421 protein-coding genes, 7 tRNA genes and 2 pseudogenes (2 of these 430 running past the window's edge) are annotated in these 461,373 nt (G+C 61.9%); 165 read left to right on the top strand and 265 right to left on the bottom strand.

The features are described from left to right. The 8 genes from CJ178_RS03730 to CJ178_RS03695 form a co-directional block, all read right to left on the bottom strand. Nucleotides 1–607 carry the 5' portion of an NUDIX hydrolase gene (locus tag CJ178_RS03730; protein ID WP_033234707.1) on the bottom strand. Its footprint begins 416 nt before the window's first position, so 607 of the gene's 1,023 nt are visible here — the first part of the coding sequence; it begins with the start codon at nucleotides 605–607; its stop codon lies beyond the left edge, outside the window. After that, on the bottom strand, nucleotides 604–1,731 hold the full coding sequence (locus CJ178_RS03725; RefSeq protein WP_045067477.1) for a glycosyltransferase family 4 protein: 1,128 nt from the start codon (nucleotides 1,729–1,731) through the stop codon (nucleotides 604–606). The genes CJ178_RS03730 and CJ178_RS03725 overlap by 4 nt, the downstream gene beginning before the upstream one ends. After that, the gene (locus CJ178_RS03720; protein ID WP_033234709.1) at nucleotides 1,728–2,630 is read right to left on the bottom strand and encodes a phosphatidylinositol mannoside acyltransferase; all 903 of its coding nucleotides are present in this window, start codon (nucleotides 2,628–2,630) and stop codon (nucleotides 1,728–1,730) included. The genes CJ178_RS03725 and CJ178_RS03720 overlap by 4 nt, the downstream gene beginning before the upstream one ends. Further along, on the bottom strand, nucleotides 2,627–3,286 hold the full coding sequence (gene pgsA / locus CJ178_RS03715; protein ID WP_033234710.1) for a phosphatidylinositol phosphate synthase: 660 nt from the start codon (nucleotides 3,284–3,286) through the stop codon (nucleotides 2,627–2,629). The genes CJ178_RS03720 and pgsA (CJ178_RS03715) overlap by 4 nt, the downstream gene beginning before the upstream one ends. 60 nt (nucleotides 3,287–3,346) lie before the next feature. Further along, nucleotides 3,347–3,901: an HIT family protein gene (locus tag CJ178_RS03710; RefSeq protein ID WP_095886140.1), complete on the bottom strand. Its 555-nt coding sequence runs from the start codon at nucleotides 3,899–3,901 to the stop codon at nucleotides 3,347–3,349. Beyond that, nucleotides 3,898–5,955, bottom strand: coding sequence for a threonine--tRNA ligase (gene thrS, locus CJ178_RS03705; protein WP_033234712.1), 2,058 nt, complete (start codon nucleotides 5,953–5,955; stop codon nucleotides 3,898–3,900). Before thrS ends, CJ178_RS03710 begins: the two co-directional genes overlap by 4 nt. A 131-nt stretch (nucleotides 5,956–6,086) precedes the next feature. Beyond that, the gene (locus CJ178_RS03700; RefSeq protein WP_165826376.1) at nucleotides 6,087–6,488 is read right to left on the bottom strand and encodes a TIGR02611 family protein; all 402 of its coding nucleotides are present in this window, start codon (nucleotides 6,486–6,488) and stop codon (nucleotides 6,087–6,089) included. 214 nt (nucleotides 6,489–6,702) lie between these two features. Beyond that, a tRNA-Val gene (locus CJ178_RS03695) sits at nucleotides 6,703–6,774 on the bottom strand. Nucleotides 6,775–7,059: 285 nt separating this feature from the next. Here CJ178_RS03695 and CJ178_RS03690 point away from each other — a divergent pair. The 5 genes from CJ178_RS03690 (at nucleotide 7,060) to CJ178_RS03670 (ending at nucleotide 7,564) form a co-directional block, all read left to right on the top strand. After that, nucleotides 7,060–7,132, top strand: a tRNA-Gly gene (locus CJ178_RS03690). Nucleotides 7,133–7,157: 25 nt separating this feature from the next. Continuing rightward, nucleotides 7,158–7,228, top strand: a tRNA-Cys gene (locus CJ178_RS03685). A 1-nt stretch (nucleotide 7,229) separates the two neighbouring features. After that, a tRNA-Val gene (locus tag CJ178_RS03680) sits at nucleotides 7,230–7,304 on the top strand. A 92-nt stretch (nucleotides 7,305–7,396) separates the two neighbouring features. Continuing rightward, nucleotides 7,397–7,472: transfer RNA gene (locus CJ178_RS03675), tRNA-Gly, on the top strand. A gap of 17 nt (nucleotides 7,473–7,489) precedes the next feature. Beyond that, nucleotides 7,490–7,564, top strand: a tRNA-Val gene (locus tag CJ178_RS03670). A 141-nt stretch (nucleotides 7,565–7,705) separates the two neighbouring features. On the opposite strand, the gene CJ178_RS03665 is transcribed toward CJ178_RS03670, so the two are convergent. Together CJ178_RS03665 and CJ178_RS03660 are read right to left on the bottom strand one after the other, a co-directional pair. Beyond that, on the bottom strand, nucleotides 7,706–8,188 hold the full coding sequence (locus CJ178_RS03665) for an alpha-isopropylmalate synthase regulatory domain-containing protein (RefSeq protein ID WP_092808378.1): 483 nt from the start codon (nucleotides 8,186–8,188) through the stop codon (nucleotides 7,706–7,708). Nucleotides 8,189–8,349: 161 nt separating this feature from the next. Then, nucleotides 8,350–9,735, bottom strand: a complete 1,386-nt coding sequence (locus tag CJ178_RS03660) for a GH1 family beta-glucosidase (RefSeq protein ID WP_095886139.1) — start codon at nucleotides 9,733–9,735, stop codon at nucleotides 8,350–8,352. A 118-nt stretch (nucleotides 9,736–9,853) separates the two neighbouring features. On the opposite strand from CJ178_RS03660, the gene CJ178_RS03655 reads away from it, so the two are divergent. After that, the gene (locus tag CJ178_RS03655; protein WP_095886138.1) at nucleotides 9,854–11,050 is read left to right on the top strand and encodes an MFS transporter; all 1,197 of its coding nucleotides are present in this window, start codon (nucleotides 9,854–9,856) and stop codon (nucleotides 11,048–11,050) included. Between the two features lie 66 nt (nucleotides 11,051–11,116). After that, on the top strand, nucleotides 11,117–11,650 hold the full coding sequence (locus CJ178_RS03650) for a GNAT family N-acetyltransferase (protein WP_092808381.1): 534 nt from the start codon (nucleotides 11,117–11,119) through the stop codon (nucleotides 11,648–11,650). Here CJ178_RS03650 and zapE read toward each other — a convergent pair. Next, nucleotides 11,647–12,663: a cell division protein ZapE gene (gene zapE / locus CJ178_RS03645; protein ID WP_033234718.1), complete on the bottom strand. Its 1,017-nt coding sequence runs from the start codon at nucleotides 12,661–12,663 to the stop codon at nucleotides 11,647–11,649. The genes CJ178_RS03650 and zapE overlap by 4 nt on opposite strands. 34 nt (nucleotides 12,664–12,697) lie before the next feature. Between zapE and CJ178_RS03640 the strand changes: the two genes are divergently transcribed. The 4 genes from CJ178_RS03640 (at nucleotide 12,698) to msrB (ending at nucleotide 16,806) form a co-directional block, all read left to right on the top strand. Then, on the top strand, nucleotides 12,698–13,456 hold the full coding sequence (locus CJ178_RS03640; protein WP_092808382.1) for a pyrimidine reductase family protein: 759 nt from the start codon (nucleotides 12,698–12,700) through the stop codon (nucleotides 13,454–13,456). Nucleotides 13,457–13,475: 19 nt separating this feature from the next. Continuing rightward, entirely contained in the window at nucleotides 13,476–15,032 is a 1,557-nt protein-coding gene (locus CJ178_RS03635) for an alpha/beta fold hydrolase (RefSeq protein WP_095886137.1), read from the top strand. A gap of 61 nt (nucleotides 15,033–15,093) precedes the next feature. Further along, on the top strand, nucleotides 15,094–16,377 hold the full coding sequence (locus CJ178_RS03630; RefSeq protein ID WP_033234721.1) for a glycosyltransferase family 87 protein: 1,284 nt from the start codon (nucleotides 15,094–15,096) through the stop codon (nucleotides 16,375–16,377). 9 nt (nucleotides 16,378–16,386) lie between these two features. Next, a complete protein-coding gene (msrB, locus tag CJ178_RS03625; RefSeq protein WP_033234722.1) occupies nucleotides 16,387–16,806 on the top strand; it encodes a peptide-methionine (R)-S-oxide reductase MsrB in 420 nt (139 codons plus the stop codon). Between the two features lie 118 nt (nucleotides 16,807–16,924). Here the strand turns inward: msrB and CJ178_RS03620 are convergent, their stop codons facing one another. Continuing rightward, nucleotides 16,925–17,566 (bottom strand): recombinase family protein, encoded by a 642-nt coding sequence (locus CJ178_RS03620; RefSeq protein WP_257012990.1) that lies wholly within the window; start codon nucleotides 17,564–17,566, stop codon nucleotides 16,925–16,927. 266 nt (nucleotides 17,567–17,832) lie between these two features. On the opposite strand from CJ178_RS03620, the gene CJ178_RS03615 reads away from it, so the two are divergent. Next, on the top strand, nucleotides 17,833–18,324 hold the full coding sequence (locus tag CJ178_RS03615; RefSeq protein WP_095886136.1) for a DUF6301 family protein: 492 nt from the start codon (nucleotides 17,833–17,835) through the stop codon (nucleotides 18,322–18,324). Between the two features lie 226 nt (nucleotides 18,325–18,550). On the opposite strand, the gene CJ178_RS03610 is transcribed toward CJ178_RS03615, so the two are convergent. The 6 genes from CJ178_RS03610 to CJ178_RS03580 form a co-directional block, all read right to left on the bottom strand. After that, nucleotides 18,551–19,276 (bottom strand): hypothetical protein, encoded by a 726-nt coding sequence (locus CJ178_RS03610; RefSeq protein WP_143547491.1) that lies wholly within the window; start codon nucleotides 19,274–19,276, stop codon nucleotides 18,551–18,553. Between the two features lie 653 nt (nucleotides 19,277–19,929). Then, entirely contained in the window at nucleotides 19,930–21,567 is a 1,638-nt protein-coding gene (locus CJ178_RS03600) for an ABC transporter ATP-binding protein (protein ID WP_095886133.1), read from the bottom strand. A 30-nt stretch (nucleotides 21,568–21,597) separates the two neighbouring features. After that, nucleotides 21,598–22,458, bottom strand: coding sequence for an ABC transporter permease (locus CJ178_RS03595; protein ID WP_095886132.1), 861 nt, complete (start codon nucleotides 22,456–22,458; stop codon nucleotides 21,598–21,600). Continuing rightward, nucleotides 22,455–23,414, bottom strand: a complete 960-nt coding sequence (locus CJ178_RS03590; protein WP_095886131.1) for an ABC transporter permease — start codon at nucleotides 23,412–23,414, stop codon at nucleotides 22,455–22,457. Before CJ178_RS03590 ends, CJ178_RS03595 begins: the two co-directional genes overlap by 4 nt. Nucleotides 23,415–23,420: 6 nt before the next feature. Beyond that, complete coding sequence (locus CJ178_RS03585) at nucleotides 23,421–24,986, bottom strand: ABC transporter substrate-binding protein (protein WP_095886130.1); 1,566 nt, start codon at nucleotides 24,984–24,986, stop codon at nucleotides 23,421–23,423. A gap of 120 nt (nucleotides 24,987–25,106) precedes the next feature. Then, complete coding sequence (locus CJ178_RS03580; protein WP_095886129.1) at nucleotides 25,107–25,916, bottom strand: TauD/TfdA dioxygenase family protein; 810 nt, start codon at nucleotides 25,914–25,916, stop codon at nucleotides 25,107–25,109. A gap of 233 nt (nucleotides 25,917–26,149) precedes the next feature. Between CJ178_RS03580 and CJ178_RS03575 the strand changes: the two genes are divergently transcribed. After that, entirely contained in the window at nucleotides 26,150–26,830 is a 681-nt protein-coding gene (locus CJ178_RS03575; protein WP_095886128.1) for a TetR/AcrR family transcriptional regulator, read from the top strand. On the opposite strand, the gene CJ178_RS03570 is transcribed toward CJ178_RS03575, so the two are convergent. Beyond that, nucleotides 26,824–27,759, bottom strand: a complete 936-nt coding sequence (locus CJ178_RS03570) for an MBL fold metallo-hydrolase (protein ID WP_095886127.1) — start codon at nucleotides 27,757–27,759, stop codon at nucleotides 26,824–26,826. The genes CJ178_RS03575 and CJ178_RS03570 overlap by 7 nt on opposite strands. A gap of 543 nt (nucleotides 27,760–28,302) precedes the next feature. Here CJ178_RS03570 and CJ178_RS03565 point away from each other — a divergent pair. Together CJ178_RS03565 and CJ178_RS03560 are read left to right on the top strand one after the other, a co-directional pair. Then, entirely contained in the window at nucleotides 28,303–28,818 is a 516-nt protein-coding gene (locus tag CJ178_RS03565) for a GNAT family N-acetyltransferase (RefSeq protein ID WP_095886126.1), read from the top strand. A 92-nt stretch (nucleotides 28,819–28,910) separates the two neighbouring features. Further along, nucleotides 28,911–29,696, top strand: a complete 786-nt coding sequence (locus CJ178_RS03560; RefSeq protein ID WP_095887817.1) for an IclR family transcriptional regulator — start codon at nucleotides 28,911–28,913, stop codon at nucleotides 29,694–29,696. 5 nt (nucleotides 29,697–29,701) lie between these two features. On the opposite strand, the gene CJ178_RS03555 is transcribed toward CJ178_RS03560, so the two are convergent. The 25 genes from CJ178_RS03555 to CJ178_RS03435 form a co-directional block, all read right to left on the bottom strand. Next, nucleotides 29,702–30,457, bottom strand: a complete 756-nt coding sequence (locus CJ178_RS03555) for an SDR family oxidoreductase (RefSeq protein ID WP_095886125.1) — start codon at nucleotides 30,455–30,457, stop codon at nucleotides 29,702–29,704. Then, entirely contained in the window at nucleotides 30,444–32,159 is a 1,716-nt protein-coding gene (locus CJ178_RS03550; protein ID WP_095886124.1) for an IlvD/Edd family dehydratase, read from the bottom strand. Before CJ178_RS03550 ends, CJ178_RS03555 begins: the two co-directional genes overlap by 14 nt. After that, nucleotides 32,152–33,045 carry a 3-keto-5-aminohexanoate cleavage protein gene (locus tag CJ178_RS03545; protein WP_095886123.1) on the bottom strand — a complete coding sequence of 298 codons (894 nt, stop codon included), beginning with the start codon at nucleotides 33,043–33,045 and terminating at the stop codon, nucleotides 32,152–32,154. The genes CJ178_RS03550 and CJ178_RS03545 overlap by 8 nt, the downstream gene beginning before the upstream one ends. Next, nucleotides 33,042–33,671 carry a dihydroxyacetone kinase subunit DhaL gene (gene dhaL, locus CJ178_RS03540; protein ID WP_095887816.1) on the bottom strand — a complete coding sequence of 210 codons (630 nt, stop codon included), beginning with the start codon at nucleotides 33,669–33,671 and terminating at the stop codon, nucleotides 33,042–33,044. Before dhaL ends, CJ178_RS03545 begins: the two co-directional genes overlap by 4 nt. 32 nt (nucleotides 33,672–33,703) lie before the next feature. Continuing rightward, nucleotides 33,704–34,699 (bottom strand): dihydroxyacetone kinase subunit DhaK, encoded by a 996-nt coding sequence (locus tag CJ178_RS03535; protein ID WP_095886122.1) that lies wholly within the window; start codon nucleotides 34,697–34,699, stop codon nucleotides 33,704–33,706. Then, nucleotides 34,696–35,130, bottom strand: a complete 435-nt coding sequence (locus tag CJ178_RS03530) for a hypothetical protein (RefSeq protein WP_095886121.1) — start codon at nucleotides 35,128–35,130, stop codon at nucleotides 34,696–34,698. The genes CJ178_RS03535 and CJ178_RS03530 overlap by 4 nt, the downstream gene beginning before the upstream one ends. Next, nucleotides 35,130–35,558 (bottom strand): hypothetical protein, encoded by a 429-nt coding sequence (locus tag CJ178_RS03525; protein ID WP_218833715.1) that lies wholly within the window; start codon nucleotides 35,556–35,558, stop codon nucleotides 35,130–35,132. Before CJ178_RS03525 ends, CJ178_RS03530 begins: the two co-directional genes overlap by 1 nt. Beyond that, nucleotides 35,545–36,465, bottom strand: a complete 921-nt coding sequence (locus CJ178_RS03520; RefSeq protein WP_095886120.1) for a 3-keto-5-aminohexanoate cleavage protein — start codon at nucleotides 36,463–36,465, stop codon at nucleotides 35,545–35,547. Before CJ178_RS03520 ends, CJ178_RS03525 begins: the two co-directional genes overlap by 14 nt. Further along, complete coding sequence (locus CJ178_RS03515) at nucleotides 36,455–37,219, bottom strand: SDR family NAD(P)-dependent oxidoreductase (protein ID WP_095886119.1); 765 nt, start codon at nucleotides 37,217–37,219, stop codon at nucleotides 36,455–36,457. The genes CJ178_RS03520 and CJ178_RS03515 overlap by 11 nt, the downstream gene beginning before the upstream one ends. A 2-nt stretch (nucleotides 37,220–37,221) precedes the next feature. Then, on the bottom strand, nucleotides 37,222–37,764 hold the full coding sequence (locus CJ178_RS03510) for a VOC family protein (protein ID WP_095886118.1): 543 nt from the start codon (nucleotides 37,762–37,764) through the stop codon (nucleotides 37,222–37,224). Nucleotides 37,765–37,903: 139 nt separating this feature from the next. Then, entirely contained in the window at nucleotides 37,904–39,277 is a 1,374-nt protein-coding gene (locus CJ178_RS03505; protein WP_095886117.1) for an MFS transporter, read from the bottom strand. 138 nt (nucleotides 39,278–39,415) lie between these two features. Then, nucleotides 39,416–39,811: an HIT family protein gene (locus CJ178_RS03500; protein WP_095886116.1), complete on the bottom strand. Its 396-nt coding sequence runs from the start codon at nucleotides 39,809–39,811 to the stop codon at nucleotides 39,416–39,418. 122 nt (nucleotides 39,812–39,933) lie between these two features. Next, complete coding sequence (locus CJ178_RS03495; RefSeq protein ID WP_095886115.1) at nucleotides 39,934–40,257, bottom strand: 4Fe-4S dicluster domain-containing protein; 324 nt, start codon at nucleotides 40,255–40,257, stop codon at nucleotides 39,934–39,936. After that, on the bottom strand, nucleotides 40,254–41,843 hold the full coding sequence (locus tag CJ178_RS03490) for an FAD-dependent oxidoreductase (RefSeq protein ID WP_095886114.1): 1,590 nt from the start codon (nucleotides 41,841–41,843) through the stop codon (nucleotides 40,254–40,256). Before CJ178_RS03490 ends, CJ178_RS03495 begins: the two co-directional genes overlap by 4 nt. Nucleotides 41,844–42,005: 162 nt before the next feature. Next, nucleotides 42,006–43,325, bottom strand: coding sequence for an NtaA/DmoA family FMN-dependent monooxygenase (locus tag CJ178_RS03485; RefSeq protein WP_095886113.1), 1,320 nt, complete (start codon nucleotides 43,323–43,325; stop codon nucleotides 42,006–42,008). Next, on the bottom strand, nucleotides 43,325–44,671 hold the full coding sequence (locus tag CJ178_RS03480) for an LLM class flavin-dependent oxidoreductase (RefSeq protein WP_095886112.1): 1,347 nt from the start codon (nucleotides 44,669–44,671) through the stop codon (nucleotides 43,325–43,327). Before CJ178_RS03480 ends, CJ178_RS03485 begins: the two co-directional genes overlap by 1 nt. Nucleotides 44,672–44,746: 75 nt before the next feature. Continuing rightward, entirely contained in the window at nucleotides 44,747–45,652 is a 906-nt protein-coding gene (locus tag CJ178_RS03475; protein ID WP_033234734.1) for a LysR family transcriptional regulator, read from the bottom strand. 168 nt (nucleotides 45,653–45,820) lie between these two features. Further along, the gene (locus tag CJ178_RS03470) at nucleotides 45,821–47,059 is read right to left on the bottom strand and encodes an acyl-CoA dehydrogenase family protein (protein ID WP_095886111.1); all 1,239 of its coding nucleotides are present in this window, start codon (nucleotides 47,057–47,059) and stop codon (nucleotides 45,821–45,823) included. Then, nucleotides 47,056–48,801: a dipeptide ABC transporter ATP-binding protein gene (locus CJ178_RS03465; protein WP_095886110.1), complete on the bottom strand. Its 1,746-nt coding sequence runs from the start codon at nucleotides 48,799–48,801 to the stop codon at nucleotides 47,056–47,058. Before CJ178_RS03465 ends, CJ178_RS03470 begins: the two co-directional genes overlap by 4 nt. Further along, on the bottom strand, nucleotides 48,798–49,679 hold the full coding sequence (locus tag CJ178_RS03460; protein ID WP_095886109.1) for an ABC transporter permease: 882 nt from the start codon (nucleotides 49,677–49,679) through the stop codon (nucleotides 48,798–48,800). The genes CJ178_RS03465 and CJ178_RS03460 overlap by 4 nt, the downstream gene beginning before the upstream one ends. Then, a complete protein-coding gene (locus tag CJ178_RS03455) occupies nucleotides 49,676–50,692 on the bottom strand; it encodes an ABC transporter permease (protein WP_095886108.1) in 1,017 nt (338 codons plus the stop codon). Before CJ178_RS03455 ends, CJ178_RS03460 begins: the two co-directional genes overlap by 4 nt. 3 nt (nucleotides 50,693–50,695) lie before the next feature. Beyond that, nucleotides 50,696–52,339, bottom strand: a complete 1,644-nt coding sequence (locus CJ178_RS03450; RefSeq protein WP_033234736.1) for an ABC transporter substrate-binding protein — start codon at nucleotides 52,337–52,339, stop codon at nucleotides 50,696–50,698. A gap of 403 nt (nucleotides 52,340–52,742) precedes the next feature. Further along, complete coding sequence (locus CJ178_RS03445; RefSeq protein WP_179300711.1) at nucleotides 52,743–54,515, bottom strand: ABC transporter ATP-binding protein; 1,773 nt, start codon at nucleotides 54,513–54,515, stop codon at nucleotides 52,743–52,745. Beyond that, a complete protein-coding gene (locus CJ178_RS03440) occupies nucleotides 54,512–56,380 on the bottom strand; it encodes an ABC transporter ATP-binding protein (protein ID WP_095886106.1) in 1,869 nt (622 codons plus the stop codon). The genes CJ178_RS03445 and CJ178_RS03440 overlap by 4 nt, the downstream gene beginning before the upstream one ends. An 11-nt stretch (nucleotides 56,381–56,391) precedes the next feature. Further along, nucleotides 56,392–56,763, bottom strand: coding sequence for a rhodanese-like domain-containing protein (locus tag CJ178_RS03435; protein WP_095886105.1), 372 nt, complete (start codon nucleotides 56,761–56,763; stop codon nucleotides 56,392–56,394). 234 nt (nucleotides 56,764–56,997) lie between these two features. On the opposite strand from CJ178_RS03435, the gene CJ178_RS03430 reads away from it, so the two are divergent. After that, nucleotides 56,998–57,071 (top strand) — tRNA-Cys (locus CJ178_RS03430). Nucleotides 57,072–57,164: 93 nt separating this feature from the next. On the opposite strand, the gene CJ178_RS03425 is transcribed toward CJ178_RS03430, so the two are convergent. From CJ178_RS03425 to CJ178_RS03370, 12 genes are read right to left on the bottom strand one after another with little or no spacing between them, the layout of a single operon-like run. After that, complete coding sequence (locus CJ178_RS03425; RefSeq protein WP_033234738.1) at nucleotides 57,165–58,526, bottom strand: NtaA/DmoA family FMN-dependent monooxygenase; 1,362 nt, start codon at nucleotides 58,524–58,526, stop codon at nucleotides 57,165–57,167. A gap of 21 nt (nucleotides 58,527–58,547) precedes the next feature. Beyond that, on the bottom strand, nucleotides 58,548–59,621 hold the full coding sequence (locus tag CJ178_RS03420) for an LLM class flavin-dependent oxidoreductase (RefSeq protein ID WP_095886104.1): 1,074 nt from the start codon (nucleotides 59,619–59,621) through the stop codon (nucleotides 58,548–58,550). 1 nt (nucleotide 59,622) lies between these two features. Then, the gene (locus tag CJ178_RS03415) at nucleotides 59,623–60,654 is read right to left on the bottom strand and encodes an aldo/keto reductase (protein ID WP_095886103.1); all 1,032 of its coding nucleotides are present in this window, start codon (nucleotides 60,652–60,654) and stop codon (nucleotides 59,623–59,625) included. Nucleotides 60,655–60,697: 43 nt separating this feature from the next. Continuing rightward, nucleotides 60,698–61,729 (bottom strand): aldo/keto reductase, encoded by a 1,032-nt coding sequence (locus CJ178_RS03410; RefSeq protein WP_095886102.1) that lies wholly within the window; start codon nucleotides 61,727–61,729, stop codon nucleotides 60,698–60,700. A gap of 41 nt (nucleotides 61,730–61,770) precedes the next feature. Further along, on the bottom strand, nucleotides 61,771–63,009 hold the full coding sequence (locus CJ178_RS03405; protein ID WP_095886101.1) for an acyl-CoA dehydrogenase family protein: 1,239 nt from the start codon (nucleotides 63,007–63,009) through the stop codon (nucleotides 61,771–61,773). Then, complete coding sequence (locus CJ178_RS03400; RefSeq protein ID WP_033234742.1) at nucleotides 63,006–63,926, bottom strand: LLM class flavin-dependent oxidoreductase; 921 nt, start codon at nucleotides 63,924–63,926, stop codon at nucleotides 63,006–63,008. The genes CJ178_RS03405 and CJ178_RS03400 overlap by 4 nt, the downstream gene beginning before the upstream one ends. 10 nt (nucleotides 63,927–63,936) lie before the next feature. Beyond that, a complete protein-coding gene (locus CJ178_RS03395; protein ID WP_095886100.1) occupies nucleotides 63,937–65,181 on the bottom strand; it encodes an LLM class flavin-dependent oxidoreductase in 1,245 nt (414 codons plus the stop codon). Next, complete coding sequence (locus CJ178_RS03390) at nucleotides 65,178–66,428, bottom strand: acyl-CoA dehydrogenase family protein (protein ID WP_095886099.1); 1,251 nt, start codon at nucleotides 66,426–66,428, stop codon at nucleotides 65,178–65,180. Before CJ178_RS03390 ends, CJ178_RS03395 begins: the two co-directional genes overlap by 4 nt. After that, on the bottom strand, nucleotides 66,425–68,041 hold the full coding sequence (locus tag CJ178_RS03385) for a dipeptide ABC transporter ATP-binding protein (RefSeq protein WP_095886098.1): 1,617 nt from the start codon (nucleotides 68,039–68,041) through the stop codon (nucleotides 66,425–66,427). Before CJ178_RS03385 ends, CJ178_RS03390 begins: the two co-directional genes overlap by 4 nt. Continuing rightward, nucleotides 68,038–68,952, bottom strand: coding sequence for an ABC transporter permease (locus CJ178_RS03380; protein WP_095886097.1), 915 nt, complete (start codon nucleotides 68,950–68,952; stop codon nucleotides 68,038–68,040). Before CJ178_RS03380 ends, CJ178_RS03385 begins: the two co-directional genes overlap by 4 nt. Continuing rightward, complete coding sequence (locus tag CJ178_RS03375; protein ID WP_095887814.1) at nucleotides 68,949–70,013, bottom strand: ABC transporter permease; 1,065 nt, start codon at nucleotides 70,011–70,013, stop codon at nucleotides 68,949–68,951. Before CJ178_RS03375 ends, CJ178_RS03380 begins: the two co-directional genes overlap by 4 nt. A gap of 14 nt (nucleotides 70,014–70,027) precedes the next feature. Then, entirely contained in the window at nucleotides 70,028–71,662 is a 1,635-nt protein-coding gene (locus CJ178_RS03370) for an ABC transporter substrate-binding protein (RefSeq protein WP_095886096.1), read from the bottom strand. Nucleotides 71,663–71,959: 297 nt separating this feature from the next. Between CJ178_RS03370 and CJ178_RS03365 the strand changes: the two genes are divergently transcribed. Genes CJ178_RS03365 through CJ178_RS03355 form a run of 3 tightly spaced genes read left to right on the top strand, consistent with a single transcriptional unit; the run spans nucleotide 71,960 to nucleotide 75,383 of the window. Then, nucleotides 71,960–73,081: an acyl-CoA dehydrogenase family protein gene (locus tag CJ178_RS03365; protein ID WP_095886095.1), complete on the top strand. Its 1,122-nt coding sequence runs from the start codon at nucleotides 71,960–71,962 to the stop codon at nucleotides 73,079–73,081. Then, nucleotides 73,078–74,160 (top strand): LLM class flavin-dependent oxidoreductase, encoded by a 1,083-nt coding sequence (locus CJ178_RS03360; RefSeq protein WP_095886094.1) that lies wholly within the window; start codon nucleotides 73,078–73,080, stop codon nucleotides 74,158–74,160. The genes CJ178_RS03365 and CJ178_RS03360 overlap by 4 nt, the downstream gene beginning before the upstream one ends. Next, entirely contained in the window at nucleotides 74,157–75,383 is a 1,227-nt protein-coding gene (locus CJ178_RS03355; protein ID WP_095886093.1) for an MFS transporter, read from the top strand. Before CJ178_RS03360 ends, CJ178_RS03355 begins: the two co-directional genes overlap by 4 nt. A 31-nt stretch (nucleotides 75,384–75,414) precedes the next feature. Here the strand turns inward: CJ178_RS03355 and CJ178_RS03350 are convergent, their stop codons facing one another. The 7 genes from CJ178_RS03350 to hemE all read right to left on the bottom strand — a co-directional run bounded on the left by CJ178_RS03350 (nucleotide 75,415) and on the right by hemE (nucleotide 82,427). After that, entirely contained in the window at nucleotides 75,415–76,092 is a 678-nt protein-coding gene (locus CJ178_RS03350; RefSeq protein ID WP_095886092.1) for a WXG100-like domain-containing protein, read from the bottom strand. Further along, a complete protein-coding gene (locus CJ178_RS03345) occupies nucleotides 76,092–76,403 on the bottom strand; it encodes a WXG100 family type VII secretion target (RefSeq protein WP_033234752.1) in 312 nt (103 codons plus the stop codon). Before CJ178_RS03345 ends, CJ178_RS03350 begins: the two co-directional genes overlap by 1 nt. Further along, nucleotides 76,396–76,797: a YbaB/EbfC family nucleoid-associated protein gene (locus tag CJ178_RS03340; protein ID WP_257012989.1), complete on the bottom strand. Its 402-nt coding sequence runs from the start codon at nucleotides 76,795–76,797 to the stop codon at nucleotides 76,396–76,398. Before CJ178_RS03340 ends, CJ178_RS03345 begins: the two co-directional genes overlap by 8 nt. A 149-nt stretch (nucleotides 76,798–76,946) precedes the next feature. Then, nucleotides 76,947–79,223 (bottom strand): molybdopterin-dependent oxidoreductase, encoded by a 2,277-nt coding sequence (locus CJ178_RS03335; protein WP_095887812.1) that lies wholly within the window; start codon nucleotides 79,221–79,223, stop codon nucleotides 76,947–76,949. A gap of 48 nt (nucleotides 79,224–79,271) precedes the next feature. Next, nucleotides 79,272–79,967 (bottom strand): hydrogen peroxide-dependent heme synthase, encoded by a 696-nt coding sequence (gene hemQ, locus CJ178_RS03330; RefSeq protein WP_033234754.1) that lies wholly within the window; start codon nucleotides 79,965–79,967, stop codon nucleotides 79,272–79,274. 4 nt (nucleotides 79,968–79,971) lie between these two features. After that, nucleotides 79,972–81,333 carry a protoporphyrinogen oxidase gene (locus tag CJ178_RS03325; protein WP_095886091.1) on the bottom strand — a complete coding sequence of 454 codons (1,362 nt, stop codon included), beginning with the start codon at nucleotides 81,331–81,333 and terminating at the stop codon, nucleotides 79,972–79,974. Beyond that, complete coding sequence (gene hemE, locus CJ178_RS03320) at nucleotides 81,330–82,427, bottom strand: uroporphyrinogen decarboxylase (RefSeq protein ID WP_033234756.1); 1,098 nt, start codon at nucleotides 82,425–82,427, stop codon at nucleotides 81,330–81,332. The genes CJ178_RS03325 and hemE overlap by 4 nt, the downstream gene beginning before the upstream one ends. A 181-nt stretch (nucleotides 82,428–82,608) precedes the next feature. On the opposite strand from hemE, the gene CJ178_RS03315 reads away from it, so the two are divergent. From CJ178_RS03315 to CJ178_RS03295, 5 genes are all read left to right on the top strand, one after another. Beyond that, complete coding sequence (locus tag CJ178_RS03315; RefSeq protein WP_033234757.1) at nucleotides 82,609–83,199, top strand: DUF3000 domain-containing protein; 591 nt, start codon at nucleotides 82,609–82,611, stop codon at nucleotides 83,197–83,199. 62 nt (nucleotides 83,200–83,261) lie between these two features. Next, nucleotides 83,262–84,701, top strand: coding sequence for a WS/DGAT/MGAT family O-acyltransferase (locus tag CJ178_RS03310; protein ID WP_045067450.1), 1,440 nt, complete (start codon nucleotides 83,262–83,264; stop codon nucleotides 84,699–84,701). Between the two features lie 11 nt (nucleotides 84,702–84,712). Next, nucleotides 84,713–86,026 (top strand): ribonuclease D, encoded by a 1,314-nt coding sequence (locus CJ178_RS03305; protein WP_095886090.1) that lies wholly within the window; start codon nucleotides 84,713–84,715, stop codon nucleotides 86,024–86,026. Nucleotides 86,027–86,187: 161 nt separating this feature from the next. Then, nucleotides 86,188–87,408: a thiolase family protein gene (locus CJ178_RS03300; protein ID WP_033234758.1), complete on the top strand. Its 1,221-nt coding sequence runs from the start codon at nucleotides 86,188–86,190 to the stop codon at nucleotides 87,406–87,408. Next, nucleotides 87,409–89,514, top strand: a complete 2,106-nt coding sequence (locus CJ178_RS03295) for a 3-hydroxyacyl-CoA dehydrogenase NAD-binding domain-containing protein (protein WP_033234759.1) — start codon at nucleotides 87,409–87,411, stop codon at nucleotides 89,512–89,514. An 81-nt stretch (nucleotides 89,515–89,595) separates the two neighbouring features. On the opposite strand, the gene CJ178_RS03290 is transcribed toward CJ178_RS03295, so the two are convergent. Continuing rightward, a complete protein-coding gene (locus CJ178_RS03290) occupies nucleotides 89,596–91,191 on the bottom strand; it encodes a GMC oxidoreductase (RefSeq protein ID WP_095886089.1) in 1,596 nt (531 codons plus the stop codon). Between the two features lie 167 nt (nucleotides 91,192–91,358). Beyond that, nucleotides 91,359–91,910, bottom strand: a complete 552-nt coding sequence (locus CJ178_RS03285; protein WP_095886088.1) for a TetR/AcrR family transcriptional regulator — start codon at nucleotides 91,908–91,910, stop codon at nucleotides 91,359–91,361. A 339-nt stretch (nucleotides 91,911–92,249) separates the two neighbouring features. Here CJ178_RS03285 and CJ178_RS03280 point away from each other — a divergent pair, with 339 nt between their 5' ends. The 4 genes from CJ178_RS03280 to CJ178_RS03265 all read left to right on the top strand — a co-directional run bounded on the left by CJ178_RS03280 (nucleotide 92,250) and on the right by CJ178_RS03265 (nucleotide 96,768). Next, complete coding sequence (locus CJ178_RS03280; protein WP_257012988.1) at nucleotides 92,250–93,587, top strand: lipase family protein; 1,338 nt, start codon at nucleotides 92,250–92,252, stop codon at nucleotides 93,585–93,587. 49 nt (nucleotides 93,588–93,636) lie between these two features. Next, nucleotides 93,637–94,650, top strand: coding sequence for an iron-siderophore ABC transporter substrate-binding protein (locus tag CJ178_RS03275; protein WP_095887810.1), 1,014 nt, complete (start codon nucleotides 93,637–93,639; stop codon nucleotides 94,648–94,650). A 46-nt stretch (nucleotides 94,651–94,696) separates the two neighbouring features. Continuing rightward, entirely contained in the window at nucleotides 94,697–95,167 is a 471-nt protein-coding gene (locus CJ178_RS03270) for an SRPBCC family protein (protein ID WP_033234762.1), read from the top strand. Nucleotides 95,168–95,325: 158 nt separating this feature from the next. Next, entirely contained in the window at nucleotides 95,326–96,768 is a 1,443-nt protein-coding gene (locus tag CJ178_RS03265; protein ID WP_095886087.1) for a sugar porter family MFS transporter, read from the top strand. Nucleotides 96,769–96,845: 77 nt separating this feature from the next. On the opposite strand, the gene dxs is transcribed toward CJ178_RS03265, so the two are convergent. Beyond that, nucleotides 96,846–98,783, bottom strand: a complete 1,938-nt coding sequence (gene dxs / locus CJ178_RS03260; protein WP_095886086.1) for a 1-deoxy-D-xylulose-5-phosphate synthase — start codon at nucleotides 98,781–98,783, stop codon at nucleotides 96,846–96,848. 252 nt (nucleotides 98,784–99,035) lie between these two features. Between dxs and glsA the strand changes: the two genes are divergently transcribed. Continuing rightward, nucleotides 99,036–100,859: a glutaminase A gene (gene glsA, locus CJ178_RS03255; RefSeq protein WP_095886085.1), complete on the top strand. Its 1,824-nt coding sequence runs from the start codon at nucleotides 99,036–99,038 to the stop codon at nucleotides 100,857–100,859. Between the two features lie 13 nt (nucleotides 100,860–100,872). Next, nucleotides 100,873–101,541, top strand: a complete 669-nt coding sequence (locus tag CJ178_RS03250; RefSeq protein ID WP_095886084.1) for an SIMPL domain-containing protein — start codon at nucleotides 100,873–100,875, stop codon at nucleotides 101,539–101,541. Here CJ178_RS03250 and CJ178_RS03245 read toward each other — a convergent pair whose 3' ends face one another. The 4 genes from CJ178_RS03245 to CJ178_RS03230 all read right to left on the bottom strand — a co-directional run bounded on the left by CJ178_RS03245 (nucleotide 101,542) and on the right by CJ178_RS03230 (nucleotide 107,108). After that, nucleotides 101,542–103,143: an MDR family MFS transporter gene (locus tag CJ178_RS03245; protein ID WP_052683516.1), complete on the bottom strand. Its 1,602-nt coding sequence runs from the start codon at nucleotides 103,141–103,143 to the stop codon at nucleotides 101,542–101,544. It lies immediately after the preceding gene. 4 nt (nucleotides 103,144–103,147) lie between these two features. After that, nucleotides 103,148–103,654, bottom strand: coding sequence for a MarR family winged helix-turn-helix transcriptional regulator (locus CJ178_RS03240; protein WP_033234768.1), 507 nt, complete (start codon nucleotides 103,652–103,654; stop codon nucleotides 103,148–103,150). A gap of 150 nt (nucleotides 103,655–103,804) precedes the next feature. Beyond that, nucleotides 103,805–105,079, bottom strand: a complete 1,275-nt coding sequence (locus CJ178_RS03235; RefSeq protein ID WP_095886083.1) for a class I SAM-dependent RNA methyltransferase — start codon at nucleotides 105,077–105,079, stop codon at nucleotides 103,805–103,807. Nucleotides 105,080–105,113: 34 nt separating this feature from the next. Next, nucleotides 105,114–107,108 carry an APC family permease gene (locus CJ178_RS03230; RefSeq protein ID WP_033234770.1) on the bottom strand — a complete coding sequence of 665 codons (1,995 nt, stop codon included), beginning with the start codon at nucleotides 107,106–107,108 and terminating at the stop codon, nucleotides 105,114–105,116. 171 nt (nucleotides 107,109–107,279) lie between these two features. On the opposite strand from CJ178_RS03230, the gene CJ178_RS03225 reads away from it, so the two are divergent. The 3 genes from CJ178_RS03225 (at nucleotide 107,280) to CJ178_RS03215 (ending at nucleotide 109,030) form a co-directional block, all read left to right on the top strand. Then, nucleotides 107,280–107,945 carry a potassium channel family protein gene (locus tag CJ178_RS03225; RefSeq protein ID WP_033234771.1) on the top strand — a complete coding sequence of 222 codons (666 nt, stop codon included), beginning with the start codon at nucleotides 107,280–107,282 and terminating at the stop codon, nucleotides 107,943–107,945. Nucleotides 107,946–108,023: 78 nt separating this feature from the next. Next, a complete protein-coding gene (locus CJ178_RS03220) occupies nucleotides 108,024–108,686 on the top strand; it encodes a potassium channel family protein (RefSeq protein WP_033234772.1) in 663 nt (220 codons plus the stop codon). 50 nt (nucleotides 108,687–108,736) lie between these two features. After that, nucleotides 108,737–109,030 carry a GNAT family N-acetyltransferase gene (locus CJ178_RS03215; RefSeq protein WP_033234773.1) on the top strand — a complete coding sequence of 98 codons (294 nt, stop codon included), beginning with the start codon at nucleotides 108,737–108,739 and terminating at the stop codon, nucleotides 109,028–109,030. On the opposite strand, the gene CJ178_RS03210 is transcribed toward CJ178_RS03215, so the two are convergent. Further along, the gene (locus CJ178_RS03210; RefSeq protein ID WP_095886082.1) at nucleotides 109,023–109,700 is read right to left on the bottom strand and encodes a DUF3159 domain-containing protein; all 678 of its coding nucleotides are present in this window, start codon (nucleotides 109,698–109,700) and stop codon (nucleotides 109,023–109,025) included. The two genes, CJ178_RS03215 and CJ178_RS03210, sit on opposite strands and share 8 nt — an antisense overlap. A 66-nt stretch (nucleotides 109,701–109,766) precedes the next feature. Further along, entirely contained in the window at nucleotides 109,767–110,141 is a 375-nt protein-coding gene (locus CJ178_RS03205) for an OB-fold nucleic acid binding domain-containing protein (RefSeq protein ID WP_033234775.1), read from the bottom strand. Between the two features lie 137 nt (nucleotides 110,142–110,278). On the opposite strand from CJ178_RS03205, the gene CJ178_RS03200 reads away from it, so the two are divergent. Further along, a complete protein-coding gene (locus CJ178_RS03200) occupies nucleotides 110,279–111,025 on the top strand; it encodes an alpha/beta fold hydrolase (protein WP_045067430.1) in 747 nt (248 codons plus the stop codon). Here the strand turns inward: CJ178_RS03200 and CJ178_RS03195 are convergent. Both CJ178_RS03195 and dut read right to left on the bottom strand, forming a co-directional pair. Beyond that, entirely contained in the window at nucleotides 111,019–111,846 is an 828-nt protein-coding gene (locus CJ178_RS03195; protein WP_033234776.1) for a DUF3710 domain-containing protein, read from the bottom strand. The genes CJ178_RS03200 and CJ178_RS03195 overlap by 7 nt on opposite strands. A 3-nt stretch (nucleotides 111,847–111,849) precedes the next feature. Further along, nucleotides 111,850–112,344: a dUTP diphosphatase gene (dut, locus tag CJ178_RS03190; RefSeq protein ID WP_033234988.1), complete on the bottom strand. Its 495-nt coding sequence runs from the start codon at nucleotides 112,342–112,344 to the stop codon at nucleotides 111,850–111,852. Between the two features lie 93 nt (nucleotides 112,345–112,437). Here dut and CJ178_RS03185 point away from each other — a divergent pair, with 93 nt between their 5' ends. Next, a complete protein-coding gene (locus CJ178_RS03185; RefSeq protein ID WP_095886081.1) occupies nucleotides 112,438–112,938 on the top strand; it encodes a DUF3093 domain-containing protein in 501 nt (166 codons plus the stop codon). Between the two features lie 98 nt (nucleotides 112,939–113,036). Here the strand turns inward: CJ178_RS03185 and CJ178_RS03180 are convergent, their stop codons facing one another. Next, nucleotides 113,037–113,339 (bottom strand): DUF4193 domain-containing protein, encoded by a 303-nt coding sequence (locus CJ178_RS03180; RefSeq protein WP_003942593.1) that lies wholly within the window; start codon nucleotides 113,337–113,339, stop codon nucleotides 113,037–113,039. Nucleotides 113,340–113,874: 535 nt separating this feature from the next. Between CJ178_RS03180 and cei the strand changes: the two genes are divergently transcribed. Beyond that, entirely contained in the window at nucleotides 113,875–114,555 is a 681-nt protein-coding gene (cei, locus tag CJ178_RS03175; protein WP_033234778.1) for an envelope integrity protein Cei, read from the top strand. Here the strand turns inward: cei and CJ178_RS03170 are convergent. Further along, on the bottom strand, nucleotides 114,545–115,474 hold the full coding sequence (locus CJ178_RS03170) for an inositol monophosphatase family protein (protein WP_045067426.1): 930 nt from the start codon (nucleotides 115,472–115,474) through the stop codon (nucleotides 114,545–114,547). The genes cei and CJ178_RS03170 overlap by 11 nt on opposite strands. Before the next feature lie 95 nt (nucleotides 115,475–115,569). Here CJ178_RS03170 and ppgK point away from each other — a divergent pair, with 95 nt between their 5' ends. Together ppgK and CJ178_RS03160 are read left to right on the top strand one after the other, a co-directional pair. Continuing rightward, nucleotides 115,570–116,313, top strand: coding sequence for a polyphosphate--glucose phosphotransferase (gene ppgK, locus CJ178_RS03165; protein WP_033234779.1), 744 nt, complete (start codon nucleotides 115,570–115,572; stop codon nucleotides 116,311–116,313). A gap of 112 nt (nucleotides 116,314–116,425) precedes the next feature. Next, a complete protein-coding gene (locus tag CJ178_RS03160) occupies nucleotides 116,426–117,871 on the top strand; it encodes an RNA polymerase sigma factor (RefSeq protein ID WP_202025569.1) in 1,446 nt (481 codons plus the stop codon). A gap of 70 nt (nucleotides 117,872–117,941) precedes the next feature. Here the strand turns inward: CJ178_RS03160 and CJ178_RS03155 are convergent, their stop codons facing one another. The 4 genes from CJ178_RS03155 to CJ178_RS03140 all read right to left on the bottom strand — a co-directional run bounded on the left by CJ178_RS03155 (nucleotide 117,942) and on the right by CJ178_RS03140 (nucleotide 120,896). Then, nucleotides 117,942–118,748: a tyrosine-protein phosphatase gene (locus CJ178_RS03155; protein WP_095886080.1), complete on the bottom strand. Its 807-nt coding sequence runs from the start codon at nucleotides 118,746–118,748 to the stop codon at nucleotides 117,942–117,944. A gap of 21 nt (nucleotides 118,749–118,769) precedes the next feature. Further along, nucleotides 118,770–119,942 carry a cation:proton antiporter gene (locus CJ178_RS03150; protein ID WP_033234781.1) on the bottom strand — a complete coding sequence of 391 codons (1,173 nt, stop codon included), beginning with the start codon at nucleotides 119,940–119,942 and terminating at the stop codon, nucleotides 118,770–118,772. 7 nt (nucleotides 119,943–119,949) lie between these two features. Beyond that, nucleotides 119,950–120,432: a cation:proton antiporter regulatory subunit gene (locus CJ178_RS03145; protein WP_033234782.1), complete on the bottom strand. Its 483-nt coding sequence runs from the start codon at nucleotides 120,430–120,432 to the stop codon at nucleotides 119,950–119,952. 86 nt (nucleotides 120,433–120,518) lie between these two features. Beyond that, nucleotides 120,519–120,896: a DUF952 domain-containing protein gene (locus tag CJ178_RS03140; RefSeq protein ID WP_095886079.1), complete on the bottom strand. Its 378-nt coding sequence runs from the start codon at nucleotides 120,894–120,896 to the stop codon at nucleotides 120,519–120,521. Nucleotides 120,897–121,130: 234 nt separating this feature from the next. Between CJ178_RS03140 and CJ178_RS03135 the strand changes: the two genes are divergently transcribed. Next, nucleotides 121,131–121,322 (top strand): DUF7455 domain-containing protein, encoded by a 192-nt coding sequence (locus tag CJ178_RS03135; RefSeq protein ID WP_033234784.1) that lies wholly within the window; start codon nucleotides 121,131–121,133, stop codon nucleotides 121,320–121,322. Between the two features lie 99 nt (nucleotides 121,323–121,421). Here the strand turns inward: CJ178_RS03135 and CJ178_RS03130 are convergent, their stop codons facing one another. Continuing rightward, on the bottom strand, nucleotides 121,422–123,203 hold the full coding sequence (locus CJ178_RS03130) for a DEAD/DEAH box helicase (protein WP_033234785.1): 1,782 nt from the start codon (nucleotides 123,201–123,203) through the stop codon (nucleotides 121,422–121,424). 255 nt (nucleotides 123,204–123,458) lie between these two features. On the opposite strand from CJ178_RS03130, the gene CJ178_RS03125 reads away from it, so the two are divergent. Beyond that, the gene (locus CJ178_RS03125; protein ID WP_095886078.1) at nucleotides 123,459–124,760 is read left to right on the top strand and encodes a YihY/virulence factor BrkB family protein; all 1,302 of its coding nucleotides are present in this window, start codon (nucleotides 123,459–123,461) and stop codon (nucleotides 124,758–124,760) included. On the opposite strand, the gene CJ178_RS03120 is transcribed toward CJ178_RS03125, so the two are convergent. Then, entirely contained in the window at nucleotides 124,733–124,969 is a 237-nt protein-coding gene (locus tag CJ178_RS03120; protein ID WP_033234787.1) for a DUF3039 domain-containing protein, read from the bottom strand. The two genes, CJ178_RS03125 and CJ178_RS03120, sit on opposite strands and share 28 nt — an antisense overlap. A gap of 85 nt (nucleotides 124,970–125,054) precedes the next feature. Here CJ178_RS03120 and CJ178_RS03115 point away from each other — a divergent pair, with 85 nt between their 5' ends. The 3 genes from CJ178_RS03115 to CJ178_RS03105 all read left to right on the top strand — a co-directional run bounded on the left by CJ178_RS03115 (nucleotide 125,055) and on the right by CJ178_RS03105 (nucleotide 128,076). After that, nucleotides 125,055–125,414: a DUF3099 domain-containing protein gene (locus CJ178_RS03115; protein WP_033234788.1), complete on the top strand. Its 360-nt coding sequence runs from the start codon at nucleotides 125,055–125,057 to the stop codon at nucleotides 125,412–125,414. 42 nt (nucleotides 125,415–125,456) lie between these two features. Beyond that, nucleotides 125,457–126,941 carry a DUF7782 domain-containing protein gene (locus tag CJ178_RS03110; protein ID WP_095886077.1) on the top strand — a complete coding sequence of 495 codons (1,485 nt, stop codon included), beginning with the start codon at nucleotides 125,457–125,459 and terminating at the stop codon, nucleotides 126,939–126,941. Nucleotides 126,942–127,104: 163 nt separating this feature from the next. Further along, complete coding sequence (locus CJ178_RS03105) at nucleotides 127,105–128,076, top strand: sigma-70 family RNA polymerase sigma factor (protein ID WP_033234790.1); 972 nt, start codon at nucleotides 127,105–127,107, stop codon at nucleotides 128,074–128,076. A 102-nt stretch (nucleotides 128,077–128,178) separates the two neighbouring features. Here the strand turns inward: CJ178_RS03105 and CJ178_RS03100 are convergent, their stop codons facing one another. Both CJ178_RS03100 and CJ178_RS03095 read right to left on the bottom strand, forming a co-directional pair. Beyond that, nucleotides 128,179–130,899: a bifunctional acetate--CoA ligase family protein/GNAT family N-acetyltransferase gene (locus tag CJ178_RS03100; RefSeq protein ID WP_033234791.1), complete on the bottom strand. Its 2,721-nt coding sequence runs from the start codon at nucleotides 130,897–130,899 to the stop codon at nucleotides 128,179–128,181. Continuing rightward, the gene (locus CJ178_RS03095; protein ID WP_045067415.1) at nucleotides 130,892–132,163 is read right to left on the bottom strand and encodes an acetoin utilization protein AcuC; all 1,272 of its coding nucleotides are present in this window, start codon (nucleotides 132,161–132,163) and stop codon (nucleotides 130,892–130,894) included. Before CJ178_RS03095 ends, CJ178_RS03100 begins: the two co-directional genes overlap by 8 nt. A 176-nt stretch (nucleotides 132,164–132,339) precedes the next feature. Between CJ178_RS03095 and CJ178_RS03090 the strand changes: the two genes are divergently transcribed. Together CJ178_RS03090 and galE are read left to right on the top strand one after the other, a co-directional pair. After that, nucleotides 132,340–133,026, top strand: a complete 687-nt coding sequence (locus CJ178_RS03090) for a metal-dependent transcriptional regulator (protein ID WP_033234793.1) — start codon at nucleotides 132,340–132,342, stop codon at nucleotides 133,024–133,026. Nucleotides 133,027–133,034: 8 nt separating this feature from the next. Next, nucleotides 133,035–134,018, top strand: a complete 984-nt coding sequence (galE, locus tag CJ178_RS03085; protein ID WP_095886076.1) for a UDP-glucose 4-epimerase GalE — start codon at nucleotides 133,035–133,037, stop codon at nucleotides 134,016–134,018. A gap of 31 nt (nucleotides 134,019–134,049) precedes the next feature. Here galE and CJ178_RS03080 read toward each other — a convergent pair whose 3' ends face one another. Both CJ178_RS03080 and CJ178_RS03075 read right to left on the bottom strand, forming a co-directional pair. Beyond that, the gene (locus tag CJ178_RS03080; protein ID WP_033234795.1) at nucleotides 134,050–135,171 is read right to left on the bottom strand and encodes a DUF4192 domain-containing protein; all 1,122 of its coding nucleotides are present in this window, start codon (nucleotides 135,169–135,171) and stop codon (nucleotides 134,050–134,052) included. Nucleotides 135,172–135,327: 156 nt separating this feature from the next. Then, on the bottom strand, nucleotides 135,328–136,095 hold the full coding sequence (locus tag CJ178_RS03075) for a DUF5642 family protein (protein WP_095887809.1): 768 nt from the start codon (nucleotides 136,093–136,095) through the stop codon (nucleotides 135,328–135,330). A gap of 310 nt (nucleotides 136,096–136,405) precedes the next feature. Between CJ178_RS03075 and CJ178_RS03070 the strand changes: the two genes are divergently transcribed. The 3 genes from CJ178_RS03070 (at nucleotide 136,406) to CJ178_RS03060 (ending at nucleotide 141,109) form a co-directional block, all read left to right on the top strand. After that, the gene (locus CJ178_RS03070; protein WP_033234796.1) at nucleotides 136,406–137,365 is read left to right on the top strand and encodes a proteasome assembly chaperone family protein; all 960 of its coding nucleotides are present in this window, start codon (nucleotides 136,406–136,408) and stop codon (nucleotides 137,363–137,365) included. Between the two features lie 175 nt (nucleotides 137,366–137,540). Then, on the top strand, nucleotides 137,541–138,578 hold the full coding sequence (locus CJ178_RS03065) for an alpha/beta fold hydrolase (RefSeq protein WP_033234797.1): 1,038 nt from the start codon (nucleotides 137,541–137,543) through the stop codon (nucleotides 138,576–138,578). Between the two features lie 26 nt (nucleotides 138,579–138,604). After that, nucleotides 138,605–141,109 (top strand): DEAD/DEAH box helicase, encoded by a 2,505-nt coding sequence (locus tag CJ178_RS03060; RefSeq protein ID WP_095886075.1) that lies wholly within the window; start codon nucleotides 138,605–138,607, stop codon nucleotides 141,107–141,109. Nucleotides 141,110–141,162: 53 nt separating this feature from the next. On the opposite strand, the gene CJ178_RS03055 is transcribed toward CJ178_RS03060, so the two are convergent. Then, nucleotides 141,163–141,570: a DUF5997 family protein gene (locus tag CJ178_RS03055; RefSeq protein WP_033234799.1), complete on the bottom strand. Its 408-nt coding sequence runs from the start codon at nucleotides 141,568–141,570 to the stop codon at nucleotides 141,163–141,165. Nucleotides 141,571–141,626: 56 nt separating this feature from the next. Between CJ178_RS03055 and CJ178_RS03050 the strand changes: the two genes are divergently transcribed. The 9 genes from CJ178_RS03050 to CJ178_RS33810 all read left to right on the top strand — a co-directional run bounded on the left by CJ178_RS03050 (nucleotide 141,627) and on the right by CJ178_RS33810 (nucleotide 147,166). Then, the gene (locus CJ178_RS03050; RefSeq protein ID WP_033234800.1) at nucleotides 141,627–142,475 is read left to right on the top strand and encodes a LysR substrate-binding domain-containing protein; all 849 of its coding nucleotides are present in this window, start codon (nucleotides 141,627–141,629) and stop codon (nucleotides 142,473–142,475) included. A gap of 56 nt (nucleotides 142,476–142,531) precedes the next feature. Continuing rightward, nucleotides 142,532–143,917 (top strand): FAD-binding oxidoreductase, encoded by a 1,386-nt coding sequence (locus CJ178_RS03045; protein ID WP_033234801.1) that lies wholly within the window; start codon nucleotides 142,532–142,534, stop codon nucleotides 143,915–143,917. Nucleotides 143,918–144,083: 166 nt separating this feature from the next. Next, a complete protein-coding gene (locus CJ178_RS03040; protein ID WP_306453208.1) occupies nucleotides 144,084–144,458 on the top strand; it encodes a WXG100 family type VII secretion target in 375 nt (124 codons plus the stop codon). After that, nucleotides 144,458–144,745 carry a WXG100 family type VII secretion target gene (locus tag CJ178_RS03035; protein ID WP_033234803.1) on the top strand — a complete coding sequence of 96 codons (288 nt, stop codon included), beginning with the start codon at nucleotides 144,458–144,460 and terminating at the stop codon, nucleotides 144,743–144,745. The genes CJ178_RS03040 and CJ178_RS03035 overlap by 1 nt, the downstream gene beginning before the upstream one ends. Next, the gene (locus CJ178_RS32640) at nucleotides 144,745–145,950 is read left to right on the top strand and encodes a colicin E3/pyocin S6 family cytotoxin (RefSeq protein ID WP_218833714.1); all 1,206 of its coding nucleotides are present in this window, start codon (nucleotides 144,745–144,747) and stop codon (nucleotides 145,948–145,950) included. Before CJ178_RS03035 ends, CJ178_RS32640 begins: the two co-directional genes overlap by 1 nt. Before the next feature lie 3 nt (nucleotides 145,951–145,953). Then, nucleotides 145,954–146,199: a DUF7683 domain-containing protein gene (locus tag CJ178_RS33815; RefSeq protein WP_033234805.1), complete on the top strand. Its 246-nt coding sequence runs from the start codon at nucleotides 145,954–145,956 to the stop codon at nucleotides 146,197–146,199. 99 nt (nucleotides 146,200–146,298) lie between these two features. Next, on the top strand, nucleotides 146,299–146,442 hold the full coding sequence (locus tag CJ178_RS32635; RefSeq protein ID WP_155276686.1) for a hypothetical protein: 144 nt from the start codon (nucleotides 146,299–146,301) through the stop codon (nucleotides 146,440–146,442). A 200-nt stretch (nucleotides 146,443–146,642) separates the two neighbouring features. Then, nucleotides 146,643–146,888 carry a DUF7683 domain-containing protein gene (locus CJ178_RS03020; RefSeq protein WP_033234806.1) on the top strand — a complete coding sequence of 82 codons (246 nt, stop codon included), beginning with the start codon at nucleotides 146,643–146,645 and terminating at the stop codon, nucleotides 146,886–146,888. Nucleotides 146,889–146,986: 98 nt separating this feature from the next. Then, the gene (locus tag CJ178_RS33810; protein WP_116103997.1) at nucleotides 146,987–147,166 is read left to right on the top strand and encodes a DUF7683 domain-containing protein; all 180 of its coding nucleotides are present in this window, start codon (nucleotides 146,987–146,989) and stop codon (nucleotides 147,164–147,166) included. A 248-nt stretch (nucleotides 147,167–147,414) separates the two neighbouring features. Here the strand turns inward: CJ178_RS33810 and CJ178_RS03015 are convergent, their stop codons facing one another. Further along, on the bottom strand, nucleotides 147,415–148,341 hold the full coding sequence (locus tag CJ178_RS03015; protein ID WP_092808412.1) for a LysR substrate-binding domain-containing protein: 927 nt from the start codon (nucleotides 148,339–148,341) through the stop codon (nucleotides 147,415–147,417). A 197-nt stretch (nucleotides 148,342–148,538) separates the two neighbouring features. On the opposite strand from CJ178_RS03015, the gene CJ178_RS03010 reads away from it, so the two are divergent. The 3 genes from CJ178_RS03010 to CJ178_RS03000 all read left to right on the top strand — a co-directional run bounded on the left by CJ178_RS03010 (nucleotide 148,539) and on the right by CJ178_RS03000 (nucleotide 150,438). Beyond that, entirely contained in the window at nucleotides 148,539–149,126 is a 588-nt protein-coding gene (locus CJ178_RS03010; protein WP_033234808.1) for a peroxiredoxin, read from the top strand. Nucleotides 149,127–149,128: 2 nt separating this feature from the next. Continuing rightward, the gene (locus tag CJ178_RS03005; protein WP_033234809.1) at nucleotides 149,129–149,668 is read left to right on the top strand and encodes a carboxymuconolactone decarboxylase family protein; all 540 of its coding nucleotides are present in this window, start codon (nucleotides 149,129–149,131) and stop codon (nucleotides 149,666–149,668) included. An 89-nt stretch (nucleotides 149,669–149,757) separates the two neighbouring features. Next, the gene (locus tag CJ178_RS03000) at nucleotides 149,758–150,438 is read left to right on the top strand and encodes a PhzF family phenazine biosynthesis protein (protein WP_095886073.1); all 681 of its coding nucleotides are present in this window, start codon (nucleotides 149,758–149,760) and stop codon (nucleotides 150,436–150,438) included. On the opposite strand, the gene CJ178_RS02995 is transcribed toward CJ178_RS03000, so the two are convergent. Next, nucleotides 150,424–151,122: a hypothetical protein gene (locus tag CJ178_RS02995; RefSeq protein WP_033234811.1), complete on the bottom strand. Its 699-nt coding sequence runs from the start codon at nucleotides 151,120–151,122 to the stop codon at nucleotides 150,424–150,426. The genes CJ178_RS03000 and CJ178_RS02995 overlap by 15 nt on opposite strands. An 18-nt stretch (nucleotides 151,123–151,140) precedes the next feature. Between CJ178_RS02995 and CJ178_RS02990 the strand changes: the two genes are divergently transcribed. Then, nucleotides 151,141–151,395: a hypothetical protein gene (locus CJ178_RS02990; protein ID WP_033234812.1), complete on the top strand. Its 255-nt coding sequence runs from the start codon at nucleotides 151,141–151,143 to the stop codon at nucleotides 151,393–151,395. Nucleotides 151,396–151,404: 9 nt separating this feature from the next. Here CJ178_RS02990 and CJ178_RS02985 read toward each other — a convergent pair whose 3' ends face one another. Next, the gene (locus CJ178_RS02985; protein WP_033234813.1) at nucleotides 151,405–152,628 is read right to left on the bottom strand and encodes an aminotransferase family protein; all 1,224 of its coding nucleotides are present in this window, start codon (nucleotides 152,626–152,628) and stop codon (nucleotides 151,405–151,407) included. Nucleotides 152,629–152,771: 143 nt separating this feature from the next. On the opposite strand from CJ178_RS02985, the gene CJ178_RS02980 reads away from it, so the two are divergent. Further along, a complete protein-coding gene (locus CJ178_RS02980) occupies nucleotides 152,772–153,089 on the top strand; it encodes a DUF2322 family protein (protein WP_033234814.1) in 318 nt (105 codons plus the stop codon). Nucleotides 153,090–153,107: 18 nt separating this feature from the next. On the opposite strand, the gene CJ178_RS02975 is transcribed toward CJ178_RS02980, so the two are convergent. Then, nucleotides 153,108–153,728 (bottom strand): Pr6Pr family membrane protein, encoded by a 621-nt coding sequence (locus CJ178_RS02975; RefSeq protein WP_033234815.1) that lies wholly within the window; start codon nucleotides 153,726–153,728, stop codon nucleotides 153,108–153,110. Nucleotides 153,729–153,824: 96 nt separating this feature from the next. Between CJ178_RS02975 and hrpA the strand changes: the two genes are divergently transcribed. Continuing rightward, nucleotides 153,825–157,730: an ATP-dependent RNA helicase HrpA gene (gene hrpA / locus CJ178_RS02970; protein ID WP_095886072.1), complete on the top strand. Its 3,906-nt coding sequence runs from the start codon at nucleotides 153,825–153,827 to the stop codon at nucleotides 157,728–157,730. A 285-nt stretch (nucleotides 157,731–158,015) separates the two neighbouring features. On the opposite strand, the gene nrdR is transcribed toward hrpA, so the two are convergent. Together nrdR and CJ178_RS02960 are read right to left on the bottom strand one after the other, a co-directional pair. Further along, entirely contained in the window at nucleotides 158,016–158,501 is a 486-nt protein-coding gene (gene nrdR / locus CJ178_RS02965) for a transcriptional regulator NrdR (RefSeq protein WP_033234817.1), read from the bottom strand. Between the two features lie 225 nt (nucleotides 158,502–158,726). Further along, nucleotides 158,727–159,350, bottom strand: coding sequence for a LysM peptidoglycan-binding domain-containing protein (locus CJ178_RS02960; protein WP_051730546.1), 624 nt, complete (start codon nucleotides 159,348–159,350; stop codon nucleotides 158,727–158,729). 425 nt (nucleotides 159,351–159,775) lie between these two features. Between CJ178_RS02960 and lexA the strand changes: the two genes are divergently transcribed. Further along, the gene (gene lexA / locus CJ178_RS02955) at nucleotides 159,776–160,501 is read left to right on the top strand and encodes a transcriptional repressor LexA (protein ID WP_033234818.1); all 726 of its coding nucleotides are present in this window, start codon (nucleotides 159,776–159,778) and stop codon (nucleotides 160,499–160,501) included. Nucleotides 160,502–160,567: 66 nt separating this feature from the next. Here the strand turns inward: lexA and CJ178_RS02950 are convergent, their stop codons facing one another. The 3 genes from CJ178_RS02950 to CJ178_RS02940 form a co-directional block, all read right to left on the bottom strand. Then, complete coding sequence (locus CJ178_RS02950) at nucleotides 160,568–161,710, bottom strand: acyl-CoA dehydrogenase family protein (protein WP_033234819.1); 1,143 nt, start codon at nucleotides 161,708–161,710, stop codon at nucleotides 160,568–160,570. A 134-nt stretch (nucleotides 161,711–161,844) separates the two neighbouring features. Continuing rightward, complete coding sequence (locus tag CJ178_RS02945; protein WP_045067399.1) at nucleotides 161,845–163,143, bottom strand: uracil-xanthine permease family protein; 1,299 nt, start codon at nucleotides 163,141–163,143, stop codon at nucleotides 161,845–161,847. A gap of 45 nt (nucleotides 163,144–163,188) precedes the next feature. Continuing rightward, entirely contained in the window at nucleotides 163,189–164,862 is a 1,674-nt protein-coding gene (locus tag CJ178_RS02940; protein WP_095886071.1) for a phosphoenolpyruvate--protein phosphotransferase, read from the bottom strand. A 205-nt stretch (nucleotides 164,863–165,067) separates the two neighbouring features. Between CJ178_RS02940 and CJ178_RS02935 the strand changes: the two genes are divergently transcribed. The 4 genes from CJ178_RS02935 to CJ178_RS02920 are packed head-to-tail and all read left to right on the top strand — an operon-like array spanning nucleotide 165,068 to nucleotide 169,206. After that, nucleotides 165,068–165,835 (top strand): DeoR/GlpR family DNA-binding transcription regulator, encoded by a 768-nt coding sequence (locus CJ178_RS02935; protein ID WP_045067396.1) that lies wholly within the window; start codon nucleotides 165,068–165,070, stop codon nucleotides 165,833–165,835. Continuing rightward, nucleotides 165,832–166,821, top strand: a complete 990-nt coding sequence (gene pfkB / locus CJ178_RS02930; protein ID WP_033234822.1) for a 1-phosphofructokinase — start codon at nucleotides 165,832–165,834, stop codon at nucleotides 166,819–166,821. Before CJ178_RS02935 ends, pfkB begins: the two co-directional genes overlap by 4 nt. Before the next feature lie 18 nt (nucleotides 166,822–166,839). Next, the gene (locus CJ178_RS02925; protein ID WP_095886070.1) at nucleotides 166,840–168,912 is read left to right on the top strand and encodes a PTS fructose transporter subunit IIABC; all 2,073 of its coding nucleotides are present in this window, start codon (nucleotides 166,840–166,842) and stop codon (nucleotides 168,910–168,912) included. A 36-nt stretch (nucleotides 168,913–168,948) separates the two neighbouring features. Continuing rightward, complete coding sequence (locus CJ178_RS02920; RefSeq protein WP_033234824.1) at nucleotides 168,949–169,206, top strand: HPr family phosphocarrier protein; 258 nt, start codon at nucleotides 168,949–168,951, stop codon at nucleotides 169,204–169,206. A 66-nt stretch (nucleotides 169,207–169,272) separates the two neighbouring features. On the opposite strand, the gene CJ178_RS02915 is transcribed toward CJ178_RS02920, so the two are convergent. From CJ178_RS02915 to CJ178_RS02890, 6 genes are all read right to left on the bottom strand, one after another. After that, complete coding sequence (locus CJ178_RS02915; RefSeq protein WP_257012987.1) at nucleotides 169,273–170,277, bottom strand: hypothetical protein; 1,005 nt, start codon at nucleotides 170,275–170,277, stop codon at nucleotides 169,273–169,275. Nucleotides 170,278–170,296: 19 nt separating this feature from the next. Next, on the bottom strand, nucleotides 170,297–171,820 hold the full coding sequence (gene hflX, locus CJ178_RS02910; RefSeq protein ID WP_045067393.1) for a GTPase HflX: 1,524 nt from the start codon (nucleotides 171,818–171,820) through the stop codon (nucleotides 170,297–170,299). A 66-nt stretch (nucleotides 171,821–171,886) separates the two neighbouring features. Next, nucleotides 171,887–172,756 carry a diaminopimelate epimerase gene (gene dapF / locus CJ178_RS02905; protein ID WP_095886069.1) on the bottom strand — a complete coding sequence of 290 codons (870 nt, stop codon included), beginning with the start codon at nucleotides 172,754–172,756 and terminating at the stop codon, nucleotides 171,887–171,889. Nucleotides 172,757–172,787: 31 nt separating this feature from the next. Beyond that, a complete protein-coding gene (locus tag CJ178_RS02900; protein WP_257012986.1) occupies nucleotides 172,788–173,504 on the bottom strand; it encodes a class F sortase in 717 nt (238 codons plus the stop codon). 50 nt (nucleotides 173,505–173,554) lie between these two features. After that, nucleotides 173,555–174,496, bottom strand: coding sequence for a tRNA (adenosine(37)-N6)-dimethylallyltransferase MiaA (gene miaA / locus CJ178_RS02895; RefSeq protein ID WP_095887805.1), 942 nt, complete (start codon nucleotides 174,494–174,496; stop codon nucleotides 173,555–173,557). Then, nucleotides 174,493–175,224: a class III extradiol dioxygenase subunit B-like domain-containing protein gene (locus tag CJ178_RS02890; RefSeq protein ID WP_095886068.1), complete on the bottom strand. Its 732-nt coding sequence runs from the start codon at nucleotides 175,222–175,224 to the stop codon at nucleotides 174,493–174,495. The genes miaA and CJ178_RS02890 overlap by 4 nt, the downstream gene beginning before the upstream one ends. Nucleotides 175,225–175,363: 139 nt before the next feature. Here CJ178_RS02890 and CJ178_RS02885 point away from each other — a divergent pair, with 139 nt between their 5' ends. Next, nucleotides 175,364–176,764, top strand: a complete 1,401-nt coding sequence (locus CJ178_RS02885) for a DUF349 domain-containing protein (protein ID WP_095886067.1) — start codon at nucleotides 175,364–175,366, stop codon at nucleotides 176,762–176,764. Nucleotides 176,765–176,826: 62 nt separating this feature from the next. Here CJ178_RS02885 and CJ178_RS02880 read toward each other — a convergent pair whose 3' ends face one another. Together CJ178_RS02880 and miaB are read right to left on the bottom strand one after the other, a co-directional pair. Continuing rightward, nucleotides 176,827–177,420, bottom strand: coding sequence for an Rv2732c family membrane protein (locus tag CJ178_RS02880; RefSeq protein WP_033234997.1), 594 nt, complete (start codon nucleotides 177,418–177,420; stop codon nucleotides 176,827–176,829). Next, nucleotides 177,417–178,919 carry a tRNA (N6-isopentenyl adenosine(37)-C2)-methylthiotransferase MiaB gene (miaB, locus tag CJ178_RS02875; protein WP_219112761.1) on the bottom strand — a complete coding sequence of 501 codons (1,503 nt, stop codon included), beginning with the start codon at nucleotides 178,917–178,919 and terminating at the stop codon, nucleotides 177,417–177,419. The genes CJ178_RS02880 and miaB overlap by 4 nt, the downstream gene beginning before the upstream one ends. 285 nt (nucleotides 178,920–179,204) lie before the next feature. Between miaB and gluA the strand changes: the two genes are divergently transcribed. The 4 genes from gluA (at nucleotide 179,205) to CJ178_RS02855 (ending at nucleotide 182,522) form a co-directional block, all read left to right on the top strand. Further along, entirely contained in the window at nucleotides 179,205–179,933 is a 729-nt protein-coding gene (gluA, locus tag CJ178_RS02870) for a glutamate ABC transporter ATP-binding protein GluA (protein WP_080711761.1), read from the top strand. 78 nt (nucleotides 179,934–180,011) lie between these two features. Then, nucleotides 180,012–180,848, top strand: a complete 837-nt coding sequence (locus tag CJ178_RS02865) for a glutamate ABC transporter substrate-binding protein (protein ID WP_033234830.1) — start codon at nucleotides 180,012–180,014, stop codon at nucleotides 180,846–180,848. A gap of 100 nt (nucleotides 180,849–180,948) precedes the next feature. Further along, nucleotides 180,949–181,629, top strand: a complete 681-nt coding sequence (locus CJ178_RS02860) for an amino acid ABC transporter permease (protein WP_033234831.1) — start codon at nucleotides 180,949–180,951, stop codon at nucleotides 181,627–181,629. Continuing rightward, complete coding sequence (locus CJ178_RS02855) at nucleotides 181,626–182,522, top strand: amino acid ABC transporter permease (protein WP_033234832.1); 897 nt, start codon at nucleotides 181,626–181,628, stop codon at nucleotides 182,520–182,522. The genes CJ178_RS02860 and CJ178_RS02855 overlap by 4 nt, the downstream gene beginning before the upstream one ends. Nucleotides 182,523–182,781: 259 nt before the next feature. Here the strand turns inward: CJ178_RS02855 and recX are convergent, their stop codons facing one another. The 8 genes from recX to CJ178_RS32630 form a co-directional block, all read right to left on the bottom strand. Continuing rightward, nucleotides 182,782–183,393: a recombination regulator RecX gene (gene recX, locus CJ178_RS02850; RefSeq protein ID WP_072782495.1), complete on the bottom strand. Its 612-nt coding sequence runs from the start codon at nucleotides 183,391–183,393 to the stop codon at nucleotides 182,782–182,784. 8 nt (nucleotides 183,394–183,401) lie between these two features. Then, nucleotides 183,402–184,439 (bottom strand): recombinase RecA, encoded by a 1,038-nt coding sequence (gene recA / locus CJ178_RS02845; RefSeq protein ID WP_033234999.1) that lies wholly within the window; start codon nucleotides 184,437–184,439, stop codon nucleotides 183,402–183,404. 193 nt (nucleotides 184,440–184,632) lie between these two features. Beyond that, entirely contained in the window at nucleotides 184,633–184,827 is a 195-nt protein-coding gene (locus tag CJ178_RS02840; RefSeq protein ID WP_033235000.1) for a DUF3046 domain-containing protein, read from the bottom strand. A 47-nt stretch (nucleotides 184,828–184,874) separates the two neighbouring features. After that, complete coding sequence (locus CJ178_RS02835) at nucleotides 184,875–186,038, bottom strand: glycosyltransferase (protein ID WP_045067386.1); 1,164 nt, start codon at nucleotides 186,036–186,038, stop codon at nucleotides 184,875–184,877. 32 nt (nucleotides 186,039–186,070) lie between these two features. Further along, entirely contained in the window at nucleotides 186,071–187,615 is a 1,545-nt protein-coding gene (locus tag CJ178_RS02830; protein WP_095886065.1) for a glycerol-3-phosphate dehydrogenase/oxidase, read from the bottom strand. A 4-nt stretch (nucleotides 187,616–187,619) separates the two neighbouring features. Beyond that, nucleotides 187,620–188,258 carry a TetR/AcrR family transcriptional regulator gene (locus CJ178_RS02825; RefSeq protein ID WP_033234835.1) on the bottom strand — a complete coding sequence of 213 codons (639 nt, stop codon included), beginning with the start codon at nucleotides 188,256–188,258 and terminating at the stop codon, nucleotides 187,620–187,622. 65 nt (nucleotides 188,259–188,323) lie between these two features. Then, nucleotides 188,324–189,037 carry a PIG-L deacetylase family protein gene (locus CJ178_RS02820; RefSeq protein ID WP_095886064.1) on the bottom strand — a complete coding sequence of 238 codons (714 nt, stop codon included), beginning with the start codon at nucleotides 189,035–189,037 and terminating at the stop codon, nucleotides 188,324–188,326. Between the two features lie 18 nt (nucleotides 189,038–189,055). Beyond that, complete coding sequence (locus CJ178_RS32630; RefSeq protein WP_033234837.1) at nucleotides 189,056–189,232, bottom strand: hypothetical protein; 177 nt, start codon at nucleotides 189,230–189,232, stop codon at nucleotides 189,056–189,058. A 229-nt stretch (nucleotides 189,233–189,461) separates the two neighbouring features. On the opposite strand from CJ178_RS32630, the gene CJ178_RS02815 reads away from it, so the two are divergent. Genes CJ178_RS02815 through CJ178_RS02805 form a run of 3 tightly spaced genes read left to right on the top strand, consistent with a single transcriptional unit; the run spans nucleotide 189,462 to nucleotide 191,348 of the window. After that, complete coding sequence (locus tag CJ178_RS02815; RefSeq protein ID WP_033234838.1) at nucleotides 189,462–190,058, top strand: biotin transporter BioY; 597 nt, start codon at nucleotides 189,462–189,464, stop codon at nucleotides 190,056–190,058. Between the two features lie 7 nt (nucleotides 190,059–190,065). Then, a complete protein-coding gene (locus CJ178_RS02810) occupies nucleotides 190,066–190,746 on the top strand; it encodes an energy-coupling factor ABC transporter ATP-binding protein (RefSeq protein ID WP_033234839.1) in 681 nt (226 codons plus the stop codon). Continuing rightward, nucleotides 190,743–191,348: an energy-coupling factor transporter transmembrane component T family protein gene (locus CJ178_RS02805; protein WP_033234840.1), complete on the top strand. Its 606-nt coding sequence runs from the start codon at nucleotides 190,743–190,745 to the stop codon at nucleotides 191,346–191,348. Before CJ178_RS02810 ends, CJ178_RS02805 begins: the two co-directional genes overlap by 4 nt. 12 nt (nucleotides 191,349–191,360) lie before the next feature. Here the strand turns inward: CJ178_RS02805 and pspM are convergent, their stop codons facing one another. The 5 genes from pspM to pgsA (CJ178_RS02780) form a co-directional block, all read right to left on the bottom strand. Next, a complete protein-coding gene (pspM, locus tag CJ178_RS02800; protein WP_045067380.1) occupies nucleotides 191,361–192,143 on the bottom strand; it encodes a phage shock envelope stress response protein PspM in 783 nt (260 codons plus the stop codon). A gap of 105 nt (nucleotides 192,144–192,248) precedes the next feature. After that, nucleotides 192,249–193,061, bottom strand: coding sequence for a PspA/IM30 family protein (locus CJ178_RS02795; RefSeq protein WP_033234841.1), 813 nt, complete (start codon nucleotides 193,059–193,061; stop codon nucleotides 192,249–192,251). Nucleotides 193,062–193,227: 166 nt separating this feature from the next. Next, a complete protein-coding gene (locus CJ178_RS02790; protein WP_033234842.1) occupies nucleotides 193,228–193,617 on the bottom strand; it encodes a helix-turn-helix domain-containing protein in 390 nt (129 codons plus the stop codon). A gap of 146 nt (nucleotides 193,618–193,763) precedes the next feature. Beyond that, the gene (locus CJ178_RS02785; protein WP_095886063.1) at nucleotides 193,764–194,261 is read right to left on the bottom strand and encodes a CinA family protein; all 498 of its coding nucleotides are present in this window, start codon (nucleotides 194,259–194,261) and stop codon (nucleotides 193,764–193,766) included. 3 nt (nucleotides 194,262–194,264) lie between these two features. Continuing rightward, a complete protein-coding gene (pgsA, locus tag CJ178_RS02780; RefSeq protein ID WP_095886062.1) occupies nucleotides 194,265–194,912 on the bottom strand; it encodes a CDP-diacylglycerol--glycerol-3-phosphate 3-phosphatidyltransferase in 648 nt (215 codons plus the stop codon). Nucleotides 194,913–195,032: 120 nt separating this feature from the next. Between pgsA (CJ178_RS02780) and CJ178_RS02775 the strand changes: the two genes are divergently transcribed. Then, on the top strand, nucleotides 195,033–195,557 hold the full coding sequence (locus CJ178_RS02775; protein WP_033234845.1) for an amino-acid N-acetyltransferase: 525 nt from the start codon (nucleotides 195,033–195,035) through the stop codon (nucleotides 195,555–195,557). A gap of 31 nt (nucleotides 195,558–195,588) precedes the next feature. After that, on the top strand, nucleotides 195,589–195,870 hold the full coding sequence (locus CJ178_RS02770; protein ID WP_033234846.1) for a YciI family protein: 282 nt from the start codon (nucleotides 195,589–195,591) through the stop codon (nucleotides 195,868–195,870). 6 nt (nucleotides 195,871–195,876) lie between these two features. Here CJ178_RS02770 and CJ178_RS02765 read toward each other — a convergent pair whose 3' ends face one another. Both CJ178_RS02765 and CJ178_RS02760 read right to left on the bottom strand, forming a co-directional pair. Then, nucleotides 195,877–196,851: a TerC family protein gene (locus CJ178_RS02765; RefSeq protein WP_045067374.1), complete on the bottom strand. Its 975-nt coding sequence runs from the start codon at nucleotides 196,849–196,851 to the stop codon at nucleotides 195,877–195,879. Between the two features lie 47 nt (nucleotides 196,852–196,898). After that, nucleotides 196,899–199,328 carry a DNA translocase FtsK gene (locus CJ178_RS02760; RefSeq protein ID WP_257012985.1) on the bottom strand — a complete coding sequence of 810 codons (2,430 nt, stop codon included), beginning with the start codon at nucleotides 199,326–199,328 and terminating at the stop codon, nucleotides 196,899–196,901. A gap of 1 nt (nucleotide 199,329) precedes the next feature. Between CJ178_RS02760 and CJ178_RS33155 the strand changes: the two genes are divergently transcribed. Beyond that, nucleotides 199,330–199,797, top strand: a complete 468-nt coding sequence (locus CJ178_RS33155) for a hypothetical protein (RefSeq protein ID WP_095887804.1) — start codon at nucleotides 199,330–199,332, stop codon at nucleotides 199,795–199,797. 20 nt (nucleotides 199,798–199,817) lie between these two features. On the opposite strand, the gene CJ178_RS02750 is transcribed toward CJ178_RS33155, so the two are convergent. From CJ178_RS02750 to thyX, 4 genes are all read right to left on the bottom strand, one after another. Further along, entirely contained in the window at nucleotides 199,818–200,441 is a 624-nt protein-coding gene (locus tag CJ178_RS02750) for a TIGR03085 family metal-binding protein (protein WP_095887802.1), read from the bottom strand. A gap of 46 nt (nucleotides 200,442–200,487) precedes the next feature. Then, on the bottom strand, nucleotides 200,488–202,482 hold the full coding sequence (locus tag CJ178_RS02745) for a ribonuclease J (protein ID WP_095886061.1): 1,995 nt from the start codon (nucleotides 202,480–202,482) through the stop codon (nucleotides 200,488–200,490). After that, nucleotides 202,483–203,388 (bottom strand): 4-hydroxy-tetrahydrodipicolinate synthase, encoded by a 906-nt coding sequence (dapA, locus tag CJ178_RS02740; RefSeq protein WP_095886060.1) that lies wholly within the window; start codon nucleotides 203,386–203,388, stop codon nucleotides 202,483–202,485. Nucleotides 203,389–203,457: 69 nt separating this feature from the next. Beyond that, nucleotides 203,458–204,207, bottom strand: a complete 750-nt coding sequence (thyX, locus tag CJ178_RS02735; RefSeq protein WP_033235005.1) for an FAD-dependent thymidylate synthase — start codon at nucleotides 204,205–204,207, stop codon at nucleotides 203,458–203,460. Nucleotides 204,208–204,364: 157 nt separating this feature from the next. Here thyX and CJ178_RS02730 point away from each other — a divergent pair, with 157 nt between their 5' ends. The 19 genes from CJ178_RS02730 to CJ178_RS02640 all read left to right on the top strand — a co-directional run bounded on the left by CJ178_RS02730 (nucleotide 204,365) and on the right by CJ178_RS02640 (nucleotide 223,025). Beyond that, nucleotides 204,365–204,823, top strand: a complete 459-nt coding sequence (locus tag CJ178_RS02730; protein WP_033234850.1) for a toxin-antitoxin system HicB family antitoxin — start codon at nucleotides 204,365–204,367, stop codon at nucleotides 204,821–204,823. A 62-nt stretch (nucleotides 204,824–204,885) separates the two neighbouring features. Then, the gene (locus tag CJ178_RS02725) at nucleotides 204,886–205,320 is read left to right on the top strand and encodes an SRPBCC family protein (protein ID WP_033234851.1); all 435 of its coding nucleotides are present in this window, start codon (nucleotides 204,886–204,888) and stop codon (nucleotides 205,318–205,320) included. A 160-nt stretch (nucleotides 205,321–205,480) separates the two neighbouring features. Further along, nucleotides 205,481–205,903: an Rv3143 family two-component system response regulator gene (locus tag CJ178_RS02720; protein ID WP_033234852.1), complete on the top strand. Its 423-nt coding sequence runs from the start codon at nucleotides 205,481–205,483 to the stop codon at nucleotides 205,901–205,903. A 232-nt stretch (nucleotides 205,904–206,135) separates the two neighbouring features. Beyond that, on the top strand, nucleotides 206,136–206,495 hold the full coding sequence (locus tag CJ178_RS02715) for an NADH-quinone oxidoreductase subunit A (protein WP_095886059.1): 360 nt from the start codon (nucleotides 206,136–206,138) through the stop codon (nucleotides 206,493–206,495). Nucleotides 206,496–206,603: 108 nt separating this feature from the next. Beyond that, entirely contained in the window at nucleotides 206,604–207,158 is a 555-nt protein-coding gene (locus tag CJ178_RS02710; RefSeq protein WP_033234854.1) for a NuoB/complex I 20 kDa subunit family protein, read from the top strand. Next, a complete protein-coding gene (locus tag CJ178_RS02705; RefSeq protein WP_095886058.1) occupies nucleotides 207,155–207,817 on the top strand; it encodes an NADH-quinone oxidoreductase subunit C in 663 nt (220 codons plus the stop codon). Before CJ178_RS02710 ends, CJ178_RS02705 begins: the two co-directional genes overlap by 4 nt. 8 nt (nucleotides 207,818–207,825) lie before the next feature. Continuing rightward, nucleotides 207,826–209,142, top strand: a complete 1,317-nt coding sequence (gene nuoD / locus CJ178_RS02700; RefSeq protein ID WP_072782567.1) for an NADH dehydrogenase (quinone) subunit D — start codon at nucleotides 207,826–207,828, stop codon at nucleotides 209,140–209,142. Continuing rightward, a complete protein-coding gene (nuoE, locus tag CJ178_RS02695) occupies nucleotides 209,139–209,954 on the top strand; it encodes an NADH-quinone oxidoreductase subunit NuoE (RefSeq protein ID WP_095886057.1) in 816 nt (271 codons plus the stop codon). The genes nuoD and nuoE overlap by 4 nt, the downstream gene beginning before the upstream one ends. A gap of 1 nt (nucleotide 209,955) precedes the next feature. Further along, the gene (gene nuoF / locus CJ178_RS02690) at nucleotides 209,956–211,257 is read left to right on the top strand and encodes an NADH-quinone oxidoreductase subunit NuoF (protein WP_095886056.1); all 1,302 of its coding nucleotides are present in this window, start codon (nucleotides 209,956–209,958) and stop codon (nucleotides 211,255–211,257) included. After that, complete coding sequence (locus CJ178_RS02685; protein WP_095886055.1) at nucleotides 211,254–213,668, top strand: NADH-quinone oxidoreductase subunit G; 2,415 nt, start codon at nucleotides 211,254–211,256, stop codon at nucleotides 213,666–213,668. Before nuoF ends, CJ178_RS02685 begins: the two co-directional genes overlap by 4 nt. 86 nt (nucleotides 213,669–213,754) lie before the next feature. Then, complete coding sequence (gene nuoH / locus CJ178_RS02680; RefSeq protein WP_373557467.1) at nucleotides 213,755–215,011, top strand: NADH-quinone oxidoreductase subunit NuoH; 1,257 nt, start codon at nucleotides 213,755–213,757, stop codon at nucleotides 215,009–215,011. After that, nucleotides 215,004–215,531 carry an NADH-quinone oxidoreductase subunit NuoI gene (gene nuoI, locus CJ178_RS02675; RefSeq protein WP_033234861.1) on the top strand — a complete coding sequence of 176 codons (528 nt, stop codon included), beginning with the start codon at nucleotides 215,004–215,006 and terminating at the stop codon, nucleotides 215,529–215,531. Before nuoH ends, nuoI begins: the two co-directional genes overlap by 8 nt. Then, the gene (locus CJ178_RS02670) at nucleotides 215,528–216,325 is read left to right on the top strand and encodes an NADH-quinone oxidoreductase subunit J (protein ID WP_092808439.1); all 798 of its coding nucleotides are present in this window, start codon (nucleotides 215,528–215,530) and stop codon (nucleotides 216,323–216,325) included. The genes nuoI and CJ178_RS02670 overlap by 4 nt, the downstream gene beginning before the upstream one ends. After that, nucleotides 216,322–216,621, top strand: a complete 300-nt coding sequence (gene nuoK / locus CJ178_RS02665; protein ID WP_033234863.1) for an NADH-quinone oxidoreductase subunit NuoK — start codon at nucleotides 216,322–216,324, stop codon at nucleotides 216,619–216,621. The genes CJ178_RS02670 and nuoK overlap by 4 nt, the downstream gene beginning before the upstream one ends. A 1-nt stretch (nucleotide 216,622) precedes the next feature. Beyond that, nucleotides 216,623–218,515, top strand: coding sequence for an NADH-quinone oxidoreductase subunit L (gene nuoL, locus CJ178_RS02660; protein ID WP_095886053.1), 1,893 nt, complete (start codon nucleotides 216,623–216,625; stop codon nucleotides 218,513–218,515). Next, nucleotides 218,512–220,131 carry an NADH-quinone oxidoreductase subunit M gene (locus tag CJ178_RS02655; protein ID WP_257012984.1) on the top strand — a complete coding sequence of 540 codons (1,620 nt, stop codon included), beginning with the start codon at nucleotides 218,512–218,514 and terminating at the stop codon, nucleotides 220,129–220,131. The genes nuoL and CJ178_RS02655 overlap by 4 nt, the downstream gene beginning before the upstream one ends. Continuing rightward, a complete protein-coding gene (nuoN, locus tag CJ178_RS02650; RefSeq protein ID WP_095886052.1) occupies nucleotides 220,128–221,723 on the top strand; it encodes an NADH-quinone oxidoreductase subunit NuoN in 1,596 nt (531 codons plus the stop codon). Before CJ178_RS02655 ends, nuoN begins: the two co-directional genes overlap by 4 nt. A 19-nt stretch (nucleotides 221,724–221,742) precedes the next feature. Continuing rightward, the gene (locus CJ178_RS02645) at nucleotides 221,743–222,399 is read left to right on the top strand and encodes a lysoplasmalogenase (protein WP_033234866.1); all 657 of its coding nucleotides are present in this window, start codon (nucleotides 221,743–221,745) and stop codon (nucleotides 222,397–222,399) included. Then, nucleotides 222,396–223,025 (top strand): class I SAM-dependent methyltransferase, encoded by a 630-nt coding sequence (locus CJ178_RS02640; protein WP_033234867.1) that lies wholly within the window; start codon nucleotides 222,396–222,398, stop codon nucleotides 223,023–223,025. The genes CJ178_RS02645 and CJ178_RS02640 overlap by 4 nt, the downstream gene beginning before the upstream one ends. A 6-nt stretch (nucleotides 223,026–223,031) precedes the next feature. Here CJ178_RS02640 and CJ178_RS02635 read toward each other — a convergent pair whose 3' ends face one another. From CJ178_RS02635 to CJ178_RS02620, 4 genes are all read right to left on the bottom strand, one after another. Beyond that, entirely contained in the window at nucleotides 223,032–224,288 is a 1,257-nt protein-coding gene (locus CJ178_RS02635; protein WP_095886051.1) for a DUF1214 domain-containing protein, read from the bottom strand. Between the two features lie 26 nt (nucleotides 224,289–224,314). Next, complete coding sequence (locus tag CJ178_RS02630) at nucleotides 224,315–224,938, bottom strand: TetR/AcrR family transcriptional regulator (RefSeq protein WP_033234868.1); 624 nt, start codon at nucleotides 224,936–224,938, stop codon at nucleotides 224,315–224,317. Nucleotides 224,939–225,000: 62 nt separating this feature from the next. Beyond that, nucleotides 225,001–225,237, bottom strand: a complete 237-nt coding sequence (locus CJ178_RS33040; RefSeq protein ID WP_072782492.1) for an RGCVC family protein — start codon at nucleotides 225,235–225,237, stop codon at nucleotides 225,001–225,003. 138 nt (nucleotides 225,238–225,375) lie between these two features. Next, nucleotides 225,376–226,716, bottom strand: coding sequence for a serine hydrolase domain-containing protein (locus CJ178_RS02620; protein ID WP_095886050.1), 1,341 nt, complete (start codon nucleotides 226,714–226,716; stop codon nucleotides 225,376–225,378). A gap of 633 nt (nucleotides 226,717–227,349) precedes the next feature. Between CJ178_RS02620 and CJ178_RS02615 the strand changes: the two genes are divergently transcribed. The 6 genes from CJ178_RS02615 to menC are packed head-to-tail and all read left to right on the top strand — an operon-like array spanning nucleotide 227,350 to nucleotide 234,658. After that, nucleotides 227,350–228,951 (top strand): ABC transporter substrate-binding protein, encoded by a 1,602-nt coding sequence (locus tag CJ178_RS02615; RefSeq protein ID WP_095886049.1) that lies wholly within the window; start codon nucleotides 227,350–227,352, stop codon nucleotides 228,949–228,951. A gap of 44 nt (nucleotides 228,952–228,995) precedes the next feature. Continuing rightward, entirely contained in the window at nucleotides 228,996–230,009 is a 1,014-nt protein-coding gene (locus CJ178_RS02610; protein WP_095886048.1) for an ABC transporter permease, read from the top strand. Then, complete coding sequence (locus CJ178_RS02605) at nucleotides 230,010–231,887, top strand: dipeptide/oligopeptide/nickel ABC transporter permease/ATP-binding protein (RefSeq protein WP_239654717.1); 1,878 nt, start codon at nucleotides 230,010–230,012, stop codon at nucleotides 231,885–231,887. Continuing rightward, nucleotides 231,884–232,675, top strand: a complete 792-nt coding sequence (locus CJ178_RS02600) for an ABC transporter ATP-binding protein (RefSeq protein ID WP_045067342.1) — start codon at nucleotides 231,884–231,886, stop codon at nucleotides 232,673–232,675. Before CJ178_RS02605 ends, CJ178_RS02600 begins: the two co-directional genes overlap by 4 nt. Next, nucleotides 232,672–233,535 carry a GNAT family N-acetyltransferase gene (locus tag CJ178_RS02595; RefSeq protein WP_095886047.1) on the top strand — a complete coding sequence of 288 codons (864 nt, stop codon included), beginning with the start codon at nucleotides 232,672–232,674 and terminating at the stop codon, nucleotides 233,533–233,535. The genes CJ178_RS02600 and CJ178_RS02595 overlap by 4 nt, the downstream gene beginning before the upstream one ends. Further along, a complete protein-coding gene (menC, locus tag CJ178_RS02590) occupies nucleotides 233,525–234,658 on the top strand; it encodes an o-succinylbenzoate synthase (RefSeq protein ID WP_095886046.1) in 1,134 nt (377 codons plus the stop codon). The genes CJ178_RS02595 and menC overlap by 11 nt, the downstream gene beginning before the upstream one ends. An 82-nt stretch (nucleotides 234,659–234,740) precedes the next feature. Here the strand turns inward: menC and CJ178_RS02585 are convergent, their stop codons facing one another. The 6 genes from CJ178_RS02585 to CJ178_RS02560 form a co-directional block, all read right to left on the bottom strand. After that, nucleotides 234,741–235,676 (bottom strand): alpha/beta fold hydrolase, encoded by a 936-nt coding sequence (locus CJ178_RS02585; protein WP_095886045.1) that lies wholly within the window; start codon nucleotides 235,674–235,676, stop codon nucleotides 234,741–234,743. Between the two features lie 32 nt (nucleotides 235,677–235,708). Then, entirely contained in the window at nucleotides 235,709–236,788 is a 1,080-nt protein-coding gene (locus tag CJ178_RS02580) for a dipeptidase (protein ID WP_095886044.1), read from the bottom strand. A gap of 98 nt (nucleotides 236,789–236,886) precedes the next feature. Further along, a complete protein-coding gene (locus CJ178_RS02575) occupies nucleotides 236,887–238,281 on the bottom strand; it encodes a serine hydrolase domain-containing protein (protein ID WP_257012983.1) in 1,395 nt (464 codons plus the stop codon). Between the two features lie 252 nt (nucleotides 238,282–238,533). Further along, nucleotides 238,534–239,016 carry a RidA family protein gene (locus tag CJ178_RS02570; protein WP_095886043.1) on the bottom strand — a complete coding sequence of 161 codons (483 nt, stop codon included), beginning with the start codon at nucleotides 239,014–239,016 and terminating at the stop codon, nucleotides 238,534–238,536. Further along, the gene (locus CJ178_RS02565; RefSeq protein ID WP_257012982.1) at nucleotides 239,013–240,440 is read right to left on the bottom strand and encodes an FAD-binding oxidoreductase; all 1,428 of its coding nucleotides are present in this window, start codon (nucleotides 240,438–240,440) and stop codon (nucleotides 239,013–239,015) included. The genes CJ178_RS02570 and CJ178_RS02565 overlap by 4 nt, the downstream gene beginning before the upstream one ends. Next, entirely contained in the window at nucleotides 240,437–241,984 is a 1,548-nt protein-coding gene (locus tag CJ178_RS02560; protein ID WP_095886042.1) for an N-acyl-D-amino-acid deacylase family protein, read from the bottom strand. The genes CJ178_RS02565 and CJ178_RS02560 overlap by 4 nt, the downstream gene beginning before the upstream one ends. 193 nt (nucleotides 241,985–242,177) lie before the next feature. Here CJ178_RS02560 and CJ178_RS02555 point away from each other — a divergent pair, with 193 nt between their 5' ends. Both CJ178_RS02555 and CJ178_RS02550 read left to right on the top strand, forming a co-directional pair. Beyond that, on the top strand, nucleotides 242,178–243,065 hold the full coding sequence (locus CJ178_RS02555) for a LysR family transcriptional regulator (RefSeq protein WP_095886041.1): 888 nt from the start codon (nucleotides 242,178–242,180) through the stop codon (nucleotides 243,063–243,065). Nucleotides 243,066–243,156: 91 nt separating this feature from the next. Continuing rightward, entirely contained in the window at nucleotides 243,157–244,053 is an 897-nt protein-coding gene (locus CJ178_RS02550) for a serine hydrolase (protein WP_095886040.1), read from the top strand. A gap of 72 nt (nucleotides 244,054–244,125) precedes the next feature. On the opposite strand, the gene CJ178_RS02545 is transcribed toward CJ178_RS02550, so the two are convergent. The 4 genes from CJ178_RS02545 to CJ178_RS02530 form a co-directional block, all read right to left on the bottom strand. Beyond that, the gene (locus tag CJ178_RS02545) at nucleotides 244,126–245,859 is read right to left on the bottom strand and encodes a PucR family transcriptional regulator (RefSeq protein ID WP_257012981.1); all 1,734 of its coding nucleotides are present in this window, start codon (nucleotides 245,857–245,859) and stop codon (nucleotides 244,126–244,128) included. Then, entirely contained in the window at nucleotides 245,856–246,731 is an 876-nt protein-coding gene (locus CJ178_RS02540) for a GNAT family N-acetyltransferase (protein WP_143547490.1), read from the bottom strand. Before CJ178_RS02540 ends, CJ178_RS02545 begins: the two co-directional genes overlap by 4 nt. A 2-nt stretch (nucleotides 246,732–246,733) precedes the next feature. Continuing rightward, on the bottom strand, nucleotides 246,734–247,828 hold the full coding sequence (locus CJ178_RS02535; protein WP_095886039.1) for a M20 family metallopeptidase: 1,095 nt from the start codon (nucleotides 247,826–247,828) through the stop codon (nucleotides 246,734–246,736). Between the two features lie 143 nt (nucleotides 247,829–247,971). Next, complete coding sequence (locus tag CJ178_RS02530; RefSeq protein WP_095886038.1) at nucleotides 247,972–248,817, bottom strand: M55 family metallopeptidase; 846 nt, start codon at nucleotides 248,815–248,817, stop codon at nucleotides 247,972–247,974. A gap of 188 nt (nucleotides 248,818–249,005) precedes the next feature. On the opposite strand from CJ178_RS02530, the gene CJ178_RS02525 reads away from it, so the two are divergent. Both CJ178_RS02525 and CJ178_RS02520 read left to right on the top strand, forming a co-directional pair. Then, entirely contained in the window at nucleotides 249,006–250,481 is a 1,476-nt protein-coding gene (locus tag CJ178_RS02525) for an amidohydrolase family protein (protein WP_095887798.1), read from the top strand. Nucleotides 250,482–250,513: 32 nt separating this feature from the next. After that, nucleotides 250,514–251,800 carry an alanine racemase gene (locus CJ178_RS02520; protein WP_095887797.1) on the top strand — a complete coding sequence of 429 codons (1,287 nt, stop codon included), beginning with the start codon at nucleotides 250,514–250,516 and terminating at the stop codon, nucleotides 251,798–251,800. 40 nt (nucleotides 251,801–251,840) lie between these two features. Here the strand turns inward: CJ178_RS02520 and CJ178_RS02515 are convergent, their stop codons facing one another. From CJ178_RS02515 to CJ178_RS02490, 6 genes are all read right to left on the bottom strand, one after another. Beyond that, the gene (locus CJ178_RS02515) at nucleotides 251,841–252,683 is read right to left on the bottom strand and encodes a siderophore-interacting protein (RefSeq protein ID WP_033234871.1); all 843 of its coding nucleotides are present in this window, start codon (nucleotides 252,681–252,683) and stop codon (nucleotides 251,841–251,843) included. Next, nucleotides 252,680–253,993: an enterobactin transporter EntS gene (gene entS, locus CJ178_RS02510; protein ID WP_095886037.1), complete on the bottom strand. Its 1,314-nt coding sequence runs from the start codon at nucleotides 253,991–253,993 to the stop codon at nucleotides 252,680–252,682. The genes CJ178_RS02515 and entS overlap by 4 nt, the downstream gene beginning before the upstream one ends. Further along, nucleotides 253,990–255,003 carry a Fe2+-enterobactin ABC transporter substrate-binding protein gene (locus CJ178_RS02505; RefSeq protein WP_033235010.1) on the bottom strand — a complete coding sequence of 338 codons (1,014 nt, stop codon included), beginning with the start codon at nucleotides 255,001–255,003 and terminating at the stop codon, nucleotides 253,990–253,992. The genes entS and CJ178_RS02505 overlap by 4 nt, the downstream gene beginning before the upstream one ends. Next, the gene (locus tag CJ178_RS02500; protein ID WP_095886036.1) at nucleotides 255,003–267,455 is read right to left on the bottom strand and encodes a non-ribosomal peptide synthetase; all 12,453 of its coding nucleotides are present in this window, start codon (nucleotides 267,453–267,455) and stop codon (nucleotides 255,003–255,005) included. The genes CJ178_RS02505 and CJ178_RS02500 overlap by 1 nt, the downstream gene beginning before the upstream one ends. 243 nt (nucleotides 267,456–267,698) lie before the next feature. Beyond that, on the bottom strand, nucleotides 267,699–268,151 hold the full coding sequence (locus tag CJ178_RS02495) for a flavodoxin family protein (RefSeq protein ID WP_095887796.1): 453 nt from the start codon (nucleotides 268,149–268,151) through the stop codon (nucleotides 267,699–267,701). A 40-nt stretch (nucleotides 268,152–268,191) separates the two neighbouring features. Further along, entirely contained in the window at nucleotides 268,192–268,422 is a 231-nt protein-coding gene (locus tag CJ178_RS02490) for a phosphopantetheine-binding protein (RefSeq protein WP_095886035.1), read from the bottom strand. A gap of 154 nt (nucleotides 268,423–268,576) precedes the next feature. On the opposite strand from CJ178_RS02490, the gene CJ178_RS02485 reads away from it, so the two are divergent. The 3 genes from CJ178_RS02485 (at nucleotide 268,577) to CJ178_RS02475 (ending at nucleotide 271,512) form a co-directional block, all read left to right on the top strand. Further along, on the top strand, nucleotides 268,577–269,737 hold the full coding sequence (locus tag CJ178_RS02485; protein WP_095886034.1) for an isochorismate synthase: 1,161 nt from the start codon (nucleotides 268,577–268,579) through the stop codon (nucleotides 269,735–269,737). Nucleotides 269,738–269,858: 121 nt separating this feature from the next. Next, nucleotides 269,859–270,806, top strand: coding sequence for a hypothetical protein (locus CJ178_RS02480; RefSeq protein WP_257012980.1), 948 nt, complete (start codon nucleotides 269,859–269,861; stop codon nucleotides 270,804–270,806). 37 nt (nucleotides 270,807–270,843) lie between these two features. Continuing rightward, nucleotides 270,844–271,512 carry a DUF3105 domain-containing protein gene (locus tag CJ178_RS02475; protein WP_257012979.1) on the top strand — a complete coding sequence of 223 codons (669 nt, stop codon included), beginning with the start codon at nucleotides 270,844–270,846 and terminating at the stop codon, nucleotides 271,510–271,512. Nucleotides 271,513–271,518: 6 nt separating this feature from the next. On the opposite strand, the gene CJ178_RS02470 is transcribed toward CJ178_RS02475, so the two are convergent. Both CJ178_RS02470 and dapB read right to left on the bottom strand, forming a co-directional pair. Continuing rightward, complete coding sequence (locus CJ178_RS02470; protein ID WP_033234876.1) at nucleotides 271,519–271,986, bottom strand: hypothetical protein; 468 nt, start codon at nucleotides 271,984–271,986, stop codon at nucleotides 271,519–271,521. A 28-nt stretch (nucleotides 271,987–272,014) separates the two neighbouring features. Further along, nucleotides 272,015–272,779 (bottom strand): 4-hydroxy-tetrahydrodipicolinate reductase, encoded by a 765-nt coding sequence (gene dapB, locus CJ178_RS02465; RefSeq protein ID WP_092808454.1) that lies wholly within the window; start codon nucleotides 272,777–272,779, stop codon nucleotides 272,015–272,017. A gap of 103 nt (nucleotides 272,780–272,882) precedes the next feature. On the opposite strand from dapB, the gene CJ178_RS02460 reads away from it, so the two are divergent. Together CJ178_RS02460 and CJ178_RS02455 are read left to right on the top strand one after the other, a co-directional pair. Continuing rightward, a complete protein-coding gene (locus CJ178_RS02460; RefSeq protein WP_095886032.1) occupies nucleotides 272,883–274,916 on the top strand; it encodes an ABC transporter ATP-binding protein in 2,034 nt (677 codons plus the stop codon). Further along, nucleotides 274,913–275,641 carry an energy-coupling factor transporter transmembrane component T family protein gene (locus CJ178_RS02455; RefSeq protein WP_092808456.1) on the top strand — a complete coding sequence of 243 codons (729 nt, stop codon included), beginning with the start codon at nucleotides 274,913–274,915 and terminating at the stop codon, nucleotides 275,639–275,641. The genes CJ178_RS02460 and CJ178_RS02455 overlap by 4 nt, the downstream gene beginning before the upstream one ends. On the opposite strand, the gene CJ178_RS02450 is transcribed toward CJ178_RS02455, so the two are convergent. After that, the gene (locus CJ178_RS02450) at nucleotides 275,638–276,246 is read right to left on the bottom strand and encodes a TetR/AcrR family transcriptional regulator (protein WP_092808457.1); all 609 of its coding nucleotides are present in this window, start codon (nucleotides 276,244–276,246) and stop codon (nucleotides 275,638–275,640) included. The genes CJ178_RS02455 and CJ178_RS02450 overlap by 4 nt on opposite strands. A 187-nt stretch (nucleotides 276,247–276,433) precedes the next feature. Between CJ178_RS02450 and CJ178_RS02445 the strand changes: the two genes are divergently transcribed. Together CJ178_RS02445 and CJ178_RS02440 are read left to right on the top strand one after the other, a co-directional pair. Next, nucleotides 276,434–277,393, top strand: a complete 960-nt coding sequence (locus CJ178_RS02445; RefSeq protein ID WP_095886031.1) for a metal-dependent hydrolase — start codon at nucleotides 276,434–276,436, stop codon at nucleotides 277,391–277,393. Next, nucleotides 277,386–278,546 (top strand): hypothetical protein, encoded by a 1,161-nt coding sequence (locus tag CJ178_RS02440; protein WP_095886030.1) that lies wholly within the window; start codon nucleotides 277,386–277,388, stop codon nucleotides 278,544–278,546. The genes CJ178_RS02445 and CJ178_RS02440 overlap by 8 nt, the downstream gene beginning before the upstream one ends. Nucleotides 278,547–278,578: 32 nt before the next feature. On the opposite strand, the gene CJ178_RS02435 is transcribed toward CJ178_RS02440, so the two are convergent. Further along, the gene (locus tag CJ178_RS02435) at nucleotides 278,579–279,628 is read right to left on the bottom strand and encodes a lipoate--protein ligase family protein (RefSeq protein WP_092808460.1); all 1,050 of its coding nucleotides are present in this window, start codon (nucleotides 279,626–279,628) and stop codon (nucleotides 278,579–278,581) included. A gap of 205 nt (nucleotides 279,629–279,833) precedes the next feature. Between CJ178_RS02435 and CJ178_RS32625 the strand changes: the two genes are divergently transcribed. Beyond that, complete coding sequence (locus CJ178_RS32625) at nucleotides 279,834–279,989, top strand: hypothetical protein (protein ID WP_172935316.1); 156 nt, start codon at nucleotides 279,834–279,836, stop codon at nucleotides 279,987–279,989. A gap of 15 nt (nucleotides 279,990–280,004) precedes the next feature. Here CJ178_RS32625 and CJ178_RS02430 read toward each other — a convergent pair whose 3' ends face one another. From CJ178_RS02430 to CJ178_RS02330, 22 genes are all read right to left on the bottom strand, one after another. Beyond that, the gene (locus tag CJ178_RS02430; protein ID WP_095886029.1) at nucleotides 280,005–280,757 is read right to left on the bottom strand and encodes a DUF6390 family protein; all 753 of its coding nucleotides are present in this window, start codon (nucleotides 280,755–280,757) and stop codon (nucleotides 280,005–280,007) included. Continuing rightward, nucleotides 280,757–281,827 carry a hydrogenase expression/formation protein HypE gene (gene hypE, locus CJ178_RS02425; protein ID WP_045067318.1) on the bottom strand — a complete coding sequence of 357 codons (1,071 nt, stop codon included), beginning with the start codon at nucleotides 281,825–281,827 and terminating at the stop codon, nucleotides 280,757–280,759. Before hypE ends, CJ178_RS02430 begins: the two co-directional genes overlap by 1 nt. Further along, the gene (hypD, locus tag CJ178_RS02420; protein ID WP_033234886.1) at nucleotides 281,817–282,929 is read right to left on the bottom strand and encodes a hydrogenase formation protein HypD; all 1,113 of its coding nucleotides are present in this window, start codon (nucleotides 282,927–282,929) and stop codon (nucleotides 281,817–281,819) included. Before hypD ends, hypE begins: the two co-directional genes overlap by 11 nt. Next, complete coding sequence (locus CJ178_RS02415) at nucleotides 282,926–283,225, bottom strand: HypC/HybG/HupF family hydrogenase formation chaperone (RefSeq protein WP_033234887.1); 300 nt, start codon at nucleotides 283,223–283,225, stop codon at nucleotides 282,926–282,928. The genes hypD and CJ178_RS02415 overlap by 4 nt, the downstream gene beginning before the upstream one ends. A gap of 16 nt (nucleotides 283,226–283,241) precedes the next feature. Continuing rightward, on the bottom strand, nucleotides 283,242–285,542 hold the full coding sequence (hypF, locus tag CJ178_RS02410) for a carbamoyltransferase HypF (protein ID WP_095886028.1): 2,301 nt from the start codon (nucleotides 285,540–285,542) through the stop codon (nucleotides 283,242–283,244). After that, nucleotides 285,539–285,820 (bottom strand): HypC/HybG/HupF family hydrogenase formation chaperone, encoded by a 282-nt coding sequence (locus CJ178_RS02405; RefSeq protein ID WP_095887795.1) that lies wholly within the window; start codon nucleotides 285,818–285,820, stop codon nucleotides 285,539–285,541. Before CJ178_RS02405 ends, hypF begins: the two co-directional genes overlap by 4 nt. 2 nt (nucleotides 285,821–285,822) lie before the next feature. After that, the gene (locus CJ178_RS02400; RefSeq protein WP_045067313.1) at nucleotides 285,823–286,311 is read right to left on the bottom strand and encodes a hydrogenase maturation protease; all 489 of its coding nucleotides are present in this window, start codon (nucleotides 286,309–286,311) and stop codon (nucleotides 285,823–285,825) included. 6 nt (nucleotides 286,312–286,317) lie between these two features. After that, a complete protein-coding gene (locus CJ178_RS33685) occupies nucleotides 286,318–286,437 on the bottom strand; it encodes a DUF6893 family small protein (RefSeq protein ID WP_371851312.1) in 120 nt (39 codons plus the stop codon). Further along, on the bottom strand, nucleotides 286,434–287,849 hold the full coding sequence (locus CJ178_RS02395; protein WP_095886027.1) for a hypothetical protein: 1,416 nt from the start codon (nucleotides 287,847–287,849) through the stop codon (nucleotides 286,434–286,436). Before CJ178_RS02395 ends, CJ178_RS33685 begins: the two co-directional genes overlap by 4 nt. Continuing rightward, nucleotides 287,846–288,484 carry a DUF6084 family protein gene (locus CJ178_RS02390; protein ID WP_045067309.1) on the bottom strand — a complete coding sequence of 213 codons (639 nt, stop codon included), beginning with the start codon at nucleotides 288,482–288,484 and terminating at the stop codon, nucleotides 287,846–287,848. The genes CJ178_RS02395 and CJ178_RS02390 overlap by 4 nt, the downstream gene beginning before the upstream one ends. After that, entirely contained in the window at nucleotides 288,481–289,083 is a 603-nt protein-coding gene (locus tag CJ178_RS02385) for a DUF5947 family protein (RefSeq protein ID WP_084702856.1), read from the bottom strand. Before CJ178_RS02385 ends, CJ178_RS02390 begins: the two co-directional genes overlap by 4 nt. A gap of 14 nt (nucleotides 289,084–289,097) precedes the next feature. Further along, nucleotides 289,098–289,988 carry a NifU family protein gene (locus CJ178_RS02380; RefSeq protein ID WP_172935603.1) on the bottom strand — a complete coding sequence of 297 codons (891 nt, stop codon included), beginning with the start codon at nucleotides 289,986–289,988 and terminating at the stop codon, nucleotides 289,098–289,100. 111 nt (nucleotides 289,989–290,099) lie between these two features. Beyond that, nucleotides 290,100–291,893 (bottom strand): nickel-dependent hydrogenase large subunit, encoded by a 1,794-nt coding sequence (locus CJ178_RS02375; RefSeq protein ID WP_095886026.1) that lies wholly within the window; start codon nucleotides 291,891–291,893, stop codon nucleotides 290,100–290,102. 36 nt (nucleotides 291,894–291,929) lie between these two features. Further along, nucleotides 291,930–293,003 carry a hydrogenase expression protein HypE gene (locus CJ178_RS02370; RefSeq protein WP_033234895.1) on the bottom strand — a complete coding sequence of 358 codons (1,074 nt, stop codon included), beginning with the start codon at nucleotides 293,001–293,003 and terminating at the stop codon, nucleotides 291,930–291,932. 164 nt (nucleotides 293,004–293,167) lie between these two features. Next, nucleotides 293,168–293,974, bottom strand: coding sequence for a hydrogenase nickel incorporation protein HypB (hypB, locus tag CJ178_RS02365; protein ID WP_095886025.1), 807 nt, complete (start codon nucleotides 293,972–293,974; stop codon nucleotides 293,168–293,170). A 2-nt stretch (nucleotides 293,975–293,976) separates the two neighbouring features. After that, on the bottom strand, nucleotides 293,977–294,306 hold the full coding sequence (gene hypA, locus CJ178_RS02360; RefSeq protein ID WP_033234897.1) for a hydrogenase maturation nickel metallochaperone HypA: 330 nt from the start codon (nucleotides 294,304–294,306) through the stop codon (nucleotides 293,977–293,979). Between the two features lie 156 nt (nucleotides 294,307–294,462). Then, on the bottom strand, nucleotides 294,463–296,157 hold the full coding sequence (locus tag CJ178_RS02355; protein WP_033234898.1) for a cutinase family protein: 1,695 nt from the start codon (nucleotides 296,155–296,157) through the stop codon (nucleotides 294,463–294,465). A gap of 175 nt (nucleotides 296,158–296,332) precedes the next feature. Further along, entirely contained in the window at nucleotides 296,333–297,451 is a 1,119-nt protein-coding gene (locus tag CJ178_RS02350; protein WP_095886024.1) for an alcohol dehydrogenase catalytic domain-containing protein, read from the bottom strand. A 29-nt stretch (nucleotides 297,452–297,480) separates the two neighbouring features. Beyond that, nucleotides 297,481–298,884, bottom strand: coding sequence for a M16 family metallopeptidase (locus CJ178_RS02345; protein WP_230590176.1), 1,404 nt, complete (start codon nucleotides 298,882–298,884; stop codon nucleotides 297,481–297,483). Nucleotides 298,885–299,011: 127 nt separating this feature from the next. Next, nucleotides 299,012–301,282 carry a polyribonucleotide nucleotidyltransferase gene (locus CJ178_RS02340; RefSeq protein WP_033234900.1) on the bottom strand — a complete coding sequence of 757 codons (2,271 nt, stop codon included), beginning with the start codon at nucleotides 301,280–301,282 and terminating at the stop codon, nucleotides 299,012–299,014. A gap of 427 nt (nucleotides 301,283–301,709) precedes the next feature. Next, nucleotides 301,710–301,979 carry a 30S ribosomal protein S15 gene (gene rpsO, locus CJ178_RS02335; protein WP_033234901.1) on the bottom strand — a complete coding sequence of 90 codons (270 nt, stop codon included), beginning with the start codon at nucleotides 301,977–301,979 and terminating at the stop codon, nucleotides 301,710–301,712. Nucleotides 301,980–302,136: 157 nt separating this feature from the next. After that, nucleotides 302,137–303,117 carry a bifunctional riboflavin kinase/FAD synthetase gene (locus CJ178_RS02330; RefSeq protein ID WP_045067300.1) on the bottom strand — a complete coding sequence of 327 codons (981 nt, stop codon included), beginning with the start codon at nucleotides 303,115–303,117 and terminating at the stop codon, nucleotides 302,137–302,139. Nucleotides 303,118–303,234: 117 nt separating this feature from the next. On the opposite strand from CJ178_RS02330, the gene CJ178_RS02325 reads away from it, so the two are divergent. Next, on the top strand, nucleotides 303,235–303,996 hold the full coding sequence (locus CJ178_RS02325) for a metal-dependent transcriptional regulator (RefSeq protein ID WP_095886023.1): 762 nt from the start codon (nucleotides 303,235–303,237) through the stop codon (nucleotides 303,994–303,996). A 22-nt stretch (nucleotides 303,997–304,018) separates the two neighbouring features. Here the strand turns inward: CJ178_RS02325 and truB are convergent, their stop codons facing one another. From truB to rimP, 11 genes are all read right to left on the bottom strand, one after another. After that, complete coding sequence (truB, locus tag CJ178_RS02320; RefSeq protein WP_033234903.1) at nucleotides 304,019–304,942, bottom strand: tRNA pseudouridine(55) synthase TruB; 924 nt, start codon at nucleotides 304,940–304,942, stop codon at nucleotides 304,019–304,021. A gap of 24 nt (nucleotides 304,943–304,966) precedes the next feature. Then, nucleotides 304,967–305,626, bottom strand: a complete 660-nt coding sequence (locus CJ178_RS02315) for a 4'-phosphopantetheinyl transferase family protein (protein ID WP_033234904.1) — start codon at nucleotides 305,624–305,626, stop codon at nucleotides 304,967–304,969. A gap of 14 nt (nucleotides 305,627–305,640) precedes the next feature. After that, on the bottom strand, nucleotides 305,641–306,564 hold the full coding sequence (locus tag CJ178_RS02310; protein ID WP_033234905.1) for a metallophosphoesterase family protein: 924 nt from the start codon (nucleotides 306,562–306,564) through the stop codon (nucleotides 305,641–305,643). Then, nucleotides 306,549–307,967, bottom strand: a complete 1,419-nt coding sequence (locus CJ178_RS02305; RefSeq protein WP_080711754.1) for an MATE family efflux transporter — start codon at nucleotides 307,965–307,967, stop codon at nucleotides 306,549–306,551. Before CJ178_RS02305 ends, CJ178_RS02310 begins: the two co-directional genes overlap by 16 nt. Before the next feature lie 10 nt (nucleotides 307,968–307,977). Beyond that, on the bottom strand, nucleotides 307,978–308,982 hold the full coding sequence (locus CJ178_RS02300; RefSeq protein WP_033234907.1) for a DHH family phosphoesterase: 1,005 nt from the start codon (nucleotides 308,980–308,982) through the stop codon (nucleotides 307,978–307,980). Nucleotides 308,983–308,994: 12 nt separating this feature from the next. Next, the gene (gene rbfA / locus CJ178_RS02295; RefSeq protein WP_033234908.1) at nucleotides 308,995–309,480 is read right to left on the bottom strand and encodes a 30S ribosome-binding factor RbfA; all 486 of its coding nucleotides are present in this window, start codon (nucleotides 309,478–309,480) and stop codon (nucleotides 308,995–308,997) included. Nucleotides 309,481–309,629: 149 nt separating this feature from the next. Then, entirely contained in the window at nucleotides 309,630–309,920 is a 291-nt protein-coding gene (locus CJ178_RS02290; RefSeq protein WP_033234909.1) for a DUF503 domain-containing protein, read from the bottom strand. 139 nt (nucleotides 309,921–310,059) lie between these two features. Beyond that, nucleotides 310,060–313,059: a translation initiation factor IF-2 gene (infB, locus tag CJ178_RS02285; protein WP_084702751.1), complete on the bottom strand. Its 3,000-nt coding sequence runs from the start codon at nucleotides 313,057–313,059 to the stop codon at nucleotides 310,060–310,062. Between the two features lie 108 nt (nucleotides 313,060–313,167). Then, the gene (locus tag CJ178_RS02280; protein WP_045067292.1) at nucleotides 313,168–313,518 is read right to left on the bottom strand and encodes a YlxR family protein; all 351 of its coding nucleotides are present in this window, start codon (nucleotides 313,516–313,518) and stop codon (nucleotides 313,168–313,170) included. A gap of 44 nt (nucleotides 313,519–313,562) precedes the next feature. Beyond that, the gene (gene nusA, locus CJ178_RS02275; protein ID WP_033234910.1) at nucleotides 313,563–314,594 is read right to left on the bottom strand and encodes a transcription termination factor NusA; all 1,032 of its coding nucleotides are present in this window, start codon (nucleotides 314,592–314,594) and stop codon (nucleotides 313,563–313,565) included. Next, on the bottom strand, nucleotides 314,591–315,196 hold the full coding sequence (gene rimP / locus CJ178_RS02270; protein WP_033234911.1) for a ribosome maturation factor RimP: 606 nt from the start codon (nucleotides 315,194–315,196) through the stop codon (nucleotides 314,591–314,593). Before rimP ends, nusA begins: the two co-directional genes overlap by 4 nt. 271 nt (nucleotides 315,197–315,467) lie before the next feature. Here rimP and CJ178_RS02265 point away from each other — a divergent pair, with 271 nt between their 5' ends. After that, nucleotides 315,468–315,968 (top strand): hypothetical protein, encoded by a 501-nt coding sequence (locus CJ178_RS02265; protein WP_179300805.1) that lies wholly within the window; start codon nucleotides 315,468–315,470, stop codon nucleotides 315,966–315,968. After that, on the top strand, nucleotides 315,965–316,411 hold the full coding sequence (locus CJ178_RS02260) for a ferritin-like domain-containing protein (RefSeq protein ID WP_095887792.1): 447 nt from the start codon (nucleotides 315,965–315,967) through the stop codon (nucleotides 316,409–316,411). The genes CJ178_RS02265 and CJ178_RS02260 overlap by 4 nt, the downstream gene beginning before the upstream one ends. Before the next feature lie 52 nt (nucleotides 316,412–316,463). On the opposite strand, the gene CJ178_RS02255 is transcribed toward CJ178_RS02260, so the two are convergent. Then, nucleotides 316,464–317,876: a DHA2 family efflux MFS transporter permease subunit gene (locus tag CJ178_RS02255; RefSeq protein ID WP_095886022.1), complete on the bottom strand. Its 1,413-nt coding sequence runs from the start codon at nucleotides 317,874–317,876 to the stop codon at nucleotides 316,464–316,466. A 70-nt stretch (nucleotides 317,877–317,946) separates the two neighbouring features. Between CJ178_RS02255 and CJ178_RS02250 the strand changes: the two genes are divergently transcribed. The 3 genes from CJ178_RS02250 to CJ178_RS02240 all read left to right on the top strand — a co-directional run bounded on the left by CJ178_RS02250 (nucleotide 317,947) and on the right by CJ178_RS02240 (nucleotide 320,000). After that, nucleotides 317,947–318,582, top strand: a complete 636-nt coding sequence (locus CJ178_RS02250) for a TetR/AcrR family transcriptional regulator (RefSeq protein WP_257012977.1) — start codon at nucleotides 317,947–317,949, stop codon at nucleotides 318,580–318,582. Nucleotides 318,583–318,675: 93 nt separating this feature from the next. Then, nucleotides 318,676–319,173 carry a nuclear transport factor 2 family protein gene (locus CJ178_RS02245; protein ID WP_095887790.1) on the top strand — a complete coding sequence of 166 codons (498 nt, stop codon included), beginning with the start codon at nucleotides 318,676–318,678 and terminating at the stop codon, nucleotides 319,171–319,173. Further along, nucleotides 319,170–320,000, top strand: coding sequence for an SDR family NAD(P)-dependent oxidoreductase (locus CJ178_RS02240; protein ID WP_045067289.1), 831 nt, complete (start codon nucleotides 319,170–319,172; stop codon nucleotides 319,998–320,000). Before CJ178_RS02245 ends, CJ178_RS02240 begins: the two co-directional genes overlap by 4 nt. On the opposite strand, the gene CJ178_RS02235 is transcribed toward CJ178_RS02240, so the two are convergent. Next, nucleotides 319,962–320,954 carry a DMT family transporter gene (locus tag CJ178_RS02235; RefSeq protein WP_095886021.1) on the bottom strand — a complete coding sequence of 331 codons (993 nt, stop codon included), beginning with the start codon at nucleotides 320,952–320,954 and terminating at the stop codon, nucleotides 319,962–319,964. The two genes, CJ178_RS02240 and CJ178_RS02235, sit on opposite strands and share 39 nt — an antisense overlap. Here CJ178_RS02235 and CJ178_RS02230 point away from each other — a divergent pair. Beyond that, nucleotides 320,953–322,353, top strand: a complete 1,401-nt coding sequence (locus tag CJ178_RS02230; RefSeq protein ID WP_095886020.1) for an aminotransferase-like domain-containing protein — start codon at nucleotides 320,953–320,955, stop codon at nucleotides 322,351–322,353. The two genes, CJ178_RS02235 and CJ178_RS02230, sit on opposite strands and share 2 nt — an antisense overlap. Nucleotides 322,354–322,403: 50 nt before the next feature. Continuing rightward, nucleotides 322,404–322,829 carry a pyridoxamine 5'-phosphate oxidase family protein gene (locus CJ178_RS02225; RefSeq protein WP_095886019.1) on the top strand — a complete coding sequence of 142 codons (426 nt, stop codon included), beginning with the start codon at nucleotides 322,404–322,406 and terminating at the stop codon, nucleotides 322,827–322,829. A 53-nt stretch (nucleotides 322,830–322,882) separates the two neighbouring features. On the opposite strand, the gene CJ178_RS02220 is transcribed toward CJ178_RS02225, so the two are convergent. The 5 genes from CJ178_RS02220 to CJ178_RS02200 all read right to left on the bottom strand — a co-directional run bounded on the left by CJ178_RS02220 (nucleotide 322,883) and on the right by CJ178_RS02200 (nucleotide 328,626). Continuing rightward, nucleotides 322,883–323,662: a nuclear transport factor 2 family protein gene (locus CJ178_RS02220; protein ID WP_095886018.1), complete on the bottom strand. Its 780-nt coding sequence runs from the start codon at nucleotides 323,660–323,662 to the stop codon at nucleotides 322,883–322,885. Beyond that, a complete protein-coding gene (locus CJ178_RS02215) occupies nucleotides 323,659–325,389 on the bottom strand; it encodes an acyl-CoA dehydrogenase family protein (RefSeq protein WP_095886017.1) in 1,731 nt (576 codons plus the stop codon). The genes CJ178_RS02220 and CJ178_RS02215 overlap by 4 nt, the downstream gene beginning before the upstream one ends. Nucleotides 325,390–325,447: 58 nt before the next feature. Further along, nucleotides 325,448–326,107 (bottom strand): rhomboid-like protein, encoded by a 660-nt coding sequence (locus CJ178_RS02210; protein WP_033234921.1) that lies wholly within the window; start codon nucleotides 326,105–326,107, stop codon nucleotides 325,448–325,450. A 22-nt stretch (nucleotides 326,108–326,129) separates the two neighbouring features. Next, nucleotides 326,130–326,801, bottom strand: a complete 672-nt coding sequence (locus CJ178_RS02205) for an O-methyltransferase (RefSeq protein WP_033234922.1) — start codon at nucleotides 326,799–326,801, stop codon at nucleotides 326,130–326,132. A gap of 79 nt (nucleotides 326,802–326,880) precedes the next feature. Next, the gene (locus tag CJ178_RS02200) at nucleotides 326,881–328,626 is read right to left on the bottom strand and encodes a proline--tRNA ligase (RefSeq protein WP_095886016.1); all 1,746 of its coding nucleotides are present in this window, start codon (nucleotides 328,624–328,626) and stop codon (nucleotides 326,881–326,883) included. A gap of 55 nt (nucleotides 328,627–328,681) precedes the next feature. Between CJ178_RS02200 and yaaA the strand changes: the two genes are divergently transcribed. Together yaaA and CJ178_RS02190 are read left to right on the top strand one after the other, a co-directional pair. Beyond that, the gene (yaaA, locus tag CJ178_RS02195; protein ID WP_045067279.1) at nucleotides 328,682–329,425 is read left to right on the top strand and encodes a peroxide stress protein YaaA; all 744 of its coding nucleotides are present in this window, start codon (nucleotides 328,682–328,684) and stop codon (nucleotides 329,423–329,425) included. A 175-nt stretch (nucleotides 329,426–329,600) separates the two neighbouring features. Continuing rightward, nucleotides 329,601–330,467: an AraC family transcriptional regulator gene (locus CJ178_RS02190; protein ID WP_045067943.1), complete on the top strand. Its 867-nt coding sequence runs from the start codon at nucleotides 329,601–329,603 to the stop codon at nucleotides 330,465–330,467. Between the two features lie 73 nt (nucleotides 330,468–330,540). Here CJ178_RS02190 and CJ178_RS02185 read toward each other — a convergent pair whose 3' ends face one another. From CJ178_RS02185 to mqo, 10 genes are all read right to left on the bottom strand, one after another. Further along, complete coding sequence (locus tag CJ178_RS02185; RefSeq protein ID WP_179300708.1) at nucleotides 330,541–332,049, bottom strand: protein adenylyltransferase SelO; 1,509 nt, start codon at nucleotides 332,047–332,049, stop codon at nucleotides 330,541–330,543. Between the two features lie 35 nt (nucleotides 332,050–332,084). Continuing rightward, nucleotides 332,085–332,513: a CBS domain-containing protein gene (locus CJ178_RS02180; RefSeq protein WP_033234926.1), complete on the bottom strand. Its 429-nt coding sequence runs from the start codon at nucleotides 332,511–332,513 to the stop codon at nucleotides 332,085–332,087. 79 nt (nucleotides 332,514–332,592) lie between these two features. Next, nucleotides 332,593–334,104, bottom strand: coding sequence for an MFS transporter (locus CJ178_RS02175; RefSeq protein ID WP_095886014.1), 1,512 nt, complete (start codon nucleotides 334,102–334,104; stop codon nucleotides 332,593–332,595). A gap of 11 nt (nucleotides 334,105–334,115) precedes the next feature. Beyond that, the gene (cobA, locus tag CJ178_RS02170; RefSeq protein WP_095886013.1) at nucleotides 334,116–335,342 is read right to left on the bottom strand and encodes a uroporphyrinogen-III C-methyltransferase; all 1,227 of its coding nucleotides are present in this window, start codon (nucleotides 335,340–335,342) and stop codon (nucleotides 334,116–334,118) included. Then, nucleotides 335,339–335,779, bottom strand: coding sequence for a cobalamin biosynthesis protein (locus CJ178_RS02165; RefSeq protein WP_095886012.1), 441 nt, complete (start codon nucleotides 335,777–335,779; stop codon nucleotides 335,339–335,341). The genes cobA and CJ178_RS02165 overlap by 4 nt, the downstream gene beginning before the upstream one ends. Beyond that, nucleotides 335,772–337,148, bottom strand: coding sequence for a cobyrinate a,c-diamide synthase (locus tag CJ178_RS02160; RefSeq protein ID WP_095886011.1), 1,377 nt, complete (start codon nucleotides 337,146–337,148; stop codon nucleotides 335,772–335,774). Before CJ178_RS02160 ends, CJ178_RS02165 begins: the two co-directional genes overlap by 8 nt. Next, entirely contained in the window at nucleotides 337,142–337,756 is a 615-nt protein-coding gene (gene cobO, locus CJ178_RS02155; RefSeq protein ID WP_033234930.1) for a cob(I)yrinic acid a,c-diamide adenosyltransferase, read from the bottom strand. The genes CJ178_RS02160 and cobO overlap by 7 nt, the downstream gene beginning before the upstream one ends. A 23-nt stretch (nucleotides 337,757–337,779) precedes the next feature. Beyond that, on the bottom strand, nucleotides 337,780–339,696 hold the full coding sequence (locus CJ178_RS02150; protein ID WP_095887789.1) for a VWA domain-containing protein: 1,917 nt from the start codon (nucleotides 339,694–339,696) through the stop codon (nucleotides 337,780–337,782). Nucleotides 339,697–339,931: 235 nt separating this feature from the next. Beyond that, the gene (locus CJ178_RS02145) at nucleotides 339,932–340,408 is read right to left on the bottom strand and encodes a GNAT family N-acetyltransferase (RefSeq protein ID WP_045067941.1); all 477 of its coding nucleotides are present in this window, start codon (nucleotides 340,406–340,408) and stop codon (nucleotides 339,932–339,934) included. Between the two features lie 11 nt (nucleotides 340,409–340,419). Then, entirely contained in the window at nucleotides 340,420–341,958 is a 1,539-nt protein-coding gene (gene mqo, locus CJ178_RS02140) for a malate dehydrogenase (quinone) (protein ID WP_072782477.1), read from the bottom strand. Nucleotides 341,959–342,104: 146 nt separating this feature from the next. Between mqo and CJ178_RS02135 the strand changes: the two genes are divergently transcribed. Beyond that, nucleotides 342,105–343,136 carry an alpha/beta hydrolase gene (locus CJ178_RS02135; protein WP_095886010.1) on the top strand — a complete coding sequence of 344 codons (1,032 nt, stop codon included), beginning with the start codon at nucleotides 342,105–342,107 and terminating at the stop codon, nucleotides 343,134–343,136. Continuing rightward, nucleotides 343,133–344,509, top strand: a complete 1,377-nt coding sequence (gene mtr, locus CJ178_RS02130) for a mycothione reductase (RefSeq protein WP_095886009.1) — start codon at nucleotides 343,133–343,135, stop codon at nucleotides 344,507–344,509. Before CJ178_RS02135 ends, mtr begins: the two co-directional genes overlap by 4 nt. An 85-nt stretch (nucleotides 344,510–344,594) precedes the next feature. Here the strand turns inward: mtr and CJ178_RS02125 are convergent, their stop codons facing one another. Continuing rightward, on the bottom strand, nucleotides 344,595–345,140 hold the full coding sequence (locus CJ178_RS02125; protein ID WP_033234933.1) for an alpha/beta fold hydrolase: 546 nt from the start codon (nucleotides 345,138–345,140) through the stop codon (nucleotides 344,595–344,597). Nucleotides 345,141–345,301: 161 nt separating this feature from the next. Here CJ178_RS02125 and CJ178_RS02120 point away from each other — a divergent pair, with 161 nt between their 5' ends. Both CJ178_RS02120 and CJ178_RS02115 read left to right on the top strand, forming a co-directional pair. After that, on the top strand, nucleotides 345,302–345,610 hold the full coding sequence (locus tag CJ178_RS02120) for an amphi-Trp domain-containing protein (RefSeq protein WP_033235026.1): 309 nt from the start codon (nucleotides 345,302–345,304) through the stop codon (nucleotides 345,608–345,610). Between the two features lie 241 nt (nucleotides 345,611–345,851). Then, nucleotides 345,852–347,249 carry a DUF1254 domain-containing protein gene (locus tag CJ178_RS02115; protein ID WP_218833713.1) on the top strand — a complete coding sequence of 466 codons (1,398 nt, stop codon included), beginning with the start codon at nucleotides 345,852–345,854 and terminating at the stop codon, nucleotides 347,247–347,249. A gap of 177 nt (nucleotides 347,250–347,426) precedes the next feature. Here CJ178_RS02115 and CJ178_RS02110 read toward each other — a convergent pair whose 3' ends face one another. Genes CJ178_RS02110 through CJ178_RS02100 form a run of 3 tightly spaced genes read right to left on the bottom strand, consistent with a single transcriptional unit; the run spans nucleotide 347,427 to nucleotide 351,839 of the window. After that, entirely contained in the window at nucleotides 347,427–348,407 is a 981-nt protein-coding gene (locus tag CJ178_RS02110; protein ID WP_095886007.1) for a linear amide C-N hydrolase, read from the bottom strand. 26 nt (nucleotides 348,408–348,433) lie between these two features. After that, nucleotides 348,434–350,341: an alkyl/aryl-sulfatase gene (locus tag CJ178_RS02105; RefSeq protein ID WP_095886006.1), complete on the bottom strand. Its 1,908-nt coding sequence runs from the start codon at nucleotides 350,339–350,341 to the stop codon at nucleotides 348,434–348,436. A 43-nt stretch (nucleotides 350,342–350,384) separates the two neighbouring features. Then, entirely contained in the window at nucleotides 350,385–351,839 is a 1,455-nt protein-coding gene (locus CJ178_RS02100; protein ID WP_095886005.1) for an MFS transporter, read from the bottom strand. A gap of 125 nt (nucleotides 351,840–351,964) precedes the next feature. Here CJ178_RS02100 and CJ178_RS02095 point away from each other — a divergent pair, with 125 nt between their 5' ends. Together CJ178_RS02095 and CJ178_RS02090 are read left to right on the top strand one after the other, a co-directional pair. Next, entirely contained in the window at nucleotides 351,965–352,552 is a 588-nt protein-coding gene (locus CJ178_RS02095) for a helix-turn-helix domain-containing protein (protein WP_095886004.1), read from the top strand. A 157-nt stretch (nucleotides 352,553–352,709) separates the two neighbouring features. Beyond that, nucleotides 352,710–354,515: an alkyl/aryl-sulfatase gene (locus tag CJ178_RS02090; RefSeq protein ID WP_095886003.1), complete on the top strand. Its 1,806-nt coding sequence runs from the start codon at nucleotides 352,710–352,712 to the stop codon at nucleotides 354,513–354,515. Nucleotides 354,516–354,600: 85 nt separating this feature from the next. On the opposite strand, the gene katG is transcribed toward CJ178_RS02090, so the two are convergent. The 3 genes from katG to CJ178_RS02075 form a co-directional block, all read right to left on the bottom strand. Beyond that, a complete protein-coding gene (katG, locus tag CJ178_RS02085; RefSeq protein WP_080711756.1) occupies nucleotides 354,601–356,808 on the bottom strand; it encodes a catalase/peroxidase HPI in 2,208 nt (735 codons plus the stop codon). Between the two features lie 54 nt (nucleotides 356,809–356,862). Beyond that, nucleotides 356,863–357,306: a Fur family transcriptional regulator gene (locus CJ178_RS02080; RefSeq protein ID WP_033235028.1), complete on the bottom strand. Its 444-nt coding sequence runs from the start codon at nucleotides 357,304–357,306 to the stop codon at nucleotides 356,863–356,865. 200 nt (nucleotides 357,307–357,506) lie between these two features. After that, complete coding sequence (locus CJ178_RS02075; protein WP_257012975.1) at nucleotides 357,507–358,136, bottom strand: TetR/AcrR family transcriptional regulator; 630 nt, start codon at nucleotides 358,134–358,136, stop codon at nucleotides 357,507–357,509. Nucleotides 358,137–358,236: 100 nt separating this feature from the next. Between CJ178_RS02075 and CJ178_RS02070 the strand changes: the two genes are divergently transcribed. Together CJ178_RS02070 and CJ178_RS02065 are read left to right on the top strand one after the other, a co-directional pair. After that, on the top strand, nucleotides 358,237–359,382 hold the full coding sequence (locus CJ178_RS02070) for a hypothetical protein (protein WP_095886001.1): 1,146 nt from the start codon (nucleotides 358,237–358,239) through the stop codon (nucleotides 359,380–359,382). Further along, a complete protein-coding gene (locus CJ178_RS02065; protein WP_095886000.1) occupies nucleotides 359,375–360,406 on the top strand; it encodes a phosphotransferase family protein in 1,032 nt (343 codons plus the stop codon). Before CJ178_RS02070 ends, CJ178_RS02065 begins: the two co-directional genes overlap by 8 nt. Nucleotides 360,407–360,428: 22 nt before the next feature. Here CJ178_RS02065 and CJ178_RS02060 read toward each other — a convergent pair whose 3' ends face one another. Genes CJ178_RS02060 through CJ178_RS02045 form a run of 4 tightly spaced genes read right to left on the bottom strand, consistent with a single transcriptional unit; the run spans nucleotide 360,429 to nucleotide 363,271 of the window. Next, nucleotides 360,429–361,244 carry an enoyl-CoA hydratase/isomerase family protein gene (locus CJ178_RS02060; protein WP_095885999.1) on the bottom strand — a complete coding sequence of 272 codons (816 nt, stop codon included), beginning with the start codon at nucleotides 361,242–361,244 and terminating at the stop codon, nucleotides 360,429–360,431. Beyond that, nucleotides 361,241–362,254 carry a TIGR03617 family F420-dependent LLM class oxidoreductase gene (locus CJ178_RS02055; protein WP_095885998.1) on the bottom strand — a complete coding sequence of 338 codons (1,014 nt, stop codon included), beginning with the start codon at nucleotides 362,252–362,254 and terminating at the stop codon, nucleotides 361,241–361,243. The genes CJ178_RS02060 and CJ178_RS02055 overlap by 4 nt, the downstream gene beginning before the upstream one ends. Further along, nucleotides 362,251–362,865, bottom strand: coding sequence for a TetR/AcrR family transcriptional regulator (locus CJ178_RS02050; protein ID WP_245005979.1), 615 nt, complete (start codon nucleotides 362,863–362,865; stop codon nucleotides 362,251–362,253). Before CJ178_RS02050 ends, CJ178_RS02055 begins: the two co-directional genes overlap by 4 nt. A gap of 25 nt (nucleotides 362,866–362,890) precedes the next feature. Then, a complete protein-coding gene (locus tag CJ178_RS02045) occupies nucleotides 362,891–363,271 on the bottom strand; it encodes a PPOX class F420-dependent oxidoreductase (RefSeq protein ID WP_095885996.1) in 381 nt (126 codons plus the stop codon). A 217-nt stretch (nucleotides 363,272–363,488) separates the two neighbouring features. Here CJ178_RS02045 and ctaD point away from each other — a divergent pair, with 217 nt between their 5' ends. From ctaD to CJ178_RS02030, 3 genes are all read left to right on the top strand, one after another. After that, entirely contained in the window at nucleotides 363,489–365,219 is a 1,731-nt protein-coding gene (gene ctaD / locus CJ178_RS02040; protein WP_033234946.1) for an aa3-type cytochrome oxidase subunit I, read from the top strand. A gap of 122 nt (nucleotides 365,220–365,341) precedes the next feature. After that, nucleotides 365,342–365,746: a YtxH domain-containing protein gene (locus CJ178_RS33150; RefSeq protein WP_045067238.1), complete on the top strand. Its 405-nt coding sequence runs from the start codon at nucleotides 365,342–365,344 to the stop codon at nucleotides 365,744–365,746. A 107-nt stretch (nucleotides 365,747–365,853) separates the two neighbouring features. Then, nucleotides 365,854–366,156, top strand: coding sequence for a hypothetical protein (locus CJ178_RS02030; RefSeq protein ID WP_033234947.1), 303 nt, complete (start codon nucleotides 365,854–365,856; stop codon nucleotides 366,154–366,156). A 139-nt stretch (nucleotides 366,157–366,295) separates the two neighbouring features. Here CJ178_RS02030 and CJ178_RS02025 read toward each other — a convergent pair whose 3' ends face one another. Both CJ178_RS02025 and CJ178_RS02020 read right to left on the bottom strand, forming a co-directional pair. Then, nucleotides 366,296–367,216: an NAD-dependent epimerase/dehydratase family protein gene (locus CJ178_RS02025; RefSeq protein WP_033234948.1), complete on the bottom strand. Its 921-nt coding sequence runs from the start codon at nucleotides 367,214–367,216 to the stop codon at nucleotides 366,296–366,298. A gap of 118 nt (nucleotides 367,217–367,334) precedes the next feature. Next, the gene (locus CJ178_RS02020; protein ID WP_045067938.1) at nucleotides 367,335–368,090 is read right to left on the bottom strand and encodes a tryptophan-rich sensory protein; all 756 of its coding nucleotides are present in this window, start codon (nucleotides 368,088–368,090) and stop codon (nucleotides 367,335–367,337) included. Between the two features lie 94 nt (nucleotides 368,091–368,184). Between CJ178_RS02020 and CJ178_RS02015 the strand changes: the two genes are divergently transcribed. The 4 genes from CJ178_RS02015 (at nucleotide 368,185) to CJ178_RS02000 (ending at nucleotide 371,016) form a co-directional block, all read left to right on the top strand. Then, complete coding sequence (locus tag CJ178_RS02015; protein ID WP_033234949.1) at nucleotides 368,185–368,988, top strand: hypothetical protein; 804 nt, start codon at nucleotides 368,185–368,187, stop codon at nucleotides 368,986–368,988. A 197-nt stretch (nucleotides 368,989–369,185) separates the two neighbouring features. Next, complete coding sequence (locus CJ178_RS02010; RefSeq protein WP_141486061.1) at nucleotides 369,186–369,602, top strand: ATP-binding protein; 417 nt, start codon at nucleotides 369,186–369,188, stop codon at nucleotides 369,600–369,602. Between the two features lie 99 nt (nucleotides 369,603–369,701). Then, nucleotides 369,702–370,082 (top strand): hypothetical protein, encoded by a 381-nt coding sequence (locus CJ178_RS02005; RefSeq protein ID WP_033234950.1) that lies wholly within the window; start codon nucleotides 369,702–369,704, stop codon nucleotides 370,080–370,082. A gap of 73 nt (nucleotides 370,083–370,155) precedes the next feature. Further along, nucleotides 370,156–371,016, top strand: a complete 861-nt coding sequence (locus tag CJ178_RS02000) for a PhzF family phenazine biosynthesis protein (protein ID WP_045067235.1) — start codon at nucleotides 370,156–370,158, stop codon at nucleotides 371,014–371,016. Between the two features lie 14 nt (nucleotides 371,017–371,030). Here the strand turns inward: CJ178_RS02000 and CJ178_RS01995 are convergent, their stop codons facing one another. Together CJ178_RS01995 and map are read right to left on the bottom strand one after the other, a co-directional pair. Continuing rightward, entirely contained in the window at nucleotides 371,031–372,545 is a 1,515-nt protein-coding gene (locus CJ178_RS01995; protein WP_095887788.1) for a cobyric acid synthase, read from the bottom strand. A 2-nt stretch (nucleotides 372,546–372,547) separates the two neighbouring features. Further along, nucleotides 372,548–373,405, bottom strand: a complete 858-nt coding sequence (map, locus tag CJ178_RS01990) for a type I methionyl aminopeptidase (protein ID WP_033234952.1) — start codon at nucleotides 373,403–373,405, stop codon at nucleotides 372,548–372,550. 354 nt (nucleotides 373,406–373,759) lie between these two features. Here map and CJ178_RS01985 point away from each other — a divergent pair, with 354 nt between their 5' ends. Beyond that, nucleotides 373,760–374,110, top strand: coding sequence for a DMT family transporter (locus tag CJ178_RS01985; protein ID WP_095887787.1), 351 nt, complete (start codon nucleotides 373,760–373,762; stop codon nucleotides 374,108–374,110). Beyond that, nucleotides 374,107–374,433 (top strand): DMT family transporter, encoded by a 327-nt coding sequence (locus tag CJ178_RS01980; RefSeq protein ID WP_084702742.1) that lies wholly within the window; start codon nucleotides 374,107–374,109, stop codon nucleotides 374,431–374,433. The genes CJ178_RS01985 and CJ178_RS01980 overlap by 4 nt, the downstream gene beginning before the upstream one ends. On the opposite strand, the gene CJ178_RS33615 is transcribed toward CJ178_RS01980, so the two are convergent. The 3 genes from CJ178_RS33615 to CJ178_RS01965 are packed head-to-tail and all read right to left on the bottom strand — an operon-like array spanning nucleotide 374,317 to nucleotide 388,181. Next, nucleotides 374,317–387,009 carry a non-ribosomal peptide synthetase gene (locus tag CJ178_RS33615; protein ID WP_095885995.1) on the bottom strand — a complete coding sequence of 4,231 codons (12,693 nt, stop codon included), beginning with the start codon at nucleotides 387,007–387,009 and terminating at the stop codon, nucleotides 374,317–374,319. The two genes, CJ178_RS01980 and CJ178_RS33615, sit on opposite strands and share 117 nt — an antisense overlap. Beyond that, nucleotides 387,002–387,487, bottom strand: coding sequence for an aminoacyl-tRNA deacylase (locus CJ178_RS01970; RefSeq protein WP_052683510.1), 486 nt, complete (start codon nucleotides 387,485–387,487; stop codon nucleotides 387,002–387,004). The genes CJ178_RS33615 and CJ178_RS01970 overlap by 8 nt, the downstream gene beginning before the upstream one ends. A gap of 40 nt (nucleotides 387,488–387,527) precedes the next feature. After that, nucleotides 387,528–388,181, bottom strand: coding sequence for a DUF6875 domain-containing protein (locus CJ178_RS01965; RefSeq protein ID WP_095885994.1), 654 nt, complete (start codon nucleotides 388,179–388,181; stop codon nucleotides 387,528–387,530). Nucleotides 388,182–388,601: 420 nt separating this feature from the next. On the opposite strand from CJ178_RS01965, the gene CJ178_RS01960 reads away from it, so the two are divergent. The 3 genes from CJ178_RS01960 (at nucleotide 388,602) to CJ178_RS01950 (ending at nucleotide 392,210) form a co-directional block, all read left to right on the top strand. Continuing rightward, nucleotides 388,602–389,306, top strand: a complete 705-nt coding sequence (locus CJ178_RS01960; RefSeq protein ID WP_045067232.1) for a response regulator — start codon at nucleotides 388,602–388,604, stop codon at nucleotides 389,304–389,306. A 130-nt stretch (nucleotides 389,307–389,436) separates the two neighbouring features. Beyond that, complete coding sequence (locus tag CJ178_RS01955) at nucleotides 389,437–391,005, top strand: sensor histidine kinase (protein WP_095885993.1); 1,569 nt, start codon at nucleotides 389,437–389,439, stop codon at nucleotides 391,003–391,005. A gap of 77 nt (nucleotides 391,006–391,082) precedes the next feature. Next, entirely contained in the window at nucleotides 391,083–392,210 is a 1,128-nt protein-coding gene (locus CJ178_RS01950; RefSeq protein WP_095885992.1) for a TIGR03364 family FAD-dependent oxidoreductase, read from the top strand. Nucleotides 392,211–392,266: 56 nt separating this feature from the next. Here CJ178_RS01950 and CJ178_RS01945 read toward each other — a convergent pair whose 3' ends face one another. Further along, nucleotides 392,267–393,889, bottom strand: coding sequence for an AMP-binding protein (locus CJ178_RS01945; RefSeq protein ID WP_095887786.1), 1,623 nt, complete (start codon nucleotides 393,887–393,889; stop codon nucleotides 392,267–392,269). A 176-nt stretch (nucleotides 393,890–394,065) separates the two neighbouring features. Here CJ178_RS01945 and CJ178_RS01940 point away from each other — a divergent pair, with 176 nt between their 5' ends. Both CJ178_RS01940 and CJ178_RS01935 read left to right on the top strand, forming a co-directional pair. Next, on the top strand, nucleotides 394,066–394,878 hold the full coding sequence (locus CJ178_RS01940; RefSeq protein WP_045067230.1) for a LuxR C-terminal-related transcriptional regulator: 813 nt from the start codon (nucleotides 394,066–394,068) through the stop codon (nucleotides 394,876–394,878). 68 nt (nucleotides 394,879–394,946) lie between these two features. Continuing rightward, nucleotides 394,947–396,344 (top strand): APC family permease, encoded by a 1,398-nt coding sequence (locus CJ178_RS01935; protein ID WP_045067932.1) that lies wholly within the window; start codon nucleotides 394,947–394,949, stop codon nucleotides 396,342–396,344. A 3-nt stretch (nucleotides 396,345–396,347) separates the two neighbouring features. Here the strand turns inward: CJ178_RS01935 and CJ178_RS01930 are convergent, their stop codons facing one another. The 5 genes from CJ178_RS01930 to dxr form a co-directional block, all read right to left on the bottom strand. Next, nucleotides 396,348–398,162 (bottom strand): penicillin-binding transpeptidase domain-containing protein, encoded by a 1,815-nt coding sequence (locus CJ178_RS01930; RefSeq protein WP_095885991.1) that lies wholly within the window; start codon nucleotides 398,160–398,162, stop codon nucleotides 396,348–396,350. Between the two features lie 48 nt (nucleotides 398,163–398,210). Continuing rightward, nucleotides 398,211–399,047: a GNAT family N-acetyltransferase gene (locus tag CJ178_RS01925; protein WP_033236513.1), complete on the bottom strand. Its 837-nt coding sequence runs from the start codon at nucleotides 399,045–399,047 to the stop codon at nucleotides 398,211–398,213. Between the two features lie 126 nt (nucleotides 399,048–399,173). After that, entirely contained in the window at nucleotides 399,174–400,331 is a 1,158-nt protein-coding gene (gene ispG / locus CJ178_RS01920) for a flavodoxin-dependent (E)-4-hydroxy-3-methylbut-2-enyl-diphosphate synthase (RefSeq protein WP_092808598.1), read from the bottom strand. Between the two features lie 89 nt (nucleotides 400,332–400,420). Next, entirely contained in the window at nucleotides 400,421–401,641 is a 1,221-nt protein-coding gene (locus tag CJ178_RS01915) for a M50 family metallopeptidase (RefSeq protein ID WP_033236515.1), read from the bottom strand. Between the two features lie 7 nt (nucleotides 401,642–401,648). After that, a complete protein-coding gene (gene dxr / locus CJ178_RS01910) occupies nucleotides 401,649–402,806 on the bottom strand; it encodes a 1-deoxy-D-xylulose-5-phosphate reductoisomerase (RefSeq protein ID WP_095885990.1) in 1,158 nt (385 codons plus the stop codon). A gap of 120 nt (nucleotides 402,807–402,926) precedes the next feature. On the opposite strand from dxr, the gene CJ178_RS01905 reads away from it, so the two are divergent. Beyond that, on the top strand, nucleotides 402,927–403,196 hold the full coding sequence (locus tag CJ178_RS01905) for a DUF2631 domain-containing protein (protein ID WP_033236516.1): 270 nt from the start codon (nucleotides 402,927–402,929) through the stop codon (nucleotides 403,194–403,196). Nucleotides 403,197–403,257: 61 nt separating this feature from the next. Here the strand turns inward: CJ178_RS01905 and rlmN are convergent, their stop codons facing one another. Next, nucleotides 403,258–404,367: a 23S rRNA (adenine(2503)-C(2))-methyltransferase RlmN gene (rlmN, locus tag CJ178_RS01900; protein ID WP_033236517.1), complete on the bottom strand. Its 1,110-nt coding sequence runs from the start codon at nucleotides 404,365–404,367 to the stop codon at nucleotides 403,258–403,260. A gap of 102 nt (nucleotides 404,368–404,469) precedes the next feature. Between rlmN and CJ178_RS01895 the strand changes: the two genes are divergently transcribed. Together CJ178_RS01895 and CJ178_RS01890 are read left to right on the top strand one after the other, a co-directional pair. After that, entirely contained in the window at nucleotides 404,470–404,880 is a 411-nt protein-coding gene (locus CJ178_RS01895; protein WP_072782454.1) for a LapA family protein, read from the top strand. Between the two features lie 95 nt (nucleotides 404,881–404,975). Next, on the top strand, nucleotides 404,976–405,818 hold the full coding sequence (locus CJ178_RS01890) for an HpcH/HpaI aldolase/citrate lyase family protein (protein WP_095885989.1): 843 nt from the start codon (nucleotides 404,976–404,978) through the stop codon (nucleotides 405,816–405,818). 85 nt (nucleotides 405,819–405,903) lie between these two features. On the opposite strand, the gene CJ178_RS01885 is transcribed toward CJ178_RS01890, so the two are convergent. From CJ178_RS01885 to rpsB, 6 genes are all read right to left on the bottom strand, one after another. Beyond that, the gene (locus CJ178_RS01885) at nucleotides 405,904–406,608 is read right to left on the bottom strand and encodes a class I SAM-dependent methyltransferase (RefSeq protein WP_179300707.1); all 705 of its coding nucleotides are present in this window, start codon (nucleotides 406,606–406,608) and stop codon (nucleotides 405,904–405,906) included. 11 nt (nucleotides 406,609–406,619) lie between these two features. Further along, nucleotides 406,620–407,516 carry a phosphatidate cytidylyltransferase gene (locus CJ178_RS01880; RefSeq protein WP_033236519.1) on the bottom strand — a complete coding sequence of 299 codons (897 nt, stop codon included), beginning with the start codon at nucleotides 407,514–407,516 and terminating at the stop codon, nucleotides 406,620–406,622. Between the two features lie 49 nt (nucleotides 407,517–407,565). Continuing rightward, entirely contained in the window at nucleotides 407,566–408,123 is a 558-nt protein-coding gene (gene frr / locus CJ178_RS01875) for a ribosome recycling factor (RefSeq protein ID WP_033236520.1), read from the bottom strand. Between the two features lie 70 nt (nucleotides 408,124–408,193). After that, nucleotides 408,194–408,922: a UMP kinase gene (gene pyrH / locus CJ178_RS01870; protein WP_033236521.1), complete on the bottom strand. Its 729-nt coding sequence runs from the start codon at nucleotides 408,920–408,922 to the stop codon at nucleotides 408,194–408,196. A 197-nt stretch (nucleotides 408,923–409,119) separates the two neighbouring features. Further along, nucleotides 409,120–409,947, bottom strand: a complete 828-nt coding sequence (tsf, locus tag CJ178_RS01865) for a translation elongation factor Ts (RefSeq protein ID WP_033236522.1) — start codon at nucleotides 409,945–409,947, stop codon at nucleotides 409,120–409,122. Nucleotides 409,948–410,062: 115 nt separating this feature from the next. Then, nucleotides 410,063–410,926, bottom strand: a complete 864-nt coding sequence (gene rpsB / locus CJ178_RS01860; RefSeq protein ID WP_033236523.1) for a 30S ribosomal protein S2 — start codon at nucleotides 410,924–410,926, stop codon at nucleotides 410,063–410,065. 305 nt (nucleotides 410,927–411,231) lie between these two features. Here rpsB and CJ178_RS01855 point away from each other — a divergent pair, with 305 nt between their 5' ends. Further along, nucleotides 411,232–411,741: a M23 family metallopeptidase gene (locus CJ178_RS01855; protein WP_033236605.1), complete on the top strand. Its 510-nt coding sequence runs from the start codon at nucleotides 411,232–411,234 to the stop codon at nucleotides 411,739–411,741. A 29-nt stretch (nucleotides 411,742–411,770) separates the two neighbouring features. Here CJ178_RS01855 and CJ178_RS01850 read toward each other — a convergent pair whose 3' ends face one another. Both CJ178_RS01850 and CJ178_RS01845 read right to left on the bottom strand, forming a co-directional pair. Then, a complete protein-coding gene (locus tag CJ178_RS01850) occupies nucleotides 411,771–412,736 on the bottom strand; it encodes a MinD/ParA family ATP-binding protein (RefSeq protein WP_371851314.1) in 966 nt (321 codons plus the stop codon). 278 nt (nucleotides 412,737–413,014) lie between these two features. Then, nucleotides 413,015–413,947 (bottom strand): tyrosine recombinase XerC, encoded by a 933-nt coding sequence (locus CJ178_RS01845; RefSeq protein ID WP_095885986.1) that lies wholly within the window; start codon nucleotides 413,945–413,947, stop codon nucleotides 413,015–413,017. 78 nt (nucleotides 413,948–414,025) lie between these two features. On the opposite strand from CJ178_RS01845, the gene CJ178_RS01840 reads away from it, so the two are divergent. After that, nucleotides 414,026–415,198 carry a multidrug effflux MFS transporter gene (locus CJ178_RS01840; protein ID WP_095885985.1) on the top strand — a complete coding sequence of 391 codons (1,173 nt, stop codon included), beginning with the start codon at nucleotides 414,026–414,028 and terminating at the stop codon, nucleotides 415,196–415,198. Here the strand turns inward: CJ178_RS01840 and CJ178_RS01835 are convergent. The 5 genes from CJ178_RS01835 to CJ178_RS01815 all read right to left on the bottom strand — a co-directional run bounded on the left by CJ178_RS01835 (nucleotide 415,195) and on the right by CJ178_RS01815 (nucleotide 420,097). Then, complete coding sequence (locus tag CJ178_RS01835) at nucleotides 415,195–415,965, bottom strand: siderophore-interacting protein (RefSeq protein WP_033236527.1); 771 nt, start codon at nucleotides 415,963–415,965, stop codon at nucleotides 415,195–415,197. The two genes, CJ178_RS01840 and CJ178_RS01835, sit on opposite strands and share 4 nt — an antisense overlap. 304 nt (nucleotides 415,966–416,269) lie before the next feature. Continuing rightward, nucleotides 416,270–416,629, bottom strand: coding sequence for a histone-like nucleoid-structuring protein Lsr2 (locus CJ178_RS01830; protein WP_033236528.1), 360 nt, complete (start codon nucleotides 416,627–416,629; stop codon nucleotides 416,270–416,272). 479 nt (nucleotides 416,630–417,108) lie between these two features. Then, nucleotides 417,109–418,236 carry a DNA-processing protein DprA gene (gene dprA, locus CJ178_RS01825; RefSeq protein ID WP_033236529.1) on the bottom strand — a complete coding sequence of 376 codons (1,128 nt, stop codon included), beginning with the start codon at nucleotides 418,234–418,236 and terminating at the stop codon, nucleotides 417,109–417,111. After that, complete coding sequence (locus CJ178_RS01820) at nucleotides 418,233–419,741, bottom strand: YifB family Mg chelatase-like AAA ATPase (protein ID WP_033236530.1); 1,509 nt, start codon at nucleotides 419,739–419,741, stop codon at nucleotides 418,233–418,235. The genes dprA and CJ178_RS01820 overlap by 4 nt, the downstream gene beginning before the upstream one ends. Next, entirely contained in the window at nucleotides 419,741–420,097 is a 357-nt protein-coding gene (locus CJ178_RS01815; protein ID WP_095885984.1) for a YraN family protein, read from the bottom strand. The genes CJ178_RS01820 and CJ178_RS01815 overlap by 1 nt, the downstream gene beginning before the upstream one ends. Nucleotides 420,098–421,250: 1,153 nt before the next feature. On the opposite strand from CJ178_RS01815, the gene CJ178_RS01810 reads away from it, so the two are divergent. Continuing rightward, entirely contained in the window at nucleotides 421,251–421,637 is a 387-nt protein-coding gene (locus tag CJ178_RS01810; protein ID WP_179300706.1) for a hypothetical protein, read from the top strand. Between the two features lie 870 nt (nucleotides 421,638–422,507). On the opposite strand, the gene CJ178_RS01800 is transcribed toward CJ178_RS01810, so the two are convergent. Then, entirely contained in the window at nucleotides 422,508–423,266 is a 759-nt protein-coding gene (locus CJ178_RS01800; RefSeq protein ID WP_095885981.1) for a hypothetical protein, read from the bottom strand. Between the two features lie 95 nt (nucleotides 423,267–423,361). Between CJ178_RS01800 and CJ178_RS01795 the strand changes: the two are divergent. Next, nucleotides 423,362–423,625 (top strand): annotated as a pseudogene (locus CJ178_RS01795) (transposase); the annotation flags it as partial. Between the two features lie 238 nt (nucleotides 423,626–423,863). Continuing rightward, nucleotides 423,864–424,523 carry a transglycosylase domain-containing protein gene (locus tag CJ178_RS01790; protein WP_095885979.1) on the top strand — a complete coding sequence of 220 codons (660 nt, stop codon included), beginning with the start codon at nucleotides 423,864–423,866 and terminating at the stop codon, nucleotides 424,521–424,523. A gap of 577 nt (nucleotides 424,524–425,100) precedes the next feature. Here the strand turns inward: CJ178_RS01790 and CJ178_RS32410 are convergent. The 6 genes from CJ178_RS32410 to CJ178_RS01760 form a co-directional block, all read right to left on the bottom strand. Then, the gene (locus CJ178_RS32410) at nucleotides 425,101–425,808 is read right to left on the bottom strand and encodes a hypothetical protein (protein ID WP_143547488.1); all 708 of its coding nucleotides are present in this window, start codon (nucleotides 425,806–425,808) and stop codon (nucleotides 425,101–425,103) included. A 321-nt stretch (nucleotides 425,809–426,129) separates the two neighbouring features. Next, nucleotides 426,130–426,276 (bottom strand): hypothetical protein, encoded by a 147-nt coding sequence (locus tag CJ178_RS32620; RefSeq protein ID WP_179300705.1) that lies wholly within the window; start codon nucleotides 426,274–426,276, stop codon nucleotides 426,130–426,132. Between the two features lie 81 nt (nucleotides 426,277–426,357). Further along, complete coding sequence (locus CJ178_RS01775; protein WP_095885976.1) at nucleotides 426,358–426,813, bottom strand: hypothetical protein; 456 nt, start codon at nucleotides 426,811–426,813, stop codon at nucleotides 426,358–426,360. A gap of 97 nt (nucleotides 426,814–426,910) precedes the next feature. Next, nucleotides 426,911–427,387 carry a hypothetical protein gene (locus CJ178_RS01770; protein ID WP_095885975.1) on the bottom strand — a complete coding sequence of 159 codons (477 nt, stop codon included), beginning with the start codon at nucleotides 427,385–427,387 and terminating at the stop codon, nucleotides 426,911–426,913. Nucleotides 427,388–427,450: 63 nt separating this feature from the next. Next, nucleotides 427,451–427,720, bottom strand: a complete 270-nt coding sequence (locus tag CJ178_RS01765; RefSeq protein WP_095885974.1) for a hypothetical protein — start codon at nucleotides 427,718–427,720, stop codon at nucleotides 427,451–427,453. Nucleotides 427,721–427,791: 71 nt separating this feature from the next. After that, the gene (locus CJ178_RS01760) at nucleotides 427,792–428,331 is read right to left on the bottom strand and encodes a GIY-YIG nuclease family protein (protein WP_257012974.1); all 540 of its coding nucleotides are present in this window, start codon (nucleotides 428,329–428,331) and stop codon (nucleotides 427,792–427,794) included. Nucleotides 428,332–428,492: 161 nt separating this feature from the next. On the opposite strand from CJ178_RS01760, the gene CJ178_RS01755 reads away from it, so the two are divergent. Further along, nucleotides 428,493–429,557: a hypothetical protein gene (locus tag CJ178_RS01755; RefSeq protein WP_095885973.1), complete on the top strand. Its 1,065-nt coding sequence runs from the start codon at nucleotides 428,493–428,495 to the stop codon at nucleotides 429,555–429,557. 188 nt (nucleotides 429,558–429,745) lie between these two features. On the opposite strand, the pseudogene CJ178_RS01750 reads toward CJ178_RS01755, so the two are convergent. After that, a pseudogene (locus CJ178_RS01750) lies at nucleotides 429,746–429,940 on the bottom strand (YraN family protein); the annotation flags it as partial. 257 nt (nucleotides 429,941–430,197) lie between these two features. Here CJ178_RS01750 and CJ178_RS01745 point away from each other — a divergent pair. From CJ178_RS01745 to CJ178_RS01730, 4 genes are all read left to right on the top strand, one after another. Further along, on the top strand, nucleotides 430,198–430,932 hold the full coding sequence (locus CJ178_RS01745; protein WP_095887785.1) for a hypothetical protein: 735 nt from the start codon (nucleotides 430,198–430,200) through the stop codon (nucleotides 430,930–430,932). A gap of 140 nt (nucleotides 430,933–431,072) precedes the next feature. After that, nucleotides 431,073–431,489: a hypothetical protein gene (locus CJ178_RS01740; protein WP_257012973.1), complete on the top strand. Its 417-nt coding sequence runs from the start codon at nucleotides 431,073–431,075 to the stop codon at nucleotides 431,487–431,489. An 82-nt stretch (nucleotides 431,490–431,571) separates the two neighbouring features. Next, a complete protein-coding gene (locus CJ178_RS01735; RefSeq protein ID WP_095885971.1) occupies nucleotides 431,572–431,790 on the top strand; it encodes a hypothetical protein in 219 nt (72 codons plus the stop codon). A 97-nt stretch (nucleotides 431,791–431,887) separates the two neighbouring features. Then, nucleotides 431,888–433,069, top strand: a complete 1,182-nt coding sequence (locus CJ178_RS01730) for an RtcB family protein (RefSeq protein WP_095885970.1) — start codon at nucleotides 431,888–431,890, stop codon at nucleotides 433,067–433,069. Between the two features lie 78 nt (nucleotides 433,070–433,147). Here CJ178_RS01730 and CJ178_RS01725 read toward each other — a convergent pair whose 3' ends face one another. The 6 genes from CJ178_RS01725 to CJ178_RS01700 form a co-directional block, all read right to left on the bottom strand. Next, nucleotides 433,148–433,453 carry a DUF2469 domain-containing protein gene (locus CJ178_RS01725; protein WP_003942715.1) on the bottom strand — a complete coding sequence of 102 codons (306 nt, stop codon included), beginning with the start codon at nucleotides 433,451–433,453 and terminating at the stop codon, nucleotides 433,148–433,150. Between the two features lie 37 nt (nucleotides 433,454–433,490). Continuing rightward, nucleotides 433,491–434,180, bottom strand: a complete 690-nt coding sequence (locus CJ178_RS01720; protein ID WP_095887784.1) for a ribonuclease HII — start codon at nucleotides 434,178–434,180, stop codon at nucleotides 433,491–433,493. A gap of 12 nt (nucleotides 434,181–434,192) precedes the next feature. Beyond that, nucleotides 434,193–434,939, bottom strand: a complete 747-nt coding sequence (gene lepB, locus CJ178_RS01715; protein WP_257013336.1) for a signal peptidase I — start codon at nucleotides 434,937–434,939, stop codon at nucleotides 434,193–434,195. A 129-nt stretch (nucleotides 434,940–435,068) separates the two neighbouring features. Further along, on the bottom strand, nucleotides 435,069–435,410 hold the full coding sequence (rplS, locus tag CJ178_RS01710; RefSeq protein ID WP_033236539.1) for a 50S ribosomal protein L19: 342 nt from the start codon (nucleotides 435,408–435,410) through the stop codon (nucleotides 435,069–435,071). A gap of 89 nt (nucleotides 435,411–435,499) precedes the next feature. Then, a complete protein-coding gene (locus CJ178_RS01705) occupies nucleotides 435,500–436,387 on the bottom strand; it encodes a hypothetical protein (protein ID WP_033236540.1) in 888 nt (295 codons plus the stop codon). Between the two features lie 81 nt (nucleotides 436,388–436,468). Beyond that, nucleotides 436,469–438,814: a Tex family protein gene (locus CJ178_RS01700; RefSeq protein ID WP_095885968.1), complete on the bottom strand. Its 2,346-nt coding sequence runs from the start codon at nucleotides 438,812–438,814 to the stop codon at nucleotides 436,469–436,471. Nucleotides 438,815–438,889: 75 nt separating this feature from the next. Between CJ178_RS01700 and CJ178_RS01695 the strand changes: the two genes are divergently transcribed. After that, nucleotides 438,890–439,882, top strand: a complete 993-nt coding sequence (locus CJ178_RS01695) for a serine hydrolase (protein WP_033236542.1) — start codon at nucleotides 438,890–438,892, stop codon at nucleotides 439,880–439,882. Nucleotides 439,883–439,891: 9 nt separating this feature from the next. Here the strand turns inward: CJ178_RS01695 and rffA are convergent, their stop codons facing one another. Beyond that, nucleotides 439,892–441,031, bottom strand: coding sequence for a dTDP-4-amino-4,6-dideoxygalactose transaminase (gene rffA, locus CJ178_RS01690; protein WP_095885967.1), 1,140 nt, complete (start codon nucleotides 441,029–441,031; stop codon nucleotides 439,892–439,894). After that, the gene (locus CJ178_RS01685) at nucleotides 441,021–442,010 is read right to left on the bottom strand and encodes a glycosyltransferase (protein ID WP_095885966.1); all 990 of its coding nucleotides are present in this window, start codon (nucleotides 442,008–442,010) and stop codon (nucleotides 441,021–441,023) included. The genes rffA and CJ178_RS01685 overlap by 11 nt, the downstream gene beginning before the upstream one ends. 173 nt (nucleotides 442,011–442,183) lie before the next feature. Here CJ178_RS01685 and CJ178_RS01680 point away from each other — a divergent pair, with 173 nt between their 5' ends. Together CJ178_RS01680 and CJ178_RS01675 are read left to right on the top strand one after the other, a co-directional pair. Continuing rightward, the gene (locus tag CJ178_RS01680; protein WP_095887783.1) at nucleotides 442,184–444,382 is read left to right on the top strand and encodes a hypothetical protein; all 2,199 of its coding nucleotides are present in this window, start codon (nucleotides 442,184–442,186) and stop codon (nucleotides 444,380–444,382) included. Further along, nucleotides 444,379–444,822, top strand: coding sequence for a GtrA family protein (locus CJ178_RS01675; RefSeq protein ID WP_033236546.1), 444 nt, complete (start codon nucleotides 444,379–444,381; stop codon nucleotides 444,820–444,822). Before CJ178_RS01680 ends, CJ178_RS01675 begins: the two co-directional genes overlap by 4 nt. 22 nt (nucleotides 444,823–444,844) lie before the next feature. Here CJ178_RS01675 and CJ178_RS01670 read toward each other — a convergent pair whose 3' ends face one another. Then, on the bottom strand, nucleotides 444,845–445,423 hold the full coding sequence (locus tag CJ178_RS01670; RefSeq protein ID WP_095885964.1) for a TetR/AcrR family transcriptional regulator: 579 nt from the start codon (nucleotides 445,421–445,423) through the stop codon (nucleotides 444,845–444,847). Between the two features lie 68 nt (nucleotides 445,424–445,491). Here CJ178_RS01670 and CJ178_RS01665 point away from each other — a divergent pair, with 68 nt between their 5' ends. Next, nucleotides 445,492–446,067, top strand: a complete 576-nt coding sequence (locus tag CJ178_RS01665) for a dihydrofolate reductase family protein (RefSeq protein ID WP_095885963.1) — start codon at nucleotides 445,492–445,494, stop codon at nucleotides 446,065–446,067. Here the strand turns inward: CJ178_RS01665 and trmD are convergent. From trmD to CJ178_RS01600, 13 genes are all read right to left on the bottom strand, one after another. Continuing rightward, nucleotides 446,064–446,768 (bottom strand): tRNA (guanosine(37)-N1)-methyltransferase TrmD, encoded by a 705-nt coding sequence (gene trmD / locus CJ178_RS01660; protein ID WP_033236549.1) that lies wholly within the window; start codon nucleotides 446,766–446,768, stop codon nucleotides 446,064–446,066. The two genes, CJ178_RS01665 and trmD, sit on opposite strands and share 4 nt — an antisense overlap. Nucleotides 446,769–446,775: 7 nt before the next feature. Then, nucleotides 446,776–447,354, bottom strand: coding sequence for a ribosome maturation factor RimM (gene rimM, locus CJ178_RS01655; RefSeq protein ID WP_033236550.1), 579 nt, complete (start codon nucleotides 447,352–447,354; stop codon nucleotides 446,776–446,778). 15 nt (nucleotides 447,355–447,369) lie between these two features. Then, on the bottom strand, nucleotides 447,370–447,612 hold the full coding sequence (locus CJ178_RS01650) for an RNA-binding protein (protein ID WP_033236551.1): 243 nt from the start codon (nucleotides 447,610–447,612) through the stop codon (nucleotides 447,370–447,372). Next, nucleotides 447,609–448,079, bottom strand: a complete 471-nt coding sequence (rpsP, locus tag CJ178_RS01645) for a 30S ribosomal protein S16 (RefSeq protein ID WP_033236552.1) — start codon at nucleotides 448,077–448,079, stop codon at nucleotides 447,609–447,611. The genes CJ178_RS01650 and rpsP overlap by 4 nt, the downstream gene beginning before the upstream one ends. A gap of 186 nt (nucleotides 448,080–448,265) precedes the next feature. Continuing rightward, entirely contained in the window at nucleotides 448,266–449,348 is a 1,083-nt protein-coding gene (locus CJ178_RS01640) for an amidohydrolase family protein (protein ID WP_095885962.1), read from the bottom strand. A 4-nt stretch (nucleotides 449,349–449,352) separates the two neighbouring features. Beyond that, on the bottom strand, nucleotides 449,353–450,930 hold the full coding sequence (gene ffh, locus CJ178_RS01635) for a signal recognition particle protein (protein ID WP_033236554.1): 1,578 nt from the start codon (nucleotides 450,928–450,930) through the stop codon (nucleotides 449,353–449,355). A 116-nt stretch (nucleotides 450,931–451,046) separates the two neighbouring features. Continuing rightward, the gene (locus tag CJ178_RS01630) at nucleotides 451,047–453,554 is read right to left on the bottom strand and encodes a [protein-PII] uridylyltransferase (RefSeq protein ID WP_092808602.1); all 2,508 of its coding nucleotides are present in this window, start codon (nucleotides 453,552–453,554) and stop codon (nucleotides 451,047–451,049) included. Further along, complete coding sequence (locus CJ178_RS01625) at nucleotides 453,544–453,882, bottom strand: P-II family nitrogen regulator (protein WP_033236555.1); 339 nt, start codon at nucleotides 453,880–453,882, stop codon at nucleotides 453,544–453,546. Before CJ178_RS01625 ends, CJ178_RS01630 begins: the two co-directional genes overlap by 11 nt. Nucleotides 453,883–453,939: 57 nt before the next feature. Then, nucleotides 453,940–455,199 carry an ammonium transporter gene (locus tag CJ178_RS01620; protein ID WP_045067926.1) on the bottom strand — a complete coding sequence of 420 codons (1,260 nt, stop codon included), beginning with the start codon at nucleotides 455,197–455,199 and terminating at the stop codon, nucleotides 453,940–453,942. Between the two features lie 248 nt (nucleotides 455,200–455,447). Further along, complete coding sequence (ftsY, locus tag CJ178_RS01615; protein WP_095885961.1) at nucleotides 455,448–456,938, bottom strand: signal recognition particle-docking protein FtsY; 1,491 nt, start codon at nucleotides 456,936–456,938, stop codon at nucleotides 455,448–455,450. A 42-nt stretch (nucleotides 456,939–456,980) separates the two neighbouring features. Further along, nucleotides 456,981–460,565, bottom strand: coding sequence for a chromosome segregation protein SMC (gene smc, locus CJ178_RS01610; protein WP_095885960.1), 3,585 nt, complete (start codon nucleotides 460,563–460,565; stop codon nucleotides 456,981–456,983). 25 nt (nucleotides 460,566–460,590) lie between these two features. Then, nucleotides 460,591–460,869 carry an acylphosphatase gene (locus CJ178_RS01605; RefSeq protein ID WP_095885959.1) on the bottom strand — a complete coding sequence of 93 codons (279 nt, stop codon included), beginning with the start codon at nucleotides 460,867–460,869 and terminating at the stop codon, nucleotides 460,591–460,593. After that, nucleotides 460,866–461,373, bottom strand: the 3' portion of a protein-coding gene (locus CJ178_RS01600) for an SMP-30/gluconolactonase/LRE family protein (RefSeq protein WP_033236560.1). It continues 416 nt past the right edge of the window; the window shows 508 of its 924 coding nt (coding positions 417–924); its start codon lies off the right edge, out of view; its stop codon occupies nucleotides 460,866–460,868. The genes CJ178_RS01605 and CJ178_RS01600 overlap by 4 nt, the downstream gene beginning before the upstream one ends.

Raw genomic sequence — 461,373 nt, 5'->3', positions numbered from 1 at the left:
TCGGATCATGTCCGCGTAGAAGCAGCACGCGGTTTTGTCGATCGAGCAGCACCACTCGTGCGGACGTCCGAGCCGTATCCACGGTAATGCCCTCGGGAACTGCGGCCGCGGTGGTCCGTTCGGTGATCTCGAAATACTGTGGCAGCGGCGCGGTTCCACCAAGGTGAAGCCAACGGACCAACCTGCGGGTTCGCAACGCGAGGGTGTCACGGACAGCGTCGTTGTGGAAGCGCCGAGCGATCAGTACCCGAGCCTCCGCGTCAGCCAGCTCCGCAACCAACTGCGGCCGCAGCGACGTCGTTCCATATGCGGCAAGCGCATTGGAGAGTCGGTTCTCCGCCAGCTCACGGTCCTGCCGATCGGCACGTTCGGCAGCATCCGCCAGCTTCACGAACCGTCGAGCGTCCTCGGCACTCATGTCGACCGCCGCAGCGCGAACCACAGCAGCCCGGCGCGACAACGCCGCATCGAGCGCCAGCCACGATTGATCCGACCGGACGTGCAAGCGGTCCAACCGGTTTGCCGTTGCGTACGCCCAGAGCCCGATGACCAGAACAACCGCAGCGATGAGCCCGAGGACAAAAATTGTCAGTGCAGAAAAAGTCACGATCCCACCACATGCACGCCGGCGCCGCCCACGGTCACGGTCTCGTAGACCCGCAGGATCTGTTCGGCCACAACAGGCCAGTCGTATTCGGCAACCACCGCGGTCGCAGTATTGACCAAAGCTCTACGACGGTCAGGATCACCGAGAACCGAATCGATAGCCACGGCAAGTGCGTCGGAATCCCCGATCGGAACCAACAATCCGGCCTGTCCGTCGCGAAGCACCCGGCGGAAGGCGTCGAGTTCACTGGCCACGACTGCGGTCCCCGCTGCCATCGCCTCCACCAGCACGATCCCGAAGCTCTCCCCACCGAGGTTGGGTGCGCAGTACACGTCGGCACTACGCAACGCCGACGCTTTCTCCTCGTCACTGACCTGACCGAGCAGACGCAAGTGGCGGGAGTACCGACCGGCTTCCTTACGGAGCTTGTCCTCGTCGCCGCGCCCGACGACAATGACCTCGAGGTTCGGATGACGCTCGACCAGCGCGGGCAATGCACCCAACAGCACCGCCATCCCCTTGCGCGGTTCGTCGTAGCGACCGAGGAACAAAATGGTTCCACCTTCGCGCGGATAGCCGGGTAGAAGTTCCGCCCCCGCAAACGCAGCAACGTCGACGCCGTTCGGGATCTCGACGGCGTCGGATCCCAGGGACTCGACCTGCCACCGACGGGCCAACTCCGAGACAGCGATGCGGCCACTGATCTTTTCGAGGTAGGGAGCTAATACGCCTTGGAAAGTGCTCAGTACCAACGACTTCGTGGTCGACGTATGGAACGTCGCGACAATCGGCCCCTCCGCAATGCGCAACGCAAGCATCGACAGACTGGGCGCGTTCGGCTCGTGAATGTGCAGAACGTCGAAGTCACCTTCGGCGATGAACTTACGCAAACGCGCATTCGCGGTAGGCCCGAAGGACAACCGCGCGACGGAACCGTTGTACGGAATCGCGACGGCTTTGCCTGCCGAGACGACGAACTCGGGCAGTTCGTCGTCATCCGACGACGGCGCCAACACACTGACCTTGTGCCCGCGCTCGATCAACACCTCGGCCAGATCCACCACATGCGCTTGCACCCCACCGGGTACGTCGAACGAATACGGGCAGATCATGCCGATTTTCATTCACCCTCCATGCGGGCGAGCCGCGATTCGGAAAGGTCGGAACGCCAGAGTGGTTGAAGCATGTGCCAATCCGCCGGGTGCGCTGCGATGTTGATCGCAAACTGGTCGGCTAGCGCCTGAGTGGCCGGGCCGACGCCTTCGGACACGTCGATCGGCGGATCGATCTTGAATCCCCAACCGTCGTCGGTGAACCAGCAGTGCACCGGTAACAAGGCCGCTCCGGTGTCGATGGCAAGCTTTGCGGGGCCGGCGGGCATGCGAGTGGGTTCGCCGAAGAACGTCACCGGCACGCCCTTTTTCGCTAGGTCGCGCTCCCCTAGCAGGCACACAATTTTGTTCTCGTGCAGATCTTTCGACAGTTCGACGAACGGTGGATGCTCCCCGCCGCTCAGCGGGAAGATCTCGAAGCCGAGGCTCTCGCGATACTCCACAAAACGCTCGTACAGCGATTCCGGCTTCAGCCGCTCCGCAACCGAGGTCAAGCCACCCCACTGCTGAACACACCACACGCCGGCCATGTCCCAATTGCCGCTGTGCGGCAAGGCCAACACAGCGCCCTTGCCGTCTGCCATTGCCTTCTCGAGGTACTCCTGACCCTCGACCAGATCGCTCAGTGCCTTGCCCGTCACCGCCAAATCCATCGACGGCAATCGGAACGCCTCACGCCAATACCTCGCGTACGAGCGCATCGACTCCTTGATCAGCTGATCCGGAACCTCAGCCGGCGTCGTTCCGAGAACTCTGGCCAGGTTCTTGCGCAGTTGTTCTGGACCACCTTTGCGCACTGCAAAATCCGCGCCGGCGTCAAAAAGCTTGACCGCGACGGACTCCGGCAGACTGCGAACCAGTCTCCACCCGGCGGCGTAACCCAAATCGGTAGCGCGCTCGGCAACACTCACTTGTCGGACTCACCTTCGGTGTCGGATGCAGCCGGTGCGATCGGTAGAAGCTCCCGTGCACCAGGCGAATTCCGCACCGCAAGCACACGCTGGAAAACAGTCACGATACTGCCCGCGGCAAGAACCCACATGGCGATGTGGATCGCCCACGGCAATCCGAGGCCGGTGAGGCCGGAACCGACCAAGACGATGACCAGACGATCCGGACGCTCGATCCAACCGCCATCAGCCGTCAGACCGCTCGCCTCGGCTCTGGCCTTCGCGTAAGAAATGACCTGGCTGGTAACCAAGCAGATCAGTGTTGCCACCAGGAGCCACTTGTTGTTCTCGTGGTAGACGGCCCACCAGGCCAGGCCCGCAAAAATCGCACCGTCGGCAACACGGTCACACGTGGCGTCGAGAACCGCGCCATAGCGGGTTCCGCCGCCACGGGCGCGAGCCATCGCACCGTCCAGCATGTCGAACATGACAAAGAACCAGATGAAGATGGTTCCCCAGAACAGATGACCGGACGGGAACAGTGTCACGGCGCCGGCGATGCTCGCGACCGTGCCGATGATCGTGACCGCATCGGGCGTCAATCCGGTCTTGATCAGAGCTTGGCCCATCGGTGCCGTCACCTTGGACACCGATGCGCGTCCGAAGAAGCTCAACACCTCTGGAAACCTCCACCTCGTGAGTCCCGAAGCGGGACCCGTCGAATCAACTCGGTTCGCTCACTCTTGCCAAGCACGAGCGAGTAATCCCCTGGTCTCGCGCAACAACTGCGGCATCACCTTCACACCACCCAAGACAGTGATGAAGTTGGCGTCGCCACCCCAACGTGGAACCACGTGCTGGTGAAGGTGCTCGGACAGCGATCCACCCGCGGCAGCGCCGAGGTTGAGACCCACGTTGAAACCGTGCGGGTTGGACACACTCTTGATGACCCGCAGCGCGCGTTGCGTGAACGCCATCAACTCGGCGCTTTCGTCAGGCGTCAGGTCCTCGAGTGCCGCGACCTTGCGGTACGGCACCACCATCAGATGGCCGGGGTTGTACGGGTACAGGTTCAGGACCGCGTACACATGCTCACCGCGGGCGACGATCAACCCTTCTTCGTCCGACATCTTGGGAATGTCGATGAACGGTTCACCGGTCGTGCCGGGCGTGTTGGGCGCCTCCGTGATGTACGACATGCGGTGGGGCGACCAGATCCGCTGAAGATGGTCTGGATCACCGACACCCTGATCGATCAACGAACCTGGACCGTCGCTACCGGGCATACTCATGGCGCCACGCTTGGCTGAACCAGTTCCGCAGTCGGAGAGGCATTTTCGCGTCGAGCGATCCACTCCGTGATGATCCGAACCGCGTCGTCGGTGGGAATGCCGTTGATCTGAGTTCCATCACGGAAGCGGAAGCTGACGGCGCCTGCCTCGACGTCGCGCTCACCGGCGAGCAACATGAACGGAACCTTCTGCGTGGTGTGGTTGCGGATCTTCTTCTGCATCCGGTCGTCGCTGAAATCGACCTCGGCTCGAACGCCGGCCGCCTTGAGCTTCTTGGTGACGTCGAAGAGATGATCGACAAACGCCTCGGCGACCGGGATGCCGACAACCTGCACCGGCGCGAGCCACGCCGGGAACGCGCCCGCGTAATGCTCGGTCAGTACACCGAAGAATCGTTCGATCGAACCGAAGAGCGCACGGTGGATCATGACCGGCCGGGTCTTGACGCCGTCACTGCCGGTGTATTCGAGGTCGAAGCGCTCAGGCAGGTTGAAGTCGAGCTGAATGGTCGACATCTGCCACGTGCGGCCCAGCGCGTCCTTGACCTGAACGGAAATCTTGGGGCCGTAGAACGCGGCTCCACCCGGGTCCGGCACCAAAGTCAGACCGGATGCTTCGCCGACCTCGGCGAGTGTTGCGGTCGCCTCTTCCCAGACGTCGTCGTTACCGACGAACTTGTCCGGGTTCTTGGTGGAGAGCTCCAGATAGAAATCGTCGAGACCGTAATCCTTGAGCAAATTCAGCACGAACTGCAGCGTGGTGGTGAGCTCGTCGCGCATCTGCTCGCGGGTGCAGTAGATATGCGCATCATCCTGAGTCATGCCGCGCACGCGTGTCAGACCGTGGACGACGCCGGACTTCTCGTAGCGGTACACGGAGCCGAATTCGAAGAGCCGCAACGGCAATTCGCGGTACGAGCGACCACGTGCACGGAAGATCAGGTTGTGCATCGGGCAGTTCATCGGCTTGAGGTAGTAATCCTGGCCCGGCTTGCGCACGGTGCCGTCCTCGTTCAGTTCCGCGTCGATGTGCATCGCGGGGAACATGCCGTCGCGGTACCAGTCGAGGTGACCCGAAACCTCGTACAGATGCCCCTTGGTGATGTGCGGGGTGTTGACGAACTCGTAGCCGGCCTCGATGTGGCGGCTGCGCGAGTAGTTCTCCATCTCGGTGCGGATGATTCCGCCCTTGGGATGGAAGACCGGCAGACCGGAGCCCAACTCGTCCGGGAAGCTGAAGAGGTCGAGTTCACTACCGAGCTTGCGGTGATCGCGACGCTCGGCCTCGGCCAAGAGCTCCAAGTACTCATCCTGAGCCTCGGTGGATTCCCATGCGGTGCCGTAGACGCGCTGCAGGTCGGCATTGTCCTGGTTGCCTCGCCAGTAGGCAGCGGAGCTTCGGGTCAACTTGAAGGCCGGGATGTGCTTGGTGGTCGGGATGTGGGGACCACGGCACAGGTCGGACCAGATGGTGTCGCCGGTCCGCGGATCAAGGTTGTCGTAGATGGTCAGTTCGTTGCCACCGACCTCCATGATCTCCGGATCGTCGATGCCCGACTTGTCATTGATGAGCTCGAGCTTGAAGGGCTCGTCTGCCAATTCGACGCGAGCGTCTTCGATGGAATCGACCACGCGGCGGGAGAATCGCTGCGATCCCTTGATGATCTGCTTCATCCGCTTTTCTAGCTTGGCCAGATCCTCCGGGGTGAACGGCCGATCGACAGCAAAGTCGTAGTAGAAGCCGTCGGTGATCGGCGGGCCGATACCCAGCTTCGCGTCGGGGAATTCCTTCTGCACTGCCTGCGCCAAGACGTGCGCGGCCGAGTGGCGGATCACGCTTCGGCCGTCCTCGGTGGACGCGGCTACAGGCTCAACCTCGACGTCGACCTCCGGGGTCCACGACAGATCCTTGAGCGTTCCCTCGCTGTCACGAACGACGACAATGACGTCCGGTCCCTTCGAGGGATATCCGGCCTCACGCACTGCAGTCCCGGCGGTCGTCCCCGCGGGCACCCGAAGTGGGGCGGCTGAGTGCTCTGGCGCGGGACTGGTCACGGCGATGTGCTCCTAATGTATTGCGGCAAGTAAGACGTGCATCGCACCCACAGCGAGCACGTGCACGATCATGTTATCTACCCTGCCGACCCGACGAGTCAACCGACTGAAGTTAACAAGCCACTTTCACCTCAGAGTGGCGACTCGAGCCAGGAGTAGTCGAGGCCAACCCAAGTCCCGATCAGGCCGAAGGTGCCTAGAAGCCACAATGTTGCAACGACGACCACTGTGGTGAACAGAACGCCGATTCCCTTGACGAACAGGGACTGCTTGCCGAACCACGTCATGAAACGGTCGTACCGTGCCTTGGCAAAATGCAGCAGTCGATGCGCCCAGGCAAACTCCGACGCCAGGATTCCGAGGCCGGCAAAGACGATAAGCCAGCCAGGTCCGGGATAAGGGATGGCCAGTACACCGGCCGCCAATACGACGAGACCGACAAAACCAACCGCGATTCGATACGCGAGATTCAAGCTCGGGCGGGCGGCAATGTGCGCGCGCCACCTCGACCAGCGGGACTCAGCTTCGTGGATACGAGACTCGGCTTCGCGAAAGAGCGTCAGGTCGGAATCGTCGACGGGAGGGTCGACCTTTTTGGTAGTCAACTTCCCTCACCTGTTTCCATAGAAGAGCACGTCTTTGCGACCCAGGTTACCGAAATCTCGAGTGCGCCCGGATTGGCACGTCGGGCGCAGAAACGACTGAAGGCGTCCCCGATCTCTCGGGAACGCCTTCAGTCTGTACTTGTGGTCCCGGCTGGGATCGAACCAGCGACCTTCCGCGTGTGAAGCGGACGCTCTCCCACTGAGCCACGGGACCTTACGAACTATTCGAACGCATGCGCTCGAACGAGTTGGAACATTAACACGCTCGCCCGCCGAACACGAATCACCAGGTTGGCATTCATTCTCCTCCCCGAACGCCCAATTTCACCCATTTAAGAACTTCACGAACGCACTCGACCGGCCCATAACATCGCAATTTTGAGCGATTCCACTACCGAAACGCCTACTGAGCTGGTGATTTGTATGAATCCGACACCGTCGGCTAATGTTTTCAACGCACCGAGGAGAGCAACCAACTCCCCAAGCAACACGGTGCGATGCGGACGTGGCGCAGCTGGTAGCGCACAACCTTGCCAAGGTTGGGGTCGCGGGTTCGAATCCCGTCGTCCGCTCGAGAGGTGTAACTCAACCTTTTACGGTGGAGTGGCCGAGTGGTGAGGCAACGGCCTGCAAAGCCGTGCACACGGGTTCGATTCCCGTCTCCACCTCGCGCGATTAGCTCAGCGGGAGAGCGCTTCCCTGACACGGAAGAGGTCACTGGTTCAATCCCAGTATCGCGCACCACGTCAGGCCCTCGGGCCTGATGGTCAAGACCCGCTTGCGGGTCTGATAGGTTAGACACGCACTGAGCGCCGGCAACGGAGTTCAATGCACATGCGGACGTGGCGCAGCTGGTAGCGCACAACCTTGCCAAGGTTGGGGTCGCGGGTTCGAATCCCGTCGTCCGCTCCATTTTCATCTCCAGACCCGCGCGATTAGCTCAGCGGGAGAGCGCTTCCCTGACACGGAAGAGGTCACTGGTTCAATCCCAGTATCGCGCACCACGGAAATACGCAGAAAGCCGGAATCCTTACGGGATTCCGGCTTTCTGCGTTGTGCACTAAGACTTGCTGCACCACTCGCGCTGATACAGAATCCCGACAAGGGTTCCCGTATCAGCGTGAGCGAGCAGTAAAGGCGACGCTTCAGTTCGAGAAACGGTTTGCTGCTGACGTCATCGCGCGAAGTGATGACTCTGTTGCCGACTCACCGATGCCCATAGCCCAATTCCGACGACCATTGCACTCCGTGAAAATGAAGGTGGCTGTGCGGTGGCCGATCTGGTGCTGGTGAAATGACAGGATCTCCAGCGCGATTCCTGCGTCGTGCAGCATCGACGTCATTGCAGAAATTGCTCCGGTTGCGGTGGCGGAGGCCGTCGCGATGCGCTCCCCCAGACCGAGAGTTGCTTCGTACGTCCAACGACCGGGGGCGATCTTCTCGCTCGACCATGCACCGAGACGGATCGGGCCACTCATTGCCGCGTAGGTGGATTCGAATTCGTTCCACGACATCTCAGCGCATTCGGCACGCAGGCCGGCAGGCAGGGATTTTCCATGACGCGCAGCAAAAGGATCGCCGGCAAAGGAATAAGAAGAATCAGAAGCGAAGGCGAAGTTGTAAGTCATTGTCGTGGTCTTCCTGGAATGAAGTGGAGGACCAACTGGTAGCACGACGACCCGCAGCGGGGGGTCGGTCCGATTCAGACCCCGCTACGGCGGTGTACTACGAGAATGCGCTTCATGTGAGTGAGGCTAGGCGGCCAGGCGCCAGAACGCAAACCTGGACGCTAAACCCGCGCTGCCTTCTGAGCCGCAATCAAGCTGCGATACCACTCGAACGAAGCCTTCGGGGTGCGTTTCTGGGTGTCGAAATCGACGTGGACCAGGCCGAATCGTTCCTGGTAGCCGGCTGCCCACTCGAAGTTGTCCAGCAGCGACCACACAAAATAGCCGCGCACGTCGACACCGTCGTCCATGGCCGATCGCAGGGCCCGTAGATGTGCGTCGTGGTAGTCGATTCGAGCAGTGTCACTGACCTCGCCCGAACTGTTCAAGGTGTCGTGAAACGAACAGCCGCTCTCGGTGATGTAGATCGGCGGCAGGGACTCACCGAACCGCGACTGGAATGTTCGCAGGATCTCGCCAAGCCCTTCGGGAACGATCGGCCATCCGAAATCGGTTGTGGGATAACCGGTTATCGCCACCGGAGCAAAGGGAAGTCCCGGCGGTAGATCGATCTCGAGAACGCCGTCGGTGCCCTGTCCCTCGACAGGGGCAGCGATCATCGTCGGCTCGTAATAGTTGATGCCGTACCAGTCGAGGGGCGCATTGATGATCGTCAGATCCTCGTCGACCGGTCCGGTGAGGATCTGCGCAAATTCGTCGGCCGGATATTTTCCGAGCAGTATCGGATCGGCGAACATCCAGTTGACAACGTGGTCGTAGATGTCTGCGGCCATCACGTCTTCCGCCGAATCTGTTGCGGCGCGCACCGGAGCGTGATTGGACGCGATGCCAATCCCCGAGCAGCCCGCCGACCGCAGCGCGTCGACTGCCAGACCATGCCCGAGGAGCTGGTGATGTGCGGCCTGGAAGGCGGCGAATCCCAAGGCAAGTCCCGGGGCATGAACTCCTAGGGCGTGGCCGTACAGAGTGTGGACAACAGGCTCGTTGAGTGGCATCCACAGGCCGACACGATCGGCAAACCGTTCGCCCACAATCTGCGCGTACTCCCCCAACCGAAACGCCGTGTCGCGATTCATCCAGCCCCCTTGCTCTTGCAGAGCTGACGGCAGATCCCAGTGAAAGAGCGTGACGGCGGGCGTAATTCCGGACTCGCAGAGCCTGTCGATCACTCGGTCGTAAAAATCGAGCCCCCTCTGGTTCACCTCGCCTGATCCGGTAGGGAGGATTCGCGACCACGACAGCGACAGGCGATACGCGTCAAGTCCCAGCTGCGCCATGAGAGCGACGTCGGATTCCCAGCGGTGGTAGTGATCAGCAGCAACGACGCCGGTCTCGCCGCGCACCACAGCACCGGGTTGAGTGCAGAAATCGTCCCAAATCGACGGCCCCCGACCGTCTTCGGTCACTGCGCCTTCGATTTGATACGCAGCCGTCGCGGTTCCCCACACAAACTCGGGGGGAAACATTGCTGTTGGATGTGCACTCATAGCCGTCAGTTAATCAAAGAATGCTGCGCGACACGCGACTTTGTTGGACACTCGACCAGTACCAAGTATCAAGTAGCGTTCGGCGGGCAGTGCCCAACCACAGACAAGGCCACATTCGATGACGGATCACACCCGCAGCCTGACGAAGGCTCGGATCGCCACCTCCGTGGCTTTCGGACTCCAGGGTTTTCTTCTCGCGTCGATTCTGACGCAACTGCCCGCGTACCGGGACTTGTTTGCGCTCAGCGAGTCGTTGCTGGTCGTTGCGGTTGTGTCGGTGTCAGTGATCGCCGGCCTCGGCAGCGTTCTCGCCGAGCGACTCGCAGTTCGAACATCGAGCAAGACCACGCTCCGCACAGGACTGGCCGTCATCGCGGTCTTCGGCGGCGCCACCGGACTGGCCCCCAACTCTGCACTCTTTTTTGTCTGCCTCGCTGTCTACGGAATCGGCCTCGGCATCGTTGATGCGGCAGCAAACATGCAGGCCGTCTCAATCCAACACGCCAAGGGACGCTTCATTCTCAGCTCGTTCCACGCAGCCTGGAGCGTCGGGGCCATCGCCGGCGCGCTCTACATCTCGGCAACCGCAGGACTCGACATCTCGGTGCGGGTTACCCAGGTGGTCGCGGGAGTGATTGTGGCCCTGCTGCTTCTGGTATTCGGACCGTCATTGCTCGATCGAAGCGCAACAACCATCGCGGATACGAATACCGGTGGCTCCGTCACGCTCACGGTCCCGATGCGAGCGTTTGTCCTGCTCGGCATCGCGATGGCACTGTTCTACGCAGTCGATTTCAGCATCGGCAACTGGTCGACCCTGTACCTCGAAGACGTCCTGCTTGCCGACGCGAGCACTGCCGCTCTGTCGATGGCTGCCTACCAAATCGCAGCTTTGGTTGCGCGATTGACCGGCGACTACTGGGTGGGCAAGTTCGGTGAAACTGCCGTCGTCCGTATGGGATCAGTGATCGGCGTGATCGGCATGACGATTGTCGTGACGGCGCAATCTCCTGCGATTGCGATCGCCGGGTTCCTGATCGTCGGTCTTGGCCTTCCGGTGATCGCCCCGATCTGCTTCAGCGCTGCCGGTCGGATGGCGCCACCCGATCAGGTGGATACCGTCATCGCTCGCATCAACCTCTTCAACTATGTAGGCACCGTTGTCGGCGGCGGAATCGTCGGAGCTGTCGCCGCATTCAGCGACCTGCGGATCGGGTTCCTCATACCACTGGCGTTCTGCGTGATTCTGATTGCGCTTGCACCAGCGTTTGCCCCGAAACGCGCCGAGAGCCTGGCGGCTGAGAAAGCCGGATAGCCGTCACTGACACGGCAAGTGGTGTACTTGAGCGACCATTGCGCGTGCAAGGAAGGACGAAGTGACGTGAGCATCACCGTTGACCGGGCCGGAATCTGGGATTCCGAAGCAATCGCCGACGTGGCCGCGGTGACCTTTCCACTCGCCTGCCCGCCCGATGCATCCGACGACGACATCAATGCCTTCATCGACAACGTGCTCTCGGTCGACAAGTTCTCCGAATACCTGACCGACCCGACACGGACGGTTCTCAAAGTGATCTCGAGCGACGCCATAGTCGGCTACGCGATGCTCATCGACGCCGAACCGTCCGATCCCGACGTGCGGGCAGCACTCACACTGCGCCCGACGACGGAATTGAGCAAGCTGTACGTGCTTCCCGGAAATCACGGAAGCGGCGCCGCAGCATCATTGATGGCCGCGGTGGTCGCTCACGCCCACGAAAGTGGCAGTGCGGGAATCTGGCTCGGAGTGAACCAGGAAAATGCGCGAGCGCAAAAGTTCTACGCAAAGCATGGCTTCACACGGGTAGGGACCAAGACCTTTGTCGTGGGCACCCAGCTCCATCACGATTTTGTGATGGAGCGACCGGTGAACTAGGTCGCGGCGACCTCGAAACGAGACAACGCGAGCAGACGCGACATGGCACGCAGGTACTTCTTCTTGTAACCGCCGGCCAGCATCTCCGGGGTGAAAATCTCGTCCAGGCGAGCGCCGGACACCGTCACCGGAATGCTCGCGTCGTACAGGCGGTCGGCAAGAACCACGAACCGAAGCGCAACCGACTGGTCTGTCGCGGGGTGGACGCCGTCGATGTAGACAGCGCGAACACCCTCGACCAGCTTGTTGTATCGCGACGGGTGCAGCGTGCTGAGGTGCTTGCACAGCTCGTCGAAGTTGTCGAGCGTTGCGCCGTCGACGGACTCTGCGCGCGCAACCAACTCTTCGGAGGAAATCGGCTCGGGAGCGGGCGGCAGATCGCGGTGACGGTAGTCAGGACCGTCGACGCGAATGGTCTCGAAGATCGAGCCGAGCTTCTTGATCTCGCGCATGAAGTCCTGCGCAGCAAAGCGGCCCTCACCGAGCTGACCCGGGAGTGTGTTGGACGTCGCGACGATGGACACACCGCGCGTCGACAGCTCGGACAGCAGGCGAGAGACCAGCATGGTGTCGCCCGGATCATCGAGCTCGAATTCGTCGATGCACAGAACGCTGTGCTCGGAAAATGCCTCGACGGCCTTGTTGAAGCCGAGTGCGCCGACCACGTGCGTCAGTTCGACGAACGTGCCGAAAGCCTTGGGCGACGGAACGCTGTGGAAGATCGACGCGAGAAGGTGCGTCTTACCGACACCGAAGCCGCCGTCGAGGTACAGACCGGCGCCCGTGGCCTGAGTCTTCTTGCCGAACAATCCGCGACGACCGCCGGCCCGAATCTTGGCTACACGCTTGGAGAATTCCTCGGTCTTGGCAACGGCAGCTGCCTGACTCGGCTCGTTGGGATCCGGGATGTAGGACGCGAAGCTCACGTCGTCGAACATTGCGGGTGGAACCATTTGAGCGACCAATTGATCGGCGGGTACCACCGGACTGCGATCGACAAGACGTTGAGGCATCCATCAAGGGTATCTACGTGGTGTGATCTCTCATATGCACCATCTGGATTTTGCGACCTACTTCACACCCGATCAGCCGCAGCGGCTCCGAGAGCTCTATTCATATCCGGAAAACTTGCAGCATCCGTGGGTTCGGGTGAACTTCGTGTCCAGCATTGACGGTGCCGTCTCCGTCAGTGGGCTCAGCGGCGGTCTGGGCACCCCGGCGGACAAGACGGTGTTCGACACGCTGCGCGAACTCTGCGACGTGGTTGTCGTCGGAGCCGGAACCGCGCGCGCGGAGAACTACGGCGGCGCCGTGATGAACGACGACGCTCGGGCACGCCGGGTCGCGTCGGGGCTCGCCCCTGTGCCCCCGATCTTGGTTGTCTCGTCACGCGCGTCGATCGACCCCGAAAGCCGGCTGTTCTGCGACGCCGAGGTCCCACCGATTCTGCTGGTCGGCTCCGACGCAGACGCCGCTGCCGTATCGAGGTTGAGCGATGCCGGTGCCGACGTTCACCGAAGTGTCGGCGCGGCGGTGCGCAGTGTCGACGTCGAGAACACAGCATCCACTCTGAATTTGCCGCGAATTCTGTGCGAAGGCGGACCGTCCCTGTTCGGCCAACTGATCACGGACAACGCCGTCGACGAACTATGCGTGACGACGTCTCCGCAACTGGTCGGCGGCAACGCGGGGCGGATTTCCCTCTCCGCGCAGTCCCTTCCCACCCCGATGATGCCTGCACATATCCTCACGGACTCCGACGGCACGGTGCTGTCGCGGTGGGTTCGTCAACGTCCTCGGCACTGAACCTGGCACTCTGGTCGGCATGCGCAGAGCGGCTTTGATTGCAGTTGTCCTGGCGACCTGTTGTGCCTGTGGCGCAGGGCCCTCCATTCGCCCGGACGTCGCCGTCGAAGGTCACACCGGTGGCACCCCCGGGAGTTCCGATACGTCACAGGCGACACCTCCCCCGGTTCCCGCTCCGGCCGTCCCGACCAGCGATCTCCCGTGGCGCGACTGTAGCGGGACATCTCTTGCCGACGCCGCGTTGGCGGCCGCCAGCACGGGCGTCATCGTCGAATGCGCCGAATTCAGCGCTCCCATCGACACCAGCGGCCGCATCGACGGAACATTCACGGCTGCGGCGACCCGGGCCCGAACGTCGGCTACTCCTGCTGACGCCTACCCGATTGTCTTCACCTCCGGAACCGATCGGTCGTCGGGAAGCACCTTGGCCATGCTCTCTGCCACCGGACTGACGGCCGTCCTCGCAGCCCACCCGGTTGTGGCTCTCGACCGCCGCGGTATCGACCGCTCGACGCCCATCGAATGCATGGAACCCGATACTCGGCGCGGACTCGCCGATCTCGGCCAATTCGAGCCGAGTTTCAGCGGAGACGCAGCCGACGCCGTCGCCACCCTCGGGCACGACGCCACAATCTCCTGCACCGACTATCTCGATCCGCAGGAACTCGAATTCGGAGCCGACGCCGCGGCCGACGACATCAACGCACTGCGCACGAGGTGGGGCGTCGACACCATCGCGCTGTGGGCTGCAGGCTCCGGTTCGGATATCGCATTGAGTTACGCCGCAACATATCCCGACAACATTGCACGATTGATCCTCGACTCGCCCGCACCGATCGCCACCGATGCCACCACCGAGGAGGAAAGCCGAGTCCAAGGCCAGGAAGCAGCGTTGACGGCGTTTGCCACTCGCTGCGCGGCGCTGTCCTGCTCACTCGGACCCGACCCCCGCGCGGCCGTCGTTGCCTTGACCGAACGCGCGCGAGCCGGTGAGTTCCGGCCCTTGTCCGCGGCGTCCATCACCCGCGCAATCTCGGCAAGTCTTGCCATCGCGAGCCAGAATCGTCAACTGGACACAACGTCTCTGGCCGACGCTCTCAGTGCGCTCGGAACCGGAAACCCCGTACCCATGCGCGAACGTGCCGCAGCCGCAGAGAAAACCCTCGCCAGTGACGGTCAGTTTGTCGGACGCTGCACCGACGGCGTTCAGTGGCCGGGAGTGGGGCGCATCCGCGAACTGCAACAAACGTGGGGTAAGTCCTACCCCGTGTTCGGGAACGAAGCCGCACTCGGATTGTCGGCCTGCGCAAGTTGGCCGACAACCGCTCCGACGCCCTTGCCCACCGCGTTGAAACCGACTGTTCTGGTCCTCAGCGGTCAAGCCGACCCCGCCGTCGGCAACACCGGGCTGGCCACCGTCACCGGAGTTGTCACCAACGCCGGCGCCCGGTTCGCCAGCCTCGATTGGCAAGGCTCCGGACACCCCGCGATGCAATCTGCCTGCGTGCAACAGGCCGCGGTGTCCTACCTGGACAATCAGAGTCTGCCGGCCAACGGCAATGTGTGCCCGGCCTAGCCGAATATGACGGCCGTCACCCACCATTGCAGGGTGCATCCCCAGATCTGTTTGCGTCTCGGTGTACCGTTCCGAAGTGTTCCTTAGACAAATCGAGCCTCGCACCGGGCGGACAACCCAACAAGTCGTCAACTACGTTTTGTGGCCGATCGCCGTGATGACCGTGATCAATCGCGTTGTCGTCAAAGCCGTCAACGGGTCGATCACCGATGATTTCCGGCCGGTCTACAACGCCGCGCTGGCATTCTGGAACGGCCGCGAGGTCTACACCGCGGACTTCAACACGGTAGATCCGCACTACTTGTATCCCCCATCGGGATCCTTGCTGATGGCACCACTGGCCATCCTCGATCCCGAGCGCTCGCGCTGGCTGTTCATCGGCGCCAACGCGATTGCGATCCTGGTCGCGCTCTATCTGCTGCTACGGCTGTTCGATCTGACAATCAGCTCCATCGCCGCGCCAATTCTCGTACTGGCCGCGTTCTCGTCGGAGACCGTCACCAACACTCTGGTGTTCACCAACATCAACGGCATCGTGCTGCTCAGCGAGATGGCGTTCCTGCTGCTCCTGATGCGCCGTAAAGATCTATGGGCAGGCGCATCGATCGGCATCACTCTGGCCGTCAAACCTACTCTTGCGCCGCTGCTGCTGCTCCCCTTGGTTCGTGGTCAGTGGAAGGTTTTTGTCACAGCACTCGGCATCCCGTTCATCCTCACCGTCGTCGCGGTGCCTCTCTCGGCGGATCCGATGGCATTTGTCGAACGCACGGTTCCGTACCTGCTGGAATCACGCGACTACTTCAACAGCTCGATAGTCGGTAACGGCGCCTACTTCGGCCTGCCCGATTGGTTGGTCCTCACCCTGCGCGCGGTCTTCGCCGCCATGGTCCTGATCTCGCTGTGGCTGCTCTACCGGTACTACCGCAATGACGATCTGTTCTTCCTCACCACCACAACGGGCGTGATCATGACCGCGTCGTTCCTCCTGCCGTCGCTCGGGCAGATGTACTACTCGATGATGCTGTTCCCGCTCCTGATGTCGGTGATTCTCAAGAACTCCGTCATGCGGAACTGGCCGGCCTGGCTTGCCGTGTACGGGTGCATGACATTCGACGACTGGTGGTCCTTCCGTTGGCCCGCCTTCGGCCGGGCAGCGGAGTACATGAAGAGCACTCTCGGGTGGAGCCTGCTGCTGATCGTGATCTTCTGCGTCCTCGGTTACCGGTATCTGGTTGCCCGACGCGAGGGACGCCTGGACCGCGGAATCGATCCCGCCTACCTCCTCGATCCTCCTGTGGATGCCGTCCCACCTGCAAGCAAAGCCGAACCTGCAGTAAAGGATTAGCGTGTAGGCATGAGTTCTACAGATAACGCCCCCGAAGTCACCTTCACCGACGAGCAGTGGCGCGAAAAACTGACCCCGGCCGAGTACGCGGTCCTGCGTCAGGCCGGTACCGAACGGCCCGGCGTGGGCGAATACACCGACACCACCACCGAAGGTGTGTACTCCTGCCGGGCGTGCGGCGCCGAACTTTTCCGCAGCACCGAGAAGTTCGAATCGCATTGCGGGTGGCCGTCGTTCTTCGATCCGGCCAACTCCGACGCCGTCATCCTGAAGGAAGACGTGAGCCTGGGAATGCGACGCGTCGAAGTTATCTGCAAGAAGTGCCACAGCCACCTCGGCCATGTCTTCGAGGGTGAGGGCTACCCCACTCCGACGGATCAGCGGTACTGCATCAACTCAATCTCACTGGTACTGAATCCCGCGAAGTAGTCCTCGGGGTCCCTGAGACAGGTACAAGTGCACACAAGTCTCCCCTGCGTGGCTGGATCAGCCATCCGAGGGAGACTTGTGTGCGTTCCGGCCCCAAGCTGAAACTGGGGTGTCAGTTTCAGAAGACGACTGCACGGTGACCTGCGATTTTGGTGTCGCGTGCAGTCGTCTTCTGACATTCCGTGTTCAGAAGTGCTGTGCACCAACCGTCTAACTGACGTTGCGGTACAGGGTTGATCAGGCGACTCCGAGCGTGTCGGCTATTGCGGTCATGGAAACGCCGGCACCTTTCATCTTGCGGGCGATTGCCCTTCTGTTTCTCATGAAGCACAGGTGGTCGGCCACCGGTTCGTCCTTGCCTTTTCGCCGCTTCCAAGCCAGCAAATGTTCCCTCCCTCAGAAGATTTCGCTCAAATTCGGCGAGAGCTCCAAAAATTGTGAAGATCAACCGGCCGCCGGAGTTGGTGGTGTTGATTTCTTCGGGGAGGGAGGTAAACCCGACGCCGATAGCTTCGAGGTGGGCAACCGTTTGCAGCAAGTGAGGAAGGCTTCGGCCGAGCCTGTCCAGGCGCCACACGGCCAGCGTGTCGCCCGGTCGAAGGTGTTCGATGACTGCGGCCAGTTGCGGGCGGTCGTCTTTCGAGCCGGATGCGACGTCGGTCCAGATCTTGTAGTAGCCCGCGGCCGTCAGAGCGTCCGTCTGCAGAGTTGGGTTTTGATCTGCCGTCGATACCCTCGCGCACCCCAAAAGTGTGCTCACAAGGGCACAGTGTTGCAGAACTCAACGACAGTAAGTATTGAGAGACAGTGGGTTTTCGGACGGGTTTTGCGTGTGACTCTCGAAATTATTTGGCACGTTTTTCCCCGAATTATTTGGCACGGTGAGGCCCCGCCGGGCGAGTTGGCGGTCGACGGTCTGCTGGCACCGACCCTTCGGCTCAGCTAGCCGCGAGCGCTTCGATCAATGAATCGTAGGTTCCCTCTGCGGCGGAACTGGCTGCGTCGAGAAGGAAGTAGCATCCACACATGCACGTCGACATCGAAGGCGCCACCCAGATCGCCCGCCTCGCTGCAGAATTCGACTGGACCTGGGCCGTCGACGACCTGGAACCCTTCTGCGCACAAGCTGGATGGGAGCTCGTCGAACTCAGGCATGCTGGCGGCTCGATTCGGACGAACTTTCATGTCAGCCGGCCGACGGCGAACATGTTCGGGCGGCAACACAGAATGGATTCGATCTCGATCTTAGTCACGGATCTGGCAGATGACGCTACGCCCATGACAGTGGTGCGTCCGTTGCTGGTCGAAGGATTCACGAACCTCGATGTGGCACTTACTGCACTCCTGGGGACAGCCACGAGCGCCGAACCTGAGGCAACTATCCGGTGGGATCTGCCGAAAGCGGTCATCACACCGAACCGGGGTGTCAGTGCGATCCACCTGCATCTGAAGAGTCCGGGATATCAGGCATGGGCGGATGAGCCCGAACCGGAGTACGAGGACGAGTACGAGGACTAGCGATCGAGGTCGGCGAGATCGCATCCGGTGCGGAAACAGTACTAGTCACCGCGCGGCCCCGGCCTCATGCACTCCGGATCCGGAAGAGCCTCCAATCCTGTTCGAATTCTCCCCAGAGAACTCATAGTGCCCGACGGACTTGCCACACCGAGAAGTGATTCAGCTCATGGCCACCGATCCAGAGGACACCCACAGCGGATATCCCGCCGTCTGGGATATGGCAAGGTCAGCGGCCTCGAGCACGCCGATATTCTGGAAATCTATCCGCTAGAGCTCTATCAAACGCGGCAACACGATCGAATGAATCAACATTCGGCTGCACGTGATCGCGTTCAAGGTGCGCCGTCATCAATCCTGCTGCATCAGTGAAGTAACCATTGACGATGCACAAAGTAATTGTCGCCCGTAGAACGCGGGGGTTGATCCGGTCGAGCGAGGTTCCCGGGATCGGCTCCTCCGCCACCCGGATCAACTTCTCAATCGAGTTGCGATCGTCGAACCATTTCACAACCGCACCGGATACGCGATTCTCAAACCACTGCACGGCAATCGGGACGTCCGCTTCAGTAATCACCCACGGTGCCTTCCCCACCAACTCCAGACCCGGCAGTTCGTTGAAAACCCGATAGTCAACGCGCTCATGGAAGGGGCTGTCCGGCCTATCGCCTTTCAGCAGTGCGTCTGATGGAATTGACTGTAGTGCGTCACCTACCCTCGGAGATATCAGGAATGCAGTTCCCGTGCACCTTGTGGCACCGTCCCTCGAATAGCCGATAAGTGCTTGCACGGCAGCGATGGTATTCGGAATGCCAACAGCATCACTCTTGAACCAAAAGGCACCGTCATTACTCTCCACTAAGGGTTCATACGGCATATATCCCGCGCGCACCATTGCATCGGTCAATTCTCCCTTAACCATATTGGTAACACGGTCTCTTTTTCGAGCAGCCACAACTAACTCCTTTCAGGCGAGAGCTCCCACCACATCGATTCACCAATCCCGTCGTTGTAGCGCTCCCACCACGACCTTGCCGGATCTGTAGCCACCTCAGGGAGGTTACCTGGCGTCCGATACGCGAGGCCTAGTCACATAATTCATCCCTCCATGCCCACTGAAATTCGGTGCCGGAGTCCTTTTCCTGGCTCACTCGAGATTTGTGCGCGGTCGGTGACGATAATTTCGGCTTGACGTGTACATCCGGGAATTGCAGCCGCATCTTGTGAACGATTCGATAGCCCTCGTCGTACCACTTGAAGGGATCGATTCCAGGTCGCCACTGCGGTCGCGAGCTGAAGTGGCGGTGCAGGCCGGGCTGTGGGGCTATCCGCTGGCCCACCGCACCGAGTCGTGGCCACCGACGTTGCAGGCACAGGGCGCGGGCCACAACTATCTCCACCGGTTCGAGCGGCTCAAGACTGCGGATGAGGCTGCACATCGAATCGCAGAATCGGTGCTGAACCACTGACTGAGTCCTCGGATGTTCTGCTGCACTGCGTCAGAACGATCGACAGACAGAGAACGGCTGGAGTGATGATGCCTTCGCCGAGAGTGCAGTCGTCTTCTGAAAAATGCAGTCGCCTTCTGAAACTGACATGGGACGCCGATTACACAGCGAGCGAGGCCAAGTCAGTCGAGCGATCGCGGGCGTGCGCGGGGTCAGGCACCGGAACGGCGTCGATCAAGGCCCTCGTGTAGGCATCACGCGGTGCGGTGAAGACCGCGTCGACGCTGCCGATCTCGACAACGGAGCCGGATCGCAGCACTGCAACCCGGTCCGCGACCTGGTGGACAACGGCGAGGTCGTGGCTGATGAACAGGCAAGCAAACCCGAGATCACGCTGCACCTCGGTGAACAGCTCCAGCACCTCGGCCTGCACCGAGACGTCGAGCGCGCTGGTCGGCTCGTCCGCAATCACCAGCTTGGGCGTCAGCGCCAGTGCGCGGGCGAGTGCAACGCGCTGCCTCTGCCCACCGGAGAGCTGATGTGGAAAACGGTCGGCCAATGTACTGGGCAACCGAACGGCGTCGAGCATCTCGAGTACGCGAGCGCGCCTTTCCCCCGCCGTACCGATCTTGTGGACGTCGAACGGCTCACGGATGGTTGCTGCGATGGTCAGTCTCGGGTCGAGAGACGCGGCGGGGTCCTGGTGAACAAATGCCAGATCACGGCGCAGTTCCTGCAGCTGACGGGACGGCGTTTCAGCAAGATCGTGGCCACCGAACAGAACACGTCCCGCCGCCAACGGCACCAGACCGGCAGCAACGCGGCCGAGCGTGGTCTTCCCGGAACCCGACTCACCGACAAGACCGAGGACCTCTCCCCTGCTGACCGTCAGGCTCACGCCATCGACTGCCAGAAAGGCGGGACTACCGCGCCTGGCCGGGAACTGCACTGTGGCGCTGTCGAATTCGAGCACAGTACCCTCGGTCGACTCCGGAGTGATCGCAGCCGCTGCGACACCCTCGGGAAGGCGCGGCACTGCGGCCAGCAGTCGACGGGTGTACGGGTGGGCCGGCGCGGCAAACAGTGTGTGCGTGTCACCAGTCTCGGCAACTTCGCCATCTCGGAGGACGATCACCCGATCAGCATGCTGCGCAACAACTCCCATGTTGTGGGTGATGAGCAGGATTCCCATTCCGGTCCGCTGACGGATCCGGTCGAGCAGCGCCAGGATCTCGGCTTGCACGGTGACGTCGAGCGCGGTGGTCGGTTCATCGGCGATCAGTAGATCGGGGTCGTTGGCCAGGGCCAGCGCGATCGCAACGCGCTGCTTCTGGCCACCCGAGAGTTGGTGCGGAAAGTAATCGACGCGGCGCTGCGGATCTGGAATCTCCACCTGCTCGAGAAGTTCGATTGCGCGGACGCGAGCATCACGGGAAGAGACCGTTCGATGGGCGCGAATCGCCTCTCGGATCTGCCATCCGACACGACGGACTGGATTGAGCGCGCTCTGCGGTTCCTGGAAGATCAGCGCAACCGTCGAGCCACGCAGCCGATTCAATTCGTCCTCGGTCGCGTCGAGTACGGATGTGCCGTCAACACCGATCGAACCGCCCGCCGCGGCTCCATCAGGGAGTAGGCCGAGGATCGCGCGGGCTGTCATCGACTTACCCGAACCGGACTCCCCCACGAGAGCCACGACTTCGCCCCGACACACCTCGAGAGTGACATCGTTGACGACGGGCGGCTGCTGCCCGAAGGCAATATGCAGGTCGCGGACGGAGAGGAGAGCAGTGCGCACGAGAGGTGTCCTTGTTCGGGAGAAGAGTAGTTACCGGCGCCGGGACCGGGCTGCCAGCGCTTGCGAAATCAGGAGCAGTCCGAGGACCAGAACAACAACGACCAGAAGAGGACCGAAGACAAAATACGGCGAGTGATAGGCATTCTGGGTTCCCTCCTTGATGAGTGAACCGAGTGACGGCATCGGCGGGATAACTCCGAGTCCGAGGAAGCTCATCGCGCCTTCGATGAACACGCCGACCGACATCGCCAACGCAAGTTGAACGGTGAGGGGTTCGAGGCAGTTGGGCAGTACGTGGCGTCGCAGGATCCAGCCTTCGCTCGCACCCAGGGTTCGAGCGGATTCGACGTACGGCAGCTCGCGCACCGTCAGCACTGACGTGCGCATGAGCCTGCCGAACACCGGGATTTCGGCGAGCACGATGACAACCGAGATCGTCATGATTCCCGGGCCGATAACCATCGTCAATGCGATAGCAAGAACGATGGTCGGAAACGCGAGAATCAGGTCGAACGAGCGTTGCAGCGCGGTATCGAGCCAGACGGCGCGCGATGCTGCCAGACCGAGAAAGGAGCCGATCAGAGCTCCCAACGGGACAGCAACGAAGATCACCAGCAAATCGATCCGTATGCCGTACAGAGTCCGCGAAAATACGTCGCGGCCAACCGAATCCGTACCGAACCAATGATCACTGCTCGGGCCGAGCAGAGTCGCTCCACGTATCTGTTCGTCCGGCGCGAACGGAGCGAGCCAAGGGGCTAGCAGTCCGGCAAGGACTACAGCCCCGACCAACGCGGCGCCGATCAGTCCGCGACCGCTTCGCAGTGCTGCCCAGCGATCGTCGCGATCTGCGCCGGTTCCGTCGGTGGACTTCTCGAGCGGCATGGTCATGACTGACTCCCCAATCGAATTCGAGGGTCGAGCCACGCGTTGACGAGATCCGTGGCGAGCTGAACGATGACAAAAAGAACCACGGAGAACAGCAGCATCACTTGAACCACCGGGTAATCCCGGCTCGAGATCGCGCGTTCGATGAGGTTTCCGAGGCCTGGCCAGGCAAAGATGGCCTCGACGAGTACGGCTCCACCGAGTAGATGACCGATTTGCATCCCCAATACCGTCACGGTCGACGGCAGAGCGTTGGGCAGCACCTGAGTCAGAATGATCCGTCGACGCGAAATACCAAGGGCACGTGCCGTTGTGACGTACGGCTCCGCAAGTTGACTGCGAAGCGACTCGGCGAGAAACCGGGTCAGCGCAGCCGCAATCGGAAGCCCGAGACATACCGCGGGAAGAATCAGATACTGCACCGTGATGCCCGGGTCGTCCAGGAACCCTTTGCGGGGAATCCCGCCGGCCGGCAATACCGCCCAGACCACACCGAACAACACCACCAGGAGCGCGCCCGTCACGAAGTTCGGGATCGCGACGGCGACCGTGCCGAATGTGGTCACAATGCTGTTGAGCCACCGCCGATCCATGATGACCGACACCGTGCTCGAGGTGAGCGCTACAGCAATCGCAATCGCCAGGGCGGTGACCGAGAGGAGCAAGGTATTGCCAAGTGCGTCGAGCATCAGCGTGGAGATCTCACCGCCGAGAATCAACGACCGACCGAGATCGAAGGTGAGAATTCCGCCAAGCCACGAAAAGTACTGACCGAGTGGAGAACCGTTCAGCCCCAACTCCTCACGCAGGGCTTCCAGAGCTTCCGGAGTGGCATCTGCACCGGCCAACACACTGGCCGGGTCACCAGGTACCAGCCGCAAAAGGGTGAAGATCAGCACCGAACCCACTGCCAGAACCAGCAGGGCCGAGGGCAGGCGCCGAAGTGCATACGAGAGCATGACCGATCACTCACTCAGATAGGCATTGCTCAGGTCGAGTTCCGCCCTCTTCGACCAGTCCACATCGTGGACCGCGGCGGACATTGCGAGGGTGTTGTCTGCGTTGAGCAGTCCGATCACGACGGCGTTGTCGAGCAGTTCGTGGTTCAGAACCTGGTATGCCGCAGACGCTTCCGGGCTTTTCGGATCCGTGATCCGCCACACCGCTTCGGTGGCAGCCTGGTAATCCGCATCGATGAAATTGGACGTGTTCTTGTAGGCGTTGAACGGGTAGGCACTGGTTGGCAAGGTTGAGGGTGTGTACTGCGCAAATACGTGCGAGGTGATCCAGAGTCCGCCGTACGTGCCACCGATCAGGTTCTTGACCGATGTCGCAGCATCGATCGGTTCGATAACCGTCGTGATACCGACTGCGGCAAGGTCCGCTTGAATGATTTGCGCGATGGATTCCGACTCACTCGATCCCGCGGTGTAGCTGATCGGAATGACCGGGATGGCGCCGACCTCGGCGACCAGGGCCTTCGCCTTGTCGATGTCATGGTTGTACGTGGAGTTGAGGCTCGCATCGAACGCCGGCGAGTATTCCGGCCACGGCAGGTTGTCGGAATTGCCATGCCCTTGATAGACGTCTTCGAGTAGGCGTTCGCGATCCACGGCATTCGCGATTGCCTGGCGGACGCGAACATCACCCAGGCCCGGAGCCTGCACGTTCGCGCCGATGTACCACGTGCGCAGCACGCCGGTCTGGTCCATGACCTCGAAATTGGAGTCGGCGGCGAGCATATCGGCGTCACGCGGAGCTGCGTTGAGCAGCAAATCCAGCTGTCCTGACCGAAGTTGCGACACCCGTGTCTGCGCGTCGGGAACAATGACGTACTCGACGCCGTCGAGGTTGGGCGCACCACCCCAGTACTGCTCATTGGCCTCGAAGGTCATTCCGCTTCCGGGTTGCCAGTTTGCGAAGGTGAAAGCTCCGGTTCCGTTGTAGCCCTTCCCCGAATCGAAGTCGGCCATGGTGTTGCGGTCGATGACGGGCACGACGTCGAGCAGATCGAAGAAGTTACCCGCCGGATGCGCGAGAGTAAGCACAATCGTGTGATCATCAGGCCTGGCGTAGTTGGTGATCAGCTGCGCAGTTCGCGCGAGCTGTCCGGAACGCGCTGGGTCCGCATAGGTTTCGAGGCTGAACTGCACATCGTCGGACGTCATCGGGCGTCCGTCGTGGAACGTGACATCGGGCCGCAGCGTAAGCGTGATCGTCAACCCGTCATCAGACACCTGCCACGATTCGGCAAGCGCGGGCTGGGGGTCGAGGCTTCCTGCCGGGTAGGTAATCAGCGTGTCGTAGACAAGCCCGGAGAGCGCAGCATTTACCGGTACGCCTGAAAAGAACGACGCCGGGGTCAGATCCCCGCTGTCGCCGATCCGCAGCACACCGCCATCTACGACCTCCGTGCCGGCGGCCGCCTGATCCACTGCCGAGCTACATCCCGTCACGGTGAGTGCACCGAAGAGAGCAACGGCGACTATCCCCCGCAGGGAGGGACGTCTGAGGACGGAGCGGCTGTTCACGGAGAAACCTTTCGAGGGGCCCTGCACGGGCAGGTGCTGCTGTTGATCGGGATGAAAGATCGTGCTGCTCGCGGACAGTGGTTCGTGAGCAGCTTGGAGAAGCGCGAGGTGACGTCAGAGTCAGCGAGCCGGGATGGGAGCTTCCGGAGCAACCTCGATGCGATGAATTCGGCGCGGCTGATCCGCGTAGTCGTAGATCGCGTTGTGCTGGACGAAGTGGTTGTCCCAGATAGCGATTTCGCCAACAGTCCAGCGGCGACGGACGGTGAATTCCGGTCGGATCGACACTGCCTTGAGTACACCCAGGATCGCGGCGCTCTCTTGTGCGTCGAGTTCGTTGATGTAGCTGGTGAACAGGTCGTTGACGAAAAGCGCTTCGCGTCCGGTCTCGGGATGCCGGATCACCAACGGGTGGTCGGCTTCGGGGACATTCTCCCTCGGTGCGATGCGGTGTTTTGCGGTCAGGCCGTAGAGGAGTTCACGCAGCGGCTCCGACAAAGCGTCGAGTGCGTCGGACTGGTTGGACCACATGGTGTCACCGCCGAATTCCGGAAGGACCTGCATGTGCAGAACGCTGAACCTGGACGGCGCGTCACGCCAGGACACGTCGCAGTGCCAACGATTGGCCTGGTACGCGCTTCCGTTCTCGGTGCCGATCACGCTGATCTCGCGGTAACCCTCGTCGCCAAGGTTCAACAAGTGCTCGTGTGGGAGAACAACCTCACCGAAGTGCTGCGCAAACGCGCGGTGGATCGCCGGATCGAGGCCCTGTTCCGGAAAAAAGAGCACGCTGTAGCGGTACAGCGCGTCCTTGACCAGTTGAACATCGGCGTCCGTCAGTGAGTCCACTCGCAGGCCCCGGACTTCGGCGCCGATCTTGCCGGCGAGGGGCACGATTGTAGTTGTCGTGGGTTCTGCGATTGCGGTCATCAATCTTCCTCGAAACATATACGTGGGTGTGCAAATTGGACTGCGTTCAAAGTAATCAATGTTTCTTATTTTGAGCATCGTTAAAATTTCGATGATTTAAGCATTGACAGACGTCAGATTGGTCGATACCCTGCCAGCCACTCACGCTGAGAATTCACCAATGCTCTTGCAGTCCGGCTATATTCGACCCGACGAGTCCAGCCACAACACTGTCGCCGGTAGGGTCGACCAGTGTGACCTCAAAACGTGGCCGATACCGCGCGGGAGAACAGACACGCGTTCAACTCATCGAAACCGCGGAGCGGCTTTTTGCACTCAGCGGCTATGAGGGCGTCTCCATCTCTGACATCCGCATCGCGGCAGGCCAGCAGAATGCATCGGTAATCGCCTACTACTTCGGTTCGAAGGAAAATCTGCTGCACGCGATATTCGCTTACCGCCTGCCCGACATCAACGCAGACAGACAAGCAATGATGCTCCGAACAAGCTCACAGGGCGCGAATATGACTACGCGCGAGGCTTTATGGGCAATTGTGCAACCATTGGCCAACAGCATCAGCCCGGACAACCACTACGTCGCACTACTCGATCGGCTGATGGAAACGGCAATTCTCGGCCGCGTCTTCACCACCGCAGATCCGACTGTGACAACAAGCGGGTCCGCCGTCAACCAGAGTCTCAACGACAGCCTTGTCGAACTCGCGGAAGATGTTCGACTGCAGCGCATTCAGATCGTTTACACCAGCTATCTCCGGGTATTGGCGGGTTACGACAGACGCGGCACCCGACCCACCCATGCTGAACTGTCCGCCCTGATCGACGGATGGGAAGCACTACTGCGAGCTCCGGTTTCCCAGGAAACTCTCGACGCCCAGAAGGAAGCCCAGCTGAACCCGACTCCATCGAGTCACTGAAGGCGCTGGTGCTCCCTCACGGCTAGGACAGACTCTGCCTCGGGAACGCCGATTGCATTGAATCCGACCGTGATCGGCTCATCGATCGGAAAGTGTGCTGGTAACAGAAGCAGACCTTCACGCGCGCACCGATCAAGCAACGCCGTGCGGGTTCGCAACGAAACAGCGGGTTCAGCATCCCCGCCTTGGCAGAGGTCCGGAAACAGAAACTGGATGGGATGGTGAATGACGTCACCGGAGATGACCGCGCCGCCGTCAGGAGTCTGGATCTCCACCGTGAGATGCCCACCCGTGTGCCCAGGCGCAACACGCACTACTACAGCTGTCCCTTCGTGCTCCGCCAGGACATAACCGTCGTCGACAGCCACCCACGCCGCCTCGTCGAGTACCGGACGAATGCTGTCCTCAAAGGTTTTCACAAGATCGGAAACCACACCTTCGCCGGCACCAGATGCGGCCAGCCGCTCGAGACCTTCGAGTTCAATACGCCCGAAAATGTATGTGGCACCGGGAAATGTCGGCTTCCAAACCCCTGCGTCGAGCTTGGTGTTCCAACCGCAATGATCAGGATGCAGGTGAGTGCTGATAACGGCATCGACATTATCGAGGCCGATGCCGGTGGCAGCAAAACGTGTGAGGTAATCGGTGTCGAACATGTGATGCGGCAGTAGGTTCGGGCGGTTCTTGTCATTGCCGTTTCCCGTGTCTACCACGATCGTCTTACCACCGATCTCGACGACGTAAGTATGGATTGCAAGCACCAAATCGCCACTCGGTCTGTCCACGAATGGCTCTGCCAACAGACGAGATGCGGCCTCGACCTCGGCGTCGCTGATCAAGGGAAACAGATCGCGTGCAGCAAACGGCCAGTGCGCCATCTCTGTAAGTTGTGTAACGCGCGCTGATCCGATGTCGATGCCGAAACTCATCCGCCTTGCACTTCCATTCGCTCAGGCACATCTTTGTGATGCGCAATGACACATACTGACCCCACGCTGTTCCGATCCCAACCAGCGAGTCCCGATCATCGGACCTATCCTCCACCGCAACAGTGCCACCTTCTCGTGACCCTCGCTCCACGCTTGTCGGAGACAATTTGAAATCACTCGGATCGAAACGGATCCATTCCGATCCATGTACCGTGATTCGACCATCATCGAGCGGTCCCTTTCATCGATCCCGCCTTCCATTACGGTGCGCGGCGACGGCCGTTCACCGAGCGCACATGAAATCGAATCCAACACTGCCACAATATATTCAATCGATATTTGCCGTATTAACGAGTCTGGTCCCGTAAGCCAGTGCCTCGCGGCGTCCGATGCGGGAGACTACTCCAACGCCCTTCATACGAAACTCGGGACGAACTCCGAATCCTGAATTCCTGTGGTGGCACTCGAGACCCCGCGGCGCACGCTTACCGATACTATTCGTGTCGAATTGATCTCATCGTCTGCGTCAGAAGGACACTACACATGGCACACGACATCAAGACTTCATCCCTCCACATTCGTGAGGTGTCGTGGACCCATCCTGATGCCGAGGCATTACGCGGCGAGATGGCTGCCGAAGTGGGGCCACGCTACTCCGACCGCGTATCCACTGCCGACCGAGCGGCCGCAAATTCGGTTGACCCGCAATCGGTGCACCTGACAGTGGTGGTGTACGCCAGTGGGCGCGAAGGTGACGAACCACAACCTGTGGGCCATGCGACGCTTCGTTGGAACGGCGCCGATCTAGAGTTGAAGCGGATGTTCGTCAAGCCGTCGCATCGCGGAGGTGGCGTGTCCACACTCATCTTGGATACGGTCGAGGATGCTGCCCGGAAGGCTGGACGGCCACGGCTGATTCTTCAGACCGGGGACCGTCAACCCGACGCAGTCAGATTGTATGAAAAGAGTGGATATTCGCGGATTCCGATCTTCTCGCCCTATGAAGTAATGCCGTTCTCGAACTGTTTCGAGAAGGTATTCGTACAACTCCACGGCTGAGCTCGGGCCGAAACCACCATGCAGTCGCCAATCCTCCTGAGTGCCTCGACAACCGCTCGACAATCCTTCGCCGGGCAGACAGAATGCTCAGTGTGAGTCCCATTCATCGGACCGATGGCGAGATTTCAGCGATTGGTCGATCCACCGAGATTTTGAAGACATTCCGTGACAGCTCAGGCGTTCTCAGCGCTGCAGCGCTGGTCCGCCGAACCGGTATGGCAAAAACGACCGTGTATCGAATGGTCGACGATCTTGTCCGCGTCGGATTGCTCGAACGGCAGGGAACCAACTACCGCCTCGGCCTGCTGTTGTTCGAGATCGGCGAATCTGTTCCGCGCCAGCGCAACCTCCGCGAGGCAGCCCGACGACACCTCTCGGCGCTCCGTGAAGCAACCGGACACAACGTCGGTCTCGCGGTCTTGGACGGATTCGACGTGGTGTACCTGGACGTCTTTCGCGGCGACGACGGTCCACGCCTTCCGCAACAGATCGGGGGTCGATGGCCGGCACACGCAAGTTGTTCCGGCAAAGCAGTATTGGCGTTTACCGAACTAGCCGACGTCGCAATTCCCCGCGTCCTGAAAGCCCACACCGAGAACACCATCACAGATCCCGAACTCTTCCACAGCGAACTGGATCGGGTTCGCAGAAGAGGCGTTGCCTTCGATCGTCAAGAAGCCCTCCCTCGGATTGTGGGCGCTGCTGCGCCCATCTTCGGCCCCGACGATGATGTTCTCGGTGCTATCTCCATCTCCGGTATGGCTGGTCGCATCAATCTGACTCGAATCGATGCGGCTGTGAGAACTACCGCAATCGCTATCTCGCGCGATCTGTCAAGCGCACAGTCCGTCGTCCGGCCGGTGCTGCAGCGACGCTGACCTAGTCAGCCACGTCCAACGTAGGGCATACGGTTTGCCATGATTGTCAACGTCGGAATGCTGACGTCGAGTGGCAGATCTACCAGTCGCACAACGGTATCCGCCACATGACGTGGGTCGAAAGTCGGTTCGGGCTTGGTTGTGCCGTCCGCCTGCCTGGCCGAGTGGCTTACGCCTGAAGTCATATCGGTTGCGGCGTTGCCGATATCGATTTGGCTACAACAGATATCGAACTCGCGACCGTCGAGAGAAATCGACTTCGTCAAACCGGAAACACCGTGCTTGGTTGCCGCGTAGGCAACGCTCGCCGGCCTCGGTGTGTGCGCGGACAGCGAACCGTTGTTGATAATCCGGCCACCGCGGGGATCCTGAGCCTTCATGATCCGAACTGCTTCGCGCGCACAGAGAAACACGCCCGTGAGGTTGGCGGCGACGCACTCGTTCCAGTCCACCGGATCGATCTCGTCCACGGTTCCTGAGGGCCCGAACGTTCCCGCATTGTTGATCAGCGCATCAAGTCTGCCGAATCTCGCCGATACCGCCGCGAAAAGTTCGTGAACCGAGTCAGCCGAGGAAACATCTGCCGAGCACACCACTGCGCGGTCATGTCCCACTGCTGTCGCTTCGAGTTTCTTAGTGTTTCGGCCTACCAACACGACATGGTGTCCGACATCGAGTAGGCCCGTCGCCATAGCGCGACCGAGTCCCGATCCTGCACCCGTCACGACCACTACTCGCGCCACCCGCTCAGTGGTTGTCACCGTGGACCTCCGTTCCGCGTTTACCCACGAGGAAGTCGAAATCGACTCCCCTATCAGCTTGCATCACATGATCGACGAACAATCGCTGATATCCGCTCGAGTACCTCGACGTGGGCGACGGCAACATCAGAAGTCGATGAGCCAGTTCTTCGTCGTCCACGAGAACACGCAGCACACCGCGCTGAACGTCCAGTTCGATCATGTCACCGTCACGGACCGCCGCAAGCGGTCCGCCCGCCGCTGCCTCCGGCGCAACGTGCAGCACCACAGCACCGAATGCAGTTCCGCTCATTCGCGCATCGGAGATCCTCACCATGTCTCGTACACCCTGCTCCAGCAGTTTCCGCGGAAGCGGCAAGTTCCCCACCTCTGGCATCCCGGGGAAACCCTTCGGCCCGGCACCGGTCAGAACGATGACGTCATCGGCTTCGATATCCAGATCCGGTGAGTCGATCCGAGCCGTGAAGTCGTCCATTCCGCGAAAAACGACCGCGCGCCCCACATGACACAGCAATTCAGGTGACGCCGCGGACGGCTTGATCACGGCACCGTTCGGTGCGAGATTTCCCGTCAAAACCGCAATTCCCGCCTGCTCACGCAGCGGAGCTTCGGTGCTACGGATGACGTCGGCGTCCCACACTACCTCACCAGAGTTGTTCTCGGCCAGCGTTTTCCCAGTGACCGTCAGTGCGTCTGCGTGGAGGAGATCCCCGAGCTCTGCGATCACCGCAGGCAGGCCACCGGCGTAGAAGAAATCTTCCATCAGGAACGCGCCAGAAGGCATGAGGTTGACCAACAGTGGAACATCTCGGCTCTGCTCACCGAAGTCGGCTAGTTCCAACGGGATTTCGAGCCTTCCTGCAATGGCAAGTAGGTGTACCACTGCGTTGGTGGAACCTCCGATAGCCGTGTTGACTCGGATCGCGTTCTCCAGCGACCGTCGGTCCACCACTGAGGACATCGTTAGATTCTCGGCCACCATCTCCACGATCCGAACTCCACTGTCTCGCGCAAGGACTCGCCGCCGAGAGTCCACCGCGGGGATCGCCGCATTTCCCGGGAGGGTGAGGCCCAATGCCTCCACGATTGATGCCATCGTGGAGGCTGTACCCATCGTGTTGCAATGGCCGGGGGAACGCGACATCGCCGATTCGGCGGCCCTGAACTCACATTCGCTCATACAACCGGCACGAACCGCTTCGCTCATCTCGAACACCGACGTCCCCGATCCTACGGTCTTACCTTGATGACGCCCGTTGAGCATGGGCCCGCCGGACACGACAATGGTCGGAAGGTCGCAACTCGCGGCACCCATCACCAGTGCCGGGATGGTTTTGTCACAGCCGCAGAGCAATACGACGCCGTCGACGGGGTTGGCGCGAATCGACTCCTCCACATCCATACTCACGAGGTTGCGGTAGAGCATCGTCGTGGGTCGAATGATTGTCTCGCCCAGGGACATCACCGGGAATTCGACCGGGAAACCCCCAGCTTCGATGATTCCCAGCCGAACCTGTTCGGCCAAATCCCGGAAATGGGCGTTACACGGGGTCAGTTCGGAGTAGGTGTTGCAGATTCCGATAACCGGCCGTCCGTCGAACATTCGGTCGGGGATGCCCTGGTTCTTCATCCACGACCGATGGATGAAGGCATTGAGATCATTGCCGCCGAACCAATCCTGTGACCGCAGTGTCTTATCCATCGGTGCCGTCCAATCCGAGTATGGCCCTTGCTTCGTCAGTGGTCGCCGGCTGCAATCCAAGCCGCTCGATGATCCCGACGATGTTCTCCACCAATCGGGCGTTCTCCGCCGGCTCACCTGTCTCGAGAAATGGATAGTCCTCGATCCCGACACGTACGTGTCCGCCGAGCAACAGTGCGTGCGTGAGTCCCCGTATCTGATCGCTACCACTGATGCTCACCGAGAAGACGGAATTCTCGGGCAGGTAGTCCACCATCTCCTGCAAGATCTTCGGGGAGTACGGCATCGCGTTCTGAAAAGTGCGATCGAGACCGAGAACAAGATTGACAAGGTGAGGGTCGGGATCTCCGGCAGTCAGATCACGGATTCCCTGCAGCAGATGTGAGGGGCTGAACGCTTCCCATTCGGGTTTGATTCCGAGAGCACGCATGGCGGACGCGAGCTCGGCGGCACGACTGGGCGGCGTGTCCATCAGCACCTCGCCAACCGGCGAACTCACATACGCAGTGATCGCATCCAGCGTGCACGTGTCGGCGCCGCCGTGCAGGCCCTGCAGCCTCGCGTCCCAGTCGACGACGCGACTTCCGTCGCTGCGAGTACGCACCATGTCACCGTTGACGCCACCACCGGTCGAGTTGTTCAGCACGATGTCGCAGCGTTCGCGCACAAGCGTGTTCATGTATCGATAGATTGCAGCGTCGCAGGTCGCTTGGTCGTCCGGCCGGCGTGCGTGTAGCGCCGCCACGCTTGCTCCGGCACTGTGACATCTCGCGACGTCCGCGGCAATCTGCTGCGGCTGTGTCGGTATATACGGATTGTCGGCTGCCGTCAGGAAGCCGCCCGTGGGGGCAACCGTCACGATCACCTTGTCCTCGAGACCATTCATGCCGGATCACATTCCTGCTGCGCCGCGTCAAAGAACATGGCGATCGCCGCAGCGCCCGGATCTTCGACACCACGAGCATGTTCACCCACGTAAGTTGCTCGTCCACGCCGCGCCAGCATCGAACGCGTCGACTCTGCCCCGCGCTGCGCTGCGTCGGCGGCAGCCTCCAGCGCGGCAAAGACGGTTGCGCCGGTGGCCGCACTGTCCGACAACGCGGCGGCGGCCGGAACCATGGCGTCGACCATGGTCTTGTGCCCTACCTGTGCGTTGCCCAAGCGCTGAACCGCTGCGGTCGCCTCATTCAGAGCAGACGCGAAATCTGTTGCAGTGACACTATTGCCGGACACAGTTCCGATGCGGCCGAACCACAAACCGAGCAGTGGCCCACTCGTGCCACCGGTGTCGAGAAACGCATCGGACACCCGAGCGAATGCTCCACCGGGGTCGGACGGCGGATCTTGGTCGATTCGGCGCACCGCGCTCCGGAGACCGGAGCGCAGATTCATACCGAAGTCCCCGTCACCGACGAGCCTGTCCAGGTCGGTGAGCGCGTCGAACTGATCTTCAGCCTCGCCGGCAAATCGAGCGATCCAGGCAAGGGCGTCGCCGACGTTCAGTGTTGTCATCATGAAGCTCTTTTCGGTAGTACAGATGCGAGTTACCACGACAGCGCTGCGGTCCGGACCGGCGCGTCCCACAGATCCAGAAACTCCTCCGTCGAGCGAATCAAAGTGATCGAGAGTCCATGCATATCCAATGCAGTGACAAATGAACCGGCGATGACGCGGTCCAAGGTGATACCGACCGTGTCGAGAAATAACTTCAATCCGACAGTGGCAATAGCCAATTCGAGTTCATGGATGGCTCCCAGACCGTTGACTATCGCAATAACTCCCTCGCCGCGCGCCGCGCCGATCGCCTCGATGATCGGGGCCGCCAATTGCTCCACAAGTTCCGTGGCGGTAATGATCGGCCGAGTCTCCCGGCCACGCTCACCATGGATACCGACTCCGAATTCCATCTCGTCCGGTGCCAGTTCGAAAGATGGACGGGTCTGCCCAGGTGGTGTACACGAGCGGAGGGCCGCACTCAGAGTTGCCGACGCCGACACAACTCGACGCCCCAGTTCAGCAACCTCGGTTAGCGCCCAACCACTCTCCGCTGCAGCGCCGCAGATCTTCTCGACGGCAATAACCGCCGCAGTGCCTCGCCGTCCAGGACCACCCTGGTCCGTCGATGCTGTCGCGAGGTCGTCGTCGACCACCACGATCTCCAGTTGCCGTTCAGCGCCCAGTAATTCTGCCGCGATCGAGAAGTTCAGCTTGTCGCCGGTGTAGTTCTTCACGATCAGCAGAGCCCCACGGCCTGTCTCGACTGCCTCGACCGCTGCGCGGATCTGAAAGGCCGTGGGACTGGCAAAGACTGCTCCCGGAACGGCCGCGTCCAGCATGCCGAGCCCCACGAATCCCGAATGCAGCGGTTCGTGGCCGGCACCTCCGCCTGACACCAGGGCAACCTTGTCGCGCCTGCCCTGCGCCCGCGTCACGAAAGCCGGGTCCCGATGATACGAGATCGTTGTCGGATAGAGAATCTGAAGACCTTCAAGCGCCTCCCACACAACATCTTCGGGCCTGTTGACGACGTGGCTGCTCACGACGGCCTCTCAGTTCCTGTGGTGGAGTCGAGGGGGAAGCGCAGAGCAAATCCGACCACGCTTGTACGGACGTCGTCGCCGACCCTTATTCCCGCGGATGCTGCGGGACCGTTGACATACGAGATTGTTCCGTTGTGCCACATATCCATTCCATTGCTGATCTCGGCAGAGTCATGGCTAACCGCGACCCCGGCAAGACCGGCCTCTCCCATATGGATGATTCCGCTGATCCCGGCATGGTCCTTGCCTACGCCGGCGTCATTCATCACGGCCAATGCGCAACCAGTTGCAATCGCCATCCGTCCGGATTCCTGGCCGCCGTTGGAGGCTGCGACGACAATGCAGTCTCGATCCGCTGTTTCGATCTGCGACATGCTGTCCATGACAACGATTGCTCTGCCGTTCTCCACACCGACTGTGCCTCGAAACATCAACCGACTCCTCTCTCGACCAAAGCTAAAATTTCATTCGACAAGCGCCCTCCCAGGCGTATTCCAGCGTGGGCAGCGGTCGGGTTGACGTACGTGACGATGCCGTTTTCCCACACGTCATTTCCGTCGCCGATGCGTGAACTGTTGTGTCCGACTGCAATACCCGCAATACCCTGTGCGTCGACTGCCGCCAAGCCCGCGATACCTGCTCGGTTCTTCCCGATGCCGGCGTCGTTGCATACGACTACGCGCACGCCGAACTCGACCGCGTATTCCCCGGCGCTCGTTCCGCCGTGCGAACCAGTCACGATCACGTCACCACACTGCGCCGCCGAGGCGAACGCTATCGAATCCATGACCCACACTCGCCGACCGTTCGCGGAGTACGCCAAAGTGGGTTCTACGCCTTCTGCGTCAACGACTCGCATGAACATCCACCCCTAGAATTCGTCGCGCCTGTTCCGGCGTTGCAGTTTCGCGTCCGTACCGACGCGCAATGGCGACTACCTCTTCCACCAGGCCGGGTGTTGACGGATATCCCAATTCTGCGTAGTGATAGTCACCCGCACCGATAGCAACGTGACCGCCACGGCTGATCGACTCCTCCGCTGCTGCGAGGACATTGCCGCGGTAGGCAGAAACTATCCACTCGATCGGCAGATCTTCCGGGAGTAAGTCCAACTGTGCTCGTAGCCCAGCAGCAGTCGCCGGGTGCGCGGCGGGAAACTCGTCGCCGCCGAGGATGAACGCAACCACCAACGGCAACGCAAGGCTCCTCGCTCTGGCGTGTGCAACTATGGCGCGAGTCCAACTGACGTTGAACGACGTCAGATACGGCGCCATGCCCAGTTCGACCGCGCGGGAGAGAAGTTCGATCTGGGTTCGGGTGTCGTTGACGAACACATTCGAATCGGTGAGGTAGTGGCCAGTGCCCGCATCGATCAGGTCCATCGCGGCACAACCCATGTCGATGACCAAGAAATCGGAACGTGTAGTCGGATCCGCTTGATTCGGAGCAAGATTCGCCAAGCGTTCGTCGACCGAGCATCCGGGAAAATTTGCCATGGACGGCGCGAGCAGAAGATTCGACACTGCGCGAACTCGCTCGATGATCGCGCCGTATGTTGCGGCCGAGTGATCAGCACTTCCATCTGCCGTGCGCCCGTGAAAGTGCATCACGGACGCGCCCGCAGACTCACAGGCTCGCGCAGTCTCCGCAATTTCGTCAGGCATCCACGGAATGTGGGGATTTGGTTCGCGCATGGTGTTCTCGTTGACGTGAACTCCGATGACTACCGGTTTGTCCGTCACGGCCATCCATTGATCAGTCGTCATGACGATCCTTCGGTAGATTCCAACCGGCTCCCATCGACTGACCGCCGTCGACCGTCCAGGTCTGACCAGTCACGAAACCTGCAGCGGGACTGGCGACAAACGTCACGACTTCGGCGATCTCGTTCGGGTCCGCATAGCGGTGCAGTGGAATGGACGCCAGGATAGCGCTGCGCATTTCAGGACTCTGAGCACGCCGCGCCAAGGGAGTGAGTGTTGATCCGGGCGCGACGCAGTTCACGCGGATTCCCTCGTCCGCCAACTCGATCGCCAACTGACTTGTCAGGGCGACCACTCCGCCCTTCGATGCCGAATACGACGCACGGTCAACACTGCCGCGCAGACCCGATACCGACGCGATCGTCACCACCGATCCACCATCATCGGCAGCGAGTAGGTCCACGAACTCGCGAACGACGGTGAACGTCGAAACCAGATTCAGCTCGAGTGTTCGCCTCAATCGTTCGGGTGTCGTTTGCCGAACTGAAGCATTGTCAGCAGTCCCGGCCGAAGTCACGACTGCGTCGACGCGACCGAACACCTCTTCGGCGACTTCACGCAGCCTACGGATATCCCCTTCGTCGGTGACATCCGTCCGAACCCCGATCGACCGAGTATCGGCTGACAGCGCACTGTCGCCCGGCGTGTGCGACAGATCCGCGGACACGACATTCCAGCCTTGGGCGACGAAGCGCCGACAGGTCGCCAGCCCGATTCCGGACGCGCCGCCCGTCACGATTGCTACCTTGCTGCTCACGGCTACAGCACCTTCCGCATGTCGCGGATGGGATCAGACCCGTCCCATCCCTGCGATGCCGCCTCGACGGCGCGAAACAGGTTTCCCTTGCGCCCGCTGACCTCCGAGAGTTCGATGACGGTGCCTGGGTACGCACTTTCCTCGAAGTAGACGAAGCGTTCGTCAGGAGCACCACTCCCGGAGCGACCACTCTGCAGTTCGATGAGTCCGCGCTCTTTCGATTCCGCCACATGGCAATCGAAATCCGTAGTCCAGTACGCAACATGCTGAAGGCCTTCGAGACCGCGATCTGTGAACTCACGGAAAGCTGACGGCTCGTTGTTGTGCTGTTGAATCAGCTCGATCTGGGCGCTACCACTGTGCGCGAGTGCAACACTGAATCGCGGTGCACTTGGTTTGCCGCGGAAGACGAAGTCGTTCAGGGGCTGGTCTTCCACGAAGAAGAACGGTCCGACGCCAACCACGTCGATCCAGTATTTCAATGCACTGTCAATGTCGCCCACGACGTAGCCCAATTGGCGCAATGGTCCAAAATATTTACTCACGATGTCCTCGTTTGTCGTGGCCGGCGACCCCTACCGTCGACGGCTGTGATCCGGATACTCTGATGATGTCGCGCAGATATGCGCAGAAAGAATGCATAATTCCCGTTGATCGGGACTCGAGCCGCTTGCGTGTTTGCGCTCAACCCTGCTCGGGTGCGACGAGAGCGTCCCGCTCGAACCGGTAGTCCAGTGTCAGTTGAGCATTCGCCTTGTCGGCTTTCCTGGTGAGTAGCTTGAGAATCAGCACGATCAGTGCCGCCGTTGCGAGCACTGCGGAGTACACACCGATTGCCGGCGTGAAACTGTTGGTCGCATCCTTGATCCATCCGGTCACCTGAGGGCCGAAATAGCCACCGAGGTTACCCATTCCATTGATCACTCCGAAGCCGGCAGCAAGTGCGGCGCCGGTGAGGAAACTGGACGGCATGGTGATGAAAATGCTCATCGAACTGTAGAGACCGATACCGGCGATGCAGAATCCGAAGATCGCAATCACGGGAGTGGTGAAAAACAATGCAGCGATAGCGAATCCGAGCGCCGCAACAGATGCCGCAATAGCAAAGTGCATGGGGCGTTCACCAGCGCGATCCGAATGCCGCGTCCACCAGATCATCGGCCCGATCGCAATGAGTGCCGGCAGCGCAGCAACCCAGCCGATCTGCGTGGTGGTCATTCCGAACTGCGCATAGATTTGCGGCATCCAGATCTGGAATCCATTGAGACTGAATGTGAAACAAATGAAGACGGCGATCAGGACTAGGACACGAGGATGCACCAGTCCCTGCAGGAAACTGTGCTTACCGACTACCGCTTCACGCTCCTGTGCCTCGGCTTCGAGAGTGTCGGTGAGCCAACCGCGTTCTTCTTCGGTGAGAAACTCAGCTTCGGAGGGCCTGTCGCGCAGGACCTTGTAGATCACGAAAGCCATCACGACAGCCGGGATACCCGTGAGGATGAAGACCCACCGCCAGCCCGACAGCCCGAGAAATCCGTCGATAGCCATCAGGTGCGTCGTAATCGGCGTGCCCAACCCCGAGAAACAAATGAATGTCACGATCCACGCCATCGCCTCACCGCGATCGCGATTGGGGAACCATCTGGAGACGAAGAACAGCATTCCCGGAGAGAATCCGGCCTCGGCGATACCAAGGAGGAATCGAGCTGCGACCAGGCCTGAGGCACCCTGCACGAAGGCCGTCCCGATCGTGACGATCCCCCACGTGATCATGATCCGGGTGATCCAACGTCGCGCCCCGACCTTTGTAAGAATGTAATTGCTCGGTGGTTCGCAGATCGTGTAACTCCAGAAATAGATTCCGGCAGCGAACCCGAACATCGATGCAGATATGCCTAGTTCCTTGTTCATCGTCAGTGCTGCGACACCGATATTCAATCGGTCGAGATACAGGACGATGTAGGCCAATCCGATGACCGGCATGAAGCGGAGCATGACTTTCCGGACTGTCCTGTCCGGAAGTGCAAGCTGCTCGGTGGTAGTTCTTTCGTGACGCATGATTCACCTCGTAGTCATTCGAACACATCGTTGTGATGGCTGACACAGAGACGATGCGGGTCGACGACCGAAGTTCACATACACAATTCCCGATGATCGGAACTTTATCGAATCGGGGAAATAGCGTCACCGGGACGATCAGTACCTTGCTTCGAAGCGTGTGCGCAGTCGGTGACAGAGACGATTGAGTTCATCTTCATCGACTCGAGGGGCCGAGTCCCAGGAATCTACGTCGTTCCACGCCACCGAATCCGGGGTGCCGAACGGGCGGACGAATACGTGCTGATGAAAATGGGAGACACTGCGACCGACGATGGCCGAAAATACACTCTCCGGAAACAGTTCAGCTTCAAGCACTCGCGAAATGCACCAGACTGCACGGGAAACAGCCAACGCCTCACGTTCGGTCATCAACGAGAGACTGCGCACATGGCGCCTGGTCTCGACAAAGAGATACCCCGGCACCGCAGTGCCCTGCGATAGGGGGCGGTGGGAGACTACGACAAGATCGTCCTCGAAAATCAATGGACTCACCAACGGCCCACTACCTCGATGTTTCGCGCAAATTGTGCAGGCACTAGTCATGGAACACCCTGTTCATCACCGGCCGGCTCCCGCTCGAAGAGACGATCTCGGAACGGCTGCAACGATTGTCGTCAGGTCGTGATCGGGCGGGGCACCTCGGGTCCCACTGCGGTAAGCGCCCCAGGTGTCCTCCCCTTTCCCCACCCGATCTTCTCCCGGTAGCGTCCGATGTGATCGCGCTCGATCACATCGGCACTTCCCACTGGTGCCGATTGCGGATGCACGTACAAGGCATCGGTCGGGCAGTATGCCTCGCACATGAAGCACGTCTGGCAGTCCGATTGGCGCGCGATCACGGGAACACCTGATGGCGTGCGATCGAAAACATCTGTCGGACAGACTTCTACACACTTGTCGCACCCGATGCAGTCCTGTGCTGACACCAGTTCGATCACGACGCCACCAAACTTGCACCGGCGGGATCGGCCGTAGTGGTCCACACCGCGTCCAGTCCTCCGGTCAAGATGTGATGATGCTGCGCGACGTCGAGTGCCGGGAAGTCGTCTCTCTTGTTCATCCCCCGAGTTTCAGTCCGCACCAAGGTCGAGTGATACATCCACCGACCCACGGCAGTGATCGCCGCCGCCTGACGAGCTGCCATCCGTTCAGCGGGCGCGCCACCCAGACCCACGCTCGCTGCACCCCAGAGCAATTCGAGTTCATCGAGCGCCGCCGACACTCGATCTCCGCTCCGCAAGTAGTTCTTGTCGAAGGGAAGCAATTGCTCCTGAGCAGCTTTCACCACGTCGACAGCAGTCAGGCGAGAGTTGGACGAGGGACGTAGCCCTACCGTCCCCGCTCCGCGGAGACCGATCCTTGATCCACGCCCCACCGACCGCGCGTACCTCGCGGCACCCGATCCTGCCCATGAACCGGACGACATCGCCCAGGCCGCGTTGTGGCTGCCACCGCCGGTGAAACCTCCGCATATACGTTCGCGAGTTGCAGCGTCCCCAGCAGCGAACAGTCCGGGGACAGTCGTGGCGCAATCGTCGTCGACGACGTTGATTCCACCAGTACCGCGCACGGTCCCCTCGGCGAGCATCCCGACCTCGAACCTTTCGGTGAAGGGATCGATTCCGCGGCGATCGAATTGCAGGAAGAAATTGGGCTGCCCCATCCTCATTCGACGCTGCACCTCGACGTCCGCACGGTCGATCTGCGCGAAGACGGGTTCGGACTTCAAGGTTCTCGCGATGACAGATCGCCCCTTCGCCGAGCCGGCCCCTTCGAGTACGCTCCCGTCAGCATGGAAAAAGGTTGCGTAGGCGTAGTACGCCGTCTTCGTGATGGTGGATCCGGCCGCAGCAATTCCGTATGCGTTGGAGAACTCCATTCCGGAGAACTCGGCCCCCACCTCAGCTGCCATCAGTGCGCCGTCACCGGTATCGACGTTGGTACCCAATGCGCCTGAGAGAAAGGCACATCCGCCGCTCGCGACCACGACAGCACCTGCGGACACTCGATAGTCGTGATGCTCGTGACGCCGACATCCGCTGGCGCCCCGCACACAACCTTGGTTGTCCACCAACAACTCCAGCGCGGGCGAATGGTCGAGAATTCGCACTCCGGCGCGGCGGATCCAGGCGCGCATTCTGCGCATGTATTCCGGCCCCTGCAGGCCGGTGCGAATCTGCTCACCGGTACGCGCGTCGACGGGGAACGGGTATCTGCCTTCTACCGCCAGGAGGTCCATGTTGGTATACGTCTGCTCGAGGACGCGGTCCATCCAATGGTGATCGGCGAGGAATCCGCCGAGTGCCTCACGCCCTGCTTTGGCCTTTGCGCGCGCCGCAGGTTCGGGTTCGACGTACCAGACACCTGTGCCCGACGGCGCAGTCGCCCCGCTCGTCCCGCAATACCCTTTGTCGACCAGGACGACGTCCGCACCGGCCTCGGCGGCACGCAACGCTGCCCAGGCGCCGGCGGGACCACCACCTATTACCAGCACATCAGTGGAAACTTCGAGGACGTCCGTCACTGGTCTGCTCCTGTCAAAGGTCTACACGAATGAACCTGATACCGCTATGTTTCTCCAGCGAACGCTGCAGTGCCACAATCAGGATCATCGTGAATGCAACCGGCTCTGCCCTTACATCGACGAAGTGTGGACGAAAACGCGTTCGCACGGACGGAGTCACCTTTAGGACGCAAAGGAATTCGCAGGTTCACGCAGATCGAGGTGATGGCGCAACGTGACACCGCCGTATTCGGACCGGAAAATGCCCCGCTCCTGAAAAACCGGAACGACAAGGTCGACGAAGTCCTCCAGTGACCGAGGCAGGACAGCGGGGATAATCGTGAATCCGTCCACAGAGCCGCTCCGCCACCAGGTTTCGATATGATCAGCCACCTGTACAGGATCACCGATTACCACACGATGACCGCCCAAGAATTCGGTCAACAGATGACGAACAGTGTGGCCGGTCAATGCTGCATAATCGGCGAGCGACGTGAAGAATCCTTGGGGGCCGACACGACCGGACGGCAGGTCCAGCACATGCGCGGGGAGCGGCGAATCCAGGTCGAACTCTTCGTCCGGGAATCCCAACCACGATGCGAGCCGGCGAACGGGTGCACTCTCTGGACGAAGGCGCGCTTGAAGTTCGTCGAACTTCTCTCGCGCCGCGTGTTCGGTCTCTGCAACGATCGGCACCAGTCCGGGCAGAATCCTGATCTGATCCGGATCGCGGCCGAGTGCAGCAGCTTTCGACCTGATCTCCGTGGAGAACTCTCCTGAAGCGTCGAGTCCGAACTGGGTGGCATAGATCGCCTCGGCATGGGCTGCGGCGAATTCCCGCCCTCGAGAGGAGGATCCTGCCTGGACCAGAACCGGTCGTCCCTGTGGCGACCTCGTGACGTTGAGCGGGCCGGCAACAGAGTAGAACTCGCCTCGGTGCTCGACAGCGTGTACCAGATCCGGATCTGCAAAGCGCGCGTTCTCTTGATCACCGATCAGAGCGCCGTACTCCCAACTGTCCCACAATCTTTCGAGAAGTTCTACGTATTCCGCTGCACGGCGATATCTCTCGTCGCGTTCCGGAAGGTGGTCGATTCCGAAGTTCTTGGCCGCATTCGGCTCGAACGTCGTCACCACGTTCCATCCGGCACGACCACCGCTCACGTGATCCAGCGAGAGAATTCGACGAGCAAGGTTGTACGGCAGATTCAGGGTGGATGACACAGTGGGAATCAGACCGATCCGGGTGGTGGACACCGCGAGCGCACTGGTCAGTAGCACCGGGTCGAGGGAGGCCGCCGGTCCACGGCCGATGCCCGGGTGCTGGACCGGGATATCCGGGAACAGCAACGCATCGAGTTTGCCGCGCTCGGCGGTCTCGGCGGCGCGGCGGTAGTGGTCGAGAGTGACAAAGGCGCTGGGATCGAGTTCCGGGTCGAGCCAGGCCGCCGAGTGGTAGCCCGCGCTACCGACGTTGACGAAGAAGTGCAGCGAACGACTCATCACGCCACCACCTGTTCGACGTGCGACGACGGAATCGCATGGTGAGGAGCGGCCAACCCGAGATGTCCACGAAGCGTGGTGCTGTCGTAGTCGGTGCGGAAAACACCGCGGCGCTGCAACTCCGGCACGACGTGATCGACGAAATCGTCGAATCCGCTCGGGAGCACGTCCGGCATCAGGTTGAATCCGTCGGCAACGCCTTTGTCCACCCAATCTACGATGGCATCGGCTATCTGTTCCGGAGTGCCGGTGACGATCCGGTGTCCGGCACCTCCGCCCAGTCGCCTCAACAGCTGCCGAACGGTCAAGCTCTCGCGCCGGGCGAGACTGACCGCGATCTTGTAGAACGTCTGCGATCCACCCGCGTCGTCCGGATCGGCCAAGAGCTCCCACGGCAACGAGCCGTCGAGAACCAAGCTCTCGCGAGGAACCCCCAACTGACCCGCGAGCCGTTCGAGCGCGTACTCGGGAGGCACCAATTCGGCCAACAGTTCACGACGCTCATGAGCCTCGGCTTCCGTACTGCCGATCACGGTCGACAGTCCAGGCAGGACGATGACGTCCTCGGGCCCTCGGCCGTATCCGCGCGCCCTCGCCTTCACATCGTGGTAATACTCCCGAGCCTCGTCCTCGGTCTGCGCCGCTGTGAAGATCACCTCGCCGACCCTGGCCGCCAGTGCCCGCCCGTCACGTGAGGCACCCGCCTGCACAACCACCGGCTCACCCTGTGGTGACCGCGGAACGTTGAGCGGGCCTGCCACGTCGAAGTGTTCGCCGTGATGGTCGGTGCGGTGAATCCGTGTGGTGTCCGCGAACACCTGGCCAGATTTATCCCCCACCAACGCGTCGGGTTCCCAACTGTTCCAAAGCTTTCGCACCACTTCGACGAACTCTGCCGCACGTTCGTACCGCCGGCCGTGATCGGGCTCGTCGTCGAAACCGAAATTGCGCGCTGATTCCCGGCCCGCCGTGGTGACGACATTCCACCCTGACCGTCCGCCGCTGAGTTGATCGAGCGTCGCAAAGCGTCTTGCCACGTCATACGGATCGTTGTAACTCGAAGACAGGGTGCCGATCAATCCGATCCTGGACGTCGACGCGGCCACCGCAGCGAGCACCACCGACGGTTCGAGACTGTTGAACGGCCGATAGCGCAAATCTTCCCGGATCGCCGGACCGTCGGCGAGAAATACTGCGTCGAACTTAGCGGCCTCGGCCTTGCGCGCGATGTCCACATAGTGTGCGAGGCCGAAACTCGCCAGCGGATCGGTTCCCGGAAGTCGCCAGGAACCACCGAACACACCGGCGTTGAGGATGTTGACGTTGAGATGGACCTGACGGGTCATCGATGTTCGCCTCCTTCGTAACTGAATACATGAAATCCGCGACCTGAAGGACATGGGTACCGATCGCGGCAGACTTCACGACGCGAGACGCAGCGGTACCGCAGCCATCCTCAGCGCGCGGATCGCCGCAGCCACCGCCGGTCGCTCGAGCGAGGCCTGACGATACGTCACACCGATCTCGCGGGCTCCGTTGGCGACAGGGCAGGCAACGAGGTGCTTGGCCGACTCCGGCACAGCCATCTCCGGCAGCACCGTCACACCGAAACCGTGATCGACCATCTCCGCCATGGCACTGAAGCTTGCCGAACGATGCTCGATTCGTGGGGTGAACCCGGATTGCCTGCAGGAGAACATGATCGACGCAATCGACGGAGCACCGTCCTTGGCCGCAATCCAGTCGGCATCGGCAACTGCTTCGAGACCGTACAGCTGAGCCCGCTCACGCAGCGGTGCCGGCGCCAACAGCACGAGCGGATCGGTGAACAGGAACTCCGAGCTCAATCCGACGGGGAGTTCGCTCGTACGAAACGAATACGTGTAGGTGATCGCAAGGTCGACTTCTTGTTGCCTCACTGCCGGTACGGAATCGACCGGTACCGCGTCCACCAATCGGACTCGCAGACCCTGATGTTCCCGATGAAGACGGGTTGCTGCGGGAATCGCGAGTCGGGTGAGAGCGGTGGTAAACGTCGCGAGGGTGAGGACACCCGTGACCGATTCACCGGTGGCCGCGACAGCGCTTTCAGCCTCCTCGAGCGCAGCGATGATGCGTGCGGTGTGGTCGACCAGAACCCGGCCGGCATGGGTGAGGCGCAGGACTCGTCCCTCCCGACGCGTGAGAACTGTGCCGACCTCCTCTTCGAGGAGACGCATCTGCTGGGAAACTGCAGATGTCGTGATTCCGTGACGTTCGGAGACCGAGGTCATCGTCGTCAGTTCCGCGAGGTCGTGGAGCAGAATCAATCGTCGTATGTCATACATGATGTGTCCTCGCGGCCAGGCAATTGAGCGGAGCGCCCGATAACACATTGTGCTGGAAATCCCGGCGCCTCCACAGAGTTGGGATCACCGGGATTCGAGCAACCTCAGCGCGAAACACTCGGAAACAACAGACCGAAGTTTCAGATTGCTACAGCTGCAGTTGAGATTTCAGAAGTAGCTGATCGGTGGCGGCAACTCCCCGTTGACCTCGTAAGCTCCGAGATAGCGCAGTTTGTAGCTTCCGGGATTGTGCGAGGACAGCGTCCGGGCATTTCGCCAATGTCTGTCGAGATTCTTCGACTGGCTGGTGGTGGATGCACCGCCAGTTTCGAACAACAACCATCCGGCCTTGCCGGCGAGTTCGTCGGCGATCACCTTCGCCTTCGAGACATCAAGAGCAGCAGCCAGTCTCAGTTCGGCGCGCTCGTCCGGATCGGTTGCCCGCACCGCCGCGTCCAGCACCTGGGCTGCGGCGCGCACTGCCGATGTCACGGCAAACGAGTACGCCGATATCTGCCCGATCGTATGGTGCACCACCGCCTCCCCCGATGGATGGTCGGCTTGACCGTGAAAATAGTTGCGACTACGGGCGTTGACTGCCTCCACGGAATCCGCGACGATGCTGCGAACGATTCCGGCGATGACCGTCGTGAGATACAACTGCGCAAACGATGCCTCGTATTTGTCGACGGACGGACCGTCTTCAGGAAGGACCTCGTCGTCGCGCACGATCACGTCGAAGTATCTGGTCGAGCCACTTCCGGTGAGTCGCTGGCCGATTCCGTCCCAGTCATCTGTCCGATCGATACCCACCCGCGTGGCGGGAATCGCCACGGTCACCGGTTTTCCGGTCTCCCAATTCCCCTTCACAACCAGATAGTCCGCGTACAGGTTGCCAGTGGAGTAGAACTTTTCACCACGCAGAAGAAGTTGGCCGTCCTGCTTACGCACGGTGGTTGTGAAGTCCGCCTGGGCGTCGCCTGACGTGGGCGTGGTCCGTTCACCGTACGATCCGAACACCAACGTACCGCGCGCTGTCTCTTCGAGGAGTCGTCCTCGGATTCCGACGACCGGCAGGGAGAGTGCATTCTCGACGAAGCCGAAGTGGTTGCGCAGCGCATGCGCGATGGACGGGTCCGCGGAGGCCAGATCAGCTACCACATCGAACAATTCGACGAGACTGATGCCGTGGCCGCCCGCCTCGACAGGTAGACGCAACGCGCCTATTCCTGCCTGTTTAAGTTCGTCCACCAAACCGTAGGGGATGTCGTGGTGACGATCTCGGTCGGATGCTCCGACACGTATCTTCGAGAAGAGTTCGGCCAACCCGAGTCTGCGTGTTACCGGACCTGGATCGATCGGACCAGGTGGAAGCGGATTGGTGGGCGTTTCGAGCGTGGACGTCATGACGCAACTCCGATCGTACGGCTGTGGGTCCTGTGATCGTCGAGCAGTTCCTGCCGGTGAACATGCGGTACGGCGGCGACAAGTGCACGGGTGTAGTCGCTGCTCGGATTCCCCAGTACCTGCTCGACGGCTCCCGACTCCACGGTGCGACCGGCCCGCATAACCGTGACATCGTCGGCCACCAGACGCACGACTCCCAGATCGTGTGTGACGAACAGGTAGGTCAGCCCACGTTCGGCTTGAAGATCGACGAGCAGTCGTAGGATCTGGGCCTGCACCGACACGTCGAGCGCGGAGACCGCCTCGTCGAGGACGAGCACTTCCGGGTCGGCGGCGAGTGCGCGAGCGATGGCAACTCGCTGACGCTGACCACCCGACAGTTCCGCCGGTTTGCGAAGCAGATACTCAGGGCCGAGTGCAACGGCTGTCAGCAGGTCGGTCACCCGCGCGCGGATCTCCTTGCGGTCCTTGGCGATCCCGAAGGTTCGCAACGGCTCTGCGATGGTGCGCTCGATCGTGAATCTGGGGTCGAGCGAGGACATCGGATTCTGATACACCAGCTGGATCCGTCGACGAACAGGGTGCAGTGCCCGATTCGACAATCCCGAGATCGGGTCGTCGTGCAAGTACACCTTTCCGAGATCCGGAGTCGTCAACCCCACCACGGCGCGGGCCAGCGTCGACTTCCCGGCGCCGGATTCCCCCACCACCGCGTGCGTCGTTCCGCGGCGTAGCCGTATCGAGACGTCGTCGAGCGCGGTGAAGACATCACGCGCGCCGGTCGCGTCGACCACTGAGAAGTACTTGGTGATCCCGTCTGCTCGGAGTACCACCTCCCCGCTGTCGCCATTCACCGTGTCGCCGTTCGCCGGTTCGACGCCGACGTCTGGCGCCAATCGGCCGAGTTGGAACGACGGTGCGGCCTCGAGCAGTTGCCGCGTGTACGGGCTCGCCGGATCGCCGACCACCGATTCGGTAGTGCCCTGCTCGACGATCGTTCCGCCCTGCATGACGATCAGACGGTCGGCTCGCTCCGCGGCGACCCCCAGATCGTGAGTGATGAGCAGAATGCCCAAGCCGAGTGTGGAGCGCAGGTGCTCGAGGTGATCGAGGATCACCTTCTGCACTGTCACGTCCAACGCCGATGTGGGCTCGTCCGCAATCAGCAACTCCGGATCGTTCGCGAGTGCGATGGCGATCAGAACACGTTGCTTCATACCTCCCGAGAGCTCGTGGGGAAACTGCGAGTACAACCGCTCCACGTCCGAAAGTCCGGCCAGACGAAGCTTTTCCAACGCCACGGCCTTGGCTGCTGACTTGCCTATACGTCGGTGCAGACCGACAGCATCGAGTACCTGGGTGCCAACGCGTTTGACAGGATTGAGCGAGTTACCCGGATCTTGCGGAACGAATCCGACGAACGGACCCCGAACCTTGGCCAGTCGCTTGTCGTTCCAGCCGGTGGTGTCCTCCCCGCGGAAGCGAATGGTGCCGCTGTCGACCCGCGCCGACGACGGAAGTAACTGCAGCGCAGAATGAATGGTGGTGCTCTTTCCCGAACCGGACTCACCCACCACCGCCACGAACTCGCCGGCCTCGACGTTCAGGCTCACATCACGCACGGCCGCGACGGAGCGACCTCTACCTCTGACATAGCTGACGCTCAATCTGTCGATCGCCAACAGCGGCGTCGACGTCGGGGCCGGCTCGGTACCGACAGGTGATTCGAGAAGCTCGGTCATCGCGACTCTCCTAACGACTTGCTGATTCGATTGGTGGACAGGACTACTACCGCGATCACGATTCCCGGAAAGATCGCGATCCACGGATACACGGCCAGATAGTCGCGGCCTTCGGATACCGCCAGCCCCCATTCGGGCTGCGGCGGCGGCGCGCCGTAGCCGAGGAAGCCGAGCGCTGCGACAGCAAGGATCGCCGCACCGAATTCGAGCGCAGCCAGAGAAAGGACCGCGGCGAGTGAATTGGGAAGAACATGCTGCAGAACAACCCGTCCGAACTTCGCCCCGGATCCGTAAGAGGCTTCGACGAATTCGGTGTGCGCCACTTTGAGAACCTCGGAGCGCATGACACGAGCGAAGGCTGCGATGGCGGTGATTCCGACGGCGACCGCCACGTTCAGTGTTCCGTAGCCAAGCGCAGTCACGACGGTCATCGCCAGGAGCAGGCCGGGAATGGCAAGCAGCACGTCGACAAAACGCATCACGACACCGTCCGCACGCCCACCGATGAAGCCACTGAGAAGACCTGTCGCGGAGCCGATGACAAAACCGACAGCTACTGCGACCAACGTCGCCGTCAACGTCGTCGACGTTCCGTAGATGGTGCGTGCCAACAGGTCACGTCCGAGCCGGTCGGCGCCGAACGGGTGCTCGAAACTCGGCGGCGCAAAGCTCGCGTCGACGTCACCGTCATAGGGGCTCTTGCTCGTGAAGAGACCGGGTACGAGCGCCCACAAGATCACCACGACGATGACAATCCAGGACAAGGCCAGGCCAGGCGCAGACACGATCTCGCGTGCTCGGCGGCGCAGCCCGGCCGAGTACCCCGGCGATGGCTCCTCCGTGACCACCGTGCGGGGGATGTCGACTACTGCGGTCATGAGAGCACCAACTCCTGCTCGACGGGCTTCTTCTGCGCGGAGTCGACATCCTTGGCTGACACACCCGACCTCGAATTGAGCACGGCAGTGCGCAATCTCGGATCGAGCAACGGATAGACGATGTCGACCAGGAAGTTCACCGTCACGAATACCAAGGCTGCGAACACGACTGCCGCCTGGACCAAGGGCACGTCCTGGGTCCGCACCGCGGTCTCCGTCAACCTGCCCAGACCGGATCGTGAATAGATCGTCTCCACGATCACCGCTCCCGCCAGTAGGTTGCCGAGGGTGATGCCGGCAATTGTCAGAGCCGGAAGCGCGGCGTTCTTCACCACGTCGTTGACCAGAACCCAGAGCCGCGTTCCGCCCTTTGCCGTCGACACCGCGACGTACGGTGATCCCAATCCGATGGTGAAGTTCTTCACCAGCAGCTGGGCGATGGGAGCACTGACGGGGATCGCCAAGGTCACCGCCGGCAGAATCAGCGAAGCGACGCCGTCATTGCCGATCGACGGAAACCAGCCGAGCTGAAACGAGAACACCTGCAAGATGACCAATCCCACCAGGAAGACCGGGACGGATACTCCAAGTGCCGGGATGCTTGCGAGGGTGTTGGCCAACCATCGATTGCGCGTGTAGGCCGCACCGAGTGCCAGTGCAAAAGCAAAGACCACCGCCATGGTCAGTGCAACTGCGGCCAGTATCACCGTCTGCGGCAGGACCTGGGCGATCATCGACAAGACAGGTTCACCCGTCCGCGTCGACTGTCCGAAGTCACCCTGCACGGCGCGCAGCAGACGAGTGAAGTACTGCTCGAATACCGACCCGCTCATTCCCAGCTGATCGCGGACCACATCCTTCTGCGCATCACTGACCAGGTCACCGTCACTTGGACTGAACATGACATCGACAGCGTCGTAAGGCAGTACGTAGAGAAGCACGAACGTGAAAGTGTAAGCAGCCCAGATGACGAAAAGCGATTGGCCCAGTTTGGCCAGCACGTAACGGGTCATGGCTCAGCTCTTCTCGATCCACGTGTCGTAGAAGACATTCCGCGACTGCGCTTCGTAGCTGATCCCGTGTACCTTCGGATCTGCCGCCGTGACCTGAGCCGGGTTGTACACCGGCGAGGTCAAGGCTGCGGTGTCGAGGATGAACTCCTGCGCATCTGCCGCCGCCTGCGCGCGCGCCGTCGGATCGAGCGTGGCGCTCACTCCGAGCAGAACGTCGACTGCCTGCTGATACAGCGGATTGTCCTTCGCAAGCTTGCCGGCGTTGGAGAACAGCGGAGAGTACGTCTGTTCGAGGACTGCGACATCGGCGCGACTCGTGTTGGCGACCTGAATGTTGTAGACGCCGGACTTCTTCGATTCCGCACTGAAGTCGGGGATCGGGAGAACCGCCAGATCGAGCTCGATACCGATCTTGGCCAGGTCCTGCTGAATCAGCTCGTACGCGGGCTTGTTGACCACCAGATTGTCGATGCCGAGAAGCTCGAGAGTGAGCCGCTTTCCGTCACGCTCACGGATACCGTCGGCACCCGACTTCCAGCCAGCCGCATCGAGGATCTTCGCCGCCTCGTCCTGGTTCTCGGTCAGATCGGCACTGAAGTCCTTCCATCCGGGAACCCGCGAGGAGATCGCCGAGGTCGACACCGCGTAGCTGTCCGTGAGCACGGTCTTCTTCAGGGCGTCACGACTCCAGCCCAGATTGACTGCCTTGCGCACAGCGATGTCGTCGGTCGGAAAGACGTCGGTCTTGAAGTCGAAGGCGATGTCGCGTCCGGGAATCAGTTGGGAAACAATCTGATACCCCTGCGCCTTCAGCGGCGCCTCGTCCGTCGAATTGACATCGAGGATCGCGTCGACCTCACCCGACTTCAGCGCACCCGTCCGAACGCTTGCCTCGGGAATCACCGCAATCTCCACCGTGTCGAGGTACGCCTCGCCGCTGTGCGCTCGACTCGCCGGTGCCCAGTCGTACCCTGCCCTCTTGGTGAGCACCGTCTTCTCCTGGTAGATCTGCTCGGTCACGGTGTACGGACCGGTGGTGACGATGTTCTGCGGGAGCGCGCGGTCCGCTTTGCTCAGCTGGAGCGTCGAGTGTCCGACTATTCCGGAGAAATAGTGCGAAAGTGCATGCAGGAAACCGGCATTCGGCCGATTGAAGGTGGCCTTCACCGTCAGTGGATCGATCACTTCGCTGCTGACGAACCCGACCCAGTACGCGGTCACCGCGGGAACGCCGAGTGCCTCGTTGCCGAGCCCGAGAATATCGAAGTTCTCCTTCACCACCGCAGCGTCCAGTTTGCTTCCGTCGTTGAACGTGACATCGTCACGCAGGTGGAACGTGAACGCGGTCAGATCGTCGTTGTACTCCCACGACGTCGCGAGCCACGGTTCGATCTCTCCTGTCTCGGGGTTCTGGTAGGTCAGTTTGTCGCTGGTGTTGCTGGTGATCAACGACTCCGGATAGCTACTCCCGGAATGTGGATCGAGGTTGGCCGGGGCATCGAGAACCGCGAATCGCAGTGTTCCACCGGAGACCGGATCACCTCCCTGCGCCGAAGCGACCTTCGCCTGCGCAGAGCATCCGGTGGCCGCGATACCGACTGCAAGAAGAAGTGCGCCGACAGCGCGCCAATGGCGGATAGATTTCACGAAAGTGCTCCTATTGTGCGGTTTTTCAAATACACCGATGCGCGAAACGGCAGACGACACCCAAGGGGACTGACTGCCGTGGGCATCATGTGAGTGGACGAAGTGCGCCCGGAGTCGGGGCGCAACGAGGTGAATCTCGATCAGGAGTGGGTCAACAACTGAGACAACACAGCAGCGGACGTGCGTGGACCACGCCGTCGCTGCTGCTGTGGCGACCGAGATCGCCGTCGTTGTTGTTGGACACGTCTAACTCCTGATAACCGAGCCGATCATGTGCGATGCCGAACGCATGCACTGCTGTCACGTCCACTATCGAAGTAATTCCGCGTCACAACAACCCATCGGGGCTACGCAATCATTTAAGAAGTACTTCACCGACGACGGCCGGGGCCGGGATAGCGGGTCAGAGACTGTTCATGGTCTTCCATGCCTGATGGAGGGCAGCGTACCGCCCACCTGCTGCAGTCAATTCGGCGTGCGATCCTCGTTCCACCAATAGACCGTCGTGGAAGAGCAGAATGCTGTCTGCGGTCTCCGCGGTGATCATGCGGTGAGCAATCGTGACCGTCGTGCGTCCCTTGGTCAGCTGGGCCAGTGCGCGCTGCACGGTGACATCGATGGCGGGATCCACCCCGCTGGTTGCTTCGTCGAGTACCAGCAGATCGGGATCCACCACAGCGGTCCGCGCCAGGGCCACGAGTTGTCTCTCGCCTGCGGACAACGCATCGCCTCGCGTTCCCACGAGCGTATCGAGCCCGGAACCGAGACCCTGCACCCATTCGGAGAGGCCCAGATCGCACAACACGTCCATGACGTCGGTACGGGTGGCGCCGGGACTCCCCATTGCGATGTTCTCGAACACCGAGCGGTCGAACAGGAACCCTTCCTGCGGGACGATGGCGACACGACGGGCGAACGAACTGTCGGTGATCCTGCGGATGTCGACTCCGCCGAGTTCGATCGATCCGCTGGTCGACAGGAGTTGACGGGTCAACAGTTTCGCGAAAGTTGTTTTTCCCGAGCCGGTTTCGCCGACCACAGCCACGTGCTCATGTGGCTCGATGTCGAGGTCCAGGCTGCGGATCGCATGTTTGCTCGGGTTGTACGAGAAATCGACCGCGCGCATCCGGACGCCGACGCCGCCGACGGGGAGCGGCGTACCCGCACCAGCTCCCACGGTGACCGAAGGCTCGGAAAGCAAGTGGAACACTCTGCGCAATCCTGCTACCGCACTCTGCGACTCCCCCAGAATCGACACGGAGAACTGCAGCGGGCGCACGAAGAACGTGATGAGGAACAGGAATGCGACCAACTGACCCGCAGTCAGATCCATCCACTCGATGTGACCGGTACCCACGGCGGCGCCGAAGAGCACGACCGCAGCTGTGATGGTTCCGCTGGCGGCTTCACCCAGAGACATGTTGACGCCCAACGGCAATTGGGTGTGCAACAGCGATTTCCTCGTCGTGTCGATCAGTCCGTCCACTCGCGCCTGGATACGTGCGTCGGCTCCGTACGAACGAGTCACCTCGGCGCCGTTCACCATGTCGGACACACCGTCGTACAGATTCGCGACGGCTACTCGGACTTCGCCGAATCGGCGGGCGATCACTCGTTGGATCAATCGCATGGTCACCACCGCGATCACGGAGACACCGATCACCAACAGTGCCAACTGCCAGCTGTACACCAGCATGATCGACGATGCGACCAACATCTGTGCGCAGTTCGCAACCAGTGTGACACCACCGGTCTGGACGAACTGCGACACCGTGTCGACGTCGCTGGTGACGCGGGCGACCAGCGATCCGCGGGCTGTGTCGTCGAATCTCGCGGGCGGCAACCTGAAGATGTGAGTGAATGCAGCTGTGCGCAGTGCCGCCAACGCGTTTTCGCTGGTGCGGATCAACCGGCGGTTGAGCAACCACGACGCCGTTCCCGCTGCCGCGACGCCGAGTGCACCCACCCCCACCGCGCCGAGGAGCACAGTCGAATTGTCATTGTCGGCATTGCCGTGCAGCAGTGCGTGATCGAGGGCGTACTGCACCGTCAGCGGAACCACGATTCGTCCGCTGGCAGCGACAAACGCCAGTAGAACGGTCAACCACATTCCGCGGAGGAGACCGGGGTACAGCACTCGAGTCGCTCGGACTTTCGACGCCAGGGACTCACTCATGACCGGCCGCCGGCCGCGTCCAACTCGTCGATGTCCATTCCGTCGGCGTAGGCGTCGACTATTTGCCGGTAGCCGTCGTACTGCGCGAGAAGGTCTGTGTGAGTGCCGGAAGCGGTGATCACACCGCCGTTCATCCACAAGACGCGATCGGCCAGAGTAACCGTGCTCTTGCGCGCCGCTGTCATCACGACGGTACATCGACGGTCGCCGCCGCGTTCGCTCACGAATTCGCGACGAATGTTGTCGAGCACGTCGCGCTCGACTGTGGGATCGAGTGCGCTGGTCGCGTCGTCGAGGATCAGCAAGGACGGCGAGCCGGCCAGACCGCGGGCCAGCGCGATCCGTTGACGTTGGCCACCGCTGAGTGAGGCACCTCGTTTCCCGACCGCGGCGTCCAGCCCACCGGGAATGCCTCGGACGAACTCTGCGGCCTCGGCCACGTCGAGAGCCCGCCAAACCTGGAGATCGTCGATATCGCGACCCAACGTGACATTCCCTCGAATCGTGTCGTCGAACAAGAAGGACGTCTGGCTCACCACTGCTACCCGGGTTTCGATTTCTCCGTCCGCGAGGCTTCTCACGTCGATACCGTCGTAGCGCACAATGCCCGTATCAGGATCGGCAAGCCTGGCCAGGATGCGAACGAGCGTCGTTTTCCCGGATCCGGTGGCGCCGACGACGGCAACGACATCACCGGCGTCGAAACGCAACTCCACCGGGCCGATGGCTTCACCCAGTGCCCCGTCGTACGTGAAACGCACCGCCTCTACGTGCACCCCCAAAGCCTTCTCACCGGCCAGCGTTTCGGTTCCGAACTGCGTGTAGTCGACGGAATCGAGTACCGAAGCAGTGCGTTTGTTGCCCACCACGGCCAGCGGCAGGATGCTGAGGAACCGGCCGATCATGCCCAGCGGCAAGGCCATCGTCAGGAACAGATAGATGGTCTCGACCAGCGTGCCGACAGTCAGCTCGCCCGCGGACACTCGGCCAGAACCGATGAGCAGCACCACCAATACCGTTGCCGTCGGGGCAAGTTCGACGAAGGGATCGAAGGCCGCACTGACAAAGGACATCCGAGTATTCGCAACGCGGGTGTTCTCGGCGGCGCGCACGAATCGTGCCGACTCACTGTCCACGATCCCCAGGGTGCGGATAACCTGCTCGCCCTCGATGGCCTCGTGCGCGACGCTACTGACCGCGGCTCTGGCTCGTTGCGCGTCACGAGCACGCGGTGACATCACCCGCTGGTACACGAAATTAGCCAGAAGCACGACGAACACCAGCATCAGCGCGACCACCGCGAGGTACCGGTCCGAGCGCGCTATGTTCGCCAGCGCCACCAGGAGCATGAACACACTGCCCATCGCAAAAGCGAAGAATTGCATGGGCGCCCACTGAACTTCGACGTCGGAGACCACGTTGGAAAGCAACTGCCCGGTGGAGTGCCGCCGATGCCAGGGAACGCCGAGCTTGGCATACTGCCGTATCAACGCACGCCTGGTCGACGCTTGGTTGCCGTACTGCACGTACGCGGCCGCAACCGCTCGAGTGACGATGGTGATCACTCGAAGAAGTGACACTCCGGCGATGGCGCCCAAAGCGATCCACCACGACCGCGCCGGAACCTCGGCATCCGTGAAGGCCGGGATGATCAGATGATCGGTGGCCCAGCCGATGGCGACAGCACTGAAAACCATCGTGGAACCGTTGATCAGTCCGGCGATGATCGACAGTGGAGTCGCTATCCGATACCCCAGGCTCCCCCTGGCCATGACCCGCACGCCGGCACGCAGCACGGTACCGGTTTCCATCGAATCGAGATCGTCGCCAGGCAACGAAATGGCCGAACCTCCACGCATCGACATCGAGAAACGAATTACGACTGCGGCGAAACAGGTTCGGCAACGGTCAGACCCGCCGCCTTCCACGCCGGGAAACCGCCGTCGACGTGGACCACGTTCGCGAACCCGCGCTGAAGAAGCCCCTCGGCAACCGGCGCGGAACCGGCAATCGAGCCACACACCACGACGATCGGTTGATCGAGCGAGTTCACCTCCGAGTGCTTGGCGGGCGAGTCGAGTCCGAACTCGGCATCGAGGTCATTGCGGTCGACGACCACGGCTCCTGGAATTGCGCCATTCTCGTTGCGGCCCTTCGCGCTGCGCACATCGATGAGCAACGCCCCTCCGGCCACTGCTGCTGCGGCGATTACCGGAGTGACCAACGCTGGTTCGTTCTGCGGCGACATAGTGGTCCTTCATGGTTCGCGGGTACGGAAAATAGATGCACAGTTAGATGCACGTGCACGCAATTGAGTCTGCACAGCGGTTGCCCGAAGAACAAGCAAGCTGATCTACGAAGATTGTTTAGATTTGCTTCAACTCGTTGCGGCTCAAAGATACTCGACACTTCAGTCCGATCAACTCTTCGTGATCACAACTCTGGCGAATGCTGTTTTCTACAAACATAATTGATTGCCAGCGCGGGTGTGGCCGAGAGGCGAGGCAGCGGTCTGCAAAACCGTCCACGTGGGTTCGAATCCTGCCATCCGCTCCATCACCGATGGGCACCGACCTCGAAGTCGGTGCCCATCGGGTTGAGATTTGCCGCGATAACAACAGATCACGCGCTCGTTGCGATGTCCGCCGTCTACACCGGGACTGCAACCAACTCGGTTCCGGACCGATGCGACTGCGGGCGTCGACGGTCCCCGAAGGACAGGCCAAATCTCTCTCGCAGAGTTGGTGCTGTGTACTCACGCTGGAACAGACCGCGTGATTGCAGGATCGGTACAACCAGGTTTGCGAAGTTCTCGAGGTCGACGGCAGTATCCGCAGGCATGATGGTGAAACCATCCGCTGTTCCGGCCTCGAACCACTCCTGCAGATCGTCGGCAACCTGCTCAGCCGAACCCACCACAAGGCGATGCCCCGAACCGCCTGCGCCACGCGTCACCAGTTCACGCGGCGTGAGCGGACCCTCGTGAATCAAGGCGCGCGTCGACACACTGAACCCGGTCGAGAACGCACCTGTCGGAATCGTTCCCGGCAGGTCGGCTTCGGAAATCACGTCGTCGGGACCGAACGAGCCTTCGGGTAAGCCCAGATTCGCAAGCAGAACTGCAGTCAATCGTTCGATCGGCAATGTCGCATACAGTTCCTTTTCTCGAGCTCGGGCCTGCTCCTCGGTCGCCGCAACCAGCACAACAACTCCGAGTGATATTTTCACGTCATCGGGCCCGCGACCGGCAGCGACGGCCCGACGCCGGATGTCATCTCGAAAGGCAACCGCTTTCGACTGCGTCTGTGCCACCGTGAATACGACGTCGGCAAAATCTCCGGCCAGTTTCAACCCGCCTTCCGACCCGCCTGCCTGCACCAACACCGGACGACCCTGTGGCCCCGGCGGGACAGGAAGCGGGCCGGCCACCGAAAAGAACTCCCCGACATGGTCGCTGGAGCGGATTTGGGAGACGTCCGCGTACTGACCTGACTTCTTGTCCGCGACAAGCCAATCCGGGCCCCAGCTGTCCCACAGACCAGTCACCACCTCGAGAAACTCCCACGCCCTCCGATAACGAGATTCTTTGTCGGGGTGCTCGGACAGGCCGAAGTTCGCAGCTGCCGCCGGTGTCCCGGTGGTCACGATGTTGACGGCGGCACGCCCCTTGGTGACATGGTCGAGTGCTTGAAATCGACGTGCCAAGTTGTACGGCGAGTTATAGGTCGTCGAACTGGTAATTACGACACCAAGGTTCTCGGTGATCGCCGCCAGATGGCCGAGTAGCACCAGCGGATCGATTCCGGTTCCAGGTGCCTCCTCGATCTCGCCGCGCAACGCCGGCCCATCGCCGAGGAAGACGGCGTCGATCTTGGCCGATTCTGCGATCTGAGCGAGCCGCACAAAATGATCGATATCGAGATAGGCCAGTGGATCAGCGTGCGGTAACCGCCACGCGTGCCGGAAATGACCCGGCGTCATGAGGGACAAGTTCAGGTGCAATCCAGTCATCGCAGAAGTCTCACAATCGGGTTATGAAGGGACGGACGCAGCGGCCGATCGCCAGCCCAGCAAAGGGGCCAGCTCCCGGGCGCTGGTTTCGAGCAATCGGAGATGTTCATCCCGGTCTGGCACCCCGGGAACAAAGCTCACCAGCAAATCGGTGATGTCACGCAGTGCCGGATCGGCGGCAAGTTCAGCTGCCAGTGTCTCGCTGGGTCCGATCAGTGCGTTGTCAGCCGCCAGATAGTCCTCGACGCTCTGGCTGCGGGTCTGTTTTCCCGACGTGCTCCAACTCTGCCAACGCTGCACACCCGGGGTCACCAATCGTGTTGCCACTTCCCGATCCGGATGTGGATACACCGCGCGCGACACCTGTACCCGTGGCGAGCGCACGGGGTCATTCCAGGCGCCGCGGTAGCTGTCGATCCACGCCGCCTGTCGTTCCTGTGCCTCTCGCGCGCTCCCACCCCGAAACGTTGTGGCCCTGGACAACTGCAAGCCGTCGCCGGCGAGAGCCGCTGCTCTGGCCGCATCGTGAGCGTGCGTGGGTTCACTCGTCGTGGCCTGCCACAATCGATCCCGTACGCCGTGACCAGGTGGGTACAGGACCTCCCCGGCACTGTTGAGAGACTTCCCCTCGAGTGCGCCGTGCAGTCGGTCGATCGACTCGCCAACCAACCGCTGTTTGTCGGAGAGATCTCGCCCGAACGCTTCCCAGGCCCCCGGGAAAGGCCCTGAACCCAGGCCAAGTTCCAACCGTCCATTACTGAGTACGTCAAGCGTCGCAGCGTCTTCGGCAACCTTCAGCGGATCCTCGAGGGGAAGCACCAATACCCCGGTGCCCAATCGAATTCTGCTGGTGTGCTGGGCGATCGCCGCAAGCGTGACCAGCGGAGCCGAGATATGTTCGTTGCCCTGACGGAAATGACGCTGGATCACCCACCCGGAGTCGTAGCCCAATTCCTCAGCGGCAACGAACAATTCGATCGCCTCGCGGTAGGCCTGCGCTGGTGACAGATCCCGGTCCAGATGGAGGAGGAAATTGAGCCGGAACGGTCGTCCATCCTCGATGCCCGCACCGATCGGCGCTGCGACGGACGTCATCTCAGAGGTTCAGCCCGGTGCCGTGAACACCGTGCTCTTCGATGATGGCGAGTTCCTCGTCGGTCAACTCCGGGAAGCTCAGTGCCTGCAGATTGTGGTCGAGCTGCCACGTCGAGCTGGCCCCCACCAACGCCGACGTGACTGCTGGCTGCCGCAAGACCCACTGAAGCGCCAACTGCGCCAACGACTGTCCACGTGATTCCGCCAGTTTGTTGAGCTCGGATGCACGCTGCCGATAGGTGTCGGTGAGGACATCGGGACTGAGGAAGGTGCTGTTGACTGCTCGGGCATCGGCGGGGATCGTCTCGAGGTACTTGTTCGTGAGCAGACCCTGAGCCAGCGGCGAATACACGATCAGCCCGAAGCCGTCCTCTTGCGCCAGTTCGAGCAATCCGTTCTGCTCGATACGCCGATCGAAGATCGAATACCTCGGCTGGTGAATGAGCAACGGAACGCCGGCCTCGCGGAGCAACACTGCGGCTTCGTGCGCACGCTCTGGTAGATAGTTCGAGAGTCCGACATAGAGCGCTTTGCCCTGCTGCACAGCTGACACCAGGGCTCCGACAGTCTCTTCGACAGGAGTCGACAGGTCTGGGCTGTGGCTGTAGAAAATGTCGACGTAGTCAGTGCCGAAATCACGCAGACTGTGATCGAGCGAGGCCAGCAAGGACTTGCGGGATCCACCCTTCAGATACGGGCTGGGCCCGATCGCGTTACCTGCCTTCGTCGACAGGATGATCTCGTCGCGGTAGGACGCCAGATCCTTCGCCAGAACCCTTCCGAAGTTCTGTTGCGCGGCGCGGTGCGGCGGGCCGTACCGGTCCGCGTTGTCGAAATGGGTGATCCCCAGGTCGAAAGCGTGCAGGATGATCTCCCGCTGCGTCTCGAACGCGTAGTCGGTACCGAACTTCTGCCACAGCCCGAAAGAGAACGCGGGAAGGTCGAGCCCCGACGCACCGCTTCTGCGGTACGGAATCTTGGTGTAGCGCTCGGCATCAGCAGTGTAGGTGGTTTCGAAAGTGCCATAGCTCATGAGTGTGAATGTCTTTCGGTAGTTTTCAGTCGTTTTCAGTAGGTCAGCGGTGGTCGCGGCGAAGCTCGGCCGGTGTCAACGACGGAGTGTCTCGCCCGGTGTCTCGCTCGGAGAATTGTGTACCCGGGTCGACGATCTCATCGATGCGATCCAGGATCTGATCGCTCAGCTGCACCGCCGCGGCCTTCACATACGCTTCGAGATGTTCTTGCGTTCGGGGGCCGATGATGACACTGCTGATCGCCGGATGATTGAGGGCAAATCCGATCGACAGATCGACAAGTGTGAGTCCGTTGTCCTCCGCAAGCTGGGCAAGTGCATCAGCTGCCACCAGTTTGCGTTGGTTGCGCTCGGCACTCACGTCGAAGCGACCCGGGATCAGTTCGGCACGAGCCGATTCCGGTTGCTGCGCGCCCAACCGATACTTGCCGGACAACCACCCGGCGGCAAGCGGGCCGTAGGAGAGGACGCCAACACCGTACTTCCTCACCACTGGGAACACCTCACGCTCGACGCCACGCACCAGCAGCGAGTAAGGCAGCTGCTCGGTGTGAGGGGCGACAAGACCGTACTTCTCGGCAAGCCAATGGGCTTCGACCTGTAGATGTGCCGGAAACGCGGAGGTTCCGTAGTACCGGATCTTGCCCTGACGGATCAGGTCGTTGAGTGACTGCAACGTCTCGAGCAGGCTCGTATCCGGATCTGGGCGATGTGCCTGATAGAGATCGATGTAGTCGGTACGCAGCCTGCGCAAGCTGTCCTCGACCGCCCGCGTGATCCAGCGGCGTGAATTGCCCGCGTGACGAGGGTCGGTCCCGATCTGGCCGTGGAACTTCGTCGCGAGGAACACGTCGTCGCGCCGACCTGTGAGCGCTTTCCCGACGATCTCCTCGGAAACACCCTGGGCGTACACGTCCGCGGTGTCGATAGCCGAGACACCAAGATCCAGAGCGGACGAAATGATCCGAAGGCTCTCCCCTTCCTCTTGCCAGCGGCCGAAATTCATCGTCCCGAGCGTCAGTGGAGTGATCCGGACACCGGTTCGGCCGAGTACGCGGTCAACCTCGATGGTCATTGATTTCCTTTCACATGAATGGTGCTGTGCACAAATCTGTTTCAGAACAACCCCGTGAGAGGGGGCTCTTCCCCGGTGAGGTGATAGGCGCCGGCGACTGCCGCTTTCCACTGACGCGGATTGTGGTTCGCAGCCGTACGGGCATTACGCCAGTGACGGTCGAAACCCCACTCGCGGTTCGTAATCGAACCGCCACCGACATCGAAGAGCAATTCCGAAGCGCGAAGCGCAGACTCGATCGCGATGACGCCTGATTCGGCGACGACAACGGCTGCGCTCGCGCCGGCCCGCCGCGCATCCTCGCCCGCCAATCCCCGCAAGTTCTGGAGCTCTTCGGCAGCCGACAACACCACCGCACGTGCTGCCCGTACCCGCGCACCGAGTTCTCCGACGGTCGCCCGCACGTACGGATCATCGACGCTCTGTGTCGCCGAGCTGTGCTTGATGGGACGAGCCTGCTCCCGCACGAACCACACCGCATCATCGAGCGCGCGCGCCGCAATGCCCGCCTGTACCGCCGCGAGATAGAGCTGCGCGAAGGAGCCCTGCCACGGATTGTCCGGACGCGAGTCCTCCGCGACGACAACCTCGTCATCCGAGACCCACACATCGTTGAACCAGGTGGAACCGCTCTGCGTCAGCCGCTGGCCGATAGCGTCGAAGTCGTCACGTCGGTCTACGCCCGCGCGATCAACGGGCACCGTGAATCGGATGATCGTGCCGTCCTCGGCGACTGCTTGCGACGAGAAGTACGTCGCGTACAACGCGCCCGTCGAATAGAACTTTCGTCCGTTGACGACATAACCATCACCGTGGCGCCGGGCTGTGGTGGATACGCTTCCACTCGCCCCGCCGTTGCGCTCGTTGCCGGTACCCACGAACAACGCGCGTTGACGCAAACGCTCCAGATTGATCTCCCGAAGCGGAACGTCCTCACGACTGGCGACCTGGTTCGCTGCCAAAAAAGTCGGCCGAAGTGCCTGCGCGACATTGGAATCCGCACGGGCAATGTCGATGACCAGCTCCACGACATCTCTGACGGTTCCTCCGCCGCCACCTTCGGCAGTGGCGATGCCGGTAAGGGCAATTCCGAGATCGGCAAGTTCACGGACATTATCGAACGCATAGTCACGTGTCTCTTCGCGAGCCCGAGCAGTGGCACCGAGGCGGGTCAACACCGGAGCGGCAGCTGCTCGGATCCCGGCGACAGTCAAGTATTCCTCCCGACGCTCCACGCCGTGCTCCGGTACGGGTGCCGGAGACACATGTACGGCGGTCATGCAAACACCTCTGCGCTCTCACGCAGTGCGAGTGTCGAACGCAGCGTGCGCCCTATCGGTCCCGCAAGTTGAGGCACCACGTCCCTGACAAGGTCCACAATCGCAGCTTCGTCACGTCCACTTGTCGCGAGGACAAATCCGTCGACACCGTTGTCAGGCGCCCACTGCTTGAGTTCTACCGCACTGACGGCACCGGTCAACCGGGCCAGCAGGGCAACATCGGATCGCCGGCGTCCAACGGAATGAAGTGCGCCCGACAGGGCAGCGTCGGCCCCGTCGATGTTGTTGCGCTCCACGATGACGACGTCCGCAACCGCAGCGATCCGCGACCATCCCAGAGCGTCGGGATCGGCAGCCACTACCACGGGGCGACCTTGCACCGACGCCGGTCCGTCCAACGGTCCGGCCACGCGATAGAACCGACCTTCGTGATTGATCGGTGCGATCAACGTGTCGTCGACAAAGGTGGCACGTTCCTGGTCTCCGAGCAGTGCCGCGCGCGGGAACGACTCCCACAGCCGCGAGACGATGTCCGCATACTCGACCCACCGTTCGGATGTCTCCGATGCCTGGGGGTCTGGGGTTGTCGCATCGCTGACCTCGTCGCCCTCCCCCGGCGCGAGGACAACTCCCACGCGGCCGTCTGTCGCACGATCCAGCGACAGCACTCGCCGAGCCAGGTTGTACGGCGCATTGTGCGTTGTCCGCGCATCGATCAGGTACCCGAGGTGTCCGTACCGACCAGCGAGGTAGCTGCCGACAATCGAAGGATCGATCGTGCGCAGGCTCTCGACCTCGTCGACAAGTCTGATGCCACTTGCGTTCACGCTCTGGGCAACTCGTGCGATTGCATCTGCGGCGGAGACTGATACTTGTCCCGCCGACTCACCCACCGCCAACTCCACGAACACGGTCATCTGTTTCTCCTCATTCCGCGCTCACGAGCGGGTACTCGTCTGTGGTGGTGTATGGGACGCCAGGCACACCGAGCCCGAGGTGATCACGCAGAGTGGTCCCCTCGTAATCGGTGCGGAACAGGCCTCGCCGGCGCAACTCCGGCACGAGATGGTCGGCAAAATCGTCGAACCCCGAAGGCAATACATCCGGCATCACGTTGAATCCGTCGGCCGCGCCATGGCGGAACCACCGCTCGATGTCGTCGGCGATCTGTTCCGGAGTGCCGACGACTATGCGGTGACCGCCACCTCCGGACAGCTTCTTCAACAGTTGACGCAGGGTCGGATTCTCGCGCTCGATGATGCCGAGGACAACCCGGTAGAACGTCTGAGATCCGCCGGCGTGATCCGGATTTCTCAGTAGATCAGGAGGAATCGGCGCATTGTCGTCGAGTCCGTCCAGGGAGAATCCGAGTTGTCCGGCAAGCCGATCGCGGGCGTACGCATCGGGCAGCAACTCGTCGAGGAGTTCGCGCCGCGCTCTAGCCTCCGCCTCCGTGCTGCCCAACACTGTCGACAGCCCGGGAAGAACGACCACTTCGTCCGGCGAACGACCGAACTTCTCTGCACCTTCGCGGATCTCGGTGCGAAATGCTCGCGCCTTGTCCAGGTCCTGTTCCGCGGAGAAGATCACTTCACCGATCTGCGAGGCCAACCGCTTTCCGTCACTGGAGCCTCCTGCCTGCACTATGACAGGCCGTCCTTGCGGTGATACGAGTTCAGTTCGCGCTCCCCACTTGGTGACCACCTGGTCGACCACACTCGCGGCTCGGCGATAGCGGAGACCGTGCTCCGGCTCGCCGGCATGGCCGAAGTTGCGCGCTGCGACCGGCCCCGCCGTTGTCACTACGTTCCAACCGAATCGCCCGCCGCTGACGTAATCGAGGTCTCCGAGTCGCCTGGCGATTTCCTCCGGATCGTTGTACGAACTCGACAGCGTCCCGATCAGTCCGATCTTCTCGGTCTGTGCGGCCACCCGCGCCAATACTGTTGTGGGCTCCAGGTTGTTGCCGGATCGGTGCCTGATACTCGGGTCCAGTAGAGGACCGTCGGCGAGGAAAACCGCGTCGAGCTTGGCCGCCTCGGCCTTTTTGGCGATTGCTGTGTAGTGCTCGATCGTGTAGCTCGCCAGCGCGTCGGTATCGGGGAACCGCCAGGAGCCGCCGAAGACACCGGCATTGAGGATGTTGACGTTCAGATGCAGTTGCCCGCTCACAGCTGAACCCTTTCGCTCTGGTCGGCAGCGTTGGCTGCCGACGGCCGATCGGCGTAATAGCCTGATACCGGCGCATTTCCGTTGACGTAGTAGTCGCCGATCACCCGCGGCTTGTAGATGACCGGATTGTGTGACGCGAGCGTGCGCGCGTTGCGCCAATGTCGATCCAGGTGCGCTCGCCTACGAGCTGTCGACGAACCACCCGCGTTGAACGCATCACTGGCGGCGGCCAGGACAGCGTCGATGACTGCTACCTGCGCAGCAGAGGCCTGGATATAGGCGTCGGAATACACCGCCTCGTCACCGGTGGCATGCGCCTCGTCCAACCGACGCGCGGCGTGACCGAGCAGAGTTTCCGCCGTCAGCGTGCGGGAGTAGAGAGTTCCGACAACACCGAGCACGTCCGGATCGGCGACTGCATCCTGCGTCAGGGCATGCCGACTGGTGCGGGTTCGGTTACGGACGATATCGATGGTCTCAGCCAGGACACTGCGCGCAATCCCGACCAGGTTCGCCAGATGCACGATCTGAACGAACGAGTCCAGCCCACGCAAAGATTCGGTATAGCGGCCGATCTCGCCGTTGGACTCCACTGGGACATCAGTGAAAATTGTTGTACCACTACCGGTCTGGCGTTGTCCGACACCGTCCCAGTCGTCGACATGCTCAACGCCCTGGTGCCGGGCGGGGAGCACCACGAACTCCCGGTGCCCGTCGCCGTCCACGACCGCCGCCCGAATGTAATCCGCGAAGCGGGAGCCTGTCGAATAGAACTTGGTACCGGAGACAACCCGCTCGCCCGCGTCACTGCGCCTGACCCGTGTGGTGATCGTGCCCCATCCGCCGCCCGAATCAAGGCCGCCAACACGGTCGGCCGGCTCCGACTGCGCATTGCCGAACACCGCACCACCGGCGACCGTAGTCAACCAATACCCCCTCACCTCGGAATCGGTTTCCAGCCGCAGGATCTCGGTGGTGGTGAAGTGCCCACGCCAGATCTGCGGCACGTTGGCGTCGGCTTGCCCGGCCTCCGCGAGCAGGGCGAACAAGGTCGGCAAATCGACGTCGAATCCGCCGTACTCGCGGGGGACTCGCAGCTTGCCGAATCCGGCGTCGGCAAGCTCCTGTACCAGTTCATACGGGTGTTCGCCGGACAGATCACGTTCTCCGGCACCTTTTGCCAGTTCACCGAAGATGGACCTGAACCGGATCAGAGCGGCATCGAGGGTGTCGGGTCGAGTAGTCATGGGGTTCCTCGGGTAGTGGTGAGTTCGCGTCCGGCGATCGCCTCGAGCAACCGGACGGTGTAGTCGTCCGTGGGATTCGAAAAGACCTGTTCCACGGATCCTTGCTCGACAATGCGTCCGCGCTGCATCACCGCAACTCGATCTGAGATTGCGGAAACAACAGATAAGTCGTGCGAGATGAAAACGTAAGTGAGCCCGCGCTCTTGTTGAAGGCGCTGTAGGAGTTCGAGAATCTGTGCGGCCACAGACACGTCCAGCGCCGAGATCGGCTCGTCGAGCACGACAACTTTCGGTTCGACCACCAGCGCACGGGCGATTGCCACACGTTGGCGTTGGCCACCGGACAGTTCACGTGGATGACGGCGCGCAAAGTCAGCTGGTAGTGCCGCGGCTTCCAACGCAGCCGCCACGCGGTCGACGTTTCCCCGGCGTCGTCCCCAGCGCGCCTTCTGGAAAGACCGCAGCGGTTCTTCGACTACGTCGAAGACCGTAAACCGGGGATCGAACGACGAGTACGGGTTTTGATACACGATTTGCAGGTCACGGCGCAGTGGCCGAAACTCCGAGCGGCTCAGTGCAGTGATGTCCGAACCAAGCACGGACGCGCGCCCTGACGTCGCAGTGGTCAATCCCGCGAGAATTCGGGCAGTGGTCGACTTTCCGCTACCGGATTCGCCGACGATCGAAAATGTCTCACCCTGCCGAACGTGGAACGAAATACCGTCCACGGCAGGGACTTCGCCGTAATCCTTGTGCAGGTCCGCGACCTCGATAACCGTCTTCCGTGCCGCGAGCACAGAGCCTCGATTCTCGCGCACCGAAAACCGCGATGGCACGCTGTTCAACAAATGCCGGGTATAGGCATGCCGTGGATTCGCGAGAACCTCCGCTGTCGGTCCGACTTCCACCAGATGCCCGTTGCGCATGACTCCGATGAGATCGGAGCGGTCTGCAGCAACACCAAGATCATGGGTAACCAGAACCATGCTCGTCGACGATCGAGCCCGCAGGCTGTCGATGAGATCGAGGACCTGTTTCTGCACGGTCGCATCGAGTCCCGACGTGGGTTCGTCGGCGATGATCAGATCAGGTTCCGCGGCCACTGCGGCTGCAACCAGCACTCGTTGCCGCATTCCCCCCGACAACTCGTGCGGATACTGCCCGTATCGGCGTTCGACATCGTCGAAACCGACGAGCCCGAACAGTTCGTGAACACGCTCACGCCGCGCATCCGCGCCGAGGTCGGTATGAAGACGCACCACGTCTTCGACTTGATGCCCCACCCGGCGGACCGGATCGAGGGACACCGTCGGGTCCTGCGGAATCAGACTCACCGACCGGCCACGGATCTCGCGCCACCCCTTGGGGTTCAACGCGGTCAGCTCCTGACCACGGAAGACGATCGAACCCGAGATCACTTCGCCGTTCGTGGGGAGTAAGCCGAGGATCGCATGGCCGGTGGTGGTCTTACCCGACCCCGACTCCCCCACCAGCGCCAGAACCTGACCGGGGCCGACGTCGAAGCTGACATCGTGCACCACTGGCGCAAGCGTGCGATTCGTCCGATAGCCAACGGTGAGTCCTTTGACGGACAAGACTGGATCCAGGCTCATCGCGAACTCCTTGTCGTGAGGTGACGAGCGATGTTGTTGGTCGCCAGAACCACCGCGATGATGGTGAGTGCGGGATAGAGTGTGAGCCATCCTCGAGTGGCAATGAACTGCCGCCCATCCGAAACAAGCAGTCCCCATTCAGGATTCGGTGGCTGAGCACCGAGTCCGAGGAAGCTCAGTGAGGCAATCCAGATGATGGCGATCCCGAGTTGAACGGCGATCAGCGATACGGTCGGCGCCAACGAGTTCGGAACCACGTGGCGCCGCAGAACCGTGAACGTGGTTGCGCCGCTGGTGATCGCCGCCTCGACGTAGTTACTTGCCCGCACGGTGAGTACCTCGGACCGGATCAATCGCGCGAACGTCGCCGCCGAGGTCAGACCCACTGCAATCGCGGCGGGAATCAAGCCCGCCTGCCCCACTTTTGCCGTGTACACCACCACGATCGTGATAGCGAGCAAGAAACCGGGGACGGACAGCACAACGTCGATGAGTCGCATCACCACGGTGTCGACGAACCCACCGAACCAACCGGCAACTGCGCCGAGCACCGAACCGACGATCACCGCGACGGCGACCGCCATGCTGGCGCCCAGTAGCGACGCCCGTGCGCCGTAGACGACACGTGCGTACATGTCGCGACCGAGAAGGTCGGTACCAAACCAGTGTTCGCCGGACGGAGGTAACAACTTACGGCCGTTGTCGACGGCAATCGGATCAAAGCTGGTGAACGCCCCTGGCAGGAGCGCCCACAGCACCGCGAGTACAAAAATGGCGGTCGACAGCACCAAACCCCAGTTCCGGGCAGCCCATCGCACCGTTTCTCGAACGATCGACGCAGTTGCTTCTGGCTCTGCACCGCTCGTCGGCGGTGCATTCTGCACCGTTGTGTCCTCGATGATGACGGTCATGGCATCGACACCTCCGCCGGCAGCCGGCGCTGAACCGAAACGGGTACAGGGGCGACGCCAGTTGCCTTGACGCCGAATCCGGGAAGTACCAGCTTCGTTCGGGTTCTACGAGCGGTGACGCGTGAGTTTTGCCCGTCGACAAGAACCCGCGGGTCGATGTACGGGTACGCCAGGTCGACCGCGAGGTTGACTGCCACGTATGCCAAAGCCGCAACCAACACCACTCCCTGGAGAACCGGGAGATCCTGGGTACCGACCGCGTTCACGGTCAGCTGGCCGAGTCCTGGTCGAGCATAGACTGCCTCGGTCACCACAGATCCGGCGATCAGTTCGCCGCAGGCAAGTCCGAGAAGCGTCAGTACCGGCAATGCAGAGTTTCGCAGTACGCCCCGGCGAAAGGCATACCCTTCCCCAGCGCCCTTCGCATGCAGTACGTGAACAAATGGCAAGTCGCGGGTTGTGGTTATCGAGGTACTGAACACCTGTGCCAGCGGTGCAGCGATGAGAATAGCCAATGTCGCGGCCGGAGCCAGTAGTGCCAGGAACGAACCGTCGTCGGACGACGGAATCACATGCAACTTGAACGACAAGAATTGCAGTACAAGGATTCCCACCACAAAAGTGGGTACCGAACCGAACAGCGCCGGTACCGAACCAACCACACTTCGCACCGACGCCCACGGAGCATAGTTCGCGACCACGGCGATGACAGCTGCCAGGACGAGGCCGAAAACCAATGCCAGACCGGTAAGTTGGAGCGTGCTCGGTAGGACGTCACCGATGAGACCGGTCACCGGTGTGCCATTGGTGAGCGAATACCCCAAGTCTCCCCGCAGGATTCCACCCAGACCACTGACATACTGCTCCAGCAACGGCCGATCAAGTCCGTAGTACTCGACCAGCGCCCGCGCGGACTCCGGGGACAGTTGGGCCTCCGGGTTCTGGATGCGGTTGTTCACCGCGTCCCCAGGCAATGCGCTGAGGAGAAAGAAGGACAGAGTGTAGGCGGCCCACATCACCAAGAACGACTGCCCGATTCGCTTCAGGGTGTAATTGCACATTCCTCCGTTGCCTCTCACTGCGAAACCCATGTGTCGTAGAACCACGACCGGCCGGTGGATTCAGTGGCAAAACCGTGGACGCTGGAAGCGAGGCCGAAGACCTGGGTCTCGTCGTAGAGCGGTATCGAGTAGCCCTCGCCGAAGATGTGATCTTCGATCGCCTGGATCGCGGTCTTGCGCTCATTCGGATCGAATGCAGACGACTGCGCCGCCAAGAGTTGATCGAACTTTTCGTCCTTCTGGAAGTTCTTGGTCCCGTTCTGGCGGTCACTGCCATACGACGTGCGCAGGACACTGGGTTCCGCGGTGGACGTCTGACCTTGCGTGAAGTACCAGTCCGGCGCGGAAGCCAGCTGGGACTCGTATTCAGTCAACGACGGGCGCGTCAGCGTGACGTCGACGCCGGCCTTTCGCCACTGCGACTGAACAACTTCCAGAACCGACTGCGAGACCTGATAGTAGGGTGCCACCCGCAAGTGGAAGGCCAATCGCTTGCCGTCCTTCTCCCGGACCCCGTCTGCTCCCGGCTTCCAACCCGCTTCGTCGAGCAGGGACTTGGCCTTGTCGAGGTCGTAGGTGAGATAGCTGCTCGAATCACCACGAAGCGGCGTTCCCTGAACCAGTGCACTCGACGGAACCGGGTAGTTCGGGGACAGCACAGTCTGGTTGATCTCCGTGCGATCGGTGGCCGCCTGCAACGCAAGACGGACCCGCTTGTCCTGAGTTGGCGCTTCCGGATCCTTCAACTGAAGGGTCAGGTCGTTGGTCTCACCCTGCACCGAAATCGGTAGCAGGACTCCGCCGCCTGCCGTCACAGTTTCCTCGTCGTACGGCGCGATGTTGCGCGCGATCTGCGCCTCACCCGACTGCAATGCGCCGACTCGCGTTCCGGCTTCCGGAACTGTCTTGAAGACGATCTTCTCCAAGTAGGCTGGGCCGGAATGACCCGAACCTTCGGGCGCCCAGTTGTAATCGTCGCGTCGTGCGAGAGTGACGCCGCTGGTTCCGTTCACCGACTCGACCACAAAGGGGCCTGTTCCCACCCAGTTACGAATATCACTCTGACCGTTGAGATCTCGATCCAGCAGCGACTGCCCGAGGATCGAGCTGGCACGGTAGTTCGACAGGATCTGAATGAAGCCGACATTGGGCTTCGCCAGCTTGACGACAACCGTCCGATCGTCGACCACATCGGTGCCGGCGTAATCGGTCCAGAACGGATCCACGGTGATGCCCTTCTGCGCGTCGCCGATGCCGTGCTGATCGAAGTTCGCCTTGACCACTCCGGCATTCAGCGCAGTGCCGTCGCTGAATGTAACGCCGGACTTCAGCGTGAATGTGTACGACAGATGGTCATCGCTGACCTGGTACGACTCTGCCAACCATGGCCGGTATTCACCCGTTTCAGGGTCTTGCCAGATCAGCCGCTCAGCAAGATTGTTGGAAACCTGGCTGTTGGACCACAGCGAGTTCGTAGGTTTCCACGCCGCGTAATCGACAGGGTCGTAGAAGGTCAGCGTCCCGCCGTCCACCGGTGTTCCGGCGGTGCCGTCCGACGCCGACGCGCCACCACAGGCGGCAAGTGCTACGGCCAGTACTGTCACGGCCGCCGCAGACTTGACGGCACGTTGAAAACTTTTGGTGAACAAAGGAATTTGCCTTTCTTGAAGGGCTCCGAAGGGAGAGACGGACGATCACCGTCGCGACTGAAACGAGAACGCAGCCCGTCGAGGTCTGGTAGACACTGAATGGAAGTCAACCCGATCCCGGAGCAAACGTCACCTCTTGCATTCACGATGATCACAATCTGGTGAAAATTGCTCCGCCGCAGTAGATTTCTCTGTAGGGGCACATGCGATCGCAACAGCGAGTTTTTCTCGCGACGATCCAAATCCCCTCTTCGCCGCTGCCGAAATCCAGTACACCTCGAGAGGAATCGTGCCTGTATGACTGTCTCCGAACTCGCCACCCACGTGAGAGCTCAGGCAGTTACGGCTGCCAACACGCATCCGTTGGTGGCCAGTGCCAAGCAGTATGCCGACGCCGTACTGCTACCGACCGCGCTCGAAACGGATCGGCACGGAGTAACCCCTGAACGCATTGTCGAGTTCTCCGACCTCCACCTGTTGAACCATCTGGCGCCGGCCGAGTTCGACGGGGCACATGTCGACCGACATAGTGATCGACTCCTCCACGAAGTCCTGGCCGGTGCCTGCCTGAACACGTGGCTCGTATGGGCGCAGCATGCGCCAGTGGTCGGGCGACTGGCCGATGCACACGCGGCAGGCACCGAGTTACCCCCGATCGCCCACCAGATTCTGCGCGGACGCCTACTGACCGGAGCGGCGATCAGCGACGTCCGGCGATACCCCGACCACTTCATCGCGGCGACGCGTGAATCTGCCGGCTGGACGTTCTCCGGCACTGTCTCGTGGGTCAGCGGTTGGGGCCTGAACACCGTCTTGATGGTGGCTGCTGTCGAAAGCTCGACCCGCACCGTTGTGACCGCACTGGTACCGATCAACGAGCGTGTTCAGTCCTCCGATCTGGAGTTGAGTGCCGTGGCCGGTAGTCGAACGGAACGAGTGACATTGTCCGAAGTGTTCGTACCGGAAGCGCATGTCATCAGCAGGGTTCCTCTATCCAAGTACCGCACAACCGATTTCAGCACGGCAAGCGACGCCCGGCCACATCATTTCGGGCTTGCCGACAGAGTCCTCGGCGAACTCGAGCAGGCTCATCCCACTTCCCGTGAGCTCGCCGACCTGTGGCGCCCCCGGATCGCGCAGCTTCGGACCGACGCATACGCACTCTCCGACGCAGCCAAGAGCACGGGGAACGAAAGGCACCGAATCGATGAGCGGCTGGCGGCAAAAGTTGCCATGGGCGAAGCTCTCGTCACCCTCACTCATGCCCTTGTCATAGCCCGAGCGGGACGGGGCATCGTTCGCGACAACACTGCGCAGTTGTACGCGCGCACAGCCCTCTTCGTCCTGGTGCAAGGACAAACAGCCGAAGTACGTGACGCGCAGTTGTCCCATCTCGCACAGATCAGGAAGAAGCAATGAGCACCGAATTCCTCTGGTACATCCCCAATCAGGTTGAGCCCGGCCACCGCGGCGACAACACGCAGGCCGGTCACAACAGCCTCGAAACCCTCACTCGCCAGGCACTCGCGCTGGAGCAGAACGGTTGGACCGGTGCCCTGATCGGCGCAGGCTGGGGGCGTCCGGACACCTTCACGGTGGCCACTGCACTGGCCGCGCGGACAACCACATTCGAGCCACTCATCGCGATCCGCCCCGGATACTGGCGCCCGGCTAACTTTGCGGCGTCTGCGGCGGCACTCGATCACCTCACCGGCGGTCGCGTCCGCGTCAACATCGTATCCGGCAAGGACGATCTCGCTGCCTACGGAGACACCGATGGTGATCAAGCGAATCGCTACGCGCGGACCCAGGAGTTCCTCCAACTCGTTCGCAAACTGTGGACCGAAGAGAACGTGACCTACCGCGGCGAGCATTTCCACGTGGAGAACTCGACCATTGGGCCGCGCATCGAGACTCGGCCGGGCCGTCCACACCCGAAGCTCTACTTCGGCGGCGCCTCGGAAGCCGCCGAGAAAGTCGCAGCCGCGGAGGCCGATGTCCAATTGTTCTGGGGCGAAACACTTGACGGTGTCGCCGAACGCATCGACAGACTCGAGGCACTGAGTCGACAGATCGAACGGCAACACGCCCCACTGGAATACGGTTTGCGGATCACCACCTTTGTCCGAGACACAACAGAGCAGGCGTGGAAAGAAGCCGAGGAAAAAGTCGCACAGATGGCAGCCCGCCAGCGCGAACAAGGTGCACCCGAATCGCTGGCACAGAATCCACACCGTCGAAGCGCAGTTGGCCAACAACGCCTGCTCGATCTGGCCTCGCGCGGTGAGGTACTCGATGACAACCTCTACACCACGCCCGGCAAAGTGGGCGGTGGTGGCGCGGCAACCACGTGGCTGGTCGGTTCCGCCGAAGACGTTGCAAAATCGCTACGTAAATACGAAGATCTCGGGATCAGTCACTTCGTTCTGTCCGACACCCCGTACTTGCCCGAGATCGAACGCCAAGGCAGCCAGCTGCTTCCGCTACTTCGCGGATGACCGCCGAGACCGACACTCCAACTTCTCTCAGCCCTAAGTATCGACGCCATCTGGTGATGGTCTTCGCGCTCACGAACACCATCAGTTTCATCGAGATGATCCAGATCCTGCCGGTGATCCTCATTCCCATCGCCACCGATCTCGATGTCTCACGCACCGCCGTGGCAGGTGCCTCCACAGTATCGACGCTGGTGGGCGGACTGGCCGCTTTGCCCGTCGGTCGCATCCTCGACCGGCGGGGCGGACGCACGCTCATGGCCACCGGCTCGGTGATCGGAGCAGGCTCGGTACTGATGTGGTCACAGGCAACCAACCTGATGTCGCTGTACGTTGCGTTTGCCTTGATCGGGCTGGCACTGGCAATGTCGACGTACGAGTCGACCTTCGCGGTGATCGTGGTGGCGACCGAAGCGCATCAACGAAATCAGGCGATTCTCACCGTCACGATGATCGCCGGACTGTCGACATATCTGGTGTATCCACTCCTCGGTTGGATGAACAGCGAATTCGGCTGGCGCACAACCTTGATCATCCTGTCGGCGATACTCGTCACTACCGCGGTTCCGGGTCATCTGTGGGCCGTACCGTCGCGCGCCGCTCATCGCAACCGAGTCCGGGCAAGGTCAGGAACGCCTTTCGGTGCAGCACTGCGGCAGCGCCGGTTCTGGTTGCTGCTGATCGCTTTCGTCGCTCAGGCAGGATCGGCGTCGGCCTTCCTCCTACTCGTGATCGCATACTTGCTCGACCAAGGTCACTCTGTTGCGGTCGCAACATCAGTGCCCATCGCCGTCGGTGTCCTGCAGATTCTCTCGCGGCTGATACTCACAGTGGCGGGCACCCGTCTGGCCATCACACCGGTCACGTCGTGCGCCTTCGCCATACAGGGGTTCGGCCTACTGTTGCTACCACTCGCGGGCTTGTCGATACCCCTGACGTTGCTGTGCGTCGCTGCTGTGGGTCTCGGCCAAGGCGTCGGCGTCATCGCGCGGCCGTCGATACTGGCCGACAACTTCGGCGTTACCCACTTCGCGAGTGTCCTTGCCGCGATCACCATTCCGACAGCGCTGGCCCGAGCCGGCTCACCACTGCTCGGAGCGTGGCTCGCCGATTGGCGATTTCTGGTGGTCAGCGGCTCACTCGCATTGATTGCCGCCGTCGCGTTGCTTCCACTCATCGGAGTGAAATCCACCGCGGACAGCGAGCTCGTGGCCGCACGCGAGTGAATGTTGTGCACACTCAGGCCCGGTTACGGCGTCAGAAATTCCAGTTCAGTGCGCCGCCGGATGTGGACAACTCATCCACCGCGCCCGTGACAAACCCCTCGCGCCCCTCGGTCACGACCTTGCCGACATCCACGGACTCGCGATGGTCCATTGTTATCTGGCCCAGCTGAATGGCCAGGCCGGAGAAGACGGCCGACGCTGCTTCCACCGCAGCGGCTTCGAGCACCCCGGTCAGTAATTGGCGCAACAGCATTCGGACAGTAACCGCGGTAGCGACCTCCGCTGCGCCTGCTCCTACCGCACTCAGCCCGAGAGTGGGAATCGCTGCCGCTGCCATGGCCGCCAACTCGAGCGCCAGCGCGATCAACGCCGCGATGATCGCAAGTTTGGTGTACTCGATCTCCGTCGCCGTAGCATTGCAGGATTCCGCTAATTCCGTTGCGGCAGCAATCAATCGATCAAAGACATCAGCGACGCCACCGGAATCCTGCCAGAATGCATCGAGTGAATCGTGCGTCTCACCGGTGATTGCTGTCAGTACTCCTCTCAGTGTGACATCACCACCCATGGATGCACTGGTCAGATGGTCTGCAATCTCGGTCCACGCGTCACCCAATCGCCACAAGGAAGTCTCGTCCCCCTCCGGCCAGTCGCTACCCACTGCCACACTGGCAACGGCCTGCAGGTATCCCGGTATCTCGATTCCCATCAGAGACCACCTGCAAAGTTGTCGGCAAGTTCCGCGTCGACGCCCTCGAAGTTGTCCGAAGTCCGGTACAGCGCATCCGTGAGATTCCGCATGACGCCGGCCATCATCGAGATACCGGCAATCACCGACTCTGAGCCCGGAAGGTAGGCGGCGGCAAAAGTGTTGCCGACCTCGTCATTTCCCCAGCTCGAGCCTTCGGCAGTCATTTCCCGTTCGAGATCCGCTTTCGACCTCTCGATGTCTTCGGCGAGTCCCACGAATCGCGGTGCCAATGCACGCACAATCTGAACATCGATCCACAGTTCAGACATTGCCCGCGCTCCTGAGAACGGTCTGATCCCAATCCTGTTCCATGTGCTCGGCTATCTGAGGCACTGCGGACAGACCGCGCACGCTGGGCGCTCCGGTTATCAGATCTGGAAGATCCAACTGCGTCGCAGTGGTGAACGGCTTCAATATCTCGGCGTTTTGCCGACGCATGTCTGCCGACGCTGCCGTCGACGCCGCCAGCACCGACGCACCAAGCTTTTTCGGCGTTGATTTCGCACACGCGTCCGATGAGAATTTCACGCCGACAACGGCTCCGGAGGCATTGACGACAACCTCCACCAACCCGTCAGCCGACTGAGCACGCGCAGTCGACAACGCGATCTTCTCCTGCGCGAGCGCAAGTAACCGCGTCCGCTCGTGCAGGTCCTCCATCATTGAATCAATCTGCCCGCGAAGGACTTCCGATCTCCCCCGTGCCGTATTCCACTGCGCTGTACTCACGATGGCCCCCACCTCGCTCGACGTGCTCACCCGGATATCAGGTGCTCACCAAGTTCGACGCGGCCTGGCCTCGATCGGTTCCGTCAGCGTGGATTCAGCACCGGCGGATCAAATGCGCGAACAGGGGGAAGTTCCCCCTCGAACTTCTCGATCTGCACCAGGACGTGTTGTCCGGTGCATCCGTGTGACAGCAGCGACGTGCCGACGTCCGGGGTCAGAACATTGGGATTTCCGTGGACACACAGCGAGTCCGGGTCGGCCGGATCGAGTGGGTCGTACCAGGCTCCCGTCGCAAGTTGGACAACGCCCGGGTGAAGGTCTGCGTCGACGACAACACCTGCCAGGCACGCACCGCGATCATTGAACACCCGCACCACGTCCGCGCCGACAATGCTTCGCTCTGCCGCTGCATCGGGATGCATCCGAATCGGTTCTCGCCCGTGAATTTTCGACGCCTGGCTCACGGCGCCGTGATCGAGTTGGCTGTGCAGCCGCGTCTTGGGCTGGTTGGCGATGAGGTGCAGCGGAAAAGCCTCCGCACGTGGACCTTTCAGCCATTCATCAGGCTCGTACCATCGGGGATGGCCGACGCAGTCGTCGTAGCCGAAAGATTCGATGGTTTCGGAGAATATCTCGATCTTTCCGCTGGGTGTGCCAAGCGGATACTTCTCGGGATTCTCGCGGAAGTCGCCGAACAGAACCTCGTCGCCGCGCGTACGCATCCGGTAGTGACCATCGGCCCAGAAGTCCTCGAACGACGGGGTGTTGCCACCGTCCGCGTCGACGCTCGGCTGCCACTGACCGTAGAGGTGCTCGATCCATTGCTGCGACGATCGTCCCTCGGTAAACGTGTCACCGAATCCCAGCGCGTCGGCAAGTGCCGCGAAGGTCTCGTAGTCGTCGCGCGCACCTGCAAACGGTTCGGTGACCTGGTGCATCGCGACCAGCAACGCGTCGTTGCGCGTACAACTGAGATCGGAGCGTTCGAATGACGTGGTCGATGGCACCACGATGTCGGCGTGTCTGGCCATCGGCGTCCAGTACGGATCATGAACGACAATCGTGTCCGGACGTGCCAAAGCCCGCCGCAGCCTCGGGATGTCCTGATGATGGTGGAACGGGTTGCCGCCTGCCCAGTAGACCAGGCGAATGTCGGGATAGGTGAGGCGTCTGCCGTCGTAGTCGAAGTCTTCGCCGGGCGAGAGCAGAAGATCCGATACCGCAGCGACCGGAATGAAGTCCGTGACCGGATTCCGTCCTTGCGGGAAGGTGGGCAGCGGGTACGGGATCGACGTCATTCCCGGCTCGTTCATCGAACCGTAGCCGTGTCCGAATCCCCCTCCGGGAAGCCCTATCTGACCCAGCATCGCGGCGAGAGTCACCCCCATCCACGGGGCTTGCTCACCGTGTTTGATGCGTTGAAGTGACCAGGTGACAGAGACCAGCGTGCGACCGGCGGCCATGCGGCGGGCCAGGTCGACCAGTATCTCGGCAGGGATTCCTGAAATCTCCTGGGCCCAGTGAGGATCCTTCGCGATACCGTCACTGCGTCCGAGCAGGTACTCCTCGAATCGCTCGTAGCCGACGCAGTACCGGTTCAAGAATGCGATGTCATGCAAACCCTCCGAAGCGAGGACATACGCCAGCGCCAACATGATCGCCACGTCGGTCCCGGGAATCGGTGCGATCCAGTCACATTCACCGTCGAGATCGTCACGCAACGGGCTGATCGAGACGATCTTTCCGCCGCGACGACGGAGTGCGTCGATCGCGCCGCGAGTCGGATGCTCACTGGTACCACCGGCATTGACGCCAGTGTTCTTGATCGGCACCCCACCGAAGCACACCAACAGATCGGAATGTTGCGCGATGACGTCCCACGACGTGGAGCGTTCGAACAATTGACTGTGGGTCCCGACCACACGGGGCATGATGACGCCCGTTGCTCCGAGCGAGTAGCTGTGTACCGATTTGGTGTAACCGCCGAGTTGATTCAGGAACCGGTGAACCTGACTCTGCGCGTGGTGGAATCGACCGGCGCTGGCCCATCCGTATGAACCACCGAAGATCGCGTTGTTGCCGTGAGTGTCAACGACCCGGCGCAATTCGCGGGACAGCAGTTCTGTCAGTTCGTCCCACTCGACCGAGACGAACTCGTCAGAGCCCCGCTTTTCCGTGGGGCCTGGACCGTTCTCGAGCCAGCCACGACGCACTGCCGGGCCGGCCACTCTGCTGCGACTGCGCACCGAACCGGCGAAGTTGCCGAGCATCGGCGAAGGATTGGAATCTCCCTCGTACGGATGCACCGCAGTGACTTCGCCGGCTACCGATTCGGCAGTGAACATGCCCCAGTGAGACATGTGCTGATGACGCCGATTCGGCGTGGTGTCCACAGCAGCTACTTTCGATCAGGGAAGGGAAAGAACCAGCTTCTCGATGTCGACACGCGGTCCGGTGAAGAACGGAACCTCTTCGCGCACGTGCAAACGAGCCTCGGTGGCACGCAAGTCGCGCATGAGATCGACGATGCGAATGAGTTCCGGTGCCTCGAAGGCAAGAATCCACTCGTAGTCGCCGAGCGCAAACGACGGCACCGTGTTGGCGCGAACGTCCTTGTATCCGCGTGCCGCCATACCGTGATCGGCGAGCATCTTGCGACGGTCCTCGTCGGGAAGCAGGTACCACTCGAGCGACCGAACGAACGGGTAGACGCAGATGTAGTCGCCCGGATCCTCACCCGCGATGAACGACGGCACGTGGCTCTTGTTGAACTCGGCCGGACGGTGCACGGCGGAGTTGCTCCACACCGGAGCGCTGATCTTGCCCAGTGTCGTGGTGCGGCGGAAGTCCGAGTACGCGGCCTGCAGCTGCTCGATGCTGGCTGCATGGGTCCAGATCATGAAGTCTGCGTCTGCGCGCATGCCGGCGATGTCGTAGATTCCGCGAACCACGACGCCCTTGTCTTCGAGACCTTCGAAGAACAAGCGGGCGTCCTTGACCGCAGCTTCCCGATCGTCGCCCAGCACACCGGGTTCCACCTGGAACACGGAGAACATGAGGTATCGGATTTCAGAGTTCAGTTTGTCGAAATCAAGGCGTGCCATACCTCTATCGTGCCACCCGTTCGAAAATCCGTGTCGCCGCCGTCGTGCCAGTGGCAACACACGCCGGAACGCCGACGCCGTGTAGCCACGAACCGGCCACCTCGATACCGTCCAATGCTGCGACCAACTGTTCGATTTCAGCCACTTTCTGCACGTGACCTGGTGCGTACTGCGGCAGTCCCCCATGCCAGCGCTGGACAAAGGACGCAGCCGGACTCGCAGTGATTCCCGTCACTGTTGCAAGATCAGCGCGGGCCAGAGCGATCAGTTCGTCGTCGGCGCGATCGACTATGTCTGCGGCACCGAAGCGGCCGAACGACGCCCGCACGAGATGCTCACCCCGATCGGCGAGATGGGTCCACTTGCGACTGGACAGCGTGAATGCCTTGGCCGTGAGATCTGCGTCCGTCGCGACGAGGATTCCCGAATTCTCCGGCAACTCGACATTGCCCGGCAGACGCATCGCCACGACAGCCGAGGACGCCAGCTCGATCCGAGCCGCGATCCGGGCGACCTGTGGCGCGACGTCAGCGAGGAGCACTGCGGCGTTCGGAGCGGGAACTGCCAGGACAATCGCGTCGACCGCGCCGACCGGATCGATGAACCAGCGGCTCCCGTCGGCGCGCACGACTCCGGCCTCCGCGTGAACGACATGCGCGGCAGCTGCCTCTCGGAGTGCATCCAGGAGCACTCCGTATCCGTCCTTCAATGCACCGAAGACCGGCCCGGGAGCCGGCGTCGGCAGCGCCGCTGTCACGGCTTCGGACAGGCTCCGCGCTCCGGCGTCCAACGCCGCCGCGAGGGCCGGCAATGCGGCCCGTATTCCGATGTTCTCCGCCAATCCGGAGTACACACCCCCGAGCAGTGGATCAACTGAGCGGGCGACTACCTGATCGCCGTATCGATCCGAAACAAGTTGGGCCACACTGCTATCCGAACCCGGAGTCCAGTCGATCCGGCGCTCCGGTTCGGCGGCGATCCGCGCCAGGGTTGCGTCGTCGACAAGATCCTCGACCGCGTCGGCGCTCGCCGGAATGCCCATCAACGTGCCTACGGGGAGACGATGCAACGAATCCTGCGACCAGATCAACGGAGTGCGTCCCGCCGGATACACGATCTGGTCGGTGAGACCGAGCTCGGCCAGAAGTGCCGGAACCTCGGGCCGACGCGCAATGAACGCCTCGGCGCCGACATCGATCGGCCCGCCGCCGATATCGACCGTTCGCAACTTTCCGCCGAGCCTGCGGCTGTGGTCGACGATCGTGATCTCGGCGTCCGCTCCGAGGCTACGGCGAAGCCGGTAGGCGGCGACCAGGCCGGAGATTCCGCCCCCGATCACCGCTACCGACGGACGCGTTGTCCTCACAGCGAATGCACCAGCTCCACCGCCGCCGTGATTGCGGCCGGATCGGTATCCGGAAGAACACCGTGTCCGAGGTTGAAGATGTGCCCGATGGCGCCGGCCTCGATAGCGCGGTCACCTTCAGCCGCGATGCGTCTGACCTCACGGTCGACCGCCTCGGGACCCGCGAACAGCACTGCCGGATCGAGGTTGCCCTGCAGCGCCTTGCCCGGACCGACTCGCCTCGCGGCAACGTCGAGCGGAATACGCCAGTCGACGCCTACGACGTCAGCCCCGGCTTCACCCATAGCGCCGAGCAGTTCACCGGTACCAACACCGAAGTGGATACGCGGCACTCCTGCGCTCGCAACCTCGGCCAACACGCGCTCGGAGTGTGGAAGTACGAACTCGCGGTACTGCGCGAGCGAGAGGGCTCCGGCCCAGGAATCGAACAGCTGAACGGCGTCGACACCGGCGTGGAGCTGTGCCTGCAGGAAGCAGATCGTGATGTCGGCGATCTTGCCGAGGAGCTGGTGCCACGTCGCCGGATCCGACAGCATGAGCGCCTTGGTCTTCTCGTGGTTGCGGCTCGGTCCACCTTCGACCAGGTACGACGCCAACGTGAAGGGCGCTCCGGCAAACCCGATCAACGGCACCGAACCCAATTCGGCGGTGAGCAGACGCACAGCCTGCGCAATTGCGCCGACCTCGTCGGGCACCAACCGCGGCAGGGACGCGACATCGTCGATCGAGCGAACAGGATTGGCAACCACCGGACCGACACCGGCAACGATGTCGAGGTCGATGCCGGCTGCTTTCAGCGGCACCACGATGTCCGAGAAGAGAATTGCGGCGTCGACGTCGTGGCGACGCACCGGCTGCATCGTGATCTCACAGACCAACGCCGGATCGAAGCAGGACTCCAACATTCCGATTCCGGCGCGGATCTCGCGATACTCGGGCAGCGAGCGGCCGGCCTGCCGCATGAACCACACGGGACGCCGCACCGGCGTCCGACCGGTGGCCGCCGCCAACAACGGCGCATCCGGAAGCACGCGCCGTGCGCTGTACTCCGCTGACCCGATGGTGCCTGAATTCAAGTTGTCCAACCCGCTCATCAATCCTCGCGCTCTCCGCCAACATGTGTATTCGACCGCTCCCAATGCTGCCATGTTCGGCGCGTAGAAAAGTCCACGTCACATTTCGTGACGGTGCTCACACTTATCTGTGCGGAGCACGTCACAGTTGATCGGCGCGCCTCCACCTCAGGGACCTTTTCCCCGACTAACGTCCTGACCTGTGACAACTTCCGGATCCACCGCTGACCCGGCCGAATTCCGTGCCGCAATCGCCGCAATGGGCTCAGCACAGGTCCGGTCCGAGATCGAAGTCGGTCCGATACGCCCGCCACAACGACTTGCCCCGTACAGCCACGCAATCGGCGCCGAGGTGCTTCACCCCGAATCGGACACCGTGTCCGAGCAATCGGAAGGTGACGCCTTCGGCCGACTCATCTTGCTTTTCGACCCCGACGGGGACGAAGCCTGGAACGGCACCATGCGTCTGGTCGCCTACATCCAGGCCGATCTCGACGAATCACTTGCCGCTGATCCACTATTGCCAGAAGTTGCGTGGAGTTGGCTGGTGGACGCCCTCGAAGCCGGGGGCGCTCCGTTTGTAGCGCTCGGCGGCACGGTCACGGCAACAACGTCGGTTCGCTACGGCGACATCGCGGGGCCTCCGCGGGCGCATCAACTGGAACTGCGGGCCTCCTGGACTGCCACGTCAACGGAATTGGGACATCACGTCGAGGCATTCTGCGAAGTGCTGGCCTACGCCGCGGGCCTACCACCCGCCGGGGTAACAGAATTGTCGCGAAAGAACGACTGATCCCCAACGCCGGTTTGATCATTCCACCAAAATCTAACTAGAACCCGTTCTAAAATCGGTAGATGCAGCGTCTCAGCGGACTTGATGCCACCTTCCTGTACCTGGAAACGTCGACACAGCTACTCCACGTCTGCGGCCTGGTGATACTGGACCCGTCGACCATCCCGGGCGGTTACCGCTACCGATCACTACTCGGCGAGTTGGACTCCCGCATGGCCGCGATGCCGACGTTCCGGCGCAAGCTGAAAGATTCACGCTTGAACCTCGACTACCCCGTCTGGGTGGACGACCACGACTTCGATATCGAACGACACTGCCATCGCACATCGGTACCGGCGCCAGGTGGCCACGACGAGCTGGCAGAACTTGCCGGACATATCGCGAGCCAACCGTTGGACCGTTCCCGTCCGCTGTGGGAAATGTGGGTCATCGAAGGACTTGCCGACGGAACCATCGCCGTCATGTCGAAGATCCATCACAGTGCCGCTGACGGCATTACCGGTGCCAACATCCTGGCTCAACTGTGCAGTCTGGAACCGGAATCCCCCGCACTTGTAGACACCACAGCCGAGAGCGCCGGTGACGCCGGCACACTCGACATCGCTGTCGGCGGCCTCCTCGCCGTAATTTCCAGGCCTGCGCGGCTGGCGCGCCTCGTCCCCGGCGGTATCGCGATGCTGCCCAAATGGGTAACCCGCGCCCGCAAAGGCAGAGCGATGCCTGCGCCGTTCACCGCCCCTCGAACGTCGTTCAACGGCGCCATCACCGGTCATCGCAATATTGCCTTCGCCCAGCTCGACCTGGCCAAAGTGAAAGCCGTGAAGGACCGTCACGGCGTCAAGGTCAACGATGTCGTTCTTGCGCTGTGCGCCGGAGCGCTGCGCAACTACCTCGAGGAGCGCGGCGAGCTTCCCGAGGATTCGTTGGTCGCGATGGTTCCCGTGTCGGTTCACGGGAAATCCGACCGCGCCGGCACAAACCAGATCTCCGGTATGTTCACGCAACTGGGCACCCAGATCGTCGACCCACTCGACCGCTTGCGCGCGATCAGCGAATACAACGCGACCTCGAAAAACCATAACGAGGCGTTGGGCGCAAACATGCTTCAAGACTGGTCACAATTTGCGTCGCCGGCAGTTTTCGGCGCCGCAATGCGCGTCTACTCCTCGCTCAAGCTCGCAGAACGGCACCCCGTCGTGTCTAATCTCGTGGTGTCGAACGTTCCCGGCCCGCCGGTTCCGCTGTACTTCCTGGGCGCACGCATTACGGGAATGTTCCCACTGGGACCCATCTTTCACGGCGCCGGACTCAATGTGACGGTGATGTCGCTCGACGGCAAAGTAGATGTGGGCATTGTCAGTTGCACGGACCTGGCACCCCAATTGCACGAACTCGCGCAAGGATTCGCCCTGGCGCTCGACGAACTCCTGGGAGCAGCCGAGAAAGGCGACGAAGAAAGTGACGGGGAAGGTTGCGCAACTACGACGCCTTCTGCGACGTAGAGTTATCGATCATGTCCGAAGTCACCGATGATGCAACCGAGCCCACGTCCGATGTCGAACCACTCCTGGTGCCGCGTGACGGTGTGCCTGATGTCATCACCACCGCAGACGGGATCGCGAAGGCTGCCGCTGAATTGACAGCGGGCACCGGGCCTTTGGCTGTTGACGCCGAGCGTGCGTCGGGATTCCGGTACTCCGCCCGTGCGTATCTGATTCAGCTCAGACGCGAGGGTGCCGGCTCGTTTCTGATCGATCCGATCCCCACCGCCGCGGACATGGCACCGCTGGCCGAGGCGATCAACCCTCTGGAGTGGGTTCTGCATTCCGCAGATCAGGATCTACCCGGACTGGCCGAGTTGGGGTTGTATCCGGCTGTACTTTTCGACACTGAATTGGCGGGCCGACTGGCCGGATTCGAACGGGTCGGTCTGGCCGCGATCGTGGAACGCACGTTGCATGTCGAGCTTCGCAAGGGCCACGGCGCCGCCGACTGGTCGACACGGCCACTGCCGGCACCATGGCTGAACTACGCAGCGCTCGACGTCGAAGTGCTGCTGGAATTGCGCGACGCCATGGAAGCCGAACTGCGTGCACAAGGCAAATTGGATTGGGCAAAAGAAGAATTCGAGCACATTCGACTTGCCGGCCCGCCGAAGCCGAAGCCGGATCGTTGGCGCCGCACGTCGCACATCACGTCACTGAAGACCACTCGCCAATTGGCTGCGGTGCGGGCGCTGTGGCAAGCGCGTGAAGATCTCGCACGTAAGCGCGACGTGTCTCCCAGCCGAGTCCTGCCGGATTCGGCGATCATCGACGCGGCACTCAAGGATCCCCGGTCGATGGATGCGCTGCGGTCGCTGCCCGTGTTCGGCGGACCGAGGCAACGACGCTATTCACGAATCTGGATGGCTGCATTGGAATCAGCTCGGTCCCTGCCGGACAGCGAGCTTCCCCCGAAGACTCCACCGAACATCGGCCCGCCAGCTCCCGGACGGTGGGCGCGTCAGGATCCCGAAGCCGCCGATCGTCTGACCGCAGCCCGCGCAGCCTTGTCGGATCTCAGTTCCGAGGTATCGGTCCCCGTCGAGAATCTCCTGCAACCGGAGCTGGTGCGTCGTCTGTGCTGGGACTGGACAATCGAGCCGGGATCGGACATCGCCGTGGTCACGGCTGCGATCGAGACGAAGCTCACGTCCGGCGGCGCCCGATTGTGGCAGCGCACCTTGACCGTGCCGGTCCTCGCCGAGGCGCTGAACTCGGTAGTTCCGGCAGAGGACGACGCGGTCGCGGCCGAGGAGGAAGCAGCGGCAACCGGCGAATCCTGACGGGGTTGCGGGTGTGGGTGGAGCAATTCGACCCGTTAAGTTACCGGTGAGTAATGGGCAGTAGTACGCTTGTTACAAGGCCGGACGCTTGGCCGTGATTGCCGAACCGTAAGTCCCATCCGCCCAGCGCGTGGTGGGCATCTCCATCAGGAGGAATTCGCGTGGCTCCATCCACACACAACCAACGCAACGTCGTCTTTGTCGACGGCATTCGCACCCCGTTCGGCAAGGCAGGCCCCAAGGGCATGTACGCCGAGACGCGTGCAGACGACCTGGTCGTCAAAGCCATCCGCGAACTGCTTCGTCGCAACCCGCAGCTGGATCCCGCGCGGATCGACGAAGTGGCGATCGCTGCCACCACTCAGACCGGTGACCAGGGACTGACCATCGGCCGCACCGCCGCGATCCTCGCCGGCCTGCCCGAAACCGTCCCCGGATTTGCCATCGACCGCATGTGCGCCGGCGCGATGACCGCCGTCACTACCACCGCGTCGGGCATCGGCTTCGGCCAGTACGACGTTGTTGTCGCCGGTGGCGTCGAGCACATGGGCCACCACCCGATGGGTGAGGGCGCAGACCCCAACCCGCGCTTCCTCGCCGACCGTCTGGTCGACCCGAGCGCACTCGTGATGGGTAACACCGCAGAGAACCTGCACGACCGGTTCCCGACCATCACCAAAGACCGCACGGACGCCTACGCCGTGAACAGCCAGAACAAGTACGACGCTGCCAAGAAGGCCGGCTTCATCGCCGACACGCTGGTTCCCGTCGCGACCCGCAGCGCAGCCGGTTGGGGGCTCGCCACCGAGGACGAGCCGCCGCGCCCCGGAACCACCGTCGAAGACCTCGCGAAGCTCAAAGCGCCGTTCCGCCCCGCCGGGCGCATCACCGCCGGTAACGCCGCAGGCCTCAACGACGGCGCCACGGCAGCACTTCTCGCCGGTGAAGACACCGCAGCGGAGCTCGGACTGCCCGTCGGCATGCGCATGGTCGGCTTTGCCTACCAGGGCGTCGACCCTGCGGTCATGGGTATCGGACCGGTCCCCGCCACCGAGAAGCTTCTGGCACGCACCGGTCTGAAGATCGAGGACATCGGACTTTTCGAGATCAACGAAGCGTTCGCGGTTCAGGTTCTCGCGTTCCTCGAGCACTACGGCATCGCCGACGACGACCCCCGCGTCAACCAGTGGGGCGGCGCCATCGCGTGTGGCCACCCCCTCGCCTCGTCGGGCGTGCGCCTGATGACGCAGCTCTCCCGCCAGTTCGCGACACGCCCCGACGTGCGCTACGGCTTGACCACCATGTGCATCGGCCTCGGCATGGGTGGCACCGTCATCTGGGAGAACCCGAACCACGCTGACTACCAGGCAGGAGTTAACTAAATGTCTGATATTGCAACAGCATTCGCCGACGAGGTCGTGACGAACGCGTACACCAAGATCATCTCGGTCCCCGGCATCGAGGGCCCGTTTGCACTGATCACCCTCGACAACGGCTTCGACCACACCAAGCCGTCGTCCTTCGGCCCCGGCGGGCTCGCATCCTTCGACGCCGCACTGGACGAAGCTTTTGCCGCGAACCCGGTCGCCATCGCCGTGACCGGCAAGCCGTTCATCTTCGCCGCCGGTGCGGACCTCAAGGGTGTTCCCGCGATCACCTCACGTGAGCAGGGACTCGAGCTGGGCCGCTTGGGCCACAAGGTGTTCCGACGCCTGCGTGAGTCCTCCGTTCCCACGTTCGCCTTCATCAACGGTGTCGCCCTTGGCGGTGGCCTCGAGGTCGGCCTGCACAGCCACTACCGCACGGTTGCCGCCAACGCGGGCGCACTCGGTCTTCCGGAAGCATTCCTCGGTCTGGTCCCCGGATGGGGTGGCACGCAGTTGCTCCCCAACCTCGTCGGCCCGTCCAACGCCGTCACCGTGGTGATCGAGAACTCGCTCAACCAGAACAAGGTGCTCTCCCCCAAGAAGGCACTCGAACTCGGCGTCGTCGACGTCGTTCTCGATTCCGCCGACTTCATCGAGCAGTCACTCGCCTGGGCCGCGCAGGTTCTCGCCGGTACCGTCACCCCCGCTCGCCCCGAGATCGATCGCGGCCAGGGCTGGGACGACGCGATCGCCCGTGCGAAGGCCATCGTCGACGGTAAGACCAAGGGCAACGCTCCCGGCGCCGTCAAGGCTGTCGAGCTGCTCGAACTGGCTCGCACCACCGACATCACGGATGCGGCTTCGCTCGACAAGGGCTTTGCGGCCGAGGACGAGGCGCTTGCCGATCTCCTCCTGACCGACGAGCTCCGCGCCGGCCTGTACGCCTTCGATCTGGTGAACAAGCGCGCCAAGCGTCCCGCCGGAGCGCCCGACCGTTCGCTGGCCCGCAAGGTCAACGGCGTCGGCATAGTCGGTGCCGGTCTCATGGCCAGCCAGCTCGCGCTGCTGTTCGTCCGCCAGCTCAAGGTGCCGGTCATCCTGACCGACATCGACCAGGAGCGCATCGACAAGGGTGTCGGCTACGTCCACACCGAAATCGACAAGCTCCTCGGCAAGGGGCGCCTGTCCCCCGACGCCGCGAACCGTCTCAAGGCCCTCGTCTCCGGCTCACTCGACAAGGCCGCGTTTGCCAAGACCGACTTCGTCATCGAAGCCGTCTTCGAGAACATGGACGTCAAGAAGAAGGTCTTCGCGGAACTCGAGCAGTTCATCGCTCCCGAAACCATCCTCGCGACCAATACCTCGTCGCTCTCCATCACGGAGATGGCGTCCGAGCTGAAGCATCCCGAGCGCGTGGTGGGCTTCCACTTCTTCAACCCGGTTGCCGTTCTCCCGCTCCTCGAGATCATCAAGGGCAGCAAGACCGACGACGCTACGCTCGCAACGGCTTTCGCCACCGCGAAGTCACTGAAGAAGTCTGCTGTCCTGTGCGGCGACAAGGCCGGCTTCGTCTTCAACCGCCTCGTCACCCGCACGTTGGGTGAGGTCATGTCCGCCGTCGACGAAGGCACCCCCTTCGACGTCGCGGACAATGCCATCGCCGAACTCGGCATGCCGATGTCGCCGTTCACCCTGCTGGCCCTCGTCGGACCCGCGGTTGCACTGCACACCGGCGAGACCCTGCAGGCGTCGTACCCGGAACGGTTCAAGAGCTCGCCCGGTCTCGAAGCACTCGTCGAAGCCCGCAAGCCCGGCGTCTGGACCTGGGGCGAGAACGGCCAAGCTGTCGATCCCGAGGTTGCCGCGCTGTGGCCTCGAGGCGACAAGGTGTCCACCTCGGAAGAAGTACTCGAGCGCACACGCCGTGCCTTCGCCGAGGAAATCCAGATCATGCTCGACGAAGGCGTCGTAGCGGCAGCCGAGGACATCGACCTCTGCCTGCTGCTCGGCGGCGGATTCGGATTCTGGAACGGTGGCATCACGCCGTACCTGGACCGCACCGGCACCTCCGAGGCCGTCAACGGCAAGCGCTTCCTCGCGCCTGGTGTTGCAAGCGTCTGATTCCCTCGCTCTGACAAAGCCGAACGGCGCACTCGAATTTTCCGGGTGCGCCGTTCGCGATAGTTCACACTGTGCGGCAGCTCAAAACACTGTTCCGACATCCTCTTTCACAATGTAGCCAAGTGCTCGCTCCGCCACGGCAGCGATAGTCATCGACGGATTGCACGCAGCAGCATTACCCGGCATCAAGGCACCGTCAAGCACGTACAGTCCGCGCTGGCCCTGCACGCGACCTTCGAGATCGCAGACCGTTCCCATACACGCGCCGCCGAGCGGATGCCACGTCGACGACAGCAGCGCATTCGTGTCGGTGAGGATGCCGGTGTTCCCGGCGATCTTGTGGGCGGCCGGCCCGATGTGGCCGAGCTGGATGGCAGAGTCGCCGTCCTTCGGCCAACGGAGCACTGCCTCGTCCCGCGCGGAGTCGTACACAAACCGGCCTCGGTCTCTACTGACACCGAATCCGACCATCACCGTGCTGTGCGCATCGAACGGCACCGGCGGGAACGACGCCTGAATGAGGGTGAACGCCGAATCCGGGTCGTCCCAGTTCCGGCTTCCGTAGACAACCGGGCCGCCTTGGGTGCTACCGAAATTCTCAGTGGGGTCGGACCAGATGTAGATGCGGTCGGCATTGGTGCCCCAGCCGCCGCCCAACTCGCCGGGCAGATCGGGAATCCGCCCCTGCGCACCGGCCCGCACGAGCAACTTGGTCGTGTTGGCGCTGCCCGCGGCCATGACCAGTGCCTTTGTCGTCAGGATCTTGTTCTCGAGCACCTGACCGGCTGTGTCGGTGCGGTTCACATATACCCGCCACCGGCCGTCTTCCGCGCGTTCGACGTCGGTAGCCTGGTGCAACGTCTCGACTTTCACCAATCCTGTGGCTTCTGCGGCGGCGATGTAGGTGACGTCCACCGAGTGCTTGCCGCCGTTGTTCACGCCCAGTGCGCCGTCGCCGTTGGTGTACGAGGCTTTCATCTCACCGCGCAGTTCGGCCAGCGCAAAGTCCCAGTCGATCGGCATCGGGATTTTGGACACCGGAAGCCCGGAACGCGTTGCATTGCGGGCGAATACACGGGCTGCCTCGTAGTTCGGACTCGCAACCAACTCGTCCGGCGTTACTGCGAGTTGCAGCATGGATGCCACGCGCTGATAGTGGACGCGGTCCATCGTCGCGTAGTCCAACTGCTCGGGAAAGTGCTCGTTGAAGACGGATTCGGCAGGTTGCAGCGTCATACCCTGATACACCAACGATCCACCGCCAACGCCGGCCGCGCAGATCGATGTCATGTTCTCCCCGGACACCGTCTCCAGCAACCCGACGTACGGCTCGAAAGCAACCGGTCTCCCGAAGAGCGTCGGACTGGACTGGTGCCACAGGATCCTTTTGTCAGGACTGGCCGGATGGGGAAATGTCTCGGCATTGGGACCCGACGGCCACCGAATTCCCCTCTCCAGCACCGTAACCGGAACGCCCGCCTCGGCCAGACGAAGCGCGGTCACGCCGCCACCGAATCCCGAACCGATCACGACAACGCGGTGTTCTTCGCGGGTGAGCGGCACCCCGACGGTTCTGGCAGCGGTACCGGCATTGGCCCGGGCAACACTCGGTATGGCCATTGCGGCCATTGCCGCGGCGGCTCCGGACAGAAAGGCTCGCCGTTTCAGTGCAGACATAGCTGTGCTCCCTTGGTGAATCGCCGATGTGCCGGCGGCGAAAACTCACGGGGCACCAGAAAATCAGGGGGAAGTGCCTAGTTCCGTATGGACAAAACAACCGAGCGAGTCCAAAACTAGACACTTACCGGAAAAGTGTCAAGAAAAGTTGAAGAGAAGGCTGATATCTAGGCTGTGGAACCCATTGCGGGTTGAAGCCAGCGAGTGAGAAAAGTTCGTAAATCGTCGTCGGAGTGGATGGACTCACTGTCGAACGCAATGACCGACAAACCCAGTCGAACGGCAATTTCGATAATGCCGTCCAACTCATCCTCGGTTGCGAGACCTCGCTCCACGATGGGCGAAAGAAACTCGTGTGCAACAGGTTTGGCACGTACCATCATCTCCGCCGAGAACACCGGATCACCCCGTTCGGCGAGCAACAACGTCGTCAGCACCGGGTGCGCCCGCACCTCGGCCCGTGACGCCACGATGAATTCGACGACGTATTCGCAGGCGCTCTCCACAGTAGCCAGTCGAGCCTTGATACCACTCAACATCTCGACAGTAAGATCGGACATCGCCTTCGACACCACTTCTTCACGGGACCCGAAGTTGGAGTACACAGTCTGGCGCGACACACCGGCTTCATGAGCGATCGCCGCCATGTTGACGGCCTCGAACCCGCCACCCTCGATCAGTCGAAGCGTGGCGTTCAAGATCTTCTGCTGCGACCGCACCGGACAATTATCGCCTATTACTACCCGATTCACCCAAACCAGGATTGCAACAAGGCCGCAGGTCACGACGATTTTCGAACCACTCGTGAAGATTTTCGGGCGAAATCACACTTTCGTGACCCAGTTCACGAAATTATGGGCTATGTTGTTACTCGCCGGTAGCTCATAGGGGTGAGCTCCGCACCACACCTTCCGAGCACTGCCGAGATCGATTGCCGCACCTATGCGTACGGCGTTCCGATCCGGCACGCGGGACTCTGCCGAGGACCGTCTTTCACACTTCTTTCTGTCGATCGCAGCAACTCGTGCGCTGTCGTCGACACGCATCGAGAGGCTTCCATGAAGAAGTTGTCCGCAGCATTTCGGCGCACGTCCACTCGACGACTCCGGATGGCCACATTGGTCGGCATGTCCGTCGTCGCAACATCGCTCTGCACCGTCACCGCGATCAACCCGGCCGCTGCCGCTCCGGCGATCCCCGAGTTTTATCAACCGCCGGCGGAATTCCCAGAAGTTTCCGGAAGTGTCATTCGCACTGAGCCGATGACCCTGCGGGCATCACTACCCGCGTACAACGGTCCGTGGCCCGCGCCGGCGCAACGAGTCATGTACACATCACGACTCCAGGACGGCACGCCCGCCGCGGTGACGGGCACCTACATCGACTCGTCGAAGCCGTGGCAAGGGACCGGCGAGCGACCAACCGTTGTCATCGGACCGGGCACGATGGGCCAAGGCGACCAGTGCGCACCATCGCGTGCCTTTCCCGACGCACTGCTGATCCAAACCGATCCACTGTCGATGTCCGCAAATCAGGAACTGTTCTCCGCCGGAACCTGGAATGCATTGGGGGCCCGCGTTTTTGTCACCGACTACATCGGTCTGGGCACCCCCGGCGTCCACACCTACGTCAATCGAATCGAAGAAGCACACGCAATGCTCGACGCCGCCCGGGCGGCGAACATTCTCAGTGGAACCGGCTCCGACACTCCCTTGGCTTTCTGGGGATACTCGCAGGGCGGCGGAGCGGCTGCAGCAGCGGCCGAACTCCAGCCGAGCTACGCACCGGAACTCAATCTCGCGGGAACCTGGGCTGGCGCTCCTCCCGCTGATCTGCGATCGGTACTCGGACAGATCGACGGCAACCTGATCGGCGGGGTCGTCGGATTCAACATCAACGGATTGCTCGCGCGTTATCCTGACCTGAATACATCGTTGGACAAGCGAATCACGCCGCAAGGGCGCGCGGTTCTTGATCAACTGTCCACCGAATGTGTCGGCGACATCATCGTGAAACACCCCTTCATGCGCACCGACGCACTGACGGTCGACGGCCGGCCCCTCCTTGCACACTTGGACGAGATCCCTGAAGCGGCAACGATTCTCGATGAACAACAGGTCGGCAACCTGACGCCTACGTCTCCAGTTCTCGTGACCAGCGGAATCAACGACGACACCATCCCCTATTCCCAGGCTCGCAGCCTTGCGCAGTCGTGGTGCTCACGCGGTGCCACGGTCACCTTCAGAACCAACGACCTGCCACCGATCGCACCCGGTACAACCTTTGTTAACCACTTCGGTCCGGAAATCATCGACGGATTCGGCCCGAACAACGCATTCGACTACCTCCGCGATCGCTTCAATGGAGTACCGGTGAGTGGATGCCAGTTCGACTGATCCCGAAGAGGTCGCTCTCAGGCCGCCGGAACAGGTTAGGCTTTCCTACATGAAAACTACCGTTCGCGGATGGGCAGCACTGGGTCTGGCTGCACTCACCGCCACCGCACTCGTAGCCTGCTCATCCGATTCGGACTCCTCGTCTGCTCCGGCGAACTCGGAGGGTTTCCCGGTCAGCATCGACAACGTCTTCGGCACCACCACGATCGAAACCCAACCGGAACGGTTGGTCACCCTCGGCTGGAACGCTCAGGACATCCTCTACGCCCTCGGTCTCACTCCGGTCGGACAGCCCAAGTACACATACGGGGCCGACGACAACGGAGTGATGCCGTGGGCACAGGAATACTTCGACGCTGACAAGACCACGCTGTTCGACATGCCGGCCACTGGCGAGCCGCCCGTCGAAATCGTGGCTTCCCTGACTCCCGACGCGATCCTTGCCCCATACGAAGGATTCGAGAAATCGGTCTACGAACAGCTGAGCAAGGTTGCGCCGACTGTCGCCTATCCCGGCGATGCGTGGCAGACAACCTGGCAGGACCAGACACGCATTGTCGGAAAGGCCGTAGGCAAGCCGACCGAAGCCGACGCATTGATCGAGGGCCTCGACACCACTCTCGCCGACACTGCCGCTGCGCATCCCGAATACGCCGGAAAGACCATTGCCGTCGTCAACTTCGACACCGACGCCAGCAACGTCAACGTGTACCTCCCGACGGATCCCCGTGTGCAGGTGTTGAACGAACTCGGGTTTGTCAACGCTCCTGGCGTCGAAAAGCTCGGCGCTGCCAATGCCGGTGGGTCGTTCTTCACGACGCTCTCCTACGAGAACATCGCCGACATCGACGCCGACGTGATTGTCGGCTTCACCGACGGAACCACCGACCCGGCAAGCATTCCCGCGGTCAGCGCACTCGACGCCGTCAAGCGCGGATCGACGGTCTTCCTCAGCGACACCAGAGTCATCGGCGGCCTCAGCAACGTCAACGTACTGAGCACCCCGTGGGTCCTCGACCAGATAACGCCGTCGTTGACGGAAGCTGCCAACCGCGTCGGCTGACAGTAAGTAACCCCCGCTTGTCGGTGTCACGACCTAGGCTCTGCGCATGCCTGAACTTGCTACTTCCGTGACCAGAGTTGTCAATGCACCCGTGGACACCGTGTGGCAGGTCGTCACCGACCTCGACGGCGCGGTCGACACCCTCACCGGCGTAACCCGTATCGAACGGCTTGCCGGTGAGGGGTACGCCGTGGGCACCAGGTGGCGTGAAACCCGCAAGCTGATGGGCAAGGAAGCATCCGAGGAAATGTGGGTCGTGGAGGTCGAGGCGCCCATTCGCACTGTGGTGAAAGCACATTCGAACGGCATGGACTACACGTCCGGATTCACGCTGAAGCCCGCACCCGGCGGCACGCTCCTCGAAATGAACTTCGCCGGCGTTTCCGAAGCCCAGTCGGCCGTGTCCAAAGTCCTCGGTGCTGTATTCGGGCGCCTCGGGCTTCGAATCACCCGAAAGATGATGGCTGCGGATCTCGCGGACTTCGCCGCAAAGGCCGAACGGATCGCATCAACCTGACGCGCGATCGGCGTCGCCGATGAATGTCCCGAACAACTCAGGTGGATAACAAGACTCGACTAACCGCCAAATCGCGCGTGGTGGGCGTAGCGTCCAGAGTGCTTTTACACGCGGACGACGCAGCGGGGCATCGTTCACTTGGCCCGGAGGGGGCAGGAATGGCATTCAGCGGTACCACCGACAGTGGCGGTTCCGGCGCTACACGCGCCGCCGTCGGACATGCAGTTCTCTTTGCCGGCGCTGCCGCGCTCGGCGGATTCCTGTTCGGATACGACACAGCTGTCATCAACGGAGCCGTCGGAGCGATCCGCGACAAATACGACATCGGCGCAGGTGCCACCGGCCTGACCGTGTCCCTGACCCTGCTCGGCGCAGCCTTGGGCGCTTGGATAGCGGGGTCACTAGCTGATCGACTCGGTCGCATCCGCGTCATGCAGATCGCGGCAGTGCTCTTTGTTGTCGGCGCCGTCGGTTCGGCCGTTCCGTTCAGTGTCTACGACCTGACATTCTGGCGCATCGTCGGTGGCGTCGCTGTCGGTTTTGCGTCGGTGATCGCGCCGGCATACATCGCGGAGATCTCGCCGGCCGCTATCCGCGGCCGCCTCGGTTCGATGTATCAATTGGCCATCGTGCTCGGAATTGCGGTGTCACAGTTGGTCAACTACGCCCTGCAAGCCGCTGCCGGTGGCGCGCGCAATCAGATCGCGGGCCTCGAAGCCTGGCAGTGGATGCTGATGCTCGAGGCAGTACCTGCACTTCTGTATCTCGTGATGACCACCACGATCCCGGAGTCTCCGCGCTTCCTCGTCGCTCAAGGCAAGGATGATCGGGCACGCAAGATCATCTCCGACCTCGAAGGCGGCGACCATGACGCCGTCACCGGCCGGATGAACGAAATTCGCGAGTCTCTCAAACTCAAGCAGGCCAAAACCACTGTGCGCGAGCTCTTTTCGAAACGACTCGGTGTCTCGTACCTGGTCTGGCTCGGCATCGCCTTGGCAGCACTCCAGCAGCTGGTCGGAATCAACGTCATCTTCTATTACTCCAGCACGCTGTGGCAGGCCGTCGGATTCGGCGCAGACCGCTCGCTCCTGATCAGCGTCGTCAGTGCGCTGGTCAACATCGTCGGCACCTTCGTCGCGATTGCCGTCATCGACCGCGTCGGACGAAAGCCGTTGCTGCTGGTCGGTTCCGCCGGTATGGCAATCTCACTCGGCACCGCGGCTATCTGTTTCCATTCGGCAACAGTGACAAAGAACGAGATCGGCGAATCCGTCGCGACCCTCAGCGGCGCCAACGCCACCATCGCCCTCATCGGTGCAAACGCGTTTGTGTTCTTCTTCGCGCTGTCATGGGGACCTGTCGTCTGGGTCCTCATCTCCGAGATGTTCCCCAACCGTGTGCGCGCTACCGCAGTCGGTCTCGCCACTGCAGCAAACTGGGTCGCCAACTTCCTGGTGTCCTGGACCTTCCCGTCGCTGGCCGATTGGAATCTGTCGCTCACCTACGGCGGCTACGCGGTGATGGCACTGCTGTCCCTGTTCGTGGTGCTGAGATTCGTGAAGGAAACACGAGGCAGCACACTCGAATCGGTGCAGTAATTGCAGCACCAGCGCATATACGTATCGGCACTGCTGGGAAGCAATTTCCAGCAGTGCCGATCTGTATGAAGCGCTACTCAGCCTTGGGCGGGAGCGTCGCCACGTGCAGGCGCATCCTCGTTAACGTGAACCGCGGAGCCACCCATGCTGGCCACCCAACCGGTGATCTTCAGGGACAGATCCTGCGCCGTCAGACCCAGTTCCTGATGGATGGCTTCACGGGAGGCGTGATCCAGGAACTGCTGCGGCACACCCATGTCGCGGCACGCGGTGTGAACACCCGCAGCCCGCAACGCTGCGGAAACCGTCGATCCGATACCGCCGTGCACCCCGCCGTCTTCGAGAGTGACAACCAGCGCGAACTTGTCGGCAACCTTGACCAATGCGTCCGAGACGGGCAGAACCCAACGCGGATCGACAACGGTCACCGCGATGCCCTGCTTGTCGAGACGATCGGCGATCGCGAGGGCCAAGGAGGCAAATGGTCCGACGGCAACGAGGAGCACATCGCCGCGATCGCCGTCGGATTCACGAAGCACGTCAATTCCGTCGAGCCGCTTGATCGCCGGAATCCCCTCGGGGACAGCGCCTTTCGGGAACCGGACGACGGTGGGACCGTCGTCGACCTTGAGTGCTTCGTCCAATTCTTCACGGAGCGTGACGGCGTCACGTGGAGCCGCAACACGAATTCCGGGAATGATGCCGAGCAGGGACAAGTCCCAAACCCCGTTGTGGCTGGCGCCGTCGACCCCGGTGACGCCGGCACGGTCGAGAACTACCGTGACCGGCTGCTTCAGGAGCGCAACATCCATGAGCAGCTGATCGAAGGCACGGTTGAGGAAGGTCGCGTAAATAGCGACCACCGGGTGCAATCCGCCGAGCGCCAATCCAGCTGCCGACGTCATCGCATGCTGCTCCGCGATACCGACGTCGAACATGCGGTCGGGGAACTTCTCCGCGAACGCGGCCAGGCCTGTCGGGCCGGCCATCGCGGCGGTGATCGCCACGATGTCCTCGCGGCGCGAAGCCTGCTCGATCAACTCGGCGGAGAAAACTGATGTCCAGTCGAGTGCCGGCGTCTTGTCGGAGCGACCGGTCACGGGGTCGATGACCCCGGTTGCGTGCATCTGATCCGCGATGTCGTTCTCGGCGTGCGCGTAACCGTTGCCTTTACGGGTGACGGCATGAACGATCACCGGTCCGCCGTATGCCTTGGCCCGGCGCAACGCCGATTCCATGGCCTGCTCGTCATGGCCGTCGACAGGGCCGAGGTACTTGATGCCGAGGTCGGTGAACATGACCTGCGGGCTGACCGCGTCCTTGAGACCGGCCTTCATTCCGTGCAGTACCGAGTAAGCAGCGCGACCCACCCAGGGAAGCTTCTTGACCATCCTGCGACCGTTGTCGAGGGCCCGCTCGTAGCTCGGAGCGGTACGCAGCGCAGAAAGGTGATCGGCAAGTCCGCCGATGGTAGGCGCATACGAACGACCGTTGTCGTTGACGACGATCACTACGGAACGATCCTTGCCGGCCGCGATGTTGTTGAGGGCTTCCCAACACATTCCGCCGGTGAGCGCACCGTCACCGACAACGGCGACAACGTGTCGATCTTGACCGGTCAGCGCAAACGCCTTTGCCAAACCGTCGGCATAAGACAGTGCAGCTGAAGCGTGGGAGGACTCGACCCAGTCGTGCTCACTCTCGGCACGGCAGGGATACCCAGACAAACCACCCTGCTTACGCAAGGTCTCGAACTGATCCTTGCGTCCGGTCAGGATCTTGTGGACATACGCCTGATGCCCAGTGTCGAAGATGATGGCATCTTGCGGAGAATCGAAAATTCGATGCAGGGCAAGGGTCAGCTCGACAACCCCGAGATTGGGGCCGAGGTGACCACCGGTGGCAGCGACCTTCTGCACCAGGAACTCACGAATCTCGTCAGCCAACTCCGAAACCTCGGCGTGGCTCAACTGACGCAGATCGTCAGGACCTTGAATGCGGGCAAGAACACCCAACGAGATCGCTCCTTCCGTGCTTCACAGCTGCACCGGTGCGCGCCGCGGCTGTCTGTACGACAGTTCTGTCAGTCTACGGAGCGACTCAGCGAACCGACACGCGGACTCGGCGGTATTCACCTATAACTTCGAGTTACAGCACCACCGGGGCGGCGGTCCGTGACTGCAATCACAGACAAAACGGATGGCCGGTCTTGTAGATATCCGCTCGGCGACCACAAATTGTCGAACTCGTCCGCCTACAGTCATCCTATGGGAAACGTGGTTGACGATCTGATCGCCCGAGTCTTCGACAACGTCCGATCACTCGATGCCGGAGAAGTCGCCGACTACATACCCGAACTTGCTGCCGTCGCCCCCGATTCGTTCGGGATCTGCCTCGCCACCATCGACGGATACGTCTACGAAATCGGCGATTCCCGACATCCCTTCACGATCCAGTCGATCTCCAAGCCGTTCACGTACGCACTCGCTCTCGCCGATCGCGGTGCCGAGGCCGTCGACGCCAAGATCGACGTCGAACCGTCCGGTGAGCCGTTCAACGAGATCAGCCTCGATCCCCTCACCGAGCGACCACGGAATCCGATGATCAACGCGGGCGCGATCACCGCGGCCTCGCTGGTGACGGGGGCAGATCAAGCAACCCGCTTCGAACGAATTCGCGCAGCATATTCGCGTTACGCAGGCCGGGAGTTGCCGTTCAACGAAGCCGTCTACGAATCCGAAGCGCGCACCGGACATCGCAATCGCGCGATCGGACACATGCTGCGCTCGTTCGATGTGATCTCCGGCGACCCCAACGACGCCGTCGACCTGTACTTCCGTCAATGCTCCATCGACGTGACGTGCCGCGACCTGAGCCTGATGGCCGCGACGATGGCCAACAACGGCGTCAATCCGTTGACCCGCGAGCGCGCACTCACCGCCGTCGGCGTCGAACAGGTCCTCAGCGTCATGTCGACGTGTGGAATGTACGACGGCGCCGGGAAGTGGCTGGTCGAAGTGGGGTTACCCGCCAAGAGTGGCGTCGGCGGCGGCGTCATGGCAGTTCTTCCCGGGCAGATCGGGATCGCCGTCTACTCCCCCAGACTCGATGCTCACGGAAACAGCGTTCGTGGTGTGGCCGCGGCAAAGGCGCTGTCCAAGGAGTTGGAACTTCACTTCCTCCATGTGACGCGTGCGTCGAGGTCGTCGATCCGCGCGCGATACAACGTGACTCAGGCTCCTTCCCGAGTCAGGCGCACACCCACCGAACAGGCTGTTCTCGAAGACGTCGGCAAGCGGAGCCGGATCTACGAACTGCACGGCGATCTCCTGTTCACCGGCGCGGAGTCCGCCGTGCGCGAGATCGGTTCGGTGGACGAAGGACTCGAAGTGGTCGTGATCGACGTACGACGGGTCGACGACGCGAGCGACGTGGCGATTCGCATGATCACGGCTCTGCGGACCCAACTGGCCGACAAGGGTTGCGCCGTGGCATTGGTGGATCCGAGCGGGCTTCTCGGACAGGCAAGTTCGAGCATCAATCCCGCGCAACGCGGCGGACGGGTTTTTGCCGACCTCGACGCGGCGATGGCGTGGTGCGAGGACGCTCTCCTGACGCTCCACTGCTCACAGCAGCGTCAGCCGGCGAGCATGTCGATCGAGGATCACCCCGTCCTCGACGCCTTGTCACCGAAACAGGTGTCTGCCTTCGTGTCTCAGCTCGAGAGCCGAACGTATGCCAGGGGCGAAACTATCGCCCGCCGCGGTGATGCGGCGTCAGGGTTCTATTTGATTCTGCAAGGACAGGTCAGCACGACGTTCACCGACGTTCAAGGCCTCACGCACCGGATCGCGACGTTGTCCGCCGGAATGACGTTCGGCGAGATGACGATGTTCCTGAACTCCCGCTTCCTCAACGACGTCCGGGCCGACACCACTGTGGTTGTGGCTGTCCTCACGACTGCGCGGTACAACGAACTGACCTCTGCGGCACCGGAACTCAAACTTGCGCTGCTCGAGAGCCTGGCATCGGGCGCGTACGAACAACTCGACATGACCTTGCGCAGCGTTATCGGCGCAGGACGCATCTGATCGGAGAAGCCCCATGACCTTCACTCATTCGGAACAGTCGGACGCGACCAGCGTGACGGTCAGTGGAATCGGCCGCGCAACAGCCACTCCCGACATTGCCCGGTTGTCGATTGGCATCTCGGTGACAGACCCGGCAGTTGCCGACGCGTTCGGTGCCCTGGCCAGGCACTCGACCGCATTGACGGACGTACTGCACGCACACGGCATCCGCGGAGCCGACCTCGTGACAACAGGATTGAGCATCCACCCGCAGACTCAGTGGGTGGACGGCGGCCGAGCAGAAACCACCGGTTTCACTGCGTCGACGACATTTCGAATAGTAGTGCGCGAGTTGAGTGCGAACAGCTCGCATTCTCCCGCCGCCGTTATCGCTGATTGTGTGTCCGCCTCCGGCGACGCGATCCGACTCGACAGCGTGGCATTCGACCTCGAGGATCGAACGGCGCTGGCCGAGCTCGCCCGCGAATCTGCCTGGGCGTCAGCACAATCAAAAGCCGCACAGTTCGCGGCCCTGGCACGGAAAAATCTGGTCGACACCCTCGAGATTGTCGAGGGCGCCGACCAGATGGTCCCGGTGCACGGTGTATTTGCCGCGGCTCGGGCAGATTCTGCTCCGCTAGCCGTCGAACACGGTGAGATCGAGGAAACGATCTCGATCCGTGTTCGATGGTCTATGGCGTGATCAGCGTGAAGCCGACTTTTCGAGGTTGACCTCGTCCGCCTCGGGTACAACGATGTCGATCGTGGTTCGCAGTGCCCGGTTCGGGATGAAGGAAACCGCTACCAAGGTGACGATGGCAACAACGGCTGCGACCAGGAAGATGCGTCCCGTTGCGTCGCCGTACGCGAATCGAACGATCTGTCCGACGAAGTCGGGCATGTTGTTCAGGTCGAGTCCGTCCTGCAAGCTCTTGCCTGCAACCATCTGCTGCTCGGGCGGCAGTGCGGACACGGATTCCTTGGTCAGGGTGCCGACGCGACTTGCCAGGATGGAACCCAGTACCGACACGCCGATCGCACCACCGAAGGTACGGAAGAACGCAACGATACTGCTTGCCGCGCCGATGTTTTCGACGCTGACGGTGTTCTGGACCGCGAGCACGATGTTCTGCATCAGCATGCCGGTACCCAAACCGACGATGGCCATGAAGATTCCGATGGTCCACAGGTTGGTCGCGTGGTCGATCGTCGAGAGCAGACCGAAACCGATGAGCAGCAGCACTGCGCCGGAAACAACGAACGGCTTCCACTGACCGAATTTGGTGATCATCTGACCCGAGCCGACCGAGGCGACGAGCATGCCTGCCACCATGGGGATGGTGAGCAGTCCGGCTGCCGTCGGATCGAAACCGCGAGCTGTCTGGAAGTACTGCGTCAGGAAGGTCGTCGCACCGAACAGGCCGACACCCACTGCGACCGACGCGATGATTGCCAACGCGGTGGTGCGCTCGGTGATGATCTTGATCGGCAGGATCGGATCCTTGACCTTGGATTCGACGAACATCGTCAGAGCCAGCAAGGCAAGTCCGCCGAAGACGAAGTACAGCGACTGCATCGAGAACCAGGCGTAGTAGTCATCCTGACCGGCGAAGGAGACCCAGATCAGCAGAACGCTGACACCGGCGGTGAGCAAGGTGGCACCCAACCAGTCGATGGAGACGTTTTCCTTCTTCTCGGTCTCGATGTGCAATGTGCGCTGCAGGAGGAACAGTGCGATGACTGCCAACGGAACACACACGTAGAAGCACCAGCGCCAACCGACCGTGTCGACGATGACACCGCCGAGAACGGGTCCACCGGACATCGAGACAGCCATGGCAGCACCCATGTAGCCGGAGTACCGACCACGATCACGCGGCGGAATGATGGAGCCGATGATGGCCACGACGAGGGCAGTCAAACCACCCATGCCGATGCCCTGAATCACGCGGGCGCCAAGAAGCAGCGGCACGTTATGCGCTGCGCCGGCGATGATGGAACCGACCACGAAGATCACGATCGACGTCTGGACCAGCAACTTCTTGTTGAAGAGGTCAGACAATTTGCCCCAGATGGGCGTCGACGCGGCCGTCGCGAGCAGTGCCGCCGTGATGATCCAGGCGTACTGCGTCTGCGTTCCGTGCAATTCACCGATGATGGTCGGGAGAGCCGTCGAGACGATGGTGCTGCTCAGCAGCGCGGTAAAGAGTGCCGCGATGAGTCCGGTGAGGACTTTCAAAATTTCGCTGTGCGTCATCGCACCGCTCTCGGTACTAGCCCGAGTTTCTCCAACTGTGGCTGACATGTGCTTATCTCCCAATAGTTTCTACGCCCGCGACCGGCAAGGCCGGGTGCGGGACTGCAGGTGAGGCCTGACGATGGAGCGCTGCGCCGAACGTCTCGTTGAGACGTTGTAGCGATGACACTGCGGCCATGGCCTCTTCCTGGCTCCAGTCTTCGAGCATGCTGCGCAATCGCGCCGCTCGCCGTTGTTTCGTTTCCTCGAGAACGCTGTGCCCCTCGTCCGAGACCCGGATTCGGAACGCTCTCTTGTCTGCGGGGTCGGGACTTCGCTCGACATACCCGGCATCCACGAGATCGGACATCTGCCGACTGAGCGAGGACTGGCTGACACAGAGGTCTACTGCCAGCTCGTTCTGTCTGCACTCCCCTTTGGCTGCCAGCATGAACAACACACTGATCAGCGCCGGGGGCAACACGCTTTCAGCGCTGTGCGTCACCACGGCCCTCAAGGATCTGCCGAACAGGAAAACCGTGTCGACAAGAGCTTGGGCCGTATCCGGCTGCACTGACATGAGAACCCCTGACAACGATCTACGCGAAAACTACTTGCAGAACGCAACTATACATTTAGTTGCATAGCTCAAGCAACCTCTGGCGACGCGATAAGGGTCACACCCGATTCGGGAATCAGCTAACCGACAGCGATCAGACCCTGACAGTGATCAACGCTCGAGCAGAGCTATGCATTCCACATGATGCGTTTGAGGAAAAGCGTCGAAGGCCCGGAGTCCACCGATGCGGAATCCCTGCTCGAGATACAGACCGATATCCCGGCCGAACGATGCCGGATCACACCCGATATGAATCACGCGTTCAGTGCCGGTCGACGCGATCGCCTCCACCACCGGTCGGCCGGCGCCCGCTCGCGGCGGATCGAGAACAATCACACTCGGCGCGGCAGACAATGACGCGCTTGCGACGATCTTCTCCACCCGGTCAGTGTGGAATCGGACCTGCTCCAAATCGGACAACGCTGCCCGGCCGTCCGATGTTGCCCGCGCCGACAACTCCACGGATTCCACGACGCCATCCGATCCGACAAGATCGGCCAGTACCGCCGCGAACACCCCGACCCCGCCGTACAGATCCCACGCGGTAGCACCGGAGCCGACGCCGGACCAGTCCCGCACAACCTCTGAATATGCTTGCGCGGCACCACGATGCGCCTGCCAGAAGCCCGTCGCGGACAATTCCCACTCGCGGGTTCCCACGCGCTCACGCACGGTGTCATTACCGATCGCAACACGAGTTTTCCGCGGGCCGCTGCTCGCAGCACGGCGAGCCGTCGCCCCGCGCCGACCGGGCGCACGGCGCCCCGCCTTCGCGATGGTGGGCGCACTGATCTCGACCACATGCCTGGCACCGGTGGCGTCGAGGACCACCTGCAGTTCACTGCCCGGAGACCACTGATCTCCGGCCAATCCGTCGTAGGCACGTTCCTCGATCTGGGTGCATCGCAGGTCAGTGACAATGTGATTGCTGCGAAACGCGTGATACCCCGCCTCACCGTTTCCGTCAACGGCGAGCCGAACGCGAGTCCGCCACCCTGTGCCGTCGCCGGTGCCCGGCAGTTCCTCAACCTGCACGTCGCGTTCGACGCCGGCCAATCTCTGCAACTGCTCGGCCACCACCAGAGATTTCATCTCTCGCTGGATCTGCAGATCGGCATGCGAGTAGTCGCAGCAACCTGCTCCTCCGGGTCCGGCGATAGGGCACGTCGGGTCGATCCGATGCGGCGACGCCTCGAGAATGGATACCGCGTCGGCGCGCGCAAACGATCCGCCCTTGTCCTCGGTAACGCGAACCAGTGCCCGCTCCCCTGGCAAGCCGTGACGGACGAACACCACACGCCCCTCGTGGCGGGCAACAACAAACCCGCCGTGACCGGGCTTGCCCAGTTCCGCCTCGAAGGTCTGCCCGGTCCAATTCTCACTCAACGAACTACGCCTGCCGTTCCATCTTCTTGATCAATCATTTTTCTCCGGCGTCGTAACCACGACGAGTTGCGCCGGCTGTCTTCTCGATATCGAGGGGTTTGGCCTTTGCCGACGAACTCAACTGCCACGGAACACTCGTCACCATGACGCCGGGCTGGAAGAGCAAACGGCTCTTGAGTCGCAATGCGCTCTGGTTGTGCAGGATCTGCTCCCACCAATGGCCGACCACGTACTCGGGGATGAACACGGTGACCACGTCACGGGGTGCGTCACGTCGCACTCGCTTGACGTAGTCGAGAACCGGCTTCGTAATTTCGCGGTACGGCGACTCGATCACCTTGAGCGGCACAGTCACGTCGCTCTTCTCCCACTGCCGAACGAGCGCGCGGGTGTCAGGTTCGTCGACGTTGACGGTGATTGCCTCGAGCGTGTCCGGTCGTGTTGCTCGCGCATAGGCCAGGGCGCGCATCGTCGGCATGTGCAGCTTCGAGACAAGCACAATCGAGTGCGTGCGGCTGGGAAGCACACCGTCCCACTCCTGCTCCTCGAGTTCGGCGGCAACGCTGTCGTAGTGGCGTCTGATCAGCTTCATCACGCCGAAGATGGCCACCATCGCGACGATTGCGATCCAGGCACCCGCTGCGAACTTGGTGATCAGAACGATGATCAGCACGGCACCGGTCATCGCGAGACCGATCGAGTTGATGACCCGCGACCGCTGCATACGAGCGCGCTGTGCCTTGTCCGTCTCGGACTTCAGGTGGCGCGTCCAGTGCTTGATCATGCCGGTCTGACTGAGCACGAACGAGACGAAGACACCGACGATGTACAGCTGGATCAGCTTGGTGACCTCAGCGCCGAAGATGACCACAAACGCGATGGCTGCAGCCGACAGGAACAAAATGCCGTTGCTGAATGCCAGGCGGTCGCCGCGAGTGTGCAACTGACGTGGCAGATAGCGATCCTGAGCCAGGATGGATGCGAGGACGGGGAATCCGTTGAACGCGGTGTTCGCTGCCAGCACGAGGATCAGCGCGGTGACAATCGCGATGAAGAAGAATCCGATCGGGAATCCGTTGAACACAGCTTCGGCGATCTGCGCGATCAGGGTCTTCTGGTGGTAACCCTCAGGAGCGCCGACCAGCTGTTCTGCCGGATTGTGGGCGTAGACGATGCCGATCTTCTGAGCCAGGATGATGATGCCCATCAGCAAGACGATGGCGATCGAACCGAGCAGCAGCAAGGTCGTGGCAGCATTGCGCGACTTCGGCTTCTGGAAGGCCGGCACACCGTTGCTGATTGCCTCGACGCCGGTCAGCGCGGCACAACCCGAGGAAAACGCGCGCGCGATCAGGAACGCGAAGGCAATTCCGTACAGATGCGAGTCCTCGGCATTGAGTGTGAACGACGACGATTCCGCGTGAACATCTTCACCGAGCACGTAGATCCGGAAGAACCCCCACGCCAACATCAAGAACATCCCGACGATGAAGGCGTAGGTCGGAATCGCGAATGCAGTTCCCGACTCCCGGATGCCGCGTAGGTTCACCGCCGTCAGCAGGACGATCGCCGCCACCGCGAACAACACCTTGTGCTGAGCCACGAACGGCAGTGCCGAACCGATGTTGGACGCCGCTGACGAGATCGATACAGCAACAGTGAGCACGTAGTCGACCATCAGCGCGCTGCCCACGGTCAAGCCCGCTGTCGGCCCGAGATTGACCGTCGCCACCTCGTAGTCACCACCACCGGACGGATACGCGTGGACGTTCTGGCGGTAGCTCGCCACCACGACAGCCATCACGATGGCGACCGACAGGCCGATCCACGGCGTGTAGGCGTACGCCGAAATGCCCGCAACGGAGAGAACCAGGAAGATTTCTTCGGGGGCATAGGCAACGGACGACATGGCGTCGGACGCGAACACAGGGAGCGCAATCCGCTTGGGTAGCAGCGTGTGCCCGAGTTTGTCACTTCGGAACGGCCGGCCGAGCAAGAGCCGCTTGGTCGCGGTCGAGAGCTTAGACACGTCCAAAGCGTAAGCCGTCGAGCCTGAAATGGAGTCATCCGCCGTAGAACTGCACCGTCATCCCCGCAATCACAACGGAATTGCGCCAGTCGAGACTTGCTCTTCCCGCTCAGCGATGTACGGTTCGTTTCGGCGTGCAATCGCGTCGAAAGTCCATGAACGGAGTAGGTCGTGTATGTCGTCATCATGGGATGCGGTCGTGTGGGATCTTCCCTCGCCGCGTCCCTGACCAGGATCGGACACGAAGTTGCGGTCATCGACCGCGATCAGAGTGCATTTCTGCGTCTCGACCATGATTTCCCGGGAACCACAGTCCTCGGCATGGGTTTCGACCGCGACGTACTGATTCGATCAGGCATCGAGCGCGCCGACGCCTTCGCGGCAGTCTCGTCGGGTGATAATTCCAACATCATCGCGGCCCGGGTCGCGCGCGAGACTTTTGGTGTCGAACGCGTCGTCGCACGAATCTACGACGCGAAGCGCGCCGCTGTGTACGAGCGCCTCGGCATCCCCACCGTGGCAACAGTTCCATGGTCGACCGACCGGTTCCTGCACACGTTGACCAAGGAAAGCCAGACGGCAAAGTGGCGCGATCCGTCGGGAAACGTCGCGATCACCGAACTTGCGCTACACGAGGATTGGGCCGGTAAATCCATCTCGGTTCTCGAAGGCGCGACCAATTCCCGGGTGGCATTCATCATCCGCTTCGGTACCGGCGTTCTCCCCGATCGCAAGACCGTCATCCAAGCCGACGACCAGGTGTACATCGCAGCGGTGTCCGGCACCGTCGCCGAAGCGATCGCACTTGCCGGCAATCCGCCGCCGAGCGACGACTGAGGCGGCTGCTATGCACACGTCACACCCGACCGCACTGCCCGAAAACATGATGCACCACAACGTGATTGGAAGTTCCAGGTGAAGGTCGCCATCGCCGGCGCAGGTGCCGTAGGTCGCTCCATTGCGCGCGAGCTGATTCGCAGTAACCACGACGTCATGCTGATCGAACGCAAGATCGAACACGTCGAACCCGAGTCAGTGCCCGAAGCCACCTGGGTACATGCCGATGCCTGTGAGCTCAGCCGACTCGAGGAGGCCTCGCTGGAGGAGTACGAGGTGGTGATCTCCGCAACCGGTGACGACAAAGCCAACCTCGTACTGAGCTTGCTCGCAAAAACGGAATTCGGCGTGCGCCGCGTTGTCGCCCGCGTCAACGATCCGCGAAACGAATGGCTGTTCGACGAGTCGTGGGGCGTTGACGTCGCCGTTTCCACCCCCCGGATGCTGGCATCGCTGGTCGAAGAGGCCGTCTCGGTCGGCGACTTGGTCAAACTCATGACTCTGCGACAGGGGCAGGCCAACCTCGTCGAGATCACCCTGCCAGACAACACTCCCCTCGCCGGCAAGCCCGTCAAGCGGCTCGAACTCCCCCGAGACTGCGCGCTCGTGACGATCCTGCGCGGAGGCCGCGTCATCGTTCCCGAACTCGACGACCCGATCGAAGGCGGCGACGAACTTCTTTTCGTCGCGGCTATCGACACCGAGGACCAGCTCCGAACGGCGCTGCGTCTCGACGCCTGACAACGAGCCTCGACGCCTGACACCGACATCACACAACGAAAGGGATAATCATGGCCGCTGCACCCGAAAATACCGTTGTCGTCGACAATCCGGCTCAGAGCCGCTTCGAGATTCACGTCGACGGCGAGCTTGCCGGGATCGAGGACTACACCACTGCCGGCGACGTGCTCTCGTTCAATCACACCGAGATCTATCCCCGTTTCGAGGGATTCGGATTGGCAGCAATCCTGGTGAGCGGCGCACTGGACCAACTGCGATCACGCGGGCTGAAAGTACACCCGGTGTGCCCGTACGTCGTGAAGTTCGTCGGCAAGCACCCCGAGTATCAGGATCTGGTCAGCTGACGTCGCGCTGATCCGGCTGATCGCCTGGCTCCTCGCCTACCGCTTCGATATCGCTCTCGGTAGGCGGGGGCTCGACAATCCGATCTGCCTTGCGCACAGCCCAAATGGTGACCACAAACGCCAGGCCGGCGAGCGGCCACCCCATCGCGATACGTGCCACCGCGAGCCAACCCGTGTGATCTGTGTCGTACAACTGCGACTGCACGACGTACCGGGCGCCGAACACCAACGCCCATGCCGCGGTAGCGATGTCGTAAGCCTGCACCGCGCCTTTGTGTCGACGCCACAGGTTGCCGTGACCGTTGAGAAAACCCCAGATGATGCCGACCAGGGGCCAGCGAATCAGTATCGACACTACAAATGCGGCACCATAGGCGAGGCTCGTGTAGATCCCGAAGAGGAAGTAGCCCTTCGCATCTCCGGTGCGGTGTGCGATGAACGCCGATACGGCGACACCGAGAACGCCTGAAATTGCCGGCTGGATCGACTCTTTACGGAAGACGCGCCACGCGGCGATCAGCACGGCCACGCCCACTGCCGCCCAGATGGCAGCGGTGAGGTTCCAGATGCTGTTGACCGGAACAAAGATCAGAATCGGCAGCGACGTGTAGACGAGACCACTCACTCCACCGAGTTGGTCCATCACCGATTGCTGTTTGGGTTCGCTCACCTGTCGAGGGTGCCACACGCGCCGCGTTATGCGGCAAATGCGCTGTGTCTGGTCCTACGGCTGCGGCTACTCGCCGCGCAGCTCGTAGTACGGATTGAAGATTGCCTTGCGCCCGTCCCGCTCGCCGACGCGGCCACGGATCAGGATGGTCTTGCCGGTCTCGATACCCGGAATGCGGCGTCGGCCGATCCAGACGAGGTTGATGACTTCGGTGCCGTCGAAGAATTCCGCTTCGATACTGGCATTGCCCGACTTCGGACACGCGTCGACGCTACGGAGTCGACCCTCCATCGTGACTTCTTCACCGCGCCGACAGTCGCATGCTTTCCGGCCTCCCACGGCCTCGATGGACTCGGTCATTTCCTGTGCATCCAACTGATCGACATCCTCGGTGAGGCGACGAGTCAGTCGGCGAAAATATCCTGCGGCGGCGGGTGCCATTGCGCGCTCCTGCGAACAAATGTGACGCACGGGTTTCGCGTCACGGAAGGGCTGTGTGTTCGCCACTGTAGCCCCATTACGAGCGGGTAACCACACCGGTCGATCGGCGATCTCGGGGCACCAGGCAAGATCAGGTAATGGCGCTCACACATTCACCGTCCGTTGCCGTCGTTCTCCCTGGTACGGGCTCTGACGCACACTTCGTGGACCACGCGTTCCGCGGGCCGCTCAGCGCTCGAAGTGTGCGCACCGTCGCAATCGAACCGGACCCTCGGCGTGTCGTCGGCAGCTACCTCGACGCGATGGATGCCGCAGCCACCGAATACGGGAAAATCCTTGTCGGTGGTGTGTCCATCGGTGCTGCCGTCGCCTTGCAGTGGGCAGCGCTCAATCCGGACAAGACGTCGGGAGTATTGGCGGCGCTGCCACCGTGGACCGGAGCACCCGATCACGCACCGGCAGCGGCGAGCGCACGGTTCACCTCGTCACAGCTGCGCAGCGAAGGTCTGGAATCGGTCATTGCAGCGATGCTCGCCTCCAGCCCGGCCTGGCTGGGACACGAACTGGAACGTTCGTGGCGTTCGCAGTGGCCGGATCTGCCGGCGGCTCTCGACGAGGCCGCGACGTATTACTCGCTGACCGAAGCAGCTCTTGCGGAGATCGACGTTCCGGTCGGAATCGCGATAGCGCTCGACGATCCGGTTCATCCGGCGACCGTCGGCTACGAATGGGCGGCCGCGCTCCCCCGCGCCGAAGTGGGCACACTCGAGCTCGACCAGATCGGCCACGACGCCGCGATACTCGGGGCCACCTGCCTCGAGGCGCTCACGGCGGCCGGATTCTCTCAACCGCCGCGAGCGCCTGAAGTAAACGTGAGTTACTGACCCAATTGCTGCATGGCAGAACCGGATTCGCCCCGGCGCTGCGGCGGGACCGGCGGCGTGGGCGGCTGTTGCTGCACCTGCTGGCTCGCAGCGATCTGCTGATCGACTTGTTGCTGAGCTGCGGCCTGCTGCTGCGCGACCATCTGCTGCTCATGCGCGGCAGCGAGCTGCTCGGCCAACGCCTGCGGCAGCACCACCGGCAGCGGAGTCCGCACCGGATGTGGCTCCGCTCCGCGATTGACGACGGTATCGCGCAGAATGTCGCGCGCAATAGCAACCAGCGGCGCGCCGGCGGCTGTCGATCCACTGGGACCGGCCACAACACACCGAACCATCCACCGCGGACCGTCGACACCGATGAAACGCAAATCCATGGCAGCGGTCTCCGCGACCAGTTCGCGACCCCACGGACCGTTCTCGATGCTGACCGGCGAATTGTCGTCTCGCAAGGACTGCGCCAGTTCGGCGACAACCTCACGCCACTGGCCAGGCGATTTCGGTGCCGCGTAGGCGGCGACAGTGACCCGTCCGTGTTCGGTGACCAGGTGCACGGCCTGGGGTGACCCGTTTGGCGCCATCTCCACCTGCAGTTGGCCGCCAGGAGGCATCGGAACCAGAACAGAACCGAGATCGAGTCGCTGACCGTTCCGACCGGCAGTCGGATCGTCGGACTCGATGTCCGCGATGTCGTACGGGCCCTCGGACTCTTCGCTCACCGTGTCATCTGCGTCGTCGGATTCGTCGACCTGGTCGACATCCTCGTCCTCGAAGAAACCTGTCGGTTCCTCGTCTACATCTGACTTCTTCTTACGTCCGAACATGTTTCAGACTCCCTCTACGACAGGACTCACACCTGCATCGGTGTCGAGTATCGCGTGTCCGCCGCTCGAACCATATCCACCGGTACCTCGGGCGGTGTCGTCGAGCGACTCCACTTCCTCGAATACCGGCAGTTCGACGCGCTGAACCACGAGCTGCGCAATTCGGTCGCCGCGACGAATCTCGACCGCTGTGTCCGGGTCGAGATTGATCAGACACACCTTGAGCTCGCCTCGATAACCTGCATCCACGGTGCCCGGCGCATTCACGATGGACAAACCCGATTTTGCAGCAAGTCCGGAACGCGGATGGATGAGTCCGACAGTGCCGACCGGCAAGGCAATCGCAATACCCGTACCAACGAGGGTACGGCGGCCGGGCTCGATAGTGACATCGCTGGTGGAGCACAGATCCACACCGGCATCACCGGGATGTGCACGCTGCGGAACCGGCAGGTCTGGGTCCAGTCGCTTCAAGGCGATGGAGAGATGATCGCTCACGTCGGCCAAGACTACTCGGCGCAGACCGGAGAGAGGACTACTGGGCGCGGAGCACCTAGAGGACCACTGCGCGAGACGGACTATCCTTGACTCGTGCCCGAAACATCTCGACCTGACGTCGCTACCACAGCCCCTGCGTCCACGACGCTCTATTCCGAGCGCCTCTGGCTGCCCATCGGGTGGTGGATCGCCGGAATCGCCGTGGCCGCGCTCCTGGCAGCGGAAGTCCACATGGGGCGCCCGGGCCTGGTGTCGCTGCTCGCGTACGTGGTGCTGCTACCCATCCCGATCTGGCTGTCGTTCTGGCTCAGCCGCACCCGCGTCGAGGTTGTCGAAACCGGCGGGGTCAAGGAATTGCATGTTGGCCGAGCGCACATTCCAGTGAATCTGATCTCACGCGCCGCTGCCGTACCTGCTTCGGCAAAGAGTGCCGCGATGGGTCGCCAGCTCGACCCGTCTGCTTTTGTCCAGCACCGACCGTGGGTCAAGACCATGGTCTTGATCGTCCTCGATGATCCGGAAGATCCGACGCCGTACTGGCTCGTGAGCTCACGTCGACCCGAAGAACTGGTCAAAGCTCTCAGCCAAGACTGAGCAAAGTAGTAGGCGGTCTCACGACCGCCTTGATCCCTCGGTCGACCCGAAGACATCGGGTCGACCGTCGGGACGCAATGTAAAGCTGCGAAGAACTATCAGGCTGCGCAGTCCATGCACACGAGCTGTCCGTTTGCATCGCTCGCCAGACGGCTGCGGTGATGCACCAGGAAGCAACTCGAACACGTGAACTCGTCGGCCTGCTTCGGAACGACCCGAACCGACAGCTCTTCGCCGGAAAGGTCTGCACCGGGCAGCTCGAAGGATTCTGCAGTGTCGGTCTCGTCGATATCGACGACAGCCGACTGCGCCTCGTTGCGCCGCGCCTTCAGCTCTTCGAGCGAATCCTCCGAAACCTCGTCGGACTCTGTACGCCTCGGTGCGTCGTAGTCAGTTGCCATGTCGCTTACCCCTCATCCTTCTCGTGTATCCCGGTCCCATGAACGCCTGGAATCCGGTAGATCCCGTCATGCGCATGGAAACCGCCGTGGCATGGAGATCATTCCCTGTCGCTGCACAACGTGGCAGCGGGTGGAAAAGTGCCCGGAAACTTCTCCCGAGAACGTGATCTGTGCCTCATTTGGTTGTCATTACGGCATGGAGCCGACGCCCAGTCGAACGACCTGGGCCGCCAGACAGTAGCCGAAGTAAGCGCGAAAGTAGTAACCCATTCGGTCATTTCCGAAAAAAGTCTGCGAATCGTCACCAACTACACAGCATTTTGTGATCTTCGACCCCGAAAACTCCCCTGAAATCACCGCGGTATCACCGCAGCAGCACCGACGTATCAACTCGGCGAAATTCGGTTGACGGCCAGTCACCACACACCTGAACGGGATTGAACCGCGCGCCCTCTAAGGTAGGCACCGAACGTCACGCCCGCTCTGCTCGGCTTGACGACGAAGCTCCAACTCGTCCAGAAAGTCGAGGGATACCGTGGTTTCTCTGATCACCGAAGGCAGCGCGACCGACGACCGAGGTCGTCCGTTCCGGCGCCGACGCGTGTGGCCGGTCGTGGCGGTGTTCGCGGTACTCGCCGTCCTCGGCAGCGCGCTGTGGATCAAGATCCTCACGGCTGACGCAAAAATCAGCGATACGGTCGCCTGCAATCGCCCGCAGGCATCGTCCGATCCGGCCGCCCCACAACCGATGCCCCTCGGTTCGGTTGTGGACCGAACCACGCTGCTCGACGTGGAACCGGCGCCGCTGGCTGCGACCAAGGTTCGAGTCTTCAACGCCAACGGTGAAAGCGGTCAGGCCTCGCAGGTAGCCGCCCAGCTGAAGGACTACGGCTTTGCCAGCGCTCCAGACGTACAAGTGGGCAACGACCCGGTCTACGTTGATCAGAACATGCAATGCCAGGGCCAGATCCGCTTCGGGGAGAACGGAATCGCTGCGGCCAGTGCCGTGTGGCTGGTCGCTCCGTGTGCAGAACTGATCAGGGACGGCCGGACCGACGACACGGTCGATTTTGCGCTGGGCACGTACTTCAGCAAGGTCTCCCCCAACACCGATGCCGGCGAGGTGCTCCGCGCCCTCGCCGAGCAACCCGCGAATGCCGAAGCCGCGGCAATGGACATCGATCTCTTGAAGGCGGCGCGAACCGCTAGGTGCTGATCGGGCGGTCCGCACCGCATGCGGTGAGCATCGCCGCGAACTCGTCGGCGATCCCCGGGGCGCACGCGTAGACGATGTCGCCCGCCGCAGACGTCGAATTCGGGCCCGGAATGCAGATCACGGCACCGGCTTCCTCGGCGATCAACGAACCGGCAGCCCAATCCCATGGGCTCAGTCCGTGCTCGAAATGGGTATCGACGCGACCGGTCGCCACCATGCACAAATCCAGCGCCGCAGAACCGATCCGCCTGATGTCGCGCACCTGGGGCAAAATCTCCGCGATGAACCGCCCTTGTGCCTTGCGTCGCTGAGCGCCGTATCCGAAACCTGTAGCCACCAAAGCCATTGACAGCTCGGTCACCGGGTTGGCGGCGAGCTCACTGACCGCACCGTCCTCGGTGGTCATCGTGGCGCCGCCACCGCGGTGCGCCGAATACGTCGCCCCTGCAGACACATCGACTACCGCGCCGGCCACGGAAACTCCGTCGATCTGCACCGCTACCGACACCGCGAACGCCGGAACTCCGTAGAGGAAGTTCACAGTTCCGTCGATGGGATCGACAACCCAGCGGACCCCTACGACGTCGCCTGCGTCTCCGCCACCTTCCTCACCGAGAATCGAATCGTGCGGCCGCAGCGTCGCAAGCAGATCCCGGATCACCTGTTCCGTCTCGGTGTCGACGATCGTCACCGGGTCGGTCGGTGTGCTCTTGGCCGCAACGGTTCCGGCGTCGGAACCGTTCTCGCTCTCACCCGAACCGACGACGCCGAACACTTCCGGACGACGGGCGCGAACGTGCGCAGCAGCGCGTTCCGCGACGGCCACCGCCACCACTCTCAGTTCGGCAGGATCGAGCGAATCCGTGGACAACTCGGACAGGGAAATCTCTTGTGGGCGCACACCACCATCGCAACACATCCCTCGTTGCGCCGCACCACGCGTACCCAATCGGGTTAGTGTTTGATTCGGTCAGATCGCGACATTCGAATTCGAGCCCTCAGGAGCGCAGGACGATGACAACGACAGGTTTCGGAATCGATGTAGGCGGCAGTGGAGTCAAGGGCGCTCTCATCGATCTGAGCACCGGCGAGATGATCGGTGAGCGCATCAAGATCCTGACCCCGCAACCCTCGACTCCCGAGGCAATCGCCACGACTGTGACGCAGATCGTCGAGCAAGCCGGCTGGGCCGGACCGGTCGGCATCACCCTGCCGTCGGTCGTCACCGGTGGCGTCGCTCGCAGCGCCGCCAACATCGACAAGTCCTGGATCGGAACCGACGCTGTTGCACTGTTCGGCAAGGCTCTCGGCGGCCGGGCCGTCACCGTTCTGAACGACGCCGATGCCGCAGGTATCGCCGAAGACACCTACGGCGCCGGCAAGGACGCGTCCGGGGTTGTCATCTTGCTGACCTTCGGAACCGGCATCGGGTCGGCGATTCTGCACAACGGAGTTCTGTTGCCCAACACCGAGTTCGGCCACCTCCAAGTCGACGGCAAGGAAGCCGAACATCGAGCTGCGTCGTCGGTGAAGGAGAAAAAAGAGCTGAGCTACAAGCACTGGGCCGTCGAGGTCTCGAAGGTGCTCACCACGATCGAGGATCTGACGTGGCCCGATTTGTTCATCGCCGGCGGCGGGATCAGTCGCAAACACGAGAAGTGGATTCCGCTGCTGACCAACCGCACGCCAGTCGTTCCGGCCGCACTCCTGAACACCGCCGGAATCGCAGGCGCCGCCCTCGCCGCATCAAAAATTTAGGGTGATTCCGCTGGCGATGGGCCAAGTGAAAAGGTGAAACAAGGGGTTAATCCGGTCCGAAAAAAGCCGTTAACGCCCGTCGTGACGTAAGAGTTTCCTGAGAGTCGTTACAATGGTGGAGTCCGGCTGCGCGCCGGCCACAACCATTGACCTCTCCGCCGGATCACCACTCTGGCGTGACGCCGCACGACACCGTCACGAAAGGGCGTACGTGGCAGCCACCGATACACGTCAGACTGCTGATTCTCCATCAGAGTCAGAGCCACAATCTTCAGCCGTGGAGGCGGCCACCGTCACAGCTCCGGCCGCCAAGAAGGCACCGGCGAAGAAGGCCCCCGCCAAGAAGGCAGCAGCTAAGAAGGCCCCCGCCAAGAAAGCTCCGGCGAAGAAGGCCGCAGCAAAGAAGGCAGGCCCCAAGAAGGCCGGGGATCCTGATGTAGAAGACGGCGACGTCGAGTTGGAAGACATCGACATCACGGACGGAGACCTCGAAGAGGTCGAGGTCGTCGCAGTCGGCGAGGACGAAGAGCCCGCCACCGAGGAACCGACCGACAAGGACAAAGCGTCCGGCGACTTCGTCTGGGACGAGGAAGAGTCCGAGGCACTTCGTCAGGCTCGTAAGGATGCCGAACTCACGGCGTCCGCCGACTCCGTTCGCGCCTACCTCAAGCAGATCGGCAAGGTCGCACTCCTCAACGCCGAAGAGGAAGTCGAACTCGCCAAGCGCATCGAAGCCGGTCTGTACGCCGTGCAGATCATGCAGGATCTTGCTGACAAGGGCGAGAAGCTGCCTGCAGCTCAGCGCCGCGACATGAGCTGGATCTGCCGCGACGGCAATCGCGCCAAGAACCACCTCCTCGAAGCCAACCTCCGACTCGTCGTCTCGCTCGCGAAGCGATACACGGGCCGCGGCATGGCGTTCCTGGACCTCATCCAGGAAGGCAACCTGGGCCTGATCCGTGCAGTCGAGAAGTTCGACTACACCAAGGGCTACAAGTTCTCGACCTACGCAACGTGGTGGATCCGTCAGGCCATCACCCGCGCAATGGCCGACCAGGCACGCACCATCCGTATCCCGGTGCACATGGTGGAGGTCATCAACAAGCTCGGCCGTATCCAGCGAGAGCTGCTCCAGGACCTGGGCCGTGAGCCCACGCCGGAAGAGCTCGCCAAGGAAATGGACATCACGCCGGAGAAGGTGCTGGAAATCCAGCAGTACGCGCGTGAGCCCATCTCTCTAGACCAGACCATCGGCGACGAGGGCGACAGCCAGCTCGGTGACTTCATCGAAGACTCCGAAGCTGTTGTCGCAGTTGACGCCGTCTCGTTCACCTTGCTGCAGGATCAGCTGCAGTCGGTCCTCGAGACGCTGTCCGAGCGCGAAGCCGGCGTGGTTCGCCTGCGCTTCGGCCTCACCGACGGCCAGCCGAGGACTTTAGACGAAATCGGACAGGTCTACGGCGTCACGCGTGAGCGTATTCGCCAGATCGAATCGAAGACGATGTCGAAGCTGCGCCACCCGTCGCGTTCGCAGGTACTGCGCGACTACCTCGACTAGACACACCAGCTCCACAAAAAGAGCCGCTCCCCTGTTCTTCGGGGAGCGGCTCTTTTTCTTTCGTACAGCGTCAGGCCAAGAGTTTGTCCTCGAGCCGTGCGATATCGTCCTGGCTCAACTGAAGGCCGTCCCGGACGTAGTTGTCGAAACTGCCGTAGATGCGCTCGACTGTCGCGAACGACGTATCCAGCCACGACTGCTCGACACCGTCCACGAAGGCTATGCCGGTGCGGGGACCGGTCAGGTACTGGTTGCTCAGCATGTAGTCGGCGTTCACGTCTTCGCGGGACACACCGAGCAGTGTCAGCAGAACGGCAGTCATCCAGCCGGTTCGGTCCTTGCCTGCCGAACAGTGGTACAGGACAGCGCCGTCCGTGTCAGCGATATTCGCCAGTGCGTCGTGGAATGCTCGGCTCGCTCCGGGATCACTCACCATGACCGTATACATCGACGGCATATCCGCCAGAGCCGGGAAGTTCACCGGGTTGGTCCCGATCACGTCGAACCAATTGCTCCGGGCACCCTCCGGGATGCGGTCCGGGGACATGGCGCGTTCGACGACCGTCCGGAAGTCGTCGACCGACGCCACGCCGCGCTGGTGCAGCACCGCAAGATCCGAGGGCGTCAGTTTGTCGAGTGCATTGGTCCGGAAGACCTGTCCCATCCGAACCGTACGTCCATCCGACGTTCGATAGCCGCCGACGTCCCTCGCATTCGACGCACCCTCGAGGTGCAGCGATCGATCGACCACAACCTGCGCTGCCGCCACGCCTTGGTCTGTGGTGGGAATCCCGCCCGCAAACGCGGGAACCGGAGCACACGCGATCAGGAAGGCACACGCCACTGTCGCGGCGGGACGAGCGAATCCGTTGGGCATCCAACCAGAATATTGTCGCAATCAGGACTTTGTGCGAACTCTGATGTACAACGAGGTGACCGGTTCGACAACTCGCGCCGCAACCGGACCGATCACGGCCATCAGAAGCACGTATGCCGTTGCGAGCGCTGCGAGTTCCGGTTCTACGGCACCCGCGGACACTGCCAGACCGGCGATGATGATCGAGAACTCGCCGCGGGCGATCAGTGCCGCGCCCGCCCTGGCCTGGCCCATGCGGGCCACGCCCTGACGTTTTGCCGCCCAGGCCCCGGTGATCAGTTTGGTGATCGCGGTGACGACTGCCAAGATCGCAGCCCACCCGAGCACGGGCGGAATGGTGCTTGGATCGGTGCTGAGTCCGAACACCACGAAGAACATCGCCGCAAAAAGATCACGAAGGGGCTCGAGCACCCGACTGGCGTTGTGTGCCGTCGAACCCGAAATCGCGATGCCGAGCAGGAAGGCCCCCACCGCCGCGGAGACCTGCATCGCGGAACTGACGCCGGCCACCAGCAGTGCAGCACCAAGTAACTTCAGGAGCAATGTCTCACTGTCGGGACTGTCCAGCAGAGCCGAGACATACCGTCCGTATCGCAAGGCCACCACCAAAACGACGGTGATGACCAGCAGCGAAATTCCCACAGCTTCGAGTCCACCCATGAAGCTGACACCCGCCAGCATCGCCGTCAGAATCGGCAGGTACACCGCCATCGCAAGATCCTCGAACACGAGGATCGAGAGAACGACGGGTGTTTCGCGGTTGCCCAGACGTCCGAGGTCGCTGAGAACTTTCGCGATGATTCCCGACGACGAGATGTAGGTGACACCGGCCATGACCGTCGCGCCGACAACACCCCACCCGAGCATCAGACCGACTACCGCGCCCGGTGTGGCGTTGAGAACGATGTCGACGATGCCGGCAACCCTCGACCGTTTGAGCCCGGTCATCAATTCGGCTGCGGTGTACTCGAGTCCCAGCAGGAGCAGGAGGAGAACGATACCGATTTCGCTTGCGAGGTGCGCAAATTCGCCGATATCGCCGAGTTGGATGAATCCACCCTGACCGAAGCACAGGCCACCGATCAGGTAGAACGGGATCGGCGACATGCCGAATCGTGCTGCGAGCCTTCCCAGAAGACCGAGCGCGAAGAAGACCGCGCCCAGTTCGATGAGTGCAAGTGTGGTTGTATCCACCTGCCAGTCAGCCGTTGGTCAGGATTTTTGCAGCGGCAGCCAAGCCGTCGGGTGTACCGACTGCCACCAGCAGATCACCTCCGGTGAACGTGTAGTCGGGGTTGGGCGACGGATTCACCTGCCCGGCACGCATCACGGCGACGATCGAGACGCCGGTGCGTGTCCGCATCCCGGTGTCGCCGAGTGTCTGTCCGTCGTATCGGGAACCGTCCTTGATGTACAGCTGTTTGGTTCTGATCCCGGGTATGTCACTGTGTTCGTCTTCGAGCTGGGCCACGAGTTGCGGCGCACCAAGCAGGTTGCTCAGTGCAGCGGCCTCTTCCGTGGTGAGCGGCAACGACGCGGCGCACGCATCAGGATCGTTTTCCTTGGACACGATGAGGTCCGTATGTCCGTCACGATGAGTGACGACACCCACGCGGCGACCGGAGGCCAGGACAAAATCCTTACGAGTCCCGATGCCCGGCAGAGGGGTGACTTCTACATTCATATATCAACGGTAGCGCCGATCTGTGACAAGTTTCGCAGGAGGGCGAAATTATCGTCGACCGGTGCTGCGCTGCGTATTCCATCGCGTCACCGCAGGGACGGAAATGCACCGTTCTCGTCGCGAATGTACGCAGTAACGGCAGTGACAGCCGCGACGGGAATCGGCCCGAACAGATGAGGAAAGCGCATCGAATCAGGATCCGACGGCACCCCCGGTTCCCACTTGACTTCAGCTCCCAGCAGAGCCGGATCCAGGGAGAGCAACACTATGTCGTCTCGGCCCGCGAAGATCCGGTTCGCCGGTAGATGAACCTGGGTGGGCGTCGACATGTGCACAAAACCCTCGGCGGCAAATCCGTCGGGAACGCGCTGCCCGACCTCTTGCGCACGCTCCCATTCGACGCGTGTGCACATATGGAGCAACTCGGCCGATGCGTCGGCGCCCGTTCCGGTTTCCTGGTTCATCGCCCCAGAATATCGCTCTGTACACGCGGATTTGAATCAGCTCTCAGCGAACAATTCTGCACACAGAATGCCTGCCCAGCGCATTTCCAGTGAGACACAACACTAAGAAACTCTTCTGGGAACAACCCATGAACGCCAAACGTCTGTAAGAGTGGATCTACCGCGCCATTCCGACGCGGCGGACCAGGCCCCAGGCACGCGGCACGAAAGCCGTCAAGCCAGTACGGAGGAGTCATGCCCGGAACACTGACCAGCCCACAGTTGACCGCTGCCGACCGGTGCGACCGGTGCGGTGCCGGAGCACGCGTACGCGCCGTGCTTCCCACCGGCGGCGAGCTTCTCTTCTGCGGACACCACGCAACCGAACACGCGGATCGACTTCGCGAGATGAATGCCGTCGTCTCCGAGAGTGAACCCGCAAACTAACCTGTCAGCCGGGGGTGGCCTCTTCGCGAGGCGCACCATGAACGCCGAAACGGGCGATCACAATCACTGTGATCGCCCGTTTTGCCGTCTTCAGGATTTCTACCAGCTACGCAGAATCGCAATGCGCTCGGTGAGCTGATCGACCGTCGCGATTGCCGTCGGCGGGCCACCGCACACGCGACGCAGTTCGGCGTGAATGATTCCGTGAGGCCGTCCGGTGCGGTGCACATTCATCGCGACCAGGCCGTTCAGCTCTCGTCGCAAGGCGCCCAGCTGATCGGCTGTAGCAGCGCGCTCGGCGACCACTGCGGCAGTCGGCGCCGGAGCCGACGCTTTGGCGGAGTTGTTGTTCACCTGTTCTGCCTGGCGTTGCCGAAGGAGTGCACGCATCTGATCGGGGTCGAGCAGACCGGGCAGACCGAGATAATCGGCTTCCTCGTCGCTGCCGGAGAACGTTGCGGTTCCGAACGAGGCACCGTCGTAGATCACCTGGTCGAGCTCGGCGTCGGCGCCGAGGGACGTGAACGCCTTCTCTTCCTCGCCGAGTTCGTCCTTCTGCTTGTTGGCGTCGGCGAGAAGATCGTCGTCGAGGCCGTCCTTTTCGCGGTGCGGCTTGCCAAGGACGTGATCGCGCTGGGCCTCCAACTGAGCGGCGAGGTCCAACAGGACCGGTACCGACGGAAGGAAAACGCTTGCGGTCTCGCCTTTACGCCGTGAACGCACGAATCGGCCGATGGCCTGCGCAAAGTACAGCGGTGTCGATGCACTGGTCGCATACACGCCGACGGCCAGACGCGGAACGTCGACGCCCTCCGACACCATGCGCACGGCGACCATCCATTTCTGGTCGCTCGCACCGAATTCCGCAATGCGCTTGGACGCGGTGGGATCGTCGGAGAGGACCACGGTGGGCTCCTCCCCCGTGATCGCGGTCAACGCCTTGGCGTATTCGCGAGCAACTGTCTGGTCTGTGGCGATGACCAGCCCACCGGCGTCGGGCATACCGGTGGAACGCAGCTGCCCCAAACGGGTGTCTGCTGCTTGCAGGACGGCGGGAATCCAATCGCCGGCAGGGTCGAGTGCGGTGCGCCAGGCTCGGGCGGTCTGCTCGGCACTGAGCGGCTCACCCAGTCGGGCGGTGAACTCTTCGCCGGCATTGTTGCGCCAGCGGGCCTCACCGGAATACGCGAGAAAGACAACCGGACGGACAACGCCGTCCTTGAGCGCGTCGGAGTAGCCGTAGGAATGATCGGCTTTGGATCGGAGCAATCCCTCTTTGTCGGGCTCGTACTGAATGAAAGGTATTGCGCTGTCGTCACTTCGGAACGGAGTTCCGGTCAGTGCCAAGCGCCGGGTGGCGTCGCCGAACGCCTCCTGAATTGCCTCACCCCAACTTTTTGCGTCACCGCCGTGGTGGATCTCGTCGAGAATCACGAGGGTCTTGCGACCTTCGGTCCGGACTCGGTGCTTAGTAGGATGCGCCGCCACCTGGGCATACGTCAGAACGACGCCGTGATAGTCGCTGGACGTCTGGCCGGTGGAGTTGGAGAACCGCGAGTCCAACGACAAGCCCGAACGTTGCGCCGACTCCGCCCACTGATGCTTCAGATGCTCGGTGGGCGCAACGACGGTGATCTGGTCGACAGTCCGGTCGCGAAGCAGTTCCGACGCCACTCGCAGAGCAAATGTCGTCTTACCTGCACCCGGTGTTGCCACCGCGAGAAAGTCCCGAGGACTGCTCGCCAAGTACTTGGTGAGTGCCCGCCGCTGCCACGCGCGAAGCGACCCTGTCGAGGCCGTCGGTTGCGCTCCGGCACTCTCGGTCGAGTTGTTCACTTCGGCTGCCCCTGTCACTTCTGTCGTCGTTGTCTCAGACGTCATAAGCGCGCCTCCGCTGGAATCGCACTGTTGCCTCGCGCTCCTAGATTTTTCATGAATGTCCGGCGACGAGCCTAACTGTCGCTACCGACGAAAGCCGCACCCGAAGCGCCCGGGCATGGCCGGATTCACTGTCGATCCCCTCCCCGCGGCGAGGTTTCGCGAGATCGGAGACACAACCTCACCGCGGAAAAATATGCGACACGGCGACGCCACGGTTGGGCAACGAGGTGTGTCATCAGGAATGCTGGAGTGATTATGAGTGAAAAGGCGGGCCCGAAAACGCACGGAAGTGATCTGCATCACCGCAGATGGCATCCGCTGCGCCGCACGGGCCAGCTGATCGGCCGCACTCTGAGCAAGGCTTGGGACGACTCGATCTTCGGCAAAGCCGCAACGGCTGCGTTCTGGCAGACACTCTCACTGGCGCCGCTACTGCTGGGATTGCTCGGCATGATCGGTTACATCGGCGGCTGGTTCGGACCGAACACGGTCGAGATCATCGAGTCGAAGATCGTCACGTTCAGCGGGACGATATTCAGCGAAAACGTCGTCGATCAGATCATCAGGCCGACGGTCACCGACGTTCTCCAGCGCGGCCGGCCGGAAATCATCTCGGTCGGCTTCCTGCTGTCGCTGTGGGCCGGTTCGTCGGCGATCTCGACGTTCGTGGATTCGATTGTCGAAGCGCACGGGCAGAAGGATGCCCGTAACGCGATCTGGCAGCGAATTTTTGCGCTACTGCTCTACGTGATGTTCCTCGGGATGGCCGTGTTCATCCTGCCGATGGTCGCGCTCGGCCCGACCATGATCGGACGTGTGTTGCCACCGTCGTGGTACGACGTGGGCTCCAACCTGGTCGACACCTTCTACTACCCGGCCGTAGGCCTGCTGGTCATCATCGGCCTGACAACGCTGTACAAAGTCGCGCTACCGAAGTCCCTGCCGTGGCATCGACTTCTCGCGGGCGCACTGGTGGCCGGTGTGTTCTTCATGGCCGCGAGCACCGGATTGCGCTGGTACCTGGGATTTGTCACGGGCACCGGCTACACCTACGGAGCCTTGGCGACGCCGATCGCCTTCCTGCTGTTCACATTCTTCCTCGGCTTTGCAGTGGTGCTCGGCGCCGAGTTCAACGCGACGGTGCAAGAATTCTGGCCGGCGCGAGCGACGCGCCTGGAACAGGTCCGCGAGTGGCTGGCCGCACAGCAGGAGGACGACAACAGCGCCGGGCCGGTGACCACTCTGACGTGGCACCTGGCAACAAGTCCGATTCGGGTGTCCGGTGACAGGTCCGATCCGGCGGCAGTGCCGACCTACGGTCGGCCGCGAAGTCGGCGCGCCAACTCGGACGGCTGTGCCAGCTCGGACGGCCGTGCCAACTCGGACGGCCGTGCCAGCTCAGACGTCAAGGATTGCGACGGCATCGGAGCAGAAACGAACCCGGCGACCGACTGCACTGACACTGTCGAGTCGCCGAGTTCGGACTGCGGATCGGATCCGGCGCAACGACGCCGTTCCCGATTGCCCGGTCATTCGCCTTTGCGAAGTCCTTCGTAGATCTTCTTGCAGTCGGGACACACGGGCGATCCCGGCTTCGCAGACTTGGTGACCGGAAAGACCTCGCCGCACAGTGCAACCACATGGGTGCCCATCACGGCGCTTTCGGCGATCTTGTTCTTCTTGACATAGTGAAAGACCTTCGGGGTGTCGTCATCGGTCGTTTCGTCGGTCGAGACGTCGGGACGTTCCTTGGTTTGGGTGCTCATACCTCCAATAATGCCGTCTACGCGGCAGCGGTGCGAGCGTCGGGCCGCGTGTGCAATTGTCGGCCGAGAGTGGAACAGTGGAGCTATGGCAAGAAATGGCGCGTTCGGTCACCCCGACGAAGCCGGAACACCCGACAATCCCGTATTGATCACCGAAGCACAGCTGTCCATCGACGAGCAGCACAAAGCGCGCGTGCGGAAGTACATGACGATCATGGCTTTCCGTTTCCCCGCGTTGATTCTGGCTGCCATCGCGTATGGCATTTGGGAGAACGGCTGGGTCTCGATGCTGATTATCGGTGCGTCCATCCCACTTCCGTGGATCGCGGTCCTCATCGCAAATGATCGACCACCGCGCACGAAGGACGAGCCGAGTCGCTACGACGGCCGACGCCGGGGCGCCGGCGAGATCGAGTCGAGTCCGCATCACATCATCGAGAGCTGACGCATCACCTGGTAGAAATTCGTCGCCTGCGAGAATGTCCGGGTGAGCACAACTCTCCTGTCCATCACCCCTGCGCTGCGCACGGCTCTGCTGCGCAATCGGTTCGACACCGACACCCTGCTCGAGCTGCTCGGTCCGGAAGTTCACGCAGCGCTCGGTCGCAGTGAACCGGTTCCGGTGCGACGCGCGAGCCGTGAGCACGGAGAAATCGGTGTTCTCATCCGGTTGTTCCTTCTCGCCGACGACTGTGCTCGCGAGGACGTCGCCGCCGCGTTGGCGCCGCTGACCGTCGACGATGCGATCGAAGCCGGTCTGCTCGAAAATTCAGCCGACTCCGCTGTGCGTGCCGCCGTGGATCTGCGGCCCATCGACGTCGGTGCCGGCGATCATTGGGTGATTTCAGACCTGGACGGTGGAATTCGGCCGAAGCAGTCCACAACCAGCGATCACGTCCTCGGTGTTGGCCACGCCTCACTGTCATTACTGCAGGCAACGCCGACGTCTCGCGTCGGAACGGTCCTCGATGTGGGCACCGGCTGCGGAATCCAAGCCCTGCACGCCAAGACCTACGCTGATTCCGTCACCGCGACGGACATCAATCAGCGCGCGATCGATCTCACCGCAGCAACTATGGCGCTCAACGGCCTCGACGTCGAATTGCATCAGGGTTCGTGGTTCGAACCGATCGAGGGACGAACCTTCGACCAGGTTGTCGCCAATCCCCCCTTTGTCGTCGGCGAGGCACGCGTTCACCACACTTATCGAGATTCCGGTCTCGATCTCGACGGGGCCAGCGAACTGATGATCTCGCGGTCCGTCGACTATCTGAATCCCGGTGGCACCGCAGCGCTGCTGGCGTCGTGGGTCCATGTCGAGGGCGAAGACTGGCGATCGCGGATCGCGTCGTGGCTGCCGGCACACGGTGTCGACGCCTGGGTGGTGCAGCGTGACGTCGCGGATCCCGCGCTGTACGTCGGGACGTGGCTCAAGGACGGCGGTCAGGACCCGCGGGACCCCGCCACCGAGGAACGCGCCAATGCGTGGCTCGATCATCTCGAGGAATCGCACGTGGAAGGTGTGGGATTCGGCTTCGTCTTCTTGCGCCGAACGGACTCGCCGACGGACTTGATGGCCGAAGATCTCCTGCACGGTTTCTCCGACCCGCTCGGGCCCGAGGCGCTGGCGTACTTCGACCGGGTTGCCTGGCTGCGTGAACACGACGTGCTGAAGGAGCGGTTTGTCGTCGATCCGAACACCGCCCTCGAACGCGTCTATCTTCCCGGCGAAGAAGGGTGGCAGCAGGTTGTCACTCGGATTCACCGTGGCAACGGACCACACTGGCAGCATGAGATCGACGACCTCGGTGCCGCACTACTGGCGGGGCTGCGGGCCGACGGGCTTGTGGTCGAGGAATTGGTCGAGCTTCTTGCCTCCGCAAACGGTGAAGACCCCGAAGTTCTCAGTGCCGGCGTCGTCACTCTGCTCGTGTCACTCGTACGTCACGGATTGGTGTTGCCGGTCACGTAGTCGAGTTCCGATTGGGTTGCAGATTTTCGGGTTCTCAGCAACTTCTCAGGACGGCCCGGGGAACACAGCAGGTCAGGGCAATTTCGACGAAATCGCTGCGGGAACTATCTCGGAACTCTCACGCGTTGAACCTTGTGAGAGACCGCCGATAGGGAGGCAAGTCATGACAAGCCCCAGCACCACTACTCGCATTCGTCCGAGCGCTGCGGATCTGGACGCCCAGAGCCCGTCAGCAGACCTGGTCCGTGTCTATCTGAACGGAATCGGTCGCACCGCACTGCTGACAGCAGCAGACGAAGTCGAACTGGCGAAGCGAATCGAAGCGGGGCTGTACGCCAGCCACGTTCTGGCTACGGGAAAGCGCCTGACAGCTGCCAAGAAGAGGGATCTCGCAACAATCGTTCGTGAGGGAGAGTCGGCACGCAGCCACCTCTTGGAAGCGAACCTGCGACTCGTCGTATCGCTGGCCAAGCGGTACACCGGTCGCGGCATGCCCCTCTTGGATCTGATTCAGGAGGGAAACCTCGGCTTGATCCGCGCGATGGAGAAGTTCGACTACGCAAAGGGCTTCAAGTTCTCGACGTACGCCACCTGGTGGATTCGCCAGGCCATCACCCGCGGAATGGCTGATCAGAGCCGCACCATCCGCCTGCCAGTCCACCTCGTCGAGCAGGTCAACAAGCTGGCCCGCATCAAACGCGAACTCCATCAGCAGCTCGGACGCGAAGCGACCGACGACGAATTGGCGGAGGAGTCGGGAATCCCGGCACACAAGATCGCGGATCTTCTCGACCACAGCCGCGACCCGGTAAGCCTGGACATGCCCGTCGGCAGCGACGAAGAAGCACCTTTGGGCGACTTCATCGAAGATGCCGAGGCAACATCGGCCGAGAACGCCGTCATCGCCGGTTTGCTGCACAGCGACGTCCGCAGCGTGCTCGGCACCCTCGACGAGCGTGAGCAGCAGGTCATCCGCCTGCGCTACGGCCTCGACGACGGCCAGCCGCGCACCCTCGACCAGATCGGCAAGCTCTTCGGGCTCTCCCGCGAGCGGGTGCGCCAGATCGAGCGCGAGGTTATGGGCAAGCTCCGTGTCGGCGATCGTGCCGAGAAGTTGCGCTCCTACGCCAGCTGATCGCGGCGCCGTGTGACACTCACCGGCCACCGTATGTTCTCCCATCGGGAACGTACGGTGGCCGGCTTTTCGTATTGAACGCTGGGTGTCGAACGCGGGGGTTCAGCGCAGTCGTCTGGGTCCCAGATCCACAGCGCTCGGTTCCGGTCCGATGCGCACGCGGGCGTCCGTGATCTCGGCGCCGACAGCGGACGCCAGTACCGGCTCGCAGGCAAGCTCCCGAACTTCGGGGATATCGTCGGCCAACGTCGAGATCCGCTGCACCAGATCCACCAGCGCACCCTTGTTGACGGGGACGGCGTTGCGGTAGCCGGAGAGCAGCGGCGCGGCTTTGGGAGCGTCGATCAATTCGGTGGCGGCGTCCTCGGTCAGCGGCAGGACTCGGTAAGCCCGGTCACCGAGGAGATCCGAGATCACGCCGGCCAGGCCGAACGAGATCAGTGAACCGAACGACGGGTCGTCCTGCACGGCCACAACACACCCGATGCCCTTTGGCGCCATCTTCTGCACGTGCAGGAGCGGCTCCCCCGACGCGGCAGCAAGGTCGCTGTACGCGAGTCGAACCGAATCCGGCCCGACAAGGTCGAGGCGAACACCACCAAGATCCGGGCGATGGCGCCATAGTTCGCCGGTTGCCTTCACCACCACGGGGTACCCGAGTGCGTCGGCTGCCTCTACGGCTTCGTCTTCGCTCAGGACCGAGCGGAATTCGACGACGTCGACGCCGTAGCACGCCAGAAGTTCCGATGCCTCGAAGTCGGAAAGCCAACGACCGGGCGAGTTTTCGAGCCAGGCGGCAACCATCTGGCGAGCCCGCTCGGAGTCGATGCCGGCTGGCCGCACCACCTTGGACGCGGGCTTGCTTCGCCATTCGGCATATCGCCAGGCCCGCGCCAACGCCAGTGCCGCACGCTCCGGTCCCGGATACGACGGCACCGATCCCCGAGTCGGATTGCCGGCGTCATCGCGGACAGTCAGCACCTCCGGCACTCCCTCCGCGGCCAGGAACGTCGTGAGAATGGGCTTGTCCGATCCCGCTACCGCATCCTTGAGCGCTTTCGCGAAGGGTTCGACCGGGATGGCGACCGGTGGAACGAAGACCGCGATGACGGCGTCGACGTCGAAGGACGCCAAGGCATCACGCACCGCTGACGCAAACAACTCGGGACTGGCCTGCGCGCCCAGGTCGATCGGATCGCTGACTTGGAGCCCTTCGCTACGGGCTGCGTCTGCGGCCAGTACACCAAGAGCAGTGGAGTTACCGATGACTGCCAGACGCGGGCCGGCCGGCAACGGTTGATAACCGAACAGCAGTGCGCAGTCGAACAATTGGGAGATCGACCCGACCTGGATGACACCGGCCTGCTCGAACAGCGCGCGGACAATGGAATCGTCGATCTCGACTCCGGTGGCCGCCAGCACGGGTGGCACTGCGTGGCGTCCGCTCTTGACTGCCACGATCGGCTTCTTACGCGCCACGCGCCTTGCGATCCGGGAGAACTTTCGCGGGTTACCGAAGCTCTCCAAGTACAGGAGCACCACTTCGGTGGACTGATCCGAATCCCAGTACTGCAGAAGGTCGTTGCCGGACACATCGGCACGGTTACCGGCAGAGACGAAGGCCGACAACCCGATTCGACTGCGCGCGGCCTCGTCGAGGATCGCGATTCCCAAAGCACCAGACTGGCAGAAGAACCCGACGTTGCCTGCCGCCGGAAGAACCGGCGCCAGCGTCGCGTTCAGGGAAATCGCTGGATCGTTGTTTGCCACGCCCAGCGCATTGGGCCCGATGAGACGCATCCCGTGCGCGCGGGCCGCATGGACAAGTTTCCGCTCCGATGCGCGACCGTCCGGGCCGCTGTCGCTGAAACCCGACGACACGACAACCAGCGCCTTGACACCCTTGTCGAGGCAGTCGTCGAGAACCGAACTGATGGATTCGGCGGGGACGGCAACCACCGCAAGATCGACGTCGTCGGGAATCTCGCGAACAGTCTTGTATGCCCGAACTCCGTGTACGGAACGATGTTCGGCATTGACCGGATAGACAGGGCCTGTGAACCCGCCACGCAGAAGGTTGGTCAGTACGGCGTTGCCGACCTTCGCCGGGTCGGCCGACGCTCCGATCACGGCAACGGACCGCGGACTGAGCACGTTTCCCATACTCCTGGCCTCAGCCGCCCGCTCACGGGAATTACGCACGGAGACAAGGGCTTCTGTGGGGTCGATCGCGAACTCCAGGCGCAGCACTCCCCCGTCGAACGTTCGACTGACCTGATATCCGGCCTCGCGGAAGACGGTGACCATGTTGCGGTTCTCGGACAGGACCTCCGCCACGAACATCGTCAGCCCGTTTTCCGCGGCTGCCGCTGCCAGGTACTCGAGCAGGATGGGGCCAAGGCCGCGACCCTGATGGGCGTCGGCGACAACAAATGCCACTTCCGCCGACTTGCCGTCACCGACGTCGAGGAGACGCTCGTACCGGCCGACGGCGATGATCTCGTCGCCCAGCATCATGACAAACGCGACCCGATTGTGGTGATCGACCGTCGTGAAGTTCGTGACGTCGCGCTTTGACATTGTGGGGTAAGGGCCGAAGTACCGCAGATACCGCGTGCGCTCGGAGAGCTTGCCGTGGAATTCGACAAGCTTGTCCGCGTCCTCGGGGACGATCGGCCGCAGGGCAACCGCGCCGCCGTCCGAGGCGAGCACGTCGACAACCCACTCGTGCGGATAGTTGTGTGCCGCGTCGACCGCAGCGTCTGTCTTGGCTTCGGTGTCGGATTTTTTAGGGTCGGACTTGGGGTCGGACTGTTCAGTCACGGGGATCCTCCGGGTCGAGTCCGAGAAGGGGAAACGCAGCGCGGCGCGTCGCGATGATGGCGGAATCGATGCGGGTGAGCGCTCTGTCTACCGACGCCACTCCGGTTTCGGGCGTACCGCCCGGCCCGTCCCACTTCGAGAAGTTGATGTCGCCGCCGTCCCCCATGACCTCGGGAAGTTCGACGCCCGGTGCCATCGCCCCGGTCTTTTCCTTCCAACCGTCCGGAAGTGGCGTGTTCACATCGATGTCACGATCAAGCGCTGCCGCGATGAGATGCGTCCACGCCCGCGGAACGATCCGCACCAACCCGTACCCACCACCACCGACCGCCAGCCATCGTCCTTCGGAGTAGCGGTCGGCAAGATCACGCATCGCGATAAACGCTGCTCGTTGACCGTCGACGGTCAACGCCAGATCAGCGAGCGGGTCTTCCCGATGCGAGTCGACACCACACTGGCTGATGATGATCTGGGGCCGGAACGCGGCGATCGCACCGGGCACCACCGCGTGAAATGCCCGCAGCCACAATGCGTCTACGGTTCCCGGCAACACCGGGATGTTGACAGCCGTACCCTCCGCCGCGCCGTCCCCGACTTCGCTGGACCAACCGGTATTGGGCCACAGTGTTGCCGGATGCTGATGCAGAGACACCGTCAAGACTCGTGGGTCGCCGAGAAAAGCGTGCTGCACGCCGTCACCGTGATGTGCGTCGACGTCGATGTACGCGATGCGGTCGTACCCGTTGTCGAGCAGCCAGGAGATTGCGACAGCCGCGTCGTTGTAGACACAGAATCCCGAGGCCCAGTCCGCCATCGCGTGGTGCATTCCGCCGCCGATACTGACCGCCCGACGTGTGCGCCCCGACGCGATTTCCTTGGCAGCGGCCAGGGAACCACCGGCAAGAATTGCGCTCGCCTCGTGCATCTGCGGAAAGACCGGGTTGTCCTCGGTCCCGAGACCGTGGGGAACATCCGCACCGGTAACACCGTTGGATGCTGAGTGGCCCGCTGATTTGACGGCGGCGAGGTAGGCGGGCGTGTGTATGCGGAGGAGGTCGACGTCACTGGCAGGTGTCGGCTCGAGGAACTCGATTCCCTCGAGCAGTCCCAGGCCACGCGAGAGTTCCATCGTCAGGTCGAGGCGGGTCGGATTCATCGGGTGATCGTTACTCCACCGATAACTCAGGTACTCCGGACTCCACACCACAACTCGATTCGCTCGAGGCATCGTGGGGTCCTCGTCAGATCTGATCGAGGCGGTCATGGGAACACGCTACTTCGTGTTCGACTGGTGCCGTGCACCACACTGTTCTCGAAAGTGTGTCCAGGCCGTCACACCAGGGATGTCGCCACCGGCCGAACAGCCGGACTCGCCGCTGATGGAGCGGCACAAGTTTCCGGAACCGAACGGTAGAATGGCCGTTGACGAAGGGGTTGAGTGTGAAGGATCTAGTCGACACCACGGAGATGTATCTCCGGACGATCTACGACTTGGAAGAAGAGGGCGTTGTCCCACTCCGGGCGCGGATCGCCGAACGGCTCGAGCAGAGCGGACCCACCGTGAGCCAGACCGTTGCGCGCATGGAGCGCGACGGATTGCTGATGGTTGCCGGCGATCGACACCTGGAGCTCACCGACAAGGGCCGCGACTTGGCCGTTTCGGTCATGCGCAAGCACCGCTTGGCAGAACGCCTGTTGGTGGACATCATCGGCTTGAAGTGGGAAGACGTGCATGCAGAGGCGTGCCGCTGGGAGCATGTGATGAGCGAGGACGTCGAGCGCCGACTCGTCGTCGTTCTGAACAACCCGACCACGTCGCCGTACGGTAATCCGATTCCCGGGCTGGATCAATTGGGCCTGGACGGGCCGAGCAATCCCGCCGAAACCTTGATGCGCCTCACCGATGTTCCGGCGGGCAAGCCGACGGCTGTGGTTGTGCGCAGGCTCGCCGAGCACGTGCAGTCCGATCCCGATGTGATCGCGCAACTGCGAGACGCCGGCGTCGTTCCGGACGCCAGGGTGACCGTCGAGACCCGCCCGGGTTCAGTGACGATCATCGTGCCCGGCCACGACGGTGTGGAGTTGGCAGAAGAAATGGCGCACGCCGTACAGGTAAAGCTGGTCTGAGGAATTTCATGAAACTTTTGGTTACCGGCGGTGCCGGCTACGTCGGCAGTGTCTGCAGCACAGTACTACTCGAACGCGGACACGAGGTCGTTGTGATCGACGACCTCTCCACCGGAAATGCCGACGCCGTCCCAGCCGGCGCCGACTTCATCGAAGGTGATGTAGCCAAGACGGCGGCGAAGGTCCTCGGCAACTCCCCGATTTTCGACGGTGTTCTGCATTTTGCCGCGCAGTCACTCGTCGGCGAATCGGTGTTGCATCCCGAAAAGTACTGGCAGGGCAATGTAGTAACAACCCTCGCGCTCCTCGAGGCCATCCGCGCCTCTCGGACTCCGAGGTTGGTGTTCTCGTCGACTGCGGCGACGTATGGCGAGCCGGAGCGGACTCCGATCATGGAGACTGCTCCGACTCGGCCTACCAATCCGTACGGAGCGTCGAAGCTCGCCATCGACCACGCGATCACGTCGTACTCCGTCGCGCACGGTCTTGCCGCCACCAGCTTGCGCTACTTCAATGTCGCCGGTGCCTACAAGTCTGCCGGTGAAAACCGGGTTGTCGAAACACATTTGATCCCGTTGGTGCTGCAGGTTGCACTCGGGCAGCGGGACAAGATCTCGGTCTTCGGCACCGATTGGCCCACGCCCGACGGAACTGCCGTGCGGGACTACATCCACGTGCTCGATCTCGCCGAGGCTCATCTCCTCGCCTTGGAGAAGTCCACGCCGTCCGAGCATCGCATCTACAACCTCGGTAGCGGTGCCGGATTCAGCGTCCGCGAGGTCATTGCTTCGTGTGCTCGGGTGACCGGACTTCCGATCAATGTCGAGGACGCTCCACGCCGTCTCGGCGACCCGGCCGTCTTGATCGCGTCCAGCGACAAGGCAATTGCCGAACTCGGGTGGACCCCGACGCGCACCGATCTCGACGTGATCGTCGCGGATGCTTGGCAGTTCCTGCAAGACCTCGGTTCTGCATCGCACTCCGCTCGGTAGATCTGCGACGCTTAAGTCCTCCAGGTCCAACTCACCTCGCCTCGGGCATCGCACTCACGTCGAAGTCCCGGGCGAGGTCGAGTCCGACTCCCGCCAGCCTGCGAATTCCGTCCGGTCGCATGCCGGCCTGCAGCGAGTTGTCGAGCAAGCCGGCCAGACTGTATTCAGGGTCCGCTTCCAGTGCATATGCGAGCGCGATACCGGCGAGTGGGCCATCACCGCGGGCATAGGCAAAGAATCCCAGAAGTGTAGCGGGATAAGAACATTCGGGAACCGGAAGTTCGTGCGTCAAGATCATCCACAACGCTTCCGCGGAATCTGCGTACTCCGTTGCCGCTAGACCCATGACAGTGTCCCGGACGCGCACGTCCGACAACACCAGTGCCAGGTGCGCACATTCACGGGCGTCGGGAAATACTCCGCGCCGCATCCGCTCGACAAACGCCAGAACTTCCTCGACCTCCCGGCGCACCTGAGCGAAGGGATCGTTCGAGCAGTGCGCCTCGCACCGCGCCGACGCGATCTGCGCGCGCCCCCGGTCGATCAACGACCCGATCGTCGCGTGGTTACTCGATTGCCCACGAACCGAGCGCACCAACTCGCTCCGCGACGCTCGGATGACACGGCCGCCGAGGACCTGGGCGGCCGCGACAGAGGACGAACCGGGATCGGGCAGGCGCCCATGCCGATCCGGCGCGAGGATGCTCATCCAGTCGCGACCCCTCGCGATCAGCGGTACTGCGAACACATCGACGAGTTCGACGCCGTTGCCGGTAAGCATGTCGTTGAATTCCGCTGCGATGTCGAATAATTCCCCCAACGGATGGTCTCCGATCATTACCAGGATCACCGCGACTGTTCCTTCTGTCGCACAGACTCGAACAAATTGCTCGAGGGCCGAGTGCATCGCCGGAGCGAGCTCGGAGCCGATGTTCGGAAAGTAGTCGTGCCTCATGATCGGTCCGAGTGTTTTTGGTGTGGTGTCCATCAGGCACAACGCGACGACGGAGTCTTCGGGGCTGAACCCCATCAACGCTGGGATCGCAGCGATCAGCTCGCCTGGTTCCGAAAGGTGTTCGGACTCACGCGACGCCCAACTCTGCGCCTGGTCGTCGGAGGATTCGAATTCCCGGGAAAACGGTGATGTTGTCATGGGTAGACCATGTCAAGAGCGGCCACCGACCTGCGGCGCTCGACCTGGCAAAACGAAGCTCATGAAGCTCAGCTGTGCAGAACCAATTTTGTTGTGGATGAATCACGAACACAGGCACCGACTACGTGATGAGTGTCGGTGCCTCGTGCATGATTCTCAGCTGCCCGCGCGAACCTTCTGAACAGCGGCGGTGAAAGCCTCGTCCAGCGGCGCGGTGGGCGGCTCGGTTGCACCGAATGTCATCAGCGTGACTGCAATGCGCACGTCACCGACCTGGGCCATCAGCGTCAACATCGTTTGGTCCCCGGTGGCCGAGGATGGTGTGGATACCGTCCGCCGCAAGGACAACGTCTGATCGGCATTGATCGGCGAAGGCGGCAAAATGACCGTCGTGACCGTCGACGTCACTCCGTTTGCGGTCACCTTCATCGAGGTGCAGTCTTCGGTCTGCGCTTCCAACGAGGTCAGGCTGGTGTCACTCCGAGTGAGCTCCACCGAGATTGTCGACCTACTCGCATTGTCGGTGCCCACGGCCATGACGGTGCCCGTCGGTCCGTAGTCCTGTTCGGGTGGGGCGCAGTCTGCGGGGTCGACGGTTGCTCCGCGCGGAACACCCACCAGATCCGGTGCGGCCATCGGAACAGCTTGCGCGGGAAGTACTACCGCGTCGAATGGCGGCGGAAACTCTGCAGGAGTCAGCAACAGGTCCGCTAGCGGCGCAGCCTTGGATGAAGCCGTTGTGCTTGGTGGCGTCGACCCTGCCGCACTGGGAGCGATCGACCCCGCTACGGCGGGTGTCTGTCCGCCGGCATCAGGCTGAGCTTCCCCGGAAATCGACGAGGAACACCCCGATACCAATCCGAGCGCAGCAACCACAGCCACGACGCCTGCGAGCCTCGACCTGCCCGATCCCCGACCGACCATCACGTGTGCCTCCATTCGGCTGCAGCCGAATGGGAGAAATCCACCACGGCAGTACCTGTTCGTCACTCTGCCATGTCCTATCTCCCGGATCGTGGATCTCCGCCCACTGCGCGACGGTGTCGAACCCTGACCCGCACGCTTCGCTCCTGGCGAACGCATCCGCGTCGGAATTCGGGAATGCCCGAGCCTGTCGGACGCGTTCCACCAAAGGAACCTCGGCGAAAGACGACTCCACTGCCGACTCCACTGCGAATCGGCAACCGCCGATAGTGGACACTGGAAACAAGCACCGTGAAAGAAGGGGACTGCGATGGACGACCAGTCGAAAATGTACGAGCTGGAATTCCCGGCGCCCCAGTTGTCGGCTGCCGACGGCCAGGGCCCGGTTCTCATCCACGGACTCGAGGGCTACTCCGACGCGGGTCACGCCGTGAAACTTGCGACGAAGCACTTGCGCGAGAGCCTCGAAACCGAACTTGTCGCGTCGTTTGCCGTGGACGAGTTGATCGACTACCGATCACGCCGCCCCACGATGACGTTCAAGGCCGATCACTTCTCGGACTACGACGCCCCCTCTCTGAACCTTTACGCGCTTCGTGACACGGTGGGAACGCCCTTCCTGCTGCTTGCCGGTATGGAACCCGATCTCAAGTGGGAGCGATTCACCACCGCTGTCCGCTTGCTCGCCGAACAGCTGGGCGTGCGCCAGACCATCGGGCTCAATGCGATCCCGATGGCGATTCCGCACACCCGCCCGTTGGGCTTGACGGCTCATTCCACGAACAAGGACCTGATCGGCGACCACCAGCGCTGGTCCGGCGAACTTCAGGTTCCCGGCAGTGCGTCGTCGCTGCTGGAATTCCGGATGAGCCAGCACGGCCACGAAGCCGTCGGTTTCTCCGTTCACGTTCCCCATTACCTGGCACAGACCGATTACCCGGCTGCGTCCGAGACCTTGCTGGAGAATGTGGCAGAGGTGTCCGGGCTCGAATTGCCACTCGCCGCTCTGGGTGAGGCTTCGGCGCGCGTCCTCGAACAGGTTAACGAGCACATTGCCGGAAACGAAGAAGTTCAGACCGTGGTCCATGCTCTCGAGCGCCAGTACGACACCTTCGTGACAGCGCAGGAACAGCAGGCGTCACTGCTCGCCGGTGAGGCCGACCTTCCCAGTGGAGACGAGATCGGTGCCGAATTCGAGCGGTTCCTGGCCGAACAGGCAGGCAATGGAGAGTTCGACACGCCGGATGACGGCGAATCCGACCGAAACTGACATATGAGCTGCGGAATTGCGCACATCGTGCGCATTCCGCAACCTCGTCGTTACCTGAGATGTTGTTCTCGATACATCTGTCGGATAGCCTCAAATTCTGCGTGACTTTTGTTGACGGCTCAACAAATCGGAGCGATTCAGTCAACGGCGGTCACGCGCTGATACTGGAGGCGACATGAGCAGACCCCGAACGCGGCAGCTCCGGCCAGTTCCCGACGAGGAACCGCGGATGATGTTTCGGACGATTCACGGTTACCGTCGAGCTTTTCGCATTGCCGGCGACGGCCCTGCAGTTCTGCTCCTGCACGGCATTGGCGACAACTCGTCCACGTGGACGGAGATCATCCCCCATCTGGCCAAGAACTACACCGTCATCGCCCCCGATCTTCTCGGGCACGGTCGCTCCGACAAGCCTCGTGCCGATTACTCGGTAGCGGCCTACGCCAACGGCATGCGCGATTTGTTGTCCACTCTGGGCATCGAACACGTCAGTGTCATCGGGCATTCACTCGGCGGCGGCGTGGCGATGCAATTTGCATACCAGTTCCCCGACATGGTCGATCGACTCGTGTTGGTCTCGACCGGCGGCATCACCAAAGACGTCCATCCGATTCTTCGGTTGATGTCGGTGCCGGTGGTCAACGAGGTCCTCAAACTTCTGCGCATTCCCGGAGCGATGCCGATCGTGCGTTTCGCCGGTAGTCTCGCCGGCGCCGTTCACGGATCGAACCTGCGCCCGGGAACCATGCTGCACGACACTCCTGACCTGATTCGTGTTCTCGCCGAACTACCAGACCCCACTGCCTACGAGGCATACCTGCGGACGTTGCGCGCGGTAGTCGACTGGCGAGGTCAGGTCGTCACGATGCTCGATCGGTGTTACCTGACCGAGAATCTGCCGGTTCAGTTGATCTGGGGTGACGAGGATTCCGTGATTCCCGTCTCGCACGCGCACCTCGCGCATGCGGCGATGCCCAACTCCCGACTCGAAGTTTTCCGTGGATCCGGACACTTTCCCTTCCGCGACGACCCCATGCATTTCCTTCAGGTGATCGAGGAGTTCCTCGCGAGCACCGCGCCACTGGTATTCGACGAGGCGCACTGGCGGCACATGCTGATTGCCGGGGTTGGTGAAAACACCATCACCGGTTCGTCGTCGACACGCATGGCGGTACTCGATGCGATGGGCTCGGACGAGCGCAGCGCAACCTGATCACCGCCAGCGGCTAACCTGTACAAGTGCTGCTGACGGAACTGCTCCCCGACAACGCGGATCCCGATTCCGTTTTCGACGCCTTCTTATCCTGGACGATCGAGCGTGGTTTGACGCTCTATCCTGCCCAGGAAGAGGCTGTGATGGAACTGGTCTCGGGTGCCAACGTTATTTTGGCTACACCCACCGGTTCCGGAAAGTCGATGGTGGCGATCGGCGCGCACTTCTACGCGATGTCCCAGGGCAAGCGCACGTACTACACCGCGCCCATCAAGGCGTTGGTGAGCGAGAAGTTCTTTGCGCTCTGCGAGGTGTTCGGCGCGGACAACGTCGGCATGATGACCGGCGACGCTGCCGTCAACTCGTCGGCTCCCATCATCTGTGCCACAGCGGAGATCGTCGCAAATCTCGCGCTGCGAGAGGGCCCCGATTCCGATATCGGCCAGGTAGTGATGGACGAGTTCCATTTCTACTCCGAACCGGATCGCGGGTGGGCGTGGCAGGTTCCGCTGATCGAACTACCGCACGCCCAGTTCTTGCTGATGTCCGCAACTCTGGGCGAGGTGGACTTCTTTTCCGAGGACCTCACGCGTCGCACCGGCAAGCCCACCACCGTCGTGTCTGGTACCGAACGCCCTGTCCCCCTGATGTTCTCGTACGCCACCACGCCGGTCGGTGAGACCATCGAAGAGTTGGTCACCACCAACCAGGCCCCCGTGTACATCGTGCACTTCACGCAGGCCGCAGCTCTCGAACGAGCGCAAGCGCTGACGAGCGTCAACTTCTGCTCCAAGACGGAGAAGGAAGCAATTGCCGAGGCGCTCGGCGGATTTCGCTTCACGACGGGATTCGGCAAGACACTCTCCCGGTTGGTTCGCCACGGCATCGGCGTTCACCATGCCGGCATGTTGCCCAAGTACCGACGGCTCATCGAAGTCCTTGCCCAGGACGGTCTGCTCAAGGTCATCTGCGGTACCGACACACTCGGCGTCGGCATCAACGTCCCCATCCGCACTGTGTTGCTGACGGGTCTGGCCAAGTACGACGGCGTCCGCACCCGCCACCTCAAGGCTCGTGAGTTCCATCAGATCGCAGGTCGTGCCGGCCGCGCCGGCTACGACACGATGGGTACCGTCGTGGTGCAGGCGCCGGAACACGAAGTGGACAATTTGCGAGCAGTCGCCAAGGCGGGCGACGATCCGAAGAAGATCAAGAAAATTCAACGCAAGAAGGCTCCCGAAGGATTTGTTTCGTGGAGCGAAGCGACATTCGACCGCCTGGTTGCGGCATCACCGGAACCCTTGGTGTCGCGGTTCTCCGTCAGCAACTCCATGCTGCTCAATGTCATTGCCCGACCGGGTAATTGCTTCGACGCGATGCGACATCTGTTGGAGGACAACCACGAATCACGTCCGGCGCAGCGCAAGCACATCCTCAAGGCGATCTCGCTGTACCGCGGATTGCTCAGCGCCGGCATCGTGGAACGCCTCGACGAACCGGACGAGCACGGCCGGATGGCGCGGTTGACGATGGACTTGCAGCGCGACTTCGCCTTGAATCAGCCACTCTCGCCGTTTGCTCTCGCTGCGTTCGAACTCCTCGACGTCGAATCCGATACGTACGCACTCGATGTCGTGTCCATCATCGAATCGACGCTCGACGACCCCCGTCAGGTGTTGATGGGTCAGCAGCACTTCGCCCGCGGGGAGGCTGTTGCCCAGATGAAAGCGGACGGCATCGAGTACGAGGAGCGTATGGAACTCCTCGAAGAGGTCACCTGGCCGAAACCGTTGGCGGAGTTACTGTTCCCCGCCTTCGAGATGTACCGCGGCGGCCATCCGTGGATCACCGAATTTGCGCTCTCCCCCAAATCCGTCGTACGCGACATGATCGAACGCGCAATGACCTTTGCCGAATTGATCAGTCACTACGGGCTCACCCGCTCCGAAGGACTGGTTCTGCGTTACCTCGCGGACGCCTACCGCGCCCTGCGCCAGACCGTGCCCACCGAAGCGCGCACCGAAGAACTCGAAGACATCATCGAGTGGCTGGGTGAGTTGATCCGACAAGTCGACTCGAGCCTGCTAGACGAGTGGGAGTCGCTGACCGACCCCGGAGCCGAAGCCGACACCGAAGAGGTTGCATTCGGCGCCGACATTCCGCGCCCGATCTCGGCAAACCCGCGCGCGTTCCGCGTCATGGTGCGCAACGCGATGTTCCGTCGGATCGACCTCGCGTCGCGGCGACAGTGGAACGAACTGGAAAACCTCGACGACGGTATCGACGCCGCCGAGTGGGAAGAGCAACTGCTCCCCTACTTCGAGGAGTACAGCTCGATCGGAACGGGACCGTCAGCGCGTGGGCCGGCGTTGTTCCAGGTAGTCGAGGAAGGCGAGTTCTGGCGAGTGCGTCAGGTGCTCGAGGACCCGGAAGGTGATCACGGCTGGGCACTGCTAGGTGTCGTCGATATCCCGGAGTCCGACGCGTTGGGTGAAATCGTGTTCGACGAGCTCAGCATCGTCGAGGGCTGACACCCTGTGCGCCTTTCTGGTAGTGGGCACTACCAAAAAGGCGCACGGCGGCTTTAGCCCCTACGAGCCTTGCGCGGCTGATTGCGGCGCGAAGCGCGCTTCTCCTTGATACGGAGGTTCTCGGCGCGCACCTCCGCTTGCAGTGCGCGTTCTTTCTCCAGCCATTCGGGCTTTTCTTCCAGCAGGGCAGCAACTTGATCCGTGGTGAGCGCCTCTTCGACACCGCCGCGAGCAAGGCCGGCGATGGAGATGCCCAGCTTTGCGGCGATGACCTGCTTCGGGTGCGGGCCGGTGCGGCGCAGTTCCAGCAGCCACTCCGGAGCTTCGGTCTGAAGCGCGGTCAGTTCTTCACGGGTCACGTCGCCTTCCTGGAACTCTTTCGGTGTTGCTTCCAGGTACACACCCAGCTTCTTGGCAGCCGTCGTCGGCTTCATCGTCTGGGGCGTTTTGTTCGACGTCATGCAACAAGAGTAGCCAGCCATCGCGTCGCGTTTTACCAAGGCGGTAACCTTGCCGGGTGAGCAACGCGGATAGTCCGGCAATTTTTCGACTCGCGTATGCCCCCGGGGTAACGCCGACCAAGTGGATTCGAGTGTGGCACGAGCGGCTTCCGGACGTCCGTCTCGAGTTGGTCCAGTTTCCGGTTCTCGAGGTTGTGGCAGCGCTACGGGCGGGCGAAGCCGACGCCGGCCTGGTTCGATTGCCGATCGATCGCACCGAGCTCAGCGCGATCTCCTTATATGCGGAGACGCCGGTCGTGGTGATCCCCAAAGATCACGTGTTCACCGCTGTAGACCAGATTTCCGTCGCCGATCTGAGCGACGAGATTGTGCTCAACCCTCTCGAAGACACCCTCGAGTGGCCGACGCGTCCAGGTAAGGCAGCAGCCGAGCGGCCGGAAACGATCGCCGACGCAATCGAGTTGGTTGCGGCCGGCATCGGCGTTGTTGTTGTTCCGCATTCGGTGGCGCGGTTGCACCACCGCAAGGATCTGACTTTCCGTCCTGTTGCCGGTGCTCCCGAGTCCCCTATTGCTTTGGCTTGGCTGGAGTCCAAGACCACAGAATTGGTCGAAGAACTCATCGGCATCGTGCGAGGACGTACCGCTCAGAGTTCACGCGGACGCAATGGTCAGCCGGCCGAGAAGATCAAGGGTTCGGTCAAGGCCAAGCAGGCAGCGAAGGAACGTCGTGCCGAGGCCGCGAAAGCCGATCACAAAGCCAAGAGTGCCGGAACGGCAAAGAGCGTCTCGGGCCGCAATACCAGCGGCGGCAAAGCCAAGGCCGGCGGCAAAGCGGGTAGCGGCAAGTCGGGCGGCACCAAGAGTTCGGGTGGCCGGTTCACGGGCAAACCGAAGGGCCGCTAGCGGGGAGTTCCGCCAACTCACCTCGCATCCCCAAGTTCTGCGCGCATGATGGAGTTATGACTTCGGTTGATTCGACGGTCCTGGCAGAACTGATCGCTGCGCTGCCGGATGGTGCGCTCCTGCGCGATCCGGACCTGACGGCCGGTTACCGCCAAGACTGGGCAGCCGATCCGAATGCAGGCAACCCGCTGGCCGTTGTCCGGGCCACCTGCACCGAAGATATCCAGGCCGTGATGCGCTGGGCCACCGAACATCGCATTCCCGTGGTTCCGCGCGGTGCCGGATCAGGACTCTCCGGTGGATCCAGCGCCGTCGACGGTTGCATCATGGTCAGCACCGAGCGAATGCGCGAGATCACCATCGACCCGGTAGCTCGGGTGGCCGTAACTCAGCCCGGCTTGATGAACGCCGAGGTCAAGAAAGCTGCCGCAGAGCATGGGCTCTGGTACCCGCCTGACCCGTCGTCGTTCGAGATCTGTTCCATCGGTGGCAATGCCGCTACCAACGCCGGTGGACTCTGTTGTGTGAAATACGGCGTCACCACCGACTATGTGCTCGGCCTGAAGGTAGTGCTCGCCGACGGCACTGCAGTGTCACTGGGCGGCCCGCTGCTGAAAGATGTTGCAGGACTCTCACTTACCAAACTGTTTGTCGGCAGCGAAGGCACTCTCGGCATCATCACTGAGATCACCTTGCGTCTGATTCCGGCGCAGCCGCCCGCTTCAACTGTCGTCGCGTCGTTCGATTCCGTCGAGGAAGCTGCCGACGCAGTCTTGGCGATCACCGGCAAAATGCGTCCGGCGATGCTCGAGTTCATGGATCACGCCAGCATCAACGCTGTCGAGGATTCTGTGCGGATGGGGCTCAACCGGAAGGCTCGCGCACTGATTCTGGCCCAATCCGATGCGCACGGCGCCGCTGGTGTACTCGAGATCGAGAGCATTGTCGCAGCGTGCGAAAACAACGGGGCCACCGAAGTTTTCGCGACAGACGACCAGGCCGAGGGTGATGCATTCACTGCGGCCCGACGCGCGGTGTTTCCAGCTGTTCAGGCGTTGGGGAATCTGCTCCTCGAAGATGTCGGCGTTCCGATGCGAGCGTTGCCACGATTGATCACGGGGGTGGAAGCCATCGCCGCGGACCTGGATGTCCTTATCTGCACCGTGGCGCACGCCGGCGACGGAAACACTCATCCGCTGATCGTGTTCGATCCGTCTGATCCCGATATGACCGAACGCGCCCAGATTGCATTCGGTCGGGTCATGGATCTGGCAATTGCACTGGGCGGCACCATTACCGGCGAGCATGGAGTGGGCCGGATCAAGCGCGACTGGTTGCCAGCTCAGCTTGGCGAGGACGTCATGGCGTTGAACCGGAAGATCAAAGATGCGCTCGATCCTCTAGGGATTCTCAATCCCGGAGCGGTCATCGCTGCGAAGTAGTCACACATCTCGAGTCCACTTTCGCTGACACCCGTCGGCGAAAATGTGCATGCCCAAACCTCTGCCCGCACACTCCGGACAAACACCTCGCGTTAGTGACATGCGACGACATTGGTCTAGACTCCATCGAGATTTACACTGACCGGGGGGACCAGTAAATGCGTAGATCCATCGTGGGCATTACCAGCGCAAAAAAGGCAAAATACCTGTACCAGAAATCAATTGGCGGGCAATGATGCGCTGCGATCCCGAACAGATGCACGCAACAGCGACTCGAATTTCAGACCTCGCCGACGAATTCTGGGACGACGTGGAAACGTTGCGCCGCGATGCCGAATCCTTGATGACAGCCGAATGGACCGGGGACGCGTCCCGAACCCACGCCGCACTGTGGGCCGAGTGGGTCGACTCCGCCCGCCAGGTCGCGGGCGCACTCACCGAGGACGCCGGACTGCTGCATCAAGCAGCTACCGAGTACAGAAGGACCGACGACCAGAATGTCGGCAGCATTTCGGGTACTCGACTGAACATGGACTTCTGATGGGCCGGTACTCTGCCGACACCGAGCAAATCCTCGGTCTCGTCGGCAGGGCGAAGCAGATCGGCATGCGCGTCGAAGCCCGCATCACCGACGTCGAACGGGAAGTCGTGGCCCTCAACGTCGACTGGGACGGCGATGCCGCCGATGCCCACCGCACCAAACACGAAACCTTGCACCGCGAACTGAAAGACATGCGCACTGCACTGTCCGAACTCGAATCGATGGCCCAGGGCGCGCACGATCGCTATCTCGCCAACGCGCGACACAACAGTGGGATGTGGCCCTGATGGCGCCGATCACAATGGACCCCGCAGTCCTCATCGACGCTGCCACACAGTACAAAACGGTCAGCAACAGCACTGACAGTGTGATCCGTCTGCTCGGTGAAACGCTCCAAACCAACTGGGGGTGCGCCGGAACCGACAACGCGGGAGCCGGGTGGGCCGCGAGCTATGACCCCGCCGCATTTGATGCCGTCGCCGCCGGAACAAACATTGTCAACGCGTTCAGCAAACTGCACGATCTACTCGCGGCGACCGGTGTCAACCACGCCAACACCGAGCGATCGAATACCAACCCGCCGGAGCCCCCGGAGGGGCCGGCGTCGCAGCTTCCGACCGTGTCGGCGCCGGCGTTTTACGGGGCGCTCGGCGGCGATACCGACCCGCCGCTCGGGTGGGAGTTGATTACTGCGTGGCTGCAGGGACACATGTGGCCCAACGGGAACCCCGACAAATTGAAAGCACTCGGGCGAGCGTGGCGCACAACCGCCGAGGGGTTGCGCGATGCAAACGATGCAACGGGTACAGCGTGGGTCGCCCTCGAGGAACTCGACTCCGACGAGATGCCGCAGGTCCTGGCTCAACTCGACAATGTCTTCGTCACTACCAACGCCGTCGCCGATCAGTACGACACACTGGCCGCCGCCTGCGACGAGTGGGCACAGACAATCGAGGAGGCTCACCGCAAGATCTTCGACATCGTCGGCAAAGCCATCATCGTCGGGGCTTTGGCCGGCGCAGTCACCGCACTCTTTACCCTCGGTGCTGGTACCGTCGCCGCGGCCGGAGCGACGGGAAGTGTGATCGCTGCCAGCGTCGTTGGGGTACTCGGCGCCGTGGACGCGGTCGCCGTAGCGGTGGTCGGTGGCGTCGCCGCGGCGGGGGCTGCTGCTGTGGGTGCGGTCAACGAGCTGCAACCACTGCTCGAAGCCAACCCGACTACCTTCAATGCCAACACCGGCGGCGGAGGAAACACGCTCGGTTACTATCCCGCACCGCGGCACCTCCCCGGATTCCCGAATGCCAAACTAGTCAAGAGAATGAACGAGCGAAAGCGCTGGAAAGATGACAAAGGCAACATCTACGAATGGGACTATCAGCACGGTGCCGTCGAGAAATACAACAAGAACGGCACGCATCTAGGAGAATACGATGCGAATACAGGCACACAGACCAAACCCGCCGACCCAAGCCGCCGAACAGAAAGGTGAGACATGTGGTATTTAGAAGCTTTCGACAACGATACTGAATTATTAGCCGGGGAGTACCTCTTACGCGAAATGTCCGTTGAGATCGTGAAAGAAATTCTCGATATCGACGACAGCGACTTCGAATTACCCGTTGGGATACGTCAAAATGACGTACCTCTTGAGAAAGTTCCCGAGTTCGCTAAATACATTAACGAACCCTTCAAGATAGACCAAAATTGTGAATACGAAGTAGCATTCTTAACTGAGTAACAACCATCGAGAGTTCGAATACCAGTCGAGCCCGACGGTTCATCAGATCGACTTCACGACTCCGGACCCGCCACTCCACCCAAACCAGGAGAGAAGTTTATGTGGCATCTCCAGGCCTACGACAACGACGCCGAATTACAAACCGAGATCTACCTTTTGCACGATATGATTGCCGAAATCGTGAAAGATATTCTCGGCGTTGACGACAGCGGCTTCGACTTACCCGTCTGGATCCTAGAATGACGTACCCCTCGACAAAGTGCCCGAGTTCACTAAATACATTAACGAACCCTTCAAGATAGACCGAAATAGTGAGTTTGAAGTCTCAGATCTAACGGATTGAACCGAGCCTGGGCCTCGATTGTCAGCTCGAACCCGACAAGTTCAATTGATGCGGCCAGACCATCCGCGCCGCACCAAGTCGTCGAGCAGGAAAGTGAAACATGTGGTACCTCGAAGCTTTCGACAACGAGACCGAATTTCGCACCGAAAAATACCTCTTGCACGACATGACTGCCGAGATCGTGAAGGAAATCCTCGGCATCGACGACAACAACTTCGATCTACCCGTCGTCGCACGTTTCAGTTGCGTTCAACTCGACAAAGTTCTCAAGTTCGCGAAGTACACCCACGAACCTATCGACGTAATCGAAAACTGCGAATATTTCGTTGGACTATTCGCTGACTGAGTACTGTAAGAACGGCACGCATCTAGGCGATTTCGACTCCAATGCCGGATCGCCCGACTAAACCCGCCGACGCCAGCCGCAGACATGGAAAGTGAAACATGTGGCATCTCGAAGCTTTCGACAATGGAAATAATCGATTAGTCAAAGATTACGCTCTGCATGATATGGCTGTTGAGATCGTGAAGGAAATCCTCGGGATCGACGACACGACTCCAAATTTCCCGTCAGAGTGGCGTTCCCCTCGACAAAGTACTCGAGTTCGCGAAATACACTTGTAAACCCATCGAGATAACAGAGAACCGCGAATACGAAATAGGCCTATTCGCCGACTGAACAGCAACACTGCACCTCGTCGGCCAATCCTCGAGGCCAATCCGGCTACATTCGACGCCAAGACCATTGAACCCGGAGAGATGTGGAATTTCCACAAGGCTCCGGAGTTTCTTCCGGGGTTTCCGGATGCCAAACCCGTCAAATACTGATCTGAGGGAATCAAACAGTATTGGTTCCGGCCTCAATGACAGTGTCACTGAGGGATCGGCTGCCCCGGCGCCACGGATTTCACCAGCTCCGCCAACTGCCTGAACCCTTCGGCGCGGCCGCTGGACGAGCGAAATACCAGTCCGATAGTCCGACCAGGGGCGGGTGCGGTGAATGTCGCCGTGGCGAGTTCACCCCGCCGACTCTCCACCGGCACAGCCGATTCAGGGACCAAGGTCACCCCGAGCCCGCCGGCAACACACTGCACGATCGTCGCCAAGGATGTTGCCCGCGTATCCCCGGAGAGCGGGTGGGCGTCGACGGAACGGCACAGATCCAGTGTCTGGTCCCGCAGGCAATGCCCGTCGTCGAGAAGCAGCAAGGGCAGTTCGTCGAGGACGTCAGCGGTGAGATCGCTGCGTCCTGCCAGCGCGTGGTCTGCTGGGACGACCAGAACAAAATCCTCGTCGTAGAGCGGTATCTCGATCAACCCAGGCGCACCAGCCGGCAGGGCGAGCAAGGCCAGATCGAGGGCACCGGAGCGGAGCGAGTCGAGCAGTCGTGCGGTTTGGTCCTCGATGACGTGAGGTGCAACCGTTGGCATGGACGTCCGCAATGCCGGCAGCAGTGACGGCAGGATGTACGGCGCGACAGTGGGAATCAGCCCGATCCGAAGTGGGCCGGCCAATCGATCCCCCATTCCGGCGGCGCTCGCGACAAATCCGTCGGCAGCCTCGAGAATCAGTTTCGCTTGGCTGAGAAGCCGCTGACCGTCGCCTGTGACGAGGACACGCCGGGTGCTGCGTTCGATCAATTGCACGCCGAGGCCCGATTCGAGTGCGGCCAACGCCTGCGAGAGTGTGGGTTGGCTCACACTCAAACGTGCTGCGGCGGTGCCGAAGTGCCGATGTTCGGCCACCGATACGAAGGCACGCAGCTGTGACAAGGAAGGTTGATAAGTCTGATCAGCCATGGCTATCAGTGTAGTGCCACCTATCACCTTTACCTTTTGACCACTTTGATGCAGAATGGACTCATACCAAAAAGCGCCGGTCACGCACCATGACGGTGAGACCCGCTTCGACGGTATCGAGAACTTTCGATCACAAACATTCGTGATCGTGCGTGTGAGAAAAACCTGTTCACAAGACAAGTAGGAGGACGAGACATATGGCTCTGCTGACAATCGGCGACCAGTTCCCGGCATACAACCTGAAGGCCGTTATCGGCGGCGACCTCTCCAAGGTCGACGCTCAGCAGCCCGACGACTACTTCACTCAGATCACGAGCGACGACTACGCAGGCAAGTGGCGCATCGTCTTCTTCTGGCCCAAGGACTTCACGTTCGTGTGCCCCACGGAGATCGCAGCATTCGGCAAGCTGAACGACGAGTTCGCAGACCGCGACGCACAGGTTCTCGGCGCTTCCGTCGACAACGAGTTCGTTCACTTCCAGTGGCGTGCACAGCACGACGAGCTCAAGACCCTCCCCTTCCCGATGCTCTCGGACCTCAAGCGCGAGCTTGCCGAGGCCACCGGCGTCCTCAACGCTGACGGCGTTGCAGACCGCGCGACGTTCATCGTCGACCCCAACAACGAGATCCAGTTCGTCTCCGTCACAGCCGGTTCCGTCGGCCGTAACGTCGACGAGGTTCTCCGCGTTCTCGACGCTCTGCAGAGCGACGAGCTGTGCGCATGCAACTGGAAGAAGGGCGACCCGACGATCAACGCCGGCGAGCTGCTGAACGCGAGCGTCTGATCATGAGCGTCGACAACCTGAAAGATTCGCTTCCCGAGTACGCCAAGGATCTCAAGCTCAACCTGAGTTCCATTGCGCGCACCACGGTTCTGAACGAGCAGCAGCTGTGGGGCACCCTCCTCGCAACGGCCGCTGCAACCAAGTCGGCGACCACGCTCAAGGAAATCGCAGCCGAGGCGGCAGACAACCTGTCCGCTGAGGCGTACAACGCAGCGCTCGGCGCAGCGGCGATCATGGGCATGAACAACGTCTTCTACCGCACCAAGGGCTACCTTGACGGTAAGTACGACGACCTTCGTGCGGGCCTGCGGATGAACATCATCGGCAACCCGGGCGTCGACAAGGCCGACTTCGAATTGTGGTCGCTCGCGGTTTCCGCGATCAACGGCTGCAACCATTGCCTCGAAGCTCACGAGAACACCCTCCGTCAGGAAGGCGTTTCCCGCGAGGTCATCTTCGAAGCGATCCGTGCCGGTTCCATCGTCATGGGTGTCGCGCAGGCTGTCGAGGCCAATGAAATCCTCGCTGCCGCACAGGTCTGATCCCAGACCGACGCAGTAGACGAAAGACCCTCCCCGCCTTCCACGGTGGGGAGGGTTTATTCGTTTTTCCGGCGCGCTACTGTGGACCGATGGGCATCGAAGTGAGTGTGGTCCGGGTCTTCACGGACGAGAACGGAAAGCACGGCAACCCACTCGGGATTGTCGACGCATCACTGGTCGAACTATCCGAACGGCAAGAAGTCGCCGCGACGCTCGGGTACAGCGAAACGATTTTTGTCGATCTCCCTGATGTGGGCGCCACTCGGGCGAGTGCTCAGATCTTCACTCCGGCAGCAGAACTCCCCTTTGCCGGTCATCCCACGGTCGGTCTCACCTGGTGGCTGCACGATCAGGCACGGCCGGTGACCACACTCGGTGTCCCGGCCGGCGAACTCGACGTACGCCGCAGCAGTAACCTCACGTGGGTTCGCGCCCGCGCCGAATGGGCACCGGAGTTTGCTCTCTACCCCTTGGAAACGGTGGATGACGTAATCGACGCGGTTCCGTCGGACTACGAAACCGATCACTCCTACCTGTGGGCGTGGCAGGACAAACTCGAATCGTCCATCCGCTCACGGATGTTCGCTCCGGAAACGGGAATCCCCGAGGACGAAGCTACCGGCTCGGCAGCCCTGCGTATCACTGATCACCTGCGAAAATCGCTTCGGATCACCCAGGGACGGGGATCGATCCTGCACACCACCTACTCACCCGAAGGATGGCTCGAAGTGGGCGGACGCGTGGTTGCCGAGCAGTCACGAACTTTGTGACTGGCCTGCCGGATTCCGTCCTGCCTCGAGGTCTGCGGCGCTGAGCGTCACGGCAATTTCGTCGCCGAGTGCCACGCCGGGTGCAAGCGGCAGTTGATCGCCGCTCCAGAACTTGCCGGGATCGAACCAGTTGATGCGACGGTTTCCCACCATCAGGCCCATTGCCTCGTACGTCTGCGCGACAACCTCGGCGCAGTAGGCACTTTCGATCCCCGACGCAGGCGATTCGGGCTTCTTCCGGAACTTCGGGACGCGCCCGCCGAACCATCGTGACGCGAGCTTGGCGGTGGAGGGAAACGGCGTGCCGTCCAAACGGGCTATGGTGCGCAGCAACGCATCCTCTTGTTCACGGGTCACCGGGGTGTCGAGTTGCCGAAGCCAACCCTGCTGCCCGTACTTGGCTCCCCAGACCTGCACGGCGGCCTTCAGATCATGGAGCTGAACGCCACGCTGGAAACGACCGGTCCACATGTCTTGCAACGAATGACCGAGCTCTGCATGCCACATGAGCGGTGGCAGATCGTCGATCACCACCGACATGCCGACGTGGTTGACCGGACTGTTAGTGAGCGTCTGAATTGCCTTGTCGGCCGTGGAATCTCCGCGGAAGATCCAGATATCGCCAGTGCGGGTGACACTGGCCGCCTCGTCGAGGGTCACCTGTGAGCGTGATCGTCGGTCCATAACCTTTAGCCTAGAGGCATGACACTTCGTGCCTCGCACATATGGAAGCTCGTGGGCCTCGCCGGCGCTATGGGGGTCGCGGCCACCGGAGTCCTCGCTGTGCGGAACGAGCGTGCGCGTCGGGCGTACTCCCCCGACGAGATTCGCTCCGTCCTCCACGAGCGATACACGCAGGCGTACGCCAGGGCGTCAGAGCAGGACACTATCGAGCTGGAGCCGGTACCGAGCACACTGCGGCGCCGGATGAAGAAACTCTTCCGACGCCGCAGCTAGTTCGCAAATTTATCCGAGAGCGGCGAGGATTCCCGCAGCCATCTCGGCCACCTGATCGTCCGTCATCACGAAGGTCGGGGAAATCTGCATCGCTCCCTGACCTGCCGCGCGACCTGAAATTCCGTGCTCGCGCAGCGTCTTCACGAACGGCAGTGCCTCGGCCGGGTCTGCCAGCTGAACGGCGGCGACGGCCCCGAGTCCACTGCGGACCTCGGAAACCCGCGGATGCTCGGCCAGCGGCTGCAAGTGCGTGTGCAACGACGCTTCGAGCCGCTTGGACTCGGCGAGGAGGTTCTCACGCTCGAGAATGTCGAGGTTTGCCATGGCTGCAGCTGCCGCTCCGGCGTGCCCACCGTAGGTGTAGCCGTGACGCCACCACGCACCGTTGTAGAACGGCTCGGCGACGCGAGGTGCGATGAACACGGCACCCATCGGAACGTATCCGGAGGTCAAACCCTTTGCTGTGGTCATCATGTCGGGCTGCAGATCGAAGCGAGTGGATGCAAACCACTCGCCACCGATACGACCGAAACCGGTGACAACCTCGTCGACGACAAACAGTATGTCGTGTTCACGGCAGATGTCTCGGACCTCGGCCAGGTATCCCTCGGGCGGAAGGTACACGCCGCCGGCACCGATGATGGGCTCGGCGAAGAATGCGGCGATCTTGTTCGCGCCGACCTTCTCGATCAGTTCGAGGAGGCTCTTGGCGTCGTCCCAGCCGACGGTGGCAGCATCGGCCATCAGCTCGCCGTACCCCTCGCGATTGACGGGGATACCGGCGAGAGCTGTTCCCGCAACATGCATTCCGTGGTAGGCCTTCTGGCGTCCGACGATGATGTTCTTGTCGGGCTGGCCGACCTCATGCCAGTACCGACGCGCCAACTTCGCTGCGGTGTCGACGGAATCGGAACCACCGGAGGTGAAGAAGATCTTGCTGCCTGCAACCGGCGCGATCTTCGCGAGCCGCTCAGCCAGTGCCTGCGTGGTTTCGGGGACAAAATCGCCGAAGTTGGAGAAGTGAGCGATCTTCGACAGCTGAGCGGCAACGGCGTCGGCGATCTCGGTGCGGCCGTGGCCCACATTCGTGAACCAGAGCCCGGCAGTTGCGTCGAGGTACCGATTGTCCTGCGAGTCCCAGATGTACGCGCCTTCACCACGAGAGACGACAAATGCGCCGTTCTTCTCGACCGCGCCCATATCCGCGAACCCGTGCCACAGTGCCGAAGCCATCTTTTTCCCCTTCGAGTCCAAACGAATACCAACGATGCTGGTGCGCACACGATGTGCAGCAACTATATCGACACCACAAATCGTCTCCCGCGTGATGCTGCCCTGCGTGGGGATCGCCGCCCTGGGCACGTAATCTCATCAGCATGACTTTTGCCGAGAATCTTGCTGCCCTCCCCTCGATAGATCACCTCGCCGCCATCAACGTGCTCGACACCGACGGCACCGTCATCGACACCGTGGAGAACAAGCCGGGCAAATCCGGTTCGGTCAAGGTCTACAACCACCTCGCCCAGGTCTACGGCGCAATCACTCCTGAGGCCGCAACGGCAGCGCTGGCGATTTTTGCCGAGCACACAGACGATGCCCGCGCGAACCGCGGCAAGCACCCCAACATCGACCGTCTCGATCAGGTTCTTGCCAGCGGCAACACTCTCGGGCTGCAGGAAGTTCCGGCGGAGTAGCAACCCGCGGTCCACATCTCACATCGCGACAGAGTCCCGGTCGGCGTCGCCGTACCGCCACCGCGCCCCCAGCTTGCCGACGGCGTTGACCGCCAGCGCCATCAGCGCCATTGCCACGGCAAGCACAACAAGCCCGATCACCAGGGCTACGTAACCGTGGGCTCGCGGATCGAGGAAGGGATACGGGTACCAGTCGACGATCGCTCCGCGAACCAGCGAATACACGGCATACAGGGCGGGAAAGGCGAGCCACGTCAACGCCGACCCTTCGGAGATGCGGTGGCGCGAGGGCGAAAACACCCAGTCGGCAAGCATCACCAACGGCAGTACTTGATGCAGGGCGACATTGATCCAGGTGTCGTTCAGCGTCACATCGACATCCGAGAGCAGCACCGCGTAGACGATGCCCGTGATCACCATGTAGAGCGTCACGGCGCCTCGAACCGTCTGCCAGGTGCGCGACTGCGGATCCCGCAGCCCTCCGACAATCAGTACGACGGCTGCGGCGATATTGCTCTCGATAGTGAAATAGCTGAGATAGTTCACCAGGGAGAATCCCTCGGCGTTGCGTAGCGGGATCCATAACAAGGCGGTCAGCCCGTAGACCGCAAACGCAAGGCGGAGAATGCGTACCGCCATCGGAGTGGATGTCGCAAATGTCGTCACTGCCCGATCGTGTCACAACGCACGCTGCGGGAGTGAGATTTCCCGGCGTTCGATAAGCTGTCCGTCAGCATGTCTACAACACCACCGGCCCCGCCCTCACCACGACGAAGCGACCTGAAACGCGCCCTGTCCGAAGTCTCATTCCGTGATGAGAACCGTCTGCGGCGCAAACTCGACCGCGCCCGCACGCCGGAGAACCTGGCAACACTGGCCCAGGAGATCGAATCCGCGCGCATCCGGCTGGCCGAACGCGCGGCGAACGTGCCCGCAGTGTCCTACCCCGAGGCACTGCCGGTCAGTCAACGCAAAGACGACATTGCCCGCGCGATTTCCGAAAACCAGGTGGTGATCGTCGCCGGCGAGACAGGTTCTGGCAAGACCACTCAGATCCCGAAGATCTGCCTCGAACTGGGACGCGGAGTTCGCGGACTGATCGGCCATACTCAGCCCCGGCGCCTTGCCGCGCGAACGGTCGCCGAGCGAATAGCCGAAGAACTCGACACCGAACTCGGCGACGCCGTGGGCTACACAGTGCGATTCACCGATCAAGTTTCCGACCGCACGTACGTGAAGTTGATGACCGACGGCATTCTGCTTGCGGAGATTCAGCGCGACAAGATGTTGCGCCGCTACGACACTCTCATCATCGACGAGGCTCACGAACGCAGCCTCAACATCGACTTCATCCTCGGGTATCTGGCGCAGCTACTCCCCCGCCGACCCGACCTCAAGGTCATCATCACCTCGGCGACCATCGACCCCGAGCGGTTCGCTCAGCACTTTGCCGTCGACGGGAAGCCCGCGCCGATCGTCGAGGTGTCCGGGCGAACCTTCCCGGTGGAAATGCGTTACCGCCCATTGACTGTCGAATCCGGAGATATCAGCTACGACCGAGATCCGGTCGACGCCGTCTGCGAAGCTGTTGACGAACTCAGCGCAGAGGGCGAGGGTGACATCCTCGTCTTCCTGTCTGGTGAACGCGAGATTCGTGACACCGCAGATGCATTGCGCGACCGCAGGCTTCGCAACACCGAAATCGTTCCACTGTATGCACGCCTGTCGGCAGCCGAACAGCACAAAGTGTTCTCTCCGCACACCGGCCGACGAGTTGTCCTGGCCACCAACGTCGCCGAAACATCTCTGACGGTTCCCGGCATTCGCTACGTCGTCGATCCCGGAACAGCGCGCATCTCGCGATATTCCGTCCGCACCAAGGTGCAAAGGCTGCCGATCGAACCGATTTCCCAGGCATCAGCGCGTCAGCGGTCCGGTCGCTGTGGCCGTGTCGCCGAGGGCATCTGCATCCGTCTGTATTCCGAAGAGGACTTCGAAGCCCGGCCGGCGTTCACCGAACCGGAGATTCTGCGCACCAACCTCGCGTCTGTGATCCTGCAGATGACGGCCTTGGGTCTCGGCGACATCGCCGCATTCCCGTTTGTCGAGCCCCCGGATTCGCGAGCCATCAAAGACGGCATCGGACTACTCGAAGAACTGGGCGCTATCGCACGAGGATCCGACGCGTCGCATCCGGAACTGACTCCGATCGGCCGCGAACTGGCGCAGATTCCCGTCGACCCTCGCATGGCTCGAATGTTGGTGGAAGCCAAGACAAACGGAGCGCTGCACGAGACGCTTGTCATCGTCGCTGCACTGTCCATTCAGGACGTACGAGAGCGGCCCGCCGAGTTCCAGCAGGCCGCCGACGAGAAGCACGCCCGCTTCACGGTGGAGAACTCCGACTTCCTCGCCTATCTGAAGTTGTGGGACTACCTCCGCGAGCAGCGAAACGATCTGTCCTCGAGCCAATTCCGCAAGATGTGCCGCAACGAGTTCCTGCATTGGCTACGCATCCGCGAATGGCAGGATCTGCACGGGCAGTTGCGTCAGATCACTCGCGGACTCGGTTGGTCGGTCAACGAACTTCCCGCATCCGAGAATTCGGTCCACCAATCCTTGCTGGCCGGCCTGCTCTCCCACATCGGACTTCGCGAAGGCGAAAAGCGCGACTACCTCGGTGCTCGCGGAAGCCGTTTTGCGATCTTCCCCGGCTCGGGCCTGTTCAAGAAGCCACCCCGCTGGGTAATGGCCGCCGAACTGGTGGAGACAACCAGGCTCTGGGCCCGCATGTCCGCGCGAATCGAACCGGAATGGGCCGAAAAACTGGCACCACACCTGGTCAAACGGACCTACTCCGAGCCGCATTGGTCCTCCAAGCGTGGTTCGGCCATGGCGTACGAGCGCGTGACGCTCTACGGCGTACCCCTGGTCACCGGACGCGCTGTCACCTACTCGTCGATCGATCCGGAAACCTCGCGCGAATTGTTCATTCGCCATGCGCTGGTGCAGGGCGAATGGACTACACAGCACAAGTTCTTCCACGAAAATCGCGCGCTGCTCGACAACGTCGAAGAACTCGAGAACCGGGCCCGCCGACGCGACATCCTGGTCGACGACGAGACGCTCTACGAGTTCTACGACTCACGCGTCGGCGCCGAAGCTGTGTCCGCGCGACACTTCGACAAGTGGTGGAAGACAGCACGCCGGCAAGACCCGAACCTGTTGACGTTCACGCCCGAAACCGTCGTGAATTCCGATGCCGCAACGGTTCTGGGCGGCGAATACCCCGATGCCTGGCGTCAGGGCGACATGCTGTTGCCACTGACCTATCAATTCGAACCAGGCAAGGACGACGACGGCGTCACCGCGCACATTCCCGTCGGTCTCCTCGCACAACTCCAACCCGTCGGGTTCGACTGGCTGGTACCGGGCATGCGTGTCGAATTGGTGTCGGCATTGATCAAGACGCTGCCCAAGACCATCCGGCGGCAGGTTGTTCCGGCGCCTGACTATGCAAGCGCAGCACTGGCTTCCGTGAAACCACGATCCGAACCACTGCTCACGGCAATGGCGCGCGAGCTGTCGCGTCTGGGCGCAACGCACATCGACGCGAAGGATTTTGATCCGAGCGCCCTTCCTGATCACCTTCGAATGACGTTTGTGGTCGAGGACGAATCCGGAAAAGTTCTGGCCAAGGGCAAGGATCTGGCTCAGCTACGACGCACACTCGCCCCGCGAGTTCAAAAGGAAGTTGCCAAAGCAGCGACCGGTACCGAGCGGGCAGCCTCGACGGTGTGGACCTCCGAGACGCTGGGCGCACTGGAGCCGACCATCACCAGGAGCATCGGCGGCCAGCAGGTCACCGGATACCCGGCGCTGGTGCCGGAAAACGGCGGTGTGGCAGTACGGGTTCTCAGTACCCCTACAGCGCAGGCACAGGCGATGCGCGAGGGCACTCGGGCTCTTCTTCTCGCGGCGGTGCCAACCCAACTCAAGGCAGTCACATCAGGGCTGTCGAATACACACCGACTCATGCTGGGACAGAATCCGGACGGAAGCCTGGAAGCGTTGGTCGAGGACTGCCGTGTAGCCGCAGCCAACGAGATCATCGCTGCCAAAGGTGGACCGGTACGGACACCGGAGGCTTTCGAGGCACTCGTCAAAGCAGCCCGATCGGAGTTGGCCGGGCGCGTGTCCGCGATACTGCGCATGATCGTTCCGATCCTCGAACAATCACACCACTTGAATGTCGTCCTCCAGCGATCGCGCGGAGAAGCCGCCGAAGACGTTCGCGAGCAACTGAAATCGCTCCTCTTCCCCGGCTTTGTCGCAGAATTGGGTTCGGCGAGACTACGCGAGCTACCCCGGTACCTGGCGGCCGCGACATTCCGGCTCGAAGCGCTTCCTGCCAGCGCTCATCGCGACCACCAAGCCATGGACGTTCTCGATCGGGTGTACGCCGCGTACGACAGATTGCTGAATTCGCTGCCGGAAGAGCGTCGTACCGCCAAAGATGTCGACGCCATCTCGTGGATGATCGAAGAACTTCGGGTGGGACTGTTCGCACAGTCTCTGGGAACCCCAACTCCAGTCTCGGAGAAGCGGGTGCTCAAAGCAATCGAGGCGATCAAACGCTGACCGTCAGGGGTTCACTGCACAATGTTCACATTGGCGACCGAGCCACCAATTGTTGCGACAGTGTTGGCCAGACCTAACGTGACCAGGCTGTTGACTACTGCGAGAATTCCGTTCAAGGGCATAACGCCTCCGTAACGACAGATGCGGACTTTCGGCCCGAATGCTGCGATTCCGACTCGGACCGCTGAACGTACTCGTCGAGCGTAGGCGTCTGTCGCCGAAAAATAGGGACAAAAGCCCTATTTGTTCTCGGAGCGTTATCTAAGGACGATCCCTCGACGTGACTCAGTCGACGGCGACAGCTTCTTCACCGGACGCCTTGGCATCCACGCGATGACGCATATCGGTAATTTCTCGCTCGAAATCTTCTGCGGAGCTGAAGGATTTGTAGACCGACGCAAACCGGAGATATGCCACCTCGTCGAGGTTGCGTAAGGGGTCCAAGATCGCCAATCCCACTTCGTTGCTCGGAATCTCGGCCGAACCGGAAGCACGCACGGCATCCTCGACCTGCTGAGCCAATAAATTCAACGAATCGTTGTCGACATGACGACCCTGGCACGCGCGGCGCACACCCTTCACGACTTTCTCGCGACTGAAAGGCTCGGTGACACCACTGCGCTTGACAACTGACAGCACCGCTGTCTCGACAGTCGTGAAGCGACGACCACATTCGGGACACGAACGACGACGGCGAATTGCCTGACCTTCATCCGCCTCACGCGAGTCGACCACTCGGGAGTCAGGGTGCCGGCAGAACGGGCAATGCATCGCGGTTCCTTCTTCGTTGCCAGGAATGGCCGCAATTGAAGATTCCCACCAACTGCAAATCTTCGGAGGATCCACAGAGCAGATGCGCGACCACCCGAGGTGGTGTGACTGTCAAGCTCACAGCTTACTCGTTCGACACCACCCGAACGCATGCTCGGTCCTTCTCCGGCCACCGAGTGCCGATCACCCGCGCACTCCGAGACCTCGACTTGCACTGCGCTTACGTCAACGCCCCTGCGCGGCAGGAACAATCAGCGTCTGGCCTACCTTCAGCCTGGAATCATTCATTGCATTGAGATCCATGATCCGCTCGATGACGACCCCCACCGATTGACCGGGAGCAATATCGGCTGCGATGTCGCTCAACGATTCACCCGCTGCGACGCGCACAACGGAGGTAGCACCGACCGGATCCGAAGCACCACTTGTGGACACAGCCGCGAGCCCTACCAAACCGAGCACCGCGACGGCCGTCAACAGCACTCCCGTGGCCATGCTCCGCCAACCAACCCCGTCGGAACCGACACGATCGACATGGACAATATGAGGCGCCCGCGACACTCCCACTCGATTGCGGTGTTCGAAGTTCCCGCTATGTGGCCGTGAAGAATCCGAATCTCGATCGAATCGGCGATCACCAACCGGCTCACGAACGGAGTCACGACGTCCGCGGAATTCCGGCGTCTCGCGGCGGACGCGGTAAGCCATCGCCCCGACGGCCTCGTCGTATGGCGCGGCATCGTAGAACGACGCGTGATACTTGGGCGCCACCCGAGGATCCGGAAGTGCCTGATCAGAAGCTGGGTCGTACTCGAAAGCTGCGTCGTACTTCAGTGCTGCGTTGCCCATCTTGACCTCCGCGGATCTACACCGGCTCATTCGAACTCGTTAGCGGTTCGAACCTGCGTTCGATGGAACGCATGTTCGAATTTCTACCACGTCTGACTGACAAAGTCTTCTATTCGAGCGACACAGGTCGAACAGATGTTTGAAACCGCGAGCAATTGCGACTAGATTCGTGTCAGGTCACACAATGGGAATTCCGAACTGGGACTCCCGGGGCGACGTGTACGCACAGAGAACCACGCACCACCGACAACAAAGCTCGACCGAGACAACAAAGTTCGACCGAATAAGTCACAGCACCGCCGATAATCCTGATATCCACCGCTCGTCCACAAGCAATCACCGCAGACACGCAATCACCGCAATCACCGCAGACACGCAATCACCGCAATCACCGCAATCACCGCAAACACGGAAGGCTCAACGCCATGAAGGACGATCGCTCCACAAGTGCCGCAACGGCAGGCGTTGCCGCGACGTCAGCCGAAGCTCTCACCCAGCGGCAGCGCCGCGTTCTCGAAGTGATCCGGGATTCGGTGAGCGAGCGTGGATACCCGCCCAGCATCCGGGAGATCGGCGATGCGGTGGGACTGACGTCGACGTCGTCGGTCGCGCATCAACTCCGCACACTCGAGCGCAAGGGCTTCATTCGCCGCGACCCCAATCGCCCTCGAGCGGTGGATGTCCGAGGACTGGACGAGGTTGCCGCCGACACCGCTATCGCTTCGGTGACGAGGCATGCGTCGGAGATTCGTAGCGCCGCGGGCGATCCGCTTCCTGAGCCTGCATTTGTGCCGGTCCTCGGTCGCATCGCTGCCGGCGGGCCGATTCTTGCGGAAGAAGCCGTCGAAGACGTGTTCCCGCTCCCCCGCGAATTGGTCGGGCAGGGATCGCTGTTCATGCTCAAGGTTGTCGGTGAATCCATGGTCGAAGCTGCGATCTGCGACGGTGACTGGGTAGTCGTGCGTCAGCAGAATGTCGCCGAGAACGGCGACATCGTTGCTGCGATGATCGACGGCGAGGCGACGGTCAAGACATTCAAGCGGGTCAAGAAGGACGTGTGGCTGATGCCGCACAATCCCCTGTTCGAACCCATCTCCGGTAACAACGCCGTCATTCTCGGCAAGGTAGTCACCGTGATGCGCAAGATCTGACGCGTACAGATCAAAAACCAACTATGGCCCCGGCTGATGCCGGGGCCATAGTTGTCGCTGCTTCGATCAGAGGTTCAGGGACCGTCCGATGATTTCCTTCATGATCTCAGTCGTGCCGCCGTAAATGGTCTGCACGCGGGAATCCATGTACGCCTTGGCAACCGGGTATTCCTTCATGTATCCGTAGCCGCCGTGAAGCTGCAGGCAACGGTCGATCAGCTTGACCTGGGCCTCGGTGGTCCACCACTTGGCCATTGCGGCTTCCTGAACCGTCAGTTTCTCGGCGTTGAGCTGCTCGATGAACTTGTCGACGAGAACACGGACGGCGGTGGTCTCCGTCGCCAATTCGGCCAGCACGAATCGGGTGTTCTGGAAGCTGCCGATCGACTTGCCGAATGCCTTGCGGTCTCGGCAGTACTGGATGGTCTTCTCGAGAACGGATTCCATGGCCGCGGCAGCTACCACTGCGATGGAAAGACGTTCTTGCGGAAGGTTCTTCATCAGGTAGAGGAAGCCCATTCCCTCTTCACCGAGCAAGTTGGCAGCGGGCACCCGAACGTCGGTGAAGCTGAGTTCGGCGGTGTCCTGTGCCTTCATGCCGATCTTGTCGAGGTTGCGTCCGCGATCGAAGCCCGGCATGTCGCGCTCGACCACAAAGAGGCTGAAGCCTTGTGCGCCCTTGTCTGGATCGGTACATGCCACCACGATGACGAGATCGGCGTTGATGCCGTTGGTGATAAACGTCTTGGACCCGTTGAGGATCCAGTGGTCACCGTCGCGAACTGCCTTGGTCTTGATGCCCTGCAGGTCACTGCCAGTGCCGGGTTCGGTCATCGCGATCGCGGAGATCAGCTCGCCCGATGCAAATCCCGGTAGCCAGCGCTGCTTCTGTTCGTCGTTGCACAGATCGAGTAGGTACGGCGCCACAACGTCGTTGTGAAGGGTGAAGCCGAGCCCGCTGTACCCACCCTTGGTGGCTTCCTCGGTGATGATCGCGTTGTAGCGGAAGTCCTTTACACCGCCGCCACCGAATTCCTCGGGAACGGCCATTCCCAGAAAGCCCTGCTTTCCGGCTTCGACCCACACGCCACGATCGACGATGTTCTGCTCCTCCCACTGATCGTGGAAGGGTGCAACATGCTGTGCCAAGAACTTCTGGAAGGACTCCCGGAAAAGGTCATGCTCCGGTTCGAACAGGGTACGTTCCACGCCAGCTCCTACTGCTTCGATGCATCACGGGGCGAACGGATGTCCACTCGTCCCACCTGACTGTCGTTCTGACGGTAGAACTCCTGCGAGCACGCGTCGATGACTCGAACGATCACGATTCGTGACTGTACCGGTTACCTGTTACTCGAAGTACGGAATTTAGCTAGATAGCGCATGACCGGGTAGGCGACGAGGATGCCGATCGAGCCCCAGGCGATGCCGCCGAGTTCCACCGAGCCGATGGTGAGTGTCAGGTTGCCGATACCGGCGACCAGTGCGGCAGCGGCCACGGTGAGATTCACCGGATCGGTGAAATCGACCTTCGCTTCCATCCAGATCCGAACACCGAGAATGCCGATGAGGCCGTACAGCACCATGGTCGCGCCACCGATGACGCCGTTCGGAACCGTGAACACCAGCGCGCCGAACTTGGGCGAGAAAGCCAGGACGACCGCCGTGGCCGCCGCGACCCAGTACGCCGCAGTCGAGTAGACGCGGGTAGCCGCCATCACGCCGATGTTCTCGGCATACGTCGTAGTACCCGATCCTCCGCCCGCGCCGGCCAACGTCGTTGCGAGGCCGTCGGCAAAGAGTGCGTTTCCGGCCAGGTCGTCCAACGATTTTCCGGTCATCGCCGACACAGCCTTGACGTGTCCGACGTTCTCGGCGACCAGAACGATCACGACAGGCAGCGCCAATACGATGACCGACCAGTCGAACGACGGGCCGTGCAGGCTCGGGACACCGAACCAGTCGGCCTCGCGCAGTGCAGTAACACGCTCGCTGTCGAGGCCACCGTAGATTGCGGCAAAAACCCAGCCGATCACGACGCCGACAAGGATTCCGAGCCGGCCGAGCAAGCCCGGTCCGACCACGGTGACCAGAAGAATCGAGAACAACGTCACTGTCGCGATCAGGGGCTGCGACTGATACGACGCGGCTGCGGTCGGCGCCAAGTTCAGACCGATCAACGCCACGACAGCACCGGTCACCACAGGGGGCATGACCGCGTCGATCACCCGTCCGCCGATCACGCGCACGGCTACACCGATGAGCATCAGCACGATACCGACCGCCATGACCGCACCGAGCTGCGCGGCCGGGCCGGACCCAGCCGACGCCGTCAGCGGCGCGATGAACGCAAACGACGAACCGAGGTAACTCGGAATCCGTCCCTTGGTGATGATCAAGAACAGCGCGGTACCGATACCCGAGAACAGCAGAGTGGTCGTGACCGGAAAGCCGGTAATCGTCGGCACGAGCAGTGTCGCGCCGAACATCGCGATGACGTGCTGCATCCCGATGCCGACGGTTCGGGGCCAACTGAGCCGTTCGTCCGGGCGCACCACGGCGCCGTCGGCAATTCGTTTACCGTCGCCGTGGACAGTCCAACCGATTCCGCTGGCCCCGGTCGTCGTTTCTCGTTTAGTCACAGCCCGAAATACTAGGTCAGTGCTGGTACTGCGACCTCATTCGGTTCAACTCAGGGCGAGTGCAGCAGCCTTTCGTGCCGACGCCGGATCGCCAGTGGCAAGTACTGCGGCAGCCGCAGCGACACACTGCTCCATGGTGACGGAACCGACCTTGGCCCCGACGCCCGCAACGGACGCGGCAGCACACGAGAGTGACGAAACACCGAGTCCGGCAAGAACGCACGCCAACAACGGGTCCGCCGCCGCCTCTCCGCACACACCGACGCGCTTGCCGACTGCCTGACCGGCCTGCGCGGTACGAGCAACCAATGCGAGCACCGCCGGTTGCCACGGATCGGTGAGCTCCGCGAGTTCGGACGACATCCGATCGGCGGCCATCGTGTACTGAGCCAAGTCATTGGTGCCGATGGAGAGAAACTCGACGTGCTCGAGGATCTGATCAGCGAGCAAAGCCGCAGCCGGGACCTCGACCATGACGCCGGGAACGAGGCCACGGACTCGGACGGCCTCGGCAAAGCGCTTGGCTTCCGCCGGGGTCGCGATCATCGGCGCCATGACCCACGGCGACGAGCCCGTACGAGCTGCTGCAGCGGCGATCGCGTCGAGTTGCCGATCGAGAATTCCCATGTCCTGCCAGGCAATTCGGACGCCTCGAACACCGAGAGCGGGATTCGCCTCCTCCTGATGATTGGCGAACTTCAATGGCTTGTCCGACCCGGCATCGAGGGTGCGGACGATGATCTTCTTGCCCGCAAACGCTTCCAGAACTTCGGTATAGATTGCCGCCTGCTCGTCCACGGTCGGCTCGGTTTCACGTCCGAGGAAACACAGTTCGGTGCGGAACAGTCCGATACCGTCAGCTGCGGTGAGCGCCGCCGCCCGGGCACCTGCGCCGTCCTGGACATTGGCCAGTACGTCGACGGGCCGACCGTCGGCTGTGCGCCCTGGGCCCACCCAGGTGCTGACCCGCTCACGCTCGAGTCTGGACTGCTCGACCAGCGCCTTTGCCTTGTCTGCATCGGGATTGCTGATCACCTCACCGGTGGTCCCGTCGATCAGTACGGGAGTACCGGCTTGCACCGTCTCGAGGTCCTTGACTGCCACGATGCACGGAATTCCCAGCTGGCGGGCGATGATCGCGGTGTGGCTGGTGGGACCACCAAGGATGGTCACGAGTCCGATGATCTTGGTCGCGTCGAGACCAGCCGTGTCAGCCGGCGCAAGATCGTCGGCGCACAGAACGGACGGCGTCTCGGGGGCGGGAATTCCGGGTTCCGGCAGTCCGGACAGCTCTGCGATCACCCGATCGCGAATGTCCTTGAGGTCCGTCACACGCTCTGCCATCACCCCGCCGAGTTTCGTGAACATCGTCACGAACTGTTCGGTCGCTGCGATGGTGGCCTGAACCGGAGGCACCCCGGCAGCGATGGATTTCTTCGCTATCCCGATCCAGCCCCGGTCAGCTGCCATAGCCGCATTTGCCGTCAGCACCTCTGCGGCAGCGCCAGTGGCAGAGGCCGCTCGGGCGAGCAGTCGCCCTTCCACCGTCTTGGCCGCGGCGATGAAGTCGTCCTGAGCGGCGGCCCGCACCGACTCGTCCATTGGTGGGGCTTCTGCGATCAACTCGGGGCGCTGGGACGGCCAGATTGCCGGGCCGTAAGCGACTCCGGGAACAACCGGTGTTCCATGCACACTCGCGATATCGATCTGTTCGGTCATCGGTCCTCCTAGAAACGATTTGCCCGACTGGCCACCAACCGTAGGTCCCACGCCGCGCCGACTTCCTGTTCAGCTTTGTTGTGACGAAGATTACTCGCAACTCTTGACATGTCAACACACTCGGGCGTAAAACAACATAAAGCAACATTGACTGTGACTCGCACCGCACCCGCGAATCACGACCGGCACCAGCAACGGAGAGACTGTGTACGCGGAAGAACGCCAACAAGCGATAGGCACGATGGTGTCGCAGCGAGGACGCATGTCCGTGGCGGCACTGTCCGAGACCTTCGGCGTCACCACCGAAACCGTCAGACGCGATCTGGCCTTCCTCGAACGAATCGGGCAGGTACGACGCGTCCACGGCGGCGCAGTACCCACCGCCTCACTGCACGTCACCGAACCCGGCATGGCCGAACGTGATCAAACCCGCGCGGAACAGAAAGACCGCATCGCCCGTTGCGCGCTGTCGTACCTGCCGCCGAACGGCGGTAGCGCACTCTTCGACGCCGGCACCACCACCGGTCGGATGATTACCGAAATTCCGACCGATCTCGACTTCACTGCGATCACCAATTCCGTTCCGATCGGAGCGCGACTCGCGTCGATGAACTCGGTATCGCTCATCCTCGTCGGCGGCCGGGTTCGCGGAGTCACCCAAGCAGCGGTCGGCGAGGACGCACTACGACTGCTCGGCACCTTGCGTGTCGATGTCGCCTTCATCGGCACAAATGCCATCAGCCTCGGACACGGACTGTCCACCCCGGACAGCGAGGAGGCAGCAGTCAAACGAGCAATGGTCAAGGCCGCCAATCACGTAGTGGTACTAGCAGATTCAAGCAAGGTGGGCCGCGAGCATCTCATCAGCTTCGCGCCGTTGAGCAGCATCGACGTCCTCATCACCGACGAGGACATCACCCCGACCGACACGTCCGAGTTCCACGACCAGGGAATCGAGGTAGTCATCGCATGATCGTCACCCTGACAGCCAACCCGAGCATCGACCGAACGGTGCAACTGGAGCAACCACTCCAGCGTGGCTCAGTCCTGCGAGCCCACTCCACGCGCAGCGATCCGGGCGGCAAGGGGGTGAACGTGGCACGCGTCCTGAGCGCGGCGAAACTCGAGGTTCTCGCGATTCTTCCCGGAAACCCGGGCGACCCGCTCCTCAGCACACTTGCAGATGGCGCAATCCCCCACCTCGGCGTCGCAACCGAGGGCCTCGCGCGCACCAACATCACCGTCGCCGAACCGGACGGAACCACAACAAAGATCAACGAACCTGGCGCGGCCCTCTCCGGCACGACACTCGACAACCTGGCACGCGAACTCGTTTCACGAGCAGATGTAGCCAGCTGGATTGTGCTGTCCGGTTCCATTCCACCTGGCGTTGATCCCGGCTGGTACGGCGAACTTGTTGCGGCACTGCGCGATCACCCCTGCAAGGTCGCGGTCGACACCTCCGACGCGCCACTGTCCGCTCTTGCCGAGAACTTTCCGCTCACGGCGCCGGATCTCCTCAAGCCCAACGGCGAGGAGTTGGCGCAACTCACCGGCGTCGACGGCAATGCCCTGGAAAATGCTGCACAAGAAGGCGATCCGGGGCCGGCGATCGCTGCGGCCACTCTTCTGGTCGAACGCGGTGTCGGCGCGGTGCTCGCAACTCTCGGAGCAGCGGGAGCCGTATTGGTCACCGCCGAAGGCACCTGGATTGCCACCGCTCCCCCGATCGTCGCGGTCAGTACCGTCGGCGCGGGCGATTCCTCACTTGCCGGATACATCCTCGCCGCGACCGCCGGGGCTGATCCAGGGGAATGCCTTCGCCACGCTGTCGCCTACGGAAGCGCTGCCGCCTCCCTCCCCGGCACTACCCTCCCGACTCCAGATCAAGTCGATCTTGCAGGCGTCACGATCTCGTCTGCCACATCCGCACCCGCCCTGCCCACCGAACTCGCCTGACGCCGTAAGGAAATCGACATGTCCGAACCCACCGCACGCAGTTCCGGCTCCCCGATCATCAGCCCAGAACTGATCTCACTCGACACCAATCTCGGCGCCTCGAAAGAGGACGTCATCCGTGCGCTGGCCGCGCGACTGACCGCGGCGGGACGCGCCGACAACGCCGACGGTCTGGTCGACGCCGCCCTGGCCCGCGAAGCGCAGTCCGCCACCGGCCTACCCGGCGGAATCGCGATCCCGCATTGCCGCGCCGAGGCCGTGACGTCGGCGTCGCTGGGGTTTGCGCGCCTCGATCCGAAGGTCGACTTCGGAGCCCCGGACGGTCCTGCCGACCTGGTGTTCCTGATCGCCGCCCCCGAGGGCGCCGGCGCAGAACACATGAAGCTCCTGTCGTCGCTGGCTCGCGCCCTGGTGCGACCCGCATTTGTCACATCCCTTCGGGAAGCCCCGACGCCGGATGAGATCGTGCGGTTGGTCGACGAGGTGCTCAATCCGGCACCGGCAAAGCCGTCTACTCCAGAGCCGGCAGCTGCCGCTGTTTCCACAGCGAAACACTCAGCCGAGCCGACGCCGCCGGAACCGGCCCCGCCTGCCGCTGCCGAGCGTCACGTCGTTGCCGTCACGGCCTGCCCCACCGGAATCGCCCACACGTACATGGCCGCTGACTCGCTTGTTGCCGCCGGTGAACGCGCCGGTGTCACGGTCCACGTGGAAACACAGGGTTCGAGCGGCAGCACACCGCTCTCTCCGTCGCTGATCGCAAGTGCCGCGGCCGTCATCTTTGCCACCGATGTCGGGGTGAAGGGCCGCGAGCGGTTCGCCGGTAAACCCGTCGTGGCGTCCGGAGTGAAACGGGCGATCAACGAACCGGACAAGATGCTGGCCGAAGCACTCCGCGCCGCTGACAATCCCTCAGCGGCAACGGTGGACGGGACTGTCGCTGCCGGCGCGGATGACGGCGAGACCGGCGACGTCGGGTTCGGCACGCACCTGCGGCAGGTCCTTCTGACCGGTGTCAGCTACATGATTCCGTTTGTCGCCGCCGGTGGGTTGCTCATCGCACTCGGCTTCCTCCTCGGCGGTTACGAAATCTCCGGTCCCGCCGGGGACATCGTTCTCAACAACTCACTGACAAACCTGCCTGACGGCGGCCTCGCCACCTACCTCGGCGCCGTACTCTTCCAGATCGGTTCGCTGGCCTTCAGCTTCCTCGTGCCGGCGCTCGCGGGTTACATAGCCTTTGCCATCGCCGACAGGCCAGGTATCGCCCCCGGTTTCACGGCCGGCGCGGTAGCCGTCTTTGTCGGTGCCGGATTCATCGGCGGCCTCGTCGGCGGTCTGATCGCCGGTGTGGTCGCGCTGTACATCGGCCGGATCTCCGTACCGCAGTGGCTCCGCGGATTGATGCCCGTCGTGATCATTCCGCTGTTCGCCACCATGATCGTCGGCGCACTGATGTTCCTGGTCCTCGGTCGCCCCTTGGCCGCGATCACCACCGGACTCACCGACTGGCTCAACGGACTCTCGGGTAGCTCCGCCATCTTCCTCGGCATCATCCTCGGCCTGATGATGTGCTTCGACCTGGGCGGACCGGTCAACAAAGCTGCTTACGCCTTCGCCGTAGCCGGTCTGAACGTCGACGACCCCGCATCGCTGCGCATCATGGCCGCCGTCATGGCGGCCGGCATGGTCCCGCCGCTCGCGATGGCACTTGCATCCACCGTCCTGCGCCCCCAGTTGTTCAGTGAAGCAGAACGTGAAAACGGAAAAGCTGCCTGGTTGCTCGGCGCTGCCTTCATCTCCGAAGGCGCCATCCCCTTTGCCGCTGCCGACCCGTTGCGTGTCATTCCCTCGATGATGGCCGGCGGCGCCATCACCGGCGGTCTGATCATGGCATTCGACGTCACACTGAGCGCTCCGCACGGCGGAATCTTCGTATTCTTCGCAGTCGGCGGAATCGGCTGGTTCCTGGTTTCTCTCGCCGCCGGAACCGTCGTAGCTGCGCTGGCGGTCATCGGCGCAAAACAGTTCATCCGCAGTGGCCCGACAGACGCCGAGTTGGACCCCGAAATCGTGCCCGCTGCGGCATGATCGACATCACACCCACCACCACCCTGAGGAGTTCTCATGCCAAGTAAGACAGTTGCCGTAGGTTCCGCAGTTGGCCTCCACGCGCGCCCCGCTGCCCTCATCGCCGAAGCGGTGGGCGCCTCCGGAGCCACCGTGACTCTCGCCGTTGCCGGCGAAGAACCCGTGGACGCAGGCTCGGCGCTGATGATCATGACGCTCGGCGCCGCCAAGGGTGCCGAAGTCACCATCGAATCCGACGACATCGACGCCCTCGAGAAGGTTGCCGAGTTGGTTGCTGCCGACCTCGACGCCTGAATATCCGTCACCAGAGCCGGACGCTCGTATGAGTGTCCGGCTTTGGTGTTTCTATCTGCTGTGTTTCTATCTGCGCCTTCGGAAGCGGACGAGCAGACCACCACCGATGGCGATCACAACAACACCGCCGGCAATGCCCCACACCGCTGCGTTGCTCGACTCTTCGCCCGCTGACTCTCCGTTTTGCGACGCGAGTGCCATCTCGACTGCGCCGCGCAAGACGTACAGAGGCGGAAGCGCTTCACCCTTCGACTCGGAACCGATCACCAGATCGCCGGCTTCCGTGAAGGTGACGGACTCACCTTGAGGTTGATACGGCGTCGGGATGCGTAGCGGCCGCCCCTCGGTGAGTGCGGCGCCGATCCCCTTCTCGCCGACCCGGTAGAGATAGACATCCGAATAATTCCGCAGGGCCACCACCGAACCGTCTGCGGACACCGCGCCGCCGGTGAACATCGAAGCGGCAGTCCCGTCCCCTGTGCTGAGTGTTCCGACTCGCGTCAACGGTGTCGGCCCGGGTTCGGCCAGCGCGGAAATACTCTGGCCCTGCGCTGGTGTGTAGATACTGCTCGTTCCGAAAAGTTCCTTCGTGACGACGAATACGCGGCCACTTCGATCGACCAGCACTGCTTCGGCGTCGTGCGGTCCGTCTGGGTAGGTCGCGCGATGCAACGACGCGCTACCCGACGCGGGGTCGAGCGTGATGAACGCAACGGTCTCGCGGGTCCTGAGGTTGTCGCCGATGTCCGCGAGAATCAGCGATCCGTCGTACCACGCGAGATCCTCGATGTCGTACGGGTCGATCGGAACGGGAATCCGGTTTCGCACAACACAATCGGTGTCCAGTTCCAGGACAACTTCGTCGTTTCCACTGTCGCCGACCCCGTAGATCCGGTTGCCGACGGCCACCATGCCGGAGAGTTCCTCGAGTCCGGGATCGGTCGGTGTGCAGAGTGGCTCGAATACACCCGTCTCCGGGACGGGTGTATTCGATTGCGCTCCAGCACTTCCGGACAGCAGGACTACCAGTGCGCCGGTGGCAGCGGCAGTTGCGAAGTAAGAACTACGCACTCGGTGCGTACTCGACCAACTACGCACTCGGTGCGTACTCGACCAGAGCCGACGCCAACATCTGTGGAACGCGCGCGTGAACCCGGGTTCCCGATTCCTCGTGAGCCGACTCCAGAATTGTTCCGTCGGAATGGATCTTGGCCATCAGATCGCCGCGGTGGTACGGAACCAGAACGTCGACTTCCACGTCGGGGCGCACCAGAACCTCGGCAAGGTGGGCCCGCAATTCCGCAATTCCCTCGCCCGTCTTGGCAGAGACGAACACAGCGCCGGGAAGCAACGCACGCAACTGCGTGAGCGTCACGGGATCTGCGGCGTCGATCTTGTTCACCACGATCAACTCCGGCGGCGCAGGCGAATTGGTCTCGCGCAGAACGTCCGTGATCACTTCCCGAACAGCTTTGATCTGTTCGGTGGGCAACGCATCGGAACCGTCCACGACGTGCATCAGCAGATTCGCGTCGGCAACCTCTTCCAGGGTCGAGCGGAATGCCTCGATCAACTGGGTAGGAAGGTGCCGAACAAAACCGACGGTGTCGGTCAGTACGTACTCGCGGCCGTCTTCGAGCGACGCCCGACGAGTAGTCGGATCCAGGGTGGCGAACAGTGCGTTTTCCACCAGTACGCCTGCCCCGGTGAGCGAATTGAGCAAGCTCGACTTACCGGCGTTGGTGTAGCCGACGATGGCAACAGCGGGGATGTCACTGCGCAGTCGACGCGTCCGCTTGGTGTCGCGGGCCGCCTTCATGGCCTTGATCTCGCGCCGCAGTTTTGCCATGCGCTCACGAATGCGTCGACGGTCGGTTTCGATCTTGGTCTCACCGGGACCACGCAGGCCCACACCGCCGTTGCTGCCGGCACGGCCACCAGCCTGGCGCGACATCGACTCGCCCCAACCACGCAGGCGAGGAAGCATGTACTCCATCTGAGCGAAAGCGACCTGAGCTTTACCTTCGCGGGACGTGGCGTGCTGAGCAAAGATATCGAGAATCAGGGCGGTGCGGTCGATGACCTTGACCTTGACGATCTTCTCCAGCGCGGTGAGCTGCGCAGGTGTCAATTCACCGTCGCAGACGACCGTGTCGGCGCCGGTCGAGAGCACGATTTCACGTAGTTCCTGGGCCTTGCCGGAACCGATGTACGTAGCCGTATCGGGTTTGTCGCGGCGCTGTACCAAGCTGTCGAGAACCTCTGATCCGGCCGTGTCCGCCAGTGCAGCCAACTCGGCCATGCTGGACTCTGCCTGCTCAGCAGTTCCCTGGGTCCAGACACCGACCAGGACAACACGCTCGAGGCGCAGCTGGCGGTACTCGACCTCGGTGACGTCTTCCAACTCGGTGGACAGTCCCGCAACGCGGCGCAATGCACCACGCTCGGAAAGCTGCATTTCACCAACCGACGGCGTTCCGGAACCGGAAGACGCTGCGTAGTCGGACTCGTCGGCTGTGTACTCGGCCTGCTCGCCTGCCGGTGAAGAGTCGGCAGCAAACGATTCTGCAGACTCGTCTGCAGTGGATTCTTGATTGTCATGTGATTTCGTCATACAAGATCCATGTTCCCACGAAACCTCACAGCGGCGCATCCGCTTTTCGCGCACGGCATACGCAGCTCACGCAAGTGATCGCCACCAGTCATCGCTGATCGATCCGGCTGCGAGCAGAACCGACGGTCCGCGAAGCTCGGCAACACCCTTGTCGATCGCAACCTGAACCGCGCCGCCGAGAACCTTGACGGTGACGGTGCCGTCGCTGCGACCGTCGTGGCGCAGCGCCGCAGCGGCTGCGGCAACAGTTCCGGTGCCACACGAGCGAGTCTCGCCGACACCGCGCTCGTACACCCGCATGCTGACGCCGCCGTCTTCGAGTGGCGTCACGAATTCAACGTTCACGCCATGCGGGAAGAACGCCGGATCGAATGCCGGTGCGATGGACAGATCGAGGGCCGCCAACTGCTCGGCGTGCAGATCCTTCTCGACGCAGGCCAGGTGCGGATTGCCGACATCGATTCCCAGCCCGGTGAAGGCCCTGCCTTCGATGCTGGCGCTGCTGGTCCCCAGCTCGGTGACGGTTCCCATGCCTACGGTCACATCACCCGCGGTGGCGCCTGTGGCGTGAACTACCACCGGCCTCGCTCCGGCCCGGCTGCCGACCACGAACTCGCGACGGTTCTCGAGGCCGGAGGCAGTCAGGTAATGCGCGAACACGCGAACACCGTTGCCACACATCTCGGCGATCGAGCCGTCGCCGTTGCGGTAGTCCATGAACCAGTCGTCGGCGGCAATTCCCGTCGGAATCTCGGTCAGGACACCGGCATCGGCGAGTGCACCGGCCCGCGCGACACGCAGAATCCCGTCGGCGCCCAATCCCTGACGACGGTCACAGAGCGCTGTGACGCGCGCCGGCTCGAGATCGATCGCGACATCGAGATCGGGAAGCACGACAAAGTCGTTCTGAGTGCCGTGGCCCTTGCTGAAATCCATGGGCGCCATCCTATCCGGACCTACCAGACCGTTACGCCGGTGAGGCCGTGACCACCAGGTTGTGCTCATAAGTGAATCCGGAGGGCATCGACGGATCAGGAACCGTCGGGCCGCCGCAGGTAACCAGAACCAGCCTCGGTGCACCCGTGTCCTCGAAGAACTCGGCCGGCAACGCCACCTTCTCGTAGAGCTTCAGACTCGCCGCGGTGTACGTGTACATGGTGCCCGCGTCGTCGGTGGCGTAGATCGGCGTTCCCGGTTTGATCTGGTGCAACGGCCAGAGCGCGCCGTGGGTGCGGTCGCCGTCGTCGACGTGCCCGGCAACAAGATTGGTGCCGTCCGGCTCACCGAAATGTACGTCGTTGAGGAAGTGCGAGACCTTGTCGGGGTGCGGAAGGATCATGCCGCGATTGGCGCCCAGACCACTGGTCACGATGTCGGCCCGCACGTCGAGGTCCGGGATCGCGAGTGTGTTCGGAGGCAGATCGGTCGGTGCCGCAGCCCAGACCATGCCGGGGTCCGGCGCTGTTCCGACCTCGAACGGAGCATCGGGCAATGGTGCGCTGATCGGTTTTCCCGCGGCACTGACAGCCAGGTAGACGAGGATGCCACCCGCCGCGAGAAACACGACGAGGAGAAGAATCAGGGGCAGAGTTGTCTTGCGCCTGCGGGGCGTTCGAGCGTGCGCCGCCGTCTGCACCATGTTCTCTTCACCCTTCGTCAGCCGGTCACCATGACCGATATCCATAACTGTAAGATAGCTGAATTCGGGGATTCGTTACACATCGGGCCGTGCAACTAGCGAATTTCCCCCTCTACAGCTGCGCGCGCGGCGTCCAGCAAATCGTCAGCGCCGCCGTCGAGCCAGTGCACTCGCGGATCGCGACGGAACCACGACCGCTGACGCCGAACGTATCGTCGAGTCCCGATGAAGGTACGTTCGAGCGCCTCAGCGAGGTTGTACTCACCGTCGAGATGCGCCAGCACCTGTGCGTAGCCGATCGCTCGCGGCGCTGTCACGCCGTCGCGAAGACCCTGCTCGATCAACGCCTCGACTTCACCGACCAATCCGGTGTCGAACATCAACTCCGTACGCAGTCGAATACGCGCATCCAACCGTTCCGTCTCCCGATCGACACCTAATATCCTTGTGCCCCAACGAGGTTCACCGATCTGCGGAGCTGATGCCGCGAAGGGCTGACCGGTCAACTCCACCACCTCCAGCGCCCGCACCATGCGGCGACCGTCGGTCGGAAGGATCGACGCAGCCGCGGTGGGATCCGCCGCCACCAGCGCGGCATGCACCGCCGCAATCCCCTCGTCGGCAAGAACAGACTCCCACCGCGCACGCACAACAGGGTCCGTAGCCGGGAAGGCCCACTCGTCGAGAAGTGACTGCACGTACATCATGGAACCACCGACGATGACGGGTACTTTGCCCTCCGCCATCAGCCGCTCCGCGATTGTCATGGCGTCGTGTTGGTACCGCGCCACAGTGGCCGTCTCGGTGACATCGAGCACGTCGAGCAGGTGATGCGGAATCCCCCGACGTTCACCGGGTGAAAGTTTTGCAGTTCCGATATCCATGCCGCGATAGAGCTGCATCGCGTCGATGTTGATGATCTCGCCGCCGAACTCCTGCGCCAGATCGAGCGCAAGATCGGACTTGCCCGCAGCCGTCGGACCGACCACGGCGATGGGTCGACAATCTCCAGCTTTAGAATCCGCGGTTTTGCTCACCGGCGCCACATCCCGACGTGATAGCCGACGCCAAGCGGTGCACTGCTGTAGTGCACCACCGCGTCGGGTTGCTCGGTGAAGACCGACGCCAAGACCTGCCACGCGGCCCGGCCCGACGCACCTATCTCGTCGCACAGCGCAGGATCCAGGTCCAGAAGCGCCGCCCGATCACCCTGCTCGAGCGCAGCGTCGATCACTGCCTGAAGTGGCGCGGCTCGCTCGTCGAAGCTGCCCGGCGCCTTGGGGGTCAAGGTCGACGCTCCATCAGCGAGGACCAGCAGGCCGACCGGCTCGTCTCCGGCGTCCAGGAGTTCACGCAGCCGCGCGCCGAGTGTGCGGCATTCGTCCACCGACGCGTTAGTTGAAATCAGGTGTACATCGACGGACACGTCCGGCCCGGCCTGCTCGCGGAGCCAGCCCGCGACCAGAGCAGTCAACGGCAGCTCCGGATTGACCGGCCCGCGGGCATCGCCGTCGAGTCGGGTGCGAACGTCAGCTCCGAAGCCGGCAAAGGTCCCGACTTCTCCCCGTCCCACGCCTGCTGTTCCAGCCGTTTCCAGGACTTTCTCGGTGTCGGCGCCCACGGCGATCCATCGCGTCGCCGTGGCTGCCAGTTCCTGAACTACCTGGAGCACAGCCGCCCTGACCTCGCCGGCCGGAGCCGAGTCGCCCGACAATTGGGGAACAAGAAGTGGGGGTGACGGGACCAGTGCGGCAGCTGTGAACACAGATGCCACGCTAGTCCAACCCGAGGTGACAACCTGACACCCTGTTACCTGATTCAATAGTCGTAGAACGTGAGTACCGGGTTCAATGGAACCAGGAATGCGATCAGGCAGCCGTGACGCGCGGCAGAGACGAGGACCGATGACCGAGAACAGCGAACCCACCACCGGAACAGAGACCAACTCGGCACCCGGCACACCAACCCCCGGTGCTGCCAAGCCGAGCGCGTCGACGCCCAAACCGGGCGCTCCGAAACCAGGTGGACCGCGACCAGGCGCGCCACGGCCAGGACCGGCTGCCAGTCGGCCGGCAGTACCGACTACCCCGGCAAGCGACCCGAGCAAGTTCGGCCGCGTCGAGGAAGACGGCACCGCCTGGGTGAAGACTGCCGACGGAGAACGCCAGATCGGATCCTGGCAGGCCGGTGACGCCGCCGAGGGGCTGGCCCACTTCGGTCGCCGCTACGACGACCTCGCCACCGAGGTCACTCTGCTCGAGGCGCGACTGACCTCGGGTGCCGGTGATGCGAAGAAAACCAAGGCCGCAGCCGTTGCGCTCCTGGAAACCCTTCCCACGGCAGCCGTGATCGGCGATCTCGACGCTCTTGCCACACGCCTCGATCACATTGTTGCCGGGTCGGACGAAGCCGCAGCTCACGCCAAGGAGGAGAAGGAGCAGTCGCGGGCAACCAATACTGCACGCAAGGAAGCCCTTGCCGCCGAGGCTGAGCAGATCGGTACACAATCCACCCAGTGGAAGACCGCAGGCGATCGTCTCCGCGAAATTCTCGACGAGTGGAAGACCATCCGGGGTATCGATCGTAAGGTCGACGACGCCCTGTGGAAGAGATACTCCAAGGCCCGCGAATCCTTCAATCGACGACGCGGCGCACACTTCGCTGAATTGGACCGCGACCGGGCCAGCGCCCGCTCCACCAAGGAAGAATTGGTCGAGCGCGCCGAAAAGCTGTCGACGTCCACCGAATGGGGACCGACAGCGGGGCAGTTCCGCGATCTTCTGACCGAGTGGAAAGCCGCAGGCCGCGCCCCTCGCGAGGCTGACGACACTCTGTGGGACCGGTTCAAGACCGCGCAGGACGTCTTCTTTGCAGCGCGTAATGCCGCGGCCGCGGAACGTGACGCAGAGTTCGAGGAGAACGCAAAAGCCAAGGAAGCGCTGTTGGCCTCGCACGCCAACATCGATCCCGAGCACGGCCTCGACAGTGCCCGCGCGTCACTGCGTGACCTGCAGGAAAAGTGGGACGCCATCGGCAAGGTCCCGCGTGATCGCATGCAGGACCTCGAGGCACGGCTTCGCGCTCTCGAGAGCAAGGTCCGTGACGCCGTCGACGCACAGTGGCGTCGTACCGACCCGGAGGCCCTCGCCCGCGTAGCCCAGTTCAAGGAACGGGTCACGCAGTTCGAGGAGCAGGCCGCCAAGGCTGAAGCTGCCGGCAAGACCAAGGATGCGGAGAAGGCGCGCGCTCAGGCCAAGCAGTGGCAAGAGTGGGCAGACGCAGCCGAAGGCGCAGTGAACGACTGAGCAGCCGAAGGCGCAGTTAACGACTGAGCGGATTTACCGTCGGCCGGCCCCGTTATGCGGGGTCAGCCGGCGTTCCACTCCTGATTCTTCTCAGCTTCCGCAGCAGCGATCCGGCGCTGTTCCTCGGCAGCCAACTGAATTGTCGTGCGCGCCCAGACGACCTTGAGCCAGTGGAACGTCAGGAATATGACGGTGAACCAGCCGATGACAAGTCCGATCGACGGTCCGGCTACGTGGAACGCTTCGGGAATTGTCTGACGCGACCAAATTGCCATCATGCCGAGCGCACTTGCGACGGCACTACCGGCCAGCGCGATCCACGCCACCGACCAACGACGCGTGACCAAGGCGAGCATCGAGAATCCGATGCCGAAGATCACAACAAACCAGACATACAGTCGCGAGAACAGTGCGATTCGCTCGGAAACCGCGTCCTGGTTGAACGCCAAGACGTCCCAGCCGTTGGCTGCCCCGGCGTGCGGAAGCGCAAGCGTTCCGACGAGCACCAGAACGGCAATCGCAACAACCATCGCTCGAACACCCGGATCGATTTCGCCGGCAATCTTCCGCTCGACGGCGTCGAGATCGGAACGGTATTCCTCGAACGAGGCATCGTCACCGGAAGGCGACGTTCTGTTGTCGTGTGCTGAACTCATGAATTGCATCCCATCTGAACGGGTTGTGGGGCTGGGGCACCGATCTTCGGCAGTCCGAGACCGACACCGATCGGTGCGGTCTTGGGCGTGATGCCCTGGTCGAAAGAATCTCCGGCGCGCGTGCGCCGATGGGTGAGCACTCCGTCGTCCGCAACGAGGTGGTGCGGCGCGCCGTGCGTGATGACCACCGTCACGACGTCGCCGGGGCGAATCGAGGTGTTCACGTTGCCTTCGGGCCGGAAATGCACCAAACGCCCATCGCGTGCGCGACCGCTCATTCGGTGCGTCGCCGCATTCTTACGGCCCTCACCTGCCGCAACAAGGAGCTCCACTTCGGTGCCCACGAGTTTGCGGTTCTCTTCGATGTTGACTTCTTCCTGCACCGCCAGAAGCCTCACGTAGCGTTCCTGGACCACGTCCTTGGGGATCTGGTCTTCCATCTCTGCCGCAGGCGTGCCCGGGCGGATGGAGTACTGGAACGTGTACGCATTCGAGAACCGCGCCTTGCGTACGACATCGAGGGTTTCCTGGAAATCCTCTTCGGTTTCGCCGGGGAAGCCCACGATGATGTCGGTGGTGATCGCGGCGTGCGGCATCGCGGCACGCACCTTCTCGATGATTCCGAGGTACTTCGACTTGCGGTAGGAACGCTTCATCGCCTTGAGGACCTTGTCGGACCCGGACTGCAACGGCATGTGCAACTGCGGGCACACATTGGCAGTGGTGGCCATAGCGTCGATGACGTCGTCGGTGAATTCGGCGGGGTGCGGTGACGTGAATCGGACGCGCTCGAGTCCCTCGATGTTTCCGCAGGCCTTCAGCAGGGACGCAAAAGCCCCGCGATCACGCGGTTGCTCGGGGTCGGCAAACGACACGCCGTAGGCGTTGACGTTCTGACCGAGCAGAGTCACCTCGGACACGCCTTCGTTCACGAGGGCCTGCACCTCGGCCAGGATGTCGCCCGGACGACGATCTACTTCCTTGCCGCGCAGCGCCGGGACGATACAGAAGGTACAGGTGTTGTTGCAGCCAACCGAGATGGAAACCCAACCGGCATAGGCAGATTCACGCTTCGCGGGCAGCGTCGACGGAAATGCCTCCAGCGCGTCGAGGATCTCGACCTCGGCCCGTTGATTGTGACGCGCACGGTCGAGCAGCGCGGGCAGCGAACCGATATTGTGCGTTCCGAAGACCACGTCGACAATCGGCGCCCGCTTGACGACGGTCTCGCGATCCTTCTGTGCAAGGCATCCACCGACAGCAATCTGCATGTCGGGCTTGGCCTTCTTGTTCTGCGCCAACATACCGAGTGTTCCGTACAGTTTGTTGTCGGCATTCTCGCGGACGGCACAGGTGTTGAAGACCACCAGATCGGGATCGACACCGGACTCCACCTTGCGATAACCCGCATCTTCGAGAAGTCCCGACAGACGTTCGGAATCGTGGACGTTCATCTGGCATCCGTGAGTCCGCACTTCATACGTGCGGGCAGGGGGCACTGCGGTGGTTGCCGAGGCTTCAGCGGTGGTCGCCGCAGGCGCGGTAGGGGTCTTTTCGTCGATCAGTGACACGCTTCAGCCTAGCTCACGTCCACTACGGCGTGTAATAACGCCCAGGTAAACCGACAAAGCGCCACATAAACGTCAACGGCGTAGAATTTTCACTACCGTTACGCGGAACCCTGACGAAATGCGGGGCACAGACGGAAACTACGCCTAAGGTTCTCGGTTATGACCCAAGCCGACGATGCGACGACGCCGACTACCTCCGGCGATTCCACATCCATGATTTCGATGACCTCGGTGAACAAACACTTCGGGGAACTTCACGTCCTGCAAGAGGTCAATCTCGAGGTACCCAAGGGCCAAGTAGTGATCGTCCTCGGTCCGTCGGGCTCCGGTAAGTCGACACTGTGCCGGACCATCAACCGGCTCGAACCCATCGATTCAGGCACCATCGCCGTCGACGGCAAAACCCTCCCCGAGGAGGGCAAAGCCCTTGCCGCACTTCGCGCCGACGTCGGCATGGTCTTTCAGTCCTTCAATCTGTTCGCGCACAAGACGATTCTCGAGAACGTCATGCTCGCACCGATGAAGGTCCGCAAGGCGAAGAAGGAAGACGCCAAGAAGACGGCACTGCAGTTGCTCGAACGGGTCGGCATCGCCAATCAGGCCGACAAGTACCCGGCACAACTTTCCGGTGGTCAGCAGCAGCGTGTCGCCATCGCTCGCGCGCTCGCGATGCAGCCGAAGGTGATGCTGTTCGACGAGCCGACCTCCGCTCTCGACCCCGAGATGGTCAACGAGGTCCTCGACGTCATGACCTCCCTCGCCAAGGAAGGTATGACCATGCTTGTGGTCACCCACGAGATGGGATTCGCCCGCAAGGCCGGCGATCGGGTGCTGTTCATGGCCGACGGCCAGATCGTCGAAGACACCAACCCGACAGAGTTCTTCACCCACCCCAAGTCGGATCGGGCCAAGGACTTCCTCGGAAAGATCCTCACGCACTGATCAAGTCCTGCACCGACGTCCACAAGACACCCGTCTCGACTGCACAGTTCGAATGTCGACACAATTGAGAGGATCTCCATGAAGATCAATCGTTCCGTCCGTTTCGGAATCGGAATCATGGCCATTGCATTCGCAGCAACCGCCTGCGGTGGCGGCGAGGAGAGCAAGACGGTCAGCGAGAACGCCGCTGACGGCAAGCTCACCATCGGCATCAAGTTCGACCAGCCAGGACTCGGCCTGCGCAACGCAGACGGCACGTACACCGGTTTCGACGTCGAGGTCGCGAAGTACGTTGCAAACGAATTGGGCGTCAAGCCCGAGAACATCACGTTCAAGGAGTCACCGTCCGCCCAGCGTGAGACGTTGATCCAGAACGGCGAGGTCGACTACATCGTCGCGACGTACTCCATCACCGACGCACGTAAGGAAAAGGTCGGCTTCGCCGGACCGTACTTCGTCGCCGGCCAGTCGCTGCTCGTCAATGCGGACAACACCGACATCACCGGTCCCGAATCACTGAACGGTGGCAAGATCCTGTGCTCGGTGGCTGGGTCCACCCCCGCCCAGAAGGTGAAGGACACCTACGCCAAGGACGTCCAGCTCCAGGAATTCGACACCTACTCGGCGTGCGTCGAAGCGCTGCGCAACGGCAAGGTCGACGCAGTCACGACCGACGACATCATTCTCGCCGGCTACGCGGCACAGTCCCCCGGTGCATTCCGTATCGCCGGTGAGCCGTTCACGACCGAAAATTACGGAATCGGCTTGGCCAAGGACGATTCCGAAGGCCGCGGCAAGATCAACGATGCCATCGAGAAGATGATCTCTTCCGGAGCGTGGGCAGAAGCATTCACCGAGACGGTCGGCCCGTCCGGTTACACGATGCCCGCTCCGCCCACTGTCGACCGGTACTGATCCAACTGAGCAGTAGCCATTCCAGGTGGGGTTTCCATGTACGGAAACCCCACCTGGGCAAGCACTTTCAACAACGACCCATGAACTGGGGAGACCGTAAGTGAAAATACTCGACGATTACGGAAGCCAGATCCTCGAAGCGTTCTGGACCACGATCCAGCTCACGATCTTCTCGGCGATCGGCGCATTGATACTCGGAGTGATTGTTGCCGCGATGCGGGTGTCTCCCGTACCTGTCGCCCGATTCCTCGGCGCCGCCTACGTCACTGTCTTCCGCAATACGCCGCTCACCCTGATCCTGCTCTTTTGTGTGTTCGGTCTGTACCAAACTCTCGACATCAGCCTCGCATCGACCAGTTCGTCAACCTTCGTGATCGACAACAACTTCCGCTTGGCCGTCCTCGGACTGAGCGTCTACACCGCGTCGTTTGTGTGCGAGTCGATCCGCGCCGGAATCAACACCGTCCATGCCGGACAGGCAGAAGCAGGACGGTCCCTCGGGTTGACCTTCCTGCAGAACCTCCGACTCATCGTTCTTCCGCAGGCCTTCCGCGCTGTGATCGCACCGCTCGGAAGCGTCCTGATCGCTCTGACCAAGAACTCCACCGTCGCCGCCGTCATCGGCGTGTCCGAGGCATCGAAATTGATGAAGGAGATTCTCGAAAACGAAGCCGCACTCTTCGTGACCGCAGGAATCTTTGCAGTCGGCTTTGTCATCTTGACCCTGCCGACAGGATTGCTCTTCGGTAAGCTCGCCAAGAAATTCGAGGTCGCACGATGACTAAGCAAGCAACGGTTCTCTACGACGCACCCGGCCCGAAGGCACGGGCACTGTACCGATTCGCTTCGGTTGTCGTAGCCGTCCTCGCCCTCACCATCGCGTATGTCGTGTACCGCGCGCTCGACGACAAGGGGCAGCTGACCTCCGCCAAATGGGATCCGTTCCTGCAGGCGAACGTCTGGACGACGTATCTGCTTCCCGGTATCAAGGGCACCTTGATTGCGGCAGCACTGTCCATCGTGCTTGCACTGATCCTCGGCGCAATTCTCGGAATCGGCAGATTGTCCGATCACCGCGTTGTGCGAATTATCAGTGGTGTCATCGTGGAATTGTTCCGTGCGATTCCCGTGCTTCTGCTGATCATCTTCATGTACGCCGTTCTTGCCGAATACAAGATCGTGAAACTCGACTACTTGGCGCTTACGGCCGTCGTGGTGAGCTTGACGCTCTACAACGGATCGGTGATCGCGGAAATCGTTCGCTCGGGAATCAACTCACTCCCCCGCGGACAAAGTGAAGCCGCCAAAGCTCTCGGTATGCGCAAATCTCAAATCATGGTGACAATCTTGCTACCCCAAGCAGTCACAACCATGCTCCCCGCACTGATATCGCAAATGGTTGTTGCGCTCAAGGATTCAGCTCTGGGTTACATCATCGGCTACACCGAACTTGTTCGACAGTCCACCCAGCTGGGTGCTGCGTTCCAGAACTACCTGCCGGCGCTCATGGTGGCTGCTGTCATCATGATCATCTTGAACTCTTCGCTGACTTACCTGGCAACCAAGGTCGAGAAACGACTGAGGTCCGGAAAGCGAAAGGGCAAGGGCCCGATCGCTCCGCCTGTCGCCGATGTTGCGGTGTCGGTTCCGGGAATGGATCTGACCAAGCCGTGAACTGATCGACCTATTGCTTCCCCGACACCAGAAGCGGGGTGTGTCACCGAATTCGGTGACACACCCCGCTTCTAGTTTTGTCGCCTACGGCTCCGCGCAGTTTTGTCGCCTACGGCTCCGCGCAGTTTTGTCGCCTACGGCTCCGCGCAGTTTTGTCGCCTACGGCTCCGCGCAGTTTTGTCGCCTACGGCTCCGCGCAGTTTTGTCGCCTACGGCTCCGCGCAGTTTTGTCGCCTACGGCTCCGCATAGTTTCGTCGCCTACGGCTCCGCGGCAGCCATCTCGGCTTTGACGACCTCGTATGACATGCTCGCCGAGTAGCCCTTGCGCGCAAGCATCGCCACCAGACGTCTCATCACCTTGTCGCGATCGTCGACCGGCTTGTTGCGCAACTTCTTTCGAACGAGATCTGCTGCCCGCTCGCGCTCGTCTTCGGCATCGATCTGCGACAACGCTTCAGTTGCCACATCCTGATCGACGCCCTTGAGTCGAAGTTCGACGGCCAACGCCTTCTTGCCCTTGCCGGAATAGGTATGACGTGAATGCACCCACTGGTTGGCAAAATCCGCGTCGTCGATGAGACCGATCTCCTGGAGACGATCGAGTGCCCGAGTAATAATGTCGGTCTCGTATCCCCGGCTGATCAGCTTCTTTTCCAACTCGGACCGACTGCGCGCGCGGTCACTCAGGAGGCGCAGGCAAGCATCCTTTGCCTGCGCCTCCGTGCCGCCCTCGGCGCGCTGTGTACCTTCGCCGCGCTGCCTGCGTTCGCCGCGGTGATCGCTGCCACCACGGCTGCCCGCCCGATCGGAGCGCGAGCGAGACCGTCGATAACCGGTGTCGCTGCCACCGTCATCGTCGATGTACTCCATGACAGGGATCAGAAGTCGGCGGGAGCTTCATCGGTAGCGGTGACATCGGCACCGATACCCAGCTTTTCCTTGATCTTCTTCTCGATCTCGTCACGGATGTCGGTGTTCTCCAGCAAGAACTTTCGAGCGTTTTCCTTGCCCTGACCCAACTGGTCGCCTTCGTAGGTGTACCAGGAGCCGGACTTACGGATGAACCCGTGCTCGACACCCATGTCGATGAGCGAGCCTTCCTTGCTGATGCCCTGGCCGTAGAGGATGTCGAACTCGGCCTGCTTGAACGGCGGGGCGACCTTGTTCTTGACCACCTTGACGCGGGTGCGGTTACCGACTGCGTCGGTACCGTCCTTGAGCGTCTCGATACGGCGGATGTCCAGACGGACAGACGCATAGAACTTCAAAGCCTTACCACCGGTGGTGGTTTCGGGTGAACCGAACATCACACCGATCTTCTCGCGAAGCTGGTTGATGAAGATGACGGTGGTGCCCGAGTTGTTCATGGCACCGGTGATCTTTCGCAGTGCCTGGCTCATCAAACGAGCCTGGAGACCGACGTGGCTGTCACCCATTTCGCCTTCGATTTCAGCGCGGGGAACAAGTGCTGCCACGGAGTCGACAACGATGATGTCGAGAGCGCCGGAGCGGATCAACATGTCGGTGATCTCGAGCGCCTGCTCACCGGTATCGGGCTGGGAGACCAGCAGTGCGTCGGTATCGACACCCAACTTGGCCGCGTAATCCGGATCGAGTGCGTGTTCCGCGTCGATGAATGCAGCGATGCCGCCGTTGGCCTGCGCATTGGCAACTGCGTGCAATGCAACGGTGGTCTTACCCGAGGATTCCGGGCCGTAGATCTCGACGACTCGACCACGAGGCAGGCCGCCGATGCCCAGCGCGACATCGAGCGCGATGGAACCCGTGGGGATCACCGCGATGGGCTGGCGAACGCCTTCGCCCAAGCGCATCACCGAACCCTTGCCGAAATTCTTGTCGATCTGCGCCAACGCGAGGTCGAGCGCCTTGTCCCGATCTGGTGCCTGTGGTGCCATCGTGATCCCCATTCTCAAGTCTCTTCAGTGGTGTTGCGATCAGAGTAGATCCGGCTACCGACAAACTTTTGATTCATCGTGCCGACCCACTCGAACCCTGCAGTCGCGGAAGCGGCAGTTACCACCGAACACACTCAGCATAGACGAACATCTGTTCGAAACACAGGCAAGGATCGAACATTGCCGAAATAAACTAGCGACGCGACGGCGGCACGTCGAACTCCGCGCACAACGCTCGCCACACCTCGCGGGGGTCCTGGCCTGCCTCGATAGCCTCTGCGGCAGTCAGTCCGCCCAGACTCAGGATGACGTGGTCGAGCAGCATCGAGTCACCTCGTACCTGCCCGAACTCTTCTCGTACCAATTCGTGAAACTCGGTCAATCGCACGGGCGCCACGGTAGTCCACCCAGGCAGCTGTGCACACTCCGCACAGGTCAGGCCGCCACTCCTCCGGCCACAACTTCCCGACACACCGCTACCGGGTCGCGGACGTCGGATGCCGTCGCCGCGGCAGCGCCGGCCGCGTCGGCGAAGCTGCGCTGGGAGAGAACCTGCAACACCGCGTCCCTGATGGATCCTGCATCAGCCGGTCGTACGATCACCGCACTACCGGCGCGAGCGGCACGATTGGCCAACTCCCACTGATCGCCGCCGCCGGGAACAACCACCGTCGGCACGCCGGCCGACAGAGCCTTCGCCAGCATTCCGTGCCCACCTCCGCACACCAGAACCGAAGCGTCGCGCAGCATCACGTCCTGGCGGCCGAGCCCGGCACGAACCCAATCCGGATACAGCGCGTCCGAACCGTCGAGAACCGACGCGATCAGCCGCAGCCCTGACCCTTCCAGGCCGTCGACGGTCTGCTCGAGCATTCCCACCGCACCGGTATGCGCGGTCGACGGCGCCACCATGACCAACGGTTCCGAACCTGGCGGCGGTTCCAGAATCTCGCGAGTCGGTTCCCATAACAACGGGCCGACGACGTGCGCGTGGGCAGGCCAATCCGGCCGCGGAACTTCCAGCGCTGGAATCGTCGCGATCAATCGTGCATGTGGACCTGGATCTACTGCGGGAAGTCCGACTCCGACGCGTGCCTCGGATCGCTGGGCCAGTCCTTGCTTGATCGAACGCCCCGTTGCCGCTCGCATCACGGTGTCGCGCAGGCGTCCGCGAAACCCGACGCCGGGAGCCAACCCGCTCCCGATGGGCGGCAGGCCTCGGGACGGCGAGTACAGCGGATGAGGCGAGAGCTCCACCCACGGAATTCCCAGTCGCTCGGCAGCCAATCCACCTCCGGCAGTGAGGATGTCCGAGACCACCAGATCCGGGGCTACCGCTTTCAGATCGGGCAGCAGTTCGGTCGAGATGTACGCCGCCCGCGAGTGGATCCGCGCACCGGCGTCAAGGTCGTCGTCGCCGGGCCTCGGCGCCAAGCCTTTGAGAGGTTCGGTGTTCACTCCCGCAGCACGGGCCTTCTCCACCCATCTCGACCCGGTAAACAGGATCGGCTCGTCGCCCGCGGCGATCAGCGCCAGCGACAACGCTATTGCGGGAAAAGCATGACCCGGGTCCGGCCCGGCAACAACGGCTACTCGCACCGCATCAGCGTGTCACACGCCACAACGACCGGTCATACCGCCCGGAATGCCTGCTCCGCCTCCGGCAACGCACGTTCACGATCGGAAGCCACCAGACCGATACGCGTCCGACGATCCAGGAGATCGTCCACGTCGAGTGCCCCCTCGTGAGACACCGCGAAGGCGAGTTCGGCGGCGCAGATATCCAGCCCGGCTACCTGACGAAGTCCGTCATCGCCCAACCCAATCACCGCTTCGGCTTCGGTGCCGTACCGCGCCACCAGCCCGGCGGGCGCTCGAACCTGGTCCAACACAGCGCGCGACGCGGCACCGACCAACGGCAGGTTGCGCGTTCGGCACGGACCCGCGTTCAATCCGCCCGCTTCGACGGCGCAGTCGACGGCGTCTTCCGCCATCTTGCGATACGTCGTGAGCTTGCCACCGACAACCGTGATCACATCGGTTGCCGACCGGACCACCGCGTGATTACGCGACAGGTCAGCAGTCGATCCCCCGCCGGTATCGAGCAACGGTCGCAAACCCGCAAAAGTGCCGAGCACATCGGCCCGGGTCAACGGAACTTCCAAAGCCGTATTGACCGTAGCGAGAAGGAAATCCACTTCCGCGTCCGACGCTTGCGGTACGTCGGGTACGGGGCCGGGCGCCGCTTCGTCGGTCAAACCGAGATAGATCCGGCCGAGTTGCGCCGGCAACGCGAAGACAAACCGATTGGTCTCACCCGGAATCGGAACCGTCAGTGCGGCAGTGGGGTTACCCAGCGAATTCGCGTCGAGCACCAAGTGCGTGCCGCGACTCGGACGCAGGGTGATACTGGGATCCACCTGATCTGCCCACACGCCCGTCGCGTTGACCACTGTCCGAGCCCGCAGCAGAAACTCGGTTCCGGTCAACTCGTCTCGCAACGTCGCGGACGTACCGGACACCTCGTAGGCACCCACCCTGGTCAGAATCCGAGCACCGAAAGATGCCGCTGTGCGGGCGATGTTCACAACCAGTCGAGCGTCGTCGATCAACTGACCGTCGTAGGCCGTCAGCGCACCACGAAGGTCCGCCTGCCGTACCGCCGGCACCAACTCTCGTGCCCGAGACGCGCTCACCGCGCGCGAGCGAGGCAACACCGACGACGGTGTCCGAGCCGTTGCCCGCAAGACGTCACCGGCTAGAAATCCGGTACGCACCAAGGACTTTCCGAAGAACGACGTCTGCGGGAGCAACGGTACGAGTTGCGGCATCGCCCGTACGAGATGCGGCGCCGTTCGCGTCATCAGGATTCCGCGTTCGACAGCACTCTCACGGGCAATACCGATATTTCCCGACGCAAGATACCGAAGTCCGCCGTGAGCAAGCTTGGAACTCCACCGACTGGTACCGAAGGCCAGGTCGTGCTTGTCCACCAACACAACGCTCAGGCCACGCGTCACGGCGTCCAAAGCCACACCGACACCGGTGATTCCGCCGCCGATAACCAGAAGATCCACAGAACTTCCGCGTGAGAGTTCGTCCCACTCGCGTGTCCGACGGGCGGCGTTGAGCGCCGACGGATCGGCATTCGGTGCACTGCGATCGCTGTCGGCCATCGTTCTAACCGTCCGTTCCTGCAGTCGGCGTCAGGTACGCCGACACCGCAATTCTCAACTGCTGCACCGCTGCATCGGCAGAAAGTCGATCCTGCAGTGTCGGTGCCGAGAACACCACCGACTGTGCCATCAGCAACAGCATGGACGCTATCTCGTCAGCATTTCCGTGACGGATCGATCCGTCCTGCTGCCCGGCTGTCACCACAGCAGTCATGAGTTCGAGTATCGACTTCTGGCTGGCACCAATGCGATCCACGATGTAGGTGGTCAGCAATTCCTGATCCGTCGACCGGATCTTCACGAACAGCGGATGATCGCGGATCTCGGCGACAACGTCGACCACTGCGGAGAGAAGAAGATCCCGAGCCGAACCCGTCGTCTGTATGTCGGGGAGGACCTCCCGAATTTCGCGAGTGAGGAGGTCTGCGACAACTGCTCTGGTATCCGTCCAGCGCCGGTAGACCGTCGGCCGGCTGACGCCGGCGCGCCGAGCGATCTCGGCCAACGTGGTGCGCTGCATACCGAAATCGAGCACGCACGATCGCGCGGCATCAAGAATGAGATTGTCGATCGCGAGGTTTGGAGTGCGCTGACCGTCGCCCTTTCGCGGCAGGACTTGATCATCTGCGTTACGGATTGCCATCGTGTGTAACACGCTACCCGACGCGCCGTCCGGCAGTGCGACTAGTACACGGCGTGTTCCGACTATCAGAAATAGTACAACTCGAACCCGACGGCACGGTCGGCCTCGAAGCCGGGTTTCGGCCCCGACACCATGTCGATCTGAGCCTGCGCCTGCACGCGTACCGGAATCTCACTCAGCGCCGCCAGATACCGTGAATGCTCTGCCAAGGAATCCACCGCTCGCGCCACCGTTGTACTCACGTCGACGCCGTGAGTCGGTGTCATCGAATTCACTGCAACCCACCGAACTCCGGTCCACGGTTCGAGTCCGACGTCCGACAGTTTCGGAAAGATCCACTCGTTGGCCGCGTCCGCGGTCGCGTCAAGGACACTGATTCCCAGCGCTCGATGATCGGCACTGTTGAGATAGCCAGGGCCCCAGGTGTTCGAGAAGTTCATCGTCACCACCAGTTCCGGCCGGTGCCGCCTGATCGCGGCTGCCAAGACGGAACGCAATTCGAGTCCGGCAATCAGTCGACCATCAGGAAGACCCAGGAACTCGACTTCACTCACTCCCACAACAGCGGCGCTGCGACGCTCTTCTGCCTCGCGGATCGGTCCGGACTCCGCCGGCGGCAGTCCTGCAATCCCGGCTTCCCCGCTCGTCGCGAGTACGTATCTGACGTCCTTGCCTTGATCCGTCCAGCGGGCTACCGCTGCAGCTGCGCCGTACTCGATGTCATCCGGATGGGCGACGACCACAATCGCGCGCTGCCAGTCCTCGGGGAATGGTTCCATACCGCACGATTGTGCCTGTCACATCCTCGAAACGGGTGTGTTTTCATCGTTGCCCGACATCGCCTTCACGAGGAAGTAGATGCCGACGCCCAGCGCGCCGACCACCAGAATCCAGAACAGACCCTTGATCAACGCGCCGACCACTGCAAGCGCGATCCACACGAGGACCACAGCCAACACGATTTTCCAGAACATGACGTACCTTCCTTGCCGTGAGCTTTCGGACTGGCTTAGAGAAAGTCCGTGACACCAGCCTGACACGTTCGGCCGGACAAAGCAGCAGCTCACCGGCAAGATCAGGTAAAGATCAGGGTTCACCCTGATCAACCATGACAAGACTGGGCATGCATCCAAAACACCCGTGATTCACGCTGACGTAGACTCGCGAAGTTCCATCCAGTACGCCCTAAGGAGCACGTTCGCCGTGTCTACCACCCGAATTCCGGCCCGCGACCTCGCGCACGTTGCAGTGTTCGCGGCCCTCATCATCGCGTTGGGTCTACCGGGGGCGATCAACATCGGAATCTCCGGTGTGCCGATCACCCTTCAATCACTCGGTGTGATGATGGCCGGTGCGCTCCTCGGGCCTCGCAAGGCCGTACTGGCGGTGCTGACCGTGATCGCGCTCGGCCTGGTCGGGCTACCGGTGCTCGCCGGCGGGCGGACTGCATTATTTGCGCTGTCGAGTCCCACGGCCGGGTTCTTGATCGGCTGGATACCTGCGGCGTTTGTCATCGGATGGCTGACGACGAAGATGCTCCCGAAGTACCGAATCATTCCTGGAATCGGCATCAACCTTCTCGGCGGTGTTGTTGTTCTCTACCTCTTCGGAATCGCCGGGATGATGATCCGTGGACACATGACCTTCCTCGCCGCGTGGACCGCCAATGCCGCCTTCATCCCCCTCGATGCTGCGAAAGCCGTTGTCACCGCAGTGGTCGCCGCTCAGGTCCATCGTGCGTATCCGGCACTGCTTCGTGACAGCGTCGCCGCACGCGCAAAAACAGCAGTGGCGAACTGATTCCTCGATGAGCGAGATCATCTTCGAAGGCGTCGGGCACAGTTTCGGCGAACGCACCGTGCTCGATCGTGTCGACCTGACACTGACCGAGCAGCGCATCGGGATTGTCGGTGCAAACGGAAGCGGCAAGTCGACACTTGCCCGCATGATCAACGGATTGGTGATTCCGGCAACAGGTTCCGTCCGTATCGACGGTTTGGATACCGCCAAGAAGGGACGCGACGTACGCAAGCACGTCGGCTTTGTATTCACCGATCCCAATCATCAGATTGTCATGCCGACCGTCGCCGAGGACATCGAGTTTTCGCTGCGGCGAAGCGGACTCGGCAAGGCTGAACGGGCCCAGAAAGTCTCGTCCGTCCTCGAGCGCTTCGGATTGGCGTCACACAGCGACCATCCCACCCACCAACTGTCCGGCGGTCAGAAACAACTCCTTGCCCTGGCCGCCATCATGGTGACCGAGCCGAAGGTACTGGTGGCGGACGAACCGACAACGCTGCTCGATCTGCGCAACTCGCAGCTCATCAGCTCTGTCTTCGCGTCCCTCACACAGCAGTTGATCGTGGTGACCCACCAACTGGATCTGCTCTCCTCGTTCGATCGAGTTCTGGTGATCGATCGAGGGCTTGTCGTGGCCGACGGCCCGCCCGCGGAGTCCGTCGACTTCTACCGTTCCCTCGTCTCGTGACCACACTCGGCCACTACCGCGCCGGCACGTCCATCCTCCATCGGGCGCGGCCTGGCTACAAACTTCTCGCGCTGATCGTCGCAATCGTCGCAGTATCGGTATTCGTGCGCAGCCCTTGGCAATTGGTGCCACCCACCGTTGTTGTTGTTGCGCTCTACGTGGCCGCGCGTATTCCGTTCCGCATCGCGATCGCCCATCTGCGCCCGGCATTGTGGATGCTGCTGTTCATCGGCGGATTCCAGATACTCGTCGCCGGGTGGGAGCGCGCGGCCGTCGTCTGTGGCGTTCTGATCCTGTCGATCGCGCTGGCCGCGCTCATGGGTCTGACAACCCGCATTTCGGAAATGCTCGACGCCATCACGGCTTTCCTCACCCCGCTGCGCCGATTCGGGGTCAATCCCGAAAGAATCGCGCTCTTGCTGGCGATGACCATCCGGTGCATCCCGTTGATGTTCGAGGTCATCACACAGGTGTCCGAAGCACGCAAGGCCCGCGGTCTCGGCTTCTCACTGCGATCCTTTGCCGTTCCCGTCATCATCGGAACCCTCATGACCGCCGACGCGATGGGTGAGGCACTGGCTGCGCGCGGAGCTGACGACTGAACGCGGACCAGCTCAGCGATACTTCTGGGTGATCTCGTCGACCTCGCCGATCGCGTCGGCCAGGCTGGACAGACGCTCTGCGGCCGCGTGCAGAGCCGACAGTTCACGGTTGAATCCCACCAGGGCAGACGGGGTGTGCGGCGCCGTCAAGGTTGCGGCTGAATTGACGAGATCCTCGTACTGACCGAGTCCCGCCTGCAGTTCGCGAACGGCACCTGCGATAGTCGGTTCGAGTGTCTCGGCAACCTTGGGGGTCGATGTCACGGCCCGTTCCATCGACGCGATATCGGACGACACCGCAAACATCGCGCGCAATGCGGAATCTGCAGTCACGGTGATCTCGTCGAGTTCGCCGGGATCGATGGTGTCTGCGCGTCGCAGCACACCAAGAATTTCGAACAGCGACGTTTCTGCTCCGACCAGTCGTGACATCGGTATGAACGCGCGCGAGGACGACGGTGGCAGTCGCCGCCGGATCGGAGCGGGCGGCGGCCCGGCGTTCATCGACCGGTAGCGCCCGACTGCAACAACAGCGGGTACCGCAAACAGTGCGGCTCCCCCACCAGCGACAACAACGGACCATTCCGGCGCCGACGCCACCGCAAGCCCGGCAGTGCCGATCACGGTTCCACCGGAGATGAATCCCCAGCGCTGGGCGCGTCGCCTCGCACGTGCTCGTTTGCGCTCGAATTTTGCCCGCGGATCTTGCCACCGCCGGGCTGCCTCCGCAGCGGACGCCGTCACTTCGCGGAGCGAATCTGCAGTACGGCCCAGCGCACCGAATGCGCCGGACATGGAAACAGGAACGGCCGACCTGGGCTCTCGCTCAGGCCGGCCACCTCGTGAAGAAAACATCAGTGTGTCGAATCGTGTATCTCTGGAAAACTGCAGACCGTGGATCTACTGGCCGGTGGTTCCGGCAGCAGGCGGCTGCTTTTCGATTGATGTCGGCGCAGGTGCCGCCGCAGTCCCACCGGACGGCAGTGCCTCGCCCTTCATGGATGCGCGAATCTGCTCGAGTCGGCTGTGCCCGGCCATCTGCACGGAAGCCTGCTGGACCTCCATCATCCGACCCTGCACCGAGTTCTGGGCAAGTTCGGCCGAGCCGAGGGCATTTGCGTAGCGACGCTCGATCTTGTCGCGAACGGCGTCCAGGCTTGGCGTGTTGCCGGGTGCGGACAGCGTGCTGTCCATGGATCGCAGCGACTCGCTGACGCGTTCCTGCATCTTGGCCTGCTCGAGCTGGCTGAGCAGCTTCGTGCGCTCGGCAACCTTGGCCTGAAGCGTCATAGCGTTCTGTTCGACGGCCTTCTTCGCCTGCGCGGCAGCCTGCAACGACTGATCGTGCAGCGCCTTGAGATCCTCGACACCCTGCTCGGCGGTGACGAGCTGAGCGGCAAAAGCCTCAGCGGCATTTGTGTACTGGATCGCCTTGTCATTGTCGCCCGCGGCGGCAGCCTGATCGGCGAGGTTGACGGCCTGACGCGCGTTGGCGTTGAGCTTTTCGACCTCGTCGAGCTGACGACTGAGCTTCATTTCGAGCTGACGCTGATTACCGATCACCGACGCGGCCTGCTGCGAGAGCGCCTGGTGCTGACGCTGCGCGTCCTCGATCGCCTGCTGGATCTGGATCTTCGGGTCGGCGTTCTCGTCGATCTTCGAATTGAAGAGCGCCATCAGGTACTTCCAGCCCTTGACGAAAGGATTAGCCATGGGTTTGATCCTGCCTCCATCTGATGCGCCGCGCGCTACGCGACCCGGTGAACGACCGTCGCACACCGAAACTCACCAATACATCAGGGCTGCGCTCCAACTGCCCTGACCCTGCACTGCCATACCGGTATATCTACCGAATCTATCGGGTTCAAGCGGCCAGTAGCTACGCAGCAGCCAAACTGCGCGCGTTGGGCGCCGGAATCACCACTCGGGTATCCCGGGCGATGGACGGCGAACCGGACACCTGTGCCGACACAGCAGCGGCTGCACCGGTCGGCGCGGCACCGGAAACCGGACGACCGAGCGCAGAGTTGGACTTCTTGGTGGCCAGAGTTTCACTGACGTCGACCAACACGTCGGACAGCGGTACGGCAAGCGCATCGCAGATCGCGGCCAGCAGTTCACTCGACGCTTCCTTGCGTCCACGTTCCACCTCGGACAGGTAGCCCAAGCTCACACGCGCACTGTTCGACACCTCACGTAGCGTGCGACTCTGCGAAACGCGCGTACGCCGGAGACTGTCACCGATTGCCTCACGCAATAGCAGCGCCATCTCGCTCCTCCTTCATCCGTCGTGCCGTACCTGTCTTTTCACAGGTCCGCACCGTCACCTGGCCACATCGGTACCGTCTCGACACCGTGGCTGTTGCACACCTTCACAACAGTCAACGTCCGAACTCGACCGATTGGTTCCCGAGCCTATCGTGCCCGGCGCTCTTCAACACGATCACATAACCGCGACACGGCTGCCGCGACTGCAGCGATTCGAATCTCCCACCGCTCTCCTGTCAACGACAGACGCTCACACAGAGTTCCGTCGGGCCCGGCAATCCCCAAGAACACCGTGCCGACAGGGTTCCCGTCTTGTTCGGCCGGCCCCGCTACACCGGTCAGTCCGACACCCCAATCGGCGACGCACCGAGTGCGGGCACCGTCGGCCAGAGCAATCGCCGTGGATGCGGACACCGGGCCGTCGAGTGCCAACGCATCTGGATCTACGCCTGCCAGCGTCGCTTTCAGATCGGTGGCGTACACCACCAGGCCGCCGCGCAGGACTTGGCTCGATCCGGGAACCGACGCCAGCGCAGCAGTGAACAGTCCGGCCGTCAGCGACTCGGCAGCCGCGACGCTCTCCCCCGCCACCACCAACGCGGCGATCAGTTCGCCGACTCCGAGGTCGAGCAGCGGATCGCGCACAGGTCAGTGTCCGTCTCGTTCGGCGAACCGGACGCCGGCGCGCAATCTGATGGCTTGAACAACATATTCGAGGCCGGTGACGACTGTCAGCACAACCGCCGCGGCCATCAGGAGCCAGCTGACCACGTCCCAGCTGCTCGGCAATGGGCACAGGTAGAAACCGATCGCTACGGCCTGGACGAGGGTCTTGAGCTTGCCGCCCTTGCCGGCAGGAATCACGGCATGGCGGAGCACGGCAAAACGCAGCAGCGTGATTCCGAGTTCGCGGGCGATGATCACGCCGGTCACCCACCACGACAGGTCACCGAGTACCGACAACCCGATAAGCGCAGCGCCGATCAGTGCCTTGTCCGCGATGGGATCCATCAACTTGCCGAAGTCGGTGACCAGACCGTATTTCCTGGCCAACTGGCCGTCGATCCGGTCGGTCACCGCGGCGACGATGAAGATCGCCATCGCGCCCAGACGCCACGACGTCGTCTGACCGTCGTCGACAAAAAGCACGACGAGAAAGACCGGAACAAGAACGATCCGAATCATTGTCAAGATGTTCGCGATATTGAAAAGTGGGACGGGTTTGTCGGCCGGTGTTTCTCCAGTGGGCCCTACAGCAGCCCGATGGGCATCTGCTTGATCACGCGGGGAACTCATCGGATCACCGCGCGGAAGGCGGGCCGAACCCGGACGGTGACCGGGCGGGCGGGGTATTTCGTGGAGCGGACAGGCACGCGACTCAGAATATCGGTAGACCCATTGACTAATGTGCACCACATGACTTCCACCGCGCGCAGCGACACCGAGAGCCACTTGATCGTGCGGCGGGCACGAACATCCGACGTCCCGGAAATCAAACGCCTCATCGACATCTATGCCGGCAAGATTCTGCTGGAAAAGAACCTGGTGACGTTGTACGAGGCTGTGCAGGAGTTCTGGGTCGCCGAAAAGGACGGCCAAATTCTGGGTTGCGGGGCGATGCACGTCCTGTGGGCGGACCTCGGCGAGATTCGCACTGTGGCAGTCGATCCCACCGTCAAGGGTCAGGGAGCAGGCTTCCAGGTGGTCGACAAACTGATCGAAGTTGCACGCGAGTTGGAATTGGAGCGGTTGTTCGTGTTGACCTTCGAGACCGACTTCTTCCACCGCCACGGCTTTGTCGAAATCGAGGGAACTCCGGTCACCGCCGAGGTCTATACCGAGATGTGCCGGTCATACGACGCCGGTGTCGCCGAGTTCCTCGATCTCAGTTACGTCAAACCCAACACCCTCGGAAATACCCGTATGCTTCTGACGCTCTGATCGGTTCACTCACATCCCGAAAGCGGTCCCGATGTCGTTGTTCCTCGTCGAATACACCTATGACCCCGCAAAAAACGCCGAGCGTGACGCCCTCCGCCCCGATCACCGGGCATGGCTCGGTGATCTTCTCGAGCGTGACATCGTCGTGACGTCCGGCCCGTTCGCCGACGGCCTCGGAGCACTCATCATCGTCGACACGGCAGACGCCGACACCGTGGCACTTCTCTTCACGCACGATCCGTTTGCCAAAGCCGATCTAGTCGCGAATATCCGGATCACCGAGTGGGTGCCGGTACTGGGTCAGTTGGCCTGAACCGACTCAGGCGCGGTCGCGGGTCTTCATCAGGCTCGCGACCGTGGTCACGGCCAACACACCGATGATGACGGACAGGGACAATGCCGTCGAAATCTCCGGCACGCTGACGTGTTCGCCGCCGTTGACAAACGGCAGCGTGTTCTCGTGCAATGCGTGCAGGACAAGCTTGACGCCGATGAACGCGAGGATGATCGACAGCCCGTACGAGAGGTAGACCAACCGCTCGAGCAGTCCGCCGATGAGGAAATACAGTTGGCGTAGGCCCATCAACGCAAAGGCGTTGGCGGTGAACACGATGTACGGCTCCTGGGTCAGTCCGTAGATCGCCGGGATGGAATCCAGCGCGAACAACACGTCCGCAAATCCGATGGCAATGAGCGCCAACATCAACGGCGTAATGACACGCTTGCCGTCGATCCTGGTGATCAATTTGTCGCCGTCGTACTCCTCGGTGGTGGGCAGTACTCGCTTCACAATGCTGATGATGCGGCTGTCACGTTTCTCTTCGGCTTCCTTCTCGTGCCCGTGGTCGCGGACCAACGTGTACGCGGTGTAGATCAGGAAGGCTCCGAAGAGGTAGAACACCCAACTGTAGGCATTGATTGCCGCAGCGCCCACCGCAATGAAAATCCCTCGCATCACCAATGCGAGCACGATTCCGATCAGCAGGACCTTCTGCTGGTACTGGGGCGGGACCGCAAACGTCGACATGATGATGACAAACACAAAAAGGTTGTCTACGGACAGCGCCTTCTCCGTGACGTAGCCGGCAAAGTACTCGCCGCCGTACGTCGTTCCCCAGATCCACATCACGATCAGACCGAAAATTATCGCGATCGAGATGTAGACCGTCGACCAGAAGGCCGACTCACGAAAGGTCGGTGCATGAGGCGTCCGGACATGCGCGAAGAAATCGAAGACAAACAGGCCGAGTATCACCACTATCGTGATAACCCACGTCAACGGTGTCACATGCACGAGCAGCCTCCGATCGTCTGCCGACGGTTACCCGCCGACCCACGTCACTAGTCGTCGGATGAACTATCCTCCGGATCGCCGCCCCGAATGGACCACAACAATCCGTCCAACTCGTCGGGCTTCACCAGCACCTCGCGAGCCTTGGACCCTTCACTCGGTCCCACGATTCCACGATTCTCCATGAGGTCGATGAGTCGTCCGGCCTTCGCGAACCCGACGCGCAGTTTGCGTTGCAGCATCGACGTGGAACCGAACTGGCTGGTCACGACAAGTTCGACAGCTTGCAGCAGCACGTCCATGTCGTCCCCGATATCGGGATCGACGTCCTTCTTCTCGCCGGCCTTCGCAGCGGTGACGCCTTCGGTGTACTCGGGTTCTGCTTGGTTCTTCGCAAAATCCACGACCGCGGTAATTTCTTCGTCCGTGATGAATGCGCCCTGCATACGGGTCGGCTTACCGGCACCCATGGGGAGGAACAGTCCGTCACCCATACCGATGAGCTTCTCGGCTCCCGGCTGATCGAGGATGACTCGCGAGTCCGTCAGGGACGACGTCGCAAACGCCAATCGGGACGGCACGTTCGTCTTGATCAGACCGGTGACGACGTCGACGGACGGGCGCTGTGTCGCGAGCACCAAGTGGATACCCGCGGCACGTGCCTTCTGCGTGATTCGCACGATGGCCTCTTCGACGTCACGCGGCGCGGTCATCATGAGGTCTGCCAACTCGTCGACGATCGCCAGGATGTAGGGGTACGGCCGGTAGACGCGTTCGCTACCCAGCGGTGCGGTGATCTCGCCGGATTTCACCTTCGCATTGAAATCGTCGATGTGGCGTACCCGGTTGACCTGCATGTCCTGGTAGCGCTGCTCCATCTCCTCGACCAGCCACGCAAGCGCGGCCGCCGCCTTCTTCGGCTGGGTGATGATGGGAGTGATCAAGTGCGGAATACCCTCGTACGGCGTCAGTTCGACCATCTTGGGGTCGATCAGGATCATCCGAACTTCGTCGGGAGTCGCGCGGGTCAGCAGCGACACGAGCATCGAGTTCACGAAGCTCGACTTACCCGAACCGGTGGAACCGGCAACCAGCAAGTGGGGCATCTTCGCGAGGTTCGCATGGACGAAGTCGCCCTCGATGTCCTTACCCAGTCCGATCACGAGCGGGTGGTGTTCGCGTCGCATGCTCGGCGCCGTCAGCACGTCGGCCAAGCGGACCAGTTCGCGGTCCGAGTTGGGCACCTCGATGCCCACGGCCGACTTGCCCGGAATCGGAGCGAGAAGACGCACGTTGTCGGTGGCTACCGCGTACGCGATGTTTCGAGCGAGCGCGGTGATCTTCTCGACCTTGACGCCAGGACCGAGTTCCACTTCGTACCGCGTTACTGTCGGTCCGCGCGTGAATCCGGTGACGGCAGCATCGATCTTGAACTGTTCGAGTACCTCGCTGATCGCCTCGATCATCGCGTCGTTCGCCGAACTGCGCAGCTTCGGCGGGTCGCCGTCGATCAGCAGCGATGTGGGCGGAAGGTTGTAGTCGCCGTCCGTCACACGATCGGTGACAAAGCTTTCGGCCTCTTCGGGTTCCGGCTCGGGCTTGGGTGCCGGCTTCGCCACCGGAACCGATCGCGCGGGAGGTCTGGTCCGGGTCACCGGCTTTTCGGCGACCGGCGCTTCCGCAGCGGAGGCGGTCTCGTCCGCTGCCGGGGCAACTTCGTCCGGGTCCGCTGACCACAGGTCGAGGATTTCGGTCTTCTTGTCGCCGGATTCGAATTCGTCCGTCGGGTAGTTGTCGATCGGCGCCCGGCGGCTCGACCGTTTGGACGGCCGCAGCGGAGGCTCCGCATACGTGTCCACCGGATAACCGTCGGCGTCGAACTCCGATGACTCGTACGAGCCTCCCCCGTAGTCGCGACCGTAGCTGTCGTCGTCGAATTCGCTGCCGTAGTCCTCGAATTCGTCGTCGTCGCCGGACGGAGATCCGAAGAAGGACTGAAACTTACCGGGGACCTGTCGCAGGGTGGTTCCGGTCAACAACAGGATTCCGAAGCCGACAGCGATCACCAGCAACGGCACCGAGAGCCAGGCCGTCAGACCATTGGTCAATGGTCCGCCGACAACAGAGCCGACAAATCCGGCTCCGATTTCATGTGTGTCCGCAGTTGTCTCCGCACCGGAACCGATGTGCCACAAGCCCAGTGCGGGTAGCCCCACCAGCAACGAACCCATGATGAGACGGGTCCGGATCTCGGGGCGCGGCTCCGTGCGCATCAGCAGGATTGCGATTCCGACACACAAGATCGGCAGAACGGCCGACACAGCACCGAACACCGCGCGAACGGCCGTTTCGATTCCGCCGCCGATCGGTCCACCCGCCGCGAACCACACACTGCCCGCGACGACAACACTGAAAGCAATGAGCCCGAGGGCAATTCCGTCGCGTCGGTGGCCTGCCTCGATATCGCCGACTTTGCTCACCGTGCGAGTGGTTGCGCCGACGCCACGAGCGGCCAGCGACCACCCGGCTGCGATGCCTTTGCCGACAACATCGAGCGGGCTGGCACTCTGCTTCGATTTTGCGACCGGCCGACGAGCCGCCGAAGACGCACCGGACGCCTTCCTGGGGGCTGCCTTCTTCGCCGGCGCTTTCCTCGGGGTCGATTTGGCTCCCTTACCCGCTCCCGCGCGGCCACCGGCGTGCGACGCTGTCGTGACGTTGCGGGGGGTGGAGACTGTTCGTGTTCGCGACTTTGCCGCGGGAGTTGACGCTGACGACCTGGTCGATGCCCTGGACGCGGACGTGCTTGTACTCGAACCTGTACCGGATCCTCGGGCGCTCGACTTACCTGCCATGACGTTCAGGCTAGTCGGTGCAACCCCATCCGGACCATCCGCAACACCAGCAACACCGTTCATACGTGCGAATCGTGATGTTCGCTACGCCTAGCGAATGGATCGAGCGCCGAATCAGAAACCGCGATCCAAGCCCATGACGGACTGGACGTCGGCCAGTTCTCCTTTGGCTTCGATCACCACTTCGTTGCGTCCGAAAGCGTGTAACAAGAGCTCGGCCGGCTCCCCCTGCAGAACCACCGTCCGGGTATCTGCTTTGTGCACAACGGCACTTTCACCCGACGGCAATTCGAAGATTACTTCGACGTCAGACTTCCGGTACCCCAGCTTGGCTACCTGGCGTGCGTACTTCCACAAATCCGCCTGACGATCTTGTGGCAGCGCCCTGGCCACCCAATGCTGATGCGCTCGGCGCACATCCTCGTGATGGACGAACATCTCGGTGGTATTGACCTGAGAATCGAGCCAGTACATCGGCGACCAGCGCGGCGGTCCGCTGCGAACGTCACGGAGTAGTTCTTCCCACGGGCGCGATGCGGCCGCTTTTCTGACGCTCTCGGTATGTCCGGCCAAGGCACTGATCATGATTCCGGGAGCGGCGTCGAGACGCCGCTCCCGGACGATCAAATGTGCTGCCAGGTCACGATTTGTCCACTCCCCGCACAGAGTGGGTGCATCGGGGCCGAATTCGACCATGCTGTCCACCAGGGCGAGTCGTTCGTCATGTGCGAAGGTCACCTTCGCCAACGTACGCGAAACTTCTCCCACTACCGGGAGAAGTCGCTCAGGAAACCGCGATAACCGTCGGAATGATCATCGGGCGACGACGGTACTTGTCCGCAACCCAACGGCCGACCACGCGACGCACCGACTGTGCGATGCGATGTGCGTCGGTGATTCCTTCGCCCGCGAGGCGCAGAAGATCTGCTTCCACGAGTTGTGCAGCGTCCTTGAGAGCGGTCGGGTCGTCGGAGAATCCACGTCCGGACACCTCGGGGGTACTGACCGCGCGTCCCGTCGACTCGTTGATGACGATGGTGATGGCGATGAAGCCACCCTCACCGAGCACCAGACGGTCCGAGAGCGTCGGCTCGCCGACATCGCCCACGGAGAGTCCATCGACGTACACGTGTCCGACCGGAACTCGTCCGACGATCTCGGCAAGACCGTCGACCATGTCGACGACAACGCCGTCCTCGGCCAGCACGATGCGCTCTTCCGGAACACCTGTCGCCTTGGCCAGAGCAGCATTGGCGCGCAGGTGGCGCCATTCACCGTGCACCGGCATCGCGTTGGTGGGGCGAACCGCGTTGTACAGATACAGCAACTCACCGGCGGAGGCGTGACCCGATACGTGGACCTTGGCGCTTTGCTGAGTGACGACAGTGGCGCCACGCTTGGCCAAGCCGTTGACCACGGCAAAGACGGAGTTCTCGTTGCCAGGGATCAGCGAGGACGCAAGAACGACGAGGTCGTTGGCACGGATGTTGATCTGGCGATGCTCACCGCGAGCCATCCGCGAGAGCGCTGCGAGAGGCTCGCCCTGCGAACCCGTGGAGATGAGAACCAGTCGATCATCGGGAAGTGTGGCTGCGGTATCGATGTCGACGACCAGACCGTCTGGCACCCGCAGGTAGCCGAGATCCTGTGCGATCTGCATGTTCCGGACCATCGACCGGCCGACGAACACGATGCGACGGTTGTACCGCGCCGCGACGTCGACAACCTGCTGGATACGGTGCACGTGGCTGGCGAACGACGCCACGATGACGCGTTGCTTGGCCTTGCCGATGACGTTGTCGAGCACGCCGCCGATTTCGCGTTCGGGCGTGACGAATCCCGGCACTTCCGCATTGGTGGAGTCGACGAGGAAAAGGTCGACACCCTCGTCACCAAGGCGGGAGAATCCGGCGAGGTCGGTCAGGCGCCCGTCGAGCGGAAGCTGATCGAGCTTGATGTCACCGGTGTGCAGTACAACTCCGGCGTCGGTGCGGATCGCAATGGCGAGCGCGTCCGGGATGGAGTGGTTGACTGCGAAGTACTCGCAGTCGAACGGACCGTGTGTGGTGGAGTCACCTTCCACGACCTCGACGAGGTTGGGGCGCAGGCGATGTTCACGGCACTTCGCCGCCACGAGCGCGAGTGTGAACTTGGCACCGATGACGGGAATGTCCGCGCGCAGGCGCAACAAGAACGGCAACGCGCCGATGTGGTCTTCGTGGCCGTGCGTGAGGATGACGGCTTCGACGTCGTCCATGCGGTCTTCGATGTAACGGAAGTCCGGGAGGATGAGGTCGACGCCGGGCTGCTGGTCCTCGGGGAACAGAACGCCACAGTCGACGATCAGCAACTTGCCCTTGTGTTCGAACACGGTCATGTTTCGACCGATTTCGCCGATACCGCCGAGCGCAACAACACGAAGTCCACTGGCCGGGGCCTTGGGCGGCATGCCCAGACGCGCGGTCGGGTCCACCTGCGGACGGTTGTCGGGACGCTTGTTCCCGGAACGCGAGTTACCGGACTTGCCGGCTGACGGGCGGTTGCCTGCAGCGCTCTTCCGGGCTTGTTTTTGCGGTGCTGCGTTTTGCGGCGCCGATTTCTGGGCTGCAGCCTTTTGCGGTGCAGCCTTTTGCGGTGCAGCCTTTTTCGGGGCCGACGCCACGGCAGCAGGCTCAGCTGCTACCGGAGCCGGAGCTGCCGGCGTAGCTGATTCGGGTGCCGGGATCGAAGGCGGTCCGGCTTGGCGACTGGCACTACGACGTCGGGGGGGACGGGTCATTTACAAAACTCCTGCCGCATGCAGATCGGCGGCCAAACCGTCGATCTGCTCTTTAGTGGGTGCAACCTGCGGAAGGCGCGGTCCTCCGACATCGATACCGATGAGTCGCAGACCCGCCTTCGACGCGCTGACGCCACCCAAACGGGCGACGGAACGGATCACAGGGATCAAACTGAGGTTTATTTCGCGTGCACGGGCGATGTCGCCGGTGACAAATGCGGTGTGAAGCTCACGCAGTCGACCAGGAACCAGGTGTCCGATGACGCTGACGAAGCCGGTGGCTCCGACTGCGAGCCACGGGAGGTTCAACGGGTCGTCGCCGGAGAAGAACTGAAGTTCGGTGGTGCCGATCAATTCTGCACCCGCGTTGAGATCACCCTTGGCGTCTTTGACGGCCTTGATGCGGGGATGCTCGGCAAGACGACGGATTGTCTCCGTCTCGATGGGGACAACGGAGCGGGGCGGAATGTCGTAGAGCATGACGGGCAGGTCGGTGGCGTCGGCAACTGCGGTGAAGTGCGCGTAGAGCCCGGCCTGCGGGGGACGTGAGTAGTACGGCGTGACAACAAGAAGGCCGTGAGCGCCGACGCGGGCCGCGTCGCGGGCGAGTTCGACACTGTGTGCAGTGTCGTTGCTGCCGGCTCCGGCAACGATCTTGGCGCGGTCGCCAACGGCGTCGATTACCGCGCGGAGCAGGTCGAGCTTCTCCGATTCGGTGGTGGTCGGAGACTCACCCGTTGTGCCGGCAAGGACAAGGCCGTCGCAGCCGTTGTCGACGAGATGGGCTGCGAGGCGCACGCCCGTGTCGACGTCCAGCTTCCCGTCGGCAGTGAACGGGGTCACCATCGCAACGGAAATGGTGCCGAACGGACGCTCGACGAGAGAAGCGGAATCACCGTAGGTCATGGTCAGAAGGTTACCCGGTCAGTCGCTTACTTCTGCACACGAGTCTTCAGTCGAGTCGCGAACGTAACTTCACTCGGCAGCGAACGAGCTGACGGCAATTTCCGATCCGTCACTTCTGCGCAGAATCTCGTAGTCTCCGAACACATTTGGCGCAGCGGTTTGAAGTTGCCGCAAGCACTCGATCGCGACGCGCCTGATCTCGACGTCCGCGTGCTCGGTGGCGCGCATATCCACGAAGTGTCGCCAAGCACGGTAGTTTCCGCTGACTACGAGACGGGTTTCCGTGGCATTGGGCAGCACCGAGCGAGCGGCTTGACGCGCTTGCTTGCCGCGCACGGGTGCGCCGGGGACGGACTGCAATTTGCCTTCCAACGCAGCGAGCAGTTCGCCGTAGGCCCGTCGACTTTCCTCGGTGGCGGCCAGGAACAGCGCTTCGAGTTCCGGGTCACCTTCGACAGCCGGCGGGACCACGACGCTTGCATCGTTCTCCCTAACGAACCGCTGGGAGAGTTGCGAGTACGAGAAGTGGCGGTGACGGATCAGTTCGTGGGTACAGGAGCGCGAGATTCCGGTGATGTAGAAACTGACCGTCGCATGTTCGAGGACAGACGAATGCCCGACTTCTAGGAGATGTCGAATGTATCCGGCGTTCGTGGCTGTGCGCGGGTTGGGCTTGGACCAACTCTGATAGCAGGCGCGGCCGGCGAATTCCGCAAGTGCCTCACCGCCGTCGGCATCGGTTTCCCAGTCGATGTCGTCCGGCGGGAAGAACTCGGACTTTGCCACCATCTGCACTTTCAGTGACACCGTGTGCGGCACTACATACTCCTCGAGTCCGCCGGACACTTCCGGCTGTCAGGCCAACCGGACGCTTCCGGCCTTGCTGCGCGGCAACTCTATAGGCAGAAACCACCTGGGAAGCCCTGACGCCAGACGGCACCTTGACTGACGTCACTTTTGACGTCACTGTGGTGTCATGGATATTTCGGAGTACACCGCAAAGCTGCACGATGACCTCGTCACGGCGGCCGAACTCGGCGACGACCACACCCGTCGCATCGCGGCGTCACTCGCGGCCGCCATGGAACCGTCGATACGCCTCGTTCTGCTGGCCGCGGCAACCGAGCTCGCCAAGGAAATCGGAGCCGAGATCGAGGACCGCGACGTCAAGGTCCATCTCGACGGCAACAACATTCTGGTCGACGTCCAGAAAGCATCGAAGGATTCCGGGGCCGAGGAGCCCGCCAAGGAAAACGTCTACTCGTTCGACGACGTCAGCGGCGACATCAGCCGGGTCACCCTGCGCATGATGGAGCAGATCAAGGCCCGCGCCGAAGAAGCCGCAAATCAGAACGGCGTCTCCTTGAATTCGTGGGTGTCGCAAGCCGTGCAAGGCGCTTTGCGGGATCAGATGCGTAAGAACGGCATGGACTGATCTAATTGCGTCCGAGCAAGTCCACGAAGTTGTTGCCGTCAGGCATGTAAGGAGTAAGACGTATGGCCGTTTCGGGCGTCAAGGAATTCGAGATCAAGGCCGATCCGGCCACGGTCATGGCAGCGGTTGCGGCGGTGGACCGGTTGCCCGAATGGTCGTCTGCGCACAAGAAGATCACGATCGAGACCACACATGACGACGGTCGGCCGCATCGCGTCCGGATGGCCGTGTCGATTCTCGGCATCAACGACGAGCAAGTTGTGGACTACACCTTCGACGGTGACGAGAAGGTGAGCTGGACCCTCGTCGAGAGTGGACAGCAGAACCAGCAGGACGGCTCGTACACTCTGACCCCCACCGATGGCGGAACGAAGATCAGTTTCGAACTGACCATCGACCCCAAGATTCCGCTGCCGGGATTCCTGGTGAAGAAGGCCCAGAAGACGGCGCTGGAGACCGCCAGCAAGGGACTGACGAAGTTCGTCGAAAACTTCTGACAGTCAGCACTATTCGCGCGCAACCCTCGCCTCCGGCAAGCTCGGACGCGAGGGTTGCCGCATTTCACGATCGCCCCGGACCTCCGCACTCGACGGAAAGTCCTTGGTGAAGTTCATGATTCACTGCCGCGACGGATAGTCGCGGGGTAACGTCGGCCTCGTGTCCGACGCGGCAGCACCTCCTCGCACCCCCGCCACCGTGCGTGTGCTCGTCTTCAGCGACGACGCCCATACGCGCGAACAGGTCCGCCTCGCCCTCGGCGAGCGCCCCCATCCTGATCTCCCACCGATCGAATACGTCGAGGTGGCCACAGCACCCGTGGTGATCGATCGACTCGACCGCGGCGGCATCGACCTCGCCATTCTCGACGGCGAGGCAAGCCCGGCCGGGGGCATGGGCGTCGCGAAGCAGCTCAAAGACGAGATCGCGAACTGCCCGCCGATCGTGATTCTGACCGGTCGACCCGACGACGCCTGGCTCGCGTCGTGGTCACGCGCGGAAGCTGCCGTTTCCCAACCACTCGACCCGATCGAACTGGCGTCGGCCGTCATTCGTTTGCTCCGCGTTCGCCTGAACCTCTGATCGGCCGGTGCCTACACAGTTCCCTTGCGGCGGCGAGCACTTCGGCATCTCGGGAGCAAAACTCCACAGTTCGAAAATCAGCCCCAATATCGGAGGCACCACCTAGGGTAAGTGTCACAGGTCACACGATCGGCGAGATGCTGGCAGTATCGATCTGGCAGGGACAGCAGGGCCTTCTGGGGCAGCGTCATTCACGGGGCGTCACGCTAAACGGAGAGAGGTTCGGTGCGACATGAACGCGTATGTGCCAATTCTCGTTCTGGGTGCCATTGCGATGGCCTTTGCCGTGGTGTCAGTCGTTCTTGCCTCCGTCGTCGGGCCTCGCCGGTACAACCGCGCGAAACTCGAAGCCTACGAATGTGGCATCGAACCGACGCCCCGCGCCGTCGGTGGCGGACGGTTTCCCGTCAAGTTCTATCTGACGGCCATGCTGTTCATCATCTTCGACATCGAAATCGTCTTCCTCTATCCCTGGGCAGTTCATTTCGATTCGCTCGGTTTGTTCGGACTCGCGGCCATGGGCCTGTTCGTCGTCAACGTCTCGGTTGCGTATGCCTACGAGTGGAGACGAGGCGGTCTGAGTTGGGACTGACCTGATTTCCCCGCAGTTGCAAACACAGCAGCTGCGCACACAGCAGTTGCAAACACAGCAAGTGCACACGCATCCGACGGCAACTCTCACGACGGAAACGAGTCGAATATGGGTCTTGAAGAAAAGCTTCCGAGCGGTTTTCTCCTGACAACTGTCGAGGGCCTGGCCGGCTACTTCCGCAAGGGATCGCTGTGGCCGGCAACCTTCGGACTTGCGTGCTGCGCCATCGAGATGATGTCGACTACGTCCGGCCGATTCGACTTGGCGCGCTTCGGCATGGAAGCCTTCCGCGCGTCACCCCGGCAGGCAGACCTGATGATCGTCGCCGGACGGGTCAGTCAGAAGATGGCGCCGGTCCTGCGGCAGGTCTACGACCAGATGGCCGAACCCAAATGGGTGCTCTCCATGGGTGTCTGCGCGTCGTCGGGCGGAATGTTCAACAACTACGCGATAGTCCAGGGTGTCGATCACATCGTGCCGGTCGACATCTACCTGCCTGGATGCCCGCCACGTCCGGAGATGCTGCTCAACGCAATTATCGAACTGCACAAAAAGATTCAGGACATGCCACTCGGTGTCAACCGCGAAGAAGCACGCGCCGCTGCCGAGCGCGCCGCACTGGCGTCCACTCCTCTGATCGACATCAAGGGACTGCTGCGATGACCGATGAATCCTCCGACCGCCGCGGAATGTTCGGCGCACGCGGCAGTGGCGACACATCCGGGTACAACCGGTTGGCCCGCCCTGCCGCCGCACCGGATGCTGCGACGCGGCCTTACAGCGGATACTTCGACGAGATCGCTGACGGATTGTCGGCTGCATTGTCGGACAACGGAACTGCCTTCGACGACGCGGTCGAGAAGGTGGTGATCTTCCGCGACGAGTTGACGTTGCACATCGAACGTTCGTACCTACCCCAGGTGGCCCGCCGTCTGCGAGACGAACCGGACTTGCGGTTCGAATTGTGCCTCGGAGTCAACGGCGTTCACTACCCACAGGACACCGGACGCGAGCTGCATGCGGTGTACCCCTTCTCGTCGATCACCCACAATCGTCGTATCCGGTTGGAGGTGTCGGTATCGGATTCCGATCCGCACATTCCCTCGCTGGTGGGCACCTACCCGGCCAACGACTGGCACGAACGCGAAACCTACGACTTCTTCGGCATCATCTTCGACGGCCATCCGTCGCTCACTCGCATCGAGATGCCGGACGACTGGCAGGGCCACCCCCAGCGCAAGGACTACCCGCTGGGCGGAATCCCCGTCGAATACAAGGGAGCACACATCCCGCCACCCGACGAGCGCAGGTCGTACATCTGATGAACAACATGGCTGACACACCATCGCAAGAGACGGTCTACACCGCCTCGGGTCAGGACTGGGACCAGATAGTCGCCGCGGCGGCAGCGGGCCGATCCGATGCCGGTGCCGAACGCATCGTCGTCAACATGGGTCCACAGCACCCGTCGACGCACGGCGTGCTCCGTCTCATTCTCGAGATCGAGGGCGAGACGGTAATCGAGGCGCGATGCGGAATCGGCTACCTGCACACCGGAATCGAGAAGAACCTCGAATACCGGAACTGGACTCAGGGCGTCACTTTTGTCACCCGTATGGATTATCTGTCTCCGTTCTTCAACGAAACCGCGTACTGCCTGGGCGTCGAGAAGCTACTCGGTATCACCGATGACGTCCCGGAACGCGCCACCGTTGTGCGCGTGATGTTGATGGAACTCAACCGGATCTCCTCGCACCTTGTTGCGCTGGCTACTGGCGGTATGGAGTTGGGCGCTGTCACTGCCATGCTGTTCGGGTTCCGCGAGCGCGAACTGATACTCGACGTCTTCGAGACCATCACCGGCCTTCGAATGAATCATGCGTTCATCCGTCCAGGTGGACTGGCTCAGGATCTACCCGCAGGTTCGATTCCGAAGATCCGCGAACTGTTGAAGGTTCTGCCGAATCGCCTGCGCGACATGGAGTTGATGCTCACCGACAACACGATCTGGAAGGCGCGAACCAGCGGCATCGGATACCTGGACCTCACCGGATGCATGGCGCTCGGCATCACCGGTCCGGTACTTCGGGCCACCGGCCTCCCCCACGATCAGCGTCGAGCGCAGCCCTACTGCGGTTACGAAAACTACGAGTTCGACGTCATCACACACACCGGGTCCGATTGTTACGGAAGGTACTTCATTCGGGTGGAGGAGATGAAGGAGTCCTTGAAGATCGTCGAACAATGCCTCGACAAGCTGGCCCCGGGACCGATCATGGTCGACGATCGGAAAATTGCGTGGCCGGCAGATCTCCAGGTAGGTGATGACGGACTCGGCAATTCGCAGAAGCACGTCGGCAAGATCATGGAGTCGTCGATGGAAGGCCTCATCCACCACTTCAAATTGGTGACCGAGGGTATCCGCGTTCCGGCCGGTCAGGTGTACGTGGCCGTGGAATCGCCACGCGGAGAACTCGGCGTTCACATGGTGTCCGACGGCGGCACCCGTCCATACCGAGTGCATTTCCGGGATCCGTCGTTCACGAATCTCCAAGCGGTAGCTGCGATGTGTGAAGGAGGCATGGTGTCCGATGTGATCGCATCGGTGGCCAGCATCGATCCAGTCATGGGCGGAGTGGACCGATGACAGACTCCACGAAAAACGGTGGCACCCGCGTCTTCCTCGAACTCGGTCCACGGCCCGAAGAGCCCACCCAGTTGGTGCGACCAGGGGCTCGAAGCAGCTACCCTGCCGATGTCCTGGCACGACTCGACGCCGATGCCGAGGCCGTCATTGCGCGATACCGTGACGATTCGGCAGGCGAAGGCGCGACTACCAGCAGATCCGCACTGCTGCCACTACTGCATCTTGTCCAATCCGAGGACGGCTACATCACGCCGGCCGGAATCGACTTCTGCTCAGGCAAACTCGGCTTGACCGGTGCCGAAGTCGCGGCAGTGTCCACCTTCTACTCCATGTATCGGCGCGGACCGACGGGCGAGTACCTGGTAGGCGTCTGCACCAACACTCTGTGCGCGATCATGGGCGGCGATGCCATCTTCGAGGCGCTCGAGGAGCACCTCGAATCGGCGGGCTCGCGTGACGAGGCGTCACATTCGATTTCCACGTCGGACGGCAAGATCACTCTCGAACACATCGAGTGCAATGCCGCCTGCGACTACGCACCGGTCGTGATGGTGAATTGGGAGTTCTTCGACAACCAGACGCCCGAGTCTGCACGCACGTTGGTCGACGCGCTCCGTAGCGGCGACCGTGTCACCCCCAGTCGCGGTGCCACGCTGTGTTCTTTCCGCGAAACCGCCCGCACCCTGGCCGGATTCGCGGATTCCCGCGCCGAAGCTGCCGAGGCTCAGACCAGCGGCGCCGCAAGTCTCGCGGGACTGAGAGTGGTCGCGGCGCACTCCACCGACAATCCCAGCTCCGGCGAAGGGAAATGACATGGCACTTGCGCCTGTACTGAGCCGGTACTGGGACGAACCCCATTCGTGGACTCTCGACGCCTATCTTCGGCACGACGGTTATCAAGGGTTGCGCAAGGCACTCGCGGGCACCGCCGACGACGTGATTGCCACCATCAAGGACGCGGGTCTGCGTGGCCGTGGTGGCGCCGGATTCCCTACCGGTTTGAAGTGGAGTTTCATCCCGCAGGGCGACAACAAGCCGCATTACCTCGTGGTCAATGCCGACGAGTCGGAACCCGGAACATGCAAGGACATGCCGTTGATGATGGCAACCCCTCACACGTTGGTCGAGGGAGTCATCATCGCGGCCTATGCAATTCGCGCGGCCAAGGCGTTCATCTACGTGCGCGGCGAGGTTGTCCCGGTGCTACGACGCCTACAGACTGCGGTTTCGGAGGCCTACGCGGCCGGTTACCTGGGACGCGATATCCAGGGTTCCGGCTTCGATCTCGATCTGGTGGTGCACGCCGGCGCGGGCGCGTACATCTGCGGCGAGGAGACCGCGCTGCTCGATTCATTGGAAGGGCGCCGCGGGCAACCGCGATTGCGGCCGCCGTTTCCGGCAGTGGCGGGCTTGTATGCGTGCCCGACAGTGGTCAACAACGTCGAATCGATTGCGAGCGTGCCGGCCATCATCCAGAACGGCCCCGAATGGTTCAAGTCGATGGGTACGGAAAAATCGCCCGGATTCACGCTGTACTCGTTGTCCGGTCATGTCACGACTCCCGGGCAGTACGAGGCGCCTCTCGGCATAACGTTGCGCGAACTGCTTGGTTACGCCGGCGGCGTCCGGGCCGGCCACACTCTCAAGTTCTGGACACCCGGCGGATCGTCGACACCGATCTTCACCGACGAACACCTGGACGTTCCACTCGATTACGAGGGTGTCGGCGCCGCCGGATCCATGCTGGGCACCAAGGCTCTGCAGATCTTCGACGACACGACGTGCATCGTGCGGGCGGTGCTGCGGTGGACGGAGTTCTATGCCCATGAATCGTGCGGCAAATGCACCCCCTGTCGCGAAGGCACGTACTGGCTCGTGCAGATTCTGCGTCGCCTCGAAAGTGGAGGCGGAACCGAGTCCGACCTGACAAAACTGCTCGACATCTCCGACACCATTCTCGGAAAGTCCTTCTGTGCCTTGGGCGACGGGGCGACCAGCCCGATCATGTCGTCGCTGAAGTACTTCCGCGACGAGTACCTGATGCATTTCGATCAAGACGGCTGCCCGTTCGATCCCGCGCGGTCCGTTCTGGCGACAGGAGCGTACACCTCATGACTGCAGCGGCTGATGTCGAAACCGGTGACGTAATCCCGTCGGACCTCGTCACCCTCACCATCGACGGCACCACGGTCCAGGTTCCCAAGGGCACGTTGATCATTCGCGCCGCAGAGATGATCGGTACTGTCATTCCCCGATTCTGCGATCACCCCCTTCTCGATCCCGTGGGCGCGTGCCGACAATGCATCGTCGAGGTCGAGGGCCAACGCAAGCCGCTTGCCTCCTGCACCACGACGGTCGCGGACGGAATGGTTGTCAACACCCAGGTCACCTCGCCCGTCGCCGAGAAGGCGCAGCGCGGAGTGATGGAGCTGCTCCTCATCAATCACCCTCTCGACTGCCCGGTGTGCGACAAGGGCGGCGAGTGCCCACTGCAGAATCAAGCGATGTCGGCGGGCCGGACCGAATCCCGGTTCGGCGAGGAGAAGCGGACGTATCCCAAGCCGATTCCACTCTCTTCCGAGGTTCTGCTCGATCGGGAGCGGTGTGTTCTGTGCGCGCGGTGTACCCGGTTCTCGCAGCAGATTGCGGGTGACCCGTTCATCGATCTCCTCGAGCGCGGAGCGTTGCAGCAGGTCGGGATTTACGCCAACGAACCCTTCGAGTCGTACTTCTCCGGAAACACCATTCAGGTGTGCCCCGTCGGCGCTCTCACCAATACGTCGTACCGCTTTCGCGCTCGTCCCTTCGATCTGGTGTCCAGTCCCAGCGTCTGCGAACACTGCGCTGACGGGTGCGCCCAACGGACCGATCATCGCCGCGGGAAGGTACTGCGGCGCCTCGCCGGCGACGACCCGGACGTCAACGAGGAGTGGAACTGCGACAAGGGGCGATTCGCCTTCTCGTATGCAACACAACGCGACCGGATCACCACTCCATTGATCCGCGACCGCGAGGGCGCGCTGGTTCCCGCGTCGTGGCCATTCGCCCTTGATTTGGTGGCCCGGAAGTTTGCCGAATCACGGGGCAATGCGGGCGTACTGGTGGGTGGACGGTCCACCATGGAAGACGCGTACGCATACAGCAAGTTTGCACGTATCGCATTGGGCACCAATAATATCGACTTCAGGATTCGCGCCCAGTCCCAGGAGGAATCCGAATTTCTCGGCGCTCACATCGCCGGCCGATCGCTCGATGAATCTGTCACCTACGCAGACCTCGAGGCCGCCCCGGTCGCACTTCTGGTAGCACTCGAACCGGAAGAGGAATCGCCCATCGTCTTCCTTCGCCTCCGCAAGGCTTCGCGGACGCAGCAGACTCGGGTTCTGTCTCTCGCTCCTTTTGCAACCCGAAGTCTACAGAAAATGGCCGGGACACTTCTACAGGCGTCACCAGGGGACGAACCTACCCTTCTGGATTCACTGAGTGATCCCGACGGCGAAGTCGGCCGGCTGCTGCGTCAGCCTGGTGCAGTCATTCTGGTCGGCGAAAGACTTGGCGCCATCGACGGCGGACTCTCGGCGGCACAGCGATTGGCCGAAACCACCGGTGCACGGCTCGCGTGGATTCCGCGTCGCGCCGGAGATAGGGCCGCCGTCGAAGTCGGCGCTGTGCCGGGACTGCTCCCCGGTGGCAGACCGGTATCCGATCCTGCTGCTCGCGAAGATATTTCCTCGACCTGGTCGGCGGAACTACCCACCGAGCATGGACTGAGTGCAACACAGATGTTGGGATCGGACTCAGCGCTGGGCGCTCTGCTGATCGGCGGGGTCGATCTTGCCGACATGCCGGATCCCGACGCTGCCCGCGCCGCCGTTCAATCCGCCGGCTTTGTCGTCAGCCTCGAGATTCGACATAGCAGCGTCACCGAACTGGCCGATGTTGTGTTCCCGGTGGCGGCCGTCGCCGAGAAACCTGGCACATTCATCGACTGGGAGGGCCGCGAGCGTCCCTTCGAGACTGCCCTGCGGACCACGGGTGTGATGCCTGATCAACGAGTCCTCCAGGCGATTGCGACCGAGATGGGCATCAGCCTTGGACTTCCCGACGCTGCCACCGCGCACGCCGAGATCCTCGCGCTCGGAACGTGGTCGGGCAAGCGGGTACCCACTCCCCGCTCCCCCGCGTCGGTGCGTCCCGAACCTCAACCCGGCGAAGCCGTCCTGTCGAGTTGGCACCTACTTCTCGACCGAGGACGACTACAGGACGGTGATCCCAACCTGGCCGGAACAGCCCACGAACCGGTTGTGCGGCTGTGCGCGAGCACTGCCACGGAGATCGGAGCAATCGAAGGTCAGCCTGTGTCGGTCAGCTCGGACCGTGGAACTATCACGCTGCCACTGGCCATCACGGATCTGCCGACGCGAGTCGTCTGGCTCCCCCTCAATTCGACCGGCAGCGAAGTCAATCGAACGCTGGGAGTATCCCCAGGCGACATAGTCACGATCTCCAATCAGGTGCCGCAATGAGCACTGTCACGTTTATCGCTGAACCCGTGGATCTTTCGGCGTTCGGGCACGATCCACTGTGGCTGGTGATCGCCAAGGCGCTCGTCATCTTCGTGTTCCTGTTGCTCACGACGCTGATCGCGATCTACGTCGAGCGCAAGGTCATGGCCCGAATGCAGATGCGTGTCGGCCCCAACCGGGTTGGCCCGCGCGGATTGCTGCAAAGCCTGGCAGATGGCGTGAAACTGGCTCTCAAGGAAGGCATCACACCCTCCGGCGTCGACAAACCGATTTACATGTTGGCTCCGATCATTGCCGTCGTCCCCGCGTTCATGGCATTTGCGGTAGTCCCCTTCGGCCCCGAAGTGTCGATCTTCGGGACGTGGTCGCCGCTGCAACTCACAGACCTTCCCGTCGGTGTTCTGTACATCCTCGCCGTCACCTCCGTCGGGGTGTACGGAATCGTTCTTGCCGGGTGGTCGTCCGGATCGACCTATCCGCTGCTCGGCGCTCTTCGATCCACGGCGCAGGTCATCTCGTACGAAGTGGCGATGGGCTTGTCGTTTGCCGCCGTATTCCTTTACGCCGGAACCATGTCCACGTCCGGGATCGTCAGCGCCCAGGAAGGATCCTGGTACGTCTTCCTGCTCCTTCCCTCGTTCCTCATCTACGTAGTTGCCATGGTCGGCGAAACAAACCGCGCGCCATTCGACCTTCCCGAAGCCGAAGGCGAACTGGTAGGCGGATTCCATACCGAGTACTCGTCACTCAAGTTCGCGATGTTCATGCTCGCGGAATACGTGAACATGGTGACGGTCTCGGCCCTGGCCACGACACTCTTCCTCGGCGGCTGGCACGCGCCGTTCCCGTTCAATCTCTGGGACGGCGCAAATTCGGGGTGGTGGCCGGTGCTGTGGTTCATCGGCAAGGTCTGGTTCTTCCTCTTCATCTTCATCTGGCTCCGCAGCACGCTTCCCCGGTTGCGCTACGACCAGTTCATGAATCTCGGGTGGAAAATCCTCATCCCGGCAGCATTGGTGTGGGTCATGGCAATCGCCTCGGTACGCGCCTTCCGCAACGCGGGCTACAACACCTGGCTGGTGCTGCTGTGCATCGGTGTGGTTCTGGGCGGCACGCTTGTTCTGGCAGTCGGTGGTCTCTACCGGGGCCGTCGACGCGACGTCGAGCAACCACCTGCCGCAACCGCAACCGCGCCTTTCGATCCCACGCCGTTCGATCCCATGGCCGGCGGCTTCCCTGTGCCGCCGATGCCTGGTCAGACGGTTTCTGCATTCAGCCGAACCGGGGTTACACCCACCGAGACAGCTGCACCCACCGAAACATCGGAGGACTCCCATGCCTGAATTCCTCGGACCCCTTGCCGGATTCGGCGTCACGCTTTCAACCATGTTCAAGAAGCCGGAAACCGAGTTCTATCCGGAAGAGAAGCGGCCGACGGCGCCGGGTTATCACGGTCGCCACCAACTCAATCGGTATGCCGACGGTCTCGAGAAATGCATCGGCTGCGAGCTCTGCGCGTGGGCGTGCCCCGCCGACGCGATCTATGTCGAAGGCGCGGACAACACCGAAGACGAGCGATACTCCCCCGGTGAACGGTACGGCCAGGTGTACCAGATCAACTACTTGCGGTGCATCGGTTGCGGATTGTGTGTGGAGGCGTGCCCCACACGTGCGCTGACCATGACCAACGAATACGAGATGGCCGACGACAATCGCGCCGGTTTGATCTACGAGAAGGACCGCTTGCTCGCACCCCTGAAGCCCGACATGGATGCGCCTCCGCACGCATTGCGCCCGGGAACCACGCAGGACGACTACTACCGCGGCGACATCGCGGCGGCCGGCCAGGAGCCGGAACAATGATCAGCGCGATCACCGCGGAGGTTCTCGCACAGGGAACGCTGACGTCGACGTCGACGGGTGAGGCCGTGCAGTTCTGGATTCTCGGCACTCTCGCCGTGATCAGCGCACTCGGAGTTGTTGCGGCGCCGAAAGCTGTGTATTCGGCGCTGTTCCTGGCGATGACCATGATCATCCTGGCCGTGTTCTACATAGTTCAAGGTGCCTTGTTCCTCGGAGTTGTTCAGGTTGTCGTGTACACGGGTGCGGTGATGATGCTGTTCCTGTTCGTCCTGATGCTGGTAGGCGTCGACTCCTCGGACTCGCTGGTCGAAACACTGCGGGGACAACGCGTCAGCGCGATCGTGATCGGTCTCGGCTTTGGTCTGCTGCTGATCGGCGGACTCGGCAACGCATCGATCTCGGGATTCACCGGGTTCACCAACCTCGAGCAGGGCAACATCGACGCGCTCGCAGATCTGATCTTCATTCGCTACGTCTGGGCCTTCGAATTGACCGGCGCACTGCTTATCACGGCCACGCTGGGCGCGATGATGCTGGCACACCGGGAGAAGATCGAGGCATCGATGAGTCAACGCGAACTCTCGCAGCAGCGATTCAAGTATTTGGGCAGCGACGAGCACAATCCCGAAAAGGGCTCGGCCACACCGCTGCCCAGTCCCGGTGTCTACGCCCGGAACAACGCTGTCGACATACCGGCGCGGCTGCCCGACGGCTCGCCGTCGGACATCTCGGTCTCGAGCGCCCTCACGCCGCGCATGCAGGATCCGACAAGCAGAGAGGAGAACAACCGATGAATCCCGAGAACTATCTCTACCTGTCGGTTCTGCTGTTCACCATCGGCGCGGCCGGAGTTCTCCTACGACGCAACGCCATTGTCGTGTTCATGTGCATCGAGTTGATGCTCAACGCCGCCAACCTCGCGTTTGTCACGTTCGCGCGGATGCACGGCAACCTCGACGGCCAGATCTTTGCGTTCTTCACGATGGTTGTGGCCGCCGCGGAAGTGGTTGTGGGCCTGGCAATCATCATGATTATCTTCCGATCTCGGCGTTCTGTATCCGTCGACGACGTAGACCTGCTGAAGTACTGATATGTCAGGAGGAATCACGTCCGCCATCTGGTTACTGCCTGCCCTGCCGCTGTGCGGCGCTGCCGTCCTACTCCTTGCCGGTCGTCGCACCAACACCTGGGGGCACCTGTTCGCGTGCGTCATGGCGTTGGCGTCGTTTGCCGTGGGAGTGGCGTTCTTCGTCAGCATGCTCGGCCGCGACACCGCCGATCGGAGCATCAACGAGCACCTGTTCAGCTGGGTGCCCGTTGACAGTCTGCAGGTCCAGTTCGGCCTCGAACTCGACCAACTCTCCATGTGCTTTGTTCTCCTCATCACCGGCGTCGGCTCGCTGATCCACATCTACTCGGTCGGATACATGGACCACGACCCCGAGCGCCGCAAGTTCTTTGCGTACCTCAATCTGTTCCTGGCGGCGATGCTGCTTCTGGTCCTCGCCGACAACTTCCTCGGCCTGTACGTCGGCTGGGAAGGCGTCGGACTGGCGTCGTACCTGCTCATCGGGTTCTGGCAGCACAAGCCGACGGCAGCGACCGCGGCAAAAAAGGCATTTGTGGTCAACCGAGTCGGCGACATCGGCCTGATGATCGCAATGATGGTGATGTTCAACACTTTCGGATCGCTGTCGTTCACCACAGTTTTCGGCAACGCCTCGGGCGCAAGTGAAGGGGTTCTGACGGCCATCGGTCTCATGTTGTTGCTCGCGGCGTGCGCGAAGTCCGCGCAGGTGCCGTTGCAGTCCTGGCTGGGCGACGCGATGGAAGGCCCAACTCCGGTGTCGGCACTGATCCATGCGGCAACGATGGTCACTGCGGGTGTCTACCTCATCGTGCGTTCCAACCCGATCTTCGATCTGGCACCCGACGCCCGAACAGTGGTGGTGATCGTCGGAGCGGTCACGCTCCTGTTCGGCGCGATCATCGGCTGCGCGAAGGACGACATCAAGAAGGCTCTCGCCGCGTCGACCATGAGCCAGATCGGGTACATGGTGCTCGCAGCCGGTTTGGGGCCCGCCGGATACGCGTTCGCGATCCTGCATCTCATCACCCACGGATTCTTCAAAGCCGGTCTCTTCCTCGGCGCCGGTTCGGTGATGCACGCGATGAACGACGAAACCGACATGCGACGCTACGGCGGACTGCGAGCATTCATGCCGTTGACGTTTGTCACGTTCGGGCTCGGATACCTTGCCATCATCGGTGTTCCGCCGTTTGCGGGCTTCTTCTCCAAGGACAAGATCATCGAAGTTGCCATCGGCGACGGCGGGGTCAAGGGCATAGTCCTCGGCCTGGTCACGTTGCTGGGTGCCGCACTCACCGCGTTCTACATGACCCGCGTGATGCTCATGACCTTCTTCGGGAAACCTCGATGGGACAACCAGAATCCACACGAATCCCCTTCCGTGATGACGTCTCCGATGATTGTGCTCGCGGTGGGATCCGTCGGCGCCGGCATGCTGCTGACCATCGGGTCCAGCTTGCAGAACTGGCTCGAACCCGTTGTCGGCGCCCATCACGTGGAGCCGCCGATACCCGCGTGGACCATCACCCTGATGGCCCTGGTTGTGGTCGCACTCGGCGTCGGAGTTGCCTACCGCGAGTATGCAGCTCGGGAAATCCCGGTAGAGGCGCCCACTGCCGTGTCCGCGCTGACCGTCGCCGCCCGTCGTGATCTGTACGGCGACGCATTCAACGAAGCGGTGTTCATGAAGCCCGGCCAACAGCTCACCCAGACGTTGGAGGTGGTCGACACCAAAGGCATCGACGGTGCGGTCGACGGCTTTGCCGGGGCGGTCAGCGGACTTTCCGGCCTGGTCCGCAAGCTGCAGACAGGCTTCGTCCGTTCCTACGCCTTGGTGATGTTCGTGGGTGCAGCGCTGGTGGTCGCGACGATGATGGCGGTGACACTGTGGTGAACGAATCTGTGACAAACGCCGGCTTCCCCGCTCTGACATTCCTGTGGCTACTCCCCCTTGTCGGCGCCGCAGTGGTGGTCGCACTTCCGGCCCGGATGTCTCACATCGCCAAATCCGTTGCTCTTGCGGTGTCGTTGGGTGTCCTCGCGATCGGTGTGGCCCTCGCCATCACGTTCGACCGCGGCGGACAGCAGTTCCAATTCGTCGAAAGGCACAGTTGGATACCCGCATTCGGGACCAGTTACAGCCTGGGACTGGACGGCATCGCACTTGTTCTCGTTCTACTGACGGCAGTACTGGTGCCGCTGCTCTTGGTTGCCGGATGGAACGACGTCCCCGCGGTGCCGGCGGAGACCCCGGACGAACCGCCACGACGCTTGCCGCACACGTACTTCGCCTTGATCCTCGTAGTCGAATCGATGGTGCTGCTGTCGTTCAGCGCGCTCGACGTTCTGCTCTTCTACATATTCTTCGAGGCAATGCTGATACCGATGTACTTCCTGATCGGTGGTTTCGGTGGTGCCAACCGGTCACGCGCCGCGGTCAAATTCCTGTTATACAACCTGCTCGGCGGGTTGGTCATGCTCGCGGCAGTCGTTGGCCTCTACGTGGTGACCGCCCGCGCGGAGAGCCCATTCACCTCAGGAACTTTCGACTTCCAAGCCATCGCCGCAGCAGCTGCGAACGGCGACCTGGGTGTCGGGCCAGGTGTACTCAACGCACTGTTCCTCGGCTTCATGTTTGCGTTTGCGGTCAAGGCCCCACTCTGGCCGCTGCACAGTTGGCTGCCGGATTCGGCGGTGGAATCCACGCCGTCGACAGCTGTTCTGATGATGGCCGTCGTCGACAAGGTGGGTACCTTCGCGATGATTCGCTACTGTCTGCAACTGTTTCCGGAGTCGTCCGCGACGTTTGCGCCATGGATCATCACGCTCGCAGTGATCGGCATCGTCTACGGCGCGATTCTCGCGACCGGGCAGACCGACATCATGCGCCTGATCGCGTACACGTCGATTTCGCACTTCGGGTTCATCATTCTGGGGATCTTTGCGATGACCAGTCAGAGCCAGGCCGGTTCCGCTCTGTACATGGTCAACCACGGAATCTCGACGGCCGCGCTGTTCCTGATCGCGGGTTTCCTTGTCTCGCAGCATGGTACACGCGCCATCGCGGCGTACGGCGGTGTGCAGAAAGTTGCACCGGTTCTTGCCGGCACCTTCCTCGTTGCCGGACTTGCCACTCTCTCGCTTCCCGGCCTGGCGCCGTTCATCAGCGAATTCCTGGTCCTGATCGGCACATACACGCGCTATCACGTCGCTGCCATCATCGCGACCAGTGCGCTGGTCCTGTCTGCGATCTACATCCTGTGGCTCTACCAGCGGATCATGGGTGGTCCCGAGAAAGAAGGCTCCGACAAAATCCGCGATTTGGTTCGCCGCGAACTTGTTGTGGTGGCGCCGTTGATCGCGCTCCTGCTCTTCCTGGGCATCTACCCCAAACCGGCTCTCGACATCATTACCCCTGCGGTCAGCCACACCGTCGTCGATGAGGTGCCCACACCCGTGATCGCCGATGCCGATGCCGATGCCAGTACCGAGGAAGGTGCCCACAAATGAGTTCCTTCGACGGATTGGCCGTTCTCGCGGAGCCTGCATCCCATTCCACGAGTGTCGAATACAGCCTGCTGTCACCGATGCTGATCGTATTCGGTGTCGCGGTGGTGGGAGTGCTGGTCGAAGCGTTTGCACCTCGCTCGGTGCGCTACCCCGTCCAGTTGGTCCTCGGTATCGGCGGATTGGCTGCGGCATTTGTGGCTGTCGTCGCACTTGCGGGCACTCGATCACTGGCAATGGCGGGATCCGTTGCCGTCGACGGTCCCACCCTGTTCTTGCAAGGCACCATTCTGCTGGTTGCGATTCCGGCCGTGTTGCTGATCGCCGAGCGCGGATCAGGCGATACGGTGCCTGCCGAGAATCACGAGGACGCGCTGGGGAGTTTCACGCCTCAAGCGTCGAGCGTTCCCGGCAGCGTTGCCGAACAAGAAGCAACCAAAGCCGGTGTTGCACAAACAGAAGTGTTCCCACTGACGCTCTTTGCGGTGGGCGGAATGCTCCTCTTCCCCGCATCCAACGATCTCCTCACGATGTTTGTTGCGCTCGAAGTGTTCTCACTTCCGCTGTACTTGCTGTGCGGATTGGCGCGACGACGCCGTCTCCTGTCGCAGGAAGCGGCGATGAAATACTTTCTGCTCGGGGCATTCTCGTCGGCGTTCTTCGTGTTCGGCATTGCCCTGCTCTACGGCTATGCCGGCACGGTCACGCTCTCCGGTATCGCCGATGCGGCACGAATCGGAACGGAGAACGATTCCTTCCTGTGGCTCGGCACCGCCCTGCTTGCAGTAGGTCTGTTGTTCAAAGTCGGCGCAGTGCCCTTCCATTCGTGGATTCCCGACGTGTATCAGGGTGCACCGACCCCGATCACCAGTTTCATGGCTACTGCCACCAAGATCGCCGGCTTCGGAGCCATCCTGCGAGTGTTCTACGTGGCGCTGCCCAACGAGTACGTGAATTGGCGTCCACTGATGTGGGGCGTTGCGATCGCCACGATGGTTGTCGGTTCCGTTGTCGCTCTCACGCAGACCGATATGAAGCGAATGCTGGCGTACTCGGCCGTCGCACACACCGGATTCATCCTGACCGGGGTGGTCGCCGATTCGGATGCGGGTCTGTCTTCGACGATGTTCTACCTACTCGCGTACGGATTCAGCACGCTCGGCGCTTTTGCGGTTGTCACTCTGGTGCGTGACTCTGACGGCGAAGTTGCCACACTGAATCGCTGGGCCGGATTGGGTAGACGCTCACCGTTGATCGGAGTCGTGTTTGCACTGTTCCTCCTCGCTTTTGCCGGAATTCCCTTGACCAGTGGATTCATCGGCAAGTTCGCGGTGTTCCAAGCCGCCGCGGAGGGCGGCGCGGCCCCACTCGTGATTGTCGGTGTCCTGTGCAGCGCGATTGCGGCGTACTTCTACGTGCGAGTCATCGTGTTGATGTTCTTCACCGATCCTGTTGACGACGCCCCGAGCGTCGTTGTTCCGAGTGCGCTCACCAGCAGTGTCATCGGCCTCGGCGCCGGCGTGACACTGATCCTCGGAGTGCTGCCGCAACCGGCACTCGATCTTGCCGAGCGAGCAGCGGAGTTCATCCGTTAAGTCCCGATACGGTGGATCGATGACAGTGGAAAAGCTCATCGTGCGGAGTCCGTGGTTTGTTGCCTTCGCGATTGTTGCCGTCGCGCACCTGATCCTCAACGGCGCGGACGTGACGCCGTGGGATGGCATCACAAAAGTGATGCTTGCTCCGCTCCTTGCCGCCTGGGTTCTGGTGGATCACGGACCGAAAATTATCGCCGCCGCGCTTATCGCGTGCGCCTTCGGCGATCTGTTCCTTCTCTGGGACGGCACCTTCATCGTCGGAATGGCGGCCTTCGCGATCGGCCACATCTGCTTCATCCGTTTCTTCATCTCGCGCGGAGCACTGCAAGGTATCCGTAAAAACCCGTGGGTTCTCCTCGCCTACACCGCCGCCGCCGTCGCCCTTGTTGGTTACACCTGGTCCGGCCTCGGCGAACTCCAGATTCCCGTCCCGATCTACGCCGCAATCCTGGTCTGCACCGCGGCAACCTCATTGGCTTACAACAAGACTGCAGGATTGGGCGGAGCACTCTTTCTCTTCTCGGACGCCATTATTCTGTTGGGCCAAGCAGACAAGTGGCAGCCCGAACCCACCGACATCTGGATCATGGCGTCGTACATCCTCGCGCTGCTCCTCCTGACGGTTGGCATCCTCAGTCAGGAGAAAATGAGGCTCGGTACCATCACAAGATGACTGAACCGGCCCCCAGCCAGCGCACACCCAGCCAGTGGGAAGAAATCACCACTGCCGACCCATCACATTCCACGCGGTACATCGAACGCTTCCGGACCATGGCAGCGGAAGGCAATGACATTGTCGGTGAGGCTCGGCTGATCGACGCAATGCTCAGCCGCGGCGGCCGGGTTCTCGACGCAGGCTGTGGGCCGGGACGCCTGGGAGGTCACCTGCAGAAAGCCGGCCACGAGGTTGTCGGCGTCGATGTTGATCCGGTACTGATCGCCGCAGCGGAAGCGGACTACCCCGGACCCACGTGGCTCGTCGGCGATCTTGCGGAGTTGGATCTGCCCAGTCGTGGAGTTGCGGCCGATTTCGACGTCATCGTGTGCGCCGGCAATGTGGTGACCTTCCTCGCGCCGTCGACCCGACGGACCGTGCTGGCCGGGTTCGCCCGTCATATCTCCCCGACCGGACGCGTGGTCGTCGGTTTCGGCGCCGGCCGCGACTACGAATTCTCGGACTTCCTGGCCGACGCGTCAGCCAGCGGGCTTACGGTTGATCTGCTGCTCTCCACGTGGGACCTACGACCGTTCACCGACGATTCCGGCTTCCTGGTAGCGGTGTTCTCCCGCGCAGAATAGTCGGCTCTATCGCTGATAGCGAGCCAGTACCGCACGACGGCGACGATCGAGCATCGACTTTCTTTCGTCCGCCGAAATCCGTTCGACCCCGGGTAGTTCCTCGGCCAGGTCAGCAAACTTCACGACTCGCACGGTGGGCGTCGGCAGATCGTCACTGCCGGCGAGCCACCATCGGTACACGCAACGAGTGAAGCGGTTTCCGGCCGTGTCGAGCCAATTGGCCACTCCCGGATCACGATGTGCAAGAACAGCCCGAAAGACCCCACCGTCGAGCACTGCTTGGTGTCCGTTGAGCGACGTCTGGCGGAACGTGTAGTCCAGCGACTGGCCCCAGTAGTCGCCGAGATGGATATTCCAGAAATGGCAGTCCGGTGGTGTCACCTCGATGATGACGGCTTCGTCGTCGCCGATCTCGAAACTTCCTCCGCCGTAGGCGATGTACCCGGTATCGGAAGCGTAGGTCTCACTGACGGGTGGCTGTGTTCGCAGTACGTTGCGCTCACCGGCGCGGGCCGCATACATTGCTGCCCAGTAGTCCGAGAATCCGTCGACGAACTCACCGACTCTCGTCACCTGACTGGCGATCACCACGGGGTCCGGCACCGGCCCGGTTCCTGAGAAGTCCAGCCGCTCGAGCGAAATGTGATACGGCTCTTCATTTTCCCAGTCGTAGAAGTACTGACGGATCATCAGCTTCGTCGCAGCGGCGTCCATCGGCAGCCAGTTCCCGTCATGGCGCTCAGCACTGATGATCACCTCGAAGTCGCCGTTTGCATCCAAGGTGATTCCGCCGGGATTCGACATCGCGCCAAGGGTGCCGGCCGTTGCGGCCTTGAACGCTGCCGCAAAATCTCTGCGCTCGAGCGCAGCGCGGTCCAGGTTCTCGTACAGATTGACGGAGTCGTACAACGTCAGCCCAAGATATCGCGCGCACCCGCCGGTACCTGTCAGTCGATATGTACCGACCGCATCGAGAGTTGCGTGACCGAACAAGCAGTCCGGAGACTCAGTCGCATAACGCTTCGTATTATCTTGGAGGTGGCCGACTTCCGGGTATTCCGGGTCGGCACTGAACACCATCTGCTCCAGCCCCGCATTGAGAAGATTCAGCAAGTATCGGTATCCCGCCGAGCGCATCGTGGGATCGACTGCCACCGGGTCACGTGCCACAAGAGTGCCTGCGGACCGCAGGTCGTCACACATTTTTGCCCAGGCTGCATCCAACGCAGCATTATCGGCTTCGGAACGAGAGGAAACGTCCATCTTTGCTCATTTCTGTTTGTCAACAGTCACACTGATTGCCCAGCGGACAACGCAGCAACAGCCACCACCAGGACATGTTCGACATAGTCGTCGAAAGTTGCTGAAGCAGAGCCAATTCCGAGCGCACCACGTTTCAGGTGTAGTGCGATCGCCGAGAACGCCATAGTGAACATCATCTCGACTCGCTCAGCAGCCTGATTCTCCGTCAGATGTGTCAATGAAGACACCAACCTTTGATGGATTTCTCGGTTCACATTGCCGGGGGAATCAAGATCTGAACCAAAATAGTCCACCGTAGGAAGGAGTCTGACAATGAATTCGGCGTAGTTCGCGCCGTCGACGGATCTGCTCACCGAGGATGCAAAAGGAACGATCGAGACCTCGACGAGTGCTCGCAATTCGCGGCCACGGCCGGCTGCGTCGATTGTCGCCAAGAAGGCACGTCGATCCTCTGCGATTGCCACCATTCGGCGACGGAACACTTCAATGAGCAGTTGATCGCGTCCACCGAAGTGATACTGCACAGCAGACGTATTGCGTTGGCCCGCAATGTTTGCCACATCTCGCATCGAGAGCGCGTCGACTCCCTGGGTGCCGAGCAACCGCTCGGCGACATCGACCATTGCACTTTTGGGATCTACTGATGCCATGCGAGGACGCTATAACGCACTGCATTAAATTGTCAATGCAGTGCGTTAATTCTGGGTGGTGTTCAATAGCGCGTGTAGTGCTGCATGCTCACATGCTCATCCGGGCAGATGCATTTTCGGTCAAGATTCCGCTCCGAGGTCACACCGCAGAATCGAATTCCGAGGGGATCGTGGGATTCCAGACTGTGCCCACAAGCCGGACAGGACGGCGTCGAATCTGCCGATCCTTGCGCCTGATGCGCGGCAGGTGACTGGGAAACGTCGACAGAATTCGACACATCGGTCGGGTTCGAGGCCATGGCGGTTCTCCATTCTCGACCATTCAACTTCCGGCCGATGTGGATGCCGAGGACGACGTGGCGTGACGGCACACATTCGATTTGCCCTCGGCATCCTCCACGCTACCCGCTTCGGTCTCGGCGTCGTCCCCTACCGGTCTAAGCCACTCGCTTAGCGGTACGCCCGCCGAATTCCAGCATCACAGCGCGTCCGGTGTCGTCGGTGACAAAGCGTCCCAACGCCCGAGTGGTGTCCGCACGAGCGGCGAAGTTGTTGTCGTTGACGAAGGCAATCGGGATCGCCGGCGGCCAGACGATGTCCTCGTACTCGCCGAGGTCCTTTGCGCTACCCATCCGGATGCCGATTCCCCCGTCACCAGGGGCGACCGTCATTGTCAGCGAACCCGCCTGATACTTGCCCAGGACCGCGTCGACCGCGGCGGGGGTGAGGTCGACCAGGTCGAGCGAAACGGGCGTTGGCAGTTCCGCGATGTTGCTCATGCACCAATCGACAATTTTCTTGGCGATTCCTCCACCGAGTGCATTGGTCAGAACGGTGATGGCGAAGTTCCTCTCCGGCACCGTCATGAACTCGGAGACCTGGAGATTGCTGACGTTGCCGCCGTGCCGGACGACCTGTGTGCTGCCGTATCTGGTCAGCAGCCACCCCAGACCGACCTCTTCGAACATCATCGCCGCCGGCCGCTGCGGTGCCTGCATCAGCAACCGTGTGGACTCGTCGAGCGGCTGTCCCTCGCCGGGGTGTTCGCCCGAAAGTGCGTAGCGCGCCCAGACCAGTTGATCCCGCACCGAGGACCACATTCCGCCGCAGGGCGTCATGCCGCGGTCGAGCCCGGTTTCATTGGAAACAAACGGGACACCGTCGCGAATGTAATGGCCGAGCGCAAACCGATGAGTCATCACATCCCAGGGCAGGAAGGCCGAATCCTTCATGTCGAGAGGTTCCAGGACTCGCTGTGTGACCAACTCTTCGAAAGTCAGCCCGCTTATCTTGGCCACGACGTGTCCGGCGAGCACAAAACCGGAGTTACTGTACGAGAAGACCTCACCGACCGGGAATTCTTGTCGTAGCTCCTTCAGTCGCGAAACCGAGCGAATCAGTGCGTCTTCGCCCCAGCCTGCAGAAAGGCTGGCGTCGCCGGTGAATCCTCCGGCGTGGGTGAGGAGGTGGCGCATGGTGACTGTACGGGTGGCTTCTTCGTCGGCGAGGACAAGCTCGGGTACGTATTCGACCACCGGGGTGTCGAGGTCGAGCAAGCCGTCCTCGACGAGCGTCATGGCAGCAGTCGAGACGAAAACCTTTGTGGTGGAGCCGATCATGAACATGGTCTTGTCGGTGACCGGAAGTTGTGTCTCGACGCTCTCGATACCGCTGGTGACGACGATGTCCTTGTCACCGTGCACGATACCGACCGATACGCCGGGGATGTTCGCCTCGACCCTCCACTGGTCGACAAGTTCCTGCAACTGTTCTTGCATCTTTGATTCCTCGATTTCGCCGGCGTTCTGTATTGCTGCTTCTTCGGTCGGTGTGAGTCGGCTTACTGGTAGAGATGCGACGCAGATCCGTTGAGTGCCTTACCGCTTCATGCTACCTCCGTGAAAAAGCTTGGGCCCGAGCGATAATCGATTGGACGCGACTGAGTTACCGACTGCTATTCTCGACGGTCGGCGTGATGCGTGTCTCGGCCGATTCACAAAAATACCAAGCCACTTTTTGTTCTGGGCCACCAAACCCGAATCGTCATCAACCGCCAGACCCCGTAATCAACTGTGGTTCAAACTTTTCCGGCCCGTATGGTATCGACACCGAAGGTGCCAGTGCGAGCGGGCGACCCTTCATTCCGTGTTGTCGACATTCATGTTTCCATCTCACCAGCCGTCTCACCGCTACACATCGGCTTGCGGTGCAGAGTTACTCAGCCTGAAGTACGCAATCGTGTAATCCTCAAGTACCGTCGGCCGGGTTTGGTGGGACCGGACGAAATATGGCTTGATTTTCTTGAGGATCGACCGAGACACGCGTCACGCCGATCGTGGAGATTTAGCAGTCAGTAAGCCAACCCGCGTTCAACCGATTCACTCGGACCCGCGCTCTTTCACGGAGGTACTATGAAACACCGGTCCTATCCAACACTTGCGGCAGCCGCCGGGCTCGCGCTCGTGTTGTCCGCTTGTGGCTCAGGAAGCACCACTGCAGGCGGCTCCGGTGGCGATCCCGTCACGGACGGTACGTTCCGGTTCGGACTTCAGGCGGATCCCGGCTCACTCAACCCGATCATGGCAGCTTCGACGGCCACGGCGGAGATCTCGAAGCTGGCGTACGACTACCTGGTCTTCCAGGACCCCGAAACCAGCGTCGTCGGACCGTGGCTTGCCGAGAAGTGGGAAGAGACGCCCACGTCGGCGACCTTCACCATTCGTGACGGGGTGACCTGTACGGACGGGTCCACCCTGACCGCCCAGACCGTCGCCGACAACGTCAACTTTGTCGCGGACCCCGCCAACGGCTCGCAGATGCGCGGAACCACCGTTCCGTCGACTGCAACGGCCACGGCAGACGTCGCGACCCGCACAGTCACGGTGACCACCCCGGCGGCCAGCCCGTTCCTGCTGCTGAACCTCGCCAGGTTGCCCATCGTCTGCGACGGCGCATTGAAGGACCCGACTGCCGCGAACAAGGCTTCGCTCGGTACCGGCATGTTCAAGGTCACGGAGGTCGTTCCCAACAACCACTACACGTTCGAACGCCGCGACGGCTACAACTGGGGTCCGGACGACACCACCTCGGAGACACCGGGTGTCCCCAAGACGGTCATCGCGTCCATGATTCCGAACGTGAGCACCGCAGCCAACCAGCTGCTGAACGGCGAAATCAACGCCGTGGCGATCTCCGGACCGGACAAGGCCCGTGTCGACTCCGCCAACCTGACAGTCGTCGAGCGTCCGGTTCCGGCCGGTCAGATGTACTTCAACCACCTGGCCGGTAACCCGACCAGCGACCCTGCCGTGCGTAAGGCTCTGGTTCAGGCCGTCGATCTCGACGACATCACCCAGGTTCTCACCGCTGGTAACGGAGTCCGTGCAACCAGCTTCGTCGCCCTCGAACCCCGCGCCTGCATCTACAACTCGGTGGACGGCAACCTGCCCACGTTCGACCTCGACGCTGCCAAGGCCACCCTGGACGCCGCAGGCTGGACCGCCGGATCGGACGGCAAGCGCAGCAAGGACGGAACCGCCCTCGAGCTCCGCATGTACTACGACGGCGTCGACGACTCGCGCAATGCAGCAGTCGAGATGGCACAGACCGCCTGGAATGCTCTCGGCGCAGTGGTCGAGGTGACCGGTGGCGATTCCAACAAGGTCATCGACGTCATGCTCAGCGGCAAGGACAACTCCGCCTGGGACATCGGCTGGATTCAGATCAACAACACCCTGCCCAGTGCGTTCACCGGCTTCTTCGCCGGACCGGTTCCGGCAGCGGGCAAGAACTTCTCCGACATCAGCAACGCCGCATACGAAGCAGGCGCAACCGAGGCCTCTAACCTGACCGGCGACGCAGCGTGTGATGCCTGGGCAGCCGCCGAGTCCGAAATCGTCGAGTCGGTCGACGCCGTTCCGTTCGCGAACTCGGTCAACAACACCTATTTCTCCAAGTCGGGACTCGCATTCGGTAAGACCTACATCGGGTCCGCACTGCGCGTCTACCAGTAGGCCGATTCACCGTCCCAGCATCCCGCCCCTCGGAAAGACAGCCCATGAGTCAAACAATTGAAGCCGCGACACCACACGCGGCACCGTCGGCTCGAAAGAAGTTATTCGAGTCCGACAGCTGGCCCGCGTACCTTCTGCGCCGCCTCGGCACGTTCGTGGTCTCACTCTGGGCGCTGGTGACGGCTGCCTTCTTGATGCTCCAGCTGATTCCGGGCGATCCCGTCCGGTTGGCATTGGGACTGAACGCCCCGGTCGAGCTTGTCGAGTCGACCAGATCTCAACTCGGATACGACCTTCCGCTCTACCAGCAGTACTTCCGCTTCATCGGTGGTCTGCTCAGTGGCAATCCAGGTGACTCGATCACCTTGAGGACTCCGGTCCTCGAGGTGATCGGGACCCGGTTGCCCGCCACACTCGAACTGGCTTTCCTCACGGTCATCACCGTGCTGGTCATCGGCATCCCGCTCGGGCTCATTTTCGCGGCGCTGACGCGAGGTGGCCGACGCCGCGGAGTCGAAATCGGTTACACCGCAACGTCGGGCACCATCGCCGTCATTCCGGAGTTCATGTTCGGTACGGCATTGGTCTACCTGTTCGCCGTCACGTTCCCGATCCTTCCGGTCGCCGGACGAGGCGGGCCGGAAAGCTATATCCTGCCGGTTGCTGCCATGTCCATCGGCACCATCGCCTCCATGTCGCGGATCGTGCGCGCCGAGGCTCTCAGCGTGCTCGACATGGACTACATCCGAACGGCACGCGCCAAGCGGATGTCCGCAGCGCGCATGTACTTCCGTCACGCGATGCCCAACCTCCTGACCTCCACGCTGACGCTGGCCGGTCTCCTGCTGGGTGGCCTCATAGCCGGAACCGTGCTCATCGAAAGCATCTTCGCTTGGCCGGGAATGGGATTGGCCTTGGTCAAGGCCATCACCGAGAAGGACTATCCACTCGCCCAGACACTGGTCGTGATCTACGGCAGCATCGTCCTCTTCATCAATTTCATCGTCGACGTGGTGCTCGCTCTGATCGACCCACGATCCACCATCCGGGAGAACTGAGTGAGCACCTCACCTACGGTCGAAACGGCCGCAACGACGCCTCCTCGTCGGCACTGGCTGGTCCAGACTTTCCGCACTCCCCTGGGAATATTGGCTCTCACCTTTCTGACCGGGCTGATCGCACTGGTGATCTTCGGACCGATCATCTGGGGCGACGCCGCCGTCGTCGCCAATCCCAAGGCACTCTCCCAGGGGCCGAGTTCCGAGCACATCTTCGGAACCGACGCCGGTGGACGAGATGTCTTCGCCCGCACCATGACTGCTGCCCGGTTGTCCGTCCTCATGGCGCTGAGCGCCGTAGGCCTCGGCGTCGCATTGGGCTTGTTCCTCGGAACACTCCCGCTGCTCGCTCCCCGCTGGATCGGCCGGTTCGTCGTGGCGTTCCTCAACTTCGCCATCGCCTTCCCCGGTCTACTCCTGGCCATCTTCCTACTGGTCGTGCTCGGACAGGGCTCCGGCAGCGCCGTGATAGCGATCGGTCTCGCCATGGCGTCACCGTTCGCCCGACTGACCTACGCACTGTCTTCCTCGGTGAACGGCCGCGACTTCATCGATGCCGCACGCATCCTCGGAGTCACCAAGCCCGGCTTGCTGTTTCGGCACATACTTCCCAACATTCGTGAACCCCTCATCGTCAACGCCAGCATCTCCGTCGGCAGCGGACTGGTCGTCTTCGCCGGTCTGTCTTTCCTCGGCCTGGGTATCCAGCCGCCGTCCTTCGACTGGGGCCGCATGCTCAACGAAGGCCTGTCGAAGATCTTCGTCAACCCCGCCACCGCACTGGCGCCCGGCATCGCCGTCGTGCTCTCCGGTCTGACCTTTACCTTGGTCGGCGAGGCCATCGCCCGCGGCGCGGGTATTCGCAGCCCGATCAGCAGCAAGCTCCCCAGATGGAACCCGATCAACACGGCCACAAGCGAGTCCCCTTCGGCTCCGGTGGACGACAACGCTGTTCTCACCGTCCGCAACATGTCCGTCGCGGTTCCTGCCGGCAACGTATGGCGTCGACCTGTCGACAACATCAGCTTCACAGTCCATCGCGGTGAAACCGTCGGGATCGTCGGCGAATCCGGTTCCGGAAAGTCGCTCAGCTGCATGGCGATCTCGCAGCTGACCGATCACCCGACGGTCGTCGACGCCGGTCTTATCGAATTCGACGGCACCGTCCTGATGAAGGACGGAAAGCGGCCGGAAGGTTCTGCCGCACGCAAGATCGCCCGCCAACTCGGAACGCGCATGTCCATGGTGTTTCAGGACCCGATGTCCTCGATGAACCCGTCCCTCAAGGTCGGGTACCAGGTCGCCGAGATCGGCTGGCTACACGAGGGAATGAGCAAGGCCGAAGCCAAGAAGGCTGCCATCGACCGTCTCACAGCGGTGAAAATCCCCGACGCTCCTCACCGCGCGAAGCAGTACCCACACGAGTTCTCCGGCGGTATGCGTCAGCGCGCCATGATCGCCATGGGTTTGATGGGCAAGCCTGCATTGATCATCGCGGACGAACCCACCACCGCACTCGACGTCACCGTCCAGCGTGAGGTTCTGGGACTGCTGCACGAGGTTCGCGAAGAGACCGGTGCCGCAATCCTTCTCATCTCGCACGATATGGCCGTCATCACCGGAATGTGCTCGCGCGTCCTGGTCATGTTCGCCGGAAACATCGTCGAGGACATCTCCGTGGACGATCTGGTCGCCGGACGCTCACAGCACCCCTACACCCGCGCGCTGATCGCCGCGGTTCCCACCATGACCACCGACCGCGACAAGCCGCTCGCCACAGTCGACGAAGTCTGGCAGGTCGAGAGCCTCGGCACCATGACGAGCACCGCAGATGCCGAATTGCAAGAACTGGTTGCCGCTGCAGAGGAGATCCGATGAGCAGGCTGGAATTTCGCGACGTCAACGTCCATCTCGGCAACGGCACCAAACGATTCCACGCCGTCAAGAACGTCGACCTCGACATCCCTTCGGGATCGATAGTCGGACTGGTGGGCGAATCCGGTTCTGGAAAGTCCACTCTGGCACGGGCAACGGTCGGTCTGGCCGAGCCGAGTTCCGGTCAGATTCTCCTCGACGGTGTCGACGTCGCCCATGCCCGTGGGGCGACGGCACGCTTACGCCACACAATCCAGATGGTATTCCAGGATCCGTACTCCTGCCTGGACCCCCGCATGACAATCGGCCAGTCCCTGGCCGAGGCGCTGCGATCCACCGAACGCCGCGACCGCGTGCGTCGTAGCCGCAGCGACCGGGCTGTCGAAGTCGCTCGACTGCTCAGCACGGTCCAACTCCCGGAGGAGAAGGCGTACGACTACCCGTCCTCGTTGTCGGGTGGTCAGCGCCAGCGTGTGGCGCTGGCAAGGGCACTCGCTGCTGCGCCGTCCGTGTTGCTTGCCGACGAGATCACCTCAGCCCTTGACGTGTCCGTGCAGGGCGCAGTCCTGAATCTCTTGGTAGATCTACAGAAACAGCTAGGTCTGACGGTTCTCTTCGTCAGCCATAATCTTGCAGTGATCCGCTACGTCTGTGACCACGTCGCAGTCATGCTCGGCGGCGAGATCGTCGAGCACGGACCGATTCTCGACGTGATCGATTCTCCTCGAGAGGCATACACGGCCAAGCTGTTGTCTGCGATTCCGCAATTCGGAGAGCCGATGTTCCGATGACACACTCGATCCGGCCGGCTTCACCCGGCGCCGGTGCGCCCGCGCTCTCCCCTGCGATTGAATTTCGAGAACTGGTCGACAATCGCGAAATAGAGAATCTCTCTGCAGTTTTCGACGACATCTGGGCCACCAGTCCTGGACCGGCCCATTTCGGCACAGCGATGCTGGTTGCCCTTCACCACGGCGGACATTACGTAGTGGGAGCCTTTTCCGGCGACAACATGATCGGCGGATGCGTCGGATTCTTTGTCGAGCCACTCGGCGAGGTTCTGCACTCGCACATCGCGGGGGTTCTACCGGGCTTCGCAGGCAAGGGAATCGGCCGTGCACTGAAGCATCACCAGCGGGACTGGTGCATCGAGCGCGGAGTCCGAACGATCCGGTGGACTTTCGACCCCCTCGTCGCACGGAACGCCTACTTCAACATCGCGCGCCTCGGTGCCGAACCGGCCGAATACAATCCGGATTTCTACGGATCGATGGCCGACGGAATCAATGCCGGCGATGCCAGCGATCGCATGCTGGTGAGTTGGGACCTCGACGCCGAATCTGCTCCGAGTTCTACTGTGGCCGTTGATGATATCTTCACAGTGCTCCAACCCGCCGAGGACAATACACCTCGGATGCTCCCGATCCCGCCCGGCTGCGTCGACATCGCAGTGGGAATACCTCGGGACATAGAGCATCTGAGAACGGTCGACCGCGCCTGCGCCTTCGCCTGGCGCCATGCGCTGCGCGAGCACCTCGAACCACTCATCGCGTCGAAAGAATGGCAATCGACCGGCTTCGACCCCAGCGGCTACTACACGTTCACGAAAATCTGCGAGACAACCGGAGAAGAGCAAATCCATGCACATTGAGTCCGTCGAATTGCGCGAACTGCGCATCCCTCTCGTCTCCCCTTTCACGACGTCCTTCAGCACCCAACTCGAACGCAACACACTCGTTCTGAAGGTGAGCGGCACCACCGAGGGCCCAAACGGTGCGGTCTCGACTGTCGGCTGGGGCGAGTGCGGTTCGCTGAGCGATCCGTTCTACAACTCGGAGTACACCGCCGGTGCGCGTGCGATGCTGCGCGAGTATCTTGTTCCGACGCTGCGTAAATCGCAGACGGATCAGCCGCTCTCGGCCGAGACTGTCGGCAACGTGCTTCACCCCGTCGTGGGCCACCAGATGTCCAAGTCGGCCATCGAAATGGCGATCCTCGACGCGGAATTGCGTGCTCGCGGACAGTCTTTCGCCCGCTACCTCGGTGCCACGCGTACGCGAGTTCCCTCCGGAGTATCCGTCGGTATTCAGGACAGCATTCCGCAGTTGCTCGATACCGTCGGCGATTATCTGTCGCAGGGCTACGTGCGAATCAAGCTGAAGATCAAGCCGGGCTGGGACATCGCTCCCGTGGCCGCGGTGCGCAAGGAGTTCGGCTACGACGTCCCATTGCAGGTCGACGCGAACGCCGCGTACACCCTCGTGGACTCCCAACTACTGCGCCGACTGGACGAATTCGCGCTACTCCTCATCGAACAGCCGCTGGCCGAGGACGATCTGGTGCAGCACGCGAAGCTCGCGCAAACGCTATCGACTCCGATCTGCCTCGACGAGTCGGTCGAGTCCGCCAAGGATGCAGCGGATGCGATCACGCTCGGCGCCGCTTCGGTCATCAACATCAAGCCGAGCCGTGTCGGCGGGTACCTGGAAGCCAAGCGCATCCACGATCTCGCCTCCGCTCACGGTATTGCGGTGTGGTGCGGTGGAATGCTCGAAACGGGGATCGGCCGCGCAGCCAACACCGCTCTCGCTGCCCTGGACGGCTTCACGCTCCCCGGCGACATCTCGGCGTCGGATCGCTTCTACAAAGAAGACATCACCGAACCGTTTGTCATCGAGGACGGCCACATCGCCGTGCCGCAGGGACCCGGCTTCGGCGTGACTCCGCGTGAGGACGTCATGGAGCGCTTCACCGTCGCCACCGAGATTCTGTAAGCTCCGCACATTCAAACAGCCGCCTCCACTGTCATCCAGTGGAGGCGGCTGTTTCAATCTGCGCCGGTGACTGCGGGTGAGCCTAGTTAAGTTCGTCCATGAACGTCGTGAAGTGTTCGGCGATCTCCTTCGATTTGGTGTGGTGCAGGTAGTGGTCCCCGTCCAGCAGCACCAACTCACCATGATCGACAGAGGCTGCCTGCCCTTCGTGGAGCGCTGTCCAACTCTGGACCTTCGAATTCTGTACCGCAAACAACAGAATCGGAAGGTCGGCCGGGAACGTCTTGCCCATCGACGCAGCGAAGTTGCTGGAAAGATGGTCCATCTCGTTGAGGTAGGTGTCGCTGAAGTTGTTCTTCGCGATCAGACGGCTCATTTCGTCCTTCTCCGCGTCATCGAGGTACGCGTCTGATTCTTCGTTACCCGCAAACTTCGCCAGAACGTCGGAGAAGCCCAATTGCTTTGCAACCCTGAATGCTCCGATCGGAAACTTCGTGTCCATGTTCGGCTGCCCGGGGACGCTGCTGTCGATTCCCACAAAAGTGGTGACCTCGTCGCGGTACTTCGCGGTGTAGTCCAGAGCATAGATTCCTGTGATGGAGTGCCCCATCAGGACGTATTCGTCAATCCCCAAAGCCTGCACAGCGGCATGTATTTCTTCGACGATGTTCTCCGTGGTGCGGTCCTTGTCCGTTGCGTCGCTGTATCCATAGCCGAAGGGTTCGATCGCAACAACCCGGTAGTTGGGCGCGAGTTCGTCGATCAGCGGCTTGAAGTCGAGAATCGGTGCGGACGTTCCGAACCCGGGTAGAAGCACGATGGTCCGATCGCCATTTCCACGGATCGAGACGCTCATGTTCTTTCCGTCGACGGACACGAACTGATTGCCCCCTTCCCCACTCGGGACGTTTGCCTTGCTGGAACCGAGGTTGAACACGAGCGCAATGGATACAACTACAACCAGAACAACGGACACCGAAGCAAGAGCTCTCAGTGCAACAGTACGAATCTTCTTCATTCTCATCCTCATCTTCTTTGGCGTCGCTACAGCTAGGATAGGTTTGACAGCGAGGCCACACTGGTCTCGTCGAGTACACGCAACACGTTGTTGCCCATCAGCTTTGCCAAATCTTCGGCAGACCAACCGCGCTCGGCGAGACGATCGATCAATACTGCGAATCCCGATACATCGTGCATGCCGTCCGGAAAGTCGTCGAATCCATCGTAATCACTGCCCAATCCGATGTGATCGATTCCGGCAACCTTCCTGGCATGTTCGACGTGATCTGCGAGATGGTCGACCGTCACCGCCGGCCGATCGCCGACGCGTCCACCCGTGAACCATTCGTTGTACTCGGCCGAAAGGAACATGGGGACAAAGGCGATCATGATCACGCCGCCGTTGGCAGCGAGCAACCGCATGACGTCGTCGGGAACGTTGCGTGGGTGCCCGCATAGCTGTGAGCAGGACGAATGACTGAAAATCACCGGCGCTGACGACGCCTCGACGGCATCACGCATGGTTTCCACCGAAACGTGCGACAGGTCGACGAGCACGCCGAGCCGGTTCATTTCTCGCACGATCTCCCGGCCGAAGTCGGTGAGACCGCCGTGAACTCGCGAATCCGTCGCGGAGTCCGCCCAGCCGGTGTTGTCGTTGTGCGTGAGAGTCATGTACCGAAGACCAAGGCGCGCCATCATTCTCAGGACGCCGAGCGAACTTCCGATGCTGTGGCCACCTTCCGCACCCAACAAGGATGCGACCTTGCCCGCGCTCCAGATACGACGCACGTCGTCACCGGTTCGCGCGAATTCGAATGTATCCGGATACCGCTCGATCATCCGGTACACGTAGTCGATCTGTTCGAGGGTGTACTGAACTGCCTCGGGTTCGGTCATGTCGCACGGTGCGTACACCGACCAGAACTGCGCACCCACACCCCCGCGCCCGAGCTTGTCGATGTCTGTTTGGAAGATGGAATCCTTCTCGAGATTCTCCACCGAATAGCCTGCGATCTGACGAGCCGTCCAGGCCAGATCGTTGTGACCGTCGATGACCGGGGCAAGACCGTAAGCATCGAGTGCAGCAGGATGATTCACATCTGGAAAGGGAGCGAGAGGTTTCAGCACGAGTTCTCCTGGATAAAGTAGTGTGGGCAGGTCGAGGGCCCTCATCGCCCTCAACCTGCCCGAAATTTCATTCAGCGGAGAGAATCACCTCACCACGGCTATTCCGGGATTTTCTTGAAAAGCCTTGTCATGTAGAGATATTCCTCACCATCGATCGTGAGATGAGCCATCTCGCCCGAGGCACTTTCACTGCTGATCGCAAACCGTGAAACAGACAACGGCACGACCTTGGTGGGCGGGGACGGGGGCTCACCGTCGATCTCGACCTTGGCGAAGCTCTGGACCTGGAAGCCACCGTCATCGCCGCGCGTGAGTTCGATTCGCACGGTGGTCGATTCATAGGTCCCGAGAATGGGCGACAGATCTATGCCGGCAGCATCCCGTTCGGACTTCGGCTCGGGCAGAACAAGATCGAATTCCTGAGCGATCTCTTTCTCGATCTCGTGAGCCAGAGCTCCGCCGCCGCGCGAATTCGTGACGACCGCCATGGCCAGGCCGAGCTCGGGAAACGTGTGGAATCGGGTGATCTGGCCGATCGTCGCGCCGCCGTGCTGCGCGGACGTGACTCCGCCCCAGTCGGACAGAATCCAACCCAGACCCCAGGCCTGATCGACGCTCGACACCGCTGTCAGGTCGAACTGCGGGGTCCGCATCAAACGCGCCGATTCTTCGGACAGGATGCGCTCGCCCGTCAGAGCCAGGCCGTCACGCATGTGTGCAGCACCGAAGCTCAGCAGAGAGCTGACGGATCCGAGGATGATGCCGGCCGGTCCGATGCCGCGAGGGAGCAGCCACTGCTTCGTCGGAACCACCGTGTCCGGTGAAGTCCGATCCGGGTTGCCCACGTGGCCGACGGCGGTGCGGAACAGCGGGGCGTCCTTGGCCTTGGTGATGATGTGCGTCAATCCGAGTGGCTTCCAGAGGTATTCGACCAACGCCTCGTCCCACGTCATCTCACGTAGAACCTCGACGATGCGGCCGGCCACTGAGAAACCTGCGTTGCTGTAACTCAGATGTCCGCCCGGCTTGGTCACGCTGATCGCGGTCGCGAGTTCGTCGACGTATTTCTCGACGCAGTCGTCACCGTCGCCGGTGTCGTTGAACAGGTCTCCGTCGATACCGCTGGTATGCGTCAGCAACTGGCGGATCGTGATTTCCTTCGTGTTGGACGGGTCCGCGATCGTGAACTCCGGAAGAACCTCCACCACAAGGGTGTCCAGCGTGAGCTTGCCCTCGTCGACGAGCTGCATGATCAGCGTTGTCGTCCAGATCTTGGTCGCGGATCCGTACTGGAACAGGGTGTCGGCATCCACCTCGACGCGGGTGTTCAAGCTGGTCAGCCCGGTGGTGATCACGCGGATATCCGCAGTTCCGTCGTCAGACAGCGCGATCACTCCCGCTTGAGCGCCCGGCACCGCATGCTTCTCGGCCAGTTCGTCGAGTCGTGCCTGCCACTTCGGGGCGACAAGTAGGTCCTTGGGCAATTCGGTCACTGGTCGAACTCCTTCGCTCATGAAGTCAATGGCATGGATGCGATCCACCTTGTGGTGCAGAACGTCTCGCAAAATCGGTCCTGCTCCACCAGCTCACTCTTCGAGGTGCGAGGCAAGCGGAAGGTAAAACCATCAGTCGATGATCTCAGCGCGGCTGCAATTTCGTCCTGGCCGATTGCACTGAACATGCACCCGAAAATGGTGCGATTCGACGACCCTCGAGTGCCGCAGGGTTCGTCGTCGTGCAAGCATCTACGAGAGTCCGTCGCCGTCGATTTCGAAAACGAACTCGACCTCGACGGCGCAACCTCGAGGCAGTTCGGCCAACCCGACCGCGGACCGTGCGTGCCGACCGGCACCACCGAAAACGTCGAGGAGCAGGTCGGAGGCGCCGTTGATGACTTGCGGTTGCAGCGTGAACCCGGGACCGGACGCAACAAAGCCGACGATCTTCACGACGCGGACGACCCGATCGAGGCCGACGAGCATGTCGACCGCGGCGAGTCCGTTGAGTGCACACAGTCGCGCAGCCGCGGCGGCGTCCTCGACCGATACGTCCACGCCCAGCTTTCCGGTACAGGTGCTGACGCCATCCACCAATGGCAACTGCCCCGATGTATAGACCAGGTTCCCGGCACGCACAGCAGGCACGTATGCACCCGCCGGTGTCGCGACCGGCGGCAGGGATAGGTCGAGATCTCGCAGGCGGTCTGTCCAGGTCGTTGTGCCGGTCATCGGGCTACCTCTCGTTCGAGCTGTATCGGCGAATTACTCTCGGAGTCAGATGATCCCGGGAGGATGTGCGGGTTGAGCATGCCTGCTGGATCCAGCGCAGTCCGGATCGAGGCCATGAGGTCGAGGTCGACATCGCTCCGCCCGAGGGCGATCCAGCGGGCCTTCGCGCGGCCCACTCCGTGCTCGGCACTGATGCTGCCGTCGTGTTGGGTGACCAAGCGAAGCACGAAGTCGGTGACGGCATCTCGTTGATCGCCGGTGACGTCGAGCAGATTGACATGGATGTTGCCGTCGGCGATGTGCCCGAAGCAAATCGGGGTGACACCGGGGAAAGAGATGGCAAGCCCTGCGGTCAAGGCCTCGAGGAAGGGTTCTATTTCTCGCAGCGGCGTCGCGATGTCCAACTTCACTGGTGGAGTAGACGATTCGGCGCTGACCGATTCGGTGTGACTTTCACGGTACTGCCAGAGCTTTGTTGCCGGTCCGGTCTCGACGACGGCGCCCTGCACCATACCTTCAGCTTCAGCGAGCACCCCGAGCAGGAGTGACTGCGCTTGCGTCGGTCCGGAGACCTCGACGAGTACGTAGAACGGTGCATCCGCGTCGAGCGGCGGTCGCAAGTGCCGATGCTTCCGGACCAGCCCGATACCTGCGCGAGTCATCAACTCGGCAGCTTCGAGCGTGAGTCCCGCGCGCTCGAGCCTATGGATCAGTTCCAGACCGGCACCCACCGATTCGACCCCGGCCATCACTACCTGTGTGTGAGCAGCCGGAACCACCAGACGCATCAGGACCCGGGTGACGACGGCGAGGGTACCTTCGGCGCCGGCCAGCAGACCCGGCAGGTCATAGCCGACGTTGTCCTTGGTCAAGGCCTTCCAACGCGAGAGCACCCGGCCGTCGGACAGAACAGCTTCGACGCCGAGCAACCGTGATCGAGTGTTGCCGTACTTGATCATTCGCACGCCGCCCGCGTTGGTGGAGACAATCCCTCCGAGCGTCGCAGAATCACGTGAGGCCAGGTCGACACCGAGGTCCAACCCGTGTTCGCGGACGGCCCGCTGCGCCTGCGCGATCGTGACACCGGCGCCGGCTGCCAGCGTGCGACCGACCTCGTCGATTTCCTCGATGACGGCGAGGCGGGTCGTGCTGAGCACCACCTCACCGCGCATCGGCACCGACCCACCGACCAGCCCGGTGTTGCCGCCTTGCGGCACGACGGCGACGCCGGCGCGGTGACAACAGGCGAGGACCGCGGAGACTTGTCCAGTGTCGGCGGGCCTGACCACAGCAGTGGTAGCGCCGTGCCAGTGCCCCGTCCAGTCGGTGACATATCCCGCGACAGTGTCGCGATCTGTCAAGACGTGCGCCGGCCCGACAATGCGGGCGAGTTCGTCGACGAGCGTCGTGGTCGATGCGATCACGCTGCGCTCCTCTCGAGCAGGCGGCCGCCGCGGTGGCCGGTGAGGTCTCCGCCGCTCACAGTCGGTATGCCGTTCACGAACACGTCACGTACACCGCGGGCGAGCTGCCACGGTGCGTCGAAGGTCGAGGTGTCCTCGATCGTGTTCGGGTCGAGGATCACCACGTCGGCAGCCATGGAAGGCGCAAGGAGGCCGCGGTCGGTCACCCTGATTCGGGATGCCGGCAGCGATGTCATTTTCCGGATCGCGTCCTCGAGCGTCAGAGTGCGCTCGTCGCGGACATACCGGCCGAGTACTCGCGCGAAGGTGCCGAAGCTGCGTGGATGCGGGCGGCCGGGACCGGCCGGGGCGAGCATCGCGCCATCGCTGGCGACGGATACCTGTGGATGTGCCAGCACCGACCGCATGTCATCCTCGCTCATCGCGTGGTTGACGATGCTCACCGAACCCTGATGTGCGGCAAGTACATCGAGAGCAGCATCAGCGGCGTCGGTACCGCGGTCCGCGCCGATCTCGGATAGCGAGTGTCCGATGTAACGGTGGAACTCTCCGCTAGGCAGAGCCGCGATCACGACGCCGTCCGGGTCGATATCTCGGCCGAACCTGGACCTCAACTCGTCCGCAATGCGTATCCGGATCTCGGGGTCCGCCAGCCGTTCAAGCAGCGCCGAGAGGCCGCCGTCGACGGCCCATCTCGCAAGCCTCGAGGACAGGTCCGTGCTCGACGCGGTGTACGGATAAACATCTGCGGTGACGTCCACTCCGCGTATCCGGGCTTGATCCATCAGTTCCAGGGCGCGGTTCACCGTCCCCCAGTTCTCCGGTCCCATCGCCTTGAGATGCGAAATCTGCAGACGTGCGCCGGCCCGCTCCGCGGTCTCGATGGCTTCCTCTACCGCAGCGGCCAATTCCGACGTTTCGTTGCGCATGTGCGTCGAGTACAACAGTCCCGCCGTCGCGGCGACTGCCACCAGAGTGCACAGTTCGTCGGACTGGGCAAAAAGGCCAGGGATATAGATGAGGCCGGTCGAGAACCCGACGACGCCGGGCGCCGTCGCAGATTCGGTAATGATCGCGCACATCTGCTCGAGTTCCGCCGTCGTCGGAGGCCGATCCTCGTTGCCGATCACAGCAACCCGCAGTGTGTTGTGCCCTAATTGTAAGCCCACATTGACAGCCGGTCGTGCTGCGGTGACTGCGTCCCCGAATCCGTACGCGTCGGGCCACTGCGCCCCTGCCTGTCCGCTGTCGTGCGCCGGGAACGGTGACAGTCCGCAATTTCCGGTGACGAGCGTCGTGACGCCCTGTGCCAGTTGCGTTTCGGCGCCGGGGTGACCAAGTACGGTGAAGTCGGCGTGCGAGTGTAGGTCGATAAAGCCGGGAGCCACAATGCATCCGGTCGCGTCGATGGTCTCGGTAGCCGGGAACGGACCCGGACCGATCGCCGCGATCCGATCGCCGACGATGGCCACGTCCGCCGTGCGTCGTGGTGATCCGGTTCCGTCGACAACCGTTCCCCCGGTTATCGCGAAGTCGTAGTCCATGATATTTCCTATCGTGTTTCGATGACCATGATCAGCAGGTACACGTGGGAGTGTTCTGGCATGTGGGGTCCTCGAGGGCTTCGGCCCGTCCGATTTCGACAGCGTGCCGATCAGCACTCAGCATGCCTCGGCGCGCGCACACTGTCCAAGTCGCATTCCCGCTTGTTCGATCATCTTCACTTATAGTTACAGCGTGAACCTGCAGCGGGCGCGATATCTGGTGGCAATCGCGGATCACCTTAACTTCACGCGCGCGGCCGCTGAGCTACATGTTGCACAATCCGCACTGAGCCAACAGATCAAAGTCCTCGAACGTGAGCTCGGCGTAGTGCTCTTCGATCGGCGAGGGCCCAGAATCAGCCTGACGGATCCCGGAATCGTCGCGGTTCGTGAAGCCAAATTCCTGCTCGAATCAGCCGACCGAGCCGTCGAACGGATCCGAGCCTCAGCGCTCGGGTCCGAGGGTGAACTGCGCATCGCGCACACGCGATCATGGGCCGGCGGGGCAGTTGCACTGGCCGTCAACCAATTTCGCGCCAGATACCCAAAGGTCGCGATTACCGAGCATCGCGGCTATACCACCCGGAATACGGCGCTTGCCACCGACGGGGCTGTGGACATCGCGGTGGTGCGGCCGCCTCTTGACCAGTCGAAGCTGACGGTTCGCATTGTGGACCGTGAGCGACTCCTGCTCGCGGTACCGTCCGGGCATCCACTCGCCGCACGCGACGTCGTCGAACTGGCACAGCTTGCGGACGAGCCGGTGGTGTTCTGGCCCCGGGCGAACGGACCAGGCATGTACGACGCCATCGTCGAAATGTTCTGGCCCACAAGGGCACCGAACGTGGTCAGACGCGAGGCCGATGACGAGCAGGTACTTCACGCGGTAGCGGCCGGCGTCGGGGTAGCGCCGATGCCCGCCGGACGCGCCGCAACCTACCGGGTTCCCGGGGTTCATATGTGCGAGATCGACGGACCGGCAATGTATCTGACGGTCGGTCTCGCGTTTCGAGCCGACAACCCGAACCTCGCGCTCCGGCTTTTCCTCGAAGTAGTGGACCAGATAGTGGATCACCACTGAATCCAGTGCCAACCTTCGTCGATTCACACAAGACCAGGCTTCGGGATCTCACTATCCTCAGATCTACGGACACCGACGAAAGGCCCCTCGAATGACCGACACTGCCACCCACGTTGACAGCGCACAGCAGGAGATCGCTGCTGTTCTGGCCGAAGCGAAGACCGACGCGTTCGTGCACGTACGTGACATCGATTCCGGCCAAGAGTTCGGCTACGGCGCTGACGACGGTGTCATCCTCGCCTCCGTCTTCAAGATTCCCGTCGTCCTCGAGTACGCCCGCGCCGTAGCGGCCGGAACCCTCGATCCGACCGAGCACGCCACAGTGACGGCCGAGTTCCGCTCGGGCGGCATCGGTATCGGCGGCTGCGCCGACGACGTCACCGCCAGCTGGCGAGACCTCGCTCTGCTCATGATGAGCTTCAGCGACAACGCCGCCACCGACTTCATCTACAACCGACTCGGGCTCGACAACATCGTATCTACGCTGCGTAGTCTGGGTCTGGAGAAGACCAACTTGGTTCGCGACTGCCGCGGCCTGTTCAAGACGGTCTACGAAGATCTCGGAGTCGACGCTGGCACCCTGCTCGAATACCCCGAGATCGAAATTCTTCGGACGATTTCCGTCATGGATCCGTCCCGCACCAATTCCAGTACTCCTCGCGAGATCACACAGTTGCTGGCTGCAATCTGGCGCGACGAAGCCGGCCCCGCATCCGCCTGTGACGAGGTCCGAACGATCATGAGCAAGCAGGTCTGGCCGCACCGACTTTCTTCCGGTTTCCCCGACGAGGTCACTGTCGCCGCCAAGACCGGCACCCTGGGATTGGTACGAAACGAAGCCGGTGTCGTGACGTACCCGGACGGCAAGCGTTACGCCGTCGGTGTCTTCACCAAATCCCACGAACTCACCAAACGGGCACCGAAAATCGACGCCTCGATCGGAACCGTCGGCCGCATCGCTGTCGAAGCACTCCGCAACAACAGCTGACCAGAATCCGCTGACAAAAAAATGCGGGTCGCGCTGAAAGATCAGCGCGACCCGCATTTTTCGGCTTTCGAGCTACCGCGGCCCACGCAGTCGAAGGTGCACCATCAGCCGGAAGCGCACGTTCGGATCATCGAGATCCAGTGCCGCCATACTCTTCACCTTACTGAGCCGGTACCGAAATGTGTTGGGATGCACATGCAATGATGCGGCCGCGTCACCGACATCCCCGAAGGCGTTGAGCCACGCATCGAGAGTGTCGACAAACGAGGTCGCATGAGCAGCGTCGTGACTGGCGATTGCCTCGATCGGCCCGAGGTCCGAAAACCCTTCGGCTGCGACCTCCGACGCGATCTCCAACAGAATGGCATCAACGTGGACACTGCTGAAGGTGGCGACACTGCCGGACGCTCGTCCCGCCAACAACACTTCGAGTGCGTGCTCGGCATCGCGCTTCGATCGGCTCAACTGAGCCGGTCTGGTCACGACCCGACCGATCCCGATAATCGTATCGCCGGACGCTCCGGTGCGGTCCAGGAAATCCGAGGCCACACGAGACGCCTGCAACTCGGCTTCTGCCGGGGAGTGCCCGCGAACGGACAGCACCGCGTAGCCGGTTCCGTTGACCAGGGCAGCCGCCGACTGCGAGTGAACGGCACCGAGGTGCATCGCCAGAGCGTCAGTCAGTCGCACGATATGGGCGGCGTCATCCGGCTTCGATGACCCCTCGAAAGACCTTCGGCCCAAAGCCATTACGAGCGTAGGACCAGTGCCGAGGCCGAGCCGATTCATCGCGTCGACGGCACCGGCCCCTCCGTCGAGTAGGGTCGCGATCAGGTCTGCGCGCAGTCGCCGCTCGGCGTCGGCGCCGCCGCGCAACCGCAACATCTGCAACGCGATCATCCCTGCCGAATCGAGCAACGCGCGCGTTCGGTCTTCCGACAACGGCGCGACCAGTGCCACCCACATGGAGCCGAGGAACTCGTCGCCGGCCCGAATGGACACTGCGATGCGTCCCATTTTGGTACCGAGGGTCTCCGCCGGCACCCACACCGGATCGTCGCTTCGATAGAGCCGGTCGAATACCCCGGCCTCTTCGAGCACTCGAATGTACTGGTCTGGGACCTGCCGTTCCAGAACGGTCGCGATACGCGGACCGTCACCTTCCTCCTGACGACCGGAGAACGCTATGACCCGTGAGCTTCTGTCTTCGATCGTGATCGGCGCGTCCAGGAGTGCGCTGACCGCGTTGGCAAACGCAAACAGATCCCCAGCCGGGCCACCTCCGCGAGAATGTATGTGGCCGACTTCGTTACGAGCTTCCAGCACCGAATGCAGCAGGCTTGTCAACTGAACCCACGAGACTCCTCTGGCCAGCGCCAACACGACGACACCCGTGGATTCGATGGTCTCCCGGTCCACAGAGCTCAGGTCGGAGCTGACACGCGCGACCACCACCGCTACGCCACGCTCGGCCAGATCGACGACGGATTCCGCGATACGTTCACCGCCACTGATCCCGACGAGCAATACCATCGAGTCCGAGGTCGACGGCGAATCGTCTTCGGGATCGTGAATGACGACGGACGCAACCTCGTCCATCGACTGCGGATCACCGACAACCGCGTTCAGCACCGTGGTTCCCACGTCTTCGAGAAGCCGCACCAAACTGATGCGAGGTCGCACGGTGCCCACGTCCATCACTCCTTCGTCCTGTGAACGAAGTGTGTCATACGGTCCGACGCCGATACCTGAGCCTCCCGGAAGACCTCGGCCTCCCGCAACGCCTGGGCCTCCCAGACCCTTCACGAAGCAACCTCCACTGTCGCCTTGACGAATTCTGATCCCGGCGCACGATCCAGCACGTACTTCCCGCTCCGGGTGACGGCAACTACCACCCCGTTCTCGGCGAGCACGCCGCCGAGAGCGTCGCGGACAGCCAGTCGCCAATCGTTCGCCACCGTCGGGTCCGAATTACGCAGTGCATAAACGTCATTCGGCGTAGCCACGGTGACAAATCGATTCTCGGTCGCTTTCATCACGGGCAGACCGGCTTCCGAGACGGACAGCAGTTCGCTCGCTCCCAAGGACTCAGGAGTCGGAACCTCGCCGGCACCGGAGACGACATCCGAGACCTTGCTACTGCCGATTTCCCAGTCGATCAGCAACCTGTCGCTGTCGGCGCCGCCGTTGAGACCGTCGTTCATCGGCGCGTAGAAACGCGGCAGATACTGGATCGGGAGCGCACCGAGTTTCGAGACGTTGAAGTAGGCATTGCGCGCGACGAGGGGATCGAAAGTCCACCGCACGTGGAGAATCCCCCGTTCCAGCGCCCACGCCCGCTGGAACAGTTTCAGTGCAAGACCAATATGACCGTTCTGGACAGTCGGGAGGATCCCCGTGATGTGAGAGTGCAACGAACGGTGCTGCGGTTCCTCGAAGAATGCGACCGACGCACCGATCAGGTCTCCACCACGAAAAGCGCCGGCTACGTAATTACCGGAGTGCGCGAGTGCCTGCATCATGTCCCGGTGCACGGGCGGATTTCCGCTCTCCGGCTGCCATACCTTCTCGAACAGGTCGAAAACCTGTTCCAACTTGGCATGCCCTGTAACGGTTTCGATAGTCACACGCGCAAGCACAGCGGCATGTTCGGCTTGGCTGATATTCGGCGATGTCATCGTCACAGTCCTCCCTCCAGGACTCGAGTCACCAAACCGGCCAACAACGCGGCGCGCGGGATCATCTGATCTATCTCTACGTGTTCGTTTGCCGCGTGGGCGCCACCGCCGACGGCACCGAGGCCGTCCAACGTGGGGGTTCCGACTGCAGCGGTGAAGTTTCCGTCCGAGGCACCGCCGACCGCGCAGTCGCGCAACATCCCCAGCCCGTTCTCGCTACTGATCTGATGGGCGAGGAAGTACAGCTTCTCCGACGACGAGGCCTCGAGGGGACCCCGGTTGGGTCCTCCGGTCACCGAGATCCGGCTTTCGGCCAGTACTGGCACCAGCTCGCGAACCGAACGATCGATGCGTTCCTGTTCCTTCGCGGACCACATCCGAACGTCGCACCACAGTTGCGCTTGCGCTGCAACAGTATTGGTGGTGGTGCCACCACTGATGACCGACGGGACCACTGACGTTCCCACCGCCGGATCCGCGAGTTCCGCCACGGCCAGAATCTGATGCGCGAGTTCCATGACAGCGTTCACACCCCGCTCGGGTTCCAGGCCTGCGTGCGCAGCGCGTCCCTCGATAGTGATGCAGTAGAGCGACATGCCCTTTCGCGCTGTCTTCACCGCGCCGTCGGCGGCGGCTTCGAGGACCAGCACCGCCTCGACCTGGCGCGCGTGCTCCTCGATCAGGGCGCGCGAAGTCGGGGAGCCGATTTCTTCGTCGGAGTTGAGGAGCACGACTACGCCGTCGAGCGACGGGAGAGATGCGAGCGCATGAAAAAGCTGAACGATGCCGGCCTTCATGTCGAAGACTCCGGGTCCGGTGGCGATGTTGTCGGTGACGGACCAGGGCAGTTCGGTGAGTGTCCCGAGCGGCCACACGGTATCGAAATGCCCGAGGAGCATCACCTTCGGCTCCGGGCCGAATACCCACCGCAAGTGCTGCCGTCCGTCGATACGGATGCGTTCCGGCGCACTTCCGAGATGGCGTTCCCCGATCTCGGCAACCACATCCGCACAGGCGTCGACCGCCGCGAGATCTGAACTGGGTGACTCGGCGATCACCAAAGCGGCCAAGTCCGCCACCATTGTCTTCTTGTCCACTCTCAGGTACTCCTGTCACTGACGTCGACTACTCCCGTCAAGCTTGGCCGAACCGACTACCGCAGATCTTGTCCAGGACTACTGTCCTTCCGACTCGAATTCGTCGTACGCCACCAATTGCTTCCCCGACGGACATCGGCGAATCAGGTTCGATTGGCAACCGTCACAATCGGCTTGACCCCGACTGCGGCCAATCGTGAGTTGACAGTGATCAATCCGAGTATGTCGTCGACACTGCCCAGAGTGTGCGCGATGGTACGGTCCGCGGTCCTCCTCGAACCGGGAACAGCCTCCGCAAGCTCGGCAGCCGTAGTCGTGGGGTGAACGATCTCGAGCGTCCATTCATCCTGGAGCGCTACGGGTTTCAGCGTGTCGGCCTTGCGCACCGCACGTTCCGCTCCTGCCCTGATGTGCTCGCACGCGAGCGACGGAGGCAGCGAGTTTGCAGCCGACCATCCATGCGCCTTCTTCACCTCTACGGTCTCTGTCGTCGGCGACGCTGCGTCCACCAGGGCGCAGATGATGTCGTCGCCGGTTACCAGACCTACCGGAACACCTTGCGTCGCCGCGTACAGAGTGTTGACATCGGTCTCCGACACCGACTTACCGTCGAGTCGAACGTCGGCGAACAAACTCGAGAAAGTATGCGCCAGGACGCCGGGCCCACCCGCAGGCGCGTGATAGCCCACAAAAAGTGCAATGTCATGATCCGACGTCAGACCCTCGGCCATGCACTGCAACTTCGGAGACCCGAAAATCACCCGAGCTCGAGGATCCAGATCAGCATGAAGCAGGTTGTCCATCGTTCCATGGCTGTCATTGACCAGGACGCTCGTCGCGCCGCCGTCGAACGCACCGGCAATTGCAGCATTCGTCTCGGCGGTCATGAGCGCCTGCGCCCGCGGATACCCGCCACCGCCGCGAACCGTCTGATCGAGAGTCGCGATACCCGCGATACCCTCCATGTCCACCGAAATATAGACGTGCATCAGTGCCCTCCATCGAATCTGTTCCAGCCGTGTTGGTCGTTCCACCTCACCTTCACATTCGTGCGTGTCAGATTCTTGTTCCGCCGAACGGTGAGCACGCCTCAATTTGGGACGTTCACACCAGAATCCGGAACTGCACCCGTGAAACCATCGGGACACTACCGACCGACGACAGGAGTGCAACGCTTATGCAGGTCCACGACATCGTGTTCACCGGCGGCCGCGTGGTCGATCCGGCATCGGGCACCGACGAGGTTCGCAACATCGCGATCACCGACGGCACGGTTTCGGCTTGGGGCCACGACGCGATCGAAGCCCTCCGGACCGTCGATGTGACAGGTCAGGTGATCTGCCCCGGATTCATCGACATGCACAGCCACGGACAGGAAATCGCCGAGCAACGGCTGCAGGCGATGGACGGCGTCACGACGGCCCTCGAACTGGAGGCCGGCGTCATACCCGTCGCGAAGGCGTACGCGCGAGCGGCTTCCGAAGGACGCCCGATCAACTACGGGTACGCAACATCGTGGGCACACGCCCGCATGATCGAGCTCGCCGGCGCCGATCCCGACGGTGACATCCGAACACTTCTGCATCACCTGGGTGCGCCGAGCTGGCAGGGCGAGCCGACGTCGGCGCAGCGCGCACACATTCTCGAACTCATCGACAGTGACCTCGCCGCAGGAGCTCTCGGGATCGGAGTCGTGGTCGGATACGCCCCGAAGTCCGACCCCGCGGAATACCTGGAGGTCGCGGCACTCGCTGCCCGGGCGGGTGTGCCTACCTATACTCATGCGCGTCCGCTCATTTCGATGGATCCGTCGAGCCCGGTGGACGGTGCCGTCGAAATCGCCCGTGCTGCAGCCGAAACCGGTGCACATATGCACTACTGCCATGTCAACAGCACCTCCGGTGCGCACGTCGACCAGGCTCTGGCGGTGGTGGCGCGCGTTCAGGAAGCCGGCTCACGTGTCACCACCGAGGCGTATCCGTACGGTTCCGGGTCGACGGCAGTCGGAGCGGCCTTTCTCGATCCGGACAGGCTGCACCTGATGAATCTGACGACGCGATCACTCACCTTCGTTCCCACCGGGGAACGCATCGAGAATCGCAAGCAGTTGGAGCACCTCCGTGCCACCGATCCCGGCGCCTTGGTTCTCGTCGAGTTCCTCGACGAGACCGACGACCCCACACGCGAGATACTCGAACGGGCAATGACTTTCGATCGAGCCGCAATCGCCAGCGACGCTATGCCGCTGACCTGGCCGAGGCGCACCCCGGCTGACGCACTGCAGTGGCCACTGCCCCCGACTGCACTCGGCCATCCTCGCGGCGCCGGTACCTATGCACGCGCAATCCGCACGCTGTATCGCGAGCGTCAACTACTGTCGCTGTCGGGCATCATCGCTCGCTGCTCGTTGATCCCCGCGCAGATTTTGGAGGAGTCAATTCCCGCAATGTCGTCCAAGGGGCGAATCAGCCCAGGCAGCGACGCCGACATCGTCGTTTTCGACCCCGATAGAATTACCGACAACGCCACGTACGTCGACGGCACCCGGCCTTCCAGTGGAATCAGCCGGGTACTGGTCGGCGGAGTACCCGTCGTCGAGGGAGGCATCCTCGTCGAGGATGCACTGCCAGGTCGACCAATTCGCCGCTCGTGACCGGACAAGCTCTGACAGAAAGTCTTTTACTCATGAACATCGCCGATACGACCGACCACACGAACCCACCGATCGGCTGGCAGCACAAAGCCTTCGGAACCGACCTCAACGGTCTGCGCAGTTCCGACCTCGAAGCGTTGGGGATCTCCGCTCTCGACGGCGACCTCCCACTCCCGGTGATGACACTCGATCGGGAGGCGATCTCACACAATGTCGACCTCATGGCAAAGTTCTGCGCCGACCACGATGTCGACCTGGCACCTCATGCCAAGACCACGATGAGTCCGGAATTGGTTCGTCGACAACTCGACGCCGGAGCGTGGGGAATGACCGCGGCGACGGTCGCGCAGGCCCGCATTCTCCGCGAGTTCGGCGTGGACACCATCATCATCGCGAGCCAAGTACTCGACCCGGCGGGCATTCGATGGATCTGTGATGTGCAGCAAACAGATCCCGGGTTCTTCGTCGCTACCCTGGTCGACTCGATCGAGAGCGTCCAACTCATGGAGAGCTTGATCGCGAAAGTCTCACCGAGCAGCAGAATCCGAGTACTCGTCGAACTCGGCTACGACAACGGTCGCGCCGGGGCACGCACACTCGACCAGGCACTCGACGTCGCCCGCGCAGCGTCACAGACCCAGTCACTCGTCCTCACCGGAGTCGAGGGGTTCGAGGGCATGATGCCGGGCGCGTCAGTGGCTGCCCGCCGAATCTCTGTCGATTCGTATCTCAGATCCGCGCGAGTATTCACAGAAATCTGCGTGGCGGAGAACCTGTTCGAGAACAACTCGACACAAGCCCCGCTCCCCCTGGTCACCTTCGGCGGCAGCGCATTTCACGATCTGGTAGTCCGCGAGTTGGCCGGCCGTTGGGCAACAGGTAACGGTGTGCGCGTCGTACTGCGCAGTGGTTGCTACATCACTCACGATCACGGCCTCTACGCCGATACCTCGCCATGGGCCGATGGTCCGCGGACTTTGCGGGCAGCTGCCGAGGTCTGGGGCGTTGTGCTCTCCCTACCCGAGCCGGGCCGGGCGATCCTCGGCTTCGGTCGTCGCGACGTGGGTTCCGACGCAGGCTTTCCCACAGTACTGTGGCGACGCCGAGACGGCTCCAATCAGTCGGCTCGGGAACTGTCCATCTCTGCACTCAACGATCAGCACGCTTACGTCGATCTGCCGGGAAATTTCGACGTGCGTGTCGGTGATCTCCTGGGCTGCGGAATCTCGCACCCGTGCACAACTTTCGACAAGTGGTCACTGATTCCCGAGGTAGATGCACGTTATCGCGTCGTAGGGTCAGTCCACACGTTCTTCTGAAAACCCGAGAAAGGCGTCCCCGCGGGGACGCCTTTCTGGTTCAGTCTTCGTCGTCCTCGTCGAAATCTGCGACGCCACGCTTCCAGTAACCCGTTATCAGGTAGTCGCCTTTGTCCAACTTCAAGTTGTCGCGAACGAACCTGCGAAGCGGCTTGAGGCTCGTGGCTTCCCCGGAGATCCAGGCGTAGATACGCTCATCTTCAGCAACGGTGACAGTTCGCACTGCCTGCTCGAGCAGATCGGAATGTCCGGCCGGAACGTCACCGCGGTGCAGCCACCGGACCTCGACACCCTCCGGGACCGTCAACTCGATTTCCTGTGAAGCGTCGGTAATTTCGATGAACGCCCACCCGGATGCAGCTTCCGGCAGCATCTCGAGCCACCGGGCGATCGCGGGCAGCGCCGTGATGTCGCCGGCGAGGAGGTACCTGTCGTACGTCCACGGCACGATGACGCCACCGGGCGGACCTGCCACATGGATCCGGGTACCCGGCGTCACGGCCTGGGCCCAATCGGAGGCGAAGCCACCTTCGTGCAGGGCGAAGTCGATGTCCAATTCCGCCAGATCCGGGTCGTACCGACGGACGGTGTATTCACGCGAGATCGGAAGTGGTCTCGGCCATTTCAGCATTGTCCCATCACGCTCGGGCAGGCGAAGTGTTCCGTCCTCATTCGGGTAGACCAGCCGCACATGTTCATCCGGAGCGTGCGACTCGAACCCTTCGAGTTCGGGTCCACCCAACGTCAACCGCAACAACCCTGATCCGACCATGGTGCTACGAACAACTTCGAGTTCACGAATGCCGATGGGGTACGGCACTTTTGCGCCGCTGGTTCCCGCCAGCACGTCGGCAATGGTCGCGAGATGGTCTCCTCGATTCATGAACTACCTTCCTTTTCCCGCGCAGCAGTGGCCACGGGCACCGCATTTTCCGGGTGAGAGTCTGGGCGATCGAGCACGATTACCTCTGAAGTTACCCGCCGCACCGAACCCAGTGTTGCGAGGAGTATCAGTCCCAACGTCAGGCCTGCAATACCCAGGGCCAGCAGTGCAGTTCCCGGTTCGAGCCACTGGCCGAGGAATCCCGCTGCCATGGACCCGATCGCCGTACCTGTGACGGCCTGCACCATCCACAGACTCGACACTCGTCCACGCAATTCGTCCGGCGTGTTCTGTTGCAGGACGGCGAATCGCAAGATGTCGTTGAGGGCTCGTCCGAGTCCGAATCCGGCAAGGCCGAGGAAGGCGAGGAATACAGCCCCCGAAGCCCCGAGAATCACCAAACCGAGCGGCATGAGCGCGACCGATATCAACATAGCCGCGCCGTTGCGGTGAACGCGCCCAGTCCATCCGCTGGTCAGCGAACCGATCACCGCGCCCACTGCCGGTGCCGCGTACAGCAGACCCAGCATCGTTGGGCCACCGCCGAGTACGTCGTCGACAAAGGCCGGAAGCAGGACCATCGGACCACTGACAAACATGACCAGTAATCCGCTGATCAGGATTCCGCGGATCACGGTATGGGTACCCGCGAACTTCACTCCGGTCACGAGAGCGCGGACGGGGCTTTCGTGGTTGGTGCCGGGCGCCGGCGCCGGTCCGACAGCTTGGAAGAGAGTAACCGTGCCCGCCGTGGCCGCGGCGGCCACGAAGTACGTCACAGGAATACCGCCGGAGGCGATGATCACTCCGGCAATCGCCGGTGAGATCATCGTCCCGACATCGGTGGTCAACGCCACCAGTGCGCCGGCTGCCGCCATCTTCTCGCGGGGCAGCAGCGCCGGCATCAAAGCCATCAGGGCCGAGCTACTGACGCCGCCGGCCAAGCCGTCGATCGCCGCTGCGACATAGATGACCCACATGGACGGATGCGGAAGCAGAGCGTTGCACCCGAGGATCACAAATCCGAGACCCGCAGCGCTGCGGGCAAGTTGGATAGTGCGTCGCCGATCGTATCGATCCGCAAGCACCCCACCGAACAGGCTGCCGACGAACATGGCGACGGCCATCGCCGTGGACACTCCGGCAACCTGCAAGGTCGACTTGGTGAGCTGGTACGTCTGCGCGGGAACGGCTACGACAAGTAGTCCGATCCCGAGCAGCGAGATCATTCGCGCGGAGAACGCGTACCGGAAGGGACGGCTGGTCCGCAATGGTGATACATCGATGACCAGCCCACCGAGTCGGGTCATGCGAAGGTCTGACCGATCAGGTCGAGGGTCGCCATTGCGCCGTCGTAGTCAGGACGGTAGCTGGTGGCGGGAAGCTCGAACGTCGTTCCGGCTTTGAAGGAAGGAAGCTGCGAGTACAGCGGATCGGTGGCAAGTTCTGCCATCGGGCGTCCGGATACCGGAATGACAAATGCGACAGGGGCGTCGGCAACCTGCGAGAGCATTTCCGGGCTGACCTCGAACGAGTCACCCGAGCCGAAGAGCTGCGGGTTTCCGGCCTTGGTCATGACGTCGTCGGCCTTGAATCCGAGTTCTGCAAGCATTGCGGGCAGTGCGGCAGTCGGCGGCACGAGGTACGGCTTGTTGTTCGCGAGCGAGAGGATGTAGACGACGTTGCCCTCGGGAACGGTGATCTTGCCCTTTACCTCTTTGACCTTGGCGTCGTATGCATCCATCAGAGCCGGAACCTGGTCGGAGCGTCCGGCTGCGTCGGCGACGATCTCGAGTTGCTTGTCCCATGCGGCAACGGTGCGCGGCACGAGGACGGTCGGCGCAATTGCTGTGAGCTGGTCGTAGAGCTCCTCAGCCTGCACCGAGGTGACACCCTGTCCGCCACCGATGATCAGGTCGGGCGCAGCTGCGGCGACGGCTTCGATGTTGAGCTGCTCACCGGCGGGCAGTTCCTTGGTGCCCTGAGCCTTTGCATCCGCTGCCCAAGCCGGCGGGAAGCCGCCGTCGAGGTTCGTCACACCCAAAACGCGTGTGTCGGTTGCGACTACGGGTGCGTCGAGTGCATAGAGGTAACCGGCGAGGCCACCGCTGAGCACCACGATCCGTTCTGCCGACGCCGGTACGGTGACAGAACCCTTCTCGGTTTCGATCACACGCGTCGTAGGTTCGTCTGCCTTTGCAGGCTCGTCCGAGGACGCGCTGCTGCAACCGATCATCGCAACGAGTGCAACGATCAACAGACCCGCAATCGCGACGAATCGTCGCCAACTTCGAATCGCGAGGGGCGGTGTGGACTTCATCATTCAACTCCCATTGTGTTTCCAACTGTGTGGTTTGTGGGCTGCGACAGATGACTGTCGAGCAGTGGCGCAATTGCCGCCCAACCGGCTGGGGTCACCAGTCCGGCGTGGTCGAACGGTAGGTGGTGGACTGAAAGTTCCTGGTCCCCCCGGATTGTGCGCCAGCGATCGGCCAGCACTTCCCCGGACACACCCGTGTCAGCGGTGATCAGAGTAACCGACCCGGCGTAATTCGGGTCCACCGATCCCGACGCCAGTGAACGAGTGGCATCAAATCCGGTTCGCACCAACTCGACCAGGGCGGGTGCCTGCGCAAGGAGTTCCGGCGGGAGTGCCGCTGCCAAGTCCTGTTCAATGCTGCGGTCTTCCCGGTTCTCAGCGGACCTGGTTCCGAGCGGGTGGGTGTCGATCAGGCCGGTGAATCCTACCGTGTGTCCCGCCTCCGCCAACTGCGCAGCCATCGCGTGAACGACGTTGCCACCGAACGAATATCCGAGGAGGTGATAGGGACCGTCCGGTTGCACGCCGCGAATCGTCTCGACGTACATCGATGCAAGTTGATCCACGTTCGTAGCTTCGAGGGTGTCGCCCGCGAGCGTCGGCAACTGCAGGCCCAACACCGGACGATCAGCCTCGAGCACCCCGGTCAGCGGTGCGAAAGGCCACGCGAATCCGCCCGCCGGGTGAACACAGAACAACGGTTCGTCGGCGCCTTCCGACCGTAGCGACACCAGGTGATCACGGCTGAGGTCCACGTCAAGGGGGCTTGCGATATGAGCAGCAAGCTCGGCAACGCTCGGGCGAGCCATCAACGTTCCCACGCCCACTCCGACGCCGAGTTCGTGTTCTACTTCACCCACTAATCGCATGGCACGCAACGAGTCTCCACCGAGGTCGAAGAAGCTCTCTTCCGGATCGACGGTGTCGACACCGAGAACATGCGCGAAGACCTGGCACAGTTGCTTTTCGGTCTCGGTGCGAGGCGCGCGTGCCGCTGCCCGGGTCGGCGGCGCGGGCAAGGCCGCTCGATCCAGCTTTCCGTTGGGTGTCAGCGGAATCGAAGCGACGGTGACGATATCCGACGGAACCAGGTGCGCCGGTACACGTTCCCGCATGACCGCCCTGAGGTCTCCCGGTGCACAACCCGTTTCGGGAATCACGTAGCCGATCAGCCGTGGCGCCGAACCGTTGTCACGCCGAACGGTCGCCGCGGCGCGAAGCACTCCGGGGCACGCTGCCAGTGCAGATTCCACTTCTCCCAGCTCGATCCGGATTCCTCGGATCTTCACCTGATGGTCTGCGCGTCCGAGGTATTCGAGTTCGCCGTCGCGCCGTCGACGCACCACGTCACCGGTCCGGTACATGCGCCCGCCGACGCTGAAAGGGTCGGCGACAAATACCGACGACGTCAGAGCGGTCCGATCGAGGTAGCCCATCGCTGTTCCGTCACCGGACATGTACAACTCCCCTGCCGCCCCTACCGGGACTTCGCGCAGGCCTGAATCAAGCACCCGCGCCGACGCATTGAGGATCGGCCGCCCCAAGCACGGGGTGTCACTTGCCCGAACTGGCGAGCCCATCGCATTGATCGTGAACTCGGTGGGGCCGTACAGGTCGTAGCCGTCGACGCCGTCCTGATCACGCAACCGCGACCACAATTCCGCGGGAACCGCTTCGCCGCCGAGCATGACCAGCGCCGGAGTGTGATCACCGTCGAGAAGTCCGGCCGCCGTCAATTCCCGTGCATACGAGGGCGTCACGTTCACCACATCGATGCCGACGGACTGGTAGTGCTTGACCAACGACACCGGATCCAGCCGCGCCTGCTCGTCGATCACATGAACCTCATGACCGGCGAGGAGCCAGAACAGTTCTTCCCACGACATGTCGAAGGAGAAGGACACCGTGTGCGCGATACGCAATCGTCGCCCGGCAGCGCTGTTTTCGGTCGGCGTGAAGATTTCGGCCTTGTGGTTGTGGTACATCGTGGTCAGGCCGCGGTGGCCCACCACGACGCCCTTTGGTTTGCCCGTGCTGCCCGACGTGTAGATCACGTAGGCAGGCTGATCCGCCGATGTCGGACCGCCTACCGCTGCATCGGCAACAGTGGGTGTCTCGGCGCGGCCGTCAAGAATGTCAACGATGTTCGGCAGGTCGATGACAATGCTTGTCCGACCCTCGGCAGCGACGAGATCGTGTTGATCGGCGGTGGTGATCACCACGGCCGCATTGCTGTCTTCGATCAACTCCCGCAGCCTGGCGGCGGGATGCGCCAGATCCAACGGAAGGTAGGCAGCTCCGGCTCGCATGACGGCAAAGATCGCCACCACGTGATCCGCTGTCCGCGGAAGTGCAAGCGCAACAACGCCGGACGGCCCAGCGCCGGACGACGCAAGTATTCGCGCCAACCGATCAACTCGCGTATTCATCTGCGCAGCGCTCAACGTGACATCGCCGAATACGAGTGCGGTGTCGTCCGGTGTCGCCAACGCTCGTTCTCGCAGCAACGCGTCGACGCTGCCGCCCGGCTCTCCGGGAAGGGGCATCGTGACGTGCTGCGACACGAACTCGGTGGGCGTCTGGGCGCGCGGAACCGCCGTGTCGGCCACTGTCGCCGCCTCGGAACGCGCCATCAGTTCGAGGATGGCTTCGGTACGAGCCAGAACGTCGTGCGCCACATCGCCCGGAACCAGATCCGGCCGGTTCTCGAGAACAAGCGCCATCGACGCGTCACCCACACCGGGATCAACATCGAGTGTGAGCGCGTAGTGGGTGCCGTCCACCGCGTCGAATCCGACGATTCCACTGCGCCCGAACGTGTCCTGGCGTGCCTGTTCGTCGCGAGGGGTATTACGGAAAACGTAGAGCGTGTCGAACAGTGCGGCAAATCCTGCCGCGCGTTGAACGTCGCCGAGACCCACATGGTGATGTTCGAGGAGTGAACCCTGCTCGCGGAACAACCGTCCGAGGAGGTCGGAGATCCGCTCCCCGGGGCGAACATTCATGCGCACCGGAATGGTGTTGAGCGCCAGACCCACCATGCGGTCCGCGCCGTCCACCTCAGGCGTACGTCCGGACACCGTCGAACCGAAGACCACGTCGTCACGACCGGTCACTGCTCGCAGAGCCAGTCCCCAGGCCGCGGAGACAACCGTAGACAGGGTCACACCGGTCCTGCGCGCAAGGTCCCGTACGTCACTACTGATGCTCTGTTCCAACACAACTCGCGTGAACACCGGAAGAGGCGCACTACCGCCGGAACCGGTGCCACCGACAAGCGTCGGCTGTTCGAGGTCTGCCAGATAGTTCTTCCACGACGAAAGAGCTTCCGGGCGATCTGCCTCGGCGATCCAGCGCAGGTGATCACGGAAGTCCGCCGGGGTTTCCAACGCCGAGTCGAGGTGGACCGGATCTGTGCCGTTCGAACGAGCATATTCGTACAGCGCAAACAGTTCCGCGTACATCAGCGTCTGCGACCAACCGTCGGTCAGCAGGTGATGCTGGGTGAATACGAGATGCGCGCCGCCGCCCGGCAACCACGCCAGAACCATTCGGATCAGCGGTGGAGCGCTCAGATCGAAGACGGTGGCGAACTCTTCTTCGTCGAGTGCCTGTACTGCACCCTCGATCTCGGCGACCGGAGTAGTGCTCAGGTCAACTTCCCGGAAAGGCATGCAGGCTGCCAGCGGAACAAACTGAACCGGAGCGTCGAACCCGGCGTGAGTGAAGCCGGCACGCAGGTTCGGGTAGCGGCGCAGAAGTGCATCCCCCGCCGCACGCAGCGCAGAAATGTCCACATCGGCCTCCGCCGAGAACGTGAATTTCGGCTGCATGTGGTAGACGTCAGTGCCGCCGGCACCGTCGAGTACCGATTGGAAGTACATGCCTTCCTGCAACGGACCGAGAGGCAACACATCCCGCCAACCCGGACTGAGAATGTCGAGACGTATCCGCCGATCGGAGTCGACGGTCACCAAGGGGTGCCGCAACCGATCCGGCGCCGTTTCGGGAAGCGCCTTGCGGTCGACTTTTCCGTTGAGCGTCAACGGAAGCGCATCCAGCACCGTCAGTGTCTGCGGCACCATGTGTTCGGGAAGCAGCAGCGCAACTTCCTTGCGAACCAAAGCCGAATCGAGGCCGGTACCGACTTCAGCCACCACGTACCCGTGCAGACTTCCGATGCCTGCCGCATCTACTCGCACAGTGGCGGCCGCACGAGATACACCGCTCACACCGCAGAGCGCGCCCTCGACCTCACCGAGTTCGATACGGAACCCGCGGACCTTCACCTGATCGTCCGCACGTCGCAAGAAATGCAACACACCGTTCCTGCGTCGAACCAGATCACCCGTGCGGTACAGGCGGGCGCCCGGCACGCTCGGATCCGCCACAAACCTGGTGACCGTCAGATCGGGTCGGTTCAAGTATCCGCGTACCACCTGCGAACCGCCCAGGTACAGCTCGCCTGCAACACCTTCCGGAACGTTCCGCAGATCGTCGTCGAGTACCCGTGCGTGGACGTCGGTCCATGGTCGCCCGATCGTGACCCGATCATCGCGATCGAGTACCGCCGATGTCGCCCACACTGTCGCTTCCGTGGGTCCGTACACGTTGCGCACCGAGGGGCAGAATGTCACCAGATCATCGGCCAGGTCTTGCGGAAGTGCTTCTCCACCCACCAACGCTCGAACCTGGAGAAGGCGATGCGCATTCTCGTGTTCCGTGACAACTCGCCACAGCGACGGAGTTGCCTGCATGACGGTGGCACGGCTTTGCGTGATCAACTCGAGCAGGGCATCCGGATCACGGACCGTCCCCCGATCGGCGAGCACAACGGTGGCACCGGCAGCCAGCGGACACAACAATTCCAGCGCGGCGATATCGAACGACACCGTCGTCACCGCAACAATGCGATCGCCTGGCCTGATCCACTGATCGCCGATCACAGTCTCGGCGAACGCCGCGAGATTGGCAGTGCTGACCATCACTCCCTTGGGTCGACCCGTCGAACCCGAAGTGTGGATGACGTAGGCAAGGTGCTCACCGGCCGGTCGCGGTTCTGCAAGAACAACATCGGAACTCGTCCGTGCTGCGTCCACGAGCACCACCGCGGACACAGTCGAGGGAAGTTGCCCTGCCACATCGGAACTCGTCAGAACACAAACAGGTGCCGCGTCCTCGATCATGAATTCGAGCCGCTCGGCCGGATAATCGACATCGAGTGGCAGGTACACCGCGCCGACGCGCAGAACAGCCAGCAGTGCTGCGACCAGATCCACGGATCGGTCGAGGGCAACGGCAACAACCTGCTCCGGCCCGGCACCGGCGGCAACAAGTTCGCGCGCCAATTCGTCCACCCGGCGCGATAATTGGAGGTAGGTGAGCGTCGACTCGCCGGAGACCAGCGCGATGACGTCGGGTGCTGCGACGACATTCCGCTCGAACAGGATCGATATTCCCGCTGGAGCGTCAACTCGCCGCGGTGGGTCGTTATGCGGACGAGCCACCGTCGGCAGCAATTCGGGAACGGGAAGGTCCCCGTGCCGGGCGCCGCGCTCGAGTACCGAGATCACGGTGTCGAGGAGGGCGTCCGCGGTGGATCCGTCGTACACCTCGGCATTGACGGTCAGGTGAATCTCGGAACCAGCGCGCACAAACTCGAGATCGACGACTGCGTCGGCACGCCCCACGCGAGCGGCACACAAACTTGCCCGAGAACGATCCAGGAGGTTCGCGAGTCGATCGAGACTCACGTCGGAATGCAAACCGGCGCCGGACATGGCGTTCTCGACCCGGTCCACGACCTGGGTAAAGGTCGGTCGGCCGCTCAGATCGACCCGGATGATCGACTCCGCTTCGGCGTCGACCAATCCGACCGCTATGTCGCGGCCGGCACCGAAGGTACTCAGCGCGGCGGCAACTGCAGCGAGCAGCATCGAATCCCGGTCGACGGTTTCGCCCAGCTGCCGAATGTACGTGTGGGCACGGTACGCCGGGGACGGAGTTCGATCGTAGGGAAGATCCACGTCGAGCGGCAGACCGCCGAGCACCTGAACCCAGTACTTTTCGTCGTCAGGATTTCCCGGCTCGGCGCCGCCGCGCGGCGCCTCGCTCTGATCCCCGACACCATCCACGGGCGCTGCCACGGTCGAGTCCAGCTCGAGCGCACCGAACTTCGTGTTGTCAATCCGCGCGACGCCGGCCAGCCCCAACGGGGTCGGCGTATCGAACACATCCGAAACCGATACGCGTAAGCCCAGCTTGCGCAGGCTTCCCACCAAACGCATAGCGGTCAGCGAATGACCGCCGAGGGCAAAGAAGTTATCAGCCGGGTTCACTACGGGAAGATCCAACACCGTTGCAGCGCAACGGCACAGTGCGTCCACGACGACAGGATCCACGGCACCAGGCGCTGCCACATCCGACTTGATCGGCGCCGGGGAAGGTCTGCGCATCGAAACGCGCTTCACGACGTCGAGGAGGTCCCCCGCGGGCAACGACGGCGAATGAACAACACCGCCCAGAATCTCACCCAATCGCGTCACCACCCGCGCAGCGGTGTCTGCGGGAATGGCAACAGGATCGTGGTAGAGCACAAGATCGAGGCCCAGGCTCGGCGGTGCCATCAGCGTCATCGGGTAGTGCGTGACACCACGGTTCGTGAAGCTACTGACGCGCAGCTCGTGCGAGCTGGGCTGGCCGGCTCCGGAATTCGGGAAATTCTCGAAAACGAGAAGTGTGTCGAACAGTTGCCCGATTCCCGCGATTCGCTCGATCTCCGCGAGGCTGGCGTGCTCGACCTCCTGCATATCGAATTGTGCGTTCTGCAAACCGGCAAACTGCTCGAGAAGAGGCACGTCGGCAGCGATGTCGAACCGCACTGGAATCGTGTTGCTGAACAATCCGACCATAGCTTCCACACCGGAAAGATCGGCGGGACGACCGGAGACTGTCGCTCCGAAAACAACGTCCCACTGCCCCGTCAGCTCGGCAAGGACTGCAGCCCAGGCCCCTTGGACCAGTGTGTTGACAGTCAAACCGCGGGTGCGTCCGAGTTCGATCAGCGCCGAGGCGTCCGTGTCCGACAGCGGTACCGGAACCTGCACCGGCACGCCTCGTTCCGACTGTCCGTCAGCAACGAGCGTCGGAGTGGTCAGCCCACGCAGACGCTTGCTCCACGCTGCCCGTTGCGCATCCTCGTCACGGTCGGCGATCCACGCCAGGTAGTCGCCGTACGGAGTCGGCGTCGGCAGACCGGCGTCACCGTCGTGGTAAACGTTCATCAATTCACGCAGGACGATAGGCGTGGACCAGCCGTCGGTGAGCAGGTGATGCGCATTGAGGATCAGTCGATGGACATCACCGGGGAGACGAATCAGTAGGGCGCGCAACAACGGCGGCAGTCCGACGTCGAAGATGTGCTCGGCAGCCTCGTCCTCCAGGCGCTGCGCCGAACGCAGTGCTGCCGCCTTCGGTACCGCCGTCAGATCGACCGAGCGCCAGGCGACCTTGGCCGAACGCGGAATTGCCTGCACCGGCCGATCGAACTGTTCGTAGTGAAACGCCGCGCGCAGGTTCGGATGCCGGTCGATGACCGTCTCGAATGCTTCGGCCAGCCGCGCGTCGTCCAGCGGTCCGGTGAGATCAAAACGAGCAGTGAGAGTGTAGACGTCCGCAACGCCATCTCGAACGGCGTGGAACAGCAACCCTTCCTGCAACGGGGACAACGGAAGAAGATCGGCGAGCGGGCCGTGAACCGACTCCAGTTCATTGATGCCGTCCTGATCGACCCAATGAGCCGAGCAGTCGGAGGGGGTCAACCCGCCGGCACACAGCGCTGCATGCGCGGTGAGCGCCGCTAGAGCTTGGTCCCAATGTCCGTGCAGTTCATCGACGATCGCGGCGTCCAACACCCGGCCCGCTGCCGTCCACTCGACAGCCAATTGGGGGTCACCGTCTTCGCGAACAAACGCATTGAGCGCCAACACTTCCGACATCGCCTTGGATGCCGGTTCGATCACGGAGAATGCGTCATGCTCGGGTAGCCTCCACCCGGTTCCCGGCAACGACGGGAAGCGTCCCAGATAGTTGAGCAGAAGTTCAGGCTCAACGACGTCGGAGAATTCCGGTTCCGCAACAGGATCGAGGTAGCGAAGTACCCCGTAGCCGACGCCCCCGCCCGGAACAGCGCGCTTCGCCTCCTTGACGCTACGCAGCAGATCTCCGGCCGCCGCGCCACCGCTCAGAGCGTCGGTCAGTGCGTCGCGGCTCGAAATCGCGTCGGTGGGCACCGATACCGGGAACTCGCTGGTGAACCAGCCGACCGTTCCGGCGAAGTCGGTGTCTTCGGTCAGCGGATCACGACCGTGTCCTTCGACGGTCACCGTCTGCGTGTGACCCAATTCGTGCCCACGACTGTTCTGCCACGAACGCAACGCCAACATCAACGCTGCCAGCAATACCTCGTCTACCCGCGCTCGGTACGCCGCAGGAAGCGTGGTCAGAACCGCTTCGGTCACTGCTGCCGACGCTAGGGTTGTGGTGCGGGCCGCGGTACTCACGGTGTCCGTCGTGGGGTCGAGTCGACGAGCGCCGATCGGAGCAGCGCCTCCACCGCCGATTGCCGTGATGCCGGCGGCGGTCTTCCAGTAGTCGAGTTCGGATCGCAGTGTGCCCGAGACCCCGAACTCCGCGAGCACGCCCGCGTGCCGACGCCACGAACTACCTGAGACGCCGAGCGTGGCGGATCGACGTTCGCGCGCAGCATCAGTTGCCTCGTGCAGATCGGGAAGCAGAATCCGCCAGGAAACGCCGTCGACGATCAAGTGGTGCGCAATGACGATCAACTGATCCGGGTGACCGGTTGGGGTTCGCAGCAACACGACGCGCAGGAGATTGCCTGCACGCGGATCGAGTTGCGCCGCAGCTTCTTCGGCGGTGCGCTGGATCAGTTCAGTGTCAGCACTTCCCGCGATCTCACTCACGAGCCCCTTTGCGCGCACCGCACCCGAGTCACGAACGATCAATTCGGTGGCGGCGCCGCCAGTTCCCCGTCGCAGTAGAAGTCGCAGTGCATCGTGGCGATCGAGGATCATCTGGACCCCGGATCGGATGTCCTCGAACGCGACCACCTCGTCGATACGCACAGCGGTCCACTGTGCGTAACCGGCAATGGACTCGTCGGTGGGGTTCTTGTCGGTCAATGCGCGCACGATCGGTGGTGCGATCACTGAGCCGGTCGCTACGTCGACGACAGCAGCGGCGCGGTTGTCATCGTCGGCGACCTCGCGGGCCGCCGCTGCGATGGTCCCCAAATCGCGCTGCGCCAAAAGCTCTTTCGGAGCAATGAGCACTCCGCGCACACGTAGCCGACTACTGACGCTGATGGCGGTGATGCTGTCACCACCGAGACCGAAGAAGTCCTCGTCGACACCAACTCGGTCCCGTCCCAGAACCTCCGCCACCACAGCACAGAGGATCTGCTCGCGAGGTGTGGATGCGGCACGACCTTCTGATTCCAGAACCGGAGCGGGTAGCGCCGCGCGATCAAGTTTTCCGTTGACAGTCACGGGAAGTTCAGTCAAGACAACAACAACCGAAGGCACCAGGTGATCCGGCACTCGCGTCGCAAGATCACGGCGCAGTTCGTCCTGCGGCGGCAAAGTAGCACCGGCCACAGCCACGACGTAACCCACCAAACTGGGGCGTCCACCGTCGGTGCGAATGACGGCTGCGGCCGCGCCGACGCCGGGCACGGCACCCAGAATCGCTTCGACCTCACTGAGTTCGATGCGATGACCACGGATCTTGACCTGCTTGTCGCCGCGGCCGATGAATTCGTATCCGCGGCCCGGCACCCAACGGGCTAGGTCGCCGGCCCGGTACATGCGGTCGCCGGGAGCACCGAAGGGGTCGGCAACAAATCGTTCAGCCGTCGCGGCTTCCCGCCCGAGGTATCCCCTGGCCAACTGAGGACCGGCCAGATAGAGCTCTCCGCGCTCGCCGTCGGCAACCGGCTTCAACGCGCTGTCGAGGAGATACGCGCGAGTTCCCGCGAGCGGGTAGCCAATTCGGGGTTCGGCGCCGTGGACGGAAGTAGCAATCGCGTCGACGGTTGCTTCCGTGGGTCCGTACAGGTTCTGGGCCGGCACGTTCGCAGCGATGATCGCATCCCAGAGCGCAGGCGGCGCGGCCTCACCGCCGACAACCAACAATGCCAGTGGGTGTGCGCCCGTCAACAATCCACTGTCGACCAGTGCCGTAGCCATCGAGGGGGTGGTGTCGACGACATCGATCCGATCGCGCGCGAACGCGGAAACCAGTGCGTCGGCGTCCTTCTGAAGCTCTTCGTCGTACACATGCACTCGATGTCCACACAGCAGCCACAGCAGCTGGTCGAGGGATGCGTCGAAGGCAAACGAGGCCGTATGAGCGGTGTGCAGTTGTCGCCCGCCCACTCGGTTCGCAGCGTCACGGTAGATCGTCGCACTGTGGTGGTGTAGCAAATGCGCGAGTCCGCCGCTTCGCACCAGAACGCCTTTGGGTGTCCCCGTCGATCCGGATGTGTAGATGACGTAGGCGAGGTGGTCCGCGTGACGCGGAGCAGCCAGTTCACTCGCAGAGATAGGTAGATCGGAGTAACCCGTGAGTTCCTCGCGCAGCGTTTCGGACTCCACGACTACTGGATCCGGCCGGGAATCCCCCGAAAGTTGCTCCGCCAGTGCACCAGTGGTCAGCACAACCTTGGGCTGAGCGTCGTCGATCAGAGCCCGCAGGCGCTCTGCCGGATGCTCCGGATCCAATGCCACGTACGCGGCCCCGGCTTGGAGCGTCGAGAGCAGTGCAACAACCATGTCGGCTGTGCGCGGTAATGCGATCCCGACTATGTCGTCAGGTCCGACGCTGCGGGCTCGCAACGCGCGCGCCAGTCGGTAGACGCGAGCGCCCAGCTCACCGCCGGTCAGAGAATCGTCGCCGCACACCAGGACCGTGGCCTCTAACTGTTGGGCGACAACACGATCGAACACACCTGCAACGTGCTCGATCCGGCCGGCGCTCGGCGCGCTCTCACGGTCGACCAGAATCCGGTCGGCCTCGGCGACGGAGAGTACGTCCACCTGCCCGACAGCCGGATCGTCCTCCCCGACCATCGCGTCGATGATGCTGACAAATCCCGCGAGGCGTCGTTCCACGGATTCACGAGTGTTGGTGCGGGCGTCCACCTCGAACCCGAGGAGCACCTCACCGTCGGCAATGGGTGTAACAGTCAAGCCGAGGTCTTCCGGCGGACCGCCTGCAACGTTGCGCAGCACGCCCACAGCACCTGCGAAGTCCAATGCGAAGTCGAATGCCTTGAGATTGATACCGATTCCGTGAAGCAACGCACCGCTGCCGGCCACCGCGAGATCGCGGGCCAGGTTCTCGCCGCGGTAACGCTGATGAGCACGCATGCTCTTCATCGACGCCGCGACCTGCTTGCTGAGGTCGCCGAGTCGATCACCGCTGCGGACCGTCAGACGCAGTGGCAGCACATTGACAGCCATCGCGGGAGTCCGGAGCGCCGTGCGACCGACCCGAGCCATCAGCGGCATCGCGATGACAACGTCCGACTCACCAAGCAGGCGATGCAAGAATGCTCCGTAGCAGGCAATAAGACTTTCGGCCCAGGTCGTACCCGTTGTGGCCGCCACTGCCTTGAGCTTGGTCAGGGTGTCGGCCGACATCACACTGCGGACCGCAACGGTTCGCTCGGCGGGCCCGGCAACCTGCTTGCCTCGACCGTCCAACGGCGGCAACGGGGTAAGAGCGTCACGCCAGTAGTCGCGGTCTTCGGCAAACTGCTCACCGCCGCGGTACTCCTCGTCCTCGGCAATCAGCTGCTCGATCGAGCCGAATCGTGTTGGTGCTACCTCACTTCCGCGCGCGAGCGCGGTGTAATGGTCGGCCACGCGGCGCGAGATCATTGCCGCGCTGTATCCGTCGACGATCAGGTGGTGATAGAGCTGGATGCACCAGACTTCGCGATCGGTGAGCCTGATCAGCGAGTACGTGTACAGCGGGCGTTCCACCATCGCCCGGCAGTACTCCGACGCCCGGCCTCGTTCGGCGTCGACGAGGGCGTGCGCAACCGCAACCGGGTCACGCTCCGCCCGCAGGTCGACTATCGGGATGTCACCGACGGGAGCGTCGGAAATGATCTGTCGAGGTCCGTCAGGCGTCTCGATCATGTGCAGCCGCATGGTCTCGGCCTCGCCGATCGTCGCCCGGATGGCATCTGCCAGAAGTGCGGTATCGATCGCGTCGTCGCCGACAATCTCGAGCACCTCGCCGACGAGATAACTCCGCGATTCCGGATCAAGTCTCTGCGCGTTCCAGATTCCGAGCTGAGCTCCTGTCAGTGCAAGCAAATTCTCGCTTGCCTCGATGGAGTTCGAACCTGGAAAAACGCTCACACTGATCCTTTCGCCGCGGACGTGCCACGCAAGGGTGGCCTAACCTCATTTTGGGCAGCCTAAACTAAATATGCGGCAAAGTGGAAGACTCACTCAGGGCAATTTTCGCAACCGCCGCCAAGTCGACGCTTTCCGACAATTACCGCAGGTGAAATACCGAATCTTATTGAAAGAACAACTACTTCATTTCCGACAACACCGCTGCTGTATCAAAATGTGGGATCGAGCCCGAAACGGAATGCGTCAGCCCATCACGGTGGCAGCGACGGTTCCGCCCAATTCGTAGCACTGCTCACGCACGTTTTTGTCCACGGGCACAATCACTTCGAGCGGCTCGGCCACCGGAACCAAACCGAGACCGGTTGCCAGTGCCCGCACCGACGACACAGCACCGGCAGTGTCATTGTTTCCGTGCACCCATAACCCATATGGACGCTCGGACACCGCACCCAAGCATTGGTAATAGGTAGTGTCGAAAAAGTACTTCAATGCCCCGGACATATAGCCGAAGTTCGCGGTGGTTCCGAAAATATATCCGTCAGCACCGAGTACGTCGGGCACGGTCGCTGCCAATGCCGGGACAGCAATAATTTCGACGCCCTCGATCTCCGGATCATGCGCGCCTGCCAGCACGGCATCAAGCAATTCATGCGTCGCAGGCGAGGGCGAATGGTGAACCACCAACAAAGTCTTCACGTCCACGAGAATACGACGCGCTTACCGCAGGCAAGGCCGCTTACCGCGAGCAGAGAACCTCAACCCATGCATTGATGGTCTGCTCTTCCGCCAACTCGGCAAAATCTGCATCCGCTCCGTCGGCGCGCCACTGTTCGACCAGCATCATGAGCCGCACCGAGTCCAGGCCCTCATCGGTCAGATCCGTGTCGTCGCCGAGTTGTTCTGCCCTCATCGACAGAACTTCGGCAACGTCACGCACAATCCGGGCCCGGTCCACAGTGCTGCTCATCGATCTCCTCGTATAGTACGAATACGGCATGACTTTAGGCCAGCCTAACCATATTGGTACGTTGGTACCCAACTTGAAACTGGACACACAAATCTCGCACAACTAAGGCTAGCCTCAACATAGCAATAGTTCCGGACAATCTGGAAGGGCGTCCATGTTTGCACTGGCCGAAGTCGCCGAATACCCGTTGCACACCAACCGATCTGACAACGGAGCGGATTCAGTTTTCCTGCTCTCCCGCAGGCAGACCTCGGTTCAGACCTCCGGAGTGGTGGAAGAATTCGACTCGGCGTTCGACGCTGTAGAGGGACTCAAGACAGGGCGGATCGACTCGGTTGTGGGCGCCCTCCCCTTCGCTCCCTCAACACCGTGCGCGCTCACCGCGCCGCTGAGTTTCACTCGAACGAGGGGTGATCTACATCACTCCGGTGCGGTGAATCTTCCCTCCGCGAAAGTTGCCGGATGCGAACCAAGCCCTCTCGAGCACACCCGGCGCGTTCGCGGTGCGATCACGCGACTGCAGGCAGGCGAACTGGACAAGGTTGTTCTCGCACGCACGCTCGCGATCGCAACCGAATCGCCGATCTCGCCCACAGCACTCACGAGAAAATTGATCTCGCTCGATCACTCGCACAACGGGTTCTGCGTAGACCTCTCCCCCGCCGGCGGGAAATACCGCGGGCGCGCTTTGGTCGGTTCGACGCCGGAAGTCCTGATCGAACGCCGCGGAGACATAGTCACCTGCCACCCGCTAGCAGGTTCGATTGCACGACACCCTGATTCGAAGCAAGACGATGCACACGCCCAGGAACTCCTGGCGTCCACCAAGGATTTGTCCGAGCACAAATTTGTCGTCGATTCGATCAGCGCGGTTCTCGGACCGCTGTGCCGATCATTCTCAGCGCCAAGCACTCCCGAACTGCTCCGCACGCCTCAACTCTGGCACCTCGGAACCAAGATCGAAGGAGTATTGGCCGACCCGAACACAACGGCACTGGAGCTCGCGCTTGCACTGCACCCCACTCCGGCGATCTGCGGAACACCGACCGATGCCGCTCGCGATCACATCACCGGGACCGAGGACGATCGTGGCTTTTACGCAGGTGCCATCGGATGGTGCGATCGGACCGGCGACGGCGAATGGATGGTTGCCATCCGATGCGCCGAGATCGCGGCCGACGGCCTCTCGGCGAAGGCCTATGCCGGTGGCGGAATTGTCGCGTCGTCGGATCCCGATACGGAATTGCGTGAAACCAGTACCAAGTTCCGAACGATTCTCAGCGCATTCGATCTAGCCGAAGATCTTGCCGAATAGTGGCTCACTACCGGTCGATGCACTCATTTTGACACCAACAGGTCGGGCGTTCAGTACCGTTTTGGGCGATACATCCTAATTCGTCTCTGGCTTCTCGCCTGGAGGGTTCCCTGTGAATCGAATGCGCGCCTCAACCCGCCACGCTGCGATGGTCGTCGGCGCAGTGACTATCCTCGTCACCGGGATTCAGTTCGGAACCGTATCTGCGCAGCAGGTATCTCCAACCTTCGAGGTGTTGTGCACCCCGACTGACACCGGCCTCACCGAACTGTCCGGGTTGGCGGCAACGTCAACCGGAATGTATGCACTCGGCGACAGCGGAGCAGACGACCGGATTGCCGAACTCGACGCAGGCTGCCACGTCACTCGCTGGATACCGGTGGGGACTGAGACCTACGATGTCGAAGATCTCGACTCCACTACCGACGGCACTCTGTGGCTTGCCGACATCGGGGACAACAACAAGGTTCGTACGTCCGTGGCGCTGATCGGATTCGATCCGTCGGGCGCGGAAGCTGCCACACCACGTGTACTGACCTATCCCGACGGCGCACATGACGCCGAGACCTTACTCATCTCGAACAACGGACTCCCCGTCATAGTGACGAAGGACTACCTCGGGTCGAGCGATATCTACGCACCGGCAGGTAATCAGAATGTGCACGACCTGAGCACGACTGTCCCGACACAACTGAACAAGGTCGGACACCTGCAATTCTCGCCGACCACAACTCCCGGCGGTCCGGTCGACGGAGCGGGAACAATGGCCGTCACCGGCGGCGCAGTCAGCACCGACGGCACGGTGGTCGCTCTGCGCACATACACCGACGTCTACCTATATTCAGCCCCCGACGGTGACGTAGTCAAAGCCCTGTCCGTCAGAGCGATTCGGGTTCCGCTCCCGAACGAACCACAGGGCGAGGCAATTGCATTCAACAACGACGGAGATCTGATCAGCGGATCCGAGGCCTACCAGGGGCCACTGCCGCCGCTGCTCGTCTTTCGCGGAGCAACCGCCCTTGCCGTGGCGGGAGGCTCGGCGGGACCCCTGGGCTCAACGGGTTCGTAGACTCGGGGTCAATCCGCGGGACCGCTATTATCGCGAGGTGAATACACGAATTCGGATGAGCGGCGCTGCCATTGCACTGGTATGCACCGTTGCCCTCGGGGCAGCGGGATGCACCCACGCGGTCACTGGCACGCCGCTCCCCGATGCGTTTGTTCCGAGCGCCGACAACCCTGATCCGTCGGAAGCGATCGACGGGGTTGTGTATGTCGAATACCCAACGGCACTTCACGTCCAGCCCAATGAGCGTGTGGCATACACACATTCACCACCGTTCGGCGGGCGGCACGACGGGGTATGGGCTAAATGCACCGGAATTGTGTATCCACAGGCGATCCGAACCGAAAATGCCGTTCATTCACTCGAACACGGCGCGGTCTGGATCACGTACAACCCTGACCTTGTTTCAGCCGGCGACGTCGAGCTCCTCGCTGGAAGGGTCAGCGGAAACAGCCATATGCTGATGTCACCGTATCCAACGCTCGACGCGCCGATCTCGTTGCAGTCGTGGGGACATCAACTCGAACTCGACCAAGCATCCGACATCCGAATCGATCAGTTCATCTCGGCGCTTCGACTCAATCCCGCGACGTATCCCGAAGTGGGAGCGACGTGTTCGATTCCGCCGTTGAGCTTCGACCCGGACAACCCGCCGCCGTTCGACCCCACCACTCCGGATCCGGCGTCCCCCACCACCGTTCCGGAGTAGACGGGTCTACTTGCCGCGCTCGCGTCGTTCCAATTCCACTGCCCGGCGCATGGTTTCGCGGGCACGGCTTCGGTCACCCGCGTAGTCGTAGGCGCGGGCAAGACGGAAGTTCTGCTTCCAGTTGTCGGGATCAGCTTCCCAATCAACTTTGACCGTCGCGAACAACTCGTCGGCTGCAGCGCGCTCGATCCGGCCCGACGGCAATTTCGGGAGCGTCGACGCATCGACGGCCAAGCCTTCGTCGTGGATCTGCTGAGCCAGGCGCTGATGGGTGAATCCCGCTCGCAATGTTGCGATCACCAGCCACAGTCCCAGGAACGGCAGGATGAGCACACCGATTCCCAGGCCGATGGCCACGCCGCCGCCGTCTTGGATGAGCTGAATTCCGCGTTGGCCCAGCAGCACGAAGTACACCGCCAAGGCAATACAGATCGCCGTGATCAAGATGAGCGTGCGGGTGGTTTTGTTGTTCATTTTCGTAGTACTCACAGGCCCGTAGTGCTCACAAATCCAGGAACGAATCGATACCGACGGTAAGGCCGGGGCGAGACGCGATCTGGCGAACGCCGAGCAGGACGCCCGGTGCAAAGGAGTTTCGGTCGATGGAATCGTGACGGATGGTGAGCGTCTCGCCCTGCGTGCCCAGAATGACCTCCTGGTGCGCGACCATCCCGGCCATGCGCACCGAATGCACGCGCACACCGTCTACATCGGCGCCGCGGGCACCGTCGAGTTCAGTGGTCGTGGCGTCAGGACTGGGACCGACACCAGCTTCGGCGCGCGCAGCAGCGATCATCGCCGCAGTGCGGTACGCGGTGCCGGACGGCGCGTCAGCCTTGTGGGGATGGTGCAGTTCGATAACTTCGACGGAATCGAAGAACCGAGCTGCGGCAGCCGCGAAGCGCATAGACAGCACAGCACCGATCGCGAAGTTCGGGGCGATCAGGACGCCTGTGGTGGGCTGGGCGTCGACCCACGACTGCACCGCAGCCAGCCGACTCTCGTCGAAACCTGTGGTGCCGACCACGGCGTGAATGCGATTGGCCACGAGAAACTCCAGGTTTCCCATCACGACATCGGGATGTGTGAAGTCGACCACGACCTGAGTGCGGGTGTCGACAAACGTCTCGATCGGATCGCCGGTATCTACCTGCGCAACCAGTTCCAGATCAGCGGCAGCCTCGACTGCTGCGCAGATTGCCTGGCCGACCTTGCCCTTGGCTCCCAGAACCCCAACCCTGATGGGTGCTGCACTCACGTCTTCCACGCTCCGTCCGATGCATTGTTGTGGGGTAAAGCCTACGCAACCGGGCAGATGGGCTCACCATCAGTGCAACAGGAGTTTCGTCACGACTGGCACACTGGAGTTGGTGAGCAACCGCCCAGAAATTCAGCCAACCGGCAACTTGCGTCCACTCGAGGTGGCGACTGGTGCCGTGATGGCCGGATTCACGGTCGCTCTTTCAGTCATCGCGACAGTTATTCCTCTGGCGAGTGCTCTCCATCTTGTTGCGGCTGTTCCGATGGGCATCGTTGCTCAGCGGTTCAGAATCCGCGCTGTGGTCGCCTCCGGGGTTGCAGCCACCGCAGTCGCGTTTGTTGCCGCCGGCTCCGGTTCTGCCTCAGCCGTTGCGCTGTGCGCCCTACTGGGCGGAATTATCGGCAACGTAAAAAGGCGGGGGCGCGGATTCTTTTCCGCGCTACTGGCGTCGTTCGTTGTCGGGCCGATTCTGGCCCTGTTCTCGATAGTTCTGCTGCTCATTCTCTCGCCGCTACGAAATCTGTTGTTGGATTCACTCGACAACACGGCTCGCGGCGTCGCGGAAATTCTCAGAAGATTTCCGTACTTCATCGGGATCGCGGATGCGATCGAAAGCAGTATCGGAGCCATCATCGATTACTGGTGGCTCTGGATCGCCGCGTCCGCGACGCTGGGCATCATCATCAGCACCGTCGTCTCCTACTTTGTTCTCGGCGCAGTTCTCGATCGGTTGGCCGCACTTCCCACGGTGGATCCGCTGGCCACGACGCCCGACGACCGGTCGATCAACCCGTTGCCGTTGACGCTCGAACACGTCGGCTTCACCTACCCGGGTTCTACGTCGCCGGCGTTGACGGACATCAACTTCTCGATCGACCGCGGCGAATTTGTCACCGTCGTCGGGCACAACGGTTCCGGAAAATCGACCTTGACGCGCCTTCTCGCCGGCCGGGCACCGTCCACCGGACTGCTGGTTCGACCTGGCGCTGCGGGACTCGGCCATCACGACGGTACGGCGGTGGTTTTGCAGCGACCCGAAAGCCAGATCCTCGGAACGCGCGTCGCCGACGACGTGGTGTGGGGCCTGCAACCCGAGCATGTTCCGGACATCGAGGCGCTCTTGACCGAAGTCGGGCTGGGTGGAATGGCGATGCGTGAAACGTCGTCACTCTCGGGTGGCGAGATGCAACGCCTTGCTGTCGCCGCTGCCCTCGCGCGTCGTCCCGCGTTGCTCATCGCCGACGAAGCCACCGCGATGGTCGATCGCACCGGGCGAGAAGAACTAGTGGAACTGCTGGCAGCTCTCCCCCGTCGGCACAATATGGCCGTTGTTCTTGTCACCCATCATCAGGCCGACACCCGCCAAGCAGACCGGGTTATCCAGCTCGAGAACGGCCGGCAGATCGAACATGAGCCGGGCTGGATGGTCGGCACCGGAGCGCCGACGGTTCCCACCTACTGGCCGCGCAGCACCAAAGCCCTGCTCGAAATCAAGAACCTCTCGCACACCTACAACAATCGGACTCCGTGGTCGCGCACCGCGTTGTCCGACGTCAATCTCACCATCGGCTCAGGTGACGGCGTACTGGTCCTGGGCGGCAACGGCTCCGGAAAATCCACACTGGCCTGGATCATGGCCGGATTAACGGTACCCACGTCGGGCACGGCATTGTTCGACGGCAAACCGATTGCCCGGCAGGTGGGTTCGGTGGGCTTGACCTTCCAACACTCGCGGCTGCAACTGCAACGTCGAACCGTATCCGAAGACATCGAGGCCGCCGGTGGGCCCGAAATCGGGTCGACACAGGTTTCGTGGGCGCTCGACGCTGTCGGACTTGATCGCCGCATTGCCAGCCGCAGCATCGATCAACTCAGTGGCGGGCAGATGCGCAGAGTGGTGCTCGCCGGTCTGCTCGTCCGACAGCCCCAGATGCTCATCCTCGACGAACCCCTCGCAGGCCTCGACCCACCCGGCCGAGCGGCCATCATGAACGTCCTGACCTGGATCAGGCGCAACGGCACCGCGCTGGTCGTGATTTCCCATGACGTCGACGGCATGGATGGCGTGTGCAGCAGGACAATTCATCTCTCTGACGGTGTCCTGACCGAAAATCCCGTCACACTGGAAGAGACCCGGCGATGACCACACTCCTGCGCGAAGTTCCCACCACCTCACCGATCCACCGACTATGGGCCGGCACGAAGATCATTGCCGTGGTTCTCATCAGCCTTGTCATGGTGATCGCGCCGTCGTGGCCGTCCATTGCCGTGATCACCGGACTGCTCGTCATTACTGCCGCGATCGGCCACATTCCACCGACGGCAATCCCGCGCCCACCATGGTGGATATGGCTGCTACTGCTGGGCGGCGCCCTGGTCAATCTCCCGATCGGTCTCGACGCCGTGTACCTCTACCTTCGGGCAGTCACCTTCGGAATCATATTGCTGTGCGCGTCACTGATGTTGGCCTGGACCACCTCGATGAGCGACGTCGCACCCGCACTGGCGACACTCGGACGTCCGCTGCGGTTCCTACGAATCCCGGTGGACGAGTGGGCAACAGCGGCAGCGCTCTGCATTCGCTCACTCCCCCTCCTGATCGAGGAGATGCTCACGCTGGCCGCGGCTCGCCGACTCCGGCCGAAAGGCGTGGTGCACAGCGCGTCCGACAACACGATTATCGATCTGATCACTACCACGATGTCGGTGGCGATCCGGAGATCCGCCGAGATGGGTGAAGCCATCTCCGCACGCGGCGGAACGGGATTGATCGCCGCCTATCCGAAGCGTCCGCGTCGAGCTGATCTGCTGGCGATCATCGTTGTCGTTCTTTCCTGCGCCGGAGCGATCGTACTGACCGTGATCTAGGGCTGTGGTTGTGCAGTGATCCCAGCGCCCATCCAACGGCGCAGGTATTGCCGTAGTTCGTCGTCGCTCCGAGGTGGATTGCCGGGGGATATGAAAAACGACTGCATCGTGCGCAGGACGTATTCGACGAGTTCCCGAAGAGCAGCGTCGTCGTAGCCGTACTTCTTCCAATCGACGTCGAAGCGGTTGATCATCGCAATTCCGAAGGCCTGAGCCTCATCCGATGTGAGACCGTCGGGGTGAAGGTTCGAGTACGTTCCCGTCAGCAAGATGCCAAGATGTGGGATTCTGCGGACTTCGGTCAGTGTGTAGACAACGCCTTCGGTCATCGCGTCGACGGGATCTTCGATGCCGCTCACATGGGCAGTGAGCCGATCCAGAAATCCGGCGACCGATGCGATTGCCGCTGCGCGCATCAGGGCGTCGGAGTTGGGAAAGTACCGATACACCGTCTGACGGATCACACCCAGCGACTCCGCGATATCGGCGATGCTGATTGCCGAGCCCGTTCGCCCGATCAAATCGACTGCCGCGGTGACGATTCGACGAGTTGCGTCGTCATCGTCGACTGGCGGATTTCCGCCCCACCCACGTCTTCGCGCCACTGCCTGTATTCCTCACTCGAATCGAGAAACCCAGGCTAACACTGCCAGTCGACACCAATTCTGTGCGCATCACGGAATTGTGACCATACACAAACGCCAATCTGTGTATGGTCACATTCAGAGCGTGGCTATCGGGGCATCCGGGCAGCCACCTACCCGACCGTCCGGAAAGACGAGGTTTCGAGAAGTGACTGATCTACACGTCCGAAAGATGAATTTTGCTTTCGAGGACTACGACGTCCCCTTCCTGTGGAACGAGGAGAATCCGGCATTCTCGAGCATGGCCAATGCCGTCTCTTTCCTGGCCATCGGTTTCGAGAAGATGATCGTCAAGCTCATCATGCAAACCAAACCGCTGTTGACGGATCGCGCAGTTGCCGAGGAAGCCGACGCGTTCATGCGCCAAGAGGGACAGCATTCTTCGGCACATCGCCAACACGTCAAGGGCTTGATCAGGCGATATCCCGGTCTGCAGGAAACTCTCGACGACGTGGTCGGCGAGTTCGACAAACTCACTGCAGAAACGTCGGTGAACTACCGACTGGCATACACCGCCGACCTCGAAGCAACCTTCACCTCGGTGTTCAAGCTGATGCTCGACAACGAATCTGCACTTTTCCGCCCCGGCGACGACAGGGTTGCGTCGCTGTTCATCTGGCACTTCGTCGAGGAAGTCGAACACCGAAGTTCCGCCCTCATCATCTTCGACTCCGTCGTCGGCAGCGACCTCTACCGGATGCGCATGGCACCGTCAATTTTCCGGCACGTCATGAAAGTGATCAGGCTGGCCTCCCTGGGCTTCAACAAGCATGTGCCGCGCGAGGATCGGCAGGTCGACGCGATGGCCATGTTCGCGTCGTATCGCAACCTGCAGTTTCTTCGCAAGCGTTTACCCGGGCTCGAGGCGCAGGACAACGGTCCGATGTCTCGCGCGTTCGACGTATTGCCGCTCGGCGAGCAACTCACCGCGCTGCGGGGAGTTATCCGCAGCCAACTGCCCAAGCACAACCCCGCCACCGAGAACTTGCCCGCCCTGGCCGACGTGTGGTTCGAACGTTTCGAAGCCGGATACGACGTAACCCGCTGGTATACAGCTGAATCGAACAGCACCGGGCCGAAGACAACAGGGGGGTCGAACAATGGCTGACCTCTGTTCCCCCACTTTCGATCAACTCGCCACGGAACTCGGCTTCTCCTGCGCAGAAGCGGGTGGGTTGGTCGAAATCCGCAATCCCTTCGGGCTGGAGAACTGGACTCTGCCGGTTCTCGAGTGGACCATCATCATCGGCTCGGTGCTCGCTCTGGTTCTCGCGATCGTGCGCTTGCGGCGAAACGGCGATCCCACCAATCTCATACTCTGGTTCGGCGCCACCGCCTATCTGTTCATCATCGAACCGCCGCTGTACTTTCCCGCGGCCTTCGGCATCGAGAAGCACGTGGATACGATGTTCGCGCACAACGTGTTCACCGTCGATTTCCTGTGGGGCAGACTCCCCCTCTACATCATCGCGATCTATCCGCTGATGGCAACGCTGGCCTTCGAAATCGTCAGGATGCTGGGCGTTTTCCGTCGGTACGGTGTGCTCGCCGGCGCAGTCTGCGTGGGCTTCGTTCACCACGCGTTCTACGAGATCTTCGACCATCTCGGACCGCAGCTTCGGTGGTGGGAATGGTCGACAGCCAACCCGATCAACCAACCGATGTTCGACGCCGTCCCACTGCCGAGCGTTGTTGTGTTCGCAGCCTTGTGGCCGATGTCGCTGGCATTCTGCGTCCAGTTCTTCGTTGGCCGCCACGTCGACGACGGCCAGCACTTCACCGGGCTCCAATTGGTTTGGCGCACAATCGTCATCGGCGTCCTGGCCTCAGTGGGCACGTTCATCCTGCCGTTGCCCGCGACAGTCTTCGGCGCGGGGAGCGACACGGTCCGAGGAGTGCTCTACGCAGCGGAACTGGTGATCCTCTCGGTTGTCGCGATTACGCTGTTGATCCGCCAGTGGACCCGGTTGCGTACGCAGCCGTCTGACGCGCCCCCGTACACCAACAGGTTTGTCCAGTACTACAGCGTGGTGTACCTGTGCATCATGGCCGTTCTCTGGGCCAGCGCCCTACCCGATTTCTTCGGTGCCGTCGACGGTTCGACCAGCAACGGAGACCCGATCGGGAATCTCTGGTACACACTGGCGTGCTTCGTCGTCGCAATACTCTGCGTCGCTGCAACATTCACCGTGACGCGTCGCAGTGCAGCAGCAGGTTACTCTCCGTCCACCGAAGAGCAACCCGCTCCTCACACCGCATAACTTGGTTGAAAACAGCTCGAAGTGGACGCACCCTACGGCACGCGGTGCGTCCACTTCTCGGTGCTGAACTTGGTCTCCACCAGCTCACGCGCCTGCGCCAACTCTGCCTCGGTGTAGGCACTGGTGCGGGTGTCGTGCTGCGATCGGAAGTAATTCTCGAACGCTGTCAGGATCGCGGCGCGTGTCATTCCGGTCTGAGAGCGGAGCGGGTCCACTCGTTTGGCCGCGCTCTTGGTTCCCTTGTCGGACATCTTCTCTCGGCCGATTCGCAGAACCTGCGTCATCTTCTCCGCGTCGATGTCGTAGGCCATCGTCACGTGATGAACGACTGTGCCGTCGGCGAACCGCTTCTGGGCTGCGCCGGCGATCTTGCCCTTGTCCGAGGCGATGTCGTTGAGCGGTACGTAGCGCGCGGTGATTCCGACTTCGGCAAGCGCGCCCATCACCCACTGGTCCAGGAAGGCGTACGACCGTTCGAAACTCAGCCCCTCCACCAACGACGCGGGTACCACCAACGAGTACGTGATGCAGTTACCCGGTTCCATGAACATCGCACCGCCGCCTGAGATCCGGCGCACAACACCGATACCGTGGCGCGCAGCAGCTTCCGAGTCGACTTCATTGCGTACGGATTGGAACGAGCCGATCACGACCAGCGGCGAATCCCAGTCCCAGAAACGCAAAGTGGCCGGACGCTCACCGGACGCCACCTCGCGCGCGATGACCTCGTCCAGCGCAACGTGCATCGCGGGATCGAGGACCACCGGCGAAATGACGTCGAATGTGTGGTCCGCCCAGCTGGTGGCATGACCGAGCGCGCGGCGAATCGCGATGCCGACCGACTCCGCGGTGAACCCGATCATCGACACGGACTCGTCGAGCGTCGCAATGATGGCGTCCGCCAGCTGTTCCACGTTGGCATCGGCCGGCATACCCGTCAGCGCTCCGTTGATGTCATCCAGCGCGCTGTCCGGCTCGAGGAAAAAATCGCCGGAAACCGCGACGCCGGACAGCTGGCCGTCCTCGACCTCGACATCGACTGCAACGAGCTTGCCACCAGGAACCTTGTACTCTCCGCGCATGGGTTCAGCCTATCCCCGCGGGATCGCCCGTCGGCGCGCGCCGTCGGAGCATCCGTTGTTCGCGCAGGAGGGCAGAGTCACACATCGGATACTCGGTGAGACAAAGCACCCCACCGGGTCGTGCCACCGTCGAGCGAAATGATGCCCAGGGTGCGATCATTAGCCCATTCGGCTCGAAACCTGACGAGCCACAACGGAGGTGCACATGAAGGTCCCGGCGTTCCACTCGACGGTTCCTTCCGATCTCGACGTCTACCACGACAACGAGAGCTGCATCCTTGCCGCGCGCATCGACCCTTCGGATCGAGTCGACGGCGTCGACGGTCGCCCGTGGTGCACTGCCTGTGCGTCGTTGGACTAGCACCGCCTGACGCGCCTACATTCTGCGCTCCCGCAGTCGCAGGTTGACGATCTCGAGTGCCGCCTCTTCGGCGTGATCCAAGGCCTCGGCTTGCTTCACCGAAATGCTGTCGCACAGCCAATCCCAGTGCAGCGCTACCACGTTCCCTCGCACCGGAGCGGGAGCAAGTGGAATGCCGTCGACGTTCCACCGCACGTGTTCGATAGCCTTCGGACCGCGGGTCAGTCGATTACCGTCGAACGCGAGCGGCGAGGACTCTACCTCGGCATACTCGTCACCTACTTCACGTACTTCGCCCCACCTGATTCGGCAGTTCTGGAGGATGGACAGTGGCACCGCACCGTGCTTCCGAAGAAGGCGCACCCACGGATACACGGCAAGAACGTGGAAACTGTGATGCGCAAGAGCGCAATCTCGGCGATCCAGATCTGGGAGCAACCCTCCGTCGTTGCGCGTCCCGAATTCATGCCGTAGGTGCGCCACCAACTCTTCCGAGTTCACCGAATCCAGCAGCGACCCACCCAACCAGTAAGCCTCGATCACGCGTGGGTCGAGTGGGTCGTCCACGCCCGATGCCCGGGCCAGTGCCTCGAGATACGGCCATGCACCGTCGAACTGTTGCGCTCGGCCTCGGTCCTGCTCTGTCACCGTTCCGGCCGCCTGACGCAAGAGCGCCGACGGATCGTCGGCTCCGCAATACCCCAATTCGTTCGGCGGATATGCGTACCTCGCAAACAGAGCCGGGCCGCTAACGTGAACGCCGGTCATCAACAGATCCGCGGAAGCTGTTCACCAGCAGGGAGATCCACGACCCGATTGCCACCAAGCGCGGTTCGGGCAACCACCATTCCGGAGTGCGCGCTCACGCACTCCCCGATCACCGTTGCCCCCCTTCCCAACGGGTGTCCACGCATGGCATCGAGCACGAGGTCGACGTCGGTGGGTGCGACAAACGCAACCAATTTGCCTTCGTTGGCCACGTACAGCGGATCCAGACCCAACAATCCACAGGCATCCCGAACGGCGTCGGGAATCGGCAGGTTCCGTTCCACGATCGCAACGCCGACATTCGACGCCTGGGCAATCTCGTTGAGCGTCGCTGCAACTCCGCCGCGCGTCGGGTCGCGAAGGACGTGGATGTCCGCGCCGGTGGCGATCATGTCCGCAACCAGGCCGTTCAGTGCGGCGCAGTCGCTGCGCACCTCGGTTCCGAACTCCAGGCCCTCCCGGCAACTCATCACCGCCACGCCGTGAACTCCGATGTCACCACTGACGATCACTGCATCACCGACCTCGGCCCGGTTCGGCCGTATGTCGACACCAGCTGGCACGATGCCGATGCCCGCCGTGTTCACGAAGACTCCGTCGCCGTGACCGGCGTCGACCACCTTGGTGTCGCCGGTCACCAGACGCACTCCGGCTGAGCGAGCCGCGTCGCCAAGCGTGGCCGCCACCGTGGCTATGTCGGCGAGCGGCGTCCCCTCCTCGAGAATGAAAGCAGTCGACATGGCGAGTGGTTGCGCGCCGGCCATAGCAAGGTCGTTGACCGTGCCGTTCACGGCCAGATCGCCGATGTTTCCACCCGGAAACACCATCGGTTTGACCACGTACGAGTCCGTCGAGAATGCCACCCGAACGCCACCGATGTCGAGCACCGCGGAGTCTCCGAGTTCCGCGTCGGCCGCGTCGCCGAATGCGGGTAGGAACAAGTGCTCGATCAGCTCGGCGGACATCGCGCCACCACCGCCGTGTCCCATGACGATGTTCGGCGAATCACGGAGCGGCAGCGGGCAGACCCACGCCCCAGGGTCCACCACCGCACTGTTGTCAGCTCCCATGACCCGCCTCCTGCAGTTCCAAGCGTCGGTACAGGTAGTAGGCGGCGCACGCACCTTCGGACGAGACCATGGTGGCCCCCAACGGATTACGCGGCGTGCACTCCTTCCCGAAGGCAGCGCACTCGTTCGGCTTGATCAAGCCTTGGAGAACTTCTCCGGAACGGCACACCGATGACTCGTCGGTGTGAATGTCGGTTACCGAGAATCTTTGTTCCGCATCGAATTCCGCATACTTCGGCGCCAACTGCCAACCGCTGTCCGGGATGGGACCGATACCGCGCCACGTCCGGTCGGATACTACGAACACATCGTCGAGCATCGCCTTGGCTGCCACATTTCCCTGGGCCGTCACAGCCCGTGCATAGGCGTTCTCCACCTCGTGCCTGCCGGTTTCCAACTGCAGCACGGTCTTTCTGATGCCCTCGAGCAAATCGAGGGGTTCGAACCCCGTGACGACGATAGGCACCCGGTACTTCTCTGCCAGAGCGGGGTACTCCGATGTTCCCATCACACTGCACACGTGACCTGCGGCGAGAAACGCCTGTACCCGACACTCCGGGGAGTCCATGATCGCCGCCATCGCGGGCGGGACGAGCACGTGGGAGACAAGTAACGAGAAGTTCTTGATGCCGAGTCGGTGCGCCTGATATACGGTCATCGCGTTTGCGGGCGCAGTGGTTTCGAACCCGATCCCGAAGAACACGACCTCCCGGTCCGGATTCTCCTTCGCGATGGTCAGCGCGTCGAGCGGCGAATAGACCACGCGCACATCACCACCAGCACTCTTGATCCGAAAGAGGTCGGACGCACTACCTGGTACTCGCAACATGTCACCGAACGAGCAGAAGATCACGTCCGGGCGGGCGGCGATCTCGAGCGCTTTGTCGATGATCTCGAGCGGCGTCACACAGACCGGGCACCCCGGCCCGTGAATCATCTCGATCTGCTCGGGCAGCAATTGGTCAATTCCGTGGCGGATGATCGAATGCGTCTGGCCACCACAGACTTCCATAATCGCCCATCGGCGGGTAGCGAGGGTGCGAATCTGATCGAGTAATTTACCGGCCAACTCGGGGTCGGAGAATTCGTCCAGATACTTCATGATTGATTCTCCTTCTGATCGACTCCCAGAGCCTTGGCTGCGCGAGCAAATCCGTCGCCGAACTCCTCGTCGAGCACGCCGAGGTGCTCGAACTCCGCAAGTGTGCGTTGTGCTGATTCCTCGTCGAGCCTCTGAATCGCGAACCCGACGTGAACAACGACGTACTCTCCGACCGCGGCGCCCGGAATGTACTCGAGGCACACCTCTTTGCGGACTCCCCCGAAGTTGACGACGGACATCGTGGTTCCGTCACGATCCTCGAGCGATTCGATACGTCCCGGTACGGCTAAACACATGGCTACCCTCCTGACTTCATCGCGAACTCCCGACCAGCACTTGGCCGTACGCAAGACCACCGTCGTTCGGCGGTAACTCGTGGTGCGTCAGCGGGCGGAATCCAGCGTCTGACAGCAGTACCCGCGCCCGTGCCAGGAGTAACGGATTCTGGAAGACACCGCCACTCAAGGCAACGTCGTCGACGCCGGCCGCGGCGCGCGCTGCCTGCGCCCAGGTCACTACCAAACGCGCAACACTCTCGTGGAAGCGCGCACCGATCGCACCTGCCGACACACCGTTCCGTAAGTCGTCAACCACGGAACGTATGACCGGACCGGGATCGGCGATCCACGACCCGCCGGCATCTTCGCGTTCACCGAACACGTAGTACTCACTGCCGCAGTCGATTCCCCGGGATATTCCTTCAAATTCGATTGCTGCCTGAGCCTCGTACTCCACACTTTGGCGGACACCGGCAAGTGCGGCTACGGCATCGAAAAGCCGCCCCATACTGGAAGTCTCCACACAGCCGAATCCCGTCTCCAACTGATGACCGAGGACGGAGCGTTCACGAGCCGAACATGCTGCAACTGGTGGAAGCTCACTGTCCCAGCCGATTCCCGCCGATCGCAGGTGCGACATCGCCATGCGGTACGGACGTTCCACGCCGGCGTCACCGCCCGGCAGCGCTACGTACCCGAGATGCGCTAGACGACGGAAACCTTTGTACGTGGCGAGCAGCATCTCCCCGCCCCACACCGCTCCGTCCGCTCCGTAGCCCGTTCCGTCGAAGGCCATTCCGATAACCGGTTCGGAGCCGTCACAGCCGTTCTCACCCATCACCGCGGCGATATGCGCGTGATGGTGTGCCACAGTGCGCACCGGCCGTCCCGCCGCATGCCTTCTGGCCCACGCCGACGAGTGGTACCGGGGATGTTCGTCGCACACAACCTGACTCGGGGTGACGCCGGTAATCGATTCGAAGTGTGTCCGGGCCGCCGCGAACCCGTCCAACACGGCAACATCACCCATGTCTCCGATATGTTGACTCGGCCAGGCGGACGTTCCGTCGGCAATCACGAAGGTGTTCTTCAGATCTGCGCCCACCGCCAGAATCGGTGCGACGTCCAATGGCAGTTCGATCGGCAAAGGTGCATATCCGCGGGAACGGCGAAGCATCACTCGGCGGCCGTCGACTACACGCTGGACGGAATCGTCGCACGGCACCCGAATCGGGCGATCGTGGGTCAGGACACTGTCTGCCAGCGCGGACACTCTTTCCAGATCAGTGCCGCGGAACAGGATTGGTTCACCACCGAGGTTCGCCGACGTCATCACCAGCGCTGTCGGCCCAGCCGCATCACCGGGAAGACCGAGCAGGAGGTTCTGGATCGGGTTGTACGCCAGCATAATTCCGATATCCGGGATTCCCGGCGCGACCGAAGGCGCAAGGTCGTACTTCGACGCCTTGTCCACCAACACGATCGGACGCGAGCATTCGGTCAGCGCCCGCGACTGCGTCTCGTTGACCCGTCCCACCGCGTACGCACCGTTGATATCTCGCACCATCACGGCAAGCGGCTTACCGCGGCGGCGCTTACGAGCTCGTAGTTCCTGTACTGCCGACTCGTTTCGGGCATCGCACGCCAGGTGATACCCCCCGATGCCTTTGACTGCAACAATCTTGCCGTCGCGCAAAAACTCTCGCGCCCGGTGTACGGCATCTTCGCCGTTCACGGGCACGGCAGCAGCATCTGCGTCTGTATCGACGAAGGTCAGGGTCGGGCCACACTGCGGACACGCAATCGGCTGCGCATGAAAGCGACGATTACGTGGATCGGCGTACTCGGCCGCGCATTCCGAGCACATCGGAAACCCGCGCATCGTTGTCGCTGCCCGGTCGTACGGAAGTTCCTCGATGATCGTGAACCGTGGACCACAGTTGGTGCACGTGATGAACGGATGCCGATACCGCCTGTTCCCCGGGTCGGCCATCTCGCGCAGGCAATCGTCGCAGGTCGCAACATCAGGCGGTGCCAACGTCCGCCCTGCAGTCGTCGTGTCCGTGTCCACGATCCGAAACCCGGCCCGCCCACACGCCTGAGCAGGCACGCACTCCACCGAGTCGATCCTGGCCAACGGCGGCTGGCGCACCCGCAGTACCGTCGCGAACTCCGCGAGCGATAGATCCTCGCCCTCGAGGTCGATCACCACTCCTCGCGGCGAGTTGCCCACCGTGCCCGTCAGCCCCAATTCGGTTGCGAGTGAATACACGAACGGTCTGAATCCGACTCCCTGCACCACCCCCTGAACATGAAGTCGGATGGCGGTGATCATGGCTCGCCCCCACCCTCGCCCTCGACCTCGACCTCGACCTCGGGGCGTGATCGACCCATCAGCTCCAAACCCGCAAGCGCCTCGGCAGCGCCGGTCGCGTCCACCTTCTCGACGGCAAAGCCCATATGGATGACAACCCAGTCACCAGCGCCGACGGTATTCTCATCGAGCATCCCGATATTCACCTTGCGCGCCGCACCTTCCACATCGACGAGCGCCAGTTGTCCGCCGTATCCGTCGAGCAGCGCCACGACGCGTCCAGGGATACCCAGGCACATGGTCATGCCCCCTGATCAGCGGTTGCGGCGTCCGCCGCCATCGACCTGACAAGGCCGATAACAACTGACGCGGCACCGGTCACGGCAGCCTGAACCTGTGGTGTCAATCCGATCCCCTCGTCCACCGATTCGACGTGCGCACCAACGACAAACGTTCGCGGCGCTGTTCCACCGAGCGCCCGCAGACTGGAGAACACGGAGTTCGGATCCAACGAATGCGCGTCGAACCTTGCCGTGCTGTCATCCCTTTCGGCCTCCAGCTCGAATACCTCGACCGCGCCGGGTTTCCCGCTCGGCGGCAGCGCGTCGATCAGCACCAAGGCCTCCCACGCTTCCAGAAGGTCGTAGGCCAGGTGCACCCCTCGAATTCCGTAGTCCACCAACTGCACTCCCGCCGGCAGTTGCTCCTGTTGCAGCACCCGCACGACTTCGGGCCCGAACCCGTCGTCGCCGAGAAAGATATTCCCGACACCCGCAACCAGAACGCGCATGCGTGACTACATCTTTCGCATCCGTAGATACCGTTGAATATCCGGCATCGACACCACCAACACGACGGCCGCAGCGATCGCTGTTGCGCCGAGAAGTACCGTCGACAGCATTCCCATGCCCCTCATAGTGTGTTCTCCTCTCGATTGCTCTGCGTCTGCGCTCCGGGCACCGGTTCCACCTCGTCCGGAGCAAAATACAGATAGCGGCCGTACCAGTTGTGCAGGTCGGCCGCGGGATCGTCGAGCAGCGTCACCCCTACGTGAATGTCGCCGTCCACGTCTTCGTGGATGGTGGCAACGCGAGCGAGCTTGCCGTCGAAAAACAGGTCCTGAGCGTCGGCCCGCCGCGACGGATGCACGCGTACGGTGCTTCCCCCGGCTATCCGCACACCGCCCACCAAGATGCCGTCGATTCGCGGCGACACCCTCGTATCGGCCTCGGGCGACCACCAGTCGACACCGTCTGGCACTTCGGGAAGCATGGGAGCCGAGTTTCCCTGCGCGTCTTCCTGCCCGGCATGAGGATCACGAAGCACTCCGTGAAGGTCGGCAAACCCTTCGGGTGTCAGGGCCTCACAACGATCGATGATCTCGGCGGCTTTCGGATCTGTCGCCCGCGCCTGCGCTTTCTCCTCGTCCGTCATCGTCAGAATGCGCAGCGACAGGATCTCGTCGATTTCGGTGGAATCGAACAGCGATCCTTCACTTTGCCCCGCGATCACAGGAAAGTCGTACAGAATGATCGGCGATACCAGAACCGTGGTCGAGCGGTCCGGCAACGCTGGATTCGGGGTACCGGCCAACACCGGATAGCACCGATCTTGAATCAACGGGTACTCGTGTGTCTGCTCGTCATTCACGCTGAAAAGTGAGACGAACGACGGCGTATCGCACTGCATGATCACATGCGCCCCGAGCATGGAATACGCCGGCGCCGAATGCTTGTCGACGGCCACGATCGCGGTGGTGTTTCGAACATCCATCGACAACACAACCTGATCAGGCCTCCCCGACGCAGCCCGAAGATCAACGAGTCCGGACAGCGCAGCCCGGGTGCGCACAATGCGACCGATAGATGCGCCGGTCGCATCCAGGATCGGTTCGATCTCCGAAAAGGCCGGAACCTCGAAAGCCAGGCTTCGCCCTTCGCCAAGGTCCGTGAGCCGGTGCGGACCCGACTCGATCTCACATTCACTTGCTTCGTCCCACGAAATCCATTCGTGGTCACCGGAAGTCACGTGATGCACTGACTCCCAGCCGTCCGGATCGATACGTCGTTGGACTGTTCGGCGCTGAAGGTGGAGAAACCGCAACGTGACACGCAGATCGCCGGCATCCGCGGCCACGACGGCTTGGGCCGACATCCCTGATTGCTCACCGACACCCAACTCTGATGCCCCCGGTGGACCGAGCACACCGAACTGCCAGCGGGACTGGTTCTTTCCCGAGTTCGCCCGGTACGGGTAGAGCAGGTACCCCTCGTACAGGATCGCGTCGGCTACGGCTCGAACGTCATGGTCGACACCCGCGTGTGTCATTGCGGCACCTCGATCCCCGCCAAGAGCGCGCCGACCGTGGATTCCAAGTCGGTGTAACCGTGTGTGGCTTTGAACCGGGTGAGTTCGGCAATGGTGTCATGATCGAGGCGTACCCAACCCGAACCCGGGTAATGCGTCTCGATCATGTGCTTCCACGTGGCCACCGGCATCTCGTACGACGCCGATCTGTCCCACGGAATTTGCTCGACCGAGAATCCGCGACTGCCGTCGGTGAAGACGGTGCCGCTCAGTAGCACGACTACCGGCACCGTGCCGTCCTGCAGGGCATGCATGTACTTGGATGCGGTCACCGCGACGTCGTACGTACACGGCATAGGAAGATCGGCGACCGTGACTCCTGAGAACCCCTGGACCACCGTCGAGCATTCCATCCAGAGGAAGGTTCGTAGCGTACTCGACCAACGTTCACGCCGACCGAACAAATCGAGCAGCGCGTCTTCTTCAGATGCGGAGTACGGCCGTCGGTGTGGTTCGATCCGAACCTGTGCTCGCACGGCCAGCGCCCGCACAGGTGTTCCGGTGGACTCCGAAATCTTCAGTTTCACTACGAGATTGGGGGTCACCGCGTACGGGTCGACCATGATGTCCACGACGGAGAACTCCAAGGCGGTCATCGCGACCGTTCCTCGACTCTGTGGAAGAACTCCGCGATCTCGGTGTGCGCATCCTGGCCGCCGTCGAAACCGCGCCACACCTTCCGCAATCGCCCTACCAACTCGTAACAGGCGTCGATCGGCACAATGAAACATCGGGGAGCCACCTCGCCCGGAACAACGTGAACGATCAAGGCCTCGACGTCTGCTCGCATCGTGCTCGTTCGAGGATTCTCCCGCAGCACCGCCTCGAAAGCATCGATGGGTAGCTCGGATTCCGTGGCCCCCGCCGGACCGGGATAAAACGCGATGAATTTGTCCAACACGGAATTGCGGAAGAAGAACGCCAGATTCACCGGAATTTCCAGCGATTCCCATCGACCAGGGCCCAGCTCGAAATCGTCGAGTTCCTCGTATCGATCCGGAACTGCCTTGTACCGCAGATCAGCGTCCACCGGGGCAAAAAGCAGGTAACACGGTCGACAGACGCACATCAGGGCGCGCACCGAGACATCGACGACGTGCTGATGGTCCTCGCCGATGCCGACCGCGCACATCTCGCATCGCGGACCGGTTGGTACCGATCGCGCCGACGCTATTCTCGTGAGAACCTCTCCCACAGTGGATTTTGCCACTACATCACCGATACCTGAACGTCAGCTGCTGAACTTCCCGGTGCAGCGCTGCCAGGCACTGCCACCGACAGGATCCCGTCGCGAGGCAGAAGCGGCAGGGGCGCAAGATGTTCCGCCCCGGCATCAACACCGGCACGGGCATCGACGCGCGCGCCTGCAGTTCGGACGTCGTAGTGAGTGCCGCAGTTCGGACAGGTCAGCACCACGCCGCTACGTGCGGGTCGCCCCATCATTCGCTCCAGCATCGCCCCCGCCATCGAGCGATCACAGACCGGACAGTGATCGCGGTAGGCGTACAGGGTGTCGCCGAGCCTGCATACCAACAGATCTGCGCCTTCGACGCAAAAACCTGCCACCTCACCTTCGCCGACCTCGGCGAACTCCGGCACACCGATCCAGTGGCCGGCGGCGTCGTGGTGGATGTGCGAGAACAGCGACTGCGCCGAGATCACACCAGCTTTGGGCTCATGTTCGGTTGGGGTCTCGACCTCGATGCCGCTCGTCTCGGGCGCCGCAGCCGTCACGGCGTCCTGCACGGCTGATTCGAGCGTGACGGACGACGACGGACAACTGTTGCAGCTGCCGAGCAGCCGCAACCGCACCACACCATCGGTCACCTCGATCAATTCGACGTCGCCGCCGTGCGACCCGAGGTACGGGCGCACACTGTCCAGCGCCGTACGTATGCGGGTTTCCACGTCGTGCGGATGTAGGCCATGCACGAGCAGAAGGCTCGAGATCAGGTCGTCACGGGTCATCTCATCTACCATCGCGGAATCCGCAAGGTGCACAGTGCGTTCGAGAGCTGCGCCGTAGAGTTGCACTACTTCACGCACCAGTTGCTCTGCACGATCACGTGCTACCGGTCCGCCCCCTGCGCTGGCCTGCAACAGAGTTTCGATGCGTTCGCCCGCTCCACGCCAGTAGTCACCAGGCGGTGCACCGCTCGCGTTCTCACCGCGCTCCCGGTCACCGTGCTCCCTGTCACCGTGCACCACGGGCTACTCCCCCGTCACGGATTGTGTCGGCGAATGCAGTTTCTCGATGGTCTTACCGCCACCGAGATACATGTGTACGCCACACGGCAGGCACGGGTCGAAACTGCGGACTGTGCGCATGATGTCGATACCCTTGAAATTGTCCCGATCGTTCTCCTCGAAGATCGGCTGACCTTGCACCGCATCCTCGTACGGCCCGGGAGTGCCGTAGCTGTCACGCGGGCTCGCGTTCCACGGAGTTGGCGGGTACGGGTGGTAGTTCGCAATCTTGCCGTCCCGAATCACCATGTGGTGGGAAAGAACTCCGCGGACGGCTTCGGTGAAGCCGCAGCCGATACCCTCGTCCGGAACTTCGAACGATTCCCACGTCTTGGTCCGGCCGGCGCGAATCTCCACCAAAGCCTCCTCCGCAAAATGTAACGCCGATGCGGCCGCGTATGCCTGGAAATACGTACGTGCACGGTTCCTTTCGAGCGTGTTGCTCCCGTGTTCGGGGATGTGCCACTCGAGTGTGACCGGCCCCTTCAGCGCTGTCTTGGGCAGATTGATCTGCACGCTGTGTCCGGTGGACTTGACGTAGCCGATGTCGACCAACTCCGCCAGCGCCGTGCTCCACAAGCGGGCGAGTGCGCCGCCGCCGGTATCGAGAGCAAGATTGTCTTTGCCGTCGAACCATCGAGGCGACATCACCCAGCTGTACTTGTCCTCCAGATCACGCTTCTGCGGATGAGGGTTGGTGTGCTGATTCCAGGGGTGACGCCGATCCACCGCGTTACCGAGAGGGTCGGTCTCGACAAACATCTCCTGGTCTTTCCAGTCCTCGTAATACGAAGAGCCCAGCATGATTCGGATACCGAGATTGATATCGACCAGATCGGTCGTGATCAGTTTGCCATCGACCACGATTCCGGGGGTCACGAACATCTTGCGTCCCCACTCGGTCATGTCCTTGTACTCGAAATTGCAGAATTCCGGATCCTGGAACGACCCCCAGCATCCAAGGAGAGTCCGACGCAGACCTACCTTCTCGTAACCGGGCAGGGCTTCGTAGAAGAAGTCGAACAGATCGTCGTGCATGGGCACGACCTTCTTCATGAACTCCACGTAGCGCATCAACCGCGTCATGTAGTCGGTCATCAGTTCGATGGTGGCCACTGTTCCGACGCCGCCCGGATAGAGCGTCGACGGATGAACGTGACGGCCCTCCATCAGACAGAACATTTCACGGGTCGAACGTGAAACCTGAAGGGCCTCACGGTAGAACTCGCCGGTGAACGGATTGAGAGTGCGCATGATGTCGGCGATGGTGCGGTAACCGTGCTGATCCTCGTGCCGGCAGCGGGTGTTCTCCGCCTGCGCCAGGACACCGGGATTGGTCTCGGACACCATCTTCTCGCAGTAGTCGACCGCAACAAGATTCTCTTGAAAGATGTTGTGGTCGAACATGTATTCTGCGGCTTCACCGAGATTTACTATCCACTCGCCCAGATGCGGTGGTTTTACGCCATACGCCATGTTCTGGGTGTAGCACGAGCACGTCGCGTGGTTGTCTCCACAAATACCGCAGATGCGACTGGTGATGAAATGCGCGTCGCGCGGATCCTTCCCCTTCATAAACAGGGAATAGCCGCGGAAGATCGACGACGTACTGTGGCATTCCACGACTTCCCGGTTCGCGAAGTCGATCTTGGTGTAAATGCCCAGACTTCCGACGATGCGGGTGATGGGATCCCACGCCATCTCCACCAGACCGTCACGATCCGCGGTAGAGGTGGGTTCGGGAACGATGGCCGTCATGTCAGTGCCTCCCAGTTTCGATGTATCTCGAGTTGTTCACCACGTGCGAGTGGCGCCGGTGAGCAACTTCGAACCCCGTTCGCGCCAATGCGGTTCCTTGTCCAAGGTGTGACCGGTGATCCGGCGCAGACTGTGAATCACGCTGCCGTACATACCCACAGCGGTGGACGAAAGCTTGCCGCCGGGTGGTTCGTCCATGAACGGCATGAATTTGTCCGGGAACCCCGGCATGGTGCACCCGATGCAGATGCCGCCAACGTTGGGGCATCCACCCACTCCGTTGATCCAACCACGTTTGGGCACATTGCATTTCACGACCGGACCCCAACAGCCCAGTTTCACGATGCACTTGGGCGAACCGTATTCGGTGGCAAACTCTCCTTGCTCGTAGTAGCCACCGCGATCACAGCCCTCGTGCACCGTCGCGCCGAACAGCCATTGTGGTCGCAGCGATTCGTCCAGTGGAATCATCGGCGCTTGATCAGTTGCCATGTACAACAGATAGGTCAGGGTCTCCGACAGATTGTCCGGTTGGATCGGGCATCCCGGCACACAGACGATCGGGATACCGGCCTTGGATTTCCACGTCCATCCCAGATAGTCCGGTACGCCCATCGCGCCGGTCGGATTTCCCGCCATGGCGTGAATTCCGCCGTACGTCGCGCACGTGCCGACAGCAACAACCGCAGTCGCTTTGGGGGTCAGCCTGTCCAGCCACTCACTGGTCGTGACCGGTTGCCCCGTCTCGCGGTTGTTGCCGAAACCGCACCAGTAGCCCTCGTCGTGCAGTTTCTCGTTCGGGATCGACCCTTCGACAACAAGGACAAACGGATCGAGTTCACCCCGATCCGCCTTCCAGAACCATTCCAGGAAATCGTCGGCGCCGCCCTCTGGCCCACACTCGAAGTCGATCAGTGGCCAATGCACCGCAACCTGGGGCAAGCCGGGCAGCGCACCGAGTGCAATCTCTTCGATGCTCGGCTGCGTGGCCGCGGTCAACGCCACCGAATCGCCGTCACAACTGAGCCCGGCGTTGATCCACAGAACATGGATGAGAGTTTCTTCCGCCTTCGCTGCTGCGGTGTCCGCAGTCGCATTCTGAGTAGTCATATCAGCCGCTTTCACGTGTGCGACGGCACCACTTGCTACACCGGGTCTGGTTCCACCGGATTCCTGCCGCCGGTATCGAACACCACCCGAGCCGATATTCGGCCCGCAACGTGGCACCCACTCATTTCATTAAGTACCCGAGCAGATCAGTTGTCAACGACAACTCAGGAAAGCGCCATTCGAGAATCGATCCAGTCATACCACTGCGACAAACCCTCACCCGTCGTTGCCGACAAAACAACAACGCGCACAGCAGGATTCAGCGATTTTGCTTGACGGATGCATGCCTCGACGTCAAATTCCACATAGGGAAGCAAATCGATCTTGTTGACGATGACGAGGTCCGCGACGGCAAAGATATGCGGATACTTCATCGGCTTGTCGGCACCCTCCGGCGTAGAAATTAGGACAACCTTGCCTTCCTCGCCGAGGTCAAAAAGTGCGGGACACACTAGATTTCCCACATTTTCAATCAAGAGTAGAGAATCGTCGAGCGGCCGATTCACGTTAATAGCCCGATCGATCATTTCCGCATCCAGGTGGCAACCCGCACCCGTATTCACCTGAACGACAGGAGATCCCGTTGACCGAATCCTCTCGGCATCGAGCGCAGTCTCCTGGTCGCCCTCGATAACGGCAACGGGAAATCGGCCGCGCAAGTCGTTGATCGTGCGAACCAGCAACGTTGTCTTACCCGCGCCCGGCGAACTCATAACATTGAGTGCGGCAATCCGGCGCCGGCGCATCCACTCGCGATTGCGGGTGGCAACTTCGTCGTTCTTGGCGAGTACCTGTTGTTCCAGAACAACGGTCGTGCTGTGGGAATGTTCGTGACTGTGTGAATGATCGTGACTATGCGGGTGGTCGTGCGGGTGCTCGTGGTCGTGCGGGTGCTCATGATCCTGACACTGCCCCGATTCACCGGAGATTCGCACCCCCGCGCCCTCACCGCAGCCGCATGTTGCGCACATGATCAGCTCACTTCCATCGACAATATCCGTAGTTCACGCCCGGCGAGGATCTCGACGTCGGCGCTGCCACAGGGGCAGAGCAAGATCATGTCCGGCGGTGAGAAAACCTCGCCGCATTGCCGGCAACGCACGCTCGTCGCGATCTCGTCGATGCGCAGACTCGCGCCTTCGGCCTGAGTACCCGCAGTCACGACGTCGAAGCAGAAGAGCAGCGAATCAGGCACAACAGCACACAGTCGTCCCACTTCGAGTCGGACACCACATACGCGTCGCGCGCCTGCCTTCTCGCACACGGCATCGACCACACTCTGGGCAATCGACAGTTCATGCACGGCAGACCCGCAATTCACATGTGAAGGGACCGTACGTTCCACGATAGGGCAGAGCCATGGCTTAGAAAAACGGTGGCTTAGAAAAACCGTGGCATAGAAAAAGGCTGCGATCCGCATGTACATGCGGATCGCAGCCTGATGCTTGCCGGGGAGAGGCTACTGTCCCGTGGTCGGCGCCTTGGTTGTGGTCGTCGTAGACGTCACCGTCGTGGTGGTAGTGGCGGCCGCACTTGAACTCGCTGTCTCCGATGTCGGAGCACTCGAGACTGCTGCGCCCGTGGTGGGCACCACCGATTCGCTCGGTGTTGCAACTGCACCTGAGGTCTCGGAAACAGATCCGGCGACAGGAGCATCCGGCGACGTTCCCGGCGCGGTGGCGGAGTCCGTCGAACCTGTGGTTCCGGCAGGAGCCTGATTATCGGTGCCTTCGGCAGCGACATCGCCTTCGGCTGCGTCGTCAGCCATGTACGCGTCGACGGCAGCGGCAAGCTCTACAGCCGTGGGCTTTGCCGTCGTATCGACGGGCTTACCGTCCTTGGCCTGCTGCGCGAGATACGTAAGCCACGCTGCTGCGTACTGCGCAGAAGTCAACGGCTTGCCGTTCGCGGCATCGGCGTCGCGCCAGTAGTCGAAGTGATGTCCGACGTCTGGACCGAGTGTCATCTGGTACGGATCACTCATGATCACCGGGATCGTGTTCTGGTTGGTGGCGATCAGTCCGACGATCTCCTTGAAGAGCTTCTGCGGCAGGTACGCCAGCGGAGAGACCTTCTCGGCGGTAATCGAGTCTTCGTCGGCCACGGTGGTCACCGTGGTGGCCGTACCTGGCTTGTAGTCAGGATCCGATACCTTCAGCATCACCTGGAGGAAGGTCTCGTCACCCTTCATCCAATCGGGATCGGATGAAATGTCGTTGAATGCTTCGAAGACGATCTGACCGAGCACAACGGCAACGTTGATACCGGTGGTCGGGGTGAGTCCCTGGGATTCGAGATCGTCGATGTTCAGCTGGCGTCCGACGTTCGCAGCCAGGAGCAAGAGCGAAATATTGCTCGGAGCCGAGCACGTGAAGTCACCGTCGGAGCAGAACGAGGCGACTTTGCCGTTCAGCTTGCCGAAGCTGCCCGCCGTGTCGGGGAGGACGCCCTGACCTGGGGTTGCCGACGTGCCATTCTGGTACTTCGTGTCGAAATTGTCTGGGTTCGTGAACGGATTCTGGGCGCCGATGAACGTGCCGTCTCCCTCTTCACGTCCCGCATCCGCGAGCATGACCACACCGACAACCTTGTCCGGGTCTACCCCGAACTCGTTGCTTTCCTGATTTCCGATGTCCATGGCAACACGGCGGACGACGTCAGCACCCTCGCTGTACCCGACGATCGAGAACTGCGTCTTGGGGCATTCCTTCGCGATCGCACTCATCACGGATTGGGTGTTTGCCGCGCCGGCGGCAACGGCATCCTCGTACGACGCCATGTTTGCCGGGTATGCGATATATACGGCCGCATACGAACCTGGCTTGGTCGTGTTGACCGAACCGGCCGGATTGATCACCTGATCGACGCGGTCACTCGTGTAATCGCCTGACAGCGCGGCAGGTAGCGGCTTACCGTCCGCACCGAGCAGCATCTTGACCGTGTTCGCGTCCGGAGTGTCGTGCCGACCGGCAACTGCGATGCTCACCATGTCGTGGCATTCGGTGACCGACGACGTCAGTTGCGTCTCGATCGTGCTGGACTGCGGTGAGTCCACGGCTACCGCCACAGCTACCAGCGCTGCAACGCCGAGCGCTGCAGGCGCCAGTGCGCCCGCAAGTATTCGATGTCGTGAAAAGAACCCACGAACCGGCATATTTTCTCCCCAATCCACTTTCGGAAAACGTACGACCGACCCCCGGGGCGTCACGCAACGTCATTCGAGTAGTCGTCCAGTTCGGGAGAAGCGTTACATCGGATAACGATCTGCGAGGGCTATGCGTGCTCGATTCGGCCGGAGAGGCCATGCCCTCACCCGACAAAATCCCTGTTCAGTCGTGCTCTGAGTCGAAAATAATGACCTGTCGGATTGCTTTCCCGTCCGCCAGTTCGTCCATCCCCGAATTGATGTCGCTCAGCTCGATTCTTGACGAGATGAGCTTCTCGACCGGTAGCTTTCCGTCGCGCCACAATTGCGCGTAGATCGGGATGTCACGCGCCGGGACTGCCGAGCCGAGATAGCTGCCGATGACGGTCCGAGCTTCCGCGACCAGTCCGAGCGGCGAAATCGACGAACGCGCGTCCGGCGCGGGCAGTCCCACCGTGACAGTGGTGCCACCCGCAGCCGTGGCGGACACGGCAGTCTCGAACGCGCGAGCATTGCCCGCAGCTTCCACCACAATGTCTGCTCGCACACCACTCTCGGACAAACCGGACGGTGTGAAGACATCGGTCGCGCCCAGTTCGAGTGCCTGAGCCAGCTTCGACTCGAGCGCGTCGACGCCGATGACCGTCGCGACACCCAACGCTCGGGCCGTCAGAATTGCTGCCATACCGACGCCGCCCAAACCGACAACCATCACGGTGTCGGTAGAACGGGGTTTTGCCGCATTGAGTAGCGCTCCGCCACCCGTCAGGACTGCGCAGCCCAGCACAGCTGCAACATCCGCCGGTACGTCGTCGTCGACGGCCACCACCGACTTGGCATTCACGACAGCGTGCGTGGCAAATCCGGATACTCCCAAGTGATGCTTGACGCTCACACCGTCGCGCTGCAGTCGGTGCGCACCGCCGAGAAGACTGCCGTCGTTGTTTGCGGCACTGCCCACCGTGCACGGCATCCGGCCGTCGGTTGCGCAGCCGGCGCACTCGCCGCACCGAGGCAGGAACGTCATGACAACACGATCCCCCACCCGCAGGGCGTCCACGCCGTCACCGATCTGCTCGATCCGACCGGCCGCTTCGTGCCCCAGCAGCATCGGCACCGGGCGAACACGATTGCCGTCTACGACGGAGAGATCCGAGTGACACAGTCCGGCCGCCTCGATCCTCACGAGGATCTCACCGGGACCGGGAGCATCAAGTTCGAGTTCCGACACCGTGATCGGCATCGACGACGCGTACGGGCGGCTCCGCCCGATTTCTTCGAGCACTGCTCCACGAATCTTCAACTGCGCACCCTGATTTCGCTGGTTACCGACTAACGGACAATCCCACGCACTGACGCCGGCAGATCCCGGACACGTTTGTACGGACCGACCACGGCGGCGGCAAACGGCCGTGTCAGCAGAGTCTGTGCCACTTCGAGAACTTCTTCCGCAGTGACGGCGTCGATGGACGCCAATGTCTGGGCGACACTGCGATGGTTTCCGTAGTTGAGTTCACTGCGACCGATACGGTTCATCCGCGAACCCGAATCTTCCAGTGACAGAACAAGACTGCCCCGAAGCGCGCCCTTGGAGCGCGCAATCTCCGCGTCCGTGATTCCGCCTGCGGCCACCTGAGCGAGAACCTCGCGGATCACCGTGGTGACCTCACCCAGGTTTTCCGGCTGGCACCCCGCGTAGACCGAGAACGCCCCCGTGTCCGCAAAGGTGTCCACCCCGGAATACACGGAATACGCCAAACCACGCTGTTCCCGAATCTCTTGGAACAGACGCGAACTCAAGCCGCCGCCCACCGCGGTATTGAGCACAGACAGCGCCCACCGATGACCTTCGTGACGGCCGAAAGCCCGCACACCGAGCGCAAGATGAACCTGCTCGCTGTCACGATGCGTCAAACTCAGTTCCGGCATCGTGCGCAGACGCAAAGTTCCTTCACGGCGCGGTGCCGGCTTCACACCACGCTCGAGGTGACCGGCAAATGCGCGTTTCGCCAATGTCACGACCTGCTTGTGGTCGACGTTTCCGGCGACGGCAAGAACCATCCGCTGCGGCGTGTACCGGCGCACATGGAAGGAATGCAACTGATTGCGGGACATCGACTCGATGGAATCCACGCTGCCGATGATGGGGCGACCCACCGGGTGGTCACCGAACAGAGCAGTCAGAAACGCGTCGCCGAGGAGATCCTCCGGATCGTCGTCGCGCATCGCGATCTCTTCGAGGACCACTTGCCGCTCGACATCGACGTCAGCGGACCGGCACCGGCCGCGCAAAACGACATCGGCGACAAGATCCACGGCCATCGGCAGATCTTCGTCGATCACATGCGCGTAAAAGCACGTGTGCTCCTTGGACGTGAACGCGTTGAGTTCTCCGCCCACTCCGTCCATGACCTGCGCGATGTCGAGCGCTGTCCGCGACGGCGTCGACTTGAACAGCAGGTGCTCGAGGAAATGTGCCGCGCCGGCAACGCTGGGCTGCTCGTCACGCGATCCGACGCCCACCCAGACGCCGACCGACGCACTGCGCACACCCGGGATGAACTCCGTGACGACGCGGAGTCCGCCAGGCAGAACTGTCCGCTGGACTCCGGATTCGGGAAGAGCGTCGATCGGAGTTGCGAGTGCAGTACTGCGGCTGCGCGTCTTCTTCGCAGCATTCTTGGCAGTTGTCGTGCCTGAGGTCTTGGCAGTGGTCTTGCCTGGGGTCTTGGCCATGAAAAAGTTCAGCAGTCCTCGGTGCGGAGAATGATCAGGTCCGGAAAGTATGTGTCTACAGACAGTACAGATGCGGCCCCGCACGGAAATCCGCGCGGGGCCGCATCGAACAAACCGAGAAGAAGTGCTACTCGGAAGCAGCCTCTTCAGCAGCCGGAGCGGCAGCGTCGTCGTTGCCCTCTTCCACGGGGATCAGCGAGATCTTGCCGCGAGCATCGATATCGGCGATCTCGACACGGATCTTGGATCCGACGTTGACCACGTCTTCGACCTTGGCAATACGCTTGCCACTGCCCAGCTTGGAGATGTGCACCAAACCGTCGCGACCCGGCAGGAGCGAGACGAAGGCACCGAAGGCGGTGGTCTTGACGACCGTGCCGAGGAACCGCTCGCCGACCTTGGGGAGCTGCGGGTTGGCGATGGCGTTGATCATGTCGATCGCGGCCTGTGCAGACGGTCCATCGGTGGCGCCGACGAACACGGTGCCGTCGTCTTCGATGGAGATGTTGGCACCGGTCTGCTCGGTGATGGAGTTGATCATCTTGCCCTTGGGGCCGATGACCTCGCCGATCTTGTCGACCGGGACCTTGATGGCCGTCACGCGAGGTGCAAACGGGCTCATCTCGTCCGGGGTGTCGATGGCCTCTGCCATGACCTCGAGGATCGTGGTACGAGCATCCTTGGCCTGCGCGAGTGCGCCGGCGAGGACCTTGGACGGGATGCCGTCGAGCTTCGTGTCCAGCTGCAGAGCCGTGACGAAGTCCTTGGTACCGGCAACCTTGAAGTCCATGTCACCGAAAGCATCTTCGGCGCCGAGGATGTCCGTCAGTGCCACGTAACGGGTTTCGCCGTCGACCTGGTCGGAGACGAGGCCCATGGCGATACCGGCAACCGGAGCCTTCAGCGGCACACCGGCGTTGAGCAGTGCAAGCGTGGAAGCACACACGGAGCCCATCGAGGTGGAACCGTTGGAGCTCAGCGCCTCGGAGACCTGGCGAATCGCGTACGGGAACTCTTCGACGCTGGGCAGAACCGGCATGAGTGCGCGCTCGGCAAGTGCGCCGTGACCGATTTCGCGACGCTTCGGCGAACCGACGCGACCCGTCTCACCGGTGGAGTACGGCGGGAAGTTGTAGTGGTGCATGTAGCGCTTGCTGGTCTCGGGGCCGAGCGAGTCGACCTGCTGAGCCATCTTCACCATGTCGAGTGTGGTGACACCCAGGATCTGGGTCTCGCCGCGCTCGAACAGTGCGGAACCGTGTGCGCGCGGGATGATCGCAACCTCGGCGGACAGCGAACGGATGTCCGTGACGCCGCGGCCGTCGATGCGGAACTGATCGCGCAGGATGCGCTGGCGAACCAGCTTCTTGGTGAGCGAGCGGAACGCTGCTCCCAGTTCCTTCTCGCGGCCTTCGAAGTTCGGTGCAACCTGCTCGAGAACCTCGACCTTGACCTCGTCGGTCTTGTCGTCGCGTTCCTGCTTGCCGGCGATTGTCAGTGCGGCATTGAGCTTTTCGGACGCAGCAGCCTCGACGGCAGCAAATACGTCGTCCTGGTACGCCGGGAAGACCGGGTAGTCACCCGTAGGCTTTGCAGCCTTGGATGCCAGTGCTGCCTGCGCAGCGCACAGACGGGCGATGAACGGCTTGGCAGCCTCGAGGCCTTCGGCGACGATGGTCTCGGTGGGAGCCTGAGCGCCGTCGGCGATCTTCGCGATGACGTTGTCGGTGGCCTCGGCCTCGACCATCATGATCGCGACGTCGGCGTTGTCACCGCTGCCGGAAACGACGCGGCCGGCGACGACCATGTCGAAGACGGCGTTCTCGAGCTGATCGACCGTCGGGAATGCAACCCACTGGCCGGCCTTGTTGTCCTCGGAGACGATGAGTGCAACACGCACGCCACCGACGGGACCGGAGAACGGCAAGCCAGCGATCTGCGTCGACGCGGATGCGGCGTTGATAGCCACGACGTCGTACAGATCCTGCGGGTTGAGGCTCATGACCGTGACGACGACCTGGATCTCGTTACGCAGACCGTCGACGAACGACGGGCGCAGCGGCCGGTCGATGAGGCGGCAGGTCAAGATCGCGTCGGTGGAGGGGCGTCCCTCGCGACGGAAGAACGAGCCGGGGATGCGGCCCGCTGCGTACATGCGCTCTTCGACGTCCACCGTCAGGGGGAAGAAGTCGAAATGCTCCTTGGGGTGCTTGCTGGCGCTCGTGGCGGACAGCAGCATGGTCTCGTCGTCCAGGTAGGCAACGACGGCACCGGCGGCCTGCTGAGCAAGGCGTCCGGTCTCGAAACGGATGGTGCGGGTACCGAAGGACCCGTTGTCGATCACGGCGGTGGATTCGAACACGCCTTCGTCGACCTCTACTACGGAATTCTCTGTCATCTTTTTCTCTTCACTTCCCTCTCGTCTTCGCCGTACCCGCGCGGGCGTTCCCACCCTCCTGGTGGAAACTGCGCACCGAGGGACGTCCCCCTCTTGAATTGCAGAGGTTCCTACGTGCGAACTGGTCTCTGCTTCGGGACGTCACTGACGTTCGGGGCGGCCGTCGATCGAAGTCCGCCGGAACCACAGGGCATTCGCCCGGTCCGGAGAACCACTACCGACAACCGACACCACGTTCTCTGATGCATACGGTGTGCTGACTTCGCACTGCACCAACTGTGCAAATGCGCCGACAGCGGAAACTGCCTTGCGGCAGCTAACGCCGAAAGCCAGCGAAGCCCAGTATATGCGTGGCTTCGCCGGCTAACGGAGTGTTCGGCAAACCGGAGCCTGCCGTGTTGCTTTCGATCAGCGTCGTGACAAAAATCTAGCGACGCAGGCCGAGGCGCTCGATGAGCGCACGGTAACGAGCGACGTCCGTCTTTGCCACGTACTTGAGCAGACGACGACGACGACCGACCATCAAGAGCAGTCCACGACGTGAGTGGTGGTCATGCTTGTGGGTCTTGAGGTGCTCGGTGAGATCGGTGATGCGCTTGGTGAGCATTGCCACCTGAGCTTCGGGCGATCCCGTGTCGGTCTCATGCAAGCCGTACTCGCCGAGAACGGCCTTCTTTTCTTCCGTGGTCAATGCCACTTGATTCACTCCTGTGATGACGTTTGCGTGAAAGGAACTAGATCGGACGCGGCCGCCGCAAACCGCAGCACACACCGAGAGAAGATTCTACCAGGACCGTTGCGATCGATTTACCGGTCGACCGCAAGTGTGTCAGCCGACACTCTGTTCCCGGGCGTCAGCCGACACTCTGTTCCGAGTCGTGATCCAGAATTTCACGAGCGCGCTCGACATCGCGATTCATTTCCGCGATCAACGACTCGATGGAATCGAACTTCTCCATCCCACGGATCCGCGCCACCAGGTCGACGGCGACATGTTGTCCGTACAGATCTGCGTCGGCGTCGAGAACAAAGGCCTCGACGGTGCGTGCGCGACCGGAGAATGTCGGATTGGTGCCGACGGACACTGCCGACTTGTACCGCTTTCCCGGTACGAGTGTGCCCAACTCCTCGTCTGCCCCCAGAACGCTGAACCACGCCGCGTAAACGCCGTCGGCCGGAATAGCCGAGAACACCGGAGGCGCGACGTTTGCCGTCGGAAATCCGAGCTCACGGCCACGCTTGTCGCCGTGCACCACAACACCTTCGACGCGATGCGGTCGACCGAGCGCCTCGGTTGCCGCGGCCATGTCGCCGGCGTCGACGCACGAGCGAATGTAGGTCGACGAGAACGTCACCGCATGCTCGGCGAGCAATTGGACACCGTCGACGGCAAATCCGAATCGATCGCCCATTTCGCGAAGCAGATCGACGTTACCCAGGGCTTTCTTGCCGAACGTGAAGTTGTCGCCCACGACAACCTCGGCAACGTGCAGGCGCTCCACGAGGATTTCGTGGACGTACCGCTCCGGAGTCAGCTTCATGAAATCCGCGGTGAACGGCATGACGCAGAAGACGTCGATGCCCAACTCTTCGGCCAATTCCGCACGACGCGCCAGCGTCGTCAACTGAGCCGGATGACTACCCGGTCGCACGACTTCCATGGGGTGCGGATCGAACGTCATGAGCACACTGGGAACCCCGCGCTTTCGCGCCGCGGCTACTGCCCGGGCAATTAATTGGGCATGCCCACGGTGCACACCGTCGAACACACCGATAGTGAGCACACAACGACCCCAATCGGCCGGAACTTCGTCGAGACCACGCCACCTCAGCACGAAAGGCAGCCTACGGGGCGCACCGTCAGTAGTTTCGGTTGGACCCGCCGAGCGGTCTGCCACTGCACTACGTCGCAGGTACGGAACTTCCGCAATTCGTAGCCTAAGCTAAGTGTCGTGGCAGCTCACAAGACTGGACCCTCCGATACACACTCTGCACCGGATGGTGCCGCCGAATCGGGCGACGCGGATTCCCACCCGGACGGATCGATCGACACGCTTGCACTGTCTTCGGTCGCGCAGGACTACCTGAAGGTCATCTGGACCATTCAGGAGTGGTCACTCGAACGCATCTCCACGAAGTTGCTGTCCGAGAAGATGGGCGTCTCCGCCTCCACCGTGTCCGAAGCCATCCGCAAACTGTCCGATCAGGGCCTGGTCGATCACGCCCGATACGGATCGATCGCGTTGACGGACACGGGCCGGGCGGCAGCTGTCTCCATGGTGCGACGCCACCGATTGCTCGAAACGTATCTCGTTCACGAACTCGGCTACGGCTGGGACGAGGTTCACGACGAAGCCGAAATTCTCGAGCATGCCGTCTCCGACCTGATGATCTCGCGCATCGATGCCAAACTCGGCTTCCCCGAACGCGATCCGCACGGCGACCCCATCCCGGCCGCCGACGGGACAATTCCCACTCCCCCGGCGCGCCAGCTCAGCGACTTCACCAACGGTGAGCGCGGGCGGGTTGCGCGAATTTCCGACTCCGATCCGGAGATGCTTCGCTACTTCGATTCCGTCGGCGTCACACTCGACGTCGAGATCACCGTGGAGGAGCGTCGCGATTTTGCCGGCACCGTCTCCGTACGCTTGGGCGACAACCCCGACTGCATAGATCTGGGAAGCCCTGTCGCCCAAGCCATCTGGCTGGTCTGATCAGCCTGGTCCGGGCGAGTGACTAATCTTGGCGCAGTGTCGCCGGGCGCACGACCATGACCGAACTCGCACGCTTTCCCTTTTCCTGCAGCAGGGCAATCGTATGGCCGCTGGGATCGATGGCCGCGTAGACACCTTTGAGCCCGATCGGTTCGAGCCACCGCCCCTGGCTGATGGCTTCGGCCTCGGCCACTGTGATCTGACGGTGTGGGAACGCAGTCTGGGCGGCCTGGTCGATATCGAGACTCACGCCGGGAGCCTCGGCGAGATCTTCGAGCGTGCGCGCGTGTTCGAGAGTGAACGGTCCGACGCGCGTGCGACGCAGTGCCGTCAGATGACCGCCGACACCCAACGTTCGCCCGAGATCACGCGCCAGCGAACGAATGTAAGTGCCGGACGAGCACTCGACGTCGACGTCGAGGTCGACAAATCCGCCCTCGATGTCGCGTCGGGCAAGAATCTCGAACGTCGACACCGTCACCGGACGCGCGGCAAGTTCGACGGTTTCACCGGCTCGTACCAGAGCGTGAGCCCGCTGACCGTCCACCTTGATGGCGCTGACACTGGCCGGGATCTGCTCGATGTCACCGGTCAGCGTCGCCACTACTGCGGCGATCTCCTCATCCGTCACGGCCGACGCATCCGTTGAGGTGAGTACTTCACCTTCCGCGTCGTCGGTGGTCGTCGACGCACCCAACCGGATGGTCGCCGAATACGCCTTGGTGGTCAGTGCCAGCAGTCCGAGCAGTTTGGTGGCACGCTCCACGCCGAGAACCAGCACACCGGTTGCCATGGGATCAAGCGTTCCCGCATGGCCGACCTTGCGAGTATTCAACAGCTTGCGGCACCGGGCCACTACGTCATGGCTGGTGAGGCCTGCTTCTTTGTCGACGATCAAGATTCCGGCGCCGACAAGTCCGGAGGAAGGCTTTTCGCGAGCTGACACGGGTCTCGATTCTGCCAGCCGGACTCACTGCACCGAAATTGCCGTCAGGATCAGTCCGTCGGACACCATCCACCTACCGTCGAATTCGGTGAGCGGCGCACCGGAGGTCGTCTCCCCCGGGACCAACAACTTGGATCGGAACGTGCCAGACGTATCCGATTCGGATTCGAACGTGATGTGTGCGTCCTCGAACCCCAACCACCGTTGTGTCAGGGGGAACCACGCCTTGTACGTGGCTTCCTTGGCGCAGAACAGGATTCGATCCCAGTGGACGCGACCGTCGCCGGCCTGCTCGCCCAGCCAGGTGCGCTCGTCCTCGATGCTGACGGCCGGAAGCACCCCGTCCGGCAACGGTCCGTGGGGTTCGGCGTCGATACCGAGCGAACGAACCTGCATCGAGTACGCCAGCACCGCGCCGCGATATCCGTCGCAGTGCGCGAGGCTGCCGACAACGCCTTTCGGCCACAACGGCGCTCCCCGCTCCCCCCGCATGACGGGGGCCGCCGGGACACCCAGTTTCCCCATGGCGGTGCGGGCAAGATTGCGCGTCGTCACGAATTCGCGACGACGCTTCTCCACCGCACGGCCGATCAGCGCCTCTTCGCTGGGATGCGGGACAAGTCCAGGCGGATCCTCGAACGCCTCGGCAATCGCGATGCCGCCGGGCAGAATCTGTTCGATCACGTGTCGGTGCCTTTCTAGCGACCCGAGCGCATACGCTCGACTTCGGCTTCCTGCTCCGGCGTCACCTTGAAGTGGCCGCCCCATTTGTTCAACGTTCCCGGCGGGTACTCCGGCACCGGCAGAATCTGCCGCAACAGTTTCTCGGGCAGGCCGCGCCGACGCCACTCCCGTGGGTATCCGAGCGACACTTCCTCGAAGCGGACGCCGTCGTAGTAGGTGGTTCGCGGGATGTGCAGGTGCCCGTAGACCGAGCACACGGCGTTGTATTTCACATGCCAGTCCGCGGTCAGCGTCGTACCGCACCACAGCGCGAATTCCGGATAGATCAGCACGTCAGTCGGTTGACGAACCAACGGAAAGTGATTGATCAGCACGGTCTTCGTACCTTCGGGCAACGCGTCCAGACGCTCCTGCGTGTACGCGATGCGGGCACGGCACCACGCGTCGCGGGTTGCGTACGGCTGCGACGACAGCAGAAATTCGTCGGTGGCGACGACGTTCTTGTCCCGCGCGATCTCGAGGCCGTGTTCCTTGTCTCGCGCCCCGACGGGCAGGAACGAGTAGTCGTAGAGCAGGAACATCGGGACGAGCGTCACCGGACCGTCTTCGCCCTCCCACACCGGGAACGGATCCTCCGGCGTGATGACGTCGATCTCGCGGCACATGTTGACCAGGTACTCGTACCGCGGAGCGCCGTGAATCTGCACCGGGTCCTTGGCCGTGGTCCACAGTTCGTGGTTGCCGGGAATCCAGATGACCTTCGCGAAGCGCGAACGCAGGAGCGTGAGCGCCCAGCGAATATCGTCGGTCTTCTCCGACACGTCGCCGGCCAGGATCAACCAGTCGTCCGGCGAGTCCGGGAACAGGTCCTCCGTCATCGGCTTGTTGCCGTTGTGACCGACATGGATGTCGCTCACTGCCATCAGCTTTGCTGCCACGATCCCTCAGCTTCCTCACTCGAACGCTCGACTGCATGTGCAGTTGTCTCGGTTCCCGTCACAGCCCACTTTCCCGACAGCGCACGCCAGGACACCGCAATCATCCGCAGTACGACAAACACGGTCAGGCCCGCCCAGATTCCGGCCAACCCCCAGTCGAAGGCCAGCGACATCCAGATTGCCGGCAGAAATCCGACCACCGCACACGCCATGGTGGCATTTCTCATGAAGGTCACATCACCGGCGCCGAGGAGAACTCCGTCGAGGGCAAACACGACTCCCGCGACCGGCATGATCGCGACGAAGAACCACCAGGCGATCGACATCTGCGCCAGCACCTCGTCGTCTGCCGTGAACAGTTGCGGGATCACCGAGTGCCCGGCGGCAAACAGAACGGCCAACAGCACTGCGAAGACCGTCGACCACACTGTGATCCGCCACGCCATTTTCTTGGCAGCAACCGCAAATCCGCCTCCCAGCGCGGCCCCGATCAGCGTCTGCGCGGCGATCGCCAATGAATCGAGAAGCAGCGCAACCAGGTTCCACAACTGCAGAACCACCTGATGCGCGCCCACCACGGCTGCTCCGAATCGCGACGCAACCGCCGCAGCCGACACGAAACAGGCTTGGAAAGCGAGGCTGCGGAGAATCAAATCGCGGCCCATGACCATCTGCGCGCGCATGATCGACACACGTGGTCTGACCGAGACTGGTTCGCGGAACAACGCCCACGCGAACAAGATGCCGGAAATACTCTGACCGACAAGATTCGCAACCGCCGAACCTTCGAGTTCGAGGCGCGGCGCACCCCATAATCCGTGAACCAGGATCGGGCACAGAACTGCCGAAATCCCCAGTCCCACAAGAACGAATCGCAGCGGACGGATCGTGTTCTGCAGCCCGCGCATCCAACCGTTGCCGGCGAGGGCTACCAGAATGAGCGGCACACCCAGTACCGCGATGCGCAACCAACTCTCGGCCGCATCCGCGATATCGGAACCGCCCGCCACCGCCGACGTCAACGGCCCGGCAATCGCCTGCACCACCGCCACCAACAGCAGCCCGATCACCAACGCCAACCACGTTGCCTGAACACCTTCACCCACCGCCTCGCGATCGCGGCCGGCGCCGTGCAGTCGAGCCGCGCGAGCGGTGGTTCCATACGAGAGGAACGTCAACTGAGTGCTCACCAACGACAAGATGAGCCCGCCCACCGCCAGACCCGCCAACGGAAGGGCTCCGAGCCGTCCCACGACTGCGATGTCGAACAGGAGATAGAGCGGCTCGGCTGCCAGCACACCTAGCGCAGGCAACGCCAACCCGAAGATACGACGGCCGGTCACGTCGACCTCGGCGCCGGATTTTGTCGCAGTTGCTGGCACAGGACTATCGGATGCGGTCACGATCGGACACTCACCCCAGTGCGGCAATCAACGCTGCAACCGTCTGCTCACTCGAATCGGTCGAGGTGTAGCCGGCCGAGAGCCGATGTCCACCGCCACCGAGTCTCTCCGCGACAGCCGAGACGTCGACATCGGTCTTCGCGCGCAACGATATCGACCAGCTGCCGGTTTCCGATTCCTTGAGCACAGCGGCAACCTCGGCTTCCGACGTCGTCCGGACGATGTCGACAACGCTCTCGATTTCCTCGGACCGCAGATCTCCGATGTCGTCTCGGCGGATTACCGCGTACACGAGACCGCGACCACCCGCAGCGCTTCGTACCAGCGTCGCCGAGCCGAGCACCGACGACAGCATCGGCAGCCAGCCGAACGGATGCGTGTCGAGAAGTTGCCGAGCGATGGTGTCGCCGTCGATACCGGTGGCTAACAGCCGGGCCGCAAGAACATGCGTCGACGGCCCGCCCCAACGGAAGGACCCCGTATCGGTCACCAGACCGGCATACAGGCAATGGGCCACGTCTCGATCGATCTCCACGCCCCAAAAATCGAACAACCGTGCCAGCAGAGCCGTCGTCGATGCTGCGGATTCGTCCACGACGTTGATCGCACCGAATTCCGAATTGGATCGATGATGATCCACGACGACAGTGCTGGCCGCACCAGCCAACCGATCCGCAAGAGCGCCCAAGCGCCCGGCGCTTCCCACGTCGACGGTGATCAGGACGTCCACTTCGGAACGCACGGAAGCCGGTGGAACCAACAGATGCAGACCGGGAAATCCGAGCATGGACTCGGGCAGGTGCGCAGGCCGGCTGAAGGCAACCTGAACCGAAACGCCCCGGCGCTCGAGCGCCAACCCCAATGCCAGACCGCTGCCGATAGTGTCTGCGTCAGGCTGGATGTGGCACAGAATAGTTGCCGTCCGAGCCGCATCCAGCACTTCGATTGCCCGCGCGAAGCCTGCCCGGCAAGGATCCTCGCAAGGGTCTCCGTCAGCGCGTGCGGTGATCGTCATCCTCGCTGCGGGTCAGTCGAGATCTCGAGCATCCGAGGCAACGACGTCGTCATCGTCGTCAGCAGCTACTCGTGGCTCCTTGTACGGATCTGCATCACCGGCAGGCTGAGCTCCCTCGCGAGCCTTGGCGAGCTCGCCGTCGGCGGCACGCGCACGAGCCAACAGCTCTTCCATGTGGCGCGCAGTGTCGGGAACGGTGTCCGCGACAAACGTCAGCGTCGGGGTGAAACGGACACCGGTGCCGGCGCCCACCTTCGACCGCAGAACACCCTTGGCCTTCTCGAGACCGGCTGCAGCAGCTTCGACGTCGGGTGCGGAATCGACCTTTTCACCCATCACGGTGTAGTACACGGTCGCATCGTGCAGGTCGTTGGTGACCTTCGTGTCGGTGATGGTCACAAAAGCAAGCCGCGGATCCTTGATCTCGTGGTCGATTGCGGTCGCGACAATCGTGCCGATTCGTTTTGCGAGCTTACGGGCCCGGGCGGGATCCACCATGATCTCTGTCTCCTTCTCCCTGGACTTTCGATTCCACGGACATTCGATTTCACGCACATCCGATACGAGATAACTCGATCGTTCACAATGTTCGATTTACAAGAATTATTACCGACACCAGTCTTGTGCATCGCCGCCCACCGACCAAATCAGTCCTCGGGACCGAAGACACGCCGACGTACGGCAAGTAACTGCATTTCCGGTCGCGCCGCAACCGCTCGCTCACAACGATCGAGTACGTCGTGCAGATGATCCATCGACGAACTGACCGCAGCAACACCGACCAAGGCGCGGCGAAGACGCCCCTGTTCCCCGGCTTCCGCCGCACTGATACCGAAACGCCGCAGTTCGGTCAGAATCGGCGACACCAGCGAACGCTTTTCCTTGAGGGAGTGGACATCTCCGAAAAGAATGTCGAACTCCAATGCACCTACGAACATATTCCCCCAGACAGTTTCTCGTCCCAGACCGCTTCCTCGTCGGCATAGCCGAATGGACTCTCCCGGACATTGTGGTCAATGTCCAGGAGAGTCCATGTCAGTCAATACTCACGAGCGCCCCCAGCGCCCGCGGCGACTACTAGTCGCGCGGCTTCTCACGAAGCTCGTAGCACTCCAGAACGTCACCGATCTTGATATCGGAGTAGGTGACGGTCAGACCACATTCGTAGCCTTCGCGAACCTCGGTGGCGTCTTCCTTCTCCCGCTTGAGCGAGGAGATGGTGACCGTCTCGGCGACAACCTTGCTGTCGCGGATGAGACGTGCCTTGGCGTTGCGACGGATGCTGCCCGACGTGACCAAGCAACCGGCAATGTTGCCGATCTTGGACGAACGGAACATCGCGCGGATCTCCGCCTTGCCCAGCTCGACCTCTTCGTACACCGGCTTGAGCAGACCCTTGAGAGCCTTCTCGACCTCGTCGATGGCCTGGTAGATCACCGAGTAGTACCGGATGTCGACACCCTCGCGGTTCGCCAGCTCGGTCGCCTTGCCTTCGGCACGGACGTTGAAGCCGATGATGATCGCGTTGGAAGCCGCTGCCAGGTTGACGTTGGTCTCCGTGACGCCACCGACACCGCGGTCGATGACGCGCAACTGCACCTCGTCGTCGATCGGGATAGCCAGCAGTGCCTCTTCGAGAGCCTCGACGGTTCCCGAGTTGTCGCCCTTGAGGATCAAGTTCAGCTGCGAATGTTCCTTCAGAGCTGCATCGAGATCGTCCAAGCTGATGCGCTTGCGGCTCTTCGCTGCCAACGCATTGCGCTTACGTGCATTGCGACGGTCAGCGATCTGACGGGCAATACGGTCCTCGTCGACCACGAGCAGGTTGTCGCCTGCACCGGGGACGGACGTGAAGCCGATGACCTGAACCGGACGCGAAGGCAGTGCCTCGTGGACGTCCTCGCCGTGCTCGTCCACCATGCGGCGGACGCGGCCGTATGCATCACCGGCGACGATGGAATCGCCGACGCGCAGCGTTCCGCGCTGGATGAGCACTGTGGCAACGGGGCCACGGCCACGGTCGAGGTGAGCCTCGATCGCAACACCCTGTGCATCCATGTCCGGGTTTGCGCGCAGATCCAGGGAAGCATCCGCGGTCAGCAGCACAGCTTCGAGAAGCTGATCGATGTGCAGACCCTGCTTCGCCGAGATGTCGACGAACATGGTGTCTCCGCCGTATTCCTCGGCGACCAGTCCGTACTCGGTCAGCTGCTGACGGATCTTGTCCGGGTTAGCGCCTTCCTTGTCGATCTTGTTGACCGCGACCACGATCGGCACGTCGGCCGCCTGGGCGTGGTTGATCGCTTCCACCGTCTGCGGCATGACACCGTCGTCGGCCGCGACAACAAGGATCGCGAGGTCGGTGGCCTTGGCACCACGAGCACGCATGGCCGTGAAGGCCTCGTGACCGGGGGTGTCGATGAACGTCACGAGACGCTCGTTGCCCTCGAGCTCGGTGAGCACCTGGTAAGCACCGATGTGCTGCGTGATGCCGCCGGCTTCGCCCTCACGGACGTTGGCCTTACGGATCACATCGAGCAGACGGGTCTTACCGTGGTCGACGTGGCCCATGACGGTGACCACAGGCGGACGGGACTCGAGGTCCTCTTCTCCGCCGGCGTCCTCGCCGTAGGTGAGGTCGAAGTGTTCGAGCAGCTCACGGTCTTCGTCCTCAGGGCTGACGACCTGAACGACGTAGTTCATTTCGCCGCCGAGAAGCTCCAGCGTCTCGTCGTTGACCGACTGCGTTGCCGTGACCATCTCGCCGAGATTGAACAGTGCCTGCACAAGTGCTGCGGGGTTCGCATCGATCTTGTCTGCGAAGTCGGACAGCGACGCGCCGCGAGCGAGACGGATGGTCTCGCCGTTGCCGCGAGGCAGCCTGACGCCACCGACTGCGGGAGCCTGCATGCTCTCGTACTCGGCGCGCTTTGCCCGCTTCGACTTACGTCCACGACGAACAGCGCCGCCGGGACGACCGAATGCGCCTGCTGCAGCGCCGCGCTGACCGGGACGGCCACCGCCGCCGGGACGACCGCGGAAACCACCTGCGGGAGCTCCGCCACCGGGAGCACCTGCACCGGCACCTGCGCCGCCGCCGGGAGCTCCGCCACCGCGGTACCCACCGCCGCCGCCACCGGGACGACCGCCGGGAGCGCCACCGGGACGGCCCGGACGACCTGCGCCGCCACCGGGCGCGGGACGAGCGGAACGAGCAGGCATTGCACCCGGGTTCGGGCGAGGAGGCATGGAGCCGGGGCTCGGACGAGGTCCACCCTGACCTGCGGGCGGACGGGGTCCACCCTGGCCGGGAGCCGGACGAGGACCGCCCTGGCCGGGAGCCGGACGAGGACCGCCCTGGCCGGGAGCCGGACGGGGTCCACCCTGGCCGGGAGCCGGACGAGATCCACCCTGCGCCGCGGGACGCGGAGCGCCCGGACGAGGACCGCTCTGGCCCGGAGCCGGACGTGGTGCCGGACGCTCAGCCGGAGCCGAGGAGTACGGGTTGTTTCCGACGCGCGGAGCCTTGGGCATCGGACGAGGTCCACCGGGCTTTGCGCCGGTCGACGGTGCTGCCGGAGCAGCTGCAGCGGGAGCTGCCGGTGCCGCGGGAGCTGCCGGAGCCGGACGAGCCGGCTTCGGAGCGTTGCTGGGTGCAGCGGGCGCATTGAACGTCGGCGTGGGGACTGCCGGCGTCGTAGGAGCCGGTGCTGCGGGAGCGGACGGTGCTGCCGGGGCCGGAGCTGCAGCAGCCGGGGCTGCCGGTGCTGCGGGAGCCGGTGCGGCCGGCTTGGGGCCGGGACGCTGCCCGGGACGCGGTGCGCCGGGCTTTGCTGCCGACGGCGACGGTGCGCCGGGCTTCGCTGCGGGCTTTGCCGCTGCGTCACCGGACGCGGGCTTGGTTTCTGCACCACCGGCAGACGGGAATGATTCCCGCAGACGACGTGCGACGGGCGCCTCCACTGTGGATGACGCAGACTTTACGAACTCGCCCTGCTCTTTGAGCGTTGCGAGTAGTTCCTTGCTGGTAACACCGAGCTCTTTAGCCAACTCGTGTACGCGGGCCTTGCCTGCCACTGCTCTCCTCACTGATGAGGTCGAGCAGGAGGCATCCCACAGATGTGGGTCCCACACGACCTCGGGTTATAGCCGATGGACGTTCATCGTTGGTGCTTCACGGTGTGCTCATGAGTGCTTGTGCCTGTTCTTCTCGAGAGGTACTGCTTTTGTGTGAACTGCGTCGACCAGCTGGTCGACAGCGGACGTGTCCAGATTTCCGGACACTCGCAGTGCTCTGCTGAATGCTCGGCGCCGCTCTGCCAGGCTCAGGCAACTCGGATCCAGGTGCAGCCATGCACCTCGACCGTGGAGCCTTCGCAATACGTCGGGGACAAGCAGGGAACCCTCCGGCCCCTGCCCACCAACCACGACCCTCAACAGATCGGCAGCCGACCCTTGTTCCCTGCATCCCACACACGTTCTGACCGGCGAACCGGGCGTCGCGCGCGCAAAATCCGAGGACTCACGTCGAACCATCGTCTACTCTACCGTCGAACTGTCTGGAACACTGCATTCCACCGTTATCCGTTTGACGCGCCGGAGCGATCCGACGCGTCGTCGACCGGTGCTGCATCGCTTCGAATATCGATACGCCAACCGGTCAACCGTGCAGCAAGGCGGGCATTTTGACCCTCCTTGCCGATGGCCAGCGACAGCTGGAAATCAGGCACGATAACCCGAGCTGCGCGGGCATCGAGGTCGACAACAGTGACGGAGACCACTTTCGACGGCGAGAGCGCATTGCCCACAAATGTCGCGGGGTCCTCGTCGTAGTCGATGATGTCGATCTTCTCGCCCGCAAGTTCGCTCATGACGTTACGCACGCGCTGCCCCATGGGACCGATGCATGCACCCTTCGCATTGAGCCCGTGAACGCGCGACGCAACCGCGATCTTGGAACGGTGACCAGCTTCGCGGGCAACATTGATGATCTCGACGCTGCCGTCGGCAATTTCGGGAACCTCGAGTGCAAACAGCTTCCGAACCAGGTTCGGGTGGGTGCGCGACAGCGTGATCTGCGGGCCGCGCGCGCCGCGGGCAACCCCGACGACGTAGCACTTGATGCGCTCGCCGTGCTCGTAGCTTTCACCCGGAACCTGCTCGGCCGGCGGGAGCAGGCCTTCGGTGCCATGCGCGTCGCTGCCGATTCGCACGACAACCATGCCACGCGAGTTCGCGCGGGTGTCTCGCTGGATCACACCACCAACGATTTCACCTTCGTGCGTCGAGTACTCGCCGAAACTGCGCTCGTGCTCGGCATCACGCAGACGCTGAAGAATCACCTGACGCGCGGTGGTCGCCGCGATCCGGCCGAAGCCCTCGGGGGTGTCGTCCCACTCGGCGCCCACCATATTTCCGTCGGAGTCGGTGTCGTGAGCCATGACTCGCACCGATCCGGTCTTGAGATTGACGTCGATCCGAGCGTTCTGCTTGTGGCCCTCGGTGTGTCGGTATGCCGTCAGCAGCGCAGTCTGGATCGTGGCGATCACCGTTTCGATCGGGACGCCTTTTTCGGCCTCGATCGCTCGCAACGCTGCAATGTCGATATTCACTTGTCGAACCCTTCTTCGTTATCTACGTCTTCTACGTCTTCTTCGGAATCGAGCACCTGTGCATCGGACTCGTCGAGGTCCGTATGCACTGCCCGACCCTCCGGGATTCCTCCGGCAAGCTCCAGCTCTGCGTCGCTCGGCTTCGAAAACTCGACCTGCACAACAGCTTTCTGCACGTCTGCCAGTGGTATCTCGCGGACTGTCAGCCCGCCGCGACCGTTCATCACCACTGCAACCGAATCCTCGCCGAGGACACCGATTCGACCGACGACGGTCTCGTCGGCAAGATCGATGCGTGCTTTGCGCCCACGTGCGCGACGCCAATGTCGCTCTGCTGTCAGCGGCCGATCGATCCCGGGCGACGTGACCTCGAGCGTGTACGGCGCTTCCCCGATTTCCTCGAGGCTGTCGAACAACTCGGAGACGAGCCGACTGATCTCGGCAGCGGCATCCAGTTCGATACCGGCGTCACTGTCGACCATGATGCGAACGGCGCTGTGCTTGCCCGCATTAGTGACTACGACGTCCTCGACGTCGTAGCCCTTGGACTGCACGAGTTCGGAGACCAGCTCGATAACCCTGTCCTTGGATGGCACCGGCATCTCGCGAACTCCTCGTTTCAGTTGTCGTCGACTCGCATCGACTCGATGTTGTCAGTCTGCGTGGCTCAGGCCTGTGTGATGCAGGTCTCGAAGTAGCAGGTACCCAGTTTGTGGGCATGCCAAAGACACCATTCGCCACACTGTCCGGCCAAGCATCCAAGAGTACCGCCCCTTCGAGATGCCTGCGACCAGACCGACCGTTACACATCACACGTGAACACGTTTGCCTGATTCGAACGAATCGCGCGGTACCTGGCACCATGGACGAGTGCTGACGCCCTTATCCACCACCTCCCACTCCCGCCGGAGTGCGCTGAAGATCGCAGGTGCGGCGTCGATCGGCGCCATCGCCTTCGCGGCCACAGCGTGTACTGACAACGGCTCCGCCCAGGCCGCCGTAGAAGTCGACCAGCTGACCTCGCAGGCCGATCGCGCACGAGCAGACGCCGCCGCTGCAAGCAATTCGATCGCGCTCGCACCGGAACGTGTTGCCGCGCTCACGACGATCAGCGCGGAGCGCACCGCTCATGCCGATGCCCTCGACGCCGAGATCGCGCGAGCGGCAGGCGGGGGTACCGGCACCACGTCAACGCCGTCAGCGTCGTCGACCGCGCCCGCAGCGCCCGCGGGGATCGACGCTGTGCGCGCGTCGTTAGCGGAGTCCGCTCGCAGCGCTGCCGATCTCGCCCGGACGACATCCGGCTATCGCGCCGGACTGCTCGGTTCGATCAGCGCGGCGTGCGCCACCCAGGCGGCGGTACTGCTGCCATGAGCATTCTGCGCACATCGACAACCAGTGATTCAGCCGTGCTCGACGCCATCGAATCCGAGAACGCCGCAATCTTCGCTTACGGCGTCGTGGCAGCGTTCTCCAACCCGGCTCGGGCCAACGAGGTTGCCACCCACATGGCGACCCACCGGGCGCGCCGCGACGCTTTGTCCGTCATTGCCGTCGACGCGGGCCTCACTCCCCCGATTGCCGCCGCCGGCTACGACATCCCTTTCCCGGTCACCGACGCCATCACGGCGGCGCAGTTGGCGGCACAGATCGAAGCCGACACCGCAACTGCGTATCGCGCGTTGATCGAACAGGCCGATTCCGACGATCTCCGCACTTTCGGAGTCGAGGCGCTCACAGACGCCTCGATCCGCGGGGCCGGCTGGAATCTCGCACTCGGGACAACTCCCGCAACATCGGCGTTTCCCGGCGAATAGTGCTGTGCGCCTTGATTAACCGCCCGCGGTTGATAAAGGCGCACAGCAAAACTCACTTCCGAGTCGGCACAAACCACGCCGCCACTACCGCGACCAGTACAAAACATCCGCCGACTCGCAGAGCGGGAGTCAGTGCTTCGCTGTATCCCAGCGGCGTCAACGCTCCACCTGCGGCCAGGAACACCGCTGTCAGGACTGCGATTCCCAATGCGACGCCGATCTCGCGAAGTGTTGCGTTGGTCGAACTGGCCGTGCCGTGATCCGGCGCGTCCATGTCGACGAGTACCGCGGTGGCATTGGGCGCGAAGGTCAGCCCCATGCCGATTCCGGCCATGAGAAGTGCGGGGACGAGTGACGCGTACGTGGCGTCGGGACCGATGCGAGCAGCCAACCAGAACAACGCGCCGGCTTGCAGACCGAGACCGGTGAGAAGCAGCGGCCGCAGTCCCACTTTCGGGGCGAGGAAGCCCGCGAGCGGCGCAAAAACCATCGGCGCCGCCGTCCACGGAAGCGTCCGCAACCCGGCTTCGAACGGTGTGAACCCCATCGCGATCTGGAGGTACTGCGAGAGCAGGAACACCGCACCGAAGATGCCGATCGAGAAGGTCAGTCCGATCACGTTTGCCATCGAGAAGCTTCTGGATCGGAACAGACGCAACGGCATCACGGGGTGCGACGTGGTTCGTTCGCGAACGATGAACAGCCCCAAGGCAACTACGGCACCCACCAGCGATGCGACAACACCGAAGGAACCCCAACCGTCGTCGTTTCCGTGAACGATGCCCCAGACAGCGAGGAACACACCAAGTCCGGCCAGCGCGACCCCGGCGACGTCCAAAGGTTGCTTCCGCCCTGCCGATTCGCGCAGTGCATACATTGCGAGCGGAACTGCGACGATTGCTACCGGCACGTTGATCCAGAAGATCCCTTGCCACGAAAAACCGTCGACCACAGCGCCGCCCACCACCGGACCCATCGCGATACCGAGGCCCGATACTCCACCCCAGATGCCGATTGCCATGGCGCGCTTGGCTTCCGGAACCGCAGCCACGAGCAGTGTCAGCGAGAGCGGCATGATGGCAGCAGCGCCGACGCCTTGAACGGCGCGTGCCGCGATCAACAGTCCTGCCGATGTCGAGAGCGCGGAGGCAATTGACGCCGCGGTGAACAGTCCGATCCCGCCGACGAACATGCGTCGCCTACCCCAGCGATCGCCGAGCGTCGTCGCCGACAACATCAGCGTCGCAAACGCAAGCGTGTACGCATTCATGAACCACTGCAACTGGCTCACGGACGCATTCAGATCTTTCTCGATCACCGGCAATGCGCTGGTCATCACGAGATTGTCGAGGGTTGCCATGAACATCGGCAGGGACGCCGCGACGATCGCAATCGCAACCGGTACTGATCGCCTGCGGGTCCCTTCCGAACCGGGTGCGGCACCGGCATTCGCCAAAACAGTCATTGCACGCCTTCGATTAGGTATCAGTTGATTACTTATTCGACGCTAAGTTATCAACTGATAACCTGTCAATATGCCGAGCGAAGATTCCGCCCCACCCAAGCGAAGGATGAGCGCGCCCCAGCGCCGGGCACTTGTCCTTGCAGCAGCCACCAGGGCCTTCGCCCGCGGCGGATACTCCGGCACCAGCACCGATGCGGTCGCGAAGGAAGCCGGTGTCTCGCAGCCGTACATCGTGCGCATGTTCGGAACGAAAGCAGAACTGTTCCGGGCGGTGTTCGCGCGAGCACTCGACGAAATCGTCCGAACCTTCACCGAAAAGCTGGACACACTTGATATCGAGCCTGACGATCCGGAGTTCTGGGCCGAACTCGGTTCCGCCTACGGCGAGCTGATCCTGGACCGCGACCTACTGCTCGTCATGCTGCACGGGTTCGCCACCGGCACAGACGACATCGCCACCGTCTCACGGTTCGCGATGTCGAAGATCTACAGCCTGGTGCGTGATCGAACCGGTTGCACCCCCGAGCAGGCCCGGATGTTCATCGCCAACGGCATGCTCATCAACAATCTGCTCGCGATGAAAGCGCCGGACCGCATCGACGAGGATCCCGCGTTAGCGGAACTGTGCGTCAGCGTCTTCGGCGAATCGGCCGCAACAACACTCTCCGCCACCGGCACCGCGCCTGCATCCGACTCGGACACCTGACCGGCCACTGGGATTTACGTCACATGTGTGATGGAACGCACCATAGAGTCGGGTTCCGACACATCACGTAAAACCGGACGAAAAGGACCGACGTTGGATCTTGCACAACGCATCGACGCCCTCGAGCAGATCGAAGAGATCAAAAAGCTCAAGTACAACTACTGGCGCGCCTGTGATGCCAAGGACCCGGTCGCGTTCCGCAACAGTTTCATCAAGAGCGGCGCGTCCATCGACTACGGCCAGCTGGGAGCATTCGACGACGCGGGCCCGATGGCCGACATCTTCACTGCAGTCGCCCTGCGCAAAGTCGACGGCCACTACGCGGTCCTCGACATGCACCACGGACTTCACCCCGATATCGAAATAACTTCGGAGACTTCCGCGCTCGGACGATGGACGCTGCAGTTCCGCCAGATCGACACCGTCGCTCGGACTCAGAAATTGATGACGGGCGAATACGAAGACGCGTATGTGATCGAGGACGGGGCGTGGAAGATGAGTCGCTGCCACTTCACGGAGACGTGGTCGATGACCACTCCCCTGTCAGCCGAGACCGTCCTCGCCGAGGGATCAGTGGGGAGCCAAGAATGACTGGATCAAAAGTTGCACTGGTAACCGGCGCGAGTCGCAGTGTCGGCAAAGGAATCGCGTTGGCGCTGGGCAGCGACGGCTGGACCGTGTATGTGACCGCGCGCGGTGAAGTCGGCACCAACAGCCCACTCGACGCTGCAGCTGCGGAGATCACCGAGCGTGGTGGCCGGGGAATCGCCGTGCAGTGTGATCACAGCGATGATCAGCAAATCGTTGATCTCTTTGCCCGCATTGCCGACGAGCAGTCCGGGCGTCTCGATCTCCTCGTCAACAACGTGTGGGCCAACCCTGCCGGCTACGCAGGTTTCACGGATCCGTTCTGGAAGCGCCCCGTCGCCGACTGGGACTCCCTGATCGGGATCGGTTTGCGCGCGCATTACGTCGCGTCCGTGGAAGCCGCAAAGTTGATGGTCCCGCGCGGAAGCGGTGTCATCGGCCATATCTCGTCGTTCGGCAGCCGCGGATACCTGCACTCGGTGCTGTACGGAATGTCGAAGACCGGCCTCGACAAGATGGCCGCGGACATGGCCGTCGAGTTGAAAGGAACCGGAGTCACCGCACTGTCCTTCTGGCTCGGTTTGATTCGCAACGAGCGAATGGAAGCCAGCGGAATGGAGAGCTTCGAGGGCTTCTCCCTCGCCGAAGCGGAAACCCCGGAGTTCGTCGGGCAGGTCATCACGGCACTGGCCAACGATCCCGACGTCAACTCCCGCAGCGGGCACACGCTGATCACCGCGGAAACTGCACTCGACTACGGAATCACCGACGCCAACGGCAAGCAGCCGGCGTCACATCGTGCTGCATTCGGTGGCGGCCCGCTCTTCTGAGCCACGCACACCGGACGCCGTAGCGGCGTCGCGCACCCTCGCGGTGCCCGGCGCCGCTACGCGCGCCTTGAGCGCAAGCCACGCGCAGCCGATCACCACGATGCCGCCCGCGACGATGGACAGCGACAATTCCTCGCCCAGGATCAAGGCCGACCACGCGATGCTGAGAACCGGTTGAACCAGCTGCGTCTGACTGACTGTGGAGATCGGCCCCATCGCCAGGCCTCGGTACCAGGGGAAGAAACCGAGAAACATGCTGATGGCACCGAGGTAGGCAAACGCGAGCCATGAATTGGCGTCGGCGTGGACGGGCGTATTCACCACCGACACAACGGTCATGGTGGCCGTAACGGGCAGTGCGAGAATCAACGCCCAGGCGATTGTCTGCCATGATCCGATTTCGCGGGCCAGCAACGCTCCTTCGGAGTACCCGAGAGCAGCACAGATCACTGCCCCGACGAGCAGAAGATCGGCGAGGTGGAACGAACCGAGTCCGCCGCCTGCACATGCGACGAACACTGCCACCGATATCGCGCCGGCCGCACTCGCCCACCAAAATGCCTGACTCGGCCGTTCTTTCCCCCGAACTACGGCCAGTACGGCCGTCGCGGCAGGCAATAGCCCGATCACGACGGCGGCATGACTGGCCGGTGATGTTTGCACTGCAAACGTGGTGAGTAGAGGGAACCCGAGAACGACTCCGATGGTGACAAGGGCAATCCGTGCCCATTGCCGAAGGCTGGGAATGGCGGCGCGCGAAGCCAGCAGCGCAATCGTCGCCAACCCTCCCGCCACTACAGCCCGGCCGGCGCCGATGAACAACGGATCAAGGTCAGCGACTGCGATTCTGGTCAGTGGAACCGTGAACGAAAACGCCAGAACTCCCAAGAGCCCCCACCACCGACCCGATAGCGGTGCCGATTCGTTCACGATAGCGCTACTATTGTCATTCATGTCCCACGATAGCAGTAGCCGACGGGTAGTCGACGGCTTACGCACGCTGATCACGTCGTCGACCGCCGGAATGCAACTCCCCTCCACTCGGGCGCTGGCCGCAACGCACGGCGTGGGGCCTGTCACTGTGCAGCACGCAATCCGCCAACTCGTGGGTGAAGGCCTGGTTGAAACCCGCCCAGGTTCGGGAAATTTCGTCGCCCGCACGCGAACGCCTCAGATATCCGACTATTCTTGGCAGACAACCAGTCTCGGGCCGAGCCGGGTCGACGCCAATCCCATCGGATCAAGCATGCTCACGGTTACGGCAGACACGATCTCGCTGCACAGCGGCTACCCAACGGACGAGTTGCTTCCCCTTCGTCAGATCCGCGGAGCACTGTCGAGGGCTGCGCGGAGCTCACATGCGGCACGTCGACCGCACACCGCAGGGCTTGGAGAACTCCGCGAGTGGTTCGCCCACGAGCTCACCACGGGCGGCGCTACCACGGTGCGCGATTCCGACGTCCTGATCACACCGGGTGGGCAGAGCGCACTGTCTTCGACGTTCCGCGCGCTTGCAGGTCCCGGCGATGCCATCGTGATGGAGTCGCCCACGTACTGGGGTGCCATCGCAGCAGCCAAACAGGCCGGGCTGACCGTTGTGCCCGTCGCCCGCGGGACGCACGCGCCGGATCCGGATGATCTTGCCAGCGCGTTCGAACTCTCCGGGGCGCGCTTGTTCTATGCGCAACCACATTTTGCCAACCCAACCGGAGCACTCTGGTCGGACGCTGAGAGGCAATCGATCATGAAGGTCGTGCGTGATCACGGCGTATTCATGATCGAAGACGACTGGGCGCACGATTTCGGAATAGACAAGGACGTCACTCCCCTGGCTGCGAACGACCCCGACGGTCACGTGATCTACGTCCGGTCGCTCACCAAGAGCACGTCTCCGGCACTACGGGTCGCGGCCGTTGTTGCACGCGGTCCGGCGCGACGACGAATCGAAACCGATCGCACCATCGATGACCTGTACGTTTCCGGGATTCTCCAAGCTGCGGCGGTCGACGTCCTCACCCAACCTTCGTGGGTTACTCATCGGCGAAACGTTCGCGAACTACTGCGCGAACGGCGTGACCATCTGATCCGCGAATTGGATACTCATGCACCGGAACTCACGCTCACCCACAAACCCGCCGGTGGTCTCAACTTATGGCTTCGCCTGCCTGAGGGTTTCGATTCCGAAACGTTTGCAACCAGGTGCCTCACGCACGGCCTCTCGATTTCCCCTGGGGCCGAGTGGTTTCCGGCGGAACCAACCGCCGCATACATTCGTCTGAACTTCGGCGGTTCACATCCAGATCGTTTCGAGGAAGCCGCCCGGATCCTGGCCGCTCAACTCGTCCCGAAATGAGGGCGCCACAACGCTGGCCAGCCTGTCGAACACCGCTGTAGTCTCAGGTGATGGCACTCTCCGAGAATGAGCGTGAACAGTTTCTGGCCGAGCCGCACGTAGCAGCGCTGTCGGTGGCGAACAATTCCGAGCGCGGTCCGTTGACAGTCCCCATCTGGTATCTCTACTCACCAGGTGGCAGCCCCTGGATTCTCACGGGAAAAGGATCGAAAAAGGCCCAGCTCATAGAGTCTGCTGGGCACTTCTCCCTCATGGCTCAACGACTCGAGCCGACCATCCGCTATGTGAGCGTCGAAGGTTCCGTCGACAAAATCGTGCCAGGAACCGATGAGATGCTGGTCGAAGTATCGCGGCGATATTTGACCCCGGACAAGGTTGACGGATATCTCGACTTTGCCCGCTCTCAACTGGGTGAGCAAGTCGCGATCCACATGAATCCGCACACCTGGCTGTCCGCCGATCTCGGCGCTCTCTAAACACAGACGACGCAGGCTCGGCGCGCCGGTATCGGTGCGCCGAGCCAATGACGTCAGCTCTCGGTGAAGAACCGCACCCGGTTGATCCGATGCCCCGAGGGCTCGAATCCGAAGAGCGCGATGGCCGGTTCACCGCAGACGACAACGCTTGCCGTGACCGTGCGGCCGGCAGCGAGGACCTTGCCCCCGCTCACGCCAGTCAGAAGATCGTTGGCGTCTGCGGTAGACAGGTTCGTGCCCGCCGGAAGCTCGACCGGAATGGGCGGAATCCGGCCGACCTTTGCGGCGTCGAGGAATCGTGTTGCCGCCCGCTTGCCCTTGGACCCGACCCCGAGGATGCCGCTGGAGAAGCCAATCGCTCCCCCGATCCCCTGGTTGGACAGCAACTGCGGCGTGAGCTTGGCCGCAGCCTTGACGCCTGCTGCGCCCGCGGTGGCAAGCTGACTCAACATGGTCGCCAATTCCCAATGGGCGTAGAGGGTTCCGATCTGCAACGAATCCGGCTCGCCGACCAGGTCGTAGCGCAGATGCATCGGCACGTTCAGTACAACGCCCGTCGACATTTCGGTGGCGAGGCTGAGGTCGCGCCACACTGTTCGGCCACACACTATGTCGCGCTCGACATGGAACGTGATGGTATTCGGGGCGATGAATGTGTCGTAGAACTTCTCGATCGACGCCCGCCCGTTGTGCGGGCGCGAACCAACCGGATCGTTGACCTGACCATCCGAGCTGAACAGCGAGACCCACGCCGAACGATCGTGTGCGCCGACAGCTTTGGGAGATCCCTCGACTACCGCCATCAACTGATCGCGGGTTGCCACCGCGCTCATGCGCGCATCTCGTACGCGCCGTCGTAGGCCTTGACCTGCTGCCACACGCGGTCGAAGCGCTCACTGTCTACGAGGGGTTTGCGCACAGCTGCGAGCGCCCAAGCTTGCTGTTCCGGTGTCGACGACGGTTTCCCGTGCAGCGCAATCGCATAGCCGGAGAAATCGCGAATCTGGAAGTCGAAGATCTGATCCACGACATCGGCGTCGAGTCCGGCGATTTCGGCCTGCTCGAGGATCAGATGCCCGTACACGACGAGCGAGAACAGGTGCCCGACGTTGAGCATGAAATCGAGATCCTTTTGCTGCGCCGCGTCCGGGGCCGCCGACGTCAGCAGTTCGGTCAACGCGATCGCCTGCTCGTAGAAACGAGCGACATTCGGGATACCGGAGTGCTTCTCGTACACCGGCTTCCACTCGTGGAACTGAATTTTCGCGGCGCCGCGAGTCGGTCCCTGATTCCAGAAGAACTCGTCGTCCGCAGCGTCGTCGCGCGTGACAATCTCCGGGAACTCTGCCGGATTGAAGAGGTAGTTCGGCAAGAACTTGAGGATCAAGCCGACATTGACGTGAACGGTGCCTTCGAGCTTGGGCAGTGTGCCGATCACCTGCGCGGCTTCGCGGAAGTACGTGGACTTCTCGTAGCCCTTGGCAGCAATCACGTCGTGCAGAAGTCCGACAACGCGCTCACCTTCTGAGGTGACCTTGGCCTTGGTCATCGGGTTGAACAGAAGGTAGCGACGGTCATCGAGACTCGCACTGCGGAAGTAGTCGACAGCCCGCGCGCTGAACTGCTTCATCGCAACCAGCCGGGAGTACGCGTCGACAAACGCCGCTCGGACGTGAGCGAAGTCGGTGACGGGATTTCCGTACAGAATTCGGTTCTGCGCGTGGGTGATTGCCTCGAAGAACGCGTGCTCGCTGATTCCGATCGAACCGGTGCAGAGGTTGAACTTTCCGACGTTCACGGTGTTGAGCGCTGCCTCGAACGCCGCGACACCGGTGTGCAGGATGTCTTCCTCGCGGACCGGGTAGTCCTCCAACCGGAAGTTGCTGACGTACATCTGACCACGGAGGACGTTGTCGACGAGGTGGTAGTTCGGGTGCGCGCTGTCCGCAACGAAGAACACGTACCCCTCGGGTCCGTCGACATCGGTGCGACGGCCGAATACCGACACCATTCCGGCGACGTTGCCGTTGCCGATGTAGTACTTCTCACCGCTGGCCCGGAAGGCAACGTCGCCGTCGGCCGGAGTGAGAAGCATGTCGGTGGAGTAGACGTCGGCGCCATGGTCGCGCTCGGAGAGTCCGAACGCCATGACTCCGCCGTCGGCGAGTTCCTGCGCTGCACGCTTCTTTGCGGCGTCGTTGTCACTCATCCAGATCGGTCCGAGTCCGAGGATCGTGACCTGCCACGCGTACCAGTACGCGAGTCCGTAAAAGCCGAAGACCTCACTCAGTGCCGCATTGCGGGCACCGTCCCAGCGACGGTTCTCGTCGCCGTCGGCGTAGGCCGCCGGAGTCTGGAATGTCGCGAACAACTTCTCCTTCTTGACGAAGTCGAGGAAGTCCGACACCCAAACAGCTTCGAGATCGTCATGCAGGAGCTGATTCTTGCCACGGCTTTCGAACCATTCGACTGTTGCCAGCAGCAGCCTGCGAGTCTCGGGATCAAAACGGGCAAAATCTTCGGTGTGGGGGTTGAACAGCAATCCGTCGGTGTCAGACACGTCATACCTTTCGTCGATGCCGTAAACCTACCAGTGAGTAACTTAGGTTGGGAAGAGTTCACGAAGCCGGCGCGGTCCTCCGCGACGGCAATAGATCCGCCGGATTCCACACCCCCGTCCGAGCCCGCGTCAGCGGATAACACGCCACTCCGAGAAGTAACGCCGACATGTGCCCGACCGCAGTAAATGTCGTAGCAAAGATCAACGGCACCGCATAGAAAATCACTGCTGCGCCGAGGTAGACGTAACGCCAGGGCTTCGAAATCCGGTACACGAGAACACCGACGACACCGGCCAATCCGTAGCTGACCCCGACGTCGAGAGTGTTGACCGCCGACTCTGCGACATATCCGTGCCGAATGCCTTCGTAGAGAACACCTTCACTGATGTAGGTGGCGCCGACGTGCGCGATCACGACAACGCACAACCACCGCCACGTCCCGAGCCAGCGCTCTGCCGTGGCATGAAAAACAGTGAACAGAACCAAATACCCCAGCCAGCCACCACCTTCGAGCCAGAAGGCACTCGAGAACAGGACGCGGATCGGGTCTTCGGAGAGGTGATGCAGATTAGTGGAGCGTTTACCGAGAAAGTGTTCCTCGACATTGTCGGGAAGATGCCGCAGGAACAGTGTGGTGAAGAGCAGGGCCAACAACCAGATATACGTCCCGGGTGCGCTCCGCACCCACTGCCATACCGCCTTTGCTGCCCCCAGCATCCTCACCGCTTCGAGTGTGCGCTCACTCGTTGACTACTGCAACGGCGAACCCGTCCCACCCTTTCGATCCGACAGTCTGGATCGCGGTGCCGTCGAGTCGCGGTTCGGCCGCGATCATCTCGAGGACGGCACGACTGGCCTTGACTCGCTCGTCGTCGATGTCCGGATTCGAGACGTGTCCCCCACGCACGACGTTGTCGACGACGATGACGGTTCCCGGGTGGGACAGCGCAAGGGCCCACCGGACGTATTCGCTGTTGTTTTCCTTGTCCGCGTCGATGAACACCAGGTCGAAGGGACCGAGTTCTTCTTTCGCGATCAACGGGAGGCTGTCGAGGGCAGCGCCGACGCGGATGTCGACCCGATCGGCGAGTTCGGCGCGTTCGATGTTGGCGCGCGCTACCTCGGCGTGTGCCGGCTCGAATTCGAGACTGATGACGCGTCCCGACGGTCCGACGGCGCGGGCCAACCAGATGGTGCTGTACCCGCCGAGGGTTCCGATTTCGAGGACGTTGCGCGCCAGGCACATTCGAGCAAACAGATGGAGCAACTTGCCTTGGTTCGGCGCTACGTCGATAGGCGGCAGGCCGGCCGCGGTGTTGGCGGCGAGTGCCGCATCGAGGACCGGATCTTCACCTACCAACGTGGAGACAAGGTAACCGTCGACTTCTGCCCAATCCGGTTCGCGTTCCATAGCCACGATTGTGGCAGAAAAGAAGGGCCGCCGCAGACACCTCGAACAGTGTCTGCGGCGGCCCGCACATCTTCTGGGATCAGCCGCGAACTGCGGCGATGATCTCCTCGATTGCCGAATCGGCGTCGATTTCGCGGCTTTCGCCGGTGAAGCGGTCGCGGATTTCGACCTTACCGTCGGCCCAACCACGGCCGACGACAACGATCAGCGGAACACCGATCAGCTCGGAGTCCTTGAACTTCACGCCGGGCGATGCCTTGCGGTCGTCGAGGATCACTTCGAGTCCGGCACGGTCGAGTTGCGCCGCGAGGCCTTCGGCGCCTTCGCGAGCGGTCTCGTCCTTGTTCGCGATGACGAGGTAGACGTCGGCCGGTGAGACCTCAGCGGGCCAACGCAGGCCCTTCTCGTCGTGGTGCTGCTCGGCGATGACGGCCACGAGGCGCGAGACGCCGACGCCGTACGAACCCATGGTCGGGCGAACCGGCTTGCCGTTCTCGGCGAGGACGTCGACGTTGAACACATCGGTGTACTTGCGGCCGAGCTGGAAGACGTGACCGATTTCGATACCGCGGGCCGAGACCAGCGTGCCGGCTCCGTCGGGAGATGCGTCGCCGTCGCGAACCTCGGCGGCTTCGATGGTTCCGTCGGGTATGAAGTCGCGACCGGCAACAAGGCCGACAACGTGCTTGCCGTCTTCGTCGGCGCCGGTGATCCAGCTGGTGCCATCCACGACGCGCGGATCAACAAGGTAACGAACACCGTTGGCCTGCAGTGCCTTCGGGCCGATGTAGCCCTTGGCCAGGAACGGGTTGTTCTTGAAGTCGGTCTCGGTGATCATCACGAACTCGGCGGGCTCGAGCGAAGCTTCGAGGCGCTTTTCGTCGACCTCACGGTCGCCGGGGATGCCGATGCCGAGAAGTTCCCATTCGCCGCCGGGCAGGCGGGTCTTGACCATGATGTTCTTGAGGGTGTCGGCAGCGGTGATCGTGCGGCCGAGGTCGGCACCGTTCGCCCAGTCCACCAGGGTGTCGATGGTGGGGGTGTTCGCGGTGTCGTAGACCTTGGCCTCAGGCAGACCGTCGAACGGAATAGCCTCGGGCACAACCGTCTTGACGGCCTCGACATTTGCGGCGTAACCGGATTCGAGGCAGCGCACGTAGGTGTCTTCGCCGATCTCACTCTCGGCGAGGAACTCCTCGGATGCGCTGCCGCCCATCGCGCCCGACGTAGCCGAGACGATGACGTACTTGACGCCCAACCGCGTGAAGATCTTCTCGTACGCGTCGCGGTGAGCTTGGTACGACGCCGTCAGACCCTCGTCGGTGAGGTCGAAGGAGTACGAGTCCTTCATGACGAACTCGCGGCCACGCAGAATGCCGGCGCGCGGACGCTCTTCGTCGCGGTACTTGGTCTGTACCTGGTACAGAGTGACCGGGAAATCCTTGTAGGAGTTGTACTCACCCTTGACCGTCAGAGCAAAGAGCTCCTCGTGGGTCGGGCCGAGCATGTAGTCGTTGCCCTTGCGGTCCTTGAGGCGGAACAGTCCGGCGCCGTATTCGGTCCACCGGTTGGATGCCTCGTAGGGTTCACGCGGCAGCAATGCGGGGAGCAGGATTTCCTGGCCGCCCATGGCATTCATCTCTTCGCGGACAACGCGCTCGACCTCGCGCAGCACCCGCAATCCCAGTGGCAACCACGAGTAGACGCCTGGAGCGATTCGGCGCACGTAGCCGGCGCGAACCAGCAGTTTGTGGCTCGCAACTTCGGCGTCCGAGGGATCGTCACGCAGGGTACGCAGGAACAGGTGGGACAGACGGGTAATCACGAGGTACAAGGATAGTCGGCGCTGTACCGTCCGCGGGCGTCGGTACGGTATCGGGGTGCTTGTATTGCTGCCTCCCTCAGAAACCAAGTCCGACGGCGGCAAGGACGCGCCCCTCGATCTGGCTGAACTGTCGATGCCCCAGTTGACCGAAACGCGCGAATTGCTGGTGCAGACGCTCGTCGATCTAGCCGCCGATGTCGACGCCTCGTGCCAGGCGCTGGGGCTCGGACCGACCCAGGCGGACGAGGTGGAACGCAACGCGAAACTGTGGGTCTCGGCAACCCGCCCCGCGCTGCAGCGCTACACCGGTGTGCTGTTCGATGCCCTTGACGCGAAGTCGTTCACGCGCGCTCAGAAGGCCAAGGCACTGGATCGAATCGCTATCGGTTCTGCCCTGTTCGGTGCCGTCCGCGCAGGTGATCTGATTCCCGCCTACCGCCTCTCCGGCGGGTCCAAGCTGCCGGGGATGGGGACGCTGCGCTCGCTGTGGAAGCCGGAGCTGCCGAAGGCCTTGGCCGCCGAAGCCGACGGCCTTGTCATCGACCTACGATCCGGCACGTACCAAGACCTCGGACCTGTTCCGGACGCCTTGATCGCAACGGTCCTCACCGAGAAGCCGGACGGCAGTCGCACCGTGGTCAGTCACTTCAACAAGCATCACAAGGGTCTGCTCGCGCGCGCCCTGGTGGTCTCGCGCGCCGAACCCAGCGACATCAAGGGAGTTGCCCGAGTCGCATCGAAGGCGGGCCTGCGCGTGGAAATCGCATCGGACCGCGAATTGATCATCCTGACGGATTGATGACTTCACCAGCCGATCAACCCTGCACCGCAAAGTCAGCTGGACGGTTTGTGCACAGCACTTCTGAAGACGGAATGTCGGAGGACGACTGCGCGTACGAAGACGATCCGATCGGACCGCGATAGTAGGGTGCCGATCGGGACGACCCGGAAGTGTGGGTGTCGAAGGAGGCGCCATGATCGCGGAGTTGAACAGACTGGTCGAACTCGTCGAGGATCGTCTGAACGACGACCTCGATGTGGCTTCATTGGCGACTGAGCTCGGCACGACGGAATACCACCTCCGGCGGATGTTCTCGTCCCTGGCAGGCATGCCGCTGTCGGAGTACATCCGGCGTCGCCGCATGTCGGTCGCAGCGGCAGACGTTCTCGGAAACGGGAACCTGCTGAGCATCGCGGTCCGCTACGGCTACGGGTCGACCGAAGCCTTCGGCCGAGCATTCCGATCCGTGCACGGCGTCAGCCCCGGCGACGTCAAGCGAGATGGCGGCCCCCTTCGAACGCAACCGCAGCTCAGGTTCCGCCTGACCGTAGAAGGGAACATCACCATGGATACCCGCATCACCGATCGACCGGCGCTCCGCCTCGTCGGCCACGCCACGCGCGTGCCCCTCATCCACGAGGGCGTCAACCCCCACATCCAAGCCCACATCGCTTCTCTGCCGACTGCAGAGCACGCCCGCCTCAAAGCGCTGGGCAACACCGAACCGGCCGGCCTGCTCCAAGTGAGCGCCGACGTCGACCCGGATTACACCGAGGGAAGCGAGTTGACCTACCTGCACGGCGTCGCCGTCACCGACACGACGCCGGTGCCCGACGATCTCGACACGATCGAGGTTCCCGCCGGTAGGTGGGCGGTGTTCCGCACCGAGGGCGAGTATCCGGCTGCGTTGCAGGCGACCTGGGCAGCGACCGCGACGGACTGGTTTCCGTCGAACCCGTGGCGACTCCGGCCGGGTCCGTCGATCGTCGCAGTTCTCGACCGCGCCGATGATTTCAGTACGGCCACGTGCGAGCTGTGGTTCCCGGTGGAACGCGCGTGATCAAGCGGCCCGCCGGCAGTGAGGTGCTGGCGGGCCCGAATTTCACCTTGTGCTGGCGGCGCTCGATCATAAATCAAGTGCCACAGAAGGTTTGGAACGTTTCGCTGAAAGACTGCGGAGCCGCCTCGGCGTAGTCGGACCACTCGTCGCGTCGGTCGAACGGATGCGTGACAACCTCGAGCATCTTCTCGAAGGGAACGAGGTCGCCGTCGGTCGCGGCAGACAGAGCAGCATCGAGCTGATGATTACGCGGAATATATAGCGGGTTGACGCGATCCATCGCGCTCGCGGTCTCCACCGCCGCGCGTCCCTGTTCCGTCAGGGCGCCGTGCCACCGCTGCAACCAGGGCGCGATGTGATCCCGTGGCACGAGGTCGTCGAGGCGCGCGGAATTTACGCGCAGTTCGTCCGCGAGAGCACGGAAACTGCCCGTCCAATCAGCACCGTGTTCCGCCAACAATGTCAGCAGATCGTCGACAAGCGCCCGATCGACAATCGGGTGGGCTAGACCGAGCTTTGCCGCCATCCCGACCGCGTAGTGGCCCTCGTAACGCTCGTCGAAGGTGTCGAGAACTGCCGACGCCGCGGTAATCGCATCGTCGGGTGTGGAATCGATCAGCGGCAACAGTGTTTCCGCGAAGCGCGCCAGATTCCACTTCAAGACGGCGGGCTGATTGCCGAACGCGTAGCGGCCGCTGCTGTCGATCGAGCTGAACACTGCCGCCGGATCGAACGCGTCAAGGAAGGCGCACGGACCGTAATCGATGGTCTCCCCCGAAATTGTCGTGTTGTCGGTGTTCATCACTCCGTGTACAAAACCGATGAGCATCCACCGCGCCACCAGTGACGCCTGCGCCTCGACCACCCCCTCGAGGAACCTCAGGTAGCGATTGTGTGTAACCGTTGCCGGCAGTTCGGTCAGCTCCGGGTAGTGCCGGGCGATCGCGTAATCGGCGAGCGACTGCAAGACCTCGCCCTGCCGGGCCGCGAACTCGAAGGTCCCAACGCGTAGGTGACTCGACGCGATCCGTGCAAGCACGGCACCGGGTTCTGCGCCGTTGCGGCGAACGTCCCGGCCCGTCGCCACGACAGACAGCGCGCGTGTAGTGGGGACACCGAGGGCATACATCGCCTCACTGACCAGATATTCGCGCAGCATCGGCCCGACAACTGCATACCCGTCACCGCCCCGAGAGAACGGCGTGCGCCCCGAGCCCTTGAGATGCAGGTCCACTCGCCGACCGTCACCGGTCAACAGTTCACCGAGTAGCAACGCCCGACCGTCCCCGAGGATTGGTGCGTATCCACCGAACTGATGACCCGCATACGCCATCGCCACCGGTTTTGCCCCGACCGGCATCGCCGACCCGGACAGGACGCCAACCCCGTCCACACTTCGCAGCACTTCCACGTCCAAGCGCAACGATGCAGCCAGCCTCTCGTTCACCACGAGCAACTGCGGGTCAGGTGCGGCAGTACCTTGCCACGGCACCGTCAAAGCGCCAAGCTCGTCGGCGAACGTGCTCTCGAGGCCGGCAACGGTGGTGTCCGTGCCTGCCGTGGAATCCTGGATTGCAGCCATCACACGAGAGTAGCCACCGTGAGACAGCCCATCGATCAGCCCTGGTCGATGTACGACTCGAGGTGATCGCGCTCGCTCTGCAACTCGTCGATCCGGCTCTTGACCACGTCACCGATGCTGACGATTCCGAGCAGTTCGCCGTCTTCGATGACGGGCAAATGGCGGATTCGGCGATCGGTCATGATCGCGGCAATGCTGTCCACGGAATCAGCAGGCACGCACGTGTACATCAACGCTGTCATCACCTCGGACACTTCCGTGGCCAGCAATTCCGGACCCCGCTCGTGCAAACGCCGCACGACATCGCGCTCGGAGATGATTCCGACAACAGCGTCGCCGTCCAGAACGACCATGGCGCCGATGTTGTGGCGGGCAAGATCGCACAGCAACGCGTTGACGGTGGTGTGGGCGTCGATGGTGACAATGCTGTTGCCCTTGTTGCGCAAGATATCCGCGATCCGCATCACGGCACTCCGATCCTTCGAGAATCTCGGCCCTCTTGCAACGATCGTATCCAGTTGCGACGCACAAAAACAGGGCTGATCAGCTAATTCCCTGAGCTGCCTTCTCCGCTGCCTGCGCCTGTGCTACCTGGGCCGGGGTGAATCTGATGCACGCGGCCGCAATGCCGGCAAGTACCGCGCAGATCGCGCAGCCGACAAGCGCAAAGGTGTACCCCTCTCCGAGGGCAATCAGCTGGGCCGGATTCATGTCGGCAGCCTTGCCCGAAATACCGCCGAGCGAGAGAGTTTTCGACGTCGCCATCGCGCCGATGACCGACAGCGCGAGTGGGCCGCCAAGCGTCTGGGCGACCTGGGAAATGGCGGTCAACGGGCCGATCTCCGTCTCGGGAACACCGGCGATCGCGCACAGTGGCAGCGGCACCATCGCCAGTCCGATACCGAATCCGATGCCGATGACGGGGACAAAAAGATTGGCGAGGTAGGTGGAACTGGAGTCGAGGGTGGAACCGTAGAGAAGTCCGACGATCATGATCAGCACACCGGTCAGAACCAGCCAGCGAGGTTGGACACGTACCGCCAACTTCGACGCGACCGTTGCTGCGGCACCTAGTCCGATGGCAAACGGAATGAACGCCAAACCTGCGCGCAGCGGCGAGTACTCCATGATGTCCTGCACGAAGAGCGCAACAAACGCGGTCATACTGAACATCGCACCACCGACGAAGAAGATCGCCAGGAAGGTCGCAACGCGGTTCCGGTCGGCGAACAACGAGAACGGGAGCAACGGATTCTTGGCGGTGCGTTCGACGAAGAGGAATGCTCCGAGAGCGATCAGTCCGGCGACCAACGCACCGATAACGGCGACGCTCCCCCAGCCCATTTCCGGCCCCTCGGTCAATGCGAAGACGATGCCAGTGCAGCCGAGCGTGGCCAGAATTGCGCCGGGAACATCCAGAGCAAGCCGAGTCTGCGTTGTTTCACGAAGTGCCCGGAATGCCATCCCCACGAGCACGATTCCGATGGGGACGTTGATGAGGAAGATCAGCCGCCATGACACCTCGGTCAACGCGCCGCCGATGATCAGACCCGCGATCGAACCGACACCGGTCATGGCGGCAAAAATCGCGATGGCCTGATTTCTCGCCGGTCCGGCCGCAAACGTCGTGGCAACCAGAGCAAAAGCCGTCGGCGATGCGACGGCCGCGCCAACACCTTGTAGTGCCCGCGCGGCGATCAGCATGCCCTCGTTCAACGCAAGACCACACAGCAACGACGCCACGGTGAAGAGCGTGACGCCCGCGATGAACATTTTCTTGCGGCCGTACGCGTCACCGAGTCGCCCACCGAGCAACATCAGCCCGCCGAACGCCAGGGCATACGACGTCAGCACCCAGTTCCGGCCGCTGTCACTGAGGCCGAGATCAGCCTGAAGCGGCGCAAGCGCAAGGTTGGCGACGGTGCCGTCGAGCACCACCATCATCTGCAAACCGCTCAGGACGATGATGGCGAGTCCGATGACTCGGGTCGCTACCGGCGCATTGACCGCTGGGGCCGCGGATTGAGCGGTTTCAGATTTTGGGGAATCAGACACAAGACTTCACGTTACCCAGCGTTGACGGAAAAGCCCGCCACCGGTCCGATCACGATGATGGCCGGGGGCTTGATCTCTTCGTCCTTGACGCGCTGAGCAACGGTCGCCAGATCGGCCCGCACCTCACGCTGCGTACGCAGTGTGCCCTCCTGGATCACCGTGACCGGAGTGCTCGCGGCACGCCCACCCTCGATGAGTGCAGCCGCGAACTGATCGATGCGTTCGACGGCCATGAGCAGCACGATCGTGCCGCGCAGCTTCGCCAAAGCCGACCAGTCGACCAGCGAATCCGGATGATCCGGAGCAACGTGCCCACTCACGACGACAAACTCGTGGGTGACGCCGCGATGCGTGACAGGAATGCCGGCTGCCGACGGTACCGAAATCGCGCTCGTGATTCCGGGCACTACGGTCACCGGAACACCGGCTGCGGCACACGCTTCGAGTTCTTCGTAGCCACGACCGAAGACGTAGGGGTCGCCGCCCTTGAGCCGCACGACGAACTTTCCGGCCTTCGCGTTGTCGATCAGCGCCGCGTTGATGGCTTCCTGCGCCATGGCCCGGCCGTAAGGAATCTTCGCGGCGTCGATGACCTCGACGTCGGGACCGAGCTCAGCCAGCAACTCCGGCGGCGCCAGGCGGTCGGCAACAACAACGTCGGCGCGGGCCAGCAACCGTCGACCGCGCACCGTGATCAGATCCGGGTCACCTGGCCCACCGCCGACCAGTGCAACGCCAGGCGCCGCCGGTTCGGCCGTATCCGCGAGGACACCGGACTGCAGACCTTCGACCACAGCGGTACGGACAGCTGCCGAACGACGATGATCGCCGCCGGCCAGGACTCCGATGCTCATACCGTCGTACTCGGCACTTGCGGGTGTGACTGCAGTGCCGTGCTTGGCATTGTCGGCGCGCACGCAGAAGACTCGATGACGCTCGGCCTCCGCGACGATTGCCGCATTGGTCTCCGGCTCGTCGGTCGACGCAATTGCGTACCAGGCACCCTCGAGGTCACCCTCCTGGTACGGACGCAGCTCGAGTGTGATCTGCCCTGCCGTTGCCATGCCCTCGACTGCCGGCGTGACCTCGCGGCTGATGACGTGAACTGCTGCGCCCGACGCGACCAGCAGGCCGAGGCGGCGCTGAGCGACCGTCCCGCCGCCGAATACGACAACGCGTCGATCGGTCAGGTTGAGTCCGACCAGGTAGTTGGTCTCGTCTGCGGTGGGCTCGCTCACTCGCACTCCATTTCATCGTCGATCTTTGTGCTCGCTGGAAAAGCTGTGCGCGCTGGAAAACCTGCGCTCGCTGGGGGAACTTTACTGGCCACGGCTACTGTCACCGCACCGGTCGAGGTCTTACCTACTGTCAACTGTCCGTGACCGGTAGCCAGGATCGCTGCCGCCTCGGCAACGCTCGCAGTGCCGACAGCCTGCTCTACGCGCGTTGACGGTGATGGAACGGGCACGGCTGCAAGTTCTTCCGACGTGAACGCCGCGACATCGACTGACAGGATCTGCGCGGCGTCGATCAGCGCCGGGGCGGAGGCTTTGACCGCGGCGGTGGCAAGACCAACGAGCGTCGCGCCCTGCGGCAATATCCCTCGCACGGCGTCGACGATCTCGACAGCAGAGGCAGATGTAGTGAACCCGAGTCCGACATAGACCTCAGCCACGCGCGGCCTCGACAAAGGTGGCGATCGACTCGGGCTGACCCGCCGGGTGTGTGTGGAGATACGACGCGTGAACTCCACCGCGGACAAATCCCTCGCGCACTGCGCCGCCGTCCCACGGTCGCCAACCCCACGCGGTTGCGCACCCGTCGGCGTCGGCGCTGACGAGGGACGTTCGGTGAAATTCGTGCCCGGCGACACGCGAACCCGCCGCAAAGAGACTCGAGTCCGTCAACGCCACCGCCTCCCGATAACCGAGTGTGAGTCGTTTACCGAAAACGGCGTCGACGCCGACAACTCCGGCCATGGCATGACCGTCGAGGCTGCGGGCGAGGTAGAGCAGTCCCGCGCACTCGGCGTGGATCGGTGCTCCGCCGTCGGCCAGCTCTCGAACCTGCGCCAGCAGAACAGTATTCGACGCGAGGTCAACGGCATGCTCCTCCGGGAATCCGCCGGGAAGGACCAACGCGGCAGTACCGGACGGCAATTCGTCGCGCAGCGGATCGAAGACCTGCACGTCCGCGCCTGCGGCAGTGAGAAGTTCACGATGTTCGGCGTACCCGAAGGTGAAGGCAGGCCCGCCAGCCATCGCCACCACGGGCCGCGAGCTGCGATGCTCCCCCACGTCCTGCACTGGATCCCACACAGGTGCAACAACATTCGATGCGGCCAAGGCGCGCACCGCGCCGAGATCGACGTGAGTTGCGATCAACTCCGACATCGCGTCCACCGCGGCGACTGCCGCGGTGCCGTGCTCGGCAGCCGGAATCAACCCCAGGTGACGCGACGGCACTTCCAATTCGGCCAGGCGCGGAACAACCCCGAGTACCGGTATCCCCACTTTGTCGCACGCGTGGCGCAGAACCTGCTCGTGCCGGGCGCTGCCGACGCGGTTGAGGATGACGCCGCCGATCCGCACACTCGCGTCGTAGGTGGCAAAGCCGTGCAACACGGCGGCCAGGCTCTGGCTGTGGCCGCGAGCGTCGATGACCAGAACAACCGGTGCGCCCAGAACCGCGGCCACCTGCGCCGTCGACCCTTCTGCGGATGCCTGCGCATTGGCTTCGTCGATCTTGCCGTCGAAGAGGCCCATGACGCCTTCGACCACCGCGATATCGCAGTCGGCGGTGCCGTGCTGATAGAGCGGAGCGATGCGTTCTTCGCCGACGAGCACTGTGTCGAGATTGCGTCCTGGCCTTCCCGCCGCAAGTCCGTGATAGCCCGGGTCGATGTAATCCGGACCCACCTTGAACGGTGCAACACTGCTGCCGGATCGCCGGAGTGCACCGATCAATCCCGTTGCCACCGTGGTCTTTCCGCTACCCGATGCGGGTGCGGCGATGACAACGGCGGGAGTGGACGAACTCACCATTCGATGCCTCGCTGGCCCTTTCGGCCGGCGTCCATCGGGTGCTTGATCTTGGTCATCTCGGTCACCAGGTCGGCTGCGTCGATCAACGCCTGCGGCGCGTCCCGGCCGGTGATCACCACATGCTGATTTCCCGGCCGATCACGCAGGGTCTGCACAACCTCGTCGACGTCGACCCAGCCCCACTTGAGCGGATAGGTGAACTCGTCGAGGACGTAGAAGCGGTGCGTTTCGTCGGCGAGGCGACGGGCGATCTCCTGCCATCCCTCCGCAGCTGCTGCCGCATGGTCTTCCTCGCTACCCGCTTTACGAGTCCACGACCAGCCCTCACCCATCTTGTGCCACTGCACCGGACCGCCGACGCCACTCTCGTCGTGCAGGTTTCCGAGTGCGCGGAAGGCGGCTTCCTCGCCGACTTTCCACTTTGCGCTCTTCACGAACTGGAAGACGCCGATGTCGAATCCCTGGTTCCAAGCACGCAGCGCCATCCCGAATGCTGCGGTGGACTTGCCCTTTCCCGGTCCGGTGTGGACGGCAAGCACCGGTGCGTTACGACGCTGACGTGTGGTCAATCCGTCGTCGGGGACAGTGTCGGGTACGCCTTTAGGCATGGTGATCTCCTGAAATGAAAACGTTAGGCGGCGGCGCGGACGACACCCGCGACCTGCTGAGCTGACAATTCGGCGAGGCGGACGCATCCACCTCGTAGTTCTCGGGCCAATTCGGCGGCCAATCCCAAACGGACAAGCCCGGTTTCGCAGTCCACGACGATCGAAGCGACCGATGCATCGGCCAGCAAGTGCGCGGCAACGCGAGCGCGGTGCAGCGCGTCCTTGCCGCCGGTGGCACGCCCGTCTGTCAGCGCAACCATGAGCGCGCGGCGCTGCGGATCCCTGAGCCGCTCACGCAGAATCACCTCACGGGCACGCAAGAAGCCTTCTGCGAGTGGTGATTTGCCACCTGTTCGCATGGACTGCAACCGGCGAACAGCGATGTCCACGGACGACGTCGGCGGCAGAACCAGTTCGGCTTCGCGGCCCCGGACGGTGATGACGGCAACCTTGTCGCGGCGCTGGTATGCGTCGCGGAGTAGCGAGACAACGGCGCCGGTCACAGCGGAGAGCCGGTCGCGCGCCGCCATCGACCCCGACGCGTCCACCACGAACACGATCAGATTGCCTTCGCGCCCTTCACGAATCGCGCCGCGCAGGTCGGCCGGCGCCAACCGCAGTCGGCCCACCGTCCGGCCACGCGCAATCTGCGATTCCGCAGCGGCAAACACCGTGCTCGTCAGGTGCAGACCGTGCCCGCGGTCGGTGGTGGACCGCACGACGCGTCCACGCGACGACGTGGAGCGCGAACGCCGGCCTGGCGCCCCCTCACCGACACCGGGAACTTCGAGAAGTTTGGCCTTGAACGCACTGCGCGGTGGGGCAGACGGTCGATCGGTCGAGCGAACTCCCCCGCCCGGACCGTCCGGATCGTCTTGCGGCCCATCATCGTCGGGGCCGTCATCATCAGGGCCCCCGTCATCGGGTTCGCCGCCGTCGGATTCCCCACCCTCAGGCTCGCCGCCTTCAGGATTCTCTGGTGGTTCAGGCTCGCCGGCCCGAGCATCATCGTCTGCACGATCCATCGCGTCGTCGAGTTGCTGCTGATCGAGGCCCGGCTCGTCGAAGGGATCGCGTCGGCGGCGATGCGGCAGTGTCAGTTCCGCTGCGACTCGTACGTCTTCCTCGGTGACCTCGCTGCCGCCACGCCACGCAGCATGAGCGGTGGCAGTACGGGCGAGAACAAGATCGGCGCGCATACCGTCCACGTCGAAAGACGCGCACAGCGACGCGATGCGCCGAAGTTCGCGGTTGCTCAGCTCCACGCCATCCAGTTTGTTACGCGCAGAAAGGATTTCGGCGGCGAGTTCCTGATCGGCCGGCGCATACCTGCGGGCAAACGCCTGTGGATCGCGCTCGTAGTCGAGGCGTCGACGCACTACCTCCATCCGCACATCCACGTCGCGAGACGCCGACACGTCGACCGCCAGGCCAAAACGATCCAGCAACTGTGGACGCAGTTCTCCCTCTTCGGGATTCATTGTTCCGACGAGGACGAACTTCGCGGCGTGCGAGTGCGAAATTCCGTCCCGCTCGACATGCACTCGGCCCATCGCGGCCGCGTCGAGAAGAACGTCCACCAGGTGATCGTGCAGGAGATTCACTTCGTCGACGTACAGAACCCCCTGATGCGCCGCGGCCAGGAGTCCGGGCTGGAAGGCGCGCTCACCGTCGCGTAATACCTTCTCGAGGTCGATCGAGCCGATCACGCGGTCCTCCGTCGCCCCGACGGGCAGTTCGACCAGCCTGGCCGGACGCGTCACACCGGCGTCGTCGACAGCCGGTAGCAAAGCCGTCAAGGCTCGAACGACGGTGGATTTTGCCGTGCCCTTTTCACCGCGAACCAGCACGCCACCGATTCCGGGGTGTACGGCGCACAGGATCAACGCCAATCGCAGTTGGTCCTGGCCTACTACCGCGCTGAACGGGAAACCCGCCACCGCTGCCTGATCGTCTTCTACACGCACGTCGACATCCCTCCACCTCTCGGTTTCCTCGCCGAGAACTTGGCTTCATCCGAACGTCGCGGCAATCTGGCTGGGATCTCGTGAGATCTTTACAGTGGCGGGACCGCACCTGAATCGAACAGGACTTCCCCGCGAGCATTCGGTATCGAAAAAACCCTAGTCGGCCCACAATTGCGTGAGCCGACTGGGTCGGGTGTATGACTGCGTTTCAGCTGGCAAGCACAAACGCCTCGCCGCCACCGCGGCGCATCGGGGTGTGCGGAATACCGTCCTCGATAAATTCTTCGCCGTCAGCTTTGAAACCGTGCTTGCTGTACATGTCGACCAGATAGGTCTGAGCGTTGATGCGGCACGGCGCTTCGCCCACTTCGGCCAGCGCAGCTTGCAGCAATCGCGTCGTATGGCCCTGTCCGCGTGCTTCACGTGACGTGCAGAGTCGACCGATACGGAAGCTCTTCGTGCCGTCGTCGTGCTCTTCGAGGAGGCGCAGAGTGCACACCACCTCGCCGTCCTGCTCCAGCCAGAAATGGCGGGTTTCCGTCAGCAGGTCCCGCCCGTCCAACTCGGGGTACGGGCAGGCCTGCTCGACGACAAATACTTCTACCCGAAGCTTCAACAACTCGTAGAAAGTCTTGTTGTCGAGGTCGAGTGCCCATGAACGCTTCAATGCTGCTGTTGCCGTCATGGTTGCGACTATCACACAGTTGCAGCGGTCTCCGCGACCGGAAGAGAATCGGTTGACGCCGAGGAATCGAGCTCGAGCACCTTCGAGGACCAATCCCAGACCTGGTTGAAAAGTCCTTCGTTGTCGGTGAGCTTGACGCCGATGGACGGAACCATCTCGCGCAGCTTGCCCTTCCAGCCCTGGAATTCGGTCGGGAAGCAGCGCTCGAGTACGTCGAGCATCGCGGGAACAGCCGTCGACGCTCCGGGTGAGGCACCGAGCAGTCCGGCGATGCTTCCGTCTTCGGCAGCCACCACGGCGGTACCGAATTCGAGGACGCCGCCCTTGCCCTTGGCCCGGCGAATCACCTGAACACGCTGGCCTGCGGTGATGAGCTCCCAGTCCTTGGTCTCCGCCTTGGGCGCAAATTCACGCAGGTCCCAGATGCGTCCGGTTTCGCTCTTGGTGAGCTCACTGACCAGGTACTTCACCAGACCGAGTTCGCTGACGCCGACGCCGAGCATCGAGAGGATGTTGTTGGGCTTGACTGAACCGGGCAGGTCCGTGACGCGACCCTGCTTGAGGAACTTGGGTGACCAGCCGGCGTACGGTCCGAACAGCAGGCCTGGCTTGTTGCCGATGACACGCGTGTCGAGGTGCGGAACCGACATGGGCGGAGCGCCGACGGCAGCTTTGCCGTAGACCTTGGCGCTGTGCTGGTCGATCAGCTCAGGGTTGGTGCATCGCAGGAACGCGCCGCTGACGGGGAAGCCGCCGAAGCCCTTGGCTTCCTTGATGCCCGACTTCTGCAGCAGGTGCAGAGCGCCGCCACCGGCTCCGACGAACACGAATCGTGAACGCACGACGCGCTTTTCACCGGTGCGACGGTTGGTGACCTTGACGGTCCACGTCTTGTCGGAGTTCTGGGTGAGGTTGGTGACCTCGTGACCGAAGTACATGTTGCCGCCGGTCTTGCCGATGTAGCCGACGAGCTGCTTGGTGAGCGCTCCGAAGTCGACGTCGGTGCCGTCCTGGCTCCAGTTGAGGGCGATGGGATCCGAGAAGTCGCGGCCCTTTGCCATCAGCGGCAGGCGCTTGGTGAACTCGGCCGGATCGTCGATGTACTCCATGCCACGGAAGAGCGGGTGGCCGGCAAGTGCGTCGTAGCGGGCACGCAGGTACTTGGCGTTTGCCTCGCCGTGAACGAAGCTCACGTGCGCGATGGGGTTGATGAATTCCTTGGGCTGCGTCAACACGCCCTGCTCGACAGCGTGTGCCCAGAACTGCCGGGACACCTGGAACTGCTCGTTGACGTTGACGGCCTTCTTGATGTCGACCGTGCCGTCCGAGTTCTCGGGGGTGTAGTTGAGCTCACAGAGCGCGGAGTGACCGGTTCCCGCGTTGTTCCACGGGTCGCTGCTCTCGGCTGCGACGGCGTCGAGCCTCTCGAAGGTCGAGATCGACCAGTCCGGCTGCAGCTGGCGCAACAATGCACCAAGCGTGGCACTCATGATGCCCGCACCTACGAGCACTACATCCGTCTTCGTCTCTACCGCGTTCTGATTCGACACTGGAGAATCGACTTCCTTGTCATTAGCCGTGCGCGCATCCGCCTGCTGTGTTACGCCGAATAGGTTACCTGGGCGTAAGTGCGCCGTTTACCACCCCCAATTGTGCTCTACAACGCCGCCGGGAAACGACGATTAGATTGTGATCTGTGACTACATGGGTTCCAGACGTCCTCGGAGACGGATATCAGCAGCTGACCATTCCTCTCGGAACCGATCCGGACGGTGAGGGTGAGGTCGACGCGACACTCGTCCGCTATCAGCCGCCTGGCGAGGCAGTTCGGGCGAACCGTGCAGTTCTGTACGTACACGGGTTCACCGATTACTTCTTCCAGAAACATCTGGCGGAGCACTTTGCCGAGCAGGGCTACGCCTTCTTTGCACTGGATCTGCGCAAGTGCGGGCGTTCACTGAAACCGGGCCACACCGCTCACTTTGTGTCGGATCTCGCACTGTACGACGCCGAACTCAACGAGGCCCTGCGCATCGTGAACTCCGAAACCGACGGCAGCGAACTGCTCCTGATGGCGCATTCGACCGGTGGGCTCATCGTTCCGCTGTGGCTGGACCGACTCCAGCGCAAGCCGGGCGGCAGCGCGGGACACGGCATCGCGGGTCTTGTGCTCAACAGCCCGTGGTTCGACCTGCAGGGTCCAGCGATGGTTCGCAGCGTCGGCACCGCCGCCATCGACGCACTGGGACGGGTGTCCGCGAAGACTGTCATCCCCGGCACGGGCTTGCCGACGTACGGCTCGAGCCTGCACGTCTCCGCCAACGGCGAGTGGGACTACAACCTCGACTGGAAGCCGCTCGAAGGCTGCCCGGTCACGTTCGGGTGGATGCGTGCCGTGCGCAGCGGACACGCGCAACTGCACCGCGGCCTGGACATCGGTGTGCCGGCGCTGATCCTGCGCTCGAAGAAATCGGAGTTCGCCAGGGCGTACCACCCCGGCGTCGACCTGGCAGATTCCGTCCTGGATGTGAGGCAGATCGCACGGTGGGCAGGTTGCCTCGGTGATCGGACTACGATCGTTCCCATCGACGGCGCGCGCCACGACGTCTTCCTCTCGACTCAGAAGCCGTTGGCCACAGCCTTTTCCGAACTCGATCAGTGGCTGGAGTGGCTAGAGCGCCATCTGACCGCAGACGCAGACACCACCACACAGGAGAACGCGCAGTGACGCATTACGACCTTGCCATCATCGGAAGCGGCTCGGGGAATTCGTTGCCCGACGAGCGATTCGACGGCAAGAAAATCGCCATCCTCGAGGAAGGCACCTTCGGCGGCACGTGCCTCAACGTCGGATGCATACCGACCAAGATGTTCGTCTACGCGGCAGAGGTCGCGAACACGGTGTCGCATGCCGAGAAATTCGGCGTCGACGCCACCCTGGACGGCGTCCGCTGGTCCGACATCGTCAAGCGTGTCTTCGGCCGGATCGATCCCATCTCCGCGGGCGGCGAACGTTACCGCAGCGAGGACAGCCCCAACACCACCGTCTATCGCGGCCACGCCACCTTCACCGGACCGAAGACCATCAACACCGGCACGGGTGAGACCATCACTGCCGACCAGGTTGTGATCGCGGCCGGTTCACGCCCGATCATTCCCGAGGAGATCGCCGCGTCTGGTGTGAAGTACTACACCAACGAAGACATCATGCGCTTGCCGGAACTCCCCGGGCACCTCGTGATCGTCGGCTCGGGTTTCATTGCCACCGAGTTTGCACATGTTTTCTCCGCCTTGGGTTCTCGCGTGTCGATCATCGGCCGCAGTGGGCGCCTCCTGCGTCATCTCGACGACGAGATCTCGGAGCGTTTCACCGAACTCGCCGTCAAGAAGTGGGACGTGCATCTCGGATCACCGATGCAGTCGGTCCGCGCGGACGGTGAGAACATCGCCGTCGAACTGGCAAATGGCACAGTCGTTTCCGGCGACGTTCTGCTCGTTGCGGTGGGCCGCAAGCCCAACGGAGATCTCCTGGACCTCGACAAGGCCGGCATCGAACTCGACAACAACGGCTCCATCGTCGTCGACGAGTACCAGCGAACCACCGCGGAAGGCGTCTTTGCACTCGGCGACGTCTCCTCCCCCTATCAGCTCAAGCACGTCGCCAACCACGAGGCGCGTGTTGTGCAGCACAACCTGCTCCAGGACGCGTGGAACGACACTTCCGGGCTGCGCGCCACCGATCACCGGTTTGTCCCGGCCGCGGTGTTCACCGATCCGCAGATCGCCGATGTCGGAATGACGGAGAAGCAGGCGCGCGACGCCGGACTCGACATCACCGTCAAGGTCCAGGCGTACGGCGACGTCGCCTACGGCTGGGCGATGGAAGATCAGGAAGGTCTCTGCAAGGTCATCGCGGAGCGCGGCACGGGCCGACTCCTGGGCGCTCACGTCATGGGAACCCACGCTCCGACCGTTATCCAGCCACTCATCCAGGCCATGAGTTTCGGGCTGTCCGCTCAGGACATGGCCCGTGGGCAGTACTGGATCCACCCGGCCCTGGCCGAGGTCGTCGAGAACGCGTTGCTCGGACTCGATATCTAAAACGCTCCATATCTAAAACGCTCGACATCTGGAACGCGCAAGGCGGGCACCCCCTCGGGGATGCCCGCCTTGGTGGTTCTCGGGTCTACCAGGGGCTGGTGCGCAACACGATCTCCGTGGCGAGTTCAGCGGGCGCGGACTTCACGATGTCATCGACGTCAGGCACTTCAGCCACCCGGAAATCGGAGTACACAAACCGTCCACTGGCGTCGGCGATCGCCCGCCCAGCACTGCCGACCACGATGGTTGTCGGCACCTCCACCGGCGGAACTCCGGCGATGTCGGCCGCCGACGGATGTCCACGATCCACCGAAATCAAGCTCGCGAAGCGGCCGAACTGGCGCGCCGCCAATAGCCACGCAAGGTCTGCCCCTTCCCGGTGTCCCACCAGGTTTACCCAGGCGATGTTCAACTCGTCGAGCAGAACCACTGCCGTCTTCTCGTCGAGATTCTCGATCGATTCGACCGCTACCGTGCGCAAATCCGAATTGTGGAGGCGTTCACACACTTTGTCGTATACGTCGACAGGGTCGCCCTTGCCCGGAAGAAGGAGGACCGCGTGCTTACTGACCGGTCCGTCGATCCGAACGGTGCACGACCCCTTGCCCACCGCTACTCGAGTCAGTTCCATGAAAGGCAACGGTACGCGATCCAATCCCCAGGTCGGCGAGCAGCGGACTGAAAATGACAACTCACACAGGAGCGCGGTAATCAGCGGTCGCGCGAAACTCCCACAATCTTTCGATGGTCCAATTACCGTGAACAATGAATCCGCCGAGGTCAGGAGTGATCGTGCCCAAATTGGAGATCAAAAGTAAGTCCGCACTCTCGCGCGCGGAAGTCGCCGAGCGACTGATCGCGCTCGGGCAAGCGCTCGCCAGCGGCTCGGAAGTGGAACTGGGATCGGGCGGCGACTCGATTGAAATCGCTGTCCCTGAACAGGTTCGGTGGGAACTCGAGATCGAGGTAGACGGCAACGAAGTCGAAATCGAAATCGAGATTCACTGGCGCGACGATCCCCCGGCTGAGCCGGCCGCAAAGTCCACGCCTCCGACTAAGGCAGTTCGACGCGGTCGGCCTCGCAAGAGCGCCGCCAAGTAATTCGTTGACATTCCATCGGTGCGCTCCGGCCGAGCTTTCAGAGGTCCCGGCCGTCGCCACTTCGTAACTCTCCGTGTGACAACAGAATCGGGTAACGGCTCCGAATAGAGTCGCGCGCCCCTCACGCGACTACACCGCAAATCGATCTGCCATTGCGTCGGACGCAATGCCTGCCAGAGTTCTAGGGATCATCCGACGCGGGTGATGCCGTCGTCGATACCGACGGTTGATGATCTGTGGCATGGACCAAGCACATCCGACATCTCAGACACCCTATGAATTTTCCGGGGGCTACCCGACCGCTGCGACCGCGAAGAAAGCCCACGAGGACGCCTATCTGGAGCGCGCACTCGTCGCCTACCGGTTTTGGTACCCGACAGTGTCCATTGAGGGGATTTTCAACGGCAACCGCGAACTAGGTTTCGACGACAACAAGGCGATGGGAATTGCAGCGACAACCCCTCGGCAGGTCGGATTCACACTTAACTCCGATACCCCCTACGGGGCAGCGGCTTTGGACCTCACTGAGGGGCCGATGGTCATCGAATTGCCGCCCGGAGCGTACATCGGTCTCGTCGACGATCATCACCACAGGTGGATCACCGATATGGGTATCCCCGGGCCCGACCAGGGCGCTGGAGGAACATACGCCATACTTCCCCCCGATCACACCGGAGAAGTACCGGCAGATCATCACGTCAGTCGGTCGAATTCCTTCAAAGTGCTGGTGGCAGTACGAGCCCTCCCGGTAGGGGGCGATCTCGATGCAGCCAAGGACGCACTCCTCCGAGTGAAGATCTACCGCCTCGGCACCGACAAACTACTCGATGTGATCGACACCAGCACCAAGACCGTCGACAGCACCTGTCTGCGGTGGGAGGACAACCTCGAATTCTGGCGAGTCCTGCACGGCATCCTCGAGGAAGAACCGCTTGTAGAGGAGTTCCGGCCAATGCACGGACTGCTCGACGGACTCGGAATCGGGAAAGGAACCCCGTTCGCACCGACAGACCGCGACGCTGCAGCACTCACGAAGGCCGCCCGAATCGGCCGTGATCAAATGTTGGTGACGGCATTCGCCGGAACACGCCCTGACCAGGCCGCCTGGACCGATCGGCAGTGGGAATGGGTGGGATTGGTTCCCGACAACGCGGACTTCGAGACACCCGCAGGTCTCGATCTCGAAGCCCGTGAGCGGTGGTTCGCGCAGGCCATCGTCGCGTCGCCGGCGATGTTCCGGCGCGTGGAGGGCAGTGGATCGCTGTATTGGCTCGCCACACGCGACAGCACCGGAACATACCTGGACGGCGCCAACGCCTACACACTCACTATCCCGCTGCCGGTCCCTGGCAAGCTCTTCTGGTCCGTCACCATCTACGACGCGCAAACACGTTCGCAAGTGCAGACGGACGGCAACAAGGGAGCGCTCAGATCGTTGTTCGAACTGTCATCGGCTCTGACCTCTGGCAATGAGATCACGCTGCACTTCGGTCCGACCCAACCAGACGATGCGGCGGACAACTGGCTGGAAACGGTTCCAGGTCGCGGATGGTTCGCATACATCCGTATCTACGGACCCGAAGCCGCAGCATTCGACGGCAGCTGGCGTCCCGGAGACTTCACCCCGGCAAAACGCTGAAACTAGCTGGGCATCGACGGCCCGCTGTTCGCCCTGCGCCGCCCTGAACGGGTGACAGGTCTGGAGGTCAAAAGCATTTCTCCCATGGGAGGATGCCAAACCGAAAGCCCCCCACGCGGCCAGGGCAACAGTGGCGAGCGGTCGGTAGCTGTACCGTCACCGCGGCATCGCCCACCCCTACAACCCGGCAAAAGTGAACGGTTCAGCGGGTTTGAACTGATCGGTGGAATCCCCCGAAAATACGGTGCTCTCGTCCGGCCCGAGTTCGAGCTTCCGGACGGTTGACCCCTCACTCAGATCGATCGACGACACATCCACCCAGAAAGTGTTCGGCGTCATGGCCGATTCGAAGAAGTACAGTCCGCGTTTGTGATCGACAACGGTGCGCCACCGCGTCGAGGAAATATTCGGCTCGTCGGGAGTCGAAATACCCAGGGGCACTGACACGTTCCGAATGACACTGAAGGTCGCGGCCAATGCTGCCCTCGGATCGTCGGTCTTCGGGACTGCGTCGACGTAGAACGAGGCACGGGCAAAACGATCCGCAGCTCGATTGGTACCGGGCAACATGACGGTTCCGTTGATCTGCTTCCAGTACTCGTTGACGGCGAGTTGTTTGTCGAAGATCGGAGAATTTGTCATCACCTGATGCTCACGACTGTGGTGAATTGTCTGTCGGCCACCGATGTACTCGATGATGGCGCTGTCACCGCTGGCGTCCGAGAGCGACATGTGCAGTGTTGCCAAGCGGTCTTCTCCCGGAACGGCCGCAGTCACGATGGTGAAGGGCTCCGCTGCCAGCACCTCGACGGCTTCCGCGACGCTCCCACACCGGTCCAACACGTACTGCGCCCACGCAGCAATCGACAGGCCTGGAGTTGATCCGTCGTAGGCCGGATACTCGGATTCAACGAGCCACAACAGATTTGCGGACAGTCCTGCGTCGTTGACCCCATCTGTCGTGCACATGTCGTAGGCGGAGGCGACAACACTGCCGTACAACGACGTCCACGTTATCGAATTCGCCCCGGCGCAGCCTTCACGCTCCATGCCACGGGGAAATGCCCACAGATTGGTACCGAGATCGAGCTTCCAGTCCATCGACCGAGCAGTGATCACAGTGTCGTTCGGTCCTAGGTAAACCAATCGCGTACACATCGAGAAAATCTCCCTTCGTCTCTGGGTTACGGCGTGACGATATTGAAGGTGGGATCGAAGGTATCCAACAACCCTCCGAGCGTCTTCAAAGCCGAATCGTCGCCGTCGAGCGAGATTTTCCCGGCCCTGGCCAACTCGAGCGCTGCACCTGGTTGCAGAAGTGCGCCGATCAGCGCAGGTTTCGGCCCCGAGACCGTCAGCTGCGTGTTCGACGCCGCCCCCCGCCTGGCATTGAGAACGCCGCGCTTCACCCACGTCGTCCATGTCTCGTCGTCGTGATCGGTGAACACGAAATCGATGCGGAGATCGACGTCCGCTGCCTTGTCGCCGATGAGATGTACTGCGACGAAGTCGAACAGGATGTCGATGGGCATCGCGAGGACACTGTCCTCACTTGCCGTGATGTAGGGCGGAGGTTGCGAGCCTTCACGTAATTCCAGGGCGGCTGTCAGGTAGATCCCGCGCCACTGCGGACCTTCGGCTTGATACCCCATCTGTTCGTAGACGTCGGCCTGGAGGTTCTTCGCCTCGGTGTTCTCTGGCTGCGCGAACACCAACTTGTGCAGGATCTCAGCTGCCCAGCGGTAGTCCCCCGCATCGAAAGCCCGCTTGCCCTCGTCCAGAATCTTCTGTGCACCAAGGAGATCGACAAACCGTCTGGACGACTCCACCGGTGGATGCGGATGGAGCGACACCGGATCGCCGTCCCACATTCCGAGTTCCTTGGTGTACACGGCGCGAACGTCGTGGTGCAGTGTTCCGTGATATCCGCGGTTGTACCACTTGCGGCCGAGTTCGTCCGGTAACTCGATGACCTCGGCAGCTTCGAGCGGTGTGTATCCCTTGTTCGCCAGACGCAGCGCCTGGTCGTGAATGTATTTGTATGTGTCTCTTTGGGATTCGATGAAGGTAACCAGGTTCTCGTTGCCCCACACCGGCCACGTGTGCGGACCGTAATGAACAGCCGCGTCGTCTCCCCACCGTTCGAGAGTCTCGTCCAGATACCGAGCGAAGTTGCGGGCATCGCGCGTACGCGCACCCCGCAGGGTCTGGATGTTGTGGAGCGAATGATTGGCGTTCTCCGCACAGGTCAAGGCCGCGAGTTCGGGGATCCAGATATGCATTTCCTCCGGAGCCTCGGTGTCCGGCGCATAAAGGAATTCGAACTCCAGACCCGCAATTTCGCGTTTCGTTCCGGTTTCGGTGATGCCGTCGGTGGGGGAAATATACGAGATCCGAGGCCCTTTGGTGCTGAGCACACCGATTCCGCAGGAGACTGCGCCCTTCGGACCGAGGTCGAGTAGTCCACCGAAGGCATAGAACGACCGCCTGGCCATCGCATTGCCGGCAACAACATTTTCACCGATTGCAAACTTGTCGAACGAGGCAATCGTGCCCGGCGCGATGATCGGCACCTTCCCCGACGCAACGTCGTCGACATCGACGATTCCCTTGACGCCGCCGTAGTGGTCGATGTGCGTATGCGTGTAGATAATTGCCGCAACCGGCTTGTCGCTGACGTGCTCGCGAATCATCTTCATGCCTTGACGGGCCGATTCCACACCCGCCATGCAGTCGATGACGATCAGACCTTCGTCACCTTCTACGACCGTCAGGTTGGCCAGGTCGTTGTTTCGCACCTGATAGAGGCGATCCGTCACCTGGTAGAGCCCACCTCTGCGTATTACCTGACTCTGGCGCCACAGACTGGGGTTGACGGTGTCCGGCGCGGGAACGTCGTCACCGATGTATTCCATCGCCTCGGGATCGAAGACCACATGCCCGTCGTCGCCGAGCACATTGCCCGGTAGCGGAGCGATCAAGCCACGATCCGCGTCCACGAAGTCTTGCCGGTCCTCCATCGCATATCGCTCGACTGCTTCGCGATTCACCGTCACAGTGGCCGGTGTTGCGTCCTTGGGTGTCTGGCACATGGCACTCCCCGTTCGGTTACGACGATCGGTTACACCCCCATCTCTATCGGGCGGGCGGGGTAGTTGGAATCACCCGTGCTGGGTGAACCGATGCTGACTGAGCCAATGTCGGCTGAGCCGATGCACACGCGACGACAAGAACCACCAACCCGCACGCGACAACGAGCATCCACCCCGCGTGTGACGCCTGCGCGACGTCCGAATCGACAGTGTTCGCGACAAAGCCACCGGCCAGTGCGACGCCGAGAGCAGCGCCGAACTGTCTTGCACTGGATGTGATTCCACCAGCGAGTCCAGCTTGCGATTGAGGCAGTCCGCTGACAGCAGTGCTGGTGATGGGGGCATTCGAGAAACCGAACCCGATACCGAGAAACAGGTAGGCGACAAGCACAGTCGGAAGACCGGTGTTGTTGTCGAGCGATACGAGACACAGGCCACCCAACGCGGTGAAGCCGCCGGCGATCAGCAGCGGTAACCGCGGCCCGACGCGTCCGACCAGAATCCCCGACAACGGTGCGCACACGGTTGCTGCAACAGCCATCGGGAGAATGACGACGCCCGCGGTGGCCGGGGTCATGCCACGCGCTTGTTGCAGGTAGAGCGTGCCGAGCAGCAGCGTCGCGTTCAATGCCACGAACACCACAACTGCGCCGAGAACCGCCGCAGAAAACGGTCTGTGCCGAAACAGTGCAAGGTCGACGAGTGGTTCGGCTTTCCTCGATTCGACAGCAATGAACGAAGCCAGAGCGAGCGCGACTGCGATGTAACCGACCACAGCACCGGGTGACGTCCATCCGATTCGTGGGCCCTCGATGAGCAGCCCCACCGCACCGCCCACAACAGCGACCAACAGTATTTGTCCCGGCAGGTCGAGCCTTCTCGCCTGCGGAGCGCGCGATTCCGGCACGAACACAGCAGTCAACACCAGAACAATCACGATCACCGGGACGTTGACCCAGAACACGGAGCGCCAACCGAAGCTCTCGATGAGCACTCCACCGACGATCGGCCCGACGGCCATACTCAGACCGAAGACCGCGGCCCACACGCCGATCGCCTTGGCTCGCTCCTTCGGGTCGGTCATCACGTTGACCACGATTGCGAGCGCGACCGGACTCAACATCGAACCGCCAACGCCCTGTGCAATTCTCGCGGCGATCAGCACGCCTACTGACGGCGCAAGTGCGCACGCTATCGACGCGACTCCGAACACGACCAGTCCGATCTGGAAAACGCGTCTACGGCCGAACCTGTCGGCCAGGGCTCCGGACGAGATCAGCAAGCTCGCCAGTACGAGTGTGTATGCGTTGACGACCCATTCGAGACCACGGATGCCGACGTGGAAACTTGCCCCGATCGTCGGCAGCGCGACATTGACGATGGTCGTGTCCAATCCGACCACGAACAAACTCGTGCAGCAGATTGCCAGGACGCCCCACCGCCGTCGGGCATGCATTCCGATCGCCTGCGGTCTGTCGATTCCGCTCGAAGGTTTCATGGTTGGACTCCCTCTGTACTGATGCTGTTGTGCTGATGCTGTGCCGTGGTCGCCTGTCGAAAGGATCGTCGCAACCGGGCCTGCGAACTCGGTAGGAAATTTGCGGAAACTGCAAAGATGAGCACATGGATACCGAACTGGAGAAGATGCTCAGCGCTATCGGACCGAGATTGCGGGCACTTCGTCGCGATCGCGACATGACCCTCGAAGCTCTGTCCGACGCCACCGGTATCTCCGTCAGCGCACTGTCACGACTCGAGTCGGGCAAGCGTCGTCCTACCCTCGATTTGCTTGTGCCTCTTGCCCGAACCCACCGTGTGGCACTGGACCAACTGGTTGGGGCGCCCGCCACCGGGGACCCCAGAGTTCACCTCACACCGAGTCGCCGCCGAAATGGGAGCGCTGTAGTGCCGTTGACGCGCTACCCGGGCCGGGTTCAGGTCTTCAAGCAGGTGATCGGGCCTCGCCCGCCGAAACTCGTCACACATGCCGGATACGAGTGGCTTTACGTTCTCGCCGGCGACCTACGCCTGATTCTCGGCGAGCATGAGGTTGTCCTCCGGCCAGGAGAAGTCGCGGAGTTCGACACCGCGGAGCCCCATTGGTTCGGCCCGGCAGATGACCAGGTTGTCGAGATCCTGCACCTGTTCGGCCCCAGCGGCGACAAGGCCCGCGTGCGCACGAACTCGAAAACTATTGCCGCACAAAAGTGAGACCTCCGACTGATCTGCCTGCGACGGCGAGTCGGCACGAGGCGTTCGGTCGCGTTCGGTGCCACTCGATTCACCCGCCGCGGATGATGCGCCGAGCCGTGCGGAATTCGACCATGTGAGGACGTGATCATCGACTCTTCGAGGGAGCTGCATCGATATGGCGCTGGATTACTCCGACCGCACGGATTTCGACAACGCCGAGCGGGGCTTCATCGCCACGCTCGAACCGCTTACCATCAAGAACGCCGACGGACGGATTGTTTTCGATCTGTCCGGCTACAGCTATCTCGACGAACCGTGCCCGGACACAGTTCATCCGAGCCTGTTTCGTCAGGCGCAGCTCTGCGTCAAGAACGGACTCTTCGAGGTCACCGACGGGATCTATCAGATCCGCGGGTTCGATATTTCCAATATGACGATCGTCGAGGGCGATACCGGCGTCATCGTGATCGACCCGATGATCTCCGCCGAGTGCGCTGCCGCAGGTCTTGCGCTCTACCGCGAGCACCGCGGTGACCGTCCGGTCACCGGCTTGATCTATACCCATTCACACGCAGACCATTTCGGCGGCGTGATGGGAGTTCTGCCGGACGGCGCCGGCGACGTGCCGATCATCGCGCCCGAAGGATTTCTCGAACACGCGGTATCGGAAAACGTCTATGCGGGAACGGCAATGAACCGTCGCGCGAACTACCAATATGGCTACACATTGGACGTCGGACCAGAGGGCCAAGCCAGTCTCGGACTGGGCATTCAGACATCCGGTGGATCGGTGGGTCTGATCCCCCCAACTGTCGACATCACCCGTACCGGGCAGGAGGAAACCGTCGACGGAGTGCGGATCGTCTTCCAGATCACGCCGGGCACCGAAGCACCGTCGGAGATGAACTTCCACTTTCCGGGCAGCCGCGCATTGTGCGTCGCCGAAAACGCCACGCACAACCTGCACAACATCCTCACACTTCGAGGCGCGCTGGTACGTGACCCACGCATCTGGTCCCATTACCTCGACGAGGCTGTCGAATTGTTCGCGCCGGATTCCGACGTCGTATTCGCGTCACACCATTGGCCCACATGGGGATCCGAGAACATCGTGCAGTTCCTGACCGAGCAGCGGGACATGTACGCGTACTTGCACGATCAGACGTTGCGGATGGTCAACATCGGACTGACCGGCAGCGAAATCGCCGAGGCGATCACACTCCCCGCGTCGCTCGACGACGCCTGGCACGTGCGAGGTTACTACGGATCGGTCAGTCACAACGTCAAAGCGATCTACCAGCGCTACATGGGCTGGTTCGACGGTCATCCCAGCTCACTCTGGCAGCACCCGCCGGAGCAGTTGGCGGCCCGATACGTCGACGTGATCGGTGGCGTACCGGCAGTGCTCGACAAGGCGCGCGGCTACATCGATGCCGGTGACACGCGGTTCGCGGCCGAACTGCTCAAGCACGCTGTATTTGCCGAACCAGACAACACAGAAGCGAAAAACGCTCTCGCAGATCTCTACACCACGCTCGGCTACGGCGCCGAAAATCCGACCTGGCGCGGTTTCTACCTCACCGGAGCGAAGGAACTGCGCGGCGAAATCACCCCACCACCCATCGATCTCGGCACCGGAATGGCAGCGGCACTGACGGTGGAGCAACTCTTCGACACACTCGCCATCCGCGTCAACGGGCCCCGCGCCGGGGATGAAAAGCTCTGCATCGAGTGGATTTTCACCGATCTCGACACAAAAGTCCGCATGACTCTCTCCAATGGCGCGCTGATACAGACACCCAACCCGCGGACCAAGGCAACCGCCGATCTCACCCTCACGTTGACCAAAGCCCAGTTGCTCGGGTTGCTGGCCGGCGGCGGACTGGACGGTATCGAGCATTCCGGCGACCCGGCGACGATACAGCGACTCCTCGGGCTACTCGACAGTCCCGATCCGGCATTTGCGATTGTGACTCCCTGACCGATTGTGACTCCCTGACGGAATGCGTAAGGCCCACCCGGCAATTGATTGCCAGGTGGGCCTTACGTATTCAGCAGGGCGGCGATCAGCCGAGGTCGAACCGATCGAGTTCCATCACCTTGGTCCACGCGCTCGCGAAGTCCTCCACGAACTTCTGCTGTGCGTCCGCACTTGCGTACACCTCTGCGAGAGCACGCAGTTCCGAGTTCGATCCGAAGACAAGATCGACGGCAGTGGCAGAGTATTTGACGTCACCGGTGGCCCGGTCACGACCCTCGTAGACGTTCTCCGACGACGTGGACGGCTTCCACTCCGTGCCCATGTCGAGGAGATTGACGAAGAAGTCGTTGGTCAACGCCTGCGGCCGATCGGTCAGCACACCGTGGGCGGTACCCCCGACGTTGGCGTTCAGCCCGCGAAGGCCGCCGACCAGCACCGTCATCTCCGGTGGGGTCAACGTCAACATGTATGCCCGGTCGACAAGCAGGATTTCGGCCGGAATCTTCTCCCCGCCGCGCAGGTAGTTCCTGAATCCGTCTGCCCGGGGTTCGAGAACCGCAAAGGACTCCACGTCCGTCTGTTCCTGCGACGCGTCCGCCCGACCGGGGGTGAACGAGACAGAGACTTCGTGGCCGGCGTCCTTGGCGGCCTTCTCGACCGCCGCGGTTCCCGCCAGAACAATCAGATCGGCAAGCGAGACCTTCGCTCCGCCGGACTGGGAATTGAAGTCCTGCTGGATCTGCTCGAGTGCACTCAATACCGTCGACAACTCGGCGGGACTGTTTGCCTCCCAACTCTTCTGCGGCTCGAGGCGAATCCGGGCTCCGTTTGCGCCGCCGCGCATATCGGTGCCACGGAAACTCGCCGCCGACGCCCAGGCGGTAGACACCAACTGCGAGATCGACAGCCCGGACTCCAGTACCTTGCTCTTGAGGGCAGCGATATCCGCATCGCCGATCACCGGGGCAGCGGCGTTGGGAACAGGATCCTGCCACAGCTGCGGTTCCGGAATCCACGGACCGAGATAGCGAGTGACAGGTCCCATGTCGCGGTGCAGCAGCTTGTACCAGGCCTTGGCGAACTCCTCGGCAAATTCGTCCGGGTGATCGAGCCAACGGCGCGTGATCTTCTCGTATGCGGGATCGAGCCGCAGCGAAAGGTCGGTGGTCAGCATGGTCGGAGAACGCTTCACCGACGAATCGAACGGGTCCGGGATCGTGCCGGCACCGGCGCCGTCCTTGGGCGTCCACTGCCACGCGTCAGCGGGGCTCTTGGTCAGTTCCCACTCGTAGCCGTAGAGAATTTCCAGGAACGAGTTGTCCCACTGCGTCGGCGTATTCGTCCACACGACCTCGAGGCCGCTGGTGATCGCATCCTTCCCCACGCCAGTGCCGAAGGAACTCTTCCAGCCCAAGCCTTGCTGTTCGATCGGAGCGCCTTCGGGTTCGGGCCCGACGAGATCGGCGGGGCCGGCCCCGTGAGTCTTACCGAAGGTGTGTCCGCCGGCGATCAGCGCCGCCGTCTCGACGTCGTTCATCGCCATGCGCGCAAAGGTTTCGCGGATATCGCGGGCAGCGGCGACCGGATCGGGCTGCCCGTTCGGCCCCTCCGGGTTTACGTAGATCAAACCCATCTGCACCGCGCCGAGCGGACCGGACAGCTCACGGTCGCCGCTGTACCGCTCGTCTCCGAGCCACGAGTCCTCCGGGCCCCAGTACATTTCCTCCGGCTCCCAGATGTCCTCGCGACCGAACCCGAAGCCAAAGGTCTTGAACCCCATCGACTCCAAGGCGCAGTTGCCGGCAAAAACCAGAAGGTCGGCCCACGAGATCTGCTTGCCATATTTCTGTTTGACGGGCCACAGCAAGCGGCGAGCCTTGTCGAGGCTTGCGTTGTCCGGCCAACTGTTCAGCGGCGCAAACCGTTGTGCGCCTTGACCTCCACCGCCGCGGCCGTCCGCGATGCGGTAGGTACCCGCGGCGTGCCAACTCATCCGAATGAACAGCCCACCGTAGTGACCGTAGTCTGCGGGCCACCAGTCCTGCGACGTTGTCATCAAGTCGATGACGTCGCGCTTGAGAGCGTCGACGTCGAGTTTCGCGAACTCCGCCGCGTAATCGAAGTCCGAACCCAGAGGGTTGGATTTGGGCGAATGAACACGCAACACCGAAAGGTTTGGCTGGTTCGGCCACCAGTCCTGGTTTGTCATCGGGCGATGCGCCGTGGGCGTCGGAGCCGAGATCGCGGGATTTTCACTTTCGCTTCCCCCCTGCGACTTTCCTTCAGGGGCCATCGGGCAACTATCGGACACGTTAATCCCTCCATGAGCAAATAGATCCGACTCCGATCACGGGTGTGATCGCGAACTCTGTGATGCCGCGCAGTCGGGGCACATCCCCCAGAAGACAACTTCGACTTCGACGAACTCGAAGCCGTCGTAATCCGGTGGCGTCAGACAAGGTGCCTCGCCAACTGCGCAGTCGACGTCCGACACCGTCCGGCACGATCGGCAGACGACGTGATGATGGTTGTCACCAACCCTCAACTCGTAGAGAGCCACTGAACCGGAAGGCTGAATCCGCCGCACGATTCCCACTGAAGTCAACGCATGCAGTACGTCGTACACCGCTTGGCGAGACACTCCCGGTAGAACCGCCCGAACAGCATCGAAAATCGAATCCGTCGGGGCATGTGGACGCGCATGCAGCGCTTCGAGCACCGCAACCCGTGGTCGGGTCACACGGAGCTCTGCGTCACGCAGTTGTGCTGGAAAGTCCGGCGTCGAGGACACCCCACTACTATGACGCGGATTTCTGGACTGATCCAAGACTTTCGCGAAAATAGTTGGAATTGACGCCAACCGAATGGTTTCGAGCTCGAATTGATTCCGGATTGTTGCCACAGATGTCACTGTGGCCGTTATCCTCCGCGCGCAGTATCAGCGGCCCGACCGACGCGAAGTGTCGAATCCCTTACCTAGCCTGAATGCAATTACTCCTCGTTGATATCGCTGCGCGTAGAGGTGATCAGCAGCGCCAATGATGCGGCGGTTCGGGTGCAGAAAGCGTCGGCGTCGGTGAGTCCACTGGTGAGTCCGCGGACAATCGTGGCCGCAACGAGGAAATCGAAGGCGACATCGGTGGCGGCGGCAACGTCCGCCTCGGACCGCTCCGGGTACTCGGCGCGCACCCGCTCGAGGAGTGCCAGTCGGGCGGGATACTCGGAACTGAGAACCAGTCGCTGGTACGCGCCTTCCTCTTGTTGATATGCAGAGAGTAAGCCCGGAATGGCTGCGCGAGTTGCCGGTTCCGCCACTTGCGTGAGGAACCATCGCGTCCAGATCAGTAGGTCCTCGCGCAAATTCGAGGTAGTCGCGGGCAATGCACCATTCTGCATGCCGAAGACCGCTTCTTCGATAATCGATTCGCGAGTTGCCCAGCGCCGATAGATCGCTGCCGTACCCAAGTTTGCTCGTCGGGCGATCGCCGTGATGGTGGTTTTCTGGTAGCCGAGCTCTACGAGCAATTCCCGGGTGGCGGCGAGAACGGCCAGGTCCACCTGAGGATCGCGGGGCCTCCCCACGCCAGCGGTACCGGTTCGACGATCTCTGCGTTCATCCACATCCGCGGACATTACCGGAGATATATTTGCCGAAAACTATTACGTTGCGATGCGCTCCGTAATAGATTGAAGGCATCCATCCACCACGAAGGGGCCCGCAGTGATCACTCCGCACGACGAACTGCTCATCCACCAACTACCCACGACACTCGACCACGTCTCGCAAAGCGACCTGCGTTGGACCGAACGCATCGTGATGTACGGGTTCGACAAAACCGGCGAGGTCTCCGTCATGACCGGCCTGGCCAAATACCCGAACCGCAACGTCCTCGACGCCTACGCGATGGTCACACGCAAGGGCGAAGAGGCTCGCGTGGTTCGTCTGTCGACCGAACTGAACCCGCAGACCGGCGCTCTTGCGGCCTGGAGCGTCGGGCCGTACACCTACGAGATCGTCGAACCGCTGCGCAAGGTTCGCTCGACCGTCGAGTCGAACGAGCACGGACTGAGCCTGCAACTCGATTTCTCCGGCGACTTTCCGGTCTACGAGCAGACGGCAGCATTCCACCGCACCCGTGGCAGAGTGCGCGAGGACGCCCGTCGCTTCTACCAGAACGGCACGATCACCGGCTGGATCGAGATCGACGGCGAGCGCATCGAGATCGATCCGGACAACTGGTGGTTCGGTCGTGACCACTCGTGGGGCGTTCGCCACGGCGGCGGGGGCGGCAGCCTGTCGGAGGGCGCGAACCTGCAGCCGTCGGAGGTTCCGGAGGGAGTCCTGTACTACATGGGGATCTTCCAATTCGACGACGAGGTAGTGCATTTCGCGCAGCGTGAAACGAGCACGGGAGCGCGTTGGCAGTTCGAGGGCGAAGTGCTCTTCCCGATCGACAGCGGCAAGGACCCATTACCCATCAGCGACGTCGAACACGACCTGAAGTTCCGTGACGATCTGCGCGTCGTGAAATCCGGTACCTTCACCGTGCATCGCGCCGACCGAACCACCGACGTCATCGAAGTGAATCCGGTGTGTGATTTCTGGCCGGGACTAGCCGGTTACGACGAATACCGCGGTTACGCCTCGGGCATGTACCGCGGCAAGGACTTCAGCGACAGCTTCACAGTGGACATCACCAACCTCGACGAGATCCGCCAAGTGAGCATGCTCAGCGAAACACTGTGCGAGGTTCGGATGGGTGACAAGATCGGGCACGGACTGGTCGAGATGGTTTTCATGGGTGTGAACCCCCGGTACGGGTACACGGACTGGTCGGCAAACCGGACGGACGCACACAATGACTGAACGTGTCGCCGCGCAGGCTCTGGCATCGACCCTGGAACCCGTTGTTCGCGAACAGATTCCAGGCGCACAGGAAGCGAAGATCGTCGCCTGGCAACGCACCGAGCGCGGGTTCTCCACCGAGACCTACCTGTTCGAGCTGGAAGGGTCCGAAAATTCGGGGGCGGGCTTCGTGTTCCGACGCCCACCCGAGATCTCCCTGTTTCCCGACTACGACCTACGACGCCAGTATTTGGTGTCGAAGCGACTTGCCGGTACCGATCTGCCTGTCCCCCGGATGCTCTGGATAGACAACGCCGATAATGCTCTCGGCGGGCCGTACTACGTCATGGAACGCATCGGAAATGCCGAGGCTCCCAGCGATTTTCCGTCGTATCACACCGCCGGAAACTACTTCGAGGCCGACGAGCAGAGTCGGGCGCGGATGTGGTGGGGCTGCGTCGAGACGATGGCCCGCATCCATCAACTCGACCCCGGCGAGCTTCGCCTCGACTTTCTCTCCATGCCGAGGTTCGGGGACAAACCGATCGAGCAGGCCGTGAACTATCTCGACTGGGCCGTGCGTTGGGCAGCGCCGAGTCTGTCGCCGGTAATGGAGAAGGCACTGTCGTGGCTCCGCGCGAATATCTACGAGCCCGAACATGTCACGTTGTGTTGGGGCGATGCGCGCATGTCGAACATCCTCTACAGCCCGGACCATTCCGTTGCCGGTGTACTCGACTGGGAAATGGCGTATCTGGGTGATCACGAAGCCGACCTGGCGTGGATGCTGTTCCTCGACTGGGCCTGCAGCGAGTTCGAGGGTCACCCATCTCTGCCTGGCACACCGACCCGGGAGCAGACGATCACCCGCTACGAGGAACTGACAGGATGGCCGGTCCAGAACCTGTTGTTCAACGAGGTGCTCGCTGCGGTGCTGTTATCGGTTCCGCTACTGCGACTGTCCACGCACCTACAACTCGGTGAGCACGCGGACATCACCGCATTCTGTAGCCGCCGCCTCGAACAGTTGTTGGCACACGCCTAGCGCGGCCTGACCCCACACTGAGTCATTGCGGAGCAATCTCCTGCCAGTCGGATGACAGCCGTGAGACCCAGTGTGGGTCACGCCGTTCCAGGTAGGCGCGAACCCCCTCGGACGAGTCGGGCTCACCCATCACACGCAAGTGCAACTCTGTCTCGAGGTCCGCTACCCGCTCGGGACCGTAGCCGTGTCTGGCCGACTGCCACAAGAGACGTTTGGACAGCGCAACCGACATGGGTGCAACATTCACCGCGATATCCCGAGCGATGCCCAGGGCGGCGGGCAACACGTCGTCTGCGGGCAGGCAACGGCTCGCGAGTCCCAGCCGAACAGCCTCCGCACCGTCAAATGTGCGACCGGTCAACAGGATATCGGCAGCAACCGCCATACCGGCGATATGCGGAACGGTCCAATGTGACATCGCGTCGGGCAACACTCCCCGGCGAACCTGCGGAATCGCATACTTGGCATCGGTGGCAAAAATCCGGATGTCTGTTTGCATCGCGATAGTCAGTCCGATACCTATCGCGTGTCCGTTCACCGCCGCGATCACGGGCTTACGCAAATCGAAGGCCGGTGGGTTGATCGGCGATGCCGAAAAGCCGTCACCGACAGGCGCATCGAACGTGTCCGCGCCTCCCCCTAGATCTGCGCCCGCACAGAATGCCGGCGGCGCACCGGTCAGCACGATGGCACGAACGCCGTCATCGGCGTCAAGATTCCGGTACGCCTCACCCAGTGCTCGACCCATCGCCCCGGTGAACGCGTTGCGTCGTTCCGGCCGGTCGAGGGTGACTACGGCTACGCCGCCGTCCACCTCCACCAGCACCCCGCTTGTCATCGCATTTTCCCGAGCGCCGAAATCATCTCCGCAACATGGGAATCAGATACCGAGTATCCAGGAAAGTAGCAGCACACGCGCTCAGCGTGGTCGCCGAATCGCGCGATGATCTTTGCCGCACATTCCTCGGGGGTACCCACCACTGCAAGCGTGTTCATCATGTCTCGATCGATCAGGTCCGTCATTGCAGCAAACTCGCGCCGCTTGGAGAGCGAGTTGAGTTCGGGCTGAACATCTTCCCAGCCGTCGACCTCCAACACCGGCCGATACGCCGGCGTGGAACCGTAGAACCCGAGCAGACTCCGGACCCCGCGCTCGGCGTCGGCGAGTTCGTCTGCGGTCCGCCCGACACCAACCAGCACCTGCGGGTAGATCGCAAGATCCGCCCTGGTACGCCCGCCGAGTTCGAGCCCCTCCTCGATTGCGGGCATGGTCCGCTCGCGAAAATGACGGGCACTGTTGAAGGGCATGACAAGCAACCCGTCTGCCACTTCCGCAGCGGCCCGAGTCATCAAGGGCCCCAACGCTCCCAGACAGATTTCCGGCGGACCGTACGGATTAGGTCCAGGATCGAACGTTGGTGGCATGAGCGTGTGCTGGGTGAACTCGCCCACGAAATCCAGGGGCGAACGCTCTTCCCACGCAGTGAAGATCGCTTTGATCGCAAGTACTGCTTCCCGCATTCGTGCGGCTGGCCGCGACCACTCGCTACCGTAGCGTCGCTCGATATGGGGACGGATCTGCGAACCCAAACCGAGCCGGAATCGACCGCGGCTCAATGCCTGTAGGTCGTTCGCAACATGAGCGAGGTGCAACGGACTGCGGGGCAACGCGATCGCCACATTGGTCATGAGGTCCGCCTCGACCACACCTGACGCTGCGACGAGCGGGACAAAAACGTCGTGTGCGCCCTCGAACGTGAAAAGACCGTCGGCGCCCAGCGCAACAAGTTCCTTCGCGCGCGCTGCCGAGTCTTCGGGACGTGAATCCAACTGGAGATCGATCTTCATTCGTGCCCTGCTTTCAGACCGATCGTCTCGCTTGCATGCACTGCCAACACGAACAGCGAACCTGCAAGTGAATCGACGAAGCGGTCCTCGCCCTCGGCGCCACGCGTGAGACCACGCATAGTGGTGGCGCCCGAGAGTAGATCGAACAGGAACGTCGCGTCGACGTCGACCGGGATTTCTCCCCGAGCAGCGGCGTCGTCCAACATCTCTTGAAAGGCTTTGCGAACCGGAGCGCCGATGGCCAGCAAACGCTGCCGGGCGTCCTCACTTTGAGGGTCCGCGAGCAGTCCCGGAACACCGGCCCTGGCCGCAGGTCGCGCGGCTCGAACCAGGAAGATCCGCACCCACGTCGCGAGGTCTGTTCGGAGATCTCCGGACACCTCGGGCAACGGATGGCCTCCGGTCCCGTGCACTGCTTCTTCGATCAATGCTTCGCGAGTCGGCCATCGGCGGTAGATAGCCGGCGTATTCACTTCGGCCGACCGGGCGATGGCGGCAATCGTCGTCTGCTGGTAGCCAACTTCGGCCAGGAGGCGGCGCGCTGCAACCAGCACAGCTTGGTCCTTGCCCGGGTCGCGCGGCCGGCCGGCGCGTGGTGTCTCCGAATTCACCATTACATAGTAGCTCGTAACGTTATTAACCGGTGCCCGACATGCCGTACACATGATCTGCTCGCACACTCAGGATCTGGCGGCGTTCCGCCACCATCGCGCGGCGGTAGTCCTCCCAGTCGGGATGCTCATTGCCACTGATGTCTCGATAGAGATCAACCAGCGCGTCGACCACCTCGTCGTGTGGATCGGAAGCTGATGGAGTCAACTTCGCAATGCCTTCGATCACTGCATAGCTCCAGAAATCCGGAGCACTCACATGCAGTGACACCCGCGGGTCACGCTCGGCATTTTTGCTCTTGACGCGGTCCGCCGTAATCGAGATCGATGCCGTTCGCGACTCGGAATCCCAGCGGTAAATGATGTTGGACAGCTGCGGCCTGCCGTCCCGCTTGATTGTTGCCAAAACACCCTGTTTCCCTTGGCAACAAGCTCGAAGAGTGCGTCCCGGACTTCCGTATCGTCGCTCATAGCCCGGACAACGACGCAGGAATGGATATTGTTCCGCACCGGGATCCGCCGAGAATCCACACCATCCGAGATAGTTCAGCGCTGTTTCGCCAGCTTCAAGTACGGGTAACAACTCTTGCAGTCGCGCTTCCATACGTGCGATGGGAGACCTGATGACCGCAGTACCAGTCCGCGCCCTCGTAGGCCGACGGCCGTATCCCCCACGCCGCCTGCGGAAGGGCCAGGCGCTTCTTGACACGTTGACGACCACAGATCCGAAGAAACTCGGCTTGATGTATCTGTTCACGTCGTTCGCCTACTTCTTGATCGGCGGCGTGATGGCGTTGATGATGCGTGCCGAGACAGCTGTTCCAGGAATGCAGTTCCTGTCCAACGAGCAGTACAACCAACTGTTCACCATGCATGGCACCATCATGCTTCTGCTGTACGCGACCCCGATCGTCTTCGGCTTCGCGAACTACATACTGCCGCTGCAGATCGGAGCACCTGACGTCGCGTTTCCCCGATTGAACGCCCTCAGTTACTGGCTCTACCTGTTCGGCGCGATTACTACGATCAGTGGGTTCGTCACGCCTGGCGGCGCGGCCGATTTCGGTTGGACTGCGTACGCGCCGTTGTCCACCGACACGTTCTCACCCGGCGCCGGAGCCAACCTCTGGATTACCGGTCTTACATTGGCCGGAGTCGGAACCATTCTCGGAGCGGTCAACATGATCACCACCGTGATCTGCCTCCGCGCGCCGGGAATGACGATGTTCCGCATGCCGATCTTCACCTGGAACATCTTCATCACGTCGATACTGATCCTGATCGCCTTTCCGATCCTGACTGCAGCCCTGATGGCACTCCTCGCCGACCGAAACCTCGGCGCACACGTCTACGACGCGAGCAACGGCGGTGCCGTCCTGTGGCAGCATTTGTTCTGGTTCTTCGGCCACCCCGAGGTCTATATCGTGGCCCTCCCCTTCTTCGGCATCATTTCGGAGATATTGCCGGTCTTCAGCCGCAAACCGATCTTCGGCTACAACGGCCTGGTCTACGCCACTCTCGCCATTGCGGCGCTGTCCATCGCCGTCTGGGCACACCACATGTTTGCCACCGGCGCCGTTCTATTGCCCTTCTTCTCCTTCATGACCTTCCTGATCGCGGTGCCCACCGGAGTCAAGTTCTTCAACTGGATCGGCACAATGTGGAAGGGACAGTTGACTTTCGAGTCACCCATGCTGTTTTCCCTCGGCTTCTTGGTCACGTTTCTGTTCGGCGGATTGACTGGCATCATCCTCGCGAGCCCACCACTCGACTTCCACGTCACGGACAGCTATTTTGTCGTCGCGCACTTCCACTACGTTCTGTTCGGCACAATCGTGTTCGCGACGTTTGCCGGCATTTACTTCTGGTTCCCGAAGATGACCGGCCGGATGCTGGACGACCGGCTCGGCGTCTGGCATTTCTGGACCACGTTTGTCGGATTCCACGGCACATTCCTTGTGCAGCACTGGCTGGGCGCAGAAGGAATGCCGCGCAGATACGCCGACTACCTACCTTCCGACGGGTTCACGATGCTGAATTCCGTGTCCACGCTCTTCGCGTTCGTTCTCGGTGCATCCACGTTGCCGTTCGTGTGGAACGTCTTCAAGAGCTACCGATATGGCGAAGTGGTCACGGTCGACGATCCGTGGGGATTCGGAAACTCGCTCGAGTGGGCAACCAGTTGTCCCCCGCCCCGGCACAATTTCACCGAACTTCCCAGAATTCGATCAGAACGCCCCGCGTTCGAACTTCACTACCCACACATGGTCGACCGGATGCGCGCCGAAGCTCACATCACCAGCGATGGCCACTCCGCGCGCGCAATGTCCTTGGAAGACACCGCTGATCGTTAAGACGCTCCGTCATACCGCCGCTCGCGCGGTTAGCAGGCTTGTTGACGGGTATTCGTGGGTGGACGAGCGATCAGTGACAACTCGTCCACCTCGTTCCATGCCGGACGACACCAGGAGACGTCATGCAGAAAGCACTGATCTTCATAGCGGGCGCCGCTGCGGGATTCGTCGTGGGCACCAGATCCGGACGACAAACCTACGAAAAGATGAGGGACCAGTCCCTCGAACTGTGGCACAACCCGACTGTCCAGGAAAAAGTGAGCGAAGTGGCGGAAACCGTCAAGGAGAAGGCACCGCAGGTGCAACACAAGGTCGGCGACCTTGCCAAAAAAGCTAGCCACCACAACGCCGAGACAAGCACTGCGAGCGGTCCAGCCATCGGAGAAACACCCGATGAGGTTGCGACCCCAACTCCGACAGCGGAAGGCAACTCGCCCGGCACCCCGGCCCCGCCAGACGATGCCGCACCAAGCGATTCCGGCCAGGGGCACACCAGCCGCAACCAAAACCCGGATCCGAAAGCCTGACCTGACAGAGGCGTTGGTGTGCGGGACAACGGAAATCGCGTGCACCCGAGCCGAACATCCGTCACCTCAATGCAACTGTCGGGTGAACCTCGACCTACAGTTGTCGGATGTCTGTGAATATCGATGTCCGTTTTGGTGTGTATGGCCTCACGCCGGCAGACGCCGACGCGATCTACACATTGTTCGAGCAGGTAGTTGAGGAAAATCGGCTCGAACGTGAGGTGGTCATCTCACGGCGAGAAAATCCCGAAGGGACCCGTGACGTGCACGTCGTGTCACAGCATCCCGTAATTTTCAGCGGTTTCTACAAGTGGCGTCCCACCTTCGAGAAGTCGTTGCAGCTTCGCGTCGCGGAGGCGGTTCCGCCCGCGAAGGTTGTGTTCGACTGGAACTACCCTGACGAGGACTGAAGACGAGGATCGCGGTAGCGGCGCGTAGCGCGGCCGCAAGCCGCGGCCTGGCTCGCTGGGCCGGCCGGCCCGCTGTCCACTGGCGTGGGCTTGGCGACACACCGAAACAGGATCACCAAAAGGACAGCGGGCCACGACGTCAGCGTGCGTCGACGGCTTCCTTCACTGTCTCGTGCATCTCGGTAAGTGCTCGCGCACAGTCGTTCCGGGTGTAACCGAGGAGCGCGGTGTCGGCGTCAGACGGCTCGTAGGAGATGACGTTGCCGCGCCCCTGGACGATGAAGCTGTCCGGAAGGATGGGGTGCTCCTCATTGCGTTCGCCGATCTCCCGGTCGCCGCCTGCCGCAGCAACCAGCAACTGGAAATACTGCTGGTAGGTGAGATTCTGGTCGCCGATCAGATATGCCTTGCCGGATTCCGCGTGTTGCAGCGCGCCCCAGATCGCTTCCGCCAAAGACCGCACCGACATGAAATTGGTGCCGCCGGCCGGAGCGAAATCAGGAATCTGTGCCTCGTTGCCCGCAGCCCACGAGAACATCTTGCGGTAACGCTTGGCAGACGTTCCACTGATGACGCCGAGAATTGAGGGCGGGTTCAGCGTCGAGACATTGAAGGTCTCGTCGGCCAACGCCCGTGCTCCTTCGTCGGCAGCCTTTCGCGCAGCGATGTACGGCATCGTCTCTGCCAATTCGGGACGCAGATGGTGGTAGTAGCTTCCCACCTGGACGAACCGGGCAACACCAGCCTCTTTGGCCAGGGCCGCGAACCGCGGCACCCCACCGGACTGTGTCTTCTCCCAGAATTCCGCCTCATCGACGCCGCGGCCCATGTGTCGCACGTCCTGACCGGCGGCAAAGACGATCGCGTCGAACGGTGCCAGTTGATCCGCCGTGAAAGTTTGTTCCGTGTAGTCACCGAGCAGGACCGGGAAATCTCGCACAGGCGAGTCATCGGCGAGTGGATTACGCGCCGCGACGGTGACGTCGTTTCCCATGTCGCGAAGGTGAAGTGCCGTGTGGGCACCGATCATGCCAGTTCCGCCAACAATCAGGATCTTCACAGAATGCCTCTTCTTTACGTAGAGAATTACTTCAAGGTGGAGAAATACTTCGATTCATGAATCTAGGTAAACCGGAATCGCTTCGGGATGACTTCTCTCACCAACCGGGATCAAAAATTCATTTCGCCGGGTGCGCGCCGGTCAGCTCGAGCCTGACGCCGGCGGTATAGACACCGACCAACAGGGCGGCAAGCACTGCCGAGATACCGACCGCCGTGTTCGCCACTTCGCCACCCAGTCGGCCCTGCGCCACCCACGCGAGTCCCCACACAATGCCGATCGACGGCGCGATCGCGCCGCGCGAACCGGTCGCAAGGCCAACTCCGACCATGGCAGCGACGGCGAGAACAATGACTGCCCACGTCGTCGCGGCACTCGTGATACCCAGATCGACGAGCCAGGCGGTGACGTTGGCAATGGTTGCGACGCACACCCAGCCGAGATACAGACCCATGGTGCCGTCCGTGATCACCGCGTCGATCCCGTTCTCCGGGCGCTGTCGCTGAAGCAGCACGAACACTCGCGCAAGCACGGCCAGCAGACTCGCGATAATCACGACGCTCAGCCACAACAATCCGGCCTGCACCGAGAGAATCCAGGCAGCATTGAGGAGCATCGACACGGCTATCGCGGGACGCAAGGCCTCGTGACGCACAGTTCTGCCCGGCAGGAACTGCCAGATCGCGTATGCGAGAAAACCGCCGTAGACAACCGACCAGATCGAGAACGCAGTCCCGGCCGGTGCCACCAGCGTTGAAGTAGCGCTCAGTGCACCTCCTGCTGCCTCCGCGATAGGCGTGCCGATCCAGGCTCCCGAACCGATGAACGATCCGACTACTGCGATCACGGCGCTGACAACAACGACGAGTTTCATAACCTGACCCATACCGGATGTATGCCCAGCGAGTCCGAGTACGACTCCCGTTGGCGATCGCGGTGCCACGGCGTTCCCGGTGTAACAATGATGTGTGGACTTCGACAGCACAGCCGACGAACTCTACGCACTCGACCCGTCCGAATTCATCGGCGCGCGACGCGCCGCAGTCGCGCGCGCCAAGGAGTTGGGCGATACGACGCTGGCGAAAAATCTGAATGCCCTGCGCAAACCCACGACAACGGGATGGGCTCTCAACCTTCTCGTTCGGGTCGAGCCGGAAAGCGTCGATCGTTTGCTCGAACTCGGAGCAGCACTGCGATCCGCACAACAGGCCCTACGCGCTGAAGAGTTGCGGTCCCTGGCTTCCCGGCGAGCGGCCGTCATCTCAGCGCTGACCGAACGCGCCTCGGCCGCGGCACAAGATCGTGGCCGCCCGCTGTCGGAGACAGTGATGCGCGAGATCGGGCAGTCACTGTCGGCGGCGCTCTCCGAACCCGATATCGGCGCCGATCTACGTCGCGGCCGGATGCTGGGCTCAGTGTCGTACAGCGGCTTCGGCCCTGCCGCGCTCGCATCGGTACCTGAACCGACCGCACCGGCGCCTTCCGACGCCGAGCCGAAAGGACAGCCGACTGGGGCCGCGCGAAAACAGGCCCAGGCTCGCGTCAGTGACGCGGAAACTGCTGCGCATCAGGCTACTTCGGAACTCGACTCGGCTACTGCGAGGGTGAACGAGGCGGCGCAGAAGGTCTCCGATCTCCGAGAGGCTTTGTCACAGGCCGAGCAGGAGTGCCGGTTTGCCGAGTCCGCTCGGCGCACCGCCGAGGAAGCCGCGGAGCGGGCGGCGACGAAGCTGACGCAGGCCAGGGATCTTGCTGCCGAGTTCGACACCTGATATTTCCCACGTCCGACCCATCCGCCTTCGATCCGGCTACGAATGCACTACAGACGGCATCTGGCCTGTCCCTGCCGAATCGTTTCGACGGGAGGCCACTGGAAAGAGCACCTTTTGATGCGCGCACTGGTAGTCATCAGGACGGTCCGCCGCCGCTGCTTCCTGACACGACACCGCAACGCATCGTAGGAGCACTCATGGTTGTCGACGAGTCTTTCCCTTTACCTTCACTGTCCGTAGCCGCCACCGCTGATCAGCTCCATATCCTGCGAGCTCTCGTCCGGTCGAGGGGCAGACACCACGACCTAGCAGCCGACGCTGTGGCAGACCTCGTTCTCGCGGTCGATGAAGCAGCGAGCACTCTTCTGCGCCACACGCCTACCTGCAGCACTCTCACGTGCACCGTCGGAGCCGACCCTGGCAGCGTGTCGGTGATCCTCACCGGGACGACGTCGGCAATGGTCGACACCAGTACAACCTCATTCAGTTGGTTCGTGCTGCAAAAGCTGGTGGACAGCGTCGCTCTCGAGCAGTGTCCGTCCGCAGTCGCAGGCCCTACCGAGATGTGGGCTGTGACCGTCACCATGGACATGACACTGAAGGCTGACCCCTGATTCCATCCACGGACGACGAGCGTCCAGCTGGAGTCCTCAGCACAAACAGACGGTATGTGCGACGGAGGTAGGACAACGGATTGTGGGTACACAGAGATCATGACGCCAATCCCCACTGCGCGATTGCTCCCTCAAGCTCTCGGTGTCCTGACCGCCGCCTACAGCGCCGCCCTCGTCCTCTCACCGAGAATTCTTGCGAAGCCGTGCAAACTCACCAAGGCTGACGGCAGCATCGCACCGGAAGTAGCGACCGTGATCAGGGCGGTTGGAGCGCGCGATGTCGCGAGCGGACTTCTGCTGGCCATGGCACCGTACGGGCCGGCGCGTCGCGGCGCTGTCGCGTTCCGAGCCGCAGCCGATCTCGGTGACGCCGCAATCTTCGGATCGACGCTGCCCGGAACCGCAACGCGGCTCAAGGTCGCTGGATTCGCGGCCACCTGGGGCTTGCTGTGCGCCTACAGCTGGCGCTACGCGGGCTGATCGAAACGCTCGCAGTCCAGTTCCGACCATCCGGCCATTTGTTGCCGGCACGTCCACGAGGGACGATAGTTCCATGGCCATCACACCCGATATCCTTCGATATACCGCATTCAGCTCCGATCCCGCGGGCGGCAATCCCGCAGGAGTGTTGCTGGACGCACGGGGGCTGAGCGACGCGGAGTTGCAGGCCATCGCAACGGACATCGGATACGCGGAGACTGCATTTGTCACCAAGCCTGGATCCGAGGAAGACAAGCAACACAACGTTATTCGATACTTTTCCCCTATTGCGGAAATTCCGTTTTGCGGTCACGCCACCATTGCCACGGCGGTGGCGCTCACCGAACGTGACGGCGCCGGAACCTTCACGTTCGAGACATCCGTCGGACCGGTGTCGATCACGACCACAACAGAGGCATCAGGCATTCACGCAACGTTCACCAGCGTGGAACCTGCAGTCTCGCCCATCGACCATGCCGTGCTCACTGCACTGCTCGGCCTCGTGGGCATCGACTCGTCGGCAATCGACACCAACTTTCCGCCGCAGCTGTCGTATGCCGGAAACACCCATCCGATTGTGGTTCTCAGTGACAAATCGACCTTCGACCAGTTCACCTTCGACCCCGCGGCAATGCGCACACTCATGGACGCACAAGGCTGGGCCGGAACCGTGACCTTCCTGCATCAATTGGACGCCAACACTTTCGAAGCCCGAAATCTCTTCCCCGCGGGCAACATCACCGAAGACCCGGCAACAGGATCTGCGGCAGCTTCCACCGGCGGATACCTGCGGGCACTCGATCCCGCTGACACTCCTCGGCGCATCACAATCCACCAGGGCAGACACGTCGGCCGTCCGAGCGTCCTACTCGTCGATATTCCGGTACAGGGAGGCATCGCTGTAACGGGAACGGCTGTCCCGATCACCGCGTAGGAACCTAGCGAGCGTCAGACGTAATTCACCTGAGAGGTGATGACGGGCAATCCATTCGGGACTCCCCCGCCGATCAGTTCCTCGAGAGCATCCTGATCGAGGTACTTCTCGACGAGGTCTGCAAGGAGGTCGAGTTGCTGTTCACGAACCGCAGCCACCAAGGTATCCGGCGCCACGACAAACCCCACACCGGCAATGTCCGTCAGGAAGGTGCGGCGATAGGCATCGCTTTCCAGAAGTCCATGCCAGTGGGTGCCGCGAACCGACCCTCGAACACTTCCTTCCGGCGAACCGTCGGCAGCGGTCAACAACGGAAGATCGTTGTTGCGGATCACCCGTCCATGATGAATCTCGTACCCGGACACCGGAATACCGTCGTAGTGACCGTCGACCTGAGCCAGCACCTTGTCCGAAGCGAATTCGATGTCGAGTTCGAGCAATCCGAGTCCGGCAGTAGTGCCCGATCCTGATTCGACGTCGTCGACGATGGATCTGCCCAACATCTGATAACCACCACAGATTCCCAGGATGGCTTGCCCGCGGCCTGCTCGAGCGATGATCTCGTCGGCCAGGCCCGTGCTGCGCAACCACTCGAGATCACTCACGGTGGACTTGCTGCCTGGAATCACCACGAGGTCTGCATCGCGAATACGTGCCGGGTCAGTGACCCACGAAACCGCAACACCCGGTTCGCAGGCGAGAGCTTCGACGTCCGTCGAATTGGAAATGCGCGGCAACCGAACTGCCGCGACCGTCAACCACGCCGAACCGACGGGCTGTCCGGGGCGACCCACCGGTGCATTACCGGTGACTCCCAGCGAATCCTCCGCGTCGAGCCACAGTTCGTCGGCAAACGGGATGACACCCAGCGTCGGGCGTCCGGTCAGTTCGCGGAGTTGTTCGAGTCCTGGCTCGAGCAGCCCGACGTCACCACGGAATTTGTTGATCACAAAGCCGGCGATCAAGGCCTGATCACTCGGCGAGAGAACCGCGACTGTTCCGAACAGATGAGCCAGCACCCCACCGCGGTCGATGTCGCCGACCACGATCACCGGAATGGAAGCCGCTTCCGCCAATCCCATGTTCGCGAGATCGGTTGCCCGCAAATTGATTTCAGCCGGTGAACCGGCACCCTCACAAATCACGACGTCGAAGTCGCTACGCAACGACGCCAGATCCTCCGCGACGACGCCGCGCAGCCACGCACGGTGCTGCATGTAGTCCCGCGCACCGACAGTTGTCATCGCCTTGCCACGAACGACCAGCTGCGATGTCCGGTCACTTCCCGGCTTGAGCAGTACCGGGTTGAACCGCACACTCGGTTCGAGACCGCAGGCACGGGCTTGAAGTGCCTGAGCACGGCCGATCTCCCCGCCGTCGAGAGTGACGACGGAGTTGTTGGACATGTTCTGCGCCTTGAAGGGCGCGACGCGTACACCGCGACGCGCCAGCATCCGACACAACCCGGCGACAAGGACACTCTTGCCCGCGTCGGAGGTCGTACCCGCTACGAGCAGGGCACCGCGCAGGGTCAAGGCAGAGTCAGGATCTCGGCACCGGTGTCGGTGACAACCAGGGTGTGCTCGAACTGAGCCGTCCACTTGCGGTCCTTGGTGACCACGGTCCAGTCGTCTTCCCAGATTTCGTAGTCGATGCCGCCGAGGTTGATCATCGGTTCGATGGTGAAGACCATTCCGGGTTCGATGATCGTTTCGACGCCGGGCTCGTCGTAGTGCAGGATCACGAGGCCGTTGTGGAAGGTCTCGCCGATGCCGTGGCCCGTGAAATCACGCACGACGCCGTATCCGAATCGGTGAGCATAAGACTCGATGACGCGACCGATCACGTTGAGCGCGCGGCCCGGCTTGACGGCCTTGATCGCCCGCATCGTGGCTTCGTGGGTGCGCTCGACAAGAAGTCGATGCTCCTCGGATACATCACCGGCGAGGAAGGTGGCGTTGGTGTCGCCGTGCACGCCGCCGATGTATGCGGTGACGTCGATATTGACGATGTCACCGTCCTGGATGACCGTGGAATCGGGGATTCCATGGCAGATCACCTCGTTGAGGGAGGTGCAGCAGGACTTGGGAAAGCTCTTGTAGCCCAACGTCGACGGGTACGCACCGTGATCGATCATGTACTCGTGAGCAATGCGGTCCAGCTCGTCAGTCGTGACGCCAGGTGCAACGGCCTTGCCCGCTTCCTGCAACGCCCGCGCGGCGATCTTGCTCGCGACGCGCATCGCCTCGATGGTCTCCGGCGTCTGGACCCAAGGCTCGTTGCCTTCCTTGGCTGTCGGCTTCCACGCGTACTCGGGCCGCTCGATCTTCGAGGGCACAGCAAGGACAGGTGAGACGGTTCCGGGGACCAACGGTGTACGCACAGACATGCCGAACAGCCTAGCCCCCGATCACGGTGCTAGCCGGACGCACTCCAGTTCCCGCGACTGCGGGCCAGCGCCTCCAGCACGGCAAGTCGTTGACTGCAGGATCCGCGTCCACGTCTGAGCGTCGTCGAAGCCGGTTGTGTGTCATCGAGCCCGTACAGCTCGAACATTCCGTTGGACGACGGCGTGGGCCGCTGCCAGGTACTCGCTGTCGAGGAAACCTCCGCCGGACGGGGCCGAAGCGCGATCGATCACCGAGTCCAGGCGCTGCACCTGGGAGTGATGCCAGTCGAGAATCTGCGTCGCCGCAAGTTCTCCGTCGGAGCAGCGGCTACTGCTCTGACAGAATCACGGCTTGTGAAGAAATGGCTACTACTGATTGCCGCAATCGTGACCGAGGTCACCGCCACGCTCTCGTTGCGCGCAGCTCTCGATCACCCTGCCTGGTACGTAGTGGTCGCGGTGGGATACGTGGCAGCCTTCACCGCGCTGTCGTTCGTTCTCCGCGCAGGTATGGGACTTGGTGTTGCATACGGAATCTGGGGAGCGACCGGAGTTGTCCTGACCGCAATTCTCGCAACGCTTCTCTTCGGCGATCCCTTGACTGCGACGATGGGACTTGGCATTGCCTTGGTCATCGGTGGAGTCTTGTGTGTCGAACTCGGCTCGCAAGCAGCCGCCACTCGCGAATCGGGTGACCCCGCGTGACCTGGATATTTCTGATCGCGGCGATCCTGTCCGAGGTTTCCGCCACCCTGGCGCTGCGTATGGCGTCGCAAACTGGAAGCAACAAGAAGTGGTTCGTCGTGGTGGGCGCGGGCTATGTGGCCTCCTTCGCATTTCTGACACTCGCGCTCGACGCCGGCCTTGCCCTCGGAGTGGCGTACGGAATCTGGACGGCCTGCGGGGTGGCGCTAACTGCCCTCGCGTGCCGAATCCTGTTTCGCGAAGCCCTGACGAAGCTCATGGCGGCGGGAATTGCCCTGATTGCCGCCGGTGTTGTCCTCATCGAACTCGGCGCCGGTCACTAGGCCAACCGACGCCAGGTGGCGATTCAGGATCGGACCGATGACTGCCAAACCCGGAGGGCTCGTCATCTGCTCATGCGTCGTGGGGATCTTGTACTCGTGGATGTCGCCCACGATGTAGTCCTTCCAGTCCGCTGCCCCGATCGAGCCTTCGGGTCCGCCATTCCTTTCGGCTTCGCGCGATTCCACAGAGCTGAAGTAGAGAAGATCGGAGAGATCAAGGTTCGACGGGTGGTGCGCCACGGCATCATCGACCAGCTTGCAGTACTGCCGGTACAAAGTCCCGAGGTGATCGGCCGTCAGTGTCGAAAAGAATCCGCCCTTGCGGCGCAACAACTCCGCGACCTGATCGAATGTGGGGTCTTCCTCGAGCGCATCGAGAGAATCAACCTCGGCGAACTCGGCGACCAATCGCGCGACAGACGGCATCGGAGCGTCAACCTCCGTCATCAAGCGACTGTCCATCATCGCGAGCGTTGCAACGTCAGCACCGTCACGACGAAGCCTGGCCGCCATTGCATGTGCGATCTGGCCACCCACCGAGTATCCGAGCAGATGATAGGGCCCGTGTGGCTGCACGGATCGGATCTCACGGACGTAGCGGGCCGCGAGATCGTCGAGCGAATCGAAATGCACGGACGAATCTGTCAGTGCGGGTGATTGGATTCCGTAGATCGGGCGGTCACTGTCCACATACTGCACCAATCCACTGAAACACCACGCCAACCCGACCGCGGGATGGACACAAAAGAGCGGTTCACGATTCCCCGTGGCCCGCAGGGGAAGCATTACCCCGACCGCGTCGTTCGTCTCCGCTGTGCACGTCGCAATTCGGTGCGCCAACGTCGCGGGCGTCGACTCGGTGAAAATCCAGTGAACCGGCACTTCGGTCTCAATCGATTGATGCAATCGCGCAGCCACTGCGGTGGCTGTCAACGAATTGCCTCCGAGTGCAAAGAAATTGTCGTCGGCGCCCACTCGCGATATACCCAGTGCATCTGCAAACGCTGCGGCGACGGCGGCTTCCACGCCTTCTCGAGGCGGCCGATATTCTGCGCGCTGGGCTTCGAAGTCGGGTGTGGGCAATGCATCCCGGTCGATCTTCCCATTCGGAGTGACCGGCAACTCGTCAACCACCACCACCGCAGCGGGCACCATCTGCGCAGGCACCCGTCCTGCCACACAATCCACAATCGTCGAAATATCCAGGTTCACAGACGGTTCCGGCACCACATACCCGACCAACCGATCTTCCCGCACCGCAGCAGCCGCCCGAACCACCCCCACACACCCCAACAGCGCCGACTCCACCTCCCCCAACTCGATCCGAACACCACGCACCTTCACCTGCAGATCACCACGACCCACAAACTCCAACGCGAGACCCCCACCCGAAACCCGGCGCCACCGAACCACATCCCCCGTCCGATACAACCTCCGCCCACCGCCGCCAAACGGATCCGCCACAAACCTCGACGCAGTCAACCCTCTCCGATTCACATACCCGCGCGCCAAACCAGGACCCGAAAGATACAACTCCCCCACCGCACCCACCGGAACCGGACGCAACCAACCATCAAGAACAACCTCCGCCACACCCCGAATCGGGCCACCAATAGTCACCGGATCCCCCACCACCAACGGCACACTCGCATTCGACTGCACCGTCGCCTCCGCCGGACCATACGTATTCACCACCACCCGACCCGGCGAACACCACCGCGCCACCAACTCCGGCGAACACACCTCACCCCCCACCACCACCGTCGACAAATCCTCCAGACCGGACGGATCAACAGTCCCCAACACCGTCGGCGTCAACGCAACATGAGAAACCCTCTCCCGCACCAACAACTCCCGAAGATCCTCCCCACCGAACACCCCCGGCGGAGCAACCACCAACCGGCCACCAGAACCCAACGCCCACAACTGCTCCAACATCGCAGCATCAAAACTCGGCGACGCGCCATGCAACACCACCGAGTCGGCACCCAAACCGAACCGAACACACTGATCCACAACCAAATTCGCCAACCCCCGATGCGGCACCACCACACCCTTCGGCACACCGGTCGACCCCGACGTATACACCACATACGCCGCCCCATCCGGACGCAGTGTTCCGCCCCGATCCGCATCCGTCACCGGCCCAGCATCAAACCCCGCCAACGCACCCTCGAACTCGGGATCATCGAGCACCACCCACGGCACCGAACCCGGCAACACCCCACCATGATCCGAAGACGTAACACCCAGCACCGCACCACAATCAGCAAGCATGAACTCCACCCGCGCCGCCGGATACCCCGGATCAACCGCAACAAACGCCGCCCCCGACTTCGCCACCGCACACAACGCCACCACCGACAACACCGACCGCGACAACGCCACCGCAACACACGACCCCGAACCAACACCACGGCTAATCAACAACCGCGCCAACCGATTCGACCAACCATCCAACTCCCCATACGACAACCGCTCATCACCACACACGACTGCCAGTGCGTTCGGATCCCGCGCAGCCGACAGTAATTCCGGAAGCACATGTTCTTTCGCGGACAAACCACCCTGAACTGGAGCCAGTTCCCGCCGCTCCGAGGGCGAGAGCACGTCCAGCGCTGCAAGTGGTAGGTCAGGATCTGCGACTGTGGTGTTGATGACACGCAGAACCCGCTGCACAGCACTGCTCATCGTGTCGTTGTCGAAAAGTTCCGGTAGATACTTGATTCTGATGTGTAGTCGGTTGTCCAGGTGCGCAACGACGCCGATCGGATAGTGCGCAGCGTCAACACCACTCACATCAACCACCCGCATACCCGCAATATCCGTCTCCGCAGTCAACCCACCACGATCGACCGGATACGACTCGAACACCGTCATCGAGTCGAACACCGCACCCGGCCCCGCCACCCGCTGAATATCCGCCAAACCCACATACTGATGATCCAAAAGCCCAGCCTGCTCAGCCTGAATCCGGCCGAGAAGCGAACCAAGAGTCTCCCCCCGATCCAACCGAACCCGCACCGGCACCGTATTGACAAACAAACCGATCATCGACTCCACACCCGCAACCTGCGGAGGACGACCAGCCACCGTCGAACCGAATGTCACATCATCACGAGAAGTCCACCCACCCAACACAATCGACCATGCCATCTCGATCACCGAATTCACAGTCACCCCCCGACCCCGAACAAACGACATCAACCCCGCAGTCTGCTCCTCGGTCAACTCACCGAACACATCCCGCGACTCGCTGTACCGACGACCAGGATCGGCAGGTGCGACCAGGGTAGGGCTCGGGGCGCCGGCAAGTTGTTTGACCCACTCGTCCACAGATCCAGCGGTATCTTGCCGGTTGATCCACGCCAGGTAGTCGCGGTACGGGTACGCCCTGGGCAAGGCATCTTCACCTGCGGCATAAGCCAGCAGCACTTCACGCAACAAGAGTGGCGTCGACCAACCGTCGAGCAGCAGATGATGATTGGTCATTACGAGCCGGTAGCTCTGCGGACCTGTAGTCATGAGCAACCAGCGCAGCAGCGGCGCACGCGTGGGATCAAAACGGCGTGCTCTGTCAGCGGCCATCACCCGATCCAATTCCAGGCGGCGCGCTTCCTCGTCGAGTTCCGAGAGGTCCATCTCCGACCACACGACCGTCAGGTGTTCCTGAACCACCTGCACCGGCCCGGGTTCGAGGTCGGAGACAAATGCGGTCCTCAGATTCGGGTAGCGATCGAGCACCACCTGACCCGCCTGACGCAAACGCTCCGAATCGACCTCACCCCGCAATTCGACGGTCAATTGCACGACGTACGCGTCTATCGACTCCTCGGACAACAGGGCATGGAACAGCAAACCGGACTGAAGCGGGGACAACGGCCACACATCACTCAATGCGGGATACCTGTCCTCGAGCACGTCGATCTCACCTTGGCCGAGACTGACCAAGGCCAGGTCCGACGGTGTCCGCCCCCCGATGGGATGGTCGGCCAGCGCGGTCAACACTTCGGTCCACAACCGTGCCAGCTCGCTCACCTCGTCGACAGTCAGCACCCCCGTTGGGAATGACCACGTCGCACGTAATCGGGGCTTGCCCTGGCTACCGAGAGTCATGGCGTTGATCTCCAGGACGCTCGCTATCGGCATGTCAGGATCCTGAGCACCACCACGGTCGGAGCCGCCGAGCCTGCGATTTTCATCTAGTGGCGACCATCCGATTCCGTCTGAGATTGATGCTCCGACGCGCCCTAGATAGTTGAATCCGATCTGCGGTGTTGCGAGCTCCCGCATCTCAAAAGCGGTGTCCTCGTTGAGATACCGCAACAATCCGTACCCGATCCCGTGATCGGGTACCGCCCGGATCTGTTCCTTGACAGCTTTGACTGCGGCAGCCAATGCCGGGCCACCTGCGCAGGCGTCGTCGAGATCAATGTCTGCAAGATCCAGGCGCAGTGGAAAACTCGTGGTGAACCAGCCGACGGTACGACCCAGATCCGAACCGGGGACCGCGTTCTCCTCTCGTCCATGGCCTTCGAGCGCAATGAGCGTCGTGGCAATCGGGGCACCTGCCGACATCGGTCGGCGATCTCGCCGCCATTGCGTGACCGCGACTGCCAACGCAGACAGCAACCCATCGCTGACCCCACCGTGAAACGCCTGAGGAACTGTGGTCAGCAAGGCTTCTGTCACGTCGGTGGGCAGTTCCACGGAAACATGATCCGTCGATCTGTTCACATCGACCGACGGGTCGAGGGGCCGCGACCCGATCACCGGATCGTCGCCGGCCGTCATCGCTCGCCACCGGTCGAGTTCCGCTACTCGCTCCGGCCGACGGGCCTCCTCGACAAGCCCATGAGCCCAGCGACGCATCGACGTTCCAACCGCAGGCAACTCTGGTTCCACCCCAGCCACGATCTGCGACCACGCAATCGCCAGATCCGGCACCAACACTCGCCAGGACACACCGTCGATAGCCGAATGATGTACCACCACAAGAACACAGCCGTGCGCGCCATCCTCCACAGGTTCGAACCACACCACCTGCATCACCACACCGGCACCGGGATCAAGCCGATCCGCCGCAGCATCCAACTCCGCAGACGCGAGGTTGTTGAACTGGGAACTTCCCGGCTTCCCTCTCATCGGTACCCGGCAGATGAGGCGGTCCGCTCGAATCCCTCCTTCCGGCAACACCTCCCACGTCCAGCGGCCACCGGCTTGCTGCCGGAGCCGAGCCCGGAGAATGTCGTGATGGTCGAGCACCGCTTGTATCGTGCTCGCCAAGCTCTGTTCGTCTATTGCCTCCGGCAGATTCAGCATCAGCGCCTGTGAGAAGCGAGTAAACCCCGACGTGCCCCGTTCGAGGAGCCAGCGCATTATCGGCGTCAACGGAACCTCGCCGACCCCGCCCCCAGGCAGTTCTTCCAACGTGGCTGCCTCCAGTCCGTCACCGAAGACAGCAATCTCCGCCAACCCAGCCACTGTTTTACGCTCGAACACATCTCGCGGTGAGAAAACTATTCCGGTCGCCTTTGCCCGTGAGACCAATTGAATCGAAACGATGCTGTCACCGCCGAGGGCGAAGAACGAATCCTCCACGCCTACCGATTCGAGTCCGAGCACTTCCTCGAACAACCCTGCTAGTGCCGATTCAATCTCGGTTACCGGAGGGATGAATTCGCTGAGGCGCTCGTCAAAATCCGGTATGGGCAATACATCCCGGTCGATCTTCCCATTCGGCGTCACCGGTAACTCGTCAACCACCACCACCGCAGCCGGCACCATCTGCCGCACCAGACGCTCACCCACACCGGCCACCACCACGGCCGAATCCAAGGCCACCCCCGCTTCCGGCACCACATACCCGACCAGCCGATCTTCCCGCACCGCAGCAGCCGACCCAGCCACCCCCACACAGGCCAGCAACGCAGACTCCACCTCCCCCAACTCGATCCGAACACCACGCACCTTCACCTGCAGATCACCACGACCGACAAACTCCAACGCGAGACCCCCACCCGAAACCCGGCGCCACCGAACCACATCCCCCGTCCGATACAACCTCCGCCCGCAGCCGCCAAACGGATCCGCCACAAACCTCGACGCAGTCAACCCTCTCCGATTCACATACCCGCGCGCCAAACCAGGACCCGAAAGATACAACTCCCCCACCACACCCACCGGAACCGGACGCAACCAACCATCAAGAACAACCTCCGCCACACCCCGAATCGGCCCACCAATCGTCACCGAATCCCCCACCACCAACGGCACACTCGCATTCGACTGCACCGTCGCCTCCGCCGGACCATACGTATTCACCACCACCCGACCCGGCGAACACCACCGCGCCACCAACTCCGGCGAACACACCTCACCCCCCACCACCACCGTCGACAAATCCACAAGCCCGGACGGATCAACAGTCCCCAACACCGTCGGCGTCAACGCAACATGAGAAACCCTCTCCCGCACCAACAACTCCCGAAGCTCGCCGCCCCCGAACACCCCCGGTGGAGCAACCACCAACCGACCACCAGACCCCAACGCCCACAACTGCTCGAGCACCGCAGCATCAAAACTCGGCGACGCGCCATGCAACACCACCGAGTCGGCGCCCAAACCGAACCGAACACACTGATCCACAACCAAATTCGCCAAACCCCGATGCGTCACCACCACACCCTTCGGCACACCCGTCGACCCCGACGTATACACCACATACGCCGCCCCATCCGGATACAGCGATCCACCCCGATCCACATCCGTCACCGCATCAGCCGACAGCGTCGACAACTCCCGGTCCACCACTACATCATCAAGCACCAACCACGGCACCGAACCCGGCAACACCCCACCATGCTCCGAAGACGTAACACCCAGCACCGCACCACAATCAGCAAGCATGAACTCCACCCGCACCGCCGGATACCCCGGATCAACCGCAACAAACGCCGCCCCCGACTTCGCCACCGCACACAACACCACCACCGACAACACCGACCGCGACAACGCCACCGCAACACACGACCCCGAACCAACACCACGGCTAATCAACAACCGCGCCAACCGATTCGACCAACCATCCAACTCCCCATACGACAACCGCTCATCACCACACACAACAGCCAGCGCGTTCGGATCCCCCACAGCCAACAACTCCGGCAACACCAACACCCGACCACCCGCAACACCCGACACCGGAACCAACTCACCACATTCCGCCGGCGAGAGGAGACTGATATCCCCCACTCGGGTTGACGGCGCAGTCACGATGTCCTCGAGGATGCGTACAAATCGATCCGCAAAGCCCTGCACGGTATCCCGGTCGAGAATGTCGACGGCAAAACCGAAGGACGCAGACATCCCGGCGGGAGAACCGTCGCCGGGATCGAAGTCCTCGGCGAGACTCAAGTGCAGGTCGTACCGGGCGACCTCGACGTCCACGTCGAGAAGTTCGACGGTCAATTCCGGGAGCGCCAGTTCCGGTAACGCGGCATTCCTGAACTCGAGCATCACTTGAAACAACGGTGAGTGTGCGGTCGAGCGGACCGGATCGATTGCCTCGACCACTTGCTCGAACGGGGTCTGGGCGTGTGCGAACGCCCCCAGATCGCTCTCTCGAACCGTCGCCAGCACCTCCCCGAACGACGACCCGGATGTTACTGCCGTCCGCAACACCACTGTGTTGACGAACATGCCCACCATATCGTCGAGTGCAGCCTCACCACGCCCGGCTACCGGAGTACCCACCACAATGTCGCCGCTCCCACTCAACCGGCTGAGCAGGATGGCCAGCGCCGCATGCATGGTCATGAATATCGTCGAATCATGCTTGCGCGCAAGCAGTTGCAGCGCGCGATGCAACTGCGCACCGATCTCGAAGTGCACTGCGCTTCCTCGCATCTGCCGCCACGTCGGGCGGGCTCGATCCGTCGGCAACGGCAGGACGGCCGGTAACCCGGACAGCGCCTGTTGCCAGTACGTGAGCTCCTCGCCGGCAAGTGAACCCGGATCGGATTCGACGCCGAGCAGGCGGCGCTGCCACAAGGTGTAATCGGCATAGGTCACCGCAAGCGCCGCCCAATCCGGGATTCGCCGGTTCGCCCGCGCGGTGTACGCGGTCATCACATCGCGGGCCAGCGGCGGCATCGACGAACCGTCGGCAGCGATGTGGTGCACCACAATCACCAATACGTGCTGCTCTGGGCCAACCCTGAACAACGCTATCCGTACTGGAACTTCGTCGGTGACATCAAATCCGGACGACGCAAGCCGCTCGATGCGCCCGAGCAATTCGCTCTCACCTGCCACGTCGACCGGACTGAAATCCCGAAGCACTTGCCCTGTCGGAACAACCACCTGGTGCGGACCGTCCGACGATCCGGGGTACACCGTGCGAAGGGTGTCATGACGCTCGACGACGTCTGTCAGCGCCGCTCGGAAGGCGTCGGTATCCAGTTCTCCGGTCAGGCGGAGCGCGATGGGAATGTTGTACGCGGGCGACGATGTGTCCAATTGATTGACCAGCCACATACGATGCTGGGCAAGGGACACCGGAACTCTCTCGGGTCGCACACCTGCCGTCAAAGCGGGCCCCGCGGACGTCCGTCCGTCGGTGCGCTCGATCCAGCCTGCGAGCGCCGTCACGGTAGGTTCGTCGAACAGGTCCCGCACGCCCACTCCCTCGTTGAGCGCTGAATTGATCCGCGCCACAGCTTTGGTCGCGCTCAGAGAATTGCCGCCGAGGTCGAAGAAGTGTGCATCGGCGCCGAGGTGCTCGATGCCCAGCACCTCGGCGAACACACCGGCGATGGTCTCTTCGATCGGAGTTCGAGGCTGGCGGAACTCGGATCTTGATGCCCCGACATCGGGTTCTGGCAGGGCGCCGCGATCGAGCTTGCCGACCGGGGTCAGAGGGATAGCGTCGAGCACGGTGATTGTTGCCGGCACCATGTAGTCGGGCAGCAATCCCCGGACGTGGGTTCGTAATTCAGCCGGGGCGACGTTGTTGTCACCGGTGGGAAGCACATACGATGCCAAGCTGGTGTTTGCAGTGGGTTCGGTGTTTCCAGTGGGTTCGGTGTGTCCGAGTGTAACCGCAAATGCCACGCTCGGAAGTTCGGTCAATGCCGCATCGATCTCGCCGAGTTCTATCCGGAAACCGCGGATTTTCACTTGAAAATCGTTGCGGCCCAAGTACTCGATTGTCAGACGTCCCTCCTGATCGTGGCGCCATCGCACCATGTCCCCGGTGCGATACATACGGCGCCCCGGAGGCCCGAACGGATCGGCAACAAACCTCGACGCTGTTGTTCCCGTCTGGTTCCGATAGCCGCGCGCCAAGCCGACGCCGCCCAGATATAACTCCCCGACCACTCCGACCGGCACCGGTCGCAGTCGATCGTCGAGGACTACTTCGGCGAGACCGCGGATCGGACCTCCCAGTGTCAGTAGCTCACTACCCGACTCGATCGCCCCGACATTTGCCATGACCGTCGACTCGGTCGGGCCGTAGGCGTCGAACATCAACCGGCCGGCTGACCACCGACCCGCCAATTCCGGCGAACATGCCTCCCCGGCAACAACAAGGCACTGCAGCGAGGTTCGCCCCCGCGGGTCCAGTGATGCCAGCGCGGAAGGTGTGAGGACGGCATGTGTGATCTTCTCGCGATCGAGCAGCGCCGTGAGTTCGTCACCGCCGTATGTGGTTGGCGGCGTGATCACCAATCGGGCTCCCGACCCCAAGGCCCACATCAATTCGAACACCGACGCGTCGAAACTCGGAGATGCACAGTGCAATATTCGCGCGTGCGGCCCCGTCTCGAATCGTGTGCACTGCTCCGTCATCAGGTCGAGCAACCCTCGGTGCGGCACCACCACCCCTTTCGGAATCCCGGTCGACCCGGATGTGTAGATCACGTATGCCGGGTGGTCGATGTCGAGAGTCGCTGTCCGTTGCCCGTCGGTCACCGGCGCAGCGGAGGAACCCACGATCTCGGTAGCGGTGTCCTGGTCGTCGAGCACCAGCCACGGAACCGTCTGAGGCAGTTTTCGGGCATAGCTGGTGTTCGCCACACCGAGTACCGCCCCGGAATCGACGAGCATGTGTTCGAGTCGCGCCGACGGGTATCCCGGATCCACCGGAACAAACGCCGCACCGCTCTTCGTGACGGCCAATAGCGCCATCACCGAATCGATCGACCGCGGCAGTCCGATAGCCACCACCGACTCGGGTCCTATCTCATGGCCGATCAGATAGTGGGCCAGGCGATTCGATCGGCGATCCAGCTCTTCGTACGTCAGTGTGCAATCGCCGCCCACAAGAGCAATCGCGGTCGGATCGGCAGCGACAGCCTCTGCAAAAAGCAGCGGCAAACTCCGTGGTGGCAGTGCGGCCCCACCCCGTACCGGTGTCAGGTATTCATGCTCCGACGGCAAAAGCAGATCCATCTCGTAGATCCGAACCTCAGGATTCGCGACGCCACACTCGAGCACACGCACCAGACGCTCGGCGAGAATATCGATTGTTTCCGGGTCGTACACGTCGGTGGCAAACCCGAGATCCACCTGTACGCCCGAACGTCGACCGGTATCGGTAAACCTCTCGGCTACTGTGATATTCAGGTCGCAGTTCCAGGATGAACGCCATCCGTCGGGCGCGGTGAGAGCCACATCCGCCGCCGTGGTCGGCTCACAGCCACGGACGCCCAGCATTACGTGGAAGAGAGTCGAACCTACAGCCTCCGCGACCCGTTCCGCTGGTACCTGGGCATGAGCGAATGCATCACGCTCGCATCGGTTTACCTGATCTATCAGGTCGGCAAAGGAGATGTCCGGATCGACTCGAGTCCGCAGGACAACCGCGTCGACGACTGGGTCAGCTGCCTCATTCCGCCTGCGAACCGGCGCTCCCACCGAGATGTCGTCGGCGGCAGCCAGGCGAGCCAGCAGTACAGCCAGACCTGCGTGCATCACCGCAAATACTGTCGAACCGCGCTCGCGGGCAATGGATTCAAGCTGGCGATGCAACTCGGCACCCAGTTCGACCTGGCGCGATTCCAACAGCGGGGACCTGTCGGTCGAGCGACGCCGATCCGTCGGCAGGTCCAACCGCGCCGGGAGACCTGCCAGGCTGCGCCGCCAATAGTCCAGGTGCTGCACTGTTTCCATCCGGCGCTTGCCCACCACCGCGCTAGCAGCATGGATTGTGGAAATCGGTGTCGCCGGGCCTGCCGCGGCGAACTCCTCGACAACTGCGACGCAGCCGCGATGATGGCATTGCAACTCGCCTTCCGTATAGCGACCCGGATTTCCCCGGAACTCGACGAATGTTCTTACTGGAGTGCCACTTTGATAGATATTCACCAGCAGATCGTCGATCGGACCTGACGTCAGCACGTGGAACTCACCGCACACCGATCCGAAGTTGATCTCTTGACGGAACAGCATCACGTTGACGATCGGCCCGGTGGCCATGGAACGCCGCGCACCGGCACTCAAGCCACGGGCGATCTCTTCGAGATTGCCGCGCTGATGGCGCAGTGCACCGGTCAACTCGAGTCGGACACGATCGACCAGTTCGCCAACAGTGTCGTCGGGGCGGATATCAATCCGCAGTGGAACGATGTTGACGAGCATTCCGCCTGATCGGCGGAGCACAGCGGTTGTCCGGCCGGAAACGGGGATCTGCACGCAGACATCGGTGTGCCCCGTCATCCGGGAGAGGTAGCAGGCAAACCCGGCAATGATGGTGGCCGCCGACGTTCCGCTCGCGTGTCTTTCCGAATCCATCAGACGCGCAACAGTATTCTCCTCCAACGACGACGCCACCAGCGTGTCGGTGGCGACCGGAATCGCATACCGCTCGGCGAGACTCGAGCCTTCAGTCATGCCCCCCAGTCGCTCGGTCCAGTAGGCGCGATCGGACTCGAAGCGGCTTGAAGCACGGTAAGCGCAGTCGAGTTCGTACAAGGTGCGCAGGTCTACTGTCGGGTTGGGCGGCGGTTCACGCCCCTCCACAGCAGCTGTGTAGATCACGCCCATGCGATTGACCATCGTCACCGCGGCATAGGCGTCGAGCGCTACATGGTGAGCCCGGCCGTACCAGAGGTAATGCGCATCGCCGACTTGCAGCAGCGAGGACGCGATCAAACGCTCACGCATGGGATCCGTCGGCGTTGTGTATTCGTCGCGCATCCAGGCTTGTGCTGCCGCGACCGGATCGTGCTCACCACGAAAGTCGACAAATCCCAGTTCCTTGTCCTGACTGGGATCAAGAATTTGGCGGGGCTCGCCGTCGACTTCGATCAGTCGGAGGAACGCCCACTGGACCTCGCGTCCAGCGGTTACCGCCACCGAGCGGAACAGCGCAAGATCAAGTTCTCCGTGGAACTCGACGTATTCGGCGATGCAGTGCGGCAGTTCCGGAACGAGTTGCTGCGCCAGCCACACACCGTATTGAGCAGACGACAGCGGAAACGGATCTGAGGGTGAATCGGCAGGAGTAAGTTCCGGATCCGCGTTCGATTCGGGAACGCGGGCGTCGTTGCTACTGAGTCGAATTTCATCCATCAGTTATCTCCACATTCTGTCCATCGCACGCTTCGGCAAGATCCCACGGACTCAGCTCGACCTCGACGCCGACGTTCCCGCCGCCAACCACGACAGTGGAGTGGGCCATCAGAGATGTGTCGATGACAACCACAATGTCGCGCGGCAATCCGAGCGGTGACACTCCGAGACGTTGATATCCACATTTCTTCGAGACGCTGTCCTCACCCGCCACTTCCAGCCGACCCAACCCCAGATGACGGGAAATCGACGCCATGTCGATCCGCCGATCGATCGGGCACACCGCAAGGACAAGACGGGTTCCGGACTTTTGTTGCAACAGGATCGATTTCGTGATCCGACCCAGCGGAATCCCGAGTGTCCTCGAAACATCTTTCGGCGATAAAACTGGAAGATCGAAAGTGGAGTGGTCATGAACAATGACCGGGAATTTGAATTCTTCGACCGCCGCAGCAACTTGATCGTGCAATTCATTCACGGTGCACTCCTGCCCATTGTTCGAACTCCAGCGCGTCGTGCTAAGACTCCAGTTTCGAGACGATGTAGGCGCGGGCAGGCGGCGGAACAGTTGGCGCAAACCGCTTCAAATACGCAGCCATCCATTCGGAACGTTCGGTCAGGAACGGGTAGTCCGTGCTGACCATGTGCCTCACCGCCAGCATCGGAAGCGGTGCATCCAGTGGTTTGAAGTCGTCGTTCCATAAACCGGGCCTGGTACACCCTGGATAGAACTGTCCCAGCATCAGGCCTTTGTTGATGAAAGTGGACTTTCCATACGACTGAACCGCATCAATGATCGAGAAATCAGTCAGATCCGGAAATATCGCCAGAATCGCCTTGAATATTGCATCTTTCCCGTCACTGGGACTCAGCTCCGGAAATATGTCGGCCATGTCCTGCGCGATCTTTGTCATCAAGGAAAAATCTATGTTGTCACCTTGGACGATTCCTGCCCAGAAAAGGCGTCGTTCCAGCGATGGACCGGTAAATGGGCACACCGGACCTGCTCGCCCCAAATCCTGGTGTGGCTCAGTGAGATACTGGCGTGCCCAGTTTCGAAGAATTCCCATAGTCCGATCCGGACTATCGAATTCTTCCTCGTCCAAGATATTGAGGAATTCTATGTGCGATCTGGTACCTACAATCCGTTGATACGCCATTCGATTCGTCATTGTCGCAATCCTTATCACTGGCGAGGCTCCGCTTGTCGATAACGAAACTGTGCCTCCTGAGGAAGAACGTCGCGATCACGAGAGACCAATCTTCCGACCACGACCGTCACGCCTGTCGGTAGTGCGCTGACGGCACAGGTGCTCCTTGCAATGTGGTCATGTTGCCTCCCGAAATTACTTCTGACTCCCAGAATCGTCGGCACACGTACCGATGTCGTCACCGCTGACGCCCATCTGCGCTACCGACTGCCCCCACTGCCGCCATTCCCGCTACCTTCAATGCCATCACCGAGTCGCCCCGGAGCAACATCGCTGTCCTCGCGTATACCTGCAGACCGCAACTCGGTAGGCTCGAAGTTGATCGGCCCGGCGACGTTTGGGTGAACACCCAGTCATGGACCGGGAGTCTCGGAGTCGACGATGACAGATTTCAGTTTCGTTGCACCACATCGAGATAGAGACAGCAACGGCCGCAGCGCAGTCCGGGTGGTGCTGGCCGAGGACGACGTCCTACTCCGCGAAGGTCTCGCAAGCCTGCTGACCCGCTCGGGCGTCGACGTTGTGGGTCAGGCCGGCGATGCGGAGCAATTGCTGGATTCGGTCCGGGAAATGTCGCCGGATCTTGTGGTGGTCGACATCCGAATGCCACCGACTCATACGACCGAAGGACTCGACGCGGCCAAGGTGATCCGCGACGAACTCCCGGAAACCGGCATTCTGGTCCTGTCGGCGCACGCCGACGTCGAGCAGGCAATGGAGTTGCTCGCAAGCGGTCAAGGGATTGGCTACCTGCTCAAGAGCCGCATCACCGACGTGGACGATTTTGTCGAGACCCTCCAGCGAATCGCCAAGGGCGCGGCAGTTATCGACCCTGCCTTGGTTCGGGAGTTGGTGACGGCTCGCCGACGCAACGACCCACTTGCCGCCCTCAGCACGCGCGAACGAGAAGTGCTGGCATTGATGGCTGAAGGACGTTCGAACGTGGGTATCGCCCACAGGCTGTGTGTCACGCCGGGCACCGTCGAGAAACACGTCCGCAGCATTCTCACCAAACTGGAACTCACCGAGACCGGTGAAAACCACCGCCGAGTACTCGCTGTTGTCACCTACCTCCAAGCATGCTGACTGCTCGAGTCTCCAAGCGCACGCGCGATGGCTTAGTCACCTGCCGTCGCCGTAGACTGAAGCAGGAAACCGATGCCTCGTCAGCGCTGGGCGGTATGGCCGCGGCAATTTTTGTCGCAACGGGTTACTCATGGATATTTTTCGGACGAGAATCGCCCCGGGTGAGACGGTCGGATTGTTGGGCCGCCTGACGGAGTTGCTGCGCTCGACTCGTGATCGCAAATCGAGCGATCACGCATCCGCGGTCGGCGTCGACGATCTCGAGAAGTTCTTCGATCTTTCGTCCGATCTGCTCTGCATCGGCGGCATCGACGGTTTCTGCAAGCGAGTGAACCCGGCGTTCGAGAAGGCACTCGGGTACACGTCACAGGAAATGTTGAAGCGACCCTTCCTGGATCTTGTCCATCCTGCCGACAGAGCACGAACCATCGAGGCTCTCGACGATCTGGCCCGAGGTCTTCCAGTTGCACAATTCGAATCCCGACTCGTCTGCCAAGACGGCTCCGCGCGATGGATCGAATGGAACACCGTCCCGGCGCGCGATTCGCTCTATGCGGCCGGCCGCGACGTGACGGAGCGCCGCGTGGCCCAACAGATGATCGAAGCGAGCCATGCGGAGCTCAGGGCTCTCGTAGAGCAACAGGCCGCACTCCGACGCGTTGCGACCCTGATTGCGCACGGCACTTCCCCGTCGGACGTATGCGCTTCCGTCGCAGCGGAATTGACCCGAATACTGGGCAATCGATCGACCGGTTTGTATTGCTTCAGTCCTGACGGTATGTCCATGTTGGTGGCCTCCAACACAGAACCGGTCGGTGGGTCTGCGCGGGGCGCACCCCACCCCGTCGACGGCGAAAGTATTGCGGCACGAGTCTTCCGTTCCGGCCACTGCGCTCGGATCGACTCGGCGCAGAACTCGGAGGTCGGCGTGCCGATCGTCGTCGACGGCAACCTGTGGGGCGCGGCGGTGGTCGGGTCAACCGGCCCCGATCCCCTGCCGCCAGACACCGAAGCACGCGTCGGCGACTTCACTGATCTGTTGGCAACCGCAATCGCCAACGCTCAAGCCCACACACAACTGACCGCGTCGCGCGCCCGGATCGTCGCCGCCGCCGACGACGCACGGCACAGACTCGAACGCGATCTGCACGACGGTGCACAACAGCGCCTCGTCTCGCTTGGACTCGCGCTCCGGTCCGCTGAAGCGTCGGCGGATACCGAACCGGCCGCGCTCAAGGAACAGATCTCCGACATCGTGGCAGGACTCAACGATGTCTCCGCCGATCTCCGAGAAATCTCACGCGGAATCTATCCTGCAATCCGGTCCAAGGGAGGTCTCGGCCCAGCACTGAAAGCCCTTGCCCGCCGCTCCGCGATTCCCGTCGATCTGGATCTGCACCTCGACCCGCGAGTGCCGGAATCCACGGAAGTAGCGGCGTACTACGTCGCAGCGGAAGCCCTGACAAACGCAGCTAAACATGCCCGCGCGTCGGGGGTGCACCTGCAGGCCAGAACAACCGGCACCCACCTCGAACTCTCGGTCCGCGACGACGGGTCCGGAGGTGCCGACCCCGCCAAAGGGTCCGGACTGACCGGAATCAGGGATCGCGTCGAGGCCCTCGGCGGCCAGTTGGAAATCATTTCTCGAGCCGGCAGCGGTACCGCACTTCTTGCCGACATACCGATGGACGCCCCGTGACTGGTCTATACCAATCGTTAACCTGTTGTTCGTTTCGATGATCCTTGCTGGTCTAGACCAAAGGTCATGATCGCTTCATGCAAATTTTGATTGTCGGTGGCGGGATACTCGGAACGACGCACGCCGACGAGGCCATCCGCCGCGGACACGACGTCATCCATCTCGAACGTGAACCCGAAGCCCGTGGTGCAACGGTACGAAACTTCGGATTGGTCTGGGTATCCGGGCGAGCGCCTCACGAACTCGAGGCCACTCTCCGATCGCGAGAACTATGGGCCGATCTAGCCGTTCGCGTCCCGGGAATCGGATACCGCGCGGCCGGCTCCATCACCCTGATGCGCACGGAGGAGGAAGTTGCGGTAGCCGAGGAAGCGTTTGGGCGAGAAGACGCCGAGAACCGCGGCTTTTCGCTTCTCGACGCCGACGCAGTTCGCGTCATCAACCCCGCACTCCAAGGCAAGTTCCTCGGCGGCTTGCACTGCACTCTCGACGCAGCCGTTGAATCGCGCCAAGCGCTCCCGGCAATCCGCGGCTACCTCGGCGCCACCGGAAGATACACATTCCACGCCGGCACGGAAGCCCGCGAGATCACCACCACCGAATCCGGCGTTCACATTCGCGACGACCACGGACGCAGCTACGACGCAGACCTGGTAATCGTCTGCCCCGGAGCCACATTGGGCGGGTTGGCCCGCGACCTGGCCGGAGACCTTCCCCTTCGCCGAGTGCGCCTGCAGATGATGCAGACAGCGCCGCTCGGCGAAAAGCTCACCACCGCAATCGCCGACGGTGACAGCTTCCGGTACTACCCCGGCTTTGCGGGACCCGCACTGGATACCCTCCACAAAGTCCAGCCTCAAGAGCCGACTGCCGAACAGCACCGCATGCAACTCCTGTGCGTCCAGCGCCTGCACGGCGGGCTCACGATCGGCGACACCCACGAGTACGAGGAGCCCTTCAACTTCGACGTGGACGAGGAGCCATATCGTCACCTGTCCGGCGTCGTGGAAACCCTTCTCGGACGCGATCTTCCACCGATCGTCAAGCGTTGGGCCGGCGTGTACAGCCAATGCCTCGATCCCAGACAGCTGGTTCACCGCGCGCAAGCTGCCGACAACATCTGGGTGGTTGCCGGTCCCGGCGGGCGCGGAATGACGCTCGGCCCTGCCCTGGCCGAACAAACTGCTGATCAACTCGGACTCTGAAAACCTGCTGTGCGCCTTTGTCAACCGCCCGCGGTTAACAAAGGCGCACAGTGGGATTACCCCTTACGTAAGATGTACCGCTGGACCTTGCCACTCGGAGTCTTGGGCAGGCTCGGAACGAAGTGCACCGTACGCGGGTAGGCGTGAGCGGCAAACTTCTTCTTCACCAGGGTCTGCAGTTCCTTCTCCAAATCGTCGTCACCATCGACGCCTTCGCGCAGAACGACAAACGCCTCGAGAACTTCTCCGCGCAACTCGTCCGGCATACCCACAACCGCAGCCTCGATGACGTGCTCGTGCATGACCAGCACGCTTTCCACGTCGAAGGGGCCGATGCGGTAGCCCGCCATGATGATGACGTCGTCGTCACGCGAGGAGAAGAAGTAGAAACCCTCCTCGTCCGTCATGCCCGCGTCGCCGGTGATGTACCAGCGTCCGTCTTCGGTGAAGCGCTGCTTCGTCTTCTCCGGTGCGTCGACGTACCCGGTGAACCACATGAGTGGACTGTTGTGGGTATCGATCGCCACCCGGCCCGGTGTCCCGGCCGGAGCAATGTCGTCGGAATTGTCTTCCAGCACAGCGGTGGACCAGCCCGGCAATGGCAGACCCATCGAACCGGGGCGTACGTCCTCACGCAGACCGTCGGCCCACGCGTTGACGATGAACATGCCGTGCTCGGTCTGCCCGTAGTGATCCCGAACCTCGACGCCCAGCGAATCCTTGGACCACGCAACAACATCCGGCGTCAGCGGCTCACCTGCGGACGACGCGCGCCGTAGGGAGATACCGGCGGGGACAGGTGTCTTGTCAGCACGCAGGCTGCGGTACACCGTCGGTGCTGCGGCAAAATTGGTGACACCGAACTTCTCGATGATCTGCCACGTCAACGGCGCGGAGAAACCGGCGTGCAGTAGCAGGCTTCGAGTGCCTGCGGCCAACGGTCCGAGCAACGCGTAGTACAGGCCGTACGCCCAGCCCGGATCAGCGGCGTTCCAGAACACGTCGTCGCCGCGGACGTCGAGACCGAACTCCTGATACGCGTGGAACGACGCCAGCGCACGCACCGGAACCGGCACGCCCTTGGGCGTTCCCGTGGTGCCACTCGTGAACAACTGCACCATCGGGCCGTTGCCGCCGACAGCCTGAGCAGCGCCCTTCGGATCCTCGGCGTCCTGCGCCGCGACCAGGGTGCCGAAGTCCAACTCGTCGCCGACAGCGCCACCCGCAACGATGATCCGCCACGGGGCGTCGGCGGGAATGTCTTCACCCGGTGCCAACTTCTCCAGCTGATTCGCGTCGGAAATGACGACCTTCGCGCCGCTGGCAGTCAAGCGGAACGCAATTGCCGGAGCGGCAAACGCGGTGAACAACGGCACGTGAACTGCGCCGCGGCGCCAGATACCGAGCAGCGCGACCACCAGATCGGCGGACTTGCCCATGAGCGTCGCGACGTGGTCACCCGGTTCGACTCCGAGGTCCGACAGTGCCGCGGCAAACCGGGCGGACTGCTCACGTAGGTACCCGTACGTGAGGTCCACTGAGCTAAGGTCTGCCTCGACAACGGTGAAGGCAACGCCGTCCGCGGGGTGCCGGTCGCAGAGCAGTTCTGCGGCGCTGGCCTCGGGGGTGTCGTACTGATCCAAAAGCTCACGCACCCGCGCCGTGGGATCGGTGCTCATCAACATGCTCCTTTTTCATGGTCGTATTGTGGGTCGGCGGGTTTGATCACCGACTCGTCATACGCAGTGTCCACCACTTATGATCAAGCTCACAAGGAAACTTCACTACCCCCGGAAAGGGGTGCGGCGTGACCCGAAGTTCATCGTCACTTCTACGCCCCCGAGACGGGGACGCCATGCGGAGCGAACTCCGTTCGATCGCCGCTCAGGGCGTTGTTCCCGTGCTGTTCGGCGGTGAAGTACAGGACGAGACCCTGCACCTCACCGAATTTGTCGGCACGCGCACCAACAACCTCAAGGGCCTCGCCATCCCGCCGCGCTCCGGCATGGGTGGCCGCGCCGTCGCGCAGCGAGCACCGATCCTGGTTCACGACTACGGCAACTCCCAGTCCATCACTCATCACTTCGATCGACCGGTGCTGAGCGAGGGATTGCACTCCATCATTGCCGTTCCGGTCATGGTTGCCGGCAAATCTCGGGCTGTGCTGTATGCCGCAATCCGCGAGAGCGCCCCACTCGGCGACCGCGCCGGCGACGTCATGGTGTCCGCCTCCCGTCGACTGGGGATGGAATTCGCGATCCGCGACGAAGTCGACCGCCGCCTCCAGCTCCTGCAAGCCGCGTCCGCCGCAAGCAGCGACGGCATGTCCACCGAAGAGATCCGCGACGTGCACGCCGAACTGCGCAGTGTCGCAAACAGCGTCACGGATACCGATCTGCAGATCAAACTCCGCGGACTCTCGCAACGTCTCGCATCGATCCTTAGCCCCGCTGACCGCGACATGGCCTCGGCCGTGACCCTGACGCCACGCGAAATCGACGTCCTCTCACAGGTCGCCCTTGGATGTACCAACATCGAAGCAGCACAGCGTCTCTCAGTCAGCGCGGAAACCGTCAAGAGCTACCTGAGAAGCGCAATGGGCAAGCTCGACGCAAGCTCGCGCCACGAAGCAGTAGTGACGGCACGACGATTGGGCATACTGCCGTAAAACTGGGCGCAGCCCAGGAGCATGTACGGCTGGATGGCCGAGAGCGCTCGCAACGAAGGGTGACGCTGATGTCGGAAACCATGGACAACAGGCAATCCTCGGAACAACCGAGCCTCAAACGCGTCATGGGCCCCGGCCTGCTTCTCCTGTTCATCGTCGGAGACATCCTGGGCACTGGTATCTACGCACTCACCGGAAAGGTCGCCAATCAGGTAGGCGGCGCAGTCTGGGTACCGTTCCTCGTCGCGTTCGTGATCGCGATGATCACCGCGTTCAGCTACCTCGAACTGGTGACCAAGTATCCCAAAGCCGCAGGCGCAGCACTGTATACACACAAAGCATTCGGCATCCACTTCCTGACGTACATGGTTGCCTTTGCCGTCATGTGCTCCGGGATCACATCCGCGTCCACCGCATCGCGGGCATTCGCAGCCAATTTTGTCGAGGCATTCGACCTCGACTTCACCACCGGAATAGGTATCACGCTGTTGGGTATCGCCTTCATGGCGGTAGTGGCGATCGTCAACTTCCGCGGTGTCAGCGAAAGCGTCAAGACAAACGTAGTGCTGACCTGCATCGAATTGTCCGGACTGTTGATCATCATCATGATCGGTCTGTGGGCACTCGGCGTCGGCGACGGCGATTTCGCGCGAGTCACCACATTCGACACCGGCGATCGCAGCACCCTCTCCGCGGTGATCGCCGGCACCGCGCTCGCGTTCTTCGCGATGGTCGGTTTCGAGGACTCGGTGAACATGGCCGAAGAATGCAAGGAACCGACCCGGATCTTCCCGAAGGTTCTCCTCACCGGACTGGTGATCACCGGAATCATCTACATATTGGTCTCCATCACCGCAATTGCCTTGGTAAGCCCGAGCGAGCTCGGCGAAGGTGACACCCCACTCCTCAAAGTGGTCCAGGCCGGGGCACCCGGATTCCCCATTGGCATCTTCGCGTTCATCACGATGTTCGCCGTGGCAAACACGGCACTGATCAACATGCTGATGGCATCGCGACTCCTGTACGGAATCAGTCGCGAAGGCATACTTCCGTCGGCGTTCGGCAAAGTCCACCGCACCAGGCGCACACCCTATGTCGCCATCATCTTCACGACGCTTGTCGCATTCGGGTTGATCACCTTTGTCGGCGAGGTTCCGGAACTGGGCGGAACCACCGCACTACTGCTGCTGTGCGTCTTCACCATCGTCAACATCGCAGTTCTGGTGCTCCGCAGACATCCCGTGGAACACAAGCACTTCCGGGTTCCGACAATCTTTCCGATCCTCGGCGCCATCACCTCGGGCCTACTGGTCACACCTATCGCCGACCGTCCCGTCGTGCAATATCAGATCGCCGGGATTCTCCTCGGGATCGGAGCAGTTCTCTGGCTCGTCACCTACGCCGTGAACAAGCGATCCGGGCGAGGCGGCCCCGAGATCGACCCGGAGCATCTCGCAGAACGCTGAAGGTCAGTAACCTTCCGGGAGAGCTGCGAACATGTCCCGCGTTACGCCGACGGCATTGTCCGAACTTCCGCCGCGCACAACCAAAGTCGCAAAAGCCAAGTCACCCCGATACCCGACGAACCATGCATGCGAGCCGCCGTCGACCTCGGCCTCACCGGTCTTGCCGTACACCTCACCCTGATCCTCGACGCGCTCAGCCGTACCACTGGTAACCACCAAGCGCATCATGCCGCGCAAACCGTCGACCATCTCCGGACTGATGGGCGTGCGGTCACCGTCGATGACGGTTTCCCGACCCGAAATCAGTTGCGGCACCGGTGTGGACCCGTGGGCCACCGTCGCTGCAGCCAATGCCATACCGAACGGACTCACGACCACCAAGCCCTGCCCGAAGCCGTCCTCGGTGCGCTGCACCAGATCCGGCGCGGGCGGGACCGAACCGGAATCGGTCGGCAATCCCACGATGTTGTAATCGGGGCCGATACCGAACTGCGCTGCCGCAGTGGTCAATGCATCGGGTTCCATCTCACTGGCCAGTTTCGCGAAACTTGTGTTGCACGAACGGGCGAACGCCGTTGCCATCGGTACCGTCCCGAGTGAGAACTCGTTGTAGTTCGGGACACTTCGCTGACCGATCTCGATGCGACCGGGGCACGGTACCATCGTCTCCGGGCTCGCTTGCCCACCGGAAATTGCGGCACCCGCAGTCACGATCTTGAACGTGGAACCGGGCGGGTACAGGCCCGTCGTCGCGACCGGACCGTCGCGGTCCGCCGCCTTGTTCTGGGCTACCGCCAGGATCGCGCCGGTGGAAGCCTCGATCACCACCATCATCGCCTGATCCGCATTCACATTGACGGCACGTTGCGCGGCGATCTGAATATTGCGGTCGAGACTGATGGTGAACGACGGAACCGGTTGCGGCGCAGTCTCCGTCAAGATATCGGTATCGACGCCGTTCTGGTTGACCGTGACGACACTCCACCCGGCCTTGCCGTCTACCTCGTCGATGATCGTCTTCTTTATCTGCCCCAGCAGGTCCGGTGCAAACTCCGGATCGGTGGACACCAGATCCGATTCATCGGAGACGCTCACCCCGGAAATCCCGGCCAACTGCGCCGCTACCCGCTCGTAGTCATCACTACGCAAACGAGTGACCAGGTAGTCACCCTTCACAGCCGTCGACGACTCTGCGATCGACTGGCCCGACAGCGTGGAATCGAACTGAGCCAAGGTCGCGGCCAAGGCGTTTGCCGCACCGACGACGTCGGAACTCTTCGAGCGATCGAACTTGACCCGGTACACGATTCCCGGAACCAGAACATCGGTTCCCGAATGCTCGTTGACGCGAGCCCGGGGCGCCGGTTTCGACCGCAACGACATGGTCTGCTTGTCACCGAGTTTCGGGTGGACGTCGGTGGAACTCCAACGGACGGACCAGCCTCCGTCCTTGCGGCCCATCTGCATTTCACCGTCGTACGTCCAGACACGCTCCTTCGGGAGGTGCCAGACGTAGGTGTAGCCGACCGTCGCGGTATCGCCGTCGATCTTGACCTTGGTGGTCTCCGCCGTCATCGACTCGGCCTGCAACTCGTCCCACGTATCGCTCAGCACAGCCCCGGCCGCGTCAGGTCGATCCGTCAACCCTGCTGCTTCCTCGATATCCCGGTCTGCAAACGCACTCAAGAACTGCTGAGCCACAGGTTCCGGCCCCGCCGGCTTCGGAGTGCATGAGCTAACCCCCATCGCCAGCAAAACAGCAGTGCAGGACGCCAGGATTTGGGCGGAGCGGCTACGCGTGAAAGTCCGAGTGTTCATCGGACCCCATACTAAGTCGACACAAACTCGACGCAGCGGAGGCACGACTCAATCGAGGAGAACGGTCGCAAATGTTGCGACCTGCCGGAACCCGACCCGCGCGTACGTGGACCGTGCCACCGTGTTGAAGCTGTTGACGTACAGACTCGCGACCCTGCCGGTTGCCATGATCGATTCGGCGACTGCGGCCGTCCCCGTCACTCCGTATCCACGACCACGGAATTCGGGATTGACCCACACCCCTTGGATCTGACCGCACCGTGACGACACGGAACCCACCTCGGCCTTGAAGACAACCTGGCCGTCGTCGATTCTTGCCCACGCTCGGCCCGACGCGATCAAGCTCGCGACACGATGACGGTATCCACGTCCGCCGTCGTTCGTCCGGGGATCGATGCCCACTTCTTCGATGAACATGGCGACGGCAGCGGGTAGATAGATGTCGAGTTCGTCGGGCCGGACCTGCCGGACCAACGGATCGGACAAACATGAAAGTGGTTCGGACACCGCGAGCAAAGGTTGTTCGGCCCGCACCTCCCGCGCGCTCCCCCAATCCAACTCGAGCATCTCCCACAGCGGCAAGGCCAATTCGGCCCGGCCGACCACCGACGAACACATTCGCGGAATCCGGCACGCCCGATCCGCGAACGCACGGATGCTGTCGATGTCTCCGCGAAGAGGCACAAGATTGGCGCCGGCAAAACACAACGACGACGACGGGCCGCCGCGGCTCCACAGTTCGCCGTGGATCATGCGAGGATCAACGCCGCATTCCTCGACGCGTGAAGCGATCATGCACGACGCAATGGGGTCGGCGTCGAGGACACGACGAACGTCGTCGAGATCGCGGCCCCCGACCGGCTTGGCTCCGAGGAGTTTCAGCATTGATTGACCCCTCCGCTCTCAGTGCGCCCGCGCCGTGCAGACTTGTGCACCCAGATTGCCACGAACCGGGAACTTGCGGGAAGGTTTCATCCGGCTATTGCTCAACTCACAGTGTCGACAGGTTCATCAGCTCACCGTGACAACCGGTGCGCCGTCGGGAGATTCACCTTCCATGGCTTCCGCGATCTTCATAGCCTCCTCGATGAGAGTCTCGACGATCATGGCTTCGGGCACCGTTTTGATGACCTCACCCTTCACGAAAATCTGGCCCTTGCCATTGCCGGACGCCACTCCGAGATCGGCTTCGCGGGCTTCTCCTGGTCCGTTGACAACGCAGCCCATCACGGCCACGCGCAACGGGATCTCCATGCCTTCGAGACCAGCAGACACCTGATCGGCCAACGTGTAGACGTCGACCTGTGCACGTCCGCAGGACGGGCACGACACGATTTCGAGCTTGCGCGGACGCAGGTTCAAGGACTGAAGGATCTGGTTGCCGACCTTGATTTCCTCAGCCGGCGGCGCGGACAGTGACACACGAATGGTGTCGCCGATACCTTCTGCCAGCAAAGCGCCGAACGCCACTGCGGACTTGATGGTGCCCTGGAATGCCGGACCGGCTTCCGTAACACCGAGATGCAGCGGGTAGTCGCATTTTGCAGCGAGTTGACGGTAAGCCTCGACCATCACAACGGGGTCGTTGTGCTTGACGGAGATCTTGATGTCACCGAAACCGTGTTCCTCGAACAGTCCGGCTTCCCACAGCGCGGATTCGACGAGTGCTTCCGGAGTGGCCTTGCCGTACTTCGCCATCAATCGAGGATCCAACGAGCCTGCGTTGACGCCGATACGAATCGGGATTCCCGCGTCACCGGCAGCCTTGGCTACCTCTTTGACACGGCCGTCGAATTCCTTGATGTTGCCGGGGTTGACGCGGACGGCGGCGCATCCGGCGTCGATGGCGGCAAAGATGTAGCGCGGCTGGAAATGAATATCCGCGATGACCGGAATCTGACTCTTCTTCGCGATGGTCGCCAGAGCGTCCGCGTCTTCCTGGCGTGGACAGGCAACGCGCACGATGTCACAACCGGAAGCGGTCAGTTCGGCGATCTGCTGCAGCGTCGCATTGATGTCGTGCGTCTTCGTGGTGCACATCGACTGCACCGAGATGGGGAAATCGCTACCCACACCCACGTTGCCGACCTTCAACTGACGGGTCTTGCGTCGCGGAGCGAGAATCGCTGCGGGTGCGGAGGGCATTCCCAAACCGATGGGGGTGGTCACGTCTGTGCCTACTTTCATAGCTTCACTGCAAGTTTAGCCGGGCCGTGGTTGTGCGAGCGCCTCGAAACGATTGCGCTGATCACACAGCCTTAGAAAATCTTGATCGGATTGACGATGTCAGCTGTGAGTGTCAGCAACATGAACGCGCCACCGATCACGATGAAGACGTAAGTGATCGGGAGAAGCTTGGTGTAGTCGACCGGTCCCCCGGCAATAAGTCCGCGCCGGGCCCGGAACCAGTCGCGAATCTTCTCGTAGAAAACCACCGCGATGTGTCCACCGTCGAGTGGCAGCAACGGGAGGATATTGAAAACGCCGAGGAAGAAGTTGATCGACGCGAGAAGCAGGACAAATGTCGGCCACTCAGCGCGGTCCGCAGCTTCACCACCGATCACGCTCGCTCCCACGACACTGATCGGTGTGTCCTGCGCCCGCTCACCACCGGTAACCGACTCCCACAGCGCACCGACCTTGGACGGAATATCTGCCAGCGCCTTCACCGACTCGACCATGATCGTGCCGGTGTAGTCGAAGGCCGCCGGAACGGCCGTGAACACGTTGTAGCTCTCCCGTGCCTGCTCGACTCCGACAATCCCGACGGCCCCGACCTTGGTGAGCTCAGGCGTCGTCTTACCTGCGCCCGTGACATAACGTTCGGCAGAGGTCACGGCAACCGGAATCTGAAGTATCTGGCCGTCACGTTCGACGGTGAGATCCACCGTGCCGGAGGTATCCCGGATTGCGGTTGACACTTCCTTGAACGTCTCGACCGGTGTTCCGTCGACCGCGGTTATGCGATCACCAGGGGCAAGTCCGGCAGCTTCGGCAGGGCCGGTTCCCTCACACGGCGCCAACGCCCAGCTCTGGTCCTGGCCGTACTGCGTCGGTGCGACACATGAGAGCTTCTCGACAACAGCCGGAGCAGGATCCGTGGATTGCGTGCCCCAGCCGAGGAGCAATCCGTAGATCAGCAACAGGCCGAGAATGAAGTTCATCGCGATACCGCCGGACATGACAACGACGCGCTTCCACGCCGCTTTCTTGTACATGGCGTGCGGCTCTTCTTCTGGCGTCATCTCGTCGAGCGCCGTCATTCCGGCGATGTCGCAGAAACCGCCGAGCGGCAAGGCCTTGAGGCCGTACTCCGTCTCACCCCGACGGAAGGAGAAGATCTTGGGACCGAAGCCGATGTAGTAGCGGCGGACCTTCATGCCCAGCGCCTTTGCCGTCCACATGTGGCCGGCTTCGTGCAGGGCGATGGACACGCCGATTCCGAGGGCGAACAGGATGACGCCCAATGCAAAAACCATGGAAGCTCTAGCCCTCCTGCTTCACGAGCTGACGCGCGCGTGTACGTGCCCAGCCGTCTGCGGCCAGAACGTCGTCTACGGTAGTCGGTTCTGCGGACCACTCCGACGCGTCGTCGAGAACTGCCGACACTGTCCGGACGATTGTGGGGAACGTGATGACGCCGTCGAGAAATGCCTGCGCGGCAACTTCGTTGGCGGCGTTGTAGATCGCGGTGAAACAGCCGCCCGCCTTGCCCGCGCTACGAGCCAACGCGACTGCGGGAAAGACCGTCTCGTCGAGGGGTTCGAACTCCCACGTGGATGCCTTCGTGAAATCGCACGCCGATGCCGCACCGGAAATCCGATCGGGCCACCCCAGTGCCAGCGCAATGGGGAGTTTCATGTCCGGCGGGCTGGCCTGCGCCAAGGTGGAGCCGTCGAAGAACGTGACCATCGAGTGCACGATCGACTGCGGATGGACAGTGACGTCGATGCGGTCGTAGTCGATCCCGAACAGAAGGTTGGTCTCGATCAATTCGAGCCCCTTGTTCACCAACGTCGCCGAGTTGAGTGTGTTCATCGGGCCCATCGACCACGTGGGATGGGCACCGGCCTGCTCGGGTGTCACGGATTCAAGAGCATCGGCACTCCATCCACGGAACGGACCACCGGATGCGGTGAGAATCAGGCGAGACACCTCGTCTGCGGTGCCACCGCGAAGGCACTGTGCCAGTGCCGAATGTTCGGAGTCCACCGGAACGATCTGACCGGGCGCGGCGGCCTTGGTCACCAATGCGCCGCCGGCAACCAGCGATTCTTTGTTGGCCAGCGCCAGTCGCGCGCCAGACTCCAAAGCGGCCAGCGTCGGTTCCAGACCTAGTGATCCCACCAACGCGTTGAGGACAACGTCGGCTCCACTGGCGCGAACCAGTTCCGCCGCGGCCGACGGCCCCGATCGAGCAGTTACGCCGTCGAGCGCGGCGGCGGCGTCCGGATTCGCCACCGCAACCTCGGTAACACCAGTCGCCCTGATCTGCTCGGACAACAACTCGACGTTGTTGCCACCCGCAGCCAAGCCGACCACCTCGAACCGTTCGGGGTTGGCTGCGATGACTTCCAAGGCCTGCGTACCGATGGAACCGGTGCTGCCGAGGAGAAGGACGCGGGTGGGTGTGGTTTCCTGCACGCATCCATTGTTGCCGATAACACCTGAGAACAACCTTATCGACGCCCCACTACGTACGACGGTCGGTCGTATGTCACCATATTGAGCAGTAGTGCAACCTATTGAGCAGGAGGATCGACCGTGGCCGATACCCAGTTGGACGTCAAGTCCAGCGCCCCCGTCGTGGTCTCACATGTCGATGAGGCCGAGGTCCCCTCTGCCGCATGGGGGTGGAGTGGTGAAAGCCTCAAGACTTTCCGTATCGCCGGATGGTTCTTCACGGCATTCCTGCTCCTGATGATCATCGGCAATCACAGTGGCAAGGTCGAAGACCTGTGGCTGATCGGTACCGCCGCTTTGATGGCGATCGTCTTGATCCGTGACGTGATCGTCCGTCGCCACCCGCGATAACCCACGCAACCAAAAAACCTCCACGAACTTCGAGTTCGTGGAGGTTTTTTGTTGCGGTACTTCAGTTTTCGGCAGCCAACTGACCACAGGCGGCAGCGATTTCCTGGCCGCGGGTGTCGCGGACCGTGCAGGACACACCCTGCGCGATGACGCGGCGAACAAACTCCCGCTCGACGTCCTTCGGGCTCGCGTCCCATTCGCTTCCCGGAGTCGGGTTCAGCGGAATCAGATTGACGTGAACCAGTCCTCCGAGCGCCTTCTTGAGTTTCTTGCCGAGCATGTCCGCGCGCCACGGCTGATCATTGACGTTCTTGATCATCGCGTATTCGATCGACACACGGCGGCCGGTCTGATCTGCGTAGTACCGCGCAGCCTGCAGAACCTCAGCCACCGACCACCGGTTGTTGACCGGTACCAAGGTGTCGCGCAGTTCGTCGTCAGGAGTGTGCAAGGACACCGCCAGCGTGACGCTCAGGCCTTCGTCGGCGAGTTTGCGGATTGCCGGGGCCAGGCCGACCGTCGACACGGTGACGGATCGCTGAGACAGTCCGAGTCCGTCCGGCGCCGGTGACGTGATGCGACGCACGGCCGCGACAACACGCTTGTAGTTGGCCAGCGGTTCACCCATGCCCATGAAGACGACATTGGAGAGACGGCCGGGTCCGCCCGCAATTTCACCGTCGCGCATGGCAGCAGCAGCGTCGCGAACCTGGTCGACGATTTCCGCCGTCGACAGGTTGCGATCGAGGCCGCCCTGACCGGTGGCGCAGAACGGGCAGGCCATTCCGCAGCCGGCTTGGCTGGAGATGCACAGCGTCGCGCGATCCGGGTACCGCATGAGGACGCTCTCGAGAAGCGTGCCGTCGTGCGCCTTCCATAGCGTCTTGCGAGTATCGCCGGCATCGCACGCGAGATGCTTGACGGGTGTCAGCAACCTCGGGAAGAGCGAGTCCCCCACCTTCTCGCGCACCGCTGCGGGCAGATCCGTCATCTTCTCGGGATCAGCTTCGAGGCGGGCGTAGTACTGGCGGGCGATCTGATCGGCCCGGAATGCCGGTAACCCGAGCTCCTTGACCGCCTCTTTGCGCTCGTCGGAGTCGAGGTCAGCGAGGTGCCGAGGAGGCATTCCGCGCTTGGGTGCATTGAAAACGAGGGGAAGAGAGGCAGCCATAGTTACACCATTCTCCCATTGATTTGGCGTTCACCCCTACTTCGGCCCGATTGAGCGCCGAGAACCCGTGCATGTTCGTGCTTCTTGCGTGATGATCAACTCATGTCGAGCACACCAGAGGATCCCTCGAACGCACCCGTGTACGGACCCGCCGACGGGTTCGGATCCGACCCACAACTCCCCGCCACCGATGACACGGCGGCCGTGGAGAAACACGACCCGGCGCCGCCAGTAGAACCCACGCCGACTCCCACCGGAACTGCCGTCACCGACCGAACTCGCGCGGCAACAACGTGGGTTGGCCTGGTCATCGGTGCAATTGTGCTGATCCTGCTACTTGTCTTCATCCTGCAGAATCTCGAGAACGTGTCGGTCGAAATCCTGGCGTGGCAACTGGATTTCCCACTCGGGATCACCATCCTGCTGGCGGCGATTGCCGGCGCCCTCATCATGGCCCTTGCCGGCGGTGTCCGGATTGTTCAGATTCGCCGCGCGGCCAAACGTCAGCTGTGACTGAAATCTAGTTACGCAATTGGGTCGATCGGTGGTCTGCCAGGCATCATTGGTGTCGTACAAATCACCGGAAAGGACCTGCTGTGACCACTCACATGGAGAGACCTGTGACCATGCGGATCGCACCTGAACAAGCGCGATCCTGGCTACTTGTCCCCGCGTCCAAACCGGACACCTTCACCGCCGCGCTGAACAGCGCTGCAGATGCCGTGATTCTCGATGTCGAGGACGCGGTCGCCCCGGCACACAAGCCGAAGGCCCGAGAAGACGTCGTCGCGTTCCTGAGCGGGCATGCCCGTGCCTGGGTGCGCATCAACGACGCCACCACACCCTTCTGGGAAGAGGACCTCGCCGCGCTGTCCGGCCTCCAAGGGCTCGAAGGCGTCATGCTCGCGAAGACCGAAAGCGGTCAGCAGGTAGACGCCACCGCCGAACGCCTCCCAGAGGGCACGAAGATTCTTGCTCTCGTCGAATCGGCAGTCGGACTGGAGGCAGCACCGGAAATCGCTCGAACCGAGGGCACGTTCCGACTGGCATTCGGTAGTGGCGACTTCCGCCGCGACACCGGGATGGACGACTCCCCCACATCCATGTCCTATCCCCGCTCACGGCTCACCATCGCGAGCCGTGCCGCCCGGATCGCCGCTCCCATCGACGGCCCGACGTTGGGTACCGACCTTGATCTGCTGTCGCGCGATTGTGCGATCACGCTGTCACTCGGAATGGCAGGCAAGCTCTGCATGACGCCGGCACAAACAGAACCCGTCAACACAGGTTTAAGCCCCTCCGTTGCCGACGCCGCCTGGGCCCAGGACGTCATCGACGATCTCGGTGAGGACGGCTCACGCGTACGTGATGGCAGTGACCTGCCGCGGCTGGCCAAGGCAAAGAAGATTCACGCCCTGGCAACCCTCTTCCACATCCCGACTCAGAACTAATTTCGGCATAGTTCTGAATCGGTGCAGAATGCGTCAGGCGCTCATGCTCATGAAGAGCGCCTGACGTGCGACTTTCTGAAGAGATTCACAGCAATTCCAACGATCGCGGCTTGAATCGGACGTGCACGCGATAGCGCACCGGGAACGACAAACCCGACACCGACGAGAACGCGCGCGCTGCAGTTTTCTCGGTGAATTCGATCCCGAGAACCTTGCGCATATCGTCCCGATTCCGAAATTCCCATCGGGTGTCAGCCCGGCTCAGTGAAAATCCCTGAGCCTCGAAGAATGCTTCCACTGCGGCCGGGTCGTACTTGGGCAGATCGGCCCGCATCCAGTCGCCGTACGGCGACGCACCGACATCGAGATCGACAATCACCAATGCGCCCCCGGGCCTGAGGATTCGCATCGCCTCGGCGATGCCCCGGCCACAGCCCTTCCCGAAGAAGTACGCCGTGCGCGCATGAACGACATCGACGGACGCATCCGCCAGACCGGTCGACTCGGCAGACCCGGCAACGACGTCGATCTTCGCGTCGTCGCGAGTTCGATCCTGGGCCAATCGCACCAAAGGCGTGTGCGGCTCGACCCCGACCACCCGGCGCGCAGTGCGCGCGAACTCCGGCAGATGAAAACCGGCCCCACAGCCGACGTCCACGACGTCACGATCCGCCCAGTCCACAGCCGCACGCATCGCCATCCAGATTGCGCCATCGACGTCCTGCGCACGATTCTCCACCTCGTACACGTCGGGCCAATGCCAGATGTTCGGACTGGGAATCGGTGTCACGCTGCGTTCGATCACACGAGTGCGTACAGGATCAACCAGGTCACGAATGCGGACGGTAACAGCGAGTCCAGACGGTCCATGATGCCGCCGTGACCGGGCAGGAGCGTGCCCATGTCCTTGATTCCGAGTTCGCGCTTGACCTGCGACTCGATGAGGTCACCGACCGTGGCGACGATGACCAGAACAACGCCGAGCAGGACACCGATCATCGAATTGGCGTCGAGAATCAGCGTCACCGACAGCAGGCTGCCGATTACGCAGAAGATCATCGACCCCGCGAAACCCTCCCAGGATTTCTTCGGGCTGACCGCCGGGACCATGGGGTGCTTCCCGAACAGAACGCCTGCGGCGTAGCCACCGACGTCGGAACACACGACGCCGATCATGAGGACGAACACGCGACCGGGTCCGTCGTCTTCGAGAACCATCAGGGCGCCGAACGACGCCAAGAGCGGGATCCACGCCAACACGAACACCGTGATCGACGTGTCCCGCAGGAAATTCTTCGGAGTGGCTTTGAGTCCGTGATCGAAAAGGCGCCACACCATGCACACCAGAACCGTGGCGGTGAAAGCGCCGATCACGCCAACCGGGCCCCATGGCCAGCCGAGCCAGATCGTTGCCTGACCGCCGACAAGCAACGGGATCCGTGGAACTTCGATGTCCGCTTCCCGAAGCCGTGTCGCAACTTCCCACGTCGCGATGAACATCGCAATCGCCACGACGGCAATCCAGCCCGGCGGCAGGAAGATCAGTGTCCCGATGACCAATGCGCCGAGACCAACTCCGACGCCGATGGCGGCGGGAAGATTCCTGCCCGCCTTCGACTTCGGCGGCTGCGCGCCAACAGCGCCCCCCGTCGGCCCGTCCGTGACGGGACCGCCGGCGGTTCCCTCTTGTGCGTGCACCCAAACTCCCTGATCTGCTACCGACCGACAAACACGAAAGCGAGGAGGTCTAGACCTCCATCAACTCCGATTCCTTGTGCTTGACCAGTTCCTCGACAGTGTGCACGTACTTGGCCGTGGTCTTGTCGAGTTCCTTCTCTGCGCGGCCGACTTCGTCCTCGCCTGCATCGCCGTCCTTCTGGATCCGGCTGAGCTCGTCCATCGCCTTGCGACGAATGTTGCGGAGCGTGACCTTGGAATCCTCACCCTTCGACTTGGCCTGCTTCACGAGCTCGCGACGACGCTCTTCCGTGAGCTGCGGAACCGAAATGCGAATGATGCTGCCGTCGTTGGACGGGTTGACGCCGAGGTCCGAGTTGCGGATGGCCGTCTCGATGGCGTTCAGCTGTGAAGACTCGTACGGCTTCACGATCACCATGCGCGCCTCGGGAACGTTGATGCTCGCGAGCTGCGTGATCGGAGTGATCGAACCGTAGTAGTCGATCACGATACGAGAGAACATGCCCGGGTTAGCGCGGCCGGTGCGTACCGAGCCGAGATCGTCCTTGGCTACCGCGACAGCCTTTTCCATCTTTTCTTCGGCTTCGAAGAGCGCTTCATCAATCACGGCTGTTCCTCCATGTCGTTCTGATTCATGTCGTTCACTGTCGAATTTTCGAGCGGATCGTGGGAGTCGCTCACGACTTGACCAGTGTTCCGATCTTCTCACCGGACACCGCACGTGCGATATTGCCCTCGGTAAGAAGGTTGAACACCATGATCGGCATCGAGTTGTCCATGCACAGGCTGAACGCAGTGGCGTCGGCAACCTTGAGTTCCCGCTCGATGACCTCGCGGTGCGTGATCTGGTCGTACATCGTTGCCGTCGGATCGAGACGCGGGTCCGCGGTGAAAACGCCGTCGACGCCCTTTGCCATCAGAACAACCTCGGCACCGATTTCCAGAGCGCGCTGCGCGGCGGTGGTGTCGGTGGAGAAATACGGCATTCCCATACCCGCACCGAAGATGACAACGCGGCCCTTCTCGAGGTGCCTGCGTGCGCGCAGGGGCAGGTACGGCTCGGCAACCTGTCCCATCGTGATCGCGGTCTGCACTCGGGTGTCGACGCCTTCCTTCTCCAGGAAATCCTGCAGAGCCAGGCAGTTCATAACCGTGCCGAGCATGCCCATGTAATCGGAACGCGCGCGGTCGAGTCCGCGCTGCTGCAGTTCGGCGCCGCGGAAGAAGTTACCGCCGCCGATGACCACAGCTACCTGCACGCCTGATCGAACGACCTCCGCGATTTGTTCAGCCACCTTCGTGACCACGTCGGGGTCGAGTCCGACCTTGCCGCCTCCGAACATTTCGCCGCCGAGTTTGAGCAGGACCCGCTTGAATCCTGGACGTTCGTTGGCTGGTTCGGACATTGTTCTCCTCAGTTCGATACAAGACCCGTAGGCCATAAGTCCTTATTCGATCGCCGACTTGATCCGGCGACACAACAATCTTCCGGGACTGCTCCCGAAGGCACTCTTATCCTGCCTCATCGGAGGCCCCAGGTACACGTAGACCCCGCCGGATGAGCATTGCTCTTCTGGCGGGGTCCATGTGCACGGGCTCCGGATTAAGCGGAGGCGCCGACCTCGAAACGCACGAAGCGCTTGATGGTCACGCCGTTCTCGTCGAGGATCGCCTTGACGGTCTTCTTGGAATCCGTAACCGAAGACTGCTCGGTCAGTACGACGTCCTTGAAGAAACCGTTGACGCGGCCTTCGATGATCTTCGGCAGAGCCTGCTCGGGCTTGCCTTCTGCGCGGGCGGTCTCTTCGGCGATGTGACGCTCGGAAGCGACGATCTCCTCGGGAACCTCGTCACGCGTGACGTACTTGGCCTTGAGTGCTGCGACCTGCATTGCAGCGCCGCGAGCGGCCTCAGCAGCAGCGTCGCCTTCACCGGTGTACTCGACGAGAACGCCGACAGCGGGCGGCAAGTCGGAGCTGCGCTTGTGCAGGTACACGGCAACGGGGCCGTCGAATGTTGCGACGCGGCTCAGTTCGAGCTTCTCGCCGATCTTCGCGGACTGCTCGGCGATGACGGTCTCGATGGTCTTGCCGTCGAGCTCGAGTGCCTTGAGGGCAGCGAGGTCAGCAGGCTTACCTGCAGCGGCGACGGTCACGATCTCGTCGGCCAGCTTGATGAACTCTTCGTTCTTGGCAACGAAGTCGGTCTCGCAGTTGATCTCGATCATGACGCCGTCCTTGGCGACAACGAGACCCTCAGCCGTGGTGCGCTCTGCGCGCTTTCCGACATCCTTTGCACCCTTGATGCGCAACTGCTCGACAGCCTTGTCGAAATCGCCATCGGATTCTACGAGTGCGTTCTTGCACGCCATCATTCCGGAGCCGGTGAGCTCACGGAGCCGCTTGACGTCAGCGGCGGTGTAGTTCGCCATGGTTAGCGAGCCTCCTCATATGTCTGTTTCGGACCAGGGACTAAATATGAAGCACGGGCCTAACGGTGAAACGGCCCTGACCACAGGAACTCTGGTCAGGGCCGGTTTCGACGAATCAGGCCTCGGTGGCCGGTGCCTCTGCGGCGGGGGCCTCAGCCTCTGCAGCGGGGGCTTCAGCAGCCGGAGCTGCTTCTGCGGCCGGAGCTGCCTGTGAAAGCAGTTCCTGCTCCCACTCTGCGAGGGGCTCGCCAGCGCCGGTCTCGGGCTTCGCGTCCTTGTCGGCGCTCAGTCCGGCACGCGCCTGCAGGCCTTCGGCCACAGCGGAAGCGACAACCTTGGTGAGCAGCGCTGCGGAGCGAATCGCGTCGTCGTTGCCCGGGATCGGGTAGTCGACGAGGTCAGGATCGCAGTTGGTGTCCAGGATCGCGATGACCGGGATGTTCAGCTTGCGAGCCTCGGCAACTGCCAGGTGCTCCTTGTTGGTGTCGACAACCCACACAGCGGAGGGAACCTTGGCCATGTCGCGGATACCACCGAGGGTGCGATCCAGCTTGGTCATCTCACGCGTGAGCATGAGGATTTCCTTCTTGGTGCGACCTTCGAATCCACCGGTCTGCTCCATTGCCTCGAGCTCCTTGAGGCGGATGAGACGCTTGTGGACGGTGGTGAAGTTGGTGAGCATGCCGCCGAGCCAGCGCTGGTTGACGTAAGGCATCCCGACGCGGGTTGCCTCAGAAGCGATGGATTCCTGCGCCTGCTTCTTGGTGCCGACGAAGAGGACGGTGCCGCCGTGGGCAACGGTCTCCTTGACGAACTCGTACGCCTTGTCGATGTACGTCAGCGTCTGCTGGAGGTCGATGATGTAGATGCCGTTGCGGTCGGTCAAGATGAAACGCTTCATCTTCGGGTTCCAACGACGGGTCTGGTGCCCGAAGTGGGTACCGCTGTCAAGCATCTGTCGCATAGTTACAACAGGCATTGTTGTTCTCTCTTTCACATTCGGTTGCTGCGCGGTGCCGGTGGCACTGCGCCCTGGCGCCCACACGGCCGTCGGACCCGTATCCGGAAATACAGGACCAGCCGAAGGCCGAAAAAACGTGCGCGGGCGCGCGAAGTCGGACTGTGCGAACACAGACCGCTCGACAAGTGTACGTCCTTGCCTCGCAATGCCATAACCAGCACTACAACGCCAGTGCCGAATCAAACCTGTGGATGGAATCCGAACCTGTGGAAAACCATCCTGATCTGCACCTTCACTGCGGACGCACACTGCAGGCTGAAGTGATGCCCCTAGTGAATTCCATCCGCCGGACAATCCTGGTGCTGTGCGGAGTTACTGCCGTGACGATCGGCGCCGGGCCGACTCTCGCCGACGCCGCAGACCGATTCGATTGGCCACTCATGCCAAGGCCGCGAGTGGAAAGGACCTTCGACAACCCCGAAAAGAACTGGTTGCCCGGACATCGCGGGGTCGACCTGGCCGGTTCGACCGGACAGGCCGTAGTTGCCGCCGGACCCGGGGTTGTGGTGTTCGCCGGACAGGTTGCCGGCAAACCAGTGGTGTCCATCGACCACATCGGCGGATTGCGCACCACATACGAACCTGTCACCGCAGTGGTATCGGCGGGCGACCGCGTGGGCCTCGGGACGGTGATCGGCACTCTCGAGCCCGGGCACGAAGGCTGCGCTGTTGCCGCCTGTCTCCATTGGGGGCTACGACGCGATCGCACCTACCTGGATCCGCTCGGCCTTATCCATGACCGGCCGCTGCGACTCAAACCGCTGGGACGCTGACTCAAACCGCTGGGACGCTAGGGAAACGCTCAACGCCACTCAGCAACAGCGTGACGGCCCGCCGCATCGGCAAAATCATCCGCCACCATCGCGGCCAGCTCCATGAAGGCCCGCTTGGTTGCCGGACGGAGCAGTTCCAGGTCCATGACCGACCCCTCGGCGAGATGCTCGTCGAATGGCACAACCGTCACCGCTCGGCACCGTCGCATGAAGTAGTCAGTGAGCGCGTCCATGTCGATGACGCTCGAACCCGGCCGAGCGGCGCTGATGACAACTACGGTTCGTTCCACCAAATGCCCGTATCCGTGTAGTTGCAGCCAGTCCAGAGTGGCGGCAGCACTTCGTGCACCGTCAACTGCGGGCGAGCTGACCAGGACCAGCGAGTTGGCCAGATCGAGCACCCCGGACATGGCCGAATGCATGATGCCGGTGCCGCAATCGGTGAGGATGATGTTGTAGTACACCTGCAGGATGTCGATGACCTGGCGATAGTCGTCCTCACTGAACGCCTCGGAGATCGCCGGATCCTGTTCACTCGCGAGAACTTCGAGCCGACTGGGCGCCTGGGAGGTGTGGGCGCGCACGTCCGAGTAGCTCTTGATATCCGGCCTCGATGCAATCAGATCGCGCACAGTTGAACGGGTTTGGAGCGGCACGCGCTGTCCCAGCGTTCCGAAATCCGGGTTGGCGTCGACGGCAACAACACAATCTCCGCGAAGAGAAGCAAAGGTCGATCCAAGACCCACGGTGACTGTCGTCTTTCCGACGCCGCCCTTGAGAGAAAGGAGTGCAATCCGGTAGTCGTTCCGTATCGGTTGTTCAATTCGCTCGACCAACGCGCGTTGACGCTGGTCCGAGGTGGACTCCCCCAGGTTGACGTATCCGCCGGTCGCGCGGTGAACACCACGTCGCCACCCGCCGCGAGGCGTTCGCCGGGACCGCTTCAGTAATGCTTCAGCTACCAAATCTTGATTGGTAACTTGCTGTTGGCTCATCTGGTTCGAAACCGGGGGCGGGGCCGACCAGGAATCCTGCGGCCACACTCGCGCTTCGGGCGGCGCGGCGGGCGCAGCTACAACCGGAGCAACTTCGGCAATCCACGCCGGTTCCCCGGTCTGTGGCAGGTGTTCGACATCTGTGCGATTCACAATTCCCCCGGATATTGCGTAGCAACGAGCGGTGCAGCGCGATTGTGCCAACCGTGCCGATGGTCCGCCCTTCCGAGTCTCGACGCTACCAAATGGCTCGGAGGAACTCTCGTTCGACGAGCTTTTCAGGCTCGCGGATGCGCCTGATCGTGGACTGCACGCAGACGCTCCACCGAGACGTGGGTGTACAACTGAGTAGTCGCCAGACTCGCGTGTCCCAGCAGCTCTTGTACGACACGTAGGTCAGCTCCACCTTCCAGCAAATGTGTCGCTGCCGAATGCCGCAAACCGTGCGGCGATAGATCGGGCGCTCCCGGAACAGCTGAGACGGTTTCGTGCACCACCGACCGCGCCTGGCGTTGATCGAGCCGCCCGCCGCGCTTTCCCAGCAGCAGCGCACTACCCGATTTTTCCGATGCCAACAGTGGCCTGCCAACCCCGAGCCATTGTTCGATGGCCGATTCGGCCGGCACGCCGTAGGGCACCGAACGCTCTTTGTTTCCCTTGCCGAGCACTCGCAACAATCGACGGTTCGCATCTACCGATTCGATGTCGAGGCCGCACAGTTCTCCGACTCGAATTCCTGTGGAGTACAACAATTCCACGATGAGCCGGTCACGTAGAGCTATCGGATCATGTTGTTGCGCTCCACTTTCCGCCGCTTCCATCGCCTCGATCGCCTGATTCTGACGTAAGACGACTGGCAACGTTCGTCTAGCCGGTGGCGCAGCGAGTCGCACCCCGGGATCAACCTCGATGCGCGCGGTCCGCGCAAGCCACGCGGTGAATCCGCGCGCCGACGACGCGCGGCGTGCCACCGTTGTCCGCGCGGTCCCGGCAGCGGACTGCTGTGCCAACCAGGAACGAAGCACCCGAAGGTCCAGAGCATCCAGATCGGTTCCAGTCGACTGCGCAGCAAGGTGTTCCAACAGCGAGCGTGCATCGCCGACGTACGCACGGATGGTGTGCTCCGACCGTCCACGCCCCAGCCTCAGGTGCTCCGCATACGCGTCGAGGTGGATCGACAGCGCTCGCGGTAATTCGTCACTCATCTTCATAACGTTGCCTGCCTCGCGTGAAACTTCAAGCACCCTCGCCGATAGGGTTGGCCGGTGAACCGAGCAATTCCCTTGAAAATGCTATGCATCCTTGCCCTGATTTCAGCAATAGCGCCACTGTCGACCGACATGTATCTGCCAGGACTTCCCATCATGGCCGAGTCACTCGATACATCCGCGGCCAGTGTCCAATTGACGCTGACAACATTCATGGCCGGACTGGGAATCGGCCAGCTGATCATCGGACCGATCTCCGACGGAATAGGGCGTCGACGCCTTCTGCTCGGCGCCGCGGCGATCACCACGCTGGCAAGCGCGGCATGCGCTCTAGCACCCAACATCGAATTCCTGATCGGTGCACGTCTGATCCAGGGCCTCAGTGGCGGGGCTGCGATCGTGCTCGCGCGCGCGTGCATCGCCGATCGCGCCCGTGGCAACGGAGCGGCAAAACTGTTCAGCATCATGATGATCATCGGCGGCGTCGCTCCAGTCGTTGCCCCATTGCTCGGTGGAGTACTGCTCGGTCCGGTTGGTTGGCGAGGCATCTTCTGGGTGCTGACAGCCGCAGGCGCAGTCATGGTTGCCGGCGTGTTCACACTCGTTCCGGAAACATTGCCGCCAGAACGTCGACACGGCGGCGGGTTGAAGGCGCTCGTCGCCAACCTAGGCTATGTCACCGGAAACCGTCGTTATCTCGGCTACGCGCTGGCCTTCATATTCGGGTTCGGTGCCCTGTTCTCCTACATCGCCGCTTCACCGTTTGTCGTGCAGAACGTCCTGGGCTTGACCCCTTCACAGTTTTCGATGGTGTTTGCGGTCAACGCAGTGGGAATGGTCGCGGCGGCCACAATCACAGCAAGGTTGCTCGGCCGCCTGAGCGCACGCACCCTCTTGAACTTCGGAGTTGCTCTGCTGACAATCTCAGGAGCTGTATTATTTTGTACTGCAGCGCTTTTCAACTCAACCAACCCGGCCGCGTTACTCATTCCGCTGTTCGTTTCGGTATCCAGCATCGGATTTATCATGGGCAACGCGACAGCGCTCGCACAAGGCGAGGTCACTGCTGCAGCCGGAACCGGCTCGGCATTGATGGGCGCGGGTCAGTTCGGATTGGCTGCAGCTGTGTCACCACTAGTCGGTATCGCGGGCCCGGATACCGCCGTACCGATGGCCATCGCAATACCGACATTCGGGTTACTCGCAGCCCTCTCGTTGGCGCTGTTCGCCCGCAAGGCCGATGCTGCGAACTAACGTTCAACCGCTGCGAGTTCCGACTTCCACACCCGGAATCCCTCTTCCGTGCGCCCACGCCGCCAGTAGCCCGAGATCGACGCGGAACCTGCCGGCACTCCACGTTCCTTCCGGACGTAGGCGCGCAGATTATGCATGACAGCCTGCGCTTCGCCGTGAATGAATACCTGCGGATTTCCCGGCAACCATTCGAGGTTTCTCACTGCTGTGACAATCGGCGAATTGTCGCCTGCGGATTCATCTGAAACAGCGTCCGAGGACGCACCTCGATGGACCCACTTCACAGAAACACCATTCGGTGCATTGATAGCAATCTCGTCGTCGGCACTACCAACTTCGACGACTACATACCCGATCGCGTCGCCCGAAAGTCTCTCGACGGAAGCTGATATTGCCGGAATGGCGGTTTCATCGCCTGCATAGAGGTGCCAATCGGCTGATTCTGCCGGCGCGAAGGCACCGCCGGGCCCACGGATTGTTATCTTGGCGCCCGCTTCCACTGATGCGGCCCACGGTCCAGCGATCCCGATGTCCCCGTGAACAACAAAATCAATCGCGATCTCGCGAGCACTACTGTCGTAACTTCGGATGGTATAGGTCCGAAGAGCCTGACCTTCCGGTGTCTCGAATTCGATTTTCACATACGAATCACTGAACTCACTAGGTGCGAAGTTGTCGAATCCCGGACCTCCCAGGAACACGCGGACCATGTGTGGAGTCAGTTTCTGAGTTCGCAAAACTGTCAGGGTTGTCGTCGGCTTGGCCACAGCCACATCCTTCCAAAGTTAGTGTTACCTAAGTAGAGTACAGGATGGCGAGCGTAGCGGCCGAAAGCTGATTCCAAGACAACCCACGCCAGTGAGCGTCGCTCAGCGATACATACCGATTCCGATGACCTAATTAATCGACTGAAAACCGACCAACCCGAATGAAGAATCTTTGCCAAAGAAAGGACAATTCCTCACTTCAGCGATCAACTCGCTCATTCGGAGGTACTGCCAGCAAAGAAAGAGTAAAAACAACTCTGGCACTCCACGGAATCCGTGAAGTGCCAGCGAAGGTCAATGTGCTCTAGTGAGCAGCATCGAATGCGTCGATAATCTCTGCCTTGATACGACCGCGCGGTGCGACCTCGTAACCGTTCTTCGCTGCCCAGTCACGAATAGCCTGCAGTGTCTCCTTGGAACGCCCAGAACCCGATGTAGCCTGCGTAGATGGGAGCTGCGCCTTCTTGCCGCGACGTGCAGATACCTTGGCTGCAGCATCAACGAACGGCTTGACTGCTGCGTCGAACTTCTCCGCATTGGTTGCCCGGAGGTCGATCACATAATCGGTTCCCTGGTACGAGAACTCAATTCGATCACCGAAGCCATCGTCGATCGGCTTACCATCAAGGTCGTCAATGAGTTGCCGAATCAGCTTCTCAGCCATTGCACTCCTCTTTCAATGATCGATTTGCTTTCGCTTCACAATACACAGAATTCCATAGCAATAACAAAGATGCCCACAGAACCGAAAAACAAACCGAACAGACTCGGCGGTTTGCATTAACGATAAGTTAGCGACATCGAGTTACCTCGATCCAGCGCTACAGCATTGGCGCGCAATCTATTTCGACCACCGGGCGCGACATGGAAACCCGCACCTTTCTGGACGATACTGACTAATCGGCAAATCAGCACATCAACCTGAGACATTCCTGAGACACGCGAGCGGCATTCGTAACCTACCGCACAGTCCGACCTGAACTGCCGCCCCTCTCATTCGGTGCAGCGCCCCACCGCACCGCTCTGACGTGCCGATAAACAGTCTTTCGAAGAACCAACCGACACGCTACACAACATTGTGCCAACGATCTGGCAAATGACCGATCACACCATCACGCCAAAAATAGACCCACTGCACAACGCCTATTTCGTACGAAACCACCCGCTTCCGTCAGAGTCGATAAAACCCTCCAACTCGAGCAGTGGAAGTGTTGCACGAACCTGGGAAATCAGCAGCCCAGATGCCTCGGACAACTCATTTGTGCTTCGTGAACCGCTTCCTGGTAATGCCTCGTACACGAGTCGAGAATTACCGGTCAACGAGTCGATGTCGCGAACCGCAGCAGCGTCCTGCTCTGAATTCAGAACACCGAACGGTCCGGAAACTTCTACGACGTCGACCGCGTTCGCAACAAGATATGCCTCTCCCTCACGAATCATTCTGTGACAGCCGGCAGACGACGATGATGTCACCGGTCCGGGCACTGCCATTACCGGGCGACCTAATTTCCGCGCCCAATTAGCCGTGTTCCTCGCACCACTTCGCCATCCCGCTTCAACCACGACCACCCCGTCGGACAACGCAGCGACCAGTCGATTCCGGGCAAGGAATCTGAACTTGGCCGGAGTAGTCCCCGGCGGGTATTCGCTCACCACCGCTCCGGAACTCACGATCTGGCGCAGTAATCGAGCATGACCGGACGGGTAGGCGCGGTCCACTCCGCACGCCAACACAGCAACCGTGGTGCCACCTACTCCCATTGCTGCTCGATGCGCTGCACCGTCAATACCAAAAGCTGCGCCCGACGTCACCGTCCATCCGTCCACTGCCAAGTCACCGGCTATCTCAGCGGTCACGTGCTCACCGTATGCCGTCGACGCCCTCGTACCGACAATCGCGACAGATCTCTCCGTCAGTTCCGTCAGATCACGAGAACCCAAGACCCACAGAACAAATGGTGGGACTTCACCTGCTGCCACGTCGAGATCATTGAACGGGAGTAATCGCCACGACGGCCATTCCGGGGAATCCGGAGTTACCAACCTTCCTCCCATCGCCGCCATCAGGTCCAGATCGCGTTGCGCAGTGTCGATATGCGCCCGAGCCCGGGTCTTCTCCTCCAACGACGGCGGCAGATCCCTGGATTTCACGGCCCGTGCAGTCTCCTCGACGCCGAGGTGCTCGACCAACGCGGCCAAGTGAACGCTCGGCCCTTGTGCAACCGCGGACAAGTACGCCCAGGCGAGCTGTCGCGGATCATGTGTGCTCACTGAAATCCCCTGTCTCGGAAATCGAGTGCCGTTGCAACCTGATCGGGGCCCGGCGTTGATTCACCCGCCAAGTCCGAAACTGTCCAGGCAACTCTCAAAGCCCGATCAGCACCTCGCGCAGTGATCACGCCTTTGCGGAGCGCACGCTCGACGGGCGCCAGAGCGTCGCGTGAGAGTCGGAACTTCTGTCGCAGCGCTGGGCCCGGAACTTCGGCATTGGTCCGCCAGCCGTAGTCACTCCAGCGTTCCGCTGCGGCATCACGCGCCGCGGATACTCGGGTTCGGACGCTTTCGGTGCTCTCGCCTACTTCGTCGATCAACGCACCCGTTGCAACGGCCTGCATCCGCACCCGAATATCGACTCGATCGAGTAGTGGTCCCGACAGTTTGCCCAGATACCGTCGCCTCGCCGCGGGTGCACACACGCAGTCCGCGTCACGCGGCGGCGCACACGGACACGGATTTGCAGCCAAGATCAACTGGAAACGTGCCGGGTACCGAGCGACTCCGTCACGTCGAGCTATCCGAACTTCGCCGTCTTCCAACGGTGTTCGCAAGGCTTCGAGCACTTTGACGCCGATCTCCGCGCACTCGTCGAGGAAGAGCACCCCGCGGTGCGCCCTACTCACCGCGCCTGGCCTTGCCATGCCACTACCACCACCGACCAACGCACTCACCGACGAACTGTGATGCGGCGCAATGAACGGCGGCATGTCGATCAACGGATGCTCCGCCGTCAACACGCCAGCCACCGAATGAATCGCCGTCACCTCCAGAGCCTCCGACTCCGTCAGCGGCGGCAATATCCCCGGAAGCCGCGAAGCCAACATCGTCTTCCCGATTCCCGGCGGACCCGTCAACATCAAATGATGTGCACCGGCCGCAGCCACTTCGATAGCCCAGCGTGCATCCGCCTGCCCCACCACCTCACTGAGATCACGCACACCCACCTCCACCGCCCGCTCGAAAGGCTCCGGAACAGGCAGGAAAATCTCACCCCGCAACCACGAGAGCACCGAAGCCAGATCACCGGCACCGAGCACCTCGATCCCCTTGACCAACCCCGCCTCAGCCATCGCCTGACGCGGAACCACCACCGTCCCCCAACCCGCACGCTTCGCCGCCAGAACCGCAGGCAACACACCCCGCACCGACCGCAACCGGCCATCCAACGCCAACTCACCCAAAAAAATCGTCTCGCGTAACTCCTTGCGCGGCAATTTCTTTGCCGCATCCAACACCGCCAAGGAAAGAGCAAGATCGTACACACTTCCCACCTTTGGCAACGTCGCAGGAGACAACGCCAAAATTACTTTGCTGTCCGGCCACTCCTCCCCCGAATTCGTCACCGCCGCCCGAATCCGATCCCGCGACTCGTGCAACGCCGTATCCGGCAACCCCACCAACTGCACACCAGGCAAACCACGCCCGATATCCGCCTCGATCTCCACGATCTGACCGTCGACGCCACTGACCGCCACCGAATGCGCCCGCCCCAACGCCATCAGAACGCATCCACAAAATGCTCGACCACCGGATCTTGATCGCGGCGAATCAACACCGCCACCACATCAAAACGCACCTTCGACCACGACCGACCCGAATCACCGAGCCACTGCAACGCCAACACCCGAATCCGGCGGCGCTTCGCAAACGTCACAGCCTCCGCCGGCGACCCGTACCCCACCCCACTACGCGTCTTCACCTCGACAAAAACAATCCGATCATCAACCGTCGCAATAACATCCAACTCGCCGTACCGACACCGCCAATTCCGTTCGACAATCTCCAAACCCGCACCGATCAGGAACTCCGCGGCCACATCCTCGCCGCGCGCCCCCAACGCCATATTCCCCGCCATCACAGCCCCCACCGTTCCGGTCCCGCGCGCCCGCCCATGCAAAACGCGTCCCACCCGTCACAGTGCCCCACAGACAGCACACCCGAACAAAAAGAAAACCCACCTGTTGATAACTCGAGACCTGTGGAATTCAGCAGAATAGGCGCCATACCGGCAAATCGTCCGGGATCAACGACGCATCGATCAACGAAGTACTCGTCAGTGCAGCCTCGATCGAGCGATCAACTTGCAGCGGCCGCGCTGGAAACCTTAATCGGCAGCGTGCGGAGATCTCAGGCGCAGGCCTGAAGAGCGTCGCGTATGGAACGCAGCGAGCAGCGTTCACAGCACTCAGCGGAGAAAGCCTGGCCGGAAAATCTGCGGTCGTTTCGATCGACTGAATTGGTGAACCCCACCTCTATACGGATTTCATCAAGCCAGCAATTGTTGCACCGTCCTGGCCCCTCGGAGCGTCACTGTCAAGTACAGGCACATCGTCGGCAGTAGCAATGAAATACGTTCTGTGGTAAGAGAACTCGTAACCATCCGAAGGATCCGTCCTCTATGTCGAGGGCTGATCAGGATCGATGCCGCGAGTAGAGAGAACCGTGACTAGGTCACCGGCCGACACTTTCCCGTCCACGTTGGCCACTCAGGAGAAGTTAACCAGGTCGCCCAGTTGCGCCTGTGACATCAGCAAACTCCGCGTGCGGTTCTCGAGTGCAGAACCAGCGTGACGGTCATATCGCCTGTGACGGCGTCAACCGCGGACTTCTCGCATGTTCTCGAGCAAATTCACCCACATAGATGATCGAACCTGCTTCATACCCCTGAGTACTGACAACCTTGGTCTCAATCACACCCTCGGAAGTGCCTCGTCAATGACGTATGTTCACGGATGTTATTGCAGCTGAATGAATCTGCGTGGAGTGCCGTAATCGTATCCTCTTCTGAAATATACATCAGATTGTGAAAATGAATATCAATAAGATGATCGTGACCAAGCTCAGCACAGCGACAAGCCACAGGTCTACCTCCGGAACCATCACCGCTACCTTCGGTTGCTTCAGCACCAACACTTCATGTGCGTAAAGAGTCCCTGTCATACCTCTCCAATCTGCACTCTTCGATCTACTGTCTCAACCACCTTCAGCAGTGGGACGAGGCCATTGAGTTGGCACGCGAGCTTTCGACGACACGTGATCGAATCCTCGGCAAGGAAGCCAGCGCTTCGATCGATGCGAAGCGTTGGTGGATCTGGATGTGCACCAAGACTGGCGACCTCGCACGAGCCTCAGACCTCGAGATCGAAATCGCCGATGTCTTGTACTCAACAGGCGACACCAAAGGGGCAGAACGAGCGGTCGCCACTGCGGTCTTCTACCAAGGTCGGTCACGCGATTCGAACGCAGATCAAGCTGCAAGCGCCGTAACGCAAGCCGCAGCAACAACAACCAATGCAACGAAGATCCGCTCGGTGATCAAGAAGGCTGCTCCACAAGTGTTCATGGCGGGAGTAGTTGCGACCTTCGAGGGCATTGTTGGCGGCATCTTCGACTAAGGGTCTGCGCACGCCAACAGCAAAAATTCACATGTATCGTTCCCAGCCATGAGCGCCATCAGCGATTTCCTCACCACTGACAACCGCTTGGTATGCAGCACGTCTGGATCGTAAGAAGACTGCGGCGGAGAAAGAGTTGCGCTGGGACGCCGCCCTCAAAGAGCATTGCGCGGACCTGATCGCCGCTGTTTGGGATGTCCACGACGTTCACAGGAAACAACGTCTCTTCCACAGCACCAATCCCTCCGGAGCCAAGATCAACCAACCTCGCCGAAGACACTTCTCTACTGCTGTCAAGACAGCTCAACGCCCACCTTGCGTTCGCACGTCTTCTGCTGGTCGCTCGAAAACCACTCGACGTCTTGGCTAACGAGTTTCAATTGTCCGTCTCCGACCTCGACGGACTGAACGTCCTAGATGACGGAGATTGGGAGACATACCTTCAAGCCTTTATGTCAGCGTATGGAAACTTCGTCGCAGCGAGCCGCTATCACCTCGGCGTCGACAAGTCGCTACCTGGAAGCCAGCCCGCCAACAGCTAGGAGAAGGTGCATGTTGAAAGATCAGCTCGACAAATGCCCCCTGGACGGCGACCTACCAGATGGAACCTGCAAGTACGTCGGTCGCGCCAATCGCCAGGGCTACGGCACACTCTGCACGCAGCATGACTATCGCTTCCGGACATACGGGAATCGATATGCCACTTCGCTGTCACCAAGAAGCAAAGAACCAACGTATGAAGCGATTTCGAACCGACGCGCTGCTGGGGACTTGAACAGGAACATCTAGCCGCGACACCAGTGTGTTCGTACACACGTTCGACAAATGCTATGGTCGCAATCGCAGCGGGACGTAGTTGAAGGGAAGCCTCTACGTCCCGCAGCTAGACATTCGGTCAGCCAGCCTTGCCGCTGCAACCTCTTTCGCAGTCTGAGATGCGCTCCAGAAGGCAGCCACCGTAGGAATGAGCGAACCCAACGCAAGTAGTCCTATGGTCGGCCAACCATAGCCTTTGGATGCAAACACTGCCGCCACAGCGAAGACTCCAACTGCAATTATCCAGCCAATTACCGCCAATACCCGGAAATTCCGACTACGACTCTTTCTCATATCCTTCGCTGGTCGTGTAGCGCCGCGAATTCGGTAGATCGGTACAATTGATGTTTCAACGTCATCGATCAGGTACTGAACGTCAAGATAGTCTCCCGGATTCAGGCAGTCTGCGGCGATCGAAGGTTGGACGTCTACTTTAGCGGACACCGCTACTTGGGGTACCACTCCTGCACTTTCGTTGATCGTCACCTGCAGAACCTGAACACCAGCAGGCAATGTTATGGTCTTGAGAAAATCAACGGACATAATCTCTTTGTTTCCAGTATTTTGGTACCTAATCGAGATCACTCGAGGATTTGCGACCGGCTTTCCCTTGACTGTAACTTCCACAATCCCGCTAATTAATGCCGTGTGTTTGGTCAATAAAAGTACGTCACTCAGAATTTCGTAGTCAAGTGTTTTCCGAGCCTTGTTCCAAACCGCGATCGTTACTGTAACCCCAATCGCGACTAACGCAATAACTATCGACACAGCCCCCCCAAGGGAAAGTTTGCCACCACTCCTGCTGTTTTTCATCCACCGCAAGATGATAGACGAAAAACCGCCCTCTCAGGCGGTCTTGAATCGCACCGGAGTTTCCGGGGACCTCATTCTTTGGGAAAGATGGAGTCATGTCGTCAGGAACGAACAAGAGGTACCCGCCCGAACTGCGTGAGCGGGCTGTGCGGATGGTCGCTGAAGTCCAACACGAGTACCCGTCGGAGTGGGCTGCGGTCGAATCCGTGGCCGACAAACTCGGTATCCGGAGAGCGCAAACCGACGCCGGCGAACGCCCCGGCGTGACGAGCGAAATGGCGGCGGAGATGCGCAAGCTTCGCGCTGAGAATCGGGAACTCAAGCGTGCCAACGAGATCCTGAAGTCGGCATCGGTTTTCAGGGTTTGTCATCAGTGCTCGGATCAACGACAAGGTGGTCAAGAAGGTCGGGAAGATCCGTATCGAGTCGGTCGCGGCGGTCTCGCGTGAGCAGCATCGCCTCGTGGATCCAGATCGTCTACGACAGAGGTGGCGAAATGACGAGACTTGAACCGTCAGCCCATCCATGTTGTAGATGTGGTGTGATATACGCCTATTAGCACTCTAACTACAGGTGGAGGCACGATGGGACTCTGGGATGACCCTGATGTTGGCCGGCAATGTGCCCATCTTCCAACGGCCTGCGGCAGTGATCGCCCACGAAGATCAGCGACTTGGTATGCGAGCTGGTGGGTTTGAGATCAGCGACTTGACCTCTAAGGCAAGGGAATACATGGACGGCGATGCTGGAGTAGGTGGATCAACCATCCCCCAGCAGTTGGTGAAGAACATCTTCCTCTGGCCTGGACGTAGCGCTATCCGTAAAGGACTCGAAGCAGTTAGGGCAACAGAGTTCAGCTACTCGATGTCAGATCAACGGATCTTGGAGCTGTATCTCAACTACGCACAGTTCGGTCCTGGCTTGTACGGGGTCTGCGCTGCGAGTTGGTACTACTTCAACCCCCCGCCCTGGTTCATGAGCGAGTACAACGCCAACCAACTATCAGGAGTACTGCCTCGACCTGCGTACATCGAACGTGCGGTAGACGGCGGAATCTACCTCGGCCCCGATGCTGATCAGCTGGCGATTGAGAAGGTGGACATAGCCGCGAGGTTCAACCCTGGCTCGATCGCTGCGCTTGGTGGATGGGAGGGCACCGTTGCAACCGTAGGGATTACGGACTCTGCACTCGACCACGCAGAAGAGCGCGGTGAAGATTCGTGCTCGACCATGCCCGACAGTGTGCTGAGCGATTGATCGCAGACGGATTCCGCTGAGGCTCACCCCGCGCTGGGGCATTCGGGCGGGAGAGGTCCAGTTCCGTCGAAGGGAACAAAGTTGTAGTCGCCTCCAGACGGCGGAATGTAGCCGAAAACGCTGAAACACGGCCGCAAAAGATCCTCAGCTGGGATCTCTTCCGCTCCTGGGGGTAGTACGTCGTAGTCAGCCTGAGTTGGGTACACCCGACAATCCACACCTGGAAAGTCGGGGAGATAGTGCTGGATACAAGCTTTTGCGAGATTTTGCATCACAACTGGATCAGTGGAGTCAGCTATGTAGGTGACGTGGGCACGCGCACGCGGGTAGACGCCCGATTCTCGGTAGTCCCGCACATTCGTTTCAATGAACCCCTCGTCACCGTCTTCTGGCACCGGAGCGCGCTCAATTCCGTTCGGCCAGGATCGGTTTACACCAGAGTTTTCATTCTGATCAGACGAACAAGCCACCCCAGACGAGAGCGCCAATCCGATCAACGCGAACGACGCGGCGAACCTGTAGCCAGTTGACCTACGCAACACTGCACTCCCTACTAGATGTGAAAATCTTGGAACGCTCAGAAGAACGTGTATCCCTGGCGTGTCACCGAGAAGCCTGTGTCGGTCGCATCATTGCGGCAGCTAACCCCGGTGTCCGCATCCATTGCGCACGTGAACCCCAGCACCTGTATCTGGCTTCCGTACGGGAAGATGTACGGCTGCAACTGATCACGGGTTTCCATCTTTGAAACGCCAGCGGTGATCGCGTAAACCGAGGTCTTCCCTGTCTTGTCTACGGAGATTGACGTCGCTGGAATCTGTCGATCCGATCCACCACCTAGAGGGACAAGCAATCCAGTGACGAGCGGCTCGCCTTGTGGGGCTGAGCAGTTCGCGCTGTCAGGGGTGATGTAGCACATGAAATTGCCACTAGGACTGGCAATTCGACAGACACCGTTGGACTCGCACATCCCTGGTGACACTCGCTGCTTGTCAAAGAGACCCGCACCAGACGCCGCCGTCGTCGTTGATCGAGACACTGTTGTCTCCACCACTTCGGTCACTGAGCTAGTCGTTGCACTCATCCCCGGTAAAGCCTGGCTCGATGAAGAAGGCGCAGATACCGCCTGATTCGCATCGGCATTGCCGCGGGTAAGCGCCACCACGACAACGGCGAGCGCCACTATCACCACAAGACAGACACCCAACGCAATGAACAGCGGGGTGTTGTTACGCGATGGTTGTTGAAAGGGCTGTTGCCCGCGTGGCGGTGCGGGATATCCCACGTCGGTTTCTCCTTGCAGAAAGTCTGGTCGTCAAACAGTAGGGCATAACCGACAAACGTGATTACGAGACACTCTGAATTAGCTGAGGCGACGCCTCGCTTCGCTGGTCGATGTAGTCGCGCCAGTACTCAGGACGTGGGCAGTAGTTGAAACGCAGGTTCGTCTCGGTGCCTGCTGTTTGGATTAGAAGATTGCCGTAACCACCAACGAACGCCAACGGTCCCCCGCGTTGCACGTTGAGGCCTTCGATCTCATTCCAATCGCAGTGTGTCTCGCTGCTGAAGAAGAGACTCCCCCCAGTTCTTGATCGTCACGCCGCTGTCATTGAGTGTCATTGAGTGTCATCGAGTGCAGGCTGTAGACGATGGCGGTTACTGCTGTGGCGATCAGGACCACTACGCCCATCAACTGGAGGATCGCAATCGGTGTCGTGTCCCGTGGATTCTGGGTGTGGGTCTTCCCACTCACGCATGCGCGCTAGAATCCTTCCACTGAACCTCTCCTCTTCACGTTTATCTTCCTCAGTGGAAGCTCGTGGTAGTTCCCCCATTACTTCCACTCCTCGACAACCACCGACCACTCACCGTTCCCTGAAACATCGAGGTAGTAGCCGCCAGATGCTTTGTACATCAACGTATCTCCACCTACGGGAGCCATCGTGACCTCAGGGATTCCGCCGTTCTTGTCGAGAGACTTACCCTCTGCCATTACATAGACGTTTACGAACGGGCTGTACTCACCGTTCACTGTGTAAGTGATCCGTTGCTTGGAGCTGTTCAGCTGGAAGATGTCACTGCGCTTGCTTGTCGATCCAGATAGCTCGATGACCCTGTGCCAGGACTTCTGTTGCGCGGGTGCTGATGTCGCAGTTTCAGTTGGAACTACGAGTCCAGTCGGTTGGTCGCCCTTTTGGGTGAACGATGCGACGGCGATGAAGGCGACGATTACTAGTAGAAAGACTACGAGGCGGCGGCGGTTCTTATTGGGTTGATCGTATGAACTCATATTGCATTGATTCCTGCTTATTTACTATGCAAATAACTATGAGCCAAACTAACGATAAATGCAATAGCGAAATGAGAGAACCTGTGGATAACTCAAATCAATCCGTGTAGAGGTCGTCTGCGAGAGCAGTCCATCCTCTCGGCGTAAGCCATGGCTCTCCCTTTGAATCTTCTACCGCCAGAGATTTCAGTATGTTCCGAGCGTCTGACCCCTCGTAGTACCCACTGCTCTTCACGGAAAATCCAACTTCGGCGCAAACCCTTGGAAGCAGGATGCCGTTATCGAAATCTACGTAGTCGGATGTGATGTCGATCATCGGCCCGTCTGACGCATCCTTCGCGGCGACCTCCAGACACACAACCATGCGGGGCGACGTCGTTATCAAGCTCAGGATGAGGTCGCCTTGACGATACGTCCGTTCCACCTTCCACAGATCCTTCTTGCCTGCACCGGATTTCAGATCATCGAGCGCCTTGTCCCACGGCGAACCTACGCACATGTAGAGCCGCGTACCGCGTTTGAGCCGTGGGGTCTTCCTGGGCCAGTCCGCGAACAAATCACCAGAAACCGTCATCAGCAAATCTCCCTCTCGTGATACAGCAGAATCCTGTGGCCTAGTTTGCTTCGTCACTTGAGGTCAGCAGTACTTCTCGTACTCAATCGCTGCATTATTCTTGGTCCAAGTGCTGTTCGCATCGGTGAGCATGTCAAAGCGCAGCTGTGCGCACTTCGACTCCGAGTACTTCACCACACGCGTGTTGCCTGTCTCAGGCTTCTCGTCGGACCCGCTGATCGCGTTCACACAAGATGTGAATAGCCACAGACATAGCAGTACGAACAGAACAATCCCCAGGACAGTTGGAAAGCCCGACCACCACTTGGTCTTGCCGGTATTCGCGTTGGCCATGGAATCCTCTTCCCCCTAAGTTACTTACTTGACTGAGATCTCGCACTCAGGAGGGGAAGCGTTACAGCTCGTTACTTGTCGCCCACTCCAGGGTTCGGCACCACTGGCAATTCCCTGGCCCGATCGCGTGCCGACTGCCGCGCAGCCTTCAGAGTTGGGAAGAAACTGTTGTGCGCGTTGGCATCCAGGTTGAGAGGAACGTCCAGGCTTGAGATGAGCTGATGCTCCAACACCCAAGGCTCGGGGTTCAGAACCCAGGACACCAATGCGTTCTCAGCCATCCACTCGGACAAGACCTTCTCACCCGCAACGAATGTCAGCCGTTTGCCCGAACCAACCAGACGTAGCTCGATGCCCAGTTGATCGGACAGTAAGCACCCGAGGGTCAACCGCAACGTCGAACCAGCAGCATTGCCCCTGTAGTGAGTCTTGATGCGAGTGCGGATGCTCTGCTTGCTCGGTGCTTTTCCATTAGTCGGAGGTGCTGATGGACTGATCCCCGCGTACAGCAAGGTCAGCCCGTCCTTCTTCGCACACCCTGATGTGTTGATGTCAGCGGGTAACTCTCGGAACCACCAGCCGTAAACACCAGGAGTAGCCGGCACGGGCATGGACTCGTTAGAACCTGAGCACGAGTGTGTGGAGATGCTGCCAGGTAAAGGGCGCTTTCATCCACGGCGTTGTCGGTGGTGGAGATCAGGTCCATAGCGAGAATGTTCGCATGGTGGTCTGACAGTGAAGGACGACCGGTCGGATCTGCTTAGATCAGCGAGTGACCCTTGAGAGCGTCGACAAAGATCCCGACTTGCGGAAGTCGAGTGATCTCGAACCGATTAACAGATCTTGGGTGCCGTGGGTCCTTGTAATACTCGGCGGGGTCATCGGAATCGTGCTCGCAGTGGTGGCCGGATTGCTTGGGTTCACACTGTTCGGCTGGATTGCCGGAGAAAACGAGAGCGAGACCAAGGCTGCATCGGCCGGAGCATGGGCCAGTGCAGTTGGTGCCACGGCCCTTGCCCTCGCGTCGGTCTGGTTGGCTGTGCAGGCCAACGGCCAGGCACGGGAAGCAGAACAGCGGGCGAAGGAAGAGGCTGCCCTCACAGCTCGGCGGCACCAGGACGAAATCGATGCTGCTGAGAAACGCTTGCAGGTCCAGCTTGATGCCGCCGAAGCCCAGAACGAGCGCGACGCTGAAGCGGCTGGAGAACGGCACCGTGAACAGATGGACACCCAGAAGGCCCGCTACGAGGCAGACGTCGCCAGGATCGCAAAAGAATCCCGCGACCGGCAGCGTGAGGAGGTTCGCAAGCGCGAGTACAACTCCGCTCAGGCAATACTTGTCGCTCTCGGCAAGTTCATCGCGGACGTTTACAACCACGTTCGAGTGATCGAAACAAGCGACGGCATCACTAAGGACATAGGGAATTCGAAGACTATGTCCGATTCCGACAAGACTCGGTACACCGTCCAGATGATCATCCGTAACGAGACCAGTCAGATGGCACTGCTGGGCACGGTGAACGACTGCATGATGACTGTCCGCACTGCGATGTTCCAGATCACTAGTCCCGAACTCGTCGTGGCGGTGTCGAGCGTATTTGAGAACATGCAAGAAGCAGCGAAGTGCTTCACCACGGCCGACCAAGACAACGACTGGGAGGAAGCCGTACGCAAGACCAACGATGCGAACGAAGCAGGAATGAAGCTCCAAAAGAAGGCCGCCTACCGATTCTTCGCCGATGATAGTGAGATCCCGAGTGAGCTTCCTATCGAGTACGCGATTCAGCCCGAGCGTCGCAAATCGACCGATCCCGCCGAGAAACCCTCAAAGCCGTGATTCCGTTGGCACCCAATAAGTCGCACACATCAGTTCGGTCGTCATAGAACACCGACACACCCAGCTCTTTACACTTCGCCAGTTTCAATGCAGGGGACTCGCGCGGGTGATCGAATTGAACTTCGTAGACGCAGATCTCGTTGCTAAAGCCAAGCTGTCGAACGTCATCGTCCACCGTTCCTGCCGTTCGCTGGCGACCCGTACCCCACCCCACTACGAGTCTTCACTTCGACGAACACAATCCGATCATCAACCGTCGCAATAACATCCAACTCGCCGTACCGACACCGCCAATTCCGTTCGACAATCTCCAAACCCGCACCGATCAGGAACTCCGCGGCCACATCCTCGCCGCGCGCCCCCAACGCCATATTCCCCGCCATCACAGCCCCACCGTTCCGGTCCCGCGCGCCCGCCCATGCAAAACGCGTCCCACCCGTCACAGTGCCCCACCCACACCACACCCCGACAAAAAGAAAACCCACCTGTTGATAACTCGAGACCTGTGGAATTCAGCAGAACAGGCGGCATACCGGCAATATTCCGATTCCCACCAAAACTGGACGGCGGTCCAGTAGAACTGGTTATAGTTTTTGCTCGAACCTACAAGACCGCTGCAACCCGCTGAATGGAGTTCTACATGTCACGCCGCTCACTACGCCACGCAGTAGCGACCACTACGTCTCTCGTCCTCCTCGCCGCCGGCGTCACTGTCGGACTCGGAGCATCGGTGGCACAAGCCGCACCCGCATGCGCGCTCAGCCAGTCGGTCACCGACAACTGGCCCGGCTCCTTCTGGACGGACTACACCGTCAGCAAGGAGGTTGTCGGCGACGGCACCGTCGCACCGGGTCAGACAGTCACCTACATCACCAAGGTGTCCGGCTCGGGAGCACTCGTCAACGAGATCCGCGATTTCCACCCGGCAGGATTCCAGTTGGTCAAGGCTCGCCTTAACGTCAAATGGCTTATCGGAAACCAACAGTGGGAAGATGTCACAGGCACAGCCGTCGTCAACGGTACTTCCGTAGTTGCCAAGGGCGGCGGGTGGACGACGGCCGGCGGCGGCGTCATCGCTCTGGAAACCACCTACAAGGTTCCCGATAATGCCACGGTCGGCAGCAAGCTCGACAGCGGCGCCGGCACCAACATCGTGCTCGCGGCCGGCGACTGGAACATCAACCCGATGGGCGTGTGCGTCACAATCCGGCAGCCGAATCCTGTCGAGGCCGGCGCCGGCAGCCTCGAGGATATGGGCTTCGGTTCAGTGAACACCGGATCGGGCCAGGTATTCGGCTCCCTCACCGATCCGCAGGGGTCGATGACTAACGTCATCGGCGGAGTCCTGGGCAATGTGATCGGCAATTTGAGCTAACTCAGTTCGGGGAAGGAAATGGGCAGAGCCGCCAGCGCATGCTGGTAGCTCTGCCCATTTCTACGTTGATGCCCATTTCGACATTGAACTGTGGCCTGGATTCGCCCGGTCATGTGCGGCGTCGCCCCTATTCTCGACAGATGACAAAACCGCGAATGCGCCATTTCGCCCAAGCTGCCGTCGTCGCAGCTTCAGTTGCAGCAGTTTCCCTCGGCGGCGCCGCGCTCGCGCAGGCCCAGGACGAGTGGCCGCCGATTCCTCCGTACCCGAGTCCGTCGGTACCGTTCGAGGCTTCGAACTTCCTGACCCCCGAGAACCCGAATTACTGGAATCCGTTCGTGAATCAAGACCGGCTCACCTCGCCGTTCGGCACCAGCACACGCATTGTGTGCACGGCATTTCACGGAGTTCTGACCGGATGCTGGCAGGCCGATCAGTACGGTAATCCGCACAAATTGATTCGCCTCCAAGCCAATGTGCCCAACGTGTCCGGATCCGGTCTCCCCGGCGGTGGACCAGGCCACTTCGTATACCCGGGCTTCATTCCCGGCAGCTGACGATAAAACTCACCTTCGAATATCTGTTCGAAGGGTGCTAGCCTGAGACCAGGACGTATCGACGAGCACATCGAGGACCGCCATGGACGAAACAACGGACGCAACCTGCGAGTTGGCGCGGCTGGTCGAGGAGTTGACAGTGCTGGACCAGCGCCGCGTCGACATCGGCGAGAGCTTGGTCCACCTCGAGTACGTCTATTCACACGCGGGGGCAGAGCATCAGGCTGCAGCGGCCCGAAAAGCCTTCCAGGAGAAGTACGTCGGCCGCATCTACGAGCTTGCCGACGGCCTTCGGACCTGAAAATAGGTTGCGCACACCGCCTCTCGGCGCGCATGGTTGATCCCGCACACCACAAGGACCAGCAGGTCCTCGACGTGCACTATGTGGGAGAAAACTGATGGAGAAGATCACCGAAAGGCTGTGGAACTGGGCATCGATACTCGACGAGAAAACTCGCGAGCAAGCGTTGCGCACGTCCCAGATGCCTTTTGTCCGTCCACATCTGGCATTGATGCCTGATGCGCACCTCGGTGCGGGTGCGACGGTGGGTTCGGTCATCCCGACGGAAGGCGCGATCATGCCTGCCGCCGTCGGCGTGGATATCGGCTGCGGAATGATCGCAGTCAAAACCCAGTACAACGCTCAGGACCTGACCGGTCGCGATCTGAGCGCACTTCGCCACAGCATCGAACGCTCGGTCCCCCTGTCCGCGGGTGTCTACAACAAGTCACTGACCGCGACGGCGCAAACCCGTATCGCAGAGCTCGAGGTGATGGCCGGCGATCGCCTGCCCTTCTACGACAAGTTCAAGAACAACTGGCGTTTCCAGCTGGGAACGCTGGGGTCGGGCAATCACTTCATCGAGGTCACCCTCGACGAAAATGACAACGTGTGGCTGTTCCTGCACTCGGGTAGCCGCGGTGTCGGCAACAAGATCGCACAGCACCACATCAAGGTCGCGCAAGAACTGTGCGCCCGTTGGCACATCGACCTCCCCGACCGGGATCTTGCCTACCTGGTCGAGAAGACACCCGAATTCGACTGCTACATCACCGATCTGAACTGGGCGCAGCATTTTGCTCTGCTGAACCGGGAGGAGATGATGGATCGGGTAGTGAAGGACTTCGCGTACTTCATGGGCGACGGCGTTCCGGCAGTCGTGGAGGAACTCGAGAGGATCAACTGCCACCACAACTTCACCCAGAAGGAATTCCACATGGGTCGCGGTGTGTGGTTGAGCAGGAAGGGTGCAATCAAGGCCGACGTTGGCGTGCCAGGACTCATCCCCGGGTCGATGGGAACGGCCAGCTACGTCGTGGTCGGCAAGGGCAATGTGCCATCGTTCAAGTCCAGCCCGCACGGCGCCGGTCGTGTCTACGCCAGGAACAAGGCAAGGCGGACGTTCACGATCGACGATCTCGACAAGGCCATGGTCGGCATCGAGTACAAGCGTTCGAAGGCGTTTCTCGACGAGATTCCGCGAGCGTACAAGGACATCGACGTCGTGATGGACGATGCCAAGGACTTGGTGGAAATCCGTCACACGCTGCGTCAGATCGTCAATGTGAAGGGCGATTGACCCGAATAATGCACAATGATGGCCCCGCCGAAAATCGGCGAGGCCGTCATTGTGCGCAAAAGTCCATGTGAGCCAAGCTCAGTCCGGCAGGCGCAGATCCGGCTTGTCCAGCTCTTCGATGTTGACGTCCTTGAACGTCACGACGCGCACGTATTTCACGAATCGCGCGGGGCGGTACATGTCCCACACCCACGCGTCGGACATCCGCAGTTCGAAGTAGATCTCGCCATCCGAATTATGGGGCAGCAACTCGACCGTGTTGGCGAGATAGAAACGTCGTTCGGTCTCCACGACGTAGGAGAACTGTCCGACGATGTCCCGGTATTCGCGGTAGAGCGACAGCTCCATCTCGGTTTCGTACTTCTCGAGATCCTCGGCACTCATCGGTTTAGCCAGTCCTCCCAGTTCGTCTGAACCTTCATCATCCCGTATGCCCCGCACGCTGCTCCACCCGGAGTCCCGCAGCAACAACATTGGCGTATGTCATGCGGTGCTCCGGGCACGGACCCAACTCGTCGAGCGCGTCCATGTGCACGGGTGTGCTGTATCCCTTGTGGATCGCAAAGCCGTATCCGGGATGGGTGCCGTCCATCTCTTCCATGACGTGATCGCGCGTCACTTTGGCGAGCACGCTGGCGGCGGCAATGCACGCGGCTGCGGCATCACCACCGATAACAGGCAGCGACGGCGCGGGCAGGCCGGGAACTCGAAACCCGTCGGTGAGCACATATCCGGGTGGAGTCTCGAGGCCGGCGACAGCGCGTCGCATCCCTTCTATGTTGGCGACGTGGATGCCGATCCGATCGATTTCCTCGGCTTCGACAGAAATGACACTCCAGGACAATGCCAGCCGTTTGATCTTCGGAAAGAGTTCTTCGCGGGCACGTTCGGTGAGCTTCTTCGAATCGTCGAGACGAGCAAGGGCCACATGCGGTTTCGGCGCCAGAACACACGCCGCGATGACCAGTGGGCCGGCGCACGCACCGCGTCCGGCTTCGTCGACACCGGCAACCGGACCCATCCCCGTTCGATACAGCGCAGACTCCATCGTTCGCAAACCTGTTGATCTGCGAATGACCACTCGGGGTGGCCAAGTACTCGAACTACTCACGGTGTTCTGCACTCAATTGCTTTGGGGATCAGGTGAACTGATGCTACCCATCCGTGAAGGCGGGAGAACGATGAAGCGTGCCTGACCGATGATGTTGTCGAGCGGGATCGTCCCCTGGAGCTCGTCCTGCACATGGGCGCGCGAATCGGCGGAATTGCTCCGGTTGTCGCCCATCACCCACACGTGTCCCTCGGGCACGGTGACGGGAGCAAAGCATCGGCCGGATTGAACAGCGGTTTGGCAATCCTGGACGCCGGGAGTGAACGGGTAGTCCATCTTGACGTAGGGCTCGTCGAGCGGTTTGCCGTCCACGAGGACTCGACCCTGTTCGTCACAGCACTCGACGGTTTGTCCGCCGGTGGCGATGACGCGCTTGACCAAGTCGTTCTCGTCGGGCGGGACCAGGCCGACCCACGAGCCGACCTCCTGGATTCCGCGCATCACGACGTTGTCCGACCGCGTGGAGGTGTAGTGGGTGTTCCACGAATCGGGGCCCTTGAAGACGACTACGTCGCCGGGCTGCGGATCGCCGAAGCGGTATCCGATCTTTTCCACCACGATGCGGTCACCGGTACATCCTGCACAGCCGTGCAGGGTCGGCTCCATCGACTCGGACGGAATGAGGAAAACGCGAAAGACGAATGCTTGTAAAACGATGCTGAGAACCAGCGCCACCCCGATCAGTATCGGGAGTTCCCGGAAGAACGATCGTTGTTTCTTGGGTGAGCGGTGTGATGTCTGTGGTCGAGGAGTGTTCAGTTCCTCGGGATTACCTGTTCCATCCTGATTCTCGGGTCCGGACGACAATGCCTGCTCCTTCGAAGAATCTGCCACAGAAACAGATTAGCCCGACACCGCGCGTACGCGGTGCCGGGCCAATAAGAAAGATCAGCGCTTTTCCTTGATCTTTGCCTTCTTGCCGCGCAGCTCGCGCAGGTAGTACAGCTTCGCGCGACGAACGTCACCGCGGGTCAGAACCTCGATGGAGGCCAGCGTGGGGCTGTGAACCGGGAACGTACGCTCGACACCGACGCCGAAGGAAACCTTGCGGACGGTGAAGGTTTCGCGAACGCCGCCACCCTGACGACGAATAACGACGCCCTTGAAGACCTGCACGCGCTCCTTCGAGCCTTCGATAACCTTGACGTTCACGTTGAGCGTGTCGCCGGGGCGGAAGTCAGGAATGTCGTCGCGCAGCGACTTCTTATCCAGGAAGTCCAAAGTGTTCATGTGTCATCCTTGCATTTCGCAGGAGCAGAGGAACCGAGCGGCGACGCTTCGGTAAGCCCGATACGACGCTCGACTGGTTCGTGCCCAGATCAAGTACTGCTGCCTGGTCCAGGCAACCCGTCCATTGTGCCAGACGCGGACAGCAAGGGCGAAACCGGAGGCGGCGGAGCCGGTTGAATTGTGTGGTCGAGTTCCTCCTCCGCCGCAGCCATCGCATGTTCGACGCTCGGCGACCCGGCGATCAGATCCTGGACGTAGATCTTGGCCCGGATAACGGGGCGTCGCCATTTTCGTTCACGTTCGAGCGCCCGTTTCATTCGTTTCGGTTTGCGGGTGTACCGCCACCGCGCCCACGGCGCACCGGGCCTACTGAGTCTGATCGCTCCGATGATCAGCAGTGGGAGGACAAACAATCCGACGAGACCCGTCCAGATCTTGCCTTTGAGAATCACGATCGCGGCCAGGCCGAAGTTGATCAGAGCGACAAACACGAAGGCCAATCTGATCCAGGGGTTTCTTTCCTCGCGGAAGCCGGCCAAGTCCAGCAGCTCTAGCGGACGGAAGCCGAGCAGAACGAGGCCTGTCACCGCGATGGCGACAAAAACCGCGTCGACCGACGTCCTGCCCTGCTCCGACCAGTAGACGTCCTTCAAATAGAAGATGAGCGCAAACTCGTCGAGCACCAACGCGGCGCCCATCCCGAAGATCGCGGCGAGGACGGCGCCAGTGGTTTGGGAGCCGTCCACGTAGACCGCGATCAGTGCGCCGCCCGAGGCGATCATGGCAACAACGCCGAAGACCACGTGGTGAACGTGCTGACCACCCGGAGTGATGTTGCCCGGCCACCACTTCACCTGCGCGCGGATCATTCGCACGCTGAGCCGAATGAACAGGAACGCAGCGAGAAACCCGAGAAGAAAGAACAACAGCGGCAGTCGGCCGTGGGCGACGATCTCGCGGTCGAGCCACTCGCCCATTACTGCCCTCACTCCACGAAGTCCCCCGACCCGGTCTGCTCAATTGTGACAAACCAGGCGGGGTGGATCATTCGAACCCTCTTATTTGCCGAATCCCGCATTGCGCAAGGCATCGGCCATCGACCCGGACGCCGGCGCCCGGTTGTCCGGGCGCTTGTCCCGACCGCCCTGCTGCTGGCCACCGCCGCGGCGCTGCTGCTGCCCGCCCTGACCCTGACCCTGCCCCTGACCTTGACGTGGGTTCTGCCCACCGCGAGGACCGTCGGACTTTCGCGGCGGCGCACCGACCTCGTCGTCGAGTCGCAGTGTCAGCGCGATGCGCTGGCGAGCCTCGTCGACCTCGAGAACCTTGACCTTGACGACGTCACCCGACTTCACCACTTCCCGCGGGTCCTTGACGAAGCTGTGCGACATCGCGGAGACGTGGACCAATCCGTCCTGGTGTACTCCCACATCGACGAAGGCACCGAAGGCGGCGACGTTGGTGACTACGCCTTCGAGCACCATTCCGGGCTTGAGGTGTGCGACCTTCTCGATGCCGGCGGCAAAGGTGGCCGTCTTGAACTCCGGACGCGGATCACGGCCCGGCTTCTCGAGTTCGGCGATGATGTCCGTGACAGTGGGAAGGCCGAAGCGGTCGTCGACAAAATCTGCGGCGCGCACCGAGCGCAACGCCGTCGCATTGCCGATGACACTACTGACGTCACCACCTGCGCTCGCGACGATCTTGCGGACGACGGGATACGCCTCGGGGTGCACACTCGACGCATCGAGCGGGTCGTCACCGTCGGCGATGCGGAGGAAGCCCGCGCACTGCTCGAACGCCTTGGGTCCCAACCGCGAGACGTCCTTGAGTGCCTTGCGCGTTCGGAACGGACCATTCTGATCTCGATGCGACACAATGCTTTCCGCCAGCGAACCGGCAATACCCGAGACACGGGCCAGCAGCGGGACCGACGCCGTGTTCACGTCGACACCCACCGAGTTCACAGCATCCTCGACTACGGCGTTGAGTGAACGAGAGAGGAGCGATTCGGTGATGTCGTGCTGGTACTGGCCGACGCCGATGGACTTCGGGTCGATCTTCACCAGTTCGGCGAGGGGATCCTGGAGGCGACGCGCGATGGAGACGGCTCCGCGGATGGACACGTCGAGGTCCGGCAATTCCGCAGATGCGTATGCCGACGCCGAGTACACGGACGCACCGGCTTCGGAGACAACGATCTTGGTGAGGTTGGTGGCGCCGGACTTGGTGATCAGGTCGCCGGCCAGCGTATCGGTCTCACGTGACGCGGTGCCGTTGCCGATGGCGATCAATTCGACGCCGTGCTTGGCGACCAAGCTCGCCAGTGTGGCCAGAGCAGCGTCTCGCTTGTTGTGGGGCTGATGCGGGTAGATGGTCTCGTACGCAACCACCTTGCCCGTACCGTCGACGACGGCAACCTTTGTGCCCGTTCGGAATCCGGGGTCGAGACCCATGGTCGGACGAGCGCCGGCCGGCGCTGCCAGCAGAAGGTCCTTGAGGTTGGTCGCGAACACGTCGACGGCGTCCTTCTCCGCAGACTGGCGCAGGCGCATCCGGACGTCGACGCCGAGGGTGACTGCAAACTTGGTCCGCCACGCCCATCGAACGGTGTCGAGGAGCCAGCCGTCGGCTGCGCGTCCACGATCCGCAATGTCGAACCGGGTTGCGATGCGGCCTTCGTAGACCGTCCGCTCCCCCGGTGCGAGTTCCGCGGTATCGGGTGCCATCGTCACCGACAGCACTTCTTCCTTCTCGCCGCGCAGTACCGCGAGGATTCGGTGGGACGGAAGTTTTGCGAAGGGTTCGGAGAACTCGAAGTAGTCAGCAAACTTCGAGCCATCGGTTTCCTTGCCCTTACGAACCGCGGAAACAACCTGTCCGCGGGTCCACATCAACTCGCGCAATTCACCGACGAGATCGGCATCTTCGGCAAAGCGCTCGACCAGGATCGATCGCGCACCGTCGAGTTGTTCCTCCGAATACTGCGCAGGATCGGTGGTGGGATCCCCGATGAGCGCATCCGCCACGGGCTCGTGGCCGGCCTCGCGAGCGATCTGCGCCTTGGTGCGGCGCTTCTTCTTGAACGGCAGGTAAATGTCTTCTAGCCGCGCTTTTGTGTCGGCAAGCATGATCTGACCGCGCAAGGCGTCGTCGAGTTTTCCTTGGGATTCGATCTCGGCCAGAACCGCGTCGCGACGCTCGTCGAGTTCGCGGAGGTAGCGCAGCCGCTCCTCGAGAAGTCTCAATTGAGCGTCGTCGAGAGTGCCGGTGACTTCTTTTCGATACCGGGCGATAAAGGGCACGGTGGCCCCGCCGTCCAACAGGTCTACGGCCGCAGCCACCTGCCCTTCGCGGACGTCGAGTTCCTCGGCAATGCGCTGGTTCACGGTCTTGAGAATCACGAGAACCGAGCCTACCGCTATCCTGGAACAAGAAGACCGGCAGACAGCGCCGTGTCCGGAGTCCGGGGGAAATTGATGACTGCGCGGTTCGTCCGGGTTATCGCAATGATTGCCGCAGTTACTTGTGCGGCATCATGCAGCGCGGCCGCAAACCAGGCAGCATCCACCGAGACCTCCCCCTTCCCTGATACAAACGTGCCGCTCGCGCAGGCCCTTGACGTGCGACTCGAACAGGCCCGTACTGCCGCACTTGATCGCGGCGCAGAGGCGTCGATTGCCGTCTTCGACCGCACCACGAACAACTATCTCGAGGTGGGCGGCGATCAGCAGATCGAAACAGCCTCGGTAGCAAAGCTTTTCATCGCCGAGGATCTGCTCTATCAAGATTCGCGTGACGAACGCCCACTCGGCGACGACGACCGCGCCCTCATGGTTGCCATGCTCGAATCTTCCGATGACACTGCCGCCAATCTCCTGTGGGACGCTGCCGGCGGCTCCGACCTCGTGAACCGCGTCGCGCAACGCTACTCGTTGACCTCCACCACCGCGCCATACGACGGTTTGTGGTGGAACACCGAAACTACGGCGCGCGATCTGATCACGTTCTACGACGGAGTCCTCGACGACACCGCAGGGCTGGGGGCGGACCGGATCAATCTGATCGTCGACCACCTCCGCGAATCCACGGCGACTGCCGCCGACGGCTACGACCAACGCTTCGGCCTCCCGGACGCTCTCTTCAACGAACCGGTGCTTGCCGTCAAACAGGGATGGATGTGTTGTGTCAGCGACCAGTGGGTCCATCTGACCACCGGCATCGTCGGCGAGGACAACCGATTCATCGTGACTGTCACCACGCGCGAGGATATTCAGTATCAGGACGACGACAACTACGGACTCATCCCGGATACCTCGATGACAGACGCCACCAACGACGAGAGTGCGCTCCACGCCCGCGACACCATCACGGGCGTAGCGCAGATCATTTTCCCCGACGGCACGGTGGACGAATGGTCGCCCTCCACACCCACAACCGAAAAGCCCGTTCAGGAAGCGTCCGGGCCCTAGAAGTCTTACCTACACGCGATACGACGCCGCAGCATCTACGACGCGGCCCTGCTGGTCGGCTGTGAGCATCGGCCACAGCGGAAGTCGCAGAATCGTGGTCGAGAACTGCAGACTACGAACGCACGGCACAGGTGTGCGGCCGTAGCGCAGTCCGGCCGCACTCGTGTCCAGGGGCACGTAATGAAACGGTGCCACGACGCCGCGCTCGGCCATGTGCCGGATCATGGCGTCGCGGCTGCGCTCGTTCGGCAGCCGGACATAGAACAGGTGCGCGGGGTGCTCACGATCGTCCGGAACAGTCATCAGTTGAACGTCGTGATTCTTCGCCCAATCGGACAGGTTCTCGCTGTAGTCGTCCCAGACGCGATGACGGTCCGCATGAATCGCGTCGAATTCGGCTAGTTGAGCGTCGAGCACTGCCGCGTTGAGTTCACTGGGCAGATAGCTGGAGCCGATGTCCTGCCACGAGTATTTATCCACCTGACCACGCAGGAAACGAGCACGGTTCGTGCCCTTCTCGCGGATGATCTCGGCGCGCTCCATCAGTGCATCGTCGGAGAGCAGCAGCGCGCCACCCTCGCCGCAATGAATGTTCTTGGTGTCGTGGAAACTTTGAGTGCCGACGGTGCCGATGGTGCCGAGTGTTCGGCCCCGCCACGTGCCGCCCAGTCCGTGCGCGTTGTCCTCGATCAACGCAAAGCCGTGTTCCTTCGCGAGTGCCAGCAGCGGTTCCATCTCGGCTGCCACACCGCCGTAGTGCATGACCAGCACGGCTTTGGTGCGCGGTGTGATCGCGTCGGCGACGGCGACCGGATCGATGTTGCCGGTTTCCAGATCGATGTCGACGAACACGACGGTTGCTCCGCGCAGCGCGACAGCAGTCGCTGCGGAGCTGAAGGCAAAACTTGGAACGATGACTTCGTCGCCCGGCCCGATCTCCAACAGAAGTGCACCAAGTTCGAGCGCGTGTGTGCACGAGGTTGTCAGCAGGGCGTGCTTGGCGCCGGTGATCGCCTTGATCTTTGCGGTGGACGAGGCGGTGAACGTGCCGTCGCCGTGAATGTGATCCGATTCCAGAACCGTTGCCAGATTGGTCAATTCATTCGCGGCACGGTAGGGCCGACTGAAGATGATGCGGTCAGCGTTCACGTGTGACACCGTCCATTTCAGTTACACCCGGACGTGGTGCATCGACCTTGAGATACAGGGGTTTGCCCACCAGAATATGCAGGGCAACCCCGAGATATTCGGCAATGAGACCAAGCGAGAACAGAATTGCCCCCGAGCAGAGCAGCATCGCCACGATCATCGACGCCCAGCCTTCAGGGTCGTTGTTGTCGCCGGTCACCGCCTGGACGAAGATCACCGCAGCGACGACCACTCCGGCGAGCGCAAGAGTCACGCCGAGCAGGCTGACCAATCGGAGACCCCGGGTTCCGCTGCACAACACCATCTTCCAGAACAGAGAGAACAACCGGCGGTAGTTGTAGCCGGATTCCTCTCGGCCCTCCGCACGTAAGCTAACCGGAACGGTGGCGGTGTTACCCACCACCCAGGTCAGAGCGACGTCGAGGTACGCACCGTTTGCGGCTACCTCCGCCAGTTGTCTCGCGATGTCGCCGCGAACAAGTCTGAAGCTCTCGAATTGCGCCGATGCCGGGAACGCGAACACCGTAGCCAGAACCATCTTTGCGCCCCGCGACGTCACGTTCCGCAAGAATCCGTGGGGGCGGGTATTGACCGGCTTCGAATAGACAAGATCGGCACGTTCTCGCAGTGCGGTGTCGAGAAACGCGCTGATCGACGCCGGGTCATGCTGCCCGTCCTCGTCTATCGTGACAATCCAGTCGCCGCGGGCAGCAGCCATACCGGCAATCGTTGCGGCATCCTGGCCGTAGTTGCGGCTCAGCCAAATCACCCGTACGTGGTCGAAACGGCGTTCCAACTCGAGAAGGACGACGTCGGAGCGATCTGGCCCGTTGTCATGGACAAGGACGATCTCGTCGACCGAAAATTCGGCACCACCTGCAGTGACACAGGTACCGGTGAGAGTGTTCAGCTCGTCGACCAGCGCGGAAATCGTGCGTTCGCCCTGGTACACGGGCACCACGACGGAGATCGAGTGCACTCGCTTACTGCTCCCTTCGGGAACTCGACGAAGGGTCGAGTGATCAGTGCGACCGGACTCACACCGCCGCGAACTTTAACACGCGCGCGTGTACGACTCTTGTACTTTGCCAACGGTTTACCTGCACGCGTCATGGCTTGATTCCCCCATCCTGTTAAGGTCTGGAACTCGTGGTGGAAACTCGCATTCGCGCCAGAGCTGACGTGTACAAATGGGGTGCCGGTACTGCGGTCGGTGTTATCGCGGGATACATCGCTGTCGTCCTGGCAAATGCACGCCATTTCTACACCGATGACACCGAGTCCCAGTACGCCCCGTTGTGGGTGATGTTGGGCCGAAATCTGCGCGAGGGCCACCTACCAGTCCTGGTGCCGGAGAACTGGATGGCCGGGAACTACGCCATCGAGGAAGCCGGCCTTCTCAACCCACCACAACTGCTCATCGACCTGATAGCGCCGTCCTTCGACAACCTCGCGTTATACGCAACGCTGGTCAAGCTGATCTTCGCGATCATCCTCGGCCTCGGTGTATTTCGGATCTGCCTCGAATACGGCTCCAAGCCCGCGTGGGCGGCCGTAGCCGGCGTCTCGATTCCCTTCACCGGTTTCCTGCTGTTCTTCGACGAGGCCAGTTGGATGACGGCCTTTACCGGCACCGCCTGGATGGTGCAGGCCTGGGCGTCGGCGATCCGGTACTCCCGCGGCAAGAGCGGTCCGATACCGACGTTTGTGTTCCTGTATCTCGCGATGTCGGTCCAATACGTGTTTCCCGCAGTCGAATCCGGTCTGATGATCGTTGCTGTGGCCATCGGCGAAGTGGTCTACCAACGACGCTGGCTGCCATCGCTGCGGCTCCTCGCAGTCTCCGCGTGTGCCGCGCTGGCGGGCCTCGCAACCTACCTGCCGAGTCTGCTCACCGCCGACGTCACCTGGCGCGGCGCATCCGAGGTCAAGAACGACGCCTTCCTCGCCGTACCGTGGTCGGAATCCCTCAACGCCAGCCTGCCGAGCACGATGCCCGCGTTTGTTTCGTGGTGGGGCTACATCCAGACCATGCCGATGGTCTACATCGCCTGGTTCCTGATTCCTGCGCTTGCATTCATCGACTGGGGCAAAGCTCGCGGCGCCGCACGCGAACTGACGGCCGTCGGAATTTTCACGGTAGCAGTACTCATGTGGACTGCCGGACCCAGCACCATCGGCCCCCTCCGCTGGCCCGCTCGGGTGCTCCCGATGGTGGCGATCGGACTGCTACTTCTGGTGTGCATCCTGCTCGGGCGCTACGCCACCACCGACAACTGGCGTCGCCGCGGCGCGGCCGCCGGAATCCTGGTGGGCTTACTCCTGATCCGCTCGGCGTCGGCTGCGCCCAGCCTCCTGGAATGGCACGTGATCTCGGCCGTCGCCGTCGCTACTCTCGGCGCCGCGATGGTCTGGCTCGGCCGAACGAAGGGAACGGCCGCGGCCTGCATCCTCGCTATTGCCGCAGTCTCCCCCATCGCTTACGCCCAGGTGCGCGCCGCGCAACCGACACCGATGAGCTGGAACCTGCCGGAGTCGCGCTCGGACATGAAAGCAGCTTTCCCCGACTTCGACGGAACAACACTGCAACTCGCCGATCGCGCGCTCATCGCCCCCGACCAACGCACCCTCGACGGCGCATACGGCTCACTGGCTTTCGGAAACTATCCGAAAGATCTGGAACTCACCTACACCAGCGGTTACACCCCCAACGGGCACTACTACTTCGGCAATCTCCTGTGCATGCGGTGGGATATGAGCGTGTGCCCCGACGCGTTCGCACGGGCCTTCGCCGTCGAACCCGAAACTGGCCGCACCCTAGTCGATCTCATGAACGTGGACCGCGTGGTTCTGCAGAACGCGTTGTATCCCGATGCTCGTAACCAGCCGGCCCCCGACGGCTGGAAATGGGTCGACTACCCCGGCCACGACAACTACATCTCTGTACTCGAACGCGTCGACGGCCCGGTCTCCACCCGCAACGGCCGAATCTCGCACACCGAAGGGGTGGAAGCGACGTCGGTCGCCGAGACGAACATGTCGAGCACTCTTCGAGTCAGCTCGAGCGGCGGCGGGAAGGTCGTCTTCGCCCGTCTCGGCTGGCCTGGCTACCGCGCCACCTTGAACGGCGAGTCTGTTCCCATCGACGTTGTTGCGAAATCCTTTGTCACCGTGGATGTTCCAGCCGGAACTCAGGACGCGGAACTTGTTCTCACCTGGCGTCCGCCGGGATGGAAGATCGGCGGCGCGTCGATGGTCGCCGGAATTCTCGGCCTCGGCGTACTCGAATGGATGTATCTGCGCGGCCGTCGACGCGACCGGATCGACGACGCAACGAACAACGCATCGTGAGCGAGGACACCGCCCCGGTTGCCGACCCAGGCCCGCTGCTGCGAATCGTGAAACATCAGCCCATCGCATTTGCCGTTGTGGGAGTGGCGAATACAGCCATCGGATACGGGCTGTTCGTCATCTGGATGCTCGCGTTGGGCAACGACAACCTCTACCCGGTCGCGCTGATCGGTTCCTACAGCATCAGCGTCCTGATCGCGTTTGTGCTGCACCGAACTCTGGTCTTCCGCGTCCGGGGTCACCTCGCCCGCGACCTCGGGGCGTTTATCGTCGTCAATTCCGGTGGACTGGTACTGAATCTGATCCTGGGGACTTTTGCGGTGTCGGTTCTCCATGCGCCACCACTACCGGCACAGGCAGTGGTGATGCTGATCGTGGCAGGCGTGAGTTTTCTGGGGCATCGATACTTCTCGTTCCGGCGCAGCACCGACAACCACTGACCTGTTACCGATCACTGACCTGCTACCGCTGTGGCGGCAAGGCCCGATCCACCGCCGCCTCGATGACGGCACGAACGTCCTCCTGCCCGAAAAGATTCGGCAGGGTGAGCCGATCGAGAACCAGCCAGTTCAACGACATGTAGAGCAGTCGAACGGTCATCGCATCACCTGGCACTCCCGAGGCCAGATGGTTGGCGACGTTGAGTTCGAAGTCTTCTCGGATGCGGACCGTCAGAACAGCTCGAAGATCAGGCCGACGCGTCGCCTCGAGGCGCAGCTCCATCAATGCGAGGAATCCGGTCCCGAATGAGGTGACCCGCTCGACCACGTCGAGCATGAGCGTCACAAGGCGCTCACGATCGGTGCCGTTGACGGGATCGATCATCCCTTCGAGGTCGTCCGGAATCAGTCGCTCGTAGATCCGGCCACCGGCTTGGGTGAGTAGGTCGTCGCGATTTGCGAAGTAGTTCGACGCAGTTCCGTTCGGCACGGCCGCCTGCGTATCGACGGCTCGAAATGTCAAGCCTCTAGCGCCCTCTCGCGCCAGCACCTCGATTGCCGCATCGATCAGCGCCAGCCGGCGTTCCGGGTTTTTTCGCACTTGACACCGCTCCTGTCACGACCCTAAATTAAACCACTACAAACAGAGTACTACGAACGGAGTTGTACATGCGCAAGCTTGTGTACTACGTCGGAACAACGCTGGACGGATACATCGCGGGCCCCGGAGGAGAGTTCGATTTCTTTGCGCTCTCCGATCAGATGACCGCGTCGATGAACGAGCGTTACCCGGAAACCGTACCCACGCACATCCGGCCCCACGTCGGGATGGGCAACCCACCGAACAGAGTTTTCGACACCGTCCTCATGGGCCGCGGTTCCTACGAGCCCGCACGAAGCGTCGGCGTGAGCAGTCCGTACGCGCACCTTCGGCAATACGTCGTATCGACCACGCTCCTGGATATCGACGATCCGGCAGTCAACCTGGTGCGCACGGACCCGGTAACGAAGATCAAGGAACTCAAAGCCCAAGAAGGACAAGATATCTGGCTGTGCGGCGGCGGAATACTTGCCGGGGAACTGCTACCGGAGATCGACGAATTGATCATCAAAAGGTACCCGGTCATCGTGGGTGCGGGGATACCGATGATCGCCGGTACATTCGAGCCGATACTTTTCACGCCCACGGCCAGTGAAGTCTTCGACAACGGCGCGAGCGTCACCTGGCTGAAGCGAAACAGCTAAGGCAGCAGATCCGGCCGACGTTCGGCGGTGCGCTGCAGCGACTGCTCATGGCGCCATGCCTTGATCTTTGCGTGATCGCCGGACAGCAGAACAGGCGGAACTTCGAGGTCGCGCCAGACCGCCGGGCGGGTGTAGCTCGGCCCTTCGAGAAGACCGTCGGAGAACGAATCCTCTTGGTGCGACAGCTGATTGCCGAGCACACCGGGCATCAAGCGAACTACTGCCTCCACCATCACCAGTACGGCAGCCTCGCCGCCGATCAGGACGTAATCGCCGATGCTGACTTCTTCGACGCGAACCCGCTTGGCCGCGTCGTCGAAGACTCGTTGATCGATGCCCTCGTACCGGCCGCAGGCAAACACAAGATGCTGCGCCTTCGACCAACGATGCGCTGTTGCCTGGGTAAAGGGAACACCGGCGGGAGTCGGCACCACCAAAATGGTGTCGGCATCATCCGGGCCGGAAGAATCGGAGCGGCCGAGGACGTCGTCGAGCGCGGGACCCCACACGGTGGGTTTCATGACCATGCCAGGTCCCCCGCCGTACGGGGAATCGTCGACGGCCTTGTGTACGTCATGGGTCCACGAACGCAGATCATGGACGTCAACCGAGATCAAGCCGCGTTCGATTGCCTTGCCCAGCAAGGCGGCACGAAGCGGTTCGAGGTACTCGGGAAAAATGGTGACTACGTCGAGACGCATGAATCGATCAGTCGCGATCTGAGTTCGACTTGTCGCTGTCGCTGTTCGACTTGTCACCGAAGTCAGGGTCCAGCAGACCCTCGGGAGGCGTGATCTCAACCAGGCCGTCGGCAATCGACACCTTGGTCACGATGGCGGCGACAAATGGGATCAACAACTCGCCCGATGCCTCACCGGTGCGGCGAATGGAAAGCAATTCGCCTGCGGCGGAGTGCAATACCTCGATCACAGAACCCACCTCGGTACCGTCGGCCAGAACGACCTTCAGTCCTTCGAGTTCGTGATCGTAGAACTCGTCCGGATCGTCGGACGGTTCGAGTTCACTGCTGTCGATGACAAACAACGTGCCGCGCAAGGCATCTGCCTCGCCGCGATCGTTGACGCCTTCGAGACGCAGCAGGAGCCGCCCGGAATGATCCCGGGCGGCTTCTACTGTGTAGGACTTGCTAGTGGACTCGCGTGGCTTATGTCCACGCAGCACAGTTCCAACGGCAAAGCGCTCTTCGGGTTCGTCAGTACGAACCTCTACGACCAGTTCACCTTTGATGCCATGCGACTTCGCGACACGACCGACGACGAGTTCCACGTGAAATACTGCCGTCTACTGATCGGTGTCGACGACGTCGACGCGAATGCCTCGGCCACCGATACCGGAGACCAGGGTGCGCAGAGCGGTCGCGGTGCGGCCGCCCCTGCCGATGACCTTGCCGAGATCGTCGGGGTGCACGTGCACCTCGACGGTACGTCCACGGCGTCCGGTCATCAGTTCGACGCGTACGTCGTCAGGATTGGCGACAATGCCGCGAACCAAATGCTCTACCGCATCAGCGACGACGGCACTCACTTGTCAGCAGCCTCGGCGTCTGCAGCGGGAGCCTCGGCGTCGGCTGCGGCGTCGTCTGCCTTGGCCTCGTCTGCCTTGGCAGCCTTCTTCTTCTTGGGGGTGATTGCTTCTGCAACCGGCTCGTTCTCGGCCTGCGCGAGTGCAGCCTGGAACAGTTCGAGCTTGGAGGGCTTGGCTTCCTTGACACGCAGGGTGCCTTCGGTGCCCGGGAGGCCCTTGAACTTCTGCCAGTCACCGGTGATCTTGAGGAGAGCCTCGACGGGCTCGGTGGGCTGTGCGCCCACGGACAGCCAGTACTGAGCGCGCTCGGAATCGATGTCGATCAGCGACGGCTCTTCCTTGGGGTGGTACTTGCCGATGGTCTCGATCGCACGGCCGTCACGACGGGTGCGGGAGTCGGCGATGACAACGCGGTACTGAGCGTTGCGGATCTTGCCGAGGCGGGTGAGCTTGATCTTGACAGCCATGGCTGCGGTACTCCTTCAGCGCGCACAACAGTGCGGCGCGTGTCACGTGCAATTCAGCAACCCCCACGAATTTGGGGGCCCGGTTTTGCCTCTAACCTGTGACCGTCGCAGCGGTACGTAACCGTTTGCGACGAACAGTCGTCCATTGTGCCAGATGCCTACTTGTGGATGAAATCCAGGCAAGCGTTATCGGGCGATTACATTGCCGCGAAGCACCACGTGGGCGGGCTTCGCCAGCACAGCGGTGTTTCCCCGCGGATCTTCGTCGAATACCACCAGGTCAGCGGGCGCACCCTCGACCAATCCGGATCCACCCAGCCACGTCCGGGCGTCCCAGCAGGCTGCACCGAGCGCGTCGTGTGACGACATCCCGGCGATCTGGAGTTCAGCCACCTCGTCGGCGATCCGGCCGTGCAGGATCGATCCTCCGGCATCAGTGCCGGCGTAGATCGGGATCCCGGCTTCGTGCGCCGCACCGATCGTCCGATGGCGCCGCGAGTGGAGATCGCGCATGTGGGCCGCGTAGATCGGGTACCGCGTCGCGGAGTCGGCGATTCCGGGGAATGTCGCGATGTTGATCAGTGTCGGCACCAGTGCGGTGCCGTGAGCAACCATCATCTCGATGGTCTCGTCGGTCAATCCGGTGCCGTGCTCGATGCAGTCGATACCGGCGTTGATCAGGCCGGGAAGTGCGTCCTCGGCAAAAACGTGGGCCGTGACCTTGGCGCCTTCAGCGTGAGCCGCCGCAATAGCTTCAACCAGGATCTTGTCGCTCCACAGGGGCGCGAGGTCGCCGACAGAGCGGTCGATCCAGTCGCCGACGAGCTTGACCCACCCGTCACCGGCCCTGGCTTGGCGCACGACCTCGGCAGGCAACTGCGATTCGTCGTCGAGATCGACCGGCAACCCCGGGATGTAGCGCTTGGGCGCAGCGATGTGCTGACCCGCACGGATGATCCGGGGAAGATCGGCCCGCTCGTCGACGAATCGGGTATCGACGGGTGATCCCGCGTCACGCAACAGCAATACACCGGCGTCGCGCTCGGTTTGTGCCTGAGCGATCAAACCGTCGACGGTCTCGCCGCCGCCCCCGCCGTAGCGAATACCGACATGGCAATGCGCGTCGACAAGACCGGGAGTGATCCACCCAGCATCGACAATCGTCTCGGCGCCTGCGACCGGTTCGAAGGTGATCCTGCCGTCGACAATCCACAGTTCGATGGGCGCAGCATCGGGCAGACCGATGCCGCGCAGATGGAGGGCGCTCACGGGCTTACTTCTTGGGCAGCTTGAGCTGCGACAGGTCGATGCCTTCGAGTCCGGGTGGCAACTGGTCGAGTCCCTTGGGCATGTTCGACAGGTCGGGCATTCCGGCAGGCATGCCACCGGGCATACCCGGGAATCCGCCCATGCCGGGGAACCCTCCGCGCATCTTGGGCTGCGTCGGACCCTTGCCGCCCTTCTTGCCCTTCTTGCCCTTCTTGCTGCGCACCTGCTTGCGGGCGCCGGGCATGCCCATGCGACCGGCCATGGCGGCCATCATCTTTCGGGCCTCGAAGAACCGGTCCACCAACTGGTTGACGTCGGAGACCTTGACACCCGAACCGTTTGCGATGCGCAGACGGCGGGACGCGTTGATGATCTTGGGGTCTTCACGCTCGGCGGGCGTCATACCGCGGATGATCGCCTGGATGCGGTCGAGTTGCTTCTCGTCGACGTTGGCCAGCGCGTCCTTCATTCCGCCTGCGCCTGGCAGCATGCCGAGAAGGTTGCCGATCGGGCCCATCTTGCGGACAGCCATCATCTGATCGAGGAAATCCTCGAGCGTCAGCTGGCCGGAGCCGATCTTGGCGGCGGTTGCTTCAGCCTGCTCGGCGTCGAAGACCTGCTCGGCCTGCTCGATCAGGCTCAGGACATCGCCCATGCCGAGGATGCGGCTGGCCATACGGTCCGGGTGGAAGACGTCGAAGTCTTCGAGCTTCTCGCCCGTCGACGCGAACAGAATCGGCTGGCCCGTGATCTCACGAACGCTGAGCGCGGCGCCACCACGGGCGTCGCCGTCGAGCTTGGTGAGGACAACACCGGTGAAGCCGACACCCTCACGGAACGCCTCGGCCGTGCTGACCGCGTCCTGACCGATCATCGAGTCGAGAACAAAAATTGTCTCGTCCGGGTTGACGGCGTCACGAATACCGGCAGCCTGCTCCATCAGATCTGCATCGATGCCGAGTCGGCCGGCGGTGTCGACGATGACCACGTCGTACTGCTTGTTGCGCGCCTCTTCGACGCCGGCTCGGGCTACCTCGACGGGGTCGGCAGCGGAGACGCCGAGAGCGTTCTCGCCGCCGCCGATGGACGTACCCGGGTGCGGCGCGAAGACGGCGGCACCGGCGCGTTCGCCGACGATCTGCAGCTGTGTGACGGCGCCGGGACGCTGCAGGTCACACGCAACCAGAAGTGGAGTGTGGCCCTGATCCTTGAGCCACTTGGCCAGCTTGCCGGCGAGGGTGGTCTTACCGGAACCCTGCAGACCGGCCAGCATGATGACTGTCGGGGGGTTCTTGGCGAACTGCAACCGACGAGTTTCGCCGCCGAGGATCTGAACAAGTTCCTCGTTGACGATCTTGACGACCTGCTGCGCCGGGTTGAGAGCACCGGACACCTCGGCGCCCTTGGCGCGTTCCTTGATCTTGGCGATGAAGCTGCGCACGACGGGCAGCGCAACGTCGGCCTCGAGAAGTGCGAGGCGGATCTCACGGGCGGTCGCGTCGATATCGGCGCCGGACAGACGACCCTTACCACGCAGATCCTTGAGAGATCCGGTCAATCTGTCGGAAAGGGATTCGAACACCGAGTGCGCTCCTGAAGGTCGTGCGAGTTTGCCGTGGATATTCTCGGGCACCAGCCTAGCCGCTACGTCCGCATCGATCCCAGCCGATGCGGACGTAACCGCTTTCAGGCGTGTCGCTACTGCGGCTTTTTCTCCGGCTGCGGCAGCGGCACAACACTCAGAACGGCGGCCTCGACGCGCTCACGACTGGCCCGCGAATCGGCCCCACCGAAGTCGAGGCAGAACGAGTCGATGACAGACGAGCCCAGGGTCGCGACTTTTGCCCACCTGATGTCGGCGCCGCTGCGTTCGAGAGCTGCGGCCAGACGACACAGCAATCCGACGCGATCCTCGGTACGTACTTCGAGGATCGCCTGACCCTCACCAGGCGAATCGAACCAGATCACCCGCGGCGGTGCCTGTGCGTACAGGACCGGGATCGCCGAACTCTTGCTCAGCGCAATCGGATCTTCCCACTGCTGCGCCCGAGTTTCCTCTTCCTTGGCATCGAGTAGCTCTAGCAGGTTCAGCTCGCCCTCGGATGCACGGATCAACTCCTGTCGCAGCAGCGCGGCTTGCGGCGGCGCCCCGAAACGCGGAGTCACGACAAAGGAGTTGACTGCAGATCCCGCGTGGGCGCCCAGCGAAGCCGAATGCACGCGAAGCGACGACAACGCAAGAATCCCCGCGGCCCGTGACAACAGGCCGGGTGCATCCGGAGCAATGACCGTGACGACATACGTATGCGCGTTCTCGGCCGGAGACAACGACACGTGAACACCGCCGTCCTCGGCGATGGACAACTGCTCGGGATCGAGCGGATCCGGAGCGGGCAGATCCTCCCCCGCCATCAGCAAGCGGCATCGACGCACCAGTTCGCCGATCAACGACGATTTCCAATCACCCCACACACCCGGACCCGTTGCCAGAGAATCCGCTTCGGCGAGTGCATGAAGAAGGTCGAGCAGCGTTCCGTCACCGCCCAGTGAATCGACGACCCCCTGCACCGTCGCCGGATCGTCCAGATCGCGTCGCGTCGCCGTTTCCGGCAACAGCAGGTGATATCGGACCATCGCGGACAGCATCGCGACGTCGGAAGGCCAGAGCCCCAACCTGTTTCCGATTGCCGTGGCCAGTTCCGCGCCGACCACACTGTGATCGCCGCCGCGCCCCTTTCCGATGTCGTGAATCAAGGCTCCGAGCATCAGCAGATCAGGACGCGCGACCCGCGTCGTGAATCCGCTTGCGTATGCGGCGGTTTCGACGAGGTGCCGATCGACCGTCCAGGTATGGACGGCGTCACGCGGAGGCAGATCCCGGATCGTGCCCCACTCCGGCAACAGTCGCCCCCACAATCCGGTGCGATCCAAAGCCTCGATGACCGGCACCGCCCGAGAACCCGACCCCAACAACACCAGAAGATCGTTGACCGCGTTCTTAGGCCACGGCTCGCGCAGTTCAGGAGCGTTGTCCGCCAAGCGATTGAGCGTCGACGCCGAGATCGGCATCCCACCGGTTGCGGCAGCCGCCGCAACGCGCATGATCAACCCTGAGTCCTTCTTGGGCCGAGCATCGCGCGCCAGCACGACTTCTCCGGCATGCTCTACGACACCCTCGTCCAGAGGATGACGCACCGGAGGCCGCCGGAGCCGCGACAACCCACGCTTGGGCAAAGAGTTTCCGGCAGTACGGATTCCGACGTCCACCGAATAGCTGATAATGCGTGCCGATTCGCTGAGCAGGCGAGCCAGATCGAATCGATCACCGATCCGCAGGGCGGCGCCGATCTCGTCGGCGTCCTGCGCCCGCAGCTGATCCCGCGGCCGACCGGCCACGCGATGCAACTCCGTGCGTACGTCGAGCAGTCGCCGGTGCGCCAGTGCCAGACCGCCGCCAGGCGAATTGGGACCGAGCCCCGGCATGCCGTCCGTCAACTGAGCGATGGACAGGGCATTGAGCAACTGCACGTCACGCAGTCCCCCGCGCCCGCTCTTGAGATCCGGCTCGGCTCGGTGGGCGATCTCGCCGCTGCTCGCCCACCGCGACTGGGTCTGCGCGATCAAATCGTCGAACCGCGAGCGAATGTCCATCCGCCATTGGCGTCGCACACCGCTGATCAGCAAATTGGTGAGTTCCATGTCGCCGGCAATGTGGCGAGCTTCCAGCATGCCAAGCGACGCGGTGATATCGGTTGCCGCAACCTGCAAGGCCTGCGGCAGCGTCCGCACGCTGTGGTCGAGCTTGATGTGCGCGTCCCACAACGGGTACCAGAGGCGTTCCGCCACCTGAGCCACCACGGCGGGATCCATGTCGTCGTGCAGCAGAATCAGATCGAGATCGGAATAGGGCAGCAATTCGCGTCGGCCCAGCCCGCCGACAGCAACAATCGCAAATCCGCAGTCGGGCTTGATTCCCAATTCGGCGCCCTTGGTGGTCAGCCAGAACTCGTGGAGATCAACCAGTGCGTGTCGCAGCGAAGGTGCGTCGAGCCGACGATTCTTGGGTCCACCGTCGAGTAATGCCTTGCGTGCGCGGGCCAGGTCCGCGGCTTCATCGGATCCCCCTGACGAGACCGGCCCTGGCCCCGTCGCCTTAGCGACGGAACCAGGGCCGAAGTTCCCGGACCCATTCGGGTCAGAGTGCATCGCCACCACGTTCTCCGGTACGAACCCGGATGACCGACTCGACCGGCGAGACCCAGACCTTGCCGTCACCGATCTTGCCGGTGCGCGCAGCCTCGACGATCACCTCGACCACCTTGTCGACAGCCGCGTCGTCGATCACGACCTCCACCCGAACCTTCGGTACGAAGTCCACGGAGTACTCCGCGCCTCGGTACACCTCGGTGTGGCCCTTCTGACGACCGTAACCCTGAACTTCACTGACAGTCATACCCAGCACCCCGGCCTGCTCGAGCGCGGTTTTGACGTCCTCGAGCGTGAACGGCTTGACGATTGCTGTGATCAGCTTCATGTGCTCATCCCTTTCCCAACTCTGAAGTGCTGCGATTTCACTTTAATCACGTGCTGATCACGCGAGGTCGTATGCGGTCTCTGCGTGTTGGGTCTCGTCGATTCCACGAGCCTCGTCCTCGGCCGAGATGCGCCATCCGAGGGGCTTGAGTGCGTAGCCGATGATCGCGGTGAGAACACCGGTGAAGACAAGAGCGACAACTGCAATCACGATCTGAACCACCAACTGCTTGTAGTCACCGCCGTAGAAGAGACCGGTCGACGTACCGAAGAATCCGATACCGATCGTGCCCCACAGGCCGGAGACGAGGTGAACACCGACAACGTCGAGCGAATCGTCGAAGCCGAAGCGGAACTTCAGGCCGACGGCCAGAGCGGAGAGAATACCGGCGATTGCGCCGAGGAAGATCGAGCCGACCGGGTTCAGTGCACCAGCTGCCGGGGTGATTGCAACAAGACCGGCAACAGCACCGGAAGCAGCACCGAGGCTGGTGGCATGTCCGTCACGGATACGCTCCGTGAGCAACCAAGCGAGGATTGCAGCGGCGGTAGCGGTGGTGGTGTTGACCCAGGCGAGACCGGCAAAACCGTCGGCAGCAAAAGCGGAACCGGCGTTGAAGCCGAACCAACCGAACCAGAGCAGAGCCGCACCGAGCATGACCAGCGGCAGGTTGTGCGGACGGAACGCGGTCTTGCCGAAGCCGGCGCGCTTGCCGACGATCAGAGCGAGAACCAGAGCGGCCATACCGGCGTTGATGTGAACGACTGTGCCACCGGCGAAGTCGATCGGCGGGACTGCGGCAACGAGGCCACCGTCACCGTCATCGGTGGTGCCGAAGATCTTTGCGGCGATGCCGTCCTCGGAACCCGAGAGCAATCCGCCACCCCACACCATGTGAGCGAGCGGGAAGTAGACAACCGTGACCCAGATGCCCGAGAACAGCATCCACGTACCGAACTTCACGCGCTCGGCCAACGCACCGCTGATAAGTGCTGTCGTGATGATGGCGAACGTCACCTGGAAGGCGATGTCGATGACATTGGGGTAGCCCCACGCACCGGCGATGAAGTTACCGTCCGCGTCGGTGATGCTGTCCTTGAGTCCGAAGAACTCGAAGGGATTCGCGAAGATGCCACCGATGTTCTCGGTGCCGTAGGACATGGACCATCCCCACAGCACGTAGATGACACCGATGACGGCCATCGAACCGAAGGACATCATCATCATGTTGAGCACGGACTTGGACCGAGACATGCCGCCGTAGAAGAACGCGACACCCGGTGTCATCAGCAGAACCAGTGATGCGGCCATCAGCATCCATGCGGCGTTACCGGAGTTCGCCAACAAATCGTCGGTACTCACTTACTACCTCCTAGTCGCACGTGCCGGGTGGCACGTCGTTGAGTAGAAGACTGCTGGGCTGGTGTTTCGTCCGTGGCGCGCTTACGTTTCGCGGACGTGAACCAATTACCCAACTTTGTTGCAAGTAAGTTTCATACTGGGATTCTTCGAATCCCTGTGCGCCTTTTCGGTAGTGGGCACTACCGAAAAGGCGCACGGGGGCGCTAGCCCAACAGTGCGTCGACAAACGCTCCCGGTTCGAACGGAGCCAGGTCGTCAGCGCCCTCACCGAGGCCGACAAGCTTCACCGGAACCCCGAGTTCATGCTGAACCTGGAAGACGATTCCGCCCTTCGCCGTACCGTCCAACTTGGTCAGAACAACACCGGTGATATCGACAACTTCGGCAAACACGCGGGCCTGAGCGAGACCGTTCTGCCCCACGGTGGCGTCGAGAACCAGAAGAACGTCGTCGACCGACGCCTTCTTCTCGATCACACGCTTGACCTTGCCGAGCTCGTCCATCAAACCGGTCTTGGTGTGCAAGCGGCCGGCGGTGTCGATCAGAACGACGTCGACGCCCTCCTCGATGCCACGAGTAACGGCGTCGAAGGAAATAGCAGCGGGATCGCCGCCTTCCTTTCCGCGAACAACCTCAGCGCCGACGCGCTCGGCCCACGTCTGCAGCTGATCGGCCGCAGCAGCACGGAACGTGTCAGCGGCACCAAGAAGCACCCGTCGCCCGTCAGCGACCAATACGCGGGCCAGCTTGCCCGTCGTGGTGGTCTTGCCGGTTCCGTTCACACCGACGACAAGCAGAACCGCCGGATGGTTGTCGTGCGGAAGCGCCCGGATCGAGCGATCCAGTTCCGGACGAAGCTCCGCGACGAGTACCTCACGCAGCAAAGCGCGAGCCTCCGCCTCGGTCCGAACACTGCGGGCTGCCATCTGCGCCCGCAGCGTGGCAACAATCTTTTCCGTCGTCGCAGAACCGAGGTCCGCGATCAACAGGGTGTCCTCGACCTCTTCCCACGAATCCTCGTCCAGGTCGCCACCACCGAGCAGACCGAGCAAGCTCTTGCCGACTGCCGACTGTGAACGAGACAGTCGACCGCGCAGGCGATCAAGTCGGCCTTCGGTCGGTTCGATCTCGTCGAGAACCCGAGGGGCGGGCTCGACCGGAGCAACAGGAGCCGTCTCGACGACAGGAGCCTCGACCACCGGGGCCTCGACGACCGGCTCTTCGACAACCGGCGCTTCAACGACCGGCTCTTCAACGACCGGTTCCTCGACGACGGGCGCCTCGACAACCGGCTTTTCAACCACCGGCTCTTCGACGACGGGCGCCTCAACGACCGGCTCTTCAACAACTGGTTCCTCAACAACAGGAGCTTCGACAACCGGCTCTACAACAACGGGCGGCGCCGGTTCCGGCTCGACCGGCTTCTCCGGAACTGGCTTCTCCGGAACTGGCGGCTTTGCCGGCGGGGCCGGTGCCGGCGGTGGCGCCGTTGCCGTCGATCCCTCACTGAAGTTGAACCCGCCGCCGGCTTTGTAGCCGCCCGACTTGTCCTTCTCCGGTGCACCGAGCTCCGGCTTCGTCTCGGGCGCCTTCAACGACACCTGGCGGCTGCGGTAGCGCAGGAAACCCGCCACAAGAGCAATAAGTACTACGGCCGCGACAGCCGCGATGATGATCCAAGCCTGGGTAGTCACCGGCTCATTGTTTCAGGCTCGGCAACAGAAAGTGACCAAGGCTTACCGAACGGCGAGGTCTTGCCCTCGCAATCGCTGGGAAATGACAGTCGTGATGCCGTCGCCGCGCATGCTCACTCCGTAGAGAGCATCCGCGATTTCCATGGTGGGTTTCTGGTGCGTGATCACGATCAACTGCGATTTTTCCCGCAGCTGTTCGAAGAGCCCGATGAGGCGGCGCAGGTTGGTGTCGTCGAGAGCGGCTTCGACTTCGTCCATGACGTAGAACGGTGACGGCCGGGCCCGGAAGATCGCGACGAGCATGGCCACCGCTGTCAAGGATTTCTCTCCACCCGAGAGCAAGGAGAGCCGTTTGACCTTCTTTCCCGGTGGTCGCGCTTCGACCTCGATGCCGGTGGTGAGCATGTCCGACGGGTCGGTCAGGACAAGTCGGCCTTCGCCGCCGGGGAACAGTGTCTCGAAGACCCCTACGAACTCACGGGCGACGTCGGTGTAGGCCTCGGTGAACACCTGCAAGATCCGGGCGTCGACGTCGGCGACCACCGCGAGGAGATCCTTGCGTGCTGTTTTGACGTCTTCGAGTTGAGTGGAGAGAAAGGTGTACCGCTCTTCGAGTGCGGCAAATTCTTCGAGCGCCAGCGGATTGACCTTGCCCAGGGTTGCGAGGTCTTTCTCGGCCCGCTTGGCCCGACGCTCCTGCGTGGCGCGGTCGTACGGAGCGGGCGCCGGAGCGGTGACCTGCTCGCCGCGCGCCTTGGCTTCTTCGTACTCCGCCAACTCGAGAGCCGTCGGTGGCAATTCGACGTCGGGGCCGTACTCCGCGATCAGATCGTCGAGTCCGATTCCGTACTGCTCGAGAATGGACTCTTCCAATTGCTCGATGCGCATTGCTGCCTGTGCCTTGGCAACTTCGTCGCGGTGCACGGCATCGGTCAGCGATGCGAGCTGCCCGTTCAGCGCCTTGACGATCTCTCGAACCTGGTCGAGCTTGGCGACGCATTCGGTACGGGCGCGCGCCAGGTCGTCGCGATGAGCAACCGCTGCCGCCACGACGGTCTCGAGTTCGCTAACCACTCGCAGACCGGATTCTGCGACTGCCGCAGCCACGGCGGCCGCATGTGCCCGTGCCCGCAACGCGTGTTCTGCCCGCACCCTCGCCTCGCGTTCGGCGGCTGCCGCGCGGCGCAGCGAATCGGCTTTTCCGCGAACGGATTCGGCGCGTTCCTCGGCAGTGCGTACGGTCAGTCGCGCATCCATTTCGACGATGCGTACTTCCGCGAGCGCTGCCGCCGCCATTTCCCGGTCGGTGGCGGTTGATTCCGGTTCCCCGGCTTCGAGCCCGCCGTTGTCCTCCGCGTGGCGCAGGCGTTCCTCCAGTTCGGTCAGCGCAGTGAGAGATTCGACTCGACGGGCTTCGGCGCGACTGCGGTGCAACGTCAGTCGCTCCGACTCTTCGTGCGCGACGCGCACCGCCTGACCGAGTCGGCCCAACTGTTCGTAGATCGCGGAGATCGCCGCATCGGATTCGTTGAGTGCGGCAAGAGTCTGTTCTGCGGTTTCCTGCCGGATTGCCTGTTCAGACAGGGCGCCGGCCAAAGCTGCATCCAACTCTTCGGCCCGCAGTTGTGTCTGCGCCAACTCGGCTGCGGATGCGTCGATGGACGCTTGGGTTTCCAGCGTGCTCGGGCGTCGATCGGAACCGCCGACGAACCACCCCCGGCCGTGCAGGTTCCCGGAGCGGTCGACGGCCCGAATCATGCTGTGTTCAGCCACAACTCGTATCGCCTCGTCGAGGGTGTCGACCAAGACCACGTCGCCCAGGAGAGCGTCGAGTCCCGCTCGCAGTTCGTCCGCGCACTCGATGACGTCGACGGCCCGGCGAATGCCAGGACCGAGGTCGACCGGAGCGGACACGTCGTTCGGCCCGTGGACAATCAACGCCGCCTGCCCACCGTCGTGTTCGGCCAATGCCGATACCGCAGATCGTGCGGCGTCACTCGACTGCGCGACAACAGCATCCGCGGCCGGCCCCATCGCAGCGGCAATTGCACTCTCGTAGCCCGGCGTCACCCGAATCATGTCGGCCAGCGCGCCGGTGACGCCGTCGTGGCGCTCCAGAAGCCACCCCGCACCGTCCTTGCGGGCCAACCCGATCGAGAGCGCTTCGATACGAGCGCTCAACGACGCGATGCGCTGTCCGCTCGACTTCTCTTCGGCGCGTAACTCGGCAACCCGCGCATCGACGATCGTGAGCGCTTCGACGGCGCGCTCGTGATTGGTGTCGAGACCGACCTCGCCGGCATCGAGGTCACCGATACTTTCCTGCACCGTCTCGAACTCGGCTTCTGCGTCATTCCCGCGGCGTCGGGATTCGTCGATCGATTCGGTGAGCCGCGCAACTTCGGCGTCCGCGGATTCGACGCGCGTTCGTAGGGTGTCTACCTGCCCGGACAGTCGAGCGAGCCCCTCGCGGCGATCGGCCACAGCGCGTACCTCGGCCATGTGTGCCCGTTCCGCTTCTGCCGCAGCGTCTTCCGTTGCCGCCAATTGTTCGCGCGCCGCCTCGGCCGCAGCACGAGCAATCTCGACGCCTTCGATCAACTCGGCTTCCTCAGCCGCCATTCGCTCGGCCCGCGCCTCCATCTCGTCGGGATCCTGGCCACGCACGCCAACCGGTTCGGAGTCGAGGTGACGCGCACGCTCACGTGCGATACGCACCGTGGCGTTGACTCGTTCCGCCAGCGCCGACAACTGGAACCACGTCTGCGCCGCGGCTTCTGCGCCGGGCGTCAGGCGGGCCAGTGCTTGCTCCTGGCGCCCGAGTTCGAGGTTGGCCTCGTCGAGGGCGGCGGCCACCTGATTGTGTTGCTCGCGCGCAGCCTTCTCGTCCTGCGCTTGATCCTGCAGGGCATTCCGCCGGGTCACGAGATCATCTGCGGCCAAACGCATCTTGGCATCACGCAGATCTGCCTGCACAGTCTGGGCGCGCCTGGCAACCTCGGCCTGACGACCGAGTGGCTTGAGTTGGCGTCGCAATTCCGCGGTGAGATCGCTCAACCGGGCGAGATTGGCCTGCATGGAATCGAGCTTGCGTACCGCTTTTTCCTTGCGGCGCCGATGCTTCAGGACGCCGGCCGCTTCCTCGATGAATGCGCGGCGATCCTCCGGCCGCGATTCCAGGATCGCGGCGAGCCTGCCCTGGCCGACGATGACGTGCATTTCGCGCCCGATTCCGGAGTCGCTGAGTAGTTCCTGGACGTCCATCAACCGGCACGACGAGCCGTTGATCTCGTACTCCCCTGCGCCGTCACGGAACATTCGCCGCGTGATCGACACCTCGGTGTAGTCGATCGGAAGAGCGCCGTCGGAATTGTCGATGGTCAAGGTCACTTCGGCGCGGCCGAGCGGTGCCCGCCCGGAGGTTCCGGCAAAGATGACGTCTTCCATTTTTCCGCCGCGCAATGCCTTGGCGCCTTGCTCTCCCATGACCCAGGACAGCGCGTCGACGACATTCGATTTTCCGGAACCGTTAGGGCCGACCACGCAGGTGATGCCGGGTTCGAATCGCAGAGTCGTTGCCGACGCAAAAGACTTGAAGCCTTTGAGCGTCAGACTCTTGAGATGCATGCGGAGAACTTTACCGTCATCGCGGTCAGCGTTCGACGAACCCGGACATCTCTCCCCGCGCGGCGTCCCAACTGTCGACAACCAGGTCGACAGTTCCCGGCGTGGTGCCCGAGCGCAACGACTCCAGCAACCTTTCGAGCGACTCCCGATCACCCTCCGCGACAACGAGTACTCGGCCGTCGCGCTGATTCGACGCGTACCCCACCAATCCCAATTCCAACGCGCGCGCCCGGGTCCACCACCGGAACCCGACGCCTTGGACAAAGCCGTGTACCCACGCCGTCAACCGCACCGGCTCACTCATGACACACCGCCGACCCGATCGAGCTTGTGCACGTCACCCAGGAAACTGGTGGTGTACAGCGCATTCGGATCCCACCCCGGTCCGGCGCCGAACTTCACCGCCGAGGTCAACGGCAAACCGGAAGCAATCTCACACGAGGTGCCCCACTCCGGATCAACACGCACAACCTTGCCACCGGCGTTGAACGCCACGTACAGCGCTCCGTCCGGTCCGACGGTCAAATCGTCGGCCATGTTCGCGGGACCGAACCCTGGCAACGCAATAGTCCGCACAGTTCCACCCAGATCGTCGGCGTTCAGAATGTGAATTGCGGTGGTGAGGTCGAATGTTGTTGTCACAAAAATATTCTGCCCCGATCGAGCCAACCCGTCGACGGTTCCGAGATCCTCGCGCACCACCGTCGCCGAACCGTCACTGCCGATCACGGTCAGTCCGGGTTGTGTCAATGTACGCGTCGTCAGGAACCGATTGCCGTCCAGCGGCACAAGGCCGTTGGGCATCACC

The sequence above is a fragment of the Rhodococcus sp. ACPA4 genome, from assembly GCF_002300185.1.
Taxonomy (GTDB): Bacteria; Actinomycetota; Actinomycetes; order Mycobacteriales; family Mycobacteriaceae; genus Rhodococcus_F; species Rhodococcus_F globerula.
Note: the sequence above shows the minus strand (reverse complement) of the source record. Positions and strands in the feature narration are given on the sequence as shown.

Bases quoted from the DNA above. Each gene is read 5' to 3' on its own strand.
- CJ178_RS03725 (WP_045067477.1), bottom strand. From the start codon at position 1,731: ATGAAAATCGGCATGATCTGCCCGTATTCGTTCGACGTACCCGGTGGG.
- CJ178_RS03710 (WP_095886140.1), bottom strand. From the start codon at position 3,901: ATGAGTATGCCCGGTAGCGACGGTCCAGGTTCGTTGATCGATCAGGGT.
- CJ178_RS03665 (WP_092808378.1), bottom strand. From the start codon at position 8,188: ATGACTTACAACTTCGCCTTCGCTTCTGATTCTTCTTATTCCTTTGCC.
- CJ178_RS03660 (WP_095886139.1), bottom strand. From the start codon at position 9,735: ATGAGTGCACATCCAACAGCAATGTTTCCCCCCGAGTTTGTGTGGGGA.
- CJ178_RS03655 (WP_095886138.1), top strand. From the start codon at position 9,854: ATGACGGATCACACCCGCAGCCTGACGAAGGCTCGGATCGCCACCTCC.
- zapE (WP_033234718.1), bottom strand. From the start codon at position 12,663: ATGCCTCAACGTCTTGTCGATCGCAGTCCGGTGGTACCCGCCGATCAA.
- CJ178_RS03640 (WP_092808382.1), top strand. From the start codon at position 12,698: ATGCACCATCTGGATTTTGCGACCTACTTCACACCCGATCAGCCGCAG.
- CJ178_RS03635 (WP_095886137.1), top strand. From the start codon at position 13,476: ATGCGCAGAGCGGCTTTGATTGCAGTTGTCCTGGCGACCTGTTGTGCC.
- msrB (WP_033234722.1), top strand. From the start codon at position 16,387: ATGAGTTCTACAGATAACGCCCCCGAAGTCACCTTCACCGACGAGCAG.
- CJ178_RS03615 (WP_095886136.1), top strand. From the start codon at position 17,833: ATGCACGTCGACATCGAAGGCGCCACCCAGATCGCCCGCCTCGCTGCA.
- CJ178_RS03595 (WP_095886132.1), bottom strand. From the start codon at position 22,458: ATGACCATGCCGCTCGAGAAGTCCACCGACGGAACCGGCGCAGATCGC.
- CJ178_RS03590 (WP_095886131.1), bottom strand. From the start codon at position 23,414: ATGCTCTCGTATGCACTTCGGCGCCTGCCCTCGGCCCTGCTGGTTCTG.
- CJ178_RS03580 (WP_095886129.1), bottom strand. From the start codon at position 25,916: ATGACCGCAATCGCAGAACCCACGACAACTACAATCGTGCCCCTCGCC.
- CJ178_RS03570 (WP_095886127.1), bottom strand. From the start codon at position 27,759: ATGAGTTTCGGCATCGACATCGGATCAGCGCGCGTTACACAACTTACA.
- CJ178_RS03565 (WP_095886126.1), top strand. From the start codon at position 28,303: ATGGCACACGACATCAAGACTTCATCCCTCCACATTCGTGAGGTGTCG.
- CJ178_RS03550 (WP_095886124.1), bottom strand. From the start codon at position 32,159: ATGGATAAGACACTGCGGTCACAGGATTGGTTCGGCGGCAATGATCTC.
- CJ178_RS03545 (WP_095886123.1), bottom strand. From the start codon at position 33,045: ATGAATGGTCTCGAGGACAAGGTGATCGTGACGGTTGCCCCCACGGGC.
- dhaL (WP_095887816.1), bottom strand. From the start codon at position 33,671: ATGACAACACTGAACGTCGGCGACGCCCTTGCCTGGATCGCTCGATTT.
- CJ178_RS03530 (WP_095886121.1), bottom strand. From the start codon at position 35,130: ATGTTTCGAGGCACAGTCGGTGTGGAGAACGGCAGAGCAATCGTTGTC.
- CJ178_RS03525 (WP_218833715.1), bottom strand. From the start codon at position 35,558: ATGCGAGTCGTTGACGCAGAAGGCGTAGAACCCACTTTGGCGTACTCC.
- CJ178_RS03520 (WP_095886120.1), bottom strand. From the start codon at position 36,465: ATGACGACTGATCAATGGATGGCCGTGACGGACAAACCGGTAGTCATC.
- CJ178_RS03505 (WP_095886117.1), bottom strand. From the start codon at position 39,277: ATGCGTCACGAAAGAACTACCACCGAGCAGCTTGCACTTCCGGACAGG.
- CJ178_RS03485 (WP_095886113.1), bottom strand. From the start codon at position 43,325: ATGAGTCGTTCGCTGCACTTCTTCGTCAACGTCGGTAGCGCGGGCTAC.
- CJ178_RS03480 (WP_095886112.1), bottom strand. From the start codon at position 44,671: ATGACCCGTCAGGTCCATCTCAACGTCAACATCCTCAACGCCGGTGTG.
- CJ178_RS03475 (WP_033234734.1), bottom strand. From the start codon at position 45,652: ATGTATGACATACGACGATTGATTCTGCTCCACGACCTCGCGGAACTG.
- CJ178_RS03470 (WP_095886111.1), bottom strand. From the start codon at position 47,059: ATGACGTCCACGCTCGAAACGCCCACCAATCCGCTTCCACCTGGTCCG.
- CJ178_RS03465 (WP_095886110.1), bottom strand. From the start codon at position 48,801: ATGACCGAGCTTCTCGAATCACCTGTCGGTACCGAGCCGGCCCCGACG.
- CJ178_RS03460 (WP_095886109.1), bottom strand. From the start codon at position 49,679: ATGACCGCAGTAGTCGACATCCCCCGCACGGTGGTCACGGAGGAGCCA.
- CJ178_RS03455 (WP_095886108.1), bottom strand. From the start codon at position 50,692: ATGACCCGTTACGTGCTGGCCAAACTGGGCCAATCGCTTTTCGTCATC.
- CJ178_RS03445 (WP_179300711.1), bottom strand. From the start codon at position 54,515: ATGAGTGAGTCCCTGGCGTCGAAAGTCCGAGCGACTCGAGTGCTGTAC.
- CJ178_RS03440 (WP_095886106.1), bottom strand. From the start codon at position 56,380: ATGTCGATGCGTGGAGGTTCGGCCATTTCGTTGCCTGGCGACGATCTC.
- CJ178_RS03435 (WP_095886105.1), bottom strand. From the start codon at position 56,763: ATGTCGCCGCAGAACGAACCAGCGTTGGTCACTCCGGTAATCGCCGCA.
- CJ178_RS03425 (WP_033234738.1), bottom strand. From the start codon at position 58,526: ATGACTGGATTGCACCTGAACTTGTCCCTCATGACGCCGGGTCATTTC.
- CJ178_RS03420 (WP_095886104.1), bottom strand. From the start codon at position 59,621: ATGACGTCCGTCGCAGCGCCGATCGGTGCGGGCATCGAGGATGGACGA.
- CJ178_RS03415 (WP_095886103.1), bottom strand. From the start codon at position 60,654: ATGAGCTATGGCACTTTCGAAACCACCTACACTGCTGATGCCGAGCGC.
- CJ178_RS03410 (WP_095886102.1), bottom strand. From the start codon at position 61,729: ATGACCATCGAGGTTGACCGCGTACTCGGCCGAACCGGTGTCCGGATC.
- CJ178_RS03405 (WP_095886101.1), bottom strand. From the start codon at position 63,009: ATGACCGCCGTACATGTGTCTCCGGCACCCGTACCGGAGCACGGCGTG.
- CJ178_RS03400 (WP_033234742.1), bottom strand. From the start codon at position 63,926: ATGACCGTGTTCGTGGAGTTGGCGGTGGGTGAGTCGGCGGGACAAGTA.
- CJ178_RS03390 (WP_095886099.1), bottom strand. From the start codon at position 66,428: ATGACTACTCGACCCGACACCCTCGATGCCGCTCTGATCCGGTTCAGG.
- CJ178_RS03385 (WP_095886098.1), bottom strand. From the start codon at position 68,041: ATGAGCCTGGATCCAGTCTTGTCCGTCAAAGGACTCACCGTTGGCTAT.
- CJ178_RS03380 (WP_095886097.1), bottom strand. From the start codon at position 68,952: ATGACCGTCATCATCGAGGACACAACGGTGCAGAATGCACCGCCGACG.
- CJ178_RS03375 (WP_095887814.1), bottom strand. From the start codon at position 70,013: ATGTGCAATTACACCCTGAAGCGAATCGGGCAGTCGTTCTTGGTGATG.
- CJ178_RS03365 (WP_095886095.1), top strand. From the start codon at position 71,960: ATGACTGTCTCCGAACTCGCCACCCACGTGAGAGCTCAGGCAGTTACG.
- CJ178_RS03360 (WP_095886094.1), top strand. From the start codon at position 73,078: ATGAGCACCGAATTCCTCTGGTACATCCCCAATCAGGTTGAGCCCGGC.
- CJ178_RS03355 (WP_095886093.1), top strand. From the start codon at position 74,157: ATGACCGCCGAGACCGACACTCCAACTTCTCTCAGCCCTAAGTATCGA.
- CJ178_RS03350 (WP_095886092.1), bottom strand. From the start codon at position 76,092: ATGGGAATCGAGATACCGGGATACCTGCAGGCCGTTGCCAGTGTGGCA.
- CJ178_RS03345 (WP_033234752.1), bottom strand. From the start codon at position 76,403: ATGTCTGAACTGTGGATCGATGTTCAGATTGTGCGTGCATTGGCACCG.
- CJ178_RS03340 (WP_257012989.1), bottom strand. From the start codon at position 76,797: ATGATGGAGGACCTGCACGAGCGGACGCGGTTACTTGCGCTCGCGCAG.
- CJ178_RS03335 (WP_095887812.1), bottom strand. From the start codon at position 79,223: ATGTCTCACTGGGGCATGTTCACTGCCGAATCGGTAGCCGGCGAAGTC.
- hemQ (WP_033234754.1), bottom strand. From the start codon at position 79,967: ATGGCACGCCTTGATTTCGACAAACTGAACTCTGAAATCCGATACCTC.
- hemE (WP_033234756.1), bottom strand. From the start codon at position 82,427: ATGAGCGGGTTGGACAACTTGAATTCAGGCACCATCGGGTCAGCGGAG.
- CJ178_RS03310 (WP_045067450.1), top strand. From the start codon at position 83,262: ATGCAGCGTCTCAGCGGACTTGATGCCACCTTCCTGTACCTGGAAACG.
- CJ178_RS03305 (WP_095886090.1), top strand. From the start codon at position 84,713: ATGTCCGAAGTCACCGATGATGCAACCGAGCCCACGTCCGATGTCGAA.
- CJ178_RS03295 (WP_033234759.1), top strand. From the start codon at position 87,409: ATGTCTGATATTGCAACAGCATTCGCCGACGAGGTCGTGACGAACGCG.
- CJ178_RS03290 (WP_095886089.1), bottom strand. From the start codon at position 91,191: ATGTCTGCACTGAAACGGCGAGCCTTTCTGTCCGGAGCCGCCGCGGCA.
- CJ178_RS03280 (WP_257012988.1), top strand. From the start codon at position 92,250: ATGAAGAAGTTGTCCGCAGCATTTCGGCGCACGTCCACTCGACGACTC.
- CJ178_RS03275 (WP_095887810.1), top strand. From the start codon at position 93,637: ATGAAAACTACCGTTCGCGGATGGGCAGCACTGGGTCTGGCTGCACTC.
- CJ178_RS03270 (WP_033234762.1), top strand. From the start codon at position 94,697: ATGCCTGAACTTGCTACTTCCGTGACCAGAGTTGTCAATGCACCCGTG.
- CJ178_RS03265 (WP_095886087.1), top strand. From the start codon at position 95,326: ATGGCATTCAGCGGTACCACCGACAGTGGCGGTTCCGGCGCTACACGC.
- glsA (WP_095886085.1), top strand. From the start codon at position 99,036: ATGGGAAACGTGGTTGACGATCTGATCGCCCGAGTCTTCGACAACGTC.
- CJ178_RS03250 (WP_095886084.1), top strand. From the start codon at position 100,873: ATGACCTTCACTCATTCGGAACAGTCGGACGCGACCAGCGTGACGGTC.
- CJ178_RS03245 (WP_052683516.1), bottom strand. From the start codon at position 103,143: ATGTCAGCCACAGTTGGAGAAACTCGGGCTAGTACCGAGAGCGGTGCG.
- CJ178_RS03240 (WP_033234768.1), bottom strand. From the start codon at position 103,654: ATGTCAGTGCAGCCGGATACGGCCCAAGCTCTTGTCGACACGGTTTTC.
- CJ178_RS03215 (WP_033234773.1), top strand. From the start codon at position 108,737: ATGGCCGCTGCACCCGAAAATACCGTTGTCGTCGACAATCCGGCTCAG.
- CJ178_RS03205 (WP_033234775.1), bottom strand. From the start codon at position 110,141: ATGGCACCCGCCGCCGCAGGATATTTTCGCCGACTGACTCGTCGCCTC.
- CJ178_RS03200 (WP_045067430.1), top strand. From the start codon at position 110,279: ATGGCGCTCACACATTCACCGTCCGTTGCCGTCGTTCTCCCTGGTACG.
- CJ178_RS03195 (WP_033234776.1), bottom strand. From the start codon at position 111,846: ATGTTCGGACGTAAGAAGAAGTCAGATGTAGACGAGGAACCGACAGGT.
- CJ178_RS03180 (WP_003942593.1), bottom strand. From the start codon at position 113,339: ATGGCAACTGACTACGACGCACCGAGGCGTACAGAGTCCGACGAGGTT.
- CJ178_RS03170 (WP_045067426.1), bottom strand. From the start codon at position 115,474: ATGTGTTGCGATGGTGGTGTGCGCCCACAAGAGATTTCCCTGTCCGAG.
- ppgK (WP_033234779.1), top strand. From the start codon at position 115,570: ATGACAACGACAGGTTTCGGAATCGATGTAGGCGGCAGTGGAGTCAAG.
- CJ178_RS03160 (WP_202025569.1), top strand. From the start codon at position 116,426: ATGGTGGAGTCCGGCTGCGCGCCGGCCACAACCATTGACCTCTCCGCC.
- CJ178_RS03155 (WP_095886080.1), bottom strand. From the start codon at position 118,748: ATGCCCAACGGATTCGCTCGTCCCGCCGCGACAGTGGCGTGTGCCTTC.
- CJ178_RS03145 (WP_033234782.1), bottom strand. From the start codon at position 120,432: ATGAATGTAGAAGTCACCCCTCTGCCGGGCATCGGGACTCGTAAGGAT.
- CJ178_RS03140 (WP_095886079.1), bottom strand. From the start codon at position 120,896: ATGAACCAGGAAACCGGAACGGGCGCCGACGCATCGGCCGAGTTGCTC.
- CJ178_RS03135 (WP_033234784.1), top strand. From the start codon at position 121,131: ATGCCCGGAACACTGACCAGCCCACAGTTGACCGCTGCCGACCGGTGC.
- CJ178_RS03130 (WP_033234785.1), bottom strand. From the start codon at position 123,203: ATGACGTCTGAGACAACGACGACAGAAGTGACAGGGGCAGCCGAAGTG.
- CJ178_RS03125 (WP_095886078.1), top strand. From the start codon at position 123,459: ATGAGTGAAAAGGCGGGCCCGAAAACGCACGGAAGTGATCTGCATCAC.
- CJ178_RS03120 (WP_033234787.1), bottom strand. From the start codon at position 124,969: ATGAGCACCCAAACCAAGGAACGTCCCGACGTCTCGACCGACGAAACG.
- CJ178_RS03115 (WP_033234788.1), top strand. From the start codon at position 125,055: ATGGCAAGAAATGGCGCGTTCGGTCACCCCGACGAAGCCGGAACACCC.
- CJ178_RS03105 (WP_033234790.1), top strand. From the start codon at position 127,105: ATGACAAGCCCCAGCACCACTACTCGCATTCGTCCGAGCGCTGCGGAT.
- CJ178_RS03095 (WP_045067415.1), bottom strand. From the start codon at position 132,163: ATGACCGCCTCGATCAGATCTGACGAGGACCCCACGATGCCTCGAGCG.
- galE (WP_095886076.1), top strand. From the start codon at position 133,035: ATGAAACTTTTGGTTACCGGCGGTGCCGGCTACGTCGGCAGTGTCTGC.
- CJ178_RS03080 (WP_033234795.1), bottom strand. From the start codon at position 135,171: ATGACAACATCACCGTTTTCCCGGGAATTCGAATCCTCCGACGACCAG.
- CJ178_RS03075 (WP_095887809.1), bottom strand. From the start codon at position 136,095: ATGGTCGGTCGGGGATCGGGCAGGTCGAGGCTCGCAGGCGTCGTGGCT.
- CJ178_RS03070 (WP_033234796.1), top strand. From the start codon at position 136,406: ATGGACGACCAGTCGAAAATGTACGAGCTGGAATTCCCGGCGCCCCAG.
- CJ178_RS03065 (WP_033234797.1), top strand. From the start codon at position 137,541: ATGAGCAGACCCCGAACGCGGCAGCTCCGGCCAGTTCCCGACGAGGAA.
- CJ178_RS03055 (WP_033234799.1), bottom strand. From the start codon at position 141,570: ATGACGTCGAACAAAACGCCCCAGACGATGAAGCCGACGACGGCTGCC.
- CJ178_RS03045 (WP_033234801.1), top strand. From the start codon at position 142,532: ATGACTTCGGTTGATTCGACGGTCCTGGCAGAACTGATCGCTGCGCTG.
- CJ178_RS03035 (WP_033234803.1), top strand. From the start codon at position 144,458: ATGGGCCGGTACTCTGCCGACACCGAGCAAATCCTCGGTCTCGTCGGC.
- CJ178_RS32640 (WP_218833714.1), top strand. From the start codon at position 144,745: ATGGCGCCGATCACAATGGACCCCGCAGTCCTCATCGACGCTGCCACA.
- CJ178_RS33815 (WP_033234805.1), top strand. From the start codon at position 145,954: ATGTGGTATTTAGAAGCTTTCGACAACGATACTGAATTATTAGCCGGG.
- CJ178_RS32635 (WP_155276686.1), top strand. From the start codon at position 146,299: ATGTGGCATCTCCAGGCCTACGACAACGACGCCGAATTACAAACCGAG.
- CJ178_RS03020 (WP_033234806.1), top strand. From the start codon at position 146,643: ATGTGGTACCTCGAAGCTTTCGACAACGAGACCGAATTTCGCACCGAA.
- CJ178_RS33810 (WP_116103997.1), top strand. From the start codon at position 146,987: ATGTGGCATCTCGAAGCTTTCGACAATGGAAATAATCGATTAGTCAAA.
- CJ178_RS03015 (WP_092808412.1), bottom strand. From the start codon at position 148,341: ATGGCTGATCAGACTTATCAACCTTCCTTGTCACAGCTGCGTGCCTTC.
- CJ178_RS03010 (WP_033234808.1), top strand. From the start codon at position 148,539: ATGGCTCTGCTGACAATCGGCGACCAGTTCCCGGCATACAACCTGAAG.
- CJ178_RS03005 (WP_033234809.1), top strand. From the start codon at position 149,129: ATGAGCGTCGACAACCTGAAAGATTCGCTTCCCGAGTACGCCAAGGAT.
- CJ178_RS03000 (WP_095886073.1), top strand. From the start codon at position 149,758: ATGGGCATCGAAGTGAGTGTGGTCCGGGTCTTCACGGACGAGAACGGA.
- CJ178_RS02995 (WP_033234811.1), bottom strand. From the start codon at position 151,122: ATGGACCGACGATCACGCTCACAGGTGACCCTCGACGAGGCGGCCAGT.
- CJ178_RS02990 (WP_033234812.1), top strand. From the start codon at position 151,141: ATGACACTTCGTGCCTCGCACATATGGAAGCTCGTGGGCCTCGCCGGC.
- CJ178_RS02985 (WP_033234813.1), bottom strand. From the start codon at position 152,628: ATGGCTTCGGCACTGTGGCACGGGTTCGCGGATATGGGCGCGGTCGAG.
- CJ178_RS02980 (WP_033234814.1), top strand. From the start codon at position 152,772: ATGACTTTTGCCGAGAATCTTGCTGCCCTCCCCTCGATAGATCACCTC.
- CJ178_RS02975 (WP_033234815.1), bottom strand. From the start codon at position 153,728: ATGGCGGTACGCATTCTCCGCCTTGCGTTTGCGGTCTACGGGCTGACC.
- hrpA (WP_095886072.1), top strand. From the start codon at position 153,825: ATGTCTACAACACCACCGGCCCCGCCCTCACCACGACGAAGCGACCTG.
- nrdR (WP_033234817.1), bottom strand. From the start codon at position 158,501: ATGCATTGCCCGTTCTGCCGGCACCCTGACTCCCGAGTGGTCGACTCG.
- CJ178_RS02960 (WP_051730546.1), bottom strand. From the start codon at position 159,350: ATGGGCAACGCAGCACTGAAGTACGACGCAGCTTTCGAGTACGACCCA.
- lexA (WP_033234818.1), top strand. From the start codon at position 159,776: ATGAAGGACGATCGCTCCACAAGTGCCGCAACGGCAGGCGTTGCCGCG.
- CJ178_RS02940 (WP_095886071.1), bottom strand. From the start codon at position 164,862: ATGACCGAACAGATCGATATCGCGAGTGTGCATGGAACACCGGTTGTT.
- pfkB (WP_033234822.1), top strand. From the start codon at position 165,832: ATGATCGTCACCCTGACAGCCAACCCGAGCATCGACCGAACGGTGCAA.
- CJ178_RS02925 (WP_095886070.1), top strand. From the start codon at position 166,840: ATGTCCGAACCCACCGCACGCAGTTCCGGCTCCCCGATCATCAGCCCA.
- CJ178_RS02920 (WP_033234824.1), top strand. From the start codon at position 168,949: ATGCCAAGTAAGACAGTTGCCGTAGGTTCCGCAGTTGGCCTCCACGCG.
- hflX (WP_045067393.1), bottom strand. From the start codon at position 171,820: ATGACGAAATCACATGACAATCAAGAATCCACTGCAGACGAGTCTGCA.
- dapF (WP_095886069.1), bottom strand. From the start codon at position 172,756: ATGGATTTCAGCAAGGGCCACGGCACTCAGAACGACTTTGTCGTGCTT.
- CJ178_RS02900 (WP_257012986.1), bottom strand. From the start codon at position 173,504: ATGGATATCGGTCATGGTGACCGGCTGACGAAGGGTGAAGAGAACATG.
- CJ178_RS02885 (WP_095886067.1), top strand. From the start codon at position 175,364: ATGACCGAGAACAGCGAACCCACCACCGGAACAGAGACCAACTCGGCA.
- CJ178_RS02880 (WP_033234997.1), bottom strand. From the start codon at position 177,420: ATGAGTTCAGCACACGACAACAGAACGTCGCCTTCCGGTGACGATGCC.
- gluA (WP_080711761.1), top strand. From the start codon at position 179,205: ATGATTTCGATGACCTCGGTGAACAAACACTTCGGGGAACTTCACGTC.
- CJ178_RS02865 (WP_033234830.1), top strand. From the start codon at position 180,012: ATGAAGATCAATCGTTCCGTCCGTTTCGGAATCGGAATCATGGCCATT.
- CJ178_RS02855 (WP_033234832.1), top strand. From the start codon at position 181,626: ATGACTAAGCAAGCAACGGTTCTCTACGACGCACCCGGCCCGAAGGCA.
- recX (WP_072782495.1), bottom strand. From the start codon at position 183,393: ATGGAGTACATCGACGATGACGGTGGCAGCGACACCGGTTATCGACGG.
- recA (WP_033234999.1), bottom strand. From the start codon at position 184,439: ATGGCACCACAGGCACCAGATCGGGACAAGGCGCTCGACCTCGCGTTG.
- CJ178_RS02830 (WP_095886065.1), bottom strand. From the start codon at position 187,615: ATGGCCGACAGCGATCGCAGTGCACCGAATGCCGATCCGTCGGCGCTC.
- CJ178_RS02825 (WP_033234835.1), bottom strand. From the start codon at position 188,258: ATGGCAATCCGTAACGCAGATGATCAAGTCCTGCCGCGAAAGGGCGAC.
- CJ178_RS02820 (WP_095886064.1), bottom strand. From the start codon at position 189,037: ATGGAACCATTCCCCGAGGACTGGCAGCGCGCGATTGTGGTCGTCGCC.
- CJ178_RS32630 (WP_033234837.1), bottom strand. From the start codon at position 189,232: ATGTTCTGGAAAATCGTGTTGGCTGTGGTCCTCGTGTGGATCGCGCTT.
- CJ178_RS02810 (WP_033234839.1), top strand. From the start codon at position 190,066: ATGAGCGAGATCATCTTCGAAGGCGTCGGGCACAGTTTCGGCGAACGC.
- pspM (WP_045067380.1), bottom strand. From the start codon at position 192,143: ATGTCCGGCGCATTCGGTGCGCTGGGCCGTACTGCAGATTCGCTCCGC.
- CJ178_RS02795 (WP_033234841.1), bottom strand. From the start codon at position 193,061: ATGGCTAATCCTTTCGTCAAGGGCTGGAAGTACCTGATGGCGCTCTTC.
- CJ178_RS02790 (WP_033234842.1), bottom strand. From the start codon at position 193,617: ATGGCGCTGCTATTGCGTGAGGCAATCGGTGACAGTCTCCGGCGTACG.
- pgsA (WP_095886062.1), bottom strand. From the start codon at position 194,912: ATGAGTTCCCCGCGTGATCAAGCAGATGCCCATCGGGCTGCTGTAGGG.
- CJ178_RS02775 (WP_033234845.1), top strand. From the start codon at position 195,033: ATGACTTCCACCGCGCGCAGCGACACCGAGAGCCACTTGATCGTGCGG.
- CJ178_RS02770 (WP_033234846.1), top strand. From the start codon at position 195,589: ATGTCGTTGTTCCTCGTCGAATACACCTATGACCCCGCAAAAAACGCC.
- CJ178_RS02745 (WP_095886061.1), bottom strand. From the start codon at position 202,482: ATGACCCGTCCCCCCCGACGTCGTAGTGCCAGTCGCCAAGCCGGACCG.
- dapA (WP_095886060.1), bottom strand. From the start codon at position 203,388: ATGACCTACGGTGATTCCGCTTCTCTCGTCGAGCGTCCGTTCGGCACC.
- CJ178_RS02730 (WP_033234850.1), top strand. From the start codon at position 204,365: ATGGATATTTCGGAGTACACCGCAAAGCTGCACGATGACCTCGTCACG.
- CJ178_RS02725 (WP_033234851.1), top strand. From the start codon at position 204,886: ATGGCCGTTTCGGGCGTCAAGGAATTCGAGATCAAGGCCGATCCGGCC.
- CJ178_RS02715 (WP_095886059.1), top strand. From the start codon at position 206,136: ATGAACGCGTATGTGCCAATTCTCGTTCTGGGTGCCATTGCGATGGCC.
- CJ178_RS02710 (WP_033234854.1), top strand. From the start codon at position 206,604: ATGGGTCTTGAAGAAAAGCTTCCGAGCGGTTTTCTCCTGACAACTGTC.
- CJ178_RS02705 (WP_095886058.1), top strand. From the start codon at position 207,155: ATGACCGATGAATCCTCCGACCGCCGCGGAATGTTCGGCGCACGCGGC.
- nuoD (WP_072782567.1), top strand. From the start codon at position 207,826: ATGGCTGACACACCATCGCAAGAGACGGTCTACACCGCCTCGGGTCAG.
- nuoE (WP_095886057.1), top strand. From the start codon at position 209,139: ATGACAGACTCCACGAAAAACGGTGGCACCCGCGTCTTCCTCGAACTC.
- nuoF (WP_095886056.1), top strand. From the start codon at position 209,956: ATGGCACTTGCGCCTGTACTGAGCCGGTACTGGGACGAACCCCATTCG.
- CJ178_RS02685 (WP_095886055.1), top strand. From the start codon at position 211,254: ATGACTGCAGCGGCTGATGTCGAAACCGGTGACGTAATCCCGTCGGAC.
- nuoI (WP_033234861.1), top strand. From the start codon at position 215,004: ATGCCTGAATTCCTCGGACCCCTTGCCGGATTCGGCGTCACGCTTTCA.
- CJ178_RS02670 (WP_092808439.1), top strand. From the start codon at position 215,528: ATGATCAGCGCGATCACCGCGGAGGTTCTCGCACAGGGAACGCTGACG.
- nuoK (WP_033234863.1), top strand. From the start codon at position 216,322: ATGAATCCCGAGAACTATCTCTACCTGTCGGTTCTGCTGTTCACCATC.
- nuoL (WP_095886053.1), top strand. From the start codon at position 216,623: ATGTCAGGAGGAATCACGTCCGCCATCTGGTTACTGCCTGCCCTGCCG.
- nuoN (WP_095886052.1), top strand. From the start codon at position 220,128: ATGAGTTCCTTCGACGGATTGGCCGTTCTCGCGGAGCCTGCATCCCAT.
- CJ178_RS02645 (WP_033234866.1), top strand. From the start codon at position 221,743: ATGACAGTGGAAAAGCTCATCGTGCGGAGTCCGTGGTTTGTTGCCTTC.
- CJ178_RS02640 (WP_033234867.1), top strand. From the start codon at position 222,396: ATGACTGAACCGGCCCCCAGCCAGCGCACACCCAGCCAGTGGGAAGAA.
- CJ178_RS02635 (WP_095886051.1), bottom strand. From the start codon at position 224,288: ATGGACGTTTCCTCTCGTTCCGAAGCCGATAATGCTGCGTTGGATGCA.
- CJ178_RS02630 (WP_033234868.1), bottom strand. From the start codon at position 224,938: ATGGCATCAGTAGATCCCAAAAGTGCAATGGTCGATGTCGCCGAGCGG.
- CJ178_RS33040 (WP_072782492.1), bottom strand. From the start codon at position 225,237: ATGGCCTCGAACCCGACCGATGTGTCGAATTCTGTCGACGTTTCCCAG.
- CJ178_RS02620 (WP_095886050.1), bottom strand. From the start codon at position 226,716: ATGCAAGAACAGTTGCAGGAACTTGTCGACCAGTGGAGGGTCGAGGCG.
- CJ178_RS02615 (WP_095886049.1), top strand. From the start codon at position 227,350: ATGAAACACCGGTCCTATCCAACACTTGCGGCAGCCGCCGGGCTCGCG.
- CJ178_RS02610 (WP_095886048.1), top strand. From the start codon at position 228,996: ATGAGTCAAACAATTGAAGCCGCGACACCACACGCGGCACCGTCGGCT.
- CJ178_RS02600 (WP_045067342.1), top strand. From the start codon at position 231,884: ATGAGCAGGCTGGAATTTCGCGACGTCAACGTCCATCTCGGCAACGGC.
- CJ178_RS02595 (WP_095886047.1), top strand. From the start codon at position 232,672: ATGACACACTCGATCCGGCCGGCTTCACCCGGCGCCGGTGCGCCCGCG.
- menC (WP_095886046.1), top strand. From the start codon at position 233,525: ATGCACATTGAGTCCGTCGAATTGCGCGAACTGCGCATCCCTCTCGTC.
- CJ178_RS02585 (WP_095886045.1), bottom strand. From the start codon at position 235,676: ATGAAGAAGATTCGTACTGTTGCACTGAGAGCTCTTGCTTCGGTGTCC.
- CJ178_RS02570 (WP_095886043.1), bottom strand. From the start codon at position 239,016: ATGACCGGCACAACGACCTGGACAGACCGCCTGCGAGATCTCGACCTA.
- CJ178_RS02560 (WP_095886042.1), bottom strand. From the start codon at position 241,984: ATGGACTACGACTTCGCGATAACCGGGGGAACGGTTGTCGACGGAACC.
- CJ178_RS02550 (WP_095886040.1), top strand. From the start codon at position 243,157: ATGACCGACACTGCCACCCACGTTGACAGCGCACAGCAGGAGATCGCT.
- CJ178_RS02540 (WP_143547490.1), bottom strand. From the start codon at position 246,731: ATGACATCGCCGAATATCAGCCAAGCCGAACATGCCGCTGTGCTTGCG.
- CJ178_RS02530 (WP_095886038.1), bottom strand. From the start codon at position 248,817: ATGCACGTCTATATTTCGGTGGACATGGAGGGTATCGCGGGTATCGCG.
- CJ178_RS02525 (WP_095887798.1), top strand. From the start codon at position 249,006: ATGCAGGTCCACGACATCGTGTTCACCGGCGGCCGCGTGGTCGATCCG.
- CJ178_RS02520 (WP_095887797.1), top strand. From the start codon at position 250,514: ATGAACATCGCCGATACGACCGACCACACGAACCCACCGATCGGCTGG.
- CJ178_RS02515 (WP_033234871.1), bottom strand. From the start codon at position 252,683: ATGAATCGAGGAGACCATCTCGCGACCATTGCCGACGTGCTGGCGGGA.
- entS (WP_095886037.1), bottom strand. From the start codon at position 253,993: ATGACCCGACTCGGTGGGCTGGTCATCGATGTATCACCATTGCGGACC.
- CJ178_RS02505 (WP_033235010.1), bottom strand. From the start codon at position 255,003: ATGAAGTCCACACCGCCCCTCGCGATTCGAAGTTGGCGACGATTCGTC.
- CJ178_RS02490 (WP_095886035.1), bottom strand. From the start codon at position 268,422: ATGAGCAGCACTGTGGACCGGGCCCGGATTGTGCGTGACGTTGCCGAA.
- CJ178_RS02485 (WP_095886034.1), top strand. From the start codon at position 268,577: ATGTTTGCACTGGCCGAAGTCGCCGAATACCCGTTGCACACCAACCGA.
- CJ178_RS02480 (WP_257012980.1), top strand. From the start codon at position 269,859: ATGCGCGCCTCAACCCGCCACGCTGCGATGGTCGTCGGCGCAGTGACT.
- CJ178_RS02470 (WP_033234876.1), bottom strand. From the start codon at position 271,986: ATGAACAACAAAACCACCCGCACGCTCATCTTGATCACGGCGATCTGT.
- CJ178_RS02455 (WP_092808456.1), top strand. From the start codon at position 274,913: ATGACCACACTCCTGCGCGAAGTTCCCACCACCTCACCGATCCACCGA.
- CJ178_RS02440 (WP_095886030.1), top strand. From the start codon at position 277,386: ATGGCTGACCTCTGTTCCCCCACTTTCGATCAACTCGCCACGGAACTC.
- CJ178_RS02435 (WP_092808460.1), bottom strand. From the start codon at position 279,628: ATGCGCGGAGAGTACAAGGTTCCTGGTGGCAAGCTCGTTGCAGTCGAT.
- CJ178_RS32625 (WP_172935316.1), top strand. From the start codon at position 279,834: ATGAAGGTCCCGGCGTTCCACTCGACGGTTCCTTCCGATCTCGACGTC.
- CJ178_RS02430 (WP_095886029.1), bottom strand. From the start codon at position 280,757: ATGACCGGCGTTCACGTTAGCGGCCCGGCTCTGTTTGCGAGGTACGCA.
- hypE (WP_045067318.1), bottom strand. From the start codon at position 281,827: ATGGGAGCTGACAACAGTGCGGTGGTGGACCCTGGGGCGTGGGTCTGC.
- hypD (WP_033234886.1), bottom strand. From the start codon at position 282,929: ATGAAGTATCTGGACGAATTCTCCGACCCCGAGTTGGCCGGTAAATTA.
- CJ178_RS02415 (WP_033234887.1), bottom strand. From the start codon at position 283,225: ATGTGTTTAGCCGTACCGGGACGTATCGAATCGCTCGAGGATCGTGAC.
- hypF (WP_095886028.1), bottom strand. From the start codon at position 285,542: ATGATCACCGCCATCCGACTTCATGTTCAGGGGGTGGTGCAGGGAGTC.
- CJ178_RS02405 (WP_095887795.1), bottom strand. From the start codon at position 285,820: ATGTGCCTGGGTATCCCTGGACGCGTCGTGGCGCTGCTCGACGGATAC.
- CJ178_RS02400 (WP_045067313.1), bottom strand. From the start codon at position 286,311: ATGCGCGTTCTGGTTGCGGGTGTCGGGAATATCTTTCTCGGCGACGAC.
- CJ178_RS33685 (WP_371851312.1), bottom strand. From the start codon at position 286,437: ATGAGGGGCATGGGAATGCTGTCGACGGTACTTCTCGGCGCAACAGCG.
- CJ178_RS02395 (WP_095886027.1), bottom strand. From the start codon at position 287,849: ATGACACACGCGGGTGTCGACCATGACGTTCGAGCCGTAGCCGACGCG.
- CJ178_RS02390 (WP_045067309.1), bottom strand. From the start codon at position 288,484: ATGACCGCCTTGGAGTTCTCCGTCGTGGACATCATGGTCGACCCGTAC.
- CJ178_RS02375 (WP_095886026.1), bottom strand. From the start codon at position 291,893: ATGACGGCCATCGTTCCCGAACCCACCTCTACCGCGGATCGTGACGGT.
- CJ178_RS02370 (WP_033234895.1), bottom strand. From the start codon at position 293,003: ATGACTACTCAGAATGCGACTGCGGACACCGCAGCAGCGAAGGCGGAA.
- hypB (WP_095886025.1), bottom strand. From the start codon at position 293,974: ATGTGCGCAACATGCGGCTGCGGTGAGGGCGCGGGGGTGCGAATCTCC.
- CJ178_RS02355 (WP_033234898.1), bottom strand. From the start codon at position 296,157: ATGCCGGTTCGTGGGTTCTTTTCACGACATCGAATACTTGCGGGCGCA.
- CJ178_RS02345 (WP_230590176.1), bottom strand. From the start codon at position 298,884: ATGGCCAAGACCCCAGGCAAGACCACTGCCAAGACCTCAGGCACGACA.
- CJ178_RS02340 (WP_033234900.1), bottom strand. From the start codon at position 301,282: ATGACAGAGAATTCCGTAGTAGAGGTCGACGAAGGCGTGTTCGAATCC.
- CJ178_RS02300 (WP_033234907.1), bottom strand. From the start codon at position 308,982: ATGACGATCACCGCACGCGCTGACGGAGACCCTTGCGAGGATCCTTGC.
- rbfA (WP_033234908.1), bottom strand. From the start codon at position 309,480: ATGGTGGATCCCGCCCGGGCCCGTAAGCTCGCAAAACGAATCGGCACG.
- CJ178_RS02290 (WP_033234909.1), bottom strand. From the start codon at position 309,920: ATGTTCGTAGGTGCATTGGAGTTCGACATTCTTTTCGGAGATGTCCAC.
- CJ178_RS02280 (WP_045067292.1), bottom strand. From the start codon at position 313,518: ATGGTTCGACGTGAGTCCTCGGATTTTGCGCGCGCGACGCCCGGTTCG.
- rimP (WP_033234911.1), bottom strand. From the start codon at position 315,196: ATGCCGGTGCCATCCAAGGACAGGGTTATCGAGCTGGTCTCCGAACTC.
- CJ178_RS02260 (WP_095887792.1), top strand. From the start codon at position 315,965: ATGAGCATTCTGCGCACATCGACAACCAGTGATTCAGCCGTGCTCGAC.
- CJ178_RS02255 (WP_095886022.1), bottom strand. From the start codon at position 317,876: ATGACTGTTTTGGCGAATGCCGGTGCCGCACCCGGTTCGGAAGGGACC.
- CJ178_RS02250 (WP_257012977.1), top strand. From the start codon at position 317,947: ATGCCGAGCGAAGATTCCGCCCCACCCAAGCGAAGGATGAGCGCGCCC.
- CJ178_RS02240 (WP_045067289.1), top strand. From the start codon at position 319,170: ATGACTGGATCAAAAGTTGCACTGGTAACCGGCGCGAGTCGCAGTGTC.
- CJ178_RS02230 (WP_095886020.1), top strand. From the start codon at position 320,953: ATGTCCCACGATAGCAGTAGCCGACGGGTAGTCGACGGCTTACGCACG.
- CJ178_RS02235 (WP_095886021.1), bottom strand. From the start codon at position 320,954: ATGAATGACAATAGTAGCGCTATCGTGAACGAATCGGCACCGCTATCG.
- CJ178_RS02225 (WP_095886019.1), top strand. From the start codon at position 322,404: ATGGCACTCTCCGAGAATGAGCGTGAACAGTTTCTGGCCGAGCCGCAC.
- CJ178_RS02220 (WP_095886018.1), bottom strand. From the start codon at position 323,662: ATGAGCGCGGTGGCAACCCGCGATCAGTTGATGGCGGTAGTCGAGGGA.
- CJ178_RS02210 (WP_033234921.1), bottom strand. From the start codon at position 326,107: ATGCTGGGGGCAGCAAAGGCGGTATGGCAGTGGGTGCGGAGCGCACCC.
- CJ178_RS02205 (WP_033234922.1), bottom strand. From the start codon at position 326,801: ATGGAACGCGAACCGGATTGGGCAGAAGTCGACGGTTACCTTGTCTCC.
- CJ178_RS02190 (WP_045067943.1), top strand. From the start codon at position 329,601: ATGATCGCGGAGTTGAACAGACTGGTCGAACTCGTCGAGGATCGTCTG.
- CJ178_RS02185 (WP_179300708.1), bottom strand. From the start codon at position 332,049: ATGGCTGCAATCCAGGATTCCACGGCAGGCACGGACACCACCGTTGCC.
- CJ178_RS02180 (WP_033234926.1), bottom strand. From the start codon at position 332,513: ATGCGGATCGCGGATATCTTGCGCAACAAGGGCAACAGCATTGTCACC.
- CJ178_RS02160 (WP_095886011.1), bottom strand. From the start codon at position 337,148: ATGGTGAGTTCGTCCACTCCCGCCGTTGTCATCGCCGCACCCGCATCG.
- cobO (WP_033234930.1), bottom strand. From the start codon at position 337,756: ATGCCTAAAGGCGTACCCGACACTGTCCCCGACGACGGATTGACCACA.
- CJ178_RS02145 (WP_045067941.1), bottom strand. From the start codon at position 340,408: ATGACGGCAACAGCAGCATTGAAGCGTTCATGGGCACTCGACCTCGAC.
- CJ178_RS02125 (WP_033234933.1), bottom strand. From the start codon at position 345,140: ATGGAACTGACTCGAGTAGCGGTGGGCAAGGGGTCGTGCACCGTTCGG.
- CJ178_RS02115 (WP_218833713.1), top strand. From the start codon at position 345,852: ATGGACCAAGCACATCCGACATCTCAGACACCCTATGAATTTTCCGGG.
- CJ178_RS02110 (WP_095886007.1), bottom strand. From the start codon at position 348,407: ATGTGTACGCGATTGGTTTACCTAGGACCGAACGACACTGTGATCACT.
- CJ178_RS02105 (WP_095886006.1), bottom strand. From the start codon at position 350,341: ATGTGCCAGACACCCAAGGACGCAACACCGGCCACTGTGACGGTGAAT.
- CJ178_RS02100 (WP_095886005.1), bottom strand. From the start codon at position 351,839: ATGAAACCTTCGAGCGGAATCGACAGACCGCAGGCGATCGGAATGCAT.
- CJ178_RS02095 (WP_095886004.1), top strand. From the start codon at position 351,965: ATGGATACCGAACTGGAGAAGATGCTCAGCGCTATCGGACCGAGATTG.
- CJ178_RS02090 (WP_095886003.1), top strand. From the start codon at position 352,710: ATGGCGCTGGATTACTCCGACCGCACGGATTTCGACAACGCCGAGCGG.
- katG (WP_080711756.1), bottom strand. From the start codon at position 356,808: ATGGCCCCTGAAGGAAAGTCGCAGGGGGGAAGCGAAAGTGAAAATCCC.
- CJ178_RS02065 (WP_095886000.1), top strand. From the start codon at position 359,375: ATGACTGAACGTGTCGCCGCGCAGGCTCTGGCATCGACCCTGGAACCC.
- CJ178_RS02060 (WP_095885999.1), bottom strand. From the start codon at position 361,244: ATGACAAGCGGGGTGCTGGTGGAGGTGGACGGCGGCGTAGCCGTAGTC.
- CJ178_RS02055 (WP_095885998.1), bottom strand. From the start codon at position 362,254: ATGAAGATCGATCTCCAGTTGGATTCACGTCCCGAAGACTCGGCAGCG.
- ctaD (WP_033234946.1), top strand. From the start codon at position 363,489: ATGACCGCAGTACCAGTCCGCGCCCTCGTAGGCCGACGGCCGTATCCC.
- CJ178_RS33150 (WP_045067238.1), top strand. From the start codon at position 365,342: ATGCAGAAAGCACTGATCTTCATAGCGGGCGCCGCTGCGGGATTCGTC.
- CJ178_RS02030 (WP_033234947.1), top strand. From the start codon at position 365,854: ATGTCTGTGAATATCGATGTCCGTTTTGGTGTGTATGGCCTCACGCCG.
- CJ178_RS02020 (WP_045067938.1), bottom strand. From the start codon at position 368,090: ATGAAACTCGTCGTTGTTGTCAGCGCCGTGATCGCAGTAGTCGGATCG.
- CJ178_RS02010 (WP_141486061.1), top strand. From the start codon at position 369,186: ATGGTTGTCGACGAGTCTTTCCCTTTACCTTCACTGTCCGTAGCCGCC.
- CJ178_RS02005 (WP_033234950.1), top strand. From the start codon at position 369,702: ATGACGCCAATCCCCACTGCGCGATTGCTCCCTCAAGCTCTCGGTGTC.
- CJ178_RS02000 (WP_045067235.1), top strand. From the start codon at position 370,156: ATGGCCATCACACCCGATATCCTTCGATATACCGCATTCAGCTCCGAT.
- map (WP_033234952.1), bottom strand. From the start codon at position 373,405: ATGTCTGTGCGTACACCGTTGGTCCCCGGAACCGTCTCACCTGTCCTT.
- CJ178_RS33615 (WP_095885995.1), bottom strand. From the start codon at position 387,009: ATGGATGAAATTCGACTCAGTAGCAACGACGCCCGCGTTCCCGAATCG.
- CJ178_RS01965 (WP_095885994.1), bottom strand. From the start codon at position 388,181: ATGACGAATCGAATGGCGTATCAACGGATTGTAGGTACCAGATCGCAC.
- CJ178_RS01960 (WP_045067232.1), top strand. From the start codon at position 388,602: ATGACAGATTTCAGTTTCGTTGCACCACATCGAGATAGAGACAGCAAC.
- CJ178_RS01955 (WP_095885993.1), top strand. From the start codon at position 389,437: ATGGATATTTTTCGGACGAGAATCGCCCCGGGTGAGACGGTCGGATTG.
- CJ178_RS01950 (WP_095885992.1), top strand. From the start codon at position 391,083: ATGCAAATTTTGATTGTCGGTGGCGGGATACTCGGAACGACGCACGCC.
- CJ178_RS01945 (WP_095887786.1), bottom strand. From the start codon at position 393,889: ATGAGCACCGATCCCACGGCGCGGGTGCGTGAGCTTTTGGATCAGTAC.
- CJ178_RS01940 (WP_045067230.1), top strand. From the start codon at position 394,066: ATGCGGAGCGAACTCCGTTCGATCGCCGCTCAGGGCGTTGTTCCCGTG.
- CJ178_RS01935 (WP_045067932.1), top strand. From the start codon at position 394,947: ATGTCGGAAACCATGGACAACAGGCAATCCTCGGAACAACCGAGCCTC.
- CJ178_RS01930 (WP_095885991.1), bottom strand. From the start codon at position 398,162: ATGAACACTCGGACTTTCACGCGTAGCCGCTCCGCCCAAATCCTGGCG.
- CJ178_RS01925 (WP_033236513.1), bottom strand. From the start codon at position 399,047: ATGCTGAAACTCCTCGGAGCCAAGCCGGTCGGGGGCCGCGATCTCGAC.
- CJ178_RS01915 (WP_033236515.1), bottom strand. From the start codon at position 401,641: ATGGTTTTTGCATTGGGCGTCATCCTGTTCGCCCTCGGAATCGGCGTG.
- rlmN (WP_033236517.1), bottom strand. From the start codon at position 404,367: ATGGCTGCCTCTCTTCCCCTCGTTTTCAATGCACCCAAGCGCGGAATG.
- CJ178_RS01895 (WP_072782454.1), top strand. From the start codon at position 404,470: ATGTCGAGCACACCAGAGGATCCCTCGAACGCACCCGTGTACGGACCC.
- CJ178_RS01890 (WP_095885989.1), top strand. From the start codon at position 404,976: ATGGAGAGACCTGTGACCATGCGGATCGCACCTGAACAAGCGCGATCC.
- pyrH (WP_033236521.1), bottom strand. From the start codon at position 408,922: ATGTCCGAACCAGCCAACGAACGTCCAGGATTCAAGCGGGTCCTGCTC.
- tsf (WP_033236522.1), bottom strand. From the start codon at position 409,947: ATGGCGAACTACACCGCCGCTGACGTCAAGCGGCTCCGTGAGCTCACC.
- rpsB (WP_033236523.1), bottom strand. From the start codon at position 410,926: ATGCCTGTTGTAACTATGCGACAGATGCTTGACAGCGGTACCCACTTC.
- CJ178_RS01855 (WP_033236605.1), top strand. From the start codon at position 411,232: ATGCCCCTAGTGAATTCCATCCGCCGGACAATCCTGGTGCTGTGCGGA.
- CJ178_RS01850 (WP_371851314.1), bottom strand. From the start codon at position 412,736: ATGAGCCAACAGCAAGTTACCAATCAAGATTTGGTAGCTGAAGCATTA.
- CJ178_RS01845 (WP_095885986.1), bottom strand. From the start codon at position 413,947: ATGAAGATGAGTGACGAATTACCGCGAGCGCTGTCGATCCACCTCGAC.
- CJ178_RS01840 (WP_095885985.1), top strand. From the start codon at position 414,026: ATGCTATGCATCCTTGCCCTGATTTCAGCAATAGCGCCACTGTCGACC.
- CJ178_RS01830 (WP_033236528.1), bottom strand. From the start codon at position 416,629: ATGGCTGAGAAGCTGATTCGGCAACTCATTGACGACCTTGATGGTAAG.
- CJ178_RS01820 (WP_033236530.1), bottom strand. From the start codon at position 419,741: ATGGCGTTGGGGCGGGCGCATTCGGTGGCGGTCAGTGGCGTCGACGGT.
- CJ178_RS01815 (WP_095885984.1), bottom strand. From the start codon at position 420,097: ATGGCGGGGAATATGGCGTTGGGGGCGCGCGGCGAGGATGTGGCCGCG.
- CJ178_RS01800 (WP_095885981.1), bottom strand. From the start codon at position 423,266: ATGAAAAACAGCAGGAGTGGTGGCAAACTTTCCCTTGGGGGGGCTGTG.
- CJ178_RS01790 (WP_095885979.1), top strand. From the start codon at position 423,864: ATGACCCTGATGTTGGCCGGCAATGTGCCCATCTTCCAACGGCCTGCG.
- CJ178_RS01775 (WP_095885976.1), bottom strand. From the start codon at position 426,813: ATGAGTTCATACGATCAACCCAATAAGAACCGCCGCCGCCTCGTAGTC.
- CJ178_RS01770 (WP_095885975.1), bottom strand. From the start codon at position 427,387: ATGACGGTTTCTGGTGATTTGTTCGCGGACTGGCCCAGGAAGACCCCA.
- CJ178_RS01765 (WP_095885974.1), bottom strand. From the start codon at position 427,720: ATGGCCAACGCGAATACCGGCAAGACCAAGTGGTGGTCGGGCTTTCCA.
- CJ178_RS01760 (WP_257012974.1), bottom strand. From the start codon at position 428,331: ATGCCCGTGCCGGCTACTCCTGGTGTTTACGGCTGGTGGTTCCGAGAG.
- CJ178_RS01745 (WP_095887785.1), top strand. From the start codon at position 430,198: ATGTCACGCCGCTCACTACGCCACGCAGTAGCGACCACTACGTCTCTC.
- CJ178_RS01740 (WP_257012973.1), top strand. From the start codon at position 431,073: ATGACAAAACCGCGAATGCGCCATTTCGCCCAAGCTGCCGTCGTCGCA.
- CJ178_RS01735 (WP_095885971.1), top strand. From the start codon at position 431,572: ATGGACGAAACAACGGACGCAACCTGCGAGTTGGCGCGGCTGGTCGAG.
- CJ178_RS01730 (WP_095885970.1), top strand. From the start codon at position 431,888: ATGGAGAAGATCACCGAAAGGCTGTGGAACTGGGCATCGATACTCGAC.
- CJ178_RS01725 (WP_003942715.1), bottom strand. From the start codon at position 433,453: ATGAGTGCCGAGGATCTCGAGAAGTACGAAACCGAGATGGAGCTGTCG.
- rplS (WP_033236539.1), bottom strand. From the start codon at position 435,410: ATGAACACTTTGGACTTCCTGGATAAGAAGTCGCTGCGCGACGACATT.
- CJ178_RS01705 (WP_033236540.1), bottom strand. From the start codon at position 436,387: ATGGGCGAGTGGCTCGACCGCGAGATCGTCGCCCACGGCCGACTGCCG.
- CJ178_RS01695 (WP_033236542.1), top strand. From the start codon at position 438,890: ATGACTGCGCGGTTCGTCCGGGTTATCGCAATGATTGCCGCAGTTACT.
- CJ178_RS01665 (WP_095885963.1), top strand. From the start codon at position 445,492: ATGCGCAAGCTTGTGTACTACGTCGGAACAACGCTGGACGGATACATC.
- trmD (WP_033236549.1), bottom strand. From the start codon at position 446,768: ATGCGTCTCGACGTAGTCACCATTTTTCCCGAGTACCTCGAACCGCTT.
- rpsP (WP_033236552.1), bottom strand. From the start codon at position 448,079: ATGGCTGTCAAGATCAAGCTCACCCGCCTCGGCAAGATCCGCAACGCT.
- CJ178_RS01630 (WP_092808602.1), bottom strand. From the start codon at position 453,554: ATGCACTCTGACCCGAATGGGTCCGGGAACTTCGGCCCTGGTTCCGTC.
- CJ178_RS01625 (WP_033236555.1), bottom strand. From the start codon at position 453,882: ATGAAGCTGATCACAGCAATCGTCAAGCCGTTCACGCTCGAGGACGTC.
- CJ178_RS01620 (WP_045067926.1), bottom strand. From the start codon at position 455,199: ATGCTGATGGCCGCATCACTGGTTCTGCTGATGACACCGGGTGTCGCG.
- smc (WP_095885960.1), bottom strand. From the start codon at position 460,565: ATGCATCTCAAGAGTCTGACGCTCAAAGGCTTCAAGTCTTTTGCGTCG.
- CJ178_RS01605 (WP_095885959.1), bottom strand. From the start codon at position 460,869: ATGAGTGAGCCGGTGCGGTTGACGGCGTGGGTACACGGCTTTGTCCAA.